The sequence below is a fragment of the Proteiniphilum propionicum genome, assembly GCF_022267555.1.
In the GTDB taxonomy this organism is placed as follows: domain Bacteria; phylum Bacteroidota; class Bacteroidia; order Bacteroidales; family Dysgonomonadaceae; genus Proteiniphilum; species Proteiniphilum propionicum.
Window position 1 is genome coordinate 1,038,085 of the sequence record NZ_CP073586.1, and the last position, 461,373, is coordinate 1,499,457.

Annotated in this window: 389 protein-coding genes, 7 tRNA genes and 6 pseudogenes (2 of these 402 cut by a window edge); 220 read left to right on the forward strand and 182 right to left on the reverse strand. The window is 40.9% G+C overall.

Going from position 1 to position 461,373, the window contains the following annotated elements; translation table 11 throughout:
* Positions 1-264, forward strand: the end of a protein-coding gene (locus KDN43_RS03970; RefSeq protein ID WP_238868385.1) for an FKBP-type peptidyl-prolyl cis-trans isomerase. 900 nt of this gene lie to the left of the window's left edge; 264 of the gene's 1,164 nt are visible here — the last part of the coding sequence; the start codon falls outside the window, past its left edge; its stop codon occupies positions 262-264.
* 470 nt (positions 265-734) lie between these two features.
* Here the strand turns inward: KDN43_RS03970 and KDN43_RS03975 are convergent, their stop codons facing one another.
* Together KDN43_RS03975 and KDN43_RS03980 are read right to left on the reverse strand one after the other, a co-directional pair.
* A complete protein-coding gene (locus KDN43_RS03975; RefSeq protein ID WP_238868386.1) occupies positions 735-1,856 on the reverse strand; it encodes a Fic family protein in 1,122 nt (373 codons plus the stop codon).
* A gap of 120 nt (positions 1,857-1,976) precedes the next feature.
* A complete protein-coding gene (locus tag KDN43_RS03980; protein WP_238868387.1) occupies positions 1,977-2,201 on the reverse strand; it encodes a transposase in 225 nt (74 codons plus the stop codon).
* Between the two features lie 154 nt (positions 2,202-2,355).
* Here KDN43_RS03980 and KDN43_RS03985 point away from each other — a divergent pair, with 154 nt between their 5' ends.
* Positions 2,356-2,832, forward strand: a complete 477-nt coding sequence (locus KDN43_RS03985; RefSeq protein ID WP_256448729.1) for a HipA domain-containing protein — start codon at positions 2,356-2,358, stop codon at positions 2,830-2,832.
* Positions 2,833-3,045: 213 nt separating this feature from the next.
* Here the strand turns inward: KDN43_RS03985 and KDN43_RS03990 are convergent, their stop codons facing one another.
* Together KDN43_RS03990 and KDN43_RS03995 are read right to left on the reverse strand one after the other, a co-directional pair.
* A complete protein-coding gene (locus tag KDN43_RS03990) occupies positions 3,046-3,702 on the reverse strand; it encodes a vWA domain-containing protein (protein ID WP_238868388.1) in 657 nt (218 codons plus the stop codon).
* A 64-nt stretch (positions 3,703-3,766) separates the two neighbouring features.
* Complete coding sequence (locus KDN43_RS03995) at positions 3,767-4,810, reverse strand: hypothetical protein (protein WP_238868389.1); 1,044 nt, start codon at positions 4,808-4,810, stop codon at positions 3,767-3,769.
* Positions 4,811-4,912: 102 nt separating this feature from the next.
* On the opposite strand from KDN43_RS03995, the gene KDN43_RS04000 reads away from it, so the two are divergent.
* Positions 4,913-5,632 carry an SOS response-associated peptidase gene (locus KDN43_RS04000; protein ID WP_238868390.1) on the forward strand — a complete coding sequence of 240 codons (720 nt, stop codon included), beginning with the start codon at positions 4,913-4,915 and terminating at the stop codon, positions 5,630-5,632.
* An 866-nt stretch (positions 5,633-6,498) separates the two neighbouring features.
* Positions 6,499-6,975 carry a CYTH domain-containing protein gene (locus KDN43_RS04005; RefSeq protein WP_238868391.1) on the forward strand — a complete coding sequence of 159 codons (477 nt, stop codon included), beginning with the start codon at positions 6,499-6,501 and terminating at the stop codon, positions 6,973-6,975.
* Positions 6,976-7,008: 33 nt separating this feature from the next.
* On the opposite strand, the gene KDN43_RS04010 is transcribed toward KDN43_RS04005, so the two are convergent.
* Entirely contained in the window at positions 7,009-8,028 is a 1,020-nt protein-coding gene (locus KDN43_RS04010; protein ID WP_238868392.1) for a branched-chain amino acid aminotransferase, read from the reverse strand.
* 110 nt (positions 8,029-8,138) lie between these two features.
* Here KDN43_RS04010 and dnaG point away from each other — a divergent pair, with 110 nt between their 5' ends.
* From dnaG to dusB, 5 genes are all read left to right on the forward strand, one after another.
* The gene (gene dnaG / locus KDN43_RS04015; protein ID WP_238868393.1) at positions 8,139-10,163 is read left to right on the forward strand and encodes a DNA primase; all 2,025 of its coding nucleotides are present in this window, start codon (positions 8,139-8,141) and stop codon (positions 10,161-10,163) included.
* A 163-nt stretch (positions 10,164-10,326) separates the two neighbouring features.
* On the forward strand, positions 10,327-11,271 hold the full coding sequence (locus tag KDN43_RS04020; protein ID WP_238868394.1) for an ABC transporter ATP-binding protein: 945 nt from the start codon (positions 10,327-10,329) through the stop codon (positions 11,269-11,271).
* A gap of 11 nt (positions 11,272-11,282) precedes the next feature.
* The gene (locus KDN43_RS04025; RefSeq protein WP_238868395.1) at positions 11,283-12,590 is read left to right on the forward strand and encodes an ABC transporter permease; all 1,308 of its coding nucleotides are present in this window, start codon (positions 11,283-11,285) and stop codon (positions 12,588-12,590) included.
* A 173-nt stretch (positions 12,591-12,763) separates the two neighbouring features.
* Positions 12,764-14,884: an alpha-L-fucosidase gene (locus KDN43_RS04030; protein WP_238868396.1), complete on the forward strand. Its 2,121-nt coding sequence runs from the start codon at positions 12,764-12,766 to the stop codon at positions 14,882-14,884.
* A gap of 109 nt (positions 14,885-14,993) precedes the next feature.
* Complete coding sequence (gene dusB, locus KDN43_RS04035) at positions 14,994-15,980, forward strand: tRNA dihydrouridine synthase DusB (RefSeq protein ID WP_238869399.1); 987 nt, start codon at positions 14,994-14,996, stop codon at positions 15,978-15,980.
* A gap of 185 nt (positions 15,981-16,165) precedes the next feature.
* Here the strand turns inward: dusB and KDN43_RS04040 are convergent, their stop codons facing one another.
* The 4 genes from KDN43_RS04040 to KDN43_RS04055 form a co-directional block, all read right to left on the reverse strand.
* Positions 16,166-17,875: a S41 family peptidase gene (locus tag KDN43_RS04040; protein WP_238868397.1), complete on the reverse strand. Its 1,710-nt coding sequence runs from the start codon at positions 17,873-17,875 to the stop codon at positions 16,166-16,168.
* 162 nt (positions 17,876-18,037) lie between these two features.
* A complete protein-coding gene (locus KDN43_RS04045; protein ID WP_238868398.1) occupies positions 18,038-18,646 on the reverse strand; it encodes an L-threonylcarbamoyladenylate synthase in 609 nt (202 codons plus the stop codon).
* A 71-nt stretch (positions 18,647-18,717) separates the two neighbouring features.
* On the reverse strand, positions 18,718-19,575 hold the full coding sequence (locus KDN43_RS04050; protein ID WP_238868399.1) for an enoyl-ACP reductase FabI: 858 nt from the start codon (positions 19,573-19,575) through the stop codon (positions 18,718-18,720).
* Between the two features lie 229 nt (positions 19,576-19,804).
* On the reverse strand, positions 19,805-20,491 hold the full coding sequence (locus KDN43_RS04055) for an MIP family channel protein (protein ID WP_238868400.1): 687 nt from the start codon (positions 20,489-20,491) through the stop codon (positions 19,805-19,807).
* A 248-nt stretch (positions 20,492-20,739) separates the two neighbouring features.
* Here KDN43_RS04055 and KDN43_RS04060 point away from each other — a divergent pair, with 248 nt between their 5' ends.
* From KDN43_RS04060 to KDN43_RS04075, 4 genes are all read left to right on the forward strand, one after another.
* A complete protein-coding gene (locus tag KDN43_RS04060) occupies positions 20,740-21,462 on the forward strand; it encodes an MBL fold metallo-hydrolase (protein ID WP_238868401.1) in 723 nt (240 codons plus the stop codon).
* A 343-nt stretch (positions 21,463-21,805) separates the two neighbouring features.
* Entirely contained in the window at positions 21,806-22,186 is a 381-nt protein-coding gene (locus KDN43_RS04065; protein WP_238868402.1) for a VOC family protein, read from the forward strand.
* A gap of 8 nt (positions 22,187-22,194) precedes the next feature.
* Complete coding sequence (locus tag KDN43_RS04070) at positions 22,195-24,048, forward strand: 4-hydroxy-3-methylbut-2-en-1-yl diphosphate synthase (RefSeq protein ID WP_238868403.1); 1,854 nt, start codon at positions 22,195-22,197, stop codon at positions 24,046-24,048.
* A gap of 248 nt (positions 24,049-24,296) precedes the next feature.
* Positions 24,297-24,373 (forward strand) — tRNA-Ile (locus KDN43_RS04075).
* A gap of 55 nt (positions 24,374-24,428) precedes the next feature.
* Here KDN43_RS04075 and KDN43_RS04080 read toward each other — a convergent pair.
* The 8 genes from KDN43_RS04080 to KDN43_RS04115 form a co-directional block, all read right to left on the reverse strand.
* Positions 24,429-25,895 (reverse strand): MFS transporter, encoded by a 1,467-nt coding sequence (locus KDN43_RS04080; RefSeq protein ID WP_238868404.1) that lies wholly within the window; start codon positions 25,893-25,895, stop codon positions 24,429-24,431.
* Between the two features lie 15 nt (positions 25,896-25,910).
* Positions 25,911-26,585 carry a bifunctional 4-hydroxy-2-oxoglutarate aldolase/2-dehydro-3-deoxy-phosphogluconate aldolase gene (locus KDN43_RS04085; RefSeq protein WP_238868405.1) on the reverse strand — a complete coding sequence of 225 codons (675 nt, stop codon included), beginning with the start codon at positions 26,583-26,585 and terminating at the stop codon, positions 25,911-25,913.
* 132 nt (positions 26,586-26,717) lie between these two features.
* The gene (locus KDN43_RS04090; RefSeq protein ID WP_238868406.1) at positions 26,718-27,755 is read right to left on the reverse strand and encodes a sugar kinase; all 1,038 of its coding nucleotides are present in this window, start codon (positions 27,753-27,755) and stop codon (positions 26,718-26,720) included.
* Between the two features lie 4 nt (positions 27,756-27,759).
* Positions 27,760-28,914: a DUF4861 family protein gene (locus KDN43_RS04095; RefSeq protein WP_238868407.1), complete on the reverse strand. Its 1,155-nt coding sequence runs from the start codon at positions 28,912-28,914 to the stop codon at positions 27,760-27,762.
* Between the two features lie 81 nt (positions 28,915-28,995).
* Positions 28,996-29,787, reverse strand: a complete 792-nt coding sequence (locus tag KDN43_RS04100) for a gluconate 5-dehydrogenase (RefSeq protein WP_238869401.1) — start codon at positions 29,785-29,787, stop codon at positions 28,996-28,998.
* A 10-nt stretch (positions 29,788-29,797) separates the two neighbouring features.
* Positions 29,798-30,640 (reverse strand): 5-dehydro-4-deoxy-D-glucuronate isomerase, encoded by an 843-nt coding sequence (gene kduI / locus KDN43_RS04105; RefSeq protein WP_238868408.1) that lies wholly within the window; start codon positions 30,638-30,640, stop codon positions 29,798-29,800.
* A gap of 262 nt (positions 30,641-30,902) precedes the next feature.
* Positions 30,903-32,117, reverse strand: coding sequence for a glycoside hydrolase family 88 protein (locus KDN43_RS04110; protein WP_238868409.1), 1,215 nt, complete (start codon positions 32,115-32,117; stop codon positions 30,903-30,905).
* 432 nt (positions 32,118-32,549) lie between these two features.
* Positions 32,550-33,620, reverse strand: a complete 1,071-nt coding sequence (locus tag KDN43_RS04115; RefSeq protein WP_238868410.1) for a LacI family DNA-binding transcriptional regulator — start codon at positions 33,618-33,620, stop codon at positions 32,550-32,552.
* Positions 33,621-34,560: 940 nt separating this feature from the next.
* On the opposite strand from KDN43_RS04115, the gene KDN43_RS04120 reads away from it, so the two are divergent.
* The 9 genes from KDN43_RS04120 to KDN43_RS04160 all read left to right on the forward strand — a co-directional run bounded on the left by KDN43_RS04120 (position 34,561) and on the right by KDN43_RS04160 (position 46,711).
* Entirely contained in the window at positions 34,561-35,421 is an 861-nt protein-coding gene (locus KDN43_RS04120) for a transposase (protein ID WP_238868411.1), read from the forward strand.
* A 201-nt stretch (positions 35,422-35,622) separates the two neighbouring features.
* Positions 35,623-37,023, forward strand: a complete 1,401-nt coding sequence (gene uxaC, locus KDN43_RS04125; RefSeq protein WP_238868412.1) for a glucuronate isomerase — start codon at positions 35,623-35,625, stop codon at positions 37,021-37,023.
* 18 nt (positions 37,024-37,041) lie between these two features.
* Positions 37,042-38,289 (forward strand): tagaturonate epimerase family protein, encoded by a 1,248-nt coding sequence (locus KDN43_RS04130; RefSeq protein ID WP_238868413.1) that lies wholly within the window; start codon positions 37,042-37,044, stop codon positions 38,287-38,289.
* 164 nt (positions 38,290-38,453) lie between these two features.
* Entirely contained in the window at positions 38,454-39,266 is an 813-nt protein-coding gene (locus tag KDN43_RS04135) for an SDR family oxidoreductase (RefSeq protein ID WP_238868414.1), read from the forward strand.
* Positions 39,267-39,298: 32 nt separating this feature from the next.
* Complete coding sequence (locus KDN43_RS04140) at positions 39,299-40,378, forward strand: sugar kinase (protein ID WP_238868415.1); 1,080 nt, start codon at positions 39,299-39,301, stop codon at positions 40,376-40,378.
* 79 nt (positions 40,379-40,457) lie between these two features.
* Positions 40,458-41,912, forward strand: a complete 1,455-nt coding sequence (gene gnd / locus KDN43_RS04145; protein WP_238868416.1) for a decarboxylating NADP(+)-dependent phosphogluconate dehydrogenase — start codon at positions 40,458-40,460, stop codon at positions 41,910-41,912.
* A gap of 75 nt (positions 41,913-41,987) precedes the next feature.
* The gene (locus KDN43_RS04150) at positions 41,988-43,274 is read left to right on the forward strand and encodes a lactate racemase domain-containing protein (RefSeq protein WP_238868417.1); all 1,287 of its coding nucleotides are present in this window, start codon (positions 41,988-41,990) and stop codon (positions 43,272-43,274) included.
* Between the two features lie 365 nt (positions 43,275-43,639).
* On the forward strand, positions 43,640-45,061 hold the full coding sequence (locus KDN43_RS04155) for a Gfo/Idh/MocA family oxidoreductase (RefSeq protein ID WP_238868418.1): 1,422 nt from the start codon (positions 43,640-43,642) through the stop codon (positions 45,059-45,061).
* A 294-nt stretch (positions 45,062-45,355) separates the two neighbouring features.
* Positions 45,356-46,711 carry a 3-keto-disaccharide hydrolase gene (locus tag KDN43_RS04160; RefSeq protein WP_238868419.1) on the forward strand — a complete coding sequence of 452 codons (1,356 nt, stop codon included), beginning with the start codon at positions 45,356-45,358 and terminating at the stop codon, positions 46,709-46,711.
* A gap of 183 nt (positions 46,712-46,894) precedes the next feature.
* On the opposite strand, the gene KDN43_RS04165 is transcribed toward KDN43_RS04160, so the two are convergent.
* On the reverse strand, positions 46,895-47,395 hold the full coding sequence (locus tag KDN43_RS04165) for a flavodoxin (protein ID WP_238868420.1): 501 nt from the start codon (positions 47,393-47,395) through the stop codon (positions 46,895-46,897).
* Between the two features lie 277 nt (positions 47,396-47,672).
* Here KDN43_RS04165 and KDN43_RS04170 point away from each other — a divergent pair.
* Together KDN43_RS04170 and KDN43_RS04175 are read left to right on the forward strand one after the other, a co-directional pair.
* A tRNA-Arg gene (locus KDN43_RS04170) sits at positions 47,673-47,744 on the forward strand.
* 372 nt (positions 47,745-48,116) lie between these two features.
* A complete protein-coding gene (locus KDN43_RS04175) occupies positions 48,117-48,920 on the forward strand; it encodes a 3-keto-disaccharide hydrolase (protein ID WP_238868421.1) in 804 nt (267 codons plus the stop codon).
* Between the two features lie 152 nt (positions 48,921-49,072).
* Here the strand turns inward: KDN43_RS04175 and pckA are convergent, their stop codons facing one another.
* Positions 49,073-50,683: a phosphoenolpyruvate carboxykinase (ATP) gene (gene pckA / locus KDN43_RS04180; RefSeq protein WP_238868422.1), complete on the reverse strand. Its 1,611-nt coding sequence runs from the start codon at positions 50,681-50,683 to the stop codon at positions 49,073-49,075.
* Between the two features lie 474 nt (positions 50,684-51,157).
* On the opposite strand from pckA, the gene upp reads away from it, so the two are divergent.
* Complete coding sequence (gene upp, locus KDN43_RS04185; protein ID WP_238868423.1) at positions 51,158-51,817, forward strand: uracil phosphoribosyltransferase; 660 nt, start codon at positions 51,158-51,160, stop codon at positions 51,815-51,817.
* 101 nt (positions 51,818-51,918) lie between these two features.
* Here the strand turns inward: upp and KDN43_RS04190 are convergent, their stop codons facing one another.
* Entirely contained in the window at positions 51,919-52,908 is a 990-nt protein-coding gene (locus KDN43_RS04190) for a glycosyltransferase (RefSeq protein ID WP_238869402.1), read from the reverse strand.
* A 594-nt stretch (positions 52,909-53,502) separates the two neighbouring features.
* On the opposite strand from KDN43_RS04190, the gene KDN43_RS04195 reads away from it, so the two are divergent.
* Together KDN43_RS04195 and KDN43_RS04200 are read left to right on the forward strand one after the other, a co-directional pair.
* A complete protein-coding gene (locus KDN43_RS04195) occupies positions 53,503-54,612 on the forward strand; it encodes a TlpA family protein disulfide reductase (protein ID WP_238868424.1) in 1,110 nt (369 codons plus the stop codon).
* Positions 54,613-54,712: 100 nt separating this feature from the next.
* Entirely contained in the window at positions 54,713-56,251 is a 1,539-nt protein-coding gene (locus tag KDN43_RS04200) for a YifB family Mg chelatase-like AAA ATPase (RefSeq protein ID WP_238868425.1), read from the forward strand.
* Here the strand turns inward: KDN43_RS04200 and KDN43_RS04205 are convergent, their stop codons facing one another.
* Positions 56,252-56,932, reverse strand: coding sequence for a M15 family metallopeptidase (locus KDN43_RS04205; RefSeq protein ID WP_238868426.1), 681 nt, complete (start codon positions 56,930-56,932; stop codon positions 56,252-56,254). It abuts the gene before it with no gap.
* 213 nt (positions 56,933-57,145) lie between these two features.
* Complete coding sequence (locus tag KDN43_RS04210; protein WP_238868427.1) at positions 57,146-59,071, reverse strand: DNA polymerase III subunit gamma/tau; 1,926 nt, start codon at positions 59,069-59,071, stop codon at positions 57,146-57,148.
* Positions 59,072-59,194: 123 nt separating this feature from the next.
* On the opposite strand from KDN43_RS04210, the gene KDN43_RS04215 reads away from it, so the two are divergent.
* Together KDN43_RS04215 and KDN43_RS04220 are read left to right on the forward strand one after the other, a co-directional pair.
* Positions 59,195-60,166 (forward strand): DUF5106 domain-containing protein, encoded by a 972-nt coding sequence (locus tag KDN43_RS04215; protein ID WP_238868428.1) that lies wholly within the window; start codon positions 59,195-59,197, stop codon positions 60,164-60,166.
* Positions 60,167-60,369: 203 nt separating this feature from the next.
* Entirely contained in the window at positions 60,370-60,861 is a 492-nt protein-coding gene (locus KDN43_RS04220; protein ID WP_238868429.1) for a TlpA family protein disulfide reductase, read from the forward strand.
* A gap of 76 nt (positions 60,862-60,937) precedes the next feature.
* Here the strand turns inward: KDN43_RS04220 and gpmA are convergent, their stop codons facing one another.
* From gpmA to KDN43_RS04240, 4 genes are all read right to left on the reverse strand, one after another.
* Positions 60,938-61,684, reverse strand: a complete 747-nt coding sequence (gpmA, locus tag KDN43_RS04225; RefSeq protein ID WP_238868430.1) for a 2,3-diphosphoglycerate-dependent phosphoglycerate mutase — start codon at positions 61,682-61,684, stop codon at positions 60,938-60,940.
* 290 nt (positions 61,685-61,974) lie between these two features.
* Positions 61,975-62,394: a transposase gene (locus tag KDN43_RS04230; RefSeq protein ID WP_238868431.1), complete on the reverse strand. Its 420-nt coding sequence runs from the start codon at positions 62,392-62,394 to the stop codon at positions 61,975-61,977.
* Positions 62,363-63,304, reverse strand: a complete 942-nt coding sequence (locus tag KDN43_RS04235; protein ID WP_238868432.1) for a transposase — start codon at positions 63,302-63,304, stop codon at positions 62,363-62,365. The genes KDN43_RS04230 and KDN43_RS04235 overlap by 32 nt, the downstream gene beginning before the upstream one ends.
* A 161-nt stretch (positions 63,305-63,465) precedes the next feature.
* On the reverse strand, positions 63,466-64,854 hold the full coding sequence (locus tag KDN43_RS04240) for an MATE family efflux transporter (protein WP_238868433.1): 1,389 nt from the start codon (positions 64,852-64,854) through the stop codon (positions 63,466-63,468).
* Positions 64,855-65,093: 239 nt separating this feature from the next.
* Here KDN43_RS04240 and KDN43_RS04245 point away from each other — a divergent pair, with 239 nt between their 5' ends.
* The 4 genes from KDN43_RS04245 (at position 65,094) to KDN43_RS04260 (ending at position 69,750) form a co-directional block, all read left to right on the forward strand.
* A complete protein-coding gene (locus tag KDN43_RS04245) occupies positions 65,094-66,374 on the forward strand; it encodes a DUF2851 family protein (RefSeq protein WP_238868434.1) in 1,281 nt (426 codons plus the stop codon).
* A 123-nt stretch (positions 66,375-66,497) separates the two neighbouring features.
* Complete coding sequence (locus KDN43_RS04250; protein WP_238868435.1) at positions 66,498-68,459, forward strand: Ig-like domain-containing protein; 1,962 nt, start codon at positions 66,498-66,500, stop codon at positions 68,457-68,459.
* A 39-nt stretch (positions 68,460-68,498) separates the two neighbouring features.
* Positions 68,499-69,302, forward strand: a complete 804-nt coding sequence (locus KDN43_RS04255; RefSeq protein ID WP_238868436.1) for a DUF3108 domain-containing protein — start codon at positions 68,499-68,501, stop codon at positions 69,300-69,302.
* 40 nt (positions 69,303-69,342) lie between these two features.
* A complete protein-coding gene (locus tag KDN43_RS04260) occupies positions 69,343-69,750 on the forward strand; it encodes a putative quinol monooxygenase (protein WP_238868437.1) in 408 nt (135 codons plus the stop codon).
* Between the two features lie 50 nt (positions 69,751-69,800).
* Here the strand turns inward: KDN43_RS04260 and KDN43_RS04265 are convergent, their stop codons facing one another.
* Positions 69,801-71,372: a sulfatase family protein gene (locus KDN43_RS04265; protein ID WP_238868438.1), complete on the reverse strand. Its 1,572-nt coding sequence runs from the start codon at positions 71,370-71,372 to the stop codon at positions 69,801-69,803.
* A 381-nt stretch (positions 71,373-71,753) separates the two neighbouring features.
* Here KDN43_RS04265 and KDN43_RS04270 point away from each other — a divergent pair, with 381 nt between their 5' ends.
* The 7 genes from KDN43_RS04270 to KDN43_RS04300 all read left to right on the forward strand — a co-directional run bounded on the left by KDN43_RS04270 (position 71,754) and on the right by KDN43_RS04300 (position 76,288).
* Positions 71,754-72,389 (forward strand): redox-sensing transcriptional repressor Rex, encoded by a 636-nt coding sequence (locus tag KDN43_RS04270; RefSeq protein ID WP_238868439.1) that lies wholly within the window; start codon positions 71,754-71,756, stop codon positions 72,387-72,389.
* Positions 72,386-73,000: a fumarylacetoacetate hydrolase family protein gene (locus tag KDN43_RS04275; RefSeq protein ID WP_238868440.1), complete on the forward strand. Its 615-nt coding sequence runs from the start codon at positions 72,386-72,388 to the stop codon at positions 72,998-73,000. The genes KDN43_RS04270 and KDN43_RS04275 overlap by 4 nt, the downstream gene beginning before the upstream one ends.
* A gap of 30 nt (positions 73,001-73,030) precedes the next feature.
* Positions 73,031-74,191: a type IX secretion system outer membrane channel protein PorV gene (gene porV, locus KDN43_RS04280; RefSeq protein WP_238868441.1), complete on the forward strand. Its 1,161-nt coding sequence runs from the start codon at positions 73,031-73,033 to the stop codon at positions 74,189-74,191.
* Between the two features lie 4 nt (positions 74,192-74,195).
* A complete protein-coding gene (gene ispF, locus KDN43_RS04285) occupies positions 74,196-74,675 on the forward strand; it encodes a 2-C-methyl-D-erythritol 2,4-cyclodiphosphate synthase (protein ID WP_238868442.1) in 480 nt (159 codons plus the stop codon).
* A complete protein-coding gene (locus tag KDN43_RS04290) occupies positions 74,662-75,324 on the forward strand; it encodes an O-methyltransferase (RefSeq protein WP_238868443.1) in 663 nt (220 codons plus the stop codon). Before ispF ends, KDN43_RS04290 begins: the two co-directional genes overlap by 14 nt.
* 127 nt (positions 75,325-75,451) lie before the next feature.
* Positions 75,452-76,012 (forward strand): cob(I)yrinic acid a,c-diamide adenosyltransferase, encoded by a 561-nt coding sequence (locus tag KDN43_RS04295; protein ID WP_238868444.1) that lies wholly within the window; start codon positions 75,452-75,454, stop codon positions 76,010-76,012.
* A gap of 54 nt (positions 76,013-76,066) precedes the next feature.
* Positions 76,067-76,288, forward strand: a complete 222-nt coding sequence (locus KDN43_RS04300) for a DUF2795 domain-containing protein (protein WP_019538324.1) — start codon at positions 76,067-76,069, stop codon at positions 76,286-76,288.
* Between the two features lie 82 nt (positions 76,289-76,370).
* Here KDN43_RS04300 and trxA read toward each other — a convergent pair whose 3' ends face one another.
* From trxA to KDN43_RS04315, 3 genes are all read right to left on the reverse strand, one after another.
* A complete protein-coding gene (gene trxA, locus KDN43_RS04305; protein WP_238868445.1) occupies positions 76,371-76,685 on the reverse strand; it encodes a thioredoxin in 315 nt (104 codons plus the stop codon).
* Between the two features lie 28 nt (positions 76,686-76,713).
* Entirely contained in the window at positions 76,714-80,457 is a 3,744-nt protein-coding gene (gene dnaE / locus KDN43_RS04310; RefSeq protein ID WP_238868446.1) for a DNA polymerase III subunit alpha, read from the reverse strand.
* Positions 80,458-80,652: 195 nt separating this feature from the next.
* A complete protein-coding gene (locus KDN43_RS04315; protein ID WP_238868447.1) occupies positions 80,653-82,194 on the reverse strand; it encodes a peptide MFS transporter in 1,542 nt (513 codons plus the stop codon).
* 519 nt (positions 82,195-82,713) lie between these two features.
* On the opposite strand from KDN43_RS04315, the gene KDN43_RS04320 reads away from it, so the two are divergent.
* The 4 genes from KDN43_RS04320 (at position 82,714) to KDN43_RS04335 (ending at position 86,981) form a co-directional block, all read left to right on the forward strand.
* Positions 82,714-83,646, forward strand: a complete 933-nt coding sequence (locus tag KDN43_RS04320; protein WP_238868448.1) for a prephenate dehydratase — start codon at positions 82,714-82,716, stop codon at positions 83,644-83,646.
* Positions 83,647-83,796: 150 nt separating this feature from the next.
* Positions 83,797-84,969 carry a pyridoxal phosphate-dependent aminotransferase gene (locus tag KDN43_RS04325; protein ID WP_238868449.1) on the forward strand — a complete coding sequence of 391 codons (1,173 nt, stop codon included), beginning with the start codon at positions 83,797-83,799 and terminating at the stop codon, positions 84,967-84,969.
* Positions 84,970-85,122: 153 nt separating this feature from the next.
* Positions 85,123-86,211: a bifunctional 3-deoxy-7-phosphoheptulonate synthase/chorismate mutase type II gene (locus KDN43_RS04330; RefSeq protein ID WP_238868450.1), complete on the forward strand. Its 1,089-nt coding sequence runs from the start codon at positions 85,123-85,125 to the stop codon at positions 86,209-86,211.
* Complete coding sequence (locus KDN43_RS04335; protein ID WP_238868451.1) at positions 86,208-86,981, forward strand: prephenate dehydrogenase/arogenate dehydrogenase family protein; 774 nt, start codon at positions 86,208-86,210, stop codon at positions 86,979-86,981. The genes KDN43_RS04330 and KDN43_RS04335 overlap by 4 nt, the downstream gene beginning before the upstream one ends.
* Positions 86,982-87,005: 24 nt before the next feature.
* On the opposite strand, the gene KDN43_RS04340 is transcribed toward KDN43_RS04335, so the two are convergent.
* From KDN43_RS04340 to tgt, 3 genes are all read right to left on the reverse strand, one after another.
* On the reverse strand, positions 87,006-87,815 hold the full coding sequence (locus tag KDN43_RS04340; protein WP_238868452.1) for a peptidylprolyl isomerase: 810 nt from the start codon (positions 87,813-87,815) through the stop codon (positions 87,006-87,008).
* Between the two features lie 237 nt (positions 87,816-88,052).
* The gene (locus KDN43_RS04345; protein ID WP_238868453.1) at positions 88,053-89,159 is read right to left on the reverse strand and encodes an LptF/LptG family permease; all 1,107 of its coding nucleotides are present in this window, start codon (positions 89,157-89,159) and stop codon (positions 88,053-88,055) included.
* Between the two features lie 61 nt (positions 89,160-89,220).
* On the reverse strand, positions 89,221-90,351 hold the full coding sequence (gene tgt, locus KDN43_RS04350) for a tRNA guanosine(34) transglycosylase Tgt (RefSeq protein ID WP_238868454.1): 1,131 nt from the start codon (positions 90,349-90,351) through the stop codon (positions 89,221-89,223).
* 245 nt (positions 90,352-90,596) lie between these two features.
* Here tgt and lipA point away from each other — a divergent pair, with 245 nt between their 5' ends.
* The 13 genes from lipA (at position 90,597) to KDN43_RS04415 (ending at position 103,673) form a co-directional block, all read left to right on the forward strand.
* Complete coding sequence (gene lipA, locus KDN43_RS04355; protein ID WP_238868455.1) at positions 90,597-91,457, forward strand: lipoyl synthase; 861 nt, start codon at positions 90,597-90,599, stop codon at positions 91,455-91,457.
* 73 nt (positions 91,458-91,530) lie between these two features.
* A complete protein-coding gene (lipB, locus tag KDN43_RS04360; protein ID WP_238868456.1) occupies positions 91,531-92,217 on the forward strand; it encodes a lipoyl(octanoyl) transferase LipB in 687 nt (228 codons plus the stop codon).
* Between the two features lie 130 nt (positions 92,218-92,347).
* Entirely contained in the window at positions 92,348-93,343 is a 996-nt protein-coding gene (locus KDN43_RS04365) for an AAA family ATPase (RefSeq protein WP_238868457.1), read from the forward strand.
* A 68-nt stretch (positions 93,344-93,411) separates the two neighbouring features.
* Entirely contained in the window at positions 93,412-94,281 is an 870-nt protein-coding gene (locus KDN43_RS04370; RefSeq protein WP_238868458.1) for a DUF58 domain-containing protein, read from the forward strand.
* Positions 94,278-95,354 (forward strand): hypothetical protein, encoded by a 1,077-nt coding sequence (locus KDN43_RS04375; protein WP_286847323.1) that lies wholly within the window; start codon positions 94,278-94,280, stop codon positions 95,352-95,354. The genes KDN43_RS04370 and KDN43_RS04375 overlap by 4 nt, the downstream gene beginning before the upstream one ends.
* A 2-nt stretch (positions 95,355-95,356) precedes the next feature.
* On the forward strand, positions 95,357-96,340 hold the full coding sequence (locus tag KDN43_RS04380) for a vWA domain-containing protein (RefSeq protein WP_238868460.1): 984 nt from the start codon (positions 95,357-95,359) through the stop codon (positions 96,338-96,340).
* 34 nt (positions 96,341-96,374) lie between these two features.
* Positions 96,375-97,400, forward strand: a complete 1,026-nt coding sequence (locus KDN43_RS04385) for a vWA domain-containing protein (RefSeq protein WP_238868461.1) — start codon at positions 96,375-96,377, stop codon at positions 97,398-97,400.
* Between the two features lie 71 nt (positions 97,401-97,471).
* A complete protein-coding gene (locus KDN43_RS04390; RefSeq protein ID WP_238868462.1) occupies positions 97,472-98,212 on the forward strand; it encodes a tetratricopeptide repeat protein in 741 nt (246 codons plus the stop codon).
* A 14-nt stretch (positions 98,213-98,226) separates the two neighbouring features.
* The gene (locus tag KDN43_RS04395) at positions 98,227-100,086 is read left to right on the forward strand and encodes a BatD family protein (protein ID WP_238868463.1); all 1,860 of its coding nucleotides are present in this window, start codon (positions 98,227-98,229) and stop codon (positions 100,084-100,086) included.
* A gap of 285 nt (positions 100,087-100,371) precedes the next feature.
* Positions 100,372-101,214, forward strand: coding sequence for a tetratricopeptide repeat protein (locus KDN43_RS04400; RefSeq protein ID WP_238868464.1), 843 nt, complete (start codon positions 100,372-100,374; stop codon positions 101,212-101,214).
* Between the two features lie 76 nt (positions 101,215-101,290).
* On the forward strand, positions 101,291-101,989 hold the full coding sequence (locus KDN43_RS04405; RefSeq protein WP_238868465.1) for a phosphatase PAP2 family protein: 699 nt from the start codon (positions 101,291-101,293) through the stop codon (positions 101,987-101,989).
* 131 nt (positions 101,990-102,120) lie between these two features.
* Entirely contained in the window at positions 102,121-102,411 is a 291-nt protein-coding gene (locus KDN43_RS04410; protein WP_238868466.1) for a DNA-binding protein, read from the forward strand.
* Positions 102,412-102,527: 116 nt separating this feature from the next.
* A complete protein-coding gene (locus KDN43_RS04415) occupies positions 102,528-103,673 on the forward strand; it encodes a universal stress protein (RefSeq protein WP_238868467.1) in 1,146 nt (381 codons plus the stop codon).
* Between the two features lie 170 nt (positions 103,674-103,843).
* On the opposite strand, the gene KDN43_RS04420 is transcribed toward KDN43_RS04415, so the two are convergent.
* The 7 genes from KDN43_RS04420 to ribD all read right to left on the reverse strand — a co-directional run bounded on the left by KDN43_RS04420 (position 103,844) and on the right by ribD (position 111,914).
* A complete protein-coding gene (locus KDN43_RS04420) occupies positions 103,844-104,356 on the reverse strand; it encodes an OmpH family outer membrane protein (RefSeq protein WP_238868468.1) in 513 nt (170 codons plus the stop codon).
* Positions 104,357-104,424: 68 nt separating this feature from the next.
* The gene (locus KDN43_RS04425) at positions 104,425-104,937 is read right to left on the reverse strand and encodes an OmpH family outer membrane protein (protein ID WP_238868469.1); all 513 of its coding nucleotides are present in this window, start codon (positions 104,935-104,937) and stop codon (positions 104,425-104,427) included.
* A 180-nt stretch (positions 104,938-105,117) separates the two neighbouring features.
* A complete protein-coding gene (bamA, locus tag KDN43_RS04430; protein WP_238868470.1) occupies positions 105,118-107,805 on the reverse strand; it encodes an outer membrane protein assembly factor BamA in 2,688 nt (895 codons plus the stop codon).
* A 54-nt stretch (positions 107,806-107,859) separates the two neighbouring features.
* On the reverse strand, positions 107,860-108,603 hold the full coding sequence (locus KDN43_RS04435) for an isoprenyl transferase (RefSeq protein ID WP_238868471.1): 744 nt from the start codon (positions 108,601-108,603) through the stop codon (positions 107,860-107,862).
* A gap of 20 nt (positions 108,604-108,623) precedes the next feature.
* The gene (gene porG / locus KDN43_RS04440) at positions 108,624-109,334 is read right to left on the reverse strand and encodes a type IX secretion system protein PorG (RefSeq protein ID WP_238868472.1); all 711 of its coding nucleotides are present in this window, start codon (positions 109,332-109,334) and stop codon (positions 108,624-108,626) included.
* Between the two features lie 80 nt (positions 109,335-109,414).
* A complete protein-coding gene (locus tag KDN43_RS04445) occupies positions 109,415-110,761 on the reverse strand; it encodes a DUF6242 domain-containing protein (protein ID WP_238868473.1) in 1,347 nt (448 codons plus the stop codon).
* A gap of 82 nt (positions 110,762-110,843) precedes the next feature.
* Complete coding sequence (gene ribD / locus KDN43_RS04450) at positions 110,844-111,914, reverse strand: bifunctional diaminohydroxyphosphoribosylaminopyrimidine deaminase/5-amino-6-(5-phosphoribosylamino)uracil reductase RibD (protein ID WP_238868474.1); 1,071 nt, start codon at positions 111,912-111,914, stop codon at positions 110,844-110,846.
* A 92-nt stretch (positions 111,915-112,006) separates the two neighbouring features.
* Here ribD and prmC point away from each other — a divergent pair, with 92 nt between their 5' ends.
* The 5 genes from prmC (at position 112,007) to KDN43_RS04475 (ending at position 115,464) form a co-directional block, all read left to right on the forward strand.
* Positions 112,007-112,843, forward strand: a complete 837-nt coding sequence (prmC, locus tag KDN43_RS04455) for a peptide chain release factor N(5)-glutamine methyltransferase (protein WP_238868475.1) — start codon at positions 112,007-112,009, stop codon at positions 112,841-112,843.
* A 4-nt stretch (positions 112,844-112,847) separates the two neighbouring features.
* Positions 112,848-113,339, forward strand: coding sequence for a regulatory protein RecX (locus KDN43_RS04460; RefSeq protein ID WP_238868476.1), 492 nt, complete (start codon positions 112,848-112,850; stop codon positions 113,337-113,339).
* A gap of 83 nt (positions 113,340-113,422) precedes the next feature.
* Complete coding sequence (locus tag KDN43_RS04465) at positions 113,423-114,133, forward strand: ComF family protein (protein ID WP_238868477.1); 711 nt, start codon at positions 113,423-113,425, stop codon at positions 114,131-114,133.
* Between the two features lie 261 nt (positions 114,134-114,394).
* On the forward strand, positions 114,395-115,048 hold the full coding sequence (gene pyrE / locus KDN43_RS04470; protein WP_238868478.1) for an orotate phosphoribosyltransferase: 654 nt from the start codon (positions 114,395-114,397) through the stop codon (positions 115,046-115,048).
* On the forward strand, positions 115,045-115,464 hold the full coding sequence (locus tag KDN43_RS04475) for an SRPBCC family protein (protein ID WP_238868479.1): 420 nt from the start codon (positions 115,045-115,047) through the stop codon (positions 115,462-115,464). The genes pyrE and KDN43_RS04475 overlap by 4 nt, the downstream gene beginning before the upstream one ends.
* Positions 115,465-115,593: 129 nt before the next feature.
* On the opposite strand, the gene KDN43_RS04480 is transcribed toward KDN43_RS04475, so the two are convergent.
* The 6 genes from KDN43_RS04480 to KDN43_RS04505 all read right to left on the reverse strand — a co-directional run bounded on the left by KDN43_RS04480 (position 115,594) and on the right by KDN43_RS04505 (position 124,959).
* Positions 115,594-118,008: a glycoside hydrolase family 95 protein gene (locus KDN43_RS04480; protein WP_238868480.1), complete on the reverse strand. Its 2,415-nt coding sequence runs from the start codon at positions 118,006-118,008 to the stop codon at positions 115,594-115,596.
* 11 nt (positions 118,009-118,019) lie between these two features.
* Complete coding sequence (locus KDN43_RS04485; RefSeq protein WP_238868481.1) at positions 118,020-119,873, reverse strand: right-handed parallel beta-helix repeat-containing protein; 1,854 nt, start codon at positions 119,871-119,873, stop codon at positions 118,020-118,022.
* Positions 119,874-120,001: 128 nt separating this feature from the next.
* Entirely contained in the window at positions 120,002-121,294 is a 1,293-nt protein-coding gene (gene fucP, locus KDN43_RS04490) for an L-fucose:H+ symporter permease (protein WP_238868482.1), read from the reverse strand.
* Positions 121,295-121,311: 17 nt separating this feature from the next.
* On the reverse strand, positions 121,312-123,081 hold the full coding sequence (fucI, locus tag KDN43_RS04495; protein WP_238868483.1) for an L-fucose isomerase: 1,770 nt from the start codon (positions 123,079-123,081) through the stop codon (positions 121,312-121,314).
* 405 nt (positions 123,082-123,486) lie between these two features.
* A complete protein-coding gene (locus tag KDN43_RS04500; protein WP_238868484.1) occupies positions 123,487-124,176 on the reverse strand; it encodes a tetratricopeptide repeat protein in 690 nt (229 codons plus the stop codon).
* Positions 124,177-124,305: 129 nt separating this feature from the next.
* On the reverse strand, positions 124,306-124,959 hold the full coding sequence (locus tag KDN43_RS04505) for a hypothetical protein (RefSeq protein ID WP_238868485.1): 654 nt from the start codon (positions 124,957-124,959) through the stop codon (positions 124,306-124,308).
* A gap of 521 nt (positions 124,960-125,480) precedes the next feature.
* Between KDN43_RS04505 and KDN43_RS04510 the strand changes: the two genes are divergently transcribed.
* On the forward strand, positions 125,481-125,888 hold the full coding sequence (locus KDN43_RS04510) for a hypothetical protein (protein ID WP_238868486.1): 408 nt from the start codon (positions 125,481-125,483) through the stop codon (positions 125,886-125,888).
* A 38-nt stretch (positions 125,889-125,926) separates the two neighbouring features.
* Positions 125,927-128,320, forward strand: coding sequence for a TonB-dependent receptor plug domain-containing protein (locus KDN43_RS04515; RefSeq protein ID WP_238868487.1), 2,394 nt, complete (start codon positions 125,927-125,929; stop codon positions 128,318-128,320).
* Between the two features lie 172 nt (positions 128,321-128,492).
* Here KDN43_RS04515 and KDN43_RS04520 read toward each other — a convergent pair whose 3' ends face one another.
* The 10 genes from KDN43_RS04520 to KDN43_RS04565 form a co-directional block, all read right to left on the reverse strand.
* Complete coding sequence (locus KDN43_RS04520) at positions 128,493-129,215, reverse strand: hypothetical protein (RefSeq protein ID WP_238868488.1); 723 nt, start codon at positions 129,213-129,215, stop codon at positions 128,493-128,495.
* Positions 129,216-129,231: 16 nt separating this feature from the next.
* A complete protein-coding gene (locus KDN43_RS04525) occupies positions 129,232-131,208 on the reverse strand; it encodes a RagB/SusD family nutrient uptake outer membrane protein (RefSeq protein WP_238868489.1) in 1,977 nt (658 codons plus the stop codon).
* A gap of 16 nt (positions 131,209-131,224) precedes the next feature.
* Complete coding sequence (locus tag KDN43_RS04530) at positions 131,225-134,467, reverse strand: SusC/RagA family TonB-linked outer membrane protein (protein ID WP_238868490.1); 3,243 nt, start codon at positions 134,465-134,467, stop codon at positions 131,225-131,227.
* Between the two features lie 633 nt (positions 134,468-135,100).
* A complete protein-coding gene (locus KDN43_RS04535; RefSeq protein WP_238868491.1) occupies positions 135,101-136,078 on the reverse strand; it encodes a winged helix-turn-helix domain-containing protein in 978 nt (325 codons plus the stop codon).
* 469 nt (positions 136,079-136,547) lie between these two features.
* Entirely contained in the window at positions 136,548-138,395 is a 1,848-nt protein-coding gene (locus KDN43_RS04540; protein ID WP_238868492.1) for a SusD/RagB family nutrient-binding outer membrane lipoprotein, read from the reverse strand.
* Between the two features lie 12 nt (positions 138,396-138,407).
* Entirely contained in the window at positions 138,408-141,830 is a 3,423-nt protein-coding gene (locus tag KDN43_RS04545; protein ID WP_238868493.1) for a SusC/RagA family TonB-linked outer membrane protein, read from the reverse strand.
* A gap of 504 nt (positions 141,831-142,334) precedes the next feature.
* Positions 142,335-143,069 carry a NigD1/NigD2 family lipoprotein gene (locus tag KDN43_RS04550; RefSeq protein ID WP_238868494.1) on the reverse strand — a complete coding sequence of 245 codons (735 nt, stop codon included), beginning with the start codon at positions 143,067-143,069 and terminating at the stop codon, positions 142,335-142,337.
* Positions 143,070-143,255: 186 nt separating this feature from the next.
* Positions 143,256-145,091: a YgiQ family radical SAM protein gene (locus KDN43_RS04555; protein ID WP_238868495.1), complete on the reverse strand. Its 1,836-nt coding sequence runs from the start codon at positions 145,089-145,091 to the stop codon at positions 143,256-143,258.
* A 4-nt stretch (positions 145,092-145,095) separates the two neighbouring features.
* Positions 145,096-146,817, reverse strand: a complete 1,722-nt coding sequence (locus KDN43_RS04560) for a SulP family inorganic anion transporter (RefSeq protein WP_238868496.1) — start codon at positions 146,815-146,817, stop codon at positions 145,096-145,098.
* A 108-nt stretch (positions 146,818-146,925) separates the two neighbouring features.
* Positions 146,926-147,573 carry a DUF4294 domain-containing protein gene (locus KDN43_RS04565; protein ID WP_238868497.1) on the reverse strand — a complete coding sequence of 216 codons (648 nt, stop codon included), beginning with the start codon at positions 147,571-147,573 and terminating at the stop codon, positions 146,926-146,928.
* A gap of 202 nt (positions 147,574-147,775) precedes the next feature.
* Here KDN43_RS04565 and KDN43_RS04570 point away from each other — a divergent pair, with 202 nt between their 5' ends.
* The 3 genes from KDN43_RS04570 (at position 147,776) to KDN43_RS04580 (ending at position 153,332) form a co-directional block, all read left to right on the forward strand.
* Positions 147,776-149,578 carry an AMP-dependent synthetase/ligase gene (locus tag KDN43_RS04570; RefSeq protein ID WP_238868498.1) on the forward strand — a complete coding sequence of 601 codons (1,803 nt, stop codon included), beginning with the start codon at positions 147,776-147,778 and terminating at the stop codon, positions 149,576-149,578.
* Positions 149,579-149,704: 126 nt separating this feature from the next.
* Positions 149,705-152,458 (forward strand): leucine--tRNA ligase, encoded by a 2,754-nt coding sequence (gene leuS / locus KDN43_RS04575; protein WP_238868499.1) that lies wholly within the window; start codon positions 149,705-149,707, stop codon positions 152,456-152,458.
* On the forward strand, positions 152,445-153,332 hold the full coding sequence (locus tag KDN43_RS04580; protein ID WP_238868500.1) for a YitT family protein: 888 nt from the start codon (positions 152,445-152,447) through the stop codon (positions 153,330-153,332). The genes leuS and KDN43_RS04580 overlap by 14 nt, the downstream gene beginning before the upstream one ends.
* Here KDN43_RS04580 and KDN43_RS04585 read toward each other — a convergent pair.
* From KDN43_RS04585 to nusB, 6 genes are all read right to left on the reverse strand, one after another.
* Positions 153,274-156,153 carry an FAD-binding and (Fe-S)-binding domain-containing protein gene (locus KDN43_RS04585; protein ID WP_238868501.1) on the reverse strand — a complete coding sequence of 960 codons (2,880 nt, stop codon included), beginning with the start codon at positions 156,151-156,153 and terminating at the stop codon, positions 153,274-153,276. The two genes, KDN43_RS04580 and KDN43_RS04585, sit on opposite strands and share 59 nt — an antisense overlap.
* Positions 156,154-156,278: 125 nt before the next feature.
* Positions 156,279-156,476, reverse strand: coding sequence for a winged helix-turn-helix domain-containing protein (locus KDN43_RS04590; RefSeq protein ID WP_238868502.1), 198 nt, complete (start codon positions 156,474-156,476; stop codon positions 156,279-156,281).
* 116 nt (positions 156,477-156,592) lie between these two features.
* Positions 156,593-157,198, reverse strand: a complete 606-nt coding sequence (gene coaE, locus KDN43_RS04595) for a dephospho-CoA kinase (protein WP_238868503.1) — start codon at positions 157,196-157,198, stop codon at positions 156,593-156,595.
* A 63-nt stretch (positions 157,199-157,261) separates the two neighbouring features.
* Positions 157,262-158,254: a YbbR-like domain-containing protein gene (locus KDN43_RS04600; protein ID WP_238868504.1), complete on the reverse strand. Its 993-nt coding sequence runs from the start codon at positions 158,252-158,254 to the stop codon at positions 157,262-157,264.
* Between the two features lie 12 nt (positions 158,255-158,266).
* On the reverse strand, positions 158,267-158,581 hold the full coding sequence (gene yajC / locus KDN43_RS04605) for a preprotein translocase subunit YajC (protein ID WP_238868505.1): 315 nt from the start codon (positions 158,579-158,581) through the stop codon (positions 158,267-158,269).
* Positions 158,582-158,607: 26 nt separating this feature from the next.
* Positions 158,608-159,534, reverse strand: coding sequence for a transcription antitermination factor NusB (gene nusB / locus KDN43_RS04610; protein WP_238868506.1), 927 nt, complete (start codon positions 159,532-159,534; stop codon positions 158,608-158,610).
* A gap of 349 nt (positions 159,535-159,883) precedes the next feature.
* On the opposite strand from nusB, the gene KDN43_RS04615 reads away from it, so the two are divergent.
* From KDN43_RS04615 to KDN43_RS04630, 4 genes are all read left to right on the forward strand, one after another.
* Positions 159,884-161,791 (forward strand): beta-N-acetylhexosaminidase, encoded by a 1,908-nt coding sequence (locus KDN43_RS04615; RefSeq protein WP_238868507.1) that lies wholly within the window; start codon positions 159,884-159,886, stop codon positions 161,789-161,791.
* Positions 161,792-162,061: 270 nt separating this feature from the next.
* Positions 162,062-162,640 carry a 50S ribosomal protein L25/general stress protein Ctc gene (locus KDN43_RS04620; protein ID WP_238868508.1) on the forward strand — a complete coding sequence of 193 codons (579 nt, stop codon included), beginning with the start codon at positions 162,062-162,064 and terminating at the stop codon, positions 162,638-162,640.
* A gap of 136 nt (positions 162,641-162,776) precedes the next feature.
* Entirely contained in the window at positions 162,777-163,337 is a 561-nt protein-coding gene (gene pth, locus KDN43_RS04625; protein ID WP_238868509.1) for an aminoacyl-tRNA hydrolase, read from the forward strand.
* Positions 163,338-163,463: 126 nt separating this feature from the next.
* Positions 163,464-163,868 carry an RNA-binding S4 domain-containing protein gene (locus tag KDN43_RS04630; RefSeq protein WP_238868510.1) on the forward strand — a complete coding sequence of 135 codons (405 nt, stop codon included), beginning with the start codon at positions 163,464-163,466 and terminating at the stop codon, positions 163,866-163,868.
* A gap of 11 nt (positions 163,869-163,879) precedes the next feature.
* Here the strand turns inward: KDN43_RS04630 and KDN43_RS04635 are convergent, their stop codons facing one another.
* Entirely contained in the window at positions 163,880-164,596 is a 717-nt protein-coding gene (locus KDN43_RS04635; RefSeq protein WP_238868511.1) for a 2-phosphosulfolactate phosphatase, read from the reverse strand.
* A gap of 129 nt (positions 164,597-164,725) precedes the next feature.
* Positions 164,726-164,974, reverse strand: coding sequence for a hypothetical protein (locus KDN43_RS04640; RefSeq protein WP_238868512.1), 249 nt, complete (start codon positions 164,972-164,974; stop codon positions 164,726-164,728).
* A 201-nt stretch (positions 164,975-165,175) separates the two neighbouring features.
* On the opposite strand from KDN43_RS04640, the gene kdsA reads away from it, so the two are divergent.
* From kdsA to KDN43_RS04655, 3 genes are all read left to right on the forward strand, one after another.
* A complete protein-coding gene (gene kdsA / locus KDN43_RS04645) occupies positions 165,176-165,970 on the forward strand; it encodes a 3-deoxy-8-phosphooctulonate synthase (RefSeq protein ID WP_238868513.1) in 795 nt (264 codons plus the stop codon).
* On the forward strand, positions 165,967-166,542 hold the full coding sequence (locus tag KDN43_RS04650; RefSeq protein WP_238868514.1) for a Maf-like protein: 576 nt from the start codon (positions 165,967-165,969) through the stop codon (positions 166,540-166,542). The genes kdsA and KDN43_RS04650 overlap by 4 nt, the downstream gene beginning before the upstream one ends.
* A 132-nt stretch (positions 166,543-166,674) precedes the next feature.
* A complete protein-coding gene (locus KDN43_RS04655; protein ID WP_256448720.1) occupies positions 166,675-168,063 on the forward strand; it encodes an aspartate kinase in 1,389 nt (462 codons plus the stop codon).
* Between the two features lie 104 nt (positions 168,064-168,167).
* Here KDN43_RS04655 and hflX read toward each other — a convergent pair whose 3' ends face one another.
* The 3 genes from hflX to mnmA form a co-directional block, all read right to left on the reverse strand.
* Positions 168,168-169,391 (reverse strand): GTPase HflX, encoded by a 1,224-nt coding sequence (gene hflX, locus KDN43_RS04660; RefSeq protein ID WP_238868516.1) that lies wholly within the window; start codon positions 169,389-169,391, stop codon positions 168,168-168,170.
* Positions 169,392-169,407: 16 nt separating this feature from the next.
* Positions 169,408-169,908, reverse strand: a complete 501-nt coding sequence (locus KDN43_RS04665; RefSeq protein WP_238868517.1) for a hypothetical protein — start codon at positions 169,906-169,908, stop codon at positions 169,408-169,410.
* Between the two features lie 119 nt (positions 169,909-170,027).
* Positions 170,028-171,092 (reverse strand): tRNA 2-thiouridine(34) synthase MnmA, encoded by a 1,065-nt coding sequence (gene mnmA, locus KDN43_RS04670; RefSeq protein ID WP_238868518.1) that lies wholly within the window; start codon positions 171,090-171,092, stop codon positions 170,028-170,030.
* Positions 171,093-171,322: 230 nt separating this feature from the next.
* Here mnmA and recJ point away from each other — a divergent pair, with 230 nt between their 5' ends.
* Both recJ and KDN43_RS04680 read left to right on the forward strand, forming a co-directional pair.
* Positions 171,323-173,038 (forward strand): single-stranded-DNA-specific exonuclease RecJ, encoded by a 1,716-nt coding sequence (gene recJ, locus KDN43_RS04675; RefSeq protein ID WP_238868519.1) that lies wholly within the window; start codon positions 171,323-171,325, stop codon positions 173,036-173,038.
* A gap of 20 nt (positions 173,039-173,058) precedes the next feature.
* On the forward strand, positions 173,059-174,981 hold the full coding sequence (locus KDN43_RS04680; RefSeq protein ID WP_238868520.1) for a RecQ family ATP-dependent DNA helicase: 1,923 nt from the start codon (positions 173,059-173,061) through the stop codon (positions 174,979-174,981).
* 25 nt (positions 174,982-175,006) lie between these two features.
* Here the strand turns inward: KDN43_RS04680 and KDN43_RS04685 are convergent.
* Positions 175,007-175,080 (reverse strand) — tRNA-Arg (locus KDN43_RS04685).
* A gap of 365 nt (positions 175,081-175,445) precedes the next feature.
* On the opposite strand from KDN43_RS04685, the gene rplM reads away from it, so the two are divergent.
* From rplM to tsf, 4 genes are all read left to right on the forward strand, one after another.
* Positions 175,446-175,901, forward strand: a complete 456-nt coding sequence (gene rplM / locus KDN43_RS04690) for a 50S ribosomal protein L13 (protein ID WP_238868521.1) — start codon at positions 175,446-175,448, stop codon at positions 175,899-175,901.
* A 5-nt stretch (positions 175,902-175,906) separates the two neighbouring features.
* Positions 175,907-176,293 carry a 30S ribosomal protein S9 gene (gene rpsI, locus KDN43_RS04695; RefSeq protein WP_238868522.1) on the forward strand — a complete coding sequence of 129 codons (387 nt, stop codon included), beginning with the start codon at positions 175,907-175,909 and terminating at the stop codon, positions 176,291-176,293.
* A 202-nt stretch (positions 176,294-176,495) separates the two neighbouring features.
* Positions 176,496-177,353, forward strand: a complete 858-nt coding sequence (gene rpsB, locus KDN43_RS04700; protein ID WP_238868523.1) for a 30S ribosomal protein S2 — start codon at positions 176,496-176,498, stop codon at positions 177,351-177,353.
* A gap of 39 nt (positions 177,354-177,392) precedes the next feature.
* Entirely contained in the window at positions 177,393-178,214 is an 822-nt protein-coding gene (gene tsf / locus KDN43_RS04705; protein WP_238868524.1) for a translation elongation factor Ts, read from the forward strand.
* A gap of 58 nt (positions 178,215-178,272) precedes the next feature.
* Here tsf and KDN43_RS04710 read toward each other — a convergent pair whose 3' ends face one another.
* The 3 genes from KDN43_RS04710 to KDN43_RS04720 all read right to left on the reverse strand — a co-directional run bounded on the left by KDN43_RS04710 (position 178,273) and on the right by KDN43_RS04720 (position 180,818).
* Positions 178,273-178,914 (reverse strand): 4'-phosphopantetheinyl transferase family protein, encoded by a 642-nt coding sequence (locus tag KDN43_RS04710; RefSeq protein ID WP_238868525.1) that lies wholly within the window; start codon positions 178,912-178,914, stop codon positions 178,273-178,275.
* 35 nt (positions 178,915-178,949) lie between these two features.
* Entirely contained in the window at positions 178,950-180,281 is a 1,332-nt protein-coding gene (gldE, locus tag KDN43_RS04715) for a gliding motility-associated protein GldE (RefSeq protein WP_238868526.1), read from the reverse strand.
* A gap of 93 nt (positions 180,282-180,374) precedes the next feature.
* A complete protein-coding gene (locus tag KDN43_RS04720) occupies positions 180,375-180,818 on the reverse strand; it encodes a single-stranded DNA-binding protein (protein WP_238868527.1) in 444 nt (147 codons plus the stop codon).
* Positions 180,819-181,402: 584 nt separating this feature from the next.
* Here KDN43_RS04720 and KDN43_RS04725 point away from each other — a divergent pair.
* Both KDN43_RS04725 and KDN43_RS04730 read left to right on the forward strand, forming a co-directional pair.
* Complete coding sequence (locus KDN43_RS04725) at positions 181,403-181,684, forward strand: HU family DNA-binding protein (RefSeq protein WP_238868528.1); 282 nt, start codon at positions 181,403-181,405, stop codon at positions 181,682-181,684.
* Between the two features lie 289 nt (positions 181,685-181,973).
* Positions 181,974-183,542, forward strand: a complete 1,569-nt coding sequence (locus KDN43_RS04730) for an Rne/Rng family ribonuclease (protein ID WP_238868529.1) — start codon at positions 181,974-181,976, stop codon at positions 183,540-183,542.
* Between the two features lie 75 nt (positions 183,543-183,617).
* On the opposite strand, the gene priA is transcribed toward KDN43_RS04730, so the two are convergent.
* The 5 genes from priA to KDN43_RS04755 all read right to left on the reverse strand — a co-directional run bounded on the left by priA (position 183,618) and on the right by KDN43_RS04755 (position 190,197).
* On the reverse strand, positions 183,618-185,855 hold the full coding sequence (gene priA, locus KDN43_RS04735; RefSeq protein WP_238868530.1) for a replication restart helicase PriA: 2,238 nt from the start codon (positions 185,853-185,855) through the stop codon (positions 183,618-183,620).
* Between the two features lie 3 nt (positions 185,856-185,858).
* Positions 185,859-186,494, reverse strand: coding sequence for an outer membrane beta-barrel protein (locus KDN43_RS04740; protein WP_238868531.1), 636 nt, complete (start codon positions 186,492-186,494; stop codon positions 185,859-185,861).
* Positions 186,495-186,763: 269 nt separating this feature from the next.
* Positions 186,764-187,519 (reverse strand): succinate dehydrogenase/fumarate reductase iron-sulfur subunit, encoded by a 756-nt coding sequence (locus KDN43_RS04745; protein WP_238868532.1) that lies wholly within the window; start codon positions 187,517-187,519, stop codon positions 186,764-186,766.
* A 41-nt stretch (positions 187,520-187,560) separates the two neighbouring features.
* Positions 187,561-189,504 carry a fumarate reductase/succinate dehydrogenase flavoprotein subunit gene (locus KDN43_RS04750; protein ID WP_238868533.1) on the reverse strand — a complete coding sequence of 648 codons (1,944 nt, stop codon included), beginning with the start codon at positions 189,502-189,504 and terminating at the stop codon, positions 187,561-187,563.
* 18 nt (positions 189,505-189,522) lie between these two features.
* Entirely contained in the window at positions 189,523-190,197 is a 675-nt protein-coding gene (locus KDN43_RS04755) for a succinate dehydrogenase/fumarate reductase cytochrome b subunit (protein WP_238868534.1), read from the reverse strand.
* 427 nt (positions 190,198-190,624) lie between these two features.
* Between KDN43_RS04755 and trpS the strand changes: the two genes are divergently transcribed.
* From trpS to KDN43_RS04815, 12 genes are all read left to right on the forward strand, one after another.
* Complete coding sequence (gene trpS / locus KDN43_RS04760) at positions 190,625-191,614, forward strand: tryptophan--tRNA ligase (protein ID WP_238868535.1); 990 nt, start codon at positions 190,625-190,627, stop codon at positions 191,612-191,614.
* A 146-nt stretch (positions 191,615-191,760) separates the two neighbouring features.
* On the forward strand, positions 191,761-193,101 hold the full coding sequence (gene mgtE, locus KDN43_RS04765; protein ID WP_238868536.1) for a magnesium transporter: 1,341 nt from the start codon (positions 191,761-191,763) through the stop codon (positions 193,099-193,101).
* Between the two features lie 181 nt (positions 193,102-193,282).
* Entirely contained in the window at positions 193,283-194,182 is a 900-nt protein-coding gene (locus KDN43_RS04770) for a DUF2156 domain-containing protein (RefSeq protein ID WP_238868537.1), read from the forward strand.
* A 60-nt stretch (positions 194,183-194,242) separates the two neighbouring features.
* Positions 194,243-195,118 (forward strand): GNAT family N-acetyltransferase, encoded by an 876-nt coding sequence (locus tag KDN43_RS04775; protein WP_238868538.1) that lies wholly within the window; start codon positions 194,243-194,245, stop codon positions 195,116-195,118.
* Positions 195,119-195,180: 62 nt separating this feature from the next.
* Entirely contained in the window at positions 195,181-195,792 is a 612-nt protein-coding gene (locus KDN43_RS04780) for an RNA polymerase sigma-70 factor (RefSeq protein ID WP_238868539.1), read from the forward strand.
* An 87-nt stretch (positions 195,793-195,879) separates the two neighbouring features.
* Complete coding sequence (locus KDN43_RS04785) at positions 195,880-196,860, forward strand: FecR family protein (RefSeq protein WP_238868540.1); 981 nt, start codon at positions 195,880-195,882, stop codon at positions 196,858-196,860.
* 191 nt (positions 196,861-197,051) lie between these two features.
* Entirely contained in the window at positions 197,052-200,546 is a 3,495-nt protein-coding gene (locus KDN43_RS04790) for a TonB-dependent receptor (RefSeq protein WP_238868541.1), read from the forward strand.
* Positions 200,547-200,574: 28 nt separating this feature from the next.
* Positions 200,575-202,344 carry a RagB/SusD family nutrient uptake outer membrane protein gene (locus tag KDN43_RS04795; RefSeq protein ID WP_238868542.1) on the forward strand — a complete coding sequence of 590 codons (1,770 nt, stop codon included), beginning with the start codon at positions 200,575-200,577 and terminating at the stop codon, positions 202,342-202,344.
* Between the two features lie 19 nt (positions 202,345-202,363).
* Positions 202,364-203,323: a phosphodiester glycosidase family protein gene (locus KDN43_RS04800; RefSeq protein WP_238868543.1), complete on the forward strand. Its 960-nt coding sequence runs from the start codon at positions 202,364-202,366 to the stop codon at positions 203,321-203,323.
* A gap of 7 nt (positions 203,324-203,330) precedes the next feature.
* Complete coding sequence (locus KDN43_RS04805; RefSeq protein WP_238868544.1) at positions 203,331-205,202, forward strand: choice-of-anchor Q domain-containing protein; 1,872 nt, start codon at positions 203,331-203,333, stop codon at positions 205,200-205,202.
* Between the two features lie 78 nt (positions 205,203-205,280).
* Positions 205,281-206,222 (forward strand): DUF6528 family protein, encoded by a 942-nt coding sequence (locus tag KDN43_RS04810; RefSeq protein ID WP_238868545.1) that lies wholly within the window; start codon positions 205,281-205,283, stop codon positions 206,220-206,222.
* Between the two features lie 98 nt (positions 206,223-206,320).
* Positions 206,321-208,069, forward strand: coding sequence for a DUF4091 domain-containing protein (locus KDN43_RS04815; RefSeq protein WP_238868546.1), 1,749 nt, complete (start codon positions 206,321-206,323; stop codon positions 208,067-208,069).
* Between the two features lie 60 nt (positions 208,070-208,129).
* Here KDN43_RS04815 and corA read toward each other — a convergent pair whose 3' ends face one another.
* Together corA and rsmA are read right to left on the reverse strand one after the other, a co-directional pair.
* Positions 208,130-209,074, reverse strand: coding sequence for a magnesium/cobalt transporter CorA (corA, locus tag KDN43_RS04820; RefSeq protein WP_238868547.1), 945 nt, complete (start codon positions 209,072-209,074; stop codon positions 208,130-208,132).
* A 32-nt stretch (positions 209,075-209,106) separates the two neighbouring features.
* Positions 209,107-209,907: a 16S rRNA (adenine(1518)-N(6)/adenine(1519)-N(6))-dimethyltransferase RsmA gene (rsmA, locus tag KDN43_RS04825; RefSeq protein WP_238868548.1), complete on the reverse strand. Its 801-nt coding sequence runs from the start codon at positions 209,905-209,907 to the stop codon at positions 209,107-209,109.
* Positions 209,908-210,079: 172 nt separating this feature from the next.
* Between rsmA and KDN43_RS04830 the strand changes: the two genes are divergently transcribed.
* The 7 genes from KDN43_RS04830 to KDN43_RS04860 all read left to right on the forward strand — a co-directional run bounded on the left by KDN43_RS04830 (position 210,080) and on the right by KDN43_RS04860 (position 217,248).
* Complete coding sequence (locus tag KDN43_RS04830) at positions 210,080-211,105, forward strand: lysylphosphatidylglycerol synthase transmembrane domain-containing protein (RefSeq protein ID WP_238868549.1); 1,026 nt, start codon at positions 210,080-210,082, stop codon at positions 211,103-211,105.
* 4 nt (positions 211,106-211,109) lie between these two features.
* The gene (locus KDN43_RS04835; protein WP_238868550.1) at positions 211,110-212,573 is read left to right on the forward strand and encodes an aminoacyl-histidine dipeptidase; all 1,464 of its coding nucleotides are present in this window, start codon (positions 211,110-211,112) and stop codon (positions 212,571-212,573) included.
* A gap of 100 nt (positions 212,574-212,673) precedes the next feature.
* A complete protein-coding gene (locus KDN43_RS04840) occupies positions 212,674-214,332 on the forward strand; it encodes a S8 family serine peptidase (protein ID WP_238868551.1) in 1,659 nt (552 codons plus the stop codon).
* The gene (gene xseA, locus KDN43_RS04845; RefSeq protein WP_238868552.1) at positions 214,329-215,606 is read left to right on the forward strand and encodes an exodeoxyribonuclease VII large subunit; all 1,278 of its coding nucleotides are present in this window, start codon (positions 214,329-214,331) and stop codon (positions 215,604-215,606) included. The genes KDN43_RS04840 and xseA overlap by 4 nt, the downstream gene beginning before the upstream one ends.
* 164 nt (positions 215,607-215,770) lie before the next feature.
* Complete coding sequence (gene xseB / locus KDN43_RS04850; protein ID WP_238868553.1) at positions 215,771-215,962, forward strand: exodeoxyribonuclease VII small subunit; 192 nt, start codon at positions 215,771-215,773, stop codon at positions 215,960-215,962.
* Positions 215,959-216,651: a 2-C-methyl-D-erythritol 4-phosphate cytidylyltransferase gene (locus KDN43_RS04855; RefSeq protein WP_238868554.1), complete on the forward strand. Its 693-nt coding sequence runs from the start codon at positions 215,959-215,961 to the stop codon at positions 216,649-216,651. The genes xseB and KDN43_RS04855 overlap by 4 nt, the downstream gene beginning before the upstream one ends.
* Positions 216,652-216,774: 123 nt before the next feature.
* A complete protein-coding gene (locus tag KDN43_RS04860) occupies positions 216,775-217,248 on the forward strand; it encodes an Lrp/AsnC family transcriptional regulator (protein ID WP_238868555.1) in 474 nt (157 codons plus the stop codon).
* A gap of 302 nt (positions 217,249-217,550) precedes the next feature.
* Here the strand turns inward: KDN43_RS04860 and KDN43_RS04865 are convergent.
* A tRNA-Pro gene (locus tag KDN43_RS04865) sits at positions 217,551-217,624 on the reverse strand.
* A 129-nt stretch (positions 217,625-217,753) separates the two neighbouring features.
* Here KDN43_RS04865 and KDN43_RS04870 point away from each other — a divergent pair.
* The 9 genes from KDN43_RS04870 (at position 217,754) to KDN43_RS04910 (ending at position 224,324) form a co-directional block, all read left to right on the forward strand.
* A tRNA-Gly gene (locus tag KDN43_RS04870) sits at positions 217,754-217,826 on the forward strand.
* A gap of 160 nt (positions 217,827-217,986) precedes the next feature.
* The gene (locus KDN43_RS04875; RefSeq protein ID WP_045088815.1) at positions 217,987-218,412 is read left to right on the forward strand and encodes a hypothetical protein; all 426 of its coding nucleotides are present in this window, start codon (positions 217,987-217,989) and stop codon (positions 218,410-218,412) included.
* Between the two features lie 310 nt (positions 218,413-218,722).
* Positions 218,723-219,064: a helix-turn-helix domain-containing protein gene (locus tag KDN43_RS04880; RefSeq protein ID WP_071135748.1), complete on the forward strand. Its 342-nt coding sequence runs from the start codon at positions 218,723-218,725 to the stop codon at positions 219,062-219,064.
* Between the two features lie 4 nt (positions 219,065-219,068).
* Entirely contained in the window at positions 219,069-220,259 is a 1,191-nt protein-coding gene (locus KDN43_RS04885; RefSeq protein ID WP_238868556.1) for a primase-helicase family protein, read from the forward strand.
* A gap of 203 nt (positions 220,260-220,462) precedes the next feature.
* Positions 220,463-221,401: a toprim domain-containing protein gene (locus KDN43_RS04890; protein WP_238868557.1), complete on the forward strand. Its 939-nt coding sequence runs from the start codon at positions 220,463-220,465 to the stop codon at positions 221,399-221,401.
* 149 nt (positions 221,402-221,550) lie between these two features.
* Positions 221,551-221,904 carry a MobC family plasmid mobilization relaxosome protein gene (locus KDN43_RS04895; RefSeq protein ID WP_313379803.1) on the forward strand — a complete coding sequence of 118 codons (354 nt, stop codon included), beginning with the start codon at positions 221,551-221,553 and terminating at the stop codon, positions 221,902-221,904.
* Positions 221,894-222,811, forward strand: a complete 918-nt coding sequence (locus tag KDN43_RS04900) for a relaxase/mobilization nuclease domain-containing protein (protein WP_238868559.1) — start codon at positions 221,894-221,896, stop codon at positions 222,809-222,811. The genes KDN43_RS04895 and KDN43_RS04900 overlap by 11 nt, the downstream gene beginning before the upstream one ends.
* Before the next feature lie 125 nt (positions 222,812-222,936).
* On the forward strand, positions 222,937-223,482 hold the full coding sequence (locus KDN43_RS04905; RefSeq protein WP_052673052.1) for a hypothetical protein: 546 nt from the start codon (positions 222,937-222,939) through the stop codon (positions 223,480-223,482).
* An 83-nt stretch (positions 223,483-223,565) separates the two neighbouring features.
* Positions 223,566-224,324, forward strand: a complete 759-nt coding sequence (locus tag KDN43_RS04910; RefSeq protein WP_045088821.1) for a HesA/MoeB/ThiF family protein — start codon at positions 223,566-223,568, stop codon at positions 224,322-224,324.
* A gap of 54 nt (positions 224,325-224,378) precedes the next feature.
* Here KDN43_RS04910 and KDN43_RS04915 read toward each other — a convergent pair whose 3' ends face one another.
* Complete coding sequence (locus KDN43_RS04915) at positions 224,379-225,137, reverse strand: response regulator transcription factor (protein ID WP_045088822.1); 759 nt, start codon at positions 225,135-225,137, stop codon at positions 224,379-224,381.
* Between the two features lie 130 nt (positions 225,138-225,267).
* On the opposite strand from KDN43_RS04915, the gene KDN43_RS04920 reads away from it, so the two are divergent.
* The 8 genes from KDN43_RS04920 to KDN43_RS04955 all read left to right on the forward strand — a co-directional run bounded on the left by KDN43_RS04920 (position 225,268) and on the right by KDN43_RS04955 (position 229,849).
* Positions 225,268-225,915, forward strand: coding sequence for a hypothetical protein (locus tag KDN43_RS04920; protein WP_045088823.1), 648 nt, complete (start codon positions 225,268-225,270; stop codon positions 225,913-225,915).
* Between the two features lie 339 nt (positions 225,916-226,254).
* A complete protein-coding gene (locus KDN43_RS04925) occupies positions 226,255-226,791 on the forward strand; it encodes a hypothetical protein (RefSeq protein WP_238868560.1) in 537 nt (178 codons plus the stop codon).
* A gap of 56 nt (positions 226,792-226,847) precedes the next feature.
* Positions 226,848-227,153: a transposase gene (locus tag KDN43_RS04930; RefSeq protein ID WP_238868561.1), complete on the forward strand. Its 306-nt coding sequence runs from the start codon at positions 226,848-226,850 to the stop codon at positions 227,151-227,153.
* A 50-nt stretch (positions 227,154-227,203) separates the two neighbouring features.
* Positions 227,204-227,959 carry an IS3 family transposase gene (locus tag KDN43_RS04935; protein WP_238869404.1) on the forward strand — a complete coding sequence of 252 codons (756 nt, stop codon included), beginning with the start codon at positions 227,204-227,206 and terminating at the stop codon, positions 227,957-227,959.
* Positions 227,943-228,089 carry a hypothetical protein gene (locus tag KDN43_RS04940; protein ID WP_238868562.1) on the forward strand — a complete coding sequence of 49 codons (147 nt, stop codon included), beginning with the start codon at positions 227,943-227,945 and terminating at the stop codon, positions 228,087-228,089. Before KDN43_RS04935 ends, KDN43_RS04940 begins: the two co-directional genes overlap by 17 nt.
* A 71-nt stretch (positions 228,090-228,160) precedes the next feature.
* Positions 228,161-228,364 carry a hypothetical protein gene (locus KDN43_RS04945; RefSeq protein ID WP_238868563.1) on the forward strand — a complete coding sequence of 68 codons (204 nt, stop codon included), beginning with the start codon at positions 228,161-228,163 and terminating at the stop codon, positions 228,362-228,364.
* Positions 228,365-228,547: 183 nt separating this feature from the next.
* A complete protein-coding gene (locus KDN43_RS04950; protein WP_053826873.1) occupies positions 228,548-229,039 on the forward strand; it encodes a hypothetical protein in 492 nt (163 codons plus the stop codon).
* A gap of 147 nt (positions 229,040-229,186) precedes the next feature.
* Positions 229,187-229,849: a hypothetical protein gene (locus KDN43_RS04955; RefSeq protein WP_045088828.1), complete on the forward strand. Its 663-nt coding sequence runs from the start codon at positions 229,187-229,189 to the stop codon at positions 229,847-229,849.
* A gap of 211 nt (positions 229,850-230,060) precedes the next feature.
* On the opposite strand, the gene KDN43_RS04960 is transcribed toward KDN43_RS04955, so the two are convergent.
* Positions 230,061-231,482 carry a phage integrase SAM-like domain-containing protein gene (locus KDN43_RS04960; RefSeq protein WP_045088829.1) on the reverse strand — a complete coding sequence of 474 codons (1,422 nt, stop codon included), beginning with the start codon at positions 231,480-231,482 and terminating at the stop codon, positions 230,061-230,063.
* A gap of 606 nt (positions 231,483-232,088) precedes the next feature.
* On the opposite strand from KDN43_RS04960, the gene KDN43_RS04965 reads away from it, so the two are divergent.
* From KDN43_RS04965 to KDN43_RS04975, 3 genes are all read left to right on the forward strand, one after another.
* The gene (locus KDN43_RS04965; protein WP_238868564.1) at positions 232,089-232,802 is read left to right on the forward strand and encodes a hypothetical protein; all 714 of its coding nucleotides are present in this window, start codon (positions 232,089-232,091) and stop codon (positions 232,800-232,802) included.
* 522 nt (positions 232,803-233,324) lie between these two features.
* Positions 233,325-233,663 (forward strand): hypothetical protein, encoded by a 339-nt coding sequence (locus KDN43_RS04970; RefSeq protein WP_238868565.1) that lies wholly within the window; start codon positions 233,325-233,327, stop codon positions 233,661-233,663.
* A gap of 16 nt (positions 233,664-233,679) precedes the next feature.
* Positions 233,680-234,441 carry a FecR family protein gene (locus tag KDN43_RS04975; RefSeq protein ID WP_238868566.1) on the forward strand — a complete coding sequence of 254 codons (762 nt, stop codon included), beginning with the start codon at positions 233,680-233,682 and terminating at the stop codon, positions 234,439-234,441.
* Between the two features lie 450 nt (positions 234,442-234,891).
* Here KDN43_RS04975 and KDN43_RS04980 read toward each other — a convergent pair whose 3' ends face one another.
* From KDN43_RS04980 to KDN43_RS05020, 9 genes and pseudogenes are all read right to left on the reverse strand, one after another.
* Positions 234,892-235,809, reverse strand: coding sequence for a permease (locus tag KDN43_RS04980; RefSeq protein ID WP_238868567.1), 918 nt, complete (start codon positions 235,807-235,809; stop codon positions 234,892-234,894).
* A gap of 66 nt (positions 235,810-235,875) precedes the next feature.
* Positions 235,876-236,094, reverse strand: a complete 219-nt coding sequence (locus KDN43_RS04985; protein ID WP_256448721.1) for an ATP-binding protein — start codon at positions 236,092-236,094, stop codon at positions 235,876-235,878.
* Between the two features lie 212 nt (positions 236,095-236,306).
* Positions 236,307-236,552: pseudogene (locus KDN43_RS04990) on the reverse strand (arsenic resistance protein); the annotation flags it as partial.
* Positions 236,552-237,007 (reverse strand): arsenate reductase ArsC, encoded by a 456-nt coding sequence (locus tag KDN43_RS04995; protein WP_238868568.1) that lies wholly within the window; start codon positions 237,005-237,007, stop codon positions 236,552-236,554. The gene KDN43_RS04995 and the pseudogene KDN43_RS04990, both read right to left, overlap by 1 nt.
* A gap of 68 nt (positions 237,008-237,075) precedes the next feature.
* Positions 237,076-238,419, reverse strand: a complete 1,344-nt coding sequence (locus KDN43_RS05000) for a permease (RefSeq protein ID WP_238868569.1) — start codon at positions 238,417-238,419, stop codon at positions 237,076-237,078.
* Between the two features lie 75 nt (positions 238,420-238,494).
* Complete coding sequence (locus KDN43_RS05005) at positions 238,495-238,728, reverse strand: thioredoxin family protein (RefSeq protein WP_238868570.1); 234 nt, start codon at positions 238,726-238,728, stop codon at positions 238,495-238,497.
* 54 nt (positions 238,729-238,782) lie between these two features.
* Positions 238,783-239,481: an aromatic aminobenezylarsenical efflux permease ArsG family transporter gene (locus KDN43_RS05010; RefSeq protein ID WP_238869407.1), complete on the reverse strand. Its 699-nt coding sequence runs from the start codon at positions 239,479-239,481 to the stop codon at positions 238,783-238,785.
* 25 nt (positions 239,482-239,506) lie between these two features.
* Positions 239,507-239,950 carry a nitrophenyl compound nitroreductase subunit ArsF family protein gene (locus KDN43_RS05015; protein WP_238868571.1) on the reverse strand — a complete coding sequence of 148 codons (444 nt, stop codon included), beginning with the start codon at positions 239,948-239,950 and terminating at the stop codon, positions 239,507-239,509.
* 97 nt (positions 239,951-240,047) lie between these two features.
* Entirely contained in the window at positions 240,048-240,368 is a 321-nt protein-coding gene (locus KDN43_RS05020; protein WP_238868572.1) for an ArsR/SmtB family transcription factor, read from the reverse strand.
* Positions 240,369-240,548: 180 nt separating this feature from the next.
* Between KDN43_RS05020 and KDN43_RS16535 the strand changes: the two genes are divergently transcribed.
* Entirely contained in the window at positions 240,549-241,007 is a 459-nt protein-coding gene (locus KDN43_RS16535) for an AbiU2 domain-containing protein (RefSeq protein WP_286832337.1), read from the forward strand.
* A 141-nt stretch (positions 241,008-241,148) separates the two neighbouring features.
* On the opposite strand, the pseudogene KDN43_RS16540 reads toward KDN43_RS16535, so the two are convergent.
* Both KDN43_RS16540 and KDN43_RS05030 read right to left on the reverse strand, forming a co-directional pair.
* Positions 241,149-241,616 (reverse strand): annotated as a pseudogene (locus KDN43_RS16540) (nucleotidyl transferase AbiEii/AbiGii toxin family protein); the annotation flags it as partial.
* 33 nt (positions 241,617-241,649) lie between these two features.
* The gene (locus tag KDN43_RS05030; RefSeq protein WP_238868574.1) at positions 241,650-242,414 is read right to left on the reverse strand and encodes a type IV toxin-antitoxin system AbiEi family antitoxin; all 765 of its coding nucleotides are present in this window, start codon (positions 242,412-242,414) and stop codon (positions 241,650-241,652) included.
* Between the two features lie 484 nt (positions 242,415-242,898).
* Here KDN43_RS05030 and KDN43_RS05035 point away from each other — a divergent pair, with 484 nt between their 5' ends.
* From KDN43_RS05035 to KDN43_RS05050, 4 genes are all read left to right on the forward strand, one after another.
* Entirely contained in the window at positions 242,899-245,694 is a 2,796-nt protein-coding gene (locus KDN43_RS05035; RefSeq protein WP_238868575.1) for an alpha/beta hydrolase family protein, read from the forward strand.
* 157 nt (positions 245,695-245,851) lie between these two features.
* Positions 245,852-246,751, forward strand: coding sequence for a bifunctional enoyl-CoA hydratase/phosphate acetyltransferase (locus KDN43_RS05040; RefSeq protein ID WP_238868576.1), 900 nt, complete (start codon positions 245,852-245,854; stop codon positions 246,749-246,751).
* A 98-nt stretch (positions 246,752-246,849) separates the two neighbouring features.
* The gene (gene buk, locus KDN43_RS05045) at positions 246,850-247,929 is read left to right on the forward strand and encodes a butyrate kinase (protein WP_238868577.1); all 1,080 of its coding nucleotides are present in this window, start codon (positions 246,850-246,852) and stop codon (positions 247,927-247,929) included.
* Entirely contained in the window at positions 247,930-249,090 is a 1,161-nt protein-coding gene (locus KDN43_RS05050; protein ID WP_238868578.1) for a hypothetical protein, read from the forward strand. It abuts the gene before it with no gap.
* A 138-nt stretch (positions 249,091-249,228) separates the two neighbouring features.
* On the opposite strand, the gene KDN43_RS05055 is transcribed toward KDN43_RS05050, so the two are convergent.
* On the reverse strand, positions 249,229-250,602 hold the full coding sequence (locus KDN43_RS05055; protein ID WP_238868579.1) for a dipeptidase: 1,374 nt from the start codon (positions 250,600-250,602) through the stop codon (positions 249,229-249,231).
* Positions 250,603-250,791: 189 nt separating this feature from the next.
* On the opposite strand from KDN43_RS05055, the gene KDN43_RS05060 reads away from it, so the two are divergent.
* The 3 genes from KDN43_RS05060 (at position 250,792) to KDN43_RS05070 (ending at position 255,831) form a co-directional block, all read left to right on the forward strand.
* Complete coding sequence (locus KDN43_RS05060; protein WP_238868580.1) at positions 250,792-252,852, forward strand: hypothetical protein; 2,061 nt, start codon at positions 250,792-250,794, stop codon at positions 252,850-252,852.
* A 237-nt stretch (positions 252,853-253,089) separates the two neighbouring features.
* Positions 253,090-253,176, forward strand: a tRNA-Ser gene (locus tag KDN43_RS05065).
* Between the two features lie 1,242 nt (positions 253,177-254,418).
* Positions 254,419-255,831 carry an alpha-L-fucosidase gene (locus KDN43_RS05070; protein ID WP_238868581.1) on the forward strand — a complete coding sequence of 471 codons (1,413 nt, stop codon included), beginning with the start codon at positions 254,419-254,421 and terminating at the stop codon, positions 255,829-255,831.
* A gap of 416 nt (positions 255,832-256,247) precedes the next feature.
* Here the strand turns inward: KDN43_RS05070 and KDN43_RS05075 are convergent, their stop codons facing one another.
* The gene (locus KDN43_RS05075) at positions 256,248-256,931 is read right to left on the reverse strand and encodes a hypothetical protein (RefSeq protein ID WP_238868582.1); all 684 of its coding nucleotides are present in this window, start codon (positions 256,929-256,931) and stop codon (positions 256,248-256,250) included.
* 19 nt (positions 256,932-256,950) lie between these two features.
* Here KDN43_RS05075 and tnpC (KDN43_RS05080) point away from each other — a divergent pair, with 19 nt between their 5' ends.
* Both tnpC (KDN43_RS05080) and KDN43_RS05085 read left to right on the forward strand, forming a co-directional pair.
* Positions 256,951-258,036 carry an IS66 family transposase gene (gene tnpC, locus KDN43_RS05080; RefSeq protein ID WP_256448722.1) on the forward strand — a complete coding sequence of 362 codons (1,086 nt, stop codon included), beginning with the start codon at positions 256,951-256,953 and terminating at the stop codon, positions 258,034-258,036.
* A 137-nt stretch (positions 258,037-258,173) separates the two neighbouring features.
* Positions 258,174-259,934, forward strand: coding sequence for an alpha-L-fucosidase (locus KDN43_RS05085; protein WP_238868584.1), 1,761 nt, complete (start codon positions 258,174-258,176; stop codon positions 259,932-259,934).
* Positions 259,935-260,134: 200 nt separating this feature from the next.
* On the opposite strand, the gene KDN43_RS05090 is transcribed toward KDN43_RS05085, so the two are convergent.
* Entirely contained in the window at positions 260,135-261,136 is a 1,002-nt protein-coding gene (locus tag KDN43_RS05090) for a LacI family DNA-binding transcriptional regulator (protein WP_238868585.1), read from the reverse strand.
* 1,008 nt (positions 261,137-262,144) lie between these two features.
* On the opposite strand from KDN43_RS05090, the gene KDN43_RS05095 reads away from it, so the two are divergent.
* From KDN43_RS05095 to KDN43_RS05110, 4 genes are read left to right on the forward strand one after another with little or no spacing between them, the layout of a single operon-like run.
* Complete coding sequence (locus KDN43_RS05095; protein WP_238868586.1) at positions 262,145-265,348, forward strand: SusC/RagA family TonB-linked outer membrane protein; 3,204 nt, start codon at positions 262,145-262,147, stop codon at positions 265,346-265,348.
* Between the two features lie 12 nt (positions 265,349-265,360).
* Complete coding sequence (locus tag KDN43_RS05100; RefSeq protein ID WP_238868587.1) at positions 265,361-267,274, forward strand: RagB/SusD family nutrient uptake outer membrane protein; 1,914 nt, start codon at positions 265,361-265,363, stop codon at positions 267,272-267,274.
* Between the two features lie 31 nt (positions 267,275-267,305).
* Entirely contained in the window at positions 267,306-268,565 is a 1,260-nt protein-coding gene (locus tag KDN43_RS05105) for a DUF4959 domain-containing protein (protein WP_238868588.1), read from the forward strand.
* A 51-nt stretch (positions 268,566-268,616) separates the two neighbouring features.
* The gene (locus tag KDN43_RS05110; protein ID WP_238868589.1) at positions 268,617-269,297 is read left to right on the forward strand and encodes a DUF4998 domain-containing protein; all 681 of its coding nucleotides are present in this window, start codon (positions 268,617-268,619) and stop codon (positions 269,295-269,297) included.
* 245 nt (positions 269,298-269,542) lie between these two features.
* Here KDN43_RS05110 and KDN43_RS05115 read toward each other — a convergent pair whose 3' ends face one another.
* Genes KDN43_RS05115 through KDN43_RS05130 form a run of 4 tightly spaced genes read right to left on the reverse strand, consistent with a single transcriptional unit; the run spans position 269,543 to position 273,792 of the window.
* Positions 269,543-270,955, reverse strand: a complete 1,413-nt coding sequence (locus KDN43_RS05115; protein ID WP_238868590.1) for a TolC family protein — start codon at positions 270,953-270,955, stop codon at positions 269,543-269,545.
* A 14-nt stretch (positions 270,956-270,969) separates the two neighbouring features.
* The gene (locus tag KDN43_RS05120) at positions 270,970-272,106 is read right to left on the reverse strand and encodes an ABC transporter permease (RefSeq protein WP_238868591.1); all 1,137 of its coding nucleotides are present in this window, start codon (positions 272,104-272,106) and stop codon (positions 270,970-270,972) included.
* 6 nt (positions 272,107-272,112) lie between these two features.
* Positions 272,113-273,042 (reverse strand): HlyD family secretion protein, encoded by a 930-nt coding sequence (locus tag KDN43_RS05125; RefSeq protein ID WP_238868592.1) that lies wholly within the window; start codon positions 273,040-273,042, stop codon positions 272,113-272,115.
* A gap of 57 nt (positions 273,043-273,099) precedes the next feature.
* Positions 273,100-273,792 carry an ABC transporter ATP-binding protein gene (locus KDN43_RS05130; protein WP_238868593.1) on the reverse strand — a complete coding sequence of 231 codons (693 nt, stop codon included), beginning with the start codon at positions 273,790-273,792 and terminating at the stop codon, positions 273,100-273,102.
* A gap of 104 nt (positions 273,793-273,896) precedes the next feature.
* Here KDN43_RS05130 and KDN43_RS05135 point away from each other — a divergent pair, with 104 nt between their 5' ends.
* Positions 273,897-274,520 (forward strand): MarR family winged helix-turn-helix transcriptional regulator, encoded by a 624-nt coding sequence (locus tag KDN43_RS05135; protein WP_238868594.1) that lies wholly within the window; start codon positions 273,897-273,899, stop codon positions 274,518-274,520.
* A gap of 111 nt (positions 274,521-274,631) precedes the next feature.
* Here KDN43_RS05135 and mnmD read toward each other — a convergent pair whose 3' ends face one another.
* Positions 274,632-275,297: a tRNA (5-methylaminomethyl-2-thiouridine)(34)-methyltransferase MnmD gene (gene mnmD, locus KDN43_RS05140; protein WP_238868595.1), complete on the reverse strand. Its 666-nt coding sequence runs from the start codon at positions 275,295-275,297 to the stop codon at positions 274,632-274,634.
* Between the two features lie 210 nt (positions 275,298-275,507).
* Between mnmD and KDN43_RS05145 the strand changes: the two genes are divergently transcribed.
* Complete coding sequence (locus tag KDN43_RS05145) at positions 275,508-276,395, forward strand: metal ABC transporter solute-binding protein, Zn/Mn family (RefSeq protein WP_238868596.1); 888 nt, start codon at positions 275,508-275,510, stop codon at positions 276,393-276,395.
* 73 nt (positions 276,396-276,468) lie between these two features.
* Positions 276,469-277,179, forward strand: a pseudogene (locus KDN43_RS05150) (metal ABC transporter ATP-binding protein); the annotation flags it as partial.
* Positions 277,180-277,210: 31 nt separating this feature from the next.
* Here KDN43_RS05150 and KDN43_RS05155 read toward each other — a convergent pair.
* From KDN43_RS05155 to KDN43_RS05190, 8 genes are all read right to left on the reverse strand, one after another.
* Positions 277,211-278,212 carry an aspartate-semialdehyde dehydrogenase gene (locus tag KDN43_RS05155; RefSeq protein WP_238868598.1) on the reverse strand — a complete coding sequence of 334 codons (1,002 nt, stop codon included), beginning with the start codon at positions 278,210-278,212 and terminating at the stop codon, positions 277,211-277,213.
* Positions 278,213-278,267: 55 nt separating this feature from the next.
* Positions 278,268-278,741 (reverse strand): T9SS type A sorting domain-containing protein, encoded by a 474-nt coding sequence (locus KDN43_RS05160; protein WP_238868599.1) that lies wholly within the window; start codon positions 278,739-278,741, stop codon positions 278,268-278,270.
* An 81-nt stretch (positions 278,742-278,822) separates the two neighbouring features.
* Positions 278,823-279,737, reverse strand: coding sequence for a ribonuclease Z (locus tag KDN43_RS05165; RefSeq protein WP_238868600.1), 915 nt, complete (start codon positions 279,735-279,737; stop codon positions 278,823-278,825).
* Between the two features lies 1 nt (position 279,738).
* Positions 279,739-280,320: a 7-carboxy-7-deazaguanine synthase QueE gene (locus KDN43_RS05170; protein WP_238868601.1), complete on the reverse strand. Its 582-nt coding sequence runs from the start codon at positions 280,318-280,320 to the stop codon at positions 279,739-279,741.
* On the reverse strand, positions 280,301-280,666 hold the full coding sequence (locus KDN43_RS05175; protein WP_238868602.1) for a 6-pyruvoyl trahydropterin synthase family protein: 366 nt from the start codon (positions 280,664-280,666) through the stop codon (positions 280,301-280,303). The genes KDN43_RS05170 and KDN43_RS05175 overlap by 20 nt, the downstream gene beginning before the upstream one ends.
* Positions 280,667-280,799: 133 nt before the next feature.
* Entirely contained in the window at positions 280,800-281,924 is a 1,125-nt protein-coding gene (locus tag KDN43_RS05180; protein ID WP_238868603.1) for an endonuclease/exonuclease/phosphatase family protein, read from the reverse strand.
* Positions 281,908-282,795, reverse strand: coding sequence for a rhomboid family protein (locus tag KDN43_RS05185; protein WP_238868604.1), 888 nt, complete (start codon positions 282,793-282,795; stop codon positions 281,908-281,910). Before KDN43_RS05185 ends, KDN43_RS05180 begins: the two co-directional genes overlap by 17 nt.
* Positions 282,779-283,456, reverse strand: coding sequence for a rhomboid family intramembrane serine protease (locus KDN43_RS05190; protein WP_238868605.1), 678 nt, complete (start codon positions 283,454-283,456; stop codon positions 282,779-282,781). Before KDN43_RS05190 ends, KDN43_RS05185 begins: the two co-directional genes overlap by 17 nt.
* A 205-nt stretch (positions 283,457-283,661) precedes the next feature.
* On the opposite strand from KDN43_RS05190, the gene KDN43_RS05195 reads away from it, so the two are divergent.
* The 6 genes from KDN43_RS05195 to KDN43_RS05220 all read left to right on the forward strand — a co-directional run bounded on the left by KDN43_RS05195 (position 283,662) and on the right by KDN43_RS05220 (position 288,600).
* Positions 283,662-283,928 (forward strand): HU family DNA-binding protein, encoded by a 267-nt coding sequence (locus KDN43_RS05195; RefSeq protein ID WP_238868606.1) that lies wholly within the window; start codon positions 283,662-283,664, stop codon positions 283,926-283,928.
* Positions 283,929-284,220: 292 nt separating this feature from the next.
* A tRNA-Lys gene (locus tag KDN43_RS05200) sits at positions 284,221-284,293 on the forward strand.
* Positions 284,294-284,947: 654 nt separating this feature from the next.
* Positions 284,948-286,582: a hypothetical protein gene (locus KDN43_RS05205; RefSeq protein WP_238868607.1), complete on the forward strand. Its 1,635-nt coding sequence runs from the start codon at positions 284,948-284,950 to the stop codon at positions 286,580-286,582.
* Positions 286,583-286,736: 154 nt separating this feature from the next.
* Complete coding sequence (locus KDN43_RS05210; RefSeq protein ID WP_238868608.1) at positions 286,737-287,078, forward strand: helix-turn-helix domain-containing protein; 342 nt, start codon at positions 286,737-286,739, stop codon at positions 287,076-287,078.
* Positions 287,075-287,314 carry a helix-turn-helix domain-containing protein gene (locus tag KDN43_RS05215; protein ID WP_238868609.1) on the forward strand — a complete coding sequence of 80 codons (240 nt, stop codon included), beginning with the start codon at positions 287,075-287,077 and terminating at the stop codon, positions 287,312-287,314. The genes KDN43_RS05210 and KDN43_RS05215 overlap by 4 nt, the downstream gene beginning before the upstream one ends.
* 32 nt (positions 287,315-287,346) lie before the next feature.
* Positions 287,347-288,600 carry an AAA family ATPase gene (locus KDN43_RS05220; RefSeq protein WP_238868610.1) on the forward strand — a complete coding sequence of 418 codons (1,254 nt, stop codon included), beginning with the start codon at positions 287,347-287,349 and terminating at the stop codon, positions 288,598-288,600.
* Here the strand turns inward: KDN43_RS05220 and KDN43_RS05225 are convergent.
* Positions 288,586-288,822: a hypothetical protein gene (locus KDN43_RS05225; RefSeq protein WP_238868611.1), complete on the reverse strand. Its 237-nt coding sequence runs from the start codon at positions 288,820-288,822 to the stop codon at positions 288,586-288,588. The two genes, KDN43_RS05220 and KDN43_RS05225, sit on opposite strands and share 15 nt — an antisense overlap.
* Before the next feature lie 85 nt (positions 288,823-288,907).
* On the opposite strand from KDN43_RS05225, the gene KDN43_RS05230 reads away from it, so the two are divergent.
* Positions 288,908-290,089, forward strand: coding sequence for a DUF6371 domain-containing protein (locus KDN43_RS05230; protein WP_238868612.1), 1,182 nt, complete (start codon positions 288,908-288,910; stop codon positions 290,087-290,089).
* Between the two features lie 173 nt (positions 290,090-290,262).
* On the opposite strand, the gene KDN43_RS05235 is transcribed toward KDN43_RS05230, so the two are convergent.
* From KDN43_RS05235 to KDN43_RS05245, 3 genes are all read right to left on the reverse strand, one after another.
* Positions 290,263-293,793 (reverse strand): DUF7149 domain-containing protein, encoded by a 3,531-nt coding sequence (locus KDN43_RS05235; RefSeq protein WP_238868613.1) that lies wholly within the window; start codon positions 293,791-293,793, stop codon positions 290,263-290,265.
* Between the two features lie 232 nt (positions 293,794-294,025).
* The gene (locus tag KDN43_RS05240) at positions 294,026-294,670 is read right to left on the reverse strand and encodes a hypothetical protein (protein ID WP_238868614.1); all 645 of its coding nucleotides are present in this window, start codon (positions 294,668-294,670) and stop codon (positions 294,026-294,028) included.
* 4 nt (positions 294,671-294,674) lie between these two features.
* Complete coding sequence (locus KDN43_RS05245; RefSeq protein WP_238868615.1) at positions 294,675-296,996, reverse strand: HsdM family class I SAM-dependent methyltransferase; 2,322 nt, start codon at positions 296,994-296,996, stop codon at positions 294,675-294,677.
* 1,171 nt (positions 296,997-298,167) lie between these two features.
* Here KDN43_RS05245 and KDN43_RS05250 point away from each other — a divergent pair.
* Positions 298,168-299,514 (forward strand): site-specific integrase, encoded by a 1,347-nt coding sequence (locus KDN43_RS05250; RefSeq protein WP_238868616.1) that lies wholly within the window; start codon positions 298,168-298,170, stop codon positions 299,512-299,514.
* A gap of 86 nt (positions 299,515-299,600) precedes the next feature.
* Here the strand turns inward: KDN43_RS05250 and KDN43_RS05255 are convergent, their stop codons facing one another.
* The 7 genes from KDN43_RS05255 to istA (KDN43_RS05285) form a co-directional block, all read right to left on the reverse strand.
* A complete protein-coding gene (locus KDN43_RS05255) occupies positions 299,601-300,257 on the reverse strand; it encodes a nucleotidyl transferase AbiEii/AbiGii toxin family protein (RefSeq protein ID WP_238868617.1) in 657 nt (218 codons plus the stop codon).
* 8 nt (positions 300,258-300,265) lie between these two features.
* Positions 300,266-300,592, reverse strand: coding sequence for a DUF6922 domain-containing protein (locus KDN43_RS05260; RefSeq protein ID WP_238868618.1), 327 nt, complete (start codon positions 300,590-300,592; stop codon positions 300,266-300,268).
* 322 nt (positions 300,593-300,914) lie between these two features.
* Positions 300,915-301,214 (reverse strand): helix-turn-helix domain-containing protein, encoded by a 300-nt coding sequence (locus KDN43_RS05265; protein ID WP_238868619.1) that lies wholly within the window; start codon positions 301,212-301,214, stop codon positions 300,915-300,917.
* Positions 301,207-301,380: a helix-turn-helix domain-containing protein gene (locus tag KDN43_RS05270; protein ID WP_238868620.1), complete on the reverse strand. Its 174-nt coding sequence runs from the start codon at positions 301,378-301,380 to the stop codon at positions 301,207-301,209. Before KDN43_RS05270 ends, KDN43_RS05265 begins: the two co-directional genes overlap by 8 nt.
* 68 nt (positions 301,381-301,448) lie before the next feature.
* Positions 301,449-301,595: a hypothetical protein gene (locus KDN43_RS05275; RefSeq protein ID WP_238868621.1), complete on the reverse strand. Its 147-nt coding sequence runs from the start codon at positions 301,593-301,595 to the stop codon at positions 301,449-301,451.
* A complete protein-coding gene (gene istB, locus KDN43_RS05280) occupies positions 301,585-302,340 on the reverse strand; it encodes an IS21-like element helper ATPase IstB (protein WP_238868622.1) in 756 nt (251 codons plus the stop codon). The genes KDN43_RS05275 and istB (KDN43_RS05280) overlap by 11 nt, the downstream gene beginning before the upstream one ends.
* Positions 302,303-303,883 (reverse strand): IS21 family transposase, encoded by a 1,581-nt coding sequence (gene istA / locus KDN43_RS05285; protein WP_238868623.1) that lies wholly within the window; start codon positions 303,881-303,883, stop codon positions 302,303-302,305. Before istA (KDN43_RS05285) ends, istB (KDN43_RS05280) begins: the two co-directional genes overlap by 38 nt.
* A 225-nt stretch (positions 303,884-304,108) precedes the next feature.
* On the opposite strand from istA (KDN43_RS05285), the gene KDN43_RS05290 reads away from it, so the two are divergent.
* Genes KDN43_RS05290 through KDN43_RS05300 form a run of 3 tightly spaced genes read left to right on the forward strand, consistent with a single transcriptional unit; the run spans position 304,109 to position 305,803 of the window.
* Positions 304,109-304,777, forward strand: coding sequence for a transposase (locus tag KDN43_RS05290; protein WP_238865744.1), 669 nt, complete (start codon positions 304,109-304,111; stop codon positions 304,775-304,777).
* Complete coding sequence (locus tag KDN43_RS05295; protein ID WP_238868624.1) at positions 304,755-305,006, forward strand: hypothetical protein; 252 nt, start codon at positions 304,755-304,757, stop codon at positions 305,004-305,006. The genes KDN43_RS05290 and KDN43_RS05295 overlap by 23 nt, the downstream gene beginning before the upstream one ends.
* 11 nt (positions 305,007-305,017) lie before the next feature.
* Positions 305,018-305,803 carry a hypothetical protein gene (locus KDN43_RS05300; RefSeq protein WP_238865739.1) on the forward strand — a complete coding sequence of 262 codons (786 nt, stop codon included), beginning with the start codon at positions 305,018-305,020 and terminating at the stop codon, positions 305,801-305,803.
* A gap of 106 nt (positions 305,804-305,909) precedes the next feature.
* On the opposite strand, the gene KDN43_RS05305 is transcribed toward KDN43_RS05300, so the two are convergent.
* The 3 genes from KDN43_RS05305 to KDN43_RS05315 form a co-directional block, all read right to left on the reverse strand.
* Positions 305,910-306,218: a DUF3408 domain-containing protein gene (locus KDN43_RS05305; protein ID WP_238868625.1), complete on the reverse strand. Its 309-nt coding sequence runs from the start codon at positions 306,216-306,218 to the stop codon at positions 305,910-305,912.
* Positions 306,219-306,694: 476 nt separating this feature from the next.
* On the reverse strand, positions 306,695-307,687 hold the full coding sequence (locus tag KDN43_RS05310; protein WP_238868626.1) for a hypothetical protein: 993 nt from the start codon (positions 307,685-307,687) through the stop codon (positions 306,695-306,697).
* A gap of 209 nt (positions 307,688-307,896) precedes the next feature.
* Positions 307,897-308,229 carry a hypothetical protein gene (locus tag KDN43_RS05315; protein WP_238868627.1) on the reverse strand — a complete coding sequence of 111 codons (333 nt, stop codon included), beginning with the start codon at positions 308,227-308,229 and terminating at the stop codon, positions 307,897-307,899.
* A 165-nt stretch (positions 308,230-308,394) separates the two neighbouring features.
* On the opposite strand from KDN43_RS05315, the gene KDN43_RS05320 reads away from it, so the two are divergent.
* Both KDN43_RS05320 and KDN43_RS05325 read left to right on the forward strand, forming a co-directional pair.
* On the forward strand, positions 308,395-308,763 hold the full coding sequence (locus KDN43_RS05320) for a plasmid mobilization protein (protein WP_238868628.1): 369 nt from the start codon (positions 308,395-308,397) through the stop codon (positions 308,761-308,763).
* Positions 308,753-310,018, forward strand: a complete 1,266-nt coding sequence (locus KDN43_RS05325; RefSeq protein WP_238868629.1) for a relaxase/mobilization nuclease domain-containing protein — start codon at positions 308,753-308,755, stop codon at positions 310,016-310,018. Before KDN43_RS05320 ends, KDN43_RS05325 begins: the two co-directional genes overlap by 11 nt.
* 489 nt (positions 310,019-310,507) lie before the next feature.
* Here KDN43_RS05325 and KDN43_RS05330 read toward each other — a convergent pair whose 3' ends face one another.
* The 13 genes from KDN43_RS05330 to tnpC (KDN43_RS05385) form a co-directional block, all read right to left on the reverse strand.
* Complete coding sequence (locus tag KDN43_RS05330) at positions 310,508-312,505, reverse strand: glycoside hydrolase family 97 protein (protein ID WP_238868630.1); 1,998 nt, start codon at positions 312,503-312,505, stop codon at positions 310,508-310,510.
* 168 nt (positions 312,506-312,673) lie between these two features.
* Positions 312,674-312,793, reverse strand: coding sequence for a hypothetical protein (locus tag KDN43_RS16545; protein ID WP_407681780.1), 120 nt, complete (start codon positions 312,791-312,793; stop codon positions 312,674-312,676).
* Between the two features lie 231 nt (positions 312,794-313,024).
* The gene (locus KDN43_RS05335) at positions 313,025-313,405 is read right to left on the reverse strand and encodes a glycerophosphodiester phosphodiesterase (protein WP_238868631.1); all 381 of its coding nucleotides are present in this window, start codon (positions 313,403-313,405) and stop codon (positions 313,025-313,027) included.
* Between the two features lie 85 nt (positions 313,406-313,490).
* Positions 313,491-314,396, reverse strand: a complete 906-nt coding sequence (locus KDN43_RS05340; RefSeq protein WP_238868632.1) for a sugar phosphate isomerase/epimerase family protein — start codon at positions 314,394-314,396, stop codon at positions 313,491-313,493.
* A 38-nt stretch (positions 314,397-314,434) separates the two neighbouring features.
* The gene (locus KDN43_RS05345; protein WP_238868633.1) at positions 314,435-315,949 is read right to left on the reverse strand and encodes a Gfo/Idh/MocA family protein; all 1,515 of its coding nucleotides are present in this window, start codon (positions 315,947-315,949) and stop codon (positions 314,435-314,437) included.
* A gap of 108 nt (positions 315,950-316,057) precedes the next feature.
* Complete coding sequence (locus KDN43_RS05350) at positions 316,058-317,788, reverse strand: DUF4091 domain-containing protein (RefSeq protein ID WP_080903916.1); 1,731 nt, start codon at positions 317,786-317,788, stop codon at positions 316,058-316,060.
* 38 nt (positions 317,789-317,826) lie between these two features.
* Positions 317,827-319,953 (reverse strand): glycoside hydrolase domain-containing protein, encoded by a 2,127-nt coding sequence (locus KDN43_RS05355; RefSeq protein WP_238868634.1) that lies wholly within the window; start codon positions 319,951-319,953, stop codon positions 317,827-317,829.
* Positions 319,954-319,971: 18 nt separating this feature from the next.
* Positions 319,972-321,747: a DUF4091 domain-containing protein gene (locus KDN43_RS05360; protein ID WP_080903914.1), complete on the reverse strand. Its 1,776-nt coding sequence runs from the start codon at positions 321,745-321,747 to the stop codon at positions 319,972-319,974.
* A 144-nt stretch (positions 321,748-321,891) separates the two neighbouring features.
* Positions 321,892-323,100, reverse strand: coding sequence for a SusE domain-containing protein (locus KDN43_RS05365; protein WP_238868635.1), 1,209 nt, complete (start codon positions 323,098-323,100; stop codon positions 321,892-321,894).
* A 28-nt stretch (positions 323,101-323,128) separates the two neighbouring features.
* The gene (locus KDN43_RS05370) at positions 323,129-325,033 is read right to left on the reverse strand and encodes a RagB/SusD family nutrient uptake outer membrane protein (protein ID WP_080903912.1); all 1,905 of its coding nucleotides are present in this window, start codon (positions 325,031-325,033) and stop codon (positions 323,129-323,131) included.
* 21 nt (positions 325,034-325,054) lie between these two features.
* Complete coding sequence (locus tag KDN43_RS05375; RefSeq protein ID WP_238868636.1) at positions 325,055-328,432, reverse strand: SusC/RagA family TonB-linked outer membrane protein; 3,378 nt, start codon at positions 328,430-328,432, stop codon at positions 325,055-325,057.
* 159 nt (positions 328,433-328,591) lie between these two features.
* Positions 328,592-329,776 (reverse strand): FecR family protein, encoded by a 1,185-nt coding sequence (locus KDN43_RS05380; protein ID WP_238868637.1) that lies wholly within the window; start codon positions 329,774-329,776, stop codon positions 328,592-328,594.
* 184 nt (positions 329,777-329,960) lie between these two features.
* Entirely contained in the window at positions 329,961-331,550 is a 1,590-nt protein-coding gene (tnpC, locus tag KDN43_RS05385) for an IS66 family transposase (RefSeq protein WP_327065725.1), read from the reverse strand.
* A gap of 621 nt (positions 331,551-332,171) precedes the next feature.
* Between tnpC (KDN43_RS05385) and KDN43_RS05390 the strand changes: the two genes are divergently transcribed.
* From KDN43_RS05390 to KDN43_RS05435, 10 genes are all read left to right on the forward strand, one after another.
* Positions 332,172-335,339 (forward strand): SusC/RagA family TonB-linked outer membrane protein, encoded by a 3,168-nt coding sequence (locus KDN43_RS05390; RefSeq protein ID WP_238868638.1) that lies wholly within the window; start codon positions 332,172-332,174, stop codon positions 335,337-335,339.
* Between the two features lie 55 nt (positions 335,340-335,394).
* Complete coding sequence (locus tag KDN43_RS05395; RefSeq protein WP_238868639.1) at positions 335,395-337,359, forward strand: RagB/SusD family nutrient uptake outer membrane protein; 1,965 nt, start codon at positions 335,395-335,397, stop codon at positions 337,357-337,359.
* 26 nt (positions 337,360-337,385) lie between these two features.
* Positions 337,386-338,648 carry a DUF5126 domain-containing protein gene (locus tag KDN43_RS05400; protein ID WP_238868640.1) on the forward strand — a complete coding sequence of 421 codons (1,263 nt, stop codon included), beginning with the start codon at positions 337,386-337,388 and terminating at the stop codon, positions 338,646-338,648.
* Positions 338,649-338,666: 18 nt separating this feature from the next.
* Positions 338,667-339,782 (forward strand): DUF4998 domain-containing protein, encoded by a 1,116-nt coding sequence (locus KDN43_RS05405; protein WP_238868641.1) that lies wholly within the window; start codon positions 338,667-338,669, stop codon positions 339,780-339,782.
* Positions 339,783-339,878: 96 nt separating this feature from the next.
* Positions 339,879-342,137: a hypothetical protein gene (locus KDN43_RS05410; protein WP_238868642.1), complete on the forward strand. Its 2,259-nt coding sequence runs from the start codon at positions 339,879-339,881 to the stop codon at positions 342,135-342,137.
* A gap of 123 nt (positions 342,138-342,260) precedes the next feature.
* A complete protein-coding gene (locus tag KDN43_RS05415; RefSeq protein WP_238868643.1) occupies positions 342,261-342,989 on the forward strand; it encodes a FadR/GntR family transcriptional regulator in 729 nt (242 codons plus the stop codon).
* 1 nt (position 342,990) lies between these two features.
* A complete protein-coding gene (locus KDN43_RS05420) occupies positions 342,991-343,893 on the forward strand; it encodes a dihydrodipicolinate synthase family protein (RefSeq protein WP_238868644.1) in 903 nt (300 codons plus the stop codon).
* 151 nt (positions 343,894-344,044) lie between these two features.
* Entirely contained in the window at positions 344,045-345,514 is a 1,470-nt protein-coding gene (locus tag KDN43_RS05425; protein WP_238868645.1) for a sodium:solute symporter family transporter, read from the forward strand.
* Positions 345,515-345,610: 96 nt separating this feature from the next.
* On the forward strand, positions 345,611-346,840 hold the full coding sequence (locus KDN43_RS05430) for an IS4 family transposase (RefSeq protein ID WP_071135906.1): 1,230 nt from the start codon (positions 345,611-345,613) through the stop codon (positions 346,838-346,840).
* Positions 346,841-346,970: 130 nt separating this feature from the next.
* Positions 346,971-347,990, forward strand: coding sequence for a hypothetical protein (locus tag KDN43_RS05435; RefSeq protein WP_238868646.1), 1,020 nt, complete (start codon positions 346,971-346,973; stop codon positions 347,988-347,990).
* Between the two features lie 188 nt (positions 347,991-348,178).
* On the opposite strand, the gene tnpC (KDN43_RS05440) is transcribed toward KDN43_RS05435, so the two are convergent.
* Positions 348,179-349,480 carry an IS66 family transposase gene (tnpC, locus tag KDN43_RS05440; protein ID WP_327065913.1) on the reverse strand — a complete coding sequence of 434 codons (1,302 nt, stop codon included), beginning with the start codon at positions 349,478-349,480 and terminating at the stop codon, positions 348,179-348,181.
* A gap of 305 nt (positions 349,481-349,785) precedes the next feature.
* Between tnpC (KDN43_RS05440) and KDN43_RS05445 the strand changes: the two genes are divergently transcribed.
* A complete protein-coding gene (locus KDN43_RS05445; protein WP_238868647.1) occupies positions 349,786-349,965 on the forward strand; it encodes a hypothetical protein in 180 nt (59 codons plus the stop codon).
* 62 nt (positions 349,966-350,027) lie between these two features.
* Here KDN43_RS05445 and KDN43_RS05450 read toward each other — a convergent pair whose 3' ends face one another.
* Positions 350,028-350,618: an RNA polymerase sigma factor gene (locus tag KDN43_RS05450; protein ID WP_238868648.1), complete on the reverse strand. Its 591-nt coding sequence runs from the start codon at positions 350,616-350,618 to the stop codon at positions 350,028-350,030.
* A 495-nt stretch (positions 350,619-351,113) separates the two neighbouring features.
* Here KDN43_RS05450 and KDN43_RS05455 point away from each other — a divergent pair, with 495 nt between their 5' ends.
* Together KDN43_RS05455 and KDN43_RS05460 are read left to right on the forward strand one after the other, a co-directional pair.
* On the forward strand, positions 351,114-352,049 hold the full coding sequence (locus KDN43_RS05455; RefSeq protein WP_238868649.1) for a hypothetical protein: 936 nt from the start codon (positions 351,114-351,116) through the stop codon (positions 352,047-352,049).
* 1,362 nt (positions 352,050-353,411) lie between these two features.
* Entirely contained in the window at positions 353,412-353,813 is a 402-nt protein-coding gene (locus KDN43_RS05460; RefSeq protein ID WP_238868650.1) for a hypothetical protein, read from the forward strand.
* Between the two features lie 41 nt (positions 353,814-353,854).
* Here the strand turns inward: KDN43_RS05460 and KDN43_RS05465 are convergent, their stop codons facing one another.
* Positions 353,855-354,076, reverse strand: a complete 222-nt coding sequence (locus KDN43_RS05465; protein WP_238868651.1) for a hypothetical protein — start codon at positions 354,074-354,076, stop codon at positions 353,855-353,857.
* A gap of 282 nt (positions 354,077-354,358) precedes the next feature.
* On the opposite strand from KDN43_RS05465, the gene KDN43_RS05470 reads away from it, so the two are divergent.
* The 4 genes from KDN43_RS05470 (at position 354,359) to KDN43_RS05485 (ending at position 357,958) form a co-directional block, all read left to right on the forward strand.
* Complete coding sequence (locus KDN43_RS05470) at positions 354,359-354,793, forward strand: LexA family protein (protein ID WP_238868652.1); 435 nt, start codon at positions 354,359-354,361, stop codon at positions 354,791-354,793.
* Positions 354,793-356,046 carry a Y-family DNA polymerase gene (locus KDN43_RS05475; protein WP_238868653.1) on the forward strand — a complete coding sequence of 418 codons (1,254 nt, stop codon included), beginning with the start codon at positions 354,793-354,795 and terminating at the stop codon, positions 356,044-356,046. The genes KDN43_RS05470 and KDN43_RS05475 overlap by 1 nt, the downstream gene beginning before the upstream one ends.
* Positions 356,047-356,147: 101 nt before the next feature.
* Complete coding sequence (locus KDN43_RS05480) at positions 356,148-356,594, forward strand: hypothetical protein (protein ID WP_238868654.1); 447 nt, start codon at positions 356,148-356,150, stop codon at positions 356,592-356,594.
* 725 nt (positions 356,595-357,319) lie between these two features.
* Entirely contained in the window at positions 357,320-357,958 is a 639-nt protein-coding gene (locus tag KDN43_RS05485; RefSeq protein WP_238868655.1) for a DUF6266 family protein, read from the forward strand.
* Between the two features lie 119 nt (positions 357,959-358,077).
* On the opposite strand, the gene KDN43_RS05490 is transcribed toward KDN43_RS05485, so the two are convergent.
* Positions 358,078-358,263 carry a hypothetical protein gene (locus KDN43_RS05490; protein WP_238868656.1) on the reverse strand — a complete coding sequence of 62 codons (186 nt, stop codon included), beginning with the start codon at positions 358,261-358,263 and terminating at the stop codon, positions 358,078-358,080.
* Here KDN43_RS05490 and KDN43_RS05495 point away from each other — a divergent pair.
* The 3 genes from KDN43_RS05495 (at position 358,262) to KDN43_RS05505 (ending at position 359,875) form a co-directional block, all read left to right on the forward strand.
* The gene (locus KDN43_RS05495; RefSeq protein WP_238868657.1) at positions 358,262-358,531 is read left to right on the forward strand and encodes a hypothetical protein; all 270 of its coding nucleotides are present in this window, start codon (positions 358,262-358,264) and stop codon (positions 358,529-358,531) included. The genes KDN43_RS05490 and KDN43_RS05495 overlap by 2 nt on opposite strands.
* 82 nt (positions 358,532-358,613) lie before the next feature.
* Complete coding sequence (locus KDN43_RS05500; RefSeq protein WP_238868658.1) at positions 358,614-359,201, forward strand: glycoside hydrolase family 19 protein; 588 nt, start codon at positions 358,614-358,616, stop codon at positions 359,199-359,201.
* The gene (locus KDN43_RS05505) at positions 359,198-359,875 is read left to right on the forward strand and encodes a hypothetical protein (protein ID WP_238868659.1); all 678 of its coding nucleotides are present in this window, start codon (positions 359,198-359,200) and stop codon (positions 359,873-359,875) included. Before KDN43_RS05500 ends, KDN43_RS05505 begins: the two co-directional genes overlap by 4 nt.
* Positions 359,876-359,996: 121 nt before the next feature.
* Here the strand turns inward: KDN43_RS05505 and KDN43_RS05510 are convergent, their stop codons facing one another.
* Positions 359,997-360,851: a CPBP family intramembrane glutamic endopeptidase gene (locus KDN43_RS05510; RefSeq protein WP_154469524.1), complete on the reverse strand. Its 855-nt coding sequence runs from the start codon at positions 360,849-360,851 to the stop codon at positions 359,997-359,999.
* 234 nt (positions 360,852-361,085) lie between these two features.
* On the opposite strand from KDN43_RS05510, the gene KDN43_RS05515 reads away from it, so the two are divergent.
* Positions 361,086-361,274, forward strand: a complete 189-nt coding sequence (locus tag KDN43_RS05515; protein ID WP_238868660.1) for a hypothetical protein — start codon at positions 361,086-361,088, stop codon at positions 361,272-361,274.
* Positions 361,275-361,593: 319 nt separating this feature from the next.
* Complete coding sequence (gene ltrA, locus KDN43_RS05520; protein ID WP_238868661.1) at positions 361,594-362,895, forward strand: group II intron reverse transcriptase/maturase; 1,302 nt, start codon at positions 361,594-361,596, stop codon at positions 362,893-362,895.
* Positions 362,896-362,966: 71 nt separating this feature from the next.
* Here the strand turns inward: ltrA and KDN43_RS05525 are convergent, their stop codons facing one another.
* From KDN43_RS05525 to KDN43_RS16550, 11 genes and pseudogenes are all read right to left on the reverse strand, one after another.
* Positions 362,967-364,058 (reverse strand): hypothetical protein, encoded by a 1,092-nt coding sequence (locus KDN43_RS05525; protein ID WP_238868662.1) that lies wholly within the window; start codon positions 364,056-364,058, stop codon positions 362,967-362,969.
* A gap of 172 nt (positions 364,059-364,230) precedes the next feature.
* The gene (locus KDN43_RS05530; protein WP_238868663.1) at positions 364,231-364,893 is read right to left on the reverse strand and encodes a hypothetical protein; all 663 of its coding nucleotides are present in this window, start codon (positions 364,891-364,893) and stop codon (positions 364,231-364,233) included.
* Positions 364,894-365,467: 574 nt separating this feature from the next.
* Entirely contained in the window at positions 365,468-366,244 is a 777-nt protein-coding gene (locus KDN43_RS05535; RefSeq protein ID WP_238868664.1) for an NERD domain-containing protein, read from the reverse strand.
* 41 nt (positions 366,245-366,285) lie between these two features.
* Entirely contained in the window at positions 366,286-366,774 is a 489-nt protein-coding gene (locus tag KDN43_RS05540; protein WP_238868665.1) for a hypothetical protein, read from the reverse strand.
* Positions 366,775-366,981: 207 nt separating this feature from the next.
* Positions 366,982-368,358 (reverse strand): tyrosine-type recombinase/integrase, encoded by a 1,377-nt coding sequence (locus tag KDN43_RS05545; protein ID WP_238868666.1) that lies wholly within the window; start codon positions 368,356-368,358, stop codon positions 366,982-366,984.
* 737 nt (positions 368,359-369,095) lie between these two features.
* Positions 369,096-369,878: an acyltransferase gene (locus tag KDN43_RS05550; RefSeq protein WP_238868667.1), complete on the reverse strand. Its 783-nt coding sequence runs from the start codon at positions 369,876-369,878 to the stop codon at positions 369,096-369,098.
* An 11-nt stretch (positions 369,879-369,889) separates the two neighbouring features.
* On the reverse strand, positions 369,890-371,401 hold the full coding sequence (locus tag KDN43_RS05555; RefSeq protein WP_238868668.1) for a class I adenylate-forming enzyme family protein: 1,512 nt from the start codon (positions 371,399-371,401) through the stop codon (positions 369,890-369,892).
* Positions 371,402-371,425: 24 nt separating this feature from the next.
* Positions 371,426-372,409, reverse strand: a complete 984-nt coding sequence (nadE, locus tag KDN43_RS05560) for an NAD(+) synthase (RefSeq protein WP_238868669.1) — start codon at positions 372,407-372,409, stop codon at positions 371,426-371,428.
* 23 nt (positions 372,410-372,432) lie between these two features.
* Entirely contained in the window at positions 372,433-374,412 is a 1,980-nt protein-coding gene (asnB, locus tag KDN43_RS05565; RefSeq protein ID WP_256448723.1) for an asparagine synthase (glutamine-hydrolyzing), read from the reverse strand.
* A gap of 45 nt (positions 374,413-374,457) precedes the next feature.
* Positions 374,458-374,718 (reverse strand): acyl carrier protein, encoded by a 261-nt coding sequence (locus KDN43_RS05570; RefSeq protein ID WP_238868671.1) that lies wholly within the window; start codon positions 374,716-374,718, stop codon positions 374,458-374,460.
* Between the two features lie 456 nt (positions 374,719-375,174).
* Positions 375,175-375,686 (reverse strand): annotated as a pseudogene (locus KDN43_RS16550) (alpha-L-fucosidase); the annotation flags it as partial.
* A gap of 133 nt (positions 375,687-375,819) precedes the next feature.
* Between KDN43_RS16550 and KDN43_RS05580 the strand changes: the two are divergent.
* From KDN43_RS05580 to KDN43_RS05620, 9 genes are all read left to right on the forward strand, one after another.
* Positions 375,820-376,113 (forward strand): DUF721 domain-containing protein, encoded by a 294-nt coding sequence (locus tag KDN43_RS05580; protein WP_238868672.1) that lies wholly within the window; start codon positions 375,820-375,822, stop codon positions 376,111-376,113.
* Between the two features lie 46 nt (positions 376,114-376,159).
* Positions 376,160-377,818 (forward strand): tetratricopeptide repeat protein, encoded by a 1,659-nt coding sequence (locus KDN43_RS05585; protein ID WP_238868673.1) that lies wholly within the window; start codon positions 376,160-376,162, stop codon positions 377,816-377,818.
* A 168-nt stretch (positions 377,819-377,986) separates the two neighbouring features.
* Positions 377,987-378,364 (forward strand): T9SS type A sorting domain-containing protein, encoded by a 378-nt coding sequence (locus KDN43_RS05590; protein WP_238868674.1) that lies wholly within the window; start codon positions 377,987-377,989, stop codon positions 378,362-378,364.
* Between the two features lie 103 nt (positions 378,365-378,467).
* Positions 378,468-380,054: a hypothetical protein gene (locus KDN43_RS05595; protein WP_238868675.1), complete on the forward strand. Its 1,587-nt coding sequence runs from the start codon at positions 378,468-378,470 to the stop codon at positions 380,052-380,054.
* A gap of 22 nt (positions 380,055-380,076) precedes the next feature.
* Positions 380,077-380,547, forward strand: coding sequence for a hypothetical protein (locus KDN43_RS05600; RefSeq protein ID WP_238868676.1), 471 nt, complete (start codon positions 380,077-380,079; stop codon positions 380,545-380,547).
* 242 nt (positions 380,548-380,789) lie between these two features.
* Positions 380,790-381,167, forward strand: coding sequence for a T9SS type A sorting domain-containing protein (locus KDN43_RS05605; RefSeq protein ID WP_238868674.1), 378 nt, complete (start codon positions 380,790-380,792; stop codon positions 381,165-381,167).
* Positions 381,168-381,270: 103 nt separating this feature from the next.
* A complete protein-coding gene (locus tag KDN43_RS05610; protein ID WP_238868677.1) occupies positions 381,271-381,507 on the forward strand; it encodes a hypothetical protein in 237 nt (78 codons plus the stop codon).
* Between the two features lie 272 nt (positions 381,508-381,779).
* A complete protein-coding gene (locus KDN43_RS05615; RefSeq protein ID WP_238841705.1) occupies positions 381,780-382,046 on the forward strand; it encodes a transposase in 267 nt (88 codons plus the stop codon).
* A gap of 20 nt (positions 382,047-382,066) precedes the next feature.
* Positions 382,067-382,870, forward strand: a complete 804-nt coding sequence (locus KDN43_RS05620) for an IS3 family transposase (protein WP_238867539.1) — start codon at positions 382,067-382,069, stop codon at positions 382,868-382,870.
* Positions 382,871-383,068: 198 nt separating this feature from the next.
* On the opposite strand, the gene istA (KDN43_RS05625) is transcribed toward KDN43_RS05620, so the two are convergent.
* From istA (KDN43_RS05625) to KDN43_RS05640, 4 genes are all read right to left on the reverse strand, one after another.
* Positions 383,069-384,397, reverse strand: a complete 1,329-nt coding sequence (istA, locus tag KDN43_RS05625) for an IS21 family transposase (RefSeq protein ID WP_238868678.1) — start codon at positions 384,395-384,397, stop codon at positions 383,069-383,071.
* A gap of 352 nt (positions 384,398-384,749) precedes the next feature.
* Complete coding sequence (locus KDN43_RS05630) at positions 384,750-386,480, reverse strand: MAC/perforin domain-containing protein (protein ID WP_238868679.1); 1,731 nt, start codon at positions 386,478-386,480, stop codon at positions 384,750-384,752.
* Positions 386,481-386,504: 24 nt separating this feature from the next.
* On the reverse strand, positions 386,505-386,897 hold the full coding sequence (locus KDN43_RS05635; RefSeq protein ID WP_238868680.1) for a hypothetical protein: 393 nt from the start codon (positions 386,895-386,897) through the stop codon (positions 386,505-386,507).
* A gap of 282 nt (positions 386,898-387,179) precedes the next feature.
* Complete coding sequence (locus KDN43_RS05640) at positions 387,180-387,608, reverse strand: hypothetical protein (RefSeq protein ID WP_238868681.1); 429 nt, start codon at positions 387,606-387,608, stop codon at positions 387,180-387,182.
* Between the two features lie 346 nt (positions 387,609-387,954).
* On the opposite strand from KDN43_RS05640, the gene KDN43_RS05645 reads away from it, so the two are divergent.
* The 3 genes from KDN43_RS05645 to KDN43_RS05655 all read left to right on the forward strand — a co-directional run bounded on the left by KDN43_RS05645 (position 387,955) and on the right by KDN43_RS05655 (position 389,429).
* Complete coding sequence (locus KDN43_RS05645; RefSeq protein ID WP_238868682.1) at positions 387,955-388,482, forward strand: hypothetical protein; 528 nt, start codon at positions 387,955-387,957, stop codon at positions 388,480-388,482.
* An 11-nt stretch (positions 388,483-388,493) separates the two neighbouring features.
* Positions 388,494-388,787, forward strand: a complete 294-nt coding sequence (locus KDN43_RS05650; RefSeq protein WP_238868683.1) for a hypothetical protein — start codon at positions 388,494-388,496, stop codon at positions 388,785-388,787.
* 468 nt (positions 388,788-389,255) lie between these two features.
* The gene (locus KDN43_RS05655; protein WP_238868684.1) at positions 389,256-389,429 is read left to right on the forward strand and encodes a hypothetical protein; all 174 of its coding nucleotides are present in this window, start codon (positions 389,256-389,258) and stop codon (positions 389,427-389,429) included.
* A 71-nt stretch (positions 389,430-389,500) separates the two neighbouring features.
* Here the strand turns inward: KDN43_RS05655 and istB (KDN43_RS05660) are convergent, their stop codons facing one another.
* The 3 genes from istB (KDN43_RS05660) to istA (KDN43_RS05670) are packed head-to-tail and all read right to left on the reverse strand — an operon-like array spanning position 389,501 to position 391,931.
* A complete protein-coding gene (gene istB / locus KDN43_RS05660; RefSeq protein ID WP_238868685.1) occupies positions 389,501-390,343 on the reverse strand; it encodes an IS21-like element helper ATPase IstB in 843 nt (280 codons plus the stop codon).
* 7 nt (positions 390,344-390,350) lie between these two features.
* On the reverse strand, positions 390,351-390,941 hold the full coding sequence (locus KDN43_RS05665) for a hypothetical protein (protein ID WP_238868686.1): 591 nt from the start codon (positions 390,939-390,941) through the stop codon (positions 390,351-390,353).
* A 60-nt stretch (positions 390,942-391,001) separates the two neighbouring features.
* Positions 391,002-391,931, reverse strand: a complete 930-nt coding sequence (istA, locus tag KDN43_RS05670; protein ID WP_238868687.1) for an IS21 family transposase — start codon at positions 391,929-391,931, stop codon at positions 391,002-391,004.
* Positions 391,932-392,650: 719 nt separating this feature from the next.
* Between istA (KDN43_RS05670) and istA (KDN43_RS05675) the strand changes: the two genes are divergently transcribed.
* The 3 genes from istA (KDN43_RS05675) to KDN43_RS05685 all read left to right on the forward strand — a co-directional run bounded on the left by istA (KDN43_RS05675) (position 392,651) and on the right by KDN43_RS05685 (position 396,492).
* Positions 392,651-394,186, forward strand: a complete 1,536-nt coding sequence (gene istA, locus KDN43_RS05675; RefSeq protein ID WP_238868688.1) for an IS21 family transposase — start codon at positions 392,651-392,653, stop codon at positions 394,184-394,186.
* Between the two features lie 36 nt (positions 394,187-394,222).
* The gene (locus KDN43_RS05680) at positions 394,223-394,636 is read left to right on the forward strand and encodes an ATP-binding protein (protein ID WP_238868689.1); all 414 of its coding nucleotides are present in this window, start codon (positions 394,223-394,225) and stop codon (positions 394,634-394,636) included.
* Between the two features lie 671 nt (positions 394,637-395,307).
* Entirely contained in the window at positions 395,308-396,492 is a 1,185-nt protein-coding gene (locus KDN43_RS05685; protein WP_238868690.1) for an IS4 family transposase, read from the forward strand.
* Here the strand turns inward: KDN43_RS05685 and KDN43_RS05690 are convergent.
* The 12 genes and pseudogenes from KDN43_RS05690 to KDN43_RS05745 all read right to left on the reverse strand — a co-directional run bounded on the left by KDN43_RS05690 (position 396,489) and on the right by KDN43_RS05745 (position 402,930).
* On the reverse strand, positions 396,489-396,977 hold the full coding sequence (locus KDN43_RS05690) for a hypothetical protein (protein ID WP_238868691.1): 489 nt from the start codon (positions 396,975-396,977) through the stop codon (positions 396,489-396,491). The two genes, KDN43_RS05685 and KDN43_RS05690, sit on opposite strands and share 4 nt — an antisense overlap.
* Positions 396,978-397,278: 301 nt before the next feature.
* Positions 397,279-397,560 carry a hypothetical protein gene (locus KDN43_RS05695; RefSeq protein WP_407681781.1) on the reverse strand — a complete coding sequence of 94 codons (282 nt, stop codon included), beginning with the start codon at positions 397,558-397,560 and terminating at the stop codon, positions 397,279-397,281.
* A complete protein-coding gene (locus KDN43_RS05700) occupies positions 397,521-397,721 on the reverse strand; it encodes a hypothetical protein (RefSeq protein ID WP_238868693.1) in 201 nt (66 codons plus the stop codon). The genes KDN43_RS05695 and KDN43_RS05700 overlap by 40 nt, the downstream gene beginning before the upstream one ends.
* A 47-nt stretch (positions 397,722-397,768) precedes the next feature.
* Positions 397,769-398,068 carry a transposase gene (locus tag KDN43_RS05705; RefSeq protein ID WP_238868694.1) on the reverse strand — a complete coding sequence of 100 codons (300 nt, stop codon included), beginning with the start codon at positions 398,066-398,068 and terminating at the stop codon, positions 397,769-397,771.
* Between the two features lie 68 nt (positions 398,069-398,136).
* Positions 398,137-399,216: a BF3164 family lipoprotein gene (locus KDN43_RS05710; protein ID WP_238868695.1), complete on the reverse strand. Its 1,080-nt coding sequence runs from the start codon at positions 399,214-399,216 to the stop codon at positions 398,137-398,139.
* 94 nt (positions 399,217-399,310) lie between these two features.
* Positions 399,311-399,550 carry an NVEALA domain-containing protein gene (locus KDN43_RS05715; protein WP_238868696.1) on the reverse strand — a complete coding sequence of 80 codons (240 nt, stop codon included), beginning with the start codon at positions 399,548-399,550 and terminating at the stop codon, positions 399,311-399,313.
* 39 nt (positions 399,551-399,589) lie between these two features.
* Positions 399,590-399,847, reverse strand: a complete 258-nt coding sequence (locus KDN43_RS05720; protein ID WP_238868697.1) for an NVEALA domain-containing protein — start codon at positions 399,845-399,847, stop codon at positions 399,590-399,592.
* 58 nt (positions 399,848-399,905) lie between these two features.
* Positions 399,906-400,787, reverse strand: coding sequence for a DUF1573 domain-containing protein (locus tag KDN43_RS05725; RefSeq protein ID WP_238868698.1), 882 nt, complete (start codon positions 400,785-400,787; stop codon positions 399,906-399,908).
* Position 400,788: 1 nt separating this feature from the next.
* Positions 400,789-401,837 (reverse strand): annotated as a pseudogene (locus tag KDN43_RS16555) (BF3164 family lipoprotein).
* 5 nt (positions 401,838-401,842) lie between these two features.
* Entirely contained in the window at positions 401,843-402,064 is a 222-nt protein-coding gene (locus KDN43_RS05735; protein ID WP_238866513.1) for an NVEALA domain-containing protein, read from the reverse strand.
* 246 nt (positions 402,065-402,310) lie between these two features.
* Positions 402,311-402,715: a hypothetical protein gene (locus KDN43_RS05740; protein ID WP_238868699.1), complete on the reverse strand. Its 405-nt coding sequence runs from the start codon at positions 402,713-402,715 to the stop codon at positions 402,311-402,313.
* A gap of 5 nt (positions 402,716-402,720) precedes the next feature.
* On the reverse strand, positions 402,721-402,930 hold the full coding sequence (locus KDN43_RS05745; RefSeq protein WP_238866099.1) for a hypothetical protein: 210 nt from the start codon (positions 402,928-402,930) through the stop codon (positions 402,721-402,723).
* A 255-nt stretch (positions 402,931-403,185) separates the two neighbouring features.
* Here KDN43_RS05745 and istB (KDN43_RS05750) point away from each other — a divergent pair, with 255 nt between their 5' ends.
* Positions 403,186-403,818 carry an IS21-like element helper ATPase IstB gene (istB, locus tag KDN43_RS05750; protein WP_256448732.1) on the forward strand — a complete coding sequence of 211 codons (633 nt, stop codon included), beginning with the start codon at positions 403,186-403,188 and terminating at the stop codon, positions 403,816-403,818.
* Positions 403,819-404,015: 197 nt separating this feature from the next.
* Here the strand turns inward: istB (KDN43_RS05750) and KDN43_RS05755 are convergent, their stop codons facing one another.
* From KDN43_RS05755 to glmS, 10 genes are all read right to left on the reverse strand, one after another.
* The gene (locus tag KDN43_RS05755; RefSeq protein ID WP_238868700.1) at positions 404,016-404,168 is read right to left on the reverse strand and encodes a hypothetical protein; all 153 of its coding nucleotides are present in this window, start codon (positions 404,166-404,168) and stop codon (positions 404,016-404,018) included.
* A 136-nt stretch (positions 404,169-404,304) separates the two neighbouring features.
* Positions 404,305-404,871 carry a Fe-S-containing hydro-lyase gene (locus KDN43_RS05760; protein WP_407681782.1) on the reverse strand — a complete coding sequence of 189 codons (567 nt, stop codon included), beginning with the start codon at positions 404,869-404,871 and terminating at the stop codon, positions 404,305-404,307.
* Positions 404,872-404,894: 23 nt separating this feature from the next.
* On the reverse strand, positions 404,895-405,740 hold the full coding sequence (locus KDN43_RS05765) for a fumarate hydratase (RefSeq protein WP_238868701.1): 846 nt from the start codon (positions 405,738-405,740) through the stop codon (positions 404,895-404,897).
* Position 405,741: 1 nt separating this feature from the next.
* Positions 405,742-406,701, reverse strand: coding sequence for an alanine-tRNA synthetase second additional domain-containing protein (locus tag KDN43_RS05770; protein WP_238868702.1), 960 nt, complete (start codon positions 406,699-406,701; stop codon positions 405,742-405,744).
* Positions 406,702-406,720: 19 nt separating this feature from the next.
* Entirely contained in the window at positions 406,721-407,038 is a 318-nt protein-coding gene (locus tag KDN43_RS05775) for a DUF4387 domain-containing protein (protein WP_238868703.1), read from the reverse strand.
* Between the two features lie 12 nt (positions 407,039-407,050).
* Positions 407,051-408,409, reverse strand: coding sequence for an acyclic terpene utilization AtuA family protein (locus KDN43_RS05780; RefSeq protein ID WP_238868704.1), 1,359 nt, complete (start codon positions 408,407-408,409; stop codon positions 407,051-407,053).
* A gap of 30 nt (positions 408,410-408,439) precedes the next feature.
* Entirely contained in the window at positions 408,440-409,678 is a 1,239-nt protein-coding gene (locus KDN43_RS05785) for a methylaspartate ammonia-lyase (RefSeq protein ID WP_238868705.1), read from the reverse strand.
* 74 nt (positions 409,679-409,752) lie between these two features.
* A complete protein-coding gene (locus tag KDN43_RS05790; RefSeq protein ID WP_238868706.1) occupies positions 409,753-411,204 on the reverse strand; it encodes a methylaspartate mutase subunit E in 1,452 nt (483 codons plus the stop codon).
* 20 nt (positions 411,205-411,224) lie between these two features.
* On the reverse strand, positions 411,225-412,619 hold the full coding sequence (gene glmL / locus KDN43_RS05795) for a methylaspartate mutase accessory protein GlmL (protein WP_238868707.1): 1,395 nt from the start codon (positions 412,617-412,619) through the stop codon (positions 411,225-411,227).
* Positions 412,620-412,752: 133 nt separating this feature from the next.
* A complete protein-coding gene (gene glmS, locus KDN43_RS05800; RefSeq protein WP_238868708.1) occupies positions 412,753-413,163 on the reverse strand; it encodes a methylaspartate mutase subunit S in 411 nt (136 codons plus the stop codon).
* A gap of 550 nt (positions 413,164-413,713) precedes the next feature.
* Between glmS and KDN43_RS05805 the strand changes: the two genes are divergently transcribed.
* From KDN43_RS05805 to KDN43_RS05825, 5 genes are all read left to right on the forward strand, one after another.
* Positions 413,714-414,424 (forward strand): transposase, encoded by a 711-nt coding sequence (locus KDN43_RS05805; RefSeq protein WP_238868709.1) that lies wholly within the window; start codon positions 413,714-413,716, stop codon positions 414,422-414,424.
* The gene (locus KDN43_RS05810; RefSeq protein WP_238868710.1) at positions 414,369-414,656 is read left to right on the forward strand and encodes a hypothetical protein; all 288 of its coding nucleotides are present in this window, start codon (positions 414,369-414,371) and stop codon (positions 414,654-414,656) included. Before KDN43_RS05805 ends, KDN43_RS05810 begins: the two co-directional genes overlap by 56 nt.
* A 59-nt stretch (positions 414,657-414,715) precedes the next feature.
* Positions 414,716-415,045, forward strand: coding sequence for a hypothetical protein (locus KDN43_RS05815; protein WP_238868711.1), 330 nt, complete (start codon positions 414,716-414,718; stop codon positions 415,043-415,045).
* A 512-nt stretch (positions 415,046-415,557) separates the two neighbouring features.
* Complete coding sequence (locus KDN43_RS05820) at positions 415,558-417,327, forward strand: TrkH family potassium uptake protein (RefSeq protein ID WP_238868712.1); 1,770 nt, start codon at positions 415,558-415,560, stop codon at positions 417,325-417,327.
* A gap of 18 nt (positions 417,328-417,345) precedes the next feature.
* Positions 417,346-418,038, forward strand: coding sequence for a potassium channel family protein (locus KDN43_RS05825; RefSeq protein ID WP_238868713.1), 693 nt, complete (start codon positions 417,346-417,348; stop codon positions 418,036-418,038).
* A 230-nt stretch (positions 418,039-418,268) separates the two neighbouring features.
* Here the strand turns inward: KDN43_RS05825 and KDN43_RS05830 are convergent.
* Positions 418,269-418,580: pseudogene (locus KDN43_RS05830) on the reverse strand (helix-turn-helix domain-containing protein); the annotation flags it as partial.
* A gap of 181 nt (positions 418,581-418,761) precedes the next feature.
* Between KDN43_RS05830 and KDN43_RS05835 the strand changes: the two are divergent.
* Together KDN43_RS05835 and KDN43_RS05840 are read left to right on the forward strand one after the other, a co-directional pair.
* The gene (locus KDN43_RS05835; protein ID WP_238868715.1) at positions 418,762-419,274 is read left to right on the forward strand and encodes a glycosyl hydrolase family 18 protein; all 513 of its coding nucleotides are present in this window, start codon (positions 418,762-418,764) and stop codon (positions 419,272-419,274) included.
* Positions 419,275-419,668: 394 nt separating this feature from the next.
* Entirely contained in the window at positions 419,669-421,012 is a 1,344-nt protein-coding gene (locus tag KDN43_RS05840) for a Gfo/Idh/MocA family oxidoreductase (RefSeq protein WP_238868716.1), read from the forward strand.
* Between the two features lie 175 nt (positions 421,013-421,187).
* Here the strand turns inward: KDN43_RS05840 and KDN43_RS05845 are convergent, their stop codons facing one another.
* Positions 421,188-422,018, reverse strand: a complete 831-nt coding sequence (locus tag KDN43_RS05845; RefSeq protein ID WP_238868717.1) for an ROK family protein — start codon at positions 422,016-422,018, stop codon at positions 421,188-421,190.
* A gap of 306 nt (positions 422,019-422,324) precedes the next feature.
* Between KDN43_RS05845 and KDN43_RS05850 the strand changes: the two genes are divergently transcribed.
* The 24 genes from KDN43_RS05850 to KDN43_RS05965 all read left to right on the forward strand — a co-directional run.
* Positions 422,325-423,707, forward strand: a complete 1,383-nt coding sequence (locus tag KDN43_RS05850) for a hypothetical protein (protein ID WP_238868718.1) — start codon at positions 422,325-422,327, stop codon at positions 423,705-423,707.
* Between the two features lie 7 nt (positions 423,708-423,714).
* The gene (locus KDN43_RS05855) at positions 423,715-424,743 is read left to right on the forward strand and encodes a twin-arginine translocation signal domain-containing protein (RefSeq protein WP_238868719.1); all 1,029 of its coding nucleotides are present in this window, start codon (positions 423,715-423,717) and stop codon (positions 424,741-424,743) included.
* 368 nt (positions 424,744-425,111) lie between these two features.
* Positions 425,112-426,062 (forward strand): Tat pathway signal protein, encoded by a 951-nt coding sequence (locus KDN43_RS05860; protein ID WP_238868720.1) that lies wholly within the window; start codon positions 425,112-425,114, stop codon positions 426,060-426,062.
* Positions 426,063-426,457: 395 nt separating this feature from the next.
* On the forward strand, positions 426,458-429,052 hold the full coding sequence (locus KDN43_RS05865; protein WP_238868721.1) for a DUF4861 family protein: 2,595 nt from the start codon (positions 426,458-426,460) through the stop codon (positions 429,050-429,052).
* A gap of 245 nt (positions 429,053-429,297) precedes the next feature.
* Entirely contained in the window at positions 429,298-432,564 is a 3,267-nt protein-coding gene (locus KDN43_RS05870; RefSeq protein WP_238868722.1) for a SusC/RagA family TonB-linked outer membrane protein, read from the forward strand.
* Positions 432,565-432,576: 12 nt separating this feature from the next.
* Positions 432,577-434,550 (forward strand): RagB/SusD family nutrient uptake outer membrane protein, encoded by a 1,974-nt coding sequence (locus KDN43_RS05875; RefSeq protein ID WP_238868723.1) that lies wholly within the window; start codon positions 432,577-432,579, stop codon positions 434,548-434,550.
* 39 nt (positions 434,551-434,589) lie between these two features.
* Positions 434,590-435,870, forward strand: coding sequence for a DUF4959 domain-containing protein (locus tag KDN43_RS05880; RefSeq protein ID WP_238868724.1), 1,281 nt, complete (start codon positions 434,590-434,592; stop codon positions 435,868-435,870).
* Positions 435,871-435,885: 15 nt separating this feature from the next.
* Positions 435,886-437,292, forward strand: a complete 1,407-nt coding sequence (locus KDN43_RS05885) for a DUF4998 domain-containing protein (protein ID WP_238868725.1) — start codon at positions 435,886-435,888, stop codon at positions 437,290-437,292.
* A gap of 309 nt (positions 437,293-437,601) precedes the next feature.
* Positions 437,602-439,353: a family 10 glycosylhydrolase gene (locus KDN43_RS05890; protein WP_238868726.1), complete on the forward strand. Its 1,752-nt coding sequence runs from the start codon at positions 437,602-437,604 to the stop codon at positions 439,351-439,353.
* Between the two features lie 100 nt (positions 439,354-439,453).
* Positions 439,454-440,827, forward strand: coding sequence for a DegT/DnrJ/EryC1/StrS family aminotransferase (locus KDN43_RS05895; RefSeq protein ID WP_238868727.1), 1,374 nt, complete (start codon positions 439,454-439,456; stop codon positions 440,825-440,827).
* A 156-nt stretch (positions 440,828-440,983) separates the two neighbouring features.
* Positions 440,984-444,313, forward strand: coding sequence for a type 1 glutamine amidotransferase family protein (locus KDN43_RS05900; protein ID WP_238868728.1), 3,330 nt, complete (start codon positions 440,984-440,986; stop codon positions 444,311-444,313).
* 197 nt (positions 444,314-444,510) lie between these two features.
* Positions 444,511-445,926 carry a Gfo/Idh/MocA family protein gene (locus KDN43_RS05905; RefSeq protein WP_238868729.1) on the forward strand — a complete coding sequence of 472 codons (1,416 nt, stop codon included), beginning with the start codon at positions 444,511-444,513 and terminating at the stop codon, positions 445,924-445,926.
* A gap of 187 nt (positions 445,927-446,113) precedes the next feature.
* Positions 446,114-446,284: a hypothetical protein gene (locus KDN43_RS05910; RefSeq protein ID WP_238868730.1), complete on the forward strand. Its 171-nt coding sequence runs from the start codon at positions 446,114-446,116 to the stop codon at positions 446,282-446,284.
* A 43-nt stretch (positions 446,285-446,327) separates the two neighbouring features.
* Positions 446,328-446,564, forward strand: a complete 237-nt coding sequence (locus KDN43_RS05915) for a PIG-L deacetylase family protein (protein ID WP_256448733.1) — start codon at positions 446,328-446,330, stop codon at positions 446,562-446,564.
* 615 nt (positions 446,565-447,179) lie between these two features.
* Positions 447,180-447,782 carry a DUF4468 domain-containing protein gene (locus tag KDN43_RS05920; RefSeq protein ID WP_238868734.1) on the forward strand — a complete coding sequence of 201 codons (603 nt, stop codon included), beginning with the start codon at positions 447,180-447,182 and terminating at the stop codon, positions 447,780-447,782.
* Positions 447,783-447,816: 34 nt separating this feature from the next.
* Positions 447,817-449,190: a ligand-binding sensor domain-containing protein gene (locus KDN43_RS05925; RefSeq protein WP_238868739.1), complete on the forward strand. Its 1,374-nt coding sequence runs from the start codon at positions 447,817-447,819 to the stop codon at positions 449,188-449,190.
* A gap of 689 nt (positions 449,191-449,879) precedes the next feature.
* Positions 449,880-451,955 (forward strand): alpha-galactosidase, encoded by a 2,076-nt coding sequence (locus KDN43_RS05930; protein WP_238868743.1) that lies wholly within the window; start codon positions 449,880-449,882, stop codon positions 451,953-451,955.
* A 1-nt stretch (position 451,956) separates the two neighbouring features.
* Positions 451,957-453,324 carry a DegT/DnrJ/EryC1/StrS family aminotransferase gene (locus KDN43_RS05935; protein WP_238868745.1) on the forward strand — a complete coding sequence of 456 codons (1,368 nt, stop codon included), beginning with the start codon at positions 451,957-451,959 and terminating at the stop codon, positions 453,322-453,324.
* 7 nt (positions 453,325-453,331) lie between these two features.
* Positions 453,332-454,699, forward strand: a complete 1,368-nt coding sequence (locus KDN43_RS05940; protein ID WP_238868748.1) for a neutral/alkaline non-lysosomal ceramidase N-terminal domain-containing protein — start codon at positions 453,332-453,334, stop codon at positions 454,697-454,699.
* An 11-nt stretch (positions 454,700-454,710) separates the two neighbouring features.
* Complete coding sequence (locus KDN43_RS05945) at positions 454,711-455,631, forward strand: hypothetical protein (protein ID WP_238868750.1); 921 nt, start codon at positions 454,711-454,713, stop codon at positions 455,629-455,631.
* Positions 455,632-455,770: 139 nt separating this feature from the next.
* On the forward strand, positions 455,771-457,144 hold the full coding sequence (locus KDN43_RS05950; protein WP_238868752.1) for a DegT/DnrJ/EryC1/StrS family aminotransferase: 1,374 nt from the start codon (positions 455,771-455,773) through the stop codon (positions 457,142-457,144).
* Positions 457,145-457,239: 95 nt separating this feature from the next.
* Entirely contained in the window at positions 457,240-458,661 is a 1,422-nt protein-coding gene (locus KDN43_RS05955; RefSeq protein WP_238868754.1) for a hypothetical protein, read from the forward strand.
* Positions 458,662-458,796: 135 nt separating this feature from the next.
* Positions 458,797-461,205 (forward strand): alpha/beta hydrolase, encoded by a 2,409-nt coding sequence (locus KDN43_RS05960; protein ID WP_238868756.1) that lies wholly within the window; start codon positions 458,797-458,799, stop codon positions 461,203-461,205.
* A 27-nt stretch (positions 461,206-461,232) separates the two neighbouring features.
* Positions 461,233-461,373, forward strand: partial view of a glycoside hydrolase family 16 protein gene (locus KDN43_RS05965; RefSeq protein ID WP_238868757.1) — the start only. 663 nt of this gene lie beyond the right edge of the window; the window shows 141 of its 804 coding nt (coding positions 1-141); the start codon lies at positions 461,233-461,235; the stop codon falls past the right edge of the window.

The window sequence follows — 461,373 nt, forward strand, 5'->3', positions numbered from 1 at the left end:
AAGTCAGACTCATACATAGATGATCATGGCAATACTTTCACCAATAAAGTTGTATTCGATACTACATCAAAAAATAATATTCCCAGAACCTTCAGTGTAAATGGTGTTATAGATGGTTTTTCAACTGCACTCCAACACATGAAAGAAGGTGATATATGGGAGATTTGGGTTCCATGGGAATTAGGCTATGGCTCATCAGGCTCAGGCAATATACCCGGATATACAACATTGGTTTTTGAAATTGAACTTATGGAAATAATGTAGTAAATGTATTAAAAGTTTGACTAATCTAAGTTTCGGATTTGGGAGAAAGTCTTCAAATACTTCTTTTTTTAAACTAAAAACATCAAAAGTGTTCGGTAAAGTGTTCGGTTTTCACCAATAATTTATAAATAGAAGTTGCAATCATTTGATAATAAACATGGTGTGCAGATTGCTTTCGAATCCCGCCCGGATCACTTTAGAAATAAGGCACTTACAACAAATATTTGTAGGTGCTTTTTTTGTTTGGTAAAACATTTATTATAAAAGAGGTTTTTCACAATCAACTATATCTGCATTGATAAAATATTATCTAAGTGTGTTTTTATAAAGCAAGCCTTCTTTTTCAGATAATTGCCACCATTAAAGCACAATTAACCTTATCTCGCTTTCATGCAACTCCCCACCCTATAGAAAAAAACACCCACCGTGTTGGTGAGTGTTGCAAAACAAATTAATTCAATTGCCTGATATTATTTGAAGCAATCTATATAAGCTCCGAAAATATATAATTTGTTTCTTTGAGCTCCTGTAATTTCTTTAATTATATCTAACTTTTCTAAGTCAGCGAGTAAATTATAAATTGTTTGTGGTGATTTATCAATAAGCTTCATAATTTCAGAAGCAGAAATTATGGGTTTCTTATACATATAATCAATAATTAATCGTGCATCTATGCCTCTTTTTCCTAAAGTATCAACACTCTTTTCAATTGAGTTTTTTAACTGCATAATCGCACTTAATGTTTTTACTCCATTTTGAGAAGTTTCTACAACACCTGTAAGAAAAAACTTTAACCATTGACTAATATCGTTATGAGTACGAACGCGCATTAAATTATCATAATATAAAGTTCTATGGCGTTCAAAAAAATCAGATAGATATAGAATTGGACGCTTTAGAATATTTTTTGAAACAAGATATAATGTTATTAATAATCGGCCTGTCCTTCCATTTCCATCTAAAAAAGGGTGTATAGTTTCGAATTGATAATGAATTAGAGCAATTTTTATCAAGTCGGGTGTAAAATCATTTTCTGAATTGGCGAATTTTTCAATATCTGACATTAAGTTGTCTATCTCGTAGTGAACTGGAGGAATAAATATTGCATCGTTAAGAGTGGCTCCACCAATCCAGTTTTGACTATTTCGAAACTCTCCAGGTTGTTTATGCTGGCCTCTAACACCTTGTAAAAGGACTTTATGAGCCTGTTTTATAAGTCTAGTAGAGAAAGGTAATCTGTGTAGCATTTCAACAGCCTCATTCATTGCCATTATATAATTTTGAACCTCTTCCCAATCATCTCTTTTCTCTGCACTTATTTCTGATTTAGCTAAAAAAGCTTCTTCGATTTTCGTCTGAGTACCCTCAATCTTCGATGATTGTGTAGCTTCTTTTGCAATATGCATTTGAATAAACAAATCTATGTCTACATATTCAGAATACATATCTAAGCGTCCCAGGAAACGATCAGCTTTGCTTAATAGGCTAATGACTTGCATATCACCAATTTCCCATTTCCTATTTAATAATGTTGGCTGAAAGCTTTTATAGCCTCCTTGATTTACAAACTTTCCAGACTTGTAATTTTTCATATTACATAAAAATTAGAATGAGCAACCTTTTATTCTAAAAATACGCTCAAAATTAGAATAAAGAAATCACAATTCCAATTTATTCAATATAAATTAGAATAAGAGAGTTTTTATTCTAAGTTAGCTTGCTTTCATACGAACAAACCTTCTTTTCTCCGGATCAACTTTTGGATATTGTGCCTCGAGTCCTGCCATGTCCTGTTCATTAAATCGGCGTTTCCATTTATGAAACAACGATTGTGAGAGATGATTCTTTCGAAGCGTGGGTTGTAATCCATTAACTTCAACTTCATGAATGATCTGGAGCTTCTGCTCCTTGCTCCATTGATGCCTATCTCTTGTCATAATTTTACAAAATTAAAGTGTCAAACTGATTTGCCAAATAAAAGATCTGACATCACGAAGCAACGGATAGGGATTTTCATTCGGCTTGTAGCTTGCAGTTTTTTGGAACGCCACAGCCTCCCGTTTTAGATTATACGATGGATGAAATGGCAGAATTAGCCAAGTAAGTGGTAGAAAGTTCAGTCACTGTTCCGGGTGTTCAGCCCAAGCTGTTGCAGAATACTCAACCAATACATTATTAGATTTACTGCGACTTTTTGAAGTTACTGTTTTCAGCTATCTTACTGGAAATAATGATATGCATTTGAAGAATTTATCTTTGATAAAAACAAACGATCAATGGGTTTTTTCTCCATCCTATGATTTGCTGAATGTTCAGTTACATCTTCCTGAGGATAACGAAGAAATGGCTTTAATCATCAATGGAAAAAAAAGAAACCTAACGAAGGAAGATTTTATAGATTTAGGGGAAAAGTATGGATTAAACGAAAAACAAGTATTCAACACCTTTGCCCGATTTATCAAAGCGGAACAAAAAATGAAGAAAGCGGTACAGCATCCTTTTCTTTCTTCAGCTAACCGGATACAGTATATAGCTTTATTGCAAGAACGAATGCAACTCTTCAAATAATGAGTCCTCTCCGAAAACCTCAAAACCCAATTTTATTGGTTTTCAACTTATTGAAAATCAATGATCATCTAGTGAAATTTTCAAGAAAAAAGACTTATCGGAGGAGACTCAATAACTCAATTGAAAAATTGATTTAAGTTGTAATAGCACCCTTGGAGGGATAGTGTCACACTATCCCAATAAGTGTGCTAGTAGTAATAGAAGGGTTTCGCCTTAGCGCTTATCCCTATCCTCATCTTTTTCCAAATCATCAATAAAAGCCTCCATCATTCTGTCTTTATTTTCTTCAGGATCGGCTATTCTAAACCGTAACGAATGTTCAGAAACAACGTTAAATTTTTGTTTCAGGTTCGTTTTGTTTGATGAGGCCTGGTATTTAAGGCCCAACGTATCCGCATCCGAAAAGTTGTTCAGGTCAGTGCCCAGGTAAATAAATTGCCAGTTTTCACTTTTTTCAAGTTCCTGGATCATCTGTTTTACTTTCCGGGAATCATATTCACTTGAGGCATTTTCCTGGCCATCGGTAATGATAACCATTATCACCGTATCGGCATTGCATTCCGATTCTGAATAAGCAGTTTGCTTTACAATGTCGTTGATTGCATTTCCGATTGTGTCATATAGAGCGGTGAGACCTCCCGGGGTGTAATCGTTATTTGTCAATGGACGAATTTCATTCAACTGAAGATCATTTACTACCCTGCTCCAATGGCTGTTGAATTTATACAATGAAACAGTTATCTTACCATGAGGTTGTGATCTTTGTTGATCAATAAAATTGTTGAATCCACCAACAACATCCGATTCGGTTCCTTGCATAGAGCCACTTTCATCGATAACAAAAATGATTTTTAAATAATTTTCTTTCATAACTTTAAAGATTTTATATGAATATGCCGTAAAGTTATGGATATGGAGAAATGCGTATGGAGATTTACAAGCCTTGCAATATACTATCCTTTTCGTATATAACTAATTCTCTGTCTAATAATATTTTTTTTTCTTCACCTCTGTAACCGGTTATATAATAGTTTTCAGCAATATCTTCAGCAACAACTCTCAGGAATGCTGTTCTTATTCTGGAGCATTTCTCATTAACCGAATTATCGAAAGGGTCGGTCATCTTTTTTATACTTTCTCTGGCTTCGTCGGGATTTTCTCTAAGTGAAATATTTTTATAAATTGTCATTAGCTCTGTGCGATAGTCTGTCAGTTCTTTGAAAAGGATCCCTTCAGGATGATTTAGAAATAAAAAGTACAATGCCTTAGGCAATGGACTCATCTTAACCTCTTTCATTTCATAGTCCATCAGATAGATCTTAAAATCTTTTGTAATATGCAATCGGCTGAGCTTCCTGGTTGTCTTTTGTAGTTCTTCAAGAAATTCAATGAGTTTGGAAAGATACCCTGCCTCCTTTAGCTCATTAATTTTTTTTCTTAGATCTTCGGGTATTTCAAATGCTACTCTTTCAAAATGCGAATCAGCATCTTTTTCTTTTTTATATTCAACAGAATAGTCTAAAATCCTGAATTCTAAATGCGGTTCCTGATCTTCTCTTAATTGAATTTCAGCTTTAATCTGATTGATTTCATTAAGAATCTCTTTTATGTTAACTGTTAGCTGTTCTTTTGCAGTACCGCATCCACAGGGATGAAATTCAAATTTATACACTTCATCAGCCTCATCGGAAAAATAAGCTAATACAGGCTCGTCTGATATTATTTTAAAGTGGTTAATTAATTGTGGATAAAGCTTTGCCAGATCAGCCTGATCGTAATTATTGAAGTATGGATGGTTATAATCCATTACCTTATTGAAACTATCATTCGTCAATAGTTTGGGCAGGTAAATAAATGAGATCCCAATTTGTTTAAAACTATCAACGATGAACTGATAATTTTCAACTATTGCCTTGTTGGCATTATCATCAAATGAGGGCTCAATATAAATAAGGGCTTCTGATTTGTACTGATACATAGAATTAAAGTTTTATAGACAATAGAAATTTCATATATTTGAAAGCTGTTTTGGCCATCAATAGGTGGCTACGTCAAATTTAGTCATTTATTCAGTTACAACATGTGTTTTACCATTTCAGTTGAGAAAAAAACAAAAGAAGCGATCCGGAAATACCTGAATGCCAATAAAGGTGTACAGAGTGATATTGACTTTGACGACGATTATTTCCTAGTATCGGGTTTTGCTCACCCCAAACTGCCCATTATCAAACAGGGCAAGATTGAACTTTCGGAATGGGGCCTGATACCATCATTTGCGTACAGCGACGAGATGGCCAGGGATATCCGGGAAAAAACACTGAATGCCCGGTCCGACACTATCCACGAGAAACGTTCCTACAAATCATCTATTAAAAACCAACGTGCTATACTGGTCGTGGATGGTTTTTTTGAGTGGAAGCACGAAGGCAATACCAAAATACCTTACTATGTTTTTCCGAAGGACAATACGGTGTTCAGCTTCGGCTGCATTTACAACCTGTGGACCAATAAGCGTACCGGAGAGAGTGTTGATACTTTCTCAATCATCACCACCGATGCTAACCCAATGATGGAGGTAATCCACAATTCAAAGAAAAGAATGCCTCTGATCCTTTCAAAATCGGATATCAGCACATGGGTCAATCCCGAGACAGACATTAATATAATAAAAGGGCTGATGAAGCCTTTCCCAGAAACAGAAATGGATGCCTACCAGATATCCAGGAATGCGGGTAATTCAAAAATCAATCGTAATTTCCCGGGTATCAAAGAACAGGTTGATAATGCAAATTTATTTTAAAAATTTGAAATAATGAATTCATCCTTCACTATCATAATAAACGTTTGCATTTAAGCAACAAGTGTTTGCGCAATTATTGAACTTTTCCTGTCACGGCGTGTTGCTAATGGATGGTAACTGGCTTGCTAGAACGTGTCCTTAATCTATCTAATTTACTGTCGAGTGTATTTTTTGCGGTAAGCAGAAGAAAAAGAATATGGCATGTATGAATATTTTTTCTCACTTTCTCAAATAATGGTTCATCATGCAAGTCGCTTTCTTTCAGCAGAACATTAGGTTCATTAGGCAGAATCCCTTTGAATGAGCCGCCATTCTGTTGATTGCAATGTTTATTTCAAATACGCTATCACAAGGAACTGTTGAGAAAAATGGTGAAATCGTGGAAATTTTCCTCAAAATGCAAAAAAAGTACAAATAAAAAATTACCAATTTCTTTGAATATATTATTTTTGTTGTGGATTCATTGAATAAAGAATAGAATTACGCGCATTGATTTTTATTTAATCCAACCAAAATCTTAACTATGTTTTTATTTTTTCGTAGAGATTACGAGATTCTAAAAACATAGTTTTTTTATCTCTTTTCACAAACAGTGAACGCTTTCAATCCATCTTCATTTTCTTTATTTCTTATTTACATTAATCGTCGGGAAGAACATTGCTTCAGTTTTTATCGGATAAGCGAATTTTTATTCGGTGGTTTTTGTCCGGTTGTTGATAGCTAACTATTCGTAATGGATGCAAACCTTTTTTGCAAGACTGTTTTTATGTTAGTTGATAAAGAAAACAGGACTCTTGCTTATTTTTTTAAAGCGGCATACAGAATCACAAATATTTTATGTAAGTTTGAATAAAACTGATAGATATATGGGATACGAAATAGAACGTAAGTTTCTGGTAGATGGAGATTATAGAACTCATTCTTTTGAGAGGTTTATAATTAAACAGGGCTATTTGTCCCTTTCAGGAACAAGTGTTATCCGTGTACGTGTTAATGGAGAAAAGGCATTTCTTACCGTTAAAAGCGCTTCGGAGGAAGGGGGGATAAAACGGAACGAATGGGAGTATGAAATTCCGGTAGGGGATGCCGAAGAGATGCTGCTGTTATGTGAGGGAGCCGTGATTGATAAGATCAGGTATCTTATCAATTATGAAGGGCATTTATTTGAAGTTGATGAATTCTATGGTAGCAACGAAGGGCTGGTTATTGCGGAGATCGAGCTGGAAGAGGAAGATGAGCCTTTTGAAAAGCCTGATTGGCTGCGGGGTGAAGTAACTGGAGACATACGCTATTACAACTCATCACTCTCTATGCATCCCTACAAAGAGTGGGATGCGAAATAAAATGGAAAAAGCGGCTTAGCCGCTTTTTATAGTTTATTCAACAATAGTCACCCAACCATATTTATCGGGTTCGTCACCATACTGAATGGCCCGGAGCTTATGATACAACTGCTCACATATAGGGCCTGCTTTCCCGTCTTTTGAAATTTTGTAGGATCTATTCTCACTTAGGTCGTCGATCCGCAGAATGGGGCTGATTACGGCGGCTGTGCCGCAAGCGCCCGCTTCTTCAAATGTGGCAAGCTCTTCTTCTAATACGGGACGTTGCTCCACCTTGAGCCCTATCTCTTCTGCCAGCTGCATCAGGCTTTTGTTTGTGATAGAGGGCAGAATAGATTCGGATTTTGGTGTAATATAGGTGTTATCCCTGATGCCGAAAAAATTGGCAGGGCCACATTCGTCGATATATTTTTTCTCTCTGGCGTCGAGGTAGAGTACGGCTGAATAGCCCATTTCGTGTGCTAGCTCTCCCGATTTCAGGCTGGCAGCATAGTTGCCACCCACTTTGTATGTTCCCGTGCCAAGTGGCGCTGCGCGGTCGTATTCACGCATGATCACCATAGGTGTGGGCTTAAATCCCTCCTTAAAATAGGGCCCCACGGGTGTTACAAAAATAAGGAAAGTATACTCTCTTGCCGGCTTTACACCTACCTGGGCACTTGTGCCGATAAGCAGCGGCCGGATGTAGAGTGAAGCCCCACTATCGTAGGGTGGGACAAAATGTTCGTTTTTCTTTACAACGAGCAACACCATCTCTTCAAAGAGTTCTAACGGCAGTTCGGCCATCATGATACCACGGCAGGATGACTGCAGGCGCAAAGCATTCTCACGCATGCGGAAGATTCGTATCTTCCCGTCTTTTCCACGAAAGGCTTTCAGACCCTCAAATGCTTCCTGCCCATAGTGAAGGCATGTGGCAGCCATGTGTAGGTTCAGGTACTCCGAAGTTTCCAATTCAGGGTCGCTCCATTTTCCATCTCGGTAGTTACTGCGGACATTGTAGTCGGTTTTCATATAGCCAAATGATATATTTGACCAATCGATAGCATTCATTTTTAAAAAATTAATAGTATATAAGTTCAAATTATCCCATACAAATGTATGATATTATTTTATAAAATCACTTTTTTTCACAATATAAATCATTAATTTCGTATTTATAAATGATTGATCACATAACAATAGGTCGTATTCAGGACGCCGCACAAATTGTGGAGGTGGTGTCCGACTTTGTTACGCTTCGCCGCCGGGGTGTAAATTATGTGGGGTTATGCCCTTTTCATGACGACCGTACTCCTTCGTTTTACGTCTCTCCATCAAAGAATATTTGCAAATGCTTTGCCTGCGGAGAGGGTGGGTCTCCCATACATTTCGTGATGAAGCATGAGCAGCTTTCATATTATGAATCTCTGAAATACCTTGCCCGCAAATACAATATTGAAGTTGTTGAAAAAGAGTTTACCGATGAGGAAAAACAGGCTCAGAGCGATCGAGAGAGCATGTTTATCCTTAACGAGTATGCACGGGACTATTTTGTGAAGATACTTCACACTCACCCTGAGGGAAAAGCTGTAGGATTGACTTATTTTCGTGAACGGGGTTTCAGGGACGATATCATAAGAAAATTTCAACTGGGATACAGCCTCGAACAACGCGATGCCTTTTCTGCAGAAGCGCAAAAAAATGGGTATAAACGCGACTACCTGCTGAAGACTGGCTTGTCTGCAGGAGGAGAGTATAACCGGCCACTTGTTGACCGTTTTCGCGGCAGAGTACTTTTTCCCGTCCATACTCTCTCGGGCAAAGTGGTGGCTTTTGGGGGACGTATTCTTAAAAAGGTAGAGAATACAGGTAAGTACGTTAACTCTCCCGAGAGTGAAATATATTCCAAAAGCAATGAACTGTACGGAATCTATTTCGCAAAGAGCGCTATTGTTAAGCAGGACAAATGTTTTCTTGTTGAAGGGTATACTGATGTTATCTCAATGCATCAGGCAGGTATTGAGAATGTTGTGGCATCGTCGGGGACAGCTCTCACTCACGGCCAGATTCGTATGATCCATCGTTTTTCAGAGAATATCACCCTGCTTTACGACGGTGATGCGGCGGGAATAAAAGCTGCATTGAGGGGAATCGACCTGTTGCTTGAAGATGATATGAATGTAAAGGTGGTGCTGCTTCCTGAAGGAGAAGACCCCGACTCGTTTGCGAAAAAACAGAACGCAGAGGATTTTAACCGGTATATCGCAGATAATGAGGTTGATTTTATAAGGTTTAAAACGCAGCTCCTGCTGGAGGAGGTAGGTGATGATCCAATTAAACGTGCAGGGCTGATATCGAATGTGGTAGAGAGCATAGCGCTGATACCCAATACAATCACACGTTCAGTGTATATACAGGACTGTTCGCAGTTGCTTGATATGCCTGAGCGGGTGCTCATTGGTGAGATAAATAAAATTCGCCGGCGCAACTACGAAAAAAAGAAGGAACAAAAAGATAAAGAGGCTTCCTATAGTGAAAAGCAGGAGATTGGTGTTGCAACAAGAAGTGAAACCGGTTGGAAATTCTCTTCTGGAAATCCTTACGATAAGTATGAACTGGAAATTCTGCGTTACATAATTCGTTATGGGAATACGCCCATATACAAGAAATTTGAAAAGCATAAACGGAAAGAGGGTAAAGCCGTTATAGAAGAAGAGCTGTTGGTGGAGGTGGGGCCGGGTGTGACAGAGTTTGTGCTGTTTGACCTTGAACGAGATAAGATTGCGTTTTCAAATGATCTCTACAGGCAGGTTTTTGAGGAGGCAGTTGATCATCTTGAAGATGCAAGTTTCGATTCCGGACGATATTTCCTGTCGCATCCCGATCCTGAGATCAGCAAGCTGGCATCAGAACTGATGAGCGATCGTTATCATCTGAGCAAGATACATTCGAAGATACTTGGAGAGGAGGTTGGTGCCAGAGATTCGAGACTTAGTGAAGAGAATCAGCTTAACAGCTATGTACCTCGAGCTACCACCGAGCTTAAAAATGCCTATATCCTTCATAAAATAAAGGAGATAAGAGAGGAGATGAAAACAGGAGACCCGGATAAGAACCTTTCTCTTATTGTTGAATTGAAACAGTTGCAGGAGATAAAAAAAGTTCTCTCAAAAGAGTTGGGAGAGAGAATTATATTAAAATACTAACTGCGTGTTAATAATTCGTTATTTTGCATGCTCCCATACAGACCTAAAAAGCTTTTGGCTTAACTTGCGATGTTACTCATCAACAACATTGAATGTTGATTAGTCATTGCTTTTTCGGTAATAAAAATTTAATTATCTGAATCAATAACTTAAATTTGTACATATGTATTTAGAAACCACCGACGTAGTAAAACAGTACGCTAATCACCTGGCACTATATAGGGTGAGTATAGGGGTTCCCAGGGGGACAATATTCGGCCTCCTGGGACCTAACGGGGCGGGAAAGACCACACTCATACGCATCATTACGCGCATCACCGCACCCGATAGCGGTGGGGTAATGATTGAAGGGCGCCCTTCGAGAAACGAAGATGTGTATAATATTGGCTACATGCCCGAAGAGAGGGGATTGTATAAAAAAATGAAGGTCGGTGAACAGGCTATGTATCTTGCCCGGCTGCGGGGATTATCGAAAAAGGATGCACACCGTGAACTGATGATATGGTTTAAACGGTTTGATATCATGAGCTGGTACAACCGCAAGGTGGAGGAGTTGTCGAAAGGTATGCAGCAGAAAGTGCAGTTTATCTCTACCGTTATTCATAACCCCGACCTGCTGATCTTCGATGAGCCCTTCAGCGGGTTTGACCCGGTAAACGCAGAAATTGTTAAAAACGAAATGCTTCGTTTGAAAGAAGAGGGGAAGACCATCATCCTTTCCACCCATAACATGGAGTCGGTGGAGGAGCTGTGTGATAATATAGCGCTCATCCACAAGTCTCAGGTGGTATTGCAGGGGAATGTGTTTGATGTTCGTAAAGCACATCGCCCCAATATTTTTCGTTTTCGCCTTTTCGGAAATCAATTTGACCTTGAGCATCCCTCGTTCACGTTGCTCTCAAAGGAACCTTACCATGAGTTCATCGATCTTCGGGTGAAAAAGTCTGACGATATCAGCAGTAACGAGTTGGCAAGATTGATTTTCGATAGATACGAAGTGGTGAGTTACGACGAAGAGCTGCCCACCATGACTGATGTCTTTATAAAAACAGTTACACGTGACTCTAAACAGGCAGAAATAGAGCCAGTCTCGTTTAATCTCATTTAATCTCATAAAAAATGAATAAATCAGGATTAGTTATACAACGCGAATATATCACGAGGGTAAGAAAGAAATCATTCATTATCCTTACATTGCTCATGCCTTTGCTAATGATCGCTTTGTCGGTAGTTCCTTTATGGCTCTCCACCTTGAATGAAGGAGGGGTGAAGAGTATAGCGGTGATTGATAACACCGGCACTTATGCCCAACTGTTGAAATCTACCGGTAAATACCATTTTCATATTGTGGAAGAACAGGAACAGCAGGATACGGAGTCGAGATTGGGCAAGGATCTATTTGCCATTCTGCAGATTACTGGCGATTTGAATGAAAATCCGCGTGCTGTCTCCCTCACTTCAGACAAGCAGGCCCCGCAAGAGCTGCAATCAATTATCGAAAGCACTCTGAATGAGAAGGTAACCCAGCAAAAGCTTGATGAACTTTCATCGTCGAGCAATGTAGATGCTGAAGCTATTTCCCGGGTTCGTTCCATTATAGAGGATGGTCACAAAATATCTTTGAGAACCTTTCGTATGGGCGATGATGGAAATGTTTCGGAGTCGTCTACCGAGCTTGCCACTATTATAGGGATGGTTTTTACCATACTAATATACATGTTTATCCTCATGTATGGCAATATGGTTATGCAGGCTGTGTTGGAAGAGAAAAAAAGCCGTATTGTGGAGGTGATGGTCTCTTCGGTAAAGCCTGTAAACCTGTTGATAGGGAAAATTATTGGGATTGGGCTGGTTGGAATTACCCAGTTGGTGATATGGGGTGTATTGCTGGGAGCTTTATTCAGTGGTATGTCTTTCCTTATCTCTTCTCCAGAGCAGGCGGCAGCCGTGTCGGCAAACATGGGAGATTTCAATATGGAGGGCGTAGTCAGTTCCATCCTTAGTGTCAATTGGTTTGAGATAGCGTTCTATTTTCTTCTTTTCTTTATTGGCGGATATGTTTTGTATGCTTCAATTTTTGCGATGTTTGCCTCTGCAGTCGACAGTGATGAGGATACCAGCCAATTTATGACGCCGGTAACGTTGCTAATAATGTTTGCATTTTTTGCCGGATTTTACAGTGTGAGCAATCCCGACGGTCCTTTGGCATTCTGGACATCACTTATCCCATTTACTTCTCCTATAGTAATGATGGTGCGTATTCCATTCGGAATACCTTTATGGGAGAAGCTGCTGGCAGTTCTGCTGCTGTACGGTACATTTATACTTATTTCTGTTTTCGCAGCTAAAATTTACAGGGTTGGTATTCTGATGTACGGGAAGAAACCCTCCATAAAAGAGATGTTGAAGTGGGTCAGGTACAAGTGATAGTATATGATCTGCCGTATCAGAAAACAGCTGTTAATATTGAATAGCCCGATCGCGATCGAGGCTGTTGGTAATACATGCAGTCGTCAGAGAACAACTGTTAATTAAACCTCGGCGCTTATTACGGTCTGTAAGAGGTGAAATGTTTATGTATATATTAAAGAACCTGAGAGATGAAAACCCGGACTGAAATGAAATTATCTATGAAGCTGAAAATGTTTCTTTTACTTTCTGCAATTGTAACAACACTTTCTGCACAAGAGAAACCTGTGCAGAAATGGCTTGATCAGAAATTCTCCATGTTTATCCATTTCGGCTTATACTCCGTTTACGGCGGTGTGTACGAAGGAAAACCGGTTACTCGCGGATATAGTGAACAGATCCAGTCGTTTGCCGGTATATTCAGCGACTGGTATGCAGACACCGCAAGTGAATTCAACCCGTTGAAATGGAATCCGGACAGTATTGTGGCACTGGCGAAAAAGGCGGGTATGCGATCTATTGTTTTAACATCCAAGCATCACGACGGTTTTTGTATGTACCACTCGGAATATACTGATTTCAACATCGTTGATGCAACTCCTTATGGAAGAGATCTGATGAAGGAACTTGCAGAGGCATGCAAGAGGGGCGGGATAGATTTCGGGGTATATTTCTCGCTGATAGACTGGCATTTTCCACAGGCATATCCTATATCAAGTCATAATGCCGATCCTCTTACTCCTGAGCACTATCTTTTTAACCTGAAACAGGTGGAGGAGATCATGACCAATTACGGTGAAATTTCAGAGATCTGGTTTGACATGGGCTCTCTTACGCCACTGCAGAGCAAGGGCTTGTATGAGCTGGTAAACCGGTTGCAGCCTCATTGTATGATCAGTGGCAGGCTGGGGAACGACTTCGTGGATTTTGCCGTGATGGCTGATAACGAATATCCTTCCTACAAGTTGGGGGTGCCGTGGCAGACCGCCGCTTCCGTCTTCCCCGAAACATGGGGCTATCGCTCGTGGCAGGTGCGGGGACAGGTTCAACCGAAAGTGGAAGAGAAGATTGCCAGCCTGATAAAGGTGATCAGCCGTGGCGGGAATTACCTGCTAAATATCGGCCCCAGAGGCGACGGATCGGTAGTGGAGTTTGAGCGTGATATGCTGCTCGGTATCGGTAAATGGGTAAAAGCGAATGCTGAAGCAATATATGGTACAAAGCCTAATCCTTTTCCACATTCATTTGAGTGGGGAGATATAACTGCCGGAGAAAATTGTCTGTATGGATTTGTGCAAAGAGTGCCGTCATCTTCAAAAATTGAGATTTCAGGTTTCAGTGGAGTTGTAAGTGAAGTAAAACTATTGGCTTCAGGACAGACGTGTCTGTTTGTACAAAATGGCGGTCGTCTTGAAGTCGATTTGTCGCCCCTGCATAGCGAAGAACTTTTCCCGGTAATTAAAATAACATTTGATGATGGCTTTGTTGTGATTCCTTCACCGGTTGCTAAAGGGGCAGTTTTGACATCTCAAAACAGTATGCATCTTTTTGGGCATTCGAGCATTAACTATTATTCGGGTTATAAAAGCCTTATCGGTTATGATTGGGCTGTTCGCTCCCGCAGGAGTGTTGTCTCACCAGATATTATATTTACCGAAAGTGAGATTGGACGAACGATTGAGCTGGAGATCGATGGTCAGAGGCAGCAGGTAACGCTTCAGCCTTCAGCATCTGAAAAGGTGAGACTGCTCAAAAATTCTGTGAAATGGGGCAATTTATACCGGAAGCCAGGACGTGGCGTTTTTGGAAATATTGAAGTGGAGGGTATGGTAACCATTGATGTGGGCTTTGCAGATAACGGATGGAAAATGGTGAGAGATTTTCGTTACGGGGAACAAATATCAGAAAAGATCAAGCCTCGTGAAAGTATCCTTTTTCTGCAGGAAATTGAATCGTCGTGCCTTCAGACTCTGGCTGTTAGGGTTGGCTGCGGGAATGCAGTTTATATTCTGCTCAATGGTGAGTATGTAACTGCACATTTTTCTCCCACAAGACTAACATCGCAGGAAGAGATTGTTCTTCTGCCACTGAAAAAAGGAAATAACCAGCTTGTTATAAAATTTTACAACGGATTTGATAAAATGTTTTCCTATAACATCACTCCTTTGGAAGAGTGGATAGTATATACACAGAAGCTTTTGCCCCACACATTGCAAAAAAGAGATTTTCATAGTGTTTCACTCCGTTCTGCAGATGCGGCATCAAATGTTTCCCCGCTTCGGCTGAATAATGTGACAATCAATTTACGATAGGCATTTATTCCCGCTTTTTTCCCCGAGCGGCATTGATAATATTTTAGTGGTTTTTAATCAAAATGAATGAAAAGAGAAATTGGGTAAATTTTATTAATTCAGGGCAATGATGAAGATAGGTAATACTGAGTTTCCTGAAAATCCCGTTCTCCTTGCTCCTATGGAGGATGTGACCGATATTGGATTCCGGATGCTGTGCAAAGAGTTCGGTGCAGATATGGTTTATACCGAGTTTATTTCTAGCGATGCCTTGATACGCGATGTTAAGAAGACAAAACGGAAGATCCTCTTCAGTCAGGAGGAACGCCCTATTGGCATACAGATCTACGGCAACGATCCTGCAGCCATGGTTGAAGCAGCCAGAATCTGTGAAGAGGTGGATCCCGACCTGATTGATATCAATTTTGGCTGTCCTGTCAGAAAGATTGCCGGTAAAGGAGCCGGCTCGGGGATGATGCGTACCCCCGAGGTGATGCTGGAGATCACCGAAAAGGTAGTCAAGGCTGTGACGAAGCCGGTAACAGTGAAGACTCGGCTGGGATGGGATGGCGATTCAAAAATTATTGTGTCGCTTGCAGAGCAGCTTCAGGATTGTGGTATCGCTGCACTCACTATTCATGGGCGCACCCGTGCACAGATGTACAGGGGGGAGGCCGATTGGACTTTAATTGGTGAAGTTAAAAACAATCCCCGTATGCGTATTCCTATTATCGGGAATGGCGATGTCACCTCACCTGAGATTGCGCTTCAGCGGTTTGGGGAGACCGGTGTTGATGCGGTGATGATCGGTCGTGGCAGCATTGGTGCCCCGTGGTTATTTCGGGATGTAAAACACTTTTTGCAGACCGGAGAGCATCTGCCCCGGGAATCGTTCCTCTGGTATCTCAATGTGTTGAAACGGCAGGTAAGGGAGAGTGTGGAGCGACTCGACGAAATTCGCGGTATCCTCCATATGCGGCGTCACCTGGCGGCCACTCCTCTCTTTAAAGGAATCCCCGATTTCAAAGCCACCCGCATTGCTATGTTACGTGCCAATACCCTTGGGGAGTTATTCACCATCATGGATGATATCCCGGAGAAGTTTGGATTAGAATAATGAGTCCCCTCAGATAAGTCTTTTTTGCTGAAAATCCCATAAAAAACGCCATCGATTTTCAGCGAGTTGCGACCTCCTGAAATCGGGTTTTGGGGTTTGCGGAACAGACTCAATAATATAAGTAGAAAGGAAGAGGGTGTCAAAAAGTTTTGACACCCTCTTCCAGGTATTTCAACCAGAATGGGTTATTTCTTTATAGTGCTTTTGATAATATCTCCACGGACGTCATCGTACATTTCGAAACTGAGCTTGTTCTGTCTTAATTTGATTGAAGCCTTTTCATCTATCTGTGAAGAACGGAATTGAGTATTGATGACAGATGTTGCACGTGTGAATAGAGTCTGTCCTGTAATAAGCGACAACGCTTTCCCAAGAAGTGGGTCGTTCGTATTTCCAAAATCCACTAAATAAAGATCTTTGAATTCATCCACTTCATAATTGGGAAGGAATCCTGATGTAAAGTCAGATTGTCCCAGACTATTGGCATATCTTACAATAATGGGTTGCATGCCCCATTTGTTTTTAGAATCATTTTCCTCGTATATACTTATTGATCCAACGTTCTTCCCATATGTGGTTTCTCCAATAAGAACCACATCCATGTATGGTTTTAATCCGTTAATGATGAACTCACTTGCTGAGGCAGTCCAGCCGCTTGTAAGAACATAAAGACGTGGCAGGTTCAAAGATGGTATTGGAATTTTTGTGCCTTCAATCATATCAATAAAATAATCTTTATTGTAATTGGCACCATATTCCTTAAGAAGTGAATTATGTACTATTGAATTATATTGTGAGGTTGTGAGCACATTACTGGTAGATCTGTCTTTCACTAAAGCACTTGCCAGCGCAATGGCCGAAGATACTGCTCCCCCGCTGTTATAACGAAGATCGAGCACCATCTCGTCAATACCTTGCGATTGCAGGTTTTGTAATCTGTTCATCAGAAGTTTATCATAGTCGTTGCTTTTATCACCTTTGTCACGGGCAAAGAAATTGTAAACCAGATAGCCGATTTTTTGATCCCCGATAGTATATACGCTGTCCCTATATACCGGATTTTCCGCAAAGTTTCTATGCATAAGGATGTTCACATCGCCACTATTTGTTAATATATATTCCGGATAACCTTCATCTTCTGGGCCCACTGAACTATCAAGTTTCCAGTCCGCCATTGTCAGCTTCTTGCTGCCTGTGCCGCCAAAGAGGTCACGATAATTGCCAGGAGTGATATTCTGGTCGTTTATCTTCGTCACAAAGCGGCCCCTGTCAATCTTTTTTGCTTCGGCGTCAGTACCATGCTTGGGATAAAGAACTAATGCATAATAATGTGTTTTTGCCTGATCTGCCCAGACAAAAATATATTCAAATCCAATCTCGTCTGAACTCACACCACTAAGGTTTCCCAACAACTCCTTGTAATCTTCCTGAATCCATGAAAAGCGATCTCCATAAGGATTTGAAGTAGCATTGTATTTGTAAAGGATGGAGTTAAAGAAATCTTTAGGATAAAGGATGTAATTGGGATTTTTGGATAGTTTGTCGTTCCACAAATAATAAACCGACATATTTTCGTAGATCCATTTATTTACATATTTATAATTTGAGATAACGTCGGATGTTGTAATAATGGCTTCCCCTGACGTATCTGCATTAAGTGTGTAAACAACTGTTCCATCGTCTAATGTGGCGCTTGCACTTGGAGGGGATACTGAGTTGTCGATCACAGCACTTACGCTCTTTTTGTACCCGCTGTTGTACTCTAAAGTGAAAGACTTGGTTGTTGCATTGTATGTTGCTGTCTCAAGATCTCCTTTATTGGTTGAAGGATCTTCTTTTTCGCATGATAAGTTAAATATAAGTACAAGATAGAGAAAAAACAATATTCTTTTCATATGATCCGTTGATTTCTAATGGATATAACTGTTTTCAATTGTGGAATATCAAGTGTAAATATTTGTAATTCAATGAGCGAGCTAATAATGAATTTATTATTAATTTTATTACGGTTATAAGACTGCGAAAGTAGTGAAGATTTTAATGTGATTCCTTAAATTTTATAGATTTAACACCCCTTTACCTTGACGGATGATCTCTGGTTCGTCGGAAGTGCAATCCACCACCGTTGAGGCTTCTATTCCCCCAAAGCCGCCGTCGATAACTATATCGGCTATATCTCCCCACTTTTCGTGGATCAGTTCGGGATTGGTGGTATATTCAATTTCTTCGTCTTCATCTTTTACTGATGTGCTTAAAACCGGGTTCCCAAGTTGTGCGGCAATCTCGCGAATAATATTGTTGTCGGGTACCCGGATACCTACCGTTTTTTTGTTCTTATATATTTTTGGCAGCGAAGAGGTAGTGGGTAAGATAAATGTAAAAGGCCCTGGGAGGTTGCGCTTCATAAGTTTGAAAGTAGGAGTGCTTACTTTGGCATATTCGCTGATAGCGCTCATATCGTTACAGATAATTGATAGGTTGCTCTTCTGCGGATTTATCCCCTTTAAAGCACAAATCTTCTCAACAGCGCGTACATTCAGTGCATCACAGCCAATACCGTATAGTGTATCGGTAGGATAGATCACGATACCGCCATCGTACAGAGTAGAAACTATTTTTTCTATCTCACGTGGATTAGGATTCTCATTATAAAGCTTTATCAACATAGCCTGCAAATGTATAAAAAAAAAGCTTCAATCTTTCAATTGAAGCCAAATTGTTGAAAACAGGTCAATTATTATCCGTAAATTACATTACCGTTTTCATCGCGGTTCTCATCCAGCCCGTTACTATACTGCTTCATAGCACGAAGGCTCATACCCATGCTGGAAAAGCCGCCATCGTTGTAGAGGTTCTGCATTGTGATTTTTCGCGTTAGGTCAGAGAACATCACTATGCAATAGTCAGCGGCATCATCGGCACTTGCATTCCCAAGAGGCGACATACGTTCGGCAAAATCCATAAGGTCTGTCATTCCTTTCACCCCGCTGCCTGCAGTTGTCATAGTGGGCGACTGTGAAATGGTGTTCACTCTAACTCCCTTGTCGCGTCCGTAGATATATCCGAAACTGCGGGTAATGGATTCAAGAAGCGCTTTTGCATCGGCCATGTCGTTGTAGCCGTAAAATACACGTTGTGCGGCGACATATGTGAGTGCCAGCAAAGAGCCTCCACGCTCAACGGCATCTATCTTACGGGCTACCTGCAGCATTTTGTGAAAGGAGATGGCAGAGATATCTATGGTTTTCATAAGCATGTCGTAGTCGAGATCGTCATAAGTCCTTTTTTTGCGAACGTTGGGCGACATACCTATTGAGTGGAGCACGAAATCGATCTTTCCACCCAGTATCTCCATCGATTTGGAAAATACCATTTCCAGATCTTCCACATTGGTGGCATCTGCCGGAAGAATTTCAGCGTTGAGCTTCTCTCCCAGTTTAGTTGTATCTCCCATTCGAACGGCAACGGGAGTGTTTGACAATGTGATGGTAGCACCCTCTTCAACGGCTCTCTCAGCCACCTTCCAGGCGATGGACATATCGTTCAACGCACCGAAAATAATACCTTTTTTCCCTTTTAGTAAATTGTGATTCATAATTATTTCAATTTTGATCTTCCCATAAAAAGATTTTATCGGAGTTTTGCTGTGATTCTAATCTGAAAAACTGCGCAAATTTACGGAAAATGTGCAATAAATAAACACTCAACATAAAAATATGTTCTCACAGCCATGTTTGTTAGTTGAAAAGCCACGATGAAAAAAATAAAACAAGGGTGATATCATATGATATTCACCCTTGTCATTTACCCGTTTAAATGCCAGGTCAGGCAGCCTTTACGGTGTTGTTCTCAACCGTTATACCTTTCCATACGAGAGCCGAAATTGCAGCTCCAAGCATTGGAGCTGCAATGAAAAGCCAGAGTTGTGCAAAAGCCACTCCTCCTTCAAAAATTGCCGGACCGATACTGCGGGCAGGGTTCACGGATGTTCCAGTGATAGGGATACATACAATGTGTATCAGCACTAAAGCCAGTCCTATGGCTAAACCTGCGAATTTATTCAGTCCGTTTTTAGCGGTCACTCCCAATACTACCAGCACAAAAATGAAAGTGAACACCGTTTCAGCAACGAATGCTACAGCCATTTGTCCTTCCCCAAAACCGTTTGCTCCCGTTAAGGTAGTAGAGGAGCCGGAGTCTTTCGCGAGAAACCAAAGGATGGAAGATCCTAAAATAGCACCAGTGACCTGAAAAACCATATACATCGCGGCATCTTTGCCGCTCATTCTACCCGAGAGGAAAACTCCCAGCGTGATAGCAGGGTTGATATGACATCCCGAGATACTGCCGATGGTGTAGACCATTGCAACCACCGAAAGGCCGAATGCGAATGCAACACCAAGCGTACCCACAGATTCGAATGGTTGCGCTGCACCCGCAAAAACGGCTGCACCGCAGCCCATCAATACCAGTACCATAGTACCGACCATCTCTGCAAAATACTTCTTCATGATTTTTAATATTTGTGTGAAACATATAGTACATTACAAAGGAAAAAAATATTTTTTAATTATCGCTGTTTCAGGCAAATAATTGGGGACAGATTCCACATTTTTTGACTCAATTGCGCCTGGTAATGTATCGCGATAGCATATTTGATTTTTGCAGATATAGTGATTTTAATGTTTTTACCAATTTTTATGTGAATAGTTTGGAACATTTTGTCTATAAGTTGTTATAAAAGATAAGTAATAAAGATATGATCATCACATATATATTTCACAGTTGTTACCTGATTGAATTCGATCAGTTCTCTGTGCTATTCGATTTTTACAAAGATGTTCCACGCGAAGAAGGGAAAAGCTGGGTTAGAGATTATCTGCTCAGTAAAGAGCAGGATTTGTACGTTTTATGTTCACACTCTCATTCCGATCATTTCAATCCTGAAATATTGACATGGAAAAAAAGGAAAAAGAATATCAGCTATGTCTTCTCATACGAGCTTTTGCAAAGTGGCAAGGCAGGACGCAGCGATGCTCACTACCTCAGAAAGGAGGGAGTGTTTAATGACCATAGGCTCAGGGTAAAAGCTTTTGGATCTACAGATGCTGGCTGCTCGTTTTTGCTGTGGTATCGCGATCAGCTTTTTTTTCATGCCGGCGACCTGAATAACTGGCATTGGAATGAAGAGGTGAGCAAAGAGGAAGCACTTTCGTTTGAAAACCATTTTCTGTGTGAACTTGAGTTGTTATCAGAAAAAACCGATCGGTTGCATATTGCAATGTTTCCGGTTGATCCGCGCTTGGGGAAAGATTATATGCGCGGTGCAGAGCAGTTTGTATCGAGGATTGGAACCGATTATTTTCTGCCGATGCATTTTGGGGGCGACTACGATAAAGTAAACCTTTTCGAAAAAATTGCATCCGGATACGGCTGTAAATATCTGCCATTATCGCACCGGGGACAATCTTATACTCTATAATTGAAATTCCTTTTGTCTGTCTGCAACCCGCAAATATGCTGTGGCAATCGAACACTTTTTAACTGGAATCTCTGCCACGTTAGAGAATCTTATCGTAAACAGGGGACAATCGTACTCTCAAAAATAGGGACTGGTAGTAATAAATTATTATGTAATCAGTTAAAGCGGTAAAATATATAATATTTTGATCATATGTGTTTTGTAATCCTTAATAATTTTGTGAGTCTGCTTCGGAAACCCCAAAACCCGATTTCAGTGGTTTCAACTTGCTGAAAATAGATGTGTATTTTGGAAAATTTTCAGCGGAAAAGACTTATCTTGTTCAATCTAAAAAAACAATAATATGGAAATAAAAGCAAGGTTCGATCATTATAATATCAACGTATTCGATCTACAAAAAAGTATCGATTTTTATGGCAGGGCTCTGGGAATGAAAGAAGTCCGAAGAAAGGAAGCGTCAGACGGATCATTTATTCTGGTCTATCTTGGAGACGGGGCTACGGGCTTCACGCTGGAACTGACATGGCTAAGAGACTGGGACAGGCCCTATAATATGGGCGATAATGAACAGCATCTGTGTGTCCGCGTGGAAGGTGATTATGATGAGATAAGAGCTTTTCACAATGAGATGGGATGTGTCTGTTACGAAAATAAAGAAATGGGACTTTATTTCATTATCGATCCCGATGGATATTGGATAGAAGTATTACCTTTGAAGAAATAAACAGTTATATGGACTTTTTCAATTACAAACGGCGCCCTACAGTTGATGTACATATAGGAAACATTACTATGGGTGGTAACTACCCTGTTATTGTGCAGACGATGACCAATACAAATACTCTAGATACTGAAGCCAGTGTGGCACAGTGTGAGAGGATTGTAGCAGCCGGAGCAGACCTGATTCGTTTTACTACTCAGGGGGTGCGCGAAGCAAATAATCTTCGTGAGATTCACCGGCAGTTAAGAGAGAAAGGATATACTATACCTCTGTCGGCCGACATTCACTTTAATCCGCGGGCAGCCGAAGTGGCGGCTACCATAGCCGAAAAAGTACGTATTAATCCCGGTAACTACGTAGACAAGCAGAAAACATTTGCCGAGTTGGAATACACCGATGAAGAATACTCAGCGGAGTTGGAGAAAATCCGTGCAAAAGTGGCAACCTTTCTTCAGATATGTAAAGAACATGGCACAGCCGTGCGTATCGGGGTAAACCATGGATCGCTTTCCGACCGCATTATGACCCGCTACGGGGATACGCCTGAAGGTATGGTGGAATCGTGTATGGAGTACCTTCGTATAGCCATGGAAGAAGGATTTACCGATATTGTGATTTCGATGAAAGCGTCCAATACACTTCTGATGGCCAAGGCAGTACGCCTTTTGGTGGCGACCATGGATAAAGAAGGTATCCATTTCCCACTTCATCTGGGTGTTACAGAAGCCGGAAACGGAGAAGACGGGCGTATGAAATCGGCAGTAGGTATTGGTGCTCTCCTAAGCGATGGCATGGGAGATACCATTCGTGTTTCACTGAGCGAAGATCCCGAGGCAGAGGTACCTGTAGCCCGAAAGCTGGTGGATTACGTGATGCAACGGCAAAATCATCCACCCATTGAGGGACGACAATTTCCTGGTTTCTCTCCATTTTCGACCGATAGGCGGGAAACTGAGGCTGTTTGGAATGTTGGAGGGGATTACGTACCTGTGGTGATTTCAGATAGGAGCAACACGCAAGATATGACGATAAACTCCCACTTCATCCCCGATTATATTTATGTGGGGAAGCAGGTTCCAGAGAACTTTCCGAAAGGGATGAAGTCGATTGTGGATTTCGACTGTTGGGAAGAGATAATTGATAATTATCCGCTGTTTACCGTTGGCAATATAAGTAACATTGGTAATTGCAGTGCCGGGGTTAAATTCCTGCGCATCTCCTACCCAGAGCTGACAGCTGAGGTGCTTTCAGTATTAAAAAATAGTCCCGGAGTGGTTGTGGTCCTTACTACTGTTCATCCTAATGGGGTGGGGGAGCAAAGAGCCTTTTTCCATGCTCTGCTGAATGGAGAGTGCCATGTACCGGTTATTCTTCAAAGGAGTTATTTTGAAGATGAGCCGGAGGATTTACAGATCAAAGGTGGGGCGGATTTTGGAACTGTTCTCCTGGATGGTTTCGGTAACGGTATCATGATGAGCAACCAAGGGAAGATCGATATCACTGATGTCGATGCTTATTCTTTCGGCATATTGCAGGCGGCACGTGTGCGAACGAGCAAAACGGAGTTTATCTCCTGCCCGGGTTGCGGAAGGACTTTGTTCGACCTGCAGGCAACAGTCGCCCTTGTACAGAAACATTTCTCTCATCTGAAACATCTGAAGATAGGGGTGATGGGGTGCATAGTAAATGGTGTGGGTGAGATGGCTGATGCTGACTATGGATATGTTGGAGCCGAACATGGGAAAATTTCACTCTACCGAAAGAAACAGTTGGTGGAGAAAAATATTCCTCAGTCTGAGGCAGTAGAACATCTTATTCAGCTTATCAAAGATCATGGGGACTGGATTGAACCCGAAAATAATTAATTTAAGTTTTGCGCTCATTAATACAATTATATTCAGCGCTTGCTTGAGCTATACCATAACGAGCGAATATCTACGTTAGTGAACGAAGCGAGTTAATTATCAGATAGCCTGTGAGCTTTTTTGTTAGTTATATTGATGTTGTTTAAACAGTAAGGGGAATTAGCACTATTTATTGATATTTCTTTTGGTAAATTCCGAAAAAAACTGTAATATTGCACCCGCTTTCGGTATATCTGAACCGAAACAGAGGTCCCATAGCTCAGTTGGTTAGAGCACCTGACTCATAATCAGGGAGTCACTGGTTCAAGCCCAGTTGGGACCACCAAATAACAGGCAGTCAGAAAGATAAATCTGATTGCCTGTTATTTTTCAAACAAAAATTACATATCAGTAATCAGTTCATACTTCGGTACCAATGCTTTCATAATGGTCCAGCCCAACAGATAGGCGATGGCACAGAAGATGAAGATGATAAAGTAGCCTGATTCAATTCCTTCATAGCCAAGGAATTTCATGTTTGTGTTGGCTGCATGGTCGAACAGTACGCCGGAGCTCTTATTGATGAAGAAGGAGCCCACACCGCCGGCCATACCACCGATGCCGGTGATTGTACCTACGGCATGTTTCGGGAACATGTCACTCACGGTGGTGAAGATGTTAGCCGACCAGGACTGATGTGCAGCAGCGGCGATACCGATAATTATTACTGGCATCCATACAGAGATACTTCCCAGTGGTTGTGCCAGGAGAATCAGTAGCGGGAAGAAAGCAAAAAGCAACATTGCCCGCATACGTCCCTGGTAAGGGTCCATTTTTTTCTTATTCATAAAATAGGCAGGGAAATATCCGGCTGCAAAAACAGAGATCATTGAGATCGCATATACAACGAAAACATGCGGTGCACTTTGAGTTGAGTTCAGATCGTATACTGAACTAAGATAAGCCGGGATCCAGAAAAGCAGGAACCACCACACACCATCCGTCAGAAATTTACCGACGGCAAACGACCAGGTCTGTTTGTATTTGAATGCTTTTTTAAAAGATACTTTTCTCCCGGCATTTTCATCCGCAGGTATTGTTCCCTGTACCGCATCTGTGATATCATCTTGATTTATATAGGCTAGTTCAACGGAGTTCACTCTTTTGTTTTTTTCAGGCTTATGATAGATAAACACCCAAAATCCCATCCATACAAAACCCAAGGCACCTATTACAATAAAAGCCATTTCCCACCCCCATGCCTTGGCGATGAAGGGGATTGTCAGCGGTGCCAATAAAGCTCCGATTTGAGCGCCAGAGTTGAAAATGCTGGTTGCGTATGCCCTATCTTTCTTTGGAAAATATTCTGCTGTTGCCTTGATGGCGGCAGGGAAGTTTCCAGCCTCTCCAATCGCGAGGATAAGCCGGGCAAAGACAAACAGTGTAACACTTACGTTTACAACCATAGATATATTTCCAACAGTACCAATAGCCTGTCGTGCACCCTGAAAACTGAGAGTCCATTCTCCTGCCGTTATGCCTGCAGTTAAAAGTCCGCAGAAAGCGTGCAATATTGCTCCGAAAGACCACACTCCAATAGCCCAGAGAAAACCTTTCTTGGTGTCCATCCAGTCCACAAATTTTCCAGCAAAGAGCATAGAGATGGCGTAAAAAATAGAGAATAACCCGGTAATGGTACCATAATCACTGTTCGTCCAGTGAAACTCCGGTGCTATAAAGTCGGCCCACGTCAGCGATAACACCTGCCGATCCATGTAATTGACCGTAGTTGCCAAAAACAGCATTAGGACAATCGTCCAGCGGTAATTGGTCATTTTTGCTTTTCCTTCTTCTTGTAGTTTACTCATGATTTTCTATAATGATTATTGTTTAGAATATTTTTTGACGATTGAGAGGCTCTGTTTGCACAGCTGGGTAATTTTTCCCCAATCTCCACTCTTTACTACCTCTTCAGGGAAAAGATTAGATCCCATTCCAACACATGTAACGCCTGCTATGAACCATGCCGACAGATTTTCTTCAGTAGGTTCCACCCCGCCGGTGACCATGATCTTTGACCATGGCATCGGCCCCTTGATGTTTTTCACAAACGACGGCCCTCCCACATTCCCGCCGGGGAAAACCTTTACTATCTCAACCCCCAGCTCCTGTGCCAGCCCTATCTCGGAGGTTGTGGCGCAACCTGGGGAGTAGGCTATTTGCCTGCGGTTGCATATTTTGAATATGTCTGGATTCAACAGTGGCCCTACCACAAAGTTGGCTCCCAACTGGATGTAGAGCGCAGCAGTAGGGGCATCCACGATGGAGCCGATACCCAGTATCATCTCCGGACATGCTGAGTTGGCCCACTTCACCAGTTCGGCGAATACCTCGTGGGCAAAATCACCCCGGTTGGTGAACTCGAAGGCGCGGATTCCCCCTTCGTAGCATGCTTTCACCACTTTTTTTGCCACTTCCGCATCGGCATGGTAAAATACCGGCACGATGCCGGTATTTTCCATGGCCTGATATACCTGTAGTCTTGAAAATTTTGCCATAAATAAGTTGTCAGTTTTCGGAGGACAGCAATCGGCTTACCGTTGATAACACTCAACATTCAGCTTTCAGCTCCGGATTCTTATTTCTAACTTTATAATCTTGTTTTCTGAATCGTTCCAATCAGTAAATCCTCATCGTACCACTCTGCCTGATCCGTCACCTTTCATCAGCGTTTCTACTTCCGGCACGGTCACCAGATTGAAGTCGCCGTAAACGGTGTGCTTGAGGCAGGAAGCAGCTACGGCAAAGTCGAGCGCTTTCTGGTCATCGCCTTTGTAGGTGAGGAGTCCGTAGATCAGGCCACCCATGAAAGAGTCTCCGCCACCAACTCTGTCCACGATATGAGTGATATCGTATCTTCTTGACTGATAGAGCTTGTCGGAATAGAGACATCCGCCCCACGTATTGTGATTGGCATTGATGGATCCGCGTAGTGTGATGATCACCTTCTTTGCCCGGGGAAATTGTTGCATCAGCTGCTTGCATACCGACTCAAATTCGGCTGCATCCACTTCACCTCCGGTATGCTCCACCCGGAATCCTTTGGGCTTGATGCCGAACACTTTTTCTGCATCTTCCTCATTGCCCAGTATGATATCACACCCTTCCACCAGTTCGGGCATAATGTCCGCTGCCATCTTCCCATACTTCCAGAGATTTTTCCGGTAGTTAAGGTCGCACGAAACTGTCACTCCCAGCTCATTTGCTGTTTTTATTGCTTCCAGGCAAACATCAGCGGCTCCCTGTGACAATGCAGGAGTGATTCCTGTCCAGTGAAACCAGGTCGCATCTTTCAGTATCTCTTTCCAGTTGAACATCCCTTTTTGAACTTCCGCAATTGATGAGTATGCCCTGTCGTAAACTACTTTAGACGGCCGGGCTACAGCTCCAGTTTCCAGGAAGTAGATCCCCACACGTTCACCTCCACGCTGAATATTCCGGGTCCCTACATTGTATTTTCTGAGATCGGAAATGCACCATTCAGCTATCTCGTTTTCCGGCAACCGGGTTACAAACTCCACTGGAATACCATAATTTGCAAGTGAAACTGCCACGTTTGCTTCCCCTCCGCCAAAGGTGGCAGAAAGACTGCCGGACTGGATAAATCTTTTATAGCCAGGTGTGGCAAGGCGCAGCATGATCTCGCCAAAAGTCACTATTTTCTGCATCTTATTAATCTATTTTAATTATTAAAGGTTGATCTATTTTCTGCTTCTCTTGTTTCACATATTTTGTCCATTCATCAAAACTGTTGAACCCGGCCTTACTCCATCCTCCACCTGCATAGTAAGTATAAGGTGTTCCGGGCTGATAGCTGTTGAGCCCCAGAAAGTGCCCGTTTGAAACCTTTATGATGCCGAACCCCTCCGGGTGAATGGCTGCGGTATAAATGGTGCCGTTTGTTTCATTTCCAGGAGTTTCGTAAGCAATGATTCCGGTGTTGTCGCCAAAGGTTATGATTGGGGCATTTGCTTCGGTATTTTTATCAGGCATTACGATACCGGTTGCGATTGTCAGTTTTGTAGTGTCTGTCTCGAAGATATTGGTTACCCTGTTGAAAAGGCTGTAGGCATCAAGCGAGATAATACGCGTTTCCCGTACCTCCCGACCTCCGGCAGTGTAGGGAGCGTAGGTAAGTTTGAAACTTATACGTAATGGTCCTTTGTCGAGAATCACGGCGGTCACGAAGTTGTCTCCCATACAGAGAGTATCGTCATAAACAGGAGCTGTCATTCCTAATCCAAGCGTTCTGCCCACCTTGTAAAAATCCAACCCTTCGCCGTGGTCTTCGTGATAAGAAGCTATGCCTGACAAATCGTTTCGATACCATTTGTCAATGATTAACGAATCGGTTCTCTTTGCCCAGAAATCCATACCGTTACTGATCTCGCCGGATGCTTTCAGGGCAGGGCCATACACTCTGAAAGCTGTACGGTTGTTCTCCCATGCAAAATCGTCCTTCCTTTCAGGTACCAGCCTGCCATAAACAAGTGGTTCAAAAGATTCGGGCTTACCGACAGAAATGTGATACAAGGCTGTCCGCCCGGCTTTCAGTGAAACCGGGAATATGACCGATTCTACTTCTTTGGTCCCATTTGTTATAAGCTGGCAAGGGGTTTGTTTACCTGCATCGTTAGTAACGATGATTGTTTGATCCGGCAATAAAGAGAGTTTTTGCCGCACATCTGCCCATGCTACTTCCACCATTTCATTGTCCCTGTCGAAAGAACCCGGATTACTGATGTTCATGAGCAGCCCTTTTTTCCCGGCACTACAACCGAGAAGGGTCAGGATCGACAAATAGAGTAATATATTCCTTGTTCCCATACCTTTCAATTATTTAAGCATTCCAACCCCGGCATTGCAAGGGTTGGAACATTGTCTTTGCTTTTTTTTTATTATTCCGTTCTATGGTTGTTTGCCGATATAAGCTAAAATACCGCCGTCTACATAGAGGATATGCCCGTTTACAAAATTTGATGCGTCAGAAGCCAGAAAAACAGCTGGTCCCATAAGATCTTCCGGTGTTCCCCAACGGGCTGCCGGTGTTTTGGCAATGATAAACGAGTCGAAAGGGTGACGTGACCCGTCGGGCTGCCTTTCTCTTAAAGGAGCAGTTTGAGGGGTTGCAATATATCCCGGTCCAATCCCGTTGCATTGTATGTTGTGTTCTCCGTATTCTGAACAGATATTTTTCGTTAACATCTTTAACCCTCCTTTCGCTGCTGCGTATGCAGAAACGGTTTCGCGTCCCAATTCACTCATCATAGAACAGATATTAATAATTTTACCATGCCCTTTTTCGATCATGTGAGGAATAACTGCCTTCGAAACAATAAAAGGCCCGTTCAGATCAATATCAATAACCTGACGAAATTCCGCGGCTGTCATCTCATGCATGGGGATACGTTTGATGATACCCGCATTATTCACAAGTATATCTATTACACCTATCTCTTCCGTCACCTGGGTAATAAATTTGTTTACCGCATCCTCATCGGTTACATCACATACATAACCGTGTGCTTTTATACCTTTCTCCTTGTAAGAGGCGAGGCCTTTATCTACCAGGTCCTGATTAATGTCATTGAACACAATTTTGGCTCCTGCTTCCGCGAAAGCCGTTGCCATGGCAAAGCCAATTCCATAAGAAGCCCCGGTTACCAGGGCTATCTTTCCTTTTAATGAAAAATTAACCATCATATGTTTTTTATTTTAGTTCCACAATTTTTGAGAAATCCTGATCGCCGTAGTCGAGATTTTCTCCTGCCATACCCCAAATAAAAGTGTAGTTGCTTGTAGCAGCGGCAGAGTGTATCGACCACTCGGGAGAGAGTACGGCCTGATCGCCTTTCATCCAGATGTGACGCGTTTCGGATGGTTCTCCCATGAAGTGGCATACAGCCTGGTCTTCCGGTACTTCAAAATAAAAATATGCCTCCATCCTGCGGGAGTGTACATGAGCAGGCATAGTGTTCCAGACACTTCCCGGAGCGAGCTCTGTCATCCCCATCTGCAGCTGACATGTCGGGAGCACCTGGTTTACAATCATTTTATTGATATTCCGATGGTTTGAGCCTTCGAGGGAGCCCATTTCTGCAACCTCCGCATCGGCCTTGGTCACTTTTTTATCGGGATAATTACGATGAGCGGTGGCCGAGTTGAAATAAAACTTCGCGGGTTTTTTGGCGTCGTCGCTTTCAAAATAAACTTCCCTGTCTCCTGAACCCAGATACAGCGCTTCTTTGTAATCGAGCTCAAAAACATCATTTCCTACCTTAACTTTACCCTTACCTCCTACATTATAGATACCTATTTCACGGCTGTGTAGGTACACAGCCTGTTTCAAAGGTTCTATCGCCTCAAGGTGCAAAGACTCGTTCACCGGCATCGCGCCTCCGACAATCATGCGGTCATACATGGAATATACCATGTTTACCTCATCTGCACTGAACACTTTTTCTATTAAAAAATCCTTGCGCAAACGTTGTGTATCATAAGATTTTACATCCTCGGGATGCGCTGCATAACGCAATTGATAATTTGTTTTCATAATTCTTATTGAGTTTTTATATTTGAGCCTGTTCTGACAACACGGAATTCCTTTTTAAGTAGCTGTAGTTTAATGGATATCATATTTTACGATAAAATTTATTTTTCGATATGGAGCTATGTTTTGTTGTCTAAAATAGATGAAAATATTATTATTTACCAACAAATTCACTGATTCACTGATTACAGGATATCTTAATATATTTGTAGCGAAGGCCAAAAATTAAAAAAGCCTGTTTGATAATGAACGATATAAATGTTTGTTAGTTTTCAGACTGTTTTTCCAGATCTCTCTTTCGTTTTAAAGCTTCAAGAAAATAATAATCAGCATAATTCAGAGGAACGTCAACTTCTGAATTATGCGGCAGGCTACCTACAGAGTGCATCAGTAGAAAATTTCCGTTCCGACCTGCTTCTGCACGGTAAGATGGACTTGCAAGGGATGTTAATATTTTGTCAGCCCAAGTTTTGTAATTTTTCTGATTGGAATAGGCAGACAGTTCATAAAGCGCTGATGCTAGAATAGCTCCTGCAGATGCATCTCTAAAAGTATCAGGTATATCTGGGGCGTCAAAATCCCAATAAGGGACTCCGTCATCAGGATAATTCGGATGTTCGGCGATAAAATTTAGTGCTTTTTCTGCCTGATGCAGGTATTTTTCATTTTTTGTTTCACGGTAACACATTACAAATCCGTATATACCCCATGCCTGTCCGCGAGACCATGAACTATTGTCAGAATATCCCTGGTGTGTATTTCTGTGTCTTACACTACCGTCACTCATATCATAATCAATAACATGCCATGTGCTGTAATCGGAACGGTAATGGTTTTTTAATGTCTTTTCAACGTGTGAGACAGCTATATTATGAAATGTTGAGTCACCGGAAAGTTTCGTAGCTTCAAAAAGCAGTTCCAAATTCATCATATTATCAATAATTACTGGACACTCCCAATCTTTGGATTTATTTGCACTCCATGATTGAATAATACCTGCATCGGGGATAAAACGGGTCGAAAGCGACTTTGCGGCATTGACGATTACACTTTTATATGCTTCGTTCCCGGTTAAACGAAGTCCGTTTCCGTAGCTGCAGAAAATCATAAATCCCACATCATGGTTTCCAGTAAAGTATTGAATGGTATCTAGTGATTCTGTATACTTTTTAGCAAGTGCTTTCCATTTTTCATCGCCCTCCAATTCATAAAGATACCACAAGCTCCCGGGGAAAAAGCCTGAAGTCCACTCTTGTGTGGGAATATATTTCATTTTTCCCTTAATAAAAGATTTTGGATTCATCAATTTTGTTGAATCTTCAATTTTATCGATCATTAATCGATATTGTTGTGATGCATATGAAACATTTTCCTTAACGAAGGCTATATTATTAATTCCATTCGTTTGCTGCTTGCTTGAACATGAGAAAGCAGATATGACTGAAAAAGACAGGAAAAACAGGGATAAAAGATTTTTCATTTTAATGGTTTTTATAAATTTGAGTAGTTTCTTACAAAACCTATATTCTCTTAATTTAATTTCAGTATGTATTGCTATTCTTTCTAAAGGTCATATATTTAGATGTATACACTTTGAATGGATGTATTCAAAAGACAAACACTTAATTTATATTAGAAGAATATTCTTCAAACTTTCGGAATTCTCATCAAACTTTCAATTACAACCACTTGGTTATTAACTACAAATATACGTATTCAACAGACACTTTAATTATTTGATTTTATAGTCAACATTACGGTGAAAAAAGTATCGAAATGACATGTAATCCACTAATTAACAAAAAATAGACCTATTCAAAACCCGACAGTACTTTTTGCTGATTGAAGGTGCCCAAAAAATAATTACCGAAGTATTGAAGGTGTTAAACGAAAACCTCTCGCTCAGCTGATTCTAATAAACAATATTATTGAATTTCTTGTAATAATCGATTGTCTCCTTTGTAAGTATGTCCAGTTGAACATAGTTCTCCTTATTAACCGGTTTTTTGAAGGTCAAATATTCAAGTAATGTTTTCATCGCGCAAAAACCCTGATACTCCGGCTCTTGTCCAATTAAAAAATCTATCTGACCTTTTTTTAATGCTTCAATATTTGGAGAGGTAAGGTCCATGCAAATCATTTTAACCCTATTGATGTTATTTCTTAAAAGATAATCGGAGACGATGCTGCCACGTGAATTCATCACCACAATGCCTGGAACATTATCATGCTTGCTGAAAAAACGGGCCAGATAGATCTCGTTTTTTTCAGGCTCAGAAACAGAAAAGGGAATATTTAATATATTGTGGAAGCAATTGTTTTTTGCAAGAAAATCTGTAAACCCTTTTTTCCTCTGAATGGTAGAGTTTGCACTTTTATCACCGGTCCTGACTGCCTGTAGAATTCCAATATTAGTATTGTTAGGAATTATGGAAGTGATAAGCTTTGCCATAAGGCATCCAATCATATAATGGTCTGAAGTGAAAAAGGCAATAGGAGAAGTATTGTCAATTGTTGAATCCACAAAGACATATGGTATCTCTTTTGCATCCATTTTTTTACACAATGTTGCTGTCTCTTCGTTGAAGGTTGGCCCAACTATAAGAGCATCCATATCCATTTCTGAAATCTCTTTGAAAACTTTTTTGCAGGAGTAGATATCATACTGATTGTAAGTTAGTATGAGAGACTCCATCTTTATGTTTTCATACTCTTCAATCGCATGCCTGATACCATTGTGAATACTCTCCCAATATTCACCGTGAGATGCTTCAGGGGTAGCGACCACAATTTTGTATCTCCTCTTTAAGGAGAGAGCGGAAACGTGAATGTTGGGCTTGTAATTTACTTTTTCCAGAACTTTTTCAACAGCCAAGCGTGCCGGTTCCGATACATTACCGCGGTTGTGCAGTACCCTGTCTACAGTCCCGGCCGAAACCCCGGCCATTTCCGCTATGTCCTTAATCCTTATTTTTTTGCGCATCAGAAATATTTATGAGTTTTAAAAGGAGAAATCGTTTTGAAATTACTTAATTTTTGCCTCTTTGTGTACGTGCACAAATATAGTGGATAATTTTCTTTTTTCAAAAAGAAATATGTACTTTTTTGAATTTTGTTTGTGCGCTACGAATACCATATATCTTTAGGGTGTAAGTCCCGAACAAGCCTTCCAGCAGGAATTGTTAGTCAAAGACAAGGGTGTTTACCGTGAGGTAGAATCTGAAGGAAGCCGGCGACAAAATCGTGATTGAACGAACAGAAACACAATACAAGGCTTTTCTTGTGGGTGAGTGAGCACTGGATTGCGAAGCCCGATAGTTGGACGTGAACAAGGGTAGTAAATTGTATCAATTACGACGAAAGTTATATGAGTTTACCGTAGGAGGTCTGTGTAAGACAGGTGGAGACTATTCCGAGCGAACAGGTACTGCAAAGCCGTTATACAGAAGTCTGCAGAAGCCATAGTAGCGAAGAAGTTCTTTTAATGAGAATGGAGCGAAGGGCTGAAACTTTAGAGCTGATAAGTTTTTTTAGAATAGTAAAAGCCAATTACAAAGGACAGAAAATAATCGAGAACTCAGAAGCAGCTTGCAAGCCAAGCAGAATGCAGTTTAATCGGGGACCTTTTCGCTACAGACATCCCCGTATGGTATGAAAAGAGCGGGTAGGTAAGTCCTGCTTGGCTTTCTATATGCAAAGAAGAACGTCGTCAGACGACAAATTTGATGGAACGCATAGCGGACTAATAATAGGATTATAGAAAAAACATTTTTGTCTATATTAAAGCTGTCTCCAAAGAAGGCAGCTTTAATTAGGGTCTGCTGAATAATCGATATTTGTACTGAAAATCAGCAAATTAATCGACATAATATTTGCATAACTGCAATAAGTTGAGTTTTTTTACTTCGTAATCCTTGCATTTTATGATACGATACAAGAGCTCCAGACAGCTTTCAATTTCAGAGTTCAAGATGCCCTTTGAGGCAAAATTGGATGAGAATAACCGGTGGGTTGTTCTTTCAAAAATAGTTCCCTGGGAAGATTTCGCCCGGCTTTATTACAAGAACTTCAAAAGTAACCGGGGTGCACCCACTAAGGATACCAGGCTTATGCTTGGAGTGATCATCATCAAACACATCATGAAAACGGACGACCGTGGAGTGATCGAGATGATCCGGGAGAATCCCTACATGCAGTATTTTCTTGGGCTCGAAGCCTTCACCTATGAACAGGTGATGACACCCTCGCTGCTGGTCTCCATCAGAAAGCGAATCGACCTTGATGTCTTTGAATCATTGACGGATGATTTGATAAGAAAAGGATTGGAGCTAAAAGCCGGGGCAAAAACGGAGTTCGGAGCCAAGATCAACATCAGCCTGTTGGATGACTATGCCAGGGTGGACAAGATATATCTTACCCGGGAGAACAGGCGGTTTTTGAAAGAGAAAGCAATCAGTTACACCGGTGAGCCACTGGGCCGAAAGCTGGTAAAAGAGATCAGGAGCAGATACCGGAAACGTAAAGAGCGAGGGGAAGCGGCAGAACGCAACCAGGTTGAAGGGAATTTTGGGCAGGGCAAGCGTGGATATGGTTTAAATGATATCCGCACCAGACTGTCCTCTACATCAAACAGTTGGATAGGGGCTATCATTTTTTTGATGAACCTGATCCGGCACATGAGGAATATTCCCTTGCCTTATTTTGTCTCGTTACTATTGAAGTTGATGAAAGTGAGAAATATAAACATTTATCCATTCAGACCACAATTGAATTTTTGTGCCTGATTGGGAATTAATAAGCAGACCCTAACTACGGATAATCAGATAATCTATTTTGTTTTTTCGTGAAGATATTTATTTGCAAGCGATGATGTAATTTTTAAAAATATTTGTAACTTTGGGAAATTGTGAATTGTTGATAACGTTAGCTGTGTACGTAAACAATTTCTCCCATGATAGAGAAATATCACTTAAAATATATATTTTATGAAAAGTTTTATACATGAGGATTTTTTGCTACAGACTGATGCTGCCAGGCAACTGTATCATGATCATGCAAAAAAACAACCCATTATCGACTATCATTGTCATCTGAATCCTGAATACATTGCAAAGGATCACGTTTTCGACAATCTGGGGCAGATATGGCTTGAAGGAGATCATTACAAGTGGCGTGCCATGCGCACCAACGGGGTTGAGGAAAGGTACTGTACAGGAAAGGATACCTCCGACTGGGAAAAGTTTGAAAAATGGTCCGAAACGGTTCCTTACACTATGCGAAATCCATTGTATCACTGGACTCATCTGGAGTTGAAGAGAGCTTTCGGAGTGGATGAACTGTTGAGTCCCGATACGGCAAAGGAGATATATGATATATGTTCCGGGAAACTTCGTACACCGGAGTTCTCAGCTAGGGGGTTAATGAAAAAGTTTCACGTTGAGGTGGTATGCACCACCGACGATCCGACAGACACCCTTGAGCATCATCTAGCATTGAAAAAAGAGGGTTTTGAGATCAAGGTGCTTCCGACATGGCGCCCCGATAAAGCTATGGCGGTAGAGAATCCTGAGGAATACCGTGCCTATGTTGAAAAGTTGTCGGAGGTATCGGGTGTAGCAATCAACAAGTTTAAAGATTTTATTGAAGCGCTCCGGAAGAGGCATGATTTTTTTGCAGGTGTGGGTTGTAAACTTTCCGATCACGGGATAGAGGAGTTCTATGCTGAACCATACACACAGGCTGTAATTGACCAAATCTTCAATAAAGTGTATGGAGGAAAGGAGCTGACAAAAGAGGAAATTCTCCAATTCAAATCGGCAATGTTATTCGAGGGTGCTGTAATGGATTGGGAGAAAGGATGGACTCAACAATTCCACTATGGTGCTATTCGTAACAATAATACAAGGTTATTCAGACAGCTTGGCCCGGATACAGGATTTGACTCAATTGGTGATTTCACAGTTGCAAAGGCAATGAGCCGCTTTTTAGATCAGCTGGACAAAGACAACAGGCTGGCCAAAACCATTATTTACAACCTTAATCCAAAAGACAACGACTTGGTAGCAACCATGATAGGTAATTTTCAGGATGGATCGGTTGCAGGGAAAATACAATTCGGTTCCGGCTGGTGGTTCCTTGATCAAAAAACAGGCATGGAGGCACAAATGAACTCTTTGTCTAACCTTGGCCTGTTAAGCCGGTTCGTGGGTATGCTTACCGATTCGCGCAGCTTCCTTTCCTATCCGCGGCACGAGTATTTCCGTCGTATCTTGTGTAACCTAATTGGCAATGACGTAGAGAATGGGTTGTTGCCTGCTTCGGAAATGAATTTTCTCGGGAAAATGGTGGAAGACATATCCTACAGGAATGCGAAGAATTTTTTGTAATTTTCAAATACAGATATAATGAAACTAGGAAAATACAGTATTGGCGTGGGTGATCGTTTCGCTCATCAGGGAAAAGCTCAGTTGAAAGCTATCATGAGGGCAAACGAGAAGGGGTTGAATATTAGCCCTGTATGGAATAAGTCAAACAGAGAACATATCTATGTGGGAACAGAACCCGCCGACACACGCAACGAAGCCGATGAGGCTGTGAAAGCGCTGGGTTTTACAGGCACTTACTTTGTGGATGCAGATCATATTAACCTGAATACAGTAGCCAAATATGTGGCTGTGTCCGATTTTTTCACGCTCGATGTCGCATCATTTATCGGCAAAGGAAGCAGCAAGGAGGAGGTAGACTCTTTTGTTACTTCATGTGAAAAATACCTGGGTCAGCTGCAAATTCCCGGGATGGATGAGCCGCTGCATGTAACCAAAGAATTGTTGCACGAAATTGCAGGCAAGTTCCTGGCAGCAACACAGCATGCATCCGATATTTATGCCTATTTGAAAAAAGAGAAGGGCGAAGGCAATTTTATTACCGAGGTATCCATGGATGAGGTTGAGTCTCCCCAAACACCCATCGAGATGCTTTTCATCTTGAAAATGCTGGCCGATAAAGGTGTTCCTGCACAGACGATTGCTCCCAAATTTACCGGCCGGTTTAATAAAGGCGTGGATTATGTTGGCAATCTGGATCAGTTTGCCAAAGAGTTTGAAGAGGATGTGCTTGTGATTGATTTTTCTGTGAAGGAGTTTGGGCTGCCCGAAGAACTGAAGCTGAGTGTTCATTCGGGAAGCGATAAGTTTTCTATCTATCCGATTATGGCGGAGGTTATCCGGAAATACGACAAAGGGTTGCACCTCAAAACAGCAGGAACAACCTGGCTGGAGGAGGTAATCGGTTTGGCTGTAGCAGGCGGTGAAGGCCTGGAATTGGCAAAGAAGATTTATGAGAACTCCTACAACCGGAAAGAAGAGCTGTGCGCTCCTTATGCCGATGTGATCGATATCGATGGTTCTAAGCTCCCTTCCGTGGAAGAGGTGAATGGATGGTCAAGCGAAAAGTTTGCAAATACACTTCGTCATATTCCCGGACATGCCGATTATAATTCCAATTTCCGTCAGTTAATTCACGTAGCCTATAAAGTAGCAGCAGAAATGGGCAGTGAATATACAGAGTTACTTATAAAGTACGCAGATATAATTGGTTCATGTGTGGAAGATAATATTTACGAAAGGCATTTGAAAAGATTGTTTGCAATTTAGCAAAGAGTGATGTGTATGGTCAGTGTTAAAGAAGATTCTAACTAATTGCCCTAATTTTTAATTTGTCGCTTTTGGAAGAGATTATTACGTGAAATACGATTTTAAAGTTAGCATATCGAGCTATATTTGCCTGCAACATAAAATAAATAATAAAGTAAAAACTTATGTATAAATTATTTGACATCAGAAACAAAGTTATTGTCATTACAGGAGGAACCGGCGTGCTGGGAACGTCGATGGTGGAATATCTGGCGGAACACGGCGCAAAGGTCGCTGTTTTGGCACGAAACAAGCAAAAAGGTGATAAACTGGTGAAGAAAGTAAAAGCGGATGGGGGAGATGTAATATTCCTCCAGACAGACGTAACTGATGAGGCCGTTCTAAAGCAGAATGCCAAAGAGATTGCTGAAAAATACGGAAAAATTGATGTGTTGATCAATGGTGCAGGTGGAAATATGCCTGGTGCAACCATTGGCCCCAACAACTCCATCTTTGATCTGAAGACTGATGATTTCCGGAAAGTTGTTGAACTGAATCTGATGGGAACGGTTGTTCCCACGCTGGCTTTTGCAGAGTACATGGTGAAAGAGAAAAAAGGAAATATCGTGAATATCTCCTCCGCATCGGCCTTGCGACCCTTGACCCGTGTAGCAGGATATGGAGCTGCCAAAGCAGCTGTAACCAATTTCACCAAGTACATGGCTGGAGAATTGGCGATTAAATTCGGGGAAGATTTTAGGGTGAATGCCCTTTGTCCCGGATTTTTCATAACAGAGCAAAACAGAGCACTGCTCACAAATCCCGATGGTTCTTATTCTGATCGGGGAAATACTATAATCGCACATACTCCTTTCCGTCGTTTCGGTGTTCCGGAAGATCTTTTGGGGACACTGCACTATCTGGTAAGCGATGCTTCCAAATTTGTCACAGGTACGGTGGCAATTGTAGATGGAGGTTTTGATGCTTTCAGTATTTAATAGGAGTGCAATCAGTTATCAGTAAATAAAATATGTCACTCAAACTAAGAAAAGAATTCAAATATTCACTGGTGGTACCCACCAGTATGGGAGTTCGTATTACACCGATGAATGCGCAGCCGGTGCAAAGTACCAACCTGTTTCAGATGCAGGCAACAAGCGCTGAAACCAACGTTGCTAGCATTTCTTCTTACCTGGGACTGCCGGTAAAGGTGCTTACTGCTTTTGTAAAAGATAGTCCCATAGCGGCTTTTATTAAAGCCGATCTCAGAGCACGGAATATGGACTATGAAGGGCCTGAGGTGCCCCAGGGCGGCCCGTGGGGATACCGCCACCAGTTCAATATTGCAGACAGCGGGTTCGGGCTGCGTGGGCCGCGAGTACAAAACGACAGGGCAGGTGAGGTGGGGAGAACGCTGAATGTGAAAGATTTCGACCTAGAACGAATTTTCGGCGTGGAGGGAGTCCAGATTGTACATCTCTCCGGACTGATTGCTGCGCTGTCTCCCGAAACAAGTAATTTTTGCCTGGAGATTGCACGCTATGCAAAAAAACATGGCACGTTGATCTCTTTTGATCTCAATCACAGAGCTTCTTTCTGGAAAGGCCGTGAAAAGGAACTTCACGAGGCGTTCACCGAAATAGCCTCCCTCTCCGATATTCTTATCGGTAATGAAGAGGATTTTCAGCTTTGTCTTGGAATTGAGGGCCCCAAAGCAGGAGGAGAAAATATTGAAGATACTATGGACGCTTTCAAAGGGATGATTATGAATGCAAAACGTGCTTTCCCTAATGTTACTGTGTTTGCCAATACATTACGGGAAGTGATCAGTGCCAATGAACATCTCTGGGGGGCTATTGTTTATGAAAACGGGAATTGGCACGAAGCTCCTTTGAGAAAGATCAATGTGATGGATCGTATAGGAGGAGGCGATGGCTTTGTAGGGGGATTGCTCTACAGCATTTTAAAAAAAATGGAGCCTGATAAATGGGTGCAGTTTGCCTGGGCGAGCGGCGCTTTGGCAACAACTTTCCTGACTGATTATGCACAACCGGCCGATGAAGAGGTGATCTGGAGCATCTGGAAAGGAAATGCAAGAGTAAAAAGATAATTGTAAACAATAAACGGATAATCAGAAATCGGATTATTATCTTAAGGTTTGGATTTCTGGTCTTAATAATCTATAAGAAATGAAAAAGAAAGCAGATATAGGGTTGATCGGATTAGCTGTGATGGGCGAAAATCTGGTATTGAATATGGAAAGTAAGGGTTATACCGTAGCCGTTTACAACCGTACAGTGACTAAAGTGGATGGCTTCCTTGAGGGAAGAGGGAAAGGGAAGAACTTTATTGGTGCTCACTCCCTGGAAGAGTTTGTGGCTTCCATTGAAAGACCACGTAAGGTAATGATGCTTGTAAAAGCTGGTAAGCCTGTGGATGATTTTATTGAGCTATTGATTCCATTACTTGAGCCGGGAGATATTATTATTGATGGCGGTAACAGCCATTTCCCCGATACGATGCGCAGGACAAAACAGGTGGAAAGCAAAGGATTGCTCTATGTGGGTACTGGTGTTTCCGGTGGTGAAGAGGGAGCATTGAAAGGCCCGTCGATGATGCCGGGGGGATCACCCGAAGCGTGGCCACACGTGAAAGAGATCTTTCAGTCGGTGGCAGCCAAGGTGGACGGAGGCGTTCCCTGCTGCGACTGGGTAGGAGAGAACGGTGCGGGGCACTTCGTGAAGATGGTGCACAACGGCATTGAGTACGGCGATATGCAGATCATCAACGAAGCGTATCATCTGATGAAAGATTTGCTGGGTATGGACGCTTTTGAGCAGCACGAGGTGTTTAAAAAATGGAACAAAGGTGTCCTGGATTCCTATCTGATTGAAATTACCACGGATATTCTCGACTTTAAAGACGAAGATGGCTCCCCATTGGTGGAGAAAATTCTCGATACAGCCGGCCAGAAAGGTACCGGAAAATGGACCGCCGTCACCGCGCTCGACCTGGGTATTCCTCTCACGCTTATAGGTGAATCGGTATTCTCTCGATGTCTCTCAGCCCAAAAGAATCTGAGGGTAAAAGCATCTAAAACCATCTCCGGTAAAAAACCGGAGTTCAGGGGTGATAAACAGCAGTTTATTGATGATCTGGAGCAAGCATTGTATGGTGCCAAGATCATCTCATACGCGCAGGGTTACGACCTGATGATGGAAGCTGCCAGAGAGTATGGCTGGAATCTTAATTACGGAGGTATTGCCCTGATGTGGAGAGGCGGATGTATTATCCGTTCACGCTTTTTAGGTGATATTAAAAAGGCATTTGATAACAATCCCCGATTAGAGAATCTACTGCTCGACCCCTTCTTCAAAGAGGCAGTACAGTCGGCACAGGAGAGCTGGCGAAGGGTTTGTGCTACTGCTCTTCTGAATGGTATCCCCGTACCGGCGCTTACCTCTGCTTTGAACTATTTCGACGGGTTTCGCAGCGAGCGCCTTCCGGCGAATCTTCTGCAGGCACAGCGTGACTATTTCGGTGCTCACCAATATGAGCGTGTGGATAAGCCACGGGGTGAATTCTTTCATACCGACTGGACCGGGTATGGAGGAAGTACGGCTTCTACAACTTATGATGTTTAATGTTGATAAGGGGTTGTGATGATTCGATGATACGACTTGAATTTTCGACATCCCCTGTCTCAAATCCGATATAGGATGATTTATTACGAAAATGGTTCTTCTCAGGCCAACTTATCGAAGGAAGATCTGAAGCAAGGACTTTACGAAGCATTGAAAAGATTGGGAGAACGGAAGAAAATTCTGGCCGTTCCGCCCGATTATACCCGCTTGCCCAGCAGGGCAGGAGAGCTGACGGAGATGACATGGGAGTACTATGGTGATAAACTGACCGATATCCTTCCTGCATTGGGTACACATACGCCCATGACAGCACACCAGATCAGCCACATGTTCGGCGAAACACCGGAAACACTTTTTCGGGATCACGACTGGCGCAACGACGTGCTCACCATGGGTGAGGTACCGGCAGAATACATCCGGGAGGTATCGGAAGGAAAGGTCGATTTCTCCTGGCCGGCGCAGGTTAATAAACTGCTAGTGGAGGGGGGCTTCGATCTGATCTTATCCATCGGGCAGGTGGTTCCCCACGAAGTGGTGGGGATGGCTAACTATAATAAGAATATCCTTGTCGGTACCGGAGGTAGTGAAGGGATTAACAAGAGTCACTATATTGGTGCGGTGTACGGCATGGAGCGAATGATGGGAAGAGCCGATACTCCGGTGCGAAAGGTGTTCAATTATGCCACGGAAAAGTTTCTGAAGCAGTTGCCTATCGTCTATGTGCTGACAGTGGTTGGAGTAAATGAAAAAGGAGAACAACAGACTTACGGCCTTTTCGTCGGTGATAACTTGGATGTGTTTAACCGGGCGGCGAAGTTGTCGCTTGAGGTTAACTTTGTGATGGTAGAAAAACCTCTGCAGAAGGTGGTAGTATGGCTCGATCCCACTGAATTTAAAAGTACATGGCTGGGCAATAAGTCTGTTTACCGTACACGAATGGCTATTGCCGATGGAGGTGAGCTGATTGTACTGGCACCCGCCCTGAAAGAGTTCGGTGAGGACAAAAAGATAGACAGCCTGATCCGTAAATACGGCTATTTCGGTACTCCCTACACATTGAAAGCAGTGTCGGAGAATCAAGACCTGAGAGACAACCTTGGGGCGGCTGCCCATCTTATTCACGGGTCGTCCGAAGGCAGGTTTTCCATCACTTATTGTCCCGGGAAAGCACCGGAAAACCTTTCAAGGCAAGAGATTGAAAGTGTAGGATTCAAATGGGAAGATATTGACAAGGCTATGGGAAAATATACCCCTCATAGCCTTAATGAGGGATTTAACACCCTGCCGGATGGAGAAGAAATCTACTACATCTCCAGCCCTGCCCTGGGACTGTGGGCGCACAGAGACCGGTTTGAATATTAATAGTATACGTATATATGCAATGGACCGTAATTTTTAGAGGCCTGTTCGTAACTTCCTGATTATATGAGTTTAAGTTGCCCTTAAAAACAGATAGTATAGTTAGCTGATTATATGGTTGTTTAGTAAAATTCAGAAGGACCATTTATGCGTGCAATGCAGATTTAATGTTTTTTAAGTTTATTTTTTTTGTATCATTAAATATATGCTGCTACATTTGTGGACGTGCACAATCTTATATCTTTATTAATAACGATTCATAGTAAAAATGGATAATTGTGATAATGAGTATAGGATTCAGTATGCTCTTTTGTTTGTTACTGCTTACTTTTACGCCGTAAATAGGAAATTATTCATACAAATATATCATGACAACAAGAAGAGAATTTATTAAAAATGCGGCTTTGGCATCTGCAGGGCTGGCCATGGGCGGCATATCAACAAAAATGAATGCAGCAAGCTACAACAGGGTTGTCGGCGCCAATAAAAAAGTAAACCTGGCTCATATAGGCATCGGCAACAGGGGTTGGGAGATCATCAACGATTTTGATAAAACGGGCCTGGCCAACGTGGTGGCATTGTGCGATGTGGATCTGGGCGGGGAACATACCCAAAAAGCGCTGGCTAAATTCCCGAACGCAAAAAGGTTCAAAGACTTCAGGGAGATGTTTGACAAGATGGGAAATGAGATAGAGGCAGTGGCTATTGCTACACCAGACTTCGCCCACTTCCCGGCAGTAATGTTGTCTATGGCCGAAGGGAAACACGTTTATGTGGAGAAACCGCTGAGCCGCACTTTCCTTGAGTCGGAGCTGATAATGAAAGCAGCTAAGAAGTATCCAGGGGTGGTTACCCAGATGGGTAATCAGGGACACTCTGAAGCCAATTATTTTCAGTTCAAAGCATGGAAAGAAGCCGGTATCATTAAAGATGTGACAGCTGTCACCGCTCATATGAATAACCCCCGCCGTTGGCACGGTTGGGATACGGGCATTAAAAAGTTCCCCGTGGCTGAACCGATACCTGAGACGCTGGATTGGGATACCTGGCTGATGGCTCGTAATTACCATGACTACAACAAGGATTTTCACTATGGTCAGTGGCGTTGCTGGTACGATTTTGGTATGGGAGCCCTGGGCGACTGGGGAGCACATATTATTGATACTGTTCATGATTTCCTAGAACTGGGATTGCCTGAAGAGGTAACACCTTTAAAACTTTCTGGACATAACGACTACTTCTTTCCGATGTCGAGCACGATCGAGTTCAAGTTCCCGAAACGGGGCAATATGCCACCGGTAGTCATTACCTGGTATGATGGTGTGGATAATATCCCTTCTGTACCGGAAGGGTATGGTGTCTCGGAAATAGATCCAAATATTCCGTCAGTAGCAGGAGGAAAGATTCAGCCGGCCAAACTGAACCCCGGAAAAGAGATATATAGTAAAGAGTTGACTTTCAAAGGGGGGTCTCATGGGAGCACATTGAGCATCATCCCGGAAGAGAAAGCCAGGGCAATGGAGAAAAGATTGCCTGAAGTCCCGAAAAGCTCCTCCAACCACTTTGCCAACTTTCTTTTGGCCTGCCAGGGCAAGGAAAAAACACGTTCTCCATTTGAGATATCGGCTCCATTGAGTCAGGTGTTCTGTCTGGGGGTAGCAGCACAACGGTTGAACCGGAAAATTGTATTTGACAGGGAGACGAAGCGTGTGACCAACGATGCTTTTGCCGATGCTTTCCTTACGGGAGAACCGCCCAGGAAAGGATGGGAAGATTTTTATATTGTTTGATATTTAACTTGAAAGTAGTAGGGGTTGAAATGTTTATTTATAATGCATTGGATGTCAATATCTTTTTAGCCCACTTGTAATGAAAGAGACTTCTCGAAGGGTACTTATCACGTGCAATGTAAAATATGATGGTTTAAATTTCAAAAGCCAATGATGAGTCCTCTCCGAAAACCTCAAAACCCAATTTTATTGGTTTGCAACATATTGAAAATCAATGTTCATCTTGTGAAATTTTCAAGAAAAAAGACTTATCGGAAGAGACTCAATGATTAATCAGTAAAAAAAGAGATACAGATGAGAAATATATTTCTAACATTTATAGCGGTAGTATTAGCTATCTCCGCTTCGGCACAGGAGCCGAAATGGGAGAATCTGTTCAACGGACGCAACCTGAGGGGATGGGAAAAATTGAACGGAACAGCAGAGTATAAAGTACAGGACAATATTATTGTTGGTATTTCCAGAATGAACACCCCAAACACCTTTCTGGCGACAAAAAAGACCTACAGCGATTTTATACTGGAATTCGATTTTAAAGTGGATGACGGGCTTAATTCGGGAGTTCAGTTCAGGAGCAACAGCTTGAAAGAGTATAAAGACGGTAGGGTACACGGGTATCAGTTTGAGATCGACCCTTCCGGTAGGGCTTGGACTGGTGGCATCTATGATGAAGCCCGCCGGGGATGGCTATATCCGATGAACTACAACCCGAAAGGGCAGAATGCTTTTAAAAACGGAGAGTGGAATCGCGCCCGTGTTGAAGCGATAGGTAACTCTATTCGCACCTGGGTGAACGGTATCCCTTGCGCCGACTTGTTGGATGATGTAACCCGCTCGGGTTTTATTGCCCTTCAGGTTCATGCCATTGGAAGTGCTGGACAGGAAGGAAAAACAGTTTCTTGGCGCAACATACGTATCATGACCGAGGATCTCGAACGGTTCAAGTCACCTGAAAGCAAAGATATCTGCCAGCTTAATATAATAGCTAACACTATCTCGGAGAGGGAAGCCGGGGAAGGGTGGAAGCTGCTGTGGAATGGAAAAACTACCGAAGGGTGGCGGGGTGCCAAGTTGGATCATTTTCCTGAAAAGGGATGGTCAATTGAAAACGGTATTCTGAAGGTGCATAAGAGTGACGGCGGTGAGTCAACAAACGGAGGTGATATCGTGACTACCCGCCCTTATAAGAACTTCATGCTGAAGGTGGATTTCAAAATTACCGAAGGAGCTAACAGCGGCATTAAATATTTTGTGGATACCAATCTTAATAAAGGGCAGGGTTCAGCTATTGGCTGCGAATTCCAGATACTGGACGATAAAAAGCACCCCGATGCAAAACTGGGAGTAGAAGGGAACAGGACCCTTGGCTCGCTCTACGACCTGATTGCGGCACCCATGGACAAACCTTTCCGCAGCGGTTTCTTCAATACGGCCATGGTAATAGTGGATGGGAACCATGTAGAGCACTGGCTTAATGGGGTGAAGATTATTGAGTATGAGAGAAATAATCAGATGTGGAATGCGCTGGTGAACTATAGCAAATACAAAGACTGGCCAAATTTTGGTAATGCGGAAGAGGGACTGCTTCTTCTACAGGATCACGGAGACGAGGTGTGGTTCCAGAATATCAAAATTAAGGAGTTGGAGTAGATGTAATAGTTTCTTGAACGTTCTATAGGCAAAAGTAAGGTTCTCCTGCATATTGCCGGAGCTTCAGGGAAAATAATATTTTTTTGAGAATTATTCCAGACGAACATGAGGGTGAAACTGCAAATTGATGCACCCTCACGTTCGTTTAGACTTACAATTTTCTGTTTTTAAAGGAAGTCCTTTTTATATAAACTCTTTCTTAATTATCTCTACCCACTTAACCAAACGATCTTCGGTCATATCATATTCATTGTCTTCATCGATGGGCAATCCCACCCACATTCCATCGATCACGGCGGTGGAGTCATCGTATGTATATCCTTCATCCGCGACCTGCCCTACAATTTCAACTTTATCCTTGATCTCATCATAAATTATTTTCATTGATTCGACAAAACTGTTAGAGAAAGAGGCGCTATCACCTAATGCGAAGATGGCAGTTTTTTTGCCGGAAAAATCCATTTTGGCAAAAGAGGGAAGAAAACTGTCCCAGTCATCCTGCAGATCACCAACTCCTGTTGTTGATGTACCAAGTATGAGGTAGGGGTAATCTTTTATTTCTTCGAGAGAAACAGTTCCAACATTGTATAAATCGGCATTGCCGTTTAACAGATCCTGCACCTGCTTTGCAATTGACTCTGTATTTCCGCCTGATGAGCCGTAAAGGATAGCAATTTTGTTCATAATTAATTTAATATCTTTTGTTTGTTCAGTTAATATATAGGTAAATACTTATTTAAACGCCTGACAATCACGATGAAAGATCATCCATTTTAGTCGCAGGCCTTTTTGTTGATAGTTAATGGATAAAATGGTGCTTTCTGACTTGTTTTACTGAATAATTATTAACTGATTAACAGTTCAAGAAGGAAATTGTTTGCCGCGTGAAAGCCAAATAAGATCATATGGCATCTTTTCTTTTGTAGAAAGATGAAAATATGCTATTTTTGCAGTCTTATACGGCGCGGTAGTTCAATGGATAGAATAGAAGTTTCCTAAACTTTAGATCCGGGTTCGATTCCCGGCCGTGCTACTTTGAATTAAGCTGCAATCGATGATTGGTTCATTGGTTGCAGCTTTTTGATTTTTCAGGCAAACTTATCTTCATTGCTGAAAGGCTGATCCCTCTGTGACAGTTGAGCTAATGTCTGAATGAGCTGTGTGAAAATAATAACATCGAAATTACCACTTGGTTAAAATATTGTTTCTCGGATAGGTAGCGGTGCTTATCTTGCAAGTCAACAGATATGCCAAAGTGAAACTGTACAAAGGAGAGATAGCTGCCAAGCACTACACACTGAAAAACTGTATTTCTTAATGCGATGTATGACATATGTATATACAAGAGAAATGATTATCTTTGTTTTTACGTATAAAGCAGAAACAATTTTAATATATTGGAATCATGAAATTAAACTACATCATAACTCTAATAGGAGTTATTACGATTACATCTGTTTTGATCTCTTGTAATCAAAAGAAAGAAAAAGAAACTGGCAGCGAATGGATTCAGCTTTTTAACGGAGAAGATTTATCAGGCTGGACTCCCAAAATTACCGGGTATGTGGTGGGTGAGAACTGGGGCAACACCTTCCGTGTGGAAGATGGAATGATTAAGGTGCGTTATGATCAGTATGACTCTTTGAGAAACAGGTTTGGGCATCTTTTCTACAAAGACGAATTTTCGCATTATATGCTTCGGGTGGAATACAGAATATTGGGAGAGCAAGCTCCCGGAGCGCCGGGGTGGGCTTATAAAAACAGCGGAATTATGATACATGGGCAAACACCGGAGTCGATGGAAATAGACCAGGATTTTCCAACCTCAATTGAAGTTCAACTTCTTGGTAGCGACTCGCTTGTACAACGTACCAATCTTAATGTATGTACACCAGGCACAAATATTGTGATGGAGAACAAATTGATACTTGATCACTGCATAAATTCCACTTCCGGTTATTTTTACGGTGAAGAATGGATTACGGTTGAGGTGGAGGTGAGGGGTAACGAGGTTATCAGACATATTGTAAATGGCGATACAGTACTTGAATACAACCAGCCTCAGCTGGATGAAAGAGATGCAACCTATGTCAGGCTGTTTGAGCTTAACGGTGGTGATAAAATGCTGAGCAAGGGTACCATATCGTTACAAAGCGAAGGGCATCCTATTGATTTCAGGAAAGTAGAAATAATGGTGATGGAAGAGTAGGCAAGTAAAGCAACCAGCTTATCCTTGTTTTTCAGTACAAAAAATAACCAAGATAGACTGTCGGAAATGCACTGCTGAAAGTCGATATTTTGCTGATAGATAAAAAAATCCCGCTCTGAGACAAGGCGGGATTTTTTATGATGATAATTCATTTACAATTTTGGCCCGGCTGGAACTAGAGCCTTACCTGCTTCGTTACCTGTAAACTTATTGAAGTTTTTAATGAAGCGCCCTGCAAGGTCCATGGCTTTGGTGTCCCATTTTGATGCATCAGCATATGTGTCGCGGGGATCTAGGATAGCAGTATCTACACCTGGCAACTTGGTCGGTACCTTAAAGTCAAAATAGGGGATCTGTTTAGTGGGAGCTTTATCGATGGATCCGTCAAGGATAGCATCAATGATTCCGCGTGTATCTTTGATTGAGATTCGTTTCCCGTTTCCGTTCCATCCGGTGTTTACCAGATAAGCTTTTGCTCCTGATTTTTCCATTCTTTTCACCAACTCTTCGGCATATTTTGTAGGGTGAAGTGAAAGAAATGCTGCACCAAAGCAGGCCGAGAAGGTGGGAGTGGGTTCCGTAATGCCACGCTCGGTACCGGCTAGCTTAGCTGTAAATCCTGACAGGAAATAGTATTTTGTCTGCTCAGGTGTAAGGATCGAAACTGGAGGCAACACTCCAAAAGCGTCGGCAGATAGAAAAATCACCTGATGTGCTGCAGGCCCCTTTGATTTTGGCTTTACGATATTGTCGATGTGATAGATTGGATATGAAACACGGGTATTCTCAGTCACCGAGTTGTCGGTGTAATCGATCTTCCCGTTTTCATCCACGGTAACATTCTCCAGAAGTGCGTCACGCTTGATAGCTTTATAGATATCCGGTTCGCTCTCTTCACACAGGTTAATAACTTTGGCGTAGCAACCACCTTCGAAGTTAAAAACGCCCTCATCATCCCATCCATGTTCGTCGTCACCGATGAGAAGACGTTTTGGATCGGTTGAAAGAGTAGTTTTTCCAGTTCCAGAAAGGCCGAAAAAGACAGCAGTGTTTTTGCCTTCGCTATCTGTATTGGCAGAGCAATGCATAGAAGCAATACCTTTCAACGGGAGCAGGTAGTTCATATAAGAGAACATCCCCTTTTTCATTTCACCGCCATACCATGTACCACCTATAAGCTGCATCTTTTCTGTAAGATTGAATACTGTATATGTTTTGGAATTCAATCCCAGCTCTTTCCAGTTTTCGCCTGCGTCGGTTTTAGAAGCATTCATCACAACAAAATCGGGTTCGCCATAATTTGCCAACTCCTCAGCTGTGGGGCGTATAAACATATTCTTTACAAAATGGGCCTGCCATGCAACCTCCATGATAAAGCGGATTTTCAAACGTGAATTTTCGTTTGTTCCACAAAAGGTATCCATTACGAAAAGTCTTTTGCCTGAAAGCTGCTTCGTGGTAATTTTCTTCAACTCCTGCCATGTTGCAGGTGTGATGGGTTTATTGTCGTTTTTATATTCGTCTGATGTCCACCAAATAGTCTCTTTTGATACCTCATCCATGACAAAGAATTTGTCCTTGGGTGAACGGCCTGTGTATACACCGGTCATCACGTTTACAGCTCCTGACTCTGTGACCTGACCTTTCTCAAAACCTTCTAACTCAGGTTTTGTCTCCTCAATAAAAAGCTCCTCGTATGACGGGTTGTGAATAATTTCTTTCACATTAGAAATGCCATACTTGCTCAAATCTAAATTTGCCATTTGAATAAAATTTGGGTTTAATATTTATAGAATGAATAAAACTTATTTGTTTTACAACCTAAAACGGTGCACAAAAGTAATCAAATTACTTTAATCGGAAAAACAATTAAAGAAATTTTTCTTTAATTGCCTGTTTTTTTCTCCAAATATCTCCATTTCAACAAAAAAATGCTCCGAATGTTTAAAAAAAACCGGTGGAAATAAAAATTTTTCCGCTTCCGCATCTATTCCAAATTACAGGTGATTCTTTTGGCAGATGATGTTTTGTGCCCTGTTTCGTACCTGTTAGCCAAAAGAGTGGGGCGTTAAAGGCAAAACATCTTGATATCATCTGTTTGCCTATTTACCTATAGTGCGGAAAGAAGCGAAAGTTCAGTAAAATTAATAGTCAAATAAATGAGTAATATTCGTTCAAAACAGGGAAAAACATTACCTTTGTTTTCCGAAAATAACAGACAAAACTTTTAATTAAAAATGAAAGTATATAACTTTTCGGAAGAAAACTCTTTACTTAACTCTTTTGTCCGTGAAATAAGGGATATAACCATCCAGAACGACAGGCTTAGGTTTCGAAGGAATATTGAAAGAATAGGAGAGATTATGGCTTATGAAATAAGCAAAAATCTTACTTATAAAAAAATTAAAGTGACTACGCCGCTGGATGTTGCGGAAGTGAATGTGCCTGATGAGGAGATTGTGATAGGGACAATATTGAGGGCAGGCCTTCCTTTTCATTACGGTATTCTGAACTATTTTGACGGGGCGGAGAACGCGTTTGTTTCCGCATACAGAAAATACAAAGAGACCGGGCATCAATCTTTTGATATTCATATTGAATATATCGCTTCGCCATGGATTGACGGGAAAACACTTATTCTTGCAGACCCAATGCTGGCGACAGGGAGCAGTATGGAGTTGACCTACCGTGCCCTGTTAACAAGGGGAACTCCTTCACACATCCATATTGTCACTATCATTGCCAGCAGGCAGGCAATAGAATATTGTTTGAATATTTTTCCCGAAGAAAAGACAACTATATGGGTTGCAGCCATTGACCCCGATCTTGACGAGTCCTCCTACATTGTTCCGGGAATTGGAGATGCGGGCGATCTCGCATACGGAGAGAAAATTTAATCATTAGTCTACTTGAAAGAGTCTCAAATTAGAAGATTTGACATCATAATCACTTGTGAATCAAAAATCATTTTTTCATAAAACGACTTATTAAAGTGGACTCAATTATAGAATTTTTTTTCAAACGCTTTGAATTCTCCTTTTTTCAGGATAAGCCGTTTCCATATTGCCGAAAGAAAGCCGGCACCGTAGCCGGTCAGCTGTATCCATGAAGCTGCAATGCTCAAGAGCGCGACCTTAACTGATCTGTTCTTCAACAGTGAATCGATAAACAGCAGCATGGAGTAAGCAGCAGGAATAAGCAGGAGATGAGGTAAGAGGGGTGACAGAATGAAGATTGCCGCCATCCCTGTTACAAAAAGAGCAGGGAATGAGTGCACTGGCTTCAGTGATCCCGGATGTGCCAGATGCAAGTTAATACGAGCTATCCCCGAATTGTAGACCTGTTTGAAGAATTGTTTGAATGTAGATCTCCTTTTGTGATATACATATGCATCAGGAATGAGCGCTGTTTTAAATCCGTTTTTCAGTAGTCGCAGGCTAAAATCTATATCTTCCCCGAATCGCATTTTCCCATATCCCCCGATGGCATTGAACGCTTCACGTGATACACCCAGATTGAAACTTCTGGGATGGAACTTGTCAATTGATCTTTTCCTGCCTCTGATTCCGCCTGTTGTAAAAAATGAGGTCATAGAGTAGTTGACCGCTTTCTGTATCGCGGAGAATGCCGGTAGTGCAGCATCTGGGCCTCCATAGGCATCAGTGTATTGCTTATTAAGAAACTGTGATACTATCTCTATATAGTTTTCAGGAATAATACAGTCGGAATCGAAAAATATCAGATAATCGTTATTAGCTTTCCGGGCACCTGCATTTCTGGTTAGCCCGGGACCTGAATTCATCTTTTCAAAGTAGATGAGGGGTAGCTTGTTATGGTATTTTTCTACAACTGTGTCTCCTTTTTTGTCAGAACCATCCTCTACAACAATCACTTCAAACTGTTTATTAGTTTGTTTGCAGAGGCTTGCTAGCAGCTCGTCCAGCTCATCGGGGCGGTTATATAGAGGGATAATGATAGAAAAATGCATTACCAGATATTTTTTAAGCATTGCAAAACTAACTATTTTATTTTGGTTTCCCATTCTGTTTGAAGAGTAATCTTTAATTCTTCTCTGCAAAGCATTATTTGTTGCAAGAGGATTAAAATAGATTATGATGGTTAATGCATATAATAGACTCAACTTTTGCATATCCACAGATTACAGGGAGACCCGTCTGTTGGCCCCAATTGGGAAAATTATTTTTCAACTAAGCGGTTTTTGTATATTAAGTAAGTCCGGCAACCCGGTAAAAAAGTATTGAAACGCCATGTAATCCATTAAATAGCAACAAAATAGGCCTAACCAAAACTCAGAAGTACTTTCTGCTGATTGTCAGGTGTTTAAAAAAAATGTCTAAGTATTGTCAGTTAAACATTCAAAAATTCTGATTTCTGACATTTTTATAAAAGCTCATCTATAGTAAAAAGAAAAACAATTAAATAAATGTGAAAATGTTTGAATATTTAGAAAATATAGAATACCTTTGTCCTTTCTTAATAAAATCAAAATGTTCAAGTCATAGAAAGTCAAAAGAAAGAAATCCGGAATAAAGTTGGTTGGCATATGGTAAAGTGTTGTAAAATGGTTGTCTATCTTCTTCTTCTTTTGTTGATTGCAGGTTCGTGTAAGAATTTTGAGGGAACACAAATTAAAGGAGAGATATCGAATCTGGAATACCCTTATATTCTGGTATCTCACTTGTCGGCTGACACATTTGCCATTGACACAATATCAGTCGATCGCAGAGGAAAATTTAACTATATATGCAATATCGATACTCTTACCACCTTCTCATTCTATCTTAACAATTACGAGAGCGCTGCAGTAGTTTTTGCAGATGACGGGCAGAAATTAACTGTCAAGGGCGATGCTCATTTTCCTGATCTTATAAGGGTGAATGGAAACGATATCAACGATGATCTGACTTTTTTCAAATCAAAAAACCAGGATTTGCTGAAACAACGCACTCAACTAATGCTTAACATGCAACTCAGAGAGGTGTTGGATACTATACGTAATAGCACATTGACAGGCAATGATGAAATAGCCCAGTTGAATCTCCTTAACCATGAGCTGACACTGAATGCCGAGGATTTTATTAAAGAGCATCCAGCGAAAATGTCGAGCCTGATCCTTATAAATGAGTTTTTCACGGGAAGTGAAAATCCCAAGGCACTTGAGCGTGTGCTGGGATATATGCAGGGAGATATAATGAGGACCCGTGCAGCAGTTAGGCTTAAATCATATTCACAAAAGATAAACAGATCTGCCGAAGGGGTCATAGCTCCCTATTTTCAGTTGACCGACAATGGCGGCAAAACTATCCATCCATACGATTTCTCAGGTAAGTATCTGCTTTTGTCCTTTATTTCAACTGCCGGGATAGAATCGCGTGAGACGGTGTCATTACTTAAAAAAGCATACTCGGGAATGAACAGAGATAGTGTGGAATTTGTTTCTGTTTACATTGATTCGGACATCTATCCGATTGAATATGTAGAAAATGATTCAATCCCTTGGAAAGTGGTACCTGAAAAGAGAGGCTGGGGATCAGACATAGTAGATGCATATAATGTGCAGTATATACCCTATAATATTCTTATTGCACCCGATGGCACCATAAAAGCCAGGAATATACCCGCCCAGGGAGTTTCTGTTGCCATAAATAACAGTTCTAAGGAAAGCATGTAGCCTGATTATAACAGTGCTATATGTTCTTCTGATTACTAGGGCTCTTTAATAAGAGGAGCTTTTTTCGTATAAAATTAAGTGTTAATATAAACCGAAACAGATGCTGGTCAAAGTATTTGGAGCGGCAGTGCAGGGCATTGATGCCACGCTCATTACTATTGAGGTAAACTGTTCAAGAGGCATACGTTTTCTCTTGGTAGGGTTGCCTGATGCTTCCGTTAAGGAGAGCCATGAACGTATTGTTTCCGCCCTCGAGGTGAATGGATTGAAGTTCCCTCGTAAACAGATAGTTATAAACATGTCTCCTGCCGACATCCGTAAAGAGGGATCGGCGTATGACCTGCCATTAGCTGTGGGCATACTTGCCGCTTCGGGAACCCTGAGACCTGAAATGTTAAATAACTATCTGATGATGGGGGAGTTGTCGCTTGACGGTAGCATCCTCCCCATAAGGGGAGCTCTCTCTATCGCGCTCATGGCCAAGGAGAGCGGTTTTAAAGGATTCATACTTCCCGAGGATAACGCAAAAGAAGCTGCTGTTGTGAAAGGATTGGATGTCTACGGAGTTAAAAACATCCGTGATGTGGCCGACTTTTTTAATGGTGAAAAGGAGCTTGTTCGCACCGAAGTGGATATCAAGAGTGAGTTTTTGAATAACCGGTCATCTTTCGAGTTCGATTTTTCTGATGTGAAAGGGCAGGAGAATGTGAAGCGTGCACTGGAGGTAGCTGCTGCCGGTGGGCACAACGTCTTAATGGTAGGTCCTCCCGGTTCAGGTAAATCGATGATGGCAAAACGTATTCCTTCCATATTGCCGCCTTTCTCATTTGATGAGGCTCTGGAGACAACCAGGATACATAGCGTTGCCGGGAAAACCGCACTGAACAGGCCGCTTATGACAGAACGGCCGTTTAGATCACCCCATCATACAATCAGTGATGTGGCAATGGTTGGGGGCGGTACTTATCCCCAACCTGGTGAGATAAGCCTGGCACACAATGGAGTACTATTCCTGGATGAGCTGCCGGAATTTAACCGGAGTGTACTTGAGGTGATGAGGCAACCGCTTGAAGATCGTAAAATCACTATCTCCAGGGCTAAATTCACAGTCAACTATCCGGCCGGTTTCATGCTTGTTTCAGCTATGAACCCATGTCCATGTGGTTTTTACAATCATCCCGGCAAGGAGTGTGTATGCCCACCCGGATCGATACAGAGATATCTGAATAAAATTTCGGGCCCTTTACTCGATAGGATAGATATTCAGATAGAGATTGTTCCCGTTCCTTTTGAAAAAATTTCAGGCGATGCTCCGGCCGAGCATAGTACTGATATATGTAAGAGGGTGATGAGGTCACGAGATATACAGATTAGCAGGTTCAGAAATATGGATGGAATTTATTGCAATGCTCAAATGACAGGGAAGATGTTGCGTAAATATGCCTCTCCCGACAGTGCAGGCTTAAGGCTATTGAAGATGGCTATGGAGAGGCTCAACCTTTCAGCCCGTGCTTACAGCCGCATCCTGAAGGTTTCACGAACCATTGCCGACCTGGAAGAAAGCGAGCATATAAAACCGGCCCATCTGGCAGAAGCCATTAGCTACCGGAACCTCGACAGAGATAATTGGGGAGAGTAATCATCTCTTCTCAAAATGGTGGTCGTCATAGAATTTTGTGAAAGTGTGGCCCCAGCGAAAACCTAGCTTGGCAAACTCTTTTACAACAGGATGACCGGGATGTAGTGTCCCATTGACCGTGGTATCCTGCACAGCCCCTTGTGGCTGGTTGGGAAGATTGGGATCTTTCCAGCGTAACGGGTTGAAACGTGGGTTAATGTCGATAGCCATTCCGCTCGCATGTTTTGAATATGAGATATCCCGGTAGCAGAAGCTGTATGTGTTGTTGTCGTCCATAGACAGGCTGTCGTTCCAGTTGTATTTAACGATAGGGATGGCCTTTTCAATTACAAATCCTTCGTTGAGCATATACTCGAAAAGGTGACGGAGGTCGGCTGCAATTATGCGGTTTGAGAGAATCTGCCCGCGATGAATCTTCCCGTCTGTTGAGAGATAGGTAACGTCTGACAGCTCCAGCTGATCGATTATTTTTTGCGGAGCGTTTGAGCCGGCAACCGCCTCTTCAATGCTATAACTTGAATCTACTATTGTATCTACTGCTGACTCTCTCTTTTCAATATGACACACAGATTCGCAAGACCGGGGAAGAGGTTGCAACTTTTTTTTGTTTTCGGTACATGCTGATAATAAAATCAACAACAACGATAAATTAATTGGGAAAAAATAGAATGAGATTTTCATCAACAGATTGAGTCTTTCATTATGCTCTGTCAAGGAGTAATAGTCTGGAAAATATTTATTTAATATCAATATAACAAGTCAACTATATCGTTAATTTCAAAATATGCATTAAGCGCAGGTTATCAGTCGATTATGAGTAATTAATAGGGGAAAGTGCCATAATTCTGAAAGAGGATAAAGCTGTAAAATCACGAATTTAAGCCAGTTGAAACACTAGCTCAATTCAAGTCCGAACTCATCAGAAAGTTTTTGGAGTGAGGGGTTTTGCGATACCATCTCATCAAATATCTCACGGGAGGTGAGTGCTTTTTTAATTGCATTTCCTTCTGCAATTTTAATTGTCATTGAGATCTCTCCGTTTTGCAGTTTTTCTCTCAGAAAGGAAAGGATAGAGTAGCTATTGTCGTTGAGATACTGTTTATTAAGTTCAGTATTTACTTCCACCTCAAATACGGTGTCGCTCAGCATCTTTGGAAGATAGAGAGACATCGTATTTTTTAGAAGTTTCTCCTCGTCGAGATTTTTTGCATACTCTTCCCATGCTGTAACAAGTTCTTCCTCCGAGAATAGGTTTGAACCGACTTGAATAATTTCAGCCTCTTCTTCATTAGGCTCTTCATTTTTTCTATTTGTCAGGGAAGCGAGTGATATTCCCATTCCTGAGAGAGAAACAGTTTTCTTTTTAAGTGATGAAGGTATCTCCTGCTGTTTCTGAATGCTATTTTTTGTTTGTTTAGTTTTATCCCCTGGCAACTTCCGCTTTTGAATATGGGCCTCATCTTTGTTTGCCTCTTTTTCTGCTGACGCTCTTTTGTTTTCTTCAGCACTTTCAGCATCAACCTTTCCAACAGCTGCTTTATCTCCGCCACTTTCAGCATCAACCTTCCCTGCATAGGCAGTTTTACCTCCGGAGCTTTCAGTATCAACCCTTGCGGTGTTAGCCGATTTGCTTTTAACGCTTTCAATATTAGCTTTTTCTGCAGGCTCCCTGCGAGACTCTATCGGTTTGATAACTGTTTTTTCTTCTTTTTTGTTATTTGTAGGGGTCTCAGTCAGCTGGCACAGCCTTATCAGAGTCAATTCCAGCAGAAGTCGTTTGTTCTTGCTTAACCGGTAGTTGAGATCACAGTCGTTTGCTATTTCAATGGCCTGGTACAGAAAATTGTTACTGCATCGTTTTGCCATATCTATATATCTTTCGCGAATAGACGCCCCCACCTGAAAAAGCTGGACCGTATCTTTGTCCTTGCATACAAGTAAATCCCGGAAATGTGATGCAATGCCGCTGATAATATATTGTCCCTCGAAGCCACTGTTGAGGATGTCATTAAGTATAAGCAGGCAATTTACCACACTACCCTCAAGGATGGCGTCTGACAACCTGAAATAGTACTCATAATCCAAAACATTGAGGTTTTCAATGACCGCCTTGTAGGTGATGTTTCCTCCGGTGTAGCTCACCGTCTGATCGAATATGGATAGAGCATCGCGCATTCCACCGTCTGCTTTCTGAGCAATAATATTAAGTGCTTCAGGCTCCGAGTCAACTCCTTCCTGCTTTGCCACATATTGCAGATGTTCAACAATATCGGATATATTGATACGATTGAAATCGTAAACCTGGCACCGAGAAAGGATTGTGGGAATAATCTTATGCTTTTCGGTTGTGGCAAGTATAAAAATTGCGTGAGAAGGAGGTTCTTCAAGAGTTTTCAAAAATGAGTTGAATGCCGATTGTGAAAGCATGTGCACCTCGTCTATAATATATACCTTATACTTCCCTATCTGTGGGGGTATGCGCACCTGGTCTATCAGTGTACGGATGTCTTCAACCCCGTTGTTGGAAGCGGCATCCAGTTCATGAATATTGTATGAGCGCTGTTCGTTAAAAGCCACACACGACTCGCAATTGTTGCATGCTTCATGTTCATAAGTGGGGTTCAGGCAGTTTATGGTTTTAGCGAAAATGCGCGCACATGTGGTTTTTCCAACACCACGAGGCCCGCTGAAAAGATAAGCATGTGCCAGCTTATTCCCGGCAATGGCATTTTTTAGCGTTGTTGTAAGCGCCTCTTGCCCCACCACTGAACGAAAGGTTGAGGGCCTGTATTTTCTTGCAGAAACAATGAAAGTATCCATATATGAATCCCACCTAAAAATACAAATGTACAAAAATTATCTGTTTTTTACCTGCCAAAAGCAATCATGAATTTCATCTACCGGTTTTTTTATATCTTTACAGCCGAAACCATCAAATTGTAGATGATGAGATACTTTTCTTCAATTATAACAGTTGTTGCAATGATAATGGCCATCTCCTGTACATCAAGCAAGAACGCACAATCTGATGCCAGGGATGAAATTTATGAGGGAGACAGGATAATTGTGCCCGATACTTTTGTATTGCCTAAAATACCGGGAACATTGACAAATCCTGATGAAAGGGCAAAATATCTGGTAAGCCATTATTGGGAGAGGTTCGATTTTGCCGATAACACTCTTATTCAACGTCCGGAAATTACTGAGCAGGCTTTTGTTGATTATATCAACCTTCTCGATTATGTTACAAAGGAGGTGGCCGATGCTTCCTTTGTCTATACATTGAGTAAAGCACAAGCTGACACCGCTATGTACAGGCATTTCGTTTCGTTGTTTGAAAAATACTTTTACGAGCCCAACTCTCCTTTCCGCAACGACGAGTATTATCTAAAGGTGTTACAGGAGACAGCCGGTTCACCCCTTTTAACGGATGAAATTAAATCGCGATACCGGTTTCAGCTTGATATGGCTATGAAGAACCGTATAGGGCAGAAAGCCAATAACATAAACTTTACAACTGTTTCGGGTCAAACCCTAAGGTTGTATGACCTCAGAAGTGAATACACCCTGCTTATGTTTACCAATCCCGGATGCCATGCCTGCGAAGCAGTGACAAGCCGGTTGAATATGTCGAAAGCATTGAACGATGCTCTTGCCCTGAACAACCAGTTGCGTACAATGCTAACCATACTTACCGTTTATCCTGAGAATGATCCGGACAGATGGTGTGATCATCTGACGGAATTGCCCGGAGGGTGGATACATGGCTATGATAAGGGCATGGAGATAAACAGGGAGAGATTATACGACATAAAGGCTTATCCAACTCTATATTTGCTGGACAGGAATAAAAGAGTGATTTTAAAAGATACCTCAATAGAAGCAATAGAAACCTTCTTCTCTGTAAAAATGTGATTTGTAGATGAATAGGTTTCATTAAAAATTAATATTAACATTTAAACATAAAGTTTTTGTCTAAATAATTTCAAGTAAGGAAAAAGTAGCTTACATTTGCATGCTTAAAACGAGACTTTTAGCGAAAAGTCTTTGAAAACAAGGGATATAGCATACTGCGTGAAGCAACGGCTCTATCCAAGTATAAACCAAATTTTTATTTTATGAAGTACGTGAACTTTTGCCTTATTGCATTGACTTCAATTGCACTATCGGCTGGTTCTGTGAAAAATGGAGTGCCTTCCACTGGTTTTTATCCGGGAGAAGCAATGCCTGACATTGTTTTGACGGATCTGGGAGGAGAATATCGGAACTTGCACGATTACTCAGGCCGAAAAGTTGTGGTAAATTTCTGGGCTACTTATGATGCCCAATCCAGAGCGAGAAATGTTCAACTGTATAATTATTTAAGAATGAATAATTTAGATGTTGAATTTCTTTCAATCGCCTTTGACAAAAACAGGAATGTGGTGCAAAGGACAATGGCTTTGGATAAATTGGAGAATATACCTCAGTTTTGTGAGGTAAAAGGAACCGATTCAGAGGTATATAAAGATTTTAAACTGGACAAGGGTTTCCGCAGTTACTTAATTGATGAGAATGGAGTTATTACAGCGATCAATCTCACTCCTGATGATTTAAAAAACATTCTTTAAGTTATAATTGAAAAAAAGAGCGGACGTCATTTTTTTTCGACGTCCGCTCTTTTAATTATTTTGTGGGAATAATTGGTCATTTCGCTTTTCCCTGATTAGCTACGGCATCCATCAGTTTTTTTATCTCTTCAGGATCTCCCAGGAAATAGTCTCTTTGCAGATTCATATCATCATCGAATTCAAAAACATATGGGACTGCAGTAGGTAAGTTGAGGCTTACTATATCTTCGTCCGATATATTTTTCAGGTGTTTGATAATACCCCGCAAGCTGTTCCCGTGTGCAGCAACAATCACCTGGTTCAGGTTTTTCATTTCCGGAACTATTGTGTTGTTCCAGTAGGGCAAAATTCTTTCCACAGTGTGTATCAAAGCTTCTGTAAGTGGAAGATCTTTTTCGTCAACATCTTTGTAACGGGGGTCTTGAAACGGAGAACGTTCATCGCCTTTATCAAGAGGAGTGGGTGGTACATCGTAGCTCCTTCGCCAGATAAGCACCTGTTCATCACCATATTTTTCGGCTGTCTCAGCTTTGTTTAAACCCTGCAGCATGCCGTAGTGTTTTTCATTCAAACGCCATGTTTTTTCAACCGGAATCCAATCCAGATCCATTTCATCAAGAATTACATTCAATGTTTTTACAGCTCTTTTCAGGTAGGATGTATAGGCTTTTTCGAACCTGAAACCCTCTTTCTTCAGATATTTACCCGCTTTATGTGCCTCTTCCACACCTTTCTCCGATAGATCAACGTCTGTCCATCCGGTAAAACGGTTCTCTTTGTTCCAAACACTTTCGCCGTGGCGAATTAAGACTACTTGTTTCATACGTTTTTTTTACTATTAAATTTTTATTTATTGTTCTACTTAAAAATCTCATTTAAAATTCCCAACTCAAATTAATAGTTTTCAAAGCGGAATTTCTCTTTTTTTCGAGAGATACCGTTTTATTTTCTTTTCATCTTCACTGTTTCTTGCACGTTTAACGTGTTGATTTACTTTTTATGGTGGCATTTTTATATATATTAACATTATCACTCTTCCAAGGCATGGCAATTCCTTGTCATAAACCCTTTTACGACACGAAAGATGGCGATGGACGATTAAGTGAAAATCCGTCATCCGGTCATCGTTGTCGTTATTCGCTGCTCAAAATCACGCCACCCCGCTTTTCGGTAATACTCCTTAGGCATTTTTACCGTGACCTGCCTGCCGGATTTCACCACTTTACCCGGCACTCGGATAAACCATTCTCGGAAGGTAGAGTGCTCTTGGCGCCAAACCCAAAAGTCGCCCCGGTATCGCATGAGCACCGATAAACTGTAGGCAAATGACGAAAGTTGCCAAAGAATATCGTTTACCCAAAAATCATGCGTGATGGTTTTTCCCGCACAAAGCGAGTTTTTGGTTTGCTCGATCCAATTCTCACTCTCTGATCGGGATCCATAAAGGGTATGGAGCTGCAAGGCATCCAATCCTTTCAGGTTCGAGCAATAGCAAAAGTACTCATACTCGGGTACAAATTGTTTTTTCGCCAAAATAATCGACTTCAACCATTTGCTTTATGATGCGCACGGCATAAAACATGCGGGGATTCCTCCAACCGCTACATTGATGTATAAACCGGCAGGTCGCCGTCCGTGGGTCAACCGGTTGCCATGTCTGCCCGGCAAGCAAATCTTTCAGGTTTTTCAGCTTTACTTTCACCAAATATTCATGTTTGCCCTCTTCCAGCAAATCAAACAATCCACCATTGAAAAAGCCGCTGTCTGCCCTGAAAAAAACCTTCTCCACCTTTTGGGGAAGAGCGGCCAAGGTTTCTTTGACAAATTCACAAACGCCGTTTGAGGTGTAGCTTGAACCCGGGCGGAGCCACGAATTGACAAGCAGTTTCATCTCCGTGACGAAACATAAGATGGGGTGATAGCTTTTCGCGCCCTTTTTATGCGAGTTGTAACCCACTTCAGCTCCTTGTTGGTTGCCGTAAACGGTAAATGTGCTTGAGTCGCAATCAAGCGTCACGCGTTTTAACCCGCAACGGGAAACTTGCAAGCCGGTAAAATCCAATAACAACTCGTGAAGCGAACGGGCGCCCCTTTCACCCAAACCTGTCAAATGGCGGCGTATGGTGTCCTCGTCAATGTTCTTGGGTAACTTCAACAAGCGGGAAACCAAGGCGTCAAAGGTGAAATTTTCAATCCGCTTCAAACGGTGAACACCGCACAACGAAGCCAACAGGACACTTGAGAGTATTTGGGCTGTACTGAAACGGCTTGCATTGTGCCGGGTGGTTGGGAAAAGATGTTCCAACCGACGATAAATGCCGCAATGGTTGATAAAATCAGAGGTTACGCTTAACCCTGAATATGACGTTAATTGTTCTGAACTGAACTCTTTCTTTACTGAACTGGCAGTAAATGAGATTTTTTTACTATTTTTGTATTGCATGTGTCGGGTGAGTGTTATTTTTTATTTAACACCTTAAAGATAAATACTTTATCTGACACATGCAACTTTTATTTGAGACTTTTAGGTTCTATTAGTTACTTCTACTGCAAAACTAAATAAAATCGGCCTAATTTCGGCTATTTGAATCCGATTTTATCAAATCATTTCTTCTGTACAGAATTACCGATGTTGTCTTTTTCTTCTTTTTCCATATTTTTGAGATGGCGAATTTGTATTACCAGGAGATAGAGCGACAGCAATGCTGCCAGTGTATCTGATACGGGTATCGCTATCCATAAGCCGTCAAGATTAAGGTAGCGAGGGAAGATGATAATTCCCGGCACAAGAAAGATCAACTGCCGGCTTAGACTCTGTATTATAGATTTAGCAGCATAGCCAAGGCTCTGGAAAAAGCTTGATGCTACAATTTGAAAGCCCACAAGCGGCAGTGCGGCTATCGATATCCTTATGCCTCTTTCAGTAATTGAAAGCAGTTCGGTATCGGTGGTGAAAGCAGCAGCAAAAATTCCAGGGAAAAACTGACCGCAAACAAAGCCCAGTATTGTTATTACTGTAGCAACTTTAAGTGAATAGCTGAGAGTTTCCAGTACTCTCCTGAAATTACGTGCACCGTAATTATAACCGATTATGGGCTGTGTACCCTGGTTAAGGCCAAGGATAATCATCAGGAAGATCATAAGCACGGTGTTGATGATACCGTAAGCACCTACAGCCAAATCGCCACCGTAACGCAAAAGCGACTGGTTCATAAGAACTGCCACAGCCGACCCTGCTACTTGCATGCTGAATGGGGATAGCCCAATTGAGATTATGGAAAGGATTATTTTTTTGTTAAGACGAATATATCTCCACCGCAGGCGTATTAAACTGTTTCTCCGGGTAAAGTGATGCATAACAAACAGCATTCCGATGAACATTGAGATTACGGTAGCCCATGCTACACCTTTTATTCCCAAATCGAACACGTATAGAAACAGAGGAGTAAGGATAAGATTGATAACGGCCCCTATGAGCATAGTGAACATTGCCTTTTTAGGGTATCCTGAAGCACGCATCATGGCGTTAAAGTTGTAGCAAAGGCTTACAAATACATTCCCGGTAAGCACAATTTGCAGGTAATCACGCGCATATGGCAGGGTGAGCTCGCTAGCGCCGAACGCCATCAGTATAGGATCCAGAAAGATTATGAACAGTGAAATAAAAATGGCATTGAGGATAATTGTAAGCAGGAGCGAGTTGCCTAGGATCTGTTCAGAGGTAAGTTTATCTTTTTTCCCCAGGCTTATTGAAATGCGGGCTGCTGCTCCCGATCCCACAAGCATACCAATTGAGGAGGTAAGAGTCATAACCGGAAAGGTGATGGCAAGGCCTGAAATTGCCAATGCACCCACCCCCTGGCCGATAAAAATACGGCCAATCACATTGTACAACGCGTTTACCGTTGTCCCAACAATGCCCGGGAGCGCGTAATCCCAAACAAGTTTGCTTATCTTCTTTGTTTGAAATTCCAGTTCTCTGTTTGTTCGCAAAATCTATGTATAGTAATAACCCTTTTCAATATCAGCCATTTAATCATCATCCATCAGTACATATAGCAAGAGCAGAATCTTTCGTTCAAATGACAGTTGAAAATGTTGGAGATATTAAATCAATTGCTGCAAAAATAATCAAAATTCCCCACATTTTCAGCACTTTTCCAACTTGTTAAGAAAATAGGGTTGACATTTTGGATAATTAATTTTATTTTTGAATTTTAAACCTGATAGCTATGTCCAATAAAGAACAACTGCTTCACTATGTGTGGAAATTCCGGCTCTTCCCTTCTGGTTCTCTCGAAACAACAGATGGCAGAAAAGTTGAAGTTATTGACCCGGGTACAGATAATAAAGATGCAGGTCCAGATTTTTTTAATGCCAAAATAAAGATAGGGGAGAGGTTATGGGCAGGTAATGTGGAGATACACAGTTCATCAGATGAGTGGGTGAAACATGGTCATCAATCTGACAAAGCTTACAATTCGGTTATTTTGCATCTGGCGGAAAAGGTTAACAGAGAGGTGGTAAATGAAAGGGGGCTGAAGATTCCGCAATGTGAATTGCAGATTCCGGAAAAAGTACGCCGGAGTTCCGAATATCTTATTTTTAGCGACAGTCCGTTGCCATGTAAAAATTTTCTCCCGTCGCTGCCGCTAAAGCTTATTGATTCCTATCTGGAAGAATTAGCTTTTGAGCGTTTGGAGCGTAAGGCCAACGATGTTTTTATGCATCTGAAACGTTTCAATAACTCCTGGGATGAGATGTTTTATGTTATGCTTTCACGTAATTTTGGTTCGGGGTTGAATTCAGATATGTTTGAGCGCCTGGCACTCTCAATACCATATAAAATTATTCAAAAGCACAGTGATAATCTTTTTCAGGTAGAGGCTCTTTTTTTCGGGCAAGCGGGAATGCTGGATGGGGAAACCATACTCGACAATTATTATGAGCAATTGCGTAATGAATACCTGTTCCTGAAGTCCAAATACCGATTGCAGAGCTTGGATGGATTTTTATTCAGAAGATTGAAAATACGTCCCCGTTCGTTTCCTCAAGTACGCATAGCTCAGCTGGCTGCCCTTTTGCAAAGATGCGGGAGATTGTTCCCGGTTGTTATTGACACAGAAGATAATAGCCGGCTGAGGCCACTGTTTTATGCAGAACCTTCCTCATACTGGCATACGCATTATTCTTTTGGAAAGATATCAGCCAAAGCTGCTAAACCCCTTGGAGAAACATCACTGAATAATATTATTATTAATGTGGTATCACCTGTCTTGGCAGCATATGGAGTAAAAACAGGCGATGAGATTTATTGTAAAAGGGCTGTTGATATTCTGAAATATTTAAAACCCGAGAGAAACGTAATTGTAAATACATTTGTGGAAACGGGTTTCAAACCACGCCATGCTTTCGATACTCAGGCTCTTATACAGTTACGGAGAGAGAATTGTGATAAACGTAAATGTTTCTCTTGCAGATTTGGGCATGCTATCCTCTCGTCGGGCAGTTAATTGGCACTTGTGAGGGAGTATTTGCTGTTTTCTCATAATGGTATATTTCAAATAAATTTGACTTCTGCTAGTTACTTGACGAAAACGTTGTATTTTTGTATGGTAAAATGTCTAAAGCCTAAAATGTTGAATAAAATTCTTTCATTATTTTCATTCCTGTTTCTGTCGTTGTTTGCCATTGTTATAATTCAATCTTGCGCCAACATTGCATCACCTACAGGAGGCGCCTACGATGTGGATCCCCCGGTGGTGAGAAGGGCAACACCCGGATTTAATGCACTCAATGCCTCTCCCGGTAGGATTGAGATAGAATTTGACGAAAATATTAAAATCGAGAAGCCCAACGAGAAAGTAATAATTACACCTCCCCAGCAAAATATGCCGGTAATCCGCTCTGTTGGCAGAAAGGCTATTGTAGAGCTTAACGATGAGCTGTTGCCAAACACTACCTATACAATAGACTTTACAGATGCAATTGTAGACAATAATGAAGGTAACCCAATCGAAAATTTTGTCTATTCCTTTTCAACTGGTGACCAGCTGGATACTTTGTCTGTCTCGGGAAAAGTAGTCACGGCTCAGGATCTTGAGCCTGTCCCCGGTATATATGTGGGCATCCATTCAAACCTTGATGATACCGCATTTACAAAAGTACCTTTCCAGCGAATCTCCCGTACCGACTCACGAGGAAATTTCACTGTAAGGGGGATATCTCCCGGCGAATATAAAGTTTACGCCCTTAATGATTTGAACAGGGACTACAAATATGACAATCCACAGGAAGCAATAGCCTTCCTTGATTCAATAATTATTCCTTCAGCAATAAGGGCTGAACGGCAAGATACTGTCTTTGTTGACAGCATAACAATTGATACTATCCGAACGGTTCAATATACGCGCTTTCTGCCTGACGACTTGTTGCTACGCACTTTTCTGTCAGATTTTCAACGTCAATATCTTCAAAAACATGAACGGCCCGAACAGAACCGACTTACTCTCTTTTTTGCTGCACCGACAGACAGGCCCACTTTTTCTTTGTTAAACCCAGGGGTAGATGGTGACGATTGGTATGTAGCTGAACGTAGCTCAAGAAACGACACTCTGATTCTTTGGATTACTGATTCACTTATCTATAAACAGGATTCCATAAGTATGAAAATCAATTACATAAGGACCGATTCGCTTAACAAGGATTATATAGCAACAGATACTCTCAATTTTAATATACGTAAATCAATACGTGGAAAACGTCAGGAAAGCAAAGGGGCAGAAGAAGAGCAGGCACTGAAGTTTCTGGGGATAAACAGCAACGTTCAATCTTCTTTCGAGTTATATAACCCAATCAGGATTGAGTTTGCACAGCCAATAGTAGCATTGGATTCATCTGACGTAAAACTGGAGAGAGCTGTTGACTCTTTGTTTGAAGTTGTTCCATACAGGATGGAGCATGATTCGCTCAATCCGCGTAAATTTACACTACGTCCTTCATGGATGCCCGGAGAAAGTTACCGCTTGACTATTGACTCTGCGGCTATTTTTAGTCATTACGGGATATGGAACGACAAGTATGAACAATTATTTACTGTTAAACCGCTTGATCAGTACGGTAATCTCGAAATATCAATTACCGGGTTGCCTGATGGTGAAAATGCTTTCGTGGAGTTGCTAGATAATTCGGATAAACCTTTTCGAAAAAGTATTGTCAAAGAGGGTAAGGCTAGATTTCAAGATTTACTTCCCGGCGAGATATATGCACGTATTGTTATAGACAGTAATGGCGATGGGGTTTGGACAACAGGTAATTATGACGATAAACGCCAGCCTGAAGAGCTGTTTTACTATCCGGACAAATTTCAGATCCGGGCATTTTCAGACCATAGTGAAGAGTGGAATATTCTTTCTACACCTGTGGTTAGTCAAAAACCGATTGAGATTACAAAGAATAAACCGGAAGAGAAGAAAAAAAGGAGGGATCCTAACCAGGAAAGGGAGAGACAACAGCATAGCCGGCAGAGTTCGCCGTTCTCAGGAATGGGTGGTTTAGGGGGGCCTTCTGCAATACAGCAATCGGGAAGCATGAGGTAGCCATTGAAAAATCAGAATCAACAACAAAATAATATGATAATGAGTAAAAGTAACACAACTATTGTTCTGATCCTGTTTTTAATTGTCGGTTTTTTGCAAATGAATGCACAATGCAACATGACAAATAGCACTTTTGCGAGCGGGGAAGACATACGTTATGACCTATACTTCAATTATGGCATCCTGAAAGCACGTGCCGGCAGGGGATCGCTGCAGGTTACTGAAGCGAATTACCGTGGACAAAACACCTATAAGACAGTAATGATGCTGAATTCATCTGGTTTGGCCGGCAGTTTTTACACCGTACACGATACACTGACATCATACATAGATATGAACCTTCGTCCTTTGTTGTTCACAAAAGAGGCATTTGAGGGGAAAGATTATTCAGTAGAAAGACAATCTTTTACATATGATGGTGACAAGATAACTATTCGTACTTTTCGAATATATAACGGGATAGAAAAATTCGATGAGGTTGTAACAACCGAAAAGTGTACCTATGATTACCTTTCCGCATTATTGTACGTACGCAATCTCGATTTTGCCGGCATGAAACCCGGTGACAGGCATTATATCCAGTTTATTACGGGGAGAAGGCCGGTAAACATGTATGTTAACTACCTTGGGGAATCATCAATAATGGCAAACGACGGGAAAAGGTATGATGTTATAAATATCTCAATGACCGTTTATGATGATGCGTTTACAAACCAGAAAGATGCTTTGAGGGCTTCCCTTACCCGCGATAAAAACCGTATTCCGGTTGTCATAGATACTCAGCTGAAGATCGGTTCAGTGAAAGCTGTCCTTAAGAGTGCTTCCGGCTTGATGAACAGGTAACAGCTGCCAGTTTTTATATTAAATTAATATTTTTAACAATATGAATAAGCCGGTTATACTTTTCAGCACGATATTGTGCATTCTCTTTACCTCCCTGGCTGTAATTCAGGCACAGGAAAACGAAGAGCAATATGCTATCATCGCAGAGTACACCTTTGATGAGAAAAATGTTGATTCAGCCATTGATCTTTTGCTTGAATTACAGGCTTTAACACTTGAAAATGAAGAGGGGTGTATTATTTACGATGTCCTTTTGAGCGAAGAAGACAGAAGGAAGATCTTTGTTTACGAATGTTATGAAAACGAAGCAGCATTTAAGATACATACTAACAGCATATACTTCAAGACTATCGTATCAGCAAAATTAACCCCTCTTGTAAAAGACAGTAAAAAGACAAAGGTAATACCACTCAACAATTCAGGCAATATAGGCAACGAGGAGATGTAATGATCTCCCGCCTGCCATGCATATATACAATTGCATATCAATCACGGTCATCACAGAGGGAACTTATGACGTATCGGATCGTCATAAGACTCCTGTAGCCTTTTCAGTTCTGCCCGCAGATCCCGGGTGATATCTTCATAACCTTTCTTTCCATAAAGATTATTCATTTCCGCCGGATCGGCATGCAGGTCAAATAACTCCCACTCATCAATATTGTCATAAAAGTGAATGAGTTTGTAACGTTCTGTTTTTACTCCGTAATGGCGCTTTACCGCATGTTCACCAGGAAATTCGTAGTAATGGTAGTAGAGCGACTTTCGCCATCCCCGCGGTGCTTTACTGTTTTTAAGCAGAGGCAGAAGTGAGGCCCCCTGTATGTCTGATGGAACTTCAACTCCTGCCAGCTCCAGCATTGTGGGTGCAAAATCTATATTTTGTACCAGCGCATCAATAATACCTCGTTTTTTGAATCGGGAAGGAAGCTGCATAACAAGAGGAGTGCTGAACGACTCTTCATACATAAACCGTTTGTCAAACCAACCATGCTCTCCCATATAAAATCCCTGGTCGGAAGTGTAGAAAATTACCGTGTTCTCGAGCATGTTGTTCTCCTCAAGATAGTCTAATACTCGTCCAATGTTTTCATCAAGCGACTTAATAGTCTTTGCATAATCGCGCATATAGCGTTGGTATTTCCACTCTGCCAGTTCTTTTCCAGTTAGCCCGGCAGCATAGAACTCATCTATTATTGGCTGGTAGTGGTTGTCCCAGGCAACTTTTTGTGCTGAATCCAGTCGAGCATACTCACCGTGTTCATAGGCATTGGATAGACGGGTTTTTACTCCTGGCTTCAGCATCTTCAGGTCATTAACAATATCCATGTCGTGATCGCTTGCAATGCTCATCTCCTGCTGCTGTGCCGCGACGCGCCCTTCGTAGTTGTCGTAAAAGTTTGACGGGAGCTCAAATGTTTTATCTTCATACAGTTTTAAGTGTGTTGTATCGGCCATCCAGTTACGGTGCGCTACCTTGTGGTGGAGGAACAGTACGAAAGGCTTATCTTTGTCGCGCTCATTATCCAGCCAGTTGAGGCTTAAATCGGTAATTATGTTTGTGACGTAACCGTTATAGCGCTTCCTCCCTTCAGGAGTGATGAAGTCGGGATTGTAGTAGCTCCCCTGGCCGGGGAGTATTTCCCAGTGATCGAAGTTGGTAGGCTGACTGTCCAGATGCCATTTCCCGATCATGGCTGTCTGATATCCGGCTTGTTTAAGCAGCTGTTGCACAGTCTGCTGGTCCCCGTCGAAAGATGATATATTATCTATTTTTCCGTTCTTGTGACTGTGCTTCCCTGTTAACAGGCATGCCCGGCTTGGTGCGGAGATGGAGTTAGCTACATACGCGTTTGTAAACCTGACTCCATTTTCGGCGATCCTATCCAGATTTGGGGTCTCAACATGACGGCTATCATAGCAGCTCATCATCTGACGGGTGTGGTCGTCGGTCATGATATATACTATGTTTAATGGCTTGGACAGGTTCTCATTTTTGCTTACACTACAGGATGCAAGCACGGCAGCTCCCGCGAGAGGATAAATAAGTTTTGTATAAGACGGATCCATCTGAATTTATAAGTTTTAAAAATTATACGACTTTAATAACGGGATAAAAAAATGCATTGCACAAATGTATAGTAAATTGCGCAACTATTAAAGAAATTTATCTTTAAATATAGATTAAAATTTTAAAAATTCTCCGAAAAGAGCTTATCTTTGTGTACTATTTCGTTAAGCAATACGAACAGAAGATAAGTCTAATTGCATTATTTCGTTGTTTGTAATTTTAAAATAAGCGATAAACAGAAGATGATTTTATTCGAATTATGCCATATCAGGAAATTAGAGAGTAAAATATTTTGATCTGAATGAAATAGTATGAAGTACTTAAAAATAGTGATAAAATTTGAATAACCCTACTTTGGTGAATCATTAAAGATTAAGAAAATGTCAGGCCAGATATACACCCCGAAAATACCCGAACCGGCACTCAGGCGCCTCCCCTGGTACTTGTCGTACGTTAAATTACTTAAAAGCCAGGGAGAAACAATTGTATCTTCTACGCAAATTGCGAAAAAGATAGGTGTTTCAGCATCTCAGATTGCCAAGGATCTCTCCTATGTGGATATAAGCGGAAAGACGAGGGTTGGTTATGATGTTGACGTGCTTATAAATGTATTGGAGACATTCCTGGGTTTTAACAACACTCACAAAGCAGTTGTATTTGGTGTTGGAAGCCTGGGAGCCGCATTGTTGTCGGATTCCGGCTTGGAGCAATATGGTTTGAAGATTATTGCCGGATTTGATGTGAAAGAGTCGATAGTAAACAAGAAGATACATAATATTCAAGTATTTTATTCTGGTGAATTTTTTGAAAGGAACAAAGAAATTGGGGCAGAGATAGGGATACTGACCGTACCTCCAGGTGCTGCCCAGGAGGTGTCTGAATACATGATTCGCGGTGGAATAAAGGGTATATGGAATTTCACTCCGTTCAGGATTCGCGTCCCGGAGGAAGTTGTTCTTCAGAATACTTCGTTGTATGCTCATCTGGCAGTCATGTTTAATCGCCTGAATTCATGAAAATTTTTGCTGTTGGCCTTAACTACGCTTCACACAATAAAGAGATGGAGCGTACGTTTGTTAGTAAGGAGCCTGTTATTTTCATGAAGCCTGATACAGCCCTGCTGAAAGACGGGAAACCGTTTTTTCTTCCTGGCTTCTCTGATGAGATTCATTACGAAACGGAACTGGTAGTGAAAATTGACAGATTGGGAAAAAATATTGGCGAACGATTTGCACACCGTTATTACGATGAGATAACGGTAGGTATTGATTTTACAGCTCGTGACCTGCAAAGGAAGCAGAAAGAGCTTGGGTTGCCGTGGGAGATAGCAAAAAGCTTCGATTGTTCGGCTGTTATTGGTGAGTTCATCTCTAAAAGTGAGGTTGCCGACTTGGGTAACGTGCATTTCCATCTTGATATCAACAGCAAGACTGTTCAACAGGGGAATACAAACGAGATGATATACTCGGTGGACAAGATAATTTCATATATTAGCCGGTTCTTTACTCTGAAAATAGGGGACCTGGTTTTTACCGGTACCCCGGCAGGTATAGGGCCGGTGAGCGTTAACGATCATCTGCAGGGTTATATTGAGGACAGAAAGCTGCTGGATTTCAGTGTGAAATGACTCTCTTTTATCTTTAATTTGCAATACATCATGAATAATGTAACTTGTGCTTTGCTGCTTTGCAGTATGTTGTTTTGTCAGAGCCTCCGTTTGTATTCGCAGGATTACAACCCTATTCCTGTTGCAATGCCCTCTTTACAGATAGCTCCCGATGCAAGAGGCGGAGGAATGGGAGATATTGGTGCGGCAACGATGCCCGACGTATACTCCCAACATTGGAACGCGGCTAAATATCCTTTCATCTCAGGCAGTGGAGGGGTTGCTTTTTCTTACACTCCCTGGTTGAGTAAGCTTGTTAGCGATATTAATTTGCTCTATGCTTCCGGATACAGGAAATTTGGGAATGACAACCTGAATGCTGTCAGCGCTTCGTTTCGTTATTTCTCACTTGGCAGTATAGATATTCCGGATCTGAATGGAGATTTCTGGCAAAGTGTCTCGCCACACGAGTTTGCTATTGATGTGGCTTATTCAAGAAAACTCACGGAGACTTTTTCTGGTGCGGTGACACTCAGATATATCCGCGCCGACTACTCGACAGGAGATGATGAGACAACTCCCGGAAAGGCTTTTGCTGCAGATATATCAGGTTACAACGAATCTTATATTTATCTGGGGCGTTCAGAAACATTGCTAGGATTTGGGTTCAACATTTCAAATATAGGCTCAAAAATCTCATATGATGGTGGTACCACATCAATGTTTCTCCCTGCAAATCTCAGGATGGGTGTATCCTTGGGATATCCTATTGACCCGAAGAATACTTTATCGCTCAGTTTTGATGTCAATAAACTGCTTGTGCCTACTCCAAAGTTGCCTGAGGACGGTGAGACGCCCGATGAGGTACAGAAACGAATTGACGACTATAACAATATCTCTTCCATAGGTGGTGTTTTTAAATCGTTTGCTGATGCACCAGGTGGTTTCAAAGAGGAGTTGCAGGAGGTCACGTTGTCTCTGGGAGCGGAATATGTATACGACAATCAGTTCTTTGTCCGTGCCGGTTATTACAATGAAAACGAATATAAGGGCAGCCGCCGGTTCTTTGCATTTGGCGGAGGTTTCAAAAAAAACGCTTTCCAGGTTGATGCTGCCTATCTCGTATCAACTGCACAGACGAACCCGTTGGACCAGACTTTACGCATATCACTTGGTTTTGATATCGAAGGTATAATGAATTTAATGAGGTAAAAACATGAATATACGAATAGGATTCGGTTATGATATGCATCGCCTTCAAGAAGGAAGAGAGTTGTGGATAGGTGGTGTGAAAATAGCCTACAGAATGGGATTGGAGGGACATTCAGACGCAGACGTTCTTATTCATGCCATATGTGATGCATTGCTTGGTGCTGCTAATCTACGTGATATTGGCTATCATTTCCCGGACACATCTCCCGAATTCAAAGATGCCGGCAGCGCCATACTGTTGAAAAAGTGCTCCGGGTTGCTTGAGAAGCACGGATATTATGTGGGCAATATCGACGCCACTGTTTGTGCAGAGCAGCCTAAGCTCAATCCCTTTATTCCTTCTATGCAGCAAACGCTTGCCAATGTTATCGGGGTGGAAACAGATAGCATCTCCATTAAAGCCACTACCTCTGAGAAAATGGGTTTTGTGGGCCGGGAAGAGGGTATTACTGCTTATGCAGTGGCTTTAATTGAAAAAAAGTAGTGGGCAGATGCCTTTTCTCAGGTGCTTGAAACGGATAAAACAGCGGAGAGGACATGGTGTACACTCACCCTTCGCTTATGGGCTGATCACTAATGTAATCTGTTCACCTCATTTATACTATGCATTTGCCGATATTGAGAAGGAGATATCGGAGAAAGGGCTCAACAGCGGTTTCGTCTCCGGAATCAATCATCTCTCTTTTCGGATGGTTAACCATTTTAATGCTAAAAATATCCTGGAAATTAATTCGGGCAAGGGAGTGAATACCCTTTTCCTTACAGCCCCTGCACGCGATATTCGCTGTACCTGCGTTGAGAAGAGGGCTGATGAGATTGTTGTTGCAAAGCGCCTTTATGGGGAGTTAAACCCGAAGGTTGACTTAGTTACAACCCTACCTGCTGGCGGGAAACAGTGTTACGATGCGATTTTCATCAACCTGGAGAAAGAGAGTACGCCAGCCATAGAGACACTCTTGTCGTTGAGTCATCAACGTACATTTTGGGTGCTTTATCCGATTAAAAGCAGTTGGAGCAAACAATTTTGGAGAAATATCGTTAATGATGATAGATTGACAGCGACGTTTGAACTGAAAGGTTCCGGAGTGGCTTTCTTAAGTACAGCTTATAACAAGGTAAACTATTTTGTGTAACAGAATCATGAATTCCGGTTGCGGAATTTAAATTTTTTATATCTGACTCTGGAGCAATAGCTTTGGATTTCGGGCCATCCGTTGAATGTCATGGTTTAGGAGGTTTTACCTCTTGAAAAAGAATTATATGAAAAAAAGTTTGGTATATACAAAGACCGGCGACAAGGGTGCCACTTCGCTGGTGGGAGGCACCCGGGTTAGCAAGACGCATATTCGTCTTGAGTCCTATGGAACACTGGATGAACTGAATAGTCATATCGGATGGCTTAGCTGCGAGATAAAGGACAAGGAACATCGCGACTTTCTTCTGTTTCTTCAGCACAAGCTGTTTGACATAGGCTCATATCTGGCTACTGAGACTGAAAGCAAACCACCAGATGAGAGTGTAATTATTAAGGCGAAAGATATTACACGTATTGAGGAGCAGATTGATAAAATAGATAATACTCTTCCAAAGCTTAACCGTTTTGTTCTGCCGGGTGGTAATGAGCCTGCAGCAAGAGCGCATATTTGCCGCACCATAGCACGCCGGGCCGAACGTAATGCCTACAGTGTGGCCGAAGAATACCCTGTTACAGCTGAGGTATTGATTTTTCTGAACAGGCTTTCCGACTACTTCTTCGTACTCGCAAGAAGCGAATGCAGCAGGACATCTGAAGAATTATACTGGGAGAAGGGAGATATATAAAAACTTTTTATACATTTGCGAAAAAAAAGAGTAATAACACTAAAGGATTTTTCAATGTATTGGACATTAGAATTAGCATCAAAATTAGAGGATGCTCCTTGGCCCGCTACAAAGGATGAATTAATTGATTATGCTCAACGATCGGGCGCACCACTTGAAGTTATCGAAAATCTACAGGAGATTGAAGAAGATGGTGAGATATTTGAGTCGATAGAGGATATTTGGCCGGATTATCCCAGCAAGGAAGATTTCTTTTTCAATGAAGACGAATATTAAGTGGTTATAAAGAGAGAGCATCATAAAAAAACATCCCCGTTAATTTAACGGGGATGTTTTTTTAAAAGATATATGTAAATATCTAAAGCAGCTTATCTATTTTAGAAGTGAAGGTGTTTTTTGGGCCTGCACCAACCACTTTGTCAACAACCTCTCCTCCTTTGATAAAAAGGATGGTTGGTATATTGCGTATGCCGAATCTGGATGTTGCTTCATCGTTATTGTCAACATCGAGTTTGCCTACAACCACTTTGTCTTTGTATTCTTCGCTGATTTGATCAATGATTGGTCCTACCATTTTGCAAGGGCCACACCATTCAGCCCAAAAGTCGATAATTACCAGCTTGTCTGTCTGCAACACTTTTTCCAGAGTTGCGTCTGTAATCTCAAGAGCCATATATGCCTTCTTTAGTTATTTAGTTAATTTAGTTTATTTTAAAGTCGATAGTCAAATTATTCTTCAGATAATCGATGAAATTCTTGTTTACCCCGATTCTTGCTGGGCGTGAAAACAACTCTATATTCATATGAGACTCTTTCCCGATTATCTGGAAATATAACAACGAATTTCCCGAATTGTTTTTAACTAAAGCTGATAATTCCGCCACCGTAGTGTCATCTAACTCTGAAAGCGGGATTTGTAACGTAATCTTTGAAATAAGTTTGTCCTTAACCTCAGACAAAAGAGATATAGATGATATTTTTACCTCAAGTTCATCCTGACGGAAGCGTTTTGGCTGTACTCTCCCTTCAATATAAACTGAGAGCCCGTTGCGCGCGTACCTGCCGAAATTTACGCTGTCTTCACTGAAGAGTGCAATTTCGTAACTCCCCGAATAATCTTCAATCTTGAAAATAGTGTAAGGTGAACCTCTTCTGGTTTGTCCTTCACGCACGGCGGTTACCATTCCTCCGAAGGTTATATCCTTCCCGTTCAGAGAGTCAAGATCCTGCAATTTCAACGTATCGGCATTGCATACATGCTTCAGTATAAACTCATAATCGTCAAGAGGGTGAGCAGATAGATAAATGCCGATAAGCTCTCTCTCCTTGTTAAGCCTCTCCATGTCAGACCAGCTTGCTGCCTGGGGAATTTCGGGGTGTGCGATCTGGAATGATGAGTCATCTCCGAACAGTGAATTTATCGATTCCATCTTATCAAGCTGATACTTATTCCCGTAACGGATAAGAGTGTCCATAAACTCCTCGCCCTTGCTGTTTACAGCGAGAAACTGCTCTCTGGTTATCCCCTGAAGTGAGTCAAAAGCTCCTGAAAGAGCCAAAGCTTCAATGGTTTTTTTGTTGCAAGAGGAGAGGTTGACACGCTCCACAAAATCGAATATATCTTTGAAAGGGCCGTTCTTTGTCCGCTCATCAATGATATCGACAACAGCTCCCTGCCCCACACTCTTTATGGCAGCAAGGCCAAAGCGTATATCGCCCTCTTTGTTTACGGAAAATTTAAGGAACGACTCATTTACGTCGGGGCAGAGGACATTTATGTCCATAGCTTTACATTCGTCCATAAACTTGGTGATCTCCGTAATATTGTTCAGGTTGTTGGAGAGTACCGCAGCCATATATTCGGAAGTGTAGTTGGCTTTTAGCCACGCTGTTTGGTAGGCCACCCAGGAGTAACATGTAGCGTGCGACTTGTTAAAGGCGTATGAGGCAAACTTCTCCCAGTCGTTCCATATTTTATTAAGGGTTTTTTCGGCATACCCGTTTTTCTTGCCTCCTGCAAGAAACTTCTCCTTCAGTGCTGTCATCTTATCTATAAGCTTCTTGCCCATAGCTTTGCGCAACTCATCAGACTGGCCTCTCGTGAATCCTGCCAGCAGTCGTGAAAGAAGCATCACCTGCTCCTGGTAGACTGTTATCCCGTAGGTTTCGCTCAGGTATTTCTCCATGATGGGCAGGTCGTAGGTAATCTCCTGCCTGCCTTGCTTCCGTGCGATAAAAGTAGGGATGTAATCCATTGGTCCGGGTCGGTAGAGCGCGTTCATGGCAATGAGGTCTTCAAATTTGCTTGGTTGTAGCTCTTTCAGATACTTTTGCATCCCTGCCGACTCAAACTGAAATGTCCCGGTGGTTTGCCCATTGCAATAAAGTCTGTAAGTTGGGGCATCGTCCATGTCGATGCTGTTTATATCGACTTTGATACCGCGATTCAGCTCTATGTTGGTAAGTGCATCTTTAATTATAGAGAGGGTCTTCAAACCGAGGAAGTCCATTTTTATCAGCCCTGTCTCCTCAATTACCGACCCTTCGTATTGCGTCACCAGGAGAGTCTCTTTTGTCTCTTTATCTTCGGCAGTACTTATGGGTACAACATCAGATATGTCTGTTTGACCAATTATTACTCCACAGGCATGAACGCCTGTGTTTCTGACATTGCCCTCAAGCATCTCCGCATACCTGAGAGTATCTCTCACCAGAGGGTCGCTGCTATTGGCAGCCTCCTTTAGTTCGGGCACATTTTCGATTGCTGTTTTCAGATTGATCTTTTTTACGTTCGGGATCCTGTCCGGCACCAGCTTTGCCAGCCTGTTCGATTCCGAAAGCGGTAGTTTGTGTACCCGCGCCACATCACGTATTGAGGATTTTGTGGCCATTGTCCCATATGTAATAATGTGCGCAACCCTCTCATTACCATATTTTTCTGTCACCCAGCGAAGTACTTTCCCCCGACCTTCATCATCAAAATCGATATCTATATCGGGCATTGAGATACGGTCGGGATTGAGGAAACGTTCGAACAGAAGGTCGTATTTCAGAGGATCGATATCAGTAATCTGCAGGCAGTAGGCTACGGCCGACCCCGCGGCTGACCCTCGTCCCGGCCCTACGGCTACACCCATCTCCCTGGCAGCATTGATGAAATCCTGAACAATGAGAAAATATCCGGGAAATCCCATATTCTTGATAGTGTCCAGCTCGAATTTCAATCGTTCCACTATCTCTTCACTGAGATCTTTTCCATATCGCTTCTCTGCCCCCTTTTTTGTCAGGTGTGTCAGATATTCGGCTTCCAGCTTGATTCGGATTACTTTGTCATAGTCTCCCAATCGGTGGAAGGTCTTTTCTCCAAACTCCTCGATCAAGTCTTTTTCGGAATATTTCTGTTTGTACAGCTCCTCGGTCCCAAACTGCGGATTAATAGGGTAAAAAGGCATCAGCGGAGGGTGATCAATAGAATAGAACTCAACCTTGTCGGCAATCTCCAGAGTGTTGGTTAACGCTTCGGGGATATCTGAGAATATGCGGTTCATCTCTTCGGTCGTTTTCAGCCACTCCTGCTTGGTGTACCGCATCCTGTCAGGATCGTCAAAATCTTTTCCGGTACTCAGGCAAATTAGGCGGTCGTGTGCATCGGCATCCTCTTCGTTCACAAAGTGAACGTCGTTAGTGGCTATCAGCTTCACGTCATATTTTCGCGCAATGCGAATCATTTCACTGTTTACCCTTTCCTGTTTTAGATAAGTTGTCCGGTCAGCATCGGGACGGTCTGTTTTGTGGCGTTGCAACTCCAGGTAGTAATCGTCTCCAAAAACACTTTTATACCACTTCACCGCTTCTTCAGCTTCATTTATCCGGCCATCGTCAATTTTTCTTGATATCTCACCACCAAGACAGGCGGATGAAACAATAAGGCCTTCGTGATATTGTTCAAGCAACTCTTTATCGATGCGCGGACGGTAGTAAAAACCTTCAGTCCAGCTTTTGGAAACAATCTTTATGAGATTTTTGTAACCCTGCAGATTTTTTGCCAGGACAACCAGATGCCATCCGCTACCGTCAATCTTGTCGGTTTGTAAAAAACGGTTACGTCGTGCCAGATAACACTCACATCCGACAATAGGCTTAAATAGTTTTCTCTTTGTTTCAGACAGCTTGTCGTTCAGCTGTTGTCGTTTATCCGGTGCTTCACCGCTTTTTGCCAGTGCGTCGATCTCTTTTTTCAGCTTTTTGATCTCTGCATTTAATGGAGCATTTTTTCTGGAAGCATAATTAAGGAATTCTTTGATTCCGTACATTGCTCCGTGATCGGTAAGCGCAATAGCTTTCATGCCGTCTTCTGCAGCCTTGTCTATAAGGCGCTGAATGCTTGCCTGCCCGTCAAGCAACGAATACTGGGAGTGAACGTGTAAATGTACAAAATGGTGCATTTTTTTTATATGATTTCACGTGTGATGTGTACGCAAATATACTTAAATATAGGGCGGTTTTTCTGAGTTATTGTAAGAAGTTATCAACGGGTGATGTTATCTATCAATGTGTGAGGATTTTTTGGCTTGTTAAAATATTTCAATAAAAAAGCCGGCAGAATCATTCTGCCGGACTGTATACTGGTTGTTTGAAAATTATTTTGCAACTCTTTCAAGCCATTTTAGCATGGCGAGCATTGTGAACATTGAGATAATACAAGCAGTAACAAACAGCATCCATGTAGCAGTCATAGACATACTTGTATAGAAGATGGCCCCGATAAAGAGCAAGCTGTTTCCTGCCGCGGTAGCTCCCAACCAGGCTCCTTGCATGATACCCTGAAGTTTTGGGGGAGCAACTTTTGATACGAAAGAGATACCGAGAGGGCTTATAAAAAGCTCGGCAACCGTAAGAATAAAATATGTACCGATAAGAATCCATGGTGTCACACGTGCAGAATCAGGAAGCCCGCCCATTGCATCTATTTCAGCTTTGTTGGGTAAACCTATGGAACCAAGCGACATTACAAGATAAGCTAAAGCAGCAATACCCATTCCAATGGCAATTTTCCGCGGTGTGGATGGTTCTTTCCCTTTTGACCTGAGCCATCCGAATAATCCAACGATAATAGGAGTGAGGAATACCACGAAAAATGGGTTAATTGCCTGGAATATCTCGGCTCCCTGCAAGGTGGCAAATCCAAGATTGACTTTTATCTGGCTCAGATCGGTATAGTCTTTGGCAAAGTATGTTAGTGTTAGACCGTTCTGATGAAAAGAAAACCAGAAGAAAATTACTACTGCAAAAACGGCGAACAGTGCGTAAAGACGTTGTTTTACCTCTTTTATATCCATCTCGTCAACGGGTGTGCTACCGTCTGCAGTTGCAGAAGCCTTGGCTACTGCAGGATCGGGGAATTTGTTTTTGTTGGCAAGGTAAATAGCTAATGAAATGAGCATCGCAAAAATTGCTACCCCAAAGGCATAATGGAATCCCGTGGTGAACACATTAAGGTATTCTGAACTGAATGCGGATAGATCGGTACCGGCGAATCCAACTTCAGAAGCCAGGTTCTGAAGGCGTGATGTTCCTTCGGGAGTGATTGTATTACCCAGATACTGATGCGCAAGCGCAGGAAGATCGGCATTATAGAGAAAGCCATTTTTTTCTACCCACCAGTTTCTTACACCCACAGCGATGAAAGGGGCAAAGATAGCACCAATGTTTATGAACATGTAAAACAGCTGGAACCCGGAGTCCCTCATCTTGCTAAATTGAGGGTTATCGTACATTTGGCCAACCAGTGCCTGTAGGTTGCCTTTGAACAAACCATTACCAAAGGCAATGACCAAAAGCCCTAAGCAGGTAATTCCCAGGAAAAGCATGAATTCATTCGCGGGGACAGGTGTTGGAGAGGGAATGGCAATAATTACATACCCAAGTGACATCAGAAGCAATCCTATTAAGATAGTTCCCTTGTAGTTACGGGTTTTGTCTGCAATAAGTCCGCCTACCAGTGCCAACAGATAAATGGACGCGTAGAAGATTGAATAGATAATTCCGGTGTTGGTTTCGTTAAGTCCGAACTTTGACATTATAAAGAGTGAGAGGATGGCCATCATGGTGTAAAAACCAAAGCGCTCACCCATGTTCGCCAGCGAAGCGGCGAATAATCCTTTGGGATGATTTTTGAACATTATGAATCTGTTATTTAGTTATAAAATATTAGTTCACGGTTTTTTTTATAATACTTCAGTAAATTCCAACTTGACACCTGAGTAGTCAAACTATTCAGAACATAATGGTAAAGCTTACTACGACTGGCCGTCAGGCGATTACGGCTGGATGCCTGAAAAAAATGTCAAAATTGGTGTTTTTAATATGCAAATATAAAAATATTTTGAAAATAATTGTTGATTCTTCATTTGAAAATGAGTCTGTTTTTAATTTATTGGCGCTATAAAACCACTTTTTTTTTTACTTTTTTATTTGTATGAATAAAAAAAATCGTACATTTGCATCCGTAATTCACAAAAGTAGATTATAGTGAACAGTTCAGTTTTTGCAATATCTTTCTGGTTTTACTTTTACTTTAGCAGGTAAAGACAGGATTTTATATGCAAAATGAGAAGAAGTTAAATAGTCATATCAGATAAATAAGATCCTGTCGCCAACACGACGGGATTTTTTTTTGGTTAAAAAATGAGATAAATCGTATGAAGAGAGTAGCTATTCAGGGAGGTGCAGGTGCATACCACGAGATCGCGGCACGTGAGTATTTTAAGGGTGAAGAGGTGGATATTGTTCCCTGCAGCACTTTCCGTGATATTTTTATTGAGGCTTCTAAAGATCCCGCGCTGATAGGGGTAATGGCAATTGAAAACACAATAGCGGGAAGTCTTTTGCAGAATCACGATCTTTTGAAAATTAATGATCTGCAGATTGCAGGTGAGCATAAACTGCGTATTTCACATTCACTGGCGTCACTACCCGGAAGTTCAATATGCGATATTAAAGAGGTGATGTCGCACCCCATGGCGTTGATGCAATGTGAAGAGTTTCTTGATACACTTCCCGGTGTAAAAATAGTTGAGCACAGTGATACGGCCCTTGCTGCAAAAGATGTACGAGAAAAAAACATGGTCGGTACAGCTGCCATATGCAGCACCTTTGCAGCAGAAATGTACGGGTTGGAGGTTGTTGCCCGTGGTATTGAGACAAATAAAAGGAACTTTACCCGGTTTCTTATTCTTGCACAGGGTGAGATGCTTCGAGAAGTGAAGAAGGATAATCATATCAACAAGTCGTCGATGGTTTTCATATTGCCTCACAACGAAGGAAGCCTCTCGAAAGTACTGTCGGTGTTGTCCTTTTATGACATTAACCTAACCCGTATTCAGTCGTTGCCCATTATTGGAAGAGAGTGGGAGTATCAGTTTTACATCGACCTCACCTTTACCGATTTTTTCCGCTACCGGCAGTCAGTTGATGCTATAATGCCATTGATAAGCGGATTGAAAATACTGGGTGAGTACAGGGAGGAAAAGCATGGCACTATAGAACAAAGATCGAAGGAGAAAATGAATTATTTCGCGGTTGATTTTAAGAAGCCATTTATTCGTACAAATGAGAGAGCGAATGAGTTTTAGGCTAGAGAATAGATCTGATAATTAAAAAATTACAAATTTAGCAATTAATGTATCTTGACTTTCTCATCTATTTATGCAATTAGTGCGTGGCTGGTATTGAAAGATTCAGCTGTAATCTCAACAGATGCAGAAATTAAATAATTTAAATAAATGAAGACAATTGAACCTGCTGAACATATAAAAACAATCGCAGAATACTATTTTTCAGTAAAACTTGCAGAGGTCGCCCGTATGAATAGCGAAGGTAAAAATGTAATAAGCCTGGCGGTGGGTGCTCCCGACAGAATGCCTTCGCAGAAAACAATAAGTAAGCTTTGTGAAGCTGCGTGCCGTCCCGATGTGCATGCTTATCAGCCTTACACGGGAATACCCGAACTTCGTAAAGCATATGCCGATTGGTATGGCAGGATATACGGTGTGGAATTGTTTACAGATGAGGTACTCCCGTTGATAGGATCGAAAGAGGGAGTGTTGCATATTTCAATGACATTTCTTAACTACGGAGATGGGGTTTTAGTACCGAATCCAGGTTATCCTACCTATACCTCTGTGTCTAATTTGCTGAGAGCCAATGTTATTCAGTATGACCTGATGGAGGACGACAACTGGCAGCCCAATTTTGAAGCGCTGGAAAAGATGGATCTGTCGCAGGTGAAACTGATGTGGGTAAACTATCCGAATATGCCTACCGGTGCCAACGCGTCGGCTGGGTTGTTTGAAAAGCTGGTAGCTTTTGGCAAGAGGCACTCAATAATTATTTGTCATGATAATCCTTACAGCTTTATCCTGAATGACAAACCAATGAGCATTTTATCGGTACCTGGTGCAAAAGATATTTGCATCGAGCTCAACTCATTAAGCAAGTCGCACAATATGTCGGGCTGGCGTATGGGAGTGCTTGCTTCCAATCCCCAATTTGTGAGATGGGTACTAAAGGAGAAAAGCAATATCGACAGCGGGCAGTTTAAGCCGATGCAACTGGCTGCCGTTGAAGCTTTGTCGAACCCTTTGGAATGGCATGCAGAGATGAATAGTATTTACGCAGGCCGCCGCTTATGGGCCGAAAAGATATTGGATCTGCTGCAATGCACATTCGACAAACGCCAGGTTGGGCTGTTTGTCTGGGGTAAATTGAGCGACAAGGTAGCTGACAGCGAATCCTTTATAGATGATATCCTTTATAACGCAAGGGTATTTATCACGCCGGGATCTGTCTTCGGCAGCAACGGAGATAGATTTATACGTATCTCACTTGGTTCTTCTGAGGAGAAAATTCAGGAAGCTTATCACAGGATTAATGCTTACTTGTCAACATTGCAGTGAGTGTTTCTTACTTATTAATAGCCAGATATGTCTGAATAAATTTTCGTTGGGGATAATCAAAAATATTTATTGACAGTCGGCATTTTATATACCACTTTATTCTGTTCGGGACTTTTTTAAAGTGGATTCATCAATTAAAAAAACAATAACAACATGGAGTTCGAATCAATATTATTACCGGGTATAGATGAAAAACGGCCGCTCGTGATTTCAGGACCCTGCAGCGCAGAGACGGAGGAACAGGTGATGGTCACTGCCGGGCAACTGGCCTCAATAGGTGTTAAGATTTTCAGGGCGGGTGTTTGGAAGCCGAGGACCAAGCCTGGTGGTTTTGAAGGGGTGGGCAGCCCTGCCCTCAAATGGCTTCTGAAAGCAAAAAAGGAGACCGGCATGTATGTAGCTACCGAGGTAGCTACAGAAAAACATGTCTATGAGTCACTAAAATATGGCGTGGATTTGTTATGGATAGGTGCACGAACCACCGCTAACCCTTTTGCAGTACAGGAGATTGCTGACACACTGCGAGGGGTGGATATACCTGTTCTGATAAAGAATCCGGTGAACCCCGACCTGGAGCTGTGGATAGGTGCATTGGAAAGGTTGTACAATGCCGGGATAAAGCGGTTGGGAGTGATTCACAGAGGTTTCAGCACACCCGATAAAACTGTGTACCGCAATATTCCGCAGTGGCATATCCCTATTGAGTTGAAGCGACGTTATCCCGCACTTCCCATCCTGTGCGACCCGAGTCATATAGGGGGAGACCGCAACCTTATCTTTAAGCTCAGCCAGCAGGCTATGGACCTGAACTATTCAGGATTGATAATAGAATCTCACTGTTCACCTGATGATGCATGGAGCGATAGGGCGCAACAGATAACGCCAGCAGCACTTAAGGAGGTGCTTGACAGCCTGGTCATCCGCAATACCGTGCAGACTACAGAAGATCTCTCTGTGTTGCGAAATCAGATAGATGATCTGGACAACGAGCTATTGCAGCTGCTTGCCAAGCGGATGCGTGTATCAAGAGAGATTGGGTACTATAAGCTGGAGCACGATATGCCTATCCTGCAGACGCAGCGTTATGACCAGATCCTTACAGATCGTGCCTGCCAGGGCGAACGGATGGAGATGTCGGGCGATTTTATAAAACAGGTACTGGAGGCTATCCACTCTGAATCGGTACGCCAGCAGATGGTGGTCATGGAAAGAGAAAAAAAGAGAAATAACAAAGTAAAATGAAAATATTAATTCTTGGAGCCGGCAAGATGGGGTCGTTCTTTGCCGATGTGCTCAGTTTTGAACACGAAGTGGCTGTTTTGGATACAGACCCGAAAAAACTACGGTTCATCTACAACACGCTTCGAATGACAAATCCTGAAGAAGTGCAGGAATTTGCACCCGAACTGGTTATTAATGCAGCTACGCTGAAATACACCATCGAAGCGTTTAACAACGTGTTGCCCTATTTGCCGCAAACGTGTATTTTGAGCGATATTGCATCGGTGAAAACCGGCTTGGAGGAATTTTACCTCGAACGTACCCGCCCTTATGTCTCCACTCACCCGATGTTCGGGCCTACGTTTGCCAGCCTGAGCGACCTTAGCACGCAAAGTGCCATTATTATTTCCGAATCGTCACATCTGGGGAAGGTGTTTTTCCGGGATCTGTACCGCCGGCTAAAACTGAATGTTTTTGAATATTCGTTCAGGGAGCACGATGAAACCATCGCTTACTCGCTTTCCATCCCGTTTGCATCCACATTGGTGTTTGCATCGGTAATGAAGCATCAGGATGCGCCGGGAACCACGTTCAAAAAGCATATGAACATTGCACAGGGATTACTTTCGGAAGATGATTTTCTCTTAACGGAGATTTTGTTTAATCCATATACTCCCGATCAATTGGTAAAAATCAGGGAGAAACTGAAAGAATTACTTGCCATCATCGTAGATAAAGACAGCGAAAAGATGAAACTGTTTTTGACCGGGGTGAGAAAGAATATTGAATAAACCGGGATTGGCCGGTATGGCCGTTTACTCCTCCGCGTAAACCCTCACAATCTTTGCATCGTCAGTGGGCCGGCTGTTGCTGTCGACTGGCAGGGCGGCAATCTTGTCAATCACCTCCAATCCCTCTGTTATCTCCCCGAAAACGGTATACTCTCCATCTAGGTGATGTGCGCCGCCAATAGTACTATATGCATCTTTCAGCCCTTCCGGAAAGAAGAATTTTCCCGGAGCCGCTTCGTAGAGTGAGTCAACCACTGAAAGAACCGAGTCGAGAAGAGCGTTAAACCCTCTTGGGTCACTCTCCTTCAGATTGGCTAACTTCTCTTTGTGCGGTGAGTAATGGCTGCGGATGAGCTTGTTCTTTATAGGGACATTCACAGCCATCTCCATAGTATCCAACCGGCCTTCGGTATAAACTTTTCCGTGAACGATATAAAACTGTGAAGCATCCGATTTTTTTTGCGGGTTTACGTTATCTCCCCTTCTCGGAGCAGCCAGAGCTCCTTTTTTATGAAAATGATTGTCCCTGAACTCGGGCATAATATCCATATCGGTACGTCCGCCGCCGATTTGTGCTCCGGCAGGAGCATTCTTCGAATCCTGTGCCCCTCCCTGGATCATGAAATCTTTTATGACTCTGTGAAACAGTGTCCCGTTAAAATAACCCTGTCTGATTAGTTTCAGGTAGTGTTCACTATGCCTTGGTGTATCGTCATACAGTATCGCTTTCATTCTGCCGTAATTGGTCTCGATTACAATTGGCGGGTATTTGGCTTGTGCATATATACAGTTTGATGCAGCCATCAACAGAAAGATTAGTACATATTTATTCATATCTGTATAATTTGATTGATTTTCCATGTTGCACCCTCTGAAAGATCTATTTATTAATTCAAAGATTATCGATTTGAGCATGCTTCGGTCAATAAATTTCTAAGCCTAAGTCTGTTCCTGTGGAATGTTACCCCGGGCCAATCAGGCTTCTTTTTTTTGCTTTTTGAAATTTAGTTAGGCACGCCAAAGAGCCATTTCTTAACAGTAACCATGCATCGGTTTCTAACTTTTTGAAATTTAGTTAGGCGACCGTTTATAGAGATAGAGGGCTATACCGGTGAAAATAACGTTGGGTATCCATGTTGCGATGAAAGGGCTCATCCCCCCCTTTACCGCAAAAGTGGAACTTACAGTCATGAAAAGGATATACGCCATACTCAGTACCAGCCCGATCCCAATATTAAGCCCCATGCCCCCTTTTACTTTCCTCGCCGACAGGGATACCCCGATAATTGTAAGAATAAAGGCAGAAAAGACTGAAGCTATGCGTGAGTGATATTCTATCTGGAATGACTGTATATTGCCCATCCCCCGTTCTTTCTGGCTATGTATATACCTGCGGAGCTGGGGTGATGACATCATCTGATGATCGGTTTTTGCTATAATGAAATCGTTGGGTACAATCTGCAGAGTAGTGTCAATAGATGAACCGTGCGTAATTGTCTCTTTCAACCCGTTGAAACTCCTTATCTGATAATCGCTTATGGTCCAGTGATAGGCAGAGTCGTAACGTATTGATTGTGCAGTTAGCCGCGATGACAGGTGCAGGTTATCGAAATGATCAATGGAAAAACTGTACCCTGTTTTACTGCCCAGATCGAAGTTCCCGAAATAAACAATGGTCCCTTCTCCCACTTTAAACTGAATATCCCGGTCTCCTACTTTCTTTTTCCGAGGATCAATATATGTATTCTCAAACTCAATACGGGTAGCATTGGCCGGAGGGATCAGGTAGCTTCCGAAGATAAAGGCGAATACTGCAATCACGAATGCCGAAATCATATATGGTTTCATTAGCCGTTTAAAGCTGATTCCGTTGGATAGAATGGCGATGATCTCGGAGTTATTGGCCATTTTGGAGGTGAAAAAAATTACTGCCAGGAAAACGAAAAGGGGGCTGAAAAGGTTGGTGTAGTAAGGAATGAAGTTGAGGTAATAATCAAAGATTATGCTATGCAGCGAAGCATTGTTAGTCATGAATTTGTCTATCTTCTCATTGATGTCGAAAACCACAGCTATGGATATTATCAGCGCGATCATGAAAATATAGGTGCCCAGGAACTTTTTAATGATGTACCTGTCCAGGCGCTTCAACTTTATATGGTTAAAACTATTAAGTCTCATTAAGTTGGATAATTTTCAGTCTTAATCAAGTTATTTTGAAGTAATGATATTTTACCTCTTTTCATAGGCGTCTTGTAACATTTTCTATTATCGTTCGTTTCCATTCAGTAAAATTGCCTTCGATGATATGCTTTCTGGCTTCCTTTACCAGCCAGACGTAGAACGCCAGGTTGTGGACAGAAGCTATCTGCAATCCGAGTATTTCGTTTACGTTTATAAGATGTCTAAGATAAGCTTTGCTGTATAATCTGTCAACGAACGATGCCCCATCCTCTTCAATAGGGGAGAAATCATTTTTCCATTTTTCATTGCGCATGTTCATTACTCCCTGTTTTGTGAAGATCTGCCCGTTGCGGCCGTTACGGGTGGGCATAATACAATCGAACATATCAACACCCCTTTCAATGGCTTCGAGTATGTTTTCAGGTTTACCTACTCCCATCAGGTAACGTGGTTTGTCTTTTGGCAGAATCTCGTTTACCAGCTCCACCATCTCATACATTTTTTCAGTTGGTTCGCCCACGGCCAAGCCGCCGATAGCGTTACCATCCGCACCTTTGGCTGCCACATTCTCTGCTGCACGGCGGCGAAGATCGGGATATACACATCCCTGCACGATGGGGAAAAGAGCCTGGCTGTGCCCGTACGGACATTCGGTCTCATGGAAACGTTCAATACAGCGGTCGAGCCACCGTTCTGTAAGGTCAAGTGACTTTTTCGCGTAGCCATAATCGGCATCACCAGGTGTACACTCATCGAAAGCCATCATGATATCAGCACCTATGATACGCTGGATATCAACTGCCTTTTCGGGCGTAAAAAAGTGCCTTGAGCCATCGATGTGGGACTGAAAAGCGGCTCCTTCCTCCATAAGTTTCCGGTTTTCTGCCAGTGAAAATACCTGAAACCCGCCACTGTCTGTAAGCATTGGTTTGTTCCAGCTGATGAATCTGTGCAGTCCGCCGGCTTGTTTGAGAATGTTAAGGCCCGGGCGGAGGTATAGATGATATGTATTGCCAAGGATAATCTGAGCGCCTATATCATTTTCCAGTTCGCTTATATGAACTGCTTTCACGCTGCCTGCAGTTCCCACAGGCATAAATACGGGTGTCTCAATTACTCCGTGCGATGTGGTTATTAATCCCGCTCTGGCGCATGATTTCGGGTCGGTATGTAATAGCTGGAAATCCAATTTGTTTCGCTCTCGTTGCGTTTTGGTGACAAAGATAAAGTTTTTGCGGTTACAAACGGTATGGTAGCCTTTTAAAAATAGTTAGGAATAAAAAGAAATGATAAAGCGATTATTTAGTAAATACCCGAATAAAATAGTATTTTTGCACTGTTTGACATTCATAAAATCACTTTTCGTTATGCTCCGGTAGGTAATATATTTTTTATCCGCTGCTGTTGCAAACGTTTAATTTGTAAAAAATTATTATGGAAAATAAACCTGAATTGATTGAAAGGAAGCCCGAATGGCTTAAAATATCGCTCCCGCAGGGCAAACAATATCTTGATGTAAAAGAGATTATCGCAAGGAAAAGACTCAACACCATATGTGTTAGCGGTAAATGTCCCAATCTGTCTGAGTGTTGGGGTAGAGGAACTGCCACATTTATGATTCTGGGTGATATATGTACACGATCGTGCAAGTTTTGTGCAACAAAAACAGGTACACCGCTCGGGGTGGACTGGGATGAGCCCGACCGGCTTGCAGATACCATTGAGAAGATGAAACTTAGGCATTGTGTTATCACCAGTGTGGACAGGGATGATCTGGATGATGGTGGTGCCGAACTGTGGGCTGCCACCGTGAAGCGTGTAAAAGAGAGAAACCCCCATATTACAATAGAGACGCTGATTCCCGATTTCAATGGGAACAGGGAGCTTATAGACAGAGTGATTGCTTCTGGCCCCAACATTGTGTCACACAATATGGAGACCGTGAGGCGCCTGACACCCAAAATACGCAGTAGTGCCAAATACGATATCAGCCTAAAGACAATAGAGATCATTGCCAACAACGGTAAGGTGAAAGCCAAGTCGGGTATAATGGTGGGGCTGGGAGAATCAGAGGAGGAAGTTATTGAAACTATGGACGACCTGATTAATGTGGGATGTAGGGTGTTTACCATCGGGCAGTATCTGCAGCCCACTCGAAAACATCTGGCAGTGAAGGAGTACGTGTCGTTAGAACAGTTTCAAAGATACAAGGCTATCGGATTGGAGAAAGGGTTTCAATTCGTGGAAAGCGGCCCGCTGGTACGTTCATCTTATCGCGCTGAAAGGCATATATAATTTTAGGCAGTCAAATAAATCGTAGTGAAATAATGGACAGTTTTGCAACTGAAAGCTATGAATAAAAATAGAGATGAAAAAGAAAGTTATTTTTGAAGATCTCGGCCGCATCCGTTACAAGAGTGCGTGGGATTATCAGGAAAAGCTGTTCGAACAGGTCATTAGTGAGAAGCTTAACAAGAATGAGAAGAAGGATCAGTACCTTCTTTTTTGTGAACATGAGCATGTCTATACACTTGGAAAAAGAGGTGATAAACATAATCTACTTATAACTAGGCATCTGTGTGAAAGTAAAAATATAGATCTGCACGCTATCGACCGGGGAGGTGATATCACTTATCACGGCCCCGGTCAACTGGTAGCCTATCCTATTATCGACCTTGAGGCGTTTGGCACAGGAGTGAAGAGCTATATCTCCATGCTTGAGGATGTGGTGATTGAAGTGCTTAAAACCTACGGTATAGAGGGCGAGAAAGATAATAAGGCAATGGGTGTGTGGATTGATGCTGGCATACCGGAAAAGGCACGCAAGATCTGCGCTATTGGAGTACGCGCAAGCAGATATGTGACAATGCACGGCCTGGCACTTAATATCAATACAGACCTCACCTATTTCAGTTATATCAACCCATGCGGTTTTACCGACAGGGGCGTAACATCCATGCAAAAGGAGATTGGCAAAGAGGTTGATTTCGGGGAGGCTTCTGGTAGGATGAAAATTGCATTTTCTGATGTTTTTGGTATGGAATTTACAAGTTAAACCTTGTGAAGTACAAACAAATTGCGGATCAGTGCTTAAACATTTTTAACGGCGTTTCCTCTGAAAACCGATTTAACATTTCTATTTTTGTATCTCATATACAGAACTATATTTTTAACAATCAGATAATATGAGCCAAGTTGTTGATATTAAAGAATTAAACGAAAAAATCGAGCAAAAAAGTGCTTTCGTTCAGACACTTGTTGCCGGAATGAACAAAGTGATAGTTGGGCAGAAACACCTCGTGGAATCCCTGCTTATCGGGCTGTTGTCCGATGGGCATATCCTGTTGGAAGGGGTGCCCGGACTGGCGAAAACGCTGGCTATCAAAACACTTGCTCAGCTGATTGATGCTGACTACAGCCGTATTCAGTTCACCCCCGACCTTTTGCCTGCCGATGTTATTGGAACAATGGTTTACAGCCAACGTAACGAGGAGTTTCTGGTTAAACATGGACCTGTTTTTGCCAATTTTGTACTTGCAGACGAAATCAACCGAGCACCTGCAAAGGTGCAGAGCGCTCTGCTGGAGGCGATGCAGGAACGCCAAGTAACAATAGGTGAGAAGACCTATAGCTTACCTAGCCCCTTCCTCGTGATGGCAACCCAAAACCCTATCGAACAGGAGGGTACCTACCCGCTTCCGGAAGCGCAGGTGGACCGTTTTATGCTGAAGGTTGTAATATCATATCCGTCAAAAGAGGAAGAGAAGCAGATAATTCAACAAAATATTTTTGAACCGGTTGTTGGTGACAAGGGTGTTATATCTACCGAAGCAATCCTGGAAGCCCGCAAAGTGGTGCGTGATGTATATATTGATGAGAAGATAGGTAAATACATTGTTGATATTGTGTTTGCAACCCGTTTCCCCGATCAGTTCGGAATGACCGGACTGAAGGAGATGATAGGTTTTGGGGCATCGCCGCGCGCATCAATCAACCTGGCTCTTGCATCTCGTGCCTTTGCGTTTATCAAGAGGCGCGGCTACGTTATACCCGAAGATATACGTGCAGTGTGTCACGATGTGCTTCGCCATCGTATAGGCCTCACCTACGAAGCGGAGGCCAACAACCTGACTTCTGAAGAGATCATTAGCGAAATCCTGAATAAGGTTGAGGTACCTTAAACGGCACTGTTGGTTAAATGCATCTCTTAATTAATACAATTCCTTCTTTAGAAAGGGCCTGGCTGTAAATGGAAACTACTGAACTATTAAAGAAAGTACGACAAATTGAGATAAAGGCACGTGGGCTCTCGCGGAATATTTTCGCCGGTGAGTATCATTCTGCTTTCAAGGGACGGGGTATGGCTTTCTCAGAGGTAAGAGAGTATCAGTACGGCGACGACCTTCGCGATATAGACTGGAACGTTACGGCACGTTATAACCGTCCTTTCGTTAAAATATTCGAAGAGGAACGTGAGCTCACCGTGATGCTTATGATAGATGTGTCAGATAGTTTGGGCTTTGGTTCGCAATCGGTGCTGAAACGTGATATGGTGGCTGAGATAGCGGCAACGCTTGCTTTTTCAGCTATTCAGAATAATGACAAGATAGGGGTTGTTTTTTTTACCGACAAAGTGGAGAAGTTTATCCCACCTAAAAAGGGAAGAAAGCATATCCTGTTCATTATTCGTGAAATTCTGGGATTTAACCCTGAAAACAGCGGTACAGACCTGAACATGGCAATTCAGTATATGACAAACGCTATAAAGAAGCGTTGTACCGCTTTTCTGATATCAGACTTTATCGATTCTAACGGTTACAGTAAAGCGATGCAAATAGCCAACCGTAAGCACGATATGGTGGCTATCCAGGTATACGACAAGTTAAGCACCGGGCTCTATCCCATTGGCCTGATGAAAGTGAGAGATGCGGAAACGGGAGAAGAGCTGTGGATTAACACATCTTCCAAAAAAGTACGGAATGAATACAGTAACTGGTGGAACAGGATGCAGGCCGAAATGAATAATGCTTTCCGCCAAAGCGGTATTGACAGTGTCTCTATTTCAACCGGATGCGATTATGTGAAATTGCTCCTGCAACTATTCCAGCAAAGAAAATGAAATTGAAAAAGTTTAGGTCAAATATTGTCTTGTTGTACATGTCTTCCATGGCGGCTTTTATGTTGTTGACAGTTTTTCCGGCAAATGCACAGAGGACATCGGTGCAGGCGACTGTTCAGCCTACCGAGATTATTATTGGCGAACAGGCATTGATCAACCTTAAGGTTATGACTCCGAAAGATAGGACAATACATTTTCCTGTGTACGAAAAGGAGATTATACCCGGTATCGAGGTTATCGCCATGCTCCCTCCGGATACCACCATAGAGAATAATGTGATGACTCTCAATTTTAAATATGTTGTTACGTCGTTCGACTCCACACTGTACCACGTTCCAAGCATGCCTGTTTACGATGGCACTGACACCATCTTCTCCAATTCATTCGGGCTGAAGGTGGATTCTCCAGTGTTGTCTGATTCCACATTGGCTTATCTGGAATTGATCAACAAGGGTGAAACAGACTCTATCGACTTTGAACAACTTCAGCTGAGAGATATAAAACCGGTTCGAAAAGCTCCATTCGTGTTGACAGACTATCTGTGGCTGCTGTGGATTGTGCTGGGTATAATGCTGATCATTGCATTGATAGGTGTTATTATCTATCTCGTTTTCAAGAAAAAGGAAAAAGGATATTTCTTTAATCCCCCTGAAGTGTTACCTGCGCATATACGTGCACTTAAAGAGCTGGACAGGCTTAAGGCCGAGAAGATATGGCAGCAGGGGCGTGAGAAGGAGTTTTACAGTAAGTTGACTGATATTCTTCGCTCCTATATACATGAACGGGACGATATTAATGCCATGGAGATGACATCGGGGGAGATTTTGAACGAAGTAAGGAAAATTTGGGATGTCGATTCAGTTTATGAGAACCTGAAGCAGATTCTTTCAACGGCCGATCTTGTGAAATTTGCCAAGTATATTCCCTATCCCGATGAGAATAGCCTGAGCCTTGTGAATGCATACTTCTATGTGAATCAGACAAGAGAGCCTGATAAAGCTGTCAAAAAAGAGGATATGGAAGAGTCAGAGAAAAATGAGTTACCCGAAGTTGATATAGAAAAGAGTGTTTAAAAATGGAATTTCTGCATCCTGAATATCTCTATTTATTACTGTTGCTTATACCGTTAACAGCATGGTATGTGATCCGTTTATCGAAGGCACAGGCTTCGTTCAAGCTGGCATCACTAAACGCATTTAAAGGGTTTAAGCCCGATTTAAGGGTTTATATGCGGCATCTTCCTTTTGTATTGAGGCTTATTTCCTTAGCGCTGATTATTATTGTAATTGCAAGGCCTCAATCGGTAAACAGCTGGGAGGAGACTGAGACTCAGGGAATTGATATTGTGATGGCGCTAGATGTATCTGGTTCCATGCTTGCTCAGGATCTCCTGCCCGACAGGCTTCAGGCAGCCAAAAAGGTAGCATCGGAATTTATTACTGACCGTAAAAATGACAATATCGGGTTGGTTATTTTTGCAGGGGAGAGCTTTACGCAATGTCCGCTCACAACCGATCATAAGGTTTTACTTAACCTGCTGAACGAAATTGAGTTCGGGCTGATAGAAGACGGAACTGCTATAGGCCTCGGACTTGCTACATCAGTGAACAGATTGAAAAACAGTGAATCGCGCTCGAAGGTGGTTATCCTTCTTACTGACGGAACAAACAACAGAGGCCAGATTGCTCCTCTCACAGCTGCTGATATGGCTCGTTCATACGGAATTAGGGTCTATACTGTGGGCGTGGGGACCAAAGGAATGGCGCCAACGCCGGTGAATACTCCATACGGAATAAGGATGCAAAACATGCCGGTAGACATCGACGAAAAAACACTCACCGAAATTGCGGCAATGACAGGAGGGCAATACTTCCGGGCACAGGATACCGAAGGCCTCCGCCAGGTGTATGACGAGATAGATGAAATGGAAAAATACCTTATCAGCGTGCAGAATGTAACACGCCGGCAGGAACTGTTTTTACCCTTTGCGCTGGTAGCAATGGGACTTATTTTACTTGAGCTGTTGCTTCGCAGAACATTGTTGAGAAGTGTGCCCTGAATAGATTGAAGTTATAAAGTGAAATGCAATAGAAATGTTTAGATTCGCAAATCCGGAATATTTATGGTTGTTTCTCGCCATACCCCTGTTGTTGGCGGTATACGTTTACCTGAACATCAGAAAACGAAAGGATGTACAGAAAATGGGGACACTCTCAACACTTAAGAAGATGATGCCGGAAATGTCGTTGAAACGTTCCTATCTGAAGTTCTGGCTTATTTTTACGGCGCTTTGCACCGGTGTATTCATGATTGCACGTCCGCAATTCGGGACAAAAGTTGAAACGGTAGAGAAGGAAGGGATTGAGCTGGTAATAGCGATAGATGTGTCAAACTCCATGCTAGCTGAAGATGTCTCACCCAACAGGCTGGCGAGGGCTAAGCAGATATTGTCGAGGTTGATTGATGTGCGCAGGAACGATAGGGTATCATTGATAGTATTTGCAGGTGAAGCTTATGTGCAGATGCCACTGACATCTGATACGCAATCTGCAAAAATTTTTCTCAACACTATCGACCCAAGTCTTGTACCCATTCAAGGTACAGCAATTGGGCAGGCAATAAGCCTGGGAATGAGTTCTTTTTCAAGCGATAAGGAGATGAGCAAAGCTATGATTATAATTACCGATGGTGAAGACCACGAAGGTAATGCTACTGAGATTGCAGCCGAAGCGGCAAAGAGCGGGATGATGATCAATGTAGTGGGAATTGGTTCTCCTGAAGGCTCTCCGGTACCATCGGGCGAGTATGGCAGTAATTATATGGCCGATTCCGAAGGTAACGTGGTTGTTTCCAGGCTTAACGAACAGATGTGCATGGAGATAGCAAAAAGCGGTAAGGGATTGTATGTGAGAGCCGATAATTCAAATACAGCTATCCGTGCGCTTGAAGCTCAGCTTAATGAACTGAAAACGGGGAAAGCGTCAAGTCTTACATACTCTGAATATGATGAAAAATTCACTTTTTTAGCATGGTTTTTGCTGCTGATTCTTTTTGCTGAGATTCTTGTTTATGATAAGAAAAACAGGTTGTTCAGAAAGGTCAAGCTGTTTAAAGAGTAAAACACAAAACTGCAGCCGATAGAATATTGCACTTTCTGAAACAGATTAGGGAAAACTGAAAAATTAATCGGATGAACAGATTCGTTTATAAATATTTGATACTAATTATTATGGCCGTTACGGTTCCTGTAACCGTATCGGCACAAAAGGAGGTACGGAAAAATATACGTAAAGGGAATAAGGAGTATAATCAACAAAAATTTTCTGCTGCATCAGACTTTTATGAAAAGGCAGTAGAGGAAAACCCATCTTCCGGGGAGGCAAACTTTAACCTTGGGAATACGTTATATAAACAAAAAGAGTGGGAAAGATCTATCGAGCAATATAACCGCTTTATCTCTCTGCAACAGGAGAATCCAATGGAAGCATCTGCAGCATGGCACAATATAGGAAATGCAATGTTGCAGAAGAAAGAGTTGCAAAAATCGATGGAAGCCTATAAGATGGCATTGCGGCTTAATCCGCTGGACGGGGGAGCACGATATAATCTTGCAGTTGTTCAGAAGATGATTCAGGATGAACAAGAGAATAAACAGCCTGACAAGGGTGAGGGTGAACAGGAACAGCAGCAGGAACAGCAGCAGGAACAACAGCAGGAACAACAGGATCAGCCCCGACAGAACCAGCAGGATAAGGAGCAACGTGCCGAGCAGCCGGATGAACCTGAGCAGATGTCGCGCGACAATGCCCGTCAACTTCTACAGGCAATCGAGCAGGATGAGCAGCAGACACAGGAGAAAGTACAACAGATAAAAGCCCGGCAAAAAGAGGAAAAGGCAGAAAGTAACAGGAGGCGCAATAAAAATTGGTAAGGACGGAAAAGACAATGAAATATATGCATAGCATACGCACTTTTATTATTCTACTGGTTGTATTATTTGTAAATAGCGCAACACAGCTCTTTGCACAGGTTACTTTTAAAGCTTCAGCACCGGCAACGGTTGTTGAAGGCGAGCAATTCAGGCTGAGCTATGTAATGAATAAAGAGGGGCGCAATCTGAGGCTGCCTGATCTGTCCGATTTCGACCTTCTTTTCGGCCCGAGCACATCTACCAGCTATAGCCAGCGGACAGTCAACGGTAAAACAACCTCAGAAAGTTCCGTTACATATACTTATATCCTCATGGCCAAGAAAGCGGGAACATTCAACATACCGCCTGCTTCAATAACTATTGATGGAAGTAATTACCAATCAAATTCTCTTCAAATAAAAGTTCTCCCTCCCGATGAAGCTTCAGCCCGGAGCCAAGAACCCGGCGGAGGGCAGAGAGGGGAGAGCCCTTCAGCCGGTTCAGGTCAAGTGGCTGTTTCAGCCACTGACGCATTCATAAGAGCTATTGTTTCCAAAAACAGTCTGTATGAACAGGAGGGGTTTACAGTGACATTCAGGTTATATACAACACTTAATATTGTAAATATAGGAAAGATTCAGTTTCCTGAGTTTGAGGGGTTCATGGTTGAGGATATAGCACTTCCCGTGAATCAACAATTGCAGATGGAGCGCTATAACGGAAGGAATTACTATACAGCTGATTTGCGCAAGACATTGCTTTTTCCACAGAGATCGGGACAGATAACCATACCGAGAGGCAACCTTGAGATGGTTTTTTCCGTTCCGTCTGGCAGGAGAGTCTCCACCTTTTTCGGTTCTCAGGAGGTGATGGTAGATGTAAAGAAGAATTTGGAGACCAATCCTTTGGTAATAAATGTGAAGCCTCTTCCTGGCAATAAGCCGGAAAGCTATTCAAACGCCGTGGGTACATTTACGCTAAAGCCATCTATAAGCACTTCCGAAACAAAGGCAAACGAAGCAATCACTTTGAGGCTTGAAATTTCGGGAACCGGGAACCTTAAGCTGATACGAAATCCTGAAGTTGTGTTTCCCGGTAACTTTGAGCTGTATGACCCGGTTGTTGACAACTCTTTCAACGTCACTACAAACGGATTGACCGGTATAAGAAAAATTGAGTATATGGCCATTCCGCGCTACGAGGGTACTTATGCAATTCCATCTGTGGAATTTACCTATTTCGACCTGAATAGTAATTCTTATAAGACACTGACTAGCCCCGAATATAAACTGATTGTAGGAAAAGGAGATCCGAGCAGTGTCACCGCCGGCAGTTTTGTTAACCGGCAGGATGTGATAGCAGAACAGGATATCCGTTTTCTGAAAACTGGAGAACCTTCATTCAAATCAAGAAGCAACTTTTTTGCGGGGTCACTCATTTACTGGCTATGGTATGTGGTTCCAATGCTGTTGCTAATTCTCTATTACTTAATTAACAGAAAAAAGGCTCGTGAAAACGCGAATGTTGCATTGATGCGAACCAAAAAGGCTAATAAGGTAGCTGTAAAGAGGCTAAATGCTGCTGGAAAATATCTAAAGGCAAATGACAAGGAGAGTTTCTACGACGAAGTACTCCGCGCCCTATGGGGATATTTCAGCGATAAGCTATCAATTCCATTAGCAAGGCTCACTAAAAATAATATTGAGGATGAGCTGTCGAAGTATGGAATCAGTGATATACTTGTAGGTAAGTTTATGCATATTCTCGACACCTGTGAATTTGCGCGTTATGCCCCTGCAGAAAGTAACGCTGAGATGGGGCAGCTCTACAACGATACATTGGCAGCTATCGGAGAAATGGAAAACAGGCTTAAGAAAAACAAACAGGACAAGTAGCGGGGATTAAGAGTGATACTTTTTAAGTGTGGCGAATTGTAACATATTATTATAATGGGTTTACCTATCCCGGATCTTTGATAGTTGATAATATTTACACGTTTTTTATTCCGGATAGTTGATATATATATATATTTTATACTTTTGAACATTCAACTTATGTGTCTGCGACGAAAATTCTGGTTATAGAAAAATATAATTATTAATGCATCGAACATTAATATCTATTTTGGAACGCATGCAATGAAAAGGCTTTTCGGAGGTGATTAACTTATTAATATGGAAATGAAATCAATATTATATACATTTGTTTTTCTGTTGTTTGACATCTGCAGTATCACAGTTTTGGGTGCGCAAGATACTTCAGATACAATTCTAAAAGCTACTCCTCAGGCTGATACACCTGTGTTTCACGAAAATACTTTGGAAAATTCTCTCGATTCTGCTTCTCAGGCATACAGGAACAACGATTTTAAAAAAAGCATAGAGATTTATGAAGGGATTGTGGCAGAAGGAATAGCAGAGGACAGGGAGTCTGCCCAGATATACTATAACCTGGGCAACGCCTATTTCAGGGACAACAGGCTTGGAAAAGCTATTTTGAATTATGAGAGAGCGCTAATGCTTGATCCCGGTGACAGTGATATAAGGCATAATCTGCGTTTTGCCGGTAGTCGCACCGAAGACCGTATTGAAGAGGTTGGCAGCCTGTTTCTTACCAACTGGATTAATGGCATCCGCAATATGTTAAGCTCCGATATTTGGGGTACTGCAGGTATTGTGTTTTTTCTCCTATTTCTGGTATGTTTAACACTTTTTCTGTTTGTTCGCTTATTGTGGATAAGAAAAACTGCTTTTTACAGCGGAATAGTGTTTTTTGTATTTATGATTATTGCAAATATATTCGCATTTAACCAGAAAAGAGAGCAAATTCAAAGGAATTATGCTATCGTGACAGTTGGTGCTGCCAGTGTTAACGCTTCTCCTGATGAGAACAGCAATGTGCTTTTTGAGCTGCATGAAGGTACAAAGGTAAAGATAAGGAACAGCGATGGAAACTGGTATGAGATAGAGATAGCGAACGGAAGTGTGGGCTGGACTCCGAAGCAGAAAGTTGAAATTATCTGAGAAAATATTTTGAATCTTAGTGCATGCATTTAGGATTCTTGAAGGTTTTTACTCCTAATTAAATCATGTTTATTGTATGAGAAGAATTGTTGAAAGTATGCTGCCGATAGAACGAGAGCTGTTTTTTGCCTTAAATGGCAGTGATTCGGTTTTTCTCGACAATGTGATGTGGACAATAAGTGGAAGGTTTGTATGGATACCACTTTTTTTGTTTATATTCCTGCTCTTTTTCTATAAAACAAAATGGAATAATGCACTGCTGGTATCAATTTTCTTTATCATTGTTCTAGTCCTTTGCGATCAGATATCTTCATCGTTGTTCAAACCTCTGTTTGAGCGTCGCAGGCCGACTCATCACATCGATTTCAGAAATTTGGTCGATATTGTTAACAATTACAGAGGTGGTATGTACGGTTTTATTTCAGGGCATGCTACAACAAGTTCAGGCTTAGCCGTTTTTATCTCACTTGTTTTAAAATATCGTGGTGTTTCCATTGCTACGGTTGCATGGGCTGTGTTATACAGCTATACCCGTATTTACCTTGGTGTACATTTTATTACAGACATTCTGGCCGGTATGATTGTGGGTGTTATTATAGCAATTCTTTTATATAAATTATTTAACTGGTCACGAAATAAATTTATTTTTTCCCCAATATTTGAGCGAACTGTCGTCTTTAGTAGGAAACATGGTATTATACTGTCACTATTTATTACTATCTATATTATTCTCTTGATTATTTTTAGTCCTTTTTTGTCAACTTTACCTCATTGAGCTGTGTTATAAAAAAAGGAGTATTATTTCGCAAATATTTTATTGAAATAGTTTGGAATATCTGTTTTTTTAAGTAAGTTTAGGGCACGAAATAGATCCTGAGTGTATTATCAAAATAAAAATAAAAAGCCATGGCAAGAACAATCACTTTTAATGAGTTAAGAGAATTGAAAGACAAGCTCCCCGATGGTAGTATCCACCAGATAGCATCGGAATTGGACATGAAACCCGAAACCGTAAGGAACTATTTTGGTGGATACAATTACAAGGAAGGCAATAGTGTAGGAATACACATTGAACCCGGTCCGAATGGTGGTATTGTTGTTCTCGACGATACCACTATTTTTGACAAAGCATTGAAAATATTAGGGCTTAAGGATTACCCGGAACCGAGTCCGGTAAATATTGAAGAGACAGAGTGAATTAATTATAAGCCCAATATATGTAATCCGGAGGGGTAGGGTAATTGGGCTTTTCTCTTTAAAACAAACCAAGCGTCCGTTGTCTATATTCAATGGATGCCATATAATGTAATAGTATGGCAAAAGAGAGTAAAAAAAGCAACACACATGATGAAAAACTGGTAACGGTAGCCATTCATACTTACGAGAAAGCTTGTATATTAAAATCAATTTTAGAGTCTGAAGGTATTCCGACAGTTATTCATGGCATTAAGATGATAGAACCGGTAATTCCGGGAAATGTGCGTGTAAGAATTAATGAAAGCGATCTTCCCAGGGCACTCCGTATTATTGAAGATGTGGACTTTGTTTCACACGAAGTTGCTGAGGAACTAGAAGAAACTAACCGCGAGATACTTATTCCCGTCGACTTTTCCGATTATTCCCTTAGCGCCTGTGAATTTGGTTTCCGTCTGGCAAGCGATATGGATTGCACTGTAAAGCTGCTGCATGCTTTTTTTACACCCTTCTACCCGGCATCTGTCCCCTTTGGAGACTCTTTCACACTGCAGGCAACCGACAAAGATCTTTATCACGATGTGAAAAACAAAACAGAAGAGGAGATGAAGATCTTGGTAAAAAAGATAGCCGATGAAGTAGCTTCCGGTAAATTACCCGACGTACCTTATAAAACGATGTTGATTGAGGGGCTTCCGGAAGAGGAGATAATATCATATTCAAAAAAGATGCGTCCTGCGGCCATTGTAATGGGCACGAGAGGAAAGAATGCCAAGGAGCTGGATCTTATAGGGAGTGTTACTGCTGAAGTTATGGATGGTTGCACAACACCCATTTTCGCTGTTCCTGATGGGGCAAAGGCAAGAGCTCTCACAGAAATGAAGACTATAGTTTTTCTAACTAATTTCCGTGAACGCGAATTCAAGGCGTTCGATATAATGATGAAGTTTCTTAAACTTTATCCTGTGAAGGTTTATCTTGCACATATTGCCAAAAAGGAGGATATATGGAATGAGATAAAACTTTCGGGTATTCAGAAACGTTTTTCGGAAATCTATCCGCAACTGCAGACAGAGTATAAACTGATAGACCAGAGCGAGGGGTTGGAAGTTACTCTCGATAAGTTTGTGGAGGATAACAAAATAGATATGATCTCCCTGTCGAGCTCACGCAGGAATATTTTCGCCAGGATGTTTAACCCGGGTATCGCCAGAAGGATGTTGTTTCATTCAGATACACCGCTGCTGGTTATAAAGGGGATGTAAGCCGTGTAACTTGAACATAGTGACGTGAACTTATACTAAAACGGGGGTGGAATCAGTTTGTGGATTCACCCCCGTTTTAATATTAATCTATTGGGAAACTGGTTGGAATATATAACCTCTCAAAATAATTGTTTCAGGTTTTATGTATCCTTTAATTCAGAGCTGATGAATTATTTGAGACCCAATTTTGTTTTCACTTGCTGTGTGATGTTTACAGCTGTTGTAGAGTTCACATACACAATAGGTGATTGCATGGTAGATATGTCAAAGATATAAGTGTAATTGTTTTCGTCACCTACTGACTTGATGGCATCTGCAATCTTTTTGTTCACAGGCTCGAGTAGCTGCTGCTGTAATTGACCCATCTCCTGTTGGCTGTTTTGAAGATATACCTGGTATCTTTCCTGAATCTGGGTAAGCTGTTTTTGCCTGTCTTGCTGTATGGCTTCTGAACCAGCAGGGGTCTTATCAAATTCCTCTGCTTTTTTATTGAATTCATCCACTAATGCCTGTCCGTTTTTATTGATTTCTTCCTGTTTGGTGGTCAGTTTGGTTTCTATTCCAGGTAGTTCGGGCATAGCAGAGAAAATCTCCTGTGCATTGAGATATGCGATTTTAACATCTTGTGCAACAGCAGCTAAAGGAGCCAGTGCAATAATAATAATCAATAATTTTTTAAACATGATTTCTATATCTATTTTATAAATTTAAAACTCTGTGGAAAACCGGGTACAAAGATAAGATATTTTTTTCAATAGCCTAATTTAGAGAGCACTTGATCACTAATATCTATACTGGGTGATGCAAAAATAATTGATGAGGCAGATGCCCTGTCTACAACAATGGAGTAGCCTGATTCTAATGAAATATCTTTAACCGCTTCATATATACTATCCTGTATAGGCTTAATAAGTTCTTCCCTCTGTTTATACAGTTCTCCCTGAGGGCCAAAGTATTGGTTACGCAGCTCCTGAATAGCATTTTCTTTGGCCACAATTTCATTTTCGCGTTTTGTCTTTTCATTCCCGGCAAGAAACACCAGGTCGGCCTGATATTTTTTATACATGGCATTAACGCTTTCAACTTCTGTATCAACTTCTTTCTGCCACTCTTGTGATAAAGCTTCAAGCTGTTTGTTAGCGTTTTCATATGAAGGAATTTTTTTCAGGATATATTCCATATCAATAAGTGCATATTTCTGGGCATAGCTGTTCCCTAGAGAAAGCGCCATAAATAAACAGGCAAAAAATAGCATTTTTTTCATACGATTCCTTTATTTTTCAATATGTTATTGTATTCTGATAATAAAGACGGTTTATAAAGAGAAACGTTTACAGATGTATAAGTAAATTATGTTAATAACGGCTGAAAACTATTAGATAACAATAATTTGTAAATGACATGTATTCCAAATTGTCGTTTAAAACTATTTTCTGTAACTTAATCAGAATTCTTGTCCGATAATGAAGTGGAACTGGCTTCCGCCTTTCTCTCTGTTCCCACGTCCGTAAACAGTGTCAAATCCGTATGCCCAGTCTATCCCCATTAAACCGATCATTGGGAGGAATATACGTACTCCTGCTCCAGCAGATCGTTTCAGATCGAACGGGTTAAGATCTTTTGCATTCCACCATGCATTCCCCGCTTCTATGAATGTAACTCCATAAATAGTTGAGTTAGGTTCAAGGATAAACGGATAACGCAATTCCACACCCAGGCGTGTATAAGCCCTTGCTTGTGTAGCGATTGAGTTGTTCTCATATCCCCTCAAAGCCACATTTTCAGTAGCGAAAGAACTTGTGTAGCCGCTCATCCCGTCACCACCCACATCGAATGTTTCAAAAGGAGTCTGTTTGTGTTTATTATAGTGTCCCAATATGCCGAATTCAACTCTTGTTGCTATCACAGGAGTCCTTGTAACCGTTAACGGGGTAAGGGGTGTGAAAGTGCGTATTTTTAACTTCCACTTGTGATATTCGTTCCATTTATATTTTTCAGGGTTGTTATATGCCATTTTGGCATAGTCGTTTCCGTCCCATAAAGAGAAAGGAGGTGTGGCGTTGACGCTGAGTGTAAACTGTGATCCCGTTCTCGTATAGATGGGGTTATCCGTTGATATGCGAGATAAAGTAAGACCAAGAGTGATACTGTTGCTCGCTCCTGTCTGGAAAGGAAACTGGTTATATGACCAGTTTTTAAGATCATACCGTTGGTATCCCAGTTCAGCCATAATCTGGAAATAATCGTCCGGCCATTCAAGTCGTTTCCCGTACCCTACTGATAATCCGAACATATTAAATATCTGGTTGGGGTCGTATGCATACTCCATCATATCCTGGTAACCATAGCCTCCATAGCCTCCATAGCCTCCACCATAACCTCCGTACCCCCCCCCGTAATATGGATAACCTCCGTATCCGTACATGTATGGGTTATAATAGGTGTTTTGGCTGTAATAACTTTCGTTTAGCCCTGTATATCTTGAAAAGTAGGCGTTTATTGAAAAATGATTCGGCCTTTTCCCTCCAAACCAGGGTTCCACGAATTGAAATTGATAGGATTGATAATAGCGGCCATTTGTCTGTGCGCTTAATACCAGCGTTTGCCCTTCTCCCTGGGGGATGATACCCCTGCGCATCGACGGGTTCAGCAGGTTTTGCAAAGAAAAGTTGTTAAGACGCAAACTAAGTTTACCTACCAGTCCGGTAACACCCCATCCGGCAGAGAATTCAATCTGGTCGTTTCCTTTCGATGTCAGCGGATAGGTAATATCCACGGTCCCATCATCCGGATTGGGGTTTATTCCTCCTGAAATGTCGGCAGAAAGAGCTTCAGGATCGAAGTGGCCGGTTTGGGCTATCTCACGTACTGAACGTAAAAGGTCCTCTTTGCTGAATACGGCACCCGGTTTTGTCCTCAATTCGCGGCGGATCACATCTTCGTACAAGCGATCGTTTCCCTGGATAATAACTCTCTTTATAGTCGCTTTTGGCCCTTCAACAACACGAAGTTCCAGATCAACAGAATCATTTTCGATATTAATCTCAACAGGGTCAATATTCGAGAAAAGGTAACCGTTGTTCTGGTAAAGATTCACTGCTGCATCTTCGTCGCTTATAAGCCTTTCCTGCAGTTTTTTCTGATTATAAACGTCGCCGGAAGACATATTCAATAATTGAGTCAGTTGTGAAGATGGATATTGAGTATTACCTACCCAGTTGATTGAACGTATATGGTAAAGTGGCCCTTCTTCTACCAGAATATCTATGTTGACCGTTTTTTCGTTATGTTTATATACTGTATCGCGAATAATTTCAGCGTCCCGATATCCCTTCTCATGATACTTATTAAGAAGGTTTTTCTTATCCTCTGCATAGAGATCTTCCACAAATTTCTTTGCGCGGAAAATATTTCTGATTTTTCCTTTCTCATTGGTTTTTTTCATCGCGCGTTTCAACTGATTATCAGAAAGGGCTTTATTACCTTCTATGCGGATACTGTTGACCTTGATTTTTTCCTTTTTATCCACTGCAATTTCAAGTATCACCTGGTTTTTTTGAGTGGCATCGGGGCGCTGCATTACCCTTACTTCAGCATCGCCGAATCCTTTTTCAGAAAAGAAACTTTTAATTATTGTCTCGGCTCTGGCTATCTGGGGTGGGGTTATCTGATTACCTTTAACAAAACCTACTTTTTTTTCAATTTCCTCCTGTTCACTTTTCTTCATTCCTGAGTAATGGATGTCGGTTACCCTCGGACGGTCCGTAAGGCGGATCTCCAACCAGACGCTGTCTCCCTCAATTTTTGTCTGCAAGATCTTTACATCGGAGAAAAGGCCCTGCTTCCAGAATCTTTTTAGGGCATTTGTGATATCTTCTCCGGGGATCTGTATCTTTTGACCTCTTGATAGCCCCGAAAAACCAACGAGGACGAATTTCTGATCTTCATACATTGTTCCCTCAACACCCGTTACGTTAATATCGGCAATATAATATTTCTTGGGTGGCGCGGTGTAGTTCACAGTGAGTTCACGTGGTACGGAAGAGCGTACAGTATCAATGGCCTGCGCAAGCGACGCCGACTGTGACAATATTATAAATAACAGAAGTAAATTGAATATTTTCTTCGACATTGTGATAAATTTCTTTGCAACGACTCTCTTTTGTTCTGTATGGAACTATTATTGTTAGATCTCAATCTGTTCACTGATTTTACCGTATCTTCTTTCTCGCCCCTGATAATCAAGGATAGCTTCGTACAATTCTTCTTCTCCGAAATCGGGCCAGAACGTTTCCGTAAAATAAAATTCCGCATAAGCACATTGCCAAAGAAGAAAATTACTTATTCGTTGTTCTCCGCCTGTTCGTACCAGTAGGTCGGGATCAGGGAAATCGCGTGTGGATAGATAACTGCCAATGGTTTCTTCATCAATATCTTTTTCCTGTAAGACACCTTTGGCAACGTCGCCGGCGATTTTTCTGGCGGCATTTGTCAGCTCCCATTTCGATGAATAACTTAATGCAATCACCATGGTAATACGTGTGCCACCCTCCGTATCGCGGATACATCCTTCTAAAGCTGTCCTGGCGTACTCAGGCAATCTATTCATGTCGCCTATACACAGAATCTTGACTCCATTCTTTTTTAACTCGTCAGTTTCCCTGGAGATGGCATATACCATTAAATCCATCAGCCCACTAACCTCTTCACTGGGACGATTCCAGTTCTCAGTAGAAAAAGCATAAAGTGTAAGATATTGAACAGATGCTTTGGCTGAGGCTTCAACTATTTTTTTTATAGCTTTTACACCTTCTTTATGCCCTTCGCCTCTATCAAGGCCTCTGGCTTTTGCCCATCGTCCGTTACCGTCCATAATAATAGCTATGTGGACGGGAATGCGGTTTTTATCTAGTTTGTCAAATAACGACATCTCTATTAACGGCTATATAGTTAATTACCATGACACGGATCATTGCGCATTCCGAATTCCCATGTCAGGTAAATCATAGTTAATGAATACCAATCCCGGTTTTTTAGGATACTGCTTTCAATTCCGTATGGATTCTTTAAGCTCCATTCCTCATCTGTTCCGGTAACATCGAAATCGTCGCCAAACAGTTTACGAAAAGAAAACTCAAAACCGATATGCAGTCTGTTTTTTAATTTACATTTAAAACCTGCCCCAAAAGGCAAGTTCGCATTCAGGAACTCACTTTTACCCGTGGCATACGTCACTCCGGTGCCGGCAAACAGATAGGGGGTATATCGTTTAGTGCCTCTGTAAGCAAACTTATCACTGTAGGGGAAGAAATTGAACTCCACCTGAGCCCCTATCTCCGCGAATGTACGGTGAAAAGATGCCTTTTGGTCAAAAGGAAACCTGTTTCCCGAGTCTTCGCTGTTGCCTGAAACTGTTCCTGCAATAAGGTTCGCCTTTATTGCCCAATAAAAGTTGATGTTATATCTGAACAGGATACCGCTTGCTATGCCCGGGTTGAGATAAAGTTTTGATCTATTGGCATCACCCATATAAAACGATGTCCCCGCTGCTCCGCCAATCTCATATTTATAATCCTGGGGAAACATGTATGCAGAGAATGTGATAAATAGAAGGGTGAACACCCAAAAAGGGATAAAATTTGATTTTTCTTGAATTTTCATTCTTTCGTTACTGATTGGGTTACTCTACCCTTATTAACGAAGAACAGGTTCATAAATTATCCTCTTACAACAAATGTTTATCAATTCAGTGCAAATTTATTAAGCCTTCCTCTCCACACATCAACAATTTGATCCTGGGTTGAAGATATTCCGCCGAATATCCATATATAGTTATTTGCATCTACAATAACGGATGCATTAGTTCTGTAGCTGAATTCTGCAGGAAAAGCCTGATTATCCGCCGATTTTTTCCAGTCGAGGCCAAAATTGTCCGAATAGATAAGCATGTTTTTTTCTGACGATGCTGTAATCATATAGGGTTTATTGTCATAGAAAAACAACCTGCTGCCTTTCAGTGATACAGATGCAGGTTTTCTTGCAGTGATATGAGTGATGATACCATCTTTTTCCTGAAGTATAAAGATGTCGTTGTTGCTGTTGTTGTCCGCACTGTATCCTCCTGACAGAATGATGTATTTTACCCCGAAAGAGAGGTCATTTTTCACTTTCGCGGCTGAATAGTCCTTAATGGGAATATTACCCGGAACGCTGTTCAGAAGTTTGATTTCAGAGAAATCTTTCGATTTGGCAAACATCAGAGAACCGTTATTGTTTACCGTAATCAAGATATCTCCACCTGATGCAGATGGGAGTACTTCGTAAATAGCCTCCACGTCGTAATTTGTGGCAATCTGACTCCAGATGATCCCATCGGTAGATTTATAGACTTTTTTTGTTGCCTCATCTAGCACGAAGGCAAGGTCCCCTGATACCACAAGAGATGAAAACCTTACGCTATTGGGTAATCCTGTCAGGTTAGCCTTGCTCCAGTTAACTCCATCGGCCACAACTGACGTCATAGCGTCTATTTCCGTTCCCGATTTGTAATAGGTGATGAACCGGTTGTTGAAAACAACAGTTTTTTGCTCATCTGCCTGCGATGGTATATAATTATCCGTTTTGTTTTCCCATGTGATCAAATATGGATCCTGTTGATAAACATTTAGTCGGAAGTGGTATATTTTTGAGTTGATCCCATCTGGTGCCGTTGTGGTTATCTTGAGTAACCGTGATAGAGCAACCGAGTCGGACTGTACCCAAGCGTATGAAGAGTCTGGCACAAGAAGCAACATAACGAGGCTGAAAGGGCTATAGCCATTTGCTCCCGTAATATTCATGACCACGCTGTCCACATTAAATTGAAATGGTAAAGGCTCCTTGTTGAAGATCATCCCGTTAACCTGGTCAATAGTGAATGCAGTTGCTGGTAACAACCTGGAAGTGTCTGCCTTGGACGACAGAGAGAAAGCATAAATCTGTGCATCAGGCGAATATTCCACATTGTTGTCGGATGAATTAAGGCAAGAGGATAGAAACAAAAGGTTCATGACAATCACCGATGCCCAAAGGAAATATTTAGATATCATTAGTTTCAAATATATTGTATACCACGTTTATGATATGCAAAAGTAGGAAGATTTTTCGCTTAAACCATACCAAAATGAATATTTAAAGAAAATTTCGAGTTATTTCACTCTTTAAATGGAATTGCAACGAATTTAGATACTTTTCAACACTGATTGTTTTACCCTTTATTTCCGGTGCTTTTACACCCGAAAAAAGCTTTTTGTCAGAAATCTCTACATAAGCTTCATCCCATAGGCTTTTCTCTATGAATGAGTTTAGCAGGCTTGTGCCGCCTTCAACGAGCAATGAGTATATCTTTTCATTGTACAGGCTACTTAAAATTTGCCTGTTGGTATCTTTGGTAAAATCAATTTCAATATATTTCACCTGCTTGTTATCTTTATCAATAGCTGGCGCCGATGCGGTAAAAACAATAGCAGGAGCTGAACCGTCGAAGAGGGCCGAGTTCGCTGGTATCTTGTTCTCCCTGTCAATAACGATTCTGGAGGGGTGGGGGCCAAACCACTTTCTGGCAGTCAGTTGAGGGTTATCCAAGAGAGCCGTTTTGGTGCCAACAATAATTCCCTGTGCATGAGTTCGAAATTTATGAACAACTGTGTTTGTAAAGCTATTTGATATTTTCGCAGGTGCCATGTCATCTATTGAGTCCCGTATAACATCAATGAAACCGTCTTTGCTTTGTGCCCATTTCAGCATCACAAACGGCCTTTTGAAGAGTTGGTTCACGAAGAACATTTTATTCAACTCGCATGCTTCCTCACCCATTATTCCCACTGTTACATCAATGCCGTTATTGCTCATTATTTCAATTCCCTTGCCAGACACCGCCGGATTAGGATCTTTAATGGCCAGCACCACTCTTGGTATCTTATTAGAGACTATCATTTGTGCGCATGGAGGTGTTTTGCCGTGGTGTGAGCATGGTTCCAAAGATACATAAAGGGTTGAATCCCGCAGGAGTGAAACATCTTTCACTGAGGCAATGGCGTTTACTTCGGCGTGAGGGCCCCCATATTGCCGGTGATATCCTTCCCCAATTATTTTGTTGCAATGTACAATAACGGCTCCTACCAGCGGATTCGGCTTTGTAAAGCCTTCTCCTTTTAGGGCAAGTTGCAGGCACCGGTCCATAAATATAGGATTTATCTCCATTTTAGCTATCTTTGTTGAATCAGACAACGGCCGTTTTACAACGACTCTGATTTAATTATTTGGGCATATTTGTTATACAGATTATTCAAAAAATGAGGCATTTCGTTGACCATCTACGGCGTGAATTGAATGGATTGTATTCCAATCAGGAAATTATTGCGCTTGCCCGCCTTCTTATAGAAGAGATATATAATATCCCTTTTGGTTCTGTAAGTGACAAAATTAATAATTTATCCTTTTCCCGAACAAGAAAAGTCAATGATATTATATCCAGGCTTAAAAACGGAGAGCCTGTGCAGTATATATTGGGGAGGACTGAGTTTTACGGATTGTCGTTCATCGTGACTCCCGACGTGCTTATTCCCCGTCCCGAGACTGAAGAGCTTGTGGAGTGGGTATTGTATGAAAATAAATATGAGACAGGTAAGGTTTTGGATATAGGAACGGGCAGTGGATGCATTGCAGTTGCCCTGGCAAAAAAAATGGCTCCGGCTGAAGTATATGCCTGGGATATATCTGACAATGCGCTTTTAGTTGCTGTTGAAAACGCCCGGATTAATGATGCAGTTGTACATTTTGCCCACAGGGACATATTTCAGCCATTCAATACAGATATTTTTTACAATGTGATCGTGAGTAATCCGCCTTATGTGATGGAGTCTGAAAAAGAGGAGATGGAAAGGAGTGTGCTTAGCTTTGAACCCCATAAAGCGCTGTTTGTTCCTGATAATAAACCGCTGTTGTTCTATGAACGGATTGCTGATATAGCGTTTGAGGCGTTAAGCAATAGGGGTAAACTCTATTTTGAAATAAACAGGGATAAAGGTGCAGAGATACAAAGTATGCTCCTTGACAGGGGATTTGTTTCTGTGGAGTTACGAAAAGATATTTCCGGCAATTGGCGAATGATTCGTGCTGAGAAGCCATGACAAAATGAATGAAGACAGAAAAATAATTACAGAGGAGCAGGCATTTGCACGAATGGCACGTACCTGTTCACAAAAAGAGTGCTGTAGGTTCGATGTACGAAAGAAACTTTCGGGAATGAACTTATCTGAACAGGCTGTGGAAAAAATCATAGAAATGCTGATAGCCGGGAAATTTATTGATGATAAAAGGTTTATCCGGAGCTTTATAAATGATAAGCTTCATTTTAATAAATGGGGAAGAATAAAAATTGAAGCCTCGCTGCGACAAAAGCATGTTCCTAAAGAGCTGATTGATGAGGTGTTTTCGGAATTTTCCTCCAGCGATTTGAACGAGCCGTTGCAGCCGTTGCTTGAAAAAAAGATAAAAACAATAACTGCTGGTTCTGAATACGAGAGAAATGGTAAGCTTATTCGTTATGCACTTGGAAGGGGCTTTCCAATAAGTGAGATTTTGCGATGTATGAAAAGAATGAACCTCGATAATATTCCCGATTAAACAGGCGTCTGACTCCGTGACAATTAGCCGGACAATCGGGATTGGCGATCCGATAAATATTTGTTATAGATAATCAGGTGGATATGAGAAGTCTAAGAGGAAAATTCCGGTTGATAGTAAAAGAATTCTCAAACCTTTTTTTTCCGAATGTGTGTGTAATCTGTGGCGAGGAGTTACTAAGCTCTGAGGTGGGTGCATGCCTGAAATGTTTGTATAGGCTTCCCAAAACAAATAATTTCAGACATTCTGGCAATGCTGCAGAAAAGCTTATGGCGGGCAGGATTCCTTTTGAGCGGATTGCTTCCTATTGTGTTTATGCAAAAGGGGGTATGCTTGCCCCCCTGATATATCATCTTAAATATTATCACGGTAAAGAGATCGGCCTCCTGCTTGGCAGAATGTTCGGTAAAGATCTTGTGGAAAGTGATTTTCTTAAACCTGTGGATATGATAGTACCTGTTCCGCTGCATCCTAAGAAAGAGAAAAAACGTGGCTACAACCAGGCTTATCTCATTTCGAAAGGATTATCGGAAGCAACTTCTCTTCCTGTATCGTCTGGGAACCTGGTCAGGATAATATATAACCCCACGCAGACCAAACGCACCAAGACGCAACGCTGGGAGAATGTCAGGGATATTTTCAGTGTTAACGATCCCGCGGAATTTGAACAAAAACACCTCCTTCTGGTTGACGACGTGATTACTACCGGTTCAACTTTGGAAGCTTGCGGAGTGGCATTACATCAATGCAAAAATCTGAAAATTAGTATAGCTACACTGGGAGAGGTTTTTTAATTGTATTTTTATTTAAAATAACATTCAAATCATCTTTAAAAAGCTTACTTTTGTAGTTAGTCTGCATAATGGTCATCAAGAAATATGAAGCTGGCATGATTAAAACAATAATTAAATGCGTGAAGGGAGTGGTTATTTCCATTTAGCTAAATGATCAGAGGCCAAACTTGTTTAGACTAGGTTATTGCGGATAAATACCCAATTCCGGTGGTATATTAATTATCAAGGGCCAGATACAACTAAAAGAATAAAATTAATTGTATGAACACAGTACAGAAACTTACAGCCGAAAAACTTCTCAAGGTAAAAGCTATTAAGCTGCAGCCATCCAATCCGTTCACATGGGCTTCGGGCTGGAAATCTCCCATATATTGCGATAATCGCAAATTGATGTCGTATCCATCCATACGCAATTTTATAAAAATTGAGTTCGCGCGAATTATCATGGAAAAATATCCGCAAGCGGATGCTATTGCAGGTGTAGCTACAGGTGCTATCGCTCCGGGTGTGCTGGTCGCCGACCTGCTTGATTTGCCCTTTGTGTATATTCGTTCAACACCTAAGGATCACGGCCTGGAAAATTTGATAGAAGGTGATCTAAAACCGAAGCAGAAGGTTATAGTTATTGAGGATCTGGTCTCTACCGGAGGGAGCAGCCTTAAGGCAGTGGAGGCAATACGTCGCGATGGTTCCGATGTACTTGGCATGCTGGCAGTGTTTACCTACGGCTTCCCCCAGGCAATGCAAAGTATGCACGAAGCACGGGTAGAGCTTACCACACTTTCAAATTACGAAGCAATACTTGATGAGGCTATGGCAACCGACTACATTGATGAATCGGAGTTGAACACTTTGCAGGACTGGCGTAGAGATCCTGAAAACTGGGGACAATCCTTTAAAAAATCAAAGAGATGACCGAATTTGTCAGTGATATAAAAATCATACCCTACAGTGATGAGGAAGTTTTCAGGGTTCTCTCAGATCTTCGCAAGCTGGAGCTGGTGAAAGAACGGATACCTGAAAATAAAATCAGCGATTTCACCTTCGATCAAGACAGCGTTTCCTTTCGTGTTGATCCTATTGGAAAGGTAACCTTCATTGTAGTGGAACGGGAGGCTAACAAGCTGGTGAAGTTCAAATCAGAGAAACTGCCATTCGATATATTTTTATGGATACAACTGGCAGCAAAAGCTGAGAAGGATACCAGGCTTCGGATAACTGTAAAGGCCGAACTTAATCCTTTTATGAAGGGGATGGTAGAGAAACCAATCAGGGAGGTAGTTGATAAAATATCGGATGCTTTGGCCCTGCTTCCTTATGGCCAGTTGTGACTCTATTCCTGCTGCCGGGTGTAAACAGCAGTTATTTGACTGATTGTTTACGATTTGACCGAACAGTAAGGGCAAGCGGTTCGGAGCTAACAGCGGAGCCTTTCCTGGCTCTATTCACTTGAATGGGGCCTATTCATTCGCCAATTCCAAATTAATTCTTTCTCCTTTCTCCATTTTTATCGAGACAAATCCGTCTTCGGTATTTATCTTTTTTCCGTTTTGTTTTACTGTTGAGGCATATTCGGGTATTTTTAACCTGATGATGCCGGCTGTTTTGGCTGTCAGGGTTAGAGAGGAGACTTTATTACCTTTCCACTCTGCGCTTACTTCAGCGCCGCCGCGTACACGGAGCCCCTTAAAACTGCCCGAAGCCCAGTTGCATGGCAGAGCCGGCAGTAGGTGGATGTAACCATTCTGACTCTGGATAAGCATCTCTGCTATGCCAGATGTGCCACCAAAGTTGCCGTCTATCTGAAATGGTGGATGTGCACATAAGAGGTTGGGATAGGTCCCTCCGCCACTGCTCATTCTTACTTCATTTCCGCATGCCGGTTCTAGCAAGCTTTTTAGAAGTTTATAAGCCCTGTTGCCATCATTCAGGCGTGCCCAGAAGTTTACTTTCCATGCCCGTGACCATCCGGTTCCGCCGTCACCGCGCCGGTTGAGTGACTTGCGTGCAGCTTCGGCCAGCTCAGGTGTGGTGATGGGTGAAATCTGGTTAGAAGGATGAAGTCCGTAAAGGTGAGATACATGCCGGTGCTGCGGATCTTGTTCCTCGTAATCTTCAAGCCACTCCTGCAGATAACCTTCCCCGCTTATCTGTAAAGGAGGCAGTTGAGTCATTGCTTTACATATCCTTTTTGTGATATTATCTTCAATGCCAAGTATATCTGCTGCAGAGAGTGTGTTGGTAAACAATTCCTTCACAAGCTGAACATCCATCGTAGGTCCCATGCAAACAAATAGAGCATCCCTGTTCCCGGGTAGATAAAATGCATTTTCAGGTGAAGAGGAAGGGGCTGTTACCAACCAGCTGTTTTTAGGCTCTTTGATCATACTGTTCAGGAAAAACTCTGCTGCACCAGACAGTACCGGATAGATAGAATGCAGATACTCTTTATCCATTGAAAATGCATAATGCTCCCAGAGGTGGGCACACAGCCATGCACCACCGGTGTTGGTTGCTCCCCACGAAGCATGTTCGCCCGGCGCTGTAAAATTCCACGGATTGCTCATCATATGTGATACCCATCCGTCCGAACCGTAAAATGTAGCAGCAGTTTTCTTTCCCGACGGGACAAGCGATCTTGTGAAGTTGATCAGCGGCTTGTGCAGTTCCGGCAAGTTACATACCTCTGCCGGCCAGTAGTTCATCTGTACATTGATATTTAGGTGGTAGTCGCCGTTCCAGGGAGTCTGCAGCTGGTTGGTCCATAACCCCTGCAGGTTGAGCGGCAAACTTTTTTCATTGGTTCCGCTAATCATCAGATAGCGTCCGTATTGAAAATAGAGTGCAGCAAATGCCGGGTCATCGTTCAATTGAAAAGAAACAAGCCTTTCGTTGGTGGGAGTTGTGTTGTCCTGGTCACCCAGGTTTAACTCCACCCGGTTGAATTTATCTCTGTATGCAGCAATGTGATCCTGCTTAAGTTTCTTAAAAGAACTTTTTTTTGCTTCTGCAAGCAGGTTGTCAACCGTTGTGAGGAAATTCTTATCCAGCATATTGGTCGAGGTTGATACAAGTATCACCGCTTCATCGGCATTTGTTAGAGAAAGCAAACTGTCATTTGATGTCAGTTCACCCCCCTTGTTCACTATTTCCAGCCGGGTATGATACCGTACGCCTTTATTACCGTTATGTCCATCGTTTAGCTGTCCTTCCATGAAAAGCGTATTCTCTTTTGTGTGTACCTTAGCCCGTTCGGGGCGGCTCAAAGCAGCTTTGAAAGAAATTGAATTCTTTTTATCTGCCGATAACCTTATTACAAGTACATCGTGAGCGTGCGATGCAAAATATTCGCGTTTAAATGTCGTGCTGCCCATGATGAACTTTGTGGAAATAACCGCATTGTTCAATGATAGTTTGTGCTCATAGTCGATTACACTATCTTTTTGTGGATATAAATAGTTGATATACAGATTCCCTAACATTTGGAAACATCCGTAGGGCGCATCTTTTCCGTTTCCGTAGGCAGAACCTTTTCCACCACAACGGAACTCTTTATACATAAGGTCCTGAGCCTCCCTGTTTTTGCCTTCGAGCAACAGGGCCCTTATTTCTGGCAAATAGTTTATGGCGTTTGTATTGAAAGCTTCAGGGTCTTCGCTACCCGACCACATAGTGATATCGTTCAATACAATGTGCTCATTATAAATATCTCCATCCGGCATCATTCCGATGCGCCCGTTGCCCAGTGGAAGAGTTCTCTCCCAGCTTTCAGCAGGGGAATTGTAACGCAAAGCCAGCTCACCGGTATTTTGTGTTTTGTTGCAGGAAAACAGCTGAACTGACGCGAGCGCAAGCGCTAAAAAACTATATTTCATCTACCTGGCGATTAGTTGTTGTTGATTAATAACACTGCATCAGGTGAAGATAATTCGGTTCTGATATCTTTTACAAGATCTGTTCCATCTTCAAACTGGTTATTTTTAATCACAACATTGTTAACCCGCTCAAAGAAAAATGGATATTCGTTCCAGTGAAACGGCTCAAAATCTGAGTTTTTTCGTATGGTGTTATTCCGGAAGGCAAGCCCGTCGGTTGATTTAGCGTAGACAATGGGACGATCGAAAGTTTCAAAAATATTGTTTTCTATTACAATTCCTGAATGGAAAAACTTTTGCTGTTCTTTCAGGTTGGGAATTTCGGGGTAAATTGAGATAACGGCGTTAGTGAACTGGTAATAGGCTGTAAGAGCATTAACAAAGCGGTTATTCCTTATGATCACCTCCCTGCATGCACCTGTTTCAAACCATCCGTTGCAATCTCCACAAAGCAGGATTGCTGTGCCGTGTGTATGGTCGAACAGATTATTTTCACATACCACCCTTTTGGGTGTGCTGAATAGTGCACCTCGTGCCCGATTGTTTCTGATGGTATTGTTTGAAAAGATTACTTCAGGTGTCCAGGACAGGTTTTCTACACCGTAACTGCCCTCTCCCGAGATTTCAAGTGGCAGATTGCCAGTGAAAATAATTTCAAATTCTTTAGCACCAAATTCGGTCGGTTTGTCAATCGCTCTTATCAATTTGATTGAGTTACGATGTTCTCCTGCAAGCTCCATTTTATTCGATTCCACAAATTGTACCGAATCGCCTGGTTCTCCCCATTTGAAACCCCAGGCCTGCGGATGCATATAACATGCTTGTAGGGTACTGTCGTTTATTCGTTTGGTTATTTGCAGATAGGTCCCGTGAACATTGATTGCATCATCTGCCATCCCTTCATACAGGCCGTTTTTGGAAATGATCACCCCTTTGCAGGCAGAAAAGTGAGTTGCATCGGCCTGTGTGGTGAAATATCTCGGGTCATTATCTCCTCTGAGGCAAACTGAGAAACCATCCAGCGTAATGTTTTCACTCATTTGAGCAAGCAGTCCCATTCCTTCGGAATAGTGTACTGTTATATTCTTCAAAGTGGTATTAGTGCATTCACTGACAAAAATACCTGGTGTAGGGCGATGGTATGAACGTAATGCAAAGCGTTCTCCGGGTGATGTTAATGATGTTTGTCCCCATCCTGAAATTATAAGTGTGTCCGGAGTTTTCTCAATGATGGCTGCAGGATTGAAGCTCACATCCTGACGTCTGTATGCAAGCCGTCTGTCGGCCCGGAACGGCATTGCAGTGTAAAGAGGATTTTCGTATCCTTCACCGCATGCAAACAGCTTGTTACCTTGAATACGATGATTCCCGCCTGGATAAATTTCAGCAATCACAATATCGGAATCTCTGTTTACTTTCAAAATATTAAGTTGGCGAAGAGCCGGTATTTCAAAATCTACAGAAAAGTTTTTTAAAGTTATGTTTTCACTTTTCACCAAAGCAAAAGGGATCATCCTTCCATGAAAAATGAGTTCTGAACCCTGTCCGTCAATGGTTATATTTTTCAATCCTTCCAGCACGATGCCTGCTTTTTTAGGGTTGTCCTGGTCGTGATTGGAAATGTAGTATTCTCGAGTGAAAGCGCTGTCAGGAAAAAAATCGTAGCGCCCTTTAGGAAATGTAACCAAAATATGCCCGGTATCCTGTCGCACCTTCAGATGTTCGATCATCTTTTTCGCAGCTATTGACGCATTCTCTTTGGTTTCAGGCTCGATGCCAAATGAGCTGAAAGAGATAGATGAAGGTGATTTATTGCAACCCAACATCAAAAATAAAATGAGAGAAAGGAGGTAAAAAAGTTTCATGTGTTTATTTTTATTTTAATGTTCAAGATAAACGTTATCTAGTTATTATCAATCATTGAATTAGCATCCATCTGCAAATAAAACAATTTTTGCCTTACAGGTAGTAAAGGATCCCTTTAAGAGAGCTATCAATAAAAATACCTGCGCCTATTTGTCCTCAATCCGTACACCAGAATCATAAAAAAGCACACTAATGGAAGTGTAAACGAAATATTAACTGCCGGTAGCCCTGCTACACTCCCCAAATCTATTATAGCTCCCTGCAAGGGAGGCATTAATGCTCCGCCAACAATGGCCATTACCAGCCCTGCTGCACCCAGTGTGGAGTCATCGCCCAATCCTTTCAGTGCTATACCGTATATAGTGGGGAACATGAGTGACATAAAAGCGGAGGTTGCCACCAGGCAGTACAAACCGGTTGTACCCCCTACAAAAATAACACCCAGTGTTGTTGCGATAGCCCCGGTAGCAAATAGTGTAAGCATGCGCGATGGCTTCAGGTATTTCATCAGGTATGTACTGATAAAACGGCTCAACAGAAACAGGATCATCGCCAAAATATTGTAGCGTTGTCCCACTGCTTTTGGAATGCCAATATTCTCTGCATACTGTATAATAAATGTCCAGCACATTATTTGGGCAGCCACATAGAAGAACTGAGCAATTACTCCTTCACGGTAGTTCCGGTTTTTAAAGAGCCTTTTTGCGGAGTCAGACGATCGGATGTTTGTCCGTTCTGCCGTCTGTGTTATCGGCATCCTCGCCATTGCAATTATAACAAACATGATCAGCACAACACCTCCTATTATGACATAAGGGTTACGTATGATGGCCAGGTCATGTGTTCGTATGGCGGCTTTCTCTGCTTCGCTTAAAGTGGAGAACAACAGGTTGCCTGCAGCATCTCTCCTTTCGGAGTAAAGAGAGGTGAGCACGTAGTTAGATGCCACAAACATACCAAGTAGCGAGCCCATAGGATTGAAAGACTGAGCTAAGTTCAATCTCCGGGTCGATGTCGCTTCGTCACCCATAGAAATAATATATGGATTAGCGGTCGTTTCCAGGAAAGCCAGGCCGAATGTCAGGATATATAGTGAAATTAGAAAGAATGAGAATGCCTCGAACCGTGCGGCCGGGATAAACAGGAACGCACCGGTGGCGTAGAGTGCCAGCCCCAGCAAAATACCTTTTTTGTAGCTGTACTTCCTGACAAAAAGCGCTGCTGGGATAGCCATGGTTCCATATCCGCCATAGAAGGCCAACTGTATCAGCGCAGCTTCAGAATTAGGAATCTCCATGATAGTCCGGAACGCGGCTACCATTGGATTGGTGATGTCGTTTGCAAAACCCCACAAAGCAAAAAGGCTGGTGATGAGGATAAACGGAATCAGATTTTTTTTATCTACTACCTTTGCATTCATATGTTTGCCTTACCTGATTATTTGTAAATCGGACCGAAGTTCGCACAGGCGCGGTAGTCGGCACCCTCCTTGTCCATTCCGAAAGCATTCCATGCTGCCGGGCGGAAGATATCGCTATCATCTACGTTGTGCAGACTGACCGGGATGCGGAGCATTGATGCGAGCGTGATCAAATCCTTACCGATATGCCCGTAGCTGATTGCACCGTGGTTGGCACCCCAGTTGTTCATCACCGAATAAACATCCCTGAATGCCGGTTTGTCTGTTAATCGGGGTACGAACCATGTGGTTGGCCATGTTTTGTCGGTGCGTTCGTTTAGTATCTTGTGCATTTCGGCTTCCAGTTCAACCGTCCATCCTTCAGCAATCTGCAACACAGGACCCAGCCCTTTTACCAGGTTTAGCCGGCTCATCGTGACTGGCATGCCGCCTTCCGATAGAAAATTTGAGGAGTACCCTCCTCCCCGGAAATAGTCGAGGTTAGCCGGATACCAAGTGGTTGCAGCAAGGCATTCTTCCATCTCCTGTTCCGATATTTCCCAGAAAGGCTTCATGGCAGGGGCTCCGTTTTTCCGCTGTTTGCCGGTACCATCGAGAGTGGTTGATCCAGAGTTTATAAGATGGATGATTCCGTTCGAAGCCTTTCCGGATAGAGTCTTCCCGGTGACTCGTTCCACGGACTCAGGGCTCCAGTATGTCCGCACATCTGAAAAGATCTGTGCAGTGTTGGTGAGCAGATGTCCAAAAAGCATTGCCACACCATTAAGAGCATCGTTTTCGGTTGCTACCACAAAGGCTTCTCGCATCCCGTTCCAGTCGAAAGAGCTGTTCAGCACAGCCTCCGAAAAATCGCCGTTCGGAAGGAAGTCTGTCCATTGTCGTTGTCCCTGAAATCCGGCTGCGATAGCATTATGCCCAATCGCCTCTTCTTTGAAGCCCATTGCTTCAAGTTTTTTATTTCCGGTCATCAGGTCACGTATGATAAGAGTCATTTTCACCACGAACTCCCAATCCTCGTCCATCGCGGTCCGTGATTTACGTTTAACCTCAGAATTGAAATCGTCAGCCTCATTAGGTTTGCAGTATTTTTCCGTCCAGTCCATTGCAATTGCAAACTCTTCACGGTCGTATATACCCTCTTTGATGCGCCGCAATATTTCTGTAGAATCAACAGATTCGCAGCGCATACCAAGATAATTCTGGAAGAAATCTGGATTAACGATGGAGCCTGCTATACCCATTGAGACACTTCCTATAGAAAGATAAGAACGTCCGCGTATTGTAGCAGCCGCTTGTGCGGCCCGGGCAAAGCGAAGAATTTTTCCGGCCACGTCTTCAGGTATAGAATTGTCGGATGCATCCTGTACGTTTCGCCCATATATGCCATAAGCCGGTAACCCTTTTTGAGCGTGAGCTGCCAGTACGGCTGCCAGATAAACAGCTCCAGGGCGTTCCGTACCGTTAAATCCCCAGACTGCTTTGGGATAGTAGGGGTTCATATCCATGGTTTCGGAGCCGTAGCACCAACATGAGGTTACAGTAATAGTGGAGCCTACACCTTCGCGTTCAAATTTTGCAGCGCATGCAGCGCTTTCGCCCACACGTCCGATGGTAGTATCTGCAATAACACATTCGACGGGGCTTCCGTCTCCGTTTTTCAGGTTGTCACCTATCAGTATCGCAACCGCTTTGGCAAGATTCATTGTCTTTTCCTCGAGACTTTCCCTTACACCTCCCTGTCGTCCGTCAATTACGGGACGTATACCAATTTTCGGGTAATTTTTCATACTATTTAAACTATTTTTTTCACAAAGTTAGACTTTTTCTAACTCTGTTCCACTTTTTGAGCTCTGTTCCAACTTTTAAACTTCGTTCCACTTTTTCTCATGACAACATAATCGAAATAAATTCGCCTTCTGCTCATCCAGCATAACGAAAAAGTTAAAAGTGCAGAAGACGGTTTTTGATTTAATAATTCTATTGCCTTCCCCAAACATCCTTTAGATTGCTGTTAAACAGTTTGATATGGGAAAAATGCCGAAGATTGCCTTTAAAGTTATAAGTGAAATTTCAGCGCTGCACTGGCAGCTATGCTGCTCTGTGCTGTTGCATGCTGACAAAATTATTGTATTAAATTAAAATAAAAAATTTTTCTCTTATGTTAGATAACATGTTTCAAGGAGTTAAATACACTATTTATTCACTTCTAATGCTTCTTTTTTTGATATACTGTCGAGTTCGGAGATTAAATCGTTGAAAGAGTTTTCTTCTATCTGTTGTATCTGTATTATCAAAGCGTGTGGCTTAACCCGTCTTGTCATTTCAATTTCCATCAGTCTCTCGGGGAAACGTTTTCTGATACCCGTGACTTCATTCATAAATAAAGAGTCTTCGCCATGGTAAAGTGCATTTGCCGCCTGTTGTAGTATAAATGCCCCCAGGCTGTCGGGGTAATGTATCAGTATCTGGTTCAAATATTCGTTGCTCCTTCCGAAGCTCTCGTGAGCTTCGTTGGTTAATCCTTTTGCCGCCTGAAACAGGCCGAGTTGAAATAGGTATTCTCCTGTTATTGCGCCTTTGCTGTCAGCCTTTCTTTGAACAATTAACGCGGAGTCGAGCAAGCCCAATTCAGACAACAATTTTGCTTTTACTCCGTAATAATCAGGATTCAGGCTATCTATTTCCAGTGCCGAATCCAGCAGATTTATACACTTCCTGGTTGAATCTTTGTCGTAATAAGACAATAAACCGGTTGCCTCCCTGAAAAAAATATCAGCTTTTTGATTTACTTTGTGTGGTGTAACATCAATTTTGCTGCTGTGTTTACATCCGGTAAAACAGATAGAGATAAGGGTGCTTATAAAAATTATTTTTCTTGTCATGTCGTTTTGCATTTATCTGAAAAAGAGGGAGGGGTCTTCCCCCCCCTCTTAAGGAAAATGTTTAATTTTCTACTAAATAGAAGCAGAATATGGTTCTCTTTTTATTTCAGGGGATGCGGCTGAAAAAGCTCATTGTTTTATAGCGTATTGATAAAGTTGAAACACCTGTTCAACCGAGTCGAAATCTGTTTCGTTTTCTTCAATATAAGATTCGAGATTTGCCTTTTTGTCTTTCGGGAAAATCTTCAAAAAACTCCTTTTATTATAGAAGTTTCTGTTCCTTTTTCCCAATTGTACTTCGTAGGTTCTGCTGATGTCGGCTACAACCCGATTATTCTCCCGAACCCCGCTAATGATCCCTTTTCCTGTCAATCCGGTATAGCTGTCCACCGATGCTGTCTCCGTTGTTCCACCATATGTGACTTTGGCGGGCGCTTTTTTCTTCAGGGGGGTATAAGATACATGAAATTTAGGGTCTGCCTGAATAACTTCGGTTGCTTTGCCCTCTGACATAAGAAATATTCTTTTGCCTACATGCATGGCTACAACCATGCTCGGATCGGAAAATTCTTTTTCCCGCTGGTCGGTTTTATCTATAAAAACATATCGGCCGTTTGCCAGATTGAAGTTTAAAGGAACTGCGAACTGCCTTCCATCTTTATAAAAGATGATAGCATCCTGAAAATCCTCAAATAGATACGAAGAATTGGACTTATCTGTTTGAGCTGTTATATAAGTAGAAAGACAAAATGCGAAAATAAGAAGGTGTAAAAGAGATTTCATCCTATTCATTATTTAGAAAAGTCAAAGTTACTTCTATTTACCGAAACAGGGAGATTTGATTGTTATAAATATATTGAACATTTTCTAAAACATTTTCTTACCCGTTGATGTGGATCAACTGAAGCCTTGCTCTGTCACGCCAGCTAATTATTTTATATATGATTAATTGTCAGTGAATTGAAAGATCAGAGGATTAGATCGTCAAAGTCAGGAAAAAGTATTCTCGAGATAAAGAAGGTTAAGGCAGTAAATAACAATATTTTTCGTTATGTAGTTTTAACTAATATAAGTTGCCGTGTTCTTTGAAATGATTTAATTTTACTGTTAATTAAACTTGCCGTTTGTGTGTATTTTTTAACTTTAATTCCGAAAAGGATGAAGACAATTGTTTTAATTTTGGTAGGATCAGCGTTCTGTTTAATCAGTTGTTCTAAGAATGAAGAGTCTGTTTTTTTACTCAATCAGGAATCATAGAGGATAACAATCCATTAAAAACCCGACATGCTATCTTTGAGGATTCTGTGGACGTAATTCCATTCTCACAATCTAGTGGAGAATCATTTCAGGGAGAATTTTCTTATTATAGTAGGAATTATCTTTTACAATTCGATTATAGGATTGATTCCGGAGGACAGGTAACAGAGGCCTATGCGGGAGTCTATGGTAAACACTATTCTGATTATAATTCAAAGGTTGCAGAATTATATACTTTGGGAAGTAAACCTCAATTTTATAATTCTTGGATGGAATTGATTCTCAAATGTAATTATTACGAAGCGACTATAGGAGGTAATGGAACCCTATTTTATTATATTAAAGAACGTTTAACGCTATTAGCTAAATATTATCCAGCTACAAATGAGTATAGTTGTGTAGTAATGGGCAAAGAGAATGGTTTTTGGGATCCCAGAGAGGAGTTATTTCCATGATGCTATCTTGTCGCCTTCTTTAAAATGTCATAAAAACGATGGTTAATAGATTGCTCGTTTATATATGTTGTTTTTTTTTCACTATCCGCATTTCTGCTCAAGAGGCACTTTCTGCAGACACACTGGTGCATCGCTTGTGGAAACAGACCCAGCTCTACCCGCGGGAAAAGATATACGCCCGCACGGACCGACCGGTTTACGTGGCGGGCGACACCCTGCGTTTTAGCGTGCAGGTGGTTAACTTTATCTCGCACCGACCCGAGGGAGCGAGCCGTTACGCGTACGCTGAACTGTACAAGGAGGATTCCCTGGTGTGCCGGATCAAGGTGAGGGGCGACACGCTGGGGGTGATGCCGGGGTACATCCCATTGGACAAGGACCTGTCGCCGGGCATGTATCAGTTGCGGGCGTATACGCGCTACTCGGCCTTCCAGAAGGAACCGTCCGTCTTTACCCGCCCGCTGCTGGTGTTATCGTACAAATATAGCGGTGTAAACCACGGCAGGCCGGGTTATACCGGGGCGGGGCACGGAACCGGGGAGGATAATGCGGGGTACACCGTGAACTTTTATCCCGAGGGGGGGCACGGGGTGGCGGGTGCCCCGTGCCGGTTTGGTTTCGAAGCGGTGCATAATAACGGCTCGGCCGGGGAAGTGACCGGATACGTTGTGGACAGCCGCAGAGATACCCTGTCGCGGTTTGCCACGATGCACGACGGGATGGGGGAGTTTTCCTTCACTCCTCGCCCGGGGGAAGCGTACGAGGCCGTTTGTATCAATAATTATGGTTTGGAGAAGGTGTTCACGCTGCCTCCTGCCGTGACGGGTTCTTTCGCGTTACGCGTGGACGCGGGCGAGGATGCATTCCGGGTTTCCCTGGTACGTGACTCGTTGCCCCCGGATGCCCCGTCGCGTTTTCAACTGCTGGTACTCCAGCGTGGCTTTCCCCTCTACGCGGATGCATGGGACGGGGGACCGCGGGTTTTCCCGAAAAGCGCGTTTCGGGAAGGGATGCTGCATTTCCTGTTGCTTGACAAGGGGCATATCGTGAGCGAGCGGCCGGCGTTCGTGCTCCCGGCTGAAAAGAAAATCGAATGCCTGGTAGCCGGCAAAACCGGTGGCCGCGACAGTCAAGGCCCCACCCGGATTGAACTGGTATTGCAAGACGAGGACGGGAGGCCGATAAACGGGGTGGCCTCCATTGCCGTTACCCGCGAGGGGGATTTTTTACCCGACTCGACCATTACCATTCAAACGGAATTGTTGCTGACTCCCGATTTGCAAGGAGAGGTTCGCGACCCCGGGTGGTATTTCCGGAACGCTGGCGTTCCCGTGGGAAGGGAAGCGATGGACTTGCTGGTACGGGTGCGAGGGTGGAGGCGTTACGAGATTGAGCCTGCCATGCAAGGTGAATACGATGAACCGGACGTATTGCCCGAGGTAAGCGCGCGGGTATCCGGGAGAGTGCTGGACCGGAAGGGAGCGGGGGTGCAAAACTGCGTGGTCACGCTGGCCGCCCCCGGGACGGGTATTCTGGAACAGGCGGTGAGCCGGGAAGACGGTCGTTTTGTCTTTACCGGGTTTGAAATTCCCGAGGGTACCCGCTTCGTGGTTTCGGCGAAGACAGCAACGGGAAGAGAGAATGTTTACCTTGTCCTGGATGAAGTCCCGTCCTGGTTTGAAGGCGTGCCGGCCCCGTTGGCGGCTTCAGGGAAACCGCACGGGGATCACCTCGAGTCCGGTCAATGGCAAGGCTACCGGAATAGGACGCTGGAGAAGTTGGCGAGGGAAGAAACGATGCGGGATATCTTTTTGGAAGAGGTAGAGGTACGTGCCCCCAGGAAAACGTACAATACCGAGTACGAACAACAAGCCGGTACGGTTATTACCGAGGAGCGTATCAAGCAATCGGGATTACCAAACCTTCAAATGGTGCTGAGGGCGTTAGTAGGTATTGGCGGATTATGGTCTCCCCTTCTTGTTTTCGATGGGGTTCCTGTCTACGATTCGGGCTCAGCAGACTTTTTTTTAAATTATCTTCCGGTAGAAGCCATCGGGCAAATAGATATCATAAAAGGACCGCATGCCGTGGGATATTTTAATGGTAAACACAATATGATTGTCGCGGTCTCCACCAAGAGGGGAGGGAAGGGAGGAGCCTATTACGCGAAGACGAACACCGGCTACATTACCCCGATGGGGTATCAACAGCCGGTGGAAGTGTACGCTCCCGCTCCCCGGGTAAACAAGGAACCGGACGTGCCCCTGCCCGATCTCCGATCCGTCTTGTACTGGCAACCGCGGCTGCCAGTAAGGGAGGGTAGGGCGTCGATTGATTTTTACCCGCCTGTAGACGCTCCCGTTTCCGTCGTGATTGAAGGGGTTACACGGGAAGGGGATACCTTTCGGGGTCATTGTTCCTTCGCGTATTGATAGGGCTGGACTACCTGTTCAACCGGATCGCGGTCATTTGCCCGAGTGTTGCTCGTGATGCCTTGTCCGGCTACTCCGGAATACCTATCTACTTCGACTGCTTTGGACAGAATACAAAAAAGGAGGTGAGTATTAGCCCACCCCCTTGAAATGATGTTGTTTGATCTATTCGTTACCCGGGATAGAAAACGATCCTGACCTCGTATAAGCGGGTATACTGAGGAACACCCGCAGGGCGGTAAGCAATATTTTTCACAAGATAGCGCTGCGGTTGAGAAAAATCGCCCGGTTTGCCAAGCTCCGCTGCTCCTTTTACAGGTTCCACAATGCAGTCATAGGGGTTCACTAAAACAAGTTCACCTATGATCTCATTCTTCCTTACCGGAAGAGTAACATACTCTGAACGGTTGTTGGTTGGGTTAGCCAATGTAAAGTCTCCCGTAAACTTACTTCCATCGAACAAGTATCCTTTGTTGGCAGTCTTATATTTGGCGTGATCATTCACGTAAGCGGTGATCACATAAAGTTTACCGCCTGGAGCCTCAGCATTATTCTCTTCTTTAATAGAGCCACTTACAGTAGCTCCAGGTTGTACTACCTCTCCGTTGCTGAGCGTGACTGCTGCCCCGGTCCCATTCTTCCAGCTGCCATTGGAAGCTCCGATTGTTTGAGTGTTAATGTAATTTTCCACCCATTTGTCCCAATTTACGGCATAAATTTGATTCTCAAATAGTTCTCTGGCTTTCACGTCAAATCTGCTCGCTTCTACTTGCGAATAGGTGGACTCAGGAGCTTCTTCAAAAGTCAATCCTTTCTCACAGCCTGATAAAAACCAAACTACGCACAACAGGGCTGCCCCGGTATATAAATTTTTAAGTAATTTATTTATCAACATAGTTATATTTTTTTAATTAGTTATTATAATTATAGTTCTCCCATCCCGGATTTTGCTGCAATTGCGTGTAATCTTTAAGTATGGTTGCAGAGAAGGGAACAAAATAAAATCTACTGTTGTCAAACTTTCGTTGGTAGTAGGAATAGGGCATTCTGAAGGTCTGAATCTGAGGTGTGAAATAGCCTTCACCACCAGGTTGTACTGGATAGCCGTTTTCTCCTATTTTTTCACTTTCGATGCCTTTGCGGAAGATCCACATTCCTCTGGATGCTTGATTTAGTTCCTCTATAGTAGATTTTCCTTCGGCTTCACTCCATCGTAAAAGGTCAAAGTAGCGGAATCCCGGTGCTTCAAAAGCAAATTCCAGACGGCGCTGCATTTTCATCTCTTCATACAGGTCGTTTCCTTCATAGTCCGAAAGACCGGCCCGACGACGAATTTCATTGATATATCCTCTGGCATCCGATTGTCCGAGTTTTATACCTGCTTCAGCACAATTCAGCAAAACTTCGGCATAGCGGACATTAAAATAACAAGTTTGACGTTGGATACCCCAGTTAAATGTTCCATCGTTATTAAATCTGTCAAAATGTGAATATTTCCTTGAGTAATATCCTGTGATTGTTTGAGCTGAAGCTCTGTTAATGGGTGCAACCTCCATTCTGTCCACAAACCGATAACCTGAATGCAGAGAACTGTACTTTAATGTAACTGCCGGATTGGTATTGTCAATCCATGTCTGTATCATATAGCGCTCCTGTTCCGGGCCCATATAAGCCCCGTCGTAGGTGACTGTGGCATAGAATCGTTTGTCGCGGTTCTTGAAGATATCCCGATAATTGGCACTTGAGCCTTCAATCTCACCCTCTTCATTTTTGTGGAACCCCATTGCTTTTGACTGAGATGTTTCCCACCATTTTTTCCACTGACCGTCTGCATCGTCTTTTTGCAAATAGGCATCTACCAGATCCTGGGTGGGGAACAGACCTGAACGAAATTCCCATTTGAACGATGCAGCATCTGTTCCGCCGTAATAATAGTGATCGGGACCGTTTTTAGCTGTGGGGTTAAAGCCACTGCGCTGGTTTTCCTTAAACATAACCGGCCAAATGGATTCCTTACTCATGTGTGCAGTCGTACTTGTGAACAAATCTTCATAGTTGTTTTCAAGACTATATTTACCAATCAGGCTCTTGGATGCATTGTAGGATATTTGATAGTAATGCTGTGCGTCCTTTTCAAATTTGAACAGTCCAGCAGGGTCATCTGTATAAAGATTTTTGGCTGAAGCATCGGCAGCATTGGCGGCATACAATGCTACGCGTGAGATATATGCTGTTGCTACATTTCTATTGACCATGCCAACGTCGGGAGTACCTCCGTAAGCATCAAAAAATTTAACCGATTCGGTCAAGTCTGAAAGAATGTTGTCGAAAATCTCTTCTCGTTTGTTTTGCGGAAGATAGGTATTGTCGTCGATCGTGAGCGCTTTGCTTACATAAGGCACTGCACCCCAATACTTAATCATATCAAAATAGACAAAAGCACGGAAGAAATAAGATTCAGCCAGCAGTTGATTTTTTAAATTTTCTGACAAAGCCGATGACGAGTTGATCTTTTCTATACCCAAATTTACATTATATACTTTTTTGTAGGAATCTGACCAGGGAGCTGAGAATCCGATTATTCCGTTGTTTTCGTCGTACTGCCGCTTGTTGAATGACTCCTGGCGATACGTATTCCAGTCCTGCTCGGCATTTCCCTGACAGTTATCCGACCATTGCTCCGATTGGAATGTGTCGCCCGCCCCGGCAGGTGTCCAGAAATAGAAATTATTTACATACGAACGTGCCAACTGAGGATTAAGCCAGAAGCGCCCCTCGTCGACCTGTGTAGTTGGTTCAATTCCCAGCGGATCGCAGGAAGTGGAGATTCCCATAAATAATAATAAGAAAACCCCGGACATTAAAAATTTATATATATTTCTTTTCATAATTCACTAAGATTTATTATAATGTTACTGTTACCCCTAAAGTATATGAACGCTGCGTAGGATAGCTGCCCAACGTCCCGTTATTATTATAGATAGAAGCTCCGGATGTAATAAATTCGGGATCTTGCAAACCTTTCAACGGGTATGACTTCTTCGTCCACATGAGAGCGTTGGTCACAACAAAACTCAAATCCAGTCCCTGAATATAAGAAACATTCTTCAAGACGTTTCTTTTCATATCGTAGCGTAGGCTGATGTTTTTCAGCTTCAGGTAAGAAGCGTCGAAAGCCCAGATATCTATATAGCTATATCCCCAGCCATTCCCTTCAGGAACCGGGATAGGCAATGCTGCGTTTACATCCGGGTTGCTTGGTGTAAATGCATTCTGGAACGCATACTGTCCGTAGTTCCACATGTAGCTTTGCTGGCTACGGAGAGGTGAAGGCATTGCACCCGATACATTGGTTGCGCCCTGGAAGAAAATTTCGAAATCAAATCCATTCCAGTTTGCACCCATTGTTACGCCAAACTGTGTCAGTGGAGTTGTGCCGGGCTTGTTCAGTGTGTAATAGTCATTAACCCGCCCGTCTCCGTTCAGGTCGACAAGCGCTACGGTTCCTAAAGTCATATTTCGGGAAGCATTGAGCATGGAGTTATACATATCATTCCAGTCTCCGAACTTTCCGTCCGTAGCAAGTCCGAGAGGATATACAGGATGCATCCATCGTTTTCCGATATTATCGAAAGTTGGTGACCACCAGTCGGAACTTTTATCAGTATGGCGGGTTTGGCGTTCATCCCAGTAAGAATAGTTTAGCCCAAGGCGATATCCTACTTTCTCAATTTTGTCTTGCCAGTTGACGGAAACTTCGAATCCTCCCTTACGGGAAGTTGCATAAGGTGCATTGATCTGAGGAATGTTGGGCATACCCAATATATCAGAACGAATCATGTCATCAGTCATATTCATAACATCGCCCTTATTCATATAAAGGAATGCATCGATGGCACCTGTAAGCCGGTCTCTAAACAAACCATAATCCAATCCAACTCCATATTGTGTGCTGCTTGACCAGTGCAGGTCGTTGGCGATGGTGTTTACATACCATCCTACATTCGGATTCATATTTGCACCAAACAACACACGGTTAGTATTTTGTGTGTATTGTGTAAGGAAAGAGAACGGGCTGCCCACTTCATTGCCCACCAATCCTAAACCTCCGCGTAACTTAAACGTGTTTACAATATTGGGATTGATCAGGTTTTTAAACCACGATTCTTGGGAAGCAACCCAGCCTAAAGAAAAAGCCTGAAAGTATCCCCAGCGTTTTTCCGGGCTGTAGCTTAATGAGCCGTTGTAGTTTGCACTGTATTGGAACAGATATTTATTGTCATAATCGTAGGTAAGGCGTCCTATGTATGATGCCGATCCCCATTCCGTGGCATTTCCTTTATTTTCAACCATTTCAGCTCCTAAATCAATCTGTGGGGCAAGAGTGGTAGGGTAACCCCTTTTCTTTGCCGAAGTCCAGTTTTCATGACGTGTCTGACTCTGATAGTTTACCATGGCAGATAAATTATGTTTGCCAAAGGTGCGCGCGTAATCCAACTGAAAGATGCCAGTCAGCAATTTGTATCTGTACCAGTATTGATACATGTTTGCATTAATAGGATTATAGCTTGAAAAACTTGTAGCATAGGGATTATCATATACATTTTCCTGGTCGTGATTAAACTGCCGGTTTGTATTGTAAGTAGTTGTGAAATTTACGCTAGTCGATGCCGATAATCCCTCTACCCAAGGAATAAACCATTTCAAGGCACTGTTCATCTGAAAGCGATATGCTTCTGTATCATTGAATCCGGTATTCAGAAGGGCATCCACAGACCATTTTCTGGGAAGGCCGGTACTCCACACAGGAGGCCTTTTGGGCATCCAGTCGCCATACATTGCATTATTGAAAACACCCTCTCCGCTTGCCGGCTTTTTTTGGTTGCTTGTGTTTCCGTTAAGGTTGAAAGTGAATTTCAGACTTTTGTCTTTCAAAAGGAAAGCATCTGTATTCAGCACAAAGTTTACTTGATTGTACTTGTAGTTTTTACTGACACCTTGTTGATCCATATATCCCAAACTGGAGTAATAGGTTAATCGTTCGCTTCCTCCCCGGAGGCTTACATTGGTCTGGTACATGGGCTGGGTATGGTTGAACATATCCCATGGGTCATACGTGGAAAAGTAATCTTGTATATTGCCGCCTTGGGTCTTGTTGGGATCAAACAAATCGTTGATTTCATCCATGGTATAGGTCATACCGTATTTTTCGTTGACCATACTACGAATATCTTCACGGTTATATCCCTTTTGCCATAAATCGCCCATATAGTACTTTGACAAAGCGGTGTTGTTAAATGTTGGGTTTTCCTGAAAACTGGCAAATTCCACTTCGTTACGTGCTTGTGCATATTCATAGGCGCTCAACCCTTTGGCACGATAAGAAGGGGTCATTATGGAGACTTTTTGATTTGCCGAAATAATAGGAGCACCTTCCTGTCCGCGTTTGGTGGCAATCACCACTACTCCGTTAGCTGCTCTCGGTCCATACACTGCGGTGGCTGAGGCATCCTTCAATATAGACATCGATGCAATATCGTCAGGGCGTAAGCGGTTAAAAAATGCATTACCCTGAGATGATTCCATCACAACATCGTCAATCACGTATAGAATTTTTTCGCCTCCACGAATCCAAATCTTAACATTTTCACCGGGAGCTCCGGAACTTTGTTGTGTGATAACGCCAGTAACGCGACCGCCCAAACCTTCTGAAATAGAAGTGACAGGCAGTTTGGCTAATTGGCTTACATTCACGCTGGAAGCTGAGGCTGTCATGGTTTTGGCTTTTTGTACACCTCCATAGCCTGTTACCACAACCTCCTCCAATATTTCGGTATCCGTAACCAATACAACATTAATAGTTGTTCTGCCGTTCACAGGAATAATTTGTGTTTTCATACCTACGTAGCTGAACTGTAACGAAGCATTGGCTGGTACATTGGGTAATGTGTACTTACCGTCGGTATCTGTTACAGTACCATAACTTGCATTGCCCACAATTGTAATGGTTGCACCGATAACTTCAAATCCCGTATCATCGGTTACCGTGCCACTGATTGTTACGGTTTGGGCTGAAATAGAAAGAGCCATAAAACTCAAAAAAAGAATCAATAAGCCCTTAAAACCTGGTTGATTTTTCCTCTTCATTCTTTTGTTAATTTGAAAATTTAATAATTATTTAACAGATAGATTTTTTTATAATGCAAATATCAAATAGAAGCAAAAATTGGTATTGTTCATAACCTCATTTAGTTAGAAGGATTATATTCAATAGTATGTATATTTTTTTTGGTTTTAAAGAATCCATTCGATAGAAATTTATGTTTAATTTCTGAACTCTAATTCAATGAGAAAACAGTGATTGGTAAAACAGCATGGTACTAATCTGTGCCGTTATGTACTGTCAGTGCTGTGCTGTTTTTTAAGATGATGACAAAAATAGTTGTAAAACAAAAAATATACAAATTAATTTATGATGTTATACAACATATTTGAAAAGGTATTTACAAATAGGTTACAACAAGCGAAGATGGTTAAAATCAACAAGATAGCGCGCTTTGGCTGTTCTTGACTGCAAAAATCAAAAACAAATTGTTTGTTTTACGTGATAGTTTTCATTATAATTAACAAGCTGCTCAAAGCTAAAACAGTTAGGTGGAAAAGTTTTAGAGTACCTTGTAAACAATTGTATAACAGAGGAATGGACTAATATAAAACCGAGCAGGCCTTTTACTGATTTTTTGGTTATTAAGCAAATATTTACAGTAGATTTATTCTTTATTAAATTGAGTCTTTTCGATAGACTATTGTTGGCAGATATTGCTTTATTTTTTCTCCATTCAAAACAAAATTTCCCGCCAAATCTCCCAAGAGATTAAAGTCGATACTAATACAAGGTACACCATTTCCAATAATTTCGTAAAAAGGATTTTCATTATACGCAATCAATCCGAAATCCTTTCCCATTTCCATATTCTTATGTTTGCTCTGTTTGATTACATCAACCACATCTGTTTGCTTGATAATAATATAACAGCAACTTTGTTGTAACTCCTTCACTGCATTGTCCCATATTTCGTATTCAAAGCCATAATCTTTGCAGAATTTGGAAAAGAAAATTTTACTACTTTGAGGGTGCTTATGTTTTTTATTTAAAATATAAACCAGTTTGTTGTACTTTGATAACTCTTTTTTTACAGAAGACAAGGCATTGTAAAACTGCTCATCAAAATCCTGACATACATATGAATATCCGTCTTTGTCGAAATTTCCAAAATCGATCAGTAACAGCCGATTTTTATCTATTTTTTCAAGAGTATTGGAAAATTTTTCATTGTCATAATTCATTACAATGTATTTACTGTATCGGCCATATGATTCATTGATAATGGTATCGAACAGACTCTTATTATACTGGTGAAACCATAAATCAACTTTATAGGTAAGTGGGAGCTTATTTACAAGACTGTTAAAGAGAGCCTCTTTAAACGGTGTGTATTCATCGAGTAACAGGAGAGTATTTGTAGATTGTCTGGAGACGAAATAACTTTTTCCCTGAATGGAATCTATAAGCCCTATCTCCTTGAGTTTTAAAAAAGCTTTAAAGACAGTATCACGTGAAACGCAATATTTCCTGCTTAAGTAGTTGATTGAAGGTAGCTTATCGCCTACCTGAAGCTCTTTTTCGAAAATAGCACCTTGTATATAATCTGTTAGTTGCTGTACTTTCGTTGCTTTATGGTCGAATTTTAGTTCCATAACTTAGATAGAAGTTTTGTATTAACCTGAGAGACAAAGGTATATTTATTATTTAAAAGGGACAAACATTTTCTTATAATTGTGACATATTTATTTAATCCAAAAATGCAATTTCCTTTAAAAAAATCGGGAAACATATCAATCAGTACTTTTCAATTAATTTCTTCCTCTACCTTCTGTTTTATCTCATTTTACTGCTTATTGTAAACTTGCTAATTACAAAGATTCTACGTGAATTTTATTTAAGGGATTTTTAATAACCGTTTTCTGAACTTTAGTTTGTCAACTATTATTTATGGGTGTCTGCTCTAAACAAGTAACATTTTTTCCCTAATTACTAAAAACGGACATGGAGAATTTTAAAGTACTACCACATAAATAACACTTAGGGTGGTGTGAGAGTATGGAAAGCAAAAGTAGGAAGAAAACAATATTGTTTTCTTCCTACTCAATTCATATAAAAGTAGTTTTAAGGTTTATCCCACCAAATCCTACCTTCAGTCTTATCTACTGCTGTTCCATAGTTGGGATCTTTCTTTAGTTCATCAACTGCATTATTGAAGTTTTCAATGTTAGCTGTATTTGGTGTTGGAAGAACCCCTCGTCGTGGAATCAACAACGGATCACCTCCTGTCTTAAGTTCTTCCAAAAATGCGACTCCATTTTCAGGTATGGGTTGAGGTTTGAAAGCCGGTAACCCGGTGCGTTTCCAAGATGCCCATGCTTCTTCTGGGCGCATAAAGAGATTTACCCACTGTTGTGAAGCTATCTTCTCCAAAGTAACCGTTTGGAATTCGGTACGTGAGAGGTAGCTTTCAATCTTTTCAACCGTAATGGGGTTGTAGTTATCACTGTTAGAATTCATAGCAGATGGAACTCCCATTTTTTCAGCCCAAGTCTGATACTGTTCCATTGAAGCGCTAATACCGTTACGGAACCAAGTAAGGGCTTCTTTTCCTCCTATTGCCTTACCTGCTTTTAATGAAATTTCAGCCATCATAAAGCATACTTCTGGATATGTAATTAATGGGGTAAAGAGTGTAATATTATCCTGAGATACATCGTATAAAGCTTGATCTTCTTTTTCACGAACGCCAAGTGTATTGCTGACTTTGCCTCCATTTTTTACATAAAAACGACTTTCTATCTGACTGTTATTTCTTACAGTCATGGTTTGATCTACCCCTTTATCATCAACGTATGAGATGGTGAAATAATTGCTGTTTGACCACAAGCTATTTGTGCTGTCAGGATTAGCCGCCATTCCTACATATCTATCAGTCCATTGAGAGTATTTAGTTTGGTAGTCGGGATAATATTTTTTTAATAAATCGAAGACTTCATCATTCGACGAATTGTTGTTGCCATCGCCAAAACCGTTTCTACGTATCAGAATGGGCAGTCTGGGGTCATCATATTTTTTCAAGAAATTCACAAGAGCACGAGATGCAACATAGTTTGTTGTCAATGCCTGCATATCGTCTGTATTATTATTGTGCTCGTTAGGATGGTGATAAACTGCTGATTCTTCATTATTTGAGATGATGCCAGCAGGGTGCGTTATGGCTTCATTGATAACAGATTGATAAAATGTTTGATCTGCTTTTTCGAGACGTTGAGCCATTTTAATCCTCAAGGTGTTTCCGAATTTAATCCACTTGCTAATATCTCCACCGTAGAAGAAGTCGTTTTTGTCTAAACTGTATTGATTGTCTGTTGAATTTTGCAAAATAGTAATATTTGCCTTGATTTTCTCATCAAATACTTTATATAACTCTTTCCCATTTATATCTTTTTGGTATAAATCGTATCTAGGTGTGGCGATACCATCACTTGCAAGCTTTAATCCTTCGGTGTACGGTGCTGCCCCATAAACATCAAACATCAACCATGCCTGATATGTTTCCAGAATATTTGCAATAGCTGCTACATTTTGATAGCGCTCTTTTTCTGGATTCAATGGAATTACAGTGTTGACCAAATAACGCAGTCGTAATCCAATTTGTCCGAAATAGTCGCTATAATATGGTGTGTATGGAGATGGACGGGATGTTCCTGTGACGTTTACATAATTCCCTGCTGAAGCACCTCCGCTACTAACAATATATTGCATGATTTGCATTACCCCACTGTACTTTCCTGTAAGGTGATGCCGTTGCGAATTATTCCAATTTTCTGTAGCTCCAGTAAAAGCATTTTTCGGATCAACTGAGCCTAACAATTCTGGATCTGTGTTCAGTTCCTTAAAATCCTCTAGGCAGCTTGAAAACAGGAAAAGTGATATTAAACCAATTATAAAATATCTAATCTTGTTCATTGTTATATATTTTTAGAATCTTAGTGTAAAGTTAATAGCATATGTCCTTGAAAAAGGAACTGTACCAATATCCATCGGCGTCAATGGATTATTGTTGGAGATAGAAGCCGGATTCAATCCGTCTGTCAGCTTATTTACAAGATATCCGAGGTTGCGCGCTGTTAAGCCGATTCTAAAATAATTGGCACCAAATTTATTAAGGACATTTTTAGGTAAACGATATCCGATTGTTACTTCGCGTAGTGCGAACCAGGTGTTGTCTTGAATTCCTAATTCAGCGGGCATCCCCCAGCCGTAGTTAAATAGATAGTATGATCCTGCTGGCATCGGACGGATACCTTTGTCGAGTGCTTCTTTATAAGTCAGTCCGCCTACATCAATTTTTTTATCGGGATCGCTCGCTAATGGTGCAGTCTCTCCTTCATCAAATACTGCGTCCAAAGGATACACATCATAAACTGTTTCTCCTTTGAAATTAGTCCTCTGCCAGCCACCATGCTCTTTATCTCGCCCATAAAGTGAAGATTTCAGGGTACCCATGGCGGAGGCGTATTTGTAAGTGTTTGAGAAGAAATTACCACCAACTCGCCCATCAATTAAAGCATAAAAATCAAAGCTTTTATATGAAAATGAAGTATTGAAGCTTAATAGGAAGTCAGGTTCTACTTTACCTAATTCTACCCTATCTCGAATATCTTTGTCAATATTGGTTGTATATCCATAAACAGGTACATTATTGGGACTCCCTGCTTTTCCCCAGTAAGAGATAACAGGCTTTCCGTTTCTTGGATCATTGGGGTCGTCTTCATTATTAAAGCGATAGATTGAAGCACCATAGGGATTGTTATAAGGGGTAGTGATTACTCCAAACTTACCTCCTTCGTAGGCCCATATCTCAGGACCACCGTCATATTGACCCATCAGTTTCCACTCTTTCACGTTTTCATGAAGTTTTTTAATTTTTCCCCGGTTCAGAGAGAAATTGCTTCCCACAGTCCAGCGGAAGTCTGCTGTTTTTATAGGAGTAGTTTCAACCTGCAGCTCAACGCCCTGATTTTGGATGTTTCCAGCATTAATCAATTGATCGCTGGCTCCTGATTCTGTCACAGCTGATACTGTGAGGATTTGGTTTTTTGTATTGGTTTTGTAATAAGCAAAATCTATATTGAGGCGTTCATCAAAAAATCTAAGATCAGCACCTAACTCAATCGATTGTTGAATTTCTGGTTTCAAATCGTTGTTCCAGGCAGTTCCAAGGTTTGGATTTGCGATAAGAACACTCTCTCTGTTGGGATCATACTGAGCGCTTTGGGAGAATACACCAAAACCTCTGGTAGTTGAATAGGCAGATGTACCCATACCTACACGCGAAAGGGACGCTCTCAGTTTACCATATGAAAGCCAGTCAGGAATATCAAATGTGTCAGTAAAAACCCATGAAGCATTAGCTGAAGGATAAAATACAGTATAGTTATTTTTCCCAGTTGTCATATATGATGGGTATGTCAATGTTGATAACCAGTCGTTGCGTCCTGTTAATTCAAGAAACAACTGGTCTCTCCAAGCAAAATTCAGAATTGCCGACAACCCAAAAGCCTGATTGTTCCTTGGTGTATAATCGAATTTAGGTGTTATTCTGTTTGTTGAATTGGAAAAAGCAAAAACAGCGGGAGAAACAAGCCCTCCGTTTGTCTCTTTATTCCAGGAGTGTGATTCTGTGTTCCCATATAACTCAGCAGCCAAGATAGCATCAACAGTAATGGTTTCATCACTCAAATTAAGTTCATTATTCATTGTTTGCAACATTCCAAGAAAGTTGTAAGAGCCAGAGATATTACCACCTCTACCATAGCCACCGCTACCTGTAGGTCCATAGTTTGCACCTGTTCCATAGGATTTCCACATTGTAGAGATACCGTAGTAATTGTAGTTTCCCTGAATACTGGCCTGTAGTTTAGGTGCGATTTTTGCTCTTAATGTCAAATTACTCAACAATGAATTTTCAGAGCGCTCATTTAGGTTCATATCGCGGTTATGCAAATAACCTCTAAGAGTACCCCAAGGGGTTGTGGTTTCAACAGCCTGGTTATCAGGATCTCTATAAAGGCTTTCATAGGCTTTTATATCCATGTTTCGAGGGGTATGATAAGTACTCATCATACCTAAGTTTCCACCCCAATTCCATCCTCCCTGACTTGCTCCATTCTGGGCTTTAGAGAATGAGTAATTCAAGCCTGCTTCTAATGAGAAAACATCATTCAGATCTGTTAAACCTCTAAAAGAAATAGAATGTCTGTTAAAGTTATTTCTTTTGAATACCCCATTATTATCAGTAAATGAATATGACAAGCGAAAAGAGGATTTTTCACCACCTCCGTTGACAGCAACATTAGTAGTACTGTTAAAACCGGATTTATATAGGGCTTTCCAGTTATCAGGATGAGCAACAAACGGAGTGGATTGCCCATGAGGTAAGTACTGATTTATCATAGATCCGTCCATTTTTGGTCCGAAACTTATTGCGGTTTTTTGTAGGGAACCGTCTGCTAGAAATCCACCTTCATATCCATTATGAGGAGAACCTGCTCCATATACGTTTTGCAATTCAATTGGAGATTTGTAGATGTCCGTTGTTTCAAGAATCTGAGATATCTCAACTCCCAGTCCCTGCTTGCCATATTTCCCTCCTTTTGATTTAATAACAATTGCACCGTTCGCACCTCGTGACCCATAAAGAGCCGTTGCTGCAGCCCCTTTCAAGACAGTAACACTTTCGTAATCTGCCGGATTTAAGTTCTTTAGCTGAGATCCCCAGTCAGTTCCATCAAGTGCACCTCGTAAAGGTTCCTGAATAATCATTCCGTCAACAACAAAAATAGGAGAGTTGTTTTTATCTATTGATTTTGCTCCACGAATAGTGATTGAGGAGCTAGAAGTAACGCCAGAGGCGCCCGTCAAGTTAATATCCAAGCCGGCTACTTTTCCTTGCAATGCTGTTATTGGATTAATTGCATTGATACGCTCAATTTCAGTAGTTGATACACTTGATGTTGCATACCCAACTGAGCGCGCCTGCTTTGTTATACCAAGCGCTGTTACAACAACTTCGCTAAGCAATTCCGTATCCTCAGTCATTACTACATTGATGCTGGTACGTCCGTTTACTGGGATCATCTCTGTTTTCATGCCAACATAGCTAAATACCAGGCTTGAATTGCCCGGAACTTTAGTGATCACATACTTTCCATCAATATCAGTCACAGTGCCATGTGTGGCGTCACTTTGAAGAACAATGGTAGCACCAATTATCGGTTCCCCCTTGTTGTCAGTGACCGTACCACGCACAGTAATCGTCTGCGCTGAAATAGAAATGGCCATAAAACTCAATATAAGAGTTATCATGCCCTTAAAACCTGATTGATTTTTTCTTTTCATTCTCTAATTAGTTTGAAAAATTTAATAATTAATTAACAAATTGGCTTTTTCATTATTCAAATATAAATGCGTATAGAAATAAAAAAATTCAGTGCAAGCTAAACCGAAGGCCTAGAGAAAAATTAGAATTTAATTTACCAAAAAATGAGTTTTACAAACAATTTAAGTAATATTGCACTTGCTGGTTGACTTTACAACTCTACACCCTTTATCAGACCTTTGTTATTTCATTATTTAATAGTACTTTCATAAGTAAATTATCAGTTTAAACTGTACTGTTCTGTGCTATAATTACGCGGCAAAGATATGTTTATAAATTATAAAAAACAAATTTTATCTAATAATATGTCCTTTTTTTAAATTATTTGTTTATTTATGATGCTTTATGACGAAATATTCAGTTTATAAAAATTTCCGGATGGACTCTTCACAGGGTCCATCCGGTTTTTGGAAAATCAAAAAGTCATATAAGAAATAGAACTAAAATATTTGTGGTTTTGTAATTTAATAGTATTCGTTTGATGAAATTACAGGTATCGGCATTTCAGATCTTGTTTGTGTCGCCGGTTGATTGTATCTGTATATTACATCATACGTTGTGTCTCCTGTCCAGCCCTTTATCTTAATGGATAGTTTTATCGAGTCTGCTTCAGCAACCCTGAATGGTTTCAGGTCGAAGCAAACGAAACCTTCATAGAGCTTAGAACGTGTACTTTGATAAGAGTTGTGGCGGAATTCAAGTTCTATGGCATCTGGTGATGTCCCAGGGGATAAAGTGTTTTCTACCAGATTGATTGCATGTGGCTTTACACCTCCATAGTTAAACATAAAAGAGACGTTCAAATAATCACCACCAACCCAAACAGCATTTGGTTTTATCGGATCGTCCCCGATGCTGTCTTTATTTTGCTCGTTAAGCTCAATTGCCTGTTTTGTGAGGATATTCCATATATCATTCACTTTTATATAGTGATCATAACCGCTTTGAACATCAGACAGGATTGTATAATTCAAAAATACGCGCTGGTTATATTTAGGAGTATATAACACTGCACTGGCAGCAGGCCAGAGTCGTTTGCCATTGTCAAGCAGCAATGAATATGCGTTTTCACCTTCAGGAACTACTGTGGCTATATCGATTCCGAAGTTCCCAAGCGACTTTGAATTATCGTCGCATGAAATATTGGCTAGAAAAATTCCAACTGAAAATATACCAAGTATTAAAAGCGTTTTTTTCATACAGATTTATTCACTTTATACTTTAACGCAAATTTGCGTTTCATATGTTAGATGTAAAAAGGAGAAAAACGCTGCATGGAAAAATAACAAAACAGGTCATTTAACAATGTTTAACTGTTTGGTATGGATTATATTATATGTATATAAGAGATCTTGAGTTCTTGAATTTGTGATGATATGGCAATCTTATCCATTCGGATATAATTTATGGATTAGATCTGAACGTTTAATATGTTTTAACTCATTAATGATCGAACGCTTATTTTTACGGTCATACCAGAAAAAAAATTGTCGCTGTGCATTTTTCTGATCTTTGGTTTTGGCAGTGTATACCCGTTCCAGTGTATAAGGATGAAAGCCTGTATAATACATTTCAGTGGCCAGAGTCATAGGAGAAGGAGTAAAGTCCTGGACTTGTTCAAGCCTGAAATTCAAACTTTTGGTAATTGCTGCCAGCTCAGCCATATCCTCCTTGCTACATCCAGGGTGTGAGGATATGAAATATGGGATGAGCTGTTGATTGAGATTGTGTTTTTTGTTCAGTTCATCAAAAATACGGTTGAATTGGTAAAACAGGCTGAAAGAGGGTTTCCTCATAATGTTCAACGTTGTATTAGACGTATGTTCAGGCGCAACCTTCAGACGGCCCGAGACATGCCTGGTGAAAAGCTCCTCCAGATATGTCCGTGCAGCGGCGTTACTTGTCTCATCGTTGCTATTGTGAAGCAGTAAATCGTAACGGATCCCGCTTCCAATAAAAGATTTTTTTACTCCAGGCAGGTTGTCAACCGAGCGATAAATATGAAGTAGGGAGCTATGGTCAGTATTAAGGTTGAAGCAGATTTTGGGATGGATACATGACGGTTTCTTGCATTTAGCGCAAATGGACATGTCTTTTCCATGCATCCCGTACATGTTTGCCGAAGGACCTCCCAGATCACTGATATAGCCTTTGAAATCTGGCATTTCAGTAATTTTACCGACTTCTCTCAGGATAGATTTTTTGGAGCGCGAAGCTATAAACTTCCCCTGGTGGGCTGAGATTGTACAGAACGCGCAGCCACCGAAACAGCCGCGATGGAGGTTCACTGAGAATTTGATCATCTCGTATGCCGGAATTTGTTTTCCCCTGTATTTTGGATGTGGAAGACGAGTGTATGGAAGATCGAACGATGCATCTATCTCCTCTTCCTTCATTGGGGGAAAAGGAGGATTTACCACGACTGTTTTGTTATCTGCCTCTTGTAAGATGCGTGCAGCAGACAAGCGGTTGGACTGCTCTTCAACCACGCGGAAGTTTTTGGCCTGTTTCAATTTCTCTTTTTCACACTCTTCATGAGTGTAGAGAACAACCTCTTCGTCAAAAGGATTCTGAGGAACGCTTTTCCCGGAACTGATATAAGCTGTTTGCGGAATGTCATATATTTCTCCAATCTTTCTGCCTTTGCCAATTTCGTGCACCAGTTGTTTCAGCGGCAGTTCACCCATGCCGTATATTAAAAGGTCGGCGCTTGTGCCGGCGAGAATAGGTTTATGCAGCTTGTCGTCCCAGTAGTCGTAATGGCTCACCCGTCTAAGTGAAGCCTCCACTCCTCCAATAATTATTGGGGTTTCGGGATACAACTCTTTAAGGATATTTGTGTAAACGGTAACTGCTCTGTCGGGACGCATGCCAGAACGGCCATCAGGGGTATATGCATCGTTTGAGCGAAGGCGTTTGTTGGCTGTATAATGGTTAATCATTGAATCCATTACACCAGCTGTAACTGCGAAGAAGAGGCGCGGCACACCCAGCTTCCTGAAATCTCGCAGATCGTCTCTCCAGTTGGGTTGCGGAACAATAGCCACACGAAGCCCTTCACTTTCGAGCAAACGCCCTATAACGGCTGTCCCAAATGAGGGGTGGTCGATATAGGCATCGCCCGAAAAAAGTACCACATCAGCATAGTCCCATCCGCGAAGTTTCATTTCTTTCTTAGTGGTGGGAAGCCAGTCGGTAAGCCTGTGCGATACCTGATCCATATTGTTATGATTTGCGTATATTTTCCTTTTTAAGCTTTTTATCAAGTTGTTTTGCTCTCTCCACTGCCTCATGTATATTTGGGCAAATATTCTCTTCACCCACAATCATGGGGATGTATGACTTGTATAGAGATTCGCGTACATTGTCTTTTACTCCTGATAAAATGACTTGAATCTTCTCTTTACGGGAATTTTTACAAAGGTTTTCAAGGTTGTTAAGCCCTGTGGAATCGATAAACGGCACTTTCCGCATGCGAATAATCCGTATATTGGGATGATCACCTATTTCACGCATCTTCTCATCAAACTTATTGGCGACGCCAAAGAAGAACGGCCCCTCAATTTCGTAAACCTCTACACCTTGAGGAAGATACAGAATATCTTCCTTAAAGTCACCCGAGTGCGATTCTACCTCTTTAGAAACATTTATCTTTCCCGTAGTGTGCGATATTTTTGTACTTTCGTTCATTCTCTTCAGAAAGCCAAATATGGCAAGCATCAATCCTACTGCTATAGCAACAGTAAGGTCGAAAATCACAGTCAGGAAAAATGTTGTAAGGAGTATGGCAAGAGTAGATCGTGACTGTTTTGTAAGTGAGATAAATGTGCGCCATTCACTCATATTATATGCCACAACCACAAGTACACCTGCCAGGCAAGCCATGGGTATATGTTTTGTCAGATCACCCAGGAACAACACAATTAGCAAGAGTACAATTGAATGGATAATACCTGCTACAGGAGTTTTCCCACCATTGTTGATGTTTGTCATTGTGCGCGCAATAGCGCCTGTTGCCGGGATTCCGCCGAAAAAAGGTGTTATGATATTTGCAACACCCTGTGCTACCAGCTCCATGTTGGAGTTGTGCTTGTGACCTGTCACGCCATCGGCTACCGTTGCAGACAATAGCGACTCTATTGCACCCAGCATGGCAATAGTGAAAGCTGCGGGAAACAATATGCGGATACTTGTCAGGGTCAATGGTACCTGCTCCACTTCCGGCAACTGGCTGTTGATGACAAATCTGTCGCCAATAGTTTCTATACCGGTTATGCCGCCGTAAGTTTTCATAAGATAAACGGCTATAGTCATTACTATAATGGCTACCAGGGAGCCGGGAATTTTATTCGATATCTTTGGGGTGAAAACGATTATTGCCACACTTGTGAGTGCAATAAGAGCAGCCCACCAGTTCACGGTATTGAAATGTTGGAAATATATAGCCCATTTTTCCAGGAACCCCGACGGCAATTTCGGTGTTGTTAGACCGAAGAAATCTTTCATCTGAGTTGAAAAAATGGTAAGTGCAATACCGCTGGTAAATCCAACTACAATGGGATAAGGTATGAACTTGATTACCGTTCCCAATTTTAAAAATCCCATAAGTATCAACATGGCACCGGCAAGAACAGTGGCAATAGCTAGTCCCTGCACACCGTACTGCTCAACAATACCATATACAATAACAATGAAAGCCCCGGTAGGCCCACCTACCTGTACTGTGCTTCCGCCCAGGAATGAGATGATGAAACCTGCAATAATAGCAGTAATAATGCCTTTTTCGGGTGTCACCCCCGATGCTATACCAAAAGCAATGGCTAACGGCAGTGCTACAACACCTACTATTAATCCTGCCATAATATCGGCAATGAATTTTTCTCTGTTGTAGGTTTTTAGAGACTGATATAGTGCCGGTTGAAAATCGTGTAGAAAATTTATTTGCATAACCTAATATAAAACGGTGCAAAGATAGCAAAAAAAATCATGGAAGGCTAAATTCCCAATTTGGCATTAAAAAACCGCTTGATAATCACGAAATAAAAAAAGGAGCGATTACACAGCTCCCTGTTCAACAAGAATGCAAACACGTTCTGTTATGCGATCTTCACCGTAGGGATTATACCTAACTTTGAGGCTATTGCCAAACATACTGGCGAAAACATTGTATGACCATGCTTTAAAACTTCCCATGAAAGCATCAATTATATGGTATGAAGATGAGTTGGTCTCCCTGTCAACAAGCTTCATTAAAAGTTGTCCCTGTGAACGAGTCAGTTTTTTCATCTTTGGTGTATACTCTGCCTTTAATTCCCTTTCCATTGACTCCAGATGACGCTGTCGTGATTTATCGTTTGGAAGCGTCTCCATATATTCGTACGTTTCCAGGATAATACCTGCGATTTCTTTTGCATAAGGCAGAGTTTTTTTTACATCACGGATAAGTTTGGTGTATGCTATTTGATCTTTTGTGCTTCGGAAGGTTATGGGCGAATATTTTATAAAATCCCTAAGCCACATGCATGCAACGGTATCTTCTCCCAGAATTACAGCGGGATAAACGTTAGGCATTAAATATATAGTAGAGACGGAGCCCTCTGAATCGGGATTCAGACTGGCAGCATAGAATCCCTGTGCTTTTGTCATAAATGGCAAAAGAGCTGTGAACAGCATTACCGGAAATATGTGCAAACGTCTTTTCATAATGACACAAAGATAATGGCTAAGATTAATCTGATCGTAAAAAAAGTCGTTAAGTGTAGTTAATTAAGCTTCGAGTTTTTAGATTGTTAAGTGAATATTTCAGAAAGGGATTAACGAAAAAAAGTAGGAAAGAAAATAAATATCATTGTTTTGAAAAAAAATTGGGGAAAATATCTTACTTTTGATAATAAAAACAACAACAATGACATATTATCATCTGGGTGAAATCGTTCATAAACAGGCAGAGAAATACAGATATAAAACAGCAGTGAAGTATCAGGCTTCTGATGGGAAATGGCTTGATATGTCATGGAAGATTTTTGCTGCAAAAATCATGAAAACAGCTCAGGCAATGGCTGAAATAGGAATAGAACCAGGTGATAATATTGGAATCTATTCGCAAAACATGGAGAAATACCTGATAGCCGATTTTGCAGCTTATGCCAATAATGCGGTTATGGTTCCGATGTATGCTACATCTTCGCCATCGCAGGTGAGTTACATTATTAACGATGCCCGGATTAAACTGCTTTTTGTTGGAGAACAGTTTCAGTATAATAATGCCTGCAAGGTGATGTATGAGTGCCCCACGCTGCGAAAAATGGTTATTTTCGACAGAACTGTTGTGCTGAAGCCCGATGATAAGACATCGCTATTTTTTGATGATTTTATAACTATGGGCGATAATTCCGAGTCGCTGGCATTGGTAAATGCCCGAATGAAACAGCTGAAAGTGAACGATCTGGCAAATATTATATATACATCGGGCACAACCGGTGAGCCGAAAGGGGTTATGCTAACGCATGCCAATTATTTAAAAGCTTATGAGATACATGATATACGAATCACAAACCTGTCGGATAAAGACCTCTCTATGTGCTTTCTCCCTTTGACACATATTTTCGAGAAAGCATGGACATATTACTGCTTATATAAAGGCATTACGGTTGCGGTGAATAAGGAACCCAGTGAAATTAGAAAAACTATCAAACAGGTTCGCCCCACTCTTATGTGCAATGTGCCGCGCTTCTGGGAGAAAGTGTATGAAGGTGTGAAAGAGCAGATGGAGAATACAACCGGTATATCAAAATGGTTGTTTTGCGATGCATTGAAAACGGGACGTAAACACAATCTTGAATTTGTTAACGAAGGGAAAAGGGCCCCTTTTAGAAACCGGTTGAAATTTTTTCTCTATAAACACACTCTCTTTTTTCTTATAAAACGCATCGTTGGTATCGAGCGTGGAAATTTTTTCCCGGTTTCGGGGGCTCCTCTGTCTGATAATATCAATGAATTCATGCAATCAATTGATGTACATATTATCTACGGTTACGGATTATCGGAAACTACTGCGACGGTAAGCTGTTTTCCTGAAAAAGGATTTCGTATTGGAACGGTGGGAAAGGTGATGCCGGGACTTGAGGTGAAAATTGGCGAGAATAATGAAATACTGGTGAAAGGCGATACAGTCACAAGTGGTTATTACAATAAACCTGATGCAACAAAAGCCGCATTCACAGATGATGGTTTTTTCAAAACCGGTGATGCCGGAACCCTGACTGAAGATAATGAAATAATCCTGACTGAACGAATAAAGGACCTGTATAAAACATCAAATGGAAAATATATTGCACCGCAGATGATTGAGACGCGCATTAGTGAAGATAAATATATCGACCAGGTGGCGGTTATCGGTGATAAGCGCAAATTTGTGAGTGCACTAATTATCCCCAACTATGATGCTTTGAAGTGCTATGCCGGGGAGCATGGAATACATTTCGACTCGGTAGAGGAGCTGGTGAGTAACGCCGAGATAAACAATTTTATATTTGGACGGATTGAACTACTGCAATCGCAATTTACATCTTACGAGAAAATTAAACGCTTCACCATTCTTCCAAATCCTTTCAGCATAGAAACCGATGAATTGACCAATACTCTCAAACTGCGCAGGAAAGTGATACTGGAGAAATATTCCGATGTTATTGACAGAATGTATATCTGAACAAATTAATCATAGGGAGCATCAAATAGTGTTGAAATGGCAGAAGCGTAAAGTTTGAAAACGTAACGTTGTGGAAATTTCGGAATTAAATCATTATCTTTGCACCGTTTTTTAAATTGAAGTGGAATGGATTACAATTTCGAAGAGTTGGAAAAACGGTGGCAGAAATACTGGATAGACCATCAAACCTACAAAGTAACTGAAGACAGATCAAAACCAAAGTATTATGTGCTCGACATGTTTCCCTATCCATCGGGAGCGGGGCTACATGTGGGACATCCGCTGGGGTATATAGCTTCTGATATTTTTTCGAGATTCAAAAGGTTGCAGGGCTATAATGTTTTGCATCCAATGGGATATGACGCTTATGGCCTTCCAGCTGAACAGTATGCCATACAGACTGGGCAACATCCGGCTGTTACAACACAGGAAAACATCAACCGTTATCGCGAGCAACTTGATAAGATAGGATTTTCATTCGACTGGAGTCGCGAGGTGCGTACATGTGATCCGGAATATTACAAATGGACACAATGGACTTTCATAAAGATGTTCCATTCCTATTATTGCAACCAGGCGAAGCAGGCAAGGCCCATTTCAGAATTGACAGAAATATTCTCTCGCCAAGGTTCATCAGGATTGGATGTTGCTTGTACCGAACCTCTTGAATTTACAGCAGAAGAGTGGAACAGTAAAACGGAAAAGGAGCAGCAGGAGGTGCTGATGAATTATCGTATCGCATACCTGGGTGATACCATGGTAAACTGGTGTCCGCAACTGGGGACAGTGCTCGCCAATGATGAGGTTAGCGAAGGCTTGTCAATACGCGGTGGATATCCAGTGGAGCAGAAAAAGATGCGGCAGTGGTGTCTTCGAGTATCAGCATACGCTCAACGCCTGCTTGACGGGCTGGATAGTATCGAATGGACTGAATCTCTTAAAGATACACAGCGTAACTGGATAGGACGTAGCGAGGGAGCAGTGATGCATTTCAAGACAGAGCAGGGTCTAACGTTCGACATATTTACTACCCGTCCCGATACCATATTCGGGGCCACCTTCATGGTCTTTGCCCCTGAGAATGAACTGGTAGATCAGCTCACTACCGATAAACAACGTAATGCAGTTCAGGAGTATATAAGCAACGCAGGGAAAAAAACAGAACGTGAACGCATCTCCGACAGATCGGTTAGCGGTGTGTTTTCAGGATCATATGCATTACATCCCTTTACCGGAGAGCCTCTGCCTGTATGGATTTCCGACTATGTGCTTGCCGGATATGGTACAGGCGCGATAATGGCAGTACCGGCACATGACAGCCGCGACTATGCCTTTGCTAAACATTTCAATTTGCCAATAATTCCTATTATTGAAGGATGTGATGTTTCTGAAGAAAGCTTTGATGCAAAGGAGGGGATTATGGTCAATTCCGGTTTTATGGACGGGATGACAGTAAGCAAAGCTATTTCCGCCGCCATCGATGAGGTGGAAAAAATGGGTGTGGGCTACCGTAGAATAAATTATCGGCTGCGGGATGCAATTTTCTCGAGACAGCGTTATTGGGGTGAACCATTCCCTGTTTACTATAAGAATGGAATGCCCTATACGCTGAATGAAGATGAATTACCACTTGAGCTGCCCGAGGTGGACAAGTTTCTTCCCACAGAAACAGGAGAACCACCACTGGGCCGTGCAGAAAACTGGCAAACCAAAGATGGATATCCGCTGGAAATGAACACGATGCCTGGCTTTGCCGGCTCTTCGGCCTACTACCTTAGGTACATGGATCCGTATAATGATAAAGCACTTGTATCAGAAAACGCTAATAACTACTGGCGTAATGTGGATCTATATATTGGTGGAACCGAACATGCAACCGGGCATCTTATATATAGCAGGTTCTGGAATAAGTTCCTGTTCGATGCAGGGGTTTCGTGTGAAGAAGAGCCGTTCAAAAAACTGGTTAACCAGGGTATGATCCAGGGTCGCAGCAACTTTGTATATAGAATAAAAGGGACTAACAGATTTGTTTCATTAAACCTAAAAGATGAATACGACGTGACTCCCATTCACGTAGATGTTAACATCGTACACAACGATCTGCTCGATATTGAAGCATTCAGGAACTGGAATCCCGAATACAAGACTGCAGAGTTTGTCCTTGAGAGCGGAAAATATGTTTGTGGATGGGCTATCGAAAAGATGTCAAAGTCGATGTTTAACGTGGTCAATCCAGATGATATAGTTGGAAGATACGGAGCAGATACACTTCGTCTTTATGAGATGTTCCTGGGACCGTTGGAACAGTCAAAACCATGGGATACCAATGGAATAGATGGTGTTCATCGCTTCCTTCGGAAAGTGTGGAACCTGTTCTACAAAGATGGGGCCTTGTCTGTTACCGATTATGAACCCACAAGGGAGGAGCTGAAATCGCTGCATAAACTTATAAAAAAAGTAACATTTGATATCGAGAACTTTTCTTTCAACACTTCAGTATCGGCATTTATGATTTGTGCGAACGAACTTACAACAATGAAGTGTACCAAAAGGGCGATACTTAGTGATCTGGTTGTATGCCTTGCACCCTTTGCCCCGCATATCTCGGAAGAGCTGTGGCATGCTTTGGGCAATATTACTACCGTTTTTGATGCACAGTGGCCGCAGTGGAACGAGGAGTATTTGAAAGAGGATGCTTTTACCTATGCTGTCTCTTTTAACGGTAAGTCTCGTTATGTTCTGGAGTTTCCAGCCGATGCCACCAATGCTGATATTGAAAAAACTGTTTTGGAGCACCCGGGATCACAGAAATGGCTGGATGGGAAAATACCTAAGAAAGTTATTATTGTTCCCAAAAAAATTGTGAATGTGGTTTTTTAATATGGGGAAATTGCCTGAGTTCAGTCTGAAGAGATTCTATGTGAAGGACTACCTGACAATATTTTTGGGAACCTTCATGTATGCTTTGGGGGTCACTCAATTTATCATGCCGCATAAGTTCGTGATGGGTGGGCTCACAGGCGTTGGTGTTTTGATTAACTATGCTTTTGGGGTTCCTGTATCCATTATGGTGCTTGTTATGAATGCGGTATTGCTGTTGATCGCATTCAGAGTATTGGGATCGGAATTCCTGGTGAAGACAATTGTTGGTGTTGCTTCACTTACATTCTTTATAGGGATGTTCGAAAGCCTTCAGTGGCAACCTATTATGACCAGCGAGCCGCTTATGGCAGGGCTTATTGGGTCTATAGTTGCAGGTGCCGGGGTGGGCTTGGTGATGTCGGTAAACGGCAGTAGTGGCGGCACTGATATAATTGTGCTAGTGATTAACAAATACCGGCATATAACACCCGGGCGTACTATGCTTTTGGTCGACCTTGCAATCGTGGCATCTTCGTTTCTTATTTTCAGAAGTATAGAGACCATTGTTTTTGGTATCATTATTATTGCTGTAATGTCCACTTCGGTTGATTGGATGCTGAATGGTATCCGTCAGTCGGTTCAGTTTTTTATTTTTTCGAAAAAATACGATGAGATTGCCACGCAAATCAATTTACAGCTACACCGTGGCTGCACTGTTCTTGATGGCATGGGATGGTACTCCAAAGAACCGCAAAAGGTGCTGCTTGTGATGGCTAAGGGGAACGAGTCCACATCAATTTTCCGTCTTGTAAAGCAGATCGATAAGAACGCCTTTATTTCGCAAAGTAACGTTGTGGGTATTTACGGTGAAGGTTTTGACAAGATGAAGTAGCGGGTAGCGTGGCTTTATCAACTAAGTAGACTATCGACTTATAAGTTATTCCGCTGTTGATGGACAGGCCTATCTCACAAGTCCTGCTATTTGAATAACCTTCCTGTGCATCCTTAATACCCCGTTTCAGCGGTTTTAGAGCCGAACTGTTAAGTTCAGGATAGAAGAATCCCCGGTCTCCGGCCCATCCGCAACAGGACACATTCTCAGGTACAACCACTTTTTCTGCACATTGTGATGCAATAGCAATGAGTTTCTTTTCAAGATTCATCTTTGTGGAACTGCAGGTAGTATGAATGGCCACTGAGACAGACAGTTTGCTGAAATAGAGGCGGTCGAGCAGGAAATCGTGTATGAATTCTACCTGATCGTACAGCTTTAGCCGTTTATCAAGTGTCTCGCGCATGTGGAGCAGGCAGGGACTCATATCACAAACTATTGGCAGTAAACCCTCGCGACTAACTCTTAACAGAACTTCGTTCAGTTCATTCTCCTTTTTCTGTGCCTGTTCCCAGAATCCTTTGCTACTAAAGGCCATTCCGCAGCAAAGCTTGTCTTTTTCTTCAGGAATGATTACAGTGTACCCTGCTTTGTAGAGTACCGACAGAATTTTCGAGGGCAGATCTTCTTTTTCTGCATAACCGAACGATACTCCTCCCATGGAGCGGGTAATACAAGTGGGGAAATAGACCACCATAGGTGACCCGGCAGAATAGCCAGGGAAAATATTGTTTTTAATCTTTTTACTTCCGGAGGGGGTATGGCGTGTCCATAGAGGTAGAGTTCCGTCACCTAATCTGTAAAGTCCCCGGGCAACTCTATCTATTGATTTATAACCCACTGCTTTTGCGATGAAGTGGGGGATATTTAATAATACGCGTAATAAAGAGGATATTTCCGTTATATTGTTTGAAATAGTATCGGCAATTCTATTTGCCAGCTTACCATTGTTTTGCCACCGCAGTTCCTTTATAAGTTTTCCGGTGTCAATGCCTACAGGACAGGCTATGCTGCACAAACCGTCGGTGGCACATGTTTCGTCCATAGGATAGGAGATTTTTTTCAACTGTTCTCTGATAGAACTCTTTTTTTTGCTGCCAGAAATCGCCGTTCCGGCCAGATGCCGGTATGCCACAATACGCTGACGAGGTGTGAGGGATAGGTTTTTAGAAGGGCAACTGACTTCGCAAAAACCACATTCAATGCATTTATCAATTATTGGATTGGCTTCCGGAATCTGTTTCAGATTTTTGATGAAAACATCATGGTCATTGTTGATCAGCACACCAGGGTTCAGTATATTTCCCGGATCGAATGTATTTTTAATACGCTTCATCAGATTATAAACTTCGAGGCCCCACTCTTTTTCAACAAAAGGAGCCATATTACGCCCGGTACCATGTTCAGCCTTTAGGCTTCCGCCATATTTTATTGCTACCAGCTCGCACAACTCGTGCATGAATGTGGCATAATTGCGAATACCCTCTTTTGTGTTTATGTCGGGAAAAACTGTAAAATGAACGTTACCATCTAGCAGATGTCCCCACATTACTGCGTTACCGTAGCCAGCCCCTTCCAGTAAACTTCGCAAATCGGTTAAAGCATCTCCCAGCAACTCGCCACGAAAGGCCACATCTTCTATAATACATGCGGTATGAGGAGGGCGCGTAGCTGCTGCCGAAGTGAAAAGTCCGTTTCGCACATTCCAGTAGAGATTATAAAGATGTTTGTCAGTAGTGAATTTAATTGGAAAAAGTGTCGGAATGTGTGCCAGCTTCTCTGTTATTTCGTTTATCTGTTCAGACAGTGATTCCTCTTTGTCAGCCGATGTGTCAATCAACAGGGCGGCAGCTCCTTCAGGCAACAATTTCAACTCTTCAGGCATACCTTCTTTCTCTTCCACTGCACGAAGTGCATTCCGGTCCATGAGCTCAGCTGCACTAACCCGGCATCCTCTAAGTGGTATGATTGTTTCACTCACTTCCCGCAGGTTAGCGAAATAGATCATGGCAGTGGCCTTAAGCGGTGCGTCATGTACAGTTTCGAAGGTGGCCTGAGAGACAAAACCGAGTGTGCCTTCCGAACCGATCATAAGGTGTTGTATAATCTGTATAGGGTCGGAGAAATCGATAAGTGAATTCACTCCATAGCCGCAGGTGTTTTTTATTTGAAATTTTTGTGAAATAAGCGATCTGATATTTTCATTTTCTGAAACATCGCGATGCAATTGTTCTAAATCTTTGATTAGTTGCGGGTGAGAATTAATAAAAGTCCGGCTGCTGTTGATGTCGGCAGTATCGAGAAGCGAGCCGTCTGCAAAAATGATACGCATCGACTTTACCGTGTTGTAACTGTTATGCCTGATACCGTAACTCGACCCGCTAGCATTGTTGGCAATAATACCTCCTATTTTTGCAGAATCTATAGATGCCGGTTTTGGGCCAATCTTGCGTCTATATCTCATCAACATGCGATTTGCTGCAGTACCTGTTAGCCCGCAGCCAAATGTAGCTTTGTGCCCATCATCGGCAATTGATGAAAATTCAAATCCACTGCCTGTCTCCATCAGTATTGAATCGGAAATTGTTTGGCCGCTTAAACTGGTTCCGGCGCCCTTGAATGTTACCGGAATGTTTTCATGTTCACAGAAATGCAACAGGCGAATAACCTCTTCTTCGGAATTTACTTTTACCACCGCTTTTGGTATCAGGCGGTAGATCCCAGCATCTGTACCCTTGGTGAGACGGGAAAGTTCGTCAGTGAAAACCTGATTATTAGGAAATATTTTTGAAAGTTTTATTTGAAGTTGTGAAGTTTTCATGTTCCATTCCTACTTTTTGGTAAAGATAGAAGATAAATGCCGGTTTGTGTACTTAATAATAAAAAAAGCTGTCATAATCGACAGCTTTTTCAAATCTTTTTCATTTAAACGATGAATTTTGCATATCAGCTCAGTGAAACAAAAAGCTCTTTTCCCACTGTTTCGAAAGCAACTTTCCCTTCCCTTGCCAGCCATCCGAGTGCAGCATAAAGGTCTTTATCGGTTAATTTCGATGCTTTTTTAATCTCTTTCACGTTTTGCCGACCGTTAACATCCAGGACAGACCAAACTTTTCCGGCATTAGCCCCAATTTTCTCAATCATCCTTTTTAATAAATTAAACTATATAACCTAAAATTTGAATGGGTAAAGGTAGTACTATATTTTAAAAAAAACAATTTATTAAAAAAAATGGACTGTTTTAATGGCCTGATAAGTATCTATTTATTGGTTTCTTTCACAAAAGGGAGTGAAATGCTTGACAAAAAGTCATCAATCTGCCTAATCAGAGAGTGCCGGTTGTCATTATAAATTATAAAATCGGCATATTTTATTTTTTCTTCTTCAGGAAGTTGCTTGTTCATTCGCTCTTCCACCTGTCTTCTGATGATTTCATCACGCTTTATAACTCTTCCTATACGAATTTCCGAAGGTGCAGAGACCATTACCACTTTATCGGTGAACCGGTGAAACCCGGCTTCAATAAGAAGGGCGGCGTCAATTACAACAAGCTGATAACTTGTTCGTTGACCGCACCATTCGATAAAATGTTTTGCCAACTCTGGATGAATAATTGAGTTCGCTAAAGTGGTTTTATCCTTGTCCTGGAAAATAATTGAAGCAAATTTCTCCCGGTCTAATTTTCCATCTTTGTAGAACCCTTCCCCGAAGTGGAAGGTGATTTGCTCCTTTATATAGGGAGAGGTGTCATTCAGGTTTTTGGCCTCTTTGTCAGCATCAAACACTGGTATGCCATGCAACCGGAAAATTTCACTTACAACCGATTTACCACTTCCAATACCCCCCGTGACACCTATAATCATCATTGCTCTTCCTATTCAGGTTTGTAATTTCATTAGCTATTTTTCACGTTATAACTATTTAAATCATCACAGTTCCTTGCTTTCGAAGAGAAACTCCACCGAAGATGGTGAAATACGCGGATTGATGATTGAAGACGGGCTTTTTGTGAGTATGAGTTCAACGCGCCCACCCTCGTTATTGTGAAATTCCCTGTAGTCGAGTTCAATTTCAAAGTCTTCAGGGATGATTTTCTTGTACTCTTCAAGTGTAACAGAGAAAGAGACGTTAGCACGAGAGGGAAAAAATTTAACATCCATTTTTTTAGGTAAATGCGATGCCTTTATAGGAATTTCAAATGAGCGCTCAGTGTACTCTTCTATCGGGATATAAATTTCTACCTCTTGAGGCGAAAACTTAACACCTTCTACACGGTTAATTTTAATTGGCAGCTGTGATGTGGCTCTGAGATTTTTAAAAACCGTGTATTCAGTAATGGCTGATTCAAGTTTGTCGAGTGATTGCTTAGAACCGTATGCAGTTACTGTCTCGGGAATAAATACTGCGCTGTCTGCAATTAAATTTGCTCTGCTGGTTGTGATCTCACCATCGAACGTAACCGGTAACTTCTTACTCTGCAATTTAGAAGTAGCCAGTGAAATATTCATTGGGTAATATCCTCTTATATTGGTGCCGGGAGCAAATTTTGAACGAATAAGCTGACGGTACTGATCGCCCTGAAGAACTTTGCTGCCATCTTCGGTTATTTCTGCCACATTTATTTCCAGAGAATCTCTTTTTGTGATATCGAGAAGAAAAATTTCAGAACCTTTGTCGGATACGCTGATTTCAATAAAGTGAGGCAGAGGGTTGTCGAAAACCACATCTTCAGGAATATTGGTATATTTTAGAGGGATCCGGTAATTGCCTTCCACATTATCTTTTTGAAAAAACAGCATTAACCAGAAAATAAAAGCCAGCACCAAAAAAAAGGAAAATGCAAGCAGATTTTTCCAGGGTACATTGGAAAAAAACGCTTTGACTATGGGTTCCCATTTATTGATGATAGCTTTTATTCCCATCTAAAATACTGTTTAGTTAGGCTGTGTTACGTCAACTGAAGAAGCGTAAACCGATCCTTTTTCAAATTTTATTTTCACTCCATCGGCAACTTCTATCAGAAACCAGGTATCACCAACCTCTTTTATTCTTCCGTGAATGCCACCTGATGTAACAACTTTATCACCCACCTTCATCGCTTCGCGGCTTTTCTGCAGTTCTTTCTGTTTTTTCTGCTGGGGGCGGATCATGAAGAAGTAAAATACTGCAATAATTGCAACCATCATTAAGAGGGTGCTGCCCATACCGGTTACTCCTCCTCCTTGTGTCGCTTGTAATAAAATATTCATACGATATTGATATTTATAGTTTATAATTAATTTTTAAAGATAAGATTTTCTTTTTTCATTTCCTGTACAATGGCGTCCAATATTCCGTTGATGAATGTTCCGCTTTTGGGTGTACTGTATGACTTGGCTATCTCGATATACTCGTTTAACGAAACACTGGTTGGAATTGATTCAAATGTGGATATTTCTGAGAGAGCTACCTGCATGATAACAAGATCCATGAATGCAATACGTTCAAAGTCCCATTTATCGGTATGTTTCTCTATCAGATTCCGGTATTTTTTTTCGTTCAAAATAGTATTATGCAGCAGCTTAAGTGCAAACTCCCTGTCTTCTTCATCTTTAAACATTGGTAATAATGGCTGTTGGGCACCTTTCTCTTCAGAAAATTTCCTGATAGTTTTCATCACGAAGGATTGCACAATCTCCACATCATCGTTCCAGTAGATGCATTCGTCCTCCAGAATGTCATCCAACTCCTCGTTCTGGTAAAGAAACTTTTTGAAGGCTTTCCGCCAGAATTCCCGATCTTCATCATATGTGGGAGAGACTATTTCAGTATACTCTCTATATGCCTCGGAAGAGACGATGGTGTCAAGTAGATTTTTGATAAATCCTTCGTTACCATCCCATAACATAGGGCGTTCTGTAAGATATTTGTTAAACTGCCTGTTTTCCCGCAACTGAAGAATAAACTTATTATCTATAAGGTGAGTGTTGGGATTAAGATCTTCTTCTGTGGGAAGGAATTTATTACGTTTAGTATCCACACGGTCTTGGTACAAATTTGTAAGCTCCACCATAAGAAGAAGCATATAATAGTAAAGATCGTATGATTTTTGCAAGCCGAACATGAGCTCTTTTTCGGCGTTACGCAAATCCTTATTCGTATTCTGGTACCATGAATAGACAATCTGGACAATCCTGATACGAATTAAATTTCTGTTTATCATCGCTTAAATGAACTTATTTTGCAACTGCAAAAGTAGTTATTTTTTCGGTATTATAAACAATACTTCGGTATTTTTTTAAAAATAGCTCTTATATTTCGCTGGATATCAATAGATTATGGCACTTTTTGGGGATTTGGCATAAATCGTTGACTGTCAGTATTATAAATGAATTTTTAACGGAGCATTAATAAATACATTCGGGAGAAAAGTGGGTGTAAATGTTGAGAACATAGTGGTTAATGATGCTATGTTTAAAACAATTTATGTAAATTTGTAAAGGCAAGTGCCACAAAAAATCCAGCACTAATTGTAGCATAAGCGGAAGTTGAATTAAATAAATAATTTATCTATGAAAAAGAGTATCTTTACATTTCTACTTATCAGTTTGCTAGCAATGGCAGCCACAGCACAACAGCCAGAGCGGAAAATCTCCATTATTCCCGAGCCTGAGTCCATAGTTGAGAAGAGCGGGTATTATGTACTACCCGATGAAGTTGTAGTTGCATGCCCTTCTGGTAATGAGGGGGCGTTTGTTACAGGATTGCTTAAGGAGAAACTGTCACTTGCCCCCGGTAAAAAAGTTGTGGTGAAGAGAAATTCATCCAGCGCAAATATTGAACTCATATTAAACAGAAAGGCAGATGAGAAAATAGGTGATGAAGGTTACACGTTAAATGTAACACAACAGAAAATTTCTATTAGAGCCAACAAGCCTGCCGGGCTGCTATATGGTGTTCAGACTTTTTTTCAGCTGTTACCACCACAGATAGAGAGCAACAAAAGAGAAGAAAATGTTACATGGCAGGTCCCTTTTGTTGAAATTACAGACTACCCGTTAGTGGAATGGCGGGGGATGATGCTTGACGTGTCGCGCCACTTTTTCACGGTTAGTGAGGTAAAGCGGTTTATTGACAATATGGTGAAGTATAAATATAATATTTTTCACTGGCATTTGACAGATGACGAAGGATGGCGAATTGAAATTAAAAGCTTGCCCAGGCTTACGGAAGTGGGTGCATGGCGTACGGAACAGATAGGGTGGTTCGGAAGTTTCTCCCAGCCTCGTCCCAATGCTCCCAGAAATTATGGCGGTTATTATACGCAGGAAGAGATTAGAGATGTGATAAATTATGCCATTGAGCGAAATATTCAGGTGATGCCGGAAATTGATGTCCCGGGACACAGTTCAGCGGTGCTGGCTGCTTATCCTGAGCTTTCATGTTTCCCTGAGAGCGGCGATCATTTTGTGCGTACCGGTGCTCCTTTCCTCGACTGGAATACGGGAGGGCGCCCAGCAGCTATTTATGAGAATACCCTTTGTCCAGCCAATGAGAAAGTATATGAATTTATGGAGAAAGTGATCAGTGAAGTTGCTGAGCTTTTTCCTTTTCCATATATCCATACAGGTGGAGATGAGGCACCTTATACCTTCTGGGAAAAGAGCTCTGAAGTGAAAGAGCTGATGAAGCGTGAAGGTTTAAAGGATATGGCTTCAGTACAATCATATTTTGGTAAGAGGGTAGAGAAAATTATTCTATCCAAAGGCAAGAAGATGATGGGCTGGGATGAGATTCTTGAGGGAGGGATAACTCCCACAACTGGATTGATGAGCTGGAGGGGAACTGATTATGGGATTGAGGCTTCCAAATCTGGGCATTACGTGGTAATGAGTCCTAGCAATTATGTATATATAGACCTTATGCAGGGCGATCTTTCAACTGAACCCCGTGTGTATAATTCTTTGAGATTGAGTCAGACATACAAGTTTGATCCTGTACCGGAAGGAGCCAACGCCGACTATATTCTGGGCGGACAGGCTAACCTGTGGACTGAACAGATCTACAATATTCGCCAGGCAGAATATATGGCCTGGCCTCGCGGTTTTGCAGTGGCTGAGTCGCTATGGTCTCCAAAAGAGAAGAAAAACTGGGACCGCTTCGTTTCAAAGACGGAAGATCATTTCGTACGGTTAGATTATGCACAAACAAAGTACTCGCCTGCCATGTATGACCCGGTTGTATCGGTAAAAAAAGATGGCGAAGAGTACTATGTTAAGCTTACCCCCGAGATTAAAGGACTTGACATTTATACCAGTTTCGATTCCTCTTCACCTGACAATTTTTATCCGAAATATAGTGAAGCACTGAGAGTTCCTGAAGATGCCGATATCATGAGGATTATTACATATAGGGATGACAAGCCAATAGGGCGGCTTATGAGCATTAAAATAGAAGATCTGAAAAAAAGAGCAAGATAAAAAGTTGCGGAATAAAAAGAAAATCACTACCTTTGCGCCGCTTTTTTAGGCCCACGTGTGATGGGAAATAAAGAAAGCAACTATTTCTTTAAGCTGAATGGGCAGGGGACAAATTCATTTGAACATTGCATTGGCGGGAAATAGCCTGACTTTTGTGAACTATTTTCTTAAGCATTTTTGGCAAAAGACAAGTTTAATTGCGCTTTGCTGTTATTAGGAATAGTTTGAATAAGTTGAACTTTATTTTGAGTAACACAAACAATTTTTAAAATGAAAAGATTTGAATTAAAAGGCGAGATCAGGGATGATTTCGGGAAAAAGGCAGCAAGGGCATACCGCAGTGAAGGGCTTATACCTTGCGTTGTTTACGGTGGACATGGTCAGGAAAACGTAAATTTTGTAGTGAAAAGCGGAGATGTGCGTAACTTGATTTATACACCTGAGGTTTTTCTGGTAAATCTTGATCTTGGGGATAATAAATTATTGGCCGTTCTGAAAGAAGTTCAGTTTCATCCTGTAAAAGATACTATTCTTCATATCGATTTCCTGCATGTGTTCGATGATGTGCCGATAGTGATTGAATTACCCGTGCGCTTGACAGGCTTGGCTGCCGGAGTGAAAGCCGGAGGTAAGTTGTCTCTTGATATGCGTAAACTGAAAGTTAAAGCTCTGCATACCAAGTTGCCCGAAGAGCTGTTGGTAAACGTGGATGAATTGGAGTTGGGCAAATCTATTCAGGTTGGACAGCTTAGCTTCGAGGACCTTGAGGTATTGAATGCCAAGAATGCAGTTGTGTGTCGCGTCCAGCTGACCCGTGCTGCCAGAGGTGCTGCTGCAAAAGCTGAATAACAGCGGTAAGCTAAGGCGGATACTACTTGGTTTACACTAAAATGATAAAATGAAACGAGCATGAAAATCATTATCGTTCAAGTATATGATTAAAGCGAGTTTCATACGATACATTTGAAAAAATAGTTTTAATCGTATGAAATATTTGATAGCGGGATTGGGAAATATCGGGCCCGATTATGAGCAAACCCGCCACAATATTGGGTTTATGGTGTTGGACGCTTTTGCAAAGGCGTCCAATGCTGTTTTTGAAGATAGGCGGTATGGTTTTGTAGCTGAGATGCGGCTCAAAAACAGATCGTTAATCCTTCTTAAACCCTCTACCTTTATGAACCTGAGCGGCAACGCCGTTAGATACTGGCTGCAGAAGGAGAAGATTGAAAACAGCCATCTTCTAGTTGTGGTTGATGATCTGGCTCTGCCTTTTGGCACACTTCGACTGAAAGCTAAAGGGAGTGATGCAGGCCACAACGGGCTAAGACATATTCAAGGCCTTATTGGGCAGAATTATCCGCGTCTCAGGTTTGGCATAGGTAGCGATTTTCATCGTGGCGGACAGGTCGACTTTGTGCTTGACGAATTCACAACAGAGGAGAAGCTGCAACTGCCAGAACGAATTGAAACCGCCGTGGACATTATACGCAGTTTTTGCCTGGCGGGTATAGATATAACTATGAATGATTATAACAACAGATAGGGCGTGAATGACATATTGAGTGGCAGTAGTATTTATGCTGACATTCAATGAATAATGAATAATAATTTTTTATTACGAAGATTTTTTAGGTGCAAACTTATCAATAAAATTTAGAGTTTCACTTTCATGGATGAAGTACGGATAGATAAATGGTTGTGGGCAGTACGAATTTTTAAAACACGTACAATTGCCACCGATGCCTGCAAGAAGGGGAGAGTGATGATTGACAACATTACGGTAAAGCCTTCCAGAACTATTCGTGCGGGCGAGGTTGTGCAGGTGCGAAAATCCCCGATCACCTTTTCATTTAAGGTACTCGCTACTGCGGACAAACGTATGGGTGCGAAGATGGTGCCTCAGTTTATGGAAAATGTTACTTCGCCCGAAGAATACGAAATACTTGAGATGAACAAGATCAGCGGTTTTGTCGACAGGCAGCGAGGTACGGGCCGCCCTACTAAAAAAGAGCGTCGTGATCTGGAACAGTTTACCGGGTCTTTCAGTATGGACGACTTCGACTGGGATGAGTGAGGACATTGCCCTCATGACAACGCTTTCAATCTTTTTGTATAGCTGTCGTAATAAGGTACAATTTTAACAGTGTCAGGTCTTAGGCAGTAATCAGCATCACCTTCGGCGCCGTTGGCTTTAAGTCGTCGGTAATGATCACTTTCTTTAAGATATGCCAGCGGGTCTTGTTTTGCCTGTTTCCACAATTCAAGGGCTATCCTCAACGAATCTGAGCCGATAAGCATTTTCGATATACCTGATATTTTTTCAGCAAAGGCACCACCGAAAAGCATATCTTCAATATTTACCCTGTTGTTCCATCCAGCACAGATAATCACAACCCTCTCAGATTTCTCTGCGCATTTCTCAGCTAATGCTCCTATATTGGAAAAGGTGCCTACATATAGTTTCTTGCTTTCACTCCCCATCTCAATGGCTCTTGTACCATTTGTTGTGGTAAACACAATTTCCTTTCCTGCAACTTTTTCACGTATGTAGTCGAACGGAGAATTGCCAAAATCGGCAAAATCACATTTGCGTGTATCTCTTTCAGCACCTACAAGAAATTCTTCCGATTTGTATCGCTTAGCCTCCTCTATATCAGCTACGGGGATTATCGCGGTTGCACCATTGTGTAGTATTGCGCACATTGTGGCAGAAGCCCTGAAGACATCCACCACTACAACGGTGTCATTTCCTCTTTTGTAAAATGGATAGAGGGCGGGGGATGGACAGAGATCAACTATCATCTTTTTTCTGCAAAGATAGCAATAACAAACATTTCTATCCCCTCAATATGGAACATAATCCCGGATTATTTCGGACAGGATCCCTGTTATCTTCTTTGTTGAAGGCAATATATGCAAAAAATATATCTACTATTGTCGCATCATTTTACCCTCTTTTTCATATTCCTTGCGAATCCTTTTCAACAGGTCATCTGCCGAAATAGTGGCTGATTTATTATCCACTGTTTTTAGGCCGGCATACTGAATTACGTTTACAATATTTGCTCCTGTCAAATGATATTTGCGTGCGATCTCTTCCAGGTCTATCTTCGTTTTGTTTTCTGCTACATGTGGAAAATAGTTTCTCCAGAGCTGTAAGCGTTCCGAAGTTAGCGACAATCAAAAAATAGAGATTGAGGTGAACGGGACTTTTCTTGTGCTGGAATATTTAATAAAACGTATATCCGAACATTAACTCAAAATATTTATCTTTGTATCGGGTAAAAGGTTATGTTGAAAAATTTCAGCTAAAAGCAATATGCATGAGTTGTAAAACCACTTAAGGTTAAAGTTTTGGTTAATAATGTTAAAAATAAAACAATGGATTTTTCCTATTTAGAATCAGGGAATTTTTTTCTGCTTGCCGGGCCTTGCGTCATTGAATCTGAAGATATGGCATTGAGGATAGCGGAAAAAATTAAAGTGATCACCGAAAAATTAGGCATTCCATATGTCTTTAAAGGTTCATATCGCAAAGCGAACCGTTCGAGAGTTGACTCCTTTACAGGGATAGGTGATGAAAAAGCGTTGAAAATATTGGGCAAGGTGCGCGACACTTTCGGCATTCCGGTTGTTACTGATATCCATGAGAGCTCTGAAGCCGAGATGGCTGCGGGCTACGTTGATATGCTGCAGATACCGGCTTTCCTTTGTCGCCAGACCGAACTGCTTGTTGCCGCAGCAAAGACGGGGAAGGTGGTTAACATTAAAAAGGGCCAGTTCCTTTCACCCGATGCAATGCGGTTTGCTGCGCAGAAGGTGAGTGACTGCGGTAACCAAAAGGTGATACTCACGGAGCGGGGCACCACTTTCGGATATGGAGATCTGGTGGTCGATTTTCGTGGAATACCCACTATGAAAGAGTTTGGTTTTCCCGTTGTGATGGATGTGACACACAGCCTGCAACAGCCTAACCAGGTATCGGGTGTGACGGGCGGGCAGCCTCAGTTGATAGAAACCATTGCAAAAGCGGCAATAGCAGTGGGTGCCGACGGTTTATTTATTGAAACGCATCCTGATCCTGAAAATGCCGGGTCGGATGGAGCAAATATGCTTCCGCTAAACCTTCTGGAAGATCTTCTGGTAAAATTAACCAGGATTCGCGGCGTATTATGAAGTTGACCAGTTACAGAATTATTTTGGCTTCCAACTCACCGCGACGCAGGGAGTTGCTTTCCGGTATCGACGTTCAGTATGAACTTCGCTCATTACCCGGTATCGACGAAGCATACCCCGATACACTTCCCCATGAAGAGGTCGCAGAGTTCCTCGCACGGAGAAAAGCATCTGCTTGTCTTCCGGAGTTAAGAGATGATGAGCTGATTATCACAGCAGACACTGTTGTGTTGCTCAATGGCATGATACTTGGGAAACCGGCTGATAAAGAAGATGCAAAACGTATGCTTCGCCTCCTTTCAGGAGAGACTCACCGAGTGGTAACAGGTGTCTGTCTCACCTCTGCTGTGAAACAGGTCGCTTTTTCCGATGTAGCACATGTAACATTCGGGGTGTTGAGCGACGAAGAGATTGATTATTATGTATCAGCTTACAATCCAATGGATAAGGCAGGCGCATACGGTGTGCAGGAGTGGATAGGCTACATTGCTGTAGAGCGCATTCAGGGATCATATTTTAATGTAATGGGTTTACCGGTTTTTAAGGTTTACAGGGAGCTTAAGAACTTCTGAAAGGATGCTCGGCGATAGAAAGTATAAAGTAGAAACAAATATATAGATTAATCATCTATCTTTGTTTGCTGAAGCAGTTCACAATCGGGACTTATAATTTATAATCCGTATTAATAAATATCCATTTTTCATATGCTTACAGTAGAAAAAATAGGGGGTACCTCAATGTCCCAGTTTCAGGACGTATTGCAGAATATTATCATAGGGAACCGAAAGAGCGATCAGCTATATAACCGGATTTTCGTGGTTTCGGCTTACAACAACGTGACCAACTGGCTGCTGGAACATAAGAAAACAGGTGAGCCGGGTATCTATAATAAATTCCTTAACGGGGAAGATTACAGTAGCGCACTGGACTCATTTTGCCAGCGTCTTCTACTTATAAACGACGGGTTTGCCGATTATGGTCTGGACCTGAAAGAGGCAAGAGACTTTATCCGGTTTCGTGTTGATCAGGCCAAGACTGTTTTGTACAGCCTTGGAAAGGTGTTGGCATCGGGATATGTAAACCGTACCGATATCTATCTTGCTGCCCGCGAAATACTGGCATCCATCGGGGAGGCCCATTCGGGATGGAACTCCGTAAATATGCTTAACAACAACGGCATTAATGCACGGTTTATCGATCTTTGCGGCTTTAACGACAATGAGCCTTTAACAATTGACAAGCGAATACACAAGGAGTTCAGTGGAATTGACTTTAGCAATGTGCTGTGTATCGCAACCGGCTATACCAAGGGCACAGAAGGTATCATGCGCGCCTTTGACAGAGGTTACAGCGAGGTTACTTTCAGCAAGATTGCCGTTGAGGTGAAAGCCGAAGAGGCAGTTATTCACAAGGAGTACCACCTCTCGAGTGCCGATCCCAAGATTGTGGGTGTGGAGAACAGTATCCCTGTTGGCCATACTAATTACATAATTGCTGATCAGCTGGCTGATATCGGTATGGAGGCTATTCATCCCAAAGCGGCTAAACCTCTCGAGTTGGCCGGGATCAATATTCGAATAAAGAACACATTCGATCCCGATCATCCCGGTACTCTTATTTCCCGTGATTATATTTCGCCCGAACCGCGAGTGGAGATAGTATCAGGGTCGCGCAAGGTGACTGCAATAGAGATACACGACCCTATGATGGTGGGAGAAGTAGGTTTTGACGGGCGAATTATGCAGTATTTCGTGAAGTATGGGGTGAGCTACATTCTTAAATCGACCAATGCAAACTCAATAACCATGGTTGTATGGGAGAACGAAAAAAGCAACGAACTAATTAAGGTTTTAAATGATGTGTTTTATCAGGTAACCGCAAAACCTTCTGCCATTGTCTGTGTAATGGGAAGCAATATTGCAATGCCCGGTTTTTTGTACAGAGCAGCAAAAGCACTATATGAGAATGGTATTAATATAGAGAGTTTTGCCCAATCGCTTATGCAGGTCAATATGCAGTTCGTAATTGCACGCGAGCAATATGAGGATGCTGTAATTTCGCTGAACAGAGAGCTATGTAAGATGGACAGATAGAACGCCATAACGTGTAGTTATGCGCTACCGGCAGGCAGTTTAGGGTTGTTTGCTGTTTTGGCTGTAATTATGTTTTTTCAAAAAACTGGAGTATTAACTATTTTTTATTCTTCCTCAAATATTTGGTATAAAAAATCGTTATAGGGGAAGCGTTGAATATGTATCTCCTTCACCTTATCGTAGATAAGTTGTTTCAGAACTTCAATATTCTCTTTCTCTTTAGCAGAGATGAAAATGCAGTTTTCTTTTATCTTACTTAGCCATGTTTGTTTAAGCTCTTCAAGTGTATAGTTTTCACGTTTTTTTGGCGTAAGGTCGTCTTCATCTTTAACGACATGTGTAAAAGCATCGATCTTGTTAAAAACCAGGATTGACGGTTTTTCGGTATCATCGATCTCGTAGAGAGTCTTCTCTACCACATTTATCTGCTCTTCGAAAGCAGGATGTGAAATGTCCACCACATGCATGAGGATGTCAGCTTCACGCACTTCGTCAAGCGTCGATTTAAACGATTCTATAAGGTGAGTGGGCAGTTTGCGTATAAATCCGACAGTGTCGGTAAGCAGAAACGGCAGGTTTTGCACTGTAACCTTTCGTACAGTGGTATCAAGAGTTGCGAATAGTTTGTTCTCAGCAAAAACCTCACTCTTGCTTAGAAGGTTCATCAGGGTCGATTTTCCTACGTTTGTGTAGCCTACCAGGGCTACACGTACCAGTTTACCCCGGTTCTTTCGTTGTACGGACTTCTGTTTGTCGATATCTTTCAGTTCCTGTTTCAAACGGGTAATCTTGTCGAGAATGATTCGTCGGTCGGTCTCCAGCTGTGTCTCACCCGGCCCGCGCATAATGGTCCCCCCGCCTCCCCTCTGCCTCTCAAGGTGAGTCCACATTCGGGTGAGCCTGGGAAGCAGGTACTGGTATTGTGCCAGCTCAACCTGTGCTTTGGCGTGGGCTGTCTTTGCACGCATCGCGAAAATATCAAGAATAAGGCTTGTACGATCCATAATGCGTACCTGAAGCTCCCCCTCAATATTACGGAGCTGCCTGGCAGACAACTCATCATCAAATATCACAACGCCAACTTCATTCTCTTTGTCTTTCACGTAGTCCTCAATCTCCAGGAGCTTTCCCTTGCCCACAAATGTAGTGGAGTTGGGTATATCCATACGCTGGACAAAGCGTTTCCCCGGTGCAAGTCCTGCCGTCTCGGCAAGGAATGCCAGCTCATTCAGGTACTCGTTCACCTTTTCTTCGTTCTGCTCGGGTGTGATGAGCCCGACCAGAACGGCGGTTTCATTTTTAATCTCGTTGACAATAAAGTCTTTCATATAATTGGTCTATTTTTCAAAACCAGAATCCTATTCCGGCGGTAAAAACAGCCTGCGAATAATTTTGAATGAACTGGTATTTCAATTCAAAATTTGCCCTGATCTTGTAGCCTATGTCATGTTGGAACCCACCTCCAAGGTTAATACCTATACGGTGATCACTCCGGCCCTCTGTGAGGATATCTCCTTTTATTGTTGCTTCGTGTTTCCAATTTGAAAAGTGTACGCCTGTTACCGGGTAGAGTGATGACGAGAGAGAAATAGGAATAATGAAATGGGCATCGGTATCTATCATCCACATGCTTTCACCTTTTCGCTCAAGAAAATGGGTAAATGAGGGTGCAAACCGTATATTGTTGGCATAATAGTAGTGAATATGAACCCCGCTTCCGGGGCTGTTTATTCCCGATCCGTAACCCACATGGGCGCCTGTGCCAATGGTACCATCGAATTGTGCAGCTGCTTTAGAAAGGGGCAATAGCAGAAAAACTGAGAGTAAGGAGGCGATTTTTTTCATATTCTATTGTTTTTTATACTAAGCGGATTAAGGGGCAGAAACTGTTGAGTAAAACTTTTATATCCGGTCAGTGTGTTACTGCCGCAAAGTTAGTAAAACGGGGCGAAAAATCAAACAGATCAGATAATCATACCGCTGCCCAGGCATAAACGGCACTCTTTGTCATACACAACGCCAAACTGTCCTGCAGCTATCCCCTGTATGGGTTTATCGGAGTAAATACGGTACATATCGCCTATTTTGGAAATCTTTCCACTGGTGAATTCTGGTGTATGCCTTATTTTGAACGTTATCTCTTTCTCGTCATCGAAGTCGCCCCACACATCTCCGGTAATAAAATCAAAGCCCTGAAGATTGATAACTTCTCCGTATTGATGTTTAGTATCGTATCCTTTTGAAACATATACTATATTCCTGTCTACATCTTTTTTTATCACGAACCAGGGGCCACCACTCAATCCAAGCCCTTTGCGCTGGCCGATGGTGTGGAACCAGAACCCCTGATGTTTTCCCAGTATATTGCCAGTTTCAAGCTCAACTATAAGCCCTTCCTTACGCCCCAGATATCGTTCAATAAAATCGTTATAATTTACTTTCCCTAGGAAGCATATTCCCTGGCTGTCTTTGCGTTGCGCCGATGGCAGTTTCTGCTTTGCAGCAATTGCCCGTACTTCCGATTTAAGCAGGTTGCCAATGGGGAACATCAGCCTGGATATCTGTACATAGTTTATCTGTCCCAGGAAATATGTTTGGTCCTTAACGCGGTCTTTCGCCGTAGAGAGCCAGGTCAGGCCCTCTTGTTCTGTTGTTGTTGCATAATGGCCGGTGGCAATCTTGTCGAAACAGTGTCCCCATTTTTGTTCAAATATTCCGAACTTTATCAGCTTGTTGCACATCATATCGGGATTGGGAGTAAGGCCTCGTTTGACTGACTCAATTGTGTATCGGACTACGCTGTCCCAATATTCCTTGTGTAACGATACAACCTCGAAATTGCAGCCATATTTAGCAGCAATGTATGACACTATCTCTATATCTTCCTCCGAAGGACAATCAATATAGCCGTCTTTGTCTTCCATCCCTATTTTTATGTAATAAATTGTCGGATCGTAGCCCATCTCTTTCAACTGATGCACCACAACCGAACTGTCTACTCCGCCTGAAACTAAAGCTGCTATCTTCATTTTTATTGAAATTGATTTGCAAAGTTACGAATAAGAATTGAATAGCAGAAAATAGGTTATTTAATGTTTAAAATAATCGAATCAAGAAAAAATAGTATTACCTTTACATCTTCGGATTGGTCTGTAAACAAGCCATTGCCGAGATACGCCGCGGCAGGGAGTAATACCTGAGTGAGCCGCTTGCCCCGTGGAAATTCGGGCCTGAGAGATAAAATAAAAAAACGATATAAATGACTTACAGATGGAATTACTCAACCCTGTCAAACGACCAAAAAAATAAAAAAAATGAGTTAGCTGAAGAATTAAATTTACATCCCGTACTTGTTGAATTGCTTTTTAACAGAGGAATAGAAACGAAAGAAGAGGCAAACAGGTTTCTATATCCTAAGCTTGAAGATTTGCACGATCCTTTTCTTCTTCCTGATATGGATAAAGCAATCTTGAGAATTGAAAGGGCTATTGGCAACAAGGAGCGAATTCTTGTTTACGGGGATTACGATGTGGATGGCACAACGGCAGTTTCGTTGGTGTACAAATTCTTTCGCGGGATAACAAGTAATATTGATTATTATATTCCCGACCGGTACGATGAAGGGTATGGCATTTCGTTTCAGGGAATCGATTATGCTCTAAACACGGGTGTAAAGCTCATAATCTCTCTCGATTGCGGCATCAAAGCGGTAAGTAAGATCGCTTATGCTAAAGAAAAAGGTATTGACTTTATTGTTTGTGATCATCATATGCCTGATGATCAGCTCCCTGATGCTGTTGCTGTTGTAGATGCAAAAAGGTTAGACTCGGTTTATCCATATGATGATCTTTCAGGGTGTGGTGTAGGTTTTAAGCTTGTACAGGCATTTTCGCAACGAAACGGTTATCCTTTCTCTGATATTGAGCCATTGCTCGACTTGGTGGCAGTGAGCATTGCATCCGATATTGTGCCGTTAACCGGTGAAAACAGGGTGATGTTTCATTATGGCCTTAAGCAGCTTAACTCCAATCCCAGCTTTGGGCTACGTGGTATTATCGAGATATGCGGGCTGCACAGGAAACATATTACGGTAAACGATATTGTTTTTAAAATTGGGCCTCGCATCAATGCATCAGGAAGGATGATGAACGGGAAGGAAGCGGTTGACCTGATGCTGGCAAACGATATGACTGCAGCCAGGGAGAAAAGCAAGAATATTGATAAATATAATGAAGATCGTCGTGAGCTTGATAAGAAGATCACTGATGAGGCTATTGAATATATAGAGAACTACATCGATATAAGTAGCCATAAGAGTTTTGTGATTTATAACGAAACGTGGCACAAAGGCATTGTGGGAATTGTGGCTTCTAGGCTTACCGAAAAATATTACCGTCCTGCAGTGGTCCTCACAAAATCAAACGGGTTGATTTCCGGTTCAGCCAGGTCGGTACCAGGTTTTGATGTATATAAAACCATAGAGTCGTGCCGTGATATACTTGAGAATTTTGGTGGTCACACCTATGCTGCCGGATTGACTCTGCGAGAAGAGAACCTGGAAGAGTTTACCACGCGTTTCAATACGCTATCTTTCGACGGCATTGAGCCAAGGATGATGCTGCCTCAGATTACTGTAGATGCTGAGATAACATTGTCGGAGATTACCTCTTGTTTTGTTGAGGGCCTCTCTCTTTTTAACCCGTTTGGCCCTGAGAATGAGAATCCTGTGTTTTTGACCAGGAACGTTTTCGATTCCGGAAACAGTAAGCTTGTTGGCAAGGGATACCGCCATATTAAGCTTGAGGTTATTGATGAAACAACCGAAAATCCCATGCCTGGCATCGCTTTTTGTCAACATGAATATTACAAGCGTATAAAAGAGGGCCTGCCAATAGATATCTGTTATACAATAGAAGAGAATACGCATGGGAACAAAACGTTCACACAGTTGATGGTTAAGGATATTAGGGGATAAGTAAGACAGGAGTATTGCTTATGCAGTCAGATTTGTTTCACAATATTCTTTATGAGTTCTGGGGATATTCTTCATTTCGTCCCTTGCAGGAAGAGATTATACAGTCTGTATGGGAGGGAAGGGACACCCTTGGATTGATGCCTACTGGCGGCGGAAAGTCGCTGACCTTTCAGGTGCCGGTGATGGCAATGAAAGGTATATGCCTTGTTGTAACCCCTCTCATATCGCTCATGAAAGATCAGGTGGACAACCTTCGCGAAAGAGGTATTAAGGCTGCAGCCGTATATTCCGGCATGTCACGTGACGAAATAATAACCACACTTGAAAACTGCATTTTCGGAGATTTTAAGTTTCTGTACGTCTCCCCTGAACGTCTTTCCTCCGACATATTCATTGCCAAGCTGCAGGCCATGGATGTGTGCCTGTTGGTGGTAGATGAGTCGCATTGTATTTCACAATGGGGGTATGATTTTCGCCCCTCTTACCTTAAGATTGCCGGAATACGCGGTTTGCTGGAGGGGATACCTGTGCTTGCTCTCACAGCTACAGCCACCAAAGAGGTTGTTGAGGATATACAGGATAAGCTCCTTTTTAGGGAGAAGAGGGTTTTTCGAAAGAGTTTTGCACGCGATAACTTGTCATATGTTGTGAGGACAGCAGATAATAAGGTAGGGGAGCTGATACATATTCTGCAGTCGGTGCCCGGGGCAGGTATTGTATACGTAAGGAGCCGCAGGCAGACGAAAGAGATAGCACAGTATCTTCGTAATGAGGGTATCTCCGCCAATTTTTTCCATGCCGGGCTTCCGAATGAGGAGAAAATTGGGAGGCAGAATGCCTGGATGCAGGACAGCTGCCGGGTGATGGTGGCAACAAATGCATTTGGAATGGGTATTGACAAGCCCGACGTACGTACAGTTGTTCATATGGATCTGCCCAGCTCACCGGAAGAATATTTTCAGGAAGCTGGCCGTGCCGGTCGAGACGGAGAGCGCTCCTATTCCATTATTCTCTATACAAAAGCTGATAGTGACAAGCTTAGGAAGAGGATTTCGGACTCATTCCCCGGCAGGGACTTCATAGTAAGGGTTTACGATGCTCTTGGAAATTACTATCAAGTGGCCGTGGGAGCCGGATATAACAGTGTATATGATTTTAGCCTCCATGAGTTCTGTATGCCTTACAAGCTTCCATTCCTGCCCACTCACCATGCCCTCAAAATATTGGAGCTGGCCGGATACATAGAATATACGGAAGAGATAGATATGCGTTCAAGAATTCGAATTCTTATTTATCGTGACGAGATGTATTCTCTACATCTGGACAAAAGGTCAGAGGAGGTTCTTCACTGTATCCTCAGGAGTTATACCGGTGTCTTTTCAGATGATGTCTATATTGACGAATCTATGCTGGCATCAAGGACAGGTATGAGCCGTGCGGAGGTATATGATATACTCACCTCTCTGTCGCGGCTACGATACGTAAGGTATGTACCGCAGAAAAAAACGCCTTTCATTGTTTTTACAACCTCTCGTGAGGATCCTAAGTTTGTAACCATTCCCAAAGCAGTTTATGAAGAGAGGAGAAAGCGTTTTGAGAAAAGGATATACTCTATGATAGAGTACGCTGAGGAGGAAGATGTTTGCCGCAGCAGAATGTTGCTGGCCTATTTCAGCGAGGCAAATCCTCAAGATTGCGGCCATTGCGATGTATGTTTGAGGAAAACCGAAACAGGCTTAACAAACTACCAGTTTCGTGTGATTGCCGGACAACTGAAAAGTACATTGCAGTCAGACGGACCGATAAGGTTTAATCACCTGGTCGATTCGGTTCCGGAAGAGAGTCGTGATGATGTTATTCTTGTACTTAGGTATTTGATTGATGAGAATGAGTTTTTGCTGAAAGATGATGAGGTGTCAATAAAAAACACTCACCTGGATTGATAGATAAGTGTTTGATAATGAGTTGTGACTCCGACAGGATTCAAACCTGTAACCTTCTGATCCGTAGTCAGATGCTCTATTCAGTTAAGCTACGGAGCCGTTATTTGTGGGTGCAAAGATACACTATTTTTATAAACCGGCAAAAAACACCTGCTATATTTTTTTAAAAAATGACCAAAAAATAACAGTAAATCATAATTCAGGTAGGTGATTTTTCTTCTTACTTACTGATAAAATTCAGTGTCAAAAGCATTGAAAAAATTTTTTTTCCCCAGAAAAGAAAATCACATCAAATGCTTTGTTAATATTCTGAATTATTGTAACTTTGCAGTCCGATTATTAGTTTTTTTCAATTAAGAGTTTGATTTAAAGCTTTTTATTTGCCTTTATGTCCCTTAGCAAGACAAAGCGGGAAGCGATGGAAATCAACAACACATTAATTTACAAATTAAAAATCAACAAAAGTGGATACACTAAGTTATAAGACTATTTCTGTAAATAAGGAAACTGCACAGAAAGAATGGGTTGAGATTGATGCCACAGGACAGCAATTAGGGCGTTTATGTTCTAAAGTAGCCAAATTGCTGAGGGGTAAGTATAAAGCAAGCTTCACTCCGCACGTTGATTGTGGCGACAATGTGATTATAGTTAATGCCGACAAAGTGGAGCTCTCGGGAAGCAAGTGGACTGACCGTATCTATTTACGCTATTCAGGCTATCCCGGAGGTCAGAAGGAGTATACTCCTGCCGATTTAATGGCAAAGAGCCCCGACAGACTTTTCAGAAAAGTGGTGAAAGGAATGCTTCCTAAGAACAAATTAAGTGATGCTATTTTGAATAACATGTTTGTTTATGCAGGAGAAGAGCATCCGCATCAGGCACAGAAACCCAAAAAATTAGATATTAATACTCTTAAATAATAAAGATGGAAGCAGTAAATGCAATAGGAAGGCGCAAAGCAGCAGTGGCACGTGTCTTTGTAACCGAAGGTACAGGCAAGATCGTTATAAACAAACGCGACCTGGAAAGTTATTTTCCCTCTTCTATCCTTCAGTATATAGTAAAACAGCCGTTGAACAAGCTGAACGTGCTCGATCAGTACGACATCAGAATAAACCTTGATGGTGGCGGTTGCAAAGGACAATCAGAGGCAGCCAGATTAGGAATTGCACGCGCTTTGGTGAAGATAAATCCCGAAGATAAACAGGCCTTGAGAGCTGAAGGGTTCATGACACGCGATCCACGTGTGGTTGAACGTAAAAAACCGGGACAACCAAAAGCAAGAAAGAGATTCCAATTCTCGAAACGTTAATTATTGGTTTTCAGTTCCGCTTATTTTCCACATCTTCAGGCAAAATTTTCGGATGAACAGATAAAAGCAGCCGCTAGGCTGCTACGTTTAGTATCTAAATCGTAAGGACGTTATCTGGCACGTTATTATAAGTTGAGCGGATAATTTACCTTACGGTTCGGTTTGGAAAAAGAATGTAAACGAATTATTTAAAACAACAAACATGGCAAAATTAGAATTTGACCAACTTCTTGAAGCCGGAGCACACTTCGGGCACTTAAAAAGAAAATGGAATCCTGCGATGGCTCCCTATATTTTCATGGAGCGCAACGGAATCCATATTATTGACCTTTACAAAACTATAGCGAAAGCTGAGGAAGCTGCCGCTGCACTTAAACAGATTGCAAAATCTGGAAAGAAAATCCTTTTTGTAGCAACAAAAAAACAGGCTAAGCCTGTGATCGAGGAAAAAGCCCAGGGCGTGAACATGCCTTACGTTATTGAGCGCTGGCCGGGAGGAATGTTGACCAACTTTCCTACTATACGGAAAGCGGTGAAAAAAATGGGTAATATTGATAAGATGATCAAGGACGGTACGTTCGATACCCTTTCAAAACGTGAAAAGCTGCAGATAACCCGCCAGCGTGCAAAACTTGAGAAAACTCTGGGTTCGATCCAGGATCTTACACGTCTACCTTCAGCACTTCTTGTAGTGGATGTGATGAAAGAACAGATAGCAGTGAAAGAGGCTGAACGTTTGGGGATACCGGTTTTTGCCATCGTGGATACCAATTCAAACCCGACAAATATAGATTTTGTTATTCCTGCAAATGATGATGCTGCAAAAGCTGTGGATATGATTATTGGGTTCCTATGTGAGTCAATAAAAGAGGGCCTTGATGAGCGTAAGATTGAAAAAGCTGATGCAGCTGCTGCTGAAGAACAGGATGAAGAGGCTCCTCAGCGCAGGGAACGCAAGTCAAAAGCCGCCAAGAAAGAACGTGTGAAGAAAGAAGACACGGAAGCGATGAAGGCAGCAGTGGTAAGTAAATATGCGACAGACGAAGACGTTGACGTATAAATAACAGAAATAAAACATTACAAATATAATATAAAGTATATGGCAGTTTCAATGGCAGATATCCAGCATTTGCGCAAGATGACAGGAGCGGGAATGATGGATTGCAAAAATGCACTTAACGAAGCGAACGGAGATTTCGACAAAGCGATGGAGATAATCCGTAAAAAGGGGCAGGCAGTTGCTGCAAAACGTGAGGATCGCGAAGCATCGGAAGGTTGCGTATTAGCAAGGGCTGAAGGAGATTTCGCGGCTGTGGTTGCACTACAATGCGAGACAGATTTTGTTGCAAAAAATGAGGAGTTTGTTGCATTAACCGGTCAGATTCTTGATGCAGCAATCGAACACAAACCTAAAACCCTGGAACAACTTCTTTCTCTGGAACTTTCCAATGGTACCGTTTCACAACTTATTACCGATAAAATAGGTGCCACAGGTGAAAAAATGGAGTTGGGTTATTATGAACATATTACTGCTCCATATGTAACATCATATATTCATATGGGTAATAAATTGGCTACCATTGTTGGATTTAATAAAGTCAATGTTGATAAACAAGTAGCCAAAGATGTGGCAATGCAGGTGGCTGCTATGAGCCCTATTGCCGTTACAGCTGAAGAGATACCCGCTGATATTAAAGAGAAAGAACTGGAAATAGCCCGCGAAAAAGCCCGTGAAGCAGGTAAGCCTGAAAATTTACTGGACAGGATTGCCGAGGGTGCATTGCAGAAATTCTATAAAGAATCTACACTTCTTCAGCAGGAATATGTTAAGGATTCTAAGAAAAATATTGAACAGTTCTTGAAGGAAAATGATAAAGAGCTAACAGTGACTTTGTTCAAAAGAGTGTCACTTACAGTTTAATTAATTTTCATAGTTGCTATATAGGCTAAAGCGCTCCGGAAATTTCCAGGGCGCTTTTTTATTCCGGGTTGTTTCCGGCTATCCAGGTAAGAACGTATTCAGCGTGCACCTCGTAATGAATATTAAAAGTCTGTGACAGACCTGTTTTTGACTCAGTAGCCTCTATAACACCCTCCACGGCTGGCGTAAAAGGGTGTATGCGAAAATGTTGTTTAAAGTCAATACCCTCTTCGTTGATAAGCTTAAACAGACTCTCTTTTGCAGACCAGTGCAGTAGCTGATGAACCGTTTTCTGTGAAGGGTCAATGAATTCATCTTCTGAAATGAATTTTGAAGCTATCTTTTTCACCCTTTCTGAACGTGTTTCTATATCAATTCCAACCGGAGCTGTTTCATGGAGCAGGATTGCTGCATAATTTTTCGTATGTGAGATGCTTATGTAATGGGTGCCATCTTCAAGATATGGTTTACCGTCTTTACGGTTATAGATTATTTTCTCTTCACCTAAAAGTACCAAAAGCATTATACGAGAGGAGAGCCATTCTATAGAACGACTTTCGGAGCGAATACCTTCTATATATTCAATTGCTTCGTAGCGGAGATGCTCCGGGAAGAGCAGCAACAGCTCTTCACGCGATTCATCCATTTTCCAGATACCAAGAAGGCACCCGGTCTGGGTATATTCTCTTCTTATAAGCATAAAAGATACGTTATGTGGGGCTTATGCACAAGCAATTAATCTGTTTTCTTGATTTTAGGCGGAATATAACGCACTTTAGTTATGCGTTTTTTACTCATCTCTTCTGCCAGAAAGGTGTGTTTCTTGAATATGAAGCTCTCTTTTCTTTTTGGAAAATCACCCTTCAACTCCAGTAATAATCCGGCAAGAGTGCCCACCTCTTCAGCCATCTCCTCAAAATCCTTTTCGGGCAGGCCAGTGATTTTTATGAATTCCTCCAAAGGAGTTTTACCCTCGAAAATATATGAACCATCAGCCGCAATAGTGTATAAACGAAGCTCCTCGTCGTACTCGTCGCTTATATCGCCAACAATCTCTTCAAGAATATCTTCCATTGTAACAAGACCAGACGTGCCACCATATTCATCAACCACCACAGCCATATGTATCTTGCTCGAACGGAACTCCTCAAGGAGGTCGTCTATACGCTTAGTCCCCGGGACAAAGTATGCGGAACGAATAAGTGACTGCCACCTGAAATTGTTGGGTTTTCCCAAATGTGGCAACAGATCTTTCACATAAAGAATACCTTTGATATTATCCGGATTTTCATCAAACACCGGAATACGGGAGAAACCGGCATCAACAATAAAGTCGATTACCTCTTTAAAGGGAGTTTGCAAATCTATAGCTATCATATCGCCCCTGGAGACTAAAATATCGTCAACAGTTTTGTCCTTGAAGCGGATTATTCCTTCGAGCATCTCTTTTTCCTGATCCCTGGTAATGTCATTCGATGTAATTTCAAGCGCCTTTGAAAGATCATCTACAGATATCTCATGCTTCCATCGCTTTGAAGAAGGACTTATTGCCGAAGTGCTCTTAACGAGCAGGGAAGATGCAGGGCTCATCAACCTGTTTATAAAGTAAATAAAATATACGTTGTTGGAAGCAAAACGTAGAGGGTTGTGTGAAGCGTACAGTTTTGGCAGGATATTTACAAAAAGCAAAACCACACAAATGGAAATAATTACCTCAAGTAAAAGAGTCTCAACAACATCTCCCCCGAAAAAAGGCAATCTGTTCAATAGATATATAATAAGCACTGTAATGCTTACATTCAGCAAATTATATGCAATAACAATTGAGGCTGAAAGTTTTTCCGGTTTTCTAAGAAGGTTGGATATGCTGATTTTTTTTGGTTCATCAGAGGTGTGAATATCATCGGAGAAGTTTCTTTCAACCGTGAAAAAGGCAACTTCAGATCCTGAAATAATTGCATTTGAGATAATAAACAGGAGGAGGAGCGCTGTTAAGATATAATCGGACAGGACAGGTACGAAAGCCTGCAAGTTAATATATTGAAACGATAAAGGGTCAGGATCCAAGTTGCAATTTTTTAGTGAAACAAAAGAATGTTCTACCTCTTCTTTTGAAAATCAGACGCTAAAACATTCTTTCGCAAAATTACGATCTTTTATTTAGAATGGCAAATCATCCACTTCGGAAATATCACCCGGTTCTCCGGAGGTGTCGGTTGAATTTGAAAAATCTTGTTTGCCTCCGGTATTTTCACTCTCTCCGCCACCCGATCTGCGGCTTAGCAACTCCAGGTTATCAGCAACAATTTCGGTGATATATCTCTTCACACCGTTCTGGTCGTCATACGAGCGGGAACGGATTTTCCCTTCGATGTAAAGCAACGTTCCCTTTTTCACAAATTTTTCCGCAACCTGAGCCAATCCTCTCCAACAAACAATGTTGTGCCATTCAGTACGTTCAGGTACCTGAGTACCCCCTGAAGTTGTGTAACCTCTTTCACTGGTCGCCAGCGAGAAGTTCGCCTTTGCAACGTCGTTGTCAAAATACTTGATTTCAGGGTCCTTTCCTACATTTCCTACTAAGATAACTTTGTTCACTGACATAACTTTATATTTTTGGTTTAAGAATAGTTCACGCTATAAAAACAAAATTAATCATAATTTTGCAATTGGCAATGAGAATTTTCAAATAGTTTCATGATAATTATTCAATTAATCCCTACAAAGAACATAAGAAAACAGGGTTTATGCAAATTTGTTGATTTTTAAGGGTGTTTGCATGCCGTGTGTATGTTTACCGGGAAATATTACGCTCTCTACCCTCATCCTTATCATAATCGGTTACAGAAAAAAGGTGGCAATAATCCTGTAAATCGCCGCATTTTCTTCTCACCCTGTATTGTAATTCTGAGTCGACATGTTTTTGGTGTTGCTTTACTCCTTTTGGAAAAGGACTCACCCTGATTATTGGCTGATGGCGGCAATTGAATGCGATTCTGAATTTACATAGTCAAGTCGTTTAGTTACAAAACGAATGTATAGAGTATATTTATCCGCAAAATATTGGAAAATCTGAAAATTTTCCAATATTTATTTTACGCCTTAAGAAAAAAGCTATATATTTGCAGTCCAAAATTTTACTAACCAATCAACTGTATTATTATTTAATATTTAAAAATATAATAAAAATGACTAAAGCAGACATTGTTAATGAGATTGCAAAGAAGACTGGCGTTGATAAAGCATCGGTCCTGGCAACTGTAGAATCTTTTATGGAAGTGGTTAAAGATTCTTTGGCAAGCAACGAAAACGTGTATTTGAGAGGATTTGGCAGCTTCATTGTAAAAAGGAGAGCCCAGAAAACAGCACGTAATATTTCCAAAAATACGACTATCATCATTCCCGAACATAATATACCCGCTTTCAAGCCTGCAAAAACATTTGTTGCCCAGGTAAAAGAAGCTAAATAACTTAAATAATAAGGAGAAATAAATATGCCAAGCGGAAAAAAAAGGAAAAGGCATAAGATGTCTGTTCACAAGCGTAAAAAAAGACTTAGAAAAAATAGACACAAAAAGAGAAAATAGGAACTTAGTGCTTTTTTTACAAATATTTACAGGAACAAACTTAAAAGAAAACCACCAGGAAGTTAAGTTTGTTCTTTGTATATAAAAGAGGGAGAAGGTTCTGGTGAGAACCTGCTTTCTGTTGTGAAGACAGAAGCCCAATATATTATATAAACATTTAAAACGAACAATTGTGACAAGCGAACTTGTTGTAGATGTTCAACCCAAAGAAATTACCATTGCAGTTCTCGAAGACAAGAAACTGGTAGAACTTCAGCAAGAGAGTCAAGACAGCTCTTTCTCGGTTGGAAACATTTACATGGGCAAAGTAAAAAAACTTATGCCCGCCCTGAACGCAGCATTTGTGAATGTGGGACACAAAAAGGACGCTTTTCTTCACTATTTGGATTTAGGGGTTGAATTCAACTCTATTCTGAATTTTCAGAAACAGGTTGAAGACAAGAAAAAGATTCCGCAGCTCCAGAAGATGAAGCTGCAACCCGATATCGACAAAGAGGGCTCAATATCGGATATCCTGAAAGTGGGACAGGAAATATTGGTTCAAGTAGCCAAAGAACCTATCTCAACTAAAGGACCGAGACTAACGGCTGAAATCTCTTTCGCGGGACGGTTCATGGTGTTGATTCCGTTTATTAACCGTGTATCGGTATCGCAAAAAATTAAGTCGCGCGAAGAACGCGCCCGGCTCAGACAGCTGGTGCATAGCATCAAGCCCAAGAACTTCGGGGTGATTATACGCACCAATGCCGAAGGCAAGCGGGTTGCTGATCTCGATGCCGAACTGAAAGTACTGGTCAAACGATGGGAAGACAACATCGGCAAAATGCTGAAAGTCAAGACTCCTTCACTCATTTATGAGGAGACAGGACGTACAGTAGCACTTTTGCGCGATATATTTAATCCATCTTTCGAACAGATTCACGTCAATGACAGGGGCGTGTCTAAGCAGATTGCCGATTATGTAAGTATTATTGCGCCCGACCGGAAAAATATTGTAAAAGATTATACCGGCTCGTTGCCAATCTTCGATAATTTCGGCATTACAAAACAGGTCAAATCGCTCTTTGGAAAAACTGTTACTTTTAAAAATGGTGCCTACCTGATTATTGAACATACCGAGGCACTGCACGTGATCGATGTTAACAGCGGAAATCGCAATAAATCAAAACTCGGTCAGGAAGACAGTGCTTATGAGGTGAATTTAGCTGCAGCGGAAGAGATTGCACGGCAGCTTCGTTTACGTGATATGGGAGGCATCATTGTTATCGACTTCATCGACATGAACAAGGGAGAGCATCGCAACAAGCTTCTTTCCAGGATGCAGGAGTTGATGGCAAATGACAGAGCAAAACATAACATTTTGCCATTGAGTAAGTTCGGGTTAATGCAGATAACACGTCAGCGTGTACGGCCCGAAATGGAAGTTACCACAAGCGAAGTTTGCCCTACTTGCTTTGGTAAAGGAAAAATAAAATCATCGATTCTTTTTACTGACACCCTTGAGAGGAAGATCGATTATTTGGTAAACAATCTAAAAGTGAAGAAATTCAGTCTGCACATACATCCTTATGTTGCAGCATATGTTCAGCAAGGCCTCATTTCGTTGAAGTACAAATGGAGAAAAAAATACAATGTGGGAATGAAAGTTATACCCGACCAGAAACTCGGATTCCTGCAATATGTTTTTTATGACAAGGACGGAGATGAAATAGACCTTAAAGAAGAAATTGAAATGAAATAATGTCTCGTGAGAACGAGGCTTATAACAGAAGTAAAAACCGGATAGCAGTATGCAATTCCGGTTTTTTTCATCATTCTACAAAGGGTCCACATCGTAATACAATATAGAGTATTTAAATTCCTGTTCTTCTCTCAAAAGTTTTTCTGCATTATTCAGTGTATCGCGTACCCGTTTCGGCGACAATCCGGCTTCCAATTTAAGAACTGTTTCGCGTATATGGTACATTTGGATCCGGCTTACTATTGGTTTGTTGGGGCCGAGAACACGCTCCTGCAAAGATTGTTTCAAATAGCTGGTAAAAAAGGCTGACGCTTTTTCAACTATTTTCTCATTTCTGTGTTTGAATATAATGCAAATTATCCTGGAGTAGGGCGGATAGTTGAACAGTTTTCTCTCGGTAAGCTGTGACCTGAAAAATGATTCGTAATCGTTATTAAGGAGGTAGCGGTAAATAGGTTGTCCAGGGTGGGCACTCTGAATTATCACCAGACCCTGTTTGTTTTTACGCCCGGCACGGCCTGCAGCCTGCATCATCAGCTGGAATCCTCTTTCGTGCGAACGAAAATCGGGGTAGTTGAGCAGGGAGTCGGCAGAGATAATTCCAACAACATTCACATTGTCAAAATCTAATCCCTTTGATAACATTTGAGTCCCGACTAAAATATCGATTTGTTTTTCCTCAAAACCTTTGATAATTCGTTCGTAAGAATCTTTTCCGCGGGTTGTATCCATATCCATCCTTGCAACAACAGCTCCAGGGAAAAGCTGGTTCACCTCTTCTTCAAGCTGCTCTGTCCCCTGGCCAAGCGGCTTCAAGCTTTTCTCTCCGCAATTAAGGCATTCTGATGGAACTGGGTATGAGGTGTTGCAATAGTGACATACCAGACGGTTGCTCAATTTGTGATAGGTAAGCGATACATCACAACGTGTACACTTGGGTGTCCATGCACAAAGTTTGCATTCAATCAGTGAGGCAAAACCTCGTCGGTTGCGAAATAGAATTACCTGCCCGCCATTATCAAGTGCATTGTTTATCTGTTTGATCAAATCCGGTGCAAGCAGCGATTTCATTTTCCTTTTCATTCGCAGCTCTTTTGTATTCTGTATATCAATTTCAGGTAAATGAACAGAGTTGAATCGCTCTTTTATTGTCACCAGCCCATATTTACCGGTCATGGCGTTATAGTATGATTCTATAGATGGGGTTGCTGATCCCAATACTGTTTTGGCCTCGTATATATGTGCCAGCATGATTGCTGTATCACGTGCATGATAACGGGGAGAAGGATCCTGCTGTTTGTAACCTGTTTCATGCTCCTCGTCCACAATTACAAGCCCTAAGCGTTGAAAAGGGAGAAAAAGGGAGGATCTTGCACCCAGGATAATCATATAGGGATCTTCCGAGAGCATCTTTTGCCAGATCTCCGTACGCTCGTTATCATTTATTTTGGAGTGATAGATACCTATCTTATTACCGAAAACCGATTTTAATCGCTGCGTAAGCTGTGCAGTAAGAGCTATTTCCGGTAACAGATAGAGTGTTTGTTCTCCTTTAGCCGTAAACTGGTCTATGAGATGAATATATATCTCTGTCTTTCCGCTTGAAGTAACTCCATGTAAAAGACATGTTTGTTTTGAGTTAAAGCAGTTATTAAGTTCGTTTAGTGCTTTTTGTTGAAGTTCGCTTAACGGATAAGCTTTCCGTAAAGGCATGTTCTCATTTACTATACGCCCTTTCTCCATATCGAATGTTTCTAATATCTGCTTTTGCAGCAATCCGTTGAGCACCGAGGGGGAAAAGGAAGAAAAGCCTGAAATCTCTTTTCTGCTGATACTATCCCTTTTGTTTTCCGAAAGAAAAAGGGAGATCTCATCCAGGAGAGCTTGCTGTTTTTTTGCTCTTCCAATTATTCCGGGTAACGATTTGACATTCAGCGAGGAATGCAAACGAATAAAGGACTCTGTCCTTGGTTTAAAACCAGGTTTAAGATCCGCCGGGATCATAGGCGAGGGGAGAGCGGCTTTATAAACATCTCCAGGAGAAGAGAGATAATAAAAAGAGATCCATTCCCATAACTTCAGTTGATGCTCATTCACAACAGGGTGTGAATCGATAAGGGAATGGATCTCCCTGATTGCCATATTTTGAGGGGCTTTACTGTGAATATTTGAAACTATGCCGGTGTAATACTTCCTTTTGCCAAAAGGTACAATCACCCTGAATCCTTTCCCAATCTTGTTTTGCATATCTGCTGGAATGGCATAAGTGAACATGCCGGGAAGTGGGAGCGGAAGTATCAGATCAGCAAACATATATCAGAAATAGATTGAACCTGTAATATTCCAGGAGTTTGTTTTGCCGTTAAGAGGATCTCTCCAGTTAGGTTTATCAAGCGAGTAATTGTCGGTCAGCTGAACTCTGTAGTTCACCCCCACCTGTATCATTCTTAGCACTTCAACACCAAGGGCAATATTGGTTCCTGCACAGAAACCTTTAGCCTTTATATTATCAGCTGTTTCTTCAATATTTATTTTATCACCATGGATAAGATATCCGGCATATGGCCCTGCTGCGGCAAACAGCCTTATCGGGAGCAAGCCTGCTCCAAATTTCAACTTTGCATTTACCGGCATCATAAGATAACGGTTTGATATATCTTTTACTTCATTTGTACCGGTAAGATTGGAGACAGTCATGCGGTTATCGTTATATACAAGTGAGGCATCTATACCAAGCTTGGCAGTTGCCAGCGGAAGAAGCATGGCTTCAAATGATGGGCCAATACTGTATGATGTCATATTTTCGACCTTCAGAGCGGAAGTGCTGAAATTAGGATTATTCAATCCCACGTCTGCTTTTACACCGAACCTAATCTGTGAAAAAACTGGCAAGTTCATCATTGACAGTAATATTACTGTTAGGCTGTTATGAATGATATTCTTTGGTTTCATACTATTATTTAAATTTTTAGTTAGATGGATATAACTGTTTTTAATTATCTATTTGGATTATAATGATTTTATGTCCGTTCCAAACTTCTATTTTTTTGCAAAAAAATTATTCATAGATTGTATTAAAAAAGATATATTTATATCTATGATAATAGTTAAACAAAAAAAATCGGGATAAGGTTGTTAAAGAATCATTAAAAACCTTATAAAAAAGCGTTCCAACTCTTCAAAAAGAGAAGAAACGCTTTCTCACTATAGTTTCGTACCTATCAATCTTTGAACTTAGCTTTCAAAAATTCTCTGTTCAACCGTGCAATATTGGTGATGGAGATATTTTTCGGGCATTCCACCTCACATGCACCGGTATTTGTGCAGTTACCGAAGCCCAGCTCATCCATTTTGGCTACCATTGATTTGGCTCTTCTGGCAGCTTCCACTCGTCCCTGAGGCAACAGGGCAAGCTGGCTTACCTTTGCCGAAACGAAAAGCATTGCCGACCCATTTTTACAAGCTGCCACACAGGCACCGCAACCAATGCAGGCTGCAGCATCCATTGCCATCTCGGCATCGTCTCTTGGGATAGGAATAGCATTAGCATCGGGAATACCTCCCGTGTTTACGGATACGTAACCCCCTGCCTGCATTATCTTATCGAAAGCAGACCTGTCGACCATCAAATCCTTTATGATAGGGAAAGCGGCAGAGCGCCATGGCTCAACTGTGATGGTATCTCCGTCGTTGAACCGCCGCATATGAAGTTGACAGGTTGTAATACCCTGATCGGGCCCGTGAGGATGACCGTTGATATACAGGCTGCACATTCCGCAAATGCCTTCACGGCAGTCATGATCAAAAACTACAGGCTCCTTTCCTTCGTTGATGAGTTGTTCGTTAAGGATATCCAGCATTTCGAGGAAAGAGCTTCCCTGAGAGATATTTTCCAGGGGGTAGGTCTCAAAATGTCCCTTCTCTTTCGGTCCGTTCTGACGCCAAACTTTTACTTTTATATTGATATCTTTATCCATGATCGTTGTTTTTTTAAGTTTACTCGTTATTCATCAACTGATTAAGATTTGTAGTTTCTTTGCTGACGAACCACAAATTCGTATTCCAGCGGTTCCTTGTACATCACCGGATCCTTTTCCTCTCCCTGGTATTCCCAACAGGAAACGTAAGAGAACTTGTCGTCGTGACGCAACGCTTCACCCTCTTCTGTCTGGTGTTCAATACGAAAATGGCCGCCGCACGACTCTTCACGGTCGAGGGCATCGTGAGCCATAAGTTCTCCAATCTCAATGAAATCTGCAAGCCTCAGTGCCTTTTCGAGTTCTACGTTAAGCGTCTCTTTGTTACCGGGAATACGTAGGTTGGTCCAGAAGTCCTTCTTGAGTTCTTTCAGTTTCTCAATAGCCTTTTTCAGGCCCTCTGCATCTCGTCCCATTCCCACGAAATCCCACATGATGTGGCCCAGTTTTTTGTGAATATGATCTACGGAATGTTTTCCCCTGATATTCATCAACCGGTCAAGCTTGTTGTTAATTTCTTTTTCTGCCTTATCGAATTCCGGATCATCAGTCTTGAAGTGCGGAATATTGATCTGATCTGCCAGATAATTCTGTATGGTATAAGGAAGCACAAAGTATCCGTCGGCCAGTCCCTGCATAAGAGCCGAAGCGCCCAGGCGGTTTGCACCATGGTCTGAGAAGTTGGCTTCGCCAATGGCGAAAAGGCCGGGGATGGTGGTCATCAGTTCATAATCTACCCATATACCGCCCATAGTGTAGTGGATGGCAGGATAGATCATCATAGGAGTTTCATAGGGGTTATCGTCAACAATCTTTTCGTACATCTGGAACAGGTTCCCGTAACGGGCTTCCACCACATCTTTTCCGAGTCGGCCGATAGCTTCTGCGAAATCGAGATAAACAGCCAGACCTGTTGACCCGACACCAAAACCTGCATCGCAGCGTTCTTTGGCTGCTCTCGATGCCACGTCACGCGGCACAAGGTTCCCAAATGCCGGATAGCGCCGTTCAAGATAGTAGTCGCGATCCTCCTCTTTCAGGTCGGTTGGGTTCAGTTTCCCTTCACGAATTGCCTTGGCGTCTTCCAGCTTTTTGGGTACCCAGATGCGTCCGTCGTTACGCAACGATTCCGACATCAGTGTAAGTTTCGACTGGAACTCACCGTGTACCGGGATGCAGGTTGGGTGAATCTGAGCCATACATGGATTGGCAAAATAGGCGCCTTTCTTGTAGCACTGCCATGCAGCCGAACCGTTAGAGGTCATCGCGTTAGTGGAGAGGAAGAAGGTGTTTCCATATCCGCCGGTGGCTATCACCACTGCATGTGCGGCAAATCGTTCCAGTTTTCCGGTTACCAGGTTGCGGGCAATGATCCCGCGGGCACGGCCGTCGATTATGACAAGATCCACCATCTCATAACGTGTGTACAGTTTAACCTGTTTGTTGTGAACAGCGCGGCTCAATGCAGAATAGGCTCCTAAAAGCAGTTGCTGTCCGGTCTGTCCGCGGGCGTAGAATGTACGTGATACCTGTGCACCGCCAAAAGAGCGGTTAGCCAGTAATCCTCCATATTCACGGGCAAAGGGGACACCCTGTGCCACACATTGGTCGATAATACTGTTCGACACTTCTGCTAGACGGTAGACGTTGGCTTCGCGTGCACGATAGTCACCTCCCTTTATAGTGTCATAAAACAGACGGTAAACGGAGTCCCCGTCGTTAGGATAGTTCTTGGCCGCATTGATACCTCCCTGAGCGGCAATAGAGTGTGCACGGCGGGGAGAATCCTGTATGCAGAAGTTAAGTACGTTGAATCCCATTTCACCCAGCGATGCTGCAGCCGATGCACCTGCCAGTCCGGTACCTACGACAATAATGTCGAGCCGACGCTTATTAGCCGGATTAACCAGCTTCTGATTGTTCTTGTAGTTGGTCCACTTTTCAGCGAGAGCCCCCTTTGGTATTTTTGAGTCTATTTTATTCATAATATTCAAATTCTTTAGTTATCCTAATATGTTGGAGTATCCCAGATGAACGGCAATAGCCACGACAATAAAACCCAGAGAGATAATGGTGGAGAAGATATTGCCGATAACTTTTATTCGTTTCATCCAGACAGTGTTGTTCCAGCCAACGGTATGAAGTGCGCTCCAGAAACCGTGGGTCAGATGGAACCATAATGAGACGAAAGCGATTATGTATACAATTACAATCCAGAGATTGGAGAATACCTCCTCCACCAGTTGAGCGCCGTCGGTGCGGGCACCTTCGATCATGAGCAGTTCTTTATACTGCATCTGGTACCACATCTGATAAAGATGCAGGAAGAGGAAAAGCAGCACAAATAAACCCAGGACGAACATGTTTTTGGAGGACCAAGCTACGGGCGTTTTGCTGGACGATGCATATTTGTCACTTCCTCTGGCTTTTTGGTTTTGAAGCGTAAGTATAATTCCATAAGCAACATGAATCACAAAACCCAGAGCAATGATTGCAGTTCCCAATACTGCCCACCAGTTAGCACCAAGGATTTCATTGGCGATGAAATTATAGGCGTCATAGCTGAAGATGAGCACCAGGTTCATAGACATGTGAAAAAGCAGGAACAGAATCAGAAAAAGGCCGGAAATACTTTGTGTAAACTTCCGTCCGATAGATGATTTGATTAACCAACTCATAAAGTTTTTTTTTAATGATTATTTTATTTGTTATTTATACAACATTTGCATTTGTTGCGATCCTAGCTAAAAAAGTTCAAGTTAAATATTCATTCGTCAAGGCATAATCCAAGCTTACCTTTGATGTGCATAACACAATAATAGCCTGACTTTACTGAAAGTCAGAATTTATAATCGCATGAAACAAAGGTGCCCATTCAATATTTTGTAGTGTACCTGTTCAGCCTCTTTTCGTTGAATTTTTTTTTTAGATCACAAAAGTAGTACTTTTAAACATCAAAAAAGAACTATTTGCTGAATTTTTTCCTTAATAAGCCTGGCTTGAACGGTAATTAATGTTATAATGACAGCGTATAGTGTTGAATTTATTATCTCTGTTTGCCATTATTTTGTTATCTTTGCGCGTTTAAAAGAATTATTACAGATCATGGATATAGTTTTAAGCGGTATTCGATCAACCGGAAAATTACACTTGGGTAATTATTTTGGTGCTTTATGCAACTTTACCAGGATGCAGGAGGAAAACAAATGTTATTTCTTTATCGCCGACATACACTCTCTGACAACACATCCCGACCCCAAGATGCTGCATCAGAACGTAAAAAACGTGCTGGTGGACTACCTTGCGGCAGGAATCGATCCGGAAAAATCGGTGATTTATGTACAGAGCGATGTTCGTGAAACAATTGAGCTATATCTGTATCTGAACATGCACGCCTACATGGGGGAGCTGTCAAAAACAGCGTCGTTCAAAGAGAAAGCAAGGAAGCAACCCGATAATGTTAATGCGGGGCTTTTGACCTATCCCACATTAATGGCGGCAGATATACTTATTCACAATGCCGATAAGGTGCCGGTTGGAAAAGACCAGGAACAACATCTGGAGATGACACGACGCTTTGCCCGCCGGTTTAATAATTTCTACGGCGTGGAATATTTCAAAGAGCCGGTAGCTTATAATTTCGGGAAGAAACTGGTTAAGATACCGGGGCTGGATGGCAGCGGTAAAATGGGAAAGTCGGAGGGGAATGCAATATACCTTAGCGACACCCCTAAAGAGATTGAGAAGAAAGTTAAAAAAGCGCTTACTGATTCAGGGCCTTTAGAACCGAATTCTGTTAAGCCCGATTATATAGAAAATCTTTTTACAATACTCCGGGTTGTATCCACCGTAGAAGTGGTGCAACACTTTGAAGATCTGTGGAACAGTTGTCAAATAAGATATGGAGACCTGAAGAAACAGTTGGCTGCTGATATAATAAAAGTCACATCGCCCATTAGGGAGCGGATCCTGGAGATAAAAAATGATGATGCATATCTGAGAAAAGTAACTCTTGAAGGAGCGGAAAAAGCAAGAGAGAATGCACAGAAAACAATTGCAGATGTAAGAGAGATAGTAGGGTTTAAGAAGTTTTAATACCGGTAAACTCTGTTTTTGGCAGGCTTCACTGCCTTAAGGAAAATGCAACTTGTCGGGCAGACAAGCTGCAACCCTTTAACCAAGTGCTGCTGAAGCAGTTGATAATGCATGTAGTATTCATGTTCAGTTTAAAGGAGGTCGAGATGGATGAAAAATTAACACAATTCCGTAAACTAATTAAAGAGCAGTCATGGATTATTCTTAAGGAGGATCTGTTGACATTGGACAACCCTTCCATTGTATTTCTAATCGAACATAGCAGGGAGTTCGATTCAGCTGTTCTTTTCAGATTTTTACCGCGTGAAAAGGCTAAAGACGTCTTTCAGGAACTTTCACCGATGAAGCAGGGAGAGGTCATTTCTGATTTAGCCAATAATGCAGAAAAAGTAGCGGATCTGATGAATGATATGGATCCTGATGACCGTACTGCTTTTTTTGAAGAACTTCCCGGGCAGGTTGCACAGCGCTTTATGCAGATGCTAAGCCCGGAAAACCGTAGTATTGCTATTCAGCTGCTTGGCTACCCCGAAGACAGTATAGGCCGACTGATGACTCCGAAGTTTGTGGCTGTTAAATCTTTCTTCACTGTTGAACAGACATTGCAACATGTTCGCAAGTTTGGCAGAGATTCAGAAACCCTTGATGTTTTATATGTGGTAGATTATGAATGGAAACTTATTGATGATATCCTTATCCGCGATGTATTGGTTGCCGGCTCTGATGAACTGATAGAGAATTTAATCGGAGATAAGTGCCTGTGGCTAAGTGCTTATGACGATCAGGAGACAGCAGTCAAGGTCTTTAAGGATTATAACTGTACCGCACTTCCTGTAATAGATACAACGGGAACGCTATTGGGTATTGTTACTATTGACGATATTTTTGATGTTGCTGAACAAGAAGGGACGGAAGATTTTCATAAGTTCGGTGCAGTAAAAGATGCTGTAATCAGTCCACTGCATGCTTCAGTGCCATTTCTTTACAAGAAGCGCATCGTATGGCTAATGGCATTGGTTTTTGTTAATATTTTTTCGGGGGCAGCAATAGCACGTTTTGAAAATCTTATTGAGTCTGTTGTGTCTTTGGTCTTTTTCCTGCCCTTATTGATAGACAGTGCTGGAAATGCGGGATCTCAATCTGCTACGCTCATGATCAGGGCGCTTGCAGTAGGCGATGTGCAGCGAAGAGATTGGTTGAGGTTGCTGGGCAAAGAGTTTATTGTTGCATTGCTGCTAGGGGTAAGCATGGCCGTGGGTGTTACCATGGTGGCAAGCTGGCGCTCTCCTGAAATTATTCCGGTTGTTGCCCTTACAATGGTATTTACTGTTGTTGTGGGGAGTATGATCGGCATGCTTCTTCCGTTTTTGTTTACCCGCTTTAAGCTTGACCCGGCCACAGCGAGCGCTCCCTTGATTACGTCAATTGCCGACATATCCGGAGTTCTTATCTATTTTTCAATAGCCAAGTGGTTTTTGGGACTCTGAGTTAATAATTTTTTTATACTTTTACAGACCTGTTTACTATTTCAATTTTTGTTGCACTGTTTTAATTACATTGGACTATTTCTGTGTTTGGTAAGGCTTATCGTCTTGATCTGCCATTAATAAACGGAATAGTTATGTACTCATCATACTCAAAACAAGACAAAGAAAGCCATTTATATTTATGCTTACATTTAAAACAATAGAATTAAAGGATAGAGACATAATAAATTCATATCTCGAAAAACAAAATTACAGAGCTTCGGATTTATGTTTTACAAACCTGTTCACATGGGGAAAGAAGTTCAGCACACAATTCGCAGTAAGTGATAATCTGCTGTTTATTAGGTTTAGAGACAATAATAATCGCAACTCATACCTTAAGCCTGTTGGATTGGGAGACATTAAAAAGGGTATAGAAATAATCATAGATGATCATAAGCAGTTCGGTTCCGTTTTTCAGATTAGAGGTGTGACAAAAGAGATGATCAGAGAAATTGAAGAAGCGATGCCGGGAAGGTTCGAATATAACCTTAACAGAAGTGTTTCAGATTACATATACACCACCGAAAAACTGATACATCTTAAAGGGAAGAAGCTGCAAAGTAAACGTAATCATATCAACCGGTTTAAACGTGAAAATGAGTGGCAGTACAAATCACTTACAGGTAATCGTGTATTGGTAGAAGAGTGCAAAAGCATGCTTGACAAGTGGATGAAGATTAACGGTGAAGAGAAAGACCCCTCACTCGTATATGATGATTACGCAACGACACAGATGTTGTATAATTTTGAATATCTTAATTTGATGGGAGGGCTGATATGCGTGAACAGCGAAATTGTTGCCTTCAGCATTGGAGAGAAGCTTACACAAGACACTGTTGTAGTTCATGTGGAGAAAGCTTTTACAACCACTCACGGTGCATACAACATCATTAATCAGCAATTTGTCGAAAATGAGGCTTCAGAATTTACCTATGTGAATCGTGAAGAGGACATGGGGATTGATAATCTACGTCAGGCTAAGCTTTCCTATCAGCCTGATATTATTTTGGAAAAATACAACGCAAGATTCAAAAGCTAACTGTTTATCATACGTTATCTGCATTGCCTGATTAGGTTTCACCGTTATTTCGATTAAAACATGATTCAATTTGCCGACGATAATACAAAACAGCAGGTTTGGGATATGTGGAAAACCGTGTTCAACGATCCGGATGACTATATGGAGGTTTATTTTCGCTGGAAATACCTTAACGAGAATACGCTTATATATATTGAAGATGGCAAAGCTGTTTCCTCTCTGCAGATGTTGTCTTACCAGTTCACTTTTTGCGGGACGGAAATTCCTGCTATCTATCTTTCCGGTGTGTGTACCTTGCCTGAATACAGAGAAAAAGGGTATAGCCGGCAACTGCTGATAAAAAGTTTTGACGTCGCTGCCGGCAGGAATGTGCCAATCATCTTGCTTGTGCCTCAGGAAGAGTGGCTGTTGAGGTTTTATGACAAATTGGGTTTTGCCCGTACTTTTGACCCCGGAGCGGAGGCTTTGCCTTCTCTGAAAGAGTTGACGCAAAAATATCCGGGCGATCTGTACGCCGCATTCAGGGAGTTTGACTCTTTGTTCCGTCATAAAGATGTGACTGTTCAGAAGTCGTTCGATGATTTTTATGCCATGGTTGAGGAGGCGGCACTTTTCGGGTTCCCTCCCAAAAAAAACCTGATGGGTATGGCGCGAGTGATTGATGCACATAGACTGATCTCGATATTTGCCGAACGGTACCCGCAAACAGCGTTTTCTATATCTGTACGGGATGAACTGCTGAAAGTAAACAGTGCCTCTTTTACAGTTGTGGGAGGAGAAGCTAGGAGATACAGCCCTCCAGAAAAATCTCTCTTTCATGCAAATATCCGAAAATTGGCGCAATTGCTTTTCGGATATCACACTTTAGGGGATGAAGAGCCATTTAGTGCTGTTTTCCCTGAAAAAGTCCCTTCTATGAGCTATATGCTGGAGTGAAATTGAATATTTTAAAAAAATCTGATATTATTGTTGTATATTTATGGGTCAATAAAAGTTTTATGGATAATCATCAGTCTGATGCACACGATGTTCGCGAGAGAGCCCTTGTCTTCCGTCTTGTGAACAATGATGAAGAGGCTTTCAGTGAATTATATGCCAGCTACAAGGACCGGTTGATCTATTTTGCGATGAGATTTGTTAAATCAAGAGAATTTGCTGAAGATATTTTTCATGATGTGTTTTCGGTTATCTGGCAATCCCGTCATTTTATCAATCCGGAGTATTCTTTTTCATCTTATGTTTATACCATGGTAAAAAACAGGGTATTGAACATGTTGAGGGGAATAGAAAGTGAGAAGAGAGTCATGCAGGCAATTCTTTCGCAAGCTATCGATTACAATGACGACACAAGCCGGAACGTTCTGTATAATGAATTAAATGAAATTATTGAAAAAGCTATAAATCGTCTTACACCACGACAAAAAGAGATATTCCGGATGAGTAGAGAAGAGCATATGTCGCACCGTGAAATAGCTCAAAAACTGAACCTTTCCATATATACCGTGCAGGAACATATTACGCAGGCTTTAAAATCAATAAGATGCTTTTTGGCGAAATACCCCGGGAGTATGGCCGATCTGTTGTTGATCCTGATTTGTTTAAATATATAAAATTAAGTTAACAACACCCCTGCTTCTTTCGTCTGAAGTGTATTATAAGTATACAAGGATATATTTTAAACATCCTTTTGAATGTTCATGAAAGGGAATAAAGATAAAACAACAGTTATTCATCGTTTTCTGAATGGGACTTATACCGTAGACGAGGCTTACGCCTTTTTGGAGGAGAGTAATGATCCCGTCAATAAAGATATTATTGAGGAGGCTGCATTCAGCGTCTGGGAGGAATCGCAGTTCCTCGAAAAAACCGGGGACCCGCTGAATAAGGAATATAAAGAAGAAGCTTACACTATTTTAAAAGATATTGAGAAAAAGAAAAAAAGATCCCTAAAGCCTTTGTTTTTAGTGGCAGGAAGCATTGCAGCCGCAATAGCGGTCATCTTTTCCTTTTTTCGCCTATATGAGGGGGTTTCCCGTCAGGATATTTATTATGAATGCATTGAAACTACTTATGGGGAAAGGAAAGATATTACTTTACCGGATGGGTCAATGGTTACCCTCAATTCTTGTTCCCGGTTGCGTTATCCTGCAAAATTCACACAGCAGGCTCGTGAAGTGATGCTTCAGGGTGAGGCTTTTTTCGATGTTGCCAGGGATCCCGACCGGCAGTTTGTGGTGACTGCCGGGCAGTTTTGTGTGAAGGTCTTGGGCACGGCATTCAATATCAAGTCATACGATATGGATGAAATTACCTCCGTTAAGGTTGATAGAGGTAAGGTTCAGATTGAAATGCCGGAGGCAACCATGAGACTCTCTGCACAGGAACGGGTTGAGGTGAATTCCCTTAGGGGTACGATAAAAAAACATCAGGATCTATACGAGACGGCAGGCTGGAGAAAAGGGTGCCTCTATTTTGACGCTACTCCTATTCAGGACGTAGCCAGAGAGCTGGAGAGAGAATACAATTGTTCTATAGTCTTTCAGGAGGGACAGGAGTTTGATAACCTTATTTCAGGAGAGCACGACAATCAGAGTCTTGAGTCCGTTCTGCAGTCACTTGAGTATATTTCAGGAATCAAATACAATAAAGACAACTATCACATACTTTTATATAAATAACATATCAAAAAATAGATGCCTATGAATAAAACCTCAACAACTTAATTATTTCTTATTATATTAAAAAAGAGCAACCCTGTTCAGGGCTGCTCGGGATGATACTACAAAACAACCCTACTGTTTGCATCATATGGTTGTTTGTGGTAAATCAGTTTAACAATCTCACTAAAATCATTAAACTTTACAAAGTTATGAATAATCTGACAGCTGTGAACAAAAATCTTAAAAACATTATTCTGTTTTTTTCTTTTCTCTGTCTGAACCTTTTGTTGGTAACTCCTTCCTACGGTCAGAACGTTAAGGAAAAAAACATCACATTTTATGTTAAAAATGGGCAGTTGGTTGATGTCCTTAACAAAATCAGCCAGAAAACAAGCTTTAAATTTTTCTATGATCAGAGCACCTTACGCAAAGTTCCGCCAGTGACTATTGATGTAAAGGATGCCGGTATACAGGAGTTGCTGGATGTTATTACCGAACAAACAAAACTCTACTTTTACCGGACAGATAATACAATATCAATAAGCAAAACCCCACCAGTAATACAAAAGGCAATTACAGGCAATCAGAACCAACAGGAGAAAGTAGTTACGGGAAAAATCACCGATGAAGCCGGTGATCCGGTTATTGGTGCCAACATTATTGAAAAAGATGTCGTAAGTAACGGAACGGTTACTGATATAGACGGCAATTTTTCGCTGAAGGTAAAATCAAATGCAACGATAACCATTTCTTACATAGGTTATGTGGAACAGGAGATACTAGTGGGGGACAGGAGTTTTTTCAGTATTGTACTGAAAGAAGATACCAAAACCCTGGATGAGCTCGTAGTTGTCGGGTATGGGACACAGAAAAAACTCAATCTTACAGGTGCCGTCGCATCTGTTTCGGGCGATGTGCTGAGTGATAGGCCAATAGGCAATATTGCGCAGGGGTTGCAAGGGGTCATACCCAACTTGAACATCACCTTTACAAGCGGACAGCCATCGGCAGGTGCCGGGATCAATATCAGGGGTAACACATCGTTAAACGGCGGGTCGGCCCTTGTGTTGATCGATGGCGTAGAGGGCGACCTCTCCCTGATTAACCCGCAGGACGTAGAGAATGTTTCCGTTTTGAAAGATGCCTCTTCGGCTGCCATTTATGGTGCCCGTGCCGCATTTGGTGTGATGCTGGTAACCACTAAGCAGGGACGTGAAAACCAGAAAATAAAGATCAACTATAATAATAACCTGGCATGGAGCACTCCGGCACGTTTGCCTGAGATGCCGAGAGCCGATGTATGGGCGAGAGCATGGAATGATGCGTATGACAGTGAGTCGCCGGGCGACTATTATTTCAACGACCGTTTCCTGGCTGCGCTTGATGCACATATTGCCGATCCTGAAAATAATCCGGCTATCCTGGTGGACACCGAAGGTATTCAGAGCCCCAATTATACACCTAATAATCCCGGTTGGGCCTATGTTGGTAATACGGATTGGATTCATGAGTTTTATAAGGATGCCGCATTTATGCAGCAACATAATCTCAGTATTTCAGGTGGTTCGGACAAATCAAGTTATTACCTTTCCGGCGGTTTTAAAGATCAGGGTGGAATCTTTCGTTATGGGAATGATGACTATAAACGTTATAACCTCTCTTTTACCTTCGATACAAAGATGACCGACTGGCTTGACCTCGGTTTTTCAACCAAATACAATTATACAAATAATGATGAACCGTATAAGGCTGGCTCATCTGCCGAGACCTGGTATTATGAAGTATATAGGATGTTTCCTACACTGTCGGTCTTTTTGCCCAATGGCGATTTTGCAGGAATGTCGCTGAGTCGCGGTAACTTTAATGTAATCGGTCATATGGCTGAGGCAGGACGTAGTATTAGTACCGGGAATGACATGTGGTATACCGGACGTTTCGACCTGCATCCATTCAAAGGCCTCTCTATTAAAGGAAACTATACGTTGAATAAATATTTCGGAAGAAGCAAAATACATCGTAAGACGGTTTACCAGACCATGCCCGAAGGGGTGGCTCCGGTTGAGAGCCAGACACCTAATTTTGTGTCTAACGGGAATAGCGAAAATAATTATCAGACATTCAACGTGTGGGCAGAATATAACTGGGATATAGACAAACTTCACAATTTCAAGGCGATGGGTGGATATAATCAGGAAGGAAAAGATTACAAGGGATTGTCATTCAGAATGTCAGACCTATTCGATAATGAAACTCCTATTTCCGATCTGGCCATAAACTATGTCAGCAATAACGAAACCGATACGCGATGGAGGGTACAGGGTCTGTTCTATCGGTTAAATTACGATTTCAAATCAAAATACCTTCTGGAATTGAACGGTCGCTATGACGGATCTTCAAAATTTCCTTCCGGCAAGCGCCATGTGTTCGTACCTTCTGCATCTGCCGGCTGGAGAATATCGGAAGAGAGTTTTTTCACTCCCCTACGCGGTGTGATAGATAACCTGAAACTCAGGGCATCTGTAGGGGTTCTGGGTAACCAGGCTATCAGTTCCTACTTCTCTTACATAGCATCTCTTACTGGTGGAGCCATGAGTAATTATATGATGAATGGCGAACCTCTCACCTATCTGTCGGCTCCCTCGTTGCCAAACAATGTTACATGGGAGAAAGTAATCAGCAGTGATGCCGGAATAGATCTGGCCTTGTTTGATAATCGCCTCTCCGGATCCTTCGATTATTATATCCGAGATACGAAAGATATGATACGCTCTGTGACACTTCCAGCTGTATTGGGTACCAGTGGAGGGCAGGAAAATCTTGCCGATATGCGAACCAAAGGATGGGAACTTGAAGTTTCCTGGAGGGATAAGATCAGCAATGTCCTGGGTAGCCCCTTGACCTATTCTTTATCGGCAGGTCTTTCTGATTATCAGGCTGAAATTACCAAATTTGATAACCCTACCGGTTCTTTGTCAATGTATTACAAGGGTTGGAAAATGGGAGACTATTGGGGATATGTTACTGATGGGTTTATAAGGGATGAGCATGAGGCTGCCCGTATGAATTATATACAAAGTTACATTTACCATACATGGAAGCCTGGAGATATCCGTTATAAGGATGTTAACAACGACGGGGTGATCAATATCGGTAAAAACACGTTGGATGATCCGGGTGACCTGGTGATTATTGGAAACAATACACCCAGATACCGCTATAACGCACAGCTGGATATCAATTGGAAAGGAATTGGCCTGTGGGTGATGTTCGACGGAGTAGGAAAGCGTGATGTGTGGACCAGCAGCGACCAGTTCTGGGGATTCCCGCGTGGCATCTACAACGGAAATATTTTCCAGTACCATATCGATAATACCTGGAGCCCGGAAAATCCTGATGCATACTATCCAAGAAAGTCGTTAAACAACAGGAATATACAGCGACAATCGAAATATTTATTGAATGCAGCCTATTTAAGATTGAAAGGCCTGACCTTCAGTTATAATCTTCCGAAGAAATACGTATCCAGTTTATTTATAGAGCAATTGAGAATTTATGTGAGCGGAAATAATCTGTGGGAAAAAACACATATGCCTCCGTTTATGACTCCCGATATAACGGAGAGCCTGAGCGATGGAGGGTCCAATTCAGGAAAAGAGTATGCTTTTATGCGAAATTTTTCTCTTGGAGCAAACATTACATTTTGACGATAACATAATTTAAAACACAAAAGTGATGAAAAAATATATATATTTATTAACCTATATAACACTAACAATGATAAGCTGCAACTACCTGGATGTGGAACCTGGGGATACTATTACCGATACCCGGTTTTGGGCTACGGCCAACGGGGTTGCACTGGAACAGTATTGTCATACCTATTATCCAAGCCTGGTAATCGGACATGGGAACCCTAATTCGTGGGACGGCAGCCCCCTGATTACCGGCGATCTGCAATCCGATAACCTCTTGAGTGGAGGTGCGAATCAGATTGCATTCGGTAAAAATGTGAAAAACCATACCGATGGGGCATGGAGTTGGGGTGTTATACGCGGATGTAATGCATTTCTGGAGAATTACATGCGTAGTCCGGCATCGGCGAATGATAAAAAACATTATGCAGGAGAGATCTATTTCTTCAAAGCTTGGGATTACTTCAATAAAATGAAACGTTTTGGCGATCTGCCTTGGTATGACAAGGTGCTGGATAAAAACGATCCGGACCTTTACAAGAAAAGGGATTCACGCGTGCTCATAACAGACTCCATACTGATGTGCCTGGACAGGGCAATAGAGTACCTGCCCAAGCAGACCGATGTGTGTAAGGTGAGTAAAAATGCTGCTTTATTACTGAAAGCAAGAGTTTGTCTGTATGAAGGGACCTGGAGGCGTTACCGCGATATGGAGGGCGATGAAGAACTGTTAAAGAAGGCATACGATACCGCGGGTGAGTTGATGAAGACCGAATATGGGCATAATCTATATACTGGTAACGGCACGGAGATGAGCTATTTCAACCTCTTTATACAGGATCATTATCAGGGAAATCCTGAAATCATATTATCTCGTGAGTATGATCCCGCAATAAATATGGGACATCAGATCTCCAGGCAATATCCGATGAGTAATTACGGTATGAGTAGGGATTGTTTTGAAGAATATTTGTGTTCCAGAACAGGGAAACCGATATCTGTCTGCGGATGCCACAATCCCCACATGGGATATCTGTCGGAGATGATGGATCGTGATAGACGTCTCGTACAGACTATCTGCGTGCCTGATCCGAACAGTCCTCATGCACAGTATCTGTACAGGAAGGACGGAGGTCTTATGAAAGGAGGAGCTCCCAATATCTTCAATCTTTTTGACGGAACCAATGAACGGCCGTTTTACGGAACATCCGTTACAGGATATTGTATCAGTAAGTTCTATAAAGCTTCTGAATGGGAAGGTACCGAGGCTTTCAAAGGAACCACCGATGCACCGGTAATGCGTTATGCCGAGGTGTTGCTCATAAGAGCCGAAGCAGGGGCTGAACTGGGACTGGACCCGGAACTGGATAAAACGATCAATGCCTTGAGGCGGCGTGTAGGGTTCTCCTTCGACCTGACTGCCAACCCTGTTGAGGATCCTGACCTGGTCAGTAAATATCCCGATATAAAAGGAGCCGACAAAAATCTTATTCGCGAGATCAGGCGGGAACGTCGTATCGAACTGTTTGCCGAGGGCTATCGATGGGATGACCTTTGTCGCTGGAGAGCAGGAGTGAACCTGTTGAACCGTGAGCGGAGAGGAGCGATTATGGATTCCAAATTCTATTCAGCAAAAGAGATCAATATGATCAGGGAGAAAATAGGATTCGATGAGGATGGATTCATTACTCCTTATGCCATAAGGGTTACATATAAACCCTCTTTCACGGAAAAAAACTATCTGTTCAATATTCCCATTGAAGAGACTTCTCTTAATCCTAATCTATTACCCGATAATCCGGGATGGTAAAACAATAAAAAATTGAAACATGATACGAATAAATGATTTAAAATCGAATAAAAAATATATTACTCTCTGGTACTTTGTATGTATGCTGTTTTTCAGCTGCTCTTCTTCATCTGATGAGGTGGTGGTGCCCGGCTTGCACAAAGGGGCGAAAACCCCGTTGATGCAATCGGTTGCCGATTATATGGATAAGATCCAGGTGGTGGAAAAGGATTCGTCCTATCAGCTTACGGAGGGATTAACAATTACAGAGGTGAATTTCAGGTACTTGACCCGGCCTACCCGGATGTTTGTTGCCGAGATCGATTTAGATAAAAATCTTTCGGTTGTGACATGTACGCCCAACAATGAAAATATTCAGAAAACACGTCAGACAATTCCGGAACAAATGATTTGGGCAGAAAAAGCGGGAAAGAATGTCGTACTTGGCGTAAATGGTGATTTTGCAGGTGAAAGCGCTGATAAAACAAAATTGTTCACCATGAATATTTTTGTGAAGGACGGGCAGATACTGAAAGAGACCTATTATCCCGGGTATGAAGGCTTGTTTGTCGTTTTGAAGAATGGTGAAAGCAAAATAATTCACCCCAAGGACTTTGAGGGGATAAAAGACGATGTGCTGGAGGCCATGGGCGGATATCATTCGTTGGTAAGAGAGGGAGAGGAAAATAAAGAGATGCCTGTTGATGACCTTTCCATGCAGTTTGCTCCACGTACTTTTATTGGTTTGTCAAAAGATAATAAGAGATGTTTTCTGTTTGTGATAGATGGGCGTCAGGAAGGTTATTCTTCCGGGATGCGGCTGGAAGATGTCGCCACTTTATGTAAAGGCGCCGGATGCTACAATGCAATCAACCTGGATGGCGGAGGATCCAGTACTTTTGTCATCAAAGATAAAACAGGCAGTTTTAATGTATTGAACAAACCGTCCGACGGTCAATTGCGGCCGGTTATCAACGGATTAGTAGTTATAAAAAAATGAACAAATCATGAAAATATATAATTCCATATATCGAACTCTATTGGGAGTAATTGCATTTGCCTGTGTGTTGACGGCTTGTGACGATTCGTACGAAGTCCGCAGGGTAGAACCTAAAATAGATGTGCAGGAGTCCGTAACAAGCAGTCCGCAGACAATGCGTATGGTTGTGCCGTTAACCTCTTCATATCCTTGGTTTGCCGAGGCTTCCGGCGACTGGATTAATATGACTAAATACAGAGGACAAGCATTGAAAGCCGATTCCATTGTCTTTTCCTGCGAGGAGAACCAAAGTATGGACGATCGTGAAGGCTGGATTGAAGTAAGGCTGATGGATCAGCTCAGTCAAAGAATAAAGGTAGTGCAAAAAGGGCGGGGGTCTCTTATCACGCTGCCTCAGAGCCTGGTCTATTTTAACCGGCAGGGTGGAGAGGTGATCATCGAAGTGGTCACTCATCAGGAATGGCAGCCGGAAGCGGCATCTAAGGACGGATTTACCTTTACCAAGGTTGATAACGGACATTTAAAGATTACTGCTTCTCTAAACGCTTCAGGGAAGGATCAAACAACAGAAATAAAGTTGTTTGACAAAGACAGGACAACTGATGCCACATTGTCGATTATTCAAAAACCGGTTGATAAAATCTTGTTTATCCCTCTGGAAAAGGAGAAAAAAGATATTGTTATCAAGAAGGAGAGCTTTGCGATTGACATTCCGGTGACGTTGAATGTGGATTACGAGTGTGTTTCTTCCGGTTCGTGGATTGAGATAAAAGCTGATCAACAGCTGCAAGGCCATAACGTACAAAATGTAGTGGTTTCGGTAGATATTGAGAACAATCAGACAGGAGTGGAACGGGATGGATTTGTGGTGATAAAGAACAAAGGCAGCGTTGTTGAGGCATCCGACACCCTTTTCATCGCCCAGAGAGGAAAAAATCAGATAATTTACGTTAAGCCCGGCGGTAACAGCGACGGGACATCCTGGGAACAAGCCTTCGGCTCAATACACGATGCTATGGGGGCAGCTTCCAATAACGGAGATATGGAAATCTGGGTTGCCAGTGGGAATTATCAGTTTTCTTCTACGCTTACATGGAAAGCAGTGAATGTATACGGGGGCTTTTCGGGAACGGAGACAAAACTTAAAGAGCGGAACCTGAAAAATAAACCCGTATTCAAAGGGGGCAATTTTAATTTCATGAATGCCTGGAATAACAATGGCGATATCTGCTGGATGGATGGTATAGTTTTCACCGATTGTGATATTTACAAGAATACGGGCATGGGCTGTTTTGAGATCTATAAAAATCATGGCTTCCGTAACTGTGAATTCCGTGATTTAAAGCATGGAAGGCAGGTTTTCTACTTCAGCGAGTGCAAGCTTGTGAATTGTTTATTTTATAATATGCATTCTCAAAAGTATCTGATTAGAGGAGCCTCTTCTCAGTTTTATAATGTTACAATAGCTAATAGCATAACGGATGATACAGGTGCCTGGAACTCCAACTATTTTGAAAATGGAAGCAGATTATATAATACGGTGATTTGGAATGTGAGAAAGTCCGGGGGAAGTATTAATCGGGCATTGTCTTGCTGGAATGATGTCAAAGCGTTCAATTGTGCATTTTTGGGAGGTGTCAATGAGCCGGGTCTTCTCAGTTCCAATGGTATTGATTTGGAAGCTGATAATAGTGCACCCGGTGGCCCTCATTTTACCAATCCTACGGGCAATACACCGGACTTTTCACTCGCGGCCGGCTCGGTATGTATTGATGCAGGTGACTCCGGATATCCGGGTACATCCGTCGATATTGTTGGAAACACCCGTATCATCGGTTCATCCGTTGATATAGGAGCCTATGAGTATATGGTAAAATAATTTGAATGGATAGACAATAAATCGAAAATCTGAAATAGCAGGGAAAAATCTCTCTGCTATTTCTTTAAAATTGAAAAAATGAACAGAAAATTAATTTCCTGCCATTTTATTTTCATGTTGATTGGCATCGTTATCATGAGTTGCGGATGCAGCTGCAGCAAAGAGGCCGTTATAACGAATAAACCGGAAAAAAACTTTACATTACCGGAAAAAGCTATTGTGGTCACCAATCAGGCGAATGCCTCTATTGTGATAGCAGATATGGTTACGCAGAAGATTGTATGGGAGTGGAACCCACTGTCGGGAAAGATACCGCAGGAAAGGAGATCATGGTTTAGCAACCCCAGCGAGGTGAAGCCGGTATATGATAACAGCTGTATATTGATGACGGCATCAGGCGGCGCGGTGGCACTGATCCGCATAGCCGACAAGAAAGTTTTGTTCTACGGGTATGCCGGCGTTAATCCGCACTCGGCGGAACTGCTTCCCGACGGGAATATTGTTACCGCCTCTTCCACCGACGGGATTCTGGCTACATTCCGTACCGATACCCTGAAAGGATACGGCGAGATGGTCGCCAAATATGAGCTTCCGGCCGCTCACAATCTATTTTGGGATAAGAAACGGGGCAAGCTTTATTCGGCGACACATGTGATGAATATTTACGATTACAACGGACAGAAAGACAAACCGCTTCTCAAGAATCAAATGAAGGTCGAAGTAGCTTCGAGCGATGAACCTCTTCGCTCTTCACACGATCTGTTTCCCGTAAACGGTGAAGAAGATATGTTGTGGCTTACGACCAACGAAAGGGTTTGGAAATATGATCAGAAAAGCAATAGAATCCAATCGGCATATCGTTTTCCGGCGGTAAAAAGTATTTCCGATTCCCGTTTCGGAACAATCATGCTGTGTCCCGACGAAGAGTGGTGGGCAGATCATTTGGTGGACGAAAACGGAAATGTTGTATTTAGGGCTTATGGGTTTAAAATTTATAAAGCTCGTTGGATCGTTAAATAAATATATGTGCAGAAGGGATAGTTATTGCCGATTTAACATGATAGCTGGTTAAAATATGCTATCTTTAACGCTTTGAAATAATTTTAAAACTAATTTTTATGATTCGATTTTACCCTCTTGTATTCTTACTTTTGATAGTAGGTTGTTCGCAACCTGCCCAAACTTTTAAAACATGTCAGACCTATGACGAAGCTGATCTTCCCGTGACAATCAGCTCTAACTGGGAAGCACTGGCTAAAGGCTTGCAGGTGTCTGTCGGAAGCATCGATACACGCTACCTGAAACATGAAATACCGGAAATAACCCTACATAAACAATGGCAAGGCGTTGCATGGAGGGGAGAACGTGTCTCGGCTCAGATGATTGTTTGGAGTAAAGATAGCGTTTCCCGGATTGGATGCCTGTTTAGCGATTTTAAAACATCCGACGGGAAAATTATTTCTGCAGATGCCGCGAACATTAATTTTGTACGCTATGTAATCACAGATGAGTTTGCAGAAGGGTGCGGGCACCGAAAGCCTGAAGATTTCGCTTCATCGCTCAGTGCCGATGTTCTTGATAACGTATCCTGTTTCAACCTATCTCCCAACACAACACGACCCGTATGGATAACGATAGATGTTCCCGCAGATGCGGAGCCCGGTATTTACACATCTACGCTACAGGTTTTTGCCGGAGGAAAAAAGAGAGATAAAATCTCATTCCAGCTTGAAGTGCTTCCTCAGACCCTGCCTCCAGGGACAGAATGGACTTTCCATTTGGACCTGTGGCAGAATCCCTATGCGGTGGCCCGTGTTGCAGGCGTGGAGCCTTGGTCTCAAGGACACTGGGATGCTCTTCGGCCTGTAATGAAGATGCTGGCCGATGCGGGTCAGAAAGTTATTACTGCTACGTTGAACAAACGACCATGGAACGGACAAACCGAGGATGCGTTCGACAGCATGATTGGCTGGACAAAAAAACCGGACGGCTCATGGGCATTCGATTATACCTTTTTCGACAATTGGGTTCAATTCATGATGGACCTGGGTATAAAAAAGCAAATCAATTGCTATACCATGGTCCCGTGGGGAAATACATTCTACTACTTCGATGAAAGTGAAGGGAAAGAGATGAAAATTACTGCTGCACCGGGAACGAAAGAGTACGCTGGTTTGTGGAAACCTTTTTTGGCAGACTTTGTGGAACACCTCGATCAAAAAGGGTGGCGCGAAATTACCCGTATTGCCATGGACGAACGTAATCCTGTAGAAATGAAAGCGATGCTGAAGTTGCTGGAAGAGGCAGCACCCGGAATGGGGGTGGCATTGGCCGACAACCACAAAAGCTACAAAGAATATCCCGACCAGTTGACCGATTTGTGTGTAGCACACGGAGCGGAGGTTGATCTGGAAGACCGTATATACCGGGCAGAGAAGGGTTATGTCACTACCTGGTATGTCTGTTGTTCAGATGTATTCCCAAATGTGTTCACCTTCTCCGATCCCGCAGAAGGAGCTTTTATCGGCTGGTACACCATGGCTGCCGGTTTCGATGGATTCCTGCGCTGGGCATATAACAGCTGGGTAAAAGAGCCGCTTATCGACTCGCGTTTTCGAACCTGGCCCGCCGGAGATACTTATGTGGTTTATCCCGATGGACGCAGCTCCATCCGTTTTGAACGGCTTCGTGAAGGTATTCAGGATGCTGAGAAAATTCGTATCCTGCGGAAAAACCTGCAGAACGAGCCTGAGAAGTTAAAACAACTGGAAGAAATGTTAAGGCGTTTTAATATCATAGAAAGGCCGGAAGATCTGAACAACCTTATGAGGGATGGCAAGGAGCTTTTGGAAAATTTATCACGGTAATAGACATAAGAGACAGTTGAGCCACTCTCATCCAGAGGGTGGCTCAACTTTATATATTGGCTACAACCACTTTTTCTTCTTAAAATAGTAGAGGATAAAAAGTGAGGAGAGAATCATCAGCAGAAGGGCAACCGGATAACCCCATTTTTTATCTAGCTCGGGCATAATGTCGAAGTTCATCCCGTAGATACTTGCTATAAGGGTAGGCGGCATGAAAATTACAGAGACAATGGTGAAAATTTTTATGATCTTGTTCTGCTCAATATTTACATATCCAAGGAAAGTATCTTGTAGATAGTCGAGGCGATCGAAGCTGAATTTGATGTGCTCCACCAGCGAGTTGATGTCTTTGATGATTATAGTGAGCTTGGGTTGGAGCTCTGCGGAAATAAATTCGCTACGCAACATACTTGAAACGGTGCGTTGCTTGTCGATGATGTTCTCACGAAGCAGCATGGTTTTTTCCTGCAGGTTCTTAATCTCTGAAAGCAGCTCTTCATCGGCCTCCTTTAGCGATAGAGAGTTACTTAGCTGCGTAATCTTTTGTGTCATATTCTCTATCATGTCGGCATCGAACTCCACTCGGGTCTCCAGGAGTGCAACCAGCACGTGGGCACCAGTAGGATAGTTTTTGGGATTGGCCGATATCTTTTTTACCGTTTCATGAAACGAAATCAACTCTTCAGAACGAACGGTGACAAGAATATTGTTTTTAAGAATAAAGGAGACCGGATCGGTTTCGAAATTCGACAACAAAAAGTTGGAGTTCACAATCAGCGTGTCGTTTGTTTCAATATAGCGTGACGACATCTCAATCTCGATCATCTCCTCCTCTTCCTGGATATATATTTTGAGGAAATCTTCGAGTTCGTTCTCTATCTCTTCGTCCACGTCGTTAAGATCTATCCATAAAAAGTTCTGGATAGGGTTTGATTTCAAGAATTCAAGGCTGCGGCTTAATCTCACGATGCCGTCTTTATGATAAAACAATTTTACTTCCGCCATGATGTCTTTTTTTTAATCGTGAATCGAATAATTTATTTCTTCTCTGTTCGAGGTAGCCCGGCCAAAGGCTCAAGCAGATTGGTTAGTTGCTCGAATTGTTCAATGGACAGTTGTTCGGGGCGCTTTGTAAGCATTGGGTCTGATGGCAATGTACTCTCTTCTGTTAGTAGTGGCCTAATGGAGTTACGAAGCATCTTCCGTCGCTGGTTAAAGCTTGTCTTTACTACTGTTTTGAATAATTTTTCATTGCAGTTGAGCTGTTGTCGCTTGTTTCGTGTAAGCCTTACAACCGCCGATTTGACCTTTGGCGGAGGAATAAACGATTGCTCGCCTACCGTGAATAGGTACTCAATATCGTACCATGTCTGAAGCAAAACACTCAAAATGCCGTATGTCTTGCTTCCGGGCGATGCGATCATGCGTTCTGCAACCTCCTTTTGTATCATACCTGAGCAACAGGGAATGAAATCTTTGTTGTCAAGCACTTTGAAAAATATTTGCGATGAGATATTGTAAGGGTAATTGCCGATAATGCAGAAGCTCCCATCGTAGTATTCGTTGAAATTCATCCGGAGGAAATCCTGCTGTAGAATTTTTCCATGCAGCTCCGGGAAATGCTCGTTCAGATATGCAATGGATTCACGGTCTATCTCTGCCACGGTGAGGTCCCTATTGTTTTGAAGCAGAAACCGTGTGAGCATACCTGTACCGGGACCCACCTCCAAAACAGGAAGAGATGGGAAGTCATCGAGTGTTGCCGCAATGCGGCAAGCTATCTCCTCATCTTTGAGAAAATGCTGCCCCAGGTTTTTTTTTGCTCTTACCGGAAACATTGCAATATGACGATTATTCCTTATCTTTACGGCCGCAAAGTTAACATTTTATTGTGTAAAATCAGACAAACGTATTCTTAAAAAAGAGGATACAATTATAGATGTTACGTGTTTGGGTATCTCTTTATTAAAAGAAGGTACCCGGTTGTATAAGATAATAATCGTTTTATCGGTGAAAATAAATTCAGAATCTGTAAAGAGTTTACTTAAGACTGTAATCTCTTTGCTGCTCGGCCTTGTAATAATCTGGGCAATGTATCGGAATACCGATATGGGGGAACTGTGGCAGATAGTTAAATCAGCTAATCTGGGAATTATTGGTTTATCACTTATTTTCGGGCTTATAGGGAATACCCTCAGAGGGTTGAGATGGGAGCTGTTTTTAAACTCGCTGGGGTATCATCCGCCAAGATCCAGTGTTATTTATGCTACGCTTGGAAATTATGCAGTGAACTTTGTATTACCGCGTGCCGGTGATATATGGCGATGTGGTGTGGTAAGCAAATATGATAAGATTCCCTTCACCAAAACACTGGAGACTTTTTTAGTGGATAAGATGGTTGATGTGATTTCGGGATTGACTGTTGTGTTTATCAGCGTGGTGCTGTATATCGACTTTTTTGTCTCCTATTTCAATGACAACCCTCAGTTTGAAGAAAGTATGAGGCATATAATCACTTCTGAATGGATTTATGTTGTTTTGGTGATAATCTTGTTGATTGTCATATTGTTTGGTACGGCCTTCAGGAAGTCACCCATAATGATGAAGGTGAAAAATTTTATTGATACACTCAAATATGACTGGTTGCTGATATCGCGGATGAAGGAGAAAAGGCGTATAATAATTTACACAATCCTTCTATGGTTATGTTTTTATTTGTATTTTTACATTTGCTTTTTTGCGTTCGATTTTACAAGGGGACTGGGCCCTTTGGCCGGGCTGATTGTGTTCGCGATGACAAATATCGGTATTTCCGTACCAATTCAGGGCGGAATAGGGCCATGGCACTTCATGGTTATATCTTCGCTTTTAATATTAGGAGTTGCCGAAAATGAGGCACTTGCATTTGCAGGAGCAGTATTTACAATTCAGTCGGTATGGCAGATACTTTACGGGCTCGTAGGAGTGTTTGCATTACCATATGTAAAAAGAGAACACAAGGAAATTGAAACCCAAATGACCAATCTAAAAAAATAAAAATATGACAACATCAGAAATTCTAAGTTTAAAACCGCATAGTGTTTGGAAGCATTTTTATTCACTTACCCGAATACCAAGGCCAACAGGCAGAATGAAAGAGGTAACACAGTTTATAAAAGATTTCGGTAACTCTTTGAACCTGGAAACAAAACAGGATAAAGTTGGCAATGTAGTAATAAAAAAGCCTGCATCAAAGGGATATGAAAGTGCCGAAACAGTAATATTACAGTCTCATCTTGATATGGTTCCTCAGAAAAACTCTGATATAGAACATGATTTTACATCAGATCCTATTGAGGCATATATCGATGGAGAATGGGTAAAAGCACGCTCTACCACATTGGGTGCCGACAATGGTGTTGGATGTGCAATGATTATGTCAGTGCTTGAGGACCAGACAATATGTCATCCGGCTATAGAGGCCCTTTTTACAGTTGATGAAGAGGTGGGTATGGATGGGGCTAACGGCCTGAAAAAAGGATTTCTGAAAGGTTCCGTGATGCTCAACCTTGATACAGAGGAGGAGGGTGAACTTTGCATAGGCTGTGCTGGTGGAAGGGATGTGAATGTCTCTTTCAGGTTTCAGCCCGACACATCAGTTGAGAAAGGCGATGTGGCTTATAAAGTAAGCCTTAAGGGTTTAAAAGGAGGGCATTCTGGTGTGCAGATACATATTGGACGGGCCAATGCCAACAAACTGATGAACCGTTTTCTAAAAGATGTGGTGAGTAATTATGAAGCGCGGATTGCTAGCATACATGGTGGCTCGCTGCGAAACGCCATACCAAGGGAGTCGTTTGTAGTGCTGACTATCCCCGGGCAGCTGGCTGAAGATCTCGAAGATCTTGTTGCTGAATATGAAGTGTTGTTCCGGGAAGATTTTGCCGGTATTGAAGAGGGTATCTCATTCAAGGCCGAAAAAACGGAAATCCCTGCTACGCTGATTCCTGAAGAAGTTCAGGACGACCTTATAAATGCTGTTGAGGGTTGTCCCAATGGTGTAATAAGCTATCTGGCCGATTTCCCAGGAGTGGTGGAGAGTTCGTTGAACCTTGCGTTGGTTGAATCTGTGGAAGATAAAATTGAGGTTAAACTGCTGGTGAGAAGTTCTTCCGAAAGCCGTAAGGATTGGGTCTGCTCGTCGGTCGAGAGCCTATTCAGCCTGGCTGGGGCAAAAGTGGAATTCGATGGCGATTACCCGGGCTGGCAGCCTAATGCCAACTCTGATCTGCTGAATACGATGGAGAAGATTTATTATGAAAAGTACGAAAAAAGGCCAAAGGTGGTTGTTATTCATGCAGGACTTGAGTGTGGTATTATACAATCGAAGGTAGAGCAAAAACTTGATATTGTTTCTTTCGGGCCCACCATTTACGGAGCACATTCTCCTGCCGAGGCAATAGAGATTGATACAGTAGGCAAATCATATGATTATCTTGTTTCTATTTTAGAAAAATTGAAATAAGGTTTAATGCTAATTCACTGCTCCTTTTGCTGTCCCTCTTTTTTGTTTTGAAGAGAAAGCAAAAGATAATAAGAGGTGAATTTTCCAAAAGTATTGACCGATGAGATATTATTACATACTGTTTCTGCTTCTTTTCTCTTTTTCATCTTTTGGCGGGATACTTTCCGGTCCCCAGTTTTATAAGTTTCGAATTTACCTTAAAGATAAAGGGAAAATAGAGTTCTCTGCTGATGATCCTTTGAAGTTCCTTTCTGAAAGGGCAGTTGAAAGGAAGAAAAAAGAGAATGTAAAGATCGATGAAACCGATTTTCCAATCTCCCGTGAATATTTTTCATTGATGGAAAAAGCGGGCGGGGAGGTTGTTTCATACAGCAAATGGTTTAGAACGCTAATTGTACAAACAGATGACAGTGCCAGAATTAATGATATAAGCTCACTCCCGTTTGTCGATTCCGTGAAATATGTCTGGAGGGGAACCTGTAATAATTATAAACTTAATGCTGCCCGCCCCCGTTTAAAGGAGGTTCACTGCGAGGAGGAGAAGTCATCTGATTCATTTCTCGGGCTGACTGAACCTCAGTTCACCCTGCATAATGCTCAAACACTTGCTTGTGCAGGATTCAGGGGAAAGGGTATAATGGTTGGCGTTATTGATGCAGGATTTACCAATTTCGATGTAATCCCATGTTTTGAGACAGTTAATTTGAATGGATTTATGAGCTTTGTGCCGGGAGGCGACATATTTTCATCAAGCGATCATGGCACTAAGGTGGTTTCAGCTATGGCACTTAATAAGCCTGGAGTGATGATGGGATCGGCGCCAGATGCTTCATACTGGCTTCTGTGCTCTGAAGATGTCTCCAGTGAATTTCCCGTGGAGGAGGATTATTGGGTGCGTGCCATTGAGTTTGCAGACAGCCTGGGGTTGGATGTTATCAATACATCACTGGGCTATTATCAGTTCGATGATAGCGGGTTGGACTATACACATGCTGATCTTACGGGGGGCGTTTCTTTGATGTCTCAGGCAGCCGCAATGGCTTTCGATAAGGGGATGGTTCTTGTGGTAAGTGCGGGGAACGAAGGTAACAAGCCCTGGCAAAAATCCACACCCCCTGGAGATGCAAGAAATGTACTTGCAGTGGGAGCCGTGGGGACAGATAGCATTATTGCTTCGTTCAGTTCGCGCGGGTTCATGGAGGATGGGCGCATAAAACCTGACCTTGTCTCTGTGGGAAAAGGTACTGTTACTGTGGGACATGATGGTTCCTTCGGAAGGACTAATGGAACATCTCTCTCTTCTCCTTTTCTGGCGGGGCTGATAGCTTCGCTGTGGTCGGTAAACCCTGAATTGCACCGTACCGAACTGATAGATATTGTTAAAAAATCTTCAGACAGATATCTTTCTCCCGATTCTGTTTACGGACAGGGAATTCCGGATTTCAGGAAAGGGATGTCAGAGGTGTTGAAGACTTTGGAAATGCAACCAGGAAAGGTAGAAAAAAATGGATGGAGCATTCAACCTGACAGTACGGGGAACTATTGGGTTACACTTCTTGATCCAGCCTTTTCTTTAGACGACTATTCCTTTCGGTTGCTGGATGAATCTGGAAAATTTATTTCCGGATATTCTTTCAATGAGAGTAATACTGCTTTTGTTCCACTCTCAAAAGATATAAGAGATAATAATCGGGCTCTCTATTTTGTTGTTGATGAGCCGTTTGCGAAACGTACATATAAAATAAAGCTTCAGCTATGATAGAATCTTCTTTCTCGTTATCTGAACTCAATCGCCGGGTAAAGTATGCTATTAGAAATCAACTGCCGGATAGCTATTGGGTAAGGGCAGAGACTAGCGATGTGCGCCGTAACCAAAACGGGCACTGCTATCTGGAGTTTGTGGAAAAAGATGCAACAACGCAATCTATCATAGCAAAAGCACGAGGAGTGATTTGGTCGAATGTGTTCCAGATGTTGTCACTATATTTTGAAAAAGAAACGGGTCAGCAGTTCACATCGGGGCTGAATGTACTGGCAAGGGTGTCGGTTGAGTTTCACGAACTTTACGGATACTCACTGTCGGTTGTTGATATTGACCCTTCGTTCACAGTGGGGGAGATAGCACGTAACCGGCGGCTTGTACTTAATAAACTAAAAGAGGAGGGGGTTTTAACTCTTAACAAGGAGCTAACGATGGCTGAACTTTCAAACCGGATAGCTGTAATCTCTTCACCTACTGCTGCCGGTTACGAAGATTTCAGGGACCAACTCTTGAAAAATCAGGGAGGATTTGCGTTTTACACTAAACTGTTTCCTGCAATCATGCAGGGAGAGAGGAGTGAGGCTTCTATTATTGCTGCTCTGGAGAGAGTGTTTAAGTACAGAAATCTGTTCGATGCCGTCGCAATAATAAGGGGTGGTGGAGCTGCCTCCGATCTGAGTTGTTTCGACTCTTATCTGTTGGCTACAAACGTTGCCCAGTTCCCTCTTCCTGTAGTAAGTGGTATAGGACACGAAAGAGATGTCACAGTGCTTGATGTTGTTGCTCATACTCGTGCAAAAACACCTACTGCCGTTGCCGAGTTTTTCATTGGACACCTTTCAAAAACGGCAACACATCTTATTGATATGGAAAAAAGGATGATAACCGTCAGCGAATCGGTGATGGTAAAAGAGAGATCAGACCTGTTCTCGCTTTCTAAAGATGTGGTACATAAATCAGTCCTTATGTTGCAAAAAGAAGTTTCAAGAGTGATGCAGATGTCGGCAACGATGAAGCATTCTCTTCGGCAATTGCTGCAGGCCCAGTATCATTTTGTTGATACAAGGGAGCATTTTGTCCGGGCTGTGTCTCCGGAAAATGTGCTTAAACGGGGATATACACTTACCGTGAAGAATGGGAAAATTGTTACATCTATGCGTGATATTGCTGTAGACGATATAATTGAAACCCGTTTTAAAGATGGATTTTCTACATCGTTAGTCTCCAAATTGGAGGTGTACAATGAAAATGTAAAGCGAAACCGTTTATAGAAATAGTAATTTCAGTAATAGTTCGGTAAATAGATACTCAACGCTGCATAAATAATTGACTATGAGTGACATGCATTGAGCTTATGTCTTCAGTAAATCAACTGATAACGGTAGTCCGCAACAAGAGGTACCGAAGTGTTGTTAAGAAAAACATAAATAGTTAAATGGAGAAATTGACTTATACTCAGGCCAAAAAAGAACTCGAGACAATTGTCTTGGCCATTGAATCGGGAGAGTTGGATGTGGATGCCCTCACCGATAAGGTGAAAAGGGCGTCGGAACTGATTGCTTTTTGTAAGGAAAAGCTGACCAGGACAGATAAGGAACTGCAAAAAATATTGGATGATATCGAATGACCCCTGAAAAGAAGTATAGTGTGATCATTGTAGCCGGCGGAAAGGGGATTCGTGCCGGTGGAGAGCTGCCTAAACAGTTCATTTTGATAGGAGGAAAACCGGTTTTGATGCATTCCATACAGGCTTTTCATGATTACAGCGACAAGATGCGTATTGTGGTTGTTCTTCCAGATGGATTCCAAGCTCTATGGAAAGAGCTTTGTAACAAGTATCAGTTTATAGTGCCTCATATCTTAACCACTGGTGGGGATACAAGGTTTCACTCAGTAAAAAAAGGATTAAAATTTATTTCGGAGGATGAGACTGTAGGTGTGCATGATGCAGCCCGCCCTTTTATAACGCCTGGACTAATCAGACGTTGTTTCGATGCGTCCTGCCGATACAGTTGCGGGGTTGTTCCCGTAGTGGATGAGGTGAACAGTGTTCGTGTACTTTCAGAAAAAGGAAGCCGTATCTTCGACCGGAAGCTGCTCAAAATAGTGCAAACTCCTCAGGTGTTCCCGGCACAAGTGTTGAAAAAAGCATACGAAACTAGTTTTGACCCAGCCTTTACCGACGATGCATCCGTAGCCGAAAAATATGGACTGAAAATTATGCTGACTGATGGGGAAGAGTCCAATATAAAAATTACCACTCCTTTCGATATAGTGATAGCTGAGCATTATCTAAATTATTTGGCAAAACGATAGCATTAATGCTTTTTCTTCAGAAATCCGTATAAAATGAGCGTTTTTTTAAAATTGTCTTTCCATTTTGTCAAAAACTCATAGAAATTTATTACTTTTGACGATATAATGTAGATTAAATTTACTATGGAAAAAATTGACAAGCTAGACAGACAAATACTGGAGATTATTTCACAAAACGCCCGAATTCCATTCAGAGATGTAGCTGAACAATGCGGGGTCTCGCGTGCAGCAATACATCAGCGGGTTCAGCGAATGATAGAAAACGGCGTCATCACCGGGTCGGGATATCATGTAAACCCTAAAGTGCTTGGATATGCATCGAGTGCATATATCGGGGTGAAACTGGAAAAAGGCTCTATGTACAAAAACGTTATCCCCGAGTTTGACAAGATTCCCGAGGTTACGGAGTGTCATTTCACCACGGGGCCATATACCCTGCTTGTAAAGCTCTATGCCCGCGATAACGAACATCTGATGGATTTACTGAATAACCGTATTCAGGAGATTCCCGGCGTGGTGGCAACAGAGACCATGATTTCGTTGAGCCAGGGTGTAAAACGCGAGATCCCTATTATGAAGGGAAGTGCAAAAGAGTAGGAGATTTTTGTATCGGTTATCATGCAAAACAATTTAATCGGAGAACCGGTATGAAGGATGCCTGCTGCCATGTATGCTATGTTGAACTGAAAAATATTCAATAATAATAACAGTATGGAAAAAAGTTCGACAAAACATGTTTTTCATTAATTATATGCTGAATATTTTTCTCCGAAGCCAGATAGCCTTTACCGCTGATTGTCTGGTGCCTAAATAAATACTTACCGAAGTATTGTAGTAGCAGAAGTATCCGTAAAAGAAAAAAAGACGAAAGCCTGAAACTTCCGTCTTTATTATGTAAGTCGGGATGAGGTGACTCGAACACCCGACCTCCACGTCCCGAACGTGGCGCGCTAGCCAACTGTGCTACATCCCGATGATTTTTATCTATCTTCATAGACGCCGCAAAGGTAAATAATTTTTCCCTATATTATGAGAAAAACAATAAAAAATGATCTTTGATGGCACATTGAATGGAAAAAAGTTTTAATTTTGCATTCACAATGCGGCAATAGCTCAGTCGGTAGAGCATTAGCTTCCCAAGCTGAGGGTCGCGAGTTCGAGTCTCGTTTGCCGCTCGTTCATCATCAAGCACTTATCGGTTTATTCCGGTAGGTGCTTTTTTCTTATAACAAACAAATAACAAACATGCGCCCAGAAAAACAATGAAAAGAAAAACAACGTTATCTACTGAAATCGAATAATAAATAGTATGTTTGCTATTCAAAATCATGGATTATGGCACGTCCCCGCAAATATACCTTTCCCCTTTCCGATCTGAGAGGATTTGAAGATGTAAGGCTGGAACTTAAATCCAACCCTGAACTTGATGGTCTTGATATTGAAAACGCAGTTATAACCCTGAAGCAACGTAAGCAGTCATATACCGCACAGCCTGAAAACCTTAAAAGAGCCCTTGTATCACTTGAACGATATATTTCCCGAAACGGTATCACCGAACCGGTCGAGTTGAGCAAGCGTGAAATGAGCGATATATTATGCATTTCCCGTCCGACCGTTGATAAGTGGATCGATGCGGAGATTATCAAGGCAGAAATCCCTGAAACTGCAAGTGACAAGTTCAGCAGCATTCAGTATTATCCGCATATCTTTACTACCCGATCCATATTGCAGGGATTGAAAAAGTTGGTAGATAAATTATAGTTATACAGTATCTTATAACTGTTGCCACCTCTCATTTCCAGATACTCCCCCTTTCTATTTATATTTATTTAACCGAAAATAATTACCACTTTACGTTTGGCATCGAGTGGCTTCGACTGTCTCCGGATTGACTTATATAGTTGTTAAAAGGTAAAGTTTAATCCTTATTATTACTTTACATTTGTCTATGAATGGCATCGAGTTACTTCGAATAAAGACATTTGTAAACCGATTTTGTGATTTGATTTTCAGTAATATACGACTTTACTTTGTGCGATGGATTTCTATTTATAATTTAAAAGAAAACGTAATGGAGAAAATTATTATCACAACACCCGACGAATTGAAAGCGCTGGTAAAGGAGGCGGTACACGGGTTGCTACCGGCACCGGCAGAACAAAAGAACGATACGGATGCCGCCAACCTTGTGGAGATACTCGCCTTCCTGAAAGAAAACGGTTATCCCACATCCAGAGGGAAGATGTACAAGCTCACTTCCGCAGGAGATATCCCGCACCGGATGTATAACGGCAAACTTGTCTTTTCACGGAAAGAGGTACTGAAATGGGCTGCAAGCCAGACACGAAACCGACATGACTATAGTGAAATCACCCGAACCGTTGCCCGTAGCGCACGCAGGAAAATGAAATGAGGTCATGGGAAATAAAAGAGAATATATCCGTGTCGGGACAACCCTGTACAAGAATGTAAGGCGACCACTGATCAGTGGCGATTTTATCGAGGAGAAGATTGTCTGGAGCTATGAAGCACTACGGCAGGATTACGGGAAAAACAGTCTCCCCGAAATCGGGAAATACGACGGCTTTTGCATCATACCCAGTCATATAGACTACCGGCAGGTATATGGAACTTTCCTCAACCAATACGAACCTATTGGCCATACACCATGCGAGGATGATTTTCCTTATATTCGGCTATTTCTGGAACACATTTTCGAGGAACAGATAGAGTTGGGATTTGACTATATCCAACTATTGTATGTCCGTCCGACACAAATGCTGCCCATCCTCTTACTCGTTTCCAATGAAAGGGAAACAGGCAAGACAACGTTCCTGAAATTCCTGAAAGCATTATTCGGGAAGAATGCCACATTCAACACGAACGAGGATTTTAAAAGCCAGTTCAATGCCGACTGGGCAAACCGGCTGTTGATCCTTGTTGATGAGTTGCTGTTGAACAGGATGGAGGATACCGAGAAGATAAAGAACCTGTCAACAGCCGGAGATTACAAGATTGAAGCCAAGGGGAAAGACCGTCGTGAGATCGAGTTCTTTGCCAAGTTCGTACTCTGTTCCAATAATGAAAAGAACCCGATTATCATCCCGAGGGAAGAAATCCGTTTCTGGGTTCGTAAAGTCAAACCGGTCGAAAAGGATATAACTTCCCTGAAAGAGTTGATGACGAGGGAAATACCCTTTTTCCTTCATTTTCTGAAGAACCGAAAGCTATCCACCCAAAACGAATCCCGCATGTGGTTCAAGCCCTCGTTGCTTGAAACCCCTGCCCTGAATAAGATAAAGAAATACAATTCGAGCAAGGTCGAGATTGAAATGGCCGCCTATTGTGCAGAGGTCATGGAGCGGCTCAACCTGACCAGAATCTATTGTTGTCCGAAAGATCTCCTTGATGTCGTACGGAATGCAGGATTGAAGGCAGACCTTCCTCAAATCCGGAACATTCTAAAGGATAACTGGAAGCTTCGTTCGGATCATAACAGTGACTATACATTTTATAGTATCGGCCTTAGCGGGGAGATAAGTTCACTGGATAGAAAAGGACGGTATCTGGAGGTAGGGAAAAGCGTGATCGATAAAATCTTGTTGTAATGTTTTCCTTTCATCGTTAATTGATTAATAATCAATGAAAACAAAATGACAACAATAGCACAACAACCGTACCACAAAATAGGGATTGTCGGGAACAACCGGCAACGGAAATGATATTTGTTGTGGATATGTTGGTGTTGTAATTTATTGTGATACAATAGGTATTGATTAAAAAACAACAAAACAACAGAAAAAATAGAAATATGAATACGGACAATATAAAAAACATACAAATAAGGGATTACCTGAAAAGTCGAGGATTTAACCCCGCAAAGGAATATTCCGGTTATGGAATGTACAGGAGCCCATTCAGGGATGAGAGTACACCGAGCCTCAAAGTCGATTATGCCAAAAATCTATGGTACGACTTCGGAAGCGATGAGGGAGGGAGCATCATCGACCTGGTGATGAAGATGGACGGATACACTTTTAATGACGCCATCGAACATCTAAGGGAACAGCCGTTCATACCCGTGGAGGAACAACTATCCCTTTCCTTTCACCGGAATCCTGAAAGGAACAGCGGGATCACCCTGATGGAAGATAAACCGCTGGAACATCCCCGGCTGTTGGAGTACCTGCAAATCCGGAAGATCAATGCGGATATCGCACTGGAACAATGCAGGGAGATACACTACAGCGCAGCAGGAAACATCTACTATGCCATCGGCTTTGCCAACGATGCCGGAGGCTATGAACTACGCAACCCGGCATTCAAGGGATGCATCGCCCCCAAGGATATCACCCGTATCCGGCAGGAAAGCGGAAAGGAAAGCTGTTTCGTTTTCGAGGGATTTATGGACTACCTTTCCCTACTTACCATACGCAAGCAGCTCAATCCCGAATATCCAAGTTCGAACCGGCATGACAGTATCATTCTCAACTCGACGGCAAACCAGCAGAAAGCATTACCGCTATTAGCGGACTACCAACAGATACATTGTTTCTTTGACAATGACAAGGCAGGGATGACCGTTTTCAGGAAACTGCAAAAGGAACTGGGTTGCCGTGTGCGGAATTCCTCGCACCATTATTCGGGGTACAAGGACTTGAATGAATACTTGTGCGCAGGGGCACATTTGAAACACAGCCGATCCCCTAAGCAGCCAGTCCAAAAACCAAAAAGGGGATTAGGAATTTAATGCGGCAAAAAATGGGATACCTTATGTTTCCGGGAGTAGCAAGTTTATGTTTTGGTAGTACCAAAACCCGCTTGCTCCCCGAAAAGGGAGAAGAAATCCCGATGGTCTGGAATGAAATCATAATGAAAAATGACATTGAAAACTAAAGTATGAACACGATAAAAAGGGGAGGGAGACCCGCCAAGAAACTGGGAGAGAAACGCAGGTACACCGTCAGCGTGAAACTCGACACGAGGGAGTATTTCTCGCTAAGGACAAAGGCAAACAGTGCGGGGATCAGCACGAGTGAATTTATCCGGCAGTCCATATCTGGGAGCATGATCCGTCCACGGATGACACCCGAAATGAACGACCATATCCGCAAACTGTCAGGGATGGGAAATAACCTGAACCAGATCGCGAGGAGAGCGAATGCCGAGGGGTACGCCAATGCAAGGGGAGAATACCTCCGTCTGGCAGTCAAGATCGACGACCTGATAGAAGCTTTACGCAATGATGGCTAAGATCACACAGGGAAGTTCTTTTAAAGGTGTGGTGAAATACGTCATCGATGAAAGGAAAGATATGCAGATACTCGCAGCGGACGGGTTACGCCTGAAAAACCTGAATACCGTCATCGACGGCTTTGTAACGCAGGCAGGCATGAACGGCAGGGTATCGAAACCGGTCGGACATATATCCCTCGATTTTTCAGCACAGGATAAGGACAAGATAACTAACCAAATGATGGTGAAGATCGCACACGATTATATGCAGCGCATGGGAATCACCGGCACGCAATATATCATTGCCAGGCATTTCGACAAGGAACACCCGCACATCCATCTTGTCTTTAATCGGGTTGACAATAACGGCAAGACCATATCCGACAGTAACGACCGTTACCGGAGCGAGAAGATCTGCAAGGAATTGACGCACAAGTACGGATTATACTATTCCACGGGCAAGGAGAATGTGAAGCAACACCGCCTGCGTGAGCCGGACAAGACCAGATACGAGATATACGAAGCCCTTAAAACTTCCGTCCCGAGGTGCAGGGACTGGAAACAATTGATAAGAGAACTTGAAAGATCAGGAATCAGGACGGAATTCAAGACCAAAGGCAATACCACCACCGTGGAGGGAGTAAAATTCAGAAAGGGAGGGTACACGTTCAACGGCTCGAAAGTGGACAGGATGTTCAGTTACTCGAAAATCGACTACCAATTAAAACAGAACGTCCGACAGTCCATGCGGCAGGATCAGGCACAATCGATATCGGCAACGGTACACAACAGTACAGAATCCATAGTATCGGGATTGGGAGGACTGTTCGACATCCGGCCTGCAAGCGGGCATGATGACGATCAGGCATACCTGTACCAGCAACCGAAAAAAAAGAAGAAACGCAGGTACGGCCGGCAGATGTAGTCTACATAATGCAGTCAATATCTCAATAAGTCATGGCATCATGATCTCATTAAATAGTACTTCAATGCATAAATGCAAGGGTGCAATAAAATATCAAGGTAATAACACAATAACACATTAAAGAAATGAAGAATAAAGACGTAAACGAGATATACACGCTTTTCGAGGAAATCAGGGAGATTGTAAAGGCAGGGAACAGTAATAGCGCTCCCACCCAACCCGAAATACTCGGCTTGTCGGCCATCGACGAGTTATCCGGTAAACTGGATGAAGCCATCAGAGAAATCCGCAAACCGGTTAGGACTGAATACCACCATATTTTCAGTATCGCTTCCAGTAAGGTATTTTACGGGATGATCGGGTTATGTATCATGTGCCTAATTTTATTTTTCATCGTATTCTACCAGCAGAAAGAAATCACTACCTGCAAGGACAACGATTTAAAGTACCGTTACGTCCAGATGCAGGGAGAAATCACCCCTGCAGGTGTAAACGATCTCGACAGTATTTTCGAGAACCGGAGGGATAGCGTGAGAATGATCCGTAAACTGGTGAAACAGCACGAAAAAGCAGTTATCGAAAAAACCAGAAGGTTGGAAAGGGCAAGGCTGAAAGAACTGGAAGCAGAGCAGTTGAGACAGGATGTGGAAAATTTCAAACACAAAAAATAAATTTCACAGCGATCAAAAAACACACTTTTGTGTGTTGTGTACACTATTTTTCTTCACGACCTTTGTTGCAAAAATAAGACAATATGGAAGAAAGATACAGTAGGAACCGAATTTATGTCCGCCCGGAAGAACAGCAACTCCTCAAGCATTTCCGCATCCTGCTGGGTGGTGCAGGTATCGGCAGTATTATAGCCGAGTGCGCATTGCGGTTCGGATTTGAAACCATTACCATCGTGGATGGCGACGTGGTGGAAGAATCAAACCTCAACCGCCAGAATTACCGGATGCAGGATATAGGTAAACCCAAAGCCGAAGCTTTGAAAGAGCATTTATTGAGTATCAATCCAAATGCTGACATTACGGCAATAAATACATTCATCGATGCCGGCAATGTGGAAGAACTGGTTAAAGAACAAGATGTTGCCATAAACGCATTGGATTTCCAGTCGGATATCCCGTTTGTTTTTGATGAATGGTGCCAGAAGTATAATGTCCCGGTCATACACCCCTATAATCTCGGTTGGGGCGGATTGGCATTTGTGGTGGAGCCTACAGGCCCGCAACTGAAAGACTTTACCGATAAATGGGAGAACTTTGAAGTACAGCTTATAGAGCGCATTGTGAATTACTTTAAACTCTGGGTACAACCCAAGCCGTGGATTGAAAAAATCATCACCCAATACAAAAATGAAAAAAGTATACTTCCGCCACCGCAACTTCCTATCGCTTCGTGGATAGCCGCCGGATTGTGCACCAACCTGTTGTTTTGCATTGCCACGGGGCAAAAGACAAAACGCTATCCAAAATTTTATCTGTCATCCATTATAGATGACAGGAATTAAACAGGGGAGACAAGTAAAGGTATTGTAAAGCTTCGAGCTCCACTTTGAATTATACTATATCAGCCTGTGGTGAATGGCAAAACCAAGGGCTTCGGTTATGTTACCCACGTTTAATTTCTCAAACAGTAACCGTTTATACCCCTTGATGGTATCGACCGACTTATGGATCTGTTCAGAAATTTCGTTCATCGTGCAGCCTTGTGCGGATAACCGGAGCACCTCTTTTTCATAATCCTTCAGTTCTACACCCGCATATTTGACCCATTTTTTATTTTCCGGATGATACCTCCAGCGCGAATTACAACCCTGACGGGAAATCTCGATATTACCGGCTTTCGTCTGTGAGGAGAGGGATACCGAGCATAACGCCAACCATATCCTGCCGTCCCTTGTCAAATGTAGCGGTGTGATTTCATGGTGGACAAGCATAGCCTTGCCTGACGGTTGTTTCATATGGAAATCGTAACCAAGCGTATATTCCAGCCGGTTCACAGGCGGAACAGACTCCGAGAACAAAAAACCTGCCCGGTTGATTTCCAGTAGAAGTGGCAGGTCTGCATCCGTCACACGTTCAAGATAAAAATCGTATCCCATATCCCTGACCTTTCCGGCAGGCATACCACAAAGGAATAAAGGGTTTTCAGACACATACAGGAAGTTTTTCCTGAAATAGTCAATGACGTAAATACTTACATAAGTAGTTCGTGAGAACGCATCCAAAAACTGAATATACCTTTCCATGGGTGCATAGTCCTCATCAGGGACAAAAAGAATTTCATTCTCCTGAATGAAAAAATCCTCTTTTTTAGCCATACAACACTCCTTTTAATAAAAACAGACGGATCTTACATCCGGAACTTAAGAAACACACTTTTGTGTCATTCCCTTTTGCCCCGACAACTGTACTTTTGTGTCCGTAAATATAAAAAAATAAATCTAAATAATGGATAAATTCATTACATTTTACGACAAATATACCATCTGGCAATTGTCGGAGGATAGTTTGCATGAACTTGCCGGATTTGTGGTGCGGGAAAACTACAAGCATCATTCCAATAGCCGGCCCAATATTCATTTCGATGCAGAAGTCGAAGCAGTATATCGGGAAGAAGTGCGTTATTTTAACCATTCACGGATATTTGTAGCAAAAAATAGTGAGAATAACATTATAGGAGCCATCCGCCTGATGCTGTGGGATGGGAGAGAAACACTGCCCATACAGTCTTTATTCGGCATTCAATGCCTAAACGATATTTCACCCGATGATAGTTGTTCTGCAATTTGGCATATAGGACGATTGGCAGTCAATACCGATATCGGCCGTCATGGATTGTTACTGTTCAAATCGCTGTTGCTCTATGCCATGTACCCGATTTGCAACAGAAAGAAAGGGATTGTGTTTGCAGAATGTGATAGCAAACTGCTGCGAACAATGAAACTAATGGGTATTCGGGTGCATAGCCTTGGCAATGGGATCGAATACCTCGGTTCGGAAACGATCCCCGTTTATTCCACATATGATGACCTTGTCGGTTTTTTTCGTGAGAACCAATCTTTCTACGGTATCAATCAAGCCAGTGTAGTTGCTTGAAATACAATTGTAAGGAACAACCAAGTGTCATTACGACGGCTTTTTTGGATCAGAATTGAAAAATATTCCGTAAAACCAAATGTTTTTTGCCCAAAGGAAAAAACACACAAAAGTGTGTATTTCGATAGTGTATGCCAAAAACACACTTTTGTGTATAGTAAATGGAAAAACAAGGGTATAATTTTGCATCAGTAAAGCAAAAAAATGAATTAATCAACAGATTTTTATAGTGCGCAATATGGAAAGAAGGTTGTTAAGATAGTTCATTGACAAATATTTATTCATACCCTGAGTACTTGAATACAATATGTACGGTATGGGGACAAAAAAATTACAATTATGAGAACAATTCTTTTTACATTGCTGGCATTAACATGCATGCTACTATCCTCTTGTAATAATGAGTTGGATGAACAACAAGTAGCGATCACCGATGAAACTAATACAGTTTTTAGGCAATCGGATGGAATTCTTATGTTTGATAATGAAGCAGCATTTTTAGAAGCTGTCGAAAAAGTGAGAAATAATGAAGTTGGAACTGCCTCTTTTACCCGTTCTGCTTCCGGGGAAGAATTTATTTCTTTATTTAGAGAATTTGATCAGGCTATGACTGAAGCAGACGATTATTACCAACGTGAGGGAGGATATGAAGAATTTAAGGTGAAATTCCCCAATCTGTATTATCCTGAATACGAAGAAGATTATGCAGCGTTCCTGCCAGTAAGTGACGAGGCTATTGCAAAGCTATTAAATCAGCAAGGTAAAGTTATAATAGCTGGAAAAGAGATAGATATGCGTGATGTTTTTTCTTATGAAAAAATTCAAGAATTAGGATTAGGTATGCCCGAAAATGTAAATGTTTATAATACTCCCTAAAAATCATACCACTGGTTAAGCTTAATAAAAATGATTAAATTTGACCAATGATTAAAATGATGAAAACAAGGAAGAAACACAGTGCAGCTTTCAAGGCACAGGTTGCGATAGAGGCAATCAAGGAAGCGGAAACACTTAGCGAGCTGGCCAAGCGGTTCGATGTGCATCCACAAATGATCTCCAACTGGAAACGGGAGTTCCTATCCCGAGGAGCAGAGATATTCTCAACCAAGGCTCCCGACGAGGAAGCCGCCAAACGGGAGAAAGAATTGTATGAGAAAATCGGCCGTCTGGAAGTAGAGGTGGATTTTTGCAAGAGGGCCTCAGAACAATTGGGGATACTGAAGTCCTCAAAGAAATAGTATCCCCGAGAAATGATTTGAGTCAACGACGCCAGTGTGAACTACTCGGATTGAATCGCAGCATGCAGTATTACAAGCCTGCCGGGGAGGATCCCGCAAACCTTGAACTGATGCGCCTGATGGACGAAGAATACATGGAACATCCTACAAAAGGCGTTTTGGGGATGGTTGATTTCCTGCGTGCATTGGGTATCCTGACAGGCCCAAAACGTGTCCGCCGATTGCTTCGTAAAATGGGCATCATGGCCATTTATCCGAAACGGAACCTGAGTAAGTTGGGGTTGACCAAATACATTCAGCCGTACAGACTTAGAGGTCTTGAGGTCACGCACTCGAATCATGTATGGTGTATCGATATCACGTACATACCAATGGCAAAAGGATTCCTTTACTTGACGGCTATCATTGATGTATATAGCCGGTATATTGTTGGCTGGGACATTCACAATACGCTGGATGCCGAAAACAGCCTGAATGTACTTCGTAAAGCAATCACCGTGCATGGCAAGCCGGAGATTGTAAACTCTGACCAGGGATCTCAATTTACGTGTCCAGGATGGATAGCGTATCTTGAAAGCCAAGAGATCACCATCAGCATGGATGGGAAAGGCAGGGCACTTGACAACGTCTGGATAGAACGCTTCTGGCATACACTCAAACAAGAATATGTCTATATTTGTCCAGCCGTGAACGGCAAGATGCTGCGAAAGGGGTTGACCAGGTTCATCAACTATTACAACAACCGGCGACAGCATCAAAGCCTTGATAGAAAAACGCCCTTTTCCTGGTATGAGTATGCAGCCTGATTCGTTTCCATTGCAAACAAAGGTAGTGCCTGCCCCGGAACCTGTCAAGGCTGTGACAAGCGACCTGAAGGTCGGCCTTGACAGAACCCGTTCCAGGCACAAAGAGTGGTTTACAATGACAACGAACTAAACTTAAAAACGAGACCTAGTGGTCTGACAAATGGGGAGTAAAATAAAATTTGGAAACCCGGGCCAAGCCAAGTGAAAGTTTTTGATAGTGGTGTTGAATTTGAAGTTGAATACAATTCAAATTTAGGACTGGTTGGAAGTGCCCTTAAAACTTTAGCAAAAAATGTCAAGAATAAAGCTCCTAATGTGGAATCTGCATTTGTTTACGCATATACAACAACTGATTCCGGCGGTGAAGTAAAAGGTATGATTCTTAAAAAGACAAAAGACAAGTAATAGAATCATAGTAAAATATTATATTTAAATTTTATATCCGGCGTGAGTGTTTATTTGCTTGCGCCGGATTAAAAGTAAAATAATCAAAATAATACGAATATATAAATGGAAACGAAGAAACTACTTTTTAGATACTTTTTATTTTGCTCCCTTTTTATTACAAACACTTTGTATTCACAAGAGTTGCAAACAGTATCCAGAATAGGATTGGGAATAAATGGACTTGATCTGGCGGTTGAGTTACCCATAGCGAAAAAAATAACCATTGAACCGAGCATTGGTCTTGGGCCAAGTTATGATTTCGGTGAAGGTGAAGCCCTTACGTTCAGGATGGATTGGCATTGGACATTATTGAATCCGAGCGTACATTTAGGAGTAAATGGCAAGTTTATTTATAACCATAAAAGTGAACCGAAATTATTCAATTCGGGAAACTTTATCGGTTTAAAAGTGAAATATGTATCAAAACCATTAACTGATGAGATACATTATTTGACCAATACATTGCTAACAAATCTGAATTGGGGAGGACAGCGAAATATTGGAAGACATTGGATTTTCAGTTATTCGTTAGGAGCAGGATACGGCTACAACCTCGATGAACCGTATGGTTTATTCTATCCGGCTTTCGATCTCAAATTTGCCTATGTATTGCCCTACGGAAGAAGCAATTAAAATTTAACTATAGCAAACAAAATACTAAATAGTCTCTTAGCTAATAAATTAATGTTTTCACAATTATAATTAGTATGAGGGACTATTATTTTACTAATTGTTTCTTTCTGCAAAAATAGAAGAACAAATAATGATACAAATATCGGCATGAAACGTATAATATTTTGTACTTTGGTTTTGGTTATGTTTTTTCTTAATTCAGTTTATTTGAATGCGCAAATCCAAAAAACTTTAGGTATGGATGGCGGTTTTTACTTTAATTCCAGTAACATAGCATATCATTTTTCGTTGACTTATAGCCTTCAATTCAATCAGTATTTTGGAATTTCTGCTGGAACTATGTTCCTTTCCGTTCCATTGGATATTGCTGGATGGTCGGATAGTTCAAGAAATAGCAGCTATTATTTTGATGAAGATAATATTAAACGTTTCAATCTGTTTTTTTCTACTTTTTATTCACGACCACTTTTCCAATCTACAGGTGTTTACACGAATTGGTCGGTTTCATTCGAACCAATTCCATATGAGTATATATCATTAGAGAAACGGATGAACAATGATATACTATCCGAGAATGTAGGTAAATACCAATTTACTGGATTTTCACCCGGTACATTTTTAGAAATGGGCTTAGTTCAATATTTAAATAGAGATAATAATGGATTAAGGCTATCCCTCGGGTTTGGTTATGGCTGGTATGATATGTATGCCGGTTATAATAGAGCTATTATTGATGGACAAAGAATATCGACATATATTCCTAATAATAATCTTTATAAAAGGATAAGTCTAAAGTTAATTGGACTTTAGACGATTAATGACTTAAAAATAAATGTAATTACACTTTCTAAATTCTAACGCGCTCATACCATATTTTCATTAAACAAATAGTTGGGATAATGTTTTCATTTAGCGAAGGTGCCTAAAATATCACATTTTACAACCAGTTCGGTGTTATACAGGAATTGGTTTCCTTATCTTTGAAATTAACAGACACAGTCTGTCATATTTCGGGAAACGATCATCCGGTTACAGACAATAGACTTATCGTATTATATTTTTTGTTTGGGTTTAATAGTTTAGAATTCACCTCTCTCCTTTTTTTGGGGGATGGATTATTATAGCCGGCGGTTACATTCTTTCCAGTACTATGGCCAACCATTTGTTTAACGAAAATCTCACTAATATACATTTCGCTTGTAAGATGAGTTACGTAGCTGTTACGGGTATAGGCGGTCGATAAATTCCGGTCTATCCCTAATTGTGCTGCTATTACTTTTAATGAATTATTTATTGGGTTTAATGCCAGTTGAATAGCGTCTTTTATCTTTCTTTCGTTTTGATCTACTCGTTCGATGCCGTTAAGAAATGGAAAGATATATCCATTCTGTTCTTTATTGCCGTGTCGGTTAATTATTTCTACCATTGGAGGTAGTAGCGGAGCGCAAATAGGCTCTGGATTTTTTTTCTTTTTTGTATCTCTGGTTTTCTTACGATGAAATACAATCTCTTGGGATGCTCCGTCGATGTCTTTGTATTGCAACCTGCATAGATCACCGAAATTTAGTCCGTTACAATAGAACATGAATATGAAAATATCCCTTGCAACCATCAATCCTTGATTGTCAGTCTCAAAATCCTCTATTTTCCAAATGTCCTCAATGTCTAAAGCGATAGATTTTCTCCCACCTTCCGGAATAGAATATTTATTCTTGCCCTCTCCAAATGGATAGCGAGTTCCGCTTAAATAAGGGTCTTCTCCATTGTTTATTATTGCCCTAAGTGTTCTCATATAAATCCCGATAGTAGCGTATTCTATACCGGTCGCACTCCAAAAGTCTTCGCAGTCAGATAAAAATTTCACCGTGATATCGTCAAATTTAATATCAGCGATGACGTTTAAAACATCCTTACCTTTTGTCTTATGCTTTTTACTTACACATTCTTCAATAAATAGTTGTTTGGCTATTTTACTTTTGATTTTTCTGTAATACTGAAAACGTATAAGAGCGTTTAATGTGGTTCTGTATATTGTTGCATTCCCGACCTTGAAGGTGTTGTTTAAAGTGTTTATTTTGGCCGTAAACGCATCATTTACGGTTAAGATATCCGACTTGCCTAATTTGTGATCGAGTGCTGCAAAAGAGAAATTGTCTGCAGTCTCTTTAACTGCGGGTTTAAGAATATCATCAAAATATTTTTGTATGTCGTCTTTATGCTCTCTTAGATGTGCCGCTTTAGTCTTAAAATTAAAATCAGCTTCCTCTGAAGCTTCAAATAATTCCCAGTCCTCACGATCTAATACTTTTCCTGTAGAGTAGTAGTCGCTATCTCTTTTATATGTTACACGCCACCGTAGTGGGCATTCATTTTCGGGATTTTTATTCCTTATATCTCGAACAAGTTTAACGGTTATACCGTTATTGGAATAGTAGAATTTCATATCAGTATATTTTTAGATTGTATTCGATATATAACAAACAATCATAACAAACAAATAACAAACAAAAGTAGCAAAAATATACAAATAGAAGAAATAGGAAAGAGTTAATAATTTATTATATATGCTGTTAAACAGGTATTTATGAATTATTTGAAAATAGAGAAAAAATACAGAAATAACTGTTTAAAAGCTTCCCAAGCTGAGGGTCGCGAGTTCGAATCTCGTTTGCCGCTCACTTAAAATCAGACACTTACCGGTTTGCCCTGGTAAGTGTCTTTCTTTTTGGGTAAACAATGGGTAAACAAAGCATGATAAAAAGACAAAAATATCCAAATAATAATAAACTCTTGGTTCAATTTTACAAATATCTCACCCAAGCAAATACCACAAAACTAAAGATGATCTGTTTTTAAATTAGTTTCCCCCCCCACTCACTAACCACAACAAAACCACCCCTGTCCCAATTTTGTCAATCGATATTTTAACTGGCATCTGTTTGCCGATGCAAGATACAGGAAACACCTTAAGAACAACAACCTCAAGACAGAGTTTCTGGAAAATGAAAACGAAATCGATAAATCAATAGCCATCCTGGTTCGGCTGAATATGCTGAATTCAATTTGTCGCGATGAGACATTTATCTACTCATACAATATCATCTTAGAGGATGACACATTTAATAATTATCGAGTATTGTTTTCTTACAAGCTGAAAGAAGAAAACCATTCCACGCCCTACCATATAGAACAAGAGTGTAAAAAGTACAAAGAAGACTATCCAAAAAATATCCTGGCAGATTATTTACTTGATGATGACAATCTCCATTTCTACAACCAAAGAAGATTCGAACTACTTAAAGATGAGGAGTGGTGGTTAAATGCTTTAAATAAAGCGTATGAAATATTCGATAAAGCACGTATTCTGGTAAATGACCCATTTAAAACCCAATATATGGTCAAGAATATTTATTTCGATGATAAAGTGACGGAGAGCACCATAGTTACAATCATAAAAAGACCGGTCGACAATTATTCTTATTATCTGACCGATATACAAAAGAAAAAACTTGAAATGTTATCTGATAATATCGATGTATATGGGAAAGAGAACTTTTTGAAAAGAAATTTTTTATCTAATAAAAAAATTAGTTCTTTTGTCGTAATATTATCAGACTATTTTGATAATACTTCGGTATTTTTTTTAAATAGTTATTATAATTCACTGAATATCAATAGAGTATGGTGCTACTTGAGGATCTGGTATAAATTGTTGACTGTCAGTATTATAAATGAAGTTTTAACGAAGCATTATTTTGAATAATGAACAATAATATCGACATAGAAACATTGGAGGCTTTACGGGATGGTGACCACAAATCCTTTGAAGCTGTTTTTATTGCCTTTCTATAAAAAATGAAAAAGACTTAACTTCCTATTGAGAATTCAATGACTAACTTGTATATATACTTGTATATATAGTAAAAGCCATTGAATGATGAAGAAGTCCTTATTCCTGATTTTTCTATTAGTCCCTTTTATTTCATTTTCTCAAAGCGAGATAGATAATGCCAGAGTTGGAACAATTGACAATAAATCTAATTTGCAGTTCCGGCCAGGAACATTCGATGCTAAAAATCAATTGAATCCATTCATATTTCTATTTGAGAATCGTGTATTAAATCACGGTATAAATGCAGATCAGTTGTTTAATAATTATTTGATGGTTAAAATGATTTTAAATGACTCAACATAAACTTCCCGAATTCAATTTTCACCTTTCAACCAGGGGCTGGTACAACCCGGACTTGGCTACTACAACAATATCGGTATTTCATCCTTATTAATGCCTGTTGACAATTTATTTATTGAAGGTAATGCATTTTTAAGTTTACAAAAAACGCTTTTCACAAGTGAAATATTGTATGGAGTGAGGGGAGTTTTAAGTTATAATTTGACTTATATACTGCAATTTCAATTATGGGGTCAGTATATTTCTCCATCAAAATATACTGATCCAGTAAAAGTAGTAAGCGGACTATATCCCAAGACAAGTGTTGGAGGAGCCGTTATTGCCGAACCTTCAAAGAACGTAAAAATTGGAGCCGGGGTAGAATACCAGCATAATCAGAGAAATCAGAAATGGGAATCCCGATCCGGGGGTAAAGTCGCGTTTGGTTTCTGAATAAAAAAAGATGACAATGGAAAACAAAACCAAAATCTCCGCCATTATTAAACGATTTCTGTCGCAACGTTTTTCTCCATCTACCGAGGAGAGAGTGCAAAGATGGCTTATGAGGGACGAGTATAGTGAAGAGAAAGCAAATGCGTCATTGGAATACTGGAACGAGTTAAAAAACAACGTTGATCCAAACACATATGCGGCTTTGGAACGTGTGAATGTAAAAATTGGCTATATCAAGCGGAAAAGAAATAATTCCATACGTAGAAAAGTAGTCGGGATTGCAGCAGTACTGGTTCCTGTACTTTTAATTGCAGGAGGCTATCTCTATTATGCATATAACAATAATAAACTAACAGAGGTCCAGGCATTATATGGTGAGACAAAACATTTCTTCCTTCCTGATAGTTCCGAAGTCTGGATCAATGCTGGAACGAATTTAAGATATCCAAAGAAATTCAAGACAGGCCAGCGTACTGTTTTTCTTGACGGAGAAGCCTATTTCTTCGTAAGAGAAAATAAAGTTAAACCTTTCACGGTAGAGACACAACAACTTTCTGTAAAAGTACTTGGCACAAAATTCAATGTAAAGGCATACTCCTCGGAAACGAAGACCATCACAACGCTAACAAGCGGTAAAGTGGAAGTGACCACAAATAAAAATGATCACCGGGTTCTTAATCCAAATGAACAATTAGTTTTTGACCATAGTAACGCAACGATAGATGTAACCGAAATTCCAGCAAAGATTTACTCTATACAAGAGGTTTTCCCGACATAGCCTTTGGCACGTCGGGAGAACGGACGGAGAATTACATCCTGCTGCATTTTAATCTTCGCCTTACGGCGACATCGTAGAACACAGGATTTGCGAGATTACGAGGGGTAGTGTATATCCCCCCCCACAATCTCGCAAATCCTCCGTCCGATATACGGTGTTTTAATTGCCTAATGAGGAGTATTAATTTAGGCAAGAAGATATTGAAAAAAGAAAACAAGGGTTATATTACCAACTTAGATATTTAAGCAAAGTGTGAAATATTTAATTAAAAAAAACACCTAACGCCCACCTTCATCCTGATAGTGAACCTGATCATACCGTCAGTTCTATTTCCGGTTATTTGGGACTAAGTAAAATCAGTTATCAAAGAATCAATTAAAAATGTCGCTTAATTTTTTGTCTCAATTAAGTTTGCAAGACCACCTTTCAGATACCTGTCTACCGCTACAGTCAGTAGAATAAATTAAAAACCCATCCCGATATCACGGCGGTAACGAAAATAACGGCAACAATCATCGCGACCATCCTCTTTTTGAAAATTCCGGCAAGCATCGACATTTCAGGAATTGCCATCCCGGCACCGCCGATGATCAGAGCCACAACGGCTCCTATACTCATCCCTTTCTGCATCAATGCTAATCCAATGGGTATTGCAGTTTCAGCTCTGATGTACAGAGGGATACCGATAATCGCGGCAACAGGAACAGCTAATGGATTATCTGCACCTGCAATGCGCATCACAAAATCTTCAGGCAGATAACCGTATATTAAAGCACCAATAGCAACTCCAATAAACAGATAACCGAGTATGGGTTTCATACTGCCCCATGCTCCTTGAAATGCAAGACTGATCTTTTTCTTAAAAGTTCGTCTCTGGGGTTTTGTCCCGGTTTCTTCTTCATCCCCGCATCCACAGGATACTACTTTTTTGTATTGGTTTTTAAGATACCTTACTCCCCTGGTTTTGTCCATGAAATATCCAAAGAATACCGAACAAAGAAATGTTATCACGAAATAAATGACAGCTGCCTTTACGCCTATCATTACGCCTAACATTCCAATGATGATAGGATTCAACAGAGGTGAAGCAATCAGGAACGAAATGGTTGATCCGAAAGGAATCCCTGCATTGATAAAACCCAATGTCATAGGGATGGTTGAACAGGCACAAAAAGGAGTCAACGATCCAATCAGCGCACCCAAAAAGTTTCCTTTCAGTCCTTTACCTGACAGATAGCTTTGAATCTTATCTGCCGGAATGTGCATCAGGATCAATTCGACAATCATACTGATCAGCATGAAAAGAAGAATCAATTCTGCAGAAATAATAAAAAAATACTTTACAGTTTCAATAAAAGTGTTCATCATTGTCAGACAGCGTTTCTAATTTTTAATATGGTTAAGAAAAAATTGTCATCCCCTGATCGAGGATGTTTAGGGAATGACAAACATGGGAGTGTCCCCAAAATAGGTAATTGCCTTTTGCGGGCAATTCTTCTCACAACCGTGACAACCTGTAACGCAACCATCAGGAAAAAGTACAACTGGACGACCGTTATTCAATGTATAAACTCCGTGTTTACACATTTGCCAACACAAAAGACATCCGTCGCATTTAACATTGTTGATGATTGGATACCAGGTTTTACTCATTGATCATGAATTTTGAGTTTGAGGAAAATATCTACGGGTGTTATTGGCAATCCGTACCAGCATCAGCATCATCGGCACCTCCACCAGTACTCCCACCGTGGTGGCCAGTGAGGCACCCGACTCAAGTCCGAAGATCGAGATGGCTACGGCGACCGCCAGGTACTGCCCAGCCAGTTGGTCACCCCGGTAATGAGGATTCCTTTCGGCCTTCAACCCGCGTTCTTCACGCTGTTGAAATCTACCTTCAGCATCATCGGAAAGATCATCAGCCAGATCAGGATGGCGACCGGGATGGAGACATTGGCGTACTCAAACCGATGCAATGTGGCAGGTACGGATGGGATATATTGTCTAATCAGGATACCCGCCATGATGCAGGCGGCCACCCAGATGGTGAGAGTTCGTTCAAAAAAACTAATGCCTTTATTTTTTTCATGATGAGCATTATTTTTTGAGATTAGCAATCGCCATCACAGGAGCATTTGGGCAACTCTTTTTTCAATATCTCTGTGATGTAAAATTCAGCGAAGCGCTGTTTGATCTCATCTCTGATGCGACGAAACTCACTTAGCACAAACGCATCGCTGCCGGTTACCTTTGCCGGGTCCTCGAATCCAATATGTAGGCGCGTCTTTACCTTGCCGGTGAAAATCGGGCAGTTCTCGTTGGCATCACCGCAGACGGTGATTACATAGTCCCATGCTTCGTTGATATAGGTATCTACCTGAGTAGGACGGTTGTTGCTGATATCGAGTCCCGTCTCATTCATCACCTTTATTGCCAGAGGATGCACCTCCGCGGCGGGATGGGTGCCCGCGGAGCGTACTTCCATGTCTGCATTGAACGACTCCAGAAAGGCATGTGCCATCTGGCTGCGGCAGCTGTTGCCGGTACATAAAATCAGTATTTTCATTTTGCAGTAAACAGATTATTTTTTTAATGTGATACCCTATAACAGAATCGCCTTGTAACGATTTCTGTTTAAAAAAAAGTACCATAGAACAATCCGGAGAGGGTTGCCATAACAACAACGAGAGAAACGTAGACGATGGTCTTTTTCGTTCCCATCACTCCGCGGATCACCAGCATGTTCGGCAATGAGAGCGAGGGACCGGCGAGCAGCAGTGCAAGTGCAGGCCCCTTTCCCATACCGCTGGAGAGTAGTCCCTGTACAATAGGTACTTCAGTGAGCGTTGCAAAATACATAAAGGCCCCGGTGAAGCTGGCGAAAAAATTGGAGAAGAAGGAGTTTCCACCTACAGCCCACTCGATCCACCCGTTGGGTACCACTCCGGGGATAGCCACATTGTCGTGAGTCGATCCCAACAGGAAACCGGCGGTCACCACACCGATGGCTAGCAGTGGCATGATTTGTCTAGCAAACCCCCAGGCCGAGATTGTCCATGCTTTGTTTTCCTCATCGTTCCTATCGAAGAGAGTTATCACAGAAAGAGCAGCGATGCCCACTATCATGGGTACCAGTGGCACCATTTTGGGATTGGGAATGAGCCGGCTGGCAAAAAGTATTGACAGCGCTGTAGCGGCCGCTCCCAACAACACCCATTGCCATTTGATTTTTAGTACCCTTATCAGTGAGAAAGCCAGCATTAACCCCAGAAATCCGGTAATATGCCATTTATAGGTGAAAAAATAAAACCAAACGCTTGATGTGTCTCCTGTTGCAGGTGCGCCCCAGTTAGCAGCCACCATAATCAGCACAAGCGTGAAGAAGTGGAACATGGTCTGCGATATAGGCCTTTTTGCCGGTGGAGCATCGAAGTTCATCTGCTCCTCCTGCTTTGCTTTCTCCTCTTTGCGAAAGATAAAGGCCATCACTAGTCCGATAATAACCGAGAAGAGTATAGCTCCTACCATTCGGGCAACACCCATCTCAGTACCGAGGATTCTCCAGGTAAGAATGATGGAGAGGATGCTGATGGCCGGTCCCGAGTAGAGAAAAGCCACAGCTGGTCCCAGCCCTGCGCCACGCTTGTAGATACTGGTAAAGAGAGGAAGTATGGTACATGAGCATACAGCCAAGATGGCACCCGAAACAGATGCTACGGAGTATGAAAGCCATTTTTTAGCATTTGCCCCGAAATAACGGATTACTGATGCCTGATTAATAAAAACGGCTATTACTCCGGCAATGAAAAAAGCCGGAAGCAGACAGAGGATTACATGCTCCTGAGCATACCATTTCGAAAGATCGAGCGCAGCATAGATAGCAGTCATAAAACGCTCGTTGCCAATAGGCATAAAGAAGATAACCCCGAAAATAAACACCACCCACACCAGATATTTCAGTTCCTTTTTTGATTCCATTTTTTTATTTTTTAGACAATACAATATCGTTCCGCATCATTGATGCGGTAATTTAGACACCAGAATATATGCGACTTATAAGCCTATTATCTTTTTAATTTCCTTTTCTGAGGGTACATGACCTTTAATTTTCACCTCACCATCAACTACCACGGCCGGGGTGGCTATAACATTGTACTTCATGATCTCCATGATGTCTTCCACCTTGCGGATCGTTACTTCAGCTCCAGTCTGCTCCACAACTTTTTTGATGGTGTCGCAGGTCATTACACATTTTTTGCAACCGGGTCCCAATACCAATATTTCCATGATTTTATTTTTTAAAATTTTATTGTTTTGTGATAATATCCTTCTGAAATTTTCTTAAAGGCTTATTATGATGTAATAAGCACCCACAACCATAAAAACTGCCGCAACCCCACGCTTGAACCATTCCTGGAAGCTGTTCATCTTTTTATAGAACGTACCGATATTACTCACGCTGTAGGCCAGCAGCCAGGCGATAATGATCACCGGAAGGCCTGTGGCCAAAGCGAAAACAGGTGGGTATATGAGTCCCGATGTGGAGACAATCGTCATGGGGATCAATCCCCCGAAATAGAGCATCCCGCTATAGGGACAGAACGCCAGAGCGAACAGCAGTCCCAGTAAAAATGCATCCCAGTAGGTTTTCTTCCCTTTTTTATTGCTAAACTTCTCCGTTAAATTGCCCACTCCGGGTATATTTAACTTGATAATGTCGAGCATAAAGATACCAATCAATAGCAATGCGATCCCAAGCCAGATGACACCGATACCTTGTAGTGCAGACGCAATTTTGAACTGACTGGCACCGAAAAAGAAGAGTAAGCCCAGCGCCGTATAGGTGAACATCCTTCCCAGCGTGTAAAAAAGGCCATTGAACAACACTCTTTTTTTGATACCGATATCCTTACTCAGATAGGCGGTGGCCGTAATGTTGGTAGCCAGCGGACAGGGACTGATGGCAGTCATCAGCCCAAGCAGGAACGCCGTAAGAAGCGGCCAGCCGGAGCTTTCTGTCAGGCTATGCAGAAGATTCATCATAATTCAGCTCTGTTTTTGTCTGTTAAAGCCTCCGATCCACTTCACTTTTCAGCATCTCTTTCACTCCAGCCGGATTGGCAAATGCGTTTTGTGTTATGTCGATATGGTCGTCACCCTTAGCAACAATCAGCGCGTTCCATGTTACACCATACCTTTCAACAAGTTCTTTGTTGGCGGCTTCTTCGGTCAGTATTTCTAAAAACTGTACTTTCTGGTTGTCACCATACATCTGCTCAACCGCCTCCTGGGTGAATTTTTGAACAGCAATGCAGGTCTTGCAGCGTTGTTTGCCATGAAAATAATAAACATAAACCGTCACAGGATCAGCATTCGTAACAGAGACTACCTTTGAGCTGTTTACTGAAGATTCTGTTGTCGCTTCATTTACATCTGCTTTATTCTCTTTACCATTTCCACAGGCAGTAAATAATAATACTGCCACGAACATCATAAGAACTTGTTTCATAGGACTGTTTTTTTGTTTGTTTAATGAAAAATGATTAGTTTTTATTTCGGATTGATTGATCTGTTTCAGCCAATTTTTGGGTGAATGCAAAAAAAAATCAGCTGTAACTGTTAACCTTTGCTATCTGATCGATAAAGGTTCTCAGCAACTCTCCCACGCTCTCCCAATTCTCTTTGTTGATGCAATACCTGACGGTGGGAGGAGTAAATTCTCCCTGAATCAGCCCCGACTCCTTCAGTTCATTTAAATGTTGAGAAAGAGTGCTTTTGGCTACTGGAATAATTTCAGACATATCGCCGTGATAACAACAATTCTCGTTGGCCAACAGCTGCAAAATGGCTATTCTTACCGGATGGCCCAGTGCCTTGGCAATACGGGAAAGTCTGATCTGCTCTTCGGTGAATTCTTTTTTTGACATGATAACTTTTATAGCTTAGAATTTATAATTCTTTTCAGTTCGCAAATATACGAATAGTTTTTCAGTTCGCAAATATACGAACAATAATATTTCCAAATTTTAGAACGCCACCAAACATCTTTTTATCAGGCCGATATTCAATACATTACATAATTTGCCATAATATATGCAAAACCTTATATGACTGATGTATTAGGTGATGATTTTGGCTCTTTTCTATATGTTATCTCCAATCAAATTGCTTGGTTGTCCTTAAAATTGGATGAGTATTGTCAGTTGTTTGCTGTAAAAGAAACGAGGATTGAATTGCTGAATCAGTCGGCTCCTTCTTTCTTCTTTCTCATTCAAAGAACACTATTGGAGAGTATCATTCTTGGAATAGCTAAACTTACCGATTCCTATAAATCCGGCAGTAAAAAAAATATAACGCTGAATACTATTACCAGTTATATTAATGATGAAGATTTGAGAGAGGACATTCAAAATGATATTCGTGAACTTACTCTTAAAGCTCAATTTTGTAGGGATAGGAGGAATAAAATTATCGCTCACATGGATTTTGACTTTACCCTTGATACAAACAATATTGAAAAACTTGAACCGGCAACAAAAAAGGAAATAGAAACAGTTATTATATGAAAACGGAATTTTAGTCATTCCGGAAAATTGTTTCACAAGTGTTTCCTGATAATCTACCCTGTTAGGTTGAAGCGACTCGATAATAGGACGGTCGCCACCAAATAGACAATAGAGAAACCCTCTTTTAACCTGGTCAAAGTTAGTAATGAAATCAAACATCAGTTTCACATCAAACAAATCACGGGGATGTTGGCGGTCGAGAGCTGCAGTAATTTTCGCGCCGTAGAGTTGGGAAAGTGAAACAATTCTTGCCTTGTTTGCAGTTTCAAATTCATTTTGTGCAGCATTACATAGTGGTCTTATCGAAGCCGGATCAATCAGCCCGCGTTTCGTTCCGCTCACTTCAATTTTAACCATAACCCCTCTACGTGTACAGTAGATTTTATTCGGCTTCTCTCTAATGACAATATCCGGGACAACCGTCTTGATTTTTTCCTTGATGATAGCCAGATTTTTATGGATATCCGCAAACGAATCTTCCCTGGGTTTTATTGGAATGTAAGTAAGGTCAACGTCAACGGAGTACCGAGGGAGGTCGAGGATATACAGGTTAATTGGCGTTCCACCGTGAATGGCAAAACTATCCACTTCCTCTAATGTCGGGATAATTCTAAGGAGTAATTCAACCTGTTGCGATACATCCTATTCATAATATACTAAATCTCTTGGTAAGGTTATCTGATATTTCGGATCATAAACACCATTCTTCACGTTTGAACGTTTCCCTTTACCCAGGTCTATCCTGTCCAAATTCAAATCATGGAACCACGAGTGCCCCGCTTTCTCTGCCATATACAGGAACAACCGCTTCACTTTTACCGAACTGTTTTCCTCTAATAGCTGTTGCAGTAATTTTGGCCTCAAACCGTTAAGCATTTCCATGATCTGGTATAAATCGGTAAGATTGTAATGTTTGGGAGCAAGGTCTAAACTTTCCAGAAATGCTCTTTCAGGCAAGGAAACCGGCACTTCGAAATTGTTTTCATTGATTGAGGATATCCCCGTTTTGCTATATTTGGAGTATTTCTTCAATATATCAACACCCCAGTCATATTTCGAAAACCATTTTGGGAACCATTCACCCCGGGGGCAATATATTACTATTGTCTGCCGGCCAAGCGGAACGTAATGGGCCAATCCCCTCATTTCCAAAGCAGATACAGCCCCTATATGGAATTTCTTACCTAACTGGCTATTATAGCACGACAGAGCACTAAACAAGGTCGGCTCTTCACCTGTCCTGTACATCACACCATCATCTATAGCCATAAGCCATTGCGAATTACGGTAATGTCTCTGCAGAGAATAGGATATCCCATTTTGATTTAACCACGAGGCAAAGTACAATGCTCCGGTTGGAAATTTCTGAAGTAATGAGTTTATTTTTGTTTGTCCTGTTGCAGTCATACTGCAAATACACTAAAAATAATAAACTATATGCGTTTCTATTAGAATTTTTATGTTTCCAATAAAATGGAATTATTTATTGTTTATTGGAGCAATACTTCGGTAATATTTTTAAAATAGTTTTTATAATTCGCTGAATATCAATCGAGTATGACGCTTTTTGGGGATATGACATAAATTATTGACTGTCAGTATTATAAATGAAGTTCTAACGAAGCATAATTATAAATAAGAATCTATTTTTTATAATTCAAGTTTCTCATGTTAAGTATTCAACTAAATATTCGACTGACAATGTTTTGTGGCTTTTTGAAAGTTCCTCTTGTTGTGAAAAAGCAATTAATCTTTCCTCCTGACTCAGTTTGCTTTACAGAACCCTCACTTTTAACTCTCATCAACGAATTCCAACAAATTCGTTTTTGCCTGGTTTCACTTGGTCAAGTTGAAGTTTTATTGTAATTTCGATGCCATTAAAATGAATTATATGCAACGTTTCTTTTACCACAGGCTCATTATTTTTATAACTTTAATTACATTCAGCCAGTCAGCATTCACCCAGAAAAAACAACTCGACCACTCCGTTTATGACGATTGGAAAAGCCTACAGGATATTTCCATCAGTAACGACGGCAGATTTATAAACGCAGTTATCAGCCCACAGGAAGGAGATAGCATGCTTTATATCTATGATTCAAAGGAATGTAGAGAGTTAAAGATTCACCGTGTAAATAAATATACTCTGTCGGCAGATGGACGATTTACCGTAGGAATGTTAAAGGCCCCTTTTTCAGATGTACGTCAGGCTAGGATAAAGAAAAAGAAAGCCGATGATTTTCCCAAAGATTCGTTGGTTATTGTCAATAATGAAACATTTAAGTTTTGCAAAATTGCAGATGTGAAATCTTACTCAACATCAACGGAGATGGGCGCCTACATTGCCTATAAAAAATCTGCACCAAAAGATACGGTAAAGAACAAACAAAACAAACCAAAGGATTTTCTGATTATCAGAAACCTGAGCACCTCTGAAGAGGATACCGTTAAAAATTCAAAAGAATTTGCTTTTAACAAGTACGGAAATTCACTGGCTATTTCAGTGGAGCCTGAAAAAAACGATTCCACCGATACACACAAAGTGTTGTTTATCGATTTGAAAAACGGGGCCAAAAAGCAGATTTCAGCTGATAAAATGGAATATAAATCATTTTCTTTCGACGAGCAGGGAAGTCAGCTTGTTTACATAGCTACAAAAGATACTTCTAAAATTGAACAAAAGGTATTCGATGTAAGGTATTTCAAAAACTCAATGGATTCGGCAGTTATAGTTGCTTCTAAAACATCAAAAGGGTTGCCTGAAAATTGGATTTTCAATGAAAACTCAAAGCCATATTTTAGTAAAGACGGTGAACGTATTATTATTGGAGCTGCTCCAAAACAAATACCTAAAGACACAACAATTGTTGATTTTGAAACAGCCATCCTCGATGTTTGGCACTGGAAGGACCCGGTTGTACAGCCGCAACAACTTTTGAGGCTAAAAAACGAATTACGCAGGACCTATACCGGCGTTATTGATCCCGGCCGCCCTCACGAATTTGTTTCCATAGCCAACGAACAAATGCCCAATGCTTTGTTTTCAGATGAAGGAAACGGGCGTTTTGTCCTTCTTACTTCGGAATTACCTTATGAGATTGAAAGCCAGTGGAATATTTCTCAAAAAACGGATGCGTGGATTTACGATATGCAATTCCATCAATTGACCGAAATTGCTAAACCTGTTGAGGGAAGGCCTCAGATTTCGCCATCGGGTAATTTTACCTACTGGTGGAATACCTCTGTAAAACAGTGGTTCTCTTTCGATAACAAAACCAGAAAAATCGTCTGTCTGACTAAGGAGATCCCGGTCAACTTCTGGAATGAAAAAAATGACACACCAAGCAAACCCGGTGCGTACGGGATTGCGGCATGGGGACAGGATGACAAATTCGTACTTTTATACGATGCCTTCGATATATGGAAAATTGATCCTATCGGAAAAGAGATGCCGGAGAATATCACTAAAAATAACGGGAGAAACGATTCAATTACTTTCCGGTACATCAACACCGATCCAGAAAAGCTTTTTATTGAGCCAAAAGATGTTTTGCTCTTATCGGCATTTGACAATAAAAGCAAAGAAAGTGGTTTTTATACTCTTAAACAACAAGGCAGAAATCCATTAGTAAAAAGGGAATTGGATAAATACAAATATACTTCTCTTAAAAAGGCAAAAAACGCGGAAGCATTTGTTTTTCAAAAAAGCAATTTTAATACGTCACCAGATTTGTATTTAACCCTGAATTTTTGGAGATCGGTAGAAAAACTAACCTGTATCAATCCCCAAATGAAAGATTATAGCTGGGGTACAGCAGAAATTTTTGAGTGGACAACATTCGATGGTAAACAATCACAGGGAATTTTGTATAAACCCGAGAATTTCGACTCTGGGAAGAAATATCCGGTAATGATATATTTCTACGAAAAACATTCCGATGACCTTTACCGCTATTTTGCTCCTGCGCCAAGCCGATCAGTTATTAATATTCCATTCTTCGTTAGCCGGGGATACATTGTTTTTACACCGGATATTCACTACGGGGTAGGACAACCCGGCAATGATGCGTACAACTACGTTGTTTCGGGAGCGAAGGCATTGGCAAAAAACAGATGGGCAGATCTGGAAAATATGGCCATACAGGGGCAAAGCTGGGGGGGCTATCAGGTGGCATATATAATTACCCGCACAAATATGTTTAAAGCTGCCGGAGCCGGTGCGCCAGTGTCAAACATGACAAGTGCTTACGGCGGAATCCGCTGGGAATCGGGGCGCAGCCGCCAGCTTCAGTACGAACAGACACAATCAAGAATTGGCGCTACAATGAGCGACTCACTGCAACTTTATATTGAGAACTCTCCTGTTTTCTTTGCTAATAAGGTAAACACACCGCTGCTTATTATGCACAACGATGATGACGGTGCAGTGCCCTGGTATCAGGGAATTGAGTATTTTATGTCGCTGCGTCGCCTGGGAAAACCTGTATGGATGCTCCAATACAACAAGGAAGCCCATAACCTGAGCCTGCGCCGTAATGCCAAAGATCTTTCCATCAGGCTGCAACAGTTCTTTGACCATTATCTTAAAGGTGCTCCCGCTCCTGTTTGGATGACACGTGGTGTGCCGGCTATTGAAAAGGGAAAATCGTGGGGATATGAAATTGATAACTCAACAACCGGGAGATAGGTAAACCGAAGATAGGTAAACTGAGATAGGACAACCGGAATAGACAATTTTTTATCCAGTTTATTTACTTTTTGTCAAAAAAATCAATAGATAATGTCGGATAATTGCCAGATTATTTGTTTATTTGTAAGTGAAATGTTACAAAAAAACAGTTATTATGATCCGCGATTTAACTGAACTGCTCCGGAAAGCCAAAAACAGGCCAAAAAGGACGGTAGCTATTGCTGCTGCTGAAAATGAACATGTGCTTAAAGCTTTGAAAGATGCTGTGAAAGAGGAAATTATAATCCCTTTGCTTATAGGAGATAAAACTAAGATTGAGCGAATAGCTTTTTCAATAGGTTTTGATTTGAGTAATTTTGATATTATCGACAACCGGGAGGGTGCTGCTGTTTCTGCACGAATTGCCGTGGAGAACATAAAAAATGGAGATGCAGATATAATAATGAAAGGATTCGTTAGTACCGGTGAACTTTTGAAAGCGGTTCTTGACAAAGAATCTGGATTACACTATAATCAGTTGCTAAGTCATGTCGCTTTTTTTCAATCTCCTTACTACCATAAGATTTTTTGTGTGACCGATGTGGCGATGAATATTGCACCTGGTCTTTACGAAAAGGCACAAATTATAGAGAACGCGGTAAACGCATGTCAACTCCTTGGTATTGAAAAACCAAAAGTGGCTGTGGCAGCTGCTGTGGAGAAGGTAAATCCAAAAATGGAGGCTACGGTACATGCTGCCCAATTAAAAGAAATGAACCTTGACGGACGGATAAAAGGGTGTGTGGTGGATGGCCCCTTCGCGATAGACATAGCAGTGAATAGGGAGGCAGCACGAAACAAAGGTATTGAGAGTGAAGTTGCTGGCGACTGTGACATCATACTGGCACCCGATATTGAGGCGGGGAATATGTTTTACAAAGCACTTAACTTTTTAGGCGGGGCAACAGTAGCCGCTGTTGTGATGGGTGCTGCAGCACCTGTTGTGCTGACCTCCCGGTCAGACGATGAGCGGAGCAAGTTGTTCTCAATTGCACTGGCAGCCTGTCTAAGATAATATATTATTGGCCCTTGTTGCCGAAGCAGCAGCTTAAACAGCTATATCCCCGGAAAGAACATTAAGATGTATATAAAAAAATAAAAACATATAAACATATGGGAACAAATACACGTATTCTTGTCATTAACCCCGGGTCAACGTCGACTAAGATAGCAATTTACCAGCAGGAAAAGGTGATCTTCCTTAAAACAATCAAGCATGCTCCCGAAGCATTACGAAAATTTGAAAAGATTACAGATCAGTATGAATACAGAAAGAATATCATTTATGAGGAACTAAAGGGTGCTGACGTCCCCGTTGAAACCATTGATGCAGTGATAGGGAGGGGAGGGCTGGTGAAACCTATTGCATCAGGTGTTTACCGGGTGAATGAAGCAATGCGAAAAGACCTTTTTGAATGCAAGCGTGGAGAACACGCCAGCAACTTAGGAGCGCTTATTGCGCACGATATCGCGAAGCTGCTCCCCTCGGCAGAAGCATTCATTGCCGATCCCGTTGTGGTGGATGAGTTACTGCCTTTGGCAAGATATTCCGGACATCCGCTATTTGAAAGAAAATCAATTTTTCATGCGTTGAATCAGAAAGCAATAGCCCGCTCACACGCAAAATCTATCATGAAAAAATATGATGACCTTAATCTTATTGTGGTACATCTTGGAGGTGGAATTACTGTAGGCGCACATCAAAAAGGAAAGGTGATTGATGTAAACCAGGGACTTGATGGTGATGGCCCTTTTTCCCCGGAACGCTCCGGCTCATTGCCAGTGGGGCAATTGTTGAAAGTAGCTTTCAGTGGGATATACAGCTACGAAAAGATGTCTGAAATGGTTGTCGGTAAAGGAGGAATGATGGCTTACCTGGGAACTAATGATGCTTATATTGCCGAACGTGAAGCGAGAAATGGTGATAATAAATGTATGGAAGTGCTGGAGGCGATGGCTTACCAGGTGGCAAAAGAGATAGGTGCCATGTCTACCGTATTGAAAGGGGAGATTGATGCGATCCTTATTACTGGCGGAATTGCCAATAGTAAATGGTTCTGCAATCTGATCAGCCAACGGGTCTATCGGATTGCACCGGTTCACCTCTATCCGGGCCAAGACGAAATGGGAGCCCTGGCGGAGAATGCATTGCTTGCCCTCAATGGAGAGATTGAGATAAAAGAATACAAATAGATGTATCTTTTTAATCCCTGGCACGATCTTGCCCTTGCAAATTTTGAAGCTAACTATACACCACCTGCTGCTGCTGTGAAGATGGCCGAGGATCTGGCCGTTTTGCCGGTATGGTATGGGAAAGGTGATTTGGTGATAGCGGAAGGAGAGTTAAACCGGTCATTTGTCGATGCCATTAAAAAGATATTCCCTGTTTCCTCTGATCTGATTCCATTCAGTGATATTTGTTTGCACCCCGGTGAGGAGATTATTCCCTGGGGATGGAGTCCGGCATTACGTAAAAAGCTTCTGGCTCAGGGTGCCGCTGAACAGCAAATTCCTACGATTGAAGATTTAAGGCGATTAAGGGAGTATTCGAACCGGCAAAATGCTGTGCTACTGCTGCGTGATTTAAAGGCCGGGGAAGTGGAATTTTGTGGGGAATCATATTTTTTCACAAACATGGAGGAGTTGTTGGCATATCAGCACTCTACTCCCGGCAACAAGGTATTGAAGATGCCACTCTCCGGCAGCGGAAAAGGATTGATATGGATATTGGGGGAGATAACTGACAAGCAAGTTGATTGGTGCAGACGGGTTATCAGATTACAGGGTGGGGTGGTAGCGGAGCCTGTTTTGAGCAAGATACAGGATTTCGCAATGGAGTTTTATATTGATAGGGGAAAGGCCAGCTTTGTAGGTTATTCTATTTTCGGGTCTACAGCATCGGGCGCATACAAGGGGAATGAACTACTTTCCGATAGACGGATTGAAGAAAAACTTTCCGCTAATATTTCTTTTACCCTGATGCAGCAGCTTCGAGAGACTCTTTTAGTGAAGCTTGCCGGTTATTTTCCTTTATATACCGGTTATGCGGGTGTCGATATGATGATTTGCGAAACGGCAGGAGGGTACCGTGTCCAGCCTTGTGTGGAGATCAATATGCGAATGAATATGGGTGTAGCGGCACATCTATTCTTCGATAGTTTTGTTAATTCTTCCTCGGAGGGGAAGTTCGTTGTGGACTATTTTAAAAAGCAGGGAAGCGCCTTGTCGTTCCATGAAAAAATGCAACGGGAATCCCCACTACAGGTAACAGGTGGAAAAATACTTTCCGGATACCTGTCATTGACTCCCGTTGCAGCAGATAGCCGCTACACTGCATATGTAGTAGTGGGTTAATCAACTATTCATTGTGAGAATGGTTTTGCTTAGTCAGGGTGTTAAAAATATTTTCGATCAGCCCGGTTGTCGTTGTTTCGGAATAGAAACCATAAACATTCACCAATACTCCTTTTAAATAGTTTTATGAAAAGTGGGCTATTTTTTCATCTCCTCTGCGAAGTATTTATAGAACAGAGGTATAGTCCTTATTCCATTGTAGAATTGCTCAAGCGGGAAGTTCTCGTTGGGCGAGTGAATTGCATCGGACCCGAGCCCAAAGCCCATCAGTACCGATTTTATTCCGAGAATCTCTTCAAAAGCGGCAATGATTGGGATGCTGCCACCTGAACGTACTGGCACCGGCTCTTTCCCGTAGATTTCCCTGTAGGCTTTTTCGGCTGCCTGATATGCCGGTAAATCAATGGGACAAACATAGGAGGGGCCTCCGTGTAGATACTCCACCTTCACCTTTACCGATTTTGGTGCTATTCCCTCGAAATATTTCACGAAAAGCTTAGCTATCTTGTTGTGGTCCTGGTTGGGCACCAGTCGTGTGCTGATCTTGGCATAAGCTTTTGAGGGCAAGACAGTTTTTGCCCCCTCCCCAGTATAGCCGCCCCATATACCACATACGTCAAATGAAGGGCGAATACCGGTACGCTCACTGGTGGTATACCCTTTTTCGCCGGACAGCTCCTTCACATCGAGCGACCTTTTATACTCTTCAGCAGAGAATGGAGCTTTTGCCATCATTGAGCGTTCTTTTCGAGAGACCTCCACCACATCGTCGTAGAATCCGGGAATCAAGATCCGCCCTTCATCATCAACAGTCTGGGCAATCATTTTTGAAAGCACATTGATAGGGTTAGCAACAGCTCCGCCGAAAATACCGGAGTGAAGGTCCACATTTGGCCCCGTTACTTCTACCTGCCAGTAGGCAAGTCCCCGGAGGCCGGTAGTAATGGAGGGGACATCCGGTGCTATCATAGAAGTATCGGAGACTAGTATAACATCAGCTTGCAGCATCTTCTTGTTTTTTTTGCAGAATTCGGGAAGACTGGGAGAGCCTATTTCTTCCTCACCTTCGATAAGGAACTTCACATTACATTCCAGCCTGCCTGATTGCACGAGATATTCAAAGGCCTTGGCGTGCATGAACGACTGTCCTTTGTCGTCATCGGCACCACGCGCCCAAACCTTTCCATCCTTTACCACCGGCTCAAAAGGATTGGTCTTCCATGATCCTATCGGATCAACAGGCATCACATCCATATGGGCGTAGACCATTACAGTGGGTGCATTTTTGCTGATAATTTTCTCCCCGTAGGTAACAGGGTTTCCTCCGGTTTCCATAACCTCGGCCTTGTCGGCTCCTGCAGCCAGAAGGAGTTCTTTCCACTTTTCTGCAACCCGGTACATATCGGGTTTGTGCTCTGGCAGTGAAGAGACCGAAGGGATGCGGATAAGCTCAAAAAGCTCGTCCATAAAACGTTTTTTGTGTGTTTCTATGTACTTGTCTATTTCATTCATATTATTTCGGTTTTACTATTTAGTGTAAAACTATAAAAAAATTGAGAGCGTTGCAATAGAATTGCCTATTTTCAACTGTTTTTTCATTTGTCTGGAAAAAACTTGTAAATTTGTTTATTAAAAATTATAACGGGGGAAAACAGTGCAATAGTTCGTTCATAACTGTACCCTTAAAAAACACCAGGAATAATGAAAAAAATCCTTTTCACTACCATCATGTTACTTCTTGCCGGATTAGCGGCATGCAGTACCAACACGAAAGATAAGACAGATATGAAAAACGCTGACTTTATAACTGATTCACAGATAGGCAATGTTACGAAACAGTTGAAAGATTCACTTGGCGAGCCACACTCTTTCCGTATTGAACGGGGTGTAAAGCAAGTAGCTGGTCTGTGGCGGGAGCCGGACGGCACTGTGGACGATTTTGCCCGCTTCTGTAAAAGCTCTTTTGTGGCCGATAAGGAGCAGTTGGCATCACTTTTCAACACTCTGGAACGAAATTTAGAGGTAATCAACGGCTATTTTCACAAGATGGATGTGATGCTTAAAGCACCTCTGCAGCTCGAAGGGCCTGAGATCACTCCAGTGGATATGATGTTCGGCAGTTACGACGCAGCAGCTCATCTGACGGATGATCTTTATACCAACAGGATAGCTTTTATTACAGCATTGAATTTTCCGTTTTACTCGTTGGAAGAAAAGAGCGAGCTTGGGGAAAAGTGGACACGGCAAGAGTGGGCGTATGCACGTATGGGAGACAAGTTTATTTCGAGAGTCCCCGCAACTGTTAAGCAAGAAATCTCAAAGACTCTTACAGAAGCTGATACCTATATTTCAGATTACAATATTTACATGGGGAATTTGAGGAATATTAAGGATGAACAACTCTTTCCAGATGACATGAAACTGATATCTCACTGGGGATTACGCGATGAGTTGAAATCGAATTATGCAGACAAAGAGGGAGGTATTGAAAAGCAGCGGATTATCTATACTGTGATGCAACGTATAATTGATCAGTCCATTCCATTGCAGATTATTAACAGCGATACCTATACATGGAGGCCTGAGACGAACGATGTTTTTGAAGGGAAAGAAAAGGTCTCTTCCACTCCTGAAGAGACTAAGAGATATGAGGTGTTCCTGAAGAATTTTCATGCTATGAGTCAGCTTGATGTCTATTCTCCGCATTATCCCACTCAGCTTGCACGGGCTTTCGATGCTTCCATGGAGATCCCTCAGAAAGATGTGGAGGAGTTGTTCAAAGGATTGCTCTCTTCACCGCAGGTTAAAGAGGTGGCGTCATTCATCGAGTCGAGGCTTGGACGGAAGTTGGAACCTTTTGACATCTGGTATAACGGGTTTAAAGCTCGTGGTAGCATTTCCGAAGAACAGCTCTCTTCAATCACCTCCGAGAAATACCCTGATGCGAAAGCACTTGAAAAAGATCTTCCCAATATTCTCGAGAAACTTGGTTGGTCACCCGATAAGGCAAATGATATATCTTCGCTAGTAACAGTCGACTCATCACGTGGTGCCGGGCATGCATGGGGAGCTGAGATGCGCAATGATGTTGCCCGCCTTCGTACACGCATAGGACCCGGGGGGATGGATTATAAGGGTTACAACATTGCCGTTCATGAGTTTGGCCACAATGTAGAGCAGACCATTACCATGAACAATGTGGATTCCTACATGCTCAACGGTGTTCCTAACACCTCTTTTACCGAAGCTGTGGCATTTTTATTCCAAAAGCGTGATCTGGAGCTGCTTGGCCTGAAAAACCCAAATACTGAAGATGAATACTATCTCGCGTTGGATAACTTCTGGTCTAGTTACGAGATAATGGGGGTGTCGCTGGTCGATATAAAAGTATGGGAGTGGCTTTACGCTCACCCCGATGCTACACCGGCTCAGTTGAAAGAGACTGTTATTAATGCTGCAAAAGAGGTCTGGAACACATATTATGCAGGAGTATTGGGAGGAGAAGATGAGACGTTGTTGGGAATCTATTCTCACATGATCGATTACCCTCTATACCTTCCCAACTACCCGATGGGGCACCTGATCGACTTCCAGATTGAACAGCAGGTACGCGGAAAAAATCTTGCTGAAGAAGTTGAACGGATGTACACCCAGGGCAGAATAATACCGCAGTTGTGGATGAAAAATGCAGTAGGATCTCCCATCTCTATAGAGCCTCTGCTTTCATCAACAGATGATGCACTGCAGTCATTAAATAAGTAGCTTAAAATATATATCTAACTTTAGTGAACTGTTTCGTTAAGCTAAATGAGCAGAGGACAAATTTATTTGGACTATGCCATAGCGAGAAATAGTCTAACTTTAGTGAACTATTCGCATTAAGTCAAAAGAGCAGAAGCCAAGTTTACTTTTATTATTCCTTGACGAGCGAATATCTAACTTTAGTGAACTATTCGTAGCCGTAGTTTGAATAAATAATGTAATTTTGCATTGAAATAAGGAAAGATGCCGGAGTGGTCGATCGGGGCGGTCTCGAAAACCGTTGTACTCTCGCGGGTACCAAGGGTTCGAATCCCTTTCTTTCCGCAGGAAATATTAAAGGGATGGGCGGTGACGCCATAAATGTACACGGGACTTCCAGAGGGTAGCCATAAGAGTGAATGAGAACACACTATATACACGTTACATGCAGTGGCAGGTGTGGAATTAAAGTTTTTATAAACGGACGATTGCAGTAGTTGGTTCGAGTCCGCTGCCAGCTATGAGGTGATAATTATAAACAGCAGTTTTCCTACTTTGTAATCGTAATCTAAAACAGTGAGTCCACTTTAGTTAGTCGTTTTGTTAAAAATGATTTCTGATTTTCAAGTTATTATGATGTCAAATCTTCTTATTTGAGACTTTTCAAGCAGACTAAAACAATATGTTTGAAATATTCGACCGTCAGATAGTTTACGTCAAATCTACCTACTGAATGGTTTTTCGTAGCAATAACACTATAATATACTATACCTAATTTTAACAGTTTGACCGGAACAAATACCCGTTCTTCCTTAAACAGATCATCAAAGTTCTTATTGAAAACAACTGCTTCGAAAACTGTAGGGATACAGATGAAGATATACTTGAGGAAAATTCGGCAAAAGATCCGGTAACGGAGAAAAAATCCATAACATAAATTATCATTGAGATAATTTGTAAAAAATAAGAACATGATTTTTTGCATATAAAAAAATAATATTTATCTTTGCAATGCACACGTGTGCATCTTTATTTTAATTTCATTTACTTACTTTACGAAAAGAGGATTTCATTTAGTATTTTAGTGATATTAACACGAGGGTAATTACTTCACAATTATGCGAGTGCGGAGTTAAAAAATGAAATAGAGTAGATCATTACCAATTATTTTTAACATGTGCAAGCAGACCGATAGTTGATTTGGCTCTCAACTTAATTGATTATATTTATAAATAGTTGTGTTTTCGTTGTAACAACCGTTTCCCTAAAGCTTGTATTTTAATAAGATACTACTGGCGTCGATTTGTTTTATAATGCAATGTGAAGAATAGCACAAATAGTTTTTTTTGAATAAAATAAATAATTGCGAAAGTTTTAAAAAATGACGAATTTGATCAATGACAAACCAAAAATATATTGAAAATTGACAAAAACAGAATTATTAAGAAAAACAGGATTGTATCAAATCATGATTAATTTAAACGAATTGGGGAAATTTACAAAATTAATATCACCGGAAGTTGATCAATAACGAAATTTAAACAGTTCAAAATTTGGATAAAATATTTAATGACATTCTTATGTAATATGAATTTTCATTTTTCACAATCAATTGTAGCAATTCTTGCTTTATCTACTTTTCTGTCTTCATGTAATTCCCATTTTAGAGAATGGGAACGAGCAGCAAATGACCCATCGGCTGCACATTTGGCAAAACCAACAAAAGTACAGTATGAATGGCAGGAAATGGAACGAGGAATGTTTATACAGTTAGATCCTGCAACTATACAAGAACGTGAATATGATGATGGCAGCACACCATTAAAAGATATTCGTTTTGAAAAGTTAGATGTAAATGAGTGGGTAAAAGCTGCGAAAGCATGGGGAGCAGAAGAAATTATTTTTATGCTGGCTCATAGTGGTGGCTTTTGTATGTGGCCTAGCGCAACCACTCAATATCATATTGGAAATACATCCTATAAAGGCGGTAATGGCGATGTAGTAAAAGAATTTGGAGAAGCTTGTAGACAAAATGGATTGAACATGGGCTTTTATTGCTGGTCTCCACACCCCGAAGAAGAAGCGGAAGACAACAACACGGTGACATATACTAAAATAGATAAAGTAAGTACCCGTAAGGAAGCAGATCAAATTTTACATACGCGTATTCGTGAAATAGTAGAACGATTAGGCAGTGACCACATTACAGAAATATGGATTGACCAGCCCATTAATGCTCATCTTGGAGACATATTGAAAGAATTATTGCCAAATGCTGTGGTTGCTGCTGTTGGTTGTCACGATCCATTACCTACGGTGCGTTGGCCCGGAAATGAAAAGGGAGTTGTGTCAGACCCCTGTTGGTCAGTAACTACATTAGAACGGATGAACCGTGTTTTTGAAACTCAGTTTGAAGCAGATGCTAACCAAACACAAGATGCGGATAATCCCGACGGTGATTACTGGGCTCCACATGAAGCTGATGTTCCTTTGCACAATCATTTTTGGCACATGAGGCCTGAAGCACTAAAACACCGTCGTAGTGTAAATGAATTGATGGAATGTTATATCAAGTCCGTAGGACGTAACAGCTTTCTCCTGCTGAATTGTGCTCCTCAAGCCGATGGGAGTATTCATCCTGACGATATGGAACGTTATAAAGAATTTGGAGTTGAGATAGAAAGGACCTTCGGGCATCCTATTGCTGTATTGGATAAAGAAGTTGGTAATGAACATTGTCTGAACCTACCGGTTCCCACACATGTAACTTATACAGATGTATGGGAGGCTTATAATTACGGACAGCGTATTCGCTCATATGTAATTGAAGGATTTGATGTAGACAAGAAATGTTGGATAGAATTGGCATCCGGAACATCCGTAGGGCGCAGAAAAATTGATCCGATACCAGATTGTCCATTAATTGATAAAGTTAGATTGAAAGTAAAGCAAAGTGTGGGTATACCTATGTTGAGGAAAATCATGGTACATACAAAATGAACAAATCATGTGAGAAAAACTATCTTGCCCGTCTACAAAGATATTTAAAAGAAAAGTATCTGGTGATGTGTTTTTATTCCCTTGGAGCCACTGCATTGAGGAAGGGGTTGATTGTTTAGATACATATACTCTCTTTGTACAAAATTTGGAAGAGAATCTGCTGCAAGACCATGTACATCCTTCTCTCGTTGGCTATATTTTAGTGGTATTATTCCTTTATAATTATCTAAATATTAAAGAAATTAGAAACTAAACCATTCATTTGTCTTGCATGTGGAATAACTCAATTTTTTGACAATCAAATGTGAGAATATGATTATATTTTTTGTAACTACTCAGGTGCCCTTTTTCTGACCAATGATGAAGAATGTCGCAGGGTTGTCGAGATCCTGTTGTAACTTTTTTTGAATTTTTCCTCATGCCGCTATCCATGGATTGAAATTGTTATATATCAGCTTGTTGAGGGATATTTGGAGGGTATTGCAGGGCTCCAAAAATTTTTGGAATGACCCTCCGGGATAAGAGGCGCAGGTCTCGCCAAAACGCCTGGGAACAGCCTTTAATCCATTGATGCCCAAATCATTATATTTGCACATGTCCATTATTTTTTCGACCTTTGTGGAGGTATGAAAAAGAACTTTAATACAGGACTTGGAAAGAGTGTCGAGGCAGACCGGGTAAAGCTCTCCCGGCGGCGCAGGCAGATCCTTCGGGAACTCGGCCTTTGCGAAGAGCTTGACTCCACAGAACTGGCAGAGCGGCTGCTGGTGCAGGCGAAGATCAACAGGGCTCTTGTCAAAACCCTTGAGGAGAAGGACAGGGAACTTGCGCGGATGGATCTTATTCTTTCTGTCCGTGACAGTGAAATAAAAGTCAAAGAGGCTCGTATAGCCGAGCTTGCATCCCGTGTTGCCGAACACGGGGGTGGCAGGAAACCCGTCATCAAGACCAGCACGAACAGCAGCGTTCCGCCCTCCGGGAATCCAATTGGCATCCGGCATACACAGTCCCGGCGCAAGCCTTCCGGCAGGAAGTCCGGTGGGCAGAAAGGCCATTCGGGGAGCACCCTGCTCCAATCCGAGAATGTAACGGAAACCCAACAGTGGTACCCCCGTCCCGGTGTGTCCAGAATGTGAAAAGCCGCTGGAGATGGATTCTGCGATCGTCTGCGCCACACGCCAGGTGGTGGACATTCCGCTTCCGGTTGCGGCCACGGTTGTGAACCACATGACGATGCAGGTCAAGTGCTCCTGTGGGCATTGCTGCAAGGGACAGTTCCCGGAAGAGGTGAACGCTCCCGTATCCTTCGGCCCCAACATCATGGCGATGACATCCTACCTCAGCACTTACCAAAATGTTCCGTTCAAGCGACTCACCCATCTGTACGAGACCATCTTCGGACTCCACATCAGTGAAGGCTCTGTATCGAACATGCTGAACGCCATGCGGAAATTCTCCAAAACGCCCTACGAAATGATACGTCAGAAAGTTGCAGGTGGAAAGGTTGCCGGGGCGGACGAGACCGGGATCAACGTGAACGGGAAAAACAACTGGCTCTGGGCTTTCCAGAATACCGTGGCCACCTTCCTCGCCTTTGGCAGCAGCAGAAGCCATCATGTCATCAACAAGCACTTTACCCGGGAAGAACGGGGTAATAAGGTATGGGTCACTGACCGGCTTCCGGCTTACTTCATGGGAGAGGTGGGGATGGAGGATCACCAGATATGTATTGCCCATCTGTTGCGGAACCTCACCTACACGATGCAGGCCTTTCCGGATGATCCATGGAGCCTCGACATGCTCGACTTGCTGCGGGACTCCGTCCATCATCGCAATGAAAATGACATTGGAGAAGCGGTCAGGAAAGATATGGAAGAAAGACTGGACAAACTGCTCGAAAGGCCTCCGGTTTACACGAAAGAAGAAGGGGGGAATACCGAACTTGACAAACTCAAAAAAGGCATTGCCAAACACCGGGACTATATCTTTACCTTCCTCGCCAATCCAGCTGTTCCTCCCACGAACAACGACTCCGAGAAGGCATTGAGACCGGCCAAGACCAAATTGAAAGTCAGCGGGTGCTTCCGCTCCGAGGAAGGAGCCGGGAACTATGCTACCGTTGCCTCCGTCATCCAAACAGCGGTCAAGAACGGACAGAACCCCTATGAGGTCCTTCGGGTTATTGCATCCCTTGCTAAAGCGTAGTTTCGAGTATAGCATAGTTATTGACGAGTAGTCAGGACTCTCTGTCTATGACAGGGGGTACCTGAGTAGTTACTATTTTTTTCGATATTAAATAAAACTACTATTTATAAATTCATTTTTTAATTTTATAGTGTATTATGAAAAAGAATTTTTTATTGGCAAGCTTGACGCTGTTGTTTCCATTGATTTGCCTGGGTATTGATATTAAAATCAATAATTTTCAAGAATTAGGCAATATTTATACGGAAGCTACTCGTACATTGAACGAAGTACACTCATCTGCTGACTGGACAAATGCACTCCGGACATTGGAAGAACTTCAAAAGAAATGTGAGGACAATCCGGCATTGCAGGCAGTGTTACGATTGACTTATACAACCTGTCCTCAAAATTTGAAATCTGAATATGAGCAAGCATTGAAGTTGCAATCGGAAATGCAAGATGCTGTCAAACGTTTGTCTATGGCTGGAAATCTTCAATCTTTAGATATTGCAACCAAAGTGAACTCATTTGTCAAATCGGTATATTTGCAAGAGCTTGTATATGATGAGCGTATAGGTGAAGAAGGTGCTCCTTATGAAACCAAAGAACAACGTGATGCAAGAATGAAATGGTGGAGAGATGGCAAATTTGGGATGTTTATTCATTATGGGCTTTATTCTGGCTTAGCAGGTGAATTCCAGGGAGAAAAATATGAAGGATGTGTTGAGTGGATTCAAATGCAGTCTGGTGCAGATTTTGAAACTTATAAAAAAGAGGCAATGCCTCGTTTCAATCCTAAATCTGGAATGGCAGAGAAATGGGTAAAACTGGCAAAAGAAGCCGGATGTACTTATACGGTACTGACAAGTCGTCATCACGAAGGCTTCAATATGTTTGATACACCACATTATGATTTCAATGTAAAGAATAAAAAAGGTATAGACATCGTAAAAGAATATGCAGCTGCATGCGAAAAAAATAATATAAAAGCTGGATATTATTTTTCTCTGTTAGACTGGAATCATCCTGATTATGATCCTACTAATTCTGGCATTTCATACCCAGAAGGAAACTATGAAGCAGAAAAACAGGGAAAACGTCATTTTGGAAACCATGAGAAATACAAGGAATATCTATTTAATACTTTCAATAATTTAATCAACCAATATAAAGTGGATTTGATTTGGTGGGATTTCAGCCAACCCAAATTTCAGGGAGATTATGCATGGGGGGCAACCCGCTTAATGAAATCCTTATTCGAAAAACACCCAAAAGCAATTCAAAACAATCGTCTTTATCATTCTGACAACCATCTGAGTGAAGGAGGAATAAAAGTTACCCCCACTTGGAAAGGTGATTATTCTACTGCTGAACATCATGTCCCGGCTACAGGCATTGATGGTGATTGGGAAGCCTGTCAAACATTGAATGGAACTTGGGGGTATTCATCTTTTAACCAAAAATGGAAGTCTGCTGATGAACTTATTCATGAACTGATAGATGTAGTAAGTAGAGGGGGAAATTTCCTTTTGAATATTGGCCCTGAGCCTGACGGTTCCATACCCGAAGAGAGTGTGGAAATTTTCAAGACAATTGGAAAATGGATGAAAGTAAATGGCGATGCCATCTACGGAACCAGAGCTAATCCTTTCGACAAAGAGTTTCAATGGGGACGAGTGACTCGCAAAGGTGATAATAAATTATATCTCATTCTTTACTCCGAACCTGAAAATGGGAAAATAGAAATACCCTGCTCTTTTGAAAAAGGGGTGGTTAAAGCACATTTACTACAGAACGGGAAAAAAGTAAAATTATCACAGTTCAATGACAAGAACCAATGCATATTAGACGTAAGTCATGTCCGTATAGAACAACCTGCAACAGTTATAGAGTTAACAGGGAAATGGAAGTTGTAAAATATATTAATTCATATTATTAATGTATTATTAAAGCAGAAAACTAGTTGGGAATGTAATTCAAATTGTGTGAGGAATTAAAATTATAATCAACCATTTATTGAAGATAGATTGCGTTGTATAACGTAGAAGTAAGAAGTAATGATTGGTATATAATCTGGCACAATTTGAATTACAATTCCAACCAACTTATTTGAATATTATAATGAGCTCCTTATTTTCAATTTCAATGGTAATATAACATCTTCCTTTATCTCGGTTTTTTGTTCTATCTGTTTTATGAGAAGACTGAATAGTGTTTGTGACAAGTTATCAATAGATTGAGACAAAGTTGTTAATTGCGGATCACATACAGCTCCCATTGGGTTATCATCAAAGCCAATAACAGCGACATCATCGGGAATGGTAAATCCCTTTTCTTTTAGGAAATTCATCGTTCCAATGGCAATTTCATCATTAATGCATATTATGGCATCTGGTATTTCTTTTTCTTTAAACAGTAAAGAGGCCGATTCGTATCCGTCATTGATAAATATTTGCTTCGCATTTATAGATCTATTATAAGACAAGCCTGCATCTGAAATAGCTTCATTATACCCGTTCAGCCTATCTTTAAATATTCTCATATGGCTATTAAACGAAATGTAAGCAATGTTTTTTTTATTCCGCTTTATTAATTCATCGACTACCATTCGAATTGCATGATAATTATCCAATGTAATTGTAGAATATTGAGTCTTTACCGGTACTCTGTCAAAAAAAACTAATGGAATTCCTTCTTCTTTTAATTTATCGAAATGAGCGGTTGATTTAGTTTTTAATCCCACTGAAATGGCAACGCCTGCAACACGCAAACTAATTAATGAGTTTATAATTTTTTTTTCTATATATGGGTTATCATTTGATTGGAATATCATTATCATATATCCATTATTATAAGCTAATTCAGTTATGGAAGAAATTAGCCTTGAAAAAAAATGATGCTTGAAATCAGGAATGATGAATGAAATAATTCTGCTTTGCCTATTTCTTAAATTTTGAGCTAATAGATTAGGGGTATATCCTAAATTATGAGCTTCCTGTAATACTCGGTTTCGAGTTTCTTCTTTTATTTTTTTACTGCCATGCAAAGCTCTTGATACAGTAGTGTGATGTATGCCTAACTGTTTGGCTATATCTTTTATAGTTACTTCTTTTTTCATAATCATTATTGAAACAAGGGATATATTAATGACTTTTGATATAATATCTTAAAAATAATAACATAATAACTAACTTATATATCTGACAAATATAGTGATTATATCGCAAGATAATTATAACCAGTAAATCGAAAACTTTAGTACAACGAAATTTGTAGCAAAGCTATAACAAGATTAAATCGTTTTTGTAAAATTAATTTCACATTTGATATATCGCTGTTAAATAGAATGATATACATTAATTTGCAGGAAATTCTGTGCTCACTAGCCTGCCTTAACAATATTTTACATAAAATAAGAATATTATTTTTTGCATATATAAAAATAATATTTACTTTTGCAATGCACACGTGTGCATTTTTGCTTTTAGTACATTATCAACATAAAAAATGGATTCAATTCAGTGTCTTGATGATATTTAATTATCTCAAAAAAAATAGTTGACGTAAGGTAAAACACTTATTATAAATGCATTAAACAAAATGCAACATTCACATGTCAAATACAAAAAAAGTTATTAAAAAATATTGTGCAGCCTAAGTGCATGCGCATGTATTAAAAAAATCAACAACAAATGTTGTCTGGAGTTAATTACTGTGACCTGTGGAGTATCAACAGATGAAGTTGCCTTGAAGTTGGCATTAATTTCCATCGTTATTTGGGCATATGCTTTTGCCGTGTTAAAAGAGTTGACAGGAATATTAGCTGATTTTATACTATCAATGGTCACACAGTAAAGCATGATTGATTAGGCACGTTTTAATATATAGTCGATGCTTGTGACAATGGTGTGAGTATTGAAAAAGAGATAAATGCTTCACACATAACGAATGTATATTTCAAATTTATTGATGTAATTGCCCTTTTATTTGAAGGTATACTTGGCATATGGCATTGTAATTACGTCATTGAATGATTATTAATATTTATCAAATTTTTCTATTAGAATTGCTCTAAATGTAATGTATTGTTTCACTTAAAAATTTATCACATGTAAAAATTTATCACATGAAAAAAAGCAAATTAATTATTTTTATGGTATTGTCTGCCTTTATGCAGCTCAAAGCTCACCAAGCTCCAATGAATGAGATATCCATTAGTTTGAATGCGCTATCCTCTCAACAACAATCATCAAAAGTCGAAATTAAAGGTATGGTAATAGACATCAATAATGAACCGATGATTGGTGTTAATGTATTTTATACATCGAAAGAGGGAGGGATACAAGCTGGAACATCAACTGATATGGATGGGAACTATGTTTTGCAAGTAGAAAGAGATGCTGAAGTGACATTCAGACTTATCGGATACAAAACATCGACAATACGTTTTACGGGAAACAATGCAAATGCATTTCGCGTAGTAACGATGTTTGAAGATTCAGAATTGCTTGACGAAGTTCAAATTGTAGCATTTGGCCGACAAAAGAAAGAGAGTGTCGTTAGTTCAATATCAACGATTAAGCCGGCAGAGTTGAAAATACCTTCAAGCAATTTAACCAACTCGCTTGCCGGCCGCATTTCAGGTTTGGTATCTTATCAACGTTCGGGTGAGCCGGGGGCTGACAATGCCGAATTCTTCGTTCGTGGTGTCACCAGTTTCGGTTATTCAAAATCTCCTCTTATCCTGATTGATGGTTTGGAATTAACTACTGAAGATTTAGCACGTTTGAACACCGATGATATTGAGAGTTTCTCAATACTTAAAGATGCTACATCTGCTGCTCTTTACGGTTCACGTGCTGCAAATGGTGTAATCATGGTTACCACCAAACAAGGAAGTGAAGGAAAAGCTCGTGTTTCATTTCGTGTAGAAGGTTCATTGTCTTCACCTGTAAGCAAAGTTAAAACAGTTGATCCAATTTCATATATGGAACTGTTTAATGAAGCTATTTCGACTCGTAACCCTTTGGAAAGAGCAAGGTACTCACAAATGCAAATTGATAATACCAAAGCAGGATTGAACAAAAACGTTTATCCGGCTACGGATTGGTATAATTTATTGTTCGCAGACCAAACATGGAATCAAAGATACAATATGAATATCAATGGAGGTGGTAAAGTTGCCCAATACTATATCGCAGCCAACTATAGTCATGATAACGGTAACTTGAAAGTAGATAAAAGAAACAACTTTAATCAAAACATATCTATTAATAGAGTTAATGTTCGTTCAAATATAACCATCAACATGGCCCCTACTACCAAGGTTGCAATTCGCATGAATGGCAGCTTCGATGATTACAAAGGTCCTGTTCATGATGGTACTAAAGTTTATTCTATGATTATGAAAACCAGCCCGGTTGATTATCCAGCTTATTTTGATGCTGATGCTGATCATAAATACACCAACCATATTTTGTTCGGTAACAATAATCAAGCTAATGCACTTAACCCATATGCAGAGCTGGTAAAAGGTTATAGAAACTATAGCCGCACTTTCTTATCAATGCAAGCAGAGTTAAATCAAAAATTAGATTTAATCACCAAAGGGTTGAATTTCAGATTATCGGTTAACACGAACAGAACCGGTTTCTATGAATCATCACGTCAATACAATCCATACTACTATTATGTAGATAGCTACGATAGGATTAAAGATGAATATGTCCTTTTTAACTCTAACGAGCAGACAGGTACTGAATATCTTAACTATACAAAAGGTAATGAATATAGTTTAAGTGTTGTTTATCTTGAAACTGCACTTAACTATGCCCGAGCCTTCAATGATAAACATGATGTATCAGGTCTTATGGTTTTCACTATGCGTGACGAATCAAGATCGGCAGCCTCATCATTATCTCAATCACTTCCTTATAGAAATTTAGGCCTTGCCGGACGAGCAACTTATGGTTATGACTCACGTTACTTTATTGAAGCTAACTTTGGTTACAATGCATCTGAACGTTTCCATAAATCACACCGTTGGGGTTTCTTCCCATCAGTAGGTTTTGGATGGATACTTACTAACGAAGAATTTATGAAAAATGTGAATAACAACGTCCTTTCTTTGTTAAAGTTTAAAGGAACTTATGGTAAAGTAGGTAACGAGAGAATTGGTGATGTAAACGACCGTTTCTTCTATCTTTCTAATGTTAATTTATCTGCAACTACCGGACCTGGTTTCGGTTTAAATATGAACAGGCCGATTCACAGGCCAACAACAAGCATTATACGTTATGCCAATAATAACATTGGGTGGGAAGTTGCTAATAAATTAGACTTAGGTTTCGAATTAGAACTATTCAACGATTTCGTAATTATTGCTGACTACTTCCGTGAAGATCGTAGTAATATCCTACAATCTCGTGCATCTATAACCGATGAAATTGGAGTTGAATTTCCGGATAATGTAAAGGCTAACATCGGTAAAGCATTCTCTCAAGGTTTTGATGGTTCTATCGACTACAATAAATCATTCAACAAAGATTTGTGGTTACAAGGCCGTGTTAACTTTACTTATGCCAAAGGTAAGTTTAATTTATATGAAGAACCTGAATATGCCGATGCGCCATGGTTGAGCCACATTGACCAACCTATTACACAGCAATGGGGTTATGTTGCAGAACGTTTGTTTGTTGATGAAAACGATGTGAAGAACTCACCTTCTCAATTTGGTGATTACAAGGCAGGTGATATTAAATACAAAGATATCAATGGTGACGGTGTTATCAACTTTAAAGACAGAGTGCCAATTGGATATCCTACAACTCCAGAAATAATTTACGGTTTCGGTTTATCATTAGGATACAAGAATTTTGATCTCTCGGCTTTCTTTCAAGGTTCAGGACGTTCATCATTCTGGATTGACCAAGGAGCTACTGCACCATTCGTCGCATCTTCAATGGACAATAGGATTGGCAACAACACAATGTTGAAAGCTTATGCTGATGATTACTGGTCAGAAAGTAATCAAAACATATATGCTTTGTGGCCTCGTTTGTCATCTTACGTAATTGAAAATAATAACCAAACCAGTACTTGGTTTATGCAAGACGGTTCATTTTTGCGTTTGAAATCGGTAGAAATTGGTTATACTATATCCAAAAAAATTCAGCGTAAACTACTCATCGACAACTTCCGTATCTATGTTGATGGTTCAAATCTTCTTACATTAAGCAAGTTTAAATTGTGGGATCCTGAAATGGCAGGAAATGGTTTAGGATATCCTATTCAGAGAGTTATAAATTTTGGCTTACAGATTGGATTTTAAAATAGTTTAACTATGAAACATATATCAATAATATTTAGCATTCTTATGGCAATCATGTCATTTGGCTCTTGCAGTTACCTGGATATTATTCCAGACAACGTTGCAACGCTTGATCATGCTTTTGCAGATGAAACAACTGCCGAAAGATATCTATTTACATGCTATGCCGGCCTTCCGAAAGAGCATAACGGCAATACCGATCCCGCAATGGCAGGATCATACGAATTCTGGCAAAAAGATTCTTATACAGAAATTGATGCCCCTTTTAAGACTCCTTTTAGAATTAAAGACGGGTTCCAAAATTCTAACAATCCTTATGTAGATAATTATAGAGGTACTAATGGAGGTACTCCATTGTACAAAACTATAAGGAAGTGTTATATCTTTCAAAATAACATTGATAAGGTGATTAATATTAGCGAGCTAAATAAGCAGCGCTGGATTGCTGAATCAAAAGTAATTATTGCTTATTGCTACTTCTATCTGGTACGTCAATATGGCCCGGTACCTTTGATTACTAAAGAGTATTCAATTGACTCTAGTACTGATGATATTCGTTTAAATCGTAACACAATGGACGAATGTGTCAATTTTATTGTTACTACTTTAGATGAAGCCGCTGATCATTTACCACCAGTAATTAGCAACAAATCTGAAGAGTTGGGCCGTTTTACTCAGCCTATTGCTTTGACCCTAAAAGCAAAAACTCTTTTATTGGCAGCAAGCCCATTGTTCAATGGTAATGCATACTTGGCCGACTGGACAAACCCTGATGGAAAAGCTTTATTGAGCCAATACGATGAATCAAAATGGGAAAAAGCTCGTGAAGCTGCTAAAATAGCCATTAACGCATGCCACGAAGCAGGCATAAAACTTTACAAATATGAGTCAAGTTCAATTGCTAAACCACGTAGAATGGACTTGACATTGAGAGGTGCTGTTACAAACAGAGACTGGACTGACGAGTTGATCTGGGGCAATGTTCAAGCTAACACTCATAACCTGCAAACAGGATCAATAGTTAACTTCTTAGGCGTAACAGAAGCTGCAGGGGGAGGTGTGATCTACCCAAACTTTTGCGTTACTTTAAACACAGCAAAACGTTTCTATACAGCCAACGGATTGCCAATGGAAGAAGATCCAGCATGGGCTAATAAGAAAATAACTGATTTGCGTTTACCTACAGCTGAAGAAATCGACTATGTAGCACCAAATGAAATGCAAGCAGAATTTAATCTTCAACGCGAGCCACGTTATTACTCTGCCATATCATTCAATAGGGCAAAACGCTACTCGAATGGTAACAATGGTGATAACTTCCACATTGTAAGAGGTTATAAAGGTGAATCTGCCAACAAACAAGGTTACTCCAGTGGTTGGGGAGACAAGACAGGTATGAAAGCGATGAAATTGGTTAATCCTGAAACTACTTTAACAGGTAGTGCACAAACATCTACATTTAATTATGTTCCTTATCCTTTCCCTCTATTGCGCTTAGCCGATCTTTATTTGATGTATGCTGAAGCTGCAAACGAAGCTGGCGACCCAGATGGCGATGCTATTCACTACATCGATTTGGTACGCGAGCGTGCCGGATTAAAAGGTGTTGTGGAGTCATGGAATAATTCTACCAATCCTAACAAACCAACTACTAAAGATGGTTTAAGATTGATTATCCAACAAGAACGTGATATTGAATTGGCATTCGAAGGACACAATTTCTGGGATATCCGTCGTTGGTTGAAACTTGAATCAGTGAACAACCAGCCTATCACTTGTTGGGATACTGAAGGAAAAACTCCTGAAACATTTTATACTGAAACTGTGAGAAAAAGGCCTAACTTCAAAAAGAAGGACTATTTATGGCCTATTGCTCAAGAGAGTATGGTTAAGAATCCGGCCTTAGTTCAAACAAAAGGATGGTGATAAATTAGTTAAACAAACAATCATATAAGATATGAAAATAAAAATTTTATCATTAATATTCACACTTCTTTGTATATTCATCTATTCCTGTACAAATGAAGATGATCTTAAAGTGCCAATAAAGGTTGACACTAATCCCCCTGCCGCACTTACTGCTGCAGATGTAAGTTACCGTCCAATCGCAGGTGGTGCTGTTATTAAATATTCACTACCTGATGAGAAGGATTTACGTTGTGTTGAAGCTCAATATACCATTACAAGTGGCAAAAAATTCACTGTTAGAGGATCATTCTTGTCCGACTCTTTAATAGTGGAAGGTTATCGCGATACTAACGCACATGACATTAAATTATATGTAGTAGATAATTCAGAAAATTATTCTGAGCCATATACATTGTCTTTCGTGCCTAACCAATCGCCATTGGACGCAGTTCTAGAATCATTAACTGTATACCCCGACTTTGGCGGTATGCAAATAACTTGGGATAATGTAGACCAAAGTACTATTGCATTGTTTATTTACAGAATAGAGTCTCCTGATACAATATTGATAGATCAATTCTACTCTAAAAACGCAAAAGGTGAATTAACCATACGTGGTGAAAAGAGTAAAAAGACCGAATACTTAGTACAAATCAGAGACCGTTGGAATAACTATACTGATATGAACAATTTTACCATTACCCCTCTTTATGAAAAAGAACTCGACTATACTAAATTGACTATCCCAGGTTCTGAGTATTTTATCAATATCAGTAATCCAAGTGGTATGGGAAAATGGTGGGATGACCAAAAATCTGCTCCAGGATGGGGTGACATTTTCTGGCCGGCAGGCGATAAACCATTGCCACATGTTTCTACAGTGAAATTTCCAACTCCTACCACATTGTCACGCATTGTATTATGGCAATATGCATGGGGCGCTACCAACTATTCACACTTCTATTATGGTGCTAATGTTCGTGTATTGGAACTTTACGGTTCAACGGAAGTCAATCCATCAACTGAAGATCCTGTTAATAATCCTTCATGGAAGTATATTATGACTTGCGAAATTAAAATGCCTTCGGGAGGTTGGGTAAATAATGCTTCTATGACAGAGGAAGACTTTGATGTTGCCAAGAATCGAGGACACGAATTTGTGCTACCATTAAGTGAGGTCCCAGTAAAATACACCTATTTGCGATTCAGAGTAACCACTACTTTTGACGGTGCTAATTCAGGTGGTTTGCTTTCCGAGGTTAATCTTTTTGGTGACGACCGCCTTGAAGGTGAGGAAGATGAAGATTAAGGTTGAAAAGAAACCAATTAATTTCTAAATAATATTTAATTGATCAGAAATATGAAAAACTATATATTAGTTCTAATATCGATATTAATGATTACATCATGCGATAGTTACTTGGATAAACATCAAGTATACTTGGAAGATGGTGAAACGGTTTACCTTCAAAAGGTAGATTCGGTATCAATTTGCCCCGGCAATAAACGAGCAGAATTTAAACTATTCTATTCGAATGGTAATAAATTGAACCATACAATTCTTTACTGGAATAATGGTGCTAATTCAATAACATTCGATTGTGAAGGCTTGAAGGCTGGTAAAGACTCTTTAATTATTATCCATGAAATGGAAGAAGGAAATTACAGTTTTGAGATTGTAAACGTTAATAAATATGATCAACGTTCGCTCAAAGTTCCAGCATTTTCCTCTATCTATGGAGATGTTTATGCTAGTGGATTAACGAATAGAGTTATAAAAAAAGTTTCCAAAATCAACCAAGATCAGGGAGTAAAGATAGAATGGCATGTACCACCAAGTAATTATAATAAGCTTGAAGTAAAGTATATCTCGCCTGAAGACAATTCTGTAAAAATTGTTACAGTAGAAAATTCCGATAATGTAGTTATTAATGAAATACCTAAAGGCAAAGTAATTAAATATAGAACATTCTATAAACCAGAGGAGTTAGCTATTGATCTGTTTCCTGCCGAATGGAGTAATGATATTGTAATTCCATAAAAGCATGTTCATATACACTGTTGCTGTCCAGTAAAAAGGGCATAACAAATCATTGCGAAACTGACCCCAAGAGTCAGTTTCGCTTTGTTTTTTGTCTCAATTAAGTCGGTAAGCCCAATGTGTAAAAGTTTAGACTTGAGCTGATTGTGGGCATCTTTTAATTTATGGATTTGAGTTTTCTTCAGACATAGCTGCCCAGAATGGGAAATTGGTAAGAGAAGATAGGCATATAGGCTTTGCTATCTTTATCTGTTTTTTACTGTTATTATGCTGGAGAACAGATTGTAGGCTGCCTGTAGATAATTTTGCCTGGACTGTTGAATCTTAAGTTGCTCACTGAGCAGGTCGGTTTGCTGTATATACCCTTTGTCGAACTGTAACTGAACTGCTTTTGAATTTTGTTGACTCATCTCCCAATTTTCGCGACTAAGGCGATAGCTCTCTTTTCTTACCTGCAGAAGCGAGAGTTCATTGAGTAGCTCTTTCTCCCTGTTGTTTCTAATGTCACGCAGGTTCTCCGCCTCTATCTGCTTTTGTAGTCGTAAGCGGGAAACCTCACTCGATGTGGTGAGTGACTGTGTAACCGGTACTTTCAGGGAAACGCCGATATAGCTGTTCCCCCTCCAGTATTTGTTGTTGAAAAACGATGGTTCGTTGTTGTAGTAGCTGGAACCGTAATAGCCGTTAATGGTTAGGGTGGGGGCATATTTCCATGAGGCCGTTATCAGCCTTAGTATTGCCAGATTCACCACCTCCTGCTGTCGTAGCTCCTCAAGGTTGTTCAATGCAGGAGTGTAGGATGAATTTTCTTCAATATTCTTCAGCAAAGCAGTAATATCTTCTTTTAAGTTGAGTGATGCAATGTTTTCGAGTGTTACTTCCATGCCCATCAGGTAAAGTAGTTCCGCTTTTCGCTCCCCGGCAATCTTTTCAGCTTCCAGGAGGTTGGCAATCGATTCATTGTAGATTCTATTTGCATCGTTTTTCACCGCAAGTGTAATTCTCTCTTTCATATAGAGCTGATTTGCATTGTTCAACAGGCCGGCATAATAGACTGTATCCTTCAAAAGCAGAAGCTTCTGCTCTTCTGCAATTACGCATTCAGCATAGGCGAGAGCAAGCCTCTCCTTGAAATCATCAATTGAAATCTGTGCTTCATACTCCTGAATTCTTAACTGTTGCTTCTGTTGTGCAACTCGATGTAACTTTTCAGGATTGAACAGGTCGTACTTTAGGTTAACACCTGCAGAGGAGTTCCATTTCGTGTTAAACTGCAGGTACATAATCTCACTCTCCGGTGATGAGGGATTGAAAGCATGTGCAGGTACCGGGGTTGCCGGAATTATAAGGTTGCGTCTCAATTCTCCTGACAGATAAATGTCGGGGATGTGTTCCAGGCGGCTTTCTTTAACCTGAATAGTTACATCTTCCAGCTTCAGCTTCTCTACACTCAGTATGGGTGAATGACCCAGTGCATAGTCCATAGCTCTGTCAAGCGTAAGCGATTCAGAAATTGGTTTTTGTGACAAAGCTTCTCTTGGGGGATTTTGTTCAACAACTTTCTTTGAATGCTCGTGTGACACAGCTTCCTTTGCGGGTAATTGTGCAACAGAAGCAGCCGATAGAATGAATATTGCTATGAGTGTAATTTTTTTCATAGGAAAAATAAATTTTAACGAAACACCGATGATGGTTCCACTTTTTTTAGTTTATTGATCGAAAAATATGAACTGCCCACTGAAATGAGTAATGTCACTGATAAGAGGAAGATGAGAAAGGGAGGTGTCAGGCCGATAATCAGCCCGGCTTTTGCCATACCCGCTTTGGTGATAATTAGCAATAACAGGGAAACGGTGAACCCAACTACGGCGTAGATAACCGATTGGGATATAACGAGTAGGCTTATATAATGGCCCGATGCCCCTATAGCTTTCAGTGTTCCGTAATCTTTTATCCGATCGTAGGTGGCAGAATACATAGTGAGCCCGATAATGAAGAAACCGCTGATGATACCGAAAATTATAAGAGTTCCGAAACTCATACCCATATTGTTTGCCGTCATTACATTTACAATTGTAGTTTTACTGAGCATATCGGAGCGCCATGCCTTAAGGTCGGGTGCAATATGGTTGATCTGTGAAATAACCGGCTCAATTTTGTCAGGGTCTTTTACTGTGACAATGATTCCGCTGACCATAAAACCTGATAATCCGGAATAGAACCGTGCTTTTGATGTGGTTGTATAGATTAGCGGAGTAGAAAATCCTTTAGCACTTTTTGTTGTTACACCAATAGTGGCCGTTTTTCCGTTGATTTCAAATTGAGTACCCTGCTGAAGGTCAAAACCGAATGTTCTGTTGTCGTAATAATCGGAAGATACCATATCGGGAAAAGAAAGGTTATGTATGTCGCCAGACAGGAGCAGTCCAGGATGAGGACCTGCTGCCATGGCAGGATAATCACTGCCTATTATCATTGCCGGTGCATCATTGCCGTTGGGGAGCTTGACCGATACGTTCGCAACAATAAAGCCATGGGTCTCATCCACCCCTTCAACGCTCCTTAGCTGATTCACCCATCTTATATCGAAAGGAGAGAGCTGATTCACGTTATTGGTCTGTCTCTTTACTACAAAAATCTGTGCATAGTCGGAATTTGAATTACCTACAATGCCGCCGATAAGATTTGCAAGGTAAAAGAACATGCCCAACTCCACTCCAATCAGGTAGATACTGATGACTATAGCAGTGAGGATACCCAGGCTTTTGGATTTTTCAAATCGTACAAATTTATAGGCTGTCGAGATCATGGTCGGTTAATTTAGATGGACTGTACATTCCACTTTTGTATCGATAAGTAGATCTTTTCGCATACTGTGCAGAGATACTTCTATCTCACGTATGCGACGGTCTTCCAACTCATTGCCGCTGTCTGAGAAGAGAGATTTTCGCTTCAGGTAGGGTGAGATGTGCAGGATTTCTCCCAAAGCCGTAACGGCAGAGTCCCCCGGCAGATTTATTGTACAGTGCATTCCCAAAGCCAGATCACGTGCATATAACTCATCTATCTCAGCCATCACAATGAGCGGCGCATCGGGTGCGATGCGTCCGTAAGTCTCATATAGGCTTAGCGCTTCACCAGCACGGGGTGTGATATCAAGCAGAATCCCGTCGAACGGTGCCTGGAACCGGGTACGGGCCAGATCTTTTATCCGTGAAGATCGCTGTATGGTTATTTCTTTGAGTTGTGCCTGTTGTTCACGGTAGTCGTTTTCCATTTTTTTCAACAGTTCGCAACCCTTATCATATTCATTCTGCAATTTGCGTACATCCTCTCCGGTAGCGGCTCCTGCCTCCAGCAGCTCACGGGCATCGGTCAGCAGGCGAAGTTTTTCGACCAGTGAAATCCTCTCATGTTCCAAAGCTGCAGCTGCTGAACCCACGGCATTTTGCTGAGAGATGATACGGGTGTCGCTCTCTTTTACCGAAAGCATTTCGTCTGTCATATCCAGTAGGAGCAACAGATCTCCCTCCTTTACCGTGTCACCTGGTTTGGCACACACCTTTGTTACAATTCCCGAAGCGGGGGAGGCTAGCTCGCTGACTCCTCCATGGGGAGTGATCTTTCCTATTCCCACTATACGTGAAGGGGATGACAGTGTTACGGTAACCTGCCGATCTTTTTGATTACTGCAGGCTGAGGTGATCACCAGTGATATCAAAAGCAATAAAAAATCTTTTTTCATTTATATATGGTTTACTTTTTTTATTTAAATCATATGTTTGAAATCTGAATCTTCGATTTAAAAATCCTCTTCCGAACCGCTGTCGACTATTTTTCCTTCAGAGACATATATTGTACGGTCTGCATATTTTTTTAACCTCATGTCGTGAGTTACAATGATTACCGCCCTGTTATCACGGGATAGATTACTCAACATATCCATCACCTGTTTTGCACTTTGGTGATCGAGAGAGGCAGTAGGCTCGTCGCACAATATTAATCTGGGGTCGGTGATAAGTGAACGGGCAATTGCAATGCGTTGCTGTTGTCCTCCACTCAGGTTGCGCGGAAGATTGTTTTTCCGGTCTTCCATGTCGAAGGTGCGTATCAGTTCAAGTGCTCTTTTCTTTGCCTCTTTCCGGCTTTTACCCTGCAAGATTAGCGGATGCATGATGTTCTCCAAAGCATTTAGTGGTGCTAGCAGGTTAAAGCCCTGAAATACGAAGCCTATATGATTCAGTCTTAATGAGCCCAGGGCTCTTTCCGAAAGCTCGTTTACACAGGTGTCGCCCACCCACACCTTGCCCATGGTGGGATAGATCACGCAGCCCAGCAACGATAAAAGTGTTGTCTTGCCGGAGCCTGAAGGGCCTACTATAAGCGTTACCTCACCTTTGTTGAATGCAATTGTAGAGGGGTGAAGCGCAACAATAGTAGTATCTCCTGTTTTATACTCTTTCCCGGCATCAGAAAGTCGTGCCGCAATATTCATATTCAATTGTTTTTACAGCAAAGTAATACATTTACGGACTAAATAGCAAATAAATTTGTATAATATTTATATAAATAGTACATTTACGTCTATAATTGTATTATATGAGGACAAAAAAAATATTATTGGGAATTATTGATGAACTGGAAAAGTTTGAGAATACGCTCTCGAATGATGATACACCGGAAATTGACGATTTTATACTATATTTATGTAGCAAAAATGTTGATCTTCGAACTTCAGCCGAAGTCCAGATAGCTCAACAGATTAGCCTGTTGCACCGCTATTCCAAATTTTATGTAAAAAAATTGCTGAAAAATTCTCTATTGCAGACGATGGATGAATATACCTATCTGATTTCGCTCTTGAATTGTGAAAGCCTCTCCAAAACGGAGTTAAACAACATGAATGCAATGGAGAAGACATCTGGTAATGAAGTTATAAACCGGCTGCTTAGAAAAGAGCTGATAGATCAACGTCGTGATGAGGCTGACAGACGGAGTATGCGTGTTTTTATTACCGGAAAGGGACGAAATGAGCTTATTACTATCTTCCCTGATTTGAAAAAAAGTGCTTTTTTATTGTCTTATCCTCTTTCGCCGAAACAAAAAGGACTGTTTGCCGGTATACAGAAAGAGCTCTGCTCTTTTCATCAACGAATATTCATGAGTGGCAAAGAAAAGAGTTTGGATGAGATTGTAGCAGAGCTTGACAGCGCCTCTGATTAGAAGACAGCAGGGGAATACAGAAATGTTCTTTTTTGTAAAAATAGCTTACCATGTTAACAAGGCTTCTGATTAGAAGGCAACAGGGAATACCTGTTTTGTCAGGGATCATTTTTATTTTACAGCTCTTATTATCTCCCGTTTTCCAGGAGGCCCCGGAAGGCGCTCCACAAAAAAACCGGATACTTGAAGCATTCTCCTGACAGACCCCTTAGCGCAATAGGTGGTGAGTACAGCTCCGCAGTTGCTGAGTGAATAGAGGGTGTCGAAAATTTCCTGTGTCCACATTTCTGGCTGCTTCTCAGGTGCGAAGGCATCGTAATAGATCACGTCAAATGTTTGATGTGGCCGAAAATCCGGGAGTTCTTGAACATCAATCAGAAGTTTATTAAGTGTAAAGTCTGGGGTTATTTCTGTTGGGGTATTCCAAGGCGAATTGTGTAGACTTATAAACACTTCATTTTGGGTTGGGGCCAGAATCCTGCTGTAGTTTAATTTCTCAGCATTTATAACCGGGAGTGGGTAGAGCTCAAAAGTTGTGTAATTTACCTTTCTGTTCTTTTTTTCGCTGTCCAGGAGAGTCATGAAAGCATTCAGGCCCGTGCCGAACCCAATTTCCAGGAGGTTGACCGTCTGCTTATCGCAATAATTGAGCCCGGCATTGATGTATATATGGCCCGACTCCTGAATGGCACCGTGCGTGGAGTGGTAATGTTCATTCAGTTCAGGCACAAACAGTGTGTGCGATCCATCTTTAGTTGTTTCAATAATGGCCTTCATATATTTATCTGACAAACAAAATTAGGAAATCTTTGTTTACTATTTCATCCTCGGGTGAATTTTTTTAATTTTGTATTTAAATGGCCTGAAGTCGTGTGTTACTTAATACATATTGGCAGATTGAGGTTTTGCTAAAATTATTTTTAGTTCTGCAGGATAAGAAAAACAGGCAATCAGGTGATTTACACTACAAAGAAATAATTTAATCGGATGAATAAATATCTTTGCATTATTTTGATTTTTACGCTTGCTCAGGCATGTAACTCAGCTTCTAAAAGAGGTGAAGCTGATAATAAAAGGGTGTTGACTGTTACTATTGAACCCCAGCGTTACTTTCTTGATCAGATTGTTGGTGACGCGTTTACCATTAATACACTGGTCCCACCCGGAACAAGTCCCGAGACATATGAACCTGCACCATCGGTTATGATTGAGATGGGGAAAAGCATTCTCTATTTTAAGGTGGGAAATCTGGGGTTTGAAAATGCGTGGACGGCACGCTTATCCAGCAACAACCCAGATGTGGGTATTGTGGATTGTTCTGCCGGAATAGAATTAATGGGCGGGCATGATCATAGCCACTCAGATGAGGATAGCCATTTGCACGGCGCCATGGATCCCCACGTGTGGTCATCACCAAGGGCTGTGAAGATTTTTACAGGGAACATGTTAGATGCTATTGTAAATGTTGATACTGAGAACGAAGAGCTGTATCTCTCCAAATTTGAAAAACTATCTGATAAAATTGACAGGACAGACAGCCTTATTCGTAACCTGTTACAGCATACGCCTTCCCGGTCGTTTATCATATACCATCCCGCACTGGGCTATTTCGCAAAGGATTACGGCCTTCGTCAATACAGTGTTGAGTTCGAAGGTAAGAGCCCCTCTCCCTCGCAGATTAAGGATCTGATAGACATTGCAAGGAGGGAGAAGATAAACACAATTTTTATTCAACGTGGCTTTGATATTAAAAATGCTGAGGTGATTGCAAAAGAGATCAACGCAAAAGTATTTGAGATTGACCCGTTGAAGTATGAGTGGGATGAGGAACTGCTTCGTATTGCATCTATCTTAGCACGTGAAACCGATGAATAAACTGATAGAAATATCGAATCTTACGGTTGGCTATGATAACAAACCGAAAGTACTGACGGATGTGTCAGTTACTATTTACGGTGGCGACTTCCTTGGTATTATCGGCCCAAATGGCGGTGGAAAGACTACACTGTTGAAAGCGATACTGGGATTATTAAAGCCATATTCGGGAACAATCAGTTTCTTTGAAAACGGGAAAAAGGTACCTTCTATTAATATGGGCTATCTGCCTCAGATAAACCAGATTGATAAGAAATTTCCTATCTCTGTGTCGGAAGTGATCTTGTCGGGACTGACTCCCCCGAAGCACCTTTTAAGTAGATTCAGGCTGGAAGAGAGGCAGAGCGTGAGAAGGGTGGCCGAACGTCTTGGTATAGACCATCTTTTAAAACGTGCCATAGGAGAGCTGTCTGGTGGCCAGCTGCAGCGTGTGTTGCTTGGAAGGGCAATAATTGACAATCCGAAACTGATTATTCTGGATGAGCCCAGTACTTACGTGGATAAATTTTTTGAAAGTAATTTTTACAAGCTTTTAGGTGAAATAAATAAAGATATTGCCATTGTGCTGGTATCGCACGATGTGGGAACTATACTCTCTCTCGTGAAAAATATCGCCTGCGTGAACCAGGGGCTACATTATCATCCGGGTACAGATATATCGCAGGAGTGGCTTGCAGGTGCCTATGAGTCCTGTCCTATAGAAATACTTGGGCACGGCACGCTCCCGCACAGGGTGCTTATGAATCATGACCATGTGGAAAATGATTTGCATTCCAACGATTAGATAACTGGCCTAAATGAAAAATTTCAACTCTCTAACTATGTTTGATAAGATACTCCGCTATCTGCACGGCATTTAGCGCTGCTCCCTTTCTTATCTGGTCTGAAACGCTCCAGAAGCTTAATCCTTTTTCATTGGTTAGATCCTTGCGGATGCGTCCAACATAAACTGGGTCTTTACCTGTAAGGCCCAGCGGCATTGGATATTCCTTGTTTGCCGGATTGTCGATAACTACAATACCGTCGGCATTGTTGAATGCCTCCAGTGCTTCATCAACAGACACAGTACGTTCGGTTTCAATCCAAATAGCCTCGGAATGCGCACGCATTACCGGTACACGGACACAGGTAGCGCTTACTTCTATGTCAGAATGCATGATCTTTCGGGTTTCGTTGTACATCTTCATCTCCTCTTTTGTATAGCCGTTTTCGGTGAAAACGTCTATCTGAGGGATCAGATTGTAGGCCAGCTGATAAGCAAATTTGGATACTGTTGGCTCTTCACCGTTCACCAGCTGTTTGTGCTGATTTTCCAGTTCCTGCATGGCGGCAGCTCCCGCACCCGATGCAGCCTGATAGGTAGCTACATGCACTTTTTTGATGTGGGCTATCTTTTCAATTGCCTGTAAAGATACTACTAACTGAGCGGTAGTACAGTTTGGGTTGGCTATGATGCCCAAGGGGTGGTTCAAAGCATCCTCTCCGTTCACCTCAGGAACAACAAGAGGCACTTCGTCATGCATGCGGAAAGCGCTGGAGTTGTCAATCATAATGGTTCCGTGTCTGGTGATGGTTCCGGCAAATTCAAGAGAGGTGCCTCCGCCTGCAGTGACAAATGCTATATCAACTCCTTTGAAGTCGTCGTTGTGCTTCAATTCTTTTACTTTAATAGATTTGCCTTTGAAAGTATATGATGTACCGGCACTTCTTGAAGAACCGAATAATATCAACTCGTCCAGGGGGAAGTTTCTTTCTTCCAACACTCGGAGCAGCTCCTGGCCTACAGCTCCACTAGTGCCTACAATAGCTGTCTTCATTTTAGTAGTTATTTAAAAAATGGAATTGCAAAGATATAAAAAAGAGGGTAAGGAATTATTTTATTGCCACTTTCTTTGTGATTTTACCGATTTTTATTATATAATACCCTCTTGGAAGGGCTAGTGTATATTCATTTGTACCAGCGTTTATACGCCTGTTGTAAACTTTTACACCCATTATGTTAAATATCTCCAGCAGGCTGTTTTCTGGAAGATTTTCTATTTTTAAACGGTTTTCAACCAGCTTGATTATTGTTTCATCCTGTGACTCTTCCTTTTCATTAAGTCGGTTTAGATTCTCTTTTTGGGCATTACCTGTGATATTCCAGCCGGAGTTATTCTTTTGTGCCTCAGTTATAACAATCTTACCGCTATCTTCTTTTATTGGCTTCTTATGGATAAAACGGCGGGTATTGTCTTTTCGTGATTCCATCTCTGCAGCCCAATTCGAGCTCTCCTGTGCATCTAAAGTGAAAACAGGCCAGCAAATTAGATATGTCGCCATTATTATGGAACCGATTATCTTCATAGAGTGATGTTTGCTCACAAAATTAGAGAAAATATGTGAACAAACCAGTCGATCCCGGAACAATACTGCATTCGTCTTCCTTTATATTTCAAAAATTTTTCCTTCAATGGCAAGTTCAGTGTTGGGGAATACTGTAATAGCTTCTTTCAAAAGTATCCCAAGCTCGTTGTATCGGGACGAGTAATGTCCTATGATCAGTTTTTTTACATTTGAGGCCTTGGCAATTTCGGCAGCCTGACGTGCGGTGGAGTGGAAGGTTTCCCCGGCCCGGACAAGTTCACTTTCGGCAAATGTTGCCTCGTGGTAAAGCAAATCAACATTCTCGATGTAGGGAATTATCTCCGGACTGTAAGCTGTATCGGAGCAGTAGGCATACTTTCGTGACGGAGTGCCGGGGTTGGTGAGCAGCTCGTTTTTTACCAACGTTCCATCTGGTGTAACAAAATCAGCTCCCTCTTTAATATCTCTTATCTGGCTGACAGGGATGGAATAGAAATCTATCATTTCACGAATGATATGCCTTGGCGACTCCTTTACTTCAAAAATAAAGCCGTTGGTGTGAATACGGTGTTTCAGCGGGAAAGAAAAAACACGAATAGACCTGTTTTCGAAAATCTGTTCATGGCTATCGGGATTCAGGGGTATAATGTTAATCTTAAATGACAGGTGTCTTCCCATATATAGCAGGAAAGGGTTTAACAAAAAATCGATCTCTTTGTGGGCATATATATTCAGATCGCCTGTCCTGCCCAGCATGCTGAGTGTTGAGAGCAATCCTGGAAGCCCGAATATATGGTCACCGTGAAGGTGTGAGATGAAAACGCTGTGAAGCTTGCTCATTCGTGTTTTGAACTTCCGCATTTGAAGCTGCGTCCCTTCGCCACAATCAACCATGAAAAGCTTTTCATTCACATCTATAAGTTGTGAGGGAGGGTTATGCAGAGTTGTGGGCATAGCCGATCCGCAGCCCAATATGGTTAAATGGAAATTTGTCATATCAGGGTATACCGATAAGCTTATGCGTTTGAAGACTCAATGCCCATAAAGGGTTTTCCTTAATGAGTGATATGCAATAATCCACATTCTCCTTAATGATGTTGTTATTATCGAAGACTGGACTCAGCAGATATCTATCTGTCTTGGGAAGAATAGATATATCGGGTAATGGATCCCCCTTTTTGATGGGGAAACGCAATTCATCAACCTCGGGAATAAGATCTCTGATTTTCTCGAAATTTTGTTTTGGGCTGCATGAAATATAATCGATCCCGGCAGGCACCTTTTTTGTTCCGTTGGTCTCTATCGCCTGTAAGTATCCTTTTTCCTTAAAGAAGGCAACAACATCATCCGTAAGTTGCAGTGTGGGCTCACCTCCGGTCCAGATGATCCATCTGCATCCATATTTTCCTATTGTGCTCAGTACCTCTTCAGGTGACATTTTTATTCCCTGCTCAAACTCAGTGTCACAGAAGCTACAATTCAGATTGCATTTAGCCAGTCGGATAAAGATAGATGCTTGTCCGGCCCGGCCGCCCTCTCCCTGGAGCGAGTAGAATATTTCATTTACTGTCAGGTTCATAGATTGCTGATGTTTTAGGCGTCTCACTTACCTCAACAGCGTATAGTTCAGGTATCCGTGGTTTGAAAACCTCGTAGAGCATTTTTGCCAGATTTTCTGCAGACGAGTTGAGCGGTGAAAGTATATCGTTGAGATTCCGGTGATCTAATGTTTTATTAATGTACTCTTTCACGATTTTCAGTTCGTTATAATCCCTTACAAAGCCTTGCTCATTCAGATCTTTTGAACGGAGATGAATGGTAACAACATAGTTGTGCCCGTGAACACGGCTGCAGGGGTGATCGTCGCGCAAGCCAAACAGTGAGTGTGCTGCCGAGAAAGAAAATTTTTTACTTATCTTATACATTGAAATTTCAGATTTTTATCTTTTTACTGCCACTGGCATTAATTAGGGCGTTTCCTTTCTATGGTTATGTCAGGGCGACTTGTTACAATATTACCTTTTTACTTTTCCGCCTTCTCAGAAACATCTTTCATAGTCAGTTTTTTAATCTTAAGTGAGTCCTGAGAGGATAGTGATCAGAATATTTAATTTTATCAACCTTTGTGGCGTAGGCATATATATTTGTACTGTGCAAAATATAATCTATACGAAAGAGGAATAAATCCTCATGATAAGTGATACCCGGTCCAAAAGCGGTGGAGACGTAAGCATCTTTCAAACCCTTCTTCATCTGACTGTATGCATACGAAATGGGAGTATCGTTAAAATCACCGCAGATGATAGTCCCCCGGGCATCCTGTGCATCGATTAACCGTTTCACCTTTTCTACTTGATTCACTCGCATTCTGTAAGCTCCGCCCAGTTTCGCCCTGATGTTAGTGGTTACCTGTTCCAGTTTCACCGAATCGGAGTTCTGAAGGAAATCGCTGTAAAGTTTTTTATCTTCATCTTTAATGCTGTTTGATTCCAGGTGCACATTGGCAACGGCATATCTCGCTCCGTCAATATTAATAGTATATATAGCAGCCCCGTTGTAAGAGGACTCAAATACTACCTCTTGGGTTTTCTCTATCGGGTATTTTGAGAAACATGCCAGCCCGAAGATATGATATTTCCCGGAAGATTCCAAACCTGTAACCGAACGATAGGGGTATTTATTTAGTATACGATTCACGTCGCGTTGCGAGAAAATGGACTGTCCCGTTTTGCTTACCAGGTACTCCTGCAGACAAACTATGTCGGCGTCGGTGCTGGAGATATAATCCAAGATTGGGTGGTCAGTTGTATTCTTGTTTCTCTCTTCAGGAAATCCCTGCACATTATATGTAAGAACCTTAATTGTATTCTCAGGGACTTTAGGAGATTTAATATTCAAGGGGAAAAATGTAGTTACAGGCTTATGGCATAGCATAATGGCTGCCAGGGAAACAAAAGCTAGCTTCCATTTCGAGAAAATGATCCAAAATGCAAGGTATCCGGCATTTAAAAAAAATATAATTCCGAATCCCAGCCCTATGTAAGAGAATAGGTTTGTTTTCAGTGGAGAAATATTCCATGAGAGGAATGAGCTGAAAAGCAAGATTATAGCTACCACGTTAGTGGCAAAAATAATCCACTTTACAACCTCTTTGAATGTTGGCTTTTTATTTCTTGCTGGCATTGAAAAGTTTCTTTTTTTCCTCGGCGGAAAGACTACTGTATCCCGATTGTTTCAACTTATCTAAAATTGCATCTATTTCTTCCTGTTCGGTATGTTTGCGCTTATTGTATTCCCAATCGGTTTCGCGACGGGAACTTTTTACTCTTAAAGTACTCCCCCTCTTCCGTGGTTTGAACAGGTCTACAAACAGGTCGATTATCCTGCCCATCCAGTGTGTTATATCTTTCCCTTTTTTGTACTGAATGGCAAAAATATACCCGGACAATGCTCCGCCTATATGTGCTACATGTCCACCGGGATTGGTAGGACTGCCCAGTGAAATGAAATCAAGTACAAACGCAAAGACAGCAATATATATAATCTTCACCGGCCCAAGAAAAAGAAGATTAACCTGAACGTCGGGACGATAAAAAGCGGTGCCCATAACAATTGCCATCACTGCCGCCGATGCTCCAATCATCCATCCCCTGCCCATGTCAAGGTAATATGGAATTGTATTAAAGGCTGCTACATAGAGCAAGGCGCCCGCCAGTCCTCCCAGCACATACAGGCTGCCTAATGTCCTTCCGGAGAAATACTGCTGGAAAATATGACCGAACCAGTATAACCATAGCATATTAAACAGGAGATGAAGAAACCCTTCATGAACGAACATATAGGTTATGGGTGTCCAGAACCTGTTTAGCAGTAAAGGTATATGAGATGGTATTCCCAGAAACGTAATAAGGTCTATGGCGTAAACATTGAATAATGTAAAAACCACGTGGAATATTTTTATAACTACAAAAACAAGAACGTTGATGAAGATCAGCCTTGTCATCACACTACCTGTTTTGTATTTATATTTCAGCGTATCAATAAAATCTGCCATGTCTCTTGTCCGTTTTTCTCCAATATAATATCATGAAAATTCCGAAAAGCATTCCTCCCAGATGGGCAAAATGAGCAACATTGTCGCCACTGCGGTTGGCTACACCAAAGAATAGCTCCAGCAGGCCGTAACCGATAACAAACCACTTGGCTTTTATGGGAAATGGAAAAGGGATAATAAAAAGCTGAGCATTTGGGAATAGCATACCGAATGCAAGCAGAATACCGAAAACGGCTCCCGATGCACCTACAGTAACACTATTCACCAGTGAAAACATCTCCTGTGGTAATATTGCCTGAATCCGAAAGTAAATGATCAGCATCTGAACTAGTCCTGCACCAATTCCTGTAACCAGGTAGTAAGCGATGAACCGCCTTGAACCCCACACTTGTTCCAGTGTTCGTCCAAACATGAAGACTGCAAACATGTTGAAGAATACATGCGAGAAAGAATAGGGATCGTGCAGGAACATATAGGTGACAAGCTGATAGATACGGAAATGTTCCGAACCAATAAAATGTAGCCCGAACTTATTTGAGAGGTCTATACCTGTTCTTTGCAACAACACAAACTGAGCCAACCATACGATTCCGTTTATGATAATGATGTTTTTAGTAACTACAGGAAGTATTCCTGCAAAGCTATTTCTTGAATTATTCATCTTAGTAAAATACTGTTGTGGCGCAAAAATACGTATTATTTTGTTTGAATTGTGGTTTTTTACCTCACAAAAGATGTTTTTTTATTAAAATCAAATACTTTTTACCTATTTTCTTGATTGTTTTCGATTTATAACTTATATTTGACGCCAAAATAAGGCTCAGCCTTGATTTAAAGTATGTTTAATTTTTTTATTTACGTTTTTTATGAACAAATCAGAACTAATTAGCGCTATCGCTGAAAAATCAGGCCTTAGCAAAGTGGATTCCAAGAAAGCATTGGATGCAACACTTGAAACAATTTCTGAAGAAGTAAAAGCAGGTGGAAAAGTTGTATTGGTTGGATTTGGTACATTCTCGGTTTCGGAAAGAAGCGCCAGAAAAGGTATCAATCCTCGTACGAAAAAACCAATCGACATTCCGGCAAAGAAGACAGCCAAATTTAAAGCGGGCTCAGAACTGTCAAATCTCTGATAACTTGCAAGTGGAATAAAAGAGGAGCAAATTGTATAAGTTTGTTCCTTTTTTGATTTATGGTACCTGTTAATCAATAATTCCATATTTGAACTCTGATCTATTTTTTCTTCGCCGCTACATAATTGTTATGAATTTACCTTCTCTGCTTCGCGTAACGTAAAAATTGCTCGTTTAGGAATAATACAATCTTGATTGGATTATGCTCATCCGGCTTAACAAAATAGTCAATTTCTTGCTGCATATTGCTTTTAAAATAAAAAAAATCTGTACCTTTGTGCCTCTTAAAAATGACTCCGTAGCTCAGTTGGTAGAGCAATTGACTCTTAATCAATGGGTCGAGGGTTCGAGCCCCTCCGGGGTCACTTCATTATCAAGCACTTACCGAATAAAACGGTAGGTGCTTTTTCGTTGGGTCATACATAGGTCATACAAATTGATTATAATATCAAGATATATCGCAATACAAACCACACTGTAAGGAGTATTCAATTCTAAAACGATGCTGTTTATCCTAGATCTTGAAAACCAATTATTCTCCATTTGGTAACAAATAGTTGTATAACTACCTGTACCAACAGTTACCAATTTGTTACCAACACTTTCGGCAATCGGTTTGCTTCATAATCTCCTTAGAACGACAAGACAATCAATACGATAACATTACACAACAAATCACCCAATTGAATATCTTTCCAACTATCCACCCTCTAAACCCAATTATGTCCTAAAATTTCTGTTACCTATCCAACTCATTTATTCAATACTCAAACTCCAGGCCCCTCTCTCATCCCCTACAAAATCAGCATGATACTCTCTTTTGTCTTTTTTATTGTTACTTTTGTACCATTGTCGGCTAACCCGTTCAATCTTATAAGCTATTACTTTCAATGAAATCTAATTAGGGACACCGGCAATAATCGGGTATTAGAGGTGCCCAATTGTTCTCTTGATAAACCATTCGGCACTACCAGGAGCCTTGAAAAGGATGTAAGTTTTACAGCGTTTTCAAGTCATGAATGATTCTTTCAATTAGTTTTGATAAGAATGTCAGGTATTTTGTTGCGCATGAGATCTCTGATGAAGATCCATTGCTGTTGGCGTTTAATTCAATCAGTGCAACCATGAGAGCGAAAGAAAAGCTTGAATTCAACAGAAGAGAATTCGATTATTTCGATCACGTTAGAAAATCTATCTACGATCTCTACCCCCTGAGAACCGATAAACGAAAAACCAAAGACTATTTCAGCAAGTATCTGTACGCCGATGCCAGATATCGGAAGAAGATCAAAACCAACAACGGTACCCACGAAACCGTAAGTTTCCATGAGAACAAGGATGAGGTCGATCACTTGATTGCCTACAGGGTCCGGAAGGAAATACAAAACGCGATATGTGACGATAAAACTTTTCTTTATGCCTACAACATCATCGAGCGCGATCACAATCCATACGACGAAGATCAAAAAGGCAAAACGGTGAAGCTGAAATCTGAAACATTAGCCTCATCTGAAGAGATTGAAGGTGAGTGCGCCCGCTACAAAGAGGATTATCCAAAGAACAACCTGGGCGATTATCTGCTCGATGATACAAATTTTGAATTTTACAACGAACGAATAAATGATTTCATAGTTGATGAGGAGTGGTGGCTTTTTGTTTTCAACAAAGCCTATGAGATCTTCGATCGATTACGCGTCCTGGCTTACGATCCCTTTAAAGCACATTACCTTGCAAACAACATCTATTTTGGGGACATGCTAATGGAAGAAACCATCCTCGACCTCCTGCTCATGCTGATCAACAACTACAACTATGATCTGACACCGGTACAGAAGAAGAAACTCAAAATGCTTGCAATAAGCATAGAACAATATCGTAATGAGCAATTTCTTGTGATTGAGAATAAGTATCTCGAAATCATTCCCTCTCTCAACCTCAATGAGGTAAAATGGATGAAAGCAACCAAGCAGTTCAATCATCATCTCATCACACATTGGGTGACCCACCCCGATTTCACGCATGATCAGCAATTGCAGATCCTCAATCTGATTGAAGATAAATACCTCATCGAAAAGCAGCGTCATCCCGATCTCTTTTATTACGATTTATCCGGATGTTTCACTCAGCTACGGCAGCGCTTGATATGCGATGATGACAACAGCGACAATTCCGATGCACAAGCTGCATCCAACCCACCAAAAAAACATCTAACCATGAAACAAACCATCGCGGAACAGAGCACGGTGATAGATGATTTTAAAATCTATATCGCCAAACTCACCGAGATAATCAGACAAAAGGATGAAGAACTGCGGTTGCTTGCAGTCAAACACGATACCGAGATCGAGAACATGAAGATTCTCCTCAACGATCATACAGAGAACTACAACCGCAAAGGGCTGACTCTTGCTCAGATGATTCTCGTATTCTATTACATGCTGAATGAGCTGGGCGTCAACTTCAACAATTCACTCAAAGTGCAATGGGCCCGTTTCATGGTGAAAGTCACAGGCAAGCATATTCAAAATATCAAAACGGAACTCAATATCGACTTCGAAAGCACAAAAACCAAAAAGAATCTCAAGATTGTGGGCGATCTTTTCCGGGAATTGCTCCCTAAAATCACAGCAAAAATAGAAAATGATAGTATATAACATTATTTAACGCAATTGGTAGTGACACTATTACACTACTTTTCCCACTACCACCCAATTTTTGCCTTTTATATTTGCACCACTGTCTCACTGTCGAGTCAGTGGTGCTCTTTTCTATTGGCACGGATGATCACCTATATGCTTTTTTGAAACCATGGAAGAAAAGACGATTACCTTCAATGAGATCCCCGAGGCGATGAGCTATCTCATCGGGAAGATGAACGACCTGGAAGAGCTGATCAGAACTTCGGCCGACACGCAACCCGACCCGAATGCCTGGTTCAACATCGAAGAACTATGCGAATACCTGCCCGACCGGCCGGCTAGACAAACGGTCTACGGATGGGTCTTCCAGAAGAAGATCCCCTATCACAAGAAAGGAAAAAAGCTGCAGTTTTTGAAATGTGAGATCGATGAGTGGCTGCATACCGATGAAAAGCAGCAGGAATCAATTGAGTATCCTCCTATTCGATTTAACAAACGCAGATTGTCATGAACGAGATCAAACATTACGCCGTACTCTATGAGTGGGCCGACTGGGTCGATTCACAGGATGTGATGCAGAAGCTCCACATCTCCGTACGTACTTTGCAGTACTGGCGGACCAATCGGCTATTGCCCTATTCCCGCATCAGGGGGAAAATCTACTATCGAAAATCCGACATTCTCACCATTTTGCAGAAAAACTATAATGGTACAAGGAAATCTTTGTTGCCGGAGGTCAATGATTGATTGAATTTCGATGAATCAACTATAACAGCACCATGGAATCGAACAGTCTCTCTTCCGATGCAACGCAACCGGAAGATCTCCTGGATATTGACATCGAACAATTCAGGGGCAATAATTTCATAACGCTGTTGGAGGCTGATCTGAACGACAACCTCCGACAGCTTAAAGCAACACTCCCGGCCGGTCTTCTCGAGGTCAAGACCGCGAACAACTGGATCGAACAGGCTTCCAAAAGACCAATCCCCAGGATGCTTTTCAGCGAGTTCTGGTACGAGCAGGAGCTCTGCATCCTCTTTGCCGATACCAACGTGGGCAAGACGATCCTGGCGGTGCAGATCGCTGATAGCATCTCCTGCGGACGTTCCATCCCGGGATTCAAACTGGAAACTATGGCGCAGAAAGTGATCTATTGTGATTTCGAACTGAACGACAAACAGTTCCAGGGTAGGTACTCCCACAATTATGGAGAATCTTATGTTTTCAGCGACAACTTTCTCAGGGTGGAGATCAACCCGGATGCTGTCTTTCCTGAGGATGCTTCTTTCGAGCTTTCCCTCAGCAACGCGATAGAAAGTGTGATTATCGAAACCGGTGCCAAGATCTTGATCATCGACAACATCACTTACCTCCGCCATGAGAACGAGAGGGCAAAGGATGCGCTGCCGCTGATGAAACACCTGAAAATGTTGAAGAATAAGTACAACCTCTCCCTCCTGGTGCTGGCGCACACACCCAAGCGTGATCTTACAAAGCCGCTTACCCGGAACGACCTGCAGGGGAGCAAGGTGCTGATGAATTTCTGCGACAGCAGCTTCGCGATAGGAGAGAGCTCTTCCGATAGCTCTTTCCGTTACATCAAGATGATCAAGGTCCGCTCCACCGAGCACATTTACGACAGCTACAACATCATCGTCTGCCAGATCACCAAACCGGACAATTTCCTTCACTTTAACTTCCTGCATCTCGACAGTGAGTACAAGCATCTCAAAACGGTGACGGAACGAGACAGGGAGATACTGGAAGAGGAGGTCCGCAGATGCATCGTTGAGCAACCCTCCATCTCCGCTTACGCAATCGCCAAGCGACTCTGCTCGGAGGAGAAAAAATTCAATAGCTTCAAGATCAAAATCCTTCGCATCTACAAGAAGATCATCCAGGATATCAAAGTCGATGATTATGTAGATTCCCGTCAGCTAGAACTTTTCAAATCCGAAGATTATAACCGGTTGAATGGGTATGAAGATTTCCCGACCTGTACCAATCCGGAAAAGTTACTCCCAACCTGACTCTATTCGTTCCGAACACACCTCGAAGCAATGAAGAATAAACCTCCACCCCCAGCCTCTGGCTCTTTTCGTTCCGAAAACAACTTGAAGAAACGAAAACAAAACCTCCACATCCAGCCTCTGACTCTGATCCTGCTGAGCCCCAAGGTTCAGAATGGTAACAAAGTTGGTAACACTGGTAACATCGGTAACCCTCCTATATATATGTTCCTTTGTTACCAATCTCTGTAACTATTAGAATATCAATCATAAAGGTGTAAATATATTGGTAACACCTTGTTACCAATCACCAAATATTCCCGGGATTATGTTCAAACCTCCTTACCTCCAGAAGTACGCCGGCAAATCCACCCGCTTCACCTGTCCCGGTTGCAAGACACCTTACAGTTTCACCCGCTACCTCGACGGGGAGACGCTTCAACCCATCCACGCCACCGTCGGCAGATGCAACCGTGAGATCAAATGCGGTTACCATTATACACCCCGGCAATATTTCTCAGATCTCAAACGTCAGGATCCTCACTTCTCAATTACACAACACCATGGATCTCCTCATTGGGATCTCCATTCACCAGTCTTACATAACCATGGTGATGCTAATTGGAATCCAAATGCCTCATCACACCCTGCACCACCGCAAACCATTTCAGATACCATCACGTCACCCTCAAATTTATCTCAACATCAGAAACAGGTACCCAAGATCTCCAATCATCTTACCACAAATCAGAAAGAACCAACCGGTCCCCATCTCTTACACACCTACCTCGAACCCAGTGAACAATTTTCTGTACCTCAACCCAACCAACCAGTGAAACCTCCCGACTTTATTCCCCACAAATACCTGAAACGTTCCCTCTCCCTCAACTCAAACTTCGTACGGTTCCTCAGCAAACATTTCTCCGATCTGCAAATTGCTGAAGCGGCCAACAACTATCTGTTGGGTGCCACGAGAAACGGGGAAGTAATTTTTTGGCAAATCGATATCAATGGAAAGGTCCGTACCGGTAAGATCATGCAGTATAACTCACAAACCGGCAGACGTATAAAAACCGGATATGGTGGAATCAACTGGGTGCATCACAAGCTGAAGAAATCCAATCCCTCATTCTCCGACTTCAACCTCTCACAGTGCTATTTTGGCGAGCACCTCCTGCGTCTCTACCCGGACAAGCCGATAGCAATCGTTGAGGCAGAGAAAACCGCGGTAATAGCAAGTATGATCTACCACAACTACAATTGGCTCGCAGCCGGAAACCTCAACGGTCTCAATGTAGAAAAGTCAAGAGTGCTCCAAAATAAAACCGTCATCCTCTATCCCGACGTCGGCTGTTACGACCGGTGGCTCAAGAAAGCCGAACAGATCAACCTGGAACTCTCCCTTCACCTCATCGTATCCGACTTCCTGGAGAATTTCGCAAACCCCCAACAAACCCACCTCGGCTACGACATTGCTGATTACATTATTGAAAAAAAAAAGATCAATTAAATAGAATAGTTGTAGTTATAGAACAACTTTTCAGAAATATTCTAAAAACCTGGAATATCATAGGTGATGAAAATACCCTCTTGTTTCATGTTCCAATTTCAATCAGCTATGTTCAGAAAATTCAATCTTTATTTTAAAATGCTCGGTGTCAGGTCAAATCTGAATTATAACAATTAATTGTTCTCAATTATTCTTATTTCTTCTTCAGTTAAGTTGTATAGTTGGTATACCAATTGGTCAATTTTGTTTTCAACAGAATTCTGGGTGAGTCTTTCTTCAAACAGTTGTTTTGCTCTACAAATTAGAATCTCATCAATTCTACAAGGTAATTCTTCAATGTAATGAGCAGGAAATTGAGCAAATGCTTTATTCTCGCCAGTAGTTAATGATTTGTGAATGAAATCAAATAACTTTGAATTAAGTTGAATCAAAATTAAAGGTAGGTATGATTCTTGATATGGAATAATTAAATATAAGTTTTTTAATGCAATAAATTTGTCGTAGTCAGCACATGCAATAATTGAGTTCCCTGTTCTTCTCATTAATATTTTTTCTTTCAAGTAATATTCAATGTTTGCATTACTTTTTAATTCTTTAGGGATAAACTTCACATATGAACCGCTGTAATGATAATTATATCGTTGAATATCTTTACCTAATAATATTTCTTTCCAATCATCATTAAATTTTGTTGTTGAAATGTATTCTGAATTTCTTTTTGTTTCAACACCACGATAAACCATACAATAATCTTTTATTTTTTTTGAACTATTGATAATAGTATTTACAAAACTTGGCAATTGTAATTCAAAAGGGTTAATTCCAATTTCAAGTTGTTTATCAACAATTTGTATATTGTTTTCTCCTAAACAAATTTTCAATTCAGTTTCTATGTTAGGTTGCTGCTTGGTTAAATTTAAGATAACTGTTTCTACAATAACATCAAATGCAATATCCTTTAAATTTATTAGTTCATTTATTTGGAATTTTTTTAGATAATCACGAATCTTGGTGAAATACTTACCGTTCAACCAAGAGTTTGGAATAATATACGAAAATTGTCCATTACTTTTTAGTAACTTATTAAATGCTAATTCAATAAACAGTGTGTAAGTGTTAGGATTATATTCTGATGTAAAGTATTCCTGATTATAGAAGTTTATTAAATTTTCTCCAAATGTTGATTTAATAATAACTATGTACGGAGGGTTTCCAATAACCACATCAAAGCCAACAAATTCTCCATCATCATTTAATACTTCGGGAAATTCAAAACGCCATTCAAATGCGTTTTCATATATTTTGTTGCCTTTTATTTTTTCAATTTCAATTTCAAGTTTATTAGTTTCTTTTGTTAGTTGCGTCACTTTTTTATTCCAATCGACTTTCTCCATTTTACTCATTTCAAAAATATGCCGTTGATTGTTCATTTGATATAACTCACCTGATAGTTTTCGTAGCTTTTTTACTTTTGGATCATTCAACGAAATTTCACTTCTGAAATCCGATTTTATAACGGCAATTAACCGTTCCATTTCTCTTTTCTGTTCTTTACTATCAGCATTGCGATACGTGTCAACGGCTATTCTGTAACTATCAATTGTCCACTTACTTTTTCTCAGAGCTTGTTTCAGGTCTGCATCAATGTCAAAACGGCTTACCAAAGAGTTCCCGCATTTTATATTTATATCAATATTTGGGAGTGTTTCAAGTTCCGTTTCGTTTTTATAATATGCATTTTTCAAAAGCTCAATCCATAAGCGCAAACGACATATTTTTACTGAGTTGGGATTAATGTCAACGCCGAAAAGACAGTTTTCAATGATAGTTTGCTTTTCGTGAAAAAGAGCTTCCTGTATGCGTTGCTTTTCTTTGTTGTTCGGTTTATACTCAAATAGTTCTCCGTCTTCATCTGTAACAATTAGTTCATCATTTACTACCTCCACTTGATACTCTTTCAGGCGTTTACCGTTACGGTCTTGCAGGATTTTTAAATCATTTTTAATGGCAATTAATTCATTAAGTGCCGAAACCAAAAAGTGTCCTGAACCAACGGCAGGGTCGCAGATTTTAATGCAATTAATAATTTCGTTTGCTTCTTTAGTGTCTTCAATTTTGTTGTAAATTTCATTTAAGTCCTGGCATTTCCAATTCTTAGTTTCGTTAAATTTTTGCACAACCGACTTACGTATTGTTTCACGGCACATATACATTGTGATGAAACCTGGCGTGAAAAATGAACCATCTTTGTAACCATTAATTTTCTCGAAAATCAATCCAAGAACAGAAGCATTGATTAGTGATTTATTCTCTTCTTGGATCTCTTCAGTGCCTTCACTTCTAAAGTCGTATGAATTTAAAAATTCAAATAAATATATAAGAGTTGTTAGTTCTCCTGTTTTATTCTTTCCTTGATCGTTTTTTAAAACCGTAGTTGAAATTATTGGGATTGTCTTATCATCTTTCAGATTGCTTATATACAAAGTTGAATGCTCAATATTCGTCGGCTCAAAAAGAGAAGAGTTAAGATAAGGGACTTTCTCAAAAATTCTCTTTACATCAATATTTCTATCATCATATTTCTTAGCTAATACTTGAAAAAACAAGCTATTAAGGTCGTCATAATTTTTTATTTTGTCATAATTAAGGAAAGAATATGATTTATCGTTCCTGTGGTAAGTGATAAGTTGTGCTTCCAATAACTTTAAGAACAGAATCCTGTTTAACCAAGTGATCGTAAGTTCAAGTGCAACATTGAATAGCCTTTCCTGTTGTGTATTCCCAAATTGACTTGGGCATTCCAATCTACCAATTATTTCTAAACTATCAAGTTGGATAATTGCATTCTCTAATATGCTACCTGTATTTCTCTCTTCTTCTTTCTTTCGTCCTATTATTTTTTTAGTTCCTTTTTTTGTTTCTGACAAACCAATAATATGCAACAACTCAGAGTAAAAGCGTTTGTCAAGTCTGTTGCTGTCGTTTGTAAACGGAAGTTTCAATAGGTGCTCAGGTGATAGTAACTTGAATAGAATAATAAGTTTGTTGTCGTCTTCCTTTTTTTTGTTACGGAGTGGTTTTTGATAATCCTGTAAATTGAAGTATGTAAATTCAATTTCATTAATAACACTTTCAAGAAATGGTTCTGCAATCTGATTGTAGAAAAAATCTGTTTTAGTGTCCGCTAATCGTCTACCTTCAAAGTCATTGAATTGTTTTACAAGGCTTTTGTTTTGTGCAAAAAGCCTCTCAAATAATGTAGCATCAAAAATGAACCACTCATTGATGTTTGTAATTACTAAGTGTTTTACTTCAAGATTTTTGTGAATTATTCTTTCTCGCAGATAGTATAGTACTAGTTCCTGAAGAGCTTTTGTATTCAGTTTTTCAGTTGTAACCATTTCTGATTTGTTAGTCGGTTTTTTCGTTTCGAGAATAACACCAACTGTACTTATTGCTTTGTCTCCATTATGAATTACCAAATCATTTCTTTCTTTTGTGTTGATGAAGTAATTTGGGTCATAGTATGTCTTTTTGAGAAAATCAATGATGAGATTTTTATGAAACTCTTCTGATCCTGTCTCATTTGTTCTGTCGAGCAATTGAGTAAGATTAGCTTTAAATCTCTCAATTTCTGTTCTATTCGGTTTTACTTTTAAAAAGGCTTTGTTTATTGCCTTCCTTGGTTTGAATTGGTTCATCATCGGTTTCTTAAAGTATTTCTTCTTTTTATCTGACCGTTGGCAAAAAAAGATCTTATTTTTTTTAAGTGATGTGTTACGTGTCAGCGAAATTCAAAACAAGCCATGTGTACGGTTCACTTATATACAGATTTACAACATCTTATTAGACTTTCGAAATCATTTTATTAAAAATGTTGTGTAGTTAAATAACCTCTGATCGCTAAGTTGTGCCGACCACTCAGTTTCCTATTTATTAAGCAAAATTGTTTACTTCTTCAAGTTCAATTCTAATGTGATGTAAAAAACCTCTTAGCCACTTAGAAATTTGTACTGCACTCTTAATAGAATGAATATGAGTTTGGTCTTCCTGCCAATTTCCATTCATAGCAAAATGAATACTTTTTACATCAATGATTTTTGCTTTTACATTTTCTAATAATGAAATAAATTCTCCGTTATCTAAGTGAACGGAGTATTCTTCAAAGGTTTTTTCAATGGCCTGGCTTGAAGTAATATGCCAATGAGGTTGTGAATGTTTTTCATTTGGGTCATTCATATCGTCCCATTCAGCTCTAAACAACTGAATTTTCATTTCATCATTATCATTCCCTTGATAAATAGAAATAGATATATTTGTGTGAATAGTTTCTATTGTTTTATTACCTTGTTTTGATTTCTTAACAATGAATTTCACTTCTATATACAACCAAAAGTTTTTAAACCACTTTAGAACCTTCACAGGTTCAGAGTTATAACGATTTAATGCAATTGAACTACCTTCAATTTTGTAAACAAAAATATTATGATGACCTTTTTCAGGTACAAGTTTGAAATTCTCGAGAAATAAGACTTTACATTCCTTATTTATTTCTTTTATAATGCCTAAATAATCACTCATAAAACTAGAATTTTGGATAGAAATATGATTTTAAAATATCATCTATCACTTGTTTTACGAATGAGTTACCATTTTCTAACTCTTTGCCAAGTTCTGTAAGTTTTAAATATGCTCCATTTTCTCTCAGATTATTTTTATGAATATTTGGTATAGGAATATTTTTAATCTGAATCTTGCCTAAATCATAACCAGACATTATTGGTTTAGAGTATATTGATAATAATAAATCAAAAATGCTACTGCTAAATAACGCAAGATAGAAGTAATAATCAGTGGTTTGAAATTCTTTTTTTGGGATAAATGCATTTCCTTCTTCTATTACGCAGTCTCCTTTTTTATCAAAACCGAAAGATTTTGAATTTCCAAATCTGTTTGATAATAGCCTTGGTTCTTGGATAAATTGCCAGTTTCTAGGTCTTGTCAATGACCACCAATTGTTTATACCTGACCTTTTTTCTAATATTTCTTTATTTGGAAAAAGTCTCGTTTTATAAAAATGTAGACCAGTTAAATTATTTTCCTCTTTGAAAATCAAACCATTCTTATCATATGGAAACCAAACATATTCACTTATTATAATTTTACCTGTACGAAGCGAATCATTTGTCACAACTGGCCGAAAATATTTCTTTTCTGTAGTTGGAATTGAATTAAATTCTTCAGATGAAATTTTAAAAACATTCTTAACACCTAATAATGCTCCTTGATTAATAGTAAAAACATCGCTAATAGCAGAAAATTTACCAGCTTTATGATATATATCTAGTTCTTTAATAAAATCATTTTCTTTAAGAGAAATGATTTTCCAACTATCCTTTAAAATTGGGAAGTAAGGCGGAATATAGATGCTAAAATTCTTATTATTTATTGATTGCTCATTATTAGCATTCATTTTTCTGAACTCTCTTAAAGTGTCTTGTACAATTCCTTTTTCGTTTTTAGTCCAAATAAGTTTTGGTAATAGTATCGATTTAGAGTTCGAAGCAACAAACAAACTGACATCGGTTAAAGCATCTTCAAATACATAATTGCCTAATTTCGCTAAAACCTTAAAAGACAGGTCTTTATATAATTTATTTCTAAGTTCTGAATATATTTCGGAATAGAAAATAGATGTAGGTAAAACACAGCCAATTATACCATTTTCTTTTAGGGATTGAGTTGCTTTATAAAAAAAAGCTGTAGCTTGATTTGGTCTAGACTTTTTGACAACATTTTCAAGTATGGCGAGAACGTTATCCCGACTTTCTTTTTCTTTAAGTAATTCCCAAGATATGAATGGGGGATTCATTAAAACAATATCATTTTGTCCCCAATCTTCAACAAGAGAATCACTTACCTTCCTAATGTCTATTTGAATTATATTATCCCACTGTTTACGATTTTCATATGATAATAAGAATTTTGATGTTCTTACTGCACTATCCGATGAGTCAAAACCTTTTACAACAATTCTTCCGTTAAAACCTTTGTTCTTTAGTTGTTTGAGAACTTCAATTAAAAATTCAGATGAGCCACACGAAGGATCTAAGATAGTAATTTTTTCACTGTTTAAATCAAATGATTTAAGTGCATTTTCAACTATACTTCTAGCAATATATTGTGGTGTATAATGTATGCTAGAGTAAGCATCAATTTTAGTTTCTAATTTACTGGATACGCCACCAAATAAATCTCTTTGGGGATTAAAAAATATTACTTCACGATGAGCTTCTTGGAACAATGCCCCTGCCGTATGTCTTAAAATTAAATCTAAATTCGGTTTTATATTTCGAACCCCTTGATTAATAAGCTCTACAAAATATTCAAATCTATCAGGAAAATTTGATGTTGAAATATTCCATTTTTCAACATCAACCTTTGTGTAGTCTTCTTCTAAACTGATTAAAAGATAAAATAAAAGATTTATTGCCTCAGATGAATCTTGTTTCTCGAATGTAATGTTTCTAAGTTGTCTAAAGATATCAAGAACAAATGGGACAACATCATTTTGCGTTTTAAATGATTTAGATGATAGGTACTTGTAAAATTGATTTATATTAAATTCAATTTTATTTTTAGGAATTTTCTCAGTTTTATTATCATACCAATTTGTGACTTCAATATGGTCCTTGTCAATAAATAAAAAATTTTTAGTGTTTGTTGACCAAGATTCTTGAAAAACATTTTTTATATCTTCTTCACCTAATGCTGAAGTCTTAAGACAGAAATCGCCCAGGCCACCATTTAACATTAAAAACCTATCCACTTGTTGAGTAGGATTAAGTTTAATAGGGAGCAAGCCAAAATTTGATTCCCAAGATTCAATATTTTCAAAATCATTCATTTTGTAAAAATAATCTTTTTTTGATAGTGCTACTTTTTCTGAAGACCGTTTTGTTCAATATTTCCTGTATTAATACGCATAAATAAAAATACATCCTAATCAGTTTGTACTTAGCAGGTCTAATGTAATAGGAGGCAACCTCTCAATACTTTATTATCCCGTAATTGATTCAAGCAACGAATTTACGAAACATTCAAGGTAAACCAAAACAATCAATAAAATAATTCAATATTAATATCACCACTATCCAAGAAATTTTCACATCTAATTATTCTCATCTTCAATTATTTCTTTTAAATTTGCGATGTAACGTCTTTGGATTAAATACCTCTGAATTTTGCCAATCTTGGCCATTGATGCATTCAATGCTTTGAAGTATACATACGAATGATGATTAATTCTCTTTTGTTATGGATAATGTCGACTTGGATACAACCATTGAAGAACTTTCAAATATTGAGAAATTAAGTACGAGAGCAACTCACATTTGCCGATACAACAACTTCAATTATTTGTTCTTAATCCTGGATCACTATGTTTCAAATAACAAATTTCTTGATATAAGAAATTGTGGCAAACGGACCAGTGAGGAATTGACACGTATTTCCCGAAAATACATTCATCTTTACCCATTTCAAAAACTTGTGAATAATGAACCGCCCGATTCCGAACTTTTGACTGCTCCGGTAGAATTACTTAAAAAGGAACGACTAAGTCACATTCAAAAAACAATCCTTACCAATTTCATCCATAGTAAAATAAAATCACTCTCGAGTCGGTTCAACAATGCTCTGAGAATCTTTTTAGAAGATGAAATTTCTTTTGATACTTTCGACCGACTGATACTCTAGATTCCTAATTTAAGAATGATCAATATCAAAGGAATGGGTAAAAGATCATTTATCAGATAGAAACAGCAGACATTTAGGAGAGAGGATGCAGACGGGAGTAACAAGAACTTAATCAGCGGATTAAGCAAAATGATTCTTTTGACCAAAAGAGAATAAATGCATAAAAAAGCAAAGATGACATCGAGTTCAGTTACCAGATCGTTACCTGAGCATAATTTTGACTCTTGACTTTAATATGCTTTTATACAGCAGTTTGCGTAATTTTGCATAGCACCGGATAACTCTAAGTAAACTAAATTTGTAATTAAAAAATTAGAGTTATGGCAAGAAGTACATTCAAGGTTCTGTTCTACCTGAAAAAGAACAATCTGAAAGATGGCAAAGCTCCTGTTATGGGAAGAATCACTGTTAATGGAAGTGTATCCCAGTTTAGCTGTAAGCTAAACATAAAACCCTCGTTATGGGATACCAAAGCAAACAAAGCTTCAGGCAAGAGCCTCGAAGCACAGAAGATCAATCAGAAGTTGGACAATATCAAAACACAGATCGGCAAGCAATACCAACATATCTGTGACAAAGATAATTTTGTATCAGCTGAAAAAGTCAAGAACGCTTATCTGGGTTTTGGTGATGATTACCGCACTTTCTTTTCCATTGCCGATGAGTTTTACGAAAGCTATGCTAAGCGTGTTGGGAAAGACCGTACCGAGGGCTCGTATGAGCAATTGATTATTAACCGCAGGCGGGTAGAAATGTTCCTTCGTGACAGGTACAATCTATCCGATATTCCAATCAAAGAAATAGAGCCTCAATTTATAGAAGATTATTATGCTTACCTATTGGAAGAACGCAAGCTGGCAGGCAGTACGTTGCTTACCGCCGTTACCAAACTCAAGCAGATTATGCTGATAGCTCAACGCAAAGGATATATACACGTTAATCCATTTGCCGGATTTCGATTCAAGGCTAAGACCCGCGACAGAGGCTATCTGACAGAAGATGAACTCAAAAGATTTATGTCTGTGGAACTTCGCCGATACAAGCAACGACAAGTCCGGGATATTTTCGTGTTCCAAGCCTTTACCGGATTGGCATACTCCGATATCAAGAAACTGACTTTCGATGATATACAAACCTCTTTCGACGGAGAATTATGGCTGATTGCCAAACGCAAGAAAACCAATGCCACTTTCTATGTAAAGCTACTTCCTGTAGCCAAAAAATTGATTGAACAATATCGTCTTGTAGCCAAAAATAATTACATATTTCCTGTTCCTACTTTTGGCGATAGTATGAACCGATGCCTGCAACGTATCGCTAAATTATGTGGAATTACTAAGCGGATTACCACGCATGTAGCCAGGCACTCATTTGCCACAACCGTCTGTTTATCAAAGGGTGTGCCGATTGAAACCGTCTCCCAGATGCTCGGACATTCTTGCATTACCACCACACAAATCTATGCCAAAATAACCAACGAAAAGATCAGTAAGGATATGGCAGCACTAACAGACAAGATCGGCGATACTTATCAACTCGATACTGACAGAGATGAATCGGACTATAGGAATATTAAACGTATCGGTAAAAAACAGAAAGCGATGTTTATCAGAAAGAAAAGGGAGAATAACCCAGTTGATCCCTCAAAATACATGATACGAAAATAAGTAGACTGTTTAGGTATGGTAAAATAAAACGGATTGATTTTTTATAGTCAATCCGTTTCGTTATTATATTTTGTACAATATACAATTTACATTCTCCGCCCTCTTTTCTTGGGCTGTATAACCGGTTGTTGTAGCTTCTTTTCTTTACCTGCAGCTTCTTCTTTCAGATGCGGGAAACGTTTATTTTCCTCCCAGGTCATGTCTGTCAGGCGAGCCGCTATATCTTCCCAACGGAAGCCTTTTCCCAACAAATCGATCCTTTCCGAGAAACGGATATCATCGTAATAGTTGAGCCCTTTAAGTGCCCGGTACGGATTTGTCTGCGGGTATTTCGTTTCGAATGCCGTCAGCATCTCTTTCAGTGAAAGGTAGCCGGACAGGTAAGCCACATCGATAAAATCTTTCAGCCGAGTCCCGTTATCGCCAATAGCGGATAACTTCATGGCGGCAATATCTTTCAGGCTATATAACCGTATGCCGTCTTCCTGTATCCTTGGCTCCACATCGGGATAGTCATGCCGGATAAAATCCAGTTTTATTCCTTCTACTTCACCTTTAAGGCTATAGCCTTCCAGAAAATCACCTTTAAAAGTATAGTTTTTCTGAAGATATTGTTCCAGTTGTACCGGATTAAATTCACCTGTAGTAAATAAATCCAGATCGATGCTTTTACGGTGTCCTATCAATAGAGATAAAGCTGTACCTCCGGCCAGTGCAAAACCATTGAATGTACTGTCATTCATTATTGATTTTAAGAGTGCATAAGTGCCTGCATCGACTGTTTGCGTATGTAACATTTGAGTTCCTCCTTCTTTAAGTTAAAAGCAGTACAAACAAAAGCAATATCTTTATCGGAAAGGTTCAATACTTCATCCCGTATGATATGTCTTACTCCCTCCATGCCTCCATAAAGGGCGAACATAGCATAATAATCCTCATCCCGGCCTCTTTCGATAACACGTTCGACAACCAGTGCCCGCATATATTGCCAGTCGAAACCGGAAAGGTCATATTCCCACAGCAGGCTGTGCCTTACTTTCGGTTCAAGTTTGATTCGTTCTTTCCAATCGGACCACATAAGTATATCTTATATATGAATATTCAATGGTATAACAAAAATAAGTATTTATATCCAATTTGCCGGATTTGACCAACTTAAATATAAAATTTCGATTGCTATTGTTATGTTCTGCAAAAGTGTAAATAAAAATATAATTCTTTACTAATCGTTTCTTATTTATCTGCCCACAAAATAACAGGAAGAGAATAAAACGCCAAACCCTATGCCCTGACGGGTTTTCCTTTCAGGAAAAGGTTTGTCTGATTTATCCTTCTTCCTGTAAAAAGAATGTTTAGCAGATGAAAAAGAAAAAAATGTTTTGTTTCCTTCCATTCCCGCCTTAGAATGGTAATTCGGGAGAGCAGTAGTTATCATACAAGACTTGCTGTAGTTCTTTCTCGGGATAGAGTATCTTACCTCCGATAGTCGTATAACAGATCATTCGTTTATCACGCAGGGTTTGAAGCGTACGGGGTGAGATATGCAGATACTCCATTACTTCCTCCCCACTCAGATAACGATTGTCAGCCAGCGTCGGACGATGTTTATCCCGAACATCCTGTACATTACCAAGAGCCTGCTCTATTTGTCCTTCGAGTTCCCTGAACTCTTCGGACTCAAAACCGATAAACTTATCCATTGTCTGATACTCCTTTCATCCCTAATTGCAATAAGCTGTCAATATCCGACTCCTTAAAATATACCTTGCCTCCTAACATCGAATAAGGTATTTTACCATTATTCCGCCATGTTTGTAGGGTTCTCTTTGAGATAGCCAGAGCTCGGCAGACATCCGCCGAGTCCATTCAGCCGTCACGGGGGTTAGGACAATATAGCTCTTTTAATGCATTTACTTCAAACGTTAATCTACTGTTTATTTCACCCCAAAAGTATACCAGTATTTCAATCCAAAAGTATACCATTTTAATTTAATCTCCAAGTCCGTTTCCCTGTTGGGGGCGGTACCGCCCCCAACAGGGAAACGGGCGTTCTTATTCTGACTCTTATCTTCATTTTTCATTCATCATTTTTTCTGTTTCTTTCAACCGGTATGAATCTCCGGACATATTTACAAGGTATGCCTTATGGGTTACCCTGTCCACCAGTGCCGCTGTCAGAACGGGGTCACCAAAGATCTCTTCCCAACGGTCAAAGCCGAGGTTCGTGGTAATGATGGTCGATTTCCTGCCCATCCTTAAAGAGAGATGGTTAAACAACAGTTCAGAGCCTTGTTTATCAAACGATACATACCCAAACTCATCGCATATGACCAGGTCATATTTTTCAAACTGTGCTTCTACCTGTTTCAGTGTGCGCTCAGAGTGGGATTCACGTAACTGTGTCAACAAGCGGTGTACCGTGGTGAACAACACTTTATACCCCTGTATACAAGCCTTAAGCCCCAACCCTATCGCGATGTGTGTTTTGCCGGTACCCGGGTTGCCGGAGAGGATCACATTCTGGGCTGCCGGGATAAAGTCCAATCTTTCCAGTAAAGGGAGTTTCTCCCTGGCACCCGGCGGTAACTGGTCACGCTCAAGGTCGGAAAGATACATTTTGGACGGGAACCGGGCATTCCTTATTTGCGCTTTTTTACGGTTCTCAATCCGGAGCTCATATTCACGTTCCATGAGCTTTACCAGGTACGCTTCATAATCAAGCCCCTGCCGGGTTGCTTCTGTTGCCAGTTCTTTGTAATCACGCCTGAAAACAGGCAGTCGAAGCTCTTTACTGTAAGCTGTTATTTGCCTGTTGATAGTGTCCATTGTAGTTTGTTTTTTGCATTAGCCCGGTGATACCGGCAAGTTGTTCTTTGGCTTTAATACTTATTTTATCTTCCGGCTCCCTGGTTGGGTTTACACAGGGTTTATTTCCCAGTAGGGCCCGAAGCTTTTCAACACTGACTCCCTTACAGCCGGTGTCCAGCAATCGCTTAAGGGATTCCTCGAGTTTCTCCTGGCTCACCATTTGCCTGCGGCAGTATGTGAGCAGGTCGATAAATTCTCGGGGTTCGCTTTGGAAAAAGTCCATGTACAACCCTCTAAGGTAATGGTTACCGGCAAGTGCCAGGCTACCCGCCAGGGCGCCAGGTTTCTTCTTAAATGTTGCCAGGTAATGCTCTATCTCCACATTCCAGGAGTGCTTTTCGTAACTACGTCCATGAACGGCTACCCGTTTGTTTTGTACGTATACCTGTAACTCGCGGCTGCGAACACTCACATCAACAAACTCTCCCACCAGATGATCGGGAACCGAGTAACGGTTGGTGCGATAACTGATAGTGGCATATTTATCCACTCGCAATTGCACCTGTTCACTGCAGACAAGCTCCATGGCCGGATGCTTGCCCAAGAGGTCCTTCTCTTGTGAAAACAGTTCGTCGGCGCTTTTGCCTGTTCCCTGCTGCTTCCCCGCATTGAGCCTTTCCAGCGTTGCGTCAAGCCACTGTTGGGCCTCCAGGGTGCCTGTAAAGGCGTCTTTAGGGGCGAAGGCTTTACGGCGGACATACTCCACGCTCCGTTCCACGTGGCCTTTTTCGTTTCCTCGGTATATGTTGCAAAAGCGATGCCTGAACTGATAGTGCCCCCGAAGCTGGAGCAATGACCGGGTGGGCTCCTTTTCATGCGGCCCGACAAATCTGGCTACCGCAACCCGCATATTATCGTAAACCATCTCCCGGTAAACGCCACCAATTGTTTTAAAGAAACGTACGTGAGATTCCATAAAAGCCAAGGTATCCTGCCGCTCGTAAATAAAAGCGTAGCGGTAATTGCTGAATGCGGAGGTAAAAACAGCAAGTTGCAATGACCTGCGTTTCCCTGCAATGCAGAGTTTGATCTCACCCCAGTCAAACTCACAGATTTCCCCGGCCTGATAAACCTGGCGAATAAATGCTTCTTTGGTTACTACCCGGTTCTCTCTGCGCGCAATATGATTACAAACCGTGGTGTAGCCAATATCAAACCCTCGCCGGTGAAGTTCCTCAAGGATGTCCTTTTTCTTTAGCATCTGCTTGCGCAGGCCTTGCCCACGCTTACGCTCGTTGTCTTCAAGTAATTCATCGATGACAGTTTCCACCTCCCGAGTTAATTTGAGCCTCAGACGAGGTGTAGCCATTTTATAGACCGGTTCACTGGATAGATTACACGATTGCGCTGTTTCTTTACAGACTGCCAATTGCAATGCCTTTTCGTGTTCCTGCAGGTACTTCCTGATTGTTTTGCGACTAATTTGCAAATCACGGGCTATTTGGCGCTGACTTTTTCCATCGCGGAAGCTGCTAATTATGATCTCCTGTTTTGTATACATACTTATCATTCTTTATGAACGAAGTTGTTCCGTTCAAGTTTGTAAGTGGTATACTTTTCGATTGAAATGTGGGGTACTTTCTAATTAATATATGAGTCCACTTTAAAAAGTCCCTGACTTTAATTTTGTTGTTTTATTTCCGTTTTTTGTTGATAAAACGCTCTGAAAATCCCTTGTTATCAGATAAAAAAATCGTATTTTGCATCACCTAAAAGAGAAGAAATCATGTTCAAGAAGACATCTGTAAATCCACAATATGACATGTTTTCCACACCTTCCACCCAAATGGGTAAGCGTGAGGCAAAAAAATATGATGATCCTGCGGCGTGGCACAACCGGTTTTATGCAAACGTCACCTCCCAAATAGACGAAACCATATTTGCTCCCCTTTTCAAACAGGGTAACATGGGCGCTCCCAATGCTTCCATACGGGTGATTATCGGAATGTCCATCATCAAGGAGGGTTTTGGCTGTAGCGATGAAGATCTGTTCGATAAATGCCAGTTCGATCTCCTGGTGCGTAAAGCCCTGGGTCTAGTCTCCCTGAGTGATGTTGCACCCTCTATCGATACTTATTATTTACTGAGAAGGCGTATTTGTGAATACGAAAACCGGTATGGTGTAAACCTGATGGAAAAGAGCTTCGAGCAGCTCACTGGCGACCAACTCTCCACCTTCAAGATATCCGGCAAATCTGTCCGTATGGACAGTAAGCTCATTGGCAGCAACATCGCCTGGTACTCCCGTTTCGAGATCATTCACAACACTTTCCGCGGGTTTATCAAGGACCTGGGCGATAGGGGGATGCTTCTTTTGAACCCCAGGCTCAGGAAACAGGTACTTCTATTTTTTAGAAGAAGATGCTCAGAATATGGTTTACCGCTTAAACAGTGAAACTCTCGGCGAGAAAATCTCTTCCCTGGGTGGGCTCATTTATCAGGTTCTTAAACGCCTTGCAGAGACCACTACCGGCTACGACCTTCTTCACCGTGTCTTCCACGAGCAATACGAGGTGGTCAAGGGACAGGCTATCCTTCGTCCCAAAGAGGACATCACGGCCAGGAGCGTTCAAAACCACAATGACCCCGATGCCGATTATCGAAAAAAGGAGACCAGAAGGTAAAGGGCTACAGTGTGAACATCACCGAGACCTGTGATGACACTGATGAACAGAAGGACAAACCCAACCTGATCGTAAACGTTCAGGTGAAACCGGCAAGTGCTGCAGACAATGGCTACCTGAAGGATGCCGTTACCAACATCCAGGAGAAGGTAAGCACCGATATAATAGAGAAAGTCTATGCCGATGGTGCTTATCAATCCCCTGGTAACAGGGAGTTTGCCGATATGAACTCAATTGAACTTATAACAAGCGGATTACAAGGGAGACAATCTAAATATGACCTGGAGATGAAGGAGGGTGAGCTGGTTGTCACCCATATCGAAACCGGAGAGATTATCCCTGCATACAAAACCGGGGATAAATGGAGGATTGCCACCACAGGCAAGAGCAAGTACCGGTATTTTACGAACGAACAGATAGCAACTGCAGAACTAAGACACGAACTCGCGGCTATCCCCGGGCAGGAACAGATGAAAAGAAACAACGTGGAGGCAACCATCTTTCAGTATTGCTTCCATACGAGGAACAACAAAACACGATACAGAGGTTTGCTCAGGCACAAATTATTTACTTTCGCCAGATGTTTATGGATAAACCATGTCCGCCTTGGAAATTATCTGATAACAATAAGTCAAAGAGCGCATGAAAATGGTTTAATAACCGATTTTCGCTATATAAAGACCTCCATAAGGGAGAAACTTTTTATCGTGTTTGATTTTTTACTTCCTTGCTTCTCAAAAATAGGAAATGAAAAATCAACGAATTACTTTTTTAAACTTAAAATTGCCACTATTTAAAGTGGACTCATATATACAAATCTACTTATCTGCCGTTTAAGCCTCTCCCATGCCAACAGGTCAATACATACAATTTCCATAATTCTTACATTTAATACTTTGATTTTTACTTTTGTTCCTTATCACTGTTGAATGTGCTGGCAAGGGAGCGTTTTAGCCCTTCGCTGGCTACACGGGTTATCAGTTCCCTGTTTACAGACAAATGGTCGGCAAGGATATTCGACAATAAGATAGTCGGAGTTATCTCCGGTGCGATATGCTGTAAAGAAGCAACCAGTGTCTGTAGCTTTTCTTTCATACGCACATCGATATATACCGGGGTATAATCCTTTACCTTATGTGCCGTTAGAAAACGACGGGCATAGTCTTCCTCGTCTTTCTTACGACCGGCTTTCCCTTTGGCAGAAGTCGGCATTCATGTACTGTTGTCAAAAATATCGGATACATCAGTTTTCTCATCTTCCGTTTTTCCTTTTTCTATATCTTCACTCATAGGAATTTGTTTTAAATATTTATACTATAATGTTATGATTAACCAATTACATATAGCATACTCAAACATCCCTGATACGGTTGGCTCTGCCCATACCTATAAATCTTCCGGAGGATAAGAAGCATACAACGATATATACTCCCGTTCCGGAATCAGGAGCAAAGTTACCACCTCTCCGATGCCCACGCTGTTTACATAACAGCTTTACCTAACAGGTTGGGGTAGTATGATATTGATTGTCAATACATATCGATTGAGGTATATAATCAAGAAAAGCAAATTTGATAGGAATTATCAAATCGCATATAAATATCAATCAGCTGATATCCAGACAATCATGTGGCATTGGTAAGTAAAAGGAATATTTATGGTCAAAAATGGCAAATAATATTTTTTAACTATTCAGCCGGTTTTTCCCTCATTTGGTCTATCAGGTCGTCTATATCTTCAAGCCCTGTAATACGCTCTTTCTTATTTCGATTACGGCAGTTTAGCAACTGTTGCATATTGATGTAGTGTGTATTATCTCCGTATCTTTCTTTATTGCCATCAGTACGGAAGGATATAAAGTCTTTATTGCCATCGGCAACAGATATCCATGTATCTTTGATATAACCGGAATCCATGAGTTGGTCAAAAAGATAGACCAATGATTTTTGGTTGGTAACCCGTAAAGGTTCATTTAGTTTGCCTTTCAGGAGTTTCTTTAGTTCAGAAACTTTTGCAGATCGGGTAAAAAGTTTTATTTGTTCGATACATTCTGCCAATAGACTATATTGTTTATCAGTTAGTTTGGGCTCATAGGAACGTTTCTTAAACTGTTGTTTGTCTTTAGTAGTAGACTTCGATTTGGTATTTTCAGTTACAGTTTGTTCTTCAACATAAACTTCTTGCTTGTCTGCCACGGGTGCATTGATAGGTTTACTTACTTCAATTTTTTCTTTAGCCTTAACTTCTTTATTAGGATAGCCTGCCAACAGGCGTTCGAGGCTGATAAGGTCTATCAGTTCCCTGAAATAAGGTAAATCAATTTTTGCTAATTCTTCAGCATAGTTAGCAGGAGTTATTTCATTTTGAGGTTTTGTAAATGTTCTGTACTTATGATAAACCTCTTTAGTAATATCATCGTAGAAATCACTATACCAGAGATAGTCTTCCCGCCCATCATGAAAATAGCGGGGCACACTTGCCAAAGGAGGATTATTGCGGATAATATCCAATATCTTGCTTCTTAAAAGAGCAATATCTTCTGATGTAGGTTTTGTATTGGGGTTTACAGATAAAGCCGTTCGATAGTTAACTTGAGAAAAACGATCAATACACTGCCCAACATCTCTAAACTGTAACTTGGCTACATCTTCCTGAATATGTTTATCACTAGACTGGTACATATTCCAAAGATACTAAAAAATCATGAGTGATATTACCCATATTACTAACGGAAGTAGCTAAAGTCGGTTTAGATTAGTGTTATGGGTGGCAAATAAATGCATCCCAATGCATAAATATCAGCAAGTGTTTAACTATCAGAAATAGAGCCTATATTTGTCCGAAGCATCCGCTTAAGGCTGCATTCTAAAATTAAAATAAATGAAAAGATTTATCCAATCAATGCTATCAGATGGCTCTCTTTACCCATGAAGAGCTGGTGGCAATACAGTACCTGTATTGCAAAAGCCGGGCATTCTCTATTTAAGCCCGCCCAGTTCGAATATTGACTATCGTTCAAAAAAGGCAGAAGCTCCCGCTTCTTTCTTTTTTTTCGATTGCCAAAGGAGCAAGGTAATCGCACGGGTAACCCAAAAATCTCTCCGAGGCTTTTTGGATTACTTCCATGCATACCTTGCCCTGCGGGGCTGTGACCACGCAAAAAATAAATCCGGCGTACCTTGAATTTATCTTCTGCTTCAAAATTCGCTCCCGCCGGTCGCATATTTTGAGGTCACCGAACAGCCCTTTTTTATTGCTCCCGATGGTTGCAACGCCAAAAAGCTGTGGGGCAAGCCTACACTTCATCTATCGTTGGTCGCTTCCGTTTCGACTTGCCAGAATACTGGGAAGTATCCAGAGGTATTCCATAACCTGAAAAGAAACGGCTATGGAAAATAAGAAAAAAGATAATAAATTGGTAGCAAAGACTCTCCGCAGAGGGCGCCCAAAGAAAGAGAAGAAGAAACTTTCCGTTTCAATCAATCTTAAATTGACAGAACAGGATTATGATTCCATAAAAGAAAAAGCAGAAAAACTGGGTATGAAGCCTACTCAATATGCACGGGAAATGACACTTAAAGGAGGAATTAAATCACGTTTTACATTGGAAGAACTCGATCTGATGCGAAATCTGGCAGGCATGTCAAACAACCTGAACCAGGTAGCTAAACAAGCCAATAAATCAGGATTTACACAGGTTAGCCTGGAAATAGCACATATTGCCTTTCAAATCAGGGAACTATTAGATGATCGCTAAAAATATCAAAGGAAAATCCTTTAAAGGCTGTGTATCTTATGTTATGAATGATACAGCCACCTTACTCGAAACAGAAGGAGTCTTTGCAGATAGTACAAGAAATATGATCCACAGTTTTGCCATGCAACGATCTGGTAGAAAAGAGATAAAGCAGCCTGTCGGGCATATACCTATATCGTTTTCTCCCGAAGATAAACCTCGAATGACTGATGATTTTATGCTCCAACTGGCAAAAGAATATATGCAGGAAATGGGTATAAAGAATACTCAATATATCATTGTCCGGCATCATAATACCGATAACGACCATCTGCATATTGTGTATAACCGCATTGATAATGGCCTCAAATTAATCTCGGTCAATCAGGATTATAAACGGAATATCAAAATTTGTAAGAAGCTAAAGGATAAATATAACCTGGCTTATGGTAGGGGGAAAGAGAAGGTGAAGCGGGAAAAACTCGATAACCCTGATAAGGTAAAGTATAAAATCCATGATGCCATTAAGACCGCTTTACCTTATTGTAAGAGCGAAAAAGATTTACAAACCGTACTCGGATTCATGAAGATCAAGACGGAATTTAAACTGAAAAGAAATACAAACGAGATAGAAGGTATATCGTTCAGCCTTAACAACATATCTTTCAAAGGCTCTCAGATTGATCGGAAATTCAGCTTTGGAAACCTGAGAAAAGAATTTGAGAAAAACAGACAAATACAAGAAAAGCAGCAGCTAGAAAAGAAAAAACAACAGGAAAGACAGGAGAAACAAGTATCTGAAAAGCCAAAGAAATATGCTCCTCCAACCAAACGTAACCTTGTTCTATTAGGAGTGGAACTGAGTCCCGAACAGGAAAAAGTATTGAAAGCTGGCGGATATATTTTCCTTGAAAACATGACAAATAAGGATGGGAAAAGCAAATTCTCTTCGTATATATTCCTCAATGATGAAAAAGACAGAGTATTTTCCAGCAAGGAAAATCCGGATAGTTTCGTTAAACATGGGAAGTATGAAATGCGTATCAGGGATAAAATACTGGTTGAAAAAGGATATGTCACCCAGGTTAAAGTAAAATGGTACGGTATCGGCACTTTTGCGTATCCGTATCTCTGGAAAGATAATATAGCTGATGTTGAATATAAGGAATCGTGGAATGATCCGAGAGTGCCGAAGGAGGAGAAAACTCAAAGAGAGATTAATAAACGACAGAATATCTCTGATAATCTAAAGAAAAGTAGAGATAAGAGGATATAAAGTGTAATCGCAGATTTTTCCTATTAAATGTAAAAATGGGACTCGATGTTACAGACACATGTAAATAAGTTTCGATAAGTCTGACAATATTTTCTCCTTTCAAACGCCCTCTTGGGCTTTTTGGGAGGGGATTCGAAAAGAAAAAATATTGAAGTGCGCTATATGCGTTGTACATAGCTGAATTGTCAAATCGAATGTTAACTTTTACATATTAAATCTGCGATTATTTTCTTTTTTTATTCTTCTTTTCAATATTTTTTCGTTAAATATGGGATTAGAATAGCTCCTATAAAAACTCCAATAAAACTAAAAATTGTAAGAGATTATATTAAACTTTCTCTCGCAAATAGATTTTAGCCTGGCACAACGAATTAATATATTCCCAATAAATTAGAGCAATAGTATCACCAATCCAAATAAATGACCATTATCAAATTCATATTTTCCAAAAACCTAATCTCTAATTTTTAACTGATTCTTGTTTCTATATCAGGTTTTTATTTTATAGATCCGAGCAATAAAGCCACCCCCTTGTGCCATTTTTATTTTTATTTTCTTATTGGTGGGTATGGAAATAATTTCTCTTTTATAATCTCGGGCTACTTTATTAGCATTTGCTCCGTCTTTGAATATTTCAGCCTGAAATTCTCCCATTCCTAGAAACGACAGATCAAGTTCTAGGTCACGCTCATCCCAATTAGTCATTGCTCCTACATACCATACATCTCCCTTTTGGCGAGCAATCGATACATATTTTCCGATTTCCCCACTTAAGGCGATTGTTTGATCCCATACTGTTGGTGTCTGAGAGATGAAATCTAAACATTCTTTTTCTTTCAAATAATTTGACGGACTATCACACATCATATTCAGAGGAGATTCGAACACTACATATTCAGCTAGCTGGTGACACCGAGTTCCCTGGCTCATCGGTTCGCTGTTCACAGGATGATAATTATCCCTTGTCGCATTGCGCATAGCACCTTGCGTATAATCTACAGGCCCTGCTACCTGACGAATGAAAGGAATGGTAACATCGTAAGTTACCTGATCCGTTTCCAACCCAGACCATTTCATTTGCTCTAACCCATATACACCCTCAAAATTTATTACATTCGGGAAAGTACGTTGTAAGCCCGTGGGCTTGTATGTACCATGGTAGTCGATCAACATTTTATATTTAGCTGTAATTTCGGCTGCTTTGTAGTGAAAATCAACCATCAGTTGATCGTCTCGATCCATAAAATCGACTTTGAATCCTTTGATCCCCATTTCGGAGTAATGCTTGCTAATACCTTCTATATCTTTATTCAATGCATAATATCCGGCCCATAGGATTAGTCCTACACTGCGTTTTTTAGCGTAAGTAACCAACTCGGACAGATTTATATCAGGTATCACCTGATATAAATCTGCGGCAAGATTGACAGACCATCCTTCATCCAAAATAATATATTCTATGCCATTCTCTGAAGCAAAGTCGATATAGTACTTATAAGTATCATTGTTGATCCCTGTCTTGAAGTCTACATCGTACAAATTCCAGTCGTTCCACCAATCCCAAGCTACTTTGCCCGGTTTTATCCACGAACAATCACCTATCTGATTTGGAGCCGCCAATTTATACACCATATCACTATCAACCAACTCTTTATCATTCTCTGAAACGATTATGGCTCGCCAAGGGAATTTGGCAGATTGGTCGAACTTGGCAATATATGATTCTCTGCTTTGCACCTCTCCTTGCAGCATATTGTGTCCACCTTGTTTTACATCTTTAGGATATGGCGCAAAAACGCCGATCAGCGAATTCGACTTATTACCATTGTACAAATACATGCCCGGGTAATCAATCAAATCGGCTTCCACAATACATACTTTTTTCCCGTTGACTCCTTCTACAAGTAGTGGTGAAAACGCTAAACGTTCAGTATCCCATTCCGAAAGCCTGCTATGCGTATATACATTCTCGAATGAATTGTAAAATTGCTTTTCCAATGAGCTTTCCTTGTTTCTCACATAAGGAATATACGCTTTACATTCGGCAGGAAAATTAAATACGACCTGTTCATTTTCGACAATAAAAGGGCTTTTTTTGCTTGTTTCAAAACGGTAGGCAATACCATCATCATAAGCACGGAAAACAATATTATAATCATTTCTGAATTTTAACGTCAACTCATTATAATTATCTTTTATTTTCGCCCTTTTATATACGGGTGCATCTATTATCTGGTCGATGGTCTTTTTCGTACTCCCAGATAGCCCGGGATTTACTCCGAATACTTGACCATCGCCCAAAGTCAGAGAAATAGGCGACTTTAGTAACATAACATCTCCTGCATGAGAAATTTTATATTCAACCGCTTTACCAATAGTTATATCGACTTTTAATTTTCTGTCCGGCGATTCCAGTACAAATTGCTTTTGGGCTAAAGCTGATATGACTATTAGTAAAAATGACAGAGTCAATAAATTCTTTTTCATTTAGCTATGATTTTTTAATCGTTTATTTTTCCGTATTCAATCTTTTGATAATATTTAGTTCTCCCTCGTAATGCAATACGTTTTTCCATCGGGCAATAAAATATCATGGAACCATTCATCGGATTGACTACCATCCGTCAAAGGAGTGTTCCATGCATATATTGTATTTCATTTTCCGGTATATTCTTTTATCATTTGTTGTAGTAGCAAAGGTTTATCCGTAGTAATATAATCTACGTTCATATTTATCACCCTCTTCATCATTTCGGGGTCATCCACTGTCCACACATTGTATACATAAATTCTGTTTGCGAGATTGATTTATTAAATCGGGATTATCAGTGTATGCTGAAAAATGATAATCAATTCCAGTGAATCCTTCTTTTTTTAGCTGCGCAGGCGATGCATCTCCATTCAAATAAGCGATCTTCGCTTTCGGACAAAGGCGAATAAGTTCTTTGCATACATTCATATTAAAAGCGATATACTCTGTACGATCACCAAGCTGATATTTTTCTATTACATTAAGAACCGATTTTTTACCATTATGAGTTTAATTCCGGGACAATTTTTAGCATGAACTAAATATTGTCCCAATGTTGGTATTACCTCATTGTTTTTTAACCTAATATCTCTTAGTTTATCATAAGGGGTTTGTTGTATAACCATTCCATTTAATATATCATCGTGGTTAAGAATCAATACTCCATCGCTCGTAATTTGCACGTCGAATTCCACACCATAGCATCCGGCTTCGTATGCTTTATACAGAGATATAATTGAGTTTTCCGCAGAATTTTCTTTATCCCAAAAGCCACGATGAGCAATAATTTTGGGCTGTGCCATTAAAGCAAAACCGACAAAAAAGAAGAGAAAGGAAGTGAGTATTAATTTTTTCATATGATTTGATTAATTTATGACATCATAGGCTCTTGATACAATTACTTTCTTAAGAGCCTACGATGTTAATCTTTAATTTTAATGTTTAAAACAATTCATCTACTGTTCTATCAAAGTATTCAATACACTGTTTTATATCCGGCACATTATTATCCCAGTTATATTCATATTCGACGGAGAATAACCCTTTGTAATTCAATTCTTTTAGAGTAAAAATCATTTGCTTAACATCTAATATTCCTGTACCCCAAATTACATCATGTTGTTCAGCTTCACCCTCCTTCTTTTCTGCAATATCTTTGAAGTGAAGAGCCATAATACGTTTGTCCACTTTTTTCAAACATTCGATGGGATCCAAACCTTCTCTTTCCCAATGCCCTACATCAGAACACGAACCTATATTCTTGCTACGATTGCCTATTGCGGCAAGCAGTAAGTCGGGATTCCAATAATCAGAGGGTTTGGGATGATTGTGCACCGCAACTTTGATCGCGTACTTTGATGAGAGGTTTTCGACCAGATCCCAATCTTTCAGGGCAGGTTCGCATGTGATATACTCCATTTCCATATCTTTGGCAAAGGCGAACATTTTTTCCCAGTCGGAAGGTTCATCGGTGACAAATACTCCCGTTGAAATGATTTTTACATCTTTCGATGCAGCCAGTTCCTTTACTTTCTTACGGGTATCATTATCCAGTTCGAATCCGAATACTTTGTCGCCGAAATCGGCTCCGAGCTTATGTCCCGGATACACCTCAATATATTTCACTCCCAGTTCTTTTGTTTTATCCAAAGCCTCAGCTAAAGTAAAACGATGGAAGCTATATGACTGCACTGCCAGATACCAACCATTTTGCTCAGCCTTTGCTATACCTTTAGCCTGTATTTGATCTTCTTGCTGGCTGTTTTGATCTTGTTTTGATTTTGACGAACATGCCAATAGGGAGCAAGACAGTAGGCAAACTACTATGAATATTATTTTTCTTATCATTTATCCGTTTTTTGATGTGTTTAAACAATATATTCTAATTATTTAGGCATTTCAGGAAGAGTAAACCCGTTCTCATAAGTATGTTTAATCCATTCGTTTGACATATCTAATGCATTGAATTCAGCAAAACGTCTGTCAAAACGAGGATCACCATCTATTACGGTAAAGTCATCAACAGTTACAATTTTGATCTTATCATTTGGCGAGATATTTGTAAACTTCATATTTTCACCATCCCACAATAATTCACGGTTTAATCCATGTATTCCGGCCAGACGTACCGCCAATACTCCCATTACTACCATTTCGTTGAATGGTCCTGAGAACTGGAAGTTGGAGGATGCTTCAGTCCGATTTTCCGGACTCTCTTTACAAGCCCTGATCCAGTCCTGCTCATGGGCATTTGTATTCCATATATCACCATTGCCGCCTTTAATTCGGGGGATAGTAGCTTTAGGCTGGTTGAAATGCTCCATAGCAGAAAGTGGCAATAATGTAGGATTCATACCATAGCAACCTGTCATTATTTTCCCTTTCGACCCGATGAATATAATCCCACCATTCTCATCTCCCATCATTTCCCCATCTTTCAGTTCTTCCGGGCGAGGGGGCATTAACCCGCCATCATACCAATGTACTTTTACTTCAGGCATTGCTACCTTAGGTAGATTGTCGCGGGCAGGGAAAGTATATGTCACCACTTCGGCATGAGGAGGGGAATAAATATTACTCAGTGTAGAACTCCCTATTACGCTTGTCGGGTATTTAAGGTTCAGTGCCCAGTAAAGAGGATCCATTATATGGCAGGCCATGTCACCCAGAGCTCCTGTACCGAAATCCCACCATCCGCGCCAGTTCCATGGGGTATATACCGGATTATAGGCACGTTTTTTAGCAGGGCCGAGAAATAAATCCCAATCCAGTGTTTTAGGCACTTTTACCAAACCTTTGGGTTCCTGTAGCCCCTGCGGCCAGATAGGGCGGTCTGTCCAGCAATGTACTTCGGTTACTTCACCGATTACTCCTGCCTGTATCCATTCGGCGACTTTTCTGCAATCGTCAAAGGAATTTCCCTGGTTACCCATCTGGGTAGCCACTTTGTATTTTTTAGCCAGTTTAGTTAGCAACCGGGATTCGTATACAGAGTGAGTCAATGGTTTTTGCGTAAAGCAGTGCTTGCCTAATGTTATGCCATGAGCCGTTACTCCTGCATGTGTATGGTCGGGCGTTGCTACCATAATGGCATCTATGGATTTGCCCATCTCTTCGAACATTATCCTCCAGTCTTTAAATTGCTTGGCTTTGGGATAATCGTTGAATGTTTTGGAAGCATATTTCCAGTCCACATCGCAAAGAGCCACAATATTTTCGGTTTTCATATTGGCGAGATTGCGACGACCAATTCCTCCTACGCCGATCCCGGCTATATTCAACTTATCGCTAGGCGCTGTATAACCAAACGATTTACCTAACACCATACTCGGTACAATTGTTAAACCAGCAGCGGTCATGGCTCCGGTTTTTAAAAATTTCCTTCTCGATAAATTTTTCATGTTCAATATAATTAAGGTCACAGACCTATTTGTTAATTTTGCAACTATAAAAACAACAGATAGTTGCAATTTTTAAATGTTCGATTAAATATTAACTGTTACTTATATTTATTTGCTAAGAGACTCTAAGATTTCCTTTCTCATTTTTCTGAAATTGGGGATTGTATTATTGTATTCGGCATAAGATATAACAACCTTATCTACAATGTCCTGAGCTTTTAACGGATTCTTCTCCCTCAACATCTTTAATAATTCATAGTCATAGATGCCATCTCTCATTGCCGACAACCTGATGGATGGATACAATTTTCCATATCCGGGATAAACGATGTAAGAATCGCCTCCAGGCCAGTCGTGAGTAAGGTTGGTCGTTTCCTTATAAGGATCAGCCGCAGTGGTCCATGAATTACCTCCCCAATGCAAATAGCCGGAAGCTTGGTATTTGAAATTAATCCAGTGCATGATTCTCATCTGGATCAGAGGTAACTGGATAAAACGGTTAGCATAATTACCCTGCGGTCCAGTACAAGTGTAGATCCAGACTTCATCTCCTTTGTCTATCAATGGTTTAAATATGGTGTCATAATTAGATCCAAATACATTTACCTGAGGAATCCAAATGTCAATACCATCATCAATACCTTCAGAAGTTAATACAGCCTCTAAGATTTTTACTCCTTCCATATGCTTCCTTACAAAAGTGCTTATTTCCGAATAAGATGCTGCGTTGGCGATAACAGGCTCGTCTCCGATGTGTTGTAGATATCTATCATACCAACCGTTGTCTTCTAAATATTTTCTGAATACAGGCAGAAACTGAGAATAGAATATCTGGCTTCGCTGATCGGAAAGAGGCAAAAGTCGAATTGAAATTTCGTTGCCTTCAAGAATAGGAACATATACTCCGAAAGGAGCTTCTGATTCACCGAACCGATAACCAAGATGTGCACCTTCGATTCTTGTCAACGCCCCTAATTCTTCAAAAATACGCAACTCTTTATCGAAATTATCGAAATCGAAACTATACACCCCATCAGCAGACAGACTGAATTTAATATTATCAAATAGACTTATATAGTGGGTATTATTCTTGTACTCTGCCGATATCTTAGCAAATTCCCGAACTAACTGCCAATAAAAATCAGAATATCTGGTTACCGGAGTTCCATTGTTCATATACGCCAATGTTTGGCTGTCCATAAAGTACCAGTTTGTTGTTGATAGTGAAATGTTATCTACTACCACCGGGTATACTTTAATAAAAAATGGCTTCTCCTCTGATATTTGTTTCCCATCGATAGATCCGGAAACCCTCATTGTTCCTTTATAGATTCCTGCAGGCGTACTCTTTGGAATTTCGGCGGTTATCCAAAAAGGCTGAGCCTCATAAGACTTAAATCCTGGTTCATCTAACGGGAACATAGGATCAGGATATTGATCGGTGGGTGACTTTATGATTACATTAGATTCTAAGATAAAGCGATTAGTAGATCCTACATACCCAATTTTTTTAATCGTAGCATCTAGACTTGCAGAATGCTCTGTATGATTTATCTTTACATTTATCTGAGGATCTTTTAATTGATCAAAGGGCTTCACTACCAATTGAATTGTTGCGTATTCTCCCTGCGCCACATACAAAGTATCGGCTTGATTTTCTAAAGACTGTTTAGGAAGTACCTTTTCCAGGGGATCTATTTGATAAATATGAAGAACCTTGGCAGGAGTTGAGTCTAGAGTATTGTCACATTGATGTCCATAAGCAAAAAGTGAATTCGTTATTATAGCTAGAAATAGGTACATCAGTCGATATACTATGTTCTTATTTTCGTTACACATAAATGTTTTATTGCTGATTAGTTAATTCAAATAATTATTTACTCACTAAGAGATTCCAATATTTGTTTTCTCATATTTCTGAAATTGGGAATCGTATTGTCGTATTCTGCATTTGAGAAAACAACTTTATTTACGATATTCTGAGCCGCTGCTGGATTTTTTTGATCTAGCATCTTTAACAGTTCATAATCATAAATCCCATCTCTCATTGCCGACATTCTGATAGATGGATACAATTTTCCATATCCCGGATAAACGATGTAAGAGTCGCCTCCGGGCCAGTCGTTAGATAAGTTAGTCGTTTCCTTATAAGGATCATCAAAAGCAGTCCAGGAATTACCTCCCCAGTGTAAATACCCGGAAGCCTTATATTTAAAATTGATCCAGTGCATGATTCTCATCTGAATCAGAGGTAATTGAATAAATCTATTTACATAATTACCCTGTGGCCCGGTACAGGTATAAAACCAAACTTCTTTTCCCTGATCAATCAATGGCTTAAAGACAGACTCATAATCTGACCCAAGGGTATTTACCTGAGGAGTCATAATATCAATACCATTCTGAATGCCATTTGTGGTCAGGATAGCCTCTAATATCGGCACTTCTTTCATGTGTTTTTTTACAAAGTCACTTATTTCCAAGTAAGATTGAATATCCGAATTACCGGGCTCATCTACAATATGTTGCATATATATATCATGCCAACCTCTATCTTTTAAGTGTTGTTTAAGTGCCGGAAGAAATTGATTATAAAAATCCTGACTTCGTTGATCTGAAAGGGATAATAATCTGATTGAAATTTCACTGCCATCAAGAATAGGCACATAGACCCCTAAAGAATTAGTGGGTGCACCAAATCGATATCCTAATTGACCACCTTCTATTCTTTTTAACGCCCCTGCTCGCTCGAAAATTAGTAATTCTTTGTCAAAATTATCAAAATTGAAACCATATTTTCCATTGGAAAGTGTAAATTGAATATTGTTAAACAAGTTTATGAAGTGAACATTATTTTTATATTCGGCAGATACTTCAGCAAATTTGCGAACTAATTGCCAATATAAATCAGAGTGCATATCTACTTTTGTTTTATTATTCATATAGGCGAGTGTCGGACTATCCAGGTAATACCAATTGGTTGTTAATAATGATATTTCTCGGACTGCCACCGGATATACTTTAATATAAAACAACTTTTCGGTAGAGACTGACTTCCCGTCAATAAACCCCGCAACCTTCACTACTCCTTTATAAAGGCCACTAGGTGTTTCCAAAGGAATATGTGTTGTTATCCATAAAGGTTGAACGCTATAAGATTGGTAACCAACCTCATCTATCGGAAATATGGGATCCGGGTATTGATTGGTCGATGACTTTATAATTACGTTAGATTCTAAAATGAAGCGATTAGACGCTCCTACATAGCCTACTCTTTCGATTTTAGCATTCAGGCTTGTGGAATTTTCTGTGTGATTGATCTGAACATCGATGTTACGATTATCTATTTTATCGAAGGGACTAATAACTAATTGTAACGTTGCATACTCTCCTTGTGCTACATGTAGGATATTATCGACATCGACTTCCAAAGACTGGTCAGGGATAACTTTCTCTAATGCGTCTATTTGATAAATATGAAGTAATTGTTCCAGACTCGGAGCAATCAATATTATTGATTTGCTTTTGTCAACCTCAACCCTTTCTGCTGTTTCATTTATTTTAATCGGAAGCGCATATTGTTTCTGGCTAAGATTCAACTTCTTTATTTGATCCCGATACAATGTTGTTTGTAACTGTTGAGCCTTGTCACTGGGCTTAAATTTTACCATTAATTGATTCATATTATAACATGAACCCGGTAAGAGATCAAAATTGGTACTATGAAGCGTATTGTAATCTTTCAGTTCTTTTTCGGATAAAACAGACAGATTTACTTCGATTTCTTTACTTGAATTGCCATCTTTCGCCAATCCTAAATGGAAAATAACCTCTTCCTGCGGAATGTCGACAAAGACATCAGTTACTCCATATTGTGAGAACGAGATTTTTACCGCTTCCTCTGTAATGGGGTCATCTGTATCGCTTTTACAAGAAAAGTTCAGGATGACTGTAATCATCGCTACAAACAAAAACAATAATCTGTTTTTCTTATTCTTGTGCATATTATTCAATTAAAATTATTATTCAGCCCAGTCATTCAATAATTTTTTCGCTTGTTCTAATTCCTGATAAAGCTCAGGACTTTCTTTTTTTGATCCGAATTGAAGAATGATCTTGTTCATTTTCTCTAATTTTTCTTTCGATTCCAGATCGTTCTTCTCTTTCCATTCATCCCGATAAATACGAATCTTTTCTGCATCCTGAATCCCTTCTCTCAGACGTTCGAATCGGACAGAACTACGATCAGGATATACGATGTAGGTATCTCCCGCGGGATAGCGAATAAAACGAGAGTCTTCGAGCGGCTTTTCATTCCATGAGTTGTATGTCCAATGTAGAAATCCATCATAGCCTAAAGCCAAAGAATACCACGAAATATACACTGCATCTGCCGGATTTGAAAAAGTAAATATATTGGGAAATCTATCTCCACAGCAAACATAATAAGCAGACACGAGGCCATTATCGCGCCGGACATCCAGATCTTCTTTCGTGAAAGGAGAGTTAAATCCGAGAGTTAAAGATCTGACAAAAGGATATTTTTTATAGCTCTGGTGATTATCTGCCAAAGATATTCCTAATTCCGGAGCAGCCTTTTGCATGAGATCAACAACGGCTTTCAGGTCTTCCGGAGTACGCTCGTCCATTGCAATATTTGTTATATTAATCCAACCTTTCTGTTTTAAATGAATGACAAAATCTTGTAAAAAGGGAGTCCACATCTCATAGAATTCAGTGCTACCGGGTTTAGCATTTACATTTACCATTTTTCCTGTGGATGCATCATGATAATGTAATTCATTGCCCCATGGAAGCATCGAATAACAATCTATCGTACCTTTTATACCCAAATCTTGCATAAAATGAACCCATTTATCAAAAGCGGTATAATCATATTTCCAACTTCCATCAGTGGTCTTGATCCATGTTATCATGTCGGCATATGCATCATAACATTGATTATTCCAAGGTTCTTTATTTAATGTAGCTGTTATTACTTTCTGACCGGCATCGACCAGGAGCTTCATAATCGGTTTCATTTTTTCGAAATGTTCGTCACTCCAGACTTCCAATCCATTCACACGAGCCACAGATGTAGGATGTTGCCACATATCCAGATGAAATTTCCAATCGGCTGGTAATGGCAAAGTCTTTTTCTTTACTTCTATGGCAATATCTAATTTTTGAAGGTTTTTATTTTTAGATTCGATATTGATCTTTCCTTTGTATAGGCCTGCCTCTGCTTCCCGGGGAATATCTATGGTAATCCAAACAGGACGCACGTTTTTTGGCTCAATGTCAAAATACTTAATATTATCAAGTATATCTGGAGATAAAGAGGAACGGAAATCGTCCGGATTCGCTTCTTCGCATCCTCTTTCAAAATAGTCCGTAATCACGTAACGAACAAAACGAGCCTGAGCTATATTCGTTGGTAAAGAAGATGAGCTTGATTGAAAGCTTTCAAACTCAATATTTACCTCTTCAAATTTTTCTACTGACCAAAGTAATAGTTGGCCAGAAATTCTTTCTCCTTTCCACCCACTTAGTTGCAGAATTTTGCTGGATGGAATATCCGGAGCTACGGATCTTGGATAACGTGTGTCTATGTCCGCAAAAGAAATATTTAATCCGGATGGGACTTTACTCCAATCGGAAAGAGTATCTGCCGTTGGATCGGCTCTCTCTGTAATACTACTATATTCATCTATGTTCTTTACCTGAGAGCAGGCTATAGACTGGAATATAAAGATAAAAAGACTAAAAGATATGATTCCTGTAAAAATATTTTTCATGATAAATGGATATTGCTATTCTCTCTTTTACTTTCTTTATCAGAGAATTTTTCATAAACGAAGATTGGATTCAATTGGATAGCATATCTTTATCAATGATATGCTATCCAATAATTAAGAGTATCTCAAGAAGTCATAAATTGATTATCGAGACATGAACCTTATTGTCATTTTTTCTGTATCAAGAATAATCAAATTGATATCCCCATCTAATATTTGCCAATAGTTATCTGGATACTCTGGTGAGCCGGCTACAAACTGATAAACAGTATAGGTTTTTCCTTTCGTAACAGGCACAATAAGCCCATCAGGTGTAGTTAAACCTTTATATCCCCAACCTACTCCCTTTTCTATAGGAAATCTTATTCTACCACTCGGTTTTCCTGCTTCTCCAGCATCTAATGTTTCGTTGAAAACAAAAATATTTGGATTAGCAATACTTTGTGTCATTGATAGCGGATTATCCACATCCCAATCTTTGCCGCCTCCAGGAACCGCTTCCGCAATCATATACACATTGTCATATTTAGGTTTGATAGCTGTTGCTTCGGAATAAAAAACAACTGTTTTTTCTTTGGTATTTATCACCACAACATAAGTTCCGGCATTGGGGATCAGCCATGAATTATCGGGAGTACCCGAAGTAGCCAGCAGTACAGGCATCATAGTTCCATCATCTATGGTAAGGTTTGGAGTACGAGAAGAAACTATATCAGCGGAAGCATCTAAAGAAAGAGGAAACTTAATCTTGCCTTCTTGCAGCAACCCCTTATATGCAAAAACATAAGGATCTTCTATAGCTCTGCTCATTTCTATTTGTCCACCGGGCACTGCTGTTCCAACTGCATACATTTTGTTCGTTTCTATCACTCTAGGAGCAAAAGGAGTGACTGTAACCACTACATCTGATATTTCCGGTTTAATAAAATGAGGACCGGTAACAGTTGCAATTACCCTCGCCTCAATTCGGGCAGATTTTGCCGGTTGTACCTCCCAATAATCGAGAAGAAGCTCATTTAGTTCTCTATGAGTAAAACTTCTTGAGAATACACCTTCAGGCATCTCTTCTGTTTCTATGGCTGTTTGAAATTGATTCTCTGCAATATCTACTTTAAAGAGATAAGACAATGAGGTTCCTTCTCCTCTATTATTTCCTGTATTCCATGTAAAGGTAAGAGCAACTTCTTCCGATTTATCTTCATTGAGAACAATGTTATCGCCCGAAGCACTTATCGTTAATGGGTTATCTGTTGTCTCTCCAGGGTTTAAATTATCATTGTTACTATCACTATCACACGATGCAATACAACACATGAATAGGAGAAGGCTTAGCAGTTTAAATATATTTTTCATTATACTATTTTTTTTATTATACTATTTTTTACCATCCCGGAAGTTGTCTCAGATTTGGGTTCCGGTCTAATTCAGATTGAGGAACAGGAAACCAATAACTCTTGAATTTGCGTGTTTGATATACTTTTCGGACAAAGTAAGCCTCTGGATCATTCTTGTCATCACTATTTTTTGTTCCTGAGAAGTTCATTCCCCAAAAATCTGTATTCAAAGCCTTTTCGGCATCTTTCCATCTTCGGACATCGTCAAAACGGATAACCGCTTCACAATTCAACTCAACTCTTCTTTCCTGATGTATCGCCTTACGCATAGCAGCTTGATCCGTTGGAATAGTAACCTCATCTTGACCATTTCCGTAGAGTGGAATTCCAGCTCTTTCTCTGATTAAATTTAGGTAATTCACTACTTTAGTTTTGTTCGCTCCATAATCTGCTTCATTTAAGGCTTCAGCAGAGGTTAGGTAGGCTTCTGCCAAACGATAAATAATTCCAACTCGTTGTTTAAATGTGTTATTTACAGGATTAGCGTCTGGATCTGTTCTTTTCCTCATTAAATATCCCACAGGAGGAGAATCAGGGGAAGGGCCTCCATCTTTACCATTAAGATAGAAATCGGTAAGACGTCCTGCGCTGTTTATCCAGCTTCCATTATAAAGTACCGAAATATAAAAGCGAGGCTCTCTATTGCAATACATATTGTAGGTTCCAGCCAATGTTATCTTATTTTCATCGGCTAATGCATTTCCTTTTACCTCTTTCCAATGAGTTTTTCTTACTTCATCGCTACTTGAAAATCCTTTTTCGGTATAACCGGATTCCGGGTTGATAACCGGAAGTCCGGATGCGTCATATCCATTGATAGGAGGTAAACCGTTTTTCATAAAAAAGGCATCTACTAATGTTTGAGTTACACTGATAGCTCCAGTCCCGCCAGTCCCTCTTGGTTGTGTTACAATATCCCAATTATTATATTGACAATCAGGCCTAGCCATTAGTATTTCTGTATTACCTTCCAAGAATCCCTTTAACATCACATTCTGATAAGACATAAAAGGGTCAATCTCTCCCGAAGACAAATATTCATAAAACAATTTATGCCCATTTGCCGTCGCGTAATTAATCAGATCCTCAGATGCTTCTGCCGCCCGAGTCCATTTTTGGAGACTCGGAGTTGAATTAAAGATAGGGATACCTTCATTATTAACGACATCTTTCATCGCAGAGTTTCCATTTACTAATGGGCTGGCGGCGAAAAGAAGTAAACGGGCTCTTATTGCTTTGCACATGACAGAGGTTATTCTTCCATATTTCCGATTATCGCTGTAAGAAGGAGGTAAAACATTGGAGGCATCAACCAATAATGTCTCTATCCAGTCTACAACCTTGTCAAAAGGTTGCTGATTAACCAATAACTCATTCATGGAGTTTACATCTTGAGCTTTTTCCAAAATTGGAATTGAGCCATAATAAGTCAACATCAAATAATGATAATAGGCAATTAGGAAACGAACTTCCGCCTTCATATATTCAACCTCAGTATTTTTCAGGTTTTGATCTGGCAATGGCTTTACATTTTCCAAAAAAATGTAGCCCGAACGAATCTGTTTCGGTAAGTGTAGCCAATAGTTTTTATCCCATCCTGTACTTGAGGCACTCCAATTTCCTTGTTGATAGGAGATGGTCCAAAAGCCATACTGTTCCCATCTGGTAGATGGAGCTACGTCGTCTCCTATACTTTCCATTCCATAACTATAAACATCTGGCACACCACTATATATACCAGCGAGCCACTTCTCCACATTCGTTTTGTTTTCAAATACTAGATCCAAACTTAACTGATCATCAGGCTCTTTGTCAAGATAATCAGAGCATGAACTAAAACTGAATATAGAGATGGTTACTAAAATAACCAATCGCAATTTGTTCTTTTTCATATAATATTTTATTATTGTTGATTAAAAACCGATCTCAATACCAAAAGATAGAGATTTCATTATGGGATATTGTCCTCCCTGAGGTTCCTTTATTTCAGGGTCCCAGAGTTTAAATCGAGAAAAAGTAAAAAGATTCGCTCCCCGGAAGAATACACGAACTTTACTTAATAAGGCTTGACTAATAATTTTTTGCGGTATAGAATAACCAACCTCAATATTTTTGACTCTTAACATACTCATATCTTTAAGCCACCAAGTTGATTCTTGGCTATTATTTGTATTTAATCCTAATGATAATCTGGGATAAAAAGCGTCATGAGAAGTGTTTTCTGCAGTCCATCGATCGTTTACATTCGAAAATATATTACCTTTAGCGCCATTACCCGAACCCGGAATGATATTTCTATCCAACATATTATATGTTTTTCCGTTCCCTTGAAGCATGGCTCCAAAATCAAGATTTTGGTATTGAATGTTTAGACCTAATCCATAAACCAGTTGAGGGTCTAGTGTTCCTTTGATAGCTGTCCTATCCAAATCGTCTATTCTATTATCATTATTCAGATCCTTATATTTAATGTCTCCAGGACGCACATTTCCATATGTATGCGCGGGTATTCCATCAGCCAAAATTCCGGCATCAACATCGGCAAAATCCGCGTCTGTAAAAAAACCATCGTCTAACAGACCAAACCATTGGCCTACTGGATGCCCAGTCTCGGCCCTGGTACTCCCAATTATTGAAATCGATTCATCGATTTCAATAATCTTGTTTTTTGCATAAGTAAATGAGCCGAAGAAATTTACAAATAAATCTTTTTTCAGTTGCTTATTTACGCCCAGTGATAACTCTATTCCATGGTTATTGACTTTTCCAAAATTGCTCCATGGAGTCTGGATATAACCTCCTGTGCTAGGAATAGATCGTCTCTGCATGAAGATATCCGATCTTTTATCCATAAAATAATCTGCTTGTAAATCTACCATCCCTTTGAATAAACTAAGTTCGAGCCCCAGATTGGTCTTTTTGACAGTCTCCCATGTTAATGAAGGATTGGCAAAATGACCTTCTGAATATCCCGGCATAGGTGTCGATTTGTTGTGTCCCCAGGTATAGCCGCCTATTTCTTCGATCGTAGCAAGGTAAGCAAAACGACGGTCTTCAAGCTGATCATTACCAACCAATCCATGAGAAAGCCTTAGTTTGAGTTTTGAAATTGTTTTTGAGACCGGATTCATAAAAGGCTCTTCCGATACGATCCAGCCAACAGCTATAGAGGGGAAAAAACCAAAACGCTGCCCTTTTGCAAAATTTTCTGATCCATTATATCCAAAATTAAATTCTCCGATATATTTACCGCCATAGGTATATGATGCTCTCCCTGCAATCCCTTGATTTCTATATGGAATTGCGGATCCATTATCATAATTCGATTGGTTATAAAGGAATAAACCTTCTACTGCATGTGATCCAAATGTCTGATTATATGTGAGACGTCCTTCCAGATAGATTCTTTTACTTCCCCATTCCGACCCGGTTTCATATCCTAGAAAATTACTTCCCGATTCTCGTAGTGCAACAATTAGGTCTCCTTCATCATTTCTCCCCGATGCGACTTGATAGTAATTGGGTTTATTAGAGCGAGTTACTGAGTTGGAAGAGTAACGGTCGAAAGAAAAAATTCCTGTGGCTTTCAATCCGGGTAAAAGAATCTTCAAGTCTTGTTCCAGAGAGAATAAGGTTTCTATTTGACTTGAGCTGCTACGCGTAAATCCGGTTTGAGTTGTTTTGGCCCATGGATTGGATTGTCCCAAGTTAGGAATCTGACCCGAAGAATATTGCTTGGGATGAATAAACGGCGGAGCCACAAAAGCTTCATAATATAAATACTGAATACCTTGAGGGGGAGCTGTTCGTTCTTGTAAATATCCACCTATGTTAAATCTTATCAATGTGGTTGGTGTTAGATTCATATCAACATTAGAACGCACATTGTATCTTTGAACTTTGATTGAGGAGTCCCATTCCTTTCGATTATCTCTTGCCAGAATTCCTTTTTCACCATAATAAGCAGCAACAAAAGAATATCGCAATCTTTCGGATCCCCCGGAAATATCAAGAGTCGTTCTCATATTGGAAGCATGATCCTTTGATATGGCATCGATCCAATCAACATCGGGATAAAGATCCGGATCATAGTTAGATCTGGTTTTTGCAATTTGGTTTGTATATAAGGGTAACATATCACTATCGACCCGAATATCATCCAACACTTGCATATAATCTGCAGCCCCTATAAAATCCGGTAAGCGAACCGGAGCAGTTTGGGCAAATTCACTCTTAACAGTAATAGACGGTTTTCCAATCTTTCCTCTTTTCGTATTAATAAGGATAACGCCATTGGCTCCTCTTACTCCATAAACAGCACTAGCTGCTGCATCTTTTAAAACAGAGAAAGACTCTATTTCTTCGATATCAATATTATTGAGAGATCTCTCGATTCCATCAACCAAAACGAGCGGATTACGAGCCCCTTGAAAAGTGCTGATTCCACGAATCCAAAAACTTGAATTATCATAACCGGGCTCTCCTGATCGTTGCACTCCTATAATCCCCGATACTGTACCTGTAAGATTATTGCTTAAAGAGCGTGTAGTTCCAACCTTTAACTTACCTGGGGTCACTGTTGTTATAGACCCTACAACCGATTCTTTCTTCTGATTTCCATAAGCAACTACTACCACCTCGCCTAAGCTTTCAACACTCTCTGTCATAACGACATTGATAATTTTTCTTGCATCAACGATTTCTTCTATAGTATTAAATCCCACATAAGAGTATTCTAAAACTAAGTTTTTACCAGTTACGTTAATAACATATTTTCCGTCTAAATCTGTAATAACTCCATTTTGGGTGCCTTTGACTATTACTGTAACCCCAACCAGCGGATTTCCGCCTATATCTGTTACATTTCCTTTTATTGATATTTTAACCTGTTCGCTATCCTTTACTGTTTCAGGACTTGCCTTATGGTCTCCTTCATAGATTACGATCTGTTTGTCAATTATTTTATATGACAGTTTTGAACCGGCAAACAATTCATCCAATATCTGGGATATGCTTTTTGATTTACTTTTGATGCTGGTTTGTTTATCCAAACTAGGTTTTACACTGTTGTTGAAGATGAAAATGAATTCGCTTTTTCTTTCTACTTCATGAAGGACTTCCCTGATTGTTGTGTTTTTCATCTCCAAGGATAGCTTTGTTTCCTGCGAATAGCTGTTCCCAGCAATTGCTGTAAAAATACATGTGAATACCATCGCTAATATTAATCTCATGATTTTTAATACTCGTATTAGATTAGGATTATATTTTTCCTTTGCGTAACTTTGGTGCATAATTTATCTGTTTTTAATTATGTTTATAATTCGCGTTGTAAGTAATTAAATTCATTCGTCGGGTGGTAATGCTAATACCGCCCGATTTTTTAGGTTAAATTTTTCTCATAGGCATTTTTCGTTTTTTTATTTAAGACTAATTATTAAGTTATACTATATTTATTCAAGGTTGAAGTATATGGTTTTACCTTCCTGTCGGTAGTGAGTAGAGGATAGGATGGCAATAGCTTGCATTACGTTGTTTACATCCGGTGACAAATAGATTTTACCTGTGCAGGTTATGTTTTTCAAATTCTCGCTATTTCCGGCATTGAAGGTTATGTTATAATATCGCCCTATTTGTTTCAAGACTTCAGTAATGGGAGCATTATCAAATCTGAAATACCCGTCTTTCCAACTTATATATTGCGAAACATCAACCAGCTCTTTTCTGAAAGAGTTATTTGTCAAGGATACCCGTTCGTTAGGCTGTATGTATACTTCGTCTAGCTTTTCTGATTTAACACCGACGCTCCCTTCTACTAAAACCACCGATGTAGGAGAGTTAGCATAGGTGGAAACATTAAATTTTGTTCCGTACACCCTTACATCAATATCGGATGAATGGACAAGGAACGGTTTACTTTTATCCTTTGCTACCTCGATGTATATTTCTCCGTTAAGATTAATTTCTCTTGTGTTTTTACTGAAGTCGGTCGGAAATTCCAATATCGATCCAGAGTTGAGCCATATTTTAGTACCATCGGATAATTCTATTTGTGAGCGTTTCCCGTAGGGCACTACTAATTTATTCAGAGTCTCATTTTCTGTTAACAACTCGGATACTTCGGTTTGTCCACTTTGAGCGACAAGAATATTTCCTTTTCGATTGATATGGATACTCAAATCGTTTTGGAAGGTTGTGGTCCCCGATGCTGTTACCAAGAGGATATCTTCTCCACTTTCTTCAAGTCCTATTATCAGATTGTCATCGGCAGACGAATAGTCAAATAGATTTATAGGTTTGAATATAGTAAACAGCCCAACGAGGAATATGACACATGCTGCTGCAGCATATCGCCCGAACAAGCGTACTCTCTTTTTCCTTTTTATGGCTTTGGAAGAAGTCTCTTTTATGGACGAGAGTAAACTTGCTCGGGTGATACTGTCCAGTCCGTCACCCTTCGATTGAAGTTTGCTAAAGAGGCGTATTGCTTCTCTGAACTGATTCTCTAACTCTGGATATTGGTTAATGTAATTATTCCATAATAGCTCCAGATCCTTATCTTCGGTAAATCTCCATGTGATAAAATCCTCATCATTAAGGAATTCAATATTGCTCCTGAGCTTTTTCTTGTTTGTCATAGTCATATATAAAATGAGGATTCACCCCCTTTTATATAAAGACGATCTCACTTTCCTTTTCTTGCCAACTTTTTGTGAGAAAGTATATATTTATAGAATTTTAACAACTACTACCCGAGATTAGTAACTACTCAGGTACCCCCTGTCATAGACAGAGAGTCCTGACTAGTCGTCAATAACTATGCTATACTCGAAACTGCGCTTTAGCAAGGGATGCAATAACCCGAAGGACCTCAAAGGGGTTCTGTCCGTTCTTGACCGCTGTTTGGATGACGGAGGCAACGGTAGCATAGTTCCCGGCTCCTTCCTCGGAGCGGAAGCACCCGCTGACTTTCAATTTGGTCTTGGCCGGTCTCAATGCCTTCTCGGAGTCATTATTCGTGGGAGGAACAGCGGGATTGGTGAGGAAGGTAAAGATATAGTCCCGGTGTTTGGTAATGCCTTTTTTGAGTTTATCAAGTTCATTATTCTCCCCGTCTTCTTTCGTGTAAACCGAAGGTCTTTCGAGCAGCTTGTCCAGTCTTTCTTCCATATCTTTCCTGACCGCTTCTCCAATGTCATTTTCATTGCGATGATGGACGGAGTCCCGCAGCAGGTCGAGCATGTCAAGGCTCCATGGATCATCCGGAAAGGCCTGCATCGTGTAGGTAAGGTTCCGCAACAGATGGGCAATGCATATCTGGTGATCCTCCATCCCCACGTCTCCCATGAAGTAGGCCGGAAGTCGGTCAGTGACCCATACCATATTACCTTGCTCTTCCCCGGTAAAGTGCTTGTTGATCACATGGTGGCTTCTGCTGCTGTCAAAGGCGAGGAAGGTGGCTACGGCATTCTGGGAAGCCCAGAGCCAGTTATTTTTCCCGTTCACGTTGATTCCGGTTTCGTCCGCCCCGGTAACCTTTCCTTCTGCAACTTTCTGACGGATCATTTCGTAGGGCGTTTTGGAGAATTTCCGCATGGCCTTCAGCATGTTCGATACGGAGCCTTCACTGATGTGGAGTCCGAAGATGGTCTCGTACAGATGGGTGAGTCGCTTGAACGGAACATTTTGGTAAGTGCTGAGGTAGGATGTCATCGCCATGATGTTGGGGCCGAAGGATACGGGAGCATTCACCTCTTCCGGAAACTGCCCCTTGCTGCAATGCCCGCAGGAGCACTTGACCTGCATCGTCATGTGGTTGACAACCGTGGCCGCAATCGGAAGCGGAATGTCCACCACCTGGCGTGTGGCGCTGACGATCGCAGCGTCCATCTCCAGCGGCTTTCCACATTCCGGACACACGGAGACGGGGTACCACTGTTGGGTTTCCGTTACATTTTCGGATTGGAGCAGGGTGCTCCCCGAATGGCCTTTCTGCCCACCGGACTTCCTGCCGGAAGGCTTGCGCTGGGACTGTGTATGCCGGATGCCAATTGGATTCCCGGAGGGCGGGACGCTACTGTTCGTGCTATTCTTTATGACGGGTTTCCTGCCACTCCCGAGTTCGGCAACATGGGATGCAAACTCGGCAATACGAGCCTCTTTGACTTTTATTTCACTGTCACGGACAGAAAGAATAAGATCCATCCGCGCAAGTTCCCTGTCCTTCTCCTCAAGGGTTTTGACAAGAGCCCTGTTGATCTTCGCCTGCACCAGCAGCCGCTCTGCCAGTTCTGTGGAGTCAAGCTCTTCGCAAAGGCCGAGTTCCCGAAGGATCTGCCTGCGCCGCCGGGAGAGCTTTACCCGGTCTGCCTCGACACTCTTTCCAAGTCCTGTATTAAAGTTCTTTTTCATACCTCCACAAAGATCGGGAAAATAATGGATCTGTGCAAATTTAATGATTTGTGCACCAGCGGATTAAAGGATGTTTCCAGACATTTTGGCAAGACCTGCGCCCCTTCTTTCGGAGGGTCATTCCAAAATTTTTTGAGGGCCTGCAATGCCCTCCAAATAGCCCACAATAAGCTGATATATAACAACTTCAATGCAGGGATAGCGGCATGAGGAAAAATTCAAAAAAATTACAACAGGATGTTGACAACCCTGCGACATTCTTCATCATTGGTCAGGAAAAGGGAACCTGAGTAGTTACAAACAATACCAATGGCTTTAAATAATTTATTTTCACAATTATCTTCAATATTTAATCACACAACCCGGTATTTGCATTATTTAACTTTTAAATTGCTTGATAATGTAAACATATGCATATATTTGCACTGTTTATATGTAGGACATATAGTATTTCAAGATACGTACTAGCATAAACATAACCTAAAATATAAAAGTGAACATGAAGAATTTTTTGATAAACAAAAGGAAACACCATTAGTAAATTTTACCGAACAACTAAAAAATTAATTTGACTATGTACAATGTCATATTTTATTAATCATGAAAGTAAATAAATCAAGTATGAAAAAAAACAGGAGATGCGATTCTCATCTTTTGAGAATTTTTATGGTTTTGGTCCTTACACCATACTTTGCTTCTTTGTCTGCTTTTCCGATGTTGCCAGGCAACGAAATTTTAAAAACTGAAGGTTCAAAGGAAGCAATAAGTATCAGTGGACGGATAATAGATCAAGATGGCTTTCCTCTTCCAGGTGTATCGATTATGGTAAAAGGAAAAGAGGGTGTTGGAACTATAACCGACACAGAAGGTAGGTATTCTTTAAAATGCGACGAAAACGACATTATTGTTTTCTCTTTTATTGGATATATAAGTCTGGAAAAAAGAGCTGGCGATATTGATAAAATTACTCTCACACTTAATGAAGATGTTGAGGAATTAGATGAACTTGTGGTGGTTGCTTTTGGAAAACAAAAAAAAGAGAGCCTAGTAAGCTCAATTTCAACCGTGAATCCGGGAGAACTTGTTGTTCCCTCAAGTAACTTAACTACGGCATTTGCAGGTAGGATGGCGAGTATTATTTCATATCAGAGATCGGGTGAGCCCGGACTTGATAATGCAGAGTTCTTTATTAGAGGTATTACAAGTTTCAGTGCAGGGGGTAAAAAGGATCCTTTGATTCTTATTGATGGTATAGAAATGAGTCCTAATGATCTTGCAAGAATCAACCCTGACGACATAGAATCATTTTCTGTAATGAAAGATGCAAGCTCTGCCGCTTTATATGGAGCACGTGGCGCGAATGGGGTAATCCTTGTGACTTCTAAGGAAGGACAGAGTGAGAAACTCTCAATTAATGTAAGGGGTGAGGTATCTTCGTCGTCGAACTCGGAGTTGGTTGAACTGGCCGATCCGATTAGTTATATGAAACTTCACAATGAAGCTGTAAGAACTCGAAATCCTATGGTTGCACTACCCTACTCTTCTAATAAAATATATAATACAGAACTTGGAACTGATCCTATCAGGTATCCTTCAGTAGATTGGTATAACTATTTGATTAAAGATCGCACATCAAATCAGCGATTAAATTTCAACCTATCTGGAGGAGGGCGTGCTGTACAATATTATATTGCAGCTAATTATCAACATGATACTGGTATTTTTAAGGAAAATGAACAGAATAAGTTCAATAATAACATAGACATAACTAGGTTCCAACTTCGCTCCAACATTACCATTAAACTAGCACCTAACACTAAAGCAGTAGTGAGAGCATATGGTTCATTTGATGATACTCGAGGTCCCAGACTTGGTGGTGCTTCTGCTTTCAATATGGCTCGAAATGCTACACCGGTGCGCTTCCTGCCTTTCTACCCGAAAGACGATAAGAATGAGTTTACAAATCATATCCTATTTGGTGCGGCAGAGACTGCTTCTACCTACACCAATCCGTTTGCTGAGATAGTGAGTGGTTTCAAGGAGTCTAAAACATCTATGATGTTTTCACAAGTTGAGATAGATCATCAGTTCACTGGGGCATTACAGGGATTTTTTGTAAGAAGTCTGTTTAATATTAAAAGAAACTCTTACTATGACCTCCAACGTTCTTACAACCCCTTTTATTATGCTCCATTAGAAACGGCAGATGGTTCATATGAACTAATTAATTTCAACCCAGATACTGGAACTGAGTATTTGAATTACAACTTTGGTGGAAAAAGTGTTACATCTGATGTATATGGTGAATTTCGGGCTGGTTACAACACAACTATAAATGATAAGAACGACCTAAGTATTCTTCTTGTTGGTTCTTTGCGTAGTGAAACAGATACTGAAGTTACAACAATTGAGGAGTCACTACCAAAAAGAAATATTTCTACTGCAGGCAGGGTTACTTATGGCTACGATTCACGCTACTTTTTTGAGGCAAACTTTGGATATAACGGCTCAGAAAGATTCTCAAAAAATAACCGTTTCGGTTTCTTCCCTTCTGTTGGAGCAGGATGGATGATAACTAACGAAGAGTTTATGCAGGGTATTCAGAATCAGCTGTCTTCTCTTAAGCTCAGGGCTACTTATGGTTTAGTAGGAAACGACCAAATTGGATACTTGAGAGACCGCTTCTTCTATCTTTCACAAGTAAACCTTAACTCAGAAGGATATACTTTTGGTACCGACAGAGGGTATACACGCCCTGGCGTTAGTATAAATAGATATGCTAATGATATGATAACATGGGAGATTGCTCACAAATTAAACCTGGGTATTGATCTTACACTTTTAAATGATCTTGATATTATTGCAGACTACTTCGTAGAAAGAAGAGAAAATATTTTACAAACAAGGACAGATATCCCGAGTACTATGGGATTAATACAAACTCCTCAAGCTAATGTTGGAGTGGCCGAAGGTTCAGGTTTTGAGGCTGAGGTGAAATACCAAAAAAGCTTCAATAAAGATATGTTTTTAATAGTTAATGGAAACTTCACTTACGCATCCAGTAAATTTATTGAGTACGAGGAGCCCGATTACACCGATGCACCATGGAAGTCTCGAATAGGAAGAAAATTATCACAAGAGTATGGACTTATTGCAGAGAGACTATTTATTGATGAAGCAGAGGTAGAAAACTCTCCAAGACAAATGTTTGGTGAATATGGAGCAGGTGATATAAAATATAAGGATATCAATAGAGATGGAGCGATAAATGCAGATGATATGGTTCCAATTGGATATCCTACTGTTCCGGAAATTATTTATGGTACCGGATTTACTTTGGGATATAAGAATTTAGATATTTCATGTTTCTTTCAAGGTTCAACAAGATCTTCATTCTTTATTAATCCATCTGCAATAACTCCCTTTGTAAATAACGGGCAACGTGCATTATTACAAGATATTGCAAATGACCATTGGTCAGAAAACAACCGAAATTTAAATGCTTTTTGGCCTCGACTATCGGAATATGAGATTAGTAATAATTCGCAAAGAAGTACATGGTGGCTGAGAGATGGAAGTTTTATGCGACTCAAATCGGCCGAAATAGGATATACGATTCCAAAAAGCACAACAAATAAATTAAATATTGACATGCTTCGATTTTATGCCAGTGGTTCGAATCTATTTTTATGGTCGAAATTTAAAATGTGGGATCCGGAGATGGCAGGGAATGGATTAGGATATCCTCTACAAAGGGTATTTAATCTGGGAATAAATATTAATTTTTAAATATTGAGATGAAATTCTCAAATTATTGATACAACAATTATAAAGAAAAAATTATATGAAAAATTTATCAAAAATAGCATTTATACTGTCATTCATGATTACTATTATTTCATGCAATCAGTTCTTGGATGTTGTTCCTGATGATACTCCTACGCTCGATCATGCATTTGCTAACAGGGCAATGAGCGAAAGATATCTATTTACATGCTATAAACATCTACCCGACCCGACAAACCCATACCATTATCCCGCACATTTGAATACCAACGATGAATTTTATCTTATTGGTGGAGAATCAAATCAACATACACAATCGGCTCCATCTACAGAGATACGTAGAGGGAATCAAAACAGCAACAGTCCTCTAATGGATTATTGGTCTGGAAAAAATGGTGGACGAAGCATGTTTAATGCTATACGAGATTGCAATATTTTCCTCGAAAATATCAATATACCAAAAGATATTGATGAGACCGAAAGAAGCCGATGGATTGCGGAAGTGAAGTTTTTGAAAGCTTATTATCACTTCTTCCTTTTACAGCTGTACGGACCCATACCGCTGATCAAAGAAAACTTCGAGCTTTATGATTCTCCTGAAGCAATTAAAGTATATCGAGAGCCATTTGATGAGTGTATTGATTATATTGTTGAGCTTATTGATGAATCTCTCTCTGATCTACCTTTGACAATTACTAATAATATTCAGGAGGATGGACGTATTACACAACCAATTGCATTAGCTGTAAAAGCAAAAGCTCTGACATTAGCAGCAAGCCCACTCTTCAATGGAAATAGTGATTATAGTGGATGGGTAGACAAAAGAGGCGTACAGTTAGTATCAAACTCTTATGACAATGAGAAGTGGAAGATAGCATTAGACGCGATTGAAGAGGCAATTGATGTTGCTCACAGTGCTGGTCATCAATTATATAAGTACAATAAAGATGCAGATGGACAGTTTAATATGAACGAGAGTATCTCTATTCTTATGAACACAAGAAAAGGCATTACTGAGAAATGGAATAGTGGAGTAATTTGGTCGAGTATGGAAACGTTCGGAAATAAAAACAACATCATTCCAACGTATGCCGCAATGGCTAATTTTCAATGGATTTTATTTCCTATTATGTATAGTCAGGATGTAGGAAAAGGTCCAACCTCATACTGCTACGCCTCTTTTGATATGGCTGAGCTCTTTTATACCAGAAATGGAATACCTATTTACGAAGATCCTTCATGGGATTATTCAAGTAGATACAACATACGCTATAGCACTACTGAAGATAATAATGAGCACTATATTCCTGTGGGAGAAGCTACTGCAGCACTAAACTTTGATAGAGAACCGCGATTTTATGCAAGTCTTGGATTTGACAGAGGATATTTTGAATTATCTACCACTTCGAACAATTTTGGAAGTTCTTTTAGCCGTTATCTCACACTTCGAGCTGGAGAAGCTGGTAATCTCTCAAATGAGACAGGCTATTCTGTTAAAAAACTTATTGCATTTGAAACCTCTTTAAGTCGTGGCTCTTCAAGTAATAATTATCAAGGTTACGACTATAGATTTCCATTAATAAGACTTGCAGACCTATACTTGCTGCATAGTGAGGCTGCGAATGAATATTACGACAGCCCGAATGATGAAGTTTATGTATACATAGACAAGGTACGTGAAAATGTAGGACTACCCGGAGTAGTTAATTCATGGAGTAGCTCCTTGAACCCCAACCGACCTTTTGATAAGGTTGAGATGCGAAAAATAATTCAACAAGAGCGCATGATAGAACTTGCATTTGAGGGTCAACGATTCTGGGATATAAGAAGATGGAAACTGGGAGATGAATATTGGACACGTGCACCAAGAGGGTGGAACCAGAAAGGCAGAACTCTCGATGAGTATTACCAAGTAATTAATCTTGGTAAACCAAGAAGTTTTTCTCCAGTAGAATATCTTTGGCCGATAAGTATTTATGATTTAAGAATTAACAATAACTTGGAACAGACTTTTGGCTGGTAGATTTGTAACTAATAACATTTGATTTTATGAAGAAAATTTTACTTATACTAACTGTCTGTTTGTTGATTGCCTGCGAACAGAACGAACAGATAAAGGTGAAACCTGCACAATTAACTGATTACAAAGTTTCGCCTATTAATGGAGGTGCTACAATTACTTATACTCTGCCTCCAGAATCGGATATTTTATATGTTGTAGCTGAATATAAGAGAGATGGTGAGATATTTACCGAACGCTCTTCATTTTATAATAATAGCATTACAATTGAAGGATTTAATGTAACAACTCCTATTGATGCTATTCTGTATACTGTTAATAGAGAGGAAATGAAGTCTGACCCAATCCAAATTGTCTTTGAGCCACTCGAATCACCTTTAAGCTTGGCTTTTAAAACACTTGATGTTTCAACAGGTTTTGGTGGAATTGTGGTTTCATGGGAGAATTTGAATTCTACTGAGCTTGGAGTGAGGCTTATGGTCAAAGAGAACGATGAGATTAAAAACAAAGATATGTTTTTCTCCAGCTTCGAGAAAGAAAATCATACTTTCAGAGGATTTGAAAGTGAAGAAACAACTTTTGCAGTTTCAATTGAAGATAAATGGGGAAATGTATCTGATACTATATTTTATACAACTACTCCATTTTTTGAAACAGAGGTACCTAAGCCTTTTGGGGATATGAGGCAAACAATTCCGTTTGACATTACTACACAAAATCCCACTTTTAATTGGCCAAGACTGTTTAACAACATAGTGGGAGATGATAGTTGGCTGACAACAACACCAACAGCAGCAAATCCTCAACTTTGTGCTTTCACAATAGACTTAAAACAAGTGTATAAACTGAGTCGAATGACTATATGGCCACGTATGAGGCCTAACAACCATAATGATGTATATGCCGTAAACAATGTTCTTTCTTTTGAGATGTGGGGTACTACTGAAATAGATCCTGCAAGACTGTCTGACCGCGCGTACTGGCTTGATGAGCATCAGGATTGGAACACTTTTAATCCTGGACTTGAAATACCAGACTATACTTTTAAAGACGATTGGGTATATCTTGGATATTATGAAGTGGAACGACTGGATTTAAAGGGTGCTACTCCAACAGATATTATGAATCGTGCACTACAAGGAGAACCATTAGATATCCCTATTGATGTGGGACCTGTAAGATATATACGCTTTTTCCCACGCTCGACAGACAAAGGAAGTCCAACGCCTGGTGCAATTTTTCAGATAGCTGAGCTCAGTTTCTTTGGGGATAACACAGTGAATCAAGAATAATTTAATACATTGAATAAAATGAAAAAAAATATATTAACATCCATTTTACTCATTCTCTTATTTAGTGCTTGTGACGATATGAATGATATTCATCAGGATTATCTTGATTGGGGAGAATCTGTCTACCTTGGGAAACCCGATTCATTGAATATATATTCAGGACTGGAACGGGTAAAATTGACATGGGTAAATAACAGTGATCCTGATATAAGTGAAACTGTCATATATTGGAACATGAGGAACGACTCAATTGTTAAACCTTTTGAGAGAATTTCGAGCGCTAAACAAAAAGATTCGATAATTATTGACAACTTACCGGAAGGTGATTACAATTTTGAACTTAAAAATAGGAATAGTAAAGGGCAAGCCTCACTTGTTGCTTCTGTGAGGGGTTCATCATTGGGAGATCATTACAAGAGTGGATTGAGACCACCCTTAGTATCATCAATCAAAGTGAATGATTATAACACCAATACCAAATCGGCAACTGTTGAATTAAACTGGATAAATAGCAGTGGTAGTGTTGGTGTAGTAATTCGTTACAACAAATATACTTCGGGTGAACTTGTAGAACTAAATCTTGATCCAAGCCAGACCAGCATTACACTTACTGATGTTGGCAACAGGTTGTGGAATGCTTCAGACATGATCTATATGTCATCTCTCTACGCACCCGATCAGTCAATTGACACACTCTCGTCATCCTTCTCAGAAAGCCAGATTGTAACTTATACAGCTACAATAGGATACAGACTGGATGTGAGTGCGACTGGCGTTCCGGGAAACAAAACTGCCTACGGCATAAATTCTCCTGCAGGTAACGTAATAGACAAGCATTTTTGGCTCTCCAACAATGACACTAAAACTCTTATTTGTGACCGTTTTGGCAGTTTTGGAATGGCAACAGATTTTGCAAATTTTCAGTACTTTCTAACTTTGAAAAGTGATAATTCGTTTGATATCACCGGAGCATCGTTTACTGGTACGCCTCCTACATTATCCTACTCTATAAGCAATACTGAAATAGAGAGTAATTTTGACCCGGAGACTGGAACAATTTACATCAACAATATGAGAGTTTTAGCTACAACTGGTGCTCTCACATACTTTGAGGAGGAGTTAATACCTAAGTAAATATTTAATAATAAGTAAGACTGATTAAAGCGGGAAGCAGGTTATATAAACGGACCTCCCCTTCCCGCTTGAATTATATTAAAAAAGAAATTCAATATGAAATGTAGAAGTATATACAAAATTATTGCTACGTCATTTGTATTAATCTGTGCAATATTTGTCGTTTATGCAAATAACGATAATGATATAATAATAGAAAATGAAAGTTTTATTTTAACAATTGGGAAAAATGCTGAAGCTAAAAGTCTTTTGCTTAAGTCTTTTGGTAAAGAAGTATTGATGTCAGGAACAGGTATCAAAGCTTTTACTGTAACTCAGGAGCGCCCCTACAACAATGAGTTGAAACTGGCATACCCAAATAAGAAAAATACATATCGAGCTGATACTGTTTTCTGGCAAGATGACAACAATCTAGTAGTAGGCTTTGAATTAGTGCCTTATCAGGCCATCATCTCTGTTGATATATCACCTCAATACATACGATTTTCTCTTAAGGATTTCATAATTGAATCAAATGCTTATCCTTCGTATATGAAAATTACTCCACCCCCAGCTACAGAAGTGTGTCTTCTTCAATTACCCATTATTAAAAGGGCTAACTTTGGAGAGTGGCTGAACGTAGTTTGGGATGATGATGTTGCTGTAAATATTTTATCTACAGATGAGTATACACAAATTGATTCAGAAGAACAGCAGGAATATTATATTTTAAAGGCAAGTGTTGTTAAGGATATAAAATTTTTTGACACCGGAGCAGCTCTTATTGCTTCTGCAACAAATCACTTGCTTGAGAATATAGCTCAAATAGAAGAAGATTTTAACCTTCCGAAAGGAGTAGAGAGCCGCAAGAATAAGCTCATAAATGCTTCTTATTATTGGGCGGCAGATCTTAATCCAACAACTCTTGAAAGGCACTTACAATATGCAAAGATGGGTGGTTTTAGACTTATGCTTATTTATTTTTTTAGTTTTGAGGATCAGCTTGGGTTACGTAAAATAGGGAATTATGAATATAATAAAAAGTTTTTTCCTAATGGAAAGCAGGACCTTGAAAGCATGCTAAACAGAATTAAAGAGGAGGGTATTATTCCTGGTGTTCATTTTCTGCATTCAAATATTGGCTTATCCAGCAAATATGTGACTCCTGTACCGGATTACAGGCTTAATATTTTAAAATCATTTAATCTTTCAAGACCTATCGGAGAGAAAGATTCAATAATATACGTAGATCAAAACCCTGAAGGTATAACTATGGCCGAAGGATGTAGGGTACTCAAAGCAGGAACCGAGTTGATTTCTTATGAAAGCTATACGACATCGCCACCATACATGTTTTTAGGCTGTAAAAGAGGTGTGGAAAGAACTACTGTAAACAGTCTCAATATTGGTTCACCCATTGGCCTCTTGGATATTAGTGAATTTGGAGCTAATAGTGTATATATTGATCAAAGAACCAGTTTGCAGGATGAAGTGGCAGAAGAGATCGCAGACATGTACGATGCAGGCTTTGAGTTCATTTACTTTGATGGAGCAGAAGGTGTTAATCCACCGTTCAATTTCACGATTCCATTAGCGAAATACCGTGTATTTAAACGTTTAAAACCGAATCCTATATTTGCTGAAGGAGCTGCAAAAAGTCATTTTAGTTGGCACATGCTTAGTGGTGGAAATGCTTTCGATACTTTTCCACCTGAAAAGGTAAAGTATTCTATAGCTAAGTATCCGGCAGAACAAGCTCCACGCATGAGAAAAGACTTTACACGAATAAATTTCGGATGGCTCAACTATATTCTTCCCAGCAACAACACAATAGGTACTCAACCAGATATATTGGAGTATGCAACAAGTCGTGCTGCATCATGGGAGTGTCCGATTTCATTACAATCAAATTTGCAGCGTTTAGCAGATCATCCAAGAACAAAAGATAATTTGGAAGTTATCAAGCGATGGGAAAAGGTGAGAAGTGAAAACTGGCTTTCAAATGAACATATAGAGATGCTGAAAGATCTCACACAGGAACATCATTTGCTTATTAATGAAAATGGAGAATTTGAACTTGTTCCTGTATTCCAAATTAATAATATTGCTGATAATAATCGAGATGTCAGAGCATTTACGTTCAATCGTAAAGGACATTGGTATGTGTTATTTTGGCATATTTCGGGAGAAAGCAAACTTTTATTGGATGTGAAAAAGAGTGAGGTTAAACTATATAAAGAATTTAATGTAGTTGAGACTATAGATATGGCTCATGATCAAATTATTCTACCCGTTAGCGGTCGCAGATACCTGAAATTTGAAAATAAATCTCGGGATGAAATTGTAAAACTGTTTAAATCAGGAGTTGTAATTTAATTATACAAAGCACAGTATTGACTTTCTCTAGCTTCTTATAAGTTTTAACAATATAAAAAAAATCATATGTTTGTATTGTTAATATGTAGGAGATATGTAGTGTGGGACCCTAAAATAAAGGATATGAAAAGTTTAGAAATAAGTAAAGTGACAACAACTTTAGTAGATTTAGCTGAAGAAGCAATAATGGATTTTATTAAAGGTTCTGACCTCCAGCCAGGGGATAAATTCCCTTTTGATGAGAGTCAGCTTGCAGAAAAGTTGCAAGTAAGCCGTAATGTAATCAGAGAAGCTTTAAGCAGGCTACAATCAATTGGCTTAATAGAAAGTAGGAAAAGAAATGGTATAATTATGCGAGAGCCAAGTCTTAAACATATTTTAAATCGAATAATTAATCCGAAACTATTAAGTGAAAACAAAATTACTGATCTATTAGAACTTAGGTATATATTAGAGATAGGTATAGTTCCGATCATTTTCGAAAACATTAACAAAATGGACATATCAGAATTGCGAAAGATAATACCAAATACAATAACGAGTAATGTTTATGTTAGACTTTCGGCAGATGAAGAAATAGAATTTCACTCACGTATTTATAAAGTTGCGGACAATAAAGTCATAAACGAGCTACAGCAAATTATAATACCAATTTACAAATTCATTCAAAAAAATCATTCTGAATTTGACATATACAATAAAAAAATAAGAGATGAGAAATTGTTCGCATCGCATTCTGACTTAATTGATGCCTTAGAGTCAGGAGATCAAAAAAAGTATGAAGATGTAATCAAAAGGCATTTACTGGCCTATCATTTATATATTAAAGAACAAAGGCAAAAAAACATTTAGTATGAGATTAACTAAGTTTGAAGGATTGATTGCTGCAGCCGTAACTCCTATGACTGCAAATGGAGAAATTAATTTGAAAGGTATAGATAACTATTCAAATTTTTTAATAAAAAGAGGAGTAAAAGGAGTTTTTGTAAACGGCACTACTGGTGAAGGATTGCTTTTAGATGTTAATGAGCGTAAAGCAATAGTTGAAAAATGGATGAAGTATTCTACTGATTTGAAAATTTTAGTTCATGTTGGAAGTACCAGTATAAAGGTGGCTCGAGAACTGGCATCGCACGCAGAAGAACTTGGTGCTGATGCTATATCGTGTATGGGTCCATCTTATTTGCCACCACAAGGCACTAAGGAATTAGTGGAGTTTAACAAACAGGTTGCAGCGAGAGCATCTAATACCCCTTATTACTATTATCATATTCCGATAGTTTCAGGTGTTCATGTAAGCATGGTTGACTTTTTAGGTGAGGCTCACAAAGTTATACCTAATTTGAATGGCTTAAAGTATACGTCATATAACACAATGGAGGAGCAAATGTGTATTAATTTTATGAATAAAAGATTTGACATTCTACATGGGCATGATGAAAGCCTACTGTTGGGATTAACTATGGGTGAAAAAGGTGGTATTGGGACTTCATATAATGTATCATCTTCAATATTCGACAGAATTCTTGCTTTATATAAAGAAGGGGATCTATCAGGGGCAATGGAATTACAATATGAAGCAAATCAATTTATTGAGCTCTTGCTGAAATATGAGAACACAATTGTAAGTATAAAAGCAATACTTAATTTATTAGGTGTAGATTGTGGACCTTGCAGATTACCATTAAGGAATTTGAATTCTGAAGAAATAAAGTCACTTGAAAGTGACCTAATGGAGTTCGATTGGATAAGATGAAAGCTTAATATTTTACATCAATACCTGTAATGAGTAGAAATAATAGTCGCAATTTATGTCCGGATAGAAAATCTTATTAGTTGATTAAAACCCAAAATAGAATTAGATAATACATCTCTATTTGTAACAATTACGAAAAGAAAAAATAAACATGAAGCTAACATACTTTGATTGGGCAATTATAATAGGATATTTAATTCTTATGTTGTTATTAGGATTTTTTACTTCGAAGAAAAATAAAACAGCAGAGGATTATATTTTAGGAGGAAAATCAATGAATCCTTTTATGATTGGTATATCTCTGTTTGCTACGCTCTTTAGCACGTTAAGTTATCTTTCATATCCCGGCGAAATGATAAAATATGGTTATGTGTTTTTAGTAGGCGTATTAGCTTTTCCTGTAGCCAATTGGATGATAGGCAAGTTTCTGATTCCGAAGTTTATGAGAATGAACGTAAAAAGTGCCTATGAAATTTTGGAAATAAAATTAGGTGCTAAGAGTAGGAAGTTAGCTGTTATTTTCTTCCTGGCATTACGATTTTTATGGATGGCAACAATCATTTATGCAACGATTGAGATTGCATTTGTTCCGATTTTTAATTTAAACAGTTCTCTTGTTCCATTAATAAGCTTTATATTATCTCTGCTCACCATAGCATATACAACAATGGGAGGTATTAAAGCAGTGGTTAAAACAGATGTAGCTCAGTCTTTTATAATGTTTTTTGGGCTAATTCTTACAATAGTTTTTATAATTAACCATTTGGGCTTGGAACAATCTATATTCAAATCATCAATTTATTCTCATTGGGAGCCTGTTGAATATATGATCAATCCTATTAAGAGAATGACCGTAGGAAATATTCTCATTATGACTCTCGTTTGGCAGGTATGTACATCTGGGTCAGACCAAATTGCCATACAAAGATATCTGTCAACAAAGGATGTGGAGTCTGCTAAAAAGTCATACAAGATTTCGCTTTGGGGTTCCACAATCATTCAGATATTATTAGCTGTTACAGGCTTATGTGTAATGACATTTTTTTTCTATAACCCGAACTTGATCGAAGATGGTGGAACTATGTTTGATAATGCTGACTCATTATTCCCTTTATATATAAGAATTGGGCTTCCCTCTGGCTTAACAGGTTTGATTGCTGCAGGTATTCTATCGGCAGCTATGTCAAGTTTATCCTCTGGTCTAAATTCAAGTTCAGCAGTAATTTCTGAGGAAATAATTAACAGAAAGGGAGAAAAGCACTCCGAAACTACGGACTTAAAATTAGTAAAAAAAACATCTTTATTTGTTGGAGTACTTGTGGCTCTATCAAGTTTATTACTGTCTTATATTACAGGTAATTTGTTTGATGTTGTACAAAAGGTTGTAAATTTAATAGTGGCACCTCTTTTTGTTCTATTCTTTCTGGCATTGTTCGTTCCTTTTTCAACTGATAAATCGACAACTATAGCTGGAATTTTATCGTTAGTAATCGCAATTTTAATTGCATTTTTTGAAATATTCGGAATATCTTCCTTATGGATTATGACACTTTCTTTAATAGGAGGTATACTAATAGGAGTAATTTTAAGTTATATCGAAAATAAAATAAATCAGTACTGACCGACTAAAAAATAAGGCGCAAAAAAGATAGGGACTTAACCGAAGTCTCGTCCCTAAGTTGTAAATTTGGATTGTCTAAAAACTAAATTTCCAACCATGGGCAAAGATAAGTCAAAAAATTTAGTCGGTCAGCCACTGTTCAAACAAATTGTGAAAATGTTGCCAAAAGATGAATTTGATCTCTTGGTGTCGAAGTGCGGGAGCGACCGTTACTATAAAACATTTTTTTCTTGGGAACAGCTTATAGTGATGCTCTTCGGCATCTTTTCACGTTGCGATTCCATGGGGGAAGTCTGTGACGGGATGCGGGCATTGGGTGGGAAGCTGAATTACCTTGGTATGGACGTGGCTCCTGCAAAGAGCACGGCGGGCGACGCTTTGCGTGATCGTGATGAAGAACTTTTCAGGCTATATTATTTTGCCCTGATATCCTATTTTCGTCCGCTTTTATCGGTCAGCCGAAAAAAAGACGTCAGTTTCGATGAGTTTTACGCTTTCGATTCCACCACGATGACCCTTTTTTCACAAGTGATGCAAGGGGTGGGACGCAACCCCAAGGGTGAAGGCAAGAAAAAAGGAGGCATGAAAGTACACATGCTGACCGACGTGCACACGGAGACGGCCGTTTTTGCCAAGATCAGCGAGGCAAAAATGCATGACAAGAAGTTCCTGGCACATTTAAATCCCGGAAGGGGTAGCATGTTGGTCTTTGACAAGGCATATAATTACTACCTGCAATTTGCTGAATGGACACTACAGGGCGTGAATTTTGTTTGTCGCTTGAAGGATAATGCCAAAGTGCAGGTGCAGGAGGTTTTGTTTGAAAGGACGCTCTCCAAAGAAGAGTTCGGCGTTTACAAGGTCGAACACATCCATTTGGATTACAAACAAGATAAGCAGGTAAAAACGGTTTGTTTGCGATTGGTTCATTATAAAGATGAGCAGAAACGAAAATATAAGTTCATAACCAACAATTGGTCGATAACGCCCCAAGAGGTTGCTTTGATTTACAAGTATCGCTGGACTATCGAGCTATCGTTCAAAAAATTGAAACAGAACTTTCAACTGCATTTTTTCTATTCGGATACGGAGAATGGTATAAAAACGCAGGTTTGGTGCACGTTGATCGCACATTTGTTGCTTCAAGTCATCCAGGTGGTGAATGAAAGCAAGAAAGCGTTCTCAACTATTGCAGCTTTGATAAGGATACACCTGATAAGTCATTTGGAGTTGGCTTGGGTGGTGACCGAAGGCAGAAAGGCATACACTAAACGGGGAAAAAGACGGAACAAAAGTCCCACGGCCATACAAATGTCGTTGTTTTAAAGGGGGTAGGTTTTATGAAAACAAAAAATGAAATTATAACAATATAGATATCTGATAATTATAAAAAGGGATCGGCAAAACGCAGGTTTTGTCGGTTAATAGTGAAAATAAATAACAAAAAAGCAAGTATATGAGAAAACAATATTTAATTGTATTAATACTCTTTTTTTCATCAAATTTAATGGCACAAACTAATTGTGTTACAGTAAAAAAAATATGGGATAATGGTAAACATAACGCGTTCACCTCATTAATTAAGTTTAAAGATGCCTACTACTGCTCTTTCAGAGAAGGAGAGACACATATCTTTGACTCTTCAGGAAAAGCTGAAGGAAAAGTTCGTATTTTAAAATCTATTGATGGAAAAAACTGGAAATCAGTTGCTTATTTCGGAAAAGATAACTACGATTTAAGAGATCCTAAACTTTCAATTACTCCCGACCACAGACTCATGGTAACTATTGGCGGTTCAATTTATGAGGGTTGGAATTTAACAGGTAGAAATCCAATGGTTGTATTTAGTGATGATGGTGAGTGCTTTTCTGACCTAATACCGGTAAAAATTCATGATGATGCCGGTAACGGTAAAGATTGGATTTGGAGAGTTACCTGGCATAAGAATATTGGTTATACAGCGATGTATTCTATGACAGCAGATAGAGAGGCATACTTAACTTTACTCTCGACCAAAGACGGTATTAACTATAAGTTTGTTTCAAAACTTGAAGTTCCAAATTTTCCAAATGAAGCTACAATACGCTTTGACTCGGATGATAAAATGTATATTATGGTAAGACGTGATATTATTGGATGCTGGGGGAAAAGCAACTATCCATATGTAAATTGGGAGTGGAAAGATATGGATATTCGTCTTGGTGGACCAGATTTTATTTTCTTGGATGATAACACAACCATTATGGGAACACGATCACATTACACATCAATACCGAAAACAGTATTGCTAACAGGAAAAGGAACAGAAAAGTTTGAAGAAGTTTATGTATTACCCTCAGGTGGCGACAACAGCTATACAGGTTTTCAGATTGCTGAAGATGAACTATGGGTGAGTTATTACTCAACTCACGAAACCAAAAATTCATCAATTTACATTGCCAAGATGCCATTAAGTATATTTGAGTCAAAAAAATAGTCTTAATATGAGATCTTCTTTTCTTTCATATTTAAGTTAATTAAACTTCTGTAATTAGCAAACTTACAATGTACAACTTTTGGCAATATGCAATGTACAGGTTTAACATTATATTGTAACTACTCAGGTACCCCCTGTCATAGACAGAGAGTCCTGACTACTCGTCAATAACTATGCTATACTCGAAACTACGCTTTAGCAAGGGATGCAATAACCCGAAGGACCTCATAGGGGTTCTGTCCGTTCTTGACCGCTGTTTGGATGACGGAGGCAACGGTAGCATAGTTCCCGGCTCCTTCCTCGGAGCGGAAGCACCCGCTGACTTTCAATTTGGTCTTGGCCGGTCTCAATGCCTTCTCGGAGTCGTTGTTCGTGGGAGGAACAGCTGGATTGGCGAGGAAGGTAAAGATATAGTCCCGGTGTTTGGCAATGCCTTTTTTGAGTTTGTCAAGTTCGGTATTCCCCCCTTCTTCTTTCGTGTAAACCGGAGGCCTTTCGAGCAGTTTGTCCAGTCTTTCTTCCATATCTTTCCTGACCGCTTCTCCAATGTCATTTTCATTGCGATGATGGACGGAGTCCCGCAGCAAGTCGAGCATGTCGAGGCTCCATGGATCATCCGGAAAGGCCTGCATCGTGTAGGTGAGGTTCCGCAACAGATGGGCAATACATATCTGGTGATCCTCCATCCCCACCTCTCCCATGAAGTAAGCCGGAAGCCGGTCAGTGACCCATACCTTATTACCCCGTTCTTCCCGGGTAAAGTGCTTGTTGATGACATGATGGCTTCTGCTGCTGCCAAAGGCGAGGAAGGTGGCCACGGTATTCTGGAAAGCCCAGAGCCAGTTGTTTTTCCCGTTCACGTTGATCCCGGTCTCGTCCGCCCCGGCAACCTTTCCACCTGCAACTTTCTGACGTATCATTTCGTAGGGCGTTTTGGAGAATTTCCGCATGGCGTTCAGCATGTTCGATACAGAGCCTTCACTGATGTGGAGTCCGAAGATGGTCTCGTACAGATGGGTGAGTCGCTTGAACGGAACATTTTGGTAAGTGCTGAGGTAGGATGTCATCGCCATGATGTTGGGGCCGAAGGATACGGGAGCGTTCACCTCTTCCGGGAACTGTCCCTTGCAGCAATGCCCACAGGAGCACTTGACCTGCATCGTCATGTGGTTCACAACCGTGGCCGCAACCGGAAGCGGAATGTCCACCACCTGGCGTGTGGCGCAGACGATCGCAGAATCCATCTCCAGCGGCTTTTCACATTCTGGACACACCGGGACGGGGTACCACTGTTGGGTTTCCGTTACATTCTCGGATTGGAGCAGGGTGCTCCCCGAATGGCCTTTCTGCCCACCGGACTTCCTGCCGGAAGGCTTGCGCCGGGACTGTGTATGCCGGATGCCAATTGGATTCCCGGAGGGCGGAACGCTGCTGTTCGTGCTGGTCTTGATGACGGGTTTCCTGCCACCCCGTGTTCGGCAACACGGGATGCAAGCTCGGCTATACGAGCCTCTTTGACTTTTATTTCACTGTCACGGACAGAAAGAATAAGATCCATCCGCGCAAGTTCCCTGTCCTTCTCCTCAAGGGTTTTGACAAGAGCCCTGTTGATCTTCGCCTGCACCAGCAGCCGCTCTGCCAGTTCTGTGGAGTCAAGCTCTTCGCAAAGGCCGAGTTCCCGAAGGATCTGCCTGCGCCGCCGGGAGAGCTTTACCCGGTCTGCCTCGACACTCTTTCCAAGTCCTGTATTAAAGTTCTTTTTCATACCTCCACAAAGGTCGAAAAAATAATGGACATGTGCAAATATAATGATTTGGGCATCAATGGATTAAAGGCTGTTCCCAGGCGTTTTGGCGAGACCTGCGCCTCTTATCCCGGAGGGTCATTCCAAAAATTTTTGGAGCCCTGCAATACCCTCCAAATATCCCTCAACAAGCTGATATATAACAATTTCAATCCATGGATAGCGGCATGAGGAAAAATTCAAAAAAAGTTACAACAGGATCTCGACAACCCTGCGACATTCTTCATCATTGGTCAGAAAAAGGGCACCTGAGTAGTTACCGAGATTATAAGAAAGAAAATAAGGGGTGAAAAGTTTTCACTTTTCAATTTAGCCAATGTCTTCGACATCAGTTTGTGACACGCAGGAACGGTTATATTCATCAAATTGGATATCTCCACATAGTCGTAGCCCTGTATAAATCGAAGATAAATTATTTCGCGCTGACGATTGGTGAGAACATTCAGTATATTATTTATCTTCTTTTCTAGGCTTAGTTGCTCTTCTCTGTCTATCAACTCATCCTCTATTGTTACTTTCAAAGTAAAGGGTATGGGATTCTGAATATATTCGTTATCGAAGTCAATATATTTTTTTTGGGCTTTGTCGATGTCGAGAAGCCTGTTTTTAAGTGACCGAAATAAATAGAATTTTATATTTTGCACATTGTCCAGTATTTTGCTGTTGATACATATTTTACAAAATATATCGTGAATAGCATCCATTATCAACTGGTGATTGAATCCGAGATTCTGTGCATAGCTATATAAATCATCGACATACTGATTGTATAGAGAATCTATATCAATTTGTATATAATTATACTTGTCGCTCTTGTTCGTCATAATGTTCAAAATTATTGCAAAGTAACGAATTAATGTAATCAATAATATGAAACCGGCAATAAATTTTCATTAAATCCGATTTTAAAGTAAAGGCGCATGATGCTACTTTCTTTTAATCCTATGATTTTGGAATCAGCAGGTTTGGAGTTTCTAAGCACTTCGGATTTCAATATTTAAGATATTTCCGTCTTTTGAGAAATCCTAGTTAAATAAAGGCTTTACTTTTTATATCAAATTCACCTGTTGTCAAGAACATGCATTTTAATTTAGAACAAATATCAAACTAAATTAATCTAGATATGATGAGTATAAAATATTGGTTCAAAAGACATGGTTAAAACAAAAAAATAATTACCTTTATTGGTGGTTATCTGACAACGTAGAACAATGCAAACAACTGTCGAAAGAACCATTACCAACTCGTTACCTGCGAAAATCAACACTTTCCTAACCGATTGATAATGAAAAGGTAAGATTATATATGCTGCTATCGAATTGAAATACCTGACTCATGAGATCAATAACTATATCGATATTATCACTCTGTTCAATGATACTGAGCTATTACGTGAATTGTATATCACCTACTTACAACGTTTTTACGGAATAGAAGAGGAGGATTTACAGCTTATCACTTTCGATTATGACTTTTCCCAGGGTATACCAATTTTCAAGTCGATCTTTTATCTCGCCAGATTCCGCAAAATACTTTCTCACTCTGAGAGATCACTTTTTTTCAATGATAATTTCAGATATATCGATTTTTCAGCGGATCATCTTTCTGTAGAATTATCAGAATGTTCTCTTTCTAGAGAACGTATCCGTCAGATAAATAAAATTCTGCCGTCAAAACTTCACGACAATATAAAAAAGATTTATAAAGAAGATTTTCTTGAGTACCAGTTGAACACCTATTCATGCAAACAGCATTCCGATTTTATTCATGTGGATAATAAACTGTTACAATGGATCCAAACTTCTGAAAAAGTGCCATTCACAAAACAATTTGTCACTTTTGTTTTGGCTACTTTGTATGAAAGTACCCATTTTATGCTCGGGGATGTCGGATGGTTTTATCCAAGTTATCGTAAACGCTATTTTTTCGAATGGAAGAGTTTCTATCTGATTAGCCGGCGATTGGAAAAGATATTCAATTTCAGAGAATTCGTTCTATACCTCTCTAAATTAATTGCTGAAGAGAAGCAGGCTGAGCTTATTAAAATTACTGACTTTCGTACTTTTTTGAAACAATTCTTTTACACTAAAAGATATCATGAGATGGATAGAATAGCTGCTATTTGCGAATCAATCATCCATGACGAATTTCCTGATTTGATTAACATGGTTGATGGGAAAAACAGAATCAAATCTTTTTTTTCCACTATTGTCGCAATCAATAAATTATATGAAAATAAAAAATTTAAGGACTAAATCGCTCTTCAAAAAGCTAACCAAACTATAAAATAAAATTCATTTATTATACGATGTTACAGCTCGGGATTGTGATTCAAGATGTCCAGTTTATTTGCATAAAAACTGGACAAATATACGATAGTTTCACCTCATAATGAAGTCTGCAAATAGAAGAATACAATATATATACAATCGATTTGTTCCGGAAGAAAAGGTTTTCACCTAAATTGACTTTAAACTGTAGGTGATTAAAAAAGAAGTGCTTTTCTCGACGTGATTATACCTGATACAACATTATCAAAAAACAATATTGAATCCCCCCGGCAAAAACAGCTTCTTATATTCAAATTTATACCCAAAATCCGAATCCAACAATCAAATCTAAAACCATTTCTGTTATGGCACACCGGCTGTTTTTGCCTTACCGACAGTAGGATCCATATACCCACTTATGTTCCTCTCATCATTTCAACCCCTCCGGCAAAAACAATATTCTGGGATTTAATACCCAATATCTAATTGTTGTTCAATAGTCCGATTCTATTTTCACTTTCCAAAATCCTGTTTTTGCCTCACCTGAAGTGAAATCCATGTACCCACTTCTGTTCCTATCAACATCCCCCGACGGTCCGTCTCGCATCTTAATCCCAATCATGATCCGGTCCATTCCCCACCGATATCCCTGGTTCCATCTTAATCACAATCATCCACCGGTCTCCCCGGTTATCAATCAGCAGTAGTGTCCATCACCATCCCGTTTCTAGATCCTTCACCCAAAGTCCAACCGGAACAGGTTATAAGGTGTTCGTCATTCGCTCACTTAGTTCACAAAACATGTGAGCAAGGGCAAGCAAGTGGCTTGAAAAAAATCTCCACACCTCGCTCCACTTCGGGTAGTATTTTTTCGCCACCCTTGCACACAACGCAGCCACACTTCACTCTTCCGCTCCTGCACACTCGCTGCGCTTCGTTTGGTGCTCATCGTGGCGTGGCTGCTTGTTTTGTTGCACATCGTTCGCTCAATCCTCACCCGTGGCTACTCTTGCCCCCTTAAATCCCCAATAAGGTATTCGCTGACGCTCATACATTATTTGAAAGGGGGCAACCGCCACTGATTGTGTTGCTCGCCTGCGAATCGCTCGGGCTGATCGGGGTGTCACACTTTTTGTAAATGTACCATTCCACTTCTTCACCGGTGTTCCTTTCTAATCATGTCGCTTTGCCGTTTTCATTCCGCTCAATACGTCGCTGTCTCGCTCATACTTCGCTTCGACAGTCTCCTCCTTTCACTGCATTCATACCGCATCGCTCTCTCTGTACTGCACCGCCGCGTAACAGCAGTGCTCGCTCCGGCTCTCTTTCTGTCGGCTGCCGACCCTCATGCTTCGGGTCGGACTGCCTTCATCTCTCGCTACGCTCTCACCGCTACGCTCACCAGCGATTACCACTGTCGCTTTTGCCGTGTGTGTTTCATTCTCTCCGTCGATTACCGACCCTCATGCTTCGGGTCGGATAATCTCCTGCGCTCACTGCACGCACACCGCATCGCTCTGTTACCACTCATTCCGCTGGCCAGGTGGTTGCTCACTCATGCTTCGTTTCGACAACCACCTGGCAGGCTCCATTCGCTCAATTTGCCCTTTCTGTGTTCATTCTCGCTCACTCAGTCGTTATGCTTCGCTTATGCTACGCTCGTCAACTCCTTCGTTCACTTCATTCACACAGCTCAGCTTTTTAATGGCAAATGCTTTGTTACGTTCGTCAGGTGTTAATATGCTGTAGCCAAATCATCAAACCTTTACCCTGTCACCTTCCTCACTCACTCAGCAATTGCCAGTTTCCGATGCCTCTGAACAAAAAGTGCGCCACCCCTGCTGGGGGCAGTAGGCGTCAGGCGCCCTCATGCTTCGGGCTCCCTCCTTCCACCACCCTCGCTCCACTCGCTGCGGCTCGCGCCTTGTCTCTCCGCAAGGAAAAAACACGTCGCTGCGCTCCGCAGTTTTTCCTTTGCTCCATTCCAGCTCAGGGCTGCATAACCTGTTCACGACATTTCAACCACCTTTCTCAAATGATGTTATGAAATATTATAAACATTCTCATTTAATCCAAAACAGACAAGAAAACACACGTCGCTTCGCTCCGTGTCCTGTTTTCTTGTTTCGTTCCAGCCGCATTTTGTTTGATAATGTTCTACTAAATCTAACTTATACTATTTGAAACAGAATAAAGAAGTAGGAAAGAATAATTAAGCTAATTCCGCCAAAACAATATACTTTTTTAATGAAAAACTTTCTTCGTGTCCAGTTGAAAAAGTCTACATTTGTTTCATGCAAAAGGAACTAAACGCGCAGAAAATCGGACTCATTCATCCTGAAAGCTCTGAACAGAAATATCCCTATATCGGAGATATTCAGGCTGGGTTTCCCTCGCCGGCGGAAGATTTCTTCCACGATTACATCAGCCTGGATGAACTGCTGATCGATCAAAAGGAGTCAACATTTTTTGCCCGGGTGACCGGCAGTTCCATGAGCAACGATTTCAACGACGGTGATTTGCTCATCATCGACAAGAGCCTGGAGTGGGAGGAAAATAAAATCGCTCTCTGTTTTATCAATGGGGAATTCACACTAAAACGCATTAAAGTAAAAGATGGGAAATGTTTCCTCGTTCCTTCGAACCAGGATTTTCCCCTTATCGAGGTCAACTATGAACAGGGGGTAACCATCTGGGGCATTGTCAAATATTCAATACGCAAACATTGATGTACGCACTGATCGATTGCAATAACTTTTACGCCTCCTGCGAGAGGATTTTCAACCCCTCGCTGAATGGCAAACCGATCGTTGTTCTCTCGAACAACGATGGCTGCGTTATTGCCCGATCCAATGAAGCCAAAAGCCTGGGCATCCCGATGGGTGCTCCGGCGTTTGAATATGAATCTGTTTTTCGCAGGAATAATGTAAAAGTGTTCTCTGCTAACTTCCCTTTGTATGGAGACATGAGCCATCGGGTGATGAGCTTGCTTTCCAACTTCAGTCCTCAACAGGAGATCTATTCCATTGATGAGTGTTTTCTCAATCTCGAAGGTATTAACGTGGATCTTCAACAATATGGACTGCAGATGAAGTCTCGGGTTGAGAAAGGCACCGGTATCCCTATCAGTATCGGCATCGCGCCTACTAAAGCACTCTCCAAATTGGCCAACCGGATCGCAAAGAAATTCCCGATCGAGACTGGTGGCAGCTATGTGATCGATACCGATGAGAAAAGGATTAAAGCCCTCAAATGGTTGAAGGTGGAGGATATCTGGGGTGTCGGTAGAAGGAATGCGAAAAAACTATATGCTATCGGTGCCAACAAAGCAATCGATTTTGTGCAACTTCCGGAATCCTGGGTGCTGAAAAATATGACGATCGTCGGATTAAATCTTCAAAAAGATTTGAAAGGAATCCCGACCATCGAGATGCTTCCCGTGGAGAAGAAAAAGAGTATCGCTACAACCCGTACCTTCGAGACTGATCTCCGCACCTTTGATGAGGTGCGGGAGCGCATTACTACTTTCACGGCCATGGGTGCCGAGAAGTTGAGGGAGCAGCGATCACTTTGCAAAAGGATCGTCGTTTTTCTCGAAACAAATCGTTTCAAAGAGCATGAAACGCAATATTACCCATCTATTCTAATAAAATTGCCTTTCCCGACTAACTCTTCACTGGAGTTGGTGAAGTTTGCCAACATGGGTTTGAAACAGATCTACAAGAATAACGTCTATTTCAAGCGGGGTGGGATCATGTTGACGGATTTTGTCGATGCCAATGAATTCCAGCCATCGCTCTTTTTCAATTCAGATCCAAGACACAAAAAATTAATGAAGACCATTGACGGGTTAAATCAGAAATATAACAAAGATGTGGTTCGCCTCGCCACACAAGACACACGCAAACACAAAATGCGCCAGGAGCACCTTTCCAAACATTTCACCACCGACATCAATGAAATTCTTACCGTAGGAAAATAAATTCTAAATTGTATAGCTCCTGTCTCAAAATAAATAATTATACTTGTAGTTCAAAACATAATTTTCTTCCTGCTTTCTCAAACTATTACACTTTTAGAACCATGAAATCCATCCACTCGAAATCATTATTCCTGCTTTTATTCTCTCTGATCCTTACTGGTTGTAAGACCTATTTTATTCCTGTTGTAAGTTTTACTGAACAGATGAAAGACATCGATTCCGTCGAGTTGAAAACTGTCTACACCAAAGGACCCATGGGAGATGTTGTGAGTTATGAAACATACCCTATTGATTACATAAAATGTGTCGACAAAAATAATAATCCTTTCTTGTTGAAGAATAGTCCATCTATTGAGATCCGTTTCACGGATAAGAATAATAAACGGACATATTTTTACTTTGATCAGATTTACGTTCAGGATGCCATTGTATTTGGAGATGGTTCAAGATTTATCAATTATCAGAAACAGATCCCGCTAAAAGAGATCCAGAAGATCGAAGTACAAGACGGTCGTAAGAAATTCAAATACGTCGATAAAATCGATTAAACCACATTGTAGCCTCAACTCTGATTAATTCGCTTCTCATTCCTCGATAAATGAAAACCCCGCAAAGGTACGGTGGCTTTTACTGTAATCTTGCAAGGTCAAGCCCTCTGGGTTTCCGATGAAATCTCCAATTCCGCTTCCGCTGAAATCGTATTTCACCGGAAAACTTTGCCGATTACAAAGCCACCCTTTGCTGGTCGCTAAGTTTTCAACTTATTCCTTCCCTTATTTATCCAAATTACTGAACTAAATCCCTGACTATATTTCGGCAGTAATCTCGTCATACTGCCAAAATATAGTTATGCCAAGACCTCAAATATTTGTAACACACGCTTTATGCTGGATCCAATAGCGTCGAACAAAATAGTACCGTCGCGTCGCTACAAATCGTACTGCGTGATTGTTCCGAACAATGCAAAAATCATTAGATTTTATTAGTGCATCGTTAGAGTATTGTTAGATTTTTGCACAACTCCAACAAGGCAACACATTGCAAAACAATGCATAATAACGTATCCTTCACTAAGTTAACTATTCATCCATTACTCATTGTATTTTTATTCCCGGAGTGCTTCGGATAGATAACTAGGTTTGGTTACATGTTTCAACCAATAGGTACCAGCTTCATATCGATACTGAATCCGAATATAAACCGTACCAAGCCCGTACCAAGTCCGAATCAACTTCGAAAAACTGGATGTTTAACATTTTAAATTCAATCTATCATGGGTACAATTAAAAAAGGTGTGTTAGGTGGATTCTCCGGCAAGGTGGGCACTGTTGTCGGTGCGTCCTGGAAAGGCATCGACTACATCCGAAGCCTTCCCGCAAGTGTGAAGAATCCTCGTACCGAGGGTCAGGTGACCCAACGGACGAAATTCACTGTGGCCCTGGATTTCCTCCGGCCAATCGTAGCCTATCTCAACGTGGGTTTCAAACCCTACACCAGCAAGCAGTCGGCCTACAACGCCGCAATGTCCTACAATGTCAGCAACGCTGTAACGGGTACGTTCCCCGACTTCGAGTTGGATTATCCCAACGCGCTGGTCTCCAAGGGTAGTCTTCTGGGTGCTGAGGATGCTACTGCAACCGCTGCTTCAGGTAGCATTTCTTTCGCCTGGACTGATAACAGTGGGGTCAGCAACGCCTTGGGTGCCGACATGGCAATGCCGCTGGCATTCAACATCTCGAAGGGTCAGGCTGTCTTCAAGACGAATGGAGCTGAACGTTCCACCGAGGCTGACGTGCTGACGATACCGGCTAACTGGACCGGTGACGACGTTGAGGTTTATCTGGGCTTTGTCTCCAAGGATGGTTCACTGGTAGCTACCAGTGCTTACCTCGGACAAAAGACGATTGCTTAGGTAGTCGGATGATTTTCCCTAATTAACCGCTCCGCATTGGAGCGGTTTTTTACCGATTTCAATTAATCATATCACATTAATCCGATGTTTGAACTGCTCGACATACCATCTGAATGGCTCTACACCCTGGGATCTTTTGCCGGTGGCGGTGCCCTCGGGGGACTGATCTCTTCCATCATCAACCGCAGGGAAAACAGACGGATCAAGCAAAGCGAAGCTTCACAGTCCGAAGCATCGGCCAAGCGGGAGGATGCCCTGGCCGCAACCGAGATGATGGGACTCCTGGAACGCACGGTCGCCCACATGGAGAAAATGAACTCTTACAATAAGTCCAACTCAGAGGAATTGCTGAGGATGCTGAAAGAGAAAGAGAGCATTAACGAGAAATTGAAAAAGGATATCGCCCTGCTCCAGTTGCAGATCATGGAAGATCACCGACGGATTACCGGTCTCGAGAAGACGGTAGAGCGTGAGATCCGCTGGCGTAAGGATGGGGACGATCACTACTGCATGGTGGAAGATTGTCAAAACCGGGTACCACCGCGTGGTACATTCAAACGGGTTGAGGAATAACTATAATTCCAACGGTTACTCAAAACTATCAACTCCAATTTTTCTTATGCAGCAACGAATCTAAACTCAATCCCTCAACATCATGAACCGGCATCTTTTCTTTCAGGAAATCAACCGTTCGCTCTTCCTTGGAAAACTGAACGACCGCCAACGGGAGGGGATCCTCCACAAGCTGGCAGCGTTCACCAAGTTCGAGGTGACCGACGACCGGTGGCGTGCCTACATGCTGGCCACAGCTTATCACGAAACCGCCCATACCATGCAACCAATAGAAGAGTGGGGAAAAGGTCGCGGGAAATCATATGGGAGAAAGATAAAACAGAGTGGACAGATCTATACCTGGCCGGATCAGATCTATTATGGCCGCGGCGATGTCCAGCTCACCTGGTTTGAGAATTACGAACGAATGGGTGATCTGATGGGCCTGCCGCTCCTGGAACAACCTGAACTAGCGTTGGATCCCGAGATCTCTGCCCAGATCCTGGTGGAGGGGATGATCCTGGGCAAATCCAATCGGGGCGACTTCACCGGACGCTCGCTAGAAGACTATTTCAATCACCACCGCGACGATCCCTTTGGTGCCCGGCGTATCGTCAACGGACTCGATAACGCCCATACCATCGCGGGGTACCATTATAAATTCCTCGAAGCAATCCGAAAAGCATCATGATGAACGAACAAAAACTTACAGCTTCACAACACACAATTGTTGTACCAAATGCTACACCAATTTCTGCACCAGTGATTGTACAAGTGATTGCACCAAATAGAACTGCACCTTTTGTCCTGTTGCTCTTAGCAACCCTGCTCTTTCTGGTCGGCTGTAAACCCAAACAAATAATCACTGAAAAAGTGGTGACAACGATCGACAGCTCAGCTGTGATCTCTTTAAAGAATGAACTTCACGCAAAGGAAATACAAATTGAAAACTTCAAAACCGATTTTAGGCGCCTAAGAGATGAGAACAGCCGCTTGTTGAGTGAAGCCTCAAGTCACACGATAAACTACGACACCGCGGCCACTGTGGATCCCAACACGGGCAAATATCCCATTGCAAGTGAAACCATCACCCAAAGCAAAAGCCAAATCGATAAAACGATCAGTAAGTTTGAGATCCTCAACCAGAAGTACAACAATCAAATTAATAAGCTTGCCCAGGAAAACCAAAACCTTGAATACACCCTTGAAGCTTTAAAAGAAGAAAACCATTCTCTTAAAGAGAAAATCACTCCAACAACCGGATTTAATTTCCGACTATTCTTTGCAGGCATGATTTTCGTTGTTGTGCTTATAGCAATTGGTTTTAAATTCAATATATTAACCCTCAAAAAACAAGCAGGATAAAATAACGGATGGCGGTATGGCCAGTAAGGGAGTGCGGGCGATTCACTATCAAGTTACACCAAAGTTTGAGGCGGGCTACTGCGCTTCGCATACCAATGAAACCCTTATTGGCTATACCGTATTAGCGGCTGGCATTTATGATAGTGATATTATTTTCATTAATTATTCGATTTCTTCTCAACAATAAACCAACAATCAAATAGAATATAGATGTTATTATCCCGGTAATTGGTGAAATCAATATTTCTTTACCGGATGCAATTGTAATATGTCCGTCTATTATCAAGTGGTTTATCAGAGAATCTTCAATCATGTGCAAAATTACAACAGGCCATATTGATTTAGTAATACGATAAAGTTCAACAAACATTACTGACCAACATATCATTGAAAAAACCGCAATTATGGCAAATACGGCTCTGTCAACTGGTAAAACTTGGTACATGTCCGATCTTGGAAGAAAAAACAAGTAGTAAGGCAAATGCCAAATTCCCCATACCCCGCCAACAATAAGGTAAAGCCAAACATCTTTTGTTTTAAGTTTTAATAGTTTTGCAGCTAAATAACCTCTCCACACAGATTCTTCAAATATATTCTTAATGAAATTCACAATAAGGGTGCTTGTAAATCCCATAAGATAAGCGGTTATTCTAAAATTCGAAAAATTTATCCATCCTGATAGTTTTCCAATAGCAAGTATGGATATTGTAACAACTGGGAAAATTAACAATGAAATAATATACCATTTGACGTTTCCCTTAAAATTAAGTTTTAATCCAATATCTTTCCAACCGTCTCCGGCAAAGAGCCTAAGTATTATTGTTGTCAACAGGGGTAAAATCAACCAAACTCCCATTCCTAAGGAATCGCCATCGGTTTGCTGCTCAAGGGATTTGTCAATTAATAAACCAAGCCATCCACTTGCAACTGCAACTATAATAAATATACCTATGTTTTTAATTGGTTTTTTGTTCATTAGTTTAATACGTTAATTGGTTTTTGACTCCATGCTTGCCGCTAACGTGTTACGTGTATGGTGTCGTTTGGCGATTGGAAGCACGAACCTTTCAAACTAACACAAATTTTATTAAATGTAACACCCTTGAATTTAGCACTATCCGCCAAATGATTTATACACTTTGTGTGCGCCCTGCATGAGCAGAGCGCACCTGCTGCAAGCAACAGTAAAATTTCAAAATTACAAATAATTTTGGTTAAACAATGCTCTAAGCAGGTGTATTTTTCCAGGGGGTGCAAGTCCCTTATGCACGGGGTCGTGCCCGAAGCATTAGCAAGTCGCAAGCTGGTTGTTGGTGACGACAGCAGTGAAGGAAGCGAGACTGCAAAATCCGGTACTGACGAACAGAAACGGTATATGAGGCATAATTGTCTTGGGTAAGCAACCACATCATTGTAACGCCCAAAAGGTAGTTTGTGGACAGATATGTAGATACCGCAGGGATTGGAGGAAGGAAAAAGCTCTTACCGGGGGAGATCTCTAAGCAGTAAAATGTAATGAGAAGTCAGCCGAGGTCATAGTAATTACGGAAAACGAGCCGGCAAGTGATAGAAATCCAGAGAGTCGGAGGTCTCACGAACGTAATGAAGGACTGAACGTTAAGAAGTTTTTAATGCGACATGGATTTTCAGCAATGAAATAGCCTGTAGCAAGCGAAACAGGGCAAGAGAAGATGATTAAATGAGCAAACAAAAACGAAATGGAATTGATCGAGCAAGTGATTAACCGTCACAACATGATGCGTGCATTGCAACAGGTCAGGCAGAACAAAGGTTCGGCAGGAGTTGACCGGATGCCTGTAAGCGAACTATACGACCACCTGACAAAGAACAGGGAAAGTATAGGGCAATCATTGTTAAATGGCACTTACTTGCCACAACCCATTTTGGGGGTAGAGATACCCAAGGGAAATGGGAAGACACGTCTTTTAGGTGTGCCTACCGTGGTTGACCGAATGCTTCAACAAGCCGTAGGGCAAGTTTTAGCCAACCGGTTCGAAATGGAATTTGAGGATTACAGTTATGGATTTCGCCCGAATAAGAATGCCCTGCAAGCGGTACTCAAAGCATTGGAGTATATAAACAATGGTTATCAGGATATAGTAGACATTGACCTGAAGAGCTTCTTTGACGAAGTAGACCACTGCATTTTGCTGCAATTGTTGTATCGCAAGGTAAAATGCCCGCTTACGCTGCGTCTTATCCGCAAATGGCTGCGAGCGCCGATTTTAATCAACGGGAAGTTAGTCAAACGCCGAAAAGGAGTACCACAGGGCAGTCCGCTGAGCCCGATTCTCTCCAATATCATGTTAGATGAATTGGATAAAGAATTAGACAGACGTGGATTAAAGTCTGTCCGCTATGCTGACGACTTTAGCATTTATTGCAAAAGCCAATGGCATGCCCGCAAAACAGGCAACGAGATCTTTCTCTTTCTAAAGAGTAAACTACACCTGCCTATTAATCGGGAGAAAAGTGGAATCCGTCGCCCCGTAAACTTTTCGCTATTAGGATATGGTTTTGTGCCCACTTACAAAAAGGGGGAAAAAGGCAAATACCAGCTGGTGGTAAGCGGCAAAGGATGGAAAAACCTGAAACTAAAACTCAAAGCCATCACCCGAAAAACCACACCCGCCAGTTTCGATGAGCGTATCCACAAACTGAAAGAAGTACAGCGAGGCTGGCTTCAATACTACCGCATGGCAAGTATCCAGGAAAAACTCAAAGATGTGGATGGGTGGGTGCGTAACCGGCTACGTTGCTGTATCTGGAAACAATGGAAGAAATCCGAACGAAGACGGAAAAACCTGATACGTTTGGGCGTTGACCTTGAACACGCATACAGCCACAGCCGTAGCCGAATGGGTACATGGGCGGTCGCCTGTAGCCCTATTTTGAAAACCACCATCACGGTGGAACGTCTGCAACAACGCGGTTACGAACCTATGTTTACTTATTATCAGAAAATTGCTCCATTTCTTAACGAACCGCTGTATACGTGAACCGTACGTACAGTGGTGTGAGAGGCTCTCCCCGTCAGCCAAGGCTGGCGGGGCAGTCTACTCGATTACCGCTAGTGTTTATTATTCCAATCAATTTTTGTAATCTCTTTGTCTTTAATTATAATCATTGAAACTTCTCTTTCTCTACCAAGTCCATAAAAATCAAGATTCATTAAAATCACTCCATTTTCGTATTGAGTTGTAATCGGGTCATGTGTGTATAAATCTGAATTAAAGAGTGGGTCAACAATTATTATATCCTTTTTTCTAATTTCAGATAGAAATGTCCTGTCTTGCCAATTAACCATATAGATTGTTTGCCCATTCCAATTAAAGCTTGAAAAAATCTGAACCCAATAAAAATCAAAAACAGTTTTGGGATGACCTGATTTATCAGAGTATCCAAGAGCATTTATATTTTTAGTTTTTGAGTCAAAATCTTTTAGATTAGACAGTTTTGAAGGGTCAGCAATTAATTTCAAATCAGCACTGCCCATTCCGTGTCCTAGATGCGATAAGACTTTATAGCCTTTATCTGTTTCAATTATCGAATTTGCACAAGTGGCCTCGGTAAAATATGTATTTTCATTTGCCCTGTTATAAAAATAAACTGTTCCACCCCATTCTCCATGACAATCACAATAAGCAAGGTATTCCTTGTTCTCAAAAAGTTTTGGTTTTTTTTCAAACGGTAATTTTTGTTCAAATTTCGTCCAATTGCTTGTAGAGTCAAAGAGCCAATATTTTCCATTTGATAATCCACACAAATTATTGTTGATTAACCAGTGGTAATCAAATCGTTTTGTATTTAATTCTTTTTCAAGTTCCTCGTTTCTTGAAAAGTCTGATAGTTTATGACATACAAAAGTTCCAGGCTCAAACAGCGACACTATGTTTTCTTTGAATATTACCGAAAATGATAATGGAAATGAATTATTTTGATTAGGGTTTTCAAATACAATTTCTTTCTCTTTAAATTCGAGCGAAGATTCAGAAAGAATTATATTAAAGTCTTCTCCTTTATGAATAACAGGTAAATTCACCTTGTAATCATCATATTCTAGTCGTTCCCTAAACTTAGTAACAAGAGTATCAAAATCGTTCGTTTGACAGAAACAATTCAAAAAAGAAAAACTCAATAATCCAATCAGTATATGTTTCATTGTATGTAGGTGTTTTCTTAACATTAGCGGTAACGTTGACCTGTATGCGGTCGGCCGGGGCTTTCAGACCCCATAAGATTGTGTCAAGCCGTGAGCGGGTAATAAGGAAAAACGAAGCTTGCAATATGTTGTGGAGCCCCGGCTGGCGTATACAGATTGTTATGGGGCGTTATTATTCGAACTCTAATCTATTCAAATTATAAATACGTTTGGTTGTTTTATTTTCGTCTGTCTCAAAAATAATTTCAATACAGTCATTATCAATATAATGAACATTTTTTCTCCAAAACAACGATGATATTGACATGGAATAATCATTTAAAGGAAAGGGGCTTATTTCCTCAAGTTTATATGTCTTTCTTGCATTTCCTTTCTCATCATAGACAACAAAAACATTTACTCCATATCCAGTCGAATACCAATTATCAAAGGTCGCAATTGAAGAACCATCATTTGCCACTATCGCATAAGTAGGACAAATATCATTTAATAATGTCCTTTCCCAAATTAAAACGCTATCAGTTGTTCCTTTTACCATATATAACTCCCCTTTACATGGTATTAAAACAGTATCTTGGGCAGAAATGCTCTGCATAAACTTTTTCTTTTTCCGTAAAATCTTTTTGGTTTGGGGATGGTTGTTACTCTTGTAGTAATTCCATAGGTAATATTTGTCAGAAGTCCGTTTAGGGGTAATAATTAATTTAAATTCTTTATTATCTGAATAATATGTCTTAACACTCGGATTCCCCCAAGTATCCGCTTTTGCAATCATTGAAACTAAAAGACCAAAAAGTATCAATAAATAAATCGGATGTCTTAAAAGTCGTTTCATTTTATCCTATTATTTTATGTAATCCGCTGTTTGTCAATTTGTCAGGGTTTTTGTAATGCCCCATAACGTGTTGTTTACGCAATATTTTTACAACTTTCGTAAATACCCGAATTTATAACATTCGTAAATTGATATTGATAAATTATTAGTGCAATTTTATAGTGGATTGTATATCAATAAAATAATAACAAATAATAATTGTTGCTTTATTATCATTTACGAAAGTTCCAATTAATCCTAATGCAGAGGTGGAAACCTACGTTTTCATCAGTACCAGGGTTATAGATGCAAAACTAACAAATATTTAAATAAATAAAGAAAGATATCGATAATATCTCTCTTAAGGTTAAATGCGAATACTTAATGCTTTTATAATATTCTTTACATTTGGGACATAATTCCATGTTGTTTATATCAAAATTATATGCACATTTTTTACACGCAGTAATTGTATCCTCAAAGGAAAGGTATTTAATGTTGTCTTCTAGGTAGAGCAAAAATGCATCCTTCTTTATTATTTCATCATTTTTCTCTTTTACCTTATCTGTATTGTTCTCAATCGATTAATAATTCATTATTTTTCTTTAGAATATCTGCATTTTGGGTAATTTGAACAACCATAAAATTTTCCGTACTTACCTTTTCTCAATATTAAATTGCCTCCGCAACTTGGACAAATCAATTGCTTTTCTTTCTGATTCCTTTCAGATATACCAGTCTTAATCTGTTTTACTAGTTCTTTTTTTGCTTTTCTCTTATCTTTTCTGTCTTGAATATTAATTTTGTTTATCTTATTAGATATGACTTCAATCTCTCTAATCGATAAACATGGTATCCCTTTTTGCCCAATAATAGTTTTATATAGCCGTTTGCTATAAATTACGGGGACTATGGAATTTACGTTTTTGAGTATTGCAGTACCAGCAAAAACAACAATGGAGAAATACTTTATTTTACCGTAATCCGATAGAACATTTTTAATTGCATATATATGACCCCAATTTTGTTTAATCGGATTTCTAAATTTTGTTTTATTGCCATATATTGATTGTGTCCATTTTTCTGAATTCTCATGTCCATAAATCCAACCTGTGTAGTTCTTAGTCTCAATTACATAGATACCATATATAGAGATGACAATGTGATCTATCTGACAGTAACCTCTATTTGTTTTGATCAAAATATCATTTAGACTATAATATTCATCCTTTGGAAGCTTATTCAATTGTCTTCTAACCTTTGCCTCGCCTTTTTTACCTTTTAATATCGGTAGATACAATTTGTAAACAAAAGGTAAGATGACAATAATTAAAAACGCTAACAATAACAATATTTCATCGAAATTATGCAAGGTATTTTTTTATTATAATTATTGAGAGAACTTTATTTTGTTCATCTATCCAATAGCCCAGCTAAACAACGGTTTATTGCTTTTCTTATATCGTCAGCTTCTGTTTCTCCTTGTCCTTCAGCAGTACAAGAACTCATAAGTGTATGTGTTTTAGCGGAAATGAATTGGATCGTAACTTCAATTGTATAGCCACCAAGACCACCGGCGATATTTCTTTTACCGCTTTCTCCATAATTAACGATTAGGGTTTGGTCAATTAATTCTGGTTTTATCTCAGGCAATGCTATGAACCCTTCTTTGGTCAATATCCCGATTATAACATCACTTGGATTGACACTTTTGCTTGATGAATAATACTGTCCTCCGTAAGAAGACCCCGAACTTGAAGTCAAACTATTTGTTGATGCCACATATATGTATTTATAGTTCCCAATAAACTCGTTTTTTACAATTATAGGTGGTTTTAGAATAGCGCAGCTGTTAAAACCAGCGCAAATTATCAATAAAGAAAATAATTTCATTTTTTTCATAGCATTACTTATTTAGTTGACTTATAAGTTCAAACAGTCTTCCCTATTATACATTATTAATACATTTTTAGTAAAAACAAATATAGTAACTATTTTGATTGAACGTAGAATTGAATAAAAAATTAATTTATTAATTTCTATATTGTACAAATTCATTATATAACAGAGATTTTGTCTGAAAATGAGAAAATTACAATCTATAAAATACTAAATCACCCTCCCTGAGTTAATCGTAGCATACCTCTTCTCCGGATTCAGCAGCTTCATATTGATCTCTCTCCGCTTCTTGGCTGTCAGCTTCACATAGCCGGCAGTGACATCCTTCCTTGTACTATGGCCGACCATCTTTCTAACCACGATGGGGTTCACAAGTAATTCACTGGTGAGATGAGTGATGTAACTGTTCCGGGTATAGGAGGTCGATAGGTCCGGATCCAGTCCCAGTTCATTTGCTATCTGTTTGAGTGAAGTGTTGATCTGGTCTAAACTGAGCCTCATTGCGTTGATGATTTTTCGCTCATTGCTATCAGTGGGTTCAATGCCATTCAGAAAGGGGAAGATATATCCATCCTGGTCCTTATTCCCTTGCCGGTTGATTATTTCAATCATCGGAGGAAGTATTGGCACGTAAATAAATGTTGGTTTCGCTGTTTTTCTCAGTGTCTTTTTTCGCTGAAAGACGATTTCATTGTTCGACACATCGATGTTCTCATACCGCAATCGGCAGAGGTCACCGAAATTCAATCCGTTGCAGTAGAACATGAATACGAATATGTCGCGCGCGGTGGCCAGCGTAACATTTTCTGTCTGGTAATTCTCAATCTTCCATATCTGCTCAATCGATAATGCGATCTCTCTCCTGCCTCCCTCCGGAATGGCATATTTACCCCTCGTCACGCCAAAGGGGTACTTCTCAGCATCAATATATGGTTTATCACCCCTGTTATTATTAACGATTGCTCTCAATGTCCTCATGTAGATTCCCATCGTGGCAGGAGAGATCTCAGTCTCGAACCAGAACTTCTCGCACTCTTCCAGGAACCCGGTGGTGATTTCCTCAAAATTGATCGTATGTTCAATATCAAGGACATCTTTCCCGATGGTAACATGTCGCTTCTCCCTACAGAGTGCGATGAATGCATTTTTATCAGTACGATTTTTTAGTTGTTTGAAATGCTTGAACCGCATCAACGCTTTTATGGTAGCTTTGTATACCCCTGCACTGCCCAGCCTGAATTCACTTTCCAGGTAATCGATCTTATTTTTAAAAGCTTGATTCACGGTGATCTCTTGTGTGTCAATATTCAGAAATCTTGAATTGAAGGCTGCAAGGGTGAATTGATTATTTGATGCCAGATCATCGATAATCGGCTTGATGGTAGAGTGAAAGTATTTGTCTAACAAGGCCTTTGTCTCAGCGTGTTTTTTCAGATTACGATTTAAGAAAGCATCCCATTCCTGATCATCGTACTTTAACCCGGTAAAATAGTAAGATTGTTTACGCAGAAAAGTAACGCGCCAATAGATTGGTTGCTCATTTTTGTTCCTGCCGTTCTTTATTTTCCGAACCAGTGAAATTTTCACCCCGCTAAATGTATAGTTTATCAAAGCATTACAAAATAAATTGGGTCATACATAGGTCATACAAATGTAGAGAAACATCGAAAAATAACCAAATATATAGATAAAATTAACATTGGTGAAAATCATAAATAGCAGAAAAACAGATAAATAATATATATCGGTAAGAATCGATATATTATGTTTGCGGCCTCTTAATCAATGGGTCGAGGGTTCGAGCCCCTCCGGGGTCACTAAAAAATCAAGCACTTATCGATTCAAATCGGTAGGTGCTTTTTTTCATGTCATACATAGGTCATAATATGTCAATTCCACATCTTTGGATACTATTTCAAGGGTTCTCTGTTGGACCTATAAAGGCGTAACTCCGGTATTTTCCGAAGTTGATCCGGCGTTGTATATGCCCACTACCCTCACTGTATAGAACATTGACTGTAGATAGTGTGGCAAACAGATCTGACTTACCGGGGATATTTGAATGTAATAGATGTTCTGTGGAACTTGTAGCTGTTTGACAATTTTGAAATAGTCAATCTGCTTATATTTGAACATTCATTATTTTATAGTGCAACAATGCTTTAAGCTGATAAATTTCTTTACATTTGCCAGAGTTGGAATCCTCATATTTGATCAATGAACCCTTTTTTACGCAGGTATAGCATCAGAATGTACTGCTGATAGAAGGCCTGCCACTGATTGTCCACTACAAGGGATTTGATGAATGTTGACTGAAAGTATGTTCAAAGTGAATACATTTTTCCCTCTTCTGTTTTTGTCCACTCATCAAACCCTATTCCACTCCACGGCAGGTTCCTATCAAAATTATAGGGCCACGGATAATGTGGTCTTTTGTTTTCATTGGACCACAAATGAGTTACTTTCCCAATTCGTATCGCAGGGTTGCCTGCATGAAACTCAAAATCGGGTACATTTTTGTTTATAAGAGATTTGGCCCCTATCAGACAGTGTTTTCCGATGGTCAATCCTGGTAATATGATTGAGCCAGATGCAATTTGAGAAAAATTGTCGACAGTTGTACCAACCAGGTGATTGGAAGGAGGTAAAGGATCATTCGTGAAAACTACCATGGGATAGATGAAGACGAAACTTCCAAACATGCACTTGCTCCCTATTTGCACATGACTGTTTAAACGACAATAGTCGCCAAATTTCACATCTCCTTGCACATCGCTGAATGTCCCCACCGAACAGTGTTTCCCAAATATTGATTTTTCTCTGATGGAAACCATGTTCCCGGTGGCAAAGTATTCTCCAAACAGGCTACCCGAATAGATAATTGATCCGCTCCTGATAAGTGAATGTGCCCCGATCTGTGTTTTGGGATTTGTATAGTTGTCATCTTTGTAGTAGCGGGCATCCGGTTCACCAATAATACAATTATCCCCTATGATGGTATGATCCATAATCTCTACATGATCGTGAATAATTGCATTTCTCCCTATCTGCACATTATATCCAATAATTGCAGATTTACTTATCGCAATGTTTCTTTTTGTCCTCATCGTCATTTAATTTATGGAGTTTGATCCCCTTGGAAAGGATGTGATGGATGTGACTTTTTTTTACCAATCGCATTGAGATCAAACATCAATGAAAACTCAATTATTTTTGGCATTTTATTACTGGAAAGTTTTTGATTGCACAACATCGAAATTTTATTTTTCAACTCCTCTTGATCGCAGCCTTCATTTACAACAACCTTTGCTTTTATTGCTTCCCCCAGTAATTCATCCTCAATAGCCGTTACCGTGCAGTCAATAACTTCAGGAATTGTTGTGATTACCTCTTCAATCTCTTTGGGGCTGATGCGATACCCCCCTATTTTCAGGATTCCTTTCTTGCGGTCAGTCAGAAATAAAAACCCATCTTCGTCAAAATAACCCAAATCACCTGTGTATAGCCATCCATTTTTCAACGTTTCGCTTGTGCCAACCGGATCGTTAAAATAACCTTTCATGATGTTCTCTCCTTTCACAATTATTTCGCCAACTTCTCCAACCTTAGTTGATTGACCATCTTCGTTCACGATATCCAAGGTAACCCCGGGTATGGGATTGCCGACGGATCCGATTTTTAATTTTAGCAATGCTGGGGGTAGGTAGGTCAATCTTGCTGTTGCTTCCGTTTGCCCGTACATCACATAAAAGTCAATGGCAGGGAAAGCATTGACAAACTCTTCAATAAAAGCTTCATGAAGTTTTCCCCCTGCTTGAGTAACATACCGCAAATGAGCGAATCTTGTGTTTTTAAAAGTGAGTGATTTTCTCAATAACAGTTGAAAATGACTCGGAACGCCGGCAAAACCGGTTAATCGATACTTTACAAGGTTATCTATTACAGATCCCAGTAATGCAAAATTATTATGCAACAGAATGGCTGCACCCACTTTAAGATGGGTATGTAGAATGGATAAACCATAACAATAGTAGAGTGGAAGAACCAACAAGATGGAATCATCCGACCTCAGTTTTAAATAGGAGAGAATTGATTCCGTGTTGGCCCGAAGGTTCCTATGAGTCAGCATTACCCCTTTGGGAGCTCCCGTAGATCCGGAAGTGAACAAGATATCAGCTAATCTGTTTTCATTAAACAAACTATTTTGCGAAAGTTCCGTTCTGCTGTTTCCATTGCGCTCCTTCTGGGATTGTATGATCTCATCCAGCTTCGATTCATTGAATAATTCACTTCTGAATGTATGATTTTTCATTGATTGATCAGACGCAAACGAATATTTGCACTGGGTTAGACTTTCGATGTAACTCAGGTTTTCCTGCTCTATCGATGGATTCAATGGCACGCAAACATTTCCCGATTTGATGATAGCCAGGTAGCAGGTGATGAAAAATAGTGAGTTCTGACTGATTAAAATAATCTTGTTATCCTCGCCTAATCGATCAGAAAGATAGTCTGCCAGAGTCAAACTTCTCCAATAAAGCTCTTTGAAGGAAATTTTTTCTCCTTCATTCAAAATGAATTTTTTATCCATTTCTTTACCCTCACTGAACAGATAATCGAAAAGATTCATTGCAATGAAAAATTGATTATGAATTCAAAAGTATATTGTCTTGGATCTTAAATATTCGGTTGTCTTTCTTTTTCTCTGCAAGTTTGCAATAATACTGCCTGCCTCTTCCTCAGTTTTGCCTACCGAATCTGCAATTTCCTTTACAGTGTAATGATTCTCCGTACCATACATAATTAAATCCAAAGTCTCGTAGGGCATTTGAAAAAAAAATTCTTCCTGCGTTTGTTCCGCGCTGTATGTGTCGGTAGTGGGAGTTCTGTCAATTACTTCCTTTGGTATACCCAGGTATTTAGCCAGTTGATACACTTGCGTTTTGTAAAGATGGGTAATTGGCATCACATCTGCACCTCCATCTCCATATTTGACAAAAAAACCTTGCTCAAATTCTTGTTTGTTGTGTGTGCCAATCACGGCATAGTAAAGGCTCTCTGCGTAATAATAAAGCATAGACATCCTTGCACGCTGCTTAAAATTAGACGATGCAACAATTTGCAAGTAATCTTTCCTGGAGAGAATTTTCCTCTTTACTTCACCATTTGGGGTGACTATTGTTACAGAAAAGAGAGGGGGAATATTCCTTTCAGCAGATTGGTTGATGACGATTTTCGACTTGTCAGCCAGTGGATTGAACTCTGGAATAGCGTTTGAAATAGCTCTATTGCGACGTGCATAGCAGTTAAACCCCTTTAGGGCATCAGTTATGTTTTCAACAACCGCCTCTACTCCAAATTGTATTGCCAGTCGCCTGGCCATCTGTTCGCTTTCAGAGCTTGACTCTGATTCCGGCAATATTAGCCCTAGCACATTTTCAGGACCAAATGCCCTTACAGATAAAGCCAGTGTTGTTGATGAATCAATGCCTCCGCTAATTCCCACAACTGCACCCTTGCGATTAAATCGGTGAACCACAGTGTCATGCAGTTTCTTTACTATAGCATTGCACGCACTCTCAATGTCTTCAATATATAAAAGATCATGAGACAATTTTTTTTTCAGCTTTTTTCCCATTCATCTCATTATTTATATTGATGTTATCTGGAATAAACAACCCTGTCCAACTTTACAAGCTCCGATTCTATTAATGTTGGAACTGATTTTTCAACAAAACAGGAATTCAAAATCTGAGTCGACAAAATAGCAGTGAATGCCATACCATCAATTTCAGTTATGTGATGCATCAATTCCATCTTATCAAGAAGTAACTTCACCCTTCCATAGTCGAAAATGCCGATAGATTGTATCTTTTCTTTAGAAAGAAGTTCCTGTAGGTAGTCTGGCAGGTATTCTGAACGGAAAGAAGATGCAACGGGTGCTCTGTAAGGTTGCTTTTGTCTGGCAATAATTTTTTCAGGCACCCTGTTTCTCATCATCTTTTTCAAAAGATATTTCTCTTGCAACCCTTTCAGTTTGTAAGAGGGTCTCAACTTCATACAAAATTCAATTACACGGTGATCCATGAAAGGATATCGCCCATCAACAGAGTGAGCCATGGCCATGCGTTCACCTTGTGAAGACAATAGATACCCTGAAGTGAAAATGGTTGCTTCAAGCCATTGGGCACGTGACAAAAGATCGACTCCTTTCAGTTTTGACTTCAATTTATCTGAGAGCTCATCTACAGGGTGATAATCATTAGTCTCAGCTTTTATATCGGATGAAAAAAAACTCCTGATACGTGATGTATTGTTCCACCGCAACAAATGTGAGTAGATGGGGGAAGATGTTTCACTTAATTTGTATCCGAAAAACATCTTCAGCGCCATCTCGTTTGTATCTCCCATCTGCGACATATAGGGATAGAGACTTTTAAGCAACAAGTATCTGTACTTCGATGTGGGTTCTTTCGACCAAAACTCTCTTATCACCGCCTCCTTGTAAATATTGTAACCCCCCAATATTTCATCAGACCCTTCCCCGGTAAATACTATTTCGATATTACTATTTTTCACTAGTTTAGAGAGTAAAAATATGGGTACGGGAGCGCTGCGTAACAGTGTGGTTTCAGCATGCCATACCACCTCTTTAAAATTAGCAGCAATATCTTCATCGTTGCAGGCCAGTCTGTGGCGATTCGTTCTAAAGAATTCGGCTGCTATATCTTGATATGCTGACTCATCGAATTTTGGGTTGCTAAAGCCAATGGAGAAGGTATTGAGGTCCAGATCAGGGTGAATCTTTTTTATGTAGGAAATAATCACTGAAGAATCTAATCCTCCGCTTAGATAGGCACCATATGGTTGGGCAGGCTCTGTTCTGATGGATACAGCATCGCACATCAGCTCATCAAATTGATCCATAGACTCTGCCAGGCTAAGTCCGGAGTATTCTTCCGGCAAATAAACGGGATATTCCCAATAAGATTCAATTTTCAATCCTTCACGATTTATTGTGAGGTAGTGCCCGGGAGAAAGTTCAGAAACTCCTTCAAAAATTGTATCAGGAGTTATGGTTGTCCAGAATGTTGCAATCTGTGAGAGAGACCTGCCTGAAATCTTTCGAGTAACCTGTGGATATTCAAATAGAGCTTTTATTTCAGATGCGAAAACCAATCCGCCGGGTATCAAGCTGTAGTATATCGGGCATATACCCACTCTGTCGCGGGCAAGAGTCAGCTCTTCTTTCGCTACATTCAAGATGGAAAAGGCAAATTGACCGTTGATCATATTCAGGCATTTTATCCCAAAATGTTCATACAAACGAAGAACTAGTTCAGCATCTCCATCTGATTTGACATGACACCTCCTCTTGACCAGTATTGATTTTAATTCTGAACGATTAAACACCGATCCACTCCATACAATCCATAACGATTCCTCTTCATTTGAAAATGGCGATTCCTGTCCCTGCATAACATTTGAAGTGTTCTGCCCTTCACCCAATCCAACACAACCTGATACATATACGCCTATATGCCCTGATCCCCTGTGCTTTATCCGTGTAAGCATACGTCTTAAAACAGCCAAAGAATCAACAGTCCCACTTTTAGAAAAAAATCCAACCAATCCAGACATTTTTCTCAATGTTAGTGAAATACCTTAACCTATACACATTGATTTTTATTCTTTTTGCTCCAATTTCTTGAGGACAAATGCCGATATATTGTTGATGGATTTGAAATTGTCATCCACCAGATCACTATCTTCAACCTCAATATGAAATTCATCTTTCAAAAAGTCAATTAAAAAAAGAAAACCCATAGAATCCAGTAAACCGTTCTCAAATATTAATGTATCCTCTTGAACAGTATTGCTTTGATAAAATGATTCTCTTGCTATATACTGCTTCACTGTGGTAGTAATGTCAGTTTTGTTAAACATCTTAATTAATATTTTGTGATTTTAATAATAAAACAGCAAATAAGCGATTAAGTTTAATATTTTAAAAGTTTAACACAATTGCTGAAGTTTAACAATGGTCTTCTGAGACTACAAATTAACGTTAAATATGCTGAAATTCCTAATTTGCGGAACATCTATTTGCTGCTCAATGGTAAGCCGTGCACGGCTTACCTCTACAGGTTCAAAGGCCTGAATACGCTTATACCCCACCGATTCACCTTCGCAAAGCGTTTTCCAACCACGTCTTGTCAGGCCTTCCACTTTGTATTTACGAATGCGTTCACCTTTGGCTATATTTTCTTGAACAATTATCTGATTAGCGAATTGGCATTTATCTAAACTGAGGTTAATTATTTTGCCAGTTCCGGCAGTTGATTTCAACGGATGTGCGGTTAATTCCTCCACACGAGCACCAAATTCTTCCAAACGCTTCACGTCGCCTTCGGCTTTGAAGTTATGAATTCCGAAAAGTGAATTCCAGCGGATACCGATGTAGATTCCGGGTTGGATGTCGTATTTACGACACGATTTCACAAAATCGCTCACGATATCGCCTTTGCCATCGCTCCATTTCAGGGCTTTCATGCTGTACGGATTTACATCGCTTTGATAAATGGCGAATCCTGTTTCGTGCGTGGCGGTAATCACAGCGAATTTGGCACCCATTGCTTTTGCAGCGCGAATCCATTGATCGGTATCTAATTCCTCCGGGTTGAATATGTTGTAATCTTCAACCGGCGCGATACGGTTGCGGTCTGATTGTATTTTTTACCGTCGAAAACGTGCAGGTCGTAATGAAAAATCACGCCCAATCCGGCTTCGTGCCATTTGAGTTGGTGTGGTGCAGGCACAGGAAAACTTTTTGAGTTTTTAGTCAGAGGTTGGGCAATGCCGTTTTGCAGTGTAAGGAAAGTGATAATTAGTAATGTGAATGATATTGTTGTCATTATTGGATTGAGGGTAATGAATTTGGCCAGATTTTTATCTCCGATACCAACCGGGGGTCGTTCGATAAAATACTGGAACGGATCAACAACAGCCACCACATCTATTGGGTGAAAGACGGGGAGATAACAGAGTATGCTTAAAAAAAACGCCCAACCCATAGCCAACATCCTTTCGGAATTCTTCGATGAAAATCCCGGATTGAAGACATCGGTGGCCGAACATCGCGCCGTCTCGGCGTGGCGGGAACTGTTGGGCGAAGGGGTTTCGCACTACACCAAAAACGTCTATTTCCGGCGAAACGTCCTGCACGTGCAGCTTACTTCATCGGTGTTGCGCGCCGAGCTGATCCTGAACAAACAGACCCTGATGGATAAACTAAACGAGCACGTCGGAATGGAAATTGTGAAGGATATTGTTTTTCGTTAAAATTTTGCTATTTTTGCGGTAACCACATCCCTAAGCGGAAGCCGTTATGTTAAAAAAAGCAGCCATATTGCTTGCCTTATTGTTGATCCTGGCTTTGTGCCGCCGTGATCACAACCGGTCAATATATGCCCGGCTACAACAATGGGATTCCTTACTGGAAGAACACCCCGAGGCCATACACGACAGTTTGCTTCAATTAAACCCTAAAGAACTCTCCCGCGCCAACCGGGCATATTACGGCTTGTTGAAAACTATTGCCGACGACAAAAGGTTTGTGCAGTTCACCTCCGATTCGCTGATAAACGCCGTGCACCGCCATTACCACCATAACGGTAAGCGGAGCGAAAATCACATCCGTGCACTCACGTATTTATCCATTGTGCGACACCGGATGGGAGTTGCGGACAGCACTGTCTTTACTCCCTTGAAAGAGGCGGAACAGTTATATTTAAAACAAAAACGGTCCAATCCCAGCACCGGATATATGCTCTATTATCATCTGGGTGATTTATTATCGAACAACAATGATTTCAGCTCAGCCTACAACTATTTCAATAAAGCGTTGCAAACGGCAAAACAAGAAAGAGATTCAATTCACGTTTTTGACACATATCTGGCGTTGTTTTGGAATGAAATGGAGCAAGAAAATTACCAAGAAGGTAAAGTGTATTTAGATTCTGCGCAAATTTCTGCCGATGAATCGCCCGATGTTTTATATAAATTGCACAATGCTCAAGCTACTTATTTTGGTACTCAGAACATTAATGACAAAAAATTGGAATACACCAAAAAACGTTTTAATTTGATTCCTTATCTGAAAGAAACTCCTCAGTTGTTTCGCCTCTACTACTCTCTTTCCGATGCTTACACCGGTAACGGGCAAGCTGACAGTTCCATGTATTATGCAAAACTTGCCATTGAACATATTACGGATTCTGCTTACAAACTTAACTATTTATTGTATGATAATGTTGCCGATATAGCTGAGAGGCAAAATAACCTGCGGCTGGCATTGGAGTACCGCCAAAAAGCGTTCGAGGCCTACGAGAAAAGCATCGATACCCGGCTCGATACCCAAATACAGGAATTGGAAAAGCGCTACAACCTTGCCGAAGCAGAGAACAAAGCCCTGAAGGCGCAAAAACGGGGCAGGATATTTACAAGCGTCTCGTTATCGCTTCTTTTACTTTTGGCCGCGGTCATATTCGACTGGAACCGCCGTAGAAAAATAGCCCTGCTCGAAAAAAACAATGCCCGAAGCAAACTGCGATTGGCTCGGCAACAAGCGTCCGAAAACCGCCGCATGATAAATATTGTGCTGCCTTACCTGAAGTTGCACAACAGTTTACAGCAAGAACTGCTTACTTTTTCAAACAAAATACGGGCAAAAGACAACGACACGGCCGATAAATACGAGCAAATATTAAAAGACAACCGTCAACTTTTCGATAAAACCACTCAGCAACTTTTTACTGACGAGTTGTTGGCAGAAACGCTGAAAACCGCCAATGGGCTGGAACTATTAAATGAAACCGACCGCATACTGCTCTTTATGCTGGCCATTGGAGCCGGAAACGAGCACATTGTGGCGTTACTTAACACCACTCCGGCCAACCTGAAATCGAAAAAATCGTACCTGAAAAAGAAAATACACGTCAATGCCTCCGCGTTTGACAACCCCGAATTTATGTTGTCGCTTTTCTGACCCTGTCGTTTACCACAATAATTCCGGTAAGAATATTTTTCAAACACAACTGTATATCAACATAATACATTGTTTTCAGGGTAAGAATCGCACCGGACTATTGCTCCCCCTCCTTAATTGCCGTTACTTTGTACCCGAAAATAAAACAACAAAAAACCACATCCATTAATGAAAACTAAATTATTGACGGTTGCAGCCCTGCTATGCTGCATATTATGCGCACAATCGTTTACATCCGTTTCAAATATGGAAATAAACAAGGCAAAAGAAAAAATTAAGTTAGAAAAGCACGATTCTTCAACTCGCTCCGCCACAAGCACATTAGTTGAGGCTTATGCCGATGATTATATAGTATCCGTCTCGGTAGAGAACTACACGGGCGATATTTATGTACAGGTATATGGTGCCGGCGGGGCCGCACAAACCGTTTTTTCGTGTTACAACAACAGAACGGATATGCTCGATATATCTTCGCTTCCCGCCGGAACTTATACTGTAAGCATTACGCTTAACAATACAACTTACACCGGAACTTTTGTGAAATAAGACACACCGGGCGGCGGTTACTTTTGCGGCAACCGCCGCCTTATCCCCGAAACAAAACCCCCAAGGGACAAACAATCTTGCATAATTATAAATTCAACAAAAAATGAAAAAACTGCTTTACTTTTTTGCCGTAATGGCATTAATGGCTTCCTTTGTAGCGTGCGAGAAGATGGATATTGAACAACCTGTAGAAAATCCCAACAATATCAAAGGAACTGGTAAAGAAATCATTATTGAAAATTTTGCTAAAGCACTTGCCAATGTCCTGTATGAGAACAAGGAATGCAGGGAATTAATAAAAACCGAGGCTTTAAGAAGAATCAACTATGATTATGATGTCCTTTACATGCTTGTAAAAGATAAAAAACTTAATGACGGTACAACTTTAGAAAATCTTATGTTAACTTATTTAGATTCTAAAGATATGGATTTTATGATGGAATCCTTTCCGACATTGACTATTTTTGTGCCTTCTTTACCGGAAAACTCCTTCTCTTGTGATTCATGGAATGTTCAAACCGAATTTCCGGATGTTGCTGTACGTCCGAACAATAGTTTACTTACCTATTGTTATGATGCAAAAGGAAATGAATATGTTCTAGAACCTGACGAAATACCAGGCTTCCCAATTGTTGTCCTTAAAATAAACGAACGCATTATTCTTAAAAAAGAGAGGGACAGCCATTCTTCTATATTAAGAAGCACAAAAAATCCAAATATTGAGTTTGAATTTACTGATCCGGTTTTTGATAACACCATGCCGAGACCTGAGACAAGGCGAGACGATTATAATAACAATGTAAAGATTCAAAAAGCGTTGGAAGCATATAATATATTTCCCAATAACTTGATTGGTTGGCAAAGAGATTATGTTTATTACAACCTGACAAATTCAAATGATAGAGGAAGATTAGACGTCAGGTTTAGAGAAAGTATTGTTGGCTTTAAATTTTTAGGTAATCCTTCAACATTGATAGATAATATTACCAGATTTCGAGACGATCCCAAACTAATCAATAAAAATGATTGGTTTGACATGAGAAAAATATCAATCCCTGGCACATCGAGAAGCATGTTGACGCCTTGGACTGACGGAGAATTTGAATTTCAAGTGAAATATAGTGTTTTATCAAAAAACACACCTAGCAGTGAAACCAATACAAGTTTCAGATTAGATCCCACCAAGTTGTTCAATATAAATGTTATTTCTAAAACTAAAGGCATACTTTGGAAGAAAAGGACTGTATACATGGTAACTGATATTCAAAATCTTTTTTGTTTTATCGAAGTACCAATGTTTGATTATGACTTATCCAAATACAGTATTACCTATAAAATATCTATTTTTGAGAAGGATGATCCTCAAACAACTAGTCAAACAGTTCAAACGTCAACCGAGTTTGCTTCTAATTTTAGCTTCGACCCAGGCATTGGAGAAATAATTAAAACTGGCACAAAGTATGGATCAAGTGAGAAACAAACCAAAACAGTCACTTCAACTACATCAGTAACAACGGGAAGTGATGACCTGGGTACTGTTACTGTTAATTTTGAGGATGAGATTATCAGAAGCAATAATTTTAAATTTGAAAACATTCAAGGACGGAATTCTTATCCCATACCGGACTTTAACAATGCATATAGAACCGGTCATTATCAAATATATGTATGCCCCATATTATTGAATTAATTGTCTGAAACTTCTTGTGGTTATGCTAAAACAAACATTGAAAATCTTTCTCATTTTTAATCTGTTCTTCTTTTTCACCGGTTGTGAAAAGGAAGAACCTAAAATTGAGGATAAACCGGAAATCATTCTTTCCGTCAATTATTCATCGGTTAACAGTAACGATATCAAGCCGGATATTCTATCCAACGTGTATATTTATTACGGATTAACGGTTATAGATGTCCAGCACTACAAATTGAACGAATCGAAAGACGGCATTCTTTATCACGAACGGGATAATTCCAAAGCTATTCTACCCGACAGCATTGGAACGGTGGATATAAATGGAATGTTTTCCATATTTCCCGACAAAGGTATTGGCAAGGTTCTTTTTCAGATTGAAAGCAACCATTACAGGAAAGAAGGCTTTAGGACATTTGTATCGGAGGATCTGTCTTATCATCAGTACAAATACAGGCACAAGATCATTTTCAGCCATTACCAAACTGAATAAATAATCCGGAAATTTCCGCCCCGTGCCACGAAATCAACTCCGACAACCCCGGGTTCCTGTTGTCGCTTTTCTGACCCAGTCGTTTACCACAATAATTCCGGCAAGAATATTTTTCAAATACAACTGCATATCAACACAATACATTATTTTCAGGGTAAGAATCACACCGGACTATTGCTCCCCCTCCTTAATTGCCGTTACTTTGTACCCGAAAATAAAACAACAAAAAACCACATCCATTAATGAAAACTAAATTATTGACGGTTGCAGCCCTGCTATGCTGCATATTATGCGCACAATCGTTTACATCCGTTTCAAATATGGAAATAAACAAGGCAAAAGAAAAAATTAAGTTAGAAAAGCACGATTCTTCAACTCGCTCCGCCACAAGCACATTAGTTGAGGCTTATGCCGATGATTATATAGTATCCGTCTCGGTAGAGAACTACACGGGCGATATTTATGTACAGGTATATGGTGCCGGCGGGGCCGCACAAACCGTTTTTTCGTGTTACAACAACAGAACGGATATGCTCGATATATCTTCGCTTCCCGCCGGAACTTATACTGTAAGCATTACGCTTAACAATACAACTTACACCGGAACTTTTGTGAAATAAGACACACCGGGCGGCGGTTACTTTTGCGGCAACCGCCGCCTTATCCCCGAAACAAAACCCCCAAGGGACAAACAATCTTGCATAATTATAAATTCAACAAAAAATGAAAAAACTGCTTTACTTTTTTGCCGTAATGGCATTAATGGCTTCCTTTGTAGCGTGCGAGAAGATGGATGTTGAACAACCTGTAGAAAATCCCAACAATATCAAAGGAACTGGTAAAGAAATCATTATTGAAAATTTTGCTAAAGCATTGACTATGGTTTTGGCGGAAAATAAAGAGTGTCGTGATTTAATAAAAAATGAAGCTCTAAATTGGAGACCCTACTGCAGTATTTAATTATATTTCAGACCAAGATGGAGATCCTCGTTTCAATCCTTATGGTGGAGGACCTCGAAATCCTAAACCCTTTTGGACAGATGGAGAGTTTGAATTTTGGTTAAATGTTAAGTTAGCATCTAAAACAGCGGTAGGAGAGGGTATTAGATTAATGTTTAAAGTTAAGCCTGACAAGTTATTTTGTAACCTTCCCTTTTTATGTAACCTTCCCTATTTGTAGGACAGTTCCGAGTTAGACAAAATTATTAACTTTGTTTGGCATAGGAAATAAAATGAAAAAAAAAGTACACAGTGAGTCAGAGAAGGTAAAGGCAGTCCATCAACTTGAAAGTGGGGTGGATGCCGCAGTTGTAGCTCGTGACTACAATATATCCAGGGCTACCCTTTATAATTGGAAGTCCAAGTATAGTGGAATGGAGATCAGTCAGGTTAAACGTCTCAAAGAGCTTGAAGATGAGAACCGCACGTTGAAACAGATGTATGCTGACCTTGCACTTGACAACAAGATACTGAAGGAGGTCATCGAAAAAAAACTCTAGAGCCCGAGGTAAAGAAGGAATTGGCAGGAGATATAGTGGAAGAATATGGTGTAAGCATCTCTCGGGCGTGCAAGCTGATGGACATCCATCGCTCCTACTTCTATTATACTGACAAGAAAGATGACACTGAAGTTGAAGACGCAATCCGTGCTGCCGCCAACTTCGGTGATGGCTTCTGGAAGATTTATTCAAGGCTGAGACGTGAGGGTAAGACATGGAACCACAAGAAGGTTTACAGGGTTTACAAGGCAATGCACTATGAGAAGCGAAGCCGTTTGAAGAAACGTCTGCCTGCAAGGGTGAAGAATCCTCTGGTTATGCCTAAAGAGCCCAATGTTACCTGGTCCATTGACTTTGTCAGTGACAGGATTGAGTGCGGAAGACAATTCCGTGTTCTTAATATCATAGATGATGCCTGCAAGATTGCCGTGACACAGGAGATATCGATGTCCATGCCGGCAAAGCGTGTCATCAAAGTTCTGGAAAAGGTCATATGGCTTAATGGCAAACCAAAGAACATACGCTGCGACAATGGTCCTGAGTTTATCGCCCAGGTGTTCAAAGATTGGTGTAAAGGCAATGAGATAAACATTATGTATACTCAGCCTGGTAAACCCACCCAGAACGGCTACATTGAACGCTTCAACGGAAGCTACAGAAGGGCTGTACTTGACAGATACATTTTCCGAAACTTGTCTGAAGTCAGGGAACTGACAGAAGCCTGGCGGAATGACTACAACGAAGAACGGCCCCATGAGGCGTTGGACAACATGACACCCTTTGAGTATAGGGAAGAACTGATAAAACGAAAGGAAGCAGTATGACAGATGTTTTGACAAGCAAAGGTAACACTAGCCACTACAGCGGTCAAGGCCAAGACGAGTGCCCTGGCGGGCAGTCTTGCCCGCTGTATCGTCTAGTATTGGGAGTGGCTTATCAAAAATCTGTCCGACATCATAACATTGTATACATAAATAACTAATTTAGCAGTCTAATCAAAGACTGTCCTAAAAAGGGGTAGCTTACACAATCTCAGGATAATCTACAGATGCAAGTATATGTTCTACACAGCTGACAACATGCTCACCATGTGCTGCAGCTTTATTCTTAAAGTAATCCGGATTCCAACCCAGGTATGATTGATGCGTACTGCTCAGGTGATCCGAGTTGGTGTTATAGCTGCCTGTAGTGTGATTCCTCTGATGTATGGCTATGCGCTGATGATTGTAGTAAACCTCTATATGTTTCTGTGTATAATGTATTTGTGTTTGTTTGCCTATATAGCGGTATGGTACACTATAATAACTCTTATCGGGTGAAAAATATACATATCCCATTTTCTGAACCTTTGCCCTGCGATACTCTTTTATCTCGTACTGATCGGCGGGTAATGGCTTCAGATAGCCTCGCTCTATTGTCTGAAACAGTTCCAGTCTGCTGGCCTCTTTACGCTTAAAGAGCAGTTTGTTGTATTCTGTAAGCAATCGCCTGATCTCCCTGTTGAGCTCTTCTATCGAGAAGAATGTCATCTCTCGAAGAGGGTAATAGATTCTTTGATAAGTAAGGTGTACAGCATTTTCTACTAATGCTTTATCCTGTGGAGCATACACTCTTGTGGGGTTAATAACACAACCGTAATAACTGGCAAAGTCTTTGAAGCAGCGGTTAATAACTGCTTCATGTTTGCTGGCTCTTGTAACGGCAGACTTTAGATTGTCAGATACGATTGCCTTTGGAACACCACCATAAAAGTGTAATGCGTTTTTACAGCAACTTATAAAATCATTACGGTTCTGTGTGGCACAGGCTTCAACATAAGTATATTGACTACAGGGTAAAATTGATACGAAGACTTCAACCGGTTTGATCTCACCCGTATCTTTATCTACTATCTCAAGCTTTTTACCGGCAAAGTCAACGAACATCTCATGGCCTGCAATATGCTCAAGCTTCATTGAACCTTTTACTTTACTGTATTTACGGTGGAAGTGCTCCAGGAACTGAGTGTAGCTGTAGGGGTTGCTTACATTATTTACATACTCATTATAATGGTACTGAAAAGTAAAACCGGGATGACTCCGGGCTGCTTTGATACGCTCAATATAACGCATTAAATCATCATGCCGGGAAGTGTCGATAGTAGTTTTACTGGTGAAGAGTTCGTTTAAACGAGTCTCTTCAAAGTTTAAAAGCTCGCCAATGCTGTAACCACTTGATTTAAACTGTTGTACATAGCTGTTAACGGTATTACGAGATATACCAAGTGTAGCACCAATCTTGCGGTTACTAAAACCGTCGTTGATTAAGACTAAAATTTGTTTTATATCCATAGGATCAAGTTTATTTGCCATACCGCATCCCTTTTTTAGGGACAAGATAACTTGATCTTTTCAAAGTGGCACAAATCGAACCGTAAAAACTGGCACGGTTTGAACCGGAAAAGGTGGCACACATAGACCGAAATCACTGGCACAAATCAAACCGTTTTATCCACGAAATTTCAATCACTGGCGAGCTGCAGCTTCAAATTCCGATACCGTTTTTAAACTGTGGAATAGGAATTGCAGTGTAAATCCGTTTTTAAGAAAAAGATTACAAAGAAAAGCCCGACCCAGTAGGGTAATGCCCAAAATTCTAATTGAAATAATTAAAGCTGCCTTGTTTTAAGACAGCTTTAATACAGGGAAATGATTTTTTGTCATACTATAATCCTATTATAACATAGTTTACTAATTCCCTGTAGTCCATTGTAGGGATAGCAGGAATCTCATCTTTAAATTTAAAAGCATAAGTATTTAAAATATAGTCATCAAAAATAGTAAATCCATATTTTTTAATACCATTCGTAAATAACCAATATGTGAGTTTTGTCATATCATTATAATATTTTTTTGCTTTCGTTTTATCCATTTCCATCATATCAAAAACATTTCCCCTTGAATTTAAAACAGTTTTGTCAATATGTTCATAACTTATAGAGAGTCCAAAAATTGATTTTAAATCGTTTGTAACTTCTGTTATTAAAGGCACCATATCTTCGTATGTGGGTTTTAAATCTGGAATAGGATATCCTGGAAGTTGTATTCCACTCTTAGTAACTGTACCTTTTGATATTTTTATAGGAATATAATCACTGAAGCGTGTTACAAGGAATGCGGTAACTTTATATTGTTCCATAAACTTATCTCCTATTAGAGAGTTGTTGGAAAGACCTAAATTGAAAGGGGAATAAAAACTATAAACAAGTAATATGTGTGGTATAATTAATTTATTTGAAATTTCTTTACCCTCATTATATGCTTGAATATTCTTCTTAAAATTTGCCTCAAGCACTAATTGTGAAAGAGAAATAAGTCCATTGTCTACAATCTCCACTAATTCGTGCGTATCTTCATTGTTTAATGATGATACCCAAGGAGCAAGATTTATATCTATTGTTTCAAGTTTTGTTGGAATAGTAAAAGAAGAAAAGTTTTTCGAGCCTCCAAAGGTTTTAATAGAGAGTCTTATGTTCTGAAAATTTTGTTCAGCACTACTGCCATTGTTGTAATTTCTTCCAAAACCAAGAGACCCATTAACGCCTAAAGAGTCTGATTTTATTGTTGATTTATATGACCCCTCGATAGTAGTAGTCATATCTTTTTCTTTGTTCTCAGATGTTGAAGAATATTTATAATCTCCAATATATAAAGCTGTAGCCCTGCCACCTGACATAAAGTTAGATAAAACAAACGACCCATATGTATCCAGTAGATTTTTTGTTGAATTATTATACAATTCATTTAAAAATGACCTATCAAGATAAGACACTGATATATTATTCAGAATATTATCAGTGGCATATAATGAGTATTGCTTATTTCTTAAAAAAACGTCTAATTGACCAAATACAGACTTACCTTCCGTAATTGTATTAGAAGTAAACACTTCTGTTACTGTACGTTTTGCACCTATTGAAAATAAGCCTAAATTAAAATTGAACCCTCCATTTATCTTTTTGGTAACATTAGAAGTTGTTGTATATCTATTGTAGGATGAAAAAGAAAAAGAAGTTGCATCGTTAACATTATTATTTTTGATGTGAATATTATTTGGAAAGTTATTATAGAAATCTTTTATATTGATAATCGGGATAGTAATATTGGCAGAGTTCACAAGAGGGATAGAATTAGCCTTGTATGCACTCCCAATAAAATCATACATTTTTAAAGTAGGCGGAAATGTGGTACTACTTCTTGTTCCAAAAAATAATTCTCGTTTTTTTGATAAAATCAAAGGAAAAGAACTGTCTCGTTCGCGCAAAATTACAATTTTACCCTTATCTCCACTAGCATTTGTTTTTTCTTCGAAAGTAGTTAATGTGTCTTCTGCTGTACAAGCACCTAAAGCCAATAAGCCCAAAAGTAATAAATAAAAATTCGTTTTACGTTTCATAGCATTATCAATAAAAATTTTAAGTTAATAATTTGTTTTCGAAATAATTAAAGTTCTTCCGTTTTTTGTTCCTAGTTCATTTTTCATAATCATTTTATTATCATCCGTTTTTACAATTATCCAATCACCAAATAATACATTCTCGCCGCTTCCGGCAACAGATAAATACTTATCATTTATAATTTCATATGTAAATGTAATCACAAACTCTTCTTCGGTAATTTCTTTTTTATCCAAAACATAATATCCATTAGTATTAGTAGTAAAAAAGATTTTAATACCATTCCTCGAATTAACGGAAGAAATCTCACCTTTCCAAAAGGTTTGTTCAAGTGAAACAATCTCAGTGCTTTGCTTATCACAACTTAAAAAAAATGTAAGCATAATTAAACCCAAGTAGAAAATTGATGTTTTCATAATAGATATTGTATGAATTATTAATTTGAATCTATAAGCAAACGTTAATAACTAATATTTTGACTGTATAAGGTCGCAAGTATTAAAGTTATCCTTTCATATATGTATGGCAAAGAAACTAAAATAAGTTGTATAAAGAAAAAAATCCCAGTATTTAACGTTCTATAGTGAGTCCAATATTTAGTTGTTTAGTTTCAGGTTTTCTCAGCCATTGGAAGTGCACTGCCTATCCATAGGTGAGAAAAAGAAAAAGACCTTTTCAGGGGTTTTTTTCAGTTTTTATCAAGCAATGGTAACAATTTGTTTTTCATCGTTTATAACAAGTTTGCCTTTGTATAACTTGTTGTCTTTGGATTTAAAGTTAAGTGTTCGGGTTTCTCCATCGGAACAAAGTTTCAAAACATCCTTAAAATTGAGGTTTGTTGCTCCGCTTTGATTCTTCCAAACGGTAAAATCTTTGTTGCTGCAGGCATAACATTTCTCCCAGCTTTTTATAACACCTTCTCCACAGATGGGGCAGTTGCACAGTTCATTATTAAAAACAACTTTAAATTCATCATCAAAACCCAATGCGAGCGGTGCGAGGGTTATTATATCACGACGATATAATAAAAGAACCCATTCATCTGTTAAAAGGAAAATACGACTGGTCGAACGTGGAAAGCCGGCTGAATGAAATGGTAAAAAACGAAAATGTAAAATTCCTTTCATACCCTTTTGATGAAGGGCTGAATGTATCGAGAAAAAGGTAATCAGCCACAGCAAAATAATATTGATACCTAAATCTTCGTTACCGGTCGCCCGCAGCTGAAAAAAAGATACCGTTTTTAACCCGCGTTAGGGATTGCAGTGTAAATCCTTTTTAAGGAACGAAAAAAAGATTGCAACGGAAAGCCCGACCCGGCAGGGAAACGCCCAAAGAAGACTTCGTAGTAATGGATTAAAAAAATCACAAAATCATTTCCTCCTCAATGACAATGTGTGTATTACACACTTAACGAACAACATTGTTATTTCTGTTGTTATATTTTATATTAATCTATAAATACAAAATGTTATGAGAAAATTTTTTTATGTTTTATCACTATTAATGCTATTTATTTTAGCAAGTTGTACTAATCGTGAAAATGCCTCCTCATTAGATGGAACGGAACAGACACCCCCTCAATGGGATGAACTGAAAACAAGAAGTCAGCAAGCATTTAAAGAGTCGGCAGAGTTGCTTAAAACAATAACAGATTCTGAGTTTCTTCAAACAACAGAGCCAATGAGTGACAAACTACTGGAAATGTCTGACCCGGCAACGGAACTTAGAGAAAAAAGAGCATACAATGGTGTTATATACTATAAAGCTTTGGAACGAGTAAGAAAACATTCGTTTGAAAAAGATAATCAAATATATACTACACTCAAGTCAGGCTCGGAAGTGAATATTGCGGAAGACCTATTTAATTACATAACTGATACCCTATATGTTTTTTGGAATGAGTTGTTAAAAGACGGTGCTGCTGAAATTATTTATGAAAATGAATTAATAACTATAGGAATAATACCCAAAAAAAAACAAGACAAACAGGTCCAGTAGATTTAAAATCGTTGACTAATTCACAAAGGTACAGTGCAATTAAAAATGCTTACTGGCAAGCAAATACAGGTGAGCATATAGGGAAATATTTCTTCTTGAATTTCGGAGAAATGATAGAGGGAGGAAGTTACGAGTACTCGGCAGGAGTGAGAAATTTGTGCGAATCATATGGGAATCCCGATGATCAATGTATTCATAATAGGTTTGCTCTTATAGATGGTGATTTTTATTCTAGCACAAAATATAAATGGTATATTAAAAACACAAACCGATATGACATACTTTATTATGTGGGAGATTTATAAGCCTACACATTTAATTTAACTATATACAGGTTTTGCAAGCCGTATAGGAGCCTAAATAAAGAACGAGCATTCCCTCTCCTTCTTTATTTATTTGTTATTTAATCGTTGAAGCATAATTATCAGATAGGTGGCAAAAAGAAAAAGACCTTTTCAGGGTTTTTTTTCAGTTTTTATCAAACGATGGTTACAATTTGTTTTTCATCGTTAACAACAAGTTTACCTTTGTATAACTTGTTGTCTTTGGATTTAAAGTTAAGTGTTCGGGTTTCTCCATCGGAGCAAAGTTTCAAAACATCCTTAAAATTGAGGTTTGTTGCTCCGTTTTGATTCTTCCAAACGGTAAAATCTTTGTTGCTGCAGGCATAACATTTCTCCCAGATTTTTATAACACCTTCTCCACAGATGGGGCAGTTGCACAGTTCATTATTAAAAACAACTTTAAATTCATCATCAAAACCCAATGCGAGGGTGCAAGGATTATTGTATCACGATGATATAATAAAAGAGCCCATTCATTTGTTAAAAAGCAGATACGACTGGTCGAACGTTGAAAGTCGCCTGAATGAAATGGTGAAAAACGAAGATGTGAAATTTATTTCATACCCTTTTGATGAAGGGCAAAATTTATCAAGAAAAAGATAATCTGTAACCGCAAAATCAAGTACCGGATATCATTTGTAAATGGCAAATAAAAAATCGTCAATTTTTCGTAATTAATTTTCATCAGTTTTGACTGTTGATTTCTTATAAGAGAGCGGTTGAAGCGAAGGTGGCGTAGCCACCGGAGCGAAACCGCTCTCTTCACACTGATCGCCAAATATATCTTTTCTGTTCTCCATTCTGTAGCTGTTGCCCTGTAGTTTTATTACCTGACAGTGAAACAGCAATCTGTCAAGCAGTGCCGTTACCAACACCTCATCATCAAGTGCTTCCGTCCACTGTTGTGGAGACTTGTTTGTGGTAATGATCACCGAACACTGCTCATGCAGATGATTTATCAGATTGAAGAAAGAACCTGCTTCTGCCTTCTGTACGGGGAACATCATTATATCATCAATGGCAACGAGATTGGCTTTGAGCAGACGATTGTAGGCTGCAAGAGAGGAAGCAACCATATCCTTTGTCCTTAAGATGTAAACCAAATCTTCCATTGTCAGAAAGTAGCCCTTGTAACCTTTGTTCACCGCATCATTCACCAAGCCCGAAGCAAGGAACGATTTGCCTGTACCGCTCGGACCCATCAGGATCAGGTTGTAAGCCTGTTCCACCCACACGAGTTCCCTTAATTGTTTCAGCTGACGGCGGTCTATACCGCAGGCAAAATTGAAGTCGTAATAATCCAGATCGCTGTTTTTAAGAAGTCTGGCGGCTTTGCGTCTGCGTTCCACATCCCTTTGCCTGCGTCTCTTCACCTCGCAGCCAAGTATGTCCAACACCAACTCAGAGGGTGTAGTCTCATCGATAAGAGCGCGATGAATGATGCTTTCGGCATTGTCACGCAGGTTCAGCAGTTTAAGTATTCCCGCATATTCCTTTATTTGTTGTAAAACTTCCATGATTTTTTTATTGATTGAGAATGGTTGTGTATGTATCCATATTGCTTGTATGAGGTACCATGTCGGTCGGTATTGACACGGAACGGGGCAGAACGTCCCCCGAAAACAGTGACTTTGCCTCACTCTCCCGCCGATGCTGCTCAAGCATCCTGTCCGCTATTTGAACGGCGCCTCCGGCATTGAAGACCCTGTTCTCAAGGCAATAAGATACGGCCTTTTGCCTGATCTCCTCGGGTATGTGTTCAAACCCTTTTATCAGCATACGGACGTTGTCATGAAGGTAACGGGGCTTATCCCGTCGTATGGCTTCAACAAACTCTCGTGTCTGCTTGTCGGGATACTTGGAACAGAGCGTTTCGATGTGTTTTGATAGTGTCAAGGACTTATCCCTGCCGTGATCGCTTTTTTTAATGAATGCACCATGAAGACAACTGACGGCGTGATCGGCAATAACGCATCCTTGTGAGTCTCTTACATGCAATCTGCCTTCTGCCTCATATACTCTGACACTCGTCCCTTGACCCTTGTAGGTACCCAAAGGCAACGAGTAAAAATTGCCCCGGTATGCGATAGTGTTGTTTTTAAGAACAAAGCGCAACTCACCATCCTCTTCTTTTCTGACACGTTGATGAGGCTTTACGGGAATGAGGAAAGGCAGTTATTTTTTCCACTCCTCTTTGGGAACAAGCCTTGTTGTGGAATGAACCTTGCCGTTGCCGGTACGCTCAAGCCAGCCGAGACATTCCTCGTTGAGACGCTCGTCACTAACGTACTCACGACCTTTGAGAAAGTTGTTCTTTAAATATTTGACGCAGTTCTCAACCATACCCTTGCTTTCGGGATCGGCCGCACGACAAAATACAGGCTCAAAGTCCATCTGGGACACATACGATTGGAACGTGTCTGTAAGAATGGGATCACCCAGGTTCTCATTGTGAATGAATACGGAGTCTTGATCGTAAATAATCTTCCGGGGCTGACCGCCAAAGTATGCAAATGCAGCAGCATGAGCAACAACAGCACTCTCTGCCGTGAACGGCAGGCTCTGCAAGTAACAGAACTTGTGACGGCTGCGACAAAGAATCATGGTCATGAACCTCACCTTGTGCATTGAACCGCAGGGCCGTCGCATCCACTTCTCATCAAAGTCAACTTGAGCATATTCACCGTAATCTCTCTCGCCAAGACGCTCATATATGCGAGGTACAGAACAGGCTTTCTTGGGAAGATCGTACAACTTTCTGCAACGCTCGACAAAATTGTAAACCGTCTTATCGCTTACTTTGACCATGTCCGGAAATTTTTCTCTCAAACGATCGTGAATTGCCGCAGACGAAAGAGTGGCATCCCCCTCCAATAAACCCTTTACAGACGACATATATACATCCAATTTGCCTCTGCGACGCTTGATCGAGGTCAACCAACGGAAGTATTCCGATTCATTCATCGAAAGGTATTTGGCAACGGTTTGTCGATGAATCCCCAATAGGCGGGCTATCTTACTGTTGCTGTAACCTTTGTCCTCTTTTAACATTTTAATTTTGCTCCACATGATTGTCTTGTCTTTGATAATTATCCTCTCTTGCATTTTTTGACCTTTTTAATTCGACAAACTTCTGATATTGAAAAACAATATTAAAAGTTTACGACCATTTTTAGCCAAAAAATTGACGATTCTTAATTACCAAAAATTGACGATGCAAAATTACCGTTTACATCATTAACCAAAACTATCTGGTACTTGATTTTGCGTTATCAAATAACAATTAGAAATTAAAGAGAACTAATTAATTATTGAAATCTTGAATTTCTTATTTTTTATATGAACTGCTATTTCATTATTTCTAAAACTCTCAATTTTATCAAAAATGGCAGGAAAAATAACATTTCCATTATTATCTGGATAATCCGGAGCATACCCACCCAGATTCCGGTAAAAAAAGCGGAATTCAGAAAGAAGGTAAATTTTTAAAAATCTGACATTTCATCATGTATTTGTATTAAATAAGGAGCAAAATGTAAATAAGGTAAGCTAAAAATAAGGGTGAAAAAGGGCGCGCGCATCCTTTTCCGGAGCATATGCACCCAGGATGCCCCAGCGATGCGAAAATCCAAGGTTTTCCGGAGCATATGCACCCAGTTTTGCAATTTAAGACCCTTATATAAAGCAGGTTATTTACAGCGCAGCTACTTTTCAATCATCTTTCGTTTTCCGGAGCATACCCACCCACTTGTTGATTATTTTTCTTATGATTATGTGATTCTTCAATTCAATCGCATAATCATATGGCAGGAAAAATTATTAACATGAGTAAAGTAAAACAAGTGCTGCGCATGCATGCGCAAGGGTTTTCCAACCGTTGTATAGCCGATAAACCGGGGCTGTACAAGGGGACAGTGAATAACTATGTGAACAGGGTCAAAAATCACGGATACCGTATAGAGGATTTGTTGGCTCTGGATGATCCTGTATTAGAGAGCAAACTTTTTGCCGGTACCCCTGCTTATAAGGAAGAGCGCTTTGAGGCGTTCAAAAGCGAGATTGCATACTTAGAAAAAGAGCTTCAGCGGCCTCATGTGACACGCTACCTGCTGTGGCAGGAGTATAAGGAGAAATATCCGGACGGATATGGTTACTCCCAGTTTTGTTTTCATTTGGGGCAACTGCTGAAAGCGCGCAAACCGGAAAGCATCCTTGATCATTATCCGGGAGAAAAGCTTTTCGTGGATTTTGCCGGAGACACATTTTCATACGTTGACCGGGAAACGGGCGAGGTGATAGAGGCACAGGTATTGGTAGCCTGCATGCCCTATTGTAACCATGTTTTTGTCATGGCCGTTCCCAGCCAGCGCAGCGATGATTTTTTATATGCTCTGGGCTGCTGTCTGAACCACCTGGGAGGATCTCCCAAGATCGTAGTCACCGACAACCTGAAAGCATCGGTAGTCAGAGCCGACCGCTATGAACCCGAAATAAACAGGATCATGGAGGATTTTGCCAATCACCACGGCTTCGTCGTTGTCCCTACGCGTGTGAGAAAGCCGCGGGATAAGGCCGCCGTGGAGAATGAGGTAAAGATCGCTTACCGGCGGATTTATGCCAAACTGCGCGACCGGACGTTCTTCTCCCTTGAGCAGGTAAATGCCGCTTTTGCCGAAAAAGCTCTGGAACACAATCAGACCCGCATGCAACAGAAAGAATATTGCAGGCAGGAGAAGTTTTTGGCAGAAGAGCGTCCCTTGCTCAAAGAGCTTCCGCGTGAGGCATTTGAAGTAAAATATTATGCGTGTCTTACCGTGAGTGTGAACAATTGCGTCTATCTTGCCCGTGACAAACATTACTATTCGGTTCCCTATCATTACATCGGGGAAAAGGCTGAAATCATCTATACCCGCGCACTGGTGCGTATATTCGTCAGAGGGGAATGCGTTGCCACACACCGCCGTTCGCTGAAGCCGGGTTACACCACGGAAAAGGATCACATGGGATCCAGCCATAATTTCTACCGCAACCGCAGCCCCGAGTTCTACATCAAAGAGGCTTCAAAACGTTCACAGTGCCTGACGGAACTGTTTCGGCTGTTCTTTGACAAGTCCGAAGTTCCCGGGATACAGTATCGTCGCTGTGACGGACTGCTGAGCCTGCAGCGCAAAACAGATCCGGTTGTTTTCGAAAGAGTCTGCCGCTACGCCTTGGATAACGGCATATACACTTACCAGTCCATCAAGAAAATCATCGACACGAGGGTTTATCTGCTTAATATGTCGGCAGATGAAATACCAAAGGGCAGTAACAATATAAAACACGGGAACATCAGAGGCAGGGAATATTATGCTGGATGAACCGTCATTCATAAACCAAATTGAATTACAAAAACAATGGAACAGATTAAATCGGAAATCTCAGGCATGAGGCTTTCGGGCATGGCCGGAGCCTTGCAGGAAAGCAGGAAAATTCATGAACTCTCTTTTACGGACGGCCTCAGAATCCTTCTTCAGGCGGAGCGGGATCAAAGGCAATCAAACCGATATGCAAGGTTGGTAAAGAATGCATCGTTTCGCTACCGGGCAAGTATTGAAGAGATAAATTTCGATGCTTCCGGAGGATTAGACAAAAATCTCATTCTTTCTTTAGCAAACGGCAGTTACATCCGTGATGCCGGCTCCATCCTGATTACCGGGGCAACCGGTTGTGGCAAAAGTTTTATCGCCTCCGCTTTGGGAGATCGTGCTTGTCGACAAGGCTATAGTGTGATCTACTTTGGGATGCAAAAATTACTTTCCAAACTCTAAGTTGAACTTAGAAGGCGATATTATGCATGTCGACCGACTCAAATTACAACATTCGGTTATGGAGGACTTTCCTAATATTATAGTATGTAGCTGTTGGGAAATTATTTTTGGAAAAAACATTGCCAGAAGGATGCATGAACAAAAATTCTGCGGCTTGATTGAACAACCTTTGGTACAACTATTAAACGATAATGTAAGGATTAGCCCCATATACATGATGCGCAAATCATTTATCGACGAAAAGAAAATACAATATGAAGATTACAGCTATGCGGAGGATTACAAGTTATGGTCAGAAATAGCCAAGTCCAAAGGCGTTTTATACATGGACAGCCAGCCTCTTATTTATTCCAGAATTTGTGATATGAAAATTTCCAGAAAAAGGAGAGAGATACAAATACAAAACATTTCCAAAATTAAAAAAGAGATTGTGTTTTCCCTTTGCTATAAATTGAGTGAAGTTTATCCCATGCTAATTCCTTTATACCATACAAATATTGATTTGCTAAAAGAAGAACTAATATCAGAAAAGGATTTTTTCAGTCACTGTTGTCCCGTTAAAATAATGTTTGTTGTTTGTAAATCTTTTATATTTAGCAATATATACTCTGAATTTCTTGTACACGATTTGAATTGGTTACTTTTACGTTTCCCTTCAAATAACGTACGAAATGAATTCCGGCAAAACAGTTTTCGCTCAAATTATGCAGCTCATTCCTCGTAGAGAATTCAACGAAATAGTTACCAGGTACAAGGGTGATTACCGAGTCAGGAATCTTTCCTGTCATGATCAGTTTCTTGTAATATGCATGGCTCAATATGCCGGCAAGAACAGCTTGCGTGATATCGAAGCAAGCCTGAATGCGCTGGCCATGGTAAAGAAGTTGTATCACTGCGGTATCAGCTATGCAGTTCCCCGAAATACGTTGGCGAAAGCCAACGAGAACAGGGACTGGCACATCTATGCCGAGTTGGGAGAAGTCCTGATAAAGAAAGTGCGGCCGCTGTATGCTAAGGACAAGTTCAGACTTGATATTGACAATATGGTTTATGCTTTCGACAGCACCACCATCAGTCTGTGCCTCAAACTCTGTCCATGGGCCAAGTTCCGTAAAAATAAGGGTGGCATAAAAATACATACACAAATTGACTTGAGAGGTAATCTCCCTGTCTTCATCCATCTTACACAAGCATCTGTACATGACGTCAATGCAATGGATGAGATGTATATCGAGATGGGTGCCATCTATTTGATGGATAAGGGGTACATTGACTTCTTTAGACTCTTCAACAACATCCATAAGAATGGCGCATTCTTTGTGACCAGAGCAAAAGATAACATGCAATACAAAGTTGTTTCTTCCAGGGAGGTTGACTGCCAGACAGGTGTAGTCTGTGATCAAATTATCCGACTGACGGAAGAGGTATCCGTGAAAAAATATCCAGATGAATTTCGCCTGGTTGTCTATGAAGACTTTGCTACGGGAAACGTGTACCGTTTCATCACGAACCATACTGGTTATGAGGCACCCACCATTGCAGAACTTTACAGGGAAAGGTGGAATGTAGAACTTTTCTTCAAATGGATAAAGCAACACCTGCATATCAAATCGTTTTATGGCACCTCTGAGAATGCCGTCTATACCCAAATATGGATAGCCGTATGTGCATTCTTGCTTTTAGCATTGGCCAAGAAAAAGATGCACATCGAAGGAGCTTCTCTTTATATGATTTCTCAAACCATAGGAACTATGTTATTTGAGAAAATACCCGTACGTGAATTGTTTAATAAACCAAACTTAAACGTCTCGTCTGATGACGGTCAACTCGAACTATTTCGAGACCTCAAATCTTAACGGGACAGTAGTGACATTTCCCTAATATTTTGAGGCTTATTAAAGTCATTAATAATACCTAAATATCCTCTCTCGGAACACAAAGATAAAAAACTCTCAACATCATTTGTTTTAACAGCTTTTAAAATATCATCGTCTGCAAAAGCAATCAATAATCTACGTTCTGGCTCTTGAAGTTCAATATTAATCGACTTTTCCTTGGACGTAATATATTCATGTGGGTTTTTTGCAAAACGTCGTGCTTCTTTATTATCTTTAAGTATAACTTCTAAAAATTGTTGAATAAACTGCATTTTTGCAAGAAATTCATCAGATAAATTACTTTCATTTAAATCAAATAATGGTTTACTTTGATCTAAATTTTCCGCAAACGCCCCGTAATAACTATCTTCAAAGTTATAACCATTCAGGCACGAAGATAATAAAACACCAGTAGCAATGCTCCCAGTTACGGACTTAATAACAATTGGTTTAGGAGGTTTCATAGTTATAAAATTTATTTATTAATTTTTAAAGAAGCCTTTCTTATTGAATGCCTAAAAATAATGCCTGGCAACTCGGTTTCAAAAAGTTTTATCATTACTTCATAATTCTCTTTATTATGGACTAATTCTATACAATATTGACATTCGTGGGGGAAAAACTCTCTCTCTATTCCACGAATATCCGCAACCTTATCATAAATTAAAGCAGGACCATCAACATGTAACCAAAATTTATATAAATCTGAAAATTGGCTATAATACAATTCCGAGATGGAATTTCCATTGTTCTTGTCAATCTTCCCTAACTTAAGATACTTCCGATCTGTTTGCGATCAAAAAGATCCAACACACAGGTCAGATAAAGAAATCCATCCTTACACGGAATATAGGTCAGGTCAGAGATACACGCTTTCACAGGCTCATTTTGATTAAACCTGCGATTCAGCAGATTTGGTGCAACCTTATAGTTGTGAGAGGCATCCGTCGTCACTTTGAATCGTCTCGAGAATTTGCTGCGCAAGCCCATTTCTTTCATATGGCATGCTACAGTGGTTCTCGAGACAGCAGTTCCGGATGCCTGCAAATCCTTCGCCAGCCGGGGGCTTCCATTGCGTCCCTTGGCAGCAAATATGCATCCATGATCTTTTCATCCAGCTCCATATATTTGCGCCTGCGTTGGCCCTCCGGATCTTTAAGCCAGCGGTAATAACTGCTCCTGGGGACTTTCAGCACTTTACACATCACCTCGATCGTCCATTGTTTCGAGTTGTATTCCTTTATAAAGAGATAGATTAACGATCTCTCTTGGAGATGATGCTCAAAGCTTTTTTTAATATGTCCCGCTCCGTTTCAGCCTCGCCAAGACGTTTTCCCAGTTCAGCAATCCTTTTGGAGTCTTCAGTTAATGACTGGACTCCGTGTCCGGGGAAACAGGCTTCCCCTTTCTGCCGGTATTCTTTCCGCCAACGATATAAAAGAAAAGGGGCAATACCCAATTCCTGCGCAAGCTCGGAAACATTCTTGCGTTCTAAACTGAGTTTGACCGCATTCTCTTTGAATGCCTTGTCAAAATGTGTCCTTTGTTTTCTCATATTACACAAAAATAAGCTTTTATGCTTAACTCTGTGTCCCGGATAAGTTAGTAATTCCACGGTAATGTTTATAGATCTCTAATGTCATAACTAACAATAACCCATTCGGAACTTGAAGAATCAATTACAGCGGCATATAGTTTTTCCGCACTTTCATTTACACATATGTAAAAGGCGTTTTGATTCAGTTCTATTTTTTTCACAGGATACCCTTTCCAATCAAAAACTAATACAGTTTTTGAGTTATAATCATTTCTTATATTATTTGTGAATAGTTTTTTATCTGTGTGTAATGCATACACATATTTTTCTGTAGCACAGAGATCTATATAGCCGATAATATTATTATCAGATGGCAAAACCCTGTTCAAATTATTATCGCTAATGGGCTGATAGTTTGGATTGTGCAATCTCAATGATTTGATCAGTTGAATCTTATTTTCTTTTAGTTCTAAAAAGTCTATGTTTGAAGAAAAATTGAGTGAGTAGACAAATTGATCCTGATTGGGCCGTTTTCTTAAAACTCCCTGATTAGACAGAAATTTATGATACTTGTTGAATGTCTTCTCACTGGCATTGTAAATTTCCACGTTATAATCGAGAACATTACTATACTTATCAAAGAGAACAAATTGAAATTTTGACATATACGTCCCGGCTCCGATAAATAGTGAATCATTTATCGGTATAGCTTGGGAAAGCTGTGCGTCAATAATTTGATATCTCACCATTTGACGGGGAGTTGTATTTATATCCTTATTTAAAGAACTTATAGCGTATTTTCCTATAAAACCTGTTTGGTCATAAAAAAGATAAAAGTTATCTTTTTCAATTTGTCCGTATGTGCCAAGAGCCAATTCATCAGGTCCTTGTCCTATTGCTCCAAATCTCCCTACTAATTTGCAGGAATCAACGTCGAAAAGAGTAAAACTATAACCGGAATGATAGTCTAGCACGATAATATTTTGATCATTACAACAAATTCCCTCTATTTGAGCTAAATCATCTCCATCAATAAAAGTTGCACTCTCTTTTAGGATGATCTTTTCAGAGAATGTATCATTGATTGATTTTTTCTTGTTATTTGTACATGAGATCAGCGCAAAAAAGAAAAAAAGGGTATATAGTAATATTTGTTTCTGCATCATTGTAATTTATTATTAAATTGTAGCACAAAAAGATAGGATAATCAGTTTGTGCTACAATTATAGAAATAATCATGTAAAAATTTTAGTTGTATACTTATGGGCATGGAGAACTTTGGAATTTACCTTTTATTTCAAAGTTATCTCCTTTCACACAGGTTCCTGTATTTCCACAACACCAATAGTGATCCACGCTACTTTCAGTGTCTGCGAGTGCTTCAACATTCATCAATGTTAAGGAGGAAAGATATGATCTATCATTTCCATTATTCTGAGAATATAGATAACTAAATAATGCTATTATACAGAGTGCGGTTGAAATATATAATTTCTTCATGTTGCTGAATATTTAATTAAAATAGCTTATATTGAGGTTTTATTGACAAGGTGATGTATGCAAATGTCCATGAATAACAAATTCGTTTCCGTTTTGATCTGTTCCTTTAGCACATGTGCATGTGTTTCCACAACAATAGAAAGTACTACCTCCACTTTCTCCATTTGCCAATGCCTCCACATTACTCAACGCCAAATCACTCAGATTGGCATTACTTTTCAAACTTTTGTTCACTCCGAAACCTGCGGTTGCCAGGAGTGCGAGGGCGAACAGGCCCGAAAGAATTTTCTTCTTCATTCCTTTAAAAATTTAATTGTTTAAAACTATTGATTTCTGCCTCTTTTGCAGAGGATTTTTATTCCGTATTTCCTTTTAGCCGTATAATCAACGACGAGTTGTCCATATTGCCGTACACCGAAACGGTTTTATTGAAATTCCCCCGGTCGTCGGCATTGTAGGTGATGCTTATCCGGGTTGTGCTGTCCGGAAGTATCGGTCTCTTTTCGTATTCAATATGCGTACATCCGCACGAGGCACGGGTATCAAAAATCATAAAAGGCGATTCACCTACATTTTTTATGGAAATGCTAACCGTTTTAGCCTCTCCTTTTGGAATGGTTCCCAGATCAAACTCCGTGTTATCTACTTCAATTTGTGTGTTGCGAGATGATAATGTTCCTCTGCTTTGATATGCATTCTGTGATATTTCGGATAAATACATCTCCTTAACCCGCAAATTATGTACCGGGTTTCCGATAAACACGACTTTATTCTCATCGTCGAGCAAAAAAGTCTGAAACTGCTGATGTGTCGGAAAATGATTCACCGCATTCAGTTTATCTTCCATATCAATACAAATCGGGATGTCAATGCCATCTCTTTTCAAGAGATAGGATATCTCCCGTAAATCTTTGGAATGGAATACGAAGATAACGGGAACGGTACCGTGAGTCATGGAATCTATCTCTTCTATAAATTCTTTCCACTTATGCAGTTGCAGTTTACAACTGGTGCAACCGATGGAATCCACATACACCAATATTTTGTGTGATGCCGGAGGAATGGTGTAATCTGTGGTGTCTCTGCCGTGCAGCGTAAAAACAAGACCTTTCGGGAAAATTATTTCCCTGTTCTGCCATTCGGTAACGACTTTGGCAATTTCTTTTTGCGGATTATTTTTACAAGAAAGCATCAATCCGCTTACTCCCATCAACAATAAGAAATAAGGTAATCTCATGCTATGAATGCTCTAATTTAAATTTCACGATGGGTAGATTGGAATTTACATCAACGGCATACAGCTCATTTGTCTTTTCATTTACATCAATACCATAAATAAACCGATCCAATGTGTACCTGACAAGCGGTTCTCCTTTTACCGAAAAAACGTAGATATATTGACCGCCATCTATCGCGGGTTGCTGTTGTTCGGCAATCTCCTTAAAGCTTCTGCCATGAAAAACGGCATAAATATATTTATCCGTTACCTGAATGTCGCTGAATCCCATAATTCCCGAAGGGATTGCCATTCCTTTCGCCTCATTATATTCCGGCTCTCCGTGAGGGCCAAACTTCACGATATGCGTGCCGTCTTTTAAGTTAAAAATTTCCAGCACTTCTCCCAGTTGGGTTACCATAGCCAGAATTCCGTTATCTGGGTTATAGTCTATGAAGGAACGCCATGCCTGGGCTAAAGCTATGTCTTTGTTTTTATGTTCTACGCTTGGTATTTCGCCACGGCTGGATTTATATCCCCATTCATATCAATAATATGAAAACGGTGTTTGCCGGAATAGTCGGGAATGATAAAGCAGGAATCATCATACAAAGCAAAATCCAATGCGCGAATAATCTCTTTGTCTAAAGATATTTCCTTTGTACTCGTCTTTTCATGAACACGTTGCAATGACAAATTCGTAATCAAGTGCTTGTTCGCATCCAATCCCCACATCTTTCCCCCGGCTAATCTGAAATTTTCAACTGACAGATTCTCTTCGGGTGCTTGACCACGCTTTCCAAAAGAGGAGAGATATCTGAACTGTGGATAGGTGAAAGAATGGTAGAAATAGTCGGGGTGATGCAAGTCCATAACAATGGCTAAACTGTCTTGATGCTTAATCCTGAACGGATAGCGCAACATGACAGAATCTGTTTCAATACTCTTTCCTGTAAGTGAGATGTTGACGGGAAACGAGTCATAAGAGAGGTTGTTGTTGGTGTTCTTACACCCTATGGCAACCGTAAGTAAACAGCAGATAAGAAGATTGTGGCTTAGGTACTTCCTCATTCCGATTAAAGTATTCTAATAAAGGCAACTTTGGTGGAAATCTGCGGACAGTCTAAGCTGCCAAGCCCCAAACACCGATAATTTTCTCCATCTTCTCCTGATGCCAGCGCTTCAATATTTGAAAGCACCAATTCGGATTTTATGCCGTTTCGTTGGCTTTTTAAATACACAAGAGACAATACTGATACTGCCATAAATAGTGACAAAATTACTTTTTTCTTTTTCATGATCTTGAGAAATTAATCTTAACCGGACGAAGATAGAATTTAATAATCAATTAATAAAAAATGCTGGCTCATTTATAACTCATTTCGTGTAATTGTGTAAAAATGAGCGGCATATATTGTTTGCTCATGTCCGATTTTGTCGTGAATTTTGTGTCTTTCAAGATTATTTCTACCTTTACGGTTCAAAACCAAGAGCGATGTTTTTCACCGATTCAACATATGAGTCCCCTCCTAAAACCTCATTTTTCAAAAACATGAAAAATCGAGATATTTCGGACGGGGAGCGTTTAGAAAAATTCTTATTGCTAAATTTACATTATATTTAAAATATATCCATTTATTAATGGAAAAAACGAGTTCCTTTTGACTCGAAAGCGATCTTTTACTTGTTTGCATAACGTGTTTCAGTATTCTCCTGAAGTTTATCCACGTCGCCCGGGAGTGCGCCCATAGCCTGTTGGCGGCAATCTCGCGGTAGCGTGTCTTGCCGTTATTACAGTTGAAAACGAGCTGGAAGATGGAAGCCTCAACATTGTTTCGCTTCCATTTCTCCTTGAAGGGAACGTTCCCCAGCTTTTTCCTGAGCATGGACGTGCGGACGTTTTCAGGCGTGAAGTAATAATATTTCCCGTCTCCCGTCTTAATACGCAACTTTTTCAATGGCTCACCGGGGCGTAGGGAGTGCCGTTATCGGATGAATAAAGGACCTTGAAAATATCTTCGTTTACACGCGCCACGACGTGCTCGCGGAAGATATTATGCCAGGAGTCATTTTTCAAGTAATCTTTCAACGAGGAGCCTCGTAGCATTCCGGAAGGGGATGAAAACATGTCTAGTTGTGGGTTCTTTCCGGACTCTTTAAACATTATTTGCAAGCTTTAAGTTTTGCTCCAAGTTGCTGAAATATATACTGATATGCAAACAATTAAGGTGCTGTTTTTCAGCGCCGTTTTGAAATATTAATCATCACTTCCGAATGGTCAGGAATTTTCATGAATAAATGCCAGGGACTTTTCGGAGTGGACTCATTATTCAAATTCATAAATAGATATTTCAGAAATAACATCATTAGATAGATAGCTATCTAAAGGTGTATGAAATAGGATTTTTTTATTTTCTTCATCAATACTTTTACGGATGGCCTCAGAATCCTTCTTCAGGCGGAGCGGGACCAAAGGCAATCAAACCGATATGCAAGGTTGGTGAAGAATGCGTCGTTTCGCTACCGGGCAAGTATTGAAGAGATAAATTTCGATGCTTCCGGAGGATTAGACAAAAATCTCTTTTTTTCTCTGGCAAACGGCAGTTATATCCGTGATGCCGAGTCCATCCTGATTACCGGAGCAACTGGTTGTGGCAAAAGTTTTATCGCCTTCGCTTTGGGAGATCGTGATTGTCGACAAGGCTATAGTGTGATCTACTTTGGGATGCAAAAGTTACTTTCCAAACTAAAGATTGTAAGGCTGGAAGGAGTTGCCGTACGATTTTTTGAAAAGCTGGCCAAAACCGATTTGCTCATTATTGACGACTTCGGAATAGGGACAATGGACAGACAGCAGCAACTGCACTTTTTGGAAATTATCGAGGACAGACATGCACGAAAATCAACCATAATAAGCAGTCAGCTCCCGCCCGCAAACTGGTTCGATCTTTTTTCGGACGAAACAATTGCGGATGCGTTTATGGACAGAATGATCCATACTTCTCACAGAATAGAATTTAAAAATAGAGAGAGTTTGAGAAAAAAGAAGTAATTTTGTCAAAATGATAGTTTAACAAGTGGGTGCATATCGCCGGAATCGCTGGGTGCATATCACCGGAATATTCACGCTTATTTCATTGATTTTAAATACTTTAACTTTTTATGTCAAAAGAAAGGAAGAAACACACGATTAAGGATCGTATTAAGTACATCAAGTTACTGGAGGAAGGATATGTATATACTTTTTCGTTAAAAAAAGGTTGAAAATCCCAGGAACCAGCCCCTAGGATAATGAGAGTTAGTGTGTTGTGCCAGATCGTAGTTCAGCGTAATGTGGGAACGACCCAGCCTCAGGCCTCCCCCTACCTGCAATGAAGGCACAAAACCGCTACTTTTGGTCACCTAACCCGTTATTTCGTCGGTTTGGTTCGCCCACAAATGGTTTATTTCAGGCTGGGCCAACAGAGCCATAAACCTCGCCGCACTTTCCTCGCCGGATAAAAATATCCAAACCAATATGCTCCTCTTACGACAAGATTTAATCTAAATGGTTTAACGGATTTATGATTTCCCTCGCCAGCTTATACACATCGTTTCCCCGACAGTCTATCGCAACAACCACGGGAAGTTCTTTCACTGTTAACCGGCGAACAGCCTCCGTACCCAACTCTTCAAAAGCGATAACCTCTGCACTTTCCACGCATTTTGCCATAAGGGCGGCGGCGCCACCGATTGCAGCAAAATAAACGCCTGTGTATTGTTTCATGGCATCTACCACTTTGGCACCGCGCGTTCCTTTACCGATCATCACCTTGAGGCCGTGGGCAATGAGGGTGGGCGAATAAGCGTCCATCCGCCCACCGGTAGTGGGGCCTACCGATCCTATGGGCTTGCCCGGTTTGGCAGGAGCCGGGCCGGCATAGTAAACGGCCTGCCCTTCAATATCAAAAGGCATCGGCTCACCCCGGCGGATCATCTCGCACAATCGTCTGTGCGCCTCATCGCGGGCTGTATAAACAGTTCCCGAAATGTAGACCATATCGCCCGTTTTCAACGAACGGATGGTTTCGTCGGAAAAGGGGGCACAAAGAATTTTTTTATCCATAATACGTTTTTGTTGGCTTCTGTTCACAAACTTCCCTCCGCATGCCGGGTGGCGTGGCAGCCGATATTTACCGAAACCGGAAGCCCGGCGATATGGGTAGCATAGGTCAGTATATTTACCCCGAGTGCGGTTGTGGTTCCTCCGAAACCGGCAGGGCCTATTCCCATCTTATTGATTTCTGAAAGCAATTCTGCTTCCAAAGCGGCAAGTGCGGAATCGGGGTTTTGTGTATCCAGCGGCCGCAACAACGCTTTCTTGCTTAAATAAGCCGCCCGTTCCATCGTCCCGCCAATGCCCACACCCACGATAATGGGCGGGCAGGGATTTCCTCCGGCAGCCGAAACAGTCTCCAGTACAAATCGCTTCACGCCTTCAACGCCTTCGCTTGGTGTGAGCATTTTTAATGCACTTTTGTTTTCGCTGCCAAACCCTTTGGGAGAAACAGTTATATGAAAAACATCACCGGGGACGATTTCGTAATGAATAACGGCCGGTGTATTGTCCCGGGTATTTTCGCGGTGGAGCGGGTCTTTCACTACCGATTTGCGCAGGTATCCTTTTTCGTATCCCTGCCGTACACCCTGGTTAATGGCATCTTCGATGAATCCACCCGTAACCTGCACGTTTTGCCCTATGCGTACAAAAACGACGGTCATTCCCGTGTCCTGGCACATCGGGCTGCTCTCTTCCCAGGCAACACGGGCATTTTCAATGAGCGTGCCCAGAATTTCTTTCCCTAAGGGCGACGTTTCGGTTTGCAGGCAGCTTTTAAGTTTGCTGTTTATGTCTCCGGTAAGCACACAGCAAGCTTCAATGCATAGTTGTTCAACCAGAATGGTGATTGCAGGTGCGGATATTTTTCTTGTCATGCTATTGTTCACTATTGTCACCGCCACATTTCCGGGTAAGGAAATATTGTGTATTGCGGTTGTCGAGGTTGTCGGTCTGTTTGTCAATCAATCCGACCAGACAGTGGGTATTGGTTTTTGTGTCAAATATAAAACGCTTGACCAGCGAAAAATCGGTAATATCCGATGTGTTTCTCACATGAAGCCGTGAGCCGTCGCACGGGATAACTTTATCTCCCAGTTTAATGTGGGCTTCGTCAAAATAAGATACATCGAGATGCCTGGCCAGGCGTTCTTTTACTTTCTGCTCCAGCTCGTCGAGGTTGATTTCGGGTTTCTCCTTGAATTTCAGTACAAAGCCGTTGCGCACGTCGGATGAGAAATATCTATTTTCGGCAATCCCGTATTCATCTTCCAAAGTCTGCATCGTAACATCTTCGGCTGTATGAGCCATTTTGCGGAATTTAAGCGAAGTGTGCACAATTTGATAAATACTTTCGGGAAGCGGCCCAAAAACACTGGGGCGCGACACAATAATCTCTTCCCCGATTCCCAGTATAATGTCGGCATTTCTTCCCAGTGCCGGATAGAGGAGATTAAAATGCTCCACGATAACCCTCCGTTTGTGGGCCAGCAGGTCCTGCACCCATGCTACAATTTCAAACATTTGTGTAAAAGCGGTTTGGAAACGCATGTCGATATGAAAGGTGGTAGAATCGTGCCTATCCTCGGAAAGCGAGCGTACCTGCATTATTTTTCGGGAATTGATAACATCATCGTCGTTCGCCAGTTCCAATCCGGGAAACATTCCTTTGATAAGCGATGATTTCCCCGAGCCGGCATCGCCCACGATGCCTATCAGCCGGTCGTTGTACGAAAGATGCCGTTGAGCAATCTGCTCGCCAAGAAACATCAACCGTTCTTTTCCGCGCGGCGCAAAATATTGCGACGACACCATGTATTCCTGAATCAGTGTACGCATGAAACCGGGGATTTGAAGTTTATAATTCGAACGTCATATTCATCAACGGCGCATGCTGTTGCGCTCCGTACACATCGGTCTCACCCAATGCCCCGGAAGGGATGGGACGAACAACCGTGATTTTCACCGCCTTGGCCGGATCGAAGTGCACCAGGCTGATAATCTGCGATTCGGGAATTCGGTAAAGGAGAGCGAACATTTGCGCGGTAAACACTTTTGCCGATTTCACCTTCTGATACATGTCCACCTCCTTGAAAATAATGTCGAACGTGAGTTCGTAAGGACCTGAATTCTTGCTCCGGATAACGGAAGCTACGTCGGTTAGGTTGTATTTCATTTCGTTTGAAGTTTAAAATTGAACATACTCGATCGGGAAAAGTTTTTTGGGGTCTTCCACTTTCATTAAATGGTACACATTGAACTCGTATACCTCGCCCATCTTGCAATCGGACGGCGAAAACGGGAACGCCAGGTTTCCGGCAGTGGCTATCCGGCCTTCGTAACCAAAGTGCAGCATAGTACTGCGTGCGAACCCGCAAATGGTATCGGCTTGCTCTTGAGTGGGTGCGACAGCTTCGATGATGATAAGAAGCTCGTCGCCGGTACGTTGTGGCGCATCGGGGAACATGCCCATGACCCCGTTTCGTCCGTAAATCTTGAAATCTAGGAAGAAGTCGGTAATTCCGTATGTTTCAAAATTGTTTTGCACGCGTTCTTTTACGCTTTGGGTAATGCTGTCGATTTTCGAAATCATAATCGGATCTTTCACCCCTGCACACGAAATAGTTCTGTATCCCACACGCTTAACCCCTTCCAGTTTCACAAAATACTCCTCGGTCGGCACAAAACGACTTCCGCTTACGCGTACTTTATTGTCGTCTATCTGCTCGAATTTTGATTCGTGCAAATTGATGGCTCCCCCCGGCCCGGGTAGAACATAGGGATTGGTTTTTTCGTACAGCGTGTGTGCAGCTACCGATAGCGTGGTGCATTTACGCAGGGGCGAGAGCGGTTCGAGAACGAAATTGTCTTCGTGCAAATAACCGAACATACAATCACTCCCGCTACCGGGCAAGGCGGCAATGGCAGCGCACTCCAAGATTTTACCCAGATGAATGGCCAATCCTTTGTTGAAACCGTTTTTAATGGCGAGCGCCGAAAAAACCGACGGGTCGTAGCTCCGTCCGGCAAGTATAACATTGGCTCCGTTCTCCAAGGCTTCAATGAACGGCTCTTCGCCCATCTGGGCTACGATATGCACCGATTCGTCCACATCGGCTCCGGTTATTTCGGGAGCCGGATAAAGCGGCGAAATGTTCCCTTTGCGCAGGTTCTCTTTTACAAATTCCTTATCGAACTCCGATTGTATAATGGCGAGTTTAAACGACAACCTTTTCTCTCGGGCGATCTCCTTCACGATATCCAAGGCAAACTCCACGTGAGGACGCGCACCCGAACCGCCGGCCGTACCTACGATAACCGGAATTCCGGCTTTCAGTGCGGCAGGTATCATAATCTCAAGGTCACGTTTCACCGAATTCCGGTCTGTAAACGATTTCCCTGCACCTAGGTAATAGGGGCCCGGATCGGTTGACCCGGCATCTACCGCAATAACGTGCGGTTTGCGTTTCATTCCTTCCACAAACGATTCCATCGGAAATCCGTATCCAAGGATAGCAGTGGGCGAAAGTATTCTAAGTTCTTTCATTTTTTCAGCTTTTAGTAATTTTTGGGTGAATTAAGGGTTAAGTGCCAGTATCCGGCTCATTTCGTTGTAAACGATCATATACCCTTCATCCACTCCCATACCGGGTTTGGCAAGGTATTGAACAGGTGAAGTAGCCATGGCAATGTGTGCTCCAATTTCGGCGGAACGGTTGGTTTCGTTGCAGGTTCCGCCCAGGTAGGCGCCCATATGGTGTTGCTTGCAATACAGCACAGCCTCTATGCTGTTGTTGATTCCGCCCAGATCGGGCGTTTTGATTTGCGCCATGTGTCCAGCTTTGTTTTCGGAGAAGTCGATGACATCCTGGAGCGTGTTACACCACTCGTCGGCAACAATCTCTGCCGTAATTCCCATTTTTTCCATCTTCTGGCGGATAATGCGGAGCGCGTCGATCTGAGCCGCTTTCTCTCCCATATCCACCGGGCCTTCGACGCGCAGGTGAAACGGTTTTGCTATTTCTGCCAGCTCGCCCACATAACGGGCAATGGCTTCGAAATTGTTATCGAAGACAATACCCAATGTTCCGTAAACGTCTATGTGGATAACCGGATTGTAGCTGTCGAAAGGCTTCAGCTTCAGGATTCGCTCCCTGAGCCACTGGATATACGCTTTGATTTTTTCTCCCTTCAGGCCCACTTTGGTCTCTACGTGGTTGAAAAGCGCATGAGGCAACACATCGGCAGCTTTCATAATCATTTTATCGGCATTGAGGTAACGGTCGTCTCCCGACTGTGAAAAAACAGGAATAAGGGTTTTCGATATTTCCGTTCCGTATTCATCGGCAATCACCTGCGCCATCAGCTTCCCTTTGCTTTTTGCTACGGCATCCAAACAGGCCTGCGTGACCCCATAGCGGATAGCTGTATGGTAAATTTTCCCAGTAGATGGACTGATGGCTTTATCCACGCGATCTGCCATTTCACGGAAAGTAGTGACCTCTTTGCCTACATAAAGCGGCGCAATTTCTTTTTCGATAATGGGAATGAAGTTTCCGGCAAGGAAAAGCGGATCGCGGCCACCGGCCCCCGAATATTGGACAGCAGCACAGTCACCGTGTGCGAAAGCACCGTTTTCGAGCACAAAAATAACCGAGACGGACTCCCCGGCCTGACGCACCGCGGTGAATCCCTGTGTTACGGGCGCGCCTTCATAAAATGCCCCGTCGTTTTTTGCTCCTTGCTTGATGGCTTTCTGGTCATCGAAGAAGAAGCCTGTTTTCCCGGGTGCACAGATAAGTTTTGTAATTTTCATATTTTTTTGAAACTGTTAGACATTAGACAGATAGGCATAAGGGTTTTAGCCTTTAGTAATTAGTAATTAGTAATTTATTTCGGCCTTCCAACAAGAAACCCTTTGCCGATGGCATACACGTCATCGATAACCATCTGGAAACTGACGGCCCGTTTTTCGTACCGGGCACGTTCTTCGAGTTTCTGACGGTGGAAATCGATCAGGTCTTGCGTAAACGGCATATTGCCGGTTTCGAGAAAACGGACGGCTCCCACGTTATCGCGTGCGGGCATAACTTTTCCAGCATTGTAACGGTTTGGCGCAAACGGGATATCAATAACTCCGGCTTCGAATGCGGCGACCGTACCCACAGCATAGTCGCCTTTACCCAATTCCTCCACTTTTTCAAGGATGCAGCGCATCTCCTTCATGATGATCTCGCTTTCTGACACAACAGCCGGAATAGAGCGGAAGTCCTGGTCCTTAAGCATCGATACCAACTGTTTTGTAGCCCGCAATCCTGCGGCATTAGCTTCTTTGGTGGGTACTCCCATGGCTTCGTGCGGCGTCTTCACAATCACCTTGGTCGCTTTGGCCAGCACTGCAGCGGCAGCACCCCACGAAATTACCCCGAAAGCCTTGGCCTCATCCTGTGGAAATCCGCCCATCCATTGATGGAAAACGGTAGTGACGCGCACATCGTTGAACCCGAATTTATCGAGGTACTCGCGTGTTAGGATATTCAGCGAACGGATGGCGGCGACATCCTGAATAAGGTTCCCACACTGCCCGTAACCTACTGTAATATCTTTCACCCCCTGGGTGGCGGCAAGCAATGATTCGATGATGGCCACCGAGTTGGATATGCAGGGTGATATAAGTGTTCCCGTAAGAGGTCCGAACGGCTCGCGGTTGATCGACACACCCGCCTCTTCATAGAGCCCGACAAGCCTGTCGGTATATTGCCAGTACGCAATGGTTTTTTCAATCGAATGATTTTTAGAATAGGGTATGTTGTAGGAAATTCCACCACCTTCGAACGAGGTAAACCCGCCGGCAATACTGATTTCAGTAAGCAACCGGGCATCGGGAGTACCGTGGCGGACCTGAACCGGATTTTTGAGCGATGAGGTAACCTTGCGACATATATCAACTCCGTAGTTCACGATAGGGAAGCCGTTCAACATGGAACGTCCGGTTTCTTTGCTTTTCTCAATTCCCGTTTCGGCTTCGTTGTAGCGGTTTAAGCGTGTGTAGCTGTCCACGGTTGTAGGGAGCAGGTCGGCTTCACCTTCATTCTCAAGAAACCTGAGCAACTTAATGTGCTCCTCGTAAAGCGCTACTCCTGCACGGGGCTGAATGAGTGTGACGTTTTGCCCGGCAGCTTTTGCCAGCTTCAAGCCAAAACGTTTTGCTTGTGGAATAGACCGTTGATAGGCTACGGCTTCGTCGAAATCGACACTTTTACCCGTTTGCCAGTGTCCGAGAATTTCTTTTCGCTCGGCAAAGAAAGCATCGTTTGAGAGTTTTTTATTGGTAATTTCCATTATGAGTTATTTGTTATCAGTTATGTGGTAGTTGTCAGATCTATTGTCTCTTTTTTCATCAACTCTAACGCCAGATCTGGATAAGCTGAGCCGAGCAATCCCATAGACGCAAAAATATATTTTTTATCGATTAAATAACCGGGCTGTTCGGGTTTGGCAAACACGAAATCGTCCGGTTGCCGTTTTGCTCCTTCCAGAATAGCCTGTGGTTCACTGGCATTGATAACAACACCTCCGATACCGATAATAAACGGCACAGCGGAAAGATCTTTCCCAGTGAGAGTATACACCTGCCCGAAGGGTGTATATACTGGGTGGTAGGTCCCTGCGTGCCGTTCCACGGCAATTTTTACGGCATTACGTGCTATCAACTCCTCAATCTTCTGTTCCCGGGATTCAGCTTCAACCAACAAGCCAGGATGCTGCGTACAGGTTTTTACCCAATCAATCACCTCTGACCTGTCGATGCTTAATTCTTCCGAAAAGGTATCCAGATCCAGCTCTTCCACCAGCGACGCAAGGCTGTAGCGCATTCCCAGATCGCCCTCAACGGTACGTTTGCTAACCGGCTCAGGGAGCCCTTTCAAGGTGACGTTTTCGAGGGTGGGCCTGCCATCGGAAATGGAGTAAACATCCGTAGTTGCCCCGCCGATATCCACTGCCAGCAAATCGCCTAAACCCGGTGTGTTTTTAGTGCCTTTGCTCAACAACTCACAGGCATTCAACACCGCTAATGGTGTAGGAATTATATCAGTTTTGCACATTCTCTGAATACCGCCAAGTCCTTTGGCTTCGATAATGCGGCTGATAAAGAGTTCTTTTATTTTTCTCCTGGCAGGTTCGATGTTTAACTTGTTGAACTCAGGCATAACATTTTCGGTTATTACAAACGGTTTTCCCGAAGCCCTGAAAATCTCTTCCAGCTCAAACGATGCGCATTTGTTGCCTGCAACAACAACGGTGAACGGACAATCGATCTGACATAACCGGCGCGCATTGGTAAGAATCACATCCTTATTTCCGCCATCGGTCCCGCCACAGAGTAACACCAGATCGGGGCGGATATCAAAAATTTCTGCCTGTTCCGCCTGCGATATTTCAAAAGCATATGTTTTGACCACTTTTGCTCCCGCACTGGCTGCGGCAAGTTTTGCCGCCTTAGCGGTAAGTTCGGGAACCAACCCCAGTGAAACCATTTTAAGTCCCCCGGCAGCGCTGCTGCAACAAAGCAGCTCATCGTAGAGGAACTCTCCGGCATGTTGTCCCAACTTGTTATAAGCAGCCATAAAACCCTCTTTCACGTTGGTGCCGATGGTGGTAAAGGCGGCAGAAGTTGCCACAATCTCCCTCTTAGCGGTATCAATCGCTGTCAGCTTGGTATATGTGCTGCCGATATCTGCAGTGAGAATGTTCATTATTATGCTGCGCGTTATTCAATAGTCATTCGTTTCGTATAGTTCAATTATAATTGGCAGCTTCGTGGAAAAAATTAACGAAACTTCGAATTACAGTTGAATTACAAATCGCCCCTGGACAATTACAATAGGATTATATTTTAAGAATTTCTTTTAAATCGGAAATACTTTTTTCCACGGCCGTACCCGGAGGATAAACCCGGGTGAACCCCATAGCCAGGAAACGCTTTTCCACCTCATCGAAGTTTTGTTTTCCCACTACCAGGTTTCCCCCTGCCAAAAGCGGAATGTCTTTAAGTCCGGCTTCATCGCATTTTTCGCGCAAACCCTGGCAGTCAATCTCGCCATGCCCGTAGAGCGAAGAGACCAAAATAGCATCGGCATTGGTTTCCAGTGCGGCTTCGATGTATTCTTCCTGCGCAACCATGACACCCAGGTTGACCACTTTAAAACCCGCCTGCTCCAGTGCAAAAGCAAGAATCTTATTGCCTACGGCATGTACATCAGCGCCAATCACTCCGGTTACAATAGTTTTTTCATTCATACAGTATTTTTCATTAATAGTACGATGCAAAATTAATGCTTTAAAACACATCCACAAAGTTTAAATGAAAATAACTTTTTTACTTTACTGACATTACTGACTTATTCAGCCATTGACATGAAGAATTTAGTGAAACAAGTAATGAGTGGCCGATTGTGTGAATATTAGCAGAGAGAAGGAAATCAAAGAGCTTGATGCTGAAATCAAGCTCAAGAGAGCAGAAGCGAAAAAATGCCCAGTCTCGAATAAAAAGTAGCGGCACAATGTGAAATAATGGAACTCGAAAAATAGCGTAAAGAGAAGAGGTAATAATTATTTACTTCTAAGAATGAAATTGATGACAAGGAAGAGAACCTGTTGACGGATATTGAAAAGATGCTGAATCAAAAAAACTGTTTAACAATGATGTGTTCACGTCCTATAGAGGGTAATACAAAAGAACATCATCACCAAAGAGATTATTACCTAAAAGTCTCAAATAAAAGTTGCATGTGTCAGATAAAGTATTTATCTTTAAGGTGTTAAATAAAAAATAACACTCACCCGACACATGCAATACAAAAATAGTAAAAAAATCTCATTTACTGCCAGTTCAGTAAAGAAAGAGTTCAGTTCAGAACAATTAACGTCATATTCAGGGTTAAGCGTAACCTCTGATTTTATCAACCATTGCGGCATTTATCGTCGGTTGGAACATCTTTTCCCAACCACCCGGCACAATGCAAGCCGTTTCAGTACAGCCCAAATACTCTCAAGTGTCCTGTTGGCTTCGTTGTGCGGTGTTCACCGTTTGAAGCGGATTGAAAATTTCACCTTTGACGCCTTGGTTTCCCGCTTGTTGAAGTTACCCAAGAACATTGACGAGGACACCATACGCCGCCATTTGACAGGTTTGGGTGAAAGGGGCGCCCGTTCGCTTCACGAGTTGTTATTGGATTTTACCGGCTTGCAAGTTTCCCGTTGCGGGTTAAAACGCGTGACGCTTGATTGCGACTCAAGCACATTTACCGTTTACGGCAACCAACAAGGAGCTGAAGTGGGTTACAACTCGCATAAAAAGGGCGCGAAAAGCTATCACCCCATCTTATGTTTCGTCACGGAGATGAAACTGCTTGTCAATTCGTGGCTCCGCCCGGGTTCAAGCTACACCTCAAACGGCGTTTGTGAATTTGTCAAAGAAACCTTGGCCGCTCTTCCCCCAAAAGGTGGAGAAGGTTTTTTTCAGGGCAGACAGCGGCTTTTTCAATGGTGGATTGTTTGATTTGCTGGAAGAGGGCAAACATGAATATTTGGTGAAAGTAAAGCTGAAAAACCTGAAAGATTTGCTTGCCGGGCAGACATGGCAACCGGTTGACCCACGGACGGCGACCTGCCGGTTTATACATCAATGTAGCGGTTGGAGGAATCCCCGCATGTTTTATGCCGTGCGCATCATAAAGCAAATGGTTGAAGTCGATTATTTTGGCGAAAAAACAATTTGTACCCGAGTATGAGTACTTTTGCTATTGCTCGAACCTGAAAGGATTGGATGCCTTGCAGCTCCATACCCTTTATGGATCCCGATCAGAGAGTGAGAATTGGATCGAGCAAACCAAAAAACTCGCTTTGTGCGGGAAAAACCATCACGCATGATTTTTGGGTAAACGATATTCTTTGGCAACTTTCGTCATTTGCCTACAGTTTATCGGTGCTCATGCGATACCGGGGCGACTTTTGGGTTTGGCGCCAAGAGCACTCTACCTTCCGAGAATGGTTTATCCGAGTGCCGGGTAAAGTGGTGAAATCCGGCAGGCAGGTCACGGTAAAAATGCCTAAGGAGTATTACCGAAAAGCGGGGTGGCGTGATTTTGAGCAGCGAATAACGACAACGATGACCGGATGACGGATTTTCACTTAATCGTCCATCGCCATCTTTCGTGTCGTAAAAGGGTTTATGACAAGGAATTGCCATGCCTTGGAAGAGTGATAATGTTAATATATATAAAAATGCCACCATAAAAAGTAAATCAACACGTTAAACGTGCAAGAAACAGTGAAGATGAAAAGAAAATAAAACGGTATCTCTCGAAAAAAAGAGAAATTCCGCTTTGAAAACTATTAATTTGAGTTGGGAATTTTAAATGAGATTTTTAAGTATTAAATTATTGAAGATATTTGCTGCTATCAGCTACATAAATAAATTATTGAAACGTATTTCATCAATTTGACTGACTGTAAAACTTTTTCTATATCTTTACCATGTTTTATTTATTGAAAGTAAATAACAGGAATAAAACATTTGAGCGAAACTGCAAGGAAGCACTCCTTTCATGTTTTTCAGTCTTTCAGTAGTGAAAAAAGTATTGATCCGGTAACGACTTACGATACGAAACTTTGCCTCTAAAACAGACAGCAATGCAAAATAAATTCACTATACAGAAAATGCTTAAAGTTGTCAGCAGGACATCTTTTGTCATTGGTACCATATCATTTTTTTTAGCTGTCTTCGAATTGGGCTTTCCGTATGAAAACACATGGGATAATTTTGTTTTTATCTTCTTCAACCTTACGCTTTTAACCGGTTTTTTATCTATTCTTTTCAGAACTGTTTACAAAACAAATGCATATGGTATTGTAGGGCTTATAACAGATTGGATCTTAATCTTTATCCTTTTTTACACTCTTGTTTTAAATGCGGTGCGTTATTTTACAACCTCATCTGTGTTTGAGTGGAATAATATGTGGACATATATCGGTTTGTTTATTGTCTTTTTTAGAGAAATTTATAATATACGGTTCCGCTTTCGTAACAAGTCGTTTAATCCGGCAATAATTTTCATTGTCAGTTTTATGACAACTATTTTCATAGGGAGCCTTCTGTTGATGCTGCCCAATGCATCTAATAACGATATAGCTTATGTTGATGCGCTATTTACTTCAACCAGCGCTGTATGCGTAACGGGGCTTACGGTTCAAGATACCGGCGTGTACTTTACTCGCTTTGGGCAAGTGGTTATTATGATGTTAATTCAGGTGGGGGGATTGGGGATTATGACTTTTACAAATTATTTCAGCCGTTTTTTTACCGGACAGGCTTCGTTTAAAAGTCAGGTGATTATTGCTGAAACAACTGCTGTTGATAAATTTGACAATGCATTTCGTACCCTACGGAATATTATTTTGGTTACTTTCAGTATCGAATCAATCGGGACTTTAATACTTTTTTTTTCAACAGGTTCAACAGTTATTCCTGAGTCCGGTGAACGCCTTTTTTTTTCGGTTTTCCATGCTGTTTCATCTTTTTGTAATGCAGGATTTTCAACGCTTTCGAATAATTTGTATGAAGAACCTTTCCGTTTCAACTATTCTGTTTTACTCACCCTGGCATTTTTAATTATTTTGGGGGGTATAGGATTTCCAATTCTGTTTAATTCGCTTCAGTTTTTGAGGTATAAAACTAAAAGTCTGATTGAAAAATTTTTTCTTAAGAAACGTGATATTTATAAATCGTGGGTACTTAGCCTGAGCACAAAAATTATTCTGACAACTACTTTAGTTTTAATAATTTCAGGGACCATTATTTTATTGTTTTTGGAGTATAGCAATACATTGGCTGAGCATAAGACATTATGGGGAAAATGTGTAACATCGTTTTTTGGGGCTGTTACACCACGTACTGCCGGATTTAATTCAGTAAACACGGCAGAAATACTAATGCCGACAACTTTGTTTATTGTTTTATTGATGTGGATAGGTGCCTCACCGGCATCTACTGGCGGAGGAATAAAAACTAGCACTTTCGCACTAGCTGTAATAAATGTGGTAAATTTAATACGCGGACGCCGTAGCAATGTGTTTGGCAGAGAAATTAACCAGGGGACAATGAACAAAGCTTTTGCCATCATTTTTCTTTCGCTGTTAGTAATCGGCATTTCTACTCTTGTCATTTTGCTGATTGAACCGCAGCAGAGGGTGATTAATGTTGTTTTTGAAGTAGTATCGGCATACGGAACTGTTGGCCTGAGTAGAGGAATTACTCCAACTCTGGCAGATGCAAGTAAAATTGTTATTGTAATAACTATGTTTCTCGGGCGCGTTACAATGTTTACGTTTTTGATGGCAATTTTTAAACGTTCTTCCGGCTCTTATTACTACTTTCCGAGAGAAGATCTGTTAATAAACTAGTTTTAAAGATAAAAACATATGAAATTCATTATTATAGGATTAGGCCATTTTGGTTCGGCATTGGCCGAAAAACTTACGAATATCGGGCACCAGGTAGTGGCGGTTGATAGCAATATGCGATTGGTGGAACTAATAAAAGATCGCGTTACCCATGCTATTTGTTTGAACTGCAAAGATACGCTGGCAATTAAAAACCTGCCACTTGAAAATGCCGACGTTGCAATAGTTTGTATTGGGTCAAGCGAAGGTGATAACCTAATGACTACGGCTTTACTGAAAAAGATGAACGTTAAACGCATTATTAGCCGCTCAGTATCTCCTTTGCAGGAAAATATTCTGGAAGCTATGGGAATTAATGAGATTATTCGTCCCGAAATTGAGACTGCCGAACGATGGGCATTGAAGTTGTCGGCGACCGCTTATGTTGATCTTTTTGAAGTGACCAAAGATTTTAACATTGTGGAAATGCACGTACCGAAGCGATTGATAGGTAAGTCGTTGAAAGAAATTGAATTTAACAAAAAATACAACGTGATTGTGCTTACAAAGCTGAAACAGATAAATGTTATCAATAAATTGGGAGTACCCACTACCATATTAAAAACCGGAGATATTATTACTGCAGAAAGTATTCTTAATCACGATGATGTAATTGTCGTATATGGTCACCGTAAAGATATTCAACGACTGATAGAGTCAAATGACAATTAATTAAACAGTGAGTCTGCTTGAAAAAGTCTCAAATTAGAAGATTTGACATCATAATCACTTGAAAATCAAATATCATATTTTACAAAACGACTTGTTAAAGTGGGCTCAACAGTACTTTCTAATGTTATATATATGCGGAAGTAAGAGCAGACTCATTGCTTATTCACCATCTCTTTTCTGTATTCACTTGGAGATACTCCTTTATAACCTCCTTGGAATTTCTCCCCTTGTTTCTTTAAAAATCCACTAATCTGTTTGGGTGACCAATCGTTGCGAACGTGGCGGAACACTTTCTGTTTGATCCATTCCGGGGTAGCCCTGTTCCCGGGCAGACGCTCCTTCCTCTCATCAGCCATCTCCTGTGCCAAACGCCATGAGTAGCCTCCATTCTTTTTTTTGTTACGTCTTACTTCCCTGGACACCGTGTAAGGGCTGACACCTATCAAGTTTGCAATGGTTTTCCGGGTATCACCATTTTTCATACCCAAATAAATTACGTATCTATGTTCCGAAGTTAACCGTTTGTATTTCATAAGCAACATGATAGTTAATTTTAAGGAGACTTCGATCTCCTTTTTTATTAAATTATGTTGCCGGTTGACACTCTTTTTGGGGGCGCACCCCTAACCGCTTGGCAACCCCCCCGCGGTGTTTTTAATGGTTTTGTTTAAAAAACCTATATAAAACTTATCGGGAAAGTTGCGTGAATTGAAAGATGAGAATATGCTTATGACATGCGCAGTGGTGAGCAACTGGTTGAACTACTCTTCAGATTGGCAACGCTATTTTGATTACATCAATGTTATGAGTTACGATCACGATTCATTTACATCCACACCGGTACAGCATGCTTCGTATGATCATTTTGTCAGTGATTTGAATTATTGGGTTAACCAATATGGAACACCTAAAAACAAAATTATCGGAGGGCTTCCATTCTATGGATACACATGGGACGAAGGAGTGCAACCAGATGCAGTTCGTAGCATTCGTTTTCATGGAGTAATTAGCGCCTTTGACGGGAAATACAATTTGACTGCCACAGATATAGCTGATAAAGATAACGTAAGTAAAACATATTATAACGGCAGAATAACCATTGGCAGAAAATGCATGTATGTCCTGGATAACGACTTTGCGGGAGTAATGATCTGGCAATTGTTTCAAGATGCCTATGAGGATGACCTCCAGTTAATTAAAGTTGTAGGAGAAAAAATAGGAAGTGAGCGCTTATAGGAATGATACTATTTCATATCTTGAACTGAAAAATACCGATTGTAGTTGGCACAATACTCTTATTTGCGTTTTTTGATGATAATTATACGTAAAAAGTAAAAGTAGGAACAGTTTATTTTTATATGTTTGTCCTTTATTGAAATATTTCGCTAGTTTGAAGCTGAAGCACGGTTAATTTTGAGTTTTTTCAATAATCAATAGGCAGAAGATGTGTTTACTCTTAATATACCGTCGATTGAACTTTTGAGTTATGCTCTGCTAACAAAAAAGAAGCGTCTGATGCTTTTCATTGGCGGTTAAAAACAGGATTAAATTCAAGAAAACATATTTGTCCTGAATATGTGAATAGGGATATCTTGATTTAATTGAACGTTGATTTATACAAACAAATACTATGACTACAAGAAGAGGATTTATTAAAAATGTAGCAATCGGAACAGCTGCAGTATCTGTAGGAGGAATATTGCCTGGTTTTAGTGCAAAGAGCTATAAAAACATTGCCGGTGCCAATGATAAAATAAAAATGGGTGCCATAGGTGTAAACTCGCGTGGAAATGCATTGGCAGGAGGTTTCGCAAGGGAAAAAGGGTGTGAGATAGCTTATGTTTGCGACGTAGATAAACGTGCTATGGAAAAATGTATTGCCAATGTAAAAAATATTGCAGGCAATACACCAATAGGAGAGAAAGATTTAAGAAGGTTGCTTGAACGCAAGGATCTGGATGCTGTTATCATTGCCACGCCCGAACATTGGCACGCACCGGCCGCCTTGATGGCAATGAAAGCCGGGAAACATGTGTACTTGGAGAAGCCTACGAGTCATAATCCTGCAGAAGATGAAATACTAATGCAGGCTGTGAAGAAATACAACATTGTTGCAGCAACCGGTATGCAGCGTAGATCGTGGCCTAATGTTATTAAAGCGGTACAGGAAATAAGAGATGGCATCATAGGTAAGGTTTATTTCGGTAAAGCCTGGTACGCAAACAACAGGCCGTCGATAGGTACAGGAAATATTACTGCCATACCTGATTGGCTCGACTGGGAACTGTGGCAGGGGCCGGCACCGAGAGTAGCCAGCTACAAAGACAACTATCTCCACTATAACTGGCACTGGTTCTATAATTGGGGTACCGGTGAAGCCGGCAACAATGGCGTACATTTTCTTGATATTCTCCGCTGGGGTATGGATTTAACCTATCCTACCCATGTTGATTCCTCAGGAGGCAGATACCTTTATAGCGATGACTGGGAATTTCCGGATACACAGATCGTGAACCTCGAATTTGGAGGCAACAAGCTGATCACATGGGAAGGCCGGAGTTGCAACGGCCGCAATATTGAAGACTCTTCGGTAGGTTGCGCATTCTACGGCGAATCTGGCACTTTGGTCATTGGAGGAGGTAACGCCTATAAAGTATATGATCTTAAAAATGAGCTTGTTGAAAATGTAACCAGTGAAATGAGTTTCAAGGCAGGTGATACTATAAATCCCACACAGCAACTGGATTCGTTCCATTTTTCCAACTTTCTTGACGGCATCAGAAAAGGCTCTCCGTTAAATGCCGATATCAATGTGGGATGTATCAGCACAACACTGGCACATTTGGGAAATATTGCCCAGCGCACAAAAACTACATTCAGAACAGATGCTTTAAATGCTCATATCCTAGATAATCCAGCCGCCTCCAAATTATGGAGCAGGAAATATCAAAAAGGTTGGGAAATGAAGCTGTAATAATATTCCATTTGTAAATTCTCTCATTCTTTCCTTCCGCCGGGTATTAGTGATATTGACGCACGAAAAATCCCGGCGGAATTTTTATTTCCTGAAATTTTCGGCTACTATAAGCAAGTATGAATGAAAGATAGATTGTTCCAGCTTTTTAGGATTTGTTGATATGAGGATGATATCAATAACAGAGGGCAGAAGCACCTAAGATGCCGATGTCCTGCAGCTGCGAACGTAAAATCTTTAATTTTCTGATAGAGTTTGGAAAAGGGAAGTCTTTCAGGTTTTCGACCATCTTCATTTCAAAAAGATGGAATGATTTGGAGATTGCACCGCCAAAAATAATTGCCTGTGGGTCAACGGAGAGAACAATCATCTTCACCAGTACGGCTAGGTGCATTGAATATTCGTTCATGATTTCTGTGGCCTCTTTGTCGCCCGTCTCCACTCTCTGCATAATTTCATAACCAGTGCTGTTATATTTTGAGAAGAAAAAGCTACCGCAATATTCTTCCAGTTTACCATCCAGATAAGGCATTTCTCCAAATTCACCTGAACCGCAATTGGCATCGGCCAGTAGTTGGCCTTTTTGGATTATTCCACCCCCAACACCGGTCCCTAACGTTATTCCCACAAAATTTTCGTAATCTTGTCCCAAACCATAGATACGTTCACCCATGGCAAAGCAGTTGGCATCGTTGTTGATATAAACGGGCAAATCAAACTCCTTTTTAAGAATTGATTTCAGATGGACCTCATCCCAGTTTCTTATATTCTGAACATGATATACTATTCCCTGTTCGCTATCGACAACACTAGGTACCCCAATACCTATTGCTGTGGTATCTACCGTCGTTAGCTGGCGGATCACATCCTTTAAAACGTTCAGTGTTGTCTCTCCCCCCTCAGAGGCTTTTGTATCACGTACAATCTGCCTGATCAGATCCTTACCTTTTATTAACCCTCCTTTGATGGTTGTCCCTCCGATATCGACACCTATGAGATAGTTCATATTTTAGATTTTCAGTGATTTATGATATGATAATTTATCGCTTTGTTATTTCAATCAATAATGTTAAGCATAAAGATATTTATTGAATTTCAGAACAACAAAACAATTTACAGATATTTTCTCGCATTTGCGCTTTTTGAAAGATGATTTGCGTAATTTTAAAGTATTATATGGTTTATCATAACGAACTTTGATAAAATGAAAATCGTGGACTCCAATAGATTTCATCGAATGTTCACAGGTTATGATATACAATAATTAAACAGATGAGTCTACTTGAATAAATAATTTTTTAATGTAAATATTATGATACTTCGCAAAAGCTTGAGATACGTATTTATGCTTCTGTCTTTAATCTTGATTTCTCATGTAGTAAAGGCTGAAAATCAAATATCCCCTGCCGACACCTCTTTAAAAATATCTGTTTTCGACCTCGATGCTACACCTCCTGTTGGTACAGCACTGGCTTATGGTGTAATGAACAATAGCTGGGATCTGGGACTCCGTGCCCGCGGAATCGTGATAATGGGATCAGGAAAACCTGTTGTCTTATGTGCAGTTGACTGGATTGGTATTGCTAATGAAAGCCATGTTGCATTCAGAGAAGCATTGGCTGAAGCAGCCGGAACTACCCCCGACAGAGTCGCTTTGCACACTCTTCATCAACACGATGCTCCACGTTCAGATTTTGGCGCGGAGAAGTTGTTGATTGAAGCTGGCCTTGATCCCGGTGGATATGAAAGTGAATATGACCGGAAACTGATGAATAAATTGGCAGAAGCCGTTAAAGAATCATTAAAGAAATTTTTCACAGTTACGCATATCGGTCTTGGAAAGTCTGAAGTCTCCCAGGTTGCTTCCAATCGTCGTATTTTTGGGAGCGATTCACTTGTCAAGGCTTCTCGTTTTTCAGCCTGCGGAAATATAAAGCTGAGGGAAGAACCCGAGGGTTTGATAGATCCCCTGGTCTCTCTGATCAGTTTCTGGGATAACGAAAAGCCGGTGGCTGTCCTAAGCTTTTATGCAACTCATCCGCAAAGTTATTACCGTACCGGTATTGCTAATCCCGATTTTCCCGGAATAGCCCGCTTTCTCAGGCAGCTGGAGGTCCCTGATGCTTTGCATATCCATTTTAACGGAGCCGGCGGTAATATTGCTGCAGGAAAATATAACGACGGCTCCAGGATAAACAGGTGGATCCTCGCTCAACGCCTGGCAGATGGTATGAAAAGAGCCTGGGAAGCTACAGAGAAAGAAGCTGTTTCGGCAGCATCGGTCGAGTGGCTGGTTCAGCCGGTACGTCTGTACCCTTCTGACAAGAGTCTTGAAGAGATAAAAAGATGGGAGAATTCCAAAGATAAAGAGACACTTGCTTCAATTGTTCCTGCAGTTGCATATATTCAACGATACAGGAATGGAGGAGAAATTAATATCACTTGCTTGAAGATAGGTAAAGCTAGAATGATTGGACTTCCAGGAGAGTGCTTTGTGGAATTTCAACTGTTTGCTAAAAATGTACGTCCCGATTTGTTCGTGACTGTTGCCGCTTATGGAGATTATGGACCGGGATATATAGCTCCCCGGGAAGCTTATAAACAGGGTGGCTATGAAGTTGAGGTGTCGGGCGTTTTCCCCGGAGCAGGTGATGTTTTGATGCAGTCAATGAAAAATTTACTCAATCATAAATGATAAGAAGATGACAACAAGAAGAGATTTTTTACGCAATCTGGCAGCAATAGGTGCTGTTGCCGGCTCACCTAAATTGCTTTTTTCCAATCCAAAGTCTTTGACTGTTGCAAGTATGCAATCTGGCGCGAAAAATAAAATGTGGGCATGCCTGATGCATCTGAGCGTAAACATGTGGAGGGCCTATTATTATGATCTGCAATGGAACGAATCTCTCTGGAATGAAGCCTTGGAGAGTATGACAGCTGCAGGAATGGATACGGTAGTGATTGATCTGGGTGATGCTGTGCAATACCGGAGTCATCCTGAAATAGCTGTAAAGGGTGCCTGGTCAACCGAAAAGCTGCAAGAGGAACTGGTTAAAATTCGCAAGATGGGGCTTCGTCCAATTCCGAAGTTGAATTTTTCCACCTATCACGATTCATGGTTGGGGCCCTATAGCAAAATGGTATCTTCAGACGCTTATTATCAGGTATGCAAGGATCTTATAGCTGAGATATGCTACCATTTTGAAAAGCCTGATTTTTTTCATCTGGGTATGGATGAAGAGTATGAACCCAATCATCTAACCTTCGATTCCATCTCAATCAGACAGAACAAGCAGTATTGGGGCGATTTTTATTTTTTAATTGGAGAGGTGTTTAAAAATGGATCCCGTCCATGGGTCTGGCAGGATTATATCAGGAAATATCCGGATGAATTTGCGAAAATGATGCCCAAATCGGTGTTGCAGAGCAACTGGTATAACAGAAACAATTTTAATCCCGAAAACAATCCCTCTATCAAGGCTTACCAAACGCTTAACGAGCTCGGTTATGAACAGGTGCCCGGTGGTAGTAACTATTATGAAGGTACCGATGAAAACTTTATGAATAATGTGAAGTTTTGCACAAAGAATATATCTGATGAGAAGCTTCTGGGTTTCATCCAATCGTCATGGAGATTCACTACCGAGGAGAACAGAACGCATATACTAAACGCCATAGAATTGGCAGGAAAAGCAAAGAAATGGTACAATGAGTACACATCATCTCATTAGATATCATAACTTGTTCCGTCTGGAAATATGTTGATCTATGACTTTCGCATGTGTTTCGGTTAGAACTGACAAGTTTACTTAAAAAACCAGAACGCTCTTTGTATTCCACCGGTACCACTTATCATAAACATTTTTTATGAGCTAATGTGAATTGTTGGGCAAGAGGGACTGGATAAATATGAAAGATGACATTATTGCCGATAAACTCGATTTTTACATGCTGGAGAATGTGGAAATCAATATTCTCTCAGTAAACAGGGTTGAAATGGATGCCGAGGCACTGCTGACAATGTTTTAATTTATATATGCGAAACTTGAGTAAGAGATAAACAGTTGTGAACACAACTACAATTTAAACAATTTCCAAAATGATAAAAAGAAGAGAATTTATTCAGAGCATAGCTGCTGCGGGTCTGATGGCCAATTTGGCAGGATCTGCTTTTGCGCAACCTGCCAAAAGAAAGAAAGAGGAGTTTATCTGGGCAAATCTGCTACATTTGAGTTACAATATGTGGGAGGATCATACCCCTTCGCCCTATCAGGACACTGTATTCAAAGGTAATGATTGCAGGGAGGCTTATCTTTGGGCTCATAAATATCATCCCGACCTTACATTCGATAAAAAGATGTGGAACAGTCTATTAATCAGAATGGCCGATAAGGGCATGAATATGGTTATAATCGATTTGGGAGATGGTGTAAAATACGACAGCCATCCTGAAATTGCTGTCAATGGTGCATGGAGCACATCCCAATTGAAGAAAGAATTAAAGATTATTCGTGGGCTTGGGTTGGAACCCATACCCAAACTAAACTTTTCAACTGGGCACAAAGCGTGGTTAGGGCCCTATCAGAGAATGGTATCCTCCGATACTTATTATCATGTATGTTCCAACCTGATTAATGAAGTTATCGACCTGTTTGATAAACCCCGTTTTTTCCACCTCGGCATGGACGAGGAAACCGCTGACAATCAGAGGACGCATCAGAATGTGGTGGTTAGGCAGGGCGACCTTTGGTGGCATGATTTCTATTATCTGACAGAACTGGTTGAAACACAAAACGTACGCCCCTGGATCTGGTCTGACTATGCATGGAGTTTCCCGGATGAATTCTTTAAAAAGATGCCAAAGTCGGTTCTCCAGAGCAACTGGTATTATGGGACACAGTTTGAAAAGTTTGCCAACCCTTTGCATGAAAAATATGTAAGAATATACGATCAGCTTGAAGAGCACGGTTTTGATCAGGTGCCGACTGGCAGCAACCACAGTAACGATATTAATTTCAGAGAAACAGTCAAATATTGTGAAAAAAAATAGCGCCAGAGAGGCTCAAAGGGTTTATGCAGACCGTATGGAGGCCAACTCTTCCCGCCTGTCAACAAAAACACACCGATGCCATTGATCAGGTTTCAGAGGTGATCCGTAGCAGGAGCTGAGACGAAAAAAGCTCAACAGACGTTAAGATGCTTCAACGTGCGATCTTTGCGTATCTTGAGAAATGGGTTGCTTAAATAAAAAACATTTTGTTTGCTTTCGAAAACATTTATGTCGATAGCTGTGGTAAATAAGAATTAATCAGCAATCAATACAGGGGAGTAACCATTGATGTACATTTGAACCCGGAGAATAATTGTTAAGCCACGTTAAAGAAAAAGATTTCCATGCCAATCCTTTTCAAACGTCCGGACAAGCTATTAAATTTATCTAAAAATATGAAAACAGCTTTATTTGGAGCTATTTTGTGTTTCCTGCTTACTGATGTTCAGGCAGCAAATCTGACAGAGAAAGAGAAAAAACAATTGGCTTTTGAATGGGTTTTTGGAGATCTGGCAAAGTTCGACCAGGTGATAGTGCAAAAAGTACTTTCTGATACGCACGGAAAACGTTACTACATAGATCATGACTGTGATGGAAAGCCGGAGGAAGTGTGGTTTATTGATATTGATCCCCGTCATAACGAAAGTAAACGGCCCATATTGGTTCGTGTTATTGATGAAGATGGTGATTTGGAGATGGGCGGTGAACCTGATCTGGACAGTGATCTATATTTGGCAGACTGGAATGCAGATGGGCAGGTAGATGCAGTTGTTGATTACGAAGATATAGATGGCGATCGTGATGTTGACCTTATGTCAATGTTCTTTTATGATGCCAGGTATGGTTTAAGGGCCTGGTGGGGCCGCGATGACGGAGATGATAATTTGTTGTGGTACGATGTTGATTACTACTATTATCAAAACCCATGTCAAAACAACACTCATTTCGGTGGAGACGAAACATTCTTTGCTTTTTATATAAAACCCGGTGAAAAATATTGGACACCTTTCTTTGAAAATCCGTTCCTATTTTATGATCTTGATGGAGATGGCATTACGGAGGAGGTGCTACGGGTGTCAGGGCAGGAAGACGTGGTGCATACTATACGATGGAGCTTTGACCTGGATAACGATGCAACCGTCGTCAACCCCAGAGATTTCGACGTTTCCTTATCCGCATACGCTCCCGGGCTGGAAATTGGAAATAGAGTAACCACATGGGCTTCCGATGAACACAGTGAGGTGGGCAATATTTTGCGTGTAGAGAAAAAGCAAAGTGAAACCATTGTTATCAGGGATATACCTTCGCACCTAGTATTAAAACGAAGTGAGGCAATTTCTTTTTTCTCCGATATAAAATGGTCGAAAGTTTTAATGACCTGGGACGAAAATGATTTGAATAAAGCCTGGGACGGTAAGCGTACCGATATTGAGAGATGGGAGGGAATTATTGCAGCGCCCTCTACCGAAAAGGGATTTGAATTTCCTGTTATCGGAGGCCCCGATTGTGGCCCATACAACAAACGCTATCAGGTATTGACAAAGCCATCCCTGCCAAATGAGTTTTATTTCAATCCTGCCGAAGGTCGGCTTCATATCAAAAACAGCGACAAGACATGGCTGAGAGTTGATTATGACTACGACAACAAAGAAGATATGTATTATTTGTGGACGGATACCAATAATGATGGGTTTTTGGATAAAGTAGAAGTCGATATCAATGGAGATGGCAGGTTTGATGACAGCTGGCAGTTTGATGTGTCAGAGGTAAAGTCTGTCCGGTGGCGTTTTGAAGAGCTTGGTCCTGTCTATTCACCTGTAGTTGCTGATTTCCCCTCACAACTCTATTTGCTGAACAATATGTTGATAGGTGCATTGAGATCTCTAAAGCCTGGATTGGAACAGGACGAGGTGTGGAATATGATAGAAAAAAGAATACAGAACGATATCCTTTCGAAAAATCTGTCCGAACGCCTTGTTAACAGCGATGAATCCATGCTTTATTACCTGAGGATTGCTGCAGATCGGAGGATGTTTAATCTGAAAAAGCAATATAAAAAGAGAGACTTTTGGAAAAAAATAGATGCGGAGCGGACAAAAGGGGATTTTAAGAAAATGATACAGCTGATACGGGAGGAGTTTAAGCTGCAAAATACCGTGCAAGATTACTCTTCCTGGGTGGCAGGATTAAGGGCTCTACCTGATAAAAATGGGGTTGCATGGGATAATACGTGGTTTCCCCCGAACTGGGGATGGGAGTCTGAGAAAGCTGCTTTTCGTTGTTATGACGGACACTTTGACCTGTTTGGAAAGCGAACTGATACATTGATATATAAGAATATCTCAAAAAGCGGCAATTATCACAAAGATACAAACGGTTGGGGAATGGATATTCTGCATGTCGGAAAAACAGGCGGATGCGGGGGATTGGTTTTGTATGTTGATGGAGTTGCCTACCCTGTAAGGAACGAGAAAGAAACCGGAGACCCGGTGTTTACGGCACGGCTATTAAAAAAAACCACTGATACGGTTACCTTAGAGTTTGTAGCTGAAAATGTTGGGCCCGCAGATAGTCCATATACAGTCTATATCCGCCCTTCCGCCATTGCCGGAAGAAAAGACTCTCCCATTGAGATTTTTGTCGAAGGAGGCGAAAGAGGGCGGACCTTAGCTATTGGTCTTACCTTAACCACATTGGGCACCGAAGGCTTCTTCTGTGACAGGGAAGCTGGGGTGATGGGTAGCTGGGGGTTTCAAGACCCGGAGATCGGCTGGATAGGAATAGGGATTATTTTCCCTTCCGACAGGTATCTTTTTTTAGACAAACAACCGGAAGAACGCCGGGTGGTGCTTCGATACAATCCTGGAGAATCGCTGCGGTACAATATACAGGGCGATTGGCTTAGAGCTCATCAATTTCCCCGCTCACCAGGTATTAGGGAATGGAAAAATGTATTGAAGAATACAGCATTAAAAAAATCCTGTAAATAATAAATCAAGGGTATATAATTTCAGGAAAAAATATTGCCCCCCAAAAAAAATCACCAATTACTTAACGCTTTTTGAGGATTGGTTTACGTAAATATAAGATTTATGCATTTATTTTAATTTTACTTTGCATATTATATGATATTACATAATTGTGTTTTTGAAATAATCCTTGTTGGTTGTTAACTTTTCAAGTGGTAACTATCTGTAAATAAGGAAAAGCAGTGAGTATTCGATAAAAGATTTAAATGATTAAAAAAGTAAATCCAAAACAGATGAAAGGGAAAAGAACGTTAAATTTATTTTTCATCGTAATTGTTATGATGATCTTAAGTCCACTTTTTGCTGCAGGTAACGTCACTTCGGACGGCAAAGAGTCAAAAGGTTTCAAAGAAAAAGCAACAATCATTGAAACTAAATTTGCACGGGATGTGGCACAACAACGAGTGAAAATTTCCGGGCGTGTGGTTGATCAGGATGGATTCCCTTTACCCGGGGTTGCTATATCGGTGAAGGAAAGAAAAGGAGTGGGAGTTGCAACTGATGCGGAAGGGAAATATTCCATTGAATGTGGTGCAAAGGAGACTCTGGTCTACACCTATGTCGGGTTTCTTCCTCAGGAACAGCTCGCCGGAGAAATTAACGGCGTAACCGTCACCCTGAAAGAAGATATCCTCACATTGGATGAGGTGCAGGTGGTTGCTTTCGGTAAACAAAAGAAAGAGAGTGTGATCAGCTCTATATCGACAGTTACACCCGGTGAATTAAGAGTACCATCAAGCAACATTACGACAGCTTTTGCTGGTAGAATGGCGGGAATTATCGCATACCAACGTTCGGGTGAGCCAGGATTGGACAATGCTGAGTTTTTTATTAGGGGTGTTACCACATTTAGTACTTACGGGAAAAAAGACCCGTTAATATTGATTGACGGAATTGAAATGAGCTCCACTGATCTGGCACGAATAAACGTAGACGACATCTCGTCGTTCTCTATAATGAAAGACGCAAATGCCGCTGCTCTGTATGGTGCGCGCGGTGCAAACGGGGTTATCCTGGTTACAACCAAAGAAGGTTCGCCCGATAAGATTTCAGTGAATATCAGGGCTGAATTATCATCCTCAGGTAATACAGAACTTGTTGATATTGCCGACCCTGTTACTTACATGAAACTTCGTAACGAAGCGGTAAGGACAAGAGACCCCATGGTGGCACTTCCCTATTCTTCAAACAAAATACGAAATACCGAACTGGGTATTGATCCCATTATGTATCCTTCAGTAAATTGGTACGATTACCTTATTAAAGACCGTACATCAAATCAGAGGGTAAACCTTAATATAACCGGTGGTGGAAAAGCAGTGCAATATTATCTTGCTGCAAATTACCAGCACGACACCGGAATTATTAAGGAAAGTAAGGAAAACATGGTGAATAACAATATTGATGTTAATCGTTTTCAGGTTCGCTCCAACGTGACTATCAAGTTTTCACCCACCACAAGTGGAATTGTGCGTGCCTACGGATCGTTCGATGATACAAGCGGCCCTAGGCCCGGTTGGATAGACGGCAAGGAGGTATCTGGCGGGATTTATACTTTTCACTTGGCACGCAATGCCACACCTGTAGAATTCCTGCCATATTATCCCAAAGATGAAGCAAATATGGAAACAAAACACCTTCTCTTTGGTATGGGCAGCGAACTCGGATCATTTATCAATCCTTATGCTGAGATTGTTAGCGGATACATAGAGGATAGTAAATCTATGATGTTGCTGCAGTTGGAAATTGAACATAAATTTACCGGACTATTGGATGGATTGTTTGCCAAGGGGATGTATAATACAAAACGAGATTCATATTATGATATTAGACGTACCTATTCCCCGTTCTATTATACTCCTGCTACAACACTGGACGGCTCTTATAAATTATTCCCGCTTAATCCGGATTCAGGTACGGAATACCTGACTTATAGCGAGGGCAAAAGAACGGTAACCTCTACCCAATATGGTGAGCTTAGGTTGGGATACAACAAGAAAATAAATGAGATACACGATATTAACGCGGTATTAGTAGGGACGTTAAGATCAGAAACCGGGGTTATCAGTATTGATGCTCGTGTTTCCGACAAGCTTCAGGCATCTTTGCCCAGGAGGAATATCTCCACAGCCGGAAGGTTGGCATATGGATACGATAGCCGCTATTTTATAGAGTTGAACTTCGGCTATAATGGTAGCGAGCGTTTTGCCCAAAACAACCGTTACGGGTTTTTCCCTTCTGTCGGAGGCGGCTGGATGGTAAGCAATGAAGAGTTCATGTCTGCTACCAAAGATATTATTACCACATTGAAACTGAAAGCTACATACGGTAAGGTGGGTAACGACCAGATAGGTTCAAACTATGACCGCTTTTTTTATTTGTCTCAAATTGATATGTCTGGTACCGGTTACTGGTTTGGTATGGACAGGGCCTACAGATCGGGTATAACAATAGGCAGGTATGCCAACGATCAGATAACCTGGGAAATTGCCAAAAAAACCAATCTGGGAATAGAACTCGGTTTATTCAATGATCTTACTCTTCTGACTGATTACTTTACAGAAACCCGTGAAAATATTTTGCAAACCCGCACAGATATTCCAACAACAATGGGGCTCCGTGCAGTGCCACAGGCAAACGTGGGTGTTGCAAAAGGACATGGATTTGAAGTGGAGCTGAAATATCAGAAAAACTTCAATAAAGATTTCTGGACAGTGGTAAACAGTAATTTCACCTATGCATCAAGCAAATTTAAAGAATACGAAGAACCGGATTATAGCGATGTTCCGTGGAAATCGTACATTGGATATAAAATAAATCAACCAAGAGGATACATTGCAGAACGACTTTTTATCGATGAAGAAGATGTGAACAACTCCCCTAAACAGACTTTTGGAGTTTATATGGCCGGTGACATCAAATACAAGGATATAAACAACGATGGACAAATAACAACGGATGACATGGTGCCCATTGGATATCCGACTGTACCGGAAATCATTTACGGAGCAGGGTTTTCCATGGGTTATAAAGCATTCGATTTCTCATGTTTTTTCCAGGGTTCAGCACGTTCTTCATTTTTTATAGAACCTTCAAAAATTACACCATTCCTTAACAGAGGGCAACGGGCACTATTGTCATATATTGCCGAAGATCATTGGTCGGAAAATAACCGGAATATCTACGCTTTTTGGCCGCGCTTATCAGAAACACAGATTAGCAATAATAATCAGAATAGTACCTGGTGGTTGCGTAACGGTGCTTTTGTACGCTTGAAAACAGCGGAATTAGGATATACACTGCCCGCAAAACTAACGAAAAAATACTATGTGAATATGTTCCGTATATATGTAAGCGGTAGTAACCTGCTGCATTGGTCCAAATTTAAGATGTGGGATCCCGAAATGGCAGGTGAGGGTTTGGGATACCCAATACAGAGGGTGTTTAATATTGGAGTAAATATTAATTTTTAATTCACGAGTAAAATGAAAAATTTAATAAAAATAATAACAGCTTTTTTTCTTTTGGGAATTGCAAGTTGTGATTTTTTGGAAGTGGTGCCGAACGATACGGCAACGCTCGATCATGCTTTCTCAAACCGGTCCGTGGCTGAGAAATTTCTGAGGACATGCTACTCCGGCCTGCCAGATCCTACCGACCCATTATATTATCCGGCCTATTTTACCAGCAAAGATGAGTTCGTTTGTGAGATGGACACCCGGGCGAAAAAATCAATGGCGGGACAAATTGCAGATGGGCTGCAAAATAGCAATAATCCATTTCAGAATTACTGGTCGGGAATAAACGGGGGTAAAAACCTGTACATAGCTATACGCGACTGCAATATTTTTCTGAACAATATTCATCTTCCGAAAGATATCGAATCTATGGAAAGAGCAAGATGGATAGCAGAGGTGAAATTTCTGAAAGCCTATTATCACTTCTTTTTAATGCAGCTCTACGGGCCTATCGTTATAGCTGATAAAGAATTGCCTCTGTCAACTGCTCCCGCAGACTTGATGGCATACCGCGAACCGGTGGATGAGTGTGTGGATTATATCGTAGGGCTTTTGGATGAGGCTATACCCGATTTACCTTTGGTACTTCCGGATCCGGCTACTGAACAGGGCCGCATTTCACAGACCATTGCCCTTTCGGTAAAAGCGAAAGTGCTGGCATGGGCTGCTAGCCCTTTGTTCAACGGTAATCCCGATTACAAAGATTGGGTTGATAACCGGGGTAAACATTTGATTTCCGATACTTACGATGTAAAAAAATGGGAAAGAGCCGCCAAAGCAATTAAAAACGCAATCGATACCTGCCACCTTGCAGGGTTGAAGTTGTATGTTTTCAATAAATACAGCGGAGGGCCGCAAACATTTAATATGAACGATACGTTGGTGCAGATGATGACAATCCGAAAAGCTATTACCGAAGATTTAGAGCGCAATACAGGAGTAATTTGGGCTACCCAGGAGGCTTTTGCCGACGGTAAAGGTGGCGGATCTGGACTGGGATTCAGCGTTTTAGGGAATATGTTAAGGATGCTAATGCCCTATATGTACACTACAGATCAGCCTTCTTATCCAAATTATTATCATGCATCATGGCATATGGTTGAGCTGTTTTATACGAACAAAGGAATTCCGATGGACGAAGATAAGACCTTTAATTATGCCGGGAGATTCGGAGTACGCCGTGCAACACCTGGTGACAAACACGAATTTTACATTGCTACAGGTGAAATAACATCAGAGATGCACTTTAACCGCGAGCCCCGATTTTATGCGGATTTGGTATTCGACAGGGGATATATGGAGCTTGCCACTGCCACAAATAATGGTGGAGCAACATTTTCCCCATTTATGAGATGGAGGTATGGAGAAATACAACAGCAAAATAATCAGGCTAGCGGTATGTATTCTCCCAAAAAAATAATTGCTTTTGAGACTTCAAATAGTCAGGGTGTAAGTGGAAAATATTATAATCCCTGGGATTACCGTTTCCCGCTGATTCGCCTTGCGGATCTATACCTGCTTTACAGCGAGGCGCTTAATGAAATAAAGGCGCAGCCCGACAACGAAGTGTATTACTGGATTGATAAAGTGAGGGAAAATGCTGGTTTAAATAGTGTTGTATCATCATGGATGGATGCCTCTGTTAATCCTGACAAACCGAGTTCCAAATCGGGTATGCGCGAGATTATTCAACGGGAACGGTTAATAGAGTTGGCTTTTGAAGGGCAACGTTTCTGGGATGTTCGCAGATGGAAAATAGCCGATAAGTATTGGTCGCTTCCTCCTACAAGATGGTCATATCCCTATTTAAATCCTGAGCAGTTTTATGTCCCTCTTGTCTATGGCCCGGCTCGTCAGGTAACTTTCAGAGATTACTTATACCCGCTAAGGGACTACGATTTACGGGTTAATACAAACCTGGTACAAACCTATGGCTGGTAGTGGTTGCATTAGAATGTTGAAATTAAAATAAATTATTTTATGAAACGATATGATCTTATAATATCTATTATTTTTACGGCTTTGTTTTTCTTTGCCTGCGACGATGTCAATACAGGCCCGTCAGAGCCGAAAGGACCGTGGAATCCTGGTCCGTTAGCAGAATGTACCGTTACGCCAATTAATGGTGGTGCAATAATTACATATACTATCCCCAAAGATCCGGATATATTGTACATTATGGCAGAATATGAGAGGAACGGAAAAATTTTCACCGATAAATCTTCTGTATATAATAATTCACTGACTATAGAAGGTTTTCACAGAGTAAATAAGGTGAAAGCCAAACTTTATAAGGTGAACAAACATGAGCAACGCTCTGAACCTATTGAAGTGGAATTCGAACCATTGGAATCACTTATCGATATTGCATGTAATACCTGGGAAATGATACCTGGCTTCGGTGGTGTTATAGGTTCCTGGTACAATCCAAAACAAACAGAACTGGGAGTGCGGCTGATGGTTGAGAATGAAGGCAATATCATGGAAACTAGAGATATGTATTATACTGCACTTAAAAACGATAAACATGCTTTCAGGCCATACGAAGCTGTACAAACTAATTTTGGTATTTCGTTTGAAGATAAATGGGGGAACATTTCGGATACGATAAGATTCACGACCACTCCTCTTTATGAAGTAATGATACCGAAGCCTTATGCCGATTTCCGTGCAAATATTCCATGGGACAATACCACGAATCTTTCTACCCGTCAATTGAGCTTGCTTTGGGATAACACAGTGAATACTTCAGGGCATGGATGGCTGACAAATCCAGGTGGAAGCGGATTGTCCATTACCATAGATCTGAAACGAGTAGTTAAGCTCAGCCGTATTGTGAGACACCCTTATCATATAAATTCTCTTTATGGACAGGCAAATATTACAGATTTTGAAGCATGGGGAATTGATGAGATCGATTATGATTTACTTACAGACAAATCTTATTGGCTGGATTCACTGAGTGTACGCTGGGGAGCTATTAAAACAGTTGATCCTATGACTGAAATTCCAAGCAGGACGTTTAAGGACGACTGGACGTACCTGGGACGCAATATTGTCCCTGGTGGACTCAGTAATGCAGATATATATGCTTTATCTGCCAGTGGAGTTGAGAGTGAAGTGCCGTTAGAAGCAAAACCTGTGCGATATGTCAGGATTTTTGTCAGATCAATCACGTTTATTAGCCCACCTCCATCCAGTAACTATTTTTCCTGTTCGGAGTTAACTTTTTATGGTGATACATCGATTCCACAAGATTAAAAAAACGAAACAGATATGAAAAAAATGAATAAGCTTCTTACATTAATGGTAACCCTGCTGGCAATCCTCATTGTTGGAATATCCTGCGACAGCATAAACGATATTCAGAGTGAATTTGCCGGTATGGAAGAAAAGGCCTATTTGGGGAAAGTGGATTCTCTTAAAGTACAGCCCGGATTTGGCCGTGCAAAAATAACATGGTATATCGGCACTGATCCGAAGATTGAACAAACAGTTATTTACTGGAATATGAGGCGCGATTCTATTGTTAAAGATTTTGTCCGCACTACTCCGGGTATACAGAAAGATTCAATTATTATTGAAAACCTGACCGAAAGTTCAATACTGTATGAGTTCCGCAATAAGAACAGTAAGGGGGAATCATCATTGTATTCCTCAATTACTGTAACTGCCTGGGGTGAAAATTTTGCCAGCAATCTGTTTGAAAGAAAGCTGACAATGAGAGAGTATGACTTCGCTTTATCACAATATAAGTTAGGCTTATCCCCGGCAATAACTGGAGATAGTGTTGTCTATTCCCAAATAAATTATAAGGATAAAGACGGAGTCAATAAAACGGTAAAGATTGAAAGGAATACCGATATAATTGAGTTGGCCAACTTTCCTGATGGAGCAGAATTTCAGTTTCGGAATGTGTTTTTCCTGCCTCAGGGATTGGATACGGTTTATGGCAATTATCAAACGTTTAAAGCCCCCACTGCTAAATTCGAAAATGGGAAAAAATTATCTCTCAAAGGGAATATCTCCAGCAGATATTTTGAACGTGACGGGGATAAGCTGTATGAATGGAATGCCGATGGCGACGTGATTGTATATGCTTTGAATGAAGATGGTTCATTCTCTCAAGCCGAAACTTACTTATCGTTAGTGCCAAGGAGTAACTACAGGGAATTCTTCTTTTACAATGACGATAAGTTCATCTGTGTTAATACAGGTAATCTGGTGTCTATGCACCGGATTGTGGATGGACGGCTTGTTACTGTTAAAACGCCATCGGGAGCGGAAACTTTCGGTTCCAGCTTTAACATGATAAAATTCATACCGGCAAAAGGATTCTTCTATTCAATTGCTCCAACTACGGGGGATCTGCGTACCTGGTTTGCAAACAATGATGCAACATGGGGCTCCTCAAACGGGACTACGGTCACTAAAGGTTTTTTTTATGATCCGGTTATACTGTTTAATTATCAATACCTTGTATGTGTTGACCAGGATGGCTATTTATGGAGTATCCCAATCACAACTTCCGGAACGTTTGGAAGCAAGAATAAAATTGGTACGGGGTGGAGTAAATTTGTAAAAATAATTAACGTTGGAAATAAAATATTAGGGCTAGATGCTAACGGCGATTTTTACGAATTTGATTTTAATGTAACCGATAATTATTGGATATTAGATTGAACGATTGATGTTGTTGTATTAAACTGACGTGAGTTCGGAATAGCTCCAATTTATATATCGTGGATATAAATGGGTTTAGGACTGAAGATTGAAATTAGGTATCTCATATATGGGTATTCAATTAAAAATTATGAAACGGTAAATAGTTGTCGCTATTCCGGCTTACGTCATTTGATCAAGAAATTATCAGTTCCGCGCGAAAAGTCTTTTTTATCGCAAACAAATGAATATACATGTTGATATTCAATGTAATAGGATCGTCGCCTCTTTAGTGGGAAAATAAAAATTATTCACATAAATATTTACAGTATGATTGAAATGATGGTAAGAATTAAGAAAAGGTTGTGCCGACATAAAGTAAACCTCTCTTCAATCATTCAGATTCTTTTGGTTTCGATCATTTTTCCGGGTTGTGCCGGGATTATAAACAAAGGATCTGATGTACCACAATTTCAAACACGTGCCCTTTGGGTGGATCCTCCGGGATTCAAAGACCGTGAAACTGTTGACAACCTGATTGAAAAATGCCGTAAGGCGGGTATAAATACTATTCTGCCCGACATTATGTTAAGAGATGAAGTCTGGTTCAAATCAAAGAAATTTATTGGAAAAGTAAATGCTGATGATGAGTATGATCCACTTGCCTACCTTATTAAGAAAGCACATGCAGCTGGAATTATGGTTCAACCGTGGAGCTGCACTTATTATTCTAAACCCAGGCAACCGGACTGGATAAGTAAGCCTTTTATTGACAATAATTATGATCACGTATTCTTATCGGCAGCACATCCTGATGTAAATCCTTACCTGTTGTCGGTATTAGAAGAATTACTTGAATATGACATCGATGGCATTCATCTCGATTATGCCCGTTACTGGAATGCCGCTTTTGATTATTCGGAAACGGCAAGGTATCGTTTTAAGGAAACCTGCCATTTCGACCCCCTTGATTTTTTTGATTATCCCGAACGGATTGTTCCTCCTGAAGAAGATAGGTATCCGGTCAGGATGTTATGTCCCGATGCTATCACTTCAAACGTGGCTACATTGGGAACGATTGAACGTAACCTTAACCGTACCGGTGTTGGATATGCCTATATTTCTGAAAAACCGGCCAATGTTGACGAATTAAGAACCCCGGGATTACTTATCATCTCCTTTTACAATAAAATGACCGCTGAAATGGGGCAGGCACTGGACAGATATGTGAAAAGGGGTGGCGATATAATCTGGATCTCTCCTGATAACAGCTTGTTTACAAATGAGATGTTAACGGGGCTTACCGGAGTATCGGGAACAAAGGGTTTCAAAACCGAACGGATAAACCTTCAGGTTTCGAATGTTATGTTCGGTCAATCTATTGATAATATGCAGGTTAGAATTGGCGGAAGCTCATTGGTTACCAGGCAGGCGAATGTAATTGCCCGATTGGACACAGGTGATCCTGTGGTGACAATCTGCGGAAAGAATAAAGGGAAGGTTGTACTGTTTGGTTTCCAGCTGATGTATAGTGATTCCCCGCAGGTGATGGATTACTTTAAGGATGCGATTACCGGGCTCCGGGAACAGGCCGGAATAAATGGTATCGACCCGATGGGTGAAAAACGTAAAGAGTGGATCGATTGGCGAGCCAGCCATCTTAAAGAGTTATTCCGTGAAGTGAACAGGATGGTGAAGAAAACGAATCCGAAATTGCTGGTCACAGCCGCTTCCGGAGTCGGACCCCAGCAATATTGCGGTATCTATCGCGACAGCAGGGATCTCCTGTCAGAAAATATTGTTGACTATATTTTCCCGATGAATTATACCGACAGGTTGGATATACTGAAAGATATACTTGATGAACAAGCACTTTATACACCTGGAGGAATGACGGAACGAATATTTCCGGGATTAAAACTCTATACCAGGAAAAATGACACCACTGTACCCATGGATGCTGAGATTGTTGATCAACAACTTAAAATGGTAAAACAGTACGGTTACCGTGGGTTTTGTCTGTTTGCATATTCCTATTTTTCAGACGAAATGATAGATGTGATTCAAAGATACAGCCAGTAATAGCGATATTGATCACACCTTACAAAATAATCGAAAATTGTAAATTTTTATATAGCTGTATAGCATCAAAAAACAATGTGTAATTTTTAATAAAAATAATATGAAAAGTAACAATATCAGTCGTCGCCGTTTTATAGGTACGGCAGCAGCCGCTACTGCAGGAGTTGCAGTTTCAGGTTTCAGTCCCGTTTTTGGAAATTCGAGAGAAACTTCAGATAAACTTGCACTTTTAGGTGGAACTCCTGTTAGAGGCAACAAGAAATGGCAAAGCTGGCCGCAGTGGGATGCTGAAAAGTTCAATCCCAGAATGAACGAAGTGATGGGTAACCGGGTTTGGTCACGTAGTAAAAAGGTTACCGAATTTGAAACAAAATGGGCAGAAATGCACGGTTCGAAGCATTGCCTCACGACGGTGAACGGGACCAACGCCCTGAGCGCCGCATGGATGCAATCAAATATCGGCCCGGGCGACGAGGTGATCTGCTCTCCCTATACGTTCAGTGCTTCGGTTTTCGGAATACTCTACAAAGGTGCCATGCCAGTTTTTGCAGACATTGACCCGGAGACCTTCCAAATAGATCCCAAGCAGATCATCAAGAAAATAACTCCGCGGACCAAGGGCATCCTGCCGGTTCATATTTGTGGCTATCCATCAGATATGCCCTCGATTATGAAAATTGCAAAGGAACACAATTTGTTCGTTGTGGAAGACGCATGTCAAGCACACCTTGCAGAAATTGGCGGCAAAAGAGTCGGAACTTTCGGCAATGCCGGGTGTTTTAGCTTCCAGGCATCGAAAAACCTTCCCATTGGCGAAGGAGGCGGAATTCTGACCGACGATACCGAATATTACGACCGCCTATATTCCTACCACAATTTCGGTTACGCATCGGGTTCGGTATCAGGGCAAATAAGTTCAATCACAGCACTTATTCTTGCTAACAAGATTCGTATGGCAGAGTACCAGGCTGTTATCGGATTGTGCCAGTTGGAAAAACTCGAAGAACAACACAAAATAAGGAACGAAAACGGAGCATACCTGAATGAAAAGCTCGCCGCTTATCCAGGTGTCACACCGGTAAAATTACACAAAGGGGCAACTGCGGCATCATATTACATTTATGCTATGGTGTACAATCAGGATAAGCTTGACGGACTACCGCGTGAAAGGTTTATCGAGGCGCTCAAAGCTGAAGGAGTTCCGATGGGGACAGGTTATCCGAACGATCCGCTTTATGGTCAACCGATGCTCCATGAGGTGTTCAAATCCGATATTTATAAAAAGTTATACACGGCAGAAGAACTGGATTTTGAAAAATATAAAAAGAATAATCACTGTCCAGCTTTGATTAAAACGTATAACTCGGCGCTTTGGATGTGGAACGGCGGACTCATGCTCGGCTCTAAGTCAGATATGGATGACATCATTAACGCTGTTGATAAAATACATAATAACGTTGCGAAGCTCAAATAAGGGAAGCACCTGTTTATTTAAGGATAAGTATCTACAAACCTACGATAGTCCCTTCAAGGATTCTCCTTGCCAATTAATGGATGCCGGAGCCCTTGAGTGAGAAATATCTTTGTTGGGATTCTATCAGCCGATAATAGCAAAATGAAATAAAAACCAATGAAGAGATCAATAATATTTTTTTTCTTTCTTGCATCCATAATAACAGGAACATTACACGCACAAAAGATAATAAAAGGGAAAGAGTCTCCCCTTGAGATTGCCCATACACGTAATATAGAAGTAAAATGGAAAGGGGAAATTCTGATTTGCAGCGACTCTCTGTCCTGGATAACAGACCAAACGGTTGGTGACCACGCTGATACTTTTATGGTCACACGTGAAAATGGCTGGCAAACCGTTAATGTTTGGAATAGTAAAGCTGTTGCTCCATACCGCAGAGAGATGGGACTATCTCCTGACAGTAAGAAGATAGAGCTGACTTTTCAGGTACATCAGGATGCCCTGATGGACAGTTACCCTTCTCCAGACATTACTTATAAAATTCTGGTACCTGCTGCTACATTGGCAAATTCAACATGGGATGCTTTGACGGGACGTTCACAAAACGCCCGCTGGAGCAGCGGTAATTTTGATGTTGCCATGCCCGATGGGATTATCACAACCGGAACCCGGTGGATCACTTTCAACACCCCGAAAGGAGCAATTACTTTCGATTTTAATCCGCACGGAGTTGGCACTTATTATGTAGCTGGTATAAATACTATGGTGGCGCAATGGACAGTAGCGAAAAAAGGAGATGCAATTGAACTTTCATTTTCTACTTCCGCCACGCAATATGGTGGAGATCTAACTAGTAAGCTAACTCTTTTTGAGGGAGGTAAAAATGATTATGCAAACCATCATGCAGCCACCTTTTATCACTATTTTTCGGAACTTAAGAAAGAGAAACTGTTCTCATTTAACGACAGGGCAGGTAATGATTTTACCAACGCTGGAACAACACGGTATGATTCCGGGGCAGGTTATGGATGGCAAATTACCAAAGGGATCTCTATCGAAGGAGACGGGCGACCCGGGGCATTATATGCCGCTTGCTCCTCTTCAAGCCCCAACACTTTTACTACCGATGGATTGCGCCCGGGATTATACCTTATCACAATAAAATCAAGCGCATTGCATAAGGGAAAGGGCCCTTTTTCTATCATATTCGACGGGGAACCAATTTACAATGACATTACAATTAACAAAGGTAAAATGTCAGAAATCACCCTTGTTCAATGGATAGAGGATGGTAACGCTGACATCAGTTTTGCAGGTGATTGGGCAGTCAGCGTCATTGGGTTTCAATTGTTTTTGCATCGTGAAGAAGATTATCAGTTCAGACGGGGGAACTGGTTGAAAAAAGAGGGTTTTTGCCCGGGTATCCTCTTTGCAAATTATTACGACACTCCTCCTGTTTACGGTAAAGCGCTTGCATTTTCCTCGCTTGCGGGTGAGATAGGTGAATCGGCAGAGATACCCCCATTTCCGGATCTGGGTACGGCATTGCCAGATCAGCAGGCAAAGGAACTGGCCTGGAGGTTCAATAGCCCGTTGGGAACGATGGGGCCTGACAACTGGGGCACCTTTAATGAATTTAATACACCTGAAAAAATCAAGAAAAGGTTAGAGCAGGTCAAAAACAGTGGAGTGAACGCGGTGATATTGAATGGGTTCCTTTCAAGACACACCTATTCAGCACATTTGAAACGGGTGGAGGAAAACATCAGGCAAACTGTGGAAATAGCTCATCAAAAGAGAATGAAGATTATCGATCACCAGGACCTCACCATCTTATGGAATGCCGATATGGGATTCCGGTTTCTGGCTGCAAATCCAGGTTACCTGCAGCATAATCATACCAATGGGTTGCCTACATGGGGATTGTGTCCCGTAAATACCGATTTTAAGTATGGATACTTCTTCCCCTATATCTCTGAGCATATTAAAAATACCAATATCGATGGTTTTATGCTGGATGAGACGGCGTTTCATTTTGCGAATTTTTGTAATTGCTCCCATTGCAGGAAATCATTTACCGATATTACCGGATTGGTATTGCCGGATGATGAAACCAATCCGCTGTTGCATAATAAATCATCAAAATTATGGAAAACCTGGATTGAATGGCGAAAATATGCCATGGCTCAATGGAGGATTGATCTGAGCAACCTTACTCACCGCATCAACCCCTATTTTTCAAACCTGGAATACTACTCTGAAGGGGGGTTTTTAGCCAATTCAGCCTCTTACGGACAGGGGGGGGACCTGCCCTTGAGTGCCAGGTCGAAAGACTTTTTAGGCACCGAGATCATGAGCCGCGACGTATGGGACGACTACCGTTATAATTTCACCAGCAGGAATATGTATAACAGTTTGAGGGAAACATACGGATCCCCTGTTTTTGGGCTGGTCTATCCAGTAGGAGTATTTAACTATGCACTTATTGGATGGGCGATGAACAATATGTTCGGACAAGTAACCTGGTCCTTGGTCGATTTTGAAGAGAATGAAAAGATGAATCCATATACTGGCTGGGAAGAAAATATGAATAAGGTAACATCTGTCCCCTATACCGATATTGCAGTGGTGTTTTCACGATCGACAAGGGATTGGTCTGCAAAAAACACGGGCAATTATCCCAAAGAAATAATGGGAACCGGTCAATTCCTGGCTTCAAGGCATATACCCCATACTTTTATTCTGGATGATGCGATAACCAGTCAGGATATTTCGAGGTTCAGGGTACTGTTGGCACCGGGAATGGATTGTATTTCCGATGCACAGGAAAGTATATTAAAACAATTTATCTTTAACGGTGGCACCCTACTCCTTACGGGAGAGTCGGGAGTGCTGACACCGTACGGTGAAGTCAGGGATAAACGGGCATTTTGCGATATCCTCACCGAAAGACTCTTAGCTGAAACCACTAAAACAGATTTGATGGAAGTGAAATATGGCAAAGGGAGAATAATATATAGCATGGATAAAAGTATGATGAACGAATTTTGCCCGTCGATCAGAGATACCGATATGATTTACCGCTTTACCCCTGATCCGAAAATAACTGCATTCAACGAAAGAATAATAGAGAATACGGTTGGAACGATGAAGTTCAAGTCGATATCAATTCCATCAAAAGTGCTTGTAACAGCTTATAAGGATACAGAAAAGGGCGCTGTAATGGTTCATTTGCTGAATGCTACGGGAGTAAAGTCAAAGCATGGTGATGTGCTTCCCCTTGCTGCTCCAGCTTGGGAGCCGATCAATGAAGATATAAGTTTCGAGATTACATTGCCGTCTTTCAAAAAGGCCTATTATACTTCGCCCGATGCGGAAGGACACAAAAAAGTGGATGTTGAAAAAACAGGAAAGAACCGTTACAAAGTTATTGTGCCCAGAGGCACAGTGGATAAATATGGTATTGTATATCTTCTTCAGGAATAATATATGAAACCGACATCGTTTAAAATAATCACCACTATTGATTGTGAATTAAATTCGCTTGAAATTCGACAAAAGTCGATTAATAATGATAAATGGTGAGTTCGTCAACAAAAGAACAATTCTCTTGTAGCTATCCTGTATTTTAACATTTTTAATTAAGAATAAAAATCACTCGGAAATTTGGACGTTGAAAAAGCATGAAAACAAACAGACGACATTTTTTAAAACAGATAACAGCAGGAGGCATTGGCTTCGGTTTTATCCCCGGCCTATATGCTGAAGGATCCATTTCAGATAGATTTGAAACCTTATCTAAGGGGACAGGAAGAAAACAATATTTTAATATGTGCGGTTACCGGGCTCCCAAGCTGGATATTGTACGTTTAGGATTTATTGGGATAGGGAATCGCGGTTATTCGAACCTGAATCATATGACCTTCCTGGAAGGCGTGCAAATAAAGGCGGTTTGCGATATTGTACAATTCCGTATTGACAGTGTTCAGCAGTTGCTTAGAAAACGGGGATTACCGGAAGCACAGGTATATACCGGAAGTGAAGATGCCTGGAAAAAAGTATGTGAAAATCCTGATATTGATTTAATTAGTATTGCCGTTCCAAGAGGCCCGCTCCATGCACTCATATCTGTGTATGCGATGAAATGTGGTAAGCATGTGGCTGTTGAGGTACCAGCCATATCCACCGTTGACGAGGCCTGGGAAGTGGTTGAGGTATCAGAGAAGACAAAAAAGCATTGCTACATGATGGAAAACTGTTGCTATGATTTCTTCGAGCTGCTAACATTAAACATGGCGCGGCAAGGATTTTTCGGAGATATTATCCATGCCGATGCTGCTTATATTCATCACCAGTCAATTCATGAAAAGACAAAAGATTTAAACATGTGGCGTTTGGAAGAAAGCCAGCGTCATAACGGAAATCTGTACCCCACACACGGATTAGGTCCCGTTTGTCAGATCATGGACATTAACAGAGGAGATAAACTGAACTACATGACCTCGATGTCTTCAAATGATTTTATGCTTGGGAAGAAAGTTTCTGAACTGGCAAAAAACGATCAGTTTTATAAAAAGTATGATACCAACTCCTACAGAGGAAATATAAATACCTCTATAATCAGAACGGAGAAAGGGCGAACCATAATGCTTCAGCACGATACTACCAGTCCCCGGGTCTATTCCCGTATACACATGATCAGTGGTACAAAAGGTGCTGCCCAAAAATATCCTGAGCCAGGCAGGATTTCACTTGGTAGTAAATGGCTTGATGATGAAGAGATGAATAAAATTAACGACCAGTATAAGCCGGAGATAGTAAAACGAATTGGAGAAATGGCCCAAAAAGTGGGGGGGCACGGTGGAATGGACTTTTTAATGACATGGCGGCTTATTGATTGTTTGAGAAACGGGCTTCCGATGGATATTGATGTGTATGATGCTGCTGCCTGGAGCGTGATTATTCCGTTAAGTGAAAAATCAGTGTCAAACCATTCAAAACCTGTTGAAATACCCGACTTTACACGCGGTGCCTGGAGAACAAATTATCCTGTGGACATATCCTTATTGGAAGGAAATACAACAACTATAAGATTGTAGATTAAGCAGATAAGATTACAAAACATATAGGTTATTTTTTATCAATTCGACAAGCAAAAAATTAATTGGTAAAAGCTATAATCTAAATTGTTATGAGTATGCACTATTTAAAAAATAAGTTCATAATTATTCTTCAGAGGATATCGCTGTAGCTGCCTTATTTTTTGAAAACGGCGCTATTGCCACTGTGGATTCCTATTTTTGTATTCCGGATAACAGCAGTAAAAATATTTTTGAACTTTATGGTTCTAAAGGAAGTATTCTTGCCAGAAAAACAATTGGACAAGGTGAGTTTGGAGAAATAATTGCTTCTTGTTGCGAAGCTGCAAAAAGCAAGGAAGTTAAGGATATTGTCTAATATAAAAGTTTAAACACAAATCAATGGGAAAAAAGTATTAGCAATTTTTGCACACCCGGATGATGTTGAAATGATGTGTGCCGGAACGCTCTCTTTATTGAAAAATGCAGGTTGGGATAATCATATGGCAACGATGACTCCCGGAGATAAAGGCAGTGCCGTGCATACAAGAGAGGAGATAGCTTCCATTAGAAGATTAGAGGCCAAAACTGCCGCAGAAACTACAGGGGCATCCTATTATTGTCTTGGCTTAGAAGATTTGTTTGTTTTTTTACAATGAAGAATACATGTAACCATCGGCGGCATAAAAAATATTCACGGACTAATACCCACAACTTCCACATGGATGTTTGCACATAATGTATATAATCTGGTGAGTTATCTTGTATTCACTCTGTCAAACCCCGAAGCTCGTGATTGAAATATCCTCCGATGGGTCATTTCCCATATATTGGTTATATATTTACTTTTCGAATCGAAAATATACGATGTCTCGCTATCCCAGGTACTAATATAATATCAATGATAAATTTTATATGGATAAATTGACGTTTTTTGAGGGGAATTCAACGTGAAGATAGATTTATAGAGTAATTTATGTGATAAATTTGTAGTTGTAATTTATATTTTTTTGTAAATGGCCTTGGGTTTATAAAAAAAAACATAGTTTTGTAAAAAAAAGTTTTTTATTATACAGGAATATAGTTTTCGACTAAGTAAGTGAAGTAAGATCTCATCACTATGTATGATGAAAGTAGAAAGGCTGAAAGCCGGCAGTTTATGAGAAAAATGAATTGAAACAACCTTTTAGGGTTACTTGTAAAATGGGTAAACAGATAGGACTCATTACTATTTAGAGCTTTAAATAATTGCTAATCAGTTAAATCAAATGTTTATGCGTAATATTTCAAAATTTTTATCAAGAAGAGGTTTTATCGCTAAGCTTTGTTTGTTTTTCATCTTTTTCCCCTCTTCAATGGGATTTGCACAGTCTATTCAATTCTCAAAAGATTCGATCCCTGTGGTTGACGGAGAAGTTGTTTTTTTAGCTAAGTTTGAATACGAGTTAAATAAAAATGAGTTCTTTAGAAGAACATATTCTTATTTGAATGATAAGCTGGATCCGTATTCCGGTGCGTTTCTTATAAATAATGAAGATTCCACCATTTGTCTTATAACAGATTATCTCGAGATATCGTCTAATCCTATAGCTGTATTTGGCATGTATATAACCTATAACATGCACTTGACATATAATGAAGGAAATTGTACTATGGCTATCAGTAACATTTCTTATATGGAGAAGGGATATTTTGAATCACAGGAGAAAAGTAAACGCAAACTGAACATGCCCAAATACTCTGGAAAAGATATTATGGTCGATAAAAACTACACCAGGTTAATGACGCAAAACGCTTCAGGAAAAATTACAGAAGCAACAGTTGAAAGAGTTAATGAAATTATAAAAAATTTAGATTTATCTTTTATGAGAAAATAATTAAATATATAGTATTAATAAAAAACTAACGAAAATGAAGAAAACTATTTTTATTCCTATTTTAATGCTGCTTTTTTTGGCCGGTTGCAATAAAAGTCAGACCAACTCTGCCGTTAATAAAAGTGCAGATAAGTCTGAAAACCCAGCCACACTTGTTGCAAAGAGGTATTTTTCAGGATTTGATGATGCACATGATACCTACAATGCGATATCAAAAGCAAGTGACGGAAAAATATACTATGTATTATCTTCTACCAGGCACGATGTGGGAGGACAATTCTATAGCTACGACCCACTGACTGATAAAACAGAATTTGTGGCAGATTTATCCGAAGCTTTAGGCGAAAAAGAACAAAAATATATTGCACAGGGTAAAAGCCACGTAGAATTCTACGAGAAAGATAATAAATTGTATTTTGCTACTCACCTTGGATATTACCAGATGATTGACGGAGCAGAGAATGTACCAACAGTGGCTCCTGAAGGTTACCAATTATACCCCGGAGGACACTTTCTTTATTATGACTTAAATACAAAAGAGATTAAGAGCCTGTCGCTGGCTCCCGAAGGTGAGGGTATAATTACCATGGTAATGGACAAGGAACGTGATCAGTTATATGGACTCACATGGCCGAAAGGATTGCTGATTCATCATGATATAAAATCAGGAACCCTTCGTAATTTAGGGCCTGTGACTAAAGCCGGAGAAACGAAGTTGGGTACAGATGACTTCAGGGTAATATGTCGTTCGATGTTTGTGGATCCACGCGATGGAAATGTATATTATTCTACTGCAGAAGGGGATATATATTACTACAACCCGTCTCTGGCTGCTCCGGAAAAACTTGAAGGTGTTGATCTGCGGATTGACTACTTTGGTTCCTATGATCCTAAAGATGCGGGCAGCATGGGCTACAACTGGAGAAAAATATATTGGTATGAACCGGAAAACAAAGCATATGGGGTACATGGTAATTCCGGCTACCTGTTCACTTTTGATCCGAAAGAAAAGAAAATTGAGGTAATAGATCGTATCACTTCCGAGCCGTCAAAGAAAAGTGGAATGTTTGACCAGTTCAGCTATGGATACCTTGGTTTCACGATAGATAAAAACGGAATAATCCATTACTTAACCGGAGCCCCTATCTATGAAAACGGAAAAAGAGTTACAGGGCTTGATAAAATTAACATGGGAGCGGCAAAAGGACTGGAACATCTCCACCTTGTTACTTACGATATTACGAAAAAAGAATATAAAGATATGGGACCGGTGTTTTATGAAGACGGAGCCTATCCCACTTATGTAAACTCTATTGCTATAGACGATGCCGGAAACGTATATACACTGGCACGTTTCATGCACGATGGAAAAGAGATAGAGGATTTGATTAAAATTCAATTACCGTGACTTGAATAATCCGCAGTATTGAATTTCAGACTATAAGATTTATTGACACTTTTTGTGCAAAGTCTTAAGTGATTTGAAATTTTTCAGCCTGATTATGGATTGTGCAAAATACTCTTTGCACAATCCTTTTTGGGTTAATATATAATTAAAATTGTTACTCAAGCAAAATGCCCGGTCGGTGAAATATTTGTTTGATTGAAGATGTCAAAAAACACATTATAACCTTACTTTATCGATACGCTTACCGAAGAGGTAACATTATAATGTTCAATACAGAATGCCAAGCATTGTTTATTCTCACAGTAGTATTTTTTAGGGAGAATTCCGGTGATATCTTTATTAACGGGATAAAGGTTCTGTTGATTAAATGGATCAGATAATTTGTTAGAATAATTAATGACTTTAAATTATGTTTTTGCGATTTATGAGGAAGAAAATGCGGTAACTCAAACTCCTATTTCGTTATTAATTTTTTTCTTTGTACATAGTGTGTAATTTAAAAACAACAAATTTACAAATTGACCCGGATGTTATTTTATAATTTGCATCAATCGTCACAGAGATAGCTATAAGAGTAGTAGAAGTCCCGGCTCTTATAAAGTTTTGCAAAACCGGGAGTTAATGCTCTGTAGAGTGTTCGTGATTATAAGAAAATTCCCTGGTGATGGATGGATAAATTTTACAACATAATGATTATCAGATTAGTCACCTTATTGTTTTTGCAACTAGCTGCTTTTCAGCTGGTAGCAGAGACATCTATCTGTTACCGTGATTGCATTGTCATGCAAAAAGGGGATTCCCTAGTGGTCGAAAATTCACAGATAAAACGCGTATATCATTTAAATCAAGGGAATCTGATTACCAGGTATATTCAGAATAAAACGAACCGGTTTGTATGGCAATCACAGTCTGAGTCACCCGATATGAGCCTTCCGGGATATAATAGCTCTTCTGCCCTTGTATCTTTCAACAGCTATGTGGTAGCTGAAAGCTCATTAAGAGAGGCGTATGTGGAAGTTGAAATCATATATGACATCAAAAAGTTGCTCATAAAGCGTGTAATCAGGCTATATCCCGAGTCACCTGTAGTGGGGAATGATTTCTATTTCAAGGGCAATATGTCCAATATCGGATGGTATGATAAACAGTTTATAGATAATGAACTGACGGATGTGAGATTTGTCGCTTCCCGTAAAACGGCAAATCGAATACCAGTACTGGAAAGTGTATCCTTTCAGGGAAAACATTGGCAGTATAGGATTATAAGTCTGTTTGAGATGACAGATCATCTGAACAGCCTGGTAATGGTGAACGACTATCAGTCTTACAATGAGAGGCTTTATAAGGGGAATCTGTTGTTTGCCCTCAATAATGAAAATGAACAGGGTTTCTTTATTCTTAAGGAATCTCCCTCTTCTCTTGCGCAGTTGAAGTATCCTTCAGCCGATTATCTGGCTTCATTCGGAAATGTTAAGGCCATTGGCCTGGGAATAGATGAGAATGATATTAGTACAGACAAATGGACCCGTGGATATTCGACCGTTTTCGGTATTTTTTCTCAAAATGAGTATAATGCTCTTGTTAATCTGAAAGCATATCAGTCAAAAATAAGAAAGATTATCTCTGACAGAGACGAAATGATTATGATGAATACCTGGGGTGATCGCGGGGTTGGAAAACGCATCAATGAAGAATATATCCTCAGTGAGCTGGAGTTATGTCATAGGTTAGGGATAACCCATTTTCAGATTGATGACGGATGGCAAGCTGGTAAAAGCCCTGCTACAACAAGTGGCGGTTCGTTCGATAAAATTTGGGAGAGGTCTGACTATTGGATTCCCGATCCGGTCAATTTCCCAAAAGGATTGAAAAATGTTGTTGAAAAAGGGCGAGAGCTTGGAATAGAAGTATGTTTGTGGTTTAATCCGAGTTATACCGATAATTATGATGACTGGTTGCAGGATGCAAAAGTTCTGATCTCGTTAAACAGGAAATATGGAATCAGGACTTTCAAAATTGACGGATTAAGAATTCATAACAAACTCTCTGAAGAGAGGGTAGACAGCCTTCTTTCCACAGTTTCGGAGGCATTAAATCATGATGTGGTTTTTAATCTGGACGTTACTGCAGATAAACGATTCGGTTATTTCTACAAGAACAGTTTTGGAAATATTTTTCTTGAAAACAGATATACCGATTTAGGAAATTATTTTCCTTACTGGACTTTGAGAAATTTATGGACATTGTCGAAATATGTTCCTTCCCGTAATTTGCAGATTGAGTTTTTGAATAAATGGCGTAATAATGAAAAATATGGAAACGATTCTTTTGCCCCCGGAAATTACGATTTTGAATACCTTTTTGCGATTACTATGATGGCACAGCCCCTTGCGTGGATGGAAGCACATAATCTGCCGGAAGAGGCTTTTGCACTTAAACATATATTGAATGTGTATAAGAAAATCCAATATGATTTGCACAGTGGTGTAATACTGCCAATCGGCGATGTACCGTCCGGAAAATCATGGACAGGTTTTCAAAGCATTAAAGATGGATACGGTTATTTTTTAATATTCAGGGAAAACAACAAAAATAAAACTATGCAATTGAATACATGGTTAAAACCAGGGACAAGCATTGAATTGGAAAGGATTTTGGGTGAAGGTGATAATTTTCACGTAAAAGCGGGTGAAGATGGACAAATTAGTTTTAAATTAGTAACGGAGAACAGCTATTCACTTTATAAATACAAAATAGTGCAATAATATGAACAGAAGAAAGTTTATCAAAAAAAGCATAGTTGGAGGCACGTCTTTACTTGCTGTCTCAAACATTAACATGGCAAATACCTGGGCTCAGAGTGATAATAAAAGTAAAGTGCCTGCCATCTTGGGTGGCCAGAAATCATATACGGGACAGTGGCCTGTATGGCCCGAGTGGAATCCAGCAACCGATGAAAAGCAACTTATTGATGTGATGCGTAGTGGTGTCTGGTCCAGGAGTAAGCTCACAGATGAATTTGAAAAAAAATGGGCACAACTAATGGGAGCTAAACGCTCTCTGGCGGTAGTAAATGGGACCAATGCACTGAACACATCATTGGCTCAGTTTGAAATTGGCTGGGGCGATGAAGTATTGGTGACGCCCTATACCTTTATTGCATCCGTATCATGTATTTTATTCAATGGAGCGATTCCTGTTTTTGTGGATGTTGATCCGGAAACGTTCCAGATGGATCCGGATAAAATAGAAGAGAAGATTACTCCTCATACCAGGGCAATTATTCCCGTGCACATTCTTGGGCTACCCTGCGATATGGAAAGAATTATGAAAATTGCCAGGAAACATGATCTACTGGTTATCGAGGATGCATGCCAGGCATGGATGGCAGAAATAAACGGGAAAAAAGTAGGGACCTTTGGAAACGCGGGATGTTTTAGTTTTCAGAATTCCAAAAACATGGCTATCGGGGAAGGGGGTGCAATTATAAGCGATGATGATAATTTTATGGATCGATGTTATTCTTACCATAACTACGGTAATCCTTACGGATCAACTGCGGGGCAGATAGGTGCAGGTACCGTCATGATCGGGACAAAGCTGCGCATTACAGAGTATCAGGCTGCGATAGGTTTGGCGCAGATGACACGATTGGTGGAACAGACCAATCAGCGTAATGATAATGCATCTTACCTCAGATCTAAAATAGAGGTCATTCCGGGAATCATGCCGTATAAATTGTACAAAAATGTGACGAAAGCAGCTTACCATCTTTTCCCATTCAGGTATAACAAGGAACATTTCAAAGGATTATCGAGAACAGAATTTCTGAATGCATTACGGGCCGAAGGTGTTCCATGTTCAAGTGGCTATAGTGAACTGAATAAAATGCCCTATCTGAAAAATGCTTTTGAGAGTAAATATTATCAGAAATTTTATCCGAAGGAAAGGTTGAATTATGATAAATATGCAGAGGAGAACAAATGTCCATTAAACGAGAAACTATGTAATGAAGAGGCTGTCTGGATCCCTCAGAACGTATTGCTTGGCACCAAAAAGGAGATGGACAATATTGCAACCGCGATTGGAAAAATTCAGCTGAATGCCGAAAAGATTGTTGCAAAAACAAAATAAGTTGAATATGATGAATAAAAGCTTCTTCCTGAAATTTTTACCAGTCATCATTGGACTGTTGATAATTTGTTTTCAAACCCACGCGGGGGAAATTGATGAAGATCAATATCTGTGGAAAGCCGGTGTTGCACGTACAGTTATTACCCCGGAGTCATCGGTATGGATGGCCGGTTATGCAAGCAGAACTTCTCCTTCGGAAGGGACGTTGCACGACCTGTGGGCTAAGGCACTATTGTTAGAAGATGCATCGGGAAATCGCTCTCTGCTAATTACCATGGATATTCTGGGTGTTCCGAAAGATTTCTCCGATGAGGTGAGAAAATGGATAAATATTAAATATGGACTGGATAATGCCCAGATCATTCTTAGCAGCTCCCATACACATTCAGGGCCGGTCATCTCTCGCGCTCTGAGGTATATTTATCCCATGAGTGAACAGGATTGGAAGGCAGTGGATCAGTATACGGAAGAGCTGAAAAAAAAACTTTTCTACCTGGTTGATCAGGCCATGAAAGAGTTGCAACCTGTAAGGATATTTACAGGTAGTGGAATTACTCGTTTTCAGGTCAACCGCCGTAACAACAAAGAAGGCAGCATAACAGCTACGTCTGAATTGAAAGGACCGAATGATTATGCTGTTCCGGTCATAAAAATTGAAACGGAAGGCAAGCAGTTGTTAGCCGTAGTATTTGGATATGCATGTCATCCAACCACATTGTCAATCAATCAATTTTCGGGCGATTATCCGGGGTTTGCCCAAATTGAGCTTGAAAAGCTTTATCCAGGTGCCACTGCTATGTTTTTCCAGGGAGCAGGAGCTGATCAGAATCCAATGCCACGCCGGAGTATCCCGCTGGCGGTACAATATGGAAAACAAATTGCCGCAGCTGTAGAGCGGGTGCTCTCCGAAGAGATGGACTTGCAGGTGAGTAAGCTTATTACAAAATATTCCGAAATAAATCTATTACTGGATGAGCCATTGCCAATTGAGGAACTTGGAGAAATTGCCAAGAAGGATGATTATCAGGCCAGATGGGCGAAAGGTATGATCTCGGAGCTGAATACGAAGGGACATTTGGCCAACTCCTATCCTTTTCCGTTAGGATATTGGCAGATAGGTGAGCAGAAGTTGTTTGTGCTTGGAGGAGAATCTGTGATATCATACAGCATAAAGTTGAAACAGTCCTTCGGAGGGCAAATCTTTGTAATGTCTTACGCTAATGATGTGATGGGTTATATACCATCAGAAGTGATCTTGGATGAGGGAGGATACGAAGGGGATATTTCACAACGGGTATATGGTTTACCTTCCAAATGGAGCAAATCATCAGAATCAGCAATTATTACCGGATTTAAAAACATTGTTACAAATTAAAAATTGACATCGTGAAAAATAATTATTTGTTATACAGTGCGTTGTTGCTTTTGATTGCTGCGTTTATTTTCGGTTGCAGCCTGTTGTTTTCCAGTTGTGGATCGACAGGAAAACTGCCGGAAGATTACTTCAAATATTCACGTGAACATAATATGATACTTGGAACCTATTCAGGCTTGCCAAGACTCTCTAACGGCCGGGCAGATCTTGATAGGCTGATTGATCAGTTGAAAGATCTGAACGCAAATACATATAATTGGCTAATATGGCAAAATGAAAACGACTGGGATGACCTGAAGCTTTTTCTTCCCATGGCATTAAAAAACAGGATCGCTGTATGGGTTTCCTTAGTGCCCCCTTCCGAGTCGAAACCAAAAGCGAAATGGAACTCTGAACCTTTTGGCCTGGACTATATCAGATGGTCGGAAGAGATCGCGAAACTTAGTGCAGATTACCCTAATCTGGTTGCTTTCAGTATTGATGATTTTGTACATAATCTTACTTTTTATACGCCTGAGTATGTCAGGAAAATGACAAAAAAAATCGATGAAATCAATCCATCACTTCAATTTATTCCCTGCTCCTATTATAGGCAGATAACGATTGATTTTGTAAAGAACTATTCACCAATGCTCGATGGAATACTGTTCCCATACAGGGCAGAGTCTGAGGGAGGTAATCTTCAAAATGCAGGATTGGTTGAGCAGGAGATTGCGAAACTGAGAAGCCTATTCAATGAGCAGATGCCAATTTACATCGATGTATATCTGACAGCTCATTCCCGTCTGGGCGCTTCAACCCCTCTGTACGTATCGGAGGTAATAAGAAGCGGGAGGGAATATGCCGATGGTGTATTGATCTATACACATCCCAATCCGGTAAATGATTCTGAAAAATATCAGATAGTGAAGGCGGGATTTACAAATAATTAGTTACCAACTTTCGCACGTTCACATATTACAGCTAAATGCTATATTGAGAACGATTTGTAACCCGTCCCCAATTCACTTTTTATCGTATGGGATAGTAATTAATTCTTGAGAAACTTGAAATAATAATATTACTTACATAATGAAAACAAACAAAATAACAAGAAGATCGTTTTTAACAACCGTATCGGCCGGTACTGCGTTAGCTGCTACTGCCGGGTCAATAGATCCGATAAAAAACATAGCTGACACATATGTAAAAGGGAGTAGTAAATTAGCGGCATTGGGAGGAGAGCCATTGGTGAAAAATAAAGTGTGGCCCAAATGGCCGTATGTTGACGAAAAGATTGTAGAGCGAATCTCAGAGACTGTTAGGAGTGGTAAATGGAACCGCATTGATAATGCCGTCAACGGCAATGTTGCACGTTTCGAAAAAGCATATGCCGACCTTCTGGGAGTAAAGGGTTGCGTAACAACCGGTTCGGGGACACAAGCACTTCATACTGTTGTAGAGGCCATGGGTTTTGGTCCCGGCGATGAGATCATAACCTCCCCATATACCGATATGGGAACTATCTCTTCAATAATAAGTGCGAGGGCGCTTCCTGTTTTAGTAGATTTGGACAGAGAGTCGTTCCAGCTTGACCCGAAAAAAGTTGAGAAAAAAGTTAACCGTAACACTAAAGCCATCATGCCGGTACATATGATGGGCCAACCGGTAGATATGTCAAGTATAATGAGCATAGCCGGGAAACATAACTTAAAAGTTATCGAGGATGCATGTCAAGCTCATCTTGCGGAGTATCAGGGCAAGCGTCTGGGGACTATTGGTGATGCCGGGTGTTTTAGTTTTCAGACAAGCAAGACTATTTGCTGCGGGGAAGGTGGTGGTATCATCAGCAACAATGAACAGTTGCTGGATGATTGTTATACTGTAATGAACCATGGGACCAGCAGGCAGGGACGTCACAAAACCATCGGGCCAAAATACCGTATGAATGAGTTTGAGGCAGCAGTACTGCTTGAACAGATCACACGTGCAGAGGAGCAATTTGAAGTACGTAACCGCAATGCTGCATATTTAAGTTCAAAGCTTAAAGGATTTAAAGGGCTTGTGCCACAGAAATTGTATAAGGGAACAACCAAAGGTTCCTTTTACCTTTACACGATGGCATATCACAAGGAACACTGGAATGGCGTTCACCGGGATGTTTTTCTAAAGGCGGTTTCTGCTGAGGGAATAAACCTGAGTCCTTATATCAGGAATGGTTTGCATAGAGAGCCTTGGACAGAAAATATTCTGGCAAGAAAAGAGTACAAAGCTATGTATACAGCAGAGAGGCTTCGTCAGTTTAAATCAGATTTGAATTTGCCTAATTGCGATTGGGTATGTGACAATATGGTGATGCTATGGGCTTCGGGGCCGTTATTGGCAACAGAGAAGGATATGGATGATGTGATAAATGCAATCATGAAGGTCTATGAGAACAGAGGACAGCTCCATCTAATCTCATAACTTTATATAACTGCCAGGTTTTGCTAGCCCTGTTATGAAACTTATTTTGTGGCAGGGTTACGATATTTAACAATATAAATTTCAATTTCACAATTATGAAAAATTACGGAGTATTTAATATTATTTTTAGTGGTATCTGTTTCCTCTATCTGAGCGGTTGTATGAATGCTCAGGAATCAACTTCAAGTGCAAAAACCTGGAGCATAGATGATGAAGGATGGATTGTTACAAAAGATGGAAAGAACGTGGAAAACAGATTCTTTGCCATCGGCACATGGCATGTGCCAGGCTATGTATTTACCCAGGAGCCCGAAGCAGACAGTCTTGCATATGTTCAAAACGAGTTGCTCTTCAAGAAAAAGACCTCACCTTTCAATATGCTGTTTATGTCGTTAGGCAACGAAAAGGAGTATATGTCGGACAAGATTCATATTTTGAATCCCTTTTCACCAATACTCCATGGTTATCTTGACAGGATAGAAAGTTTACCCGACAGCGCAGATAAAGATTATTATAGAAGCCAATATATAAAAAAGGAAGCCGACAATCCCGATTTTATTCAGTATCTCGATTCTCAGATAATTGCCTTATTGGGTAAAAAAACCCACGATAAATATATATACTCTCATATAGACGAGATAGCATTGGGAGGGGTAAGCAAATGGGCTGTTCCCCCTGCAGTAGGGACCTTGATCAACCAAAGGCTTAAAAAACATGATCCGGAAGCTCTTGTATATGTTGATCTGCTGGGACATGCCAAGGGGAGTACCTATCTTTTTGAAAAACGTTATCTCGAAAAGAATGAAACGATGCCGGCTGATCCCCCCTATAATTTGATTAGTGAGGATGCTCGCAAATGTAAATTCCCGCTGCTCGGATTTTATGAAGCTTATGACGGTACTCCAGTATATCAATTTACAAATGGAGAATACTCATATAACAAATATGATCGGGAAACGCTGATAAATATATGGAAGGAGAACATCCGGATTATTTCTGAGGATTATAAAGGAAACGGAGATGTATTCGGAATCAATGCATTTCTTGATTTCTATGCATATCCCATACTTGCAGGCATTACTGTTGATGCACTTAGAACCGGATTGGGGAGCAAAGTCCCTATATGGTTATATTTTGATGGAAATGGATATGCAAAGCCGTCGAATTTAACTCCTTCTGATTATCTGAAAATTGTAAAATGCCAGATATACACTGCAATAATACATGGTGCTACAGGAGTGCTTTTCTGGAATGACTGGTCCAAAACACCGGAAGTTTTTGACGAGCTGGTTCCAATAATGGAAGAGCTGAATAATAATCTTGCAATAATTAAGCTTAATACACTTGAAACAATGGTTGATGGGGATCAACATGTAACGATAAAAGGTGAAAAGAGTGGAAAAAAATATATTATTGCAACAAATACCAGTAAAACCGATTCAATCTCTTTTACCATGCCTGCCGGAGACATCAAGGTATTGTCTCCCATGGAGGTGTATCTTGCAGATTTGCAGTGATATGGAGGTGCTTTTGTTCTTTTAGTATAGTCCGCTTATATTCTGAGAAAGTGAACAAGCATTCATACTTTGAGCTTTCTATCAGGTTTAATGAAGGTATGCAGAATAATTTAAATATTATAAAAATTAGATGAAATGATAAGCAACAGACAGCGGAAAGTGATAAAATTGCAATTGATTTTTCTTTTTCTTTTTTGCATAGCGGGGTCAGCATTCCCAAATGCTTTATATGCTACCCCACCCGGGACAAGTGGAATAGGAATTGCTGTTTTTGATGTGGATGCTACTCCACCAATTGGCAGCAGTCTCACTTACGACCCGATGATAAATTCCGGGGAACAAACACTGAGGGCTAGGGGCATTGTGTTGTTGGGCGGAGGCGAGCCCATCGTTTTGTGTTCTGTAGACTGGATAGGAATTGCCAATGAGTCACAGGATATATTCAAGGAGGCTTTGGCTGAAGCTGCCGGCACTATCCCCAACAGGGTGGTAGTACATACTGTTCATCAGCATGATGCTCCGATATGTGATTTCACAGCTGAGAAAATTTTAAAAGATAAAAATATTCCTTCAGGTTGTTTTGACGGCACTTTTGCCCGGGAGGTAATCCGAAGGCTTCAGTCAGCTATCCACTTGTCACTTAACGACGTTAAGGAGGTAACAGATATAGGTATAGGCAGTGCGGAAGTGTATAAGGTTGCTTCAAACAGGAGGGTTTATAAAAAAGAGGGACGGATTGTGGCTATGCGTGGTTCTTCAACCAAAGATTCCATCCTCCGTTCCATGCCTGAGGGGCTGATAGATCCGGAAGTGTCGCTTGTAAGTTTCTGGAACAATAATACTCCACTGGCTGTATTAAGCTTCTATGCAACACATCCACAGAGTTATTATCTTACTAAAATAGCCAATCCTGATTTTCCAGGTATTGCCCGTTTTCTGCGCCAGTTGGCTGTGCCGGATGCCATGCACATACATTTCAACGGCGCAGGAGGTAATGTGGCAGCCGGGAAGTATAATGATGGCAGCCATGAAAACCGTTTAATCCTGGCTAGGAGAATGGCAGATGGAATGGAGCGTGCATGGAACAATACTAAAAAATACAGTGTCAGACAGGCTGACCTGGGGTGGAATACCGAAAATCTATTATTGCCCTATAGAGATAAAGTCAAAGAGATAGAGACGGAAATGAATCAAATGAACAGCCGTTTACTTGCCAACAATATGGGCCGTTTGGGCTGGTATAAGAGAAGAGTTGAAGGGAAGGGTATAGAAATAGCCTGTTTGCGGATCCATAACGCCCGTATACTATTTATGCCGGGAGAACTCTTTATTGAGTATCAACTGGCAGCTAAAAAGATGTTTCCCGATAATTTTGTTGCGATGGCTGCTTATGGCGATTATGGTCCGTTTTATATCGGAACAGAAGAAGCCTATGCTGAAGGAGGGTATGAGATTGAATCCAGTCCTGTAACCGCTGAATCGGAAAAGTTGATTCTGGCAAAGATTAAACGCCTTTTAAGCCGCAGCGTTATAAATAGCTCTTATGACCTTTTGACTTATAGAGACCGTAAAGGGAATGTCTTACCCATAACTAATAAAAATGAATGGAGCGGAAAAAGGGAGGATATACTGAAAAATATGCAACTTGTGATGGGAAAACTTCCGCAACGGCAGAAGAAAAAATTGCATGTTGAATATTCCGACACAGCTGTTTACGATACATATATCCGTTACACCATAAACTTTGAGGTGGCACCATCAGAAAAAGTGTTCGCTTATCTATACCGCCCAAAGAATATTTCGAAGTTGTTACCTGCCATACTTGCCCTTCATGGGACCGGTGCTGAAGGTAAGAAGATAATTGATGGTGCTGCCGGCATTAAAAACAGAGCCTATGCAAAAGAACTGGCAGAGAGGGGATATGTGGTTATTGCGCCGGATTATCCGAGTATGGGTGAACTGGGAAATTACGACTTCGCGAAAGACCGGTATAATTCAGGAACAATGAAAGGCATTTATAATCATATTTCCTGTATTGATCTGTTGCAGTCTCTTCCCTATGTTGATAAGAAGAGAATTGGGGTTATCGGGCACTCTTTAGGCGGTCATAACGCCCTTTTTGTAGCAGCTTTTGACCCACGAATTAAAGTTGTTGTTTCCAGCTGCGGATGGACACTCTTTGATTACTACCATGCAGGTGAAAAAAGTATTATTCAATATGGAAGCCGTTTGGGACCCTGGGCACAAGAAAGGTACATGCCCTTTATCAGAGACAAATTCGATCTGGATGCTGAAAAGATCCCTTTCGATTTTGATGAAATTATTGCAGCAATTGCTCCCAGGCCTTTTTTTTCAAATTCTCCGATATATGACCTCAATTTTTCTGTAGAAGGTGTAAGAAAGTGTGAAAGCCGTGTCAGGGAAGTCTATCGCTTTATGAATGCAGATGATGCGGTAAAATTTGTTTATCCTCGCACAGGCCACGATTTTCCCTCTGAAATAAGGGAAGATGCATACCGCTTTATCGACAACTATCTAAAATGACAAATATATAATAATTAAAAACAAAAAATGAAAAAGTTAATTGTAATTTTAACGTTAGGTATCATAGTTATATCTGCGTGTAAAGAATCAAAAAAAGAAGCAGAAGAGAGCGTTATCCCTGAAAACAGCGCGATTTCACAAGATCTCTTTATTCCCGAGAATGAAGGT

Excerpts from the sequence above, each read along its gene's own strand:
- KDN43_RS03975 (WP_238868386.1), bottom strand. The coding sequence starts at position 1,856 with ATGAAAAATTACAAGTCTGGAAAGTTTGTAAATCAAGGAGGCTATAAA.
- KDN43_RS03980 (WP_238868387.1), bottom strand. The coding sequence starts at position 2,201 with ATGACAAGAGATAGGCATCAATGGAGCAAGGAGCAGAAGCTCCAGATC.
- KDN43_RS03990 (WP_238868388.1), bottom strand. The coding sequence starts at position 3,702 with ATGAAAGAAAATTATTTAAAAATCATTTTTGTTATCGATGAAAGTGGC.
- KDN43_RS03995 (WP_238868389.1), bottom strand. The coding sequence starts at position 4,810 with ATGTATCAGTACAAATCAGAAGCCCTTATTTATATTGAGCCCTCATTT.
- KDN43_RS04000 (WP_238868390.1), top strand. The coding sequence starts at position 4,913 with ATGTGTTTTACCATTTCAGTTGAGAAAAAAACAAAAGAAGCGATCCGG.
- KDN43_RS04005 (WP_238868391.1), top strand. The coding sequence starts at position 6,499 with ATGGGATACGAAATAGAACGTAAGTTTCTGGTAGATGGAGATTATAGA.
- KDN43_RS04010 (WP_238868392.1), bottom strand. The coding sequence starts at position 8,028 with ATGAATGCTATCGATTGGTCAAATATATCATTTGGCTATATGAAAACC.
- dnaG (WP_238868393.1), top strand. The coding sequence starts at position 8,139 with ATGATTGATCACATAACAATAGGTCGTATTCAGGACGCCGCACAAATT.
- KDN43_RS04020 (WP_238868394.1), top strand. The coding sequence starts at position 10,327 with ATGTATTTAGAAACCACCGACGTAGTAAAACAGTACGCTAATCACCTG.
- KDN43_RS04025 (WP_238868395.1), top strand. The coding sequence starts at position 11,283 with ATGAATAAATCAGGATTAGTTATACAACGCGAATATATCACGAGGGTA.
- KDN43_RS04030 (WP_238868396.1), top strand. The coding sequence starts at position 12,764 with ATGAAAACCCGGACTGAAATGAAATTATCTATGAAGCTGAAAATGTTT.
- dusB (WP_238869399.1), top strand. The coding sequence starts at position 14,994 with ATGAAGATAGGTAATACTGAGTTTCCTGAAAATCCCGTTCTCCTTGCT.
- KDN43_RS04040 (WP_238868397.1), bottom strand. The coding sequence starts at position 17,875 with ATGAAAAGAATATTGTTTTTTCTCTATCTTGTACTTATATTTAACTTA.
- KDN43_RS04045 (WP_238868398.1), bottom strand. The coding sequence starts at position 18,646 with ATGTTGATAAAGCTTTATAATGAGAATCCTAATCCACGTGAGATAGAA.
- KDN43_RS04050 (WP_238868399.1), bottom strand. The coding sequence starts at position 19,575 with ATGAATCACAATTTACTAAAAGGGAAAAAAGGTATTATTTTCGGTGCG.
- KDN43_RS04055 (WP_238868400.1), bottom strand. The coding sequence starts at position 20,491 with ATGAAGAAGTATTTTGCAGAGATGGTCGGTACTATGGTACTGGTATTG.
- KDN43_RS04060 (WP_238868401.1), top strand. The coding sequence starts at position 20,740 with ATGATCATCACATATATATTTCACAGTTGTTACCTGATTGAATTCGAT.
- KDN43_RS04065 (WP_238868402.1), top strand. The coding sequence starts at position 21,806 with ATGGAAATAAAAGCAAGGTTCGATCATTATAATATCAACGTATTCGAT.
- KDN43_RS04070 (WP_238868403.1), top strand. The coding sequence starts at position 22,195 with ATGGACTTTTTCAATTACAAACGGCGCCCTACAGTTGATGTACATATA.
- KDN43_RS04080 (WP_238868404.1), bottom strand. The coding sequence starts at position 25,895 with ATGAGTAAACTACAAGAAGAAGGAAAAGCAAAAATGACCAATTACCGC.
- KDN43_RS04085 (WP_238868405.1), bottom strand. The coding sequence starts at position 26,585 with ATGGCAAAATTTTCAAGACTACAGGTATATCAGGCCATGGAAAATACC.
- KDN43_RS04090 (WP_238868406.1), bottom strand. The coding sequence starts at position 27,755 with ATGCAGAAAATAGTGACTTTTGGCGAGATCATGCTGCGCCTTGCCACA.
- KDN43_RS04095 (WP_238868407.1), bottom strand. The coding sequence starts at position 28,914 with ATGGGAACAAGGAATATATTACTCTATTTGTCGATCCTGACCCTTCTC.
- KDN43_RS04100 (WP_238869401.1), bottom strand. The coding sequence starts at position 29,787 with ATGGTTAATTTTTCATTAAAAGGAAAGATAGCCCTGGTAACCGGGGCT.
- kduI (WP_238868408.1), bottom strand. The coding sequence starts at position 30,640 with ATGAAAACAAATTATCAATTGCGTTATGCAGCGCATCCCGAGGATGTA.
- KDN43_RS04110 (WP_238868409.1), bottom strand. The coding sequence starts at position 32,117 with ATGAAAAATCTTTTATCCCTGTTTTTCCTGTCTTTTTCAGTCATATCT.
- KDN43_RS04115 (WP_238868410.1), bottom strand. The coding sequence starts at position 33,620 with ATGCGCAAAAAAATAAGGATTAAGGACATAGCGGAAATGGCCGGGGTT.
- KDN43_RS04120 (WP_238868411.1), top strand. The coding sequence starts at position 34,561 with ATGATACGATACAAGAGCTCCAGACAGCTTTCAATTTCAGAGTTCAAG.
- uxaC (WP_238868412.1), top strand. The coding sequence starts at position 35,623 with ATGAAAAGTTTTATACATGAGGATTTTTTGCTACAGACTGATGCTGCC.
- KDN43_RS04130 (WP_238868413.1), top strand. The coding sequence starts at position 37,042 with ATGAAACTAGGAAAATACAGTATTGGCGTGGGTGATCGTTTCGCTCAT.
- KDN43_RS04135 (WP_238868414.1), top strand. The coding sequence starts at position 38,454 with ATGTATAAATTATTTGACATCAGAAACAAAGTTATTGTCATTACAGGA.
- KDN43_RS04140 (WP_238868415.1), top strand. The coding sequence starts at position 39,299 with ATGTCACTCAAACTAAGAAAAGAATTCAAATATTCACTGGTGGTACCC.
- gnd (WP_238868416.1), top strand. The coding sequence starts at position 40,458 with ATGAAAAAGAAAGCAGATATAGGGTTGATCGGATTAGCTGTGATGGGC.
- KDN43_RS04150 (WP_238868417.1), top strand. The coding sequence starts at position 41,988 with ATGATTTATTACGAAAATGGTTCTTCTCAGGCCAACTTATCGAAGGAA.
- KDN43_RS04155 (WP_238868418.1), top strand. The coding sequence starts at position 43,640 with ATGACAACAAGAAGAGAATTTATTAAAAATGCGGCTTTGGCATCTGCA.
- KDN43_RS04160 (WP_238868419.1), top strand. The coding sequence starts at position 45,356 with ATGAGAAATATATTTCTAACATTTATAGCGGTAGTATTAGCTATCTCC.
- KDN43_RS04165 (WP_238868420.1), bottom strand. The coding sequence starts at position 47,395 with ATGAACAAAATTGCTATCCTTTACGGCTCATCAGGCGGAAATACAGAG.
- KDN43_RS04175 (WP_238868421.1), top strand. The coding sequence starts at position 48,117 with ATGAAATTAAACTACATCATAACTCTAATAGGAGTTATTACGATTACA.
- pckA (WP_238868422.1), bottom strand. The coding sequence starts at position 50,683 with ATGGCAAATTTAGATTTGAGCAAGTATGGCATTTCTAATGTGAAAGAA.
- upp (WP_238868423.1), top strand. The coding sequence starts at position 51,158 with ATGAAAGTATATAACTTTTCGGAAGAAAACTCTTTACTTAACTCTTTT.
- KDN43_RS04190 (WP_238869402.1), bottom strand. The coding sequence starts at position 52,908 with ATGCATTTTTCTATCATTATCCCTCTATATAACCGCCCCGATGAGCTG.
- KDN43_RS04195 (WP_238868424.1), top strand. The coding sequence starts at position 53,503 with ATGGTTGTCTATCTTCTTCTTCTTTTGTTGATTGCAGGTTCGTGTAAG.
- KDN43_RS04200 (WP_238868425.1), top strand. The coding sequence starts at position 54,713 with ATGCTGGTCAAAGTATTTGGAGCGGCAGTGCAGGGCATTGATGCCACG.
- KDN43_RS04205 (WP_238868426.1), bottom strand. The coding sequence starts at position 56,932 with ATGAAAATCTCATTCTATTTTTTCCCAATTAATTTATCGTTGTTGTTG.
- KDN43_RS04210 (WP_238868427.1), bottom strand. The coding sequence starts at position 59,071 with ATGGATACTTTCATTGTTTCTGCAAGAAAATACAGGCCCTCAACCTTT.
- KDN43_RS04215 (WP_238868428.1), top strand. The coding sequence starts at position 59,195 with ATGATGAGATACTTTTCTTCAATTATAACAGTTGTTGCAATGATAATG.
- KDN43_RS04220 (WP_238868429.1), top strand. The coding sequence starts at position 60,370 with ATGAAGTACGTGAACTTTTGCCTTATTGCATTGACTTCAATTGCACTA.
- gpmA (WP_238868430.1), bottom strand. The coding sequence starts at position 61,684 with ATGAAACAAGTAGTCTTAATTCGCCACGGCGAAAGTGTTTGGAACAAA.
- KDN43_RS04235 (WP_238868432.1), bottom strand. The coding sequence starts at position 63,304 with ATGCAATACAAAAATAGTAAAAAAATCTCATTTACTGCCAGTTCAGTA.
- KDN43_RS04245 (WP_238868434.1), top strand. The coding sequence starts at position 65,094 with ATGTCCAATAAAGAACAACTGCTTCACTATGTGTGGAAATTCCGGCTC.
- KDN43_RS04250 (WP_238868435.1), top strand. The coding sequence starts at position 66,498 with ATGTTGAATAAAATTCTTTCATTATTTTCATTCCTGTTTCTGTCGTTG.
- KDN43_RS04255 (WP_238868436.1), top strand. The coding sequence starts at position 68,499 with ATGAGTAAAAGTAACACAACTATTGTTCTGATCCTGTTTTTAATTGTC.
- KDN43_RS04260 (WP_238868437.1), top strand. The coding sequence starts at position 69,343 with ATGAATAAGCCGGTTATACTTTTCAGCACGATATTGTGCATTCTCTTT.
- KDN43_RS04265 (WP_238868438.1), bottom strand. The coding sequence starts at position 71,372 with ATGGATCCGTCTTATACAAAACTTATTTATCCTCTCGCGGGAGCTGCC.
- KDN43_RS04270 (WP_238868439.1), top strand. The coding sequence starts at position 71,754 with ATGTCAGGCCAGATATACACCCCGAAAATACCCGAACCGGCACTCAGG.
- KDN43_RS04275 (WP_238868440.1), top strand. The coding sequence starts at position 72,386 with ATGAAAATTTTTGCTGTTGGCCTTAACTACGCTTCACACAATAAAGAG.
- porV (WP_238868441.1), top strand. The coding sequence starts at position 73,031 with ATGAATAATGTAACTTGTGCTTTGCTGCTTTGCAGTATGTTGTTTTGT.
- ispF (WP_238868442.1), top strand. The coding sequence starts at position 74,196 with ATGAATATACGAATAGGATTCGGTTATGATATGCATCGCCTTCAAGAA.
- KDN43_RS04295 (WP_238868444.1), top strand. The coding sequence starts at position 75,452 with ATGAAAAAAAGTTTGGTATATACAAAGACCGGCGACAAGGGTGCCACT.
- KDN43_RS04300 (WP_019538324.1), top strand. The coding sequence starts at position 76,067 with ATGTATTGGACATTAGAATTAGCATCAAAATTAGAGGATGCTCCTTGG.
- trxA (WP_238868445.1), bottom strand. The coding sequence starts at position 76,685 with ATGGCTCTTGAGATTACAGACGCAACTCTGGAAAAAGTGTTGCAGACA.
- dnaE (WP_238868446.1), bottom strand. The coding sequence starts at position 80,457 with ATGCACCATTTTGTACATTTACACGTTCACTCCCAGTATTCGTTGCTT.
- KDN43_RS04315 (WP_238868447.1), bottom strand. The coding sequence starts at position 82,194 with ATGTTCAAAAATCATCCCAAAGGATTATTCGCCGCTTCGCTGGCGAAC.
- KDN43_RS04320 (WP_238868448.1), top strand. The coding sequence starts at position 82,714 with ATGAAGAGAGTAGCTATTCAGGGAGGTGCAGGTGCATACCACGAGATC.
- KDN43_RS04325 (WP_238868449.1), top strand. The coding sequence starts at position 83,797 with ATGAAGACAATTGAACCTGCTGAACATATAAAAACAATCGCAGAATAC.
- KDN43_RS04330 (WP_238868450.1), top strand. The coding sequence starts at position 85,123 with ATGGAGTTCGAATCAATATTATTACCGGGTATAGATGAAAAACGGCCG.
- KDN43_RS04335 (WP_238868451.1), top strand. The coding sequence starts at position 86,208 with ATGAAAATATTAATTCTTGGAGCCGGCAAGATGGGGTCGTTCTTTGCC.
- KDN43_RS04340 (WP_238868452.1), bottom strand. The coding sequence starts at position 87,815 with ATGAATAAATATGTACTAATCTTTCTGTTGATGGCTGCATCAAACTGT.
- KDN43_RS04345 (WP_238868453.1), bottom strand. The coding sequence starts at position 89,159 with ATGAGACTTAATAGTTTTAACCATATAAAGTTGAAGCGCCTGGACAGG.
- lipA (WP_238868455.1), top strand. The coding sequence starts at position 90,597 with ATGGAAAATAAACCTGAATTGATTGAAAGGAAGCCCGAATGGCTTAAA.
- lipB (WP_238868456.1), top strand. The coding sequence starts at position 91,531 with ATGAAAAAGAAAGTTATTTTTGAAGATCTCGGCCGCATCCGTTACAAG.
- KDN43_RS04365 (WP_238868457.1), top strand. The coding sequence starts at position 92,348 with ATGAGCCAAGTTGTTGATATTAAAGAATTAAACGAAAAAATCGAGCAA.
- KDN43_RS04370 (WP_238868458.1), top strand. The coding sequence starts at position 93,412 with ATGGAAACTACTGAACTATTAAAGAAAGTACGACAAATTGAGATAAAG.
- KDN43_RS04375 (WP_286847323.1), top strand. The coding sequence starts at position 94,278 with ATGAAATTGAAAAAGTTTAGGTCAAATATTGTCTTGTTGTACATGTCT.
- KDN43_RS04380 (WP_238868460.1), top strand. The coding sequence starts at position 95,357 with ATGGAATTTCTGCATCCTGAATATCTCTATTTATTACTGTTGCTTATA.
- KDN43_RS04385 (WP_238868461.1), top strand. The coding sequence starts at position 96,375 with ATGTTTAGATTCGCAAATCCGGAATATTTATGGTTGTTTCTCGCCATA.
- KDN43_RS04390 (WP_238868462.1), top strand. The coding sequence starts at position 97,472 with ATGAACAGATTCGTTTATAAATATTTGATACTAATTATTATGGCCGTT.
- KDN43_RS04395 (WP_238868463.1), top strand. The coding sequence starts at position 98,227 with ATGAAATATATGCATAGCATACGCACTTTTATTATTCTACTGGTTGTA.
- KDN43_RS04400 (WP_238868464.1), top strand. The coding sequence starts at position 100,372 with ATGAAATCAATATTATATACATTTGTTTTTCTGTTGTTTGACATCTGC.
- KDN43_RS04405 (WP_238868465.1), top strand. The coding sequence starts at position 101,291 with ATGAGAAGAATTGTTGAAAGTATGCTGCCGATAGAACGAGAGCTGTTT.
- KDN43_RS04410 (WP_238868466.1), top strand. The coding sequence starts at position 102,121 with ATGGCAAGAACAATCACTTTTAATGAGTTAAGAGAATTGAAAGACAAG.
- KDN43_RS04415 (WP_238868467.1), top strand. The coding sequence starts at position 102,528 with ATGGCAAAAGAGAGTAAAAAAAGCAACACACATGATGAAAAACTGGTA.
- KDN43_RS04420 (WP_238868468.1), bottom strand. The coding sequence starts at position 104,356 with ATGTTTAAAAAATTATTGATTATTATTATTGCACTGGCTCCTTTAGCT.
- KDN43_RS04425 (WP_238868469.1), bottom strand. The coding sequence starts at position 104,937 with ATGAAAAAAATGCTATTTTTTGCCTGTTTATTTATGGCGCTTTCTCTA.
- bamA (WP_238868470.1), bottom strand. The coding sequence starts at position 107,805 with ATGTCGAAGAAAATATTCAATTTACTTCTGTTATTTATAATATTGTCA.
- KDN43_RS04435 (WP_238868471.1), bottom strand. The coding sequence starts at position 108,603 with ATGTCGTTATTTGACAAACTAGATAAAAACCGCATTCCCGTCCACATA.
- porG (WP_238868472.1), bottom strand. The coding sequence starts at position 109,334 with ATGAAAATTCAAGAAAAATCAAATTTTATCCCTTTTTGGGTGTTCACC.
- KDN43_RS04445 (WP_238868473.1), bottom strand. The coding sequence starts at position 110,761 with ATGATATCTAAATATTTCCTTTGGGCATCGGTGATTGTCATGAACCTT.
- ribD (WP_238868474.1), bottom strand. The coding sequence starts at position 111,914 with ATGGAGATAAATCCTATATTTATGGACCGGTGCCTGCAACTTGCCCTA.
- prmC (WP_238868475.1), top strand. The coding sequence starts at position 112,007 with ATGAGGCATTTCGTTGACCATCTACGGCGTGAATTGAATGGATTGTAT.
- KDN43_RS04460 (WP_238868476.1), top strand. The coding sequence starts at position 112,848 with ATGAATGAAGACAGAAAAATAATTACAGAGGAGCAGGCATTTGCACGA.
- KDN43_RS04465 (WP_238868477.1), top strand. The coding sequence starts at position 113,423 with ATGAGAAGTCTAAGAGGAAAATTCCGGTTGATAGTAAAAGAATTCTCA.
- pyrE (WP_238868478.1), top strand. The coding sequence starts at position 114,395 with ATGAACACAGTACAGAAACTTACAGCCGAAAAACTTCTCAAGGTAAAA.
- KDN43_RS04475 (WP_238868479.1), top strand. The coding sequence starts at position 115,045 with ATGACCGAATTTGTCAGTGATATAAAAATCATACCCTACAGTGATGAG.
- KDN43_RS04480 (WP_238868480.1), bottom strand. The coding sequence starts at position 118,008 with ATGAAATATAGTTTTTTAGCGCTTGCGCTCGCGTCAGTTCAGCTGTTT.
- KDN43_RS04485 (WP_238868481.1), bottom strand. The coding sequence starts at position 119,873 with ATGAAACTTTTTTACCTCCTTTCTCTCATTTTATTTTTGATGTTGGGT.
- fucP (WP_238868482.1), bottom strand. The coding sequence starts at position 121,294 with ATGAATGCAAAGGTAGTAGATAAAAAAAATCTGATTCCGTTTATCCTC.
- fucI (WP_238868483.1), bottom strand. The coding sequence starts at position 123,081 with ATGAAAAATTACCCGAAAATTGGTATACGTCCCGTAATTGACGGACGA.
- KDN43_RS04500 (WP_238868484.1), bottom strand. The coding sequence starts at position 124,176 with ATGACAAGAAAAATAATTTTTATAAGCACCCTTATCTCTATCTGTTTT.
- KDN43_RS04505 (WP_238868485.1), bottom strand. The coding sequence starts at position 124,959 with ATGAAATCTCTTTTACACCTTCTTATTTTCGCATTTTGTCTTTCTACT.
- KDN43_RS04515 (WP_238868487.1), top strand. The coding sequence starts at position 125,927 with ATGGTTAATAGATTGCTCGTTTATATATGTTGTTTTTTTTTCACTATC.
- KDN43_RS04520 (WP_238868488.1), bottom strand. The coding sequence starts at position 129,215 with ATGTTGATAAATAAATTACTTAAAAATTTATATACCGGGGCAGCCCTG.
- KDN43_RS04525 (WP_238868489.1), bottom strand. The coding sequence starts at position 131,208 with ATGAAAAGAAATATATATAAATTTTTAATGTCCGGGGTTTTCTTATTA.
- KDN43_RS04530 (WP_238868490.1), bottom strand. The coding sequence starts at position 134,467 with ATGAAGAGGAAAAATCAACCAGGTTTTAAGGGCTTATTGATTCTTTTT.
- KDN43_RS04535 (WP_238868491.1), bottom strand. The coding sequence starts at position 136,078 with ATGGAACTAAAATTCGACCATAAAGCAACGAAAGTACAGCAACTAACA.
- KDN43_RS04540 (WP_238868492.1), bottom strand. The coding sequence starts at position 138,395 with ATGAACAAGATTAGATATTTTATAATTGGTTTAATATCACTTTTCCTG.
- KDN43_RS04545 (WP_238868493.1), bottom strand. The coding sequence starts at position 141,830 with ATGAAAAGAAAAAATCAATCAGGTTTTAAGGGCATGATAACTCTTATA.
- KDN43_RS04550 (WP_238868494.1), bottom strand. The coding sequence starts at position 143,069 with ATGAAAAAAACGCTTTTAATACTTGGTATATTTTCAGTTGGAATTTTT.
- KDN43_RS04555 (WP_238868495.1), bottom strand. The coding sequence starts at position 145,091 with ATGGATCAGGTATCGCACAGGCTTACCGACTGGCTTCCCACCACTAAG.
- KDN43_RS04560 (WP_238868496.1), bottom strand. The coding sequence starts at position 146,817 with ATGCAAATAAATTTTCTACACGATTTTCAACCGGCACTATATCAGTCT.
- KDN43_RS04565 (WP_238868497.1), bottom strand. The coding sequence starts at position 147,573 with ATGAAAAGACGTTTGCACATATTTCCGGTAATGCTGTTCACAGCTCTT.
- KDN43_RS04570 (WP_238868498.1), top strand. The coding sequence starts at position 147,776 with ATGACATATTATCATCTGGGTGAAATCGTTCATAAACAGGCAGAGAAA.
- leuS (WP_238868499.1), top strand. The coding sequence starts at position 149,705 with ATGGATTACAATTTCGAAGAGTTGGAAAAACGGTGGCAGAAATACTGG.
- KDN43_RS04580 (WP_238868500.1), top strand. The coding sequence starts at position 152,445 with ATGTGGTTTTTTAATATGGGGAAATTGCCTGAGTTCAGTCTGAAGAGA.
- KDN43_RS04585 (WP_238868501.1), bottom strand. The coding sequence starts at position 156,153 with ATGAAAACTTCACAACTTCAAATAAAACTTTCAAAAATATTTCCTAAT.
- KDN43_RS04590 (WP_238868502.1), bottom strand. The coding sequence starts at position 156,476 with ATGATTGAGAAAATTGGGGCTAATGCCGGAAAAGTTTGGTCTGTCCTG.
- coaE (WP_238868503.1), bottom strand. The coding sequence starts at position 157,198 with ATGATGATTATAGGTGTCACGGGGGGTATTGGAAGTGGTAAATCGGTT.
- KDN43_RS04600 (WP_238868504.1), bottom strand. The coding sequence starts at position 158,254 with ATGGGAATAAAAGCTATCATCAATAAATGGGAACCCATAGTCAAAGCG.
- yajC (WP_238868505.1), bottom strand. The coding sequence starts at position 158,581 with ATGAATATTTTATTACAAGCGACACAAGGAGGAGGAGTAACCGGTATG.
- nusB (WP_238868506.1), bottom strand. The coding sequence starts at position 159,534 with ATGATAAACAGAAATTTAATTCGTATCAGGATTGTCCAGATTGTCTAT.
- KDN43_RS04615 (WP_238868507.1), top strand. The coding sequence starts at position 159,884 with ATGAAAAAGAGTATCTTTACATTTCTACTTATCAGTTTGCTAGCAATG.
- KDN43_RS04620 (WP_238868508.1), top strand. The coding sequence starts at position 162,062 with ATGAAAAGATTTGAATTAAAAGGCGAGATCAGGGATGATTTCGGGAAA.
- pth (WP_238868509.1), top strand. The coding sequence starts at position 162,777 with ATGAAATATTTGATAGCGGGATTGGGAAATATCGGGCCCGATTATGAG.
- KDN43_RS04630 (WP_238868510.1), top strand. The coding sequence starts at position 163,464 with ATGGATGAAGTACGGATAGATAAATGGTTGTGGGCAGTACGAATTTTT.
- KDN43_RS04635 (WP_238868511.1), bottom strand. The coding sequence starts at position 164,596 with ATGATAGTTGATCTCTGTCCATCCCCCGCCCTCTATCCATTTTACAAA.
- kdsA (WP_238868513.1), top strand. The coding sequence starts at position 165,176 with ATGGATTTTTCCTATTTAGAATCAGGGAATTTTTTTCTGCTTGCCGGG.
- KDN43_RS04650 (WP_238868514.1), top strand. The coding sequence starts at position 165,967 with ATGAAGTTGACCAGTTACAGAATTATTTTGGCTTCCAACTCACCGCGA.
- KDN43_RS04655 (WP_256448720.1), top strand. The coding sequence starts at position 166,675 with ATGCTTACAGTAGAAAAAATAGGGGGTACCTCAATGTCCCAGTTTCAG.
- hflX (WP_238868516.1), bottom strand. The coding sequence starts at position 169,391 with ATGAAAGACTTTATTGTCAACGAGATTAAAAATGAAACCGCCGTTCTG.
- KDN43_RS04665 (WP_238868517.1), bottom strand. The coding sequence starts at position 169,908 with ATGAAAAAAATCGCCTCCTTACTCTCAGTTTTTCTGCTATTGCCCCTT.
- mnmA (WP_238868518.1), bottom strand. The coding sequence starts at position 171,092 with ATGAAGATAGCAGCTTTAGTTTCAGGCGGAGTAGACAGTTCGGTTGTG.
- recJ (WP_238868519.1), top strand. The coding sequence starts at position 171,323 with ATGACTTACAGATGGAATTACTCAACCCTGTCAAACGACCAAAAAAAT.
- KDN43_RS04680 (WP_238868520.1), top strand. The coding sequence starts at position 173,059 with ATGCAGTCAGATTTGTTTCACAATATTCTTTATGAGTTCTGGGGATAT.
- rpsI (WP_238868522.1), top strand. The coding sequence starts at position 175,907 with ATGGAAGCAGTAAATGCAATAGGAAGGCGCAAAGCAGCAGTGGCACGT.
- rpsB (WP_238868523.1), top strand. The coding sequence starts at position 176,496 with ATGGCAAAATTAGAATTTGACCAACTTCTTGAAGCCGGAGCACACTTC.
- tsf (WP_238868524.1), top strand. The coding sequence starts at position 177,393 with ATGGCAGTTTCAATGGCAGATATCCAGCATTTGCGCAAGATGACAGGA.
- KDN43_RS04710 (WP_238868525.1), bottom strand. The coding sequence starts at position 178,914 with ATGCTTATAAGAAGAGAATATACCCAGACCGGGTGCCTTCTTGGTATC.
- KDN43_RS04720 (WP_238868527.1), bottom strand. The coding sequence starts at position 180,818 with ATGTCAGTGAACAAAGTTATCTTAGTAGGAAATGTAGGAAAGGACCCT.
- KDN43_RS04725 (WP_238868528.1), top strand. The coding sequence starts at position 181,403 with ATGACTAAAGCAGACATTGTTAATGAGATTGCAAAGAAGACTGGCGTT.
- priA (WP_238868530.1), bottom strand. The coding sequence starts at position 185,855 with ATGTTTGCTGATCTGATACTTCCGCTCCCACTTCCCGGCATGTTCACT.
- KDN43_RS04740 (WP_238868531.1), bottom strand. The coding sequence starts at position 186,494 with ATGAAACCAAAGAATATCATTCATAACAGCCTAACAGTAATATTACTG.
- KDN43_RS04745 (WP_238868532.1), bottom strand. The coding sequence starts at position 187,519 with ATGGATAAAGATATCAATATAAAAGTAAAAGTTTGGCGTCAGAACGGA.
- KDN43_RS04750 (WP_238868533.1), bottom strand. The coding sequence starts at position 189,504 with ATGAATAAAATAGACTCAAAAATACCAAAGGGGGCTCTCGCTGAAAAG.
- KDN43_RS04755 (WP_238868534.1), bottom strand. The coding sequence starts at position 190,197 with ATGAGTTGGTTAATCAAATCATCTATCGGACGGAAGTTTACACAAAGT.
- trpS (WP_238868535.1), top strand. The coding sequence starts at position 190,625 with ATGGATATAGTTTTAAGCGGTATTCGATCAACCGGAAAATTACACTTG.
- mgtE (WP_238868536.1), top strand. The coding sequence starts at position 191,761 with ATGGATGAAAAATTAACACAATTCCGTAAACTAATTAAAGAGCAGTCA.
- KDN43_RS04770 (WP_238868537.1), top strand. The coding sequence starts at position 193,283 with ATGCTTACATTTAAAACAATAGAATTAAAGGATAGAGACATAATAAAT.
- KDN43_RS04775 (WP_238868538.1), top strand. The coding sequence starts at position 194,243 with ATGATTCAATTTGCCGACGATAATACAAAACAGCAGGTTTGGGATATG.
- KDN43_RS04780 (WP_238868539.1), top strand. The coding sequence starts at position 195,181 with ATGGATAATCATCAGTCTGATGCACACGATGTTCGCGAGAGAGCCCTT.
- KDN43_RS04785 (WP_238868540.1), top strand. The coding sequence starts at position 195,880 with ATGAAAGGGAATAAAGATAAAACAACAGTTATTCATCGTTTTCTGAAT.
- KDN43_RS04790 (WP_238868541.1), top strand. The coding sequence starts at position 197,052 with ATGAATAATCTGACAGCTGTGAACAAAAATCTTAAAAACATTATTCTG.
- KDN43_RS04795 (WP_238868542.1), top strand. The coding sequence starts at position 200,575 with ATGAAAAAATATATATATTTATTAACCTATATAACACTAACAATGATA.
- KDN43_RS04800 (WP_238868543.1), top strand. The coding sequence starts at position 202,364 with ATGATACGAATAAATGATTTAAAATCGAATAAAAAATATATTACTCTC.
- KDN43_RS04805 (WP_238868544.1), top strand. The coding sequence starts at position 203,331 with ATGAAAATATATAATTCCATATATCGAACTCTATTGGGAGTAATTGCA.
- KDN43_RS04810 (WP_238868545.1), top strand. The coding sequence starts at position 205,281 with ATGAACAGAAAATTAATTTCCTGCCATTTTATTTTCATGTTGATTGGC.
- KDN43_RS04815 (WP_238868546.1), top strand. The coding sequence starts at position 206,321 with ATGATTCGATTTTACCCTCTTGTATTCTTACTTTTGATAGTAGGTTGT.
- corA (WP_238868547.1), bottom strand. The coding sequence starts at position 209,074 with ATGGCGGAAGTAAAATTGTTTTATCATAAAGACGGCATCGTGAGATTA.
- rsmA (WP_238868548.1), bottom strand. The coding sequence starts at position 209,907 with ATGTTTCCGGTAAGAGCAAAAAAAAACCTGGGGCAGCATTTTCTCAAA.
- KDN43_RS04835 (WP_238868550.1), top strand. The coding sequence starts at position 211,110 with ATGACAACATCAGAAATTCTAAGTTTAAAACCGCATAGTGTTTGGAAG.
- KDN43_RS04840 (WP_238868551.1), top strand. The coding sequence starts at position 212,674 with ATGAGATATTATTACATACTGTTTCTGCTTCTTTTCTCTTTTTCATCT.
- xseA (WP_238868552.1), top strand. The coding sequence starts at position 214,329 with ATGATAGAATCTTCTTTCTCGTTATCTGAACTCAATCGCCGGGTAAAG.
- xseB (WP_238868553.1), top strand. The coding sequence starts at position 215,771 with ATGGAGAAATTGACTTATACTCAGGCCAAAAAAGAACTCGAGACAATT.
- KDN43_RS04855 (WP_238868554.1), top strand. The coding sequence starts at position 215,959 with ATGACCCCTGAAAAGAAGTATAGTGTGATCATTGTAGCCGGCGGAAAG.
- KDN43_RS04860 (WP_238868555.1), top strand. The coding sequence starts at position 216,775 with ATGGAAAAAATTGACAAGCTAGACAGACAAATACTGGAGATTATTTCA.
- KDN43_RS04875 (WP_045088815.1), top strand. The coding sequence starts at position 217,987 with ATGGCACGTCCCCGCAAATATACCTTTCCCCTTTCCGATCTGAGAGGA.
- KDN43_RS04880 (WP_071135748.1), top strand. The coding sequence starts at position 218,723 with ATGGAGAAAATTATTATCACAACACCCGACGAATTGAAAGCGCTGGTA.
- KDN43_RS04885 (WP_238868556.1), top strand. The coding sequence starts at position 219,069 with ATGGGAAATAAAAGAGAATATATCCGTGTCGGGACAACCCTGTACAAG.
- KDN43_RS04890 (WP_238868557.1), top strand. The coding sequence starts at position 220,463 with ATGAATACGGACAATATAAAAAACATACAAATAAGGGATTACCTGAAA.
- KDN43_RS04895 (WP_313379803.1), top strand. The coding sequence starts at position 221,551 with ATGAACACGATAAAAAGGGGAGGGAGACCCGCCAAGAAACTGGGAGAG.
- KDN43_RS04900 (WP_238868559.1), top strand. The coding sequence starts at position 221,894 with ATGATGGCTAAGATCACACAGGGAAGTTCTTTTAAAGGTGTGGTGAAA.
- KDN43_RS04905 (WP_052673052.1), top strand. The coding sequence starts at position 222,937 with ATGAAGAATAAAGACGTAAACGAGATATACACGCTTTTCGAGGAAATC.
- KDN43_RS04910 (WP_045088821.1), top strand. The coding sequence starts at position 223,566 with ATGGAAGAAAGATACAGTAGGAACCGAATTTATGTCCGCCCGGAAGAA.
- KDN43_RS04915 (WP_045088822.1), bottom strand. The coding sequence starts at position 225,137 with ATGGCTAAAAAAGAGGATTTTTTCATTCAGGAGAATGAAATTCTTTTT.
- KDN43_RS04920 (WP_045088823.1), top strand. The coding sequence starts at position 225,268 with ATGGATAAATTCATTACATTTTACGACAAATATACCATCTGGCAATTG.
- KDN43_RS04925 (WP_238868560.1), top strand. The coding sequence starts at position 226,255 with ATGAGAACAATTCTTTTTACATTGCTGGCATTAACATGCATGCTACTA.
- KDN43_RS04930 (WP_238868561.1), top strand. The coding sequence starts at position 226,848 with ATGATGAAAACAAGGAAGAAACACAGTGCAGCTTTCAAGGCACAGGTT.
- KDN43_RS04940 (WP_238868562.1), top strand. The coding sequence starts at position 227,943 with ATGAGTATGCAGCCTGATTCGTTTCCATTGCAAACAAAGGTAGTGCCT.
- KDN43_RS04955 (WP_045088828.1), top strand. The coding sequence starts at position 229,187 with ATGAAACGTATAATATTTTGTACTTTGGTTTTGGTTATGTTTTTTCTT.
- KDN43_RS04960 (WP_045088829.1), bottom strand. The coding sequence starts at position 231,482 with ATGAAATTCTACTATTCCAATAACGGTATAACCGTTAAACTTGTTCGA.
- KDN43_RS04965 (WP_238868564.1), top strand. The coding sequence starts at position 232,089 with ATGCTGAATTCAATTTGTCGCGATGAGACATTTATCTACTCATACAAT.
- KDN43_RS04970 (WP_238868565.1), top strand. The coding sequence starts at position 233,325 with ATGCCTGTTGACAATTTATTTATTGAAGGTAATGCATTTTTAAGTTTA.
- KDN43_RS04975 (WP_238868566.1), top strand. The coding sequence starts at position 233,680 with ATGGAAAACAAAACCAAAATCTCCGCCATTATTAAACGATTTCTGTCG.
- KDN43_RS04980 (WP_238868567.1), bottom strand. The coding sequence starts at position 235,809 with ATGATGAACACTTTTATTGAAACTGTAAAGTATTTTTTTATTATTTCT.
- KDN43_RS04985 (WP_256448721.1), bottom strand. The coding sequence starts at position 236,094 with ATGAGTAAAACCTGGTATCCAATCATCAACAATGTTAAATGCGACGGA.
- KDN43_RS04995 (WP_238868568.1), bottom strand. The coding sequence starts at position 237,007 with ATGAAAATACTGATTTTATGTACCGGCAACAGCTGCCGCAGCCAGATG.
- KDN43_RS05000 (WP_238868569.1), bottom strand. The coding sequence starts at position 238,419 with ATGGAATCAAAAAAGGAACTGAAATATCTGGTGTGGGTGGTGTTTATT.
- KDN43_RS05005 (WP_238868570.1), bottom strand. The coding sequence starts at position 238,728 with ATGGAAATATTGGTATTGGGACCCGGTTGCAAAAAATGTGTAATGACC.
- KDN43_RS05010 (WP_238869407.1), bottom strand. The coding sequence starts at position 239,481 with ATGAATCTTCTGCATAGCCTGACAGAAAGCTCCGGCTGGCCGCTTCTT.
- KDN43_RS05015 (WP_238868571.1), bottom strand. The coding sequence starts at position 239,950 with ATGAAACAAGTTCTTATGATGTTCGTGGCAGTATTATTATTTACTGCC.
- KDN43_RS05020 (WP_238868572.1), bottom strand. The coding sequence starts at position 240,368 with ATGTCAAAAAAAGAATTCACCGAAGAGCAGATCAGACTTTCCCGTATT.
- KDN43_RS16535 (WP_286832337.1), top strand. The coding sequence starts at position 240,549 with ATGACTGATGTATTAGGTGATGATTTTGGCTCTTTTCTATATGTTATC.
- KDN43_RS05030 (WP_238868574.1), bottom strand. The coding sequence starts at position 242,414 with ATGACTGCAACAGGACAAACAAAAATAAACTCATTACTTCAGAAATTT.
- KDN43_RS05035 (WP_238868575.1), top strand. The coding sequence starts at position 242,899 with ATGCAACGTTTCTTTTACCACAGGCTCATTATTTTTATAACTTTAATT.
- KDN43_RS05040 (WP_238868576.1), top strand. The coding sequence starts at position 245,852 with ATGATCCGCGATTTAACTGAACTGCTCCGGAAAGCCAAAAACAGGCCA.
- buk (WP_238868577.1), top strand. The coding sequence starts at position 246,850 with ATGGGAACAAATACACGTATTCTTGTCATTAACCCCGGGTCAACGTCG.
- KDN43_RS05050 (WP_238868578.1), top strand. The coding sequence starts at position 247,930 with ATGTATCTTTTTAATCCCTGGCACGATCTTGCCCTTGCAAATTTTGAA.
- KDN43_RS05055 (WP_238868579.1), bottom strand. The coding sequence starts at position 250,602 with ATGAATGAAATAGACAAGTACATAGAAACACACAAAAAACGTTTTATG.
- KDN43_RS05060 (WP_238868580.1), top strand. The coding sequence starts at position 250,792 with ATGAAAAAAATCCTTTTCACTACCATCATGTTACTTCTTGCCGGATTA.
- KDN43_RS05070 (WP_238868581.1), top strand. The coding sequence starts at position 254,419 with ATGAATTTTCATTTTTCACAATCAATTGTAGCAATTCTTGCTTTATCT.
- KDN43_RS05085 (WP_238868584.1), top strand. The coding sequence starts at position 258,174 with ATGAAAAAGAATTTTTTATTGGCAAGCTTGACGCTGTTGTTTCCATTG.
- KDN43_RS05090 (WP_238868585.1), bottom strand. The coding sequence starts at position 261,136 with ATGAAAAAAGAAGTAACTATAAAAGATATAGCCAAACAGTTAGGCATA.
- KDN43_RS05095 (WP_238868586.1), top strand. The coding sequence starts at position 262,145 with ATGAAAAAAAGCAAATTAATTATTTTTATGGTATTGTCTGCCTTTATG.
- KDN43_RS05100 (WP_238868587.1), top strand. The coding sequence starts at position 265,361 with ATGAAACATATATCAATAATATTTAGCATTCTTATGGCAATCATGTCA.
- KDN43_RS05105 (WP_238868588.1), top strand. The coding sequence starts at position 267,306 with ATGAAAATAAAAATTTTATCATTAATATTCACACTTCTTTGTATATTC.
- KDN43_RS05110 (WP_238868589.1), top strand. The coding sequence starts at position 268,617 with ATGAAAAACTATATATTAGTTCTAATATCGATATTAATGATTACATCA.
- KDN43_RS05115 (WP_238868590.1), bottom strand. The coding sequence starts at position 270,955 with ATGAAAAAAATTACACTCATAGCAATATTCATTCTATCGGCTGCTTCT.
- KDN43_RS05120 (WP_238868591.1), bottom strand. The coding sequence starts at position 272,106 with ATGATCTCGACAGCCTATAAATTTGTACGATTTGAAAAATCCAAAAGC.
- KDN43_RS05125 (WP_238868592.1), bottom strand. The coding sequence starts at position 273,042 with ATGAAAAAAGATTTTTTATTGCTTTTGATATCACTGGTGATCACCTCA.
- KDN43_RS05130 (WP_238868593.1), bottom strand. The coding sequence starts at position 273,792 with ATGAATATTGCGGCACGACTTTCTGATGCCGGGAAAGAGTATAAAACA.
- KDN43_RS05135 (WP_238868594.1), top strand. The coding sequence starts at position 273,897 with ATGAGGACAAAAAAAATATTATTGGGAATTATTGATGAACTGGAAAAG.
- mnmD (WP_238868595.1), bottom strand. The coding sequence starts at position 275,297 with ATGAAGGCCATTATTGAAACAACTAAAGATGGATCGCACACACTGTTT.
- KDN43_RS05145 (WP_238868596.1), top strand. The coding sequence starts at position 275,508 with ATGAATAAATATCTTTGCATTATTTTGATTTTTACGCTTGCTCAGGCA.
- KDN43_RS05155 (WP_238868598.1), bottom strand. The coding sequence starts at position 278,212 with ATGAAGACAGCTATTGTAGGCACTAGTGGAGCTGTAGGCCAGGAGCTG.
- KDN43_RS05160 (WP_238868599.1), bottom strand. The coding sequence starts at position 278,741 with ATGAAGATAATCGGTTCCATAATAATGGCGACATATCTAATTTGCTGG.
- KDN43_RS05165 (WP_238868600.1), bottom strand. The coding sequence starts at position 279,737 with ATGACAAATTTCCATTTAACCATATTGGGCTGCGGATCGGCTATGCCC.
- KDN43_RS05170 (WP_238868601.1), bottom strand. The coding sequence starts at position 280,320 with ATGAACCTGACAGTAAATGAAATATTCTACTCGCTCCAGGGAGAGGGC.
- KDN43_RS05175 (WP_238868602.1), bottom strand. The coding sequence starts at position 280,666 with ATGTATAAGATAAGTAAAAAATTTTCTTTCTCGGCAGCACACTCACTG.
- KDN43_RS05180 (WP_238868603.1), bottom strand. The coding sequence starts at position 281,924 with ATGCCAGCAAGAAATAAAAAGCCAACATTCAAAGAGGTTGTAAAGTGG.
- KDN43_RS05185 (WP_238868604.1), bottom strand. The coding sequence starts at position 282,795 with ATGGCAGATTTTATTGATACGCTGAAATATAAATACAAAACAGGTAGT.
- KDN43_RS05190 (WP_238868605.1), bottom strand. The coding sequence starts at position 283,456 with ATGAATAATTCAAGAAATAGCTTTGCAGGAATACTTCCTGTAGTTACT.
- KDN43_RS05195 (WP_238868606.1), top strand. The coding sequence starts at position 283,662 with ATGAACAAATCAGAACTAATTAGCGCTATCGCTGAAAAATCAGGCCTT.
- KDN43_RS05205 (WP_238868607.1), top strand. The coding sequence starts at position 284,948 with ATGATTCTTTCAATTAGTTTTGATAAGAATGTCAGGTATTTTGTTGCG.
- KDN43_RS05210 (WP_238868608.1), top strand. The coding sequence starts at position 286,737 with ATGGAAGAAAAGACGATTACCTTCAATGAGATCCCCGAGGCGATGAGC.
- KDN43_RS05215 (WP_238868609.1), top strand. The coding sequence starts at position 287,075 with ATGAACGAGATCAAACATTACGCCGTACTCTATGAGTGGGCCGACTGG.
- KDN43_RS05220 (WP_238868610.1), top strand. The coding sequence starts at position 287,347 with ATGGAATCGAACAGTCTCTCTTCCGATGCAACGCAACCGGAAGATCTC.
- KDN43_RS05230 (WP_238868612.1), top strand. The coding sequence starts at position 288,908 with ATGTTCAAACCTCCTTACCTCCAGAAGTACGCCGGCAAATCCACCCGC.
- KDN43_RS05235 (WP_238868613.1), bottom strand. The coding sequence starts at position 293,793 with ATGATGAACCAATTCAAACCAAGGAAGGCAATAAACAAAGCCTTTTTA.
- KDN43_RS05240 (WP_238868614.1), bottom strand. The coding sequence starts at position 294,670 with ATGAGTGATTATTTAGGCATTATAAAAGAAATAAATAAGGAATGTAAA.
- KDN43_RS05245 (WP_238868615.1), bottom strand. The coding sequence starts at position 296,996 with ATGAATGATTTTGAAAATATTGAATCTTGGGAATCAAATTTTGGCTTG.
- KDN43_RS05250 (WP_238868616.1), top strand. The coding sequence starts at position 298,168 with ATGGCAAGAAGTACATTCAAGGTTCTGTTCTACCTGAAAAAGAACAAT.
- KDN43_RS05255 (WP_238868617.1), bottom strand. The coding sequence starts at position 300,257 with ATGAATGACAGTACATTCAATGGTTTTGCACTGGCCGGAGGTACAGCT.
- KDN43_RS05260 (WP_238868618.1), bottom strand. The coding sequence starts at position 300,592 with ATGTGGTCCGATTGGAAAGAACGAATCAAACTTGAACCGAAAGTAAGG.
- KDN43_RS05265 (WP_238868619.1), bottom strand. The coding sequence starts at position 301,214 with ATGGATAAGTTTATCGGTTTTGAGTCCGAAGAGTTCAGGGAACTCGAA.
- KDN43_RS05270 (WP_238868620.1), bottom strand. The coding sequence starts at position 301,380 with ATGGACTCGGCGGATGTCTGCCGAGCTCTGGCTATCTCAAAGAGAACC.
- KDN43_RS05275 (WP_238868621.1), bottom strand. The coding sequence starts at position 301,595 with ATGAAAAATGAAGATAAGAGTCAGAATAAGAACGCCCGTTTCCCTGTT.
- istB (WP_238868622.1), bottom strand. The coding sequence starts at position 302,340 with ATGGACACTATCAACAGGCAAATAACAGCTTACAGTAAAGAGCTTCGA.
- istA (WP_238868623.1), bottom strand. The coding sequence starts at position 303,883 with ATGTATACAAAACAGGAGATCATAATTAGCAGCTTCCGCGATGGAAAA.
- KDN43_RS05290 (WP_238865744.1), top strand. The coding sequence starts at position 304,109 with ATGTTCAAGAAGACATCTGTAAATCCACAATATGACATGTTTTCCACA.
- KDN43_RS05295 (WP_238868624.1), top strand. The coding sequence starts at position 304,755 with ATGGTTTACCGCTTAAACAGTGAAACTCTCGGCGAGAAAATCTCTTCC.
- KDN43_RS05305 (WP_238868625.1), bottom strand. The coding sequence starts at position 306,218 with ATGCCGACTTCTGCCAAAGGGAAAGCCGGTCGTAAGAAAGACGAGGAA.
- KDN43_RS05310 (WP_238868626.1), bottom strand. The coding sequence starts at position 307,687 with ATGTACCAGTCTAGTGATAAACATATTCAGGAAGATGTAGCCAAGTTA.
- KDN43_RS05315 (WP_238868627.1), bottom strand. The coding sequence starts at position 308,229 with ATGCGACCGGCGGGAGCGAATTTTGAAGCAGAAGATAAATTCAAGGTA.
- KDN43_RS05320 (WP_238868628.1), top strand. The coding sequence starts at position 308,395 with ATGGAAAATAAGAAAAAAGATAATAAATTGGTAGCAAAGACTCTCCGC.
- KDN43_RS05325 (WP_238868629.1), top strand. The coding sequence starts at position 308,753 with ATGATCGCTAAAAATATCAAAGGAAAATCCTTTAAAGGCTGTGTATCT.
- KDN43_RS05330 (WP_238868630.1), bottom strand. The coding sequence starts at position 312,505 with ATGAAAAAGAATTTATTGACTCTGTCATTTTTACTAATAGTCATATCA.
- KDN43_RS05335 (WP_238868631.1), bottom strand. The coding sequence starts at position 313,405 with ATGAAAAAATTAATACTCACTTCCTTTCTCTTCTTTTTTGTCGGTTTT.
- KDN43_RS05340 (WP_238868632.1), bottom strand. The coding sequence starts at position 314,396 with ATGATAAGAAAAATAATATTCATAGTAGTTTGCCTACTGTCTTGCTCC.
- KDN43_RS05345 (WP_238868633.1), bottom strand. The coding sequence starts at position 315,949 with ATGAAAAATTTATCGAGAAGGAAATTTTTAAAAACCGGAGCCATGACC.
- KDN43_RS05350 (WP_080903916.1), bottom strand. The coding sequence starts at position 317,788 with ATGTGTAACGAAAATAAGAACATAGTATATCGACTGATGTACCTATTT.
- KDN43_RS05355 (WP_238868634.1), bottom strand. The coding sequence starts at position 319,953 with ATGCACAAGAATAAGAAAAACAGATTATTGTTTTTGTTTGTAGCGATG.
- KDN43_RS05360 (WP_080903914.1), bottom strand. The coding sequence starts at position 321,747 with ATGAAAAATATTTTTACAGGAATCATATCTTTTAGTCTTTTTATCTTT.
- KDN43_RS05365 (WP_238868635.1), bottom strand. The coding sequence starts at position 323,100 with ATGAAAAATATATTTAAACTGCTAAGCCTTCTCCTATTCATGTGTTGT.
- KDN43_RS05370 (WP_080903912.1), bottom strand. The coding sequence starts at position 325,033 with ATGAAAAAGAACAAATTGCGATTGGTTATTTTAGTAACCATCTCTATA.
- KDN43_RS05375 (WP_238868636.1), bottom strand. The coding sequence starts at position 328,432 with ATGCACCAAAGTTACGCAAAGGAAAAATATAATCCTAATCTAATACGA.
- KDN43_RS05380 (WP_238868637.1), bottom strand. The coding sequence starts at position 329,776 with ATGACAAACAAGAAAAAGCTCAGGAGCAATATTGAATTCCTTAATGAT.
- tnpC (WP_327065725.1), bottom strand. The coding sequence starts at position 331,550 with ATGAAAAAGAACTTTAATACAGGACTTGGAAAGAGTGTCGAGGCAGAC.
- KDN43_RS05390 (WP_238868638.1), top strand. The coding sequence starts at position 332,172 with ATGAAAAAAAACAGGAGATGCGATTCTCATCTTTTGAGAATTTTTATG.
- KDN43_RS05395 (WP_238868639.1), top strand. The coding sequence starts at position 335,395 with ATGAAAAATTTATCAAAAATAGCATTTATACTGTCATTCATGATTACT.
- KDN43_RS05400 (WP_238868640.1), top strand. The coding sequence starts at position 337,386 with ATGAAGAAAATTTTACTTATACTAACTGTCTGTTTGTTGATTGCCTGC.
- KDN43_RS05405 (WP_238868641.1), top strand. The coding sequence starts at position 338,667 with ATGAAAAAAAATATATTAACATCCATTTTACTCATTCTCTTATTTAGT.
- KDN43_RS05410 (WP_238868642.1), top strand. The coding sequence starts at position 339,879 with ATGAAATGTAGAAGTATATACAAAATTATTGCTACGTCATTTGTATTA.
- KDN43_RS05415 (WP_238868643.1), top strand. The coding sequence starts at position 342,261 with ATGAAAAGTTTAGAAATAAGTAAAGTGACAACAACTTTAGTAGATTTA.
- KDN43_RS05420 (WP_238868644.1), top strand. The coding sequence starts at position 342,991 with ATGAGATTAACTAAGTTTGAAGGATTGATTGCTGCAGCCGTAACTCCT.
- KDN43_RS05425 (WP_238868645.1), top strand. The coding sequence starts at position 344,045 with ATGAAGCTAACATACTTTGATTGGGCAATTATAATAGGATATTTAATT.
- KDN43_RS05430 (WP_071135906.1), top strand. The coding sequence starts at position 345,611 with ATGGGCAAAGATAAGTCAAAAAATTTAGTCGGTCAGCCACTGTTCAAA.
- KDN43_RS05435 (WP_238868646.1), top strand. The coding sequence starts at position 346,971 with ATGAGAAAACAATATTTAATTGTATTAATACTCTTTTTTTCATCAAAT.
- KDN43_RS05445 (WP_238868647.1), top strand. The coding sequence starts at position 349,786 with ATGTGCAAATATAATGATTTGGGCATCAATGGATTAAAGGCTGTTCCC.
- KDN43_RS05450 (WP_238868648.1), bottom strand. The coding sequence starts at position 350,618 with ATGACGAACAAGAGCGACAAGTATAATTATATACAAATTGATATAGAT.
- KDN43_RS05460 (WP_238868650.1), top strand. The coding sequence starts at position 353,412 with ATGCTTCGGGTCGGACTGCCTTCATCTCTCGCTACGCTCTCACCGCTA.
- KDN43_RS05470 (WP_238868652.1), top strand. The coding sequence starts at position 354,359 with ATGCAAAAGGAACTAAACGCGCAGAAAATCGGACTCATTCATCCTGAA.
- KDN43_RS05475 (WP_238868653.1), top strand. The coding sequence starts at position 354,793 with ATGTACGCACTGATCGATTGCAATAACTTTTACGCCTCCTGCGAGAGG.
- KDN43_RS05480 (WP_238868654.1), top strand. The coding sequence starts at position 356,148 with ATGAAATCCATCCACTCGAAATCATTATTCCTGCTTTTATTCTCTCTG.
- KDN43_RS05485 (WP_238868655.1), top strand. The coding sequence starts at position 357,320 with ATGGGTACAATTAAAAAAGGTGTGTTAGGTGGATTCTCCGGCAAGGTG.
- KDN43_RS05495 (WP_238868657.1), top strand. The coding sequence starts at position 358,262 with ATGGAGAAAATGAACTCTTACAATAAGTCCAACTCAGAGGAATTGCTG.
- KDN43_RS05490 (WP_238868656.1), bottom strand. The coding sequence starts at position 358,263 with ATGTGGGCGACCGTGCGTTCCAGGAGTCCCATCATCTCGGTTGCGGCC.
- KDN43_RS05500 (WP_238868658.1), top strand. The coding sequence starts at position 358,614 with ATGAACCGGCATCTTTTCTTTCAGGAAATCAACCGTTCGCTCTTCCTT.
- KDN43_RS05505 (WP_238868659.1), top strand. The coding sequence starts at position 359,198 with ATGATGAACGAACAAAAACTTACAGCTTCACAACACACAATTGTTGTA.
- KDN43_RS05510 (WP_154469524.1), bottom strand. The coding sequence starts at position 360,851 with ATGAACAAAAAACCAATTAAAAACATAGGTATATTTATTATAGTTGCA.
- ltrA (WP_238868661.1), top strand. The coding sequence starts at position 361,594 with ATGGAATTGATCGAGCAAGTGATTAACCGTCACAACATGATGCGTGCA.
- KDN43_RS05525 (WP_238868662.1), bottom strand. The coding sequence starts at position 364,058 with ATGAAACATATACTGATTGGATTATTGAGTTTTTCTTTTTTGAATTGT.
- KDN43_RS05530 (WP_238868663.1), bottom strand. The coding sequence starts at position 364,893 with ATGAAACGACTTTTAAGACATCCGATTTATTTATTGATACTTTTTGGT.
- KDN43_RS05540 (WP_238868665.1), bottom strand. The coding sequence starts at position 366,774 with ATGAAAAAAATGAAATTATTTTCTTTATTGATAATTTGCGCTGGTTTT.
- KDN43_RS05550 (WP_238868667.1), bottom strand. The coding sequence starts at position 369,878 with ATGAGGACAAAAAGAAACATTGCGATAAGTAAATCTGCAATTATTGGA.
- KDN43_RS05555 (WP_238868668.1), bottom strand. The coding sequence starts at position 371,401 with ATGAATCTTTTCGATTATCTGTTCAGTGAGGGTAAAGAAATGGATAAA.
- nadE (WP_238868669.1), bottom strand. The coding sequence starts at position 372,409 with ATGGGAAAAAAGCTGAAAAAAAAATTGTCTCATGATCTTTTATATATT.
- asnB (WP_256448723.1), bottom strand. The coding sequence starts at position 374,412 with ATGTCTGGATTGGTTGGATTTTTTTCTAAAAGTGGGACTGTTGATTCT.
- KDN43_RS05570 (WP_238868671.1), bottom strand. The coding sequence starts at position 374,718 with ATGTTTAACAAAACTGACATTACTACCACAGTGAAGCAGTATATAGCA.
- KDN43_RS05580 (WP_238868672.1), top strand. The coding sequence starts at position 375,820 with ATGCTTAAAAAAAACGCCCAACCCATAGCCAACATCCTTTCGGAATTC.
- KDN43_RS05585 (WP_238868673.1), top strand. The coding sequence starts at position 376,160 with ATGTTAAAAAAAGCAGCCATATTGCTTGCCTTATTGTTGATCCTGGCT.
- KDN43_RS05590 (WP_238868674.1), top strand. The coding sequence starts at position 377,987 with ATGAAAACTAAATTATTGACGGTTGCAGCCCTGCTATGCTGCATATTA.
- KDN43_RS05595 (WP_238868675.1), top strand. The coding sequence starts at position 378,468 with ATGAAAAAACTGCTTTACTTTTTTGCCGTAATGGCATTAATGGCTTCC.
- KDN43_RS05600 (WP_238868676.1), top strand. The coding sequence starts at position 380,077 with ATGCTAAAACAAACATTGAAAATCTTTCTCATTTTTAATCTGTTCTTC.
- KDN43_RS05605 (WP_238868674.1), top strand. The coding sequence starts at position 380,790 with ATGAAAACTAAATTATTGACGGTTGCAGCCCTGCTATGCTGCATATTA.
- KDN43_RS05610 (WP_238868677.1), top strand. The coding sequence starts at position 381,271 with ATGAAAAAACTGCTTTACTTTTTTGCCGTAATGGCATTAATGGCTTCC.
- KDN43_RS05615 (WP_238841705.1), top strand. The coding sequence starts at position 381,780 with ATGAAAAAAAAAGTACACAGTGAGTCAGAGAAGGTAAAGGCAGTCCAT.
- istA (WP_238868678.1), bottom strand. The coding sequence starts at position 384,397 with ATGGCAAATAAACTTGATCCTATGGATATAAAACAAATTTTAGTCTTA.
- KDN43_RS05630 (WP_238868679.1), bottom strand. The coding sequence starts at position 386,480 with ATGAAACGTAAAACGAATTTTTATTTATTACTTTTGGGCTTATTGGCT.
- KDN43_RS05635 (WP_238868680.1), bottom strand. The coding sequence starts at position 386,897 with ATGAAAACATCAATTTTCTACTTGGGTTTAATTATGCTTACATTTTTT.
- KDN43_RS05640 (WP_238868681.1), bottom strand. The coding sequence starts at position 387,608 with ATGAAAGGAATTTTACATTTTCGTTTTTTACCATTTCATTCAGCCGGC.
- KDN43_RS05645 (WP_238868682.1), top strand. The coding sequence starts at position 387,955 with ATGAGAAAATTTTTTTATGTTTTATCACTATTAATGCTATTTATTTTA.
- istB (WP_238868685.1), bottom strand. The coding sequence starts at position 390,343 with ATGGAAGTTTTACAACAAATAAAGGAATATGCGGGAATACTTAAACTG.
- istA (WP_238868687.1), bottom strand. The coding sequence starts at position 391,931 with ATGCAAGAGAGGATAATTATCAAAGACAAGACAATCATGTGGAGCAAA.
- istA (WP_238868688.1), top strand. The coding sequence starts at position 392,651 with ATGAGTAAAGTAAAACAAGTGCTGCGCATGCATGCGCAAGGGTTTTCC.
- KDN43_RS05680 (WP_238868689.1), top strand. The coding sequence starts at position 394,223 with ATGGAACAGATTAAATCGGAAATCTCAGGCATGAGGCTTTCGGGCATG.
- KDN43_RS05685 (WP_238868690.1), top strand. The coding sequence starts at position 395,308 with ATGAATTCCGGCAAAACAGTTTTCGCTCAAATTATGCAGCTCATTCCT.
- KDN43_RS05690 (WP_238868691.1), bottom strand. The coding sequence starts at position 396,977 with ATGAAACCTCCTAAACCAATTGTTATTAAGTCCGTAACTGGGAGCATT.
- KDN43_RS05705 (WP_238868694.1), bottom strand. The coding sequence starts at position 398,068 with ATGAGAAAACAAAGGACACATTTTGACAAGGCATTCAAAGAGAATGCG.
- KDN43_RS05710 (WP_238868695.1), bottom strand. The coding sequence starts at position 399,216 with ATGATGCAGAAACAAATATTACTATATACCCTTTTTTTCTTTTTTGCG.
- KDN43_RS05715 (WP_238868696.1), bottom strand. The coding sequence starts at position 399,550 with ATGAAGAAATTATATATTTCAACCGCACTCTGTATAATAGCATTATTT.
- KDN43_RS05720 (WP_238868697.1), bottom strand. The coding sequence starts at position 399,847 with ATGAAGAAGAAAATTCTTTCGGGCCTGTTCGCCCTCGCACTCCTGGCA.
- KDN43_RS05725 (WP_238868698.1), bottom strand. The coding sequence starts at position 400,787 with ATGAGATTACCTTATTTCTTATTGTTGATGGGAGTAAGCGGATTGATG.
- KDN43_RS05735 (WP_238866513.1), bottom strand. The coding sequence starts at position 402,064 with ATGAAAAAGAAAAAAGTAATTTTGTCACTATTTATGGCAGTATCAGTA.
- KDN43_RS05745 (WP_238866099.1), bottom strand. The coding sequence starts at position 402,930 with ATGTTTAAAGAGTCCGGAAAGAACCCACAACTAGACATGTTTTCATCC.
- KDN43_RS05760 (WP_407681782.1), bottom strand. The coding sequence starts at position 404,871 with ATGGATAAAAAAATTCTTTGTGCCCCCTTTTCCGACGAAACCATCCGT.
- KDN43_RS05765 (WP_238868701.1), bottom strand. The coding sequence starts at position 405,740 with ATGACAAGAAAAATATCCGCACCTGCAATCACCATTCTGGTTGAACAA.
- KDN43_RS05770 (WP_238868702.1), bottom strand. The coding sequence starts at position 406,701 with ATGCGTACACTGATTCAGGAATACATGGTGTCGTCGCAATATTTTGCG.
- KDN43_RS05775 (WP_238868703.1), bottom strand. The coding sequence starts at position 407,038 with ATGAAATACAACCTAACCGACGTAGCTTCCGTTATCCGGAGCAAGAAT.
- KDN43_RS05780 (WP_238868704.1), bottom strand. The coding sequence starts at position 408,409 with ATGAAAGAACTTAGAATACTTTCGCCCACTGCTATCCTTGGATACGGA.
- KDN43_RS05785 (WP_238868705.1), bottom strand. The coding sequence starts at position 409,678 with ATGAAAATTACAAAACTTATCTGTGCACCCGGGAAAACAGGCTTCTTC.
- KDN43_RS05790 (WP_238868706.1), bottom strand. The coding sequence starts at position 411,204 with ATGGAAATTACCAATAAAAAACTCTCAAACGATGCTTTCTTTGCCGAG.
- glmL (WP_238868707.1), bottom strand. The coding sequence starts at position 412,619 with ATGAACATTCTCACTGCAGATATCGGCAGCACATATACCAAGCTGACA.
- glmS (WP_238868708.1), bottom strand. The coding sequence starts at position 413,163 with ATGAATGAAAAAACTATTGTAACCGGAGTGATTGGCGCTGATGTACAT.
- KDN43_RS05805 (WP_238868709.1), top strand. The coding sequence starts at position 413,714 with ATGCAATACAAAAATAGTAAAAAAATCTCATTTACTGCCAGTTCAGTA.
- KDN43_RS05815 (WP_238868711.1), top strand. The coding sequence starts at position 414,716 with ATGGATCCCGATCAGAGAGTGAGAATTGGATCGAGCAAACCAAAAAAC.
- KDN43_RS05820 (WP_238868712.1), top strand. The coding sequence starts at position 415,558 with ATGCAAAATAAATTCACTATACAGAAAATGCTTAAAGTTGTCAGCAGG.
- KDN43_RS05825 (WP_238868713.1), top strand. The coding sequence starts at position 417,346 with ATGAAATTCATTATTATAGGATTAGGCCATTTTGGTTCGGCATTGGCC.
- KDN43_RS05835 (WP_238868715.1), top strand. The coding sequence starts at position 418,762 with ATGCTTATGACATGCGCAGTGGTGAGCAACTGGTTGAACTACTCTTCA.
- KDN43_RS05840 (WP_238868716.1), top strand. The coding sequence starts at position 419,669 with ATGACTACAAGAAGAGGATTTATTAAAAATGTAGCAATCGGAACAGCT.
- KDN43_RS05845 (WP_238868717.1), bottom strand. The coding sequence starts at position 422,018 with ATGAACTATCTCATAGGTGTCGATATCGGAGGGACAACCATCAAAGGA.
- KDN43_RS05850 (WP_238868718.1), top strand. The coding sequence starts at position 422,325 with ATGATACTTCGCAAAAGCTTGAGATACGTATTTATGCTTCTGTCTTTA.
- KDN43_RS05855 (WP_238868719.1), top strand. The coding sequence starts at position 423,715 with ATGACAACAAGAAGAGATTTTTTACGCAATCTGGCAGCAATAGGTGCT.
- KDN43_RS05860 (WP_238868720.1), top strand. The coding sequence starts at position 425,112 with ATGATAAAAAGAAGAGAATTTATTCAGAGCATAGCTGCTGCGGGTCTG.
- KDN43_RS05865 (WP_238868721.1), top strand. The coding sequence starts at position 426,458 with ATGAAAACAGCTTTATTTGGAGCTATTTTGTGTTTCCTGCTTACTGAT.
- KDN43_RS05870 (WP_238868722.1), top strand. The coding sequence starts at position 429,298 with ATGATTAAAAAAGTAAATCCAAAACAGATGAAAGGGAAAAGAACGTTA.
- KDN43_RS05875 (WP_238868723.1), top strand. The coding sequence starts at position 432,577 with ATGAAAAATTTAATAAAAATAATAACAGCTTTTTTTCTTTTGGGAATT.
- KDN43_RS05880 (WP_238868724.1), top strand. The coding sequence starts at position 434,590 with ATGAAACGATATGATCTTATAATATCTATTATTTTTACGGCTTTGTTT.
- KDN43_RS05885 (WP_238868725.1), top strand. The coding sequence starts at position 435,886 with ATGAAAAAAATGAATAAGCTTCTTACATTAATGGTAACCCTGCTGGCA.
- KDN43_RS05890 (WP_238868726.1), top strand. The coding sequence starts at position 437,602 with ATGATTGAAATGATGGTAAGAATTAAGAAAAGGTTGTGCCGACATAAA.
- KDN43_RS05895 (WP_238868727.1), top strand. The coding sequence starts at position 439,454 with ATGAAAAGTAACAATATCAGTCGTCGCCGTTTTATAGGTACGGCAGCA.
- KDN43_RS05900 (WP_238868728.1), top strand. The coding sequence starts at position 440,984 with ATGAAGAGATCAATAATATTTTTTTTCTTTCTTGCATCCATAATAACA.
- KDN43_RS05905 (WP_238868729.1), top strand. The coding sequence starts at position 444,511 with ATGAAAACAAACAGACGACATTTTTTAAAACAGATAACAGCAGGAGGC.
- KDN43_RS05920 (WP_238868734.1), top strand. The coding sequence starts at position 447,180 with ATGCGTAATATTTCAAAATTTTTATCAAGAAGAGGTTTTATCGCTAAG.
- KDN43_RS05925 (WP_238868739.1), top strand. The coding sequence starts at position 447,817 with ATGAAGAAAACTATTTTTATTCCTATTTTAATGCTGCTTTTTTTGGCC.
- KDN43_RS05930 (WP_238868743.1), top strand. The coding sequence starts at position 449,880 with ATGATTATCAGATTAGTCACCTTATTGTTTTTGCAACTAGCTGCTTTT.
- KDN43_RS05935 (WP_238868745.1), top strand. The coding sequence starts at position 451,957 with ATGAACAGAAGAAAGTTTATCAAAAAAAGCATAGTTGGAGGCACGTCT.
- KDN43_RS05940 (WP_238868748.1), top strand. The coding sequence starts at position 453,332 with ATGATGAATAAAAGCTTCTTCCTGAAATTTTTACCAGTCATCATTGGA.
- KDN43_RS05950 (WP_238868752.1), top strand. The coding sequence starts at position 455,771 with ATGAAAACAAACAAAATAACAAGAAGATCGTTTTTAACAACCGTATCG.
- KDN43_RS05955 (WP_238868754.1), top strand. The coding sequence starts at position 457,240 with ATGAAAAATTACGGAGTATTTAATATTATTTTTAGTGGTATCTGTTTC.
- KDN43_RS05960 (WP_238868756.1), top strand. The coding sequence starts at position 458,797 with ATGATAAGCAACAGACAGCGGAAAGTGATAAAATTGCAATTGATTTTT.